Here is a 461373-nt window from a genome sequence, read left to right as displayed (position 1 = left end):
TAAATGGCAAGATTTGACAGCGATTAAGGGGTGTTATGGAAGACGATACTGGCGGGAATCTGGCCAAGAATATTACCCGGCACGACCATGCGGCGGCGGTGGCCAGTCGCATGGTAGAGCGAGCTTTGTGGATTATCAATCTCGAGAATGACTCGGCGCATGTTTCGGCCGAGACTCGCGAGGCGCTGCTCACAGAGACGACCGAGATGCTGATGCAGTGGGCCTACGAGGTCGGCGAGGAAGACTTCCGTGCTGGCCAGTTTTCCGCCCGTGACAACCCGGCCGGCGAGCACATTGCCTATCCCAAGTCTCCGTTCAAGGCGACCCCGAAGGCCATTGGCTCTTGATTTCCCTCATGGACACATCGCGTCAATCAAGCTTGACAACCCGTCTTGTGCCGTGCCCGCAGCTACGCACGGTTGCGCAGCTTTCCTAGCACGTTAAGCAAATCAATCTGGGAATCCTCGCAATGGCTATCCGGGATTTCGGCAAAGAAAATCCGCATCGACATGGCGCTCATCTTCGAGGTCATTCCCCGCACGGTTACCGGCAGTTCAGTAGCCGGGCCGGTCAAGTCCACCCCGGCTCCGGGAACCAGGCCGACTTCCGCCGCCAGGCCACCGCCCGAGGCTGAATCGCCTTCCGTGCCCGTCGGGGCAAGCGAATCGGCCAGGTCAATATCATAGCCGGAAACCCCCAGGGAATCGGGGGATTCCTCGGAGCGGGTGGTGGGATTTGGCCAGCTCGAATCCCACATCAGGTTAAATACCCGCGAACGAGCCACCGGTGGGTTGATTTCCACCTGATCCATGGTGCCGTTAATCATCACCAGCAAATCTACGTCATTCCAGGGAGTTCCCGAACGCAGCATTTGCATCACTCGGTTGCGTGGGTCATGCCAGGCTCCGGGGGTCAAGGGAATCCCGTCCCGGTCGTACCACGACAAATCAGCCAGTTTATCGCCTTGCACCGGGGTTCCGGAAGCGAAACAATCGGGGCGCATCACGGGGTGCTTCGCGCGCAGTTGCAGCAGGTAGCGCGCGGTTTCGTGCAGGGCGTTTTGCCAGGGCAGCCAGTTCCAGTCCAGCCAGGACAGTGGCGAATCCACGCAATAGGCATTGTTGTTACCGTTTTGGGTGTTGCCAAACTCGTCGCCGGCCAAAACCATCGGGGTGCCAGCCGAAATCGCTAGGGTGCCCCACATATTGCGCAGGTTACGCAGCCGCAGGGGGGCGACTTGAACCACTTGTTCCACTACTTTCGGGTCGTTGGAATACTGTCGACCGCGCAGGACGTGGCCTTCGTATTCGTGGTTCCACGAGTGGTTATTATCCGAACCGTCGCGGTTGTTTTCCCCGTTGGCTTCGTTGTGCTTGTGGTTGTATGACACCAGGTCGGCCAGGGTAAAGCCGTCATGGGCGCAGACGAAGTTGATTGAAGAACCCGGTCCGCGATCCAATTCGGGGACTATAGAAGCAAATAAATCGGCGGAACCGGAAATCCGTGTGGCTAGTTCGTGCGGGCCATGCGCGTGACGCCCGTGCATCTGGGCGGAACCATCCGTCAGCCAAAATCCCCGGATGGCATCGCGATACCGGTCGTTCCAGTCCGCAAAGGGGGTGGGGAAGTTCCCGGTTTGCCACCCGTTCGGCCCGATATCCCAGGGCTCGGCAATCAGCTTGCAGCCGGCCAGAATCGGGTCGGTGGCCATGCCTACAAAGGACGGGTGTCGCACGGCGTATTGGTCGCGGTTACGCCCCAGGGTTACCCCTAAATCGAAGCGGAAGCCGTCGATACCGACTTCGCCTGCCCAATAGCGCAGGGAATCCATCATCAGTCCCACGACTTGGGTAGAGGTGAAATCCATCGAGTTGCCGCATCCCGTATAGTCCACCATTTGGTTGGGGCACCCGTGGTTCCACACGTAATACCGTTGTGGGTCGAGCCCACGCAGCGACAGGGTTGTCCCGTGCAGCCCGCCTTCGGCCGTGTGGTTATACACGACATCTAGGATGACTTCGATTCCCGCTAGGTGCAGCAGGGAAACCATGCCGCGCACTTCATCCAGGACGGCTTGCGGGCCGAGGCTCTGGGCGCGCTCGGTGGCATAGGAGGGCTCGGGTGCGAAATAGCTCAGAGTCGAGTATCCCCAATAGTTCACGGCACCGCGTTGTTGGAGAAATGGCTCGGTAAATTTGGCGTGTATCGGCAACAGCTCGATGGCGGTGACCCCCAGGTCTCGCAGGTATTGAATCGCGACGGGGTGCGCCAGCCCGGCATAGGTGCCCTGTAGTTCGGGGGGGATTCCAGGCAGGGTTCGGGTGAATCCTTTGACGTGGGCTTCGTATATTACGGTGTTTCGCCACGGGGTGTGTGGTCGATCGTTGACGGGGAAGGCGTTGGTGTTGACTACTACTCCGAGTGCCGCGTCGGGTAGCGAGTCGAGGGGGTCGGGTTTGAGTTCATGAGTTGCGGGTCGCAAATCGTCATTTACCTGGTGGGCGTACAGTCTTGGTCCTAGGTGTGGCGTCCCGGTGATGGCCTTGGCGTAAGGGTCGAGCAGGATTTTCTGCGGATTGTAAAACAGCCCAGCGTCGGGGTTCCACGGCCCGTAGGCGCGGTATCCATAGATTTGGCCAGGGCGAATCCCGGGGATGTGTCCGTGCCAGATGCCGTTTTCTGGGCCGCGCAGCCGGTAGCGGTTCTCGCGATAGTTGTTATCTGAATCGGGTGTGACTAGGCATAACTCTACGGCGGTGGCCTGGTGGGCATAGACGGAAAACGCGACTCCGGTCTCGGTGATATGCGCCCCGAGGTGATGCGGGTCGATTTTGGGTTCCGGCGCGATTTCTTTCGTCGGCGTGAAGGATGCGGTAGTCGGATCCTCGGGGTGCATTGAGGTCATGAATGTACGGTATCAGGGATTTCACGGTCGTGTTAACAAAATTTAATACAAATCCCGGTTCATGGTTGGCTGTGGCGTTTGCTTGGTGACATGGGGTTATCCCCGTGGATGGTATTTGGGTAAGCCTGGACTTGCTTAATTAGCTTTCGGTGGTGTCCTGGCGGGGATTAGCGGATTGCGTCCCGGTAATCCCCGCTTGGGCAATAACCCAATTGCCGTGGTAAATCACCAGGGATTGTCCGGGTGCTACCCCGCGAATCGTGGCGGTTTCCGGGAATATCACGGTCAGCCGGTCTTGGTCGTCAATCTTGAAGGTGGCGGGTTCGGGGTGGGAGTGCGCCCGGAACTGTACCGTTAGTGGCGTTTCGGTTTCTTTGGTTTCATGAGGTGCTTCTCTGGATTCCTGGCCAGAAACAGTCAACAGTTGCCGTCCGAAACCTGGCTCTACCAGCCAGTTTATCCGTCCACAGCGAATCTGGTGTACATCCAGGGTCTCTAACGGTCCCACGGTGACCACATTGCGGTTCACATCCACCCCGGTAACATAGCGTGGCTGGCCATCTTCGTGGGGGCGGGGCAGATGCAGCCCGCGACGCTGGCCGACGGTGTAGAGGAACGCGCCAAGGTGCTGGCCGACAACCGCGCCGTTCTCGTCTACAATCGCTCCTGGTTGCGCCCCGCCGAGCTTGCCACGCAAGAATCCGCGCGTGTCGCCGTCGTGGATAAAGCAAATGTCGAAACTGTCGCGTTTACGCGCCACGGGCAGCCCCCGCCGTTGCGCCTCGGCGCGGGTTTCGGCTTTGTCACGTACGTCAAACAGTGGGAAAATCGCGTGGGCGAGCATTTCGGCGCGTGCCCCGGCCAGCACGTAACTCTGATCCTTTTCCAGGCTCGCCCCGCGCCGCAGTCGAAACCCGTCACCAATGTGGTCGAGGCACGCATAATGCCCGGTGGCGACGTAATCGAAGCCCTCGCGCAACGCGCGTTCCACGACGTAGCCAAACTTAAAGACCCGGTTGCAACGCACGCAGGGATTCGGGGTCAAACCCGAGGCATAGGCCTCGACGAAAGGCGTTATCACCCCGCGCTCAAAGCGGTCGACCAGTTCCCAGACGTGGAACTTTTCGGGTGGTATCCCCAGGTAGGCCGCGACTTTCCGTGCATCGGCCAGGGCTTGGGCGGTTGGGTTATCCTCCCCGTCGCAATCTGATTCCTCGAGTTTCATAAAGAAAGCGTGGACATCATATCCCTGTTCCAGTAGTCGCGCGGCCGCTACGGCGGAATCGACGCCGCCGCTCAACCCGATAATCACCTTTTTGGACATGCGCTATAGTTTACAATCCCCAGCAACGAGTGTGCCAGTGGCGGCGAGCCCCCACCCCCGTGTCCAGACCGAAAGGCGCATAGCCGGAATCCGTAGCCCAAGCGACGATATGCGGGGTTCCCGGAGCAATCGGATGGTTACATCCCGGACAGATATAGGCTTTTTCACTGCCGGAAATCCGGGAAACCGTATAGTCTACGCCGCGCCGCTGTACGGTGCGCGGCATCGAGGCCAACCGCTCCATGTTCAACGGCTGCCATTCCTTTCGTGGCGTTTGTCGCCGCCCTCGCTTTCTGGTTGGCATCAGTTATTACTTTACAACCTCATCGCGTTTCAGCTTCGCTGCTTGAGGCGCTTCGGCTAAAACGCTCCACTGGAGCGTTTCTTCACGCCTGCGCACAGTGGCTGCGGCGTTATATGGCTTCGCCACGCGCCGCCGCCCACTCTGCATCGCCTACTACTCTATAACGCTATTTTCGTGTAGGCTCGTCCGGACGACACAAGTCGGTTTTCTAGGTTCATGAGGTGCTACTCGAAATATTCTCCCAGTTTTCAATCTCCTGAATCTTTCCCCGGGTGCCCCTCTCTTCGCGCTATTTGCGCCGCGCTAGGTAGCGAAGCGGTGTGCGACGCGCAGCACGAGTCACCTAGCACCTCATGAAGTCGGCACCGAGGCAACCTGGATGCCGCGGCGGTACACCTGCAGCGGATAGAGATTTTCATCCACCACAACCATATCCGCCAACTTCCCGGCTTGCAGGGAACCGATACGCTCAGATTCACCCAGAATCTTTGCTCCCTGCATCGAAGCACAGTAAACCGCGTCTATCAGCGGCAATCCACTGTTACGCCACGAGTTGCGCACCACATCCAACAGATGCGCGGTGCCCCCCGCCAACGAACCGGTACTGCCGTCTTCATTGCGCAGATAGGCTCGGCCTTCCTGGACGATAACCGCCTGACCACCCAGCACATAGTCGCCGTCGGCCACGCCCGCCGCCGCCATCGCGTCGGTAACGAACACGATTGAATCCCGCCCCACCAGTTCATATACGGCACGCACCGCGTCGGGATGCAGATGCACCCCGTCGCCAATCAACTCCAGCACCGCCCCGCCGCCGGCCGCATCAGCAATGGCTTCCAAAACCGGTCCGGGTTGACGGTGATGGAAAGGCTCCATCCCATTGAACAGGTGGGTAATCGTGTAACGCGGCGAACGGCGCACCCCTTCGGGCGTTAACCCGAGTTTCTCGCGCGTCCACAGCGCGGCGTTGCGCATGGTCTCTGAATCGCAGTCGGTATGCCCGTATGACGGCAACGCCCCGTTTTCTATCAAAACTTCCGCCACCGACCCAGAGCCAAAGGCGCGTTTTTCTTCCGGAGCTAGGGTCATAGTTACGGTGTGATTACGGGTCACTATCATGAGTTCCCTGGTTAAAGCCGGATTCGGGGCTTGAATGTAGTGCGCATCTTGGGCGCCTTTATGTGCTTCCGAGACAAAAGGGCCTTCGAAGTGAATCCCAGCGATTTCCCCCGCATCGGCCAGGTCTGCCAGCATCTGGGCTTGCCGACGCAACACTTCGGGGGACTGCGTCACCAGCGAGGTCACCAGGGTGGTGGTGCCGTGCAACCGGTGTTCCCACACTGCTGTTAAAGCCTCGTCAGCGGTTTTCGCATCCGGGAAGGACTGGCCGCCACCCCCGTGACAGTGAACATCCACTAGGCCAGGCAGGATATACCGCCCGTCAGTGGGGGAATCGGCGGCTACCACCTGAGCCCCGAAACCCGCCGCTTGGGCTTCAGGGGCTTCCCCAATCCAGATGATTTCCTGGTCTTGAATCACGATTGCGCCATCCACCAGGATGGAATCTGGGGTTACTACACGGCCACGAACTGCAAATGCTTCACTCATGGTTGCATTATCCCATTTTTTGCCACGTTACTTGTAAGGAAAGCTAGAATAGTGGAGTGCGAATAAACATGATTCCCCGCGATATTATCCCCGGTCCTTCCGGCCCGACCGTGCTGCTGTTGCACGCCTATCCTTTTGATCACCGTATGTGGTTGCCCACGGTGGATCGCCTAGCGGGGGTGCCGATTTTACTGGTGGATGCCCCGGGTTTCGGCGAATCCGAGCCTTCGATGGACACCCCCTCTTTAGATGCCTATGCCGACCAGATTGTGGCTGGGATGGGACGATTCGGGGTGGAACGCATTATCCCGGTGGGTAACTCTATGGGTGGCTACGTAGCTTTAGCACTGCTGGAACGCCACCCGGACGTAGTGGCTGGCCTGGGACTATTGGGAACCCGCGCGGATGCGGATTCGGTGGATGCCAAGGCGGGACGCTTCGAAAACCTGGTGACGATGCTGGCGGGGCGGCGCGAAGAATTGCTGACCCCCCAGGTAGAATCGATGTTTACCGAATCCACGCGCCGGGCTCGTCCCGAGATTATCTCGCAAGCGGTGCAGTGGTCACGTGATGCCACTGACGAGGGAATCAGCTGGGCACAGCGCGCCATCGCGTCGCGCCCGAATCGTTTGGATTTAATCGCCGCCTTCCACAAGCCCGTGTTGGTGATGCGCGGGGAAAACGACACGGTTACACCCCCGGAACAGACCGCCGCTCTGGCACAGGCGGCGGGAGTGGACGTGATAGAGGTTCACGACACTTCGCATTTGATTCCGATCGAGAATCCCGGCGCGGCATCGCGCCACATTATGACCCTTTATCCCCAATGCATGTAGGGGTGACTCTTTTGGCGGTGCGCCGCTCCCGGTAACTTGCGGGTGCGCGCACGCGGGACGGAGAGGGGGAGCACCCCCTCAACTTTGGCTACCGCCAAAGTTTCACCCCCCAGTCCCGCGTTTGCGTCGCACTCCGCTGCGCCATCGGGAGCGGCGCAAGCGCTGAGAGAGGGGCACGGGAGGGGAAACCAGGGGGAATTTGGGCGATTTGTGGGGAATCTGCGCTGTAACAGTCTCGCGGGTGCGCGCACGCGGGACTGCGGGCGTGACAAATTCAGGAAAAAACACCCCTGTAATGACCGAATTTGGCGTCCCCACCGCAAAATTTCCTGATTTTGTCACATTTTGAAAATAAGCCTAAAAATAAAGTTTTGGCGACTCCGAGGAGTCGCCAAAACTATGGGGGTGTTAGGAGAATAGCTTGTGTTTTCGGATGGCACCTCGTGAACCCGAAAGGAAAACCGAGGATAACCAACCCGCGTCGGCGCCCCAAACCCCAACTTAGAGCAACCGGCGCAAGCGCAACGCTACTTGTCGCTTTCCTCTTCCGGCAGGGCGTAAGCATCCACATCGGAGTCGGTGGGAATCTCGACGGGAACGCGGGTTTCCTTTTCTTCGCCTCCCAGCGGGGACAAGCCGGCGATAGCCGCAGCGGCCTTGGAACCAAGCAAACCGCGCATTTCGTCCAGGTAGGCCGCGACGGATTCGCGCTGGCGCTCCAGTTTCTCAACGGTGCGCTGGGCGGCGGCGCGTTCGGCTTGTGCTTCGGCTCGAGCCGATTCGCGCAACTGCTGCGCTTCGACTTCGGCGGCGGCAATAGTGGCTTCGGCGGTGCGGCGGGCATCTTCCTGGCGACGACGCACCACGGCATCTGTGTCGGTCAGCAGCCGCTCGGCACGTTGCAGGGTTTCACCCAAGTGTTTTTCAGCGTCCGCGACCTGGGACTTCGCGGTGGCGACCATCGCGGAGGTCTCGGCGCGGGCTTGCTCGTGGGCTTGCGCGTCGGCTTCACGAGCGGCCGCCCGGGCAGAAGCAATCTCGGTTTCGGTGTCTTGCCGGGCTTTCTCAGAGGTGGCCTTGATTTCTTCGGCCTCGCGGCGTGCCTTGGAGGTAATCTCGTCGGCCTGGGCGCGGGTTTCAGCCAGCAGTTTCTCGGCCATTTGTTGGGCTTGTTCGCGAACCTGGGTGGCTTCGGCCGTGGCGGCCTCGCGCAATTCCTGAATCTCTTGGGCGGCGTCGTTACGCAGCTGGGTGGTTTCCTGTTCCGCCTTGACGCGAGCCTCGACATAGTCCTTTTCAGCCTGGGCGCGTTGCAGTTCGGTTTCCCGGTCAGCGGTGGCACGCAGGTCGTTGACCTGGGTGTTTACCTCGGCGCGGAGGGACGCGGCCTCACGTTCGGCAGCCGCGACTAGCTCGTCGGCGCGGTGCTGGGCGTTGGTCAAAACGGTTTCGGCCTCGGTTTCGGCTTGGGTGGTGCGTTCCTCGGCCTCGCGGCGAGCCTCGGCTAGCATGGACGCGGCTTCGGCTTCGGCGCGCTGGGTCAGACGCTCGGTGTTAGACCGGGTGCGCTCCAACAGAGCCTCCGCGTCGGCATTGGCCTTGTTGATAACGGTGGTTGATTGTTCCTCGGCGGATCGCAGCAGCTGTTCGATGCGCTCGCCCAAACCGGTATAACTGGATTTGTCGGTGTCACGCAGACGCTTCTGAGCCTCGGACAGGTCTCCCGCCAAAGTGGCGTTGCGGGCGTCTAGGGTTTCCACCTCCCGCCGTGCTTCCGCCAAAGCGGTCATTAAAGTCTGTATTTGCAGGTCAACCTGTACGCGGTCGTACCCACGCATCACGATTGGAAAATCTGTCTGCTCTTCGGTCACTTCCAAGTCCTCCTATAAAGACTTTTGATAAGGGCCACCTGCCCCGCCCAAATAGTATATCTGCAAGAGTAGTCTATACCGTAAAACCGGTATCGCGTGCTCATTATCTACATTCTAATTGCAAGTCGAGGTGTATGGGCAATGTAGGTAGAGTAATTTGTGTTTTGTGTCGCAATCCGAACTTAAGGAGTCCTATGCTGTCAACTTTTCGCGCGAAACACTTTGCTGGCGTGGTTTTAGTGCTGGTGCCACTGGTGATTTTCGTGCTGGGGGTGGGGGGGCTGACCTGGATGCGTCCCAGTGATTTTGTGACCGTAACCTCCCCTCCGACCCGTTCGCAAGTAGTGCTGACCGGCAAGAATGTTCTGGAATCGACCGCTGAATCGGTGACGATTACGGCGCGAGCCCCGCGTGACACCGAGGTTTTTCTGGGGATTGCTTTGACCTCGGATGTTCAAGCTTTCGCCGCCGTTACTGATCATGAGGTGCTGGCCGATTTTTCCGGCAAAGACAGTTTCGTGACTCGTCATGTTTCCGGGAAAAAGGCCAATTCAGCCATTAGCGAACAAACGAAGTCGCCCGCCAAGCCAGCACCTCATGAAACCGAGCAAAAACCCGCCCAACCCACCCAAGCCGACGCGGCTGACCTGCGGAAACTAGACATTTGGTCGCAAAGCGCCACCGGGAAAGGCACGGTCAGCCTGAAATGGACTCTGTCGGATTCACGGTGGAGCGCGGTAGCCTTCGTGGGCAACCCGGTTGCCACCGGGGACAAAACAGCGGCAGATGCGGCTAAAGCCACCGGTCAGGGCGGCAAGGATGCCAAGGGTGCCAAGGGTGGCAAAGGTGCCAAGGATGCCAAGAGTGGCAAAGGTGCCAAGGATGGCAAAGGTGCCAAGGATGCCAAGGGTGGCAAAGGTGCCAAGGGTGCCAAGAGTGGCAAAGATACCAAGGGAGCCTCCAAAACCGGCAAAACCGATTCGAAAACGGCGGCGAAAACCGTCGGTCCGACCCTGCAACTCAAGTGGCACCGCGAACCCTCCCTCGCCCCCGCCTGGTTCATGACCATCGTCGGGGTGCTCGCGCTGCTGGCCGTGTTGGCGTATATCACGCTGTCATTCATCTCGGAGTTGCGGTCAAAGACGCGCCGCGCCGCCGCCGAAGAAAAAGACAAAACCATCCGTCTCGCCGCCGAAGCGGTGGGGGAAGTGGAAGCCTCACTGCATCCGCGCCGCCGCAAATTGCGCTACTTAAATTCACTAACCGGGATTCACGAGGCGCCATCCAACAATGGCGACGCCGATTCGCTCGCTGCCGATTCTGAAAACACGGGCGACACCACGGAAAACACCGCCGATGACACCTCTGCGACTCATGAAACCCCCAGACCCAGCCGACGCGAACGCAGACACGCGAAACAAACCGCCGTTGAACCCGACAGCGACGACCCTGGGGCGCAATCGACCGACACCGAACCGGAGGCACAGCTATGAAAACCCGTTTTCGCCCGTTTTTTTCCTCGCGTCACGCCGTGGCGATTACAGCGGCTGTGGCAATGGCGATATCGTTGGGAGCCTGTGGATACACCCCGAAGCTGGTCAGTTCACCCACCGGCGGGAAACAGCCCCCGGCTTTGAGTGAAACCCGGATAAACGCGCTGGTAAACGAGGCCAACCAGGTCGCGGCCGCCGGGGACGCGGCCAAAGACTGGCAGCAACTCGCCCCCAGATTCCTCAACCCTGCCTTGGCGATGCGAAACGGGGAATACCGCGTAGCGAGCGTCGCCAACGGTGCCACTGTTAAACCGTTACCGCTGGCGAAACCCCAGATTATGACCGTCAGTCAAGCCGGGTCGTGGCCAAGATACCTGTTTACGGTCTCGGCGGGAGCACAGAACGAAGCCCCCCAGATGTTTGCCTTCGTGCAAAGCCAGGCGCGGGCAAACTACGGGTTGTGGGGGCACGTGCGGTTGTTCCCGAAAGCCAAATTTCCCGCAACCTTCAAACCGGAAGTTGGCTCGCCCGCGGTGCCCGCCAAAAGTAAGGAACTGGTTGTGAACCCCGGAGCAGTGGCAGCGGCCTATGTTAAGGTATTAAACAATCCGGGGGACAGCGCCAAAAACCGGTTCGATTTTGGGGCGGATTCCTTTGTGGCGGCGTACAACCATCGCCGCGACTCTTACCAACAGCTGGCATCCAAATCGCACGGACTGCAGGTCAATGTCAATGCCAAACCCGGGGCGGGGTTCGTTGGATTGGGAACCATCAGCGGGGAAGCGCTGATTATGGCCGAGTTGCAATATGACGTGACTATGAAATCCTCGCGTCCCTTGAATCTTAATCCGGTGGCGCAAGCTTGGGTGGGCAAAAACACCGCTACGAGCACCCTGAATGAAACCCATACGGCACTGGTACTTTTCAAGATTCCAAAACGCGGCCATGACGCGAAAATCCGCGCCTTGGGAGCCGCCGAAGCGGTGACCGCAATGTCAGCTGATTGAGCGGATTAAGTTGCCTTTGCTGCCGACTTCTATTACTCTAGCAATGGAGGTAAGGAGTTAAAATGAGTGAAAATCAGTTGAAAAATCAGGCGAGCGCCAGCGTGGGCGACGAAACTAGCGAGTCAGCCGATGCAGTGCTGGACGGGGACTTGGTACGCGACGTAACCATCGCGGAATTCCCGCAGTTGGTGGAACTGTCTAAACAGGTTCCGGTGGTGCTTGACATGTGGGCACCGTGGTGCGCGCCCTGTCGGCAACTCGGCCCCGTTTTGGAACAGCTGGTACAAGAATATGCGGGGAAGATTGTGCTCGCGAAAGTCAATGTTGACGAACAAGCTGAACTTGCCCAAGCCTTTCGCGTCCAGAGTGTTCCGGCGGTGTTCCTGCTGCTAGACGGGCATCCCGCGCCACTCTTCACCGGGGCGCTGCCCGCGAGCACAGTGCGCGCCGCTTTCGATAAAGTCCTCGAACTCGCCGCCAGTCAAGGCGTAGCCGGTCGGCTGCGGGTTCACGAGGCGCCAGCGGAATCGCTAGCACCTCGTGAAACCCCCGAACCCGAACTACCCGAAGCGCTGCGCGAGGCGGCAAAACTGGTTACGGCCGGAGAATTCGCGCCCGCCGTCAAAGCATACGAAGAATACGTGCGGGAAAACCCCGAAGAGGAAACCGCCGTCGCGCCGCTGCTGGCCAGGGCGCGGCTCGGTGCGCGCGTCGAAAGTGACGGCACCGCCGCCGGAGTCGCCGCCGTCGAACGCGGCAATGCCGCCCCTACCACCGATGTTCCCGCACAGCTGGCGGCGGCCGATGCTGAACTCAACGCTGGGAATGCGGTGGAAGCCCTGTCTCGGTTGTTGGCGGTGGTGCGGATGACCACCGGGGCAGACCGCGAGGCAGCGCGGGCTCGCATGGTGGAGTTCTTTGCGATTCTGGGCGACGATCCGATTGTTCCCGCCATGCGTTCGCGTTTGGCGACTTTGCTTTACTAGCTGTTGTTTGTTTTGCGTCGGCTTGCGGCGCGACGCGGCGGGACGCGCGCGGCGCGTGTTGCGGGTTTATCTGTGTTGGTGGAATGTTTGGGTGTGTCCGCGTCTGGTGGCTTTGCTTTACTAGCTTTTGTTTGCTTTGTGTCGGCTTGCGGCGCGGCGCGTGTTGCGGGCTTATCTCGTTATCGAGGTTTCTCAATAAGGGGCTTATGTGTTCATGAGTGACGGCTTTGCCGCCGACTTCACAGCGGGTTTGGTTACGGATTTCTAGGCAGTCCGGGTTTTAAGCGCAGCCTTGGATTTAGCTGGGCTGGGGGTTTTAGAATTTGCGGCTGTTTTGGTTTTGGACGCGGTCTTGGTGGAAGCCTCGGTCTTGGTCTTGGGAGCGGTCTTGGTCTTGGGGGGAGTCGCAGTCTTGGGGGCGGTCTTGGGGGGAGTCGCAGTCTTGGGGGCGGTCTTGGGGGGAGTCGCAGTCTTGGGGGCGGTCTTGGGGGGAGTCGCAGTCTTGGGGGCGGTCTTGGGGGGAGCCGCAGTTTTAGTCTTAGGCGTGGCCTTGGCTTTGGGCTGGGCTTTAGATTGGTTCTTGGGGATGACCATCGAGATTTCGACACTCATAGTGCGCAGGCCACGCCCCAAGGCTCCGGTGTCGTCCAAGGACACGGCCAACAGCAGCGCGCCCTCCACACCGCTGATGGTACGTTCCGACAGGGATGCCGCTGAACCGCGCCCCGCCCCGGCACTCAACATGGCCTTCGTCAAGGCTCCGCGCCAATTCATATAGTGATCGCGAATCGCTTCGTGAAAAGCCGTGCCGCCTTCATCCAAGGTCAGTTGCCCCCACAGGCTGGGGCGTTCGCCATCCCGAAAGAACGCCAGCAGTCCCTCGAACATACCCTCGATATGCCCCGCCTCCAGCGGGGCGATGACGGCATCGTGAAACTCGGCTTCCACTGCGGCCAGCACCTCATGCATCATCTGCGACTTACCGTCGGGGAACAAGTTGTACAGCGAGCCACGCCCTAGCTGCGTCGCCGCGCTGATTTGCGCCATTCCCGCCCCGGTATAGCCGAGTTCCTCGAAAATATTGGTCAGTTCCTTGACGACTACTTCGCGACTAGGTTTACCCATTTCCGCACCTTCCTGCCGGTTTTAATACCACTAAGGCCAGTATCACCCTAAACTGGAACATTCGGTACAATGGCGCGCCGGGCGATGCGTTTTCCGATTCGGACAAAATAAAGACACACTTTTTAAGCTTTTAATCTTTAGTTCTTAAGCTTTAGTCCGGATGCCGCCCAGACACCTAAAAACGGTAATCCGCCGACCGGAGTCGACGGATTACCGCCAGAAAGGAGAAGTAGAGCTTCTAGCTTCCGAAATTGTAATGCAAATCGGGAGAGTCCGCAGCGCGTTCCGCGTTGGTTGCCAAACCGAGTTCGGTGTAGCAATCCATCATGTCGTTGCGTGGCACGACGCGAACCTGGTATCCGTAAGGACCGGCCTGGGTCAAAGCCCGGGTCAGTTCATATTTGAACATCCCGTTTTCTTCGCCGATGCAGTTCATCGCATATACGTCGAACTTGGAAATACTGTCGTCAGGGGTGACTCGACCGAAAACAACCTGTACCTCTACATCCTCGGGGCGCAGATTACCCAGGCGGATATCGGCGTGGAAGGTCACGTTGTCTCCGACAGTCGCGACATCACCGACCTTGGACACGACATGTCCGACCGCAACCTGGTTCCAGCCGGAGCGCACCCGCGCCTTGTAATCGGCCAGCGACCGAGCATCCCCGTGACCCAGGGCGTTCAAACGGCGTGAAGCCGCCGCAACCGGGGTATAGAGCTGTTCGACATACTCGCTGACCATGCGCTGTGCCTGGACGTGAGGCCCCAAGGTGGACATGGTGTGGCGCACCATCTCCATCCAGTGACGGGGAATCCCGGTTTCGTCGCGGTCATAGAAGCGCGGGGCGATGCTCTGTTCAATCAAATCGTAGAGCCCAGCGGCCTCAATCTGGTCGCGGCGCACCGGGTCGTCGACGCCTTCGGCAGTGGGGATAACCCAGCCGTTACGTCCGTCGTACATCTCGTCCCACCAGCCGTCGGAAATCGACAGGTTCAAGGCTCCGTTGATGGCGCACTTCATGCCGGAAGTCCCAGAGGCTTCTAGGGGGCGCAGCGGGTTGTTCAACCACACATCCACCCCCGGCATCAAGGTTTGAGCCATGTCCATGTCGTAGTTCGGCAAGAACGCGATGTGGTCGCGGATTCCGTGTTGATCCGCGAAATGCACCAGCTGTTGAATCAGGGAAACGCCCTGTTCATCATCCGGGTGGGATTTGCCGGCCACAATAATCTGTACCGGATGCTTCGGGTCGGTCAAAATCCGCGCCAAACGGTCGGGGTCATTCAGCATCAGGGTCAGACGCTTATAGGTAGGTACCCGCCGGGCAAACCCGATGGTCAAGCGGTTGGGGTCGAGAATCGAATCACACCAGCCCAGTTCCGCTGGGGATGCCCCGCGTTCTAGCCAGGATTCGCGCACCCGCCGCCGGGCATCTTCCACCAGCTGTCGGCGCAGATCACAGCGCATCTTCCACAAATCCTCGTCGCTGATACCGCCTTCGGAAGCCGGGCGTACCCAGCGGTAGGTATTCACGTGCTCCCCGGGGTTTTGGTGTTCGCGAGCCAGGCCGGCTAGCCGTCCGTCGGTCCAGGTCGGCCCGTGAACCCCGTTGGTAATCGAGGTAATCGGCACTTCGGTGACGTCGAAACCGGGCCACAACTGCTGGAACATCCGTCGGGAAACCTTGCCGTGCAGCTTGGCTACCCCGTTGGCTTTGCGCGCCATGCGCAGCCCGAATACGGCCATGTTGAATAAATTGGGTTCGCCGCCGGGATAGTTTTCCGCCCCCAAATCCAGCAGCTGTTCGGTGGAAACCCCGGGAATCTCGATGGCGGACAGATAGCGATGCGCCAAGCCCCGGTCGAAACGGTCGATACCGGCCGGTACGGGGGTGTGGGTGGTGAACAGGGTACCGGAACGCACGGCTTCGATAGCCGCGCCAAAGTCCAGCCGTTCGTCGCCGCACATGAGTTCGCGAATCCGTTCGACTGCCAGGAATCCGGCGTGTCCTTCGTTGCAGTGGTAGACCTCGGGGGTGGGAGCGCCGGTGATTTGGCTGTACAACCGCAGGGCTTTCACCCCGCCCATGCCCAACAGGAATTCCTGTTCCACGCGGTGTTCGCTCGAACCGCCATACAAGCGGTCGGTGACCTGGCGGGTGGCGGTATCGTTGATTGTCACGTCGGAATCCATGAGTAGCAAGGGAACACGTCCCACATGCGCCACCCAAATCTGGGCATTCAAGGTGCGATGGTCGGGCAGAGGCACGCTGACATAAGCCGGGGTGCCGTCGTGGTTACGCAGCAAGGTCAGCGGCATGTTATCCGGGTCAATTACGGGGTACGATTCACGCTGCCACCCTTCGCGGGTCAGAGACTGGCGGAAGTAACCGGATTGGTACAAAAGTCCGACACCGATGATTGGCACGCCCAAGTCGGAGGCCGACTTCAGATGATCGCCGGCCAGAATCCCAAGCCCCCCGGAATACTGGGGCATTACCGCAGTGATGCCGAATTCGGCCGAGAAATAAGCGATAGCCGACGGTTTGTCGGGGCTGTGGAAATCTGACTGGAACCACAGGGGCTTGGTCAGATAATCGTTGAGTTCCCGTTCCAAATCTGCGGCCTGACGTACAACGTCGGGGTTGGCAGAGAGTTCCGCCAGTTTCTCGGTTGGGATGGAACCTAGCAACGCGACCGGGTCGTGTCCGACTTCATCCCAGACTTTGGGGTCGAGGGACGCGAAAAAGTCGCGCGTTTGCCGATGCCACGACCAGCGCAGATTTTGCGACAAGGCCGCCAAAGGCCGTAGGTTTTCGGGAAGAACAGAACGTACAGTAAATCTTCGTATTGCTTTCACCCTCCTATCCTACGGGTTTCAGCGTGGCTTGTGTCGTTGTTTCGGATTTTTTCACGTTTTTTGGGGTCGGTTTTAAAGGGTGTCATTTGAAATTCCGCGCTATTTCCCAAGTATTTATAGGGTTTTGGCGACTTTTCCCGGAGTCGCCAAAACCCGATTTTCCCGTCGATATTCCCCAGTGTGTCAGGGGGAGGTGGCAGAAATTCATGAAAAAATTGGGGTGAGGCTCAAATATATTGAGCCTCACCCCCAAATTTTCGTGAATTTCTGCCATTGACCAAGAAAAGCTGGGGGGAATAATTTAGGATGCATCTATGACTACCGCAAAGAAATCGGCGAAAACCAGCAAAATGGCTACCTCGGGTGGGAAGACTACCCCGGGTTCCGGGAAGACTACCGCGTCCGCCCCGGCCGCCATGCCCGCCTCGGGCGGGAAGGCTACCTCGGGTTCTGGGAAGGCCGCCTCGGGTTCTGGGAAGGCCACCCCGGCCGCCAAATCTGTTGCCGCGTCCGCTAAAACTGTGTCGGGGACCTCGAAATCTGTGCTCGAGACATCCGCTGAACCTACCTCGGCCGCCGCGTCCGCCCCAGCTACCTCGGGTGGGAAGACCGCCTCGGGTGGGAAGGCTACCTCGGGTTCCGGGAAATCCGCCGCGTCCGCCAAATCTGTTGCCGCGTCCACTAAAACTGTGTCGGGAACCTCGAAATCTGTGCTCGAGACATCCGCTGAACCTACCTCGGCCGCCGTGCCCGCCTCGGGTGGGAAGACTACCCCGGGTTCCGGGAAATCCGCCCCGGCCACTGCGCCCTCGCGCCGGTCGCGCCGCGCCAAAACCACGATTCCGCCGAACTACACCCTCCCGGCTTCGGCCGAAATACCGCGCGTGTCAGTAACCGAGGTTGCGCCGGTGGTCGAGGAAACCCGCTTTCCCGCCAAAGCCGCGATTGGCGAGGTTTTCCCCGTTACCGCCACGGTTTTCGTCGAAGGACACGCCCAGTTCGGAGCCGATGCTGTGCTGCTGCGTCCCGTCGCCCCGGCTGACCGGGGCGAAGCTGGATATGACATCTATGAACCGTTACCGCACGTCGACGACCCCGCAGCCTGGGAGGTAGTCGACCGGGCACGAATGCATGAAATCGGGCAAGGTTTGAACCATTTCCAGGCTGAACTCCAGGCAAAAACTGGGGGACGCTATGCTTTTGCGGTGGAATCCTGGGTGGATCCGTATCTGACTTGGGTTCACGACGCGAAGGTCAAGATTGCGGCCGGGATTGACGTGGAGTTGATGCTAGAAGAAGGCGCCCGCCTGTTGGAACGCGCCATAGCGGGCGAGGCGCCCCGCCCGGTGGGTTCCACGGCCGCCGCCCAGCCGCCGTTGGCTGACGCGGATAAGGCAATCCTCCAAGGTGCAATTGCGGGTTTGCGCGAAGCCCGACATGCCCCCGAGATTCGCTTGACAGCCGCGACATCTGACCTGGTGGCGGCGATTTTCCGGGAAACTCCACTGCGGGATTTGGCGACTCGTACCCGGCTGTTTCCGTTGCGTGTCGACCGGGAACGAACGCTCGCGGGTGCCTGGTACGAGATTTTCCCGCGTTCGATTGGGTCGCGTCGCGACGCGGATGGCAAAATTGTCTCGGGCACATTGCGGACGGCTGCGGAAATCCTGCCTGACGTGGCGGCGGATGGTTACGATGTGCTGTATTTGACGCCGATTCACCCGATTGGGCGGGCGTTTCGTAAGGGCAAGAACGCGACGCTTCATTCGGCGCCCGATGACCCCGGGTCGCCGTGGGCTATCGGTAACGAGTTCGGCGGTCATGAGGCGATAGCCCCGGAACTGGGCACTTTGTCTGATTTCGATGCTTTCGTGGCAAAGGCGCGGGGCTTGGGACTCGAGGTTGCCCTGGATTTCGCCTTGCAGTGTTCCCCGGATCACCCGTGGGTCAAGGAACATCCGGAGTGGTTCAAGGTTCGCGCCGATGGTACTATAGCATACGCCGAGAATCCGCCGAAGAAATACCAAGATATTTATCCCCTGAATTTCGATAACGACCCCGAGGGGCTCTATCGCGCGATTCGCGGGGTTATCGAGTTTTGGATAGACCATGGGGTGACGATTTTCCGTATGGATAACCCGCACACTAAACCCGTGCGGTTCTGGCAGCGTTTGGCGGCCGATTTACAGGCCACACACCCCGAGGTTGTGATGCTGGCCGAGGCCTTTACGAAACCTGCCATGATGCGTGGCTTGGCCAAGGCTGGTTTCCACTTGTCTTATACCTATTTCACGTGGCGCAACGGGAAACAGGAAATAACCGAGTACCTCGAGGAACTGGCCTACGAGACGGCGCATGTGTTGCGTCCGGCGTTCTTTCCGATGACCCCCGATATTTTGACCGAGTACATGACGGCCGGTCCGGCGGCTTTCAAGGCGCGGGCGGTATTGGCGGCGCTCAGCGCACCGACTTGGGGAATTTTGGGGGGCAGTTACGAATTTTGTGAAAACGTGCCGCGTCCCGGGGTCGAGGAAGCCATCGACAATCCGAAGTATGAAATCAAACTGTATAACTGGGAGGCGCGTGACCAGTATGGAATCGCGTCTTTGAACCGGGTATTAAATGGTATCCGCCGGGCACATCCGGCTTTGCTCCAGTTGCGAAACATCAAATTCCATGGCTGTGACAACGAGAATATCCTGGTGTTTTCCAAGCACTTGGATGCGAGTCACAGTCCGACTGGCAAGGACGATACGGTGTTGGTGGTGCTAAACCTCGACCCCCACCATACCCAGGAGGGGTGGATTTATTTGGATTTGCCGTCGTTGGGGCTATCCCCTCATGAATTCGGCGCCGCCTGGCGGGCGGAAAACCGTGGCCAAAAGGTCTTCCGCGTCACCGACGAACTGTCCCGGGGACTAACCGCCCCCGACGCCGCGTCCGACGCCGCGTCGCACGGGCAAACCTCGCCGTATACCTTCACCTGGGCCTTGGACAACTTCGTGTCCCTAAATCCAGCGAAATGCTGCGCCCACGTTTTTTCTTTTTCAACTTTGCCCTAAACCGGCGCGACTTATGTCACACTATAAACATGGCAAAGATACCTGTTTCCTCCGACCTGCTAAATCAGGTCGCTTACGCGAATTATTATTCTCCACACTCCATTCTGGGTCCGCATTCCGACGGCTCGGATGTAACTGTCCGCACTGTGCGACACATGGCGGATAGCGTCACGATTGTGACCGAGCACGGCGATTTCCCCGCCGAGCACGAACAAGATGGAGTGTGGGTCGCGGTAATCCCCGGCTCCGAGGTCGGCGATTACCGAGTGCGGGTGCGGTATGGCGACAATGAAGTCCTCGCCGACGACCCGTATCGTTTCTTGCCGACCCTGGGCGAGATGGACACCTATTTGATTAGTGAAGGCCGCCACGAGCGCCTGTGGGACGTGTTGGGGTCGCACCTGCGGCACTATGACGGGCCGATGGGTGCGGTTGACGGCACGGCTTTCGCGGTGTGGGCGCCGAACGCCCAGGCGGTGCGAGTCGTGGGTGACTTCAACTTCTGGGACGGTTCTGCTTCGGCGATGCGTTCATTAGGCGCCTCCGGGGTATGGGAGCTTTTCATCCCGGATGTGGGGGTCGGGGCTCGTTATAAATACGAGATTAAAGGTCCCGACGGCGGGTGGCATCAAAAGGCCGACCCGATGGCGCGCGCGACCGAGATTCCTCCGGCTACGGCCTCGGTGGTGACCGATAAGTTCCACGAGTGGAACGATGCGGCGTGGATGGAGCGGCGCGCGGCGAATGCCGAGTCGCATCCGATTCACACCCAGCCGCTGTCGGTTTACGAGGTTCACGTCGGGTCGTGGCGCGAGGGCTATGGCTATCGGGATTTGGCGCAACACCTGGTGCCCTATGTTAAGGAAATGGGTTTCACTCACGTGGAGTTCATGCCGGTGGCCGAGCATCCTTACGGGCCGTCTTGGGGATATCAGTGTACGTCTTACTATGCCCCGACGGCGCGCTACGGTACGCCCGATGATTTCCGGTATTTGGTGGATCAGTTGCACCAGGCGGGTATCGGGGTGATTCTGGATTGGGTGCCGGCGCACTTCCCCAAGGACGACTGGGCGCTGGCCGGTTTCGATGGCACGGCGCTCTACGAGGATCCCGACCCGCAGCGTGGCCAGCACCCGGATTGGGGCACTTTGGTGTTCAATTTTGGGCGGCGCGAAGTCAAGAATTTCTTGGTGGCCAATGCGCTGTATTGGATGCAGGAATTCCACATCGACGGGTTGCGGGTGGATGCGGTGGCGTCCATGCTGTACCTGGATTATTCCCGTAAGGAAGGCCAGTGGCATCCCAATGTCTATGGCGGGCGGGAAAACCTCGAGGCCATTGCTTTGCTCCAAGAGGTTTGCGCCACGTGTTACCGGGTGTGTCCGGGTACCACCATGATTGCCGAGGAATCCACGGCTTGGCCCGGTGTGACCGCGCCGACCAGCGGCGGTGGGCTTGGTTTTGGGTTCAAGTGGAATATGGGCTGGATGAATGACACGCTGCGTTATTTCGCCGAGGATCCGGTCAACCGCAAGTGGCACCACAATGAACTGACGTTCAGCCTGGTTTACGCGTTTTCCGAAAACTTTATGTTGCCGCTGTCTCACGACGAGGTAGTGCACGGCAAGGGCTCGATTCTGTCCAAGATGCCGGGCGATTATTGGCGTCAGCTCGCGGGTTTGCGATTGCTGCTGGGATACCAGTGGACGCATCCGGGCAAACAGTTGATTTTCATGGGTACCGAGTTCGGCCAGGGTGGCGAGTGGAATTCGGGGGCTTCCCTGGATTGGTGGCATTTGGATTCCCCGCAACACCAGGGGATTCGCCGGTTGGTGACAGATTTGAACCGTTTGTATGCTTCGGATCCGGCTTTGTGGTGTGATGATTATCGCGGGTTTGAGTGGATTGATGCCTCGGATGGGGATCACAACCTGTTGACTTATATCCGTAAGGCTGACCCGGATCAGTCTGGTTTCGTGCCGGGCGTGTTGGCGGATGGTTTTGGTGGCGCGCCCTCGGACGTGTTGCCGGTGGTTTCCGCTGGGTGCGGGGATGGTTGTGGCTGTCATGAGGTGCCATCCGGGAATCCTGGCGGTGGTGACACGGCGGTGAACCCGGGGGGAGTGTCGGTTGCGGCCAGCGATTCATGCGGTTTGCTGGCTGTGGTGGCGAACTTCTCTGGCAACCCACATGATCCTTTCCGGGTCGGCTTGCCTTTTGCGGGCGAGTGGGACGAGGTTTTGAACTCGGATGCCGAGATTTACGGCGGTTCCGGGGTGGGGAACATGGGCAAGGTTCTGGCCGAGGATATCCCGTGGAATGGGCGGCCGGCGTCGGCATCCTTGCGGATTCCGCCGCTGGGGGTGCTGATTTTGCGTCCGTCTGCTGGTAACCCGAACCGGCCGCGCTAGTTCTGGGGTTCCTGCTGGCTGTGGTGGTTCGCGAATCACCACAGCCAGTTTTTTTAAGTACCCGTGGCAGAAATTCCGGTGAAAATGTGGTGGAGGCTCAATATAATCGAGCCTCCACCACAAATAACCCCGGATTTCTGCCAGGGTTTTAGTTAGCCAGGTTTGAGATACTGGTTTAAATGGGCTGCGGCAAATATCTGTATCTGTGGGTCTTGATTTTCTTCTCCAAATATTCCTGGGTTTGCTCCCATTCGTCCCAGATTTGCCCATAGCTTAGCCGGATTACAGAATATCCCTGCAGGTCGGCATACTCGTCTCTAACCCGGTCGTTGTGAGTAGCGGATTCACTGGAATGGTAGGCGCGACCGTCGCATTCCACAATTAATGATTTCCCCACTAACAAGTCAACCCAGCCGATGTTTCTCAGGGGCTCTTGGGGTTTGACCTTTATATTTCGTCGCCTGAAAAACAACCTGATACGGGTTTCGCTACCCGATTGAGCTCCGCGTTCAAAAAACCGCAGCGGTTTTCGTTTCCGTGCAGTCAGTCCAGCAATCAGCGCTTCGCCGTCACTGAAGGTAATGAACCTATTATTCACGGCCGATTCTAAAACTATCAACGCGGTTTCTGGGTCATGATGTGTCATTACATCTACGAGGCAGTCTTCAACGGATCGAATAGCGCTGATTTCTCGGTTACCTCCGCGATGCGCCGTTATGCCTCGTTTAGCCAGGCTGGAATCGACCGCAGTATGTTCCGGGAGGCAAATGTGCAGTCCCTTTTGGTACTTCGGGGGAATCCACAGTCCGTGCACTTTACATCCCGAGATGCATCCGACTTGCCCGCCGTGCTTTATGGCTCGTATGGCGTCTTGATGGGCATCGTTCGTGGCGTACCACCCGTGTCTAATCTGGCGTAGTTTTCCTTCTGACACCAGCTTTTCTTGTCGCCGCCGAGAGATTTGACGTTCTCGCAGCATTGCCGTGGAAAATATGCCTCTGTAGTATTCTTTGTTCATGTTAGGTATTGTTACATACTTAATCGTCTAATATCAATAGGTATAGAGTTTGTAGATGCTGTTTTAGGACTTTGTGGGTTGTTGACGGGGTGATGAGTATGGGTCGGCGTGGCTTTTGAGGGGCAGTTGCGGCTGGTGTTTTGTTGGGGGATCGTGGTGGTTGTCTTGGTTGGTAGCTGTGGGGTTTTCTGTTCATGAGGTGCCATCCGAAAAATCCGCTCGTGCCGTTTCTGTCGCCTGGTCTGTAATAATTGGGGCAGTGGCTGGGAAATCCTGTGGCGCCCCATGAAACCATAAAATGCGATTGTGATTTATATCACAATTAATCGGCTGTAAGACTGGAGGCTTCCCTTACATATAAAGGTTGTAAGCGAGGACGGGAGCCTCGAGGGAAACCTTGGGGGTAAAACCTCGGAGGTTGACCTTAGGGTGAGCTCATGAGAGCCCGTTGTCCTAGCCTAAAAGCCTTGTTGGGCGGGGGTTAGGAGCGTTTCCGAGTTATCCGCAACTGGAAAATTTCAGCAAAAAGCTGAATTTCGGAATCGCAACATTGATAATTAACAATGGTGAGGTAAGCTGTGTAACTGGATGCCTGTATCCTCAGGCTCTGGCGAGCGGCAAACGGGGCTCAAGGATAAGCCTATAATTCCCTCGCCTTCTACTACCCAGATGAAGGGTGTTTTGATGATGAATTTTGGTAAGAAGATGGCTGTTGGGGTTGCATCTGCGGCTTTGGTGGCTTCGTTGGCTGGGGTTCCGGCGGCTGTGGCTGGTGTTGGGGATGAGATTAAGTTCCCTGATGGTGGTTCGTTTACTCGTGTTTCTGGTGATTCGCGTATTGATACGGCTTTGGCTGTGGCGGAGAAGTTGTATAAGGATTCTAATTCTTCTTTGAAGACTGCGTATTTGGTGTCTTCTCGGGATGAGAATATGGTTGATGCGGCGACTTCTGGGATGTTGAAGGATGGTATTGTCTTGTTGGTACCGTCGGATCGTTCGGGTCAGTTGTTGTTGGGTGCGACGATGAAGACGAAGTTCCCTAATGTTAGCAAGTTGGTTGCTGTTGGTGGTAAGAAGGCTGTTGCTGATGAGGCGGTGGCTGCGGTTAAGAAGATGAACGATAAGATTACCAAGACCGAGCGTTTGGATGGTAAGAATCGTTATGAGACGAATGTGGCGGTAGCTAAGGCTTCGTATAAGAGTTACTCGGTGAGCCGGGTGTATTTGACTCGTGGGGATCAGCTTGTTGACGCGTTGACTGCGGGCGCGGCTGGTGATGGTCCGGTGTTGCTGGTGAATCACGAGGGTGATGTGGATAAGGCTACTAAGGAGTATTTCGAGAAGCTTACCTTGAGTGCTGATGGTGTGGTGCTTGGCGGTAAGAGTGCTTTGTCTGAGGAGCAGGTTAACAAGATTCTTGGTGAGACGAAGAAGCTTGACCCGTGGTCTTATTTGAAGACTACTGCGGAGAAGAAGGCTGATGTGCAGCGTGCGGCAGCGGTGTATTTCGGTCAAGATAAGTGGCAGCGCATGGGTAAGGGATTCATCGAGCAGAAGTATTGGGATCCGAAGAAGGTTGATGAATACAACTACTTCGGTAACGGGTATACCGGCGGTGCTGTTGTTGGTGAGTCTAAGGATCCGTCTACGGTTAACGTGAGTGTGAATGTGACTGATCCGAAGAAAGCGTTTATTGGTTACAAGGATTCTACCGAGAAACTGGGTAAGAATGTTTTAGCGTTGACTAACAAGCACACCGCGCTGCAGGCAGATTTGGATGTGGCGTTGCGTAACGCTATCGCAGAGAAAGTCAAGGCTGGTGAATTCGTAGGTGGCACCGCTGACGTACGTACTAAGGCTGGGGCTAAGGCTGATGCGTTGTTGAAGGCGGTTAAGGATATGTATGGTGTGTCTTCCCAGGCTGCTGGTACCACGTTTAAGAAGGGTAAGCTTTCTGATGGTGGGGCGTTTACTTTTGATAGTGATACTGACGAGATTACTGGTTTGAATACTGATTTCTTCAAGGGTATCGAATCGAAGCTATCTTCTGGTGATTGGAGCGAGGTTAAGGCCTACATGATTGGTACTAAGCCTGCTACCTTGGGTGGGGCCGTCTACCTAGACATTGATTCTAATGCCAGCAACGTGCATGCGAATGACCCGGTTCCGGCTGGTAAGCCTGTGGTTGATGGTGTTAACTATGATGCTTTGTTTAACCAGGCTACTTCTGAGTATAAGTCTCAAAAGGAGAAGGCTGATAAGGCGAAGAAGGATTTGGTTGACGCGGTTAACTTGTATTTCGGTAAGGAACGGATGAATCTGGTTACCCAGGAGGGTACGTGGCCGCGTTTGGCGGGTAAGGATCGTTACGAGACTTCGGCTTTACTCGCGGTTTACAGTCTTTTGCGGGGTTCGTATCTGCATCAGGACAAGGTCGATCCAGTTAACGGGCGGGCTTATTTGGCCTCTGGTGATGATGCGCATCTGATTGATTCCGTGGTGGCGGGTCAGTTGACGGATGGTCCGATTATGCTGGTACCGACCTCCGGTAAAATCAGTGAGCCGGTTTTGAAGCATCTGGCGTATTTGAAGTACCGTACCACTAACCTGGGTACTTTCGCTATTGGTGGTAAAGTCGCTATCAGTGACGAGGTACGTGATGAGGCGGTTAAGGCTTTGCGTAACGCTAAAGACTACGCGGGGGCTGACTACCTCGGTGAGGTCGGGAAGAAACAAGAAGAAGCCGCCCTCCAACTGGTAGACGCCAGTAATAAGGCTGTTGAAAACGTGGATATGCCAGAGTCTGGCGCTACCCTGGCTCTAACCGCTAAACTCACCGATAAATCCGCTGTGCCTGTGTTGAGCCACACTGTGAGCGTGAAGAAAAACAACGTAGTCTCCACCGACCTTACCGCTACGGTGTCTAACAACAACACCCTGACCATCACCAAGAACGCTGGCGCGTCCTTGACGGCTGGTGACGTGTACACTGTTAGCGTGAAAGACGGCGACAATAACACCGCCCAGGTCACTGTCACCATAAAAGCGGACACCGTCACCCTAGACGGCAAGGACGTCGCCCTAGACGACAAGACCGTCACCTGGGCTAATGCTTTCGAGCTGTCGTTGAAGCTCAACGACCAAGCCGTTACCTCAGCTGCTACCGGCCTGCAAATCAATGGCAAGAACAGTGGCGCTGACGCAGCGGCTCCGACCGTGGCTGATGATGGCGCTAACGGTAAGGTGAAGGTTACGGTGACTCCGGGTACCACCAAGTTCGGTACCTACGAGATTACCGGTAAATACAACAACAAGAAGTTCAAAGCCACATTCGTCTACAAGGCCGGCAGCCCCACCGAAGTAACCGGCAAGGTTGCTAGCGGTAGTACTGATACTGTCTATGAGCTAGGCGAAACCAACGCTGTGAATGCTGGTGCTTTGTTCTTGGATAAGGACGGCTTGACGGTACTCGGTGCCGCTGCCTCGGATGCGACTCATGACACCAGCAAGCACGGCATCAAGGTTGCTACGGCTAACAAGGGTGCTTCGAAGTTACTCTACGTGCCTGCAGGTAGTACGAAGAAGCTCTACATCATCAAGTAGTAAGTTTCCTAACACGTAGGTGCCCTTCCTTGCGAAGAGTAGGGTTAGGTCGATAACTGAATAGAAACGGGGCTACAACCAATAAGCCCTGAACACCCCGATGGTGCTCCCCAAGTTTCACTTGGGGAGCACCACGGTTTAACCCGCGAATTAAGGCTTAGTGGACAAATTGCGTCTAAAAATTGGGGTTTAAACGGGGGTAACCGGCAGGATTCCGTGTTTTTAATTCGGGTTTTTGATTGGTATATCAATGGAAGGTCGGGGTTGTTTAGCTTTTTTGCTTAAATCGTGACCATGTTTGACATTTCTCAAAAGCGTGTTCTAGGCAACTGTACTCCTGTCACTGGCTTACAAGTCCCAAATGACGTGCCTAAACGCCAAGGAGAGGCGAAATAAGCACTTAGGTAGTAAACCACTCCCCCCGAAAATCCGCCAGCAACATGCCCGATAAAAACACACTTTTATGCTGCGGTTACCCTTAAACGGGTTGTTTTCCCCGGTATATGCCGGGGAAAACAATCACATGCTATGCTGTTACCTCGGATGGCTCCTCATGAACCCGCCGGGGTTTCGCGATTCCCAGAGGGTATGTAAATATCGAATTTGATTTTTTTGTGCTGATTCGTAACGCCTGTTTTAAGCAACCCGTCCAACACCCCGAAACTGCGGGTAAGCATGTCCCCGAGGATTTCTACCGCGCTAGAGGCGTATTTTTCACATAGCTGAGCATAGCGGTGATTCATTGCATCTCGCGGCGAGCTACAGGGCATTTCGTCCGAAATATCCATTTTCAATAAAGCACTGCCTGATGTCACCCACTTCTGTGTGGTAAGAATCACATCGGCTTGGTAAAGGATTGTGTTCAGGCTGAAAGGGGCTTCTTTTTCAGGAGGGGACGCCACGATTAGCGCCATTTCCTTGGGGATGTCACCCTCGTCTTGTGTACGTAACGTAGCAAGAGGCGTGCTCATCAGTCGAATAATCCGTGAATCCAAAATCCGCATTCTTATACCTCACGTAAACACTGGAAACCCGCAGGTACACTCTGAATAGTGAACTTAGGCCATGGTTGTGATTGGTAAGAGTGTGGTTCCTCTTGGTATCCCGATGTAGAAACCTGATAAGACAATGTTTCCAGAGGCGTGAGTGTAGGGGACACCGCCATCGCGGCAGGAGCGGGAGTGTCGTCAGGAGCATCAGACACGGCTGCGGTAGGAGACATTTTAGGGGCGGTTGTCAGTCCCGGCACGGCGGAATCGGTGCTAGGCTGCGTCAGGCTAGCACAGTTCGCAGGGTATACCTCGTAGTTGATTTCCGCGCCCACCGCCAGAGCATAAGCACGAATTGTGCGCAGATTAGGGTTAGTTTCCAGGCTTTCAAAACGCGACACGAATCCCTGGTCACTGCCCATCCGCGCAGCCACCTCCTTTTGTGTCAACCCTTCAGACTCCCGCGACTTACGTATTTTCACAAGCTGCCTAATCATTTCTCGGTCGCGTTTAACCTGACCACGAGCCAACAGAAACAATGCCCGCTCCTCGTTTTCGCTCACAGCACGCGCCTCCTCACGCCACTCATGCAAATCATGCAACTTGACCAACTCATGCAACTATTCTGGCACATCAACACCACCACAGTTACGGAAACAAAAACCAAATATGCCATTCAAGACATACGGCTACAAGTATGGCAAAAAAACCCGACTCAGGTCAATTCCTGCGAGACTCGTGTTCACACCTGCGCTTATCACAAAGTCGAATCACCTGATTTTGCTGCGTCTTACTATCCTTATCATCCACGTCTTTTATCAAAGCCCCCAAGCTGACAAGCCAGTCAGCATAGGCATCTGGCTCGTAATGAAACACGCGGCAACGGCAGTGGCGTTTGCCCACATCGAAAGGCTCTGGAACCCGCAGTTCCCCTATCAAAGGCTGGATACGAGTCCTGTCAGCGTCTTTAGGCGTAGTGCGAACAAAACCATGAGCTTCCTGCTCCAACACACCGCAAGACGCTTCCTCCAGCAAAATATCGATTTCCCCGCGCAGCTGCGCTTTCATATACTCGTTGAACTGCCACTGCCCAAACACGGCATTTAAATCCTCCGTAAGCCAACAAGGCATTTCAAACCAAAAACGCCCAGACCGGACATGACCATCAAATTTTTTCCCCGGATGGATCCAAACATAAGGATTCCCACGAGGAGTACAAGCACGCAAAGGCTGTAACCAGTCATCCATGTCACCACCCACAACTGACCACCTTTCACCGCCTGCATCACCTACGGCATTTACAACGCATTTGAAATACCAAACCCGATTCTAACAAACCAAACCAGGTATAAGCCCGTGATATGAAACATCTGTTTAAACTGGTGAGGTTAACCGCAAGTTGTGGACATGTCCCTTACGTGCGCTTGTGGTTGTTTGCTGGTTTTTTCTTGTTGTTCTAGGTTGTATTCGAAATCCACTGGGGTTTTTAGTAGCCGATGGATGAGTGGCGCCGTCGGCGGTTGTAGACGACCTCAATCCACCTAACAACGCCTTGTTTCGCCTCAGCCCTGGTTGGCCAGGTGAAACGATGGTAGAACTCGTTTTTCAAGGTTGACCAAAACGACTCAGCCATCGCGTTATCCCAGCAAACCCCGGTGCGTCCCATGGATTGGTCAACCCCGAGTTGTTTAGTGACCTTGTGAATCTGCTCACTGGTGTATTGGGCGCCACGATCAGCGTGGAACACCACCCGGCCAGGGAAATCCCCGCGTAGGGTTTTAGCCATCACCAGAGCACGTTCCACCAGATTCGTGTCTTGGTGGGTGTCCATAGCCCAGCCCAACACCCGCCGGGAACAGCCGTCACGTACCACGCACCGGTACAGCCAGCCCTCCCCGGTACGCAGATAAGTAATATCGGAAATCCACACCGTGTTGAGCCTACCCGTGTCCCAAACCCGCTGCACCCGGTCAGGAATCGAGTGGGTCGCAACCCCTGGGATTGTAGTAACCGGGCGGAAACCACGCGGGGAAACACCCTCCAGACCCTGACGACGCAGCGAAGCCGCCACGGTTTTCACATTCACCGGCGAGCCCGCCTCATGTAAATCAGCTGTAAATCCGAGGAGCCCCGTACACCCCGTCAGACGCGGCATGAAACACGCGCACCCGCTCATCAAGCACGGCCTGGCTCCTAGCCCTTTTAGATAGTCCTTGTGCTTTTCTATGCGCCCAGGCATAGTAGCCCGACCTAGACACACCCAAGAGTCTGGCCATACGCACGATTTCAAAGTTAGCGCAACTCCTGCGCCATTAGTTCAAACCGTTCACCGGTGGTCGCTTCGACGCAGAAGTTGTGCGGCCGCTTTTCCCAAAAACTCGTTATCCTTGCGTAGTTCCTCAATCTCCCGGCGTAATCGTCTCAGTTCGGCGCGTTCATCGACGGACAACTCGCCATCTGGCTCGTTTTCCACAGTCTGCCGGTAGCTATGCACCCACCTACACAACGTCTGCTCAACTAACCCGAGTTCCTGGGCTACATGCGCAATCGCCCTACCCGACTCAACCACCAAACACGCGGCCTCCACACGATACTCCGGCGTAAACCTCCGTCTTGTTTTCCTCACTTCAGACATAGTGACCTCCCTTCCCAGCGAGACACCAAATCCCTAACCGCGATGTCCACAAAACCAGGGTAACCTCACGGGTGCGTGGTGTGTGTGGTCAAATAAAAGTGAGACGGCAGGTATGCGGCGGGATTCTTGAATCGAGTTTGGACTGAGGAGGAGTATCGCATGTTCAGTGTTGAGCAGCATCGTATGGCTGCGGGGTTGTTAACTAAATGCGACTACAGTGTTTCCGCTGTAATCAGGGAGTTGGGCTATCCATACGATAACTCGCTACGGTTTTGCCGGTGCGAATACCAGAAAACCAGCGGGCTGGCAGGGTTTCTCAAGGGGAAATGTGCATAGGGGGTGTTCCCGTTGTTACGGCGGAAACACCCCCTATTGGTTATTTGATTATCAAACCGCTACGGGTTTAATACGGGGATTAATCAGTGACTTCGAGCCAGAGCTTCAAAGACACGACCTTATCCTCGTAGTTTGCTTTGGAGATTTTCACGAATACTTCTTGTTCCCAAGCACCCTTCTTTGCTGCCGCATTGGTACTATCAGTCGCAATCTTGAATTTGCTGCTGTCGATTTCGAGGGTCACCGCACCAGTCGCTGAGGAGCCACTGGTTGCTTCTGCTACAGTGAGTTTATTACCGGTTAACGCGGTGCCTTCTTTATCCTTCACCAAAGTAAAGCTAGCGCCATTAACCGCCTCGCCGTCGTAGCCGTAAGCCGCCAGTGTCGCGGTAGAAGTCGCGCTCTGGTTAACGGCTTTCGCTACTTTCAGGGGCTTGTTTTGGCTCTGTCCATCATTAGCGGCGCTACCGTCATAAACCTTGTGACTGGCATCAACCCTGAACACGTCCTTATCGGTAACAGAGACTATGAACGAGCCACTGTTATCTTTATCATCAGTGAACTTCACCGTATAGTTCTTACCAGCAACAGCGCTAGCGCCGGCTTTCACGGTGAACACGCCACTAGCGTATGCAACGGTCGGGAAAGAAGCGATTTCTCCGGACGCCACCGTGTTAGTACCATCACTGACCAGGATTTTATCCGCAGAGATAGTGGGGTTGGCTTCCACACCGTTAAGCATCACCTTAGTCTTAAGCCCAGTAGCGGTGTTGGATTTACCGAGGGTCAGACTATTAGCGGAAAGCACATTCGTCTTGCCTGGGGTGGGTTGGTTGGTGTTGTCGCCGCGTTGGGCTACGAGGGCGGTGGCGTTAGCGGTTTTCAACAGGCTGTCAGAGATTACTTTACTGCCGCCAACTCCGTAAATCTCGATTAGTTTCGAGTTGCTAGCACCCAGACGTTTCGCGGCGCGGATAATCTCGTTGTTAACCTCGTTCGAGTAGGCCTCCGCGCTGCTAGTGAGTAACACCGGGCCACGATGCAACTGGCCAGCTACCACCGCATCGGCCAGAGCATCACCATTAACCAGGTAAACCGCAGTAGTCCAATCCGGGTCATAACGGTTTTGATACCAAGCCGAGATAGCCGCCGCAGTACCATAACGGTTCTTACCAGCCAGGCGAGTGTAAGACTTACCCTGGAGCTTGTCACCCAAACCAGCAGCCTTCAAATCCAGGTAAGCCACCGTGTCTTTAGCGGACTTCAAGTTAGCCTCTGCCGCATCCAAACGGTATTTAAACACCTGCATCTGCGCATACAAAGAAACCCCAGTAATCTGTACGTCACCATCAATAACATGCTTAGCTAACCCATCGAAATCAGACTCCGTACCATCAGCCTGCTTCGCGTTATACTTATCAATCGCTTTCTTCGCGTCCTTAATCGCATCCTTCGCGTACTTTTCAATAGCAGCAGCCTCATCAAAAGTAATCTTCTCACGAGAAGGCTTAAACAACTTCCCCGCCACATCCTTATCGGCAGTTACCATGTCTTTAGAAAACACCGGAGACAGCTTCGCAATAACATCTTGGACTTTATCGTTGGCTGCGAGTTTCCCTCCGTCCAAAAGCTTCTTATTCTCATCGATGCCTTTAACACTATCCAACGGGGCAACAGCCTTCTCCAAATCAGCCCGCGCCACGTCATAGCGAACCTTAGCTTCTTTGTATAAACGCTTCGCGGTCTTAACCGCCTTCACATACTCACCATCAGAACGATTCCACTGGCTATCAGCTTCAGCAATCAAAGCCTTCAACCGGTCACGCTTCGCAATAATATCCGGATAAGAATCATCCGTAGACAAAGCATCATTACCCAAAGCAGTGTACTGCGCAGACAACACCGTAGAATCCGGAATCACCTTAGTACCACCCACCGCAATAAAGCTCTGGGGCTTAACCTTCTTCAAATATGCCATCACGGATTCCGGCAGTGAACCATCTTGTTTAGTCAACAAAATCGGGGAATCAATCGTACCCGCAGTCAACGCATCAACCAAAGTCACCCCATTAGCCAACACCACCGTACCCGGGGTGAAACGGCCAGTAACCTGACCAATACGATTCGCGATCTCCACAGAAGTCTCAAAACGATCATGACCAGCCACACGAGCCGTCTTCAAATCCCCAGCCTTCTTAGCAATATCAGACAACACCGAATCCGGCACCGCCTTATCACCACCAAGAGCGATAACAGTCTCCACGCCGAATTCCTTCACTGCTTCCGCGACCTTCTCATTAGAAGACCCATCAGCCTTAGCCAGCAGCATCGGCCCATCAGTCAACGCGCCACCAGCAGCCGCATCTACCTCACCATCATAACCCGCGATATAAACCACCTTCGGAGGCTGATTACCATTCCAAGAATGATCAGACACACCATCAGCAGCCTTCATCGCGTGCTTAGCCACCTCAATCGCCGTATCAACACGACTCTTACCAGAAAGCCGCAAACGATTCACATCATAAGACGGAGACGGAACCATCCTATCCCCACCCGCAGCCACAGCCGCCGGAACCCCAGCCAACGAAGCCACCAAAGCCGCAGACGCAACCCCAACAGCCATCTTCTTACCAAAATTCATCATCAAAACACCCTTCATCTGGGTAGTAGAAGAAGACCAGGAATTCCGGCTCAGCAGGGGCAAAACCCCTGAACTCAATCGTTCGTTTTATTCGTTTTGTTCGATTATTTCGTTTTGCTGTTGTCGAGTGTTATAATTGCTGTATGGCTACCCAATATGCTCTTTCACGAACCCTGCACTCCTCGGAGTCGGGGGATACTTTTCTTCCTGACCAGGAAGAACTCGATTCTCTACAGCAACTTGCTTCTGTGCTGACCCAGGCTACTGAGGAGGATTCATATTTCCTGGTCGATGAAAAGACTCAGGCGAAGAACCGTTTGCCGCGTGACCTGTATAAAATCCTGCTGAAGGCCATTATTGCCCTGTCTGAGGGGCGCGCGATTAGTGTGACCCCGTTATCGACGCGCTTGACGACCCAGCAGGCCGCGGATTTTCTGGGGATTTCTCGCCCGACCCTTGTGCGTCTGCTTGACGAGGGCGATATACCTTACAGTCGTCCGCGTCGCCACCGCCAGGTCCTTCTGGCAGACCTTTTGGAGTACAACGAACGCCAGCAGTATCGGGCCGCGAAAGCGTTGGACGAAATCATGGCTGACACGGCACGGATGGGGTTTTATGATGAAGAATTCGCTCGCCCTGACCGGGCCGCCCAGCCAGACGAACCTGCCTCCCGCGCTCGCCCAGACAAATCTGTTGACCCTGTCCGCCCCGCACAAACTACTCAATCCTGATGTTCAGCGCCGTTCTTGATACTAGTGTTCTTTATCCTTCGCTGTTGCGCGATGTGTTGCTTGAGCTGGCTTGGGAAAAGGTTTACCGTCCGGTGTGGTCAGACCGTATCTTACAAGAGCTTGATGCTGTCATTCGCCGTAGACACTCCCACCAGACGGACATGAACGTTGACAGTTACATAACACGGCTGATTTCCCGTATGAACAAAGCGTTCCCTGACGCTCTCACCGCTGACGTGCGGGAACTCGAACTGGATCTTCCCGATCCTCAAGACGTTCACGTGGTAGCATGCGCTGAAGCGGGCCATGCCGAGGCCATCATTACCCGGAATCTCAAAGATTTTCCGCCTGCTGCCCTCCCGCAAGACATTCGCGCAATCCCACCTGACGCTTTCCTTCTGGATTCGCTAGACATGAATCCGCAACTGTTCGCTCAAGCGCTGGGTGCCATCGCCTCTCGCAGCGGTCGGCACGGACTGCCTATCTCCGCGTTTAATGACCTCGTCGTCCACCTGGATCGGAAGTGGTGTCCCGGTCTGCGCTCGACCCTCAGTGAACACGGATTCTAGAATAAGCACCCTCTCGATAAGCCCGGTGACGGGTTCGTCCGTCTCAGATTGCCCGAGGCTTTGAGGGTCTGGGCGGGGGGGATGCTCCGGTGTTTGGGATTTATAGGGGGAGAATAGCTGGGTAGCTGCCAATAATGGCAGCTACCCAGCTATTCTCCACTTTTAGGCACACTCCTGCCGGGTATCCCCCCCCTCAAAAAACCTCCCCTGATTCGCTACAGCCTTTGCGGATGTCGACCCAAAATCCTCGTTTGCCCGCAACTAGGTGTCGGCCCAGGAATCCCCGCGTGCTTATTGAAGGCAGTAGGTTGTATCTGGATCGCCTTGGCTACCAAGCATCACCACGCTCCCGGCAGCGATGAGCTTCCCGAGCGCGTATCGGGCCTGACCCTCGCTGAGTCCCGTAACAGAACGTATGGTGTTTAGGGTTTGCGGACCGCCTGACAGTGAGGCAAGGATAGCGGGACCGTGCTTGGTGCTTGTTTGGATGGGAGCGGCGGGTGTGGTCGGAATCGGTTCCATAGACCTCAAGAGTGGTTGCATCGGGGCTGGTCGCGGGGGGCTGGGGGTGAGTCGCATGAGGACGTGGAGTTCTATTCCCTGGTCGATAAACCGGGGCCGGGGCAGGCCACAGGCTTCAAGGACTTGGATGGCTTCGCGGATGCCACCGCCTTCACCCTCGATTACGCGCGCTCCGTCAGGAGTACGGACGTTTTTCAAGATTTCGTAAAGCATCGGGTTGACCGCGCTTTTACCGCCTGGTTTACCCAGACGCTCGGCAGTCACGCCCCATAAACCGCCCGGGCTGGTCACCGATAACACACTCCCACGGATGCGAATCTCGACCCGCTTGGAATCAGTTATGGGTGCCAGCGAACGGTGCACCAGGGCGTTGGCGATGATCTCACGAGCCGCAGCGAGTGGGAATGTGGGCAGGTCGCGGGCGTGACCGTGCTGGTCATAGACCAGGGCTTTACTGGTGTTACGCTCCACCCAAGCAAGAGATTGTTCAAGGAGTTCCGGAACCGGGCCAGTAAAATGCGACAAATCCATGACGCGCGGCGTCGAGACCGTTCGCGCGACTTCACCCAAGGACGTGCCTGCGGTCGTGTTTGGTCCTCGCTCTGAGTCGATTACCTGAACTGCGGCGGTCACCCCCAGGCTCGGCGTGACCGCTTGGGGCATCTTGCCCAGCGCATAAAGACCACCAAGCGTGGCTTCGCCACCAGGAGTCAGAACCCCAGAATAAACCAGCCGCTCAGTGCGTGACATCTCATGAAAACGCCGAGAGGCCAGTGACAGCGCTTCATCGTAGGCCGCGACCAAGGACGCATCCAAATCCGTCAGGGACGATCCCGGGACACTAAACCGGTCGGGATGCAACGGTTCGAAACCCTGTGTCTTCAGAAGTTCGACATGCTGCAGTTCCTGGGGACTCATCGGGTATTCGCCGTCTGCCTGACGCAAATATGCCACACCCTTATAGAAAGCAGGGCGGGACGCGAGTTCTAGCCCGCGCACCGTTGCGACAAGGATGGTCTTGCTGCCGATTTTTAGCGTCTGGAAATCGAGCTGCGGAGGCGGCTTGATATGGTCGCGAGCCTGAGCGGCTATGCTTTGTTCCAGCTTCGCGATACGCGAAGGAGCAATCCCCAACACTTTGAAATCCAGGTTTTCCGAAACGCCAATGATAATCGTGCCCCCATCAGGCATATTAGCAAAAGCGCACAAGGTCTGTCCCAGACCAGGAATGCCATTAGCACCCGTTTTCACTTCAACATCGTAAGAATCCCCACCACGTTCCCGCAGTTCATCAAGCACTTTTACAAGAGTTCCAGAGTTCAGCACTCTTTAAGTATAAGACTTAAAGAGTTTAAGTGTAAGAGCAGGTGCGAGAGTTAGGAAACAGGACAGATTTACCCCCGAATTCCTGGTCTTCTACTATTACCCAGATGAAGGGTGTTTTGATGATGAATTTTGGTAAGAAGATGGCTGTTGGGGTTGCGTCTGCGGCTTTGGTGGCTTCGTTGGCTGGTGTTCCGGCGGCTGTTGCGAATAAGTCGATTCCGTTGCCTGGTGGGGCGAAGTTGGAGCGTGTTGATGGCGTGGATCGTATGTTGACTTCGTTTAATGCTGCTAAGTTGCGTATGCAGGATAAGCAGAGTAACGGGGTTGCTGTTAAGACTGCTTATTTGGTTAATCAGGACTCTGTGGTGGATGCTGCTACGGCGGGTATGGTTAAGGATGGCGTGGTGTTGTTGGTGCCTTCTGATGCGAAGGGGCAGCAGTTGTTGGGCGCTATGATGTCTAAAGACGATGATTTGAAGAAGATTAAGAAGCTTGTCGCTATTGGTGGCGAGGCTGTTATGCCTAAAGAGGCTGTGGCGAATGTCGCGAAGATGAATCGGAATATTAATTCTAAGTCTGATCGTCTTGGTGGTAAGAATCGTTATGAGACTAATGTGGCTATTGCTAAGAAGGTTTATAAGGACGGCGGCCCTGGTCCGATTTTGTTGACTCGTGGGGATAACCCGGTTGATGGGATTACGGCTGGTTCTTACGAGGCAGCGGCGACGTTGCTGGTGAATCCTGCTGGGGATGTGGATAAGTCTACTAAGTCTTATATGGATTCTTTGAAGGGTAAGAATCAGGACGTTCTTGTTTTGGGTGGCGAGAGTGTGTTGCCTGAGGATCAGGTAAAGAAGTTGTTTGATGGTGTTAAGCAGCTTGATCCGTGGTCTTATAAGGATGAAGTCACTAAGTTGAAGAATAATCTGCGTAAAGCGGCGGCTAATTTTATTGGTCAGTCTGCTTGGCAGAAGGGTACTGATAATGTGGCGGGTTATTTCGGTCGCGCGGCAGAGAATTCTAATAATGGTGACTGTGTTGACGATATGAAGCTTTCTGGTGATCAGAGCCTGATTAACGTTAGTGATGGTATTCCCGCGACTGAGAAGTGCTTTATCGGGTATGACCGTTCCCTTGGTTTGGTGAAGGCTAATGCTGCGAAGATTTTGAAACAGGTTTCCGCTAAGCAGGATGCTTTGGATAACCAGGTGAAGGCGGTTAAAGCTGCTAACGTGACTGCGCAGGCTGAAGGTAAAACTGTGAAGAGCTACCCGGCTAACGCAAGGGATCTGGCTGCTTATAGTGGTTACACTGCTTTGTCGGCTGCGTTTAAGGCTATGTATGGGGTGGCTCCGGAGGCTCCGGAGGCTACTATCGATAGTGAGGGTGTTGTCACGGTGAATAACCCTGGTTCCTGGAAGTTTAGTGCTGACGGGGCATTTGATGGGGTGAATGAGGACGCGGTGGCCTCGGTTATCGCTGATTATAAAGACGCGGCGGGGGATTCCAAGGTGATTAAGCTCAATGCTTCCACCACGGTGAAGTTGGGTGACTTGCCGACCACTACCCTTGGCACCGCTGATAATATCGCTAAAGCCAGCGGTACGAATCTTGAGGTTAACTTCGGTGCGGTGGCTGAGGTTACTAAGAAGGCATTAGCGGATTTGAAGGCTGGTCATGCTGAGGCTAAGAAGGCTTTGGATGATGCGATTATCGCGTGGAAGGCTTCTCCTTTCGCTAAGGTTGTCGAGCGGAAGGGTTCTGGTTCCCCGCGTATTGTGGGTAAAGACCGTTACGAGACTTCTGCGTTGTTGTCTTACTATCTGCGTGGCGCGTCTAACTCTCGTAACTCGGAGGGCTGGACTGAGAATAACGGCTGGGGCTTCGGCAGCTGGAAGCATGTGTATTTCGCTTCTGGTGAGGACGCACACCTGATTGACTCGGTGGTAGCTGGTCAGTTGCGCTACGGGCCGATTCTGTTGGTGAAGTCTGATGGGGATTTGCCGGAGTCTGTGGCGAAGGAAATCAAGAACATGGGTACCGCTAAAAAGGTTCAAGGCGGCTGGGTAATCGGTGGTAAAAAGGCTGTGTCTGACAAGGTCGCTAAAGCCGGGGCTGCTAAGTTCTCGGAGGGCGGTAAATTCGTTACCGATGACAAGCAGTCCAGTACCCGCGGTGATATCAACCTGCACTCCGTAGCCGGTCACACCAACCCGGTCGAAGCGGTTGAAGGCAAGGTAGCTACTTTCAAGTACCTGTTGAAGGACAAGGTCGGCGCGGTTATCACTAAGCTGACCGATGCCGATGTAGAAATTAAAACCGACCCCGCTGGTGTTGACTCTAAGAGCAGCTTCGATGTTGTATTAGGCAACGATGGCGAGTTGAGCGTAACCACCAAGACCACTACTGGTGTTGGTACCTATAAGGTTACTGTGAAAGACAAGAAAGGTAATAGCAAGTCCTTCACTATTAAGGTAGTGGAAGCCCCCGCCGCCGGAGCTAAAGCAAACGATCAAGGTCTTACTGACCTGAACCAGATGTCACTCACTACTCCAGCAGGGGCTAAGACTGTGGAACTTGACATTACTGCTCCGTCTGCCGCCGCCTCCGATATCAAGGTCAACGGCGAGGCTCCTAACGCTGATGGTCGGCCTAACGCCGCAGCCACTGCTGGTCAGAACGGTAAGGTTGATGTGACGGTTACTCCTGGTACCACTAAGTTCGGTACATACACGGTAACCGGCAAGGTCGGCACCAGGAAATTCAGCTTCATCTTCGAATACAAAGCCCCGACAAACCCGACCGCTCTTGTAGCCACCACCGGTATTACTGGCGCCTACGGTATCAATGCTAATCCCAACACCACATCTGCAAATGATGCTGTTAACGGCTGGAAAGGTTACAAAGCTGACGGCACCGAAGTTACTCCTAACGGAGTAGTTGCTGTGAAACACTCCACCGATAACAAGTGGGGTATTAAAGGCGGCACCGATGTGAAGTACTTGGTGAAGTCCAACACGGTCTATGAAATCAAATAGTACTGACTGAATACCCTGGGTTTGGTTTCATGAGGAGCCATCCCGGATAACAGAATATTGTGTGCTTGTTTCCCCGGCATTCGCCGGGGAAACAAGCCGTTTTTATCCGTGTCAAAATTTTTGCCTGGAGCGGTCTGGGTTTTTCCTGGTCCGGTTTGTCGGGGTCGTATTCCAGGTTGTTCTGTTTGTGCTGCGGATAATGTTGTGGAACTAACCATTTGCAGTGGTGATATTGAAGCATACTGGGTTTTGTTCCTATCTGTTTTGAGAGGATTGGAACATGTCTAAGGGGTATTCGCCAGAGTTTAGAAATCGTATGTCGAGGATAGTTGGTGATCGTCTGTCTGATGACAGGTCGTCCACGATTCAAATCACAAACCACCACCGACACTAAATCCGCCACACCTCAACAAAAAGCCCCCACCCCGACCGGCACCTCATGAACCCCAACAAAGCCGTCAACGGAACACGGGCTGAAGTGTCCTGGGTTTTGTTTCTAGGTTTTTTTGAGGGGATTGTTTTATGCCTAGGAATTATTCGCAGGGGTTTAGGGATCGTGCTGTCGGGCTGGTGTTTGATCGGCTTCGAGACGATTCTGGGGTTTCGAGATGGGCGGTTATCAGTGATATCGGATTGAAACTCGGTGTCAGCCGGGAATCACTGTGCCGCTGGGTGAATCAAGCTGAAATAGATCAGGGCGAGAGATCCGGGGTCACTCGAGAGGAGTCTGCCGAGATACGACGTCTGCGTAAAGAAAACGCAGAACTCAGACGTACGAACGAGATTCTGAAACTGGCATCAGCTTTTTTCGCCAAAGAACTCGACCACCCGGCCGAGTGAGGATGCAAACTGAAAACGCAGTTTTCGAGTTTGCATTCCGAGCGAGGCGGGGTACGCACCGGAGGTGCAAGTACCCCGCGATAGCATGATTGCGTTTATTGACCAGTATCGTGATTGTTTCTCGGTCGAGTGTATTTGCCGGGTTATGAGAGAACACATGGTTGGGGGCTTCCTCACGCCACGTGGTTACCGGGCTGCAAAGTCAAGAACTGTGTGTGCTAGGCGATTGAGAGATGCCTTGTTAATCGAGGAAATCGTAAAGATTTTCGACCAGAATTACCGTGTTTATGGGATTCGTAAAATCTGGCGTGCTATGCGCCGGGCGGGGTTTGCTATCGAACGGGAACAGACTGGCAGGTTGATGCGCCTGGCCGGGATTCATGGGGCACACCGAGGCCGTAAACCGGTGACTACCCGGCCTTCACCGCCCGGATACACGCCCGGATACACGCCCGGATTTAGTTAACCGCGATTCCACTGCAGATAGACCAAACCGGCTGTGGGTCGCGGATATCACTTATGTCAGAACTTTGTCGGGTTTCGTGTACACAGCTTTTGTTACAGACGTGTATTCACGCAAGATTGTGGGCTGGGCTACCAGGTCAACTATGCCACTGAGGCGTTGCCGTTAGAGGCCTTAGAACAGGCGATAGGCTGCGCTAAAGACAATCTGGCAGGACTTAATCCATCACGCTGACCATGGTTGTCAATACGTAAGCATTAAATACAGTCAACGACTAACAGATGCAGGGATTAGATCATCGACCGGAACTATTGGGGATTCTTACGATAACGCGCTAGCCGAGACAGTCAACGGGCTATACAAAACCGAGTTGATTTACTCCCAGACCTGGCTCATGCACCGAAGTCGAATGGGCAACCCTGAACTAGGTGTACTGGTGAAATCACCAGCGTCTCCACGAATCGCTAGATTATTCCACTCCCGAGGAAGTAATAACCCAATATAATCAAACCCATGCTAAACAACTAGCACCCGTATAAGAAACGGAACAAAACCTGGGACACTTCATGTGTGACGCGGTGGGAGGTTCCTGCGAAGCGGGGGATTCTGTCGTGATGCACGGTGCGGTCGATGATGGTGGCTGGTATTGGGGGTGTCACCCAGAATGGTTCCTTATCTGGAGAATTCCAAGTTAGAGGTATAGATGATGGAGCGGTTTTCTTGGCATACACTAAGCACGTACCACCTGCTGGCATAAATCTGTGGAATGTCAAGCATGGTTATGATTTAAGCCAAAAAAGCTAAACAACCTCTATTTTTCATTGAGATACCAATCAAAAACCCGAATTAAAAACACGGAATCCTGCTGGTTACCCGCTGTCCCCAAAACGGTTTACCCGCTTTTTTCGACCATTTTATTCCCTGCCACAGGGAAGGCCGGCCCCCGGGAACCTGTCGGGGTTTCCGGGGGCCGGCCTGGGTTATCTAGTTGTATTCAAGAAAAAGTTTCCCAGTCCTACTTGGTGTCAGTTTTGGAGTCTTTAGGGTTTTTCTTGTCTTTAGCCTGGTCGGCTTTAGGCTCGGCCGGGGTGTTAGACAGGGTCTTCCCTACCGAGTTATCGAACAGGGTCTTACCAATCAAGGACCCGTCTTTAGCGGCTTTCGCCGCGTCGTTGAGAGTCTTATCCGATACAGCATTAGCACCACCCAACGCGGTGACGGTAAGCATCTTCGAATCAGTACGAGCGAAAGCGAGACGCTGCTTAACCTGGTCGGTGAGGACACCAGCCTTGTTGACTAACAGGATAGGACCTTGCTTCAATTGCCCGCCAGCAACCGCGTCGATGAAGGTATCACCGTTAGCGAGGTATACCCGGGAGCTCTTCGCGAGCTCATAGCCAAGACCACCCTGGGAATCAGGCAGGGTCACATAGTACGCCCTCCAGTAAGCCGCAATCGCGGCGGAAGTCTCGAACCGATCCGTTCCATAAAGCCGGTCGTAGCGCTTAGGAGTCACCTTATCCAAAGCAACATTGAAAGCAACACGAGCCTCGTTATAGGCAGACTCGGCACTCTTACGATTGTTCAACGCGATAGATTCCAGAATGTGGGCGACACGCGAAGCCCCAGCGAAACCACGCGGGTTAATAGTAAACGCCTCGCCTTTATCCAGCCCAAAAAAGCTCTCGTCATAGCTGGTGCCGTCAAAGCTGCGGGCACCGGTTAGCAGAGCATCAACAACAGCCATAGACGCATCACGCACCAGGGCGCGTTTCTTAGCGTCAGCCTTACCCCAAATCCCGTTGTTAAGCGTGGTGTAGCGCAGAGACTGGAACCAGCCAATCATGTCCCCGTTATTGAACCCATCTTGCATCGCGGCGTAAAACTCGTTGATAAGATCCTTAGCCTGGTCGACCAAAGCGTCACTCTCAGCCAAGAGTTTCGCGTGGTTAGCACGGAACACCACCCGGTTACCCTCCGCGTTCTTCTTGAATGCAAAGAACTTAGACACGTTCTCCTGGGTCAAATCCACGCCGTAGGCGGCCTTCACAGCTTTAACAGCCGGGGCGAACCCAGCGAACGTGTTTTCACCCAGCTGGGAGTTAGCCCCATCCGACACGGCCTTATCAATAGCAGCCTTATACTTGTTCAACCCGTTAGCATACACGCCGTCGATAGAGGAATAGGCAGCCTCGATACGCTTATACCCCATGAACGCCAAGCCACCGCCAGCGTTATCAATCTGGAACCGAACCGAATCCAAAGCCTTCTGAGCGGCCTCAAGATTAGCCTTAGCAGCCTTCACCGCAGGAGTCTTCTCCACCTCGGCCTTCTTCGTATTATACTCGGCCATAGCCTTGTCATACGCGGCCTTAGCCTCGTCATACTTCTTTTGAGCGACAGCTTCCTCACCGTATGCCTTGTCTTTAGCCTCGGCCTGTTTTGCCGCAGTGTCACCGAAGGTATCCTTGTAATCAGCGGTGAAGACGGTTTCCGCGTTAGTAGCGGCACCACCACTAGCATGCTTAGTCGCGTCAAGCTTGTCTTTCGCCAGGGCGCCCTTGAGTTTACCAGCATCGGCCTTAGTGGCAACATCTGCGGTATTCTTCGAAGCGCTGTCAGCCCAGTACGCGGTGACATATTTACCTACTTTTGTAGCGAAGTCTTTAGCAGCTGTAACACCGCTATCAGTGCCGTCGCCAGCCTTCTCGTAGGCCTCCACTAATTTGGTGATTTCCTCCGTGACTTTTGCGCGGTTAGCGATTTTCTCTTCAGCTTGTTTCAGCGCCGCGTCTTTATCTTTCAGCGTGCTCTCGGCGGCTTTCAGTGCAGTGTCGGCGGGTTTGGCAATTGTACCTAGCGCGGTTTTTACTGCTGTCTCGTAGGCTGTTTGAGCCGCGTTCTGGGCTGCTTCGAGTCCGGCTACCTGGGCGCGGAGCACGTCGAGCTGTTCCTCGGACAGGGTCTGGGTTTCCCGGATTTTAGGATTAACACCTTTACTACCGGGCACACCCTTGAGCAGGAACTCGGCCTCATCCATTTTCTTTTTAGCGTCTTTAATATCCTCATTACCAGTGAAAGCGTTACGAATAACCGGGTTTTGTTCGGCCTTCACGAAAGAAGTAGACGGGATAGCCTTCTCACCACCCAAAGCCACAAACTTGGAAGGCAAGGTTTTAGCCAAGTATTTCTTAGTTACTTCAGGCACGGAACCATCCGGACCCAACAAAAGCACCGGCGCGTCATCCATTACCCCGGAGACTAGCGCATCCACCGGGTTATCACCACGCGCTAAATAAACCTTCTTAGGATAAAACTGCCCGACAGAAGACATACCCTTGTAATTCAAACCACGCTCAGCGATAGCCACAGCGGTCTCATAACGGTCAGCCCCGCCGAGACGCTCAGACGGCACACCCACAGCATCAGCAACAGTCTTCAAAGAACTACCAGCAACAGCTTTCTCCCCACCAATAGCAATGATTTTTTGCACGTTGGGGAACTTGTTGTTAATAGAATCACTTACAGCCTTGGCGGAACGGTTATCCCCACTCACCAAATATATCGGCCCGTCAGACAAGTGACCAGCAGCAGCAGAATCCACCGCAGAAGCATCACTAGCAGAGGCGAGATACGCTACCTCAACATCAGTAGCAGTCTTCTCGAAAGCCTTCTCCGCAATCTTAATAGCAGTTTCAACACGATCATACCCGCCGAAACGATCAGTAGAGACCATGCCATCATACGAACCAGGCACCTCCTGCTCGTTAGCAGCCACAGCCGGAGCCACCCCAGCCAACGAAGCCACCAAAGCCGCAGACGCAACCCCAACAGCCATCTTCTTACCAAAATTCATCATCAAAACACCCTTCATCTGGGTAAAAACCAGTCACCCCCCAAACCACCCCCCACCAGCGGAAACATACCCGGAATACTTTAACACGGTGGGGACTGCTGCCAGCACCATGCCCAGAACCGATCTCCCGGAGCCGGTAGGTCGATATCACAATCCAGACTAAGAAATCCCCCGGAGCCCGGATAACCGTCCTCTATGGCGATAACACCAAATCCCGTAACACTGGGTTTCCCTGAAGTCGTGACGGATCTGGCTCGACTTGTGCTGGGTTCCCGGGAGTCCGAAAATCGGCTTTTATGTACGCCGTGGACATCTATACCCTGCTAAGTTTCTCAAAACCCCAGGTCAAAGTATTTCCCATTTCCGGCAAACCCCGGAAAATGCCCCACGAATGTCCAAAACGCCAAAATCGACTCATGATTCGGCGCAAATCGTGGTTTGCGACTATGACTGTGGAAAAATCGTTTTCCACAATTGCGTCTGGCGCGAGTTGCAGGACTCTGCGCGAGGCGAGAGCATTGGCTCATGGACCCAGAATTAGAAGAATTCATGAAACTAAACCAAGGTGCGTATCCGCTGCGCGAGCTTAACACGTACTTTGGGCGTTACTCGTTGGCGTGTGCCAGCCGAGCCGGGCAACTGAAAGTAATCAAACGCTGCGTCGCGTATCTGCCGGGCACGGATAGGCGTGTCGTAGTGGCGCGCGCCAACCGGGGCCATGTCGCGTGTGTGACGGCACTGCGCAAATGGGGCGTGGATACGCTGCGTCGCCCCCGAAAGATTCATGTGGCGGTGGCGCATAATTGTCACCGGATACATACAAAAAACACGGTGATACACCGGATTCTACCCGCCGCGCCGAGCCTGTCCCGGCTATACGTCGATGACCCGGTGGCGACGGTGGTATGTGCTCTGAAGTGCGTCGACACGCCGGAAGAGCGCGAAGTAATCGTTGACTCTGCTCTGTTTAAAGGGCTGGCAACTAAGGAACAGTTGCTGGCCGAAGTTGGGGAACGCGGCTCCGTCGAGGTACGCCAGGCTATTGAACTCGGCAGCTACCGGGCGCGTTCTCCGCTGGAGACCAACGCGCGGCGCGTGCTGCGCGGGCTCGGGCTGAACGTGAAAGTCGGTCAGGTTATAGCGGGCATCGGCGAAGTTGACATGGTCGTCAGCAACGGGGTACATGAGGTGATAGTCGAACTTGATGGCTACGAGTGGCACGCCAGGCACAGTCAGTTCGTCGAGGATCGCCGGCGCAGCCGCGAATCGTTGATTAACCAACTAGCTACCCTGCGCTTCACCTGGGACGATGTCGAATCGGGACAGTTCAAGACTGATATAATTCGTTACTTCAAAAATCACGGCGGCCTGAGTGGAGCGGGCGAGGAATACGGTTCATAAGTAGGGTACTCTTGCCCGCCGGCGGTGTACCCGGCGGCGCTTGAGCTGGAATTACGAGACCCACTCGGCCTGACGCTCAGGAAAAGGCTTGTTGGCCGCGCCTAAGTGGGGATTACGAGACCCAGTCCAGGTCTCGCTACGGCCGTCCTTACTCTCGGGAATTCCAATTCAGGCCACTCTGCGGTCGCCCCAGCTCCAGGTTCCCAATCTGGAACCCGGACTGCGGGTGGTTTTTACCGATTTATTTGCGTTTTGGACATTCATGGAACGATTTTCGGGGCTTGCCGAAATCGGGAAATGCCCTGACCTGGGGTTTTCAAAAACTTACCAGGGGATAGATGTCCACGGTGCAAATAAAAACCGATATTCAGGCTCCCGGGAGCCCCAGTCCTAAACAAATCAACCCGCATATCTGAAAGCTGCCGACCATTGAGCCGAATAACCGTGTAGCCAAAGTCGGTGTCGCTGAATTCCGGGGTTAATCTTGCCCGAGACCCCTAGTTCTGAGAGAATTGAGCCTATCAGGCAGGGCTACGCCTATTCGACTATTGATTTCCCATCCGCGTAGCGCTCTAAAAACTCCGCCGGAGTTAGAATCTCGGGGTATGTCAGGCGGACATCAGCAAAATCCTTGTCTCCCGTGACAAAAATGTCCACATTACTGTGTGTTGCCGCATATAAAATCGGGTAATCGTTGGGATCACGAATCTGGTACAGATTTTCCGGAATGTGTAACGGCATCACCGCCGACTCATAGTCCAGCCTCGCCAGGAACCGATCCACCGACGAGAGATAGCCAGGAAACTTCCGTGCAACCACCTCCCGGAACTCGTCAATCACATAAGTCGAAATCACCAGGTCATATTTCCAGGTAACCACTTCCATAATCCGCAAAACCTGCGGATTAGGAAACAACGCCATAGAAATCAGCACGTTAGTGTCCAGCATTACCCGCATGAGAGCGCCTACACGTTTTCGACCGACCCGGCACCCGACTTGGGGGCGCGTTCCTGGCGGACTTCTTTGACCAAGTCGACTACGTCACACTCGGTTTCGATACCGAGTTTTTCGGCCACGCCGGCGAAATCGTTTTGCAGTTCGAGCAGCGCCTGTACCGAGGGATTCACTATCACTACCCGGTCGCCATCCTCCAAAAACATTATTTTCCCACCCGTCTTCACCCCAAGTTTACGGCGTACCGCAATCGGGATAGTGATTTGCCCCTTCGCCGTGACTTTCGCTAGTTCCATTTTCTGTCATCCTCCCAATAATGCTTTTATAGTGCCACTTTTTTACAATGACATCGTAACGCTTTCGCAGTGACACCCTTACAAGGAATCCCTTACTTTCCTTACTTTAAGGATACTCAAAAATACTGGCAAATAAAACCGGTTACCACGTTTGTGCTGGTGGGGGGTGGTTTGGGGGGTGACTGGTTTTTACCCAGATGAAGGGTGTTTTGATGATGAATTTTGGTAAGAAGATGGCTGTTGGGGTTGCGTCTGCGGCTTTGGTGGCTTCGTTGGCTGGGGTTCCGGCGGCTGTGGCTGCGGGGGCTGAGAGGATTACTTTCCCGGAGGGTGGTTCTTTTGAGCGTATTGCGGGGGATTCTCGTGTTGATACGGCGATTGCGGCTGCGGAGCGTTTGTATGCTGATAAGGGTAAGTCTTTGACTAAGGCTTATTTGGTGGCTGCTGGTGATTCGCATTTGGTTGATGCTGCTACTTCTGGCATGTTGACTGATGGTGTGGTGCTGTTGGTGCCGACGGATCGTTCGGGTCAGTTGTTGTTGGGTGCTGCGATTAAATCGAAGTTTGACAAGGTTAATACTTTGGTTGCTGTTGGTGGTAAGAACGCGGTTCCTGATGAGGCGGTGGCTGCGGTTAAGAAGATGAACGACAAGATTACCAAGACCGAGCGTTTGGATGGTAAGAATCGTTATGAGACGAATGTGGCGGTAGCTAAGGCTGCGTATAAGGATTTTAAGAACGCGTCTCGTGTGTATTTCACTCGTGGTGATGTGATGGTTGACGCTTTGACTGCGGGTGCGGCCGGGGATGGACCGGTGTTGATGCTCACTCCGTCTGGTGATATTGATAAGGCTACTAAGGATTATTATGCCGAGGCTGTGAAGCATGCTCGTGACGCAGTGATTCTTGGTGGGGAGAAGGCTCTTCCTTCGGAGCAGGTTGCTAAGGTAGGGGCTGAGATTAAGAAGCTTGATCCGTGGTCTTGGCTTAAGAGTGGTAAAGAGCTTAAGGCTAATGTGGCGTTAGCGGCTGCTACTTATTTTGGTCAGTCTGATTGGCAGTCCCGTAAGTTTGTTAAAGATTCTATGCCGCCTCAAGACCAGGGTGCCGCTTTTGATGTTAACAAGTTCGAGAAGTATGATTTCTTTGGTCTTAACGGCGGGTCTGTTAAGGCTGAGTCTAAGGATCCTTCGAGTGTGAATATTGAGACCGCTGTTAGTGATCCGAAAAAGGCGTTTGTTGGTTATGTGCAGCCTTTGAAGGATTTGAAGGCTAACAATGTGGTTATCACTAAACAGTATAATGATTTGAATGCTGTGAAGGATAATGCCCTAGTTGACGCTAAAACCGCTGAGGTTAAAGCTGCGGCTTTATCCGCCGTTACCAATGTTAACGCTGGTGACGTGGCTGCTAAGTTGGTGAAAGCGGTTCAGGATTTGTATGGTTTGTCTCTCAGCGAGATCAGGCCTACTTTGAATGATTCTGGGGCGGTTTCTACTTCTGGTGTGTTCAAGTTTGATGATGATTCTAACTTGACTGGTTTGGATATGGATAAGCTTGACGGGGTACAGTCAAAGCTGGCTGCTGGTGACTGGTCTGGTAAGAAGGTCTATAAGGTTGGTGACACGGATTTGACTTTCAAGGAGGCTGTCTACGCCAAGATTGCCAACAAGGACGCTGTTTTGCCGGGTAAGGATCTTGCTGGTGTGGAGGCTTTGGCCTCGGGTAAGGTGAACTGGTCTGCGTTCTATAACGTGACAAAGACTGAGTTGGATAACCAGCAGAAGCGTCATGATGAGGCGAAGCAGAACTTGTTGGACGCGGTGAATGCCTACTATAACAACACGAATATGGAGTTGCTTACTGGTGTGACTGGTGTGCCGCGTCTGGCTGGTAAGTCTCGCTATGAGACTTCTTCCTTGTTGGCGGTGTACCTGGAGAAGCGGGGTCGTTTCGTGAACTCGGGGTCTAAGGACTTTAAGAAGGATTCGCGGGCGTATTTGGCTTCTGGTGATGATGCTCACTTGGTGGACTCGGTAGTGGCGGGTCAGTTGACTGATGGTCCGATTCTGTTGGTGCCGGCTTCTGGTGAGATTGATAAGACCGTGTTGAACCACCTGGCTTATTTGAAGAAGAAGGAACCGAATCTGGGTACCTTCGCTTTAGGTGGAAAGATGTCTATCTCCGAGGAAATCCGTGCCGCTGCGGTTAAAGCCTTGAAAGAAGCTAAGAACTACAAGGGCACGAACAACTTCCGTGGTAACGATGATGCCGGTAATCAGGCTCCATCCCTAGGCGGATACGCCAGCCTGGAAATCACGAATGTTGGCAATGCCGGTGCTAAGACTGCTGCTATGTCGATAGCCGCTAACAACGGTAGGGTTGCGGGGCTTAGCGCTTTGTTTGATGGCCTGCCCAAGGGTGTTACCGCCACGGGTAACAATACTACCGGCCAACTCACTTTCACTCCTGCTGATAGAAAAGAGGATGTCGCGGCTAACGGAACCTATAAGGTGACTGTCCGTTGGATTGACAGCAAGGGTAATATCAAATATCAAGACAGTGTCGATGTCACGGTTAAACTAGCTGCGGCTCCTACCACTTCGGCAAAGCCAACCTTGGGTGCAGTAACTGGCAGCCCAATCACTGCCGCAAACGGTACTGCTTCGGTTCCTGTGACTGACGCTAAGTCTGCGCCTGCCGAGTACACCTGCACTATCGATAAGAACGAGCTTCCTGCTACTACTGGTAAGGTAAAGTTCGCTGTTGCTTGGGATTCTAGCGCAAAGGCTTGCAAGGTTACCGCTACCGACGACTCTCACAATGGTGCTGTCTCTGGCACGATTAAAGTGACGGTCAAGGTTGACGAGGACGGCGCCGGTGCAGCTAAGACGGTTTCCGATGGTGCGGATAAAAACGTTACTGTAAACATCTCCTAGTGAGTCCTTTGATTCTAGTGAAACCTCAATGGTTTCAACGATAACTTCATAAACGTCTGACCCCGGTAGATGACTACCGGGGTCAGACCTGTTCCGGGACGGTCGCGGGTATGGTGGTGTGTAACGAGTTCCCTTGGTTTGGTGGGAGAATTTGCGCTGGTGGAGAGGTTAGAATGTAGCGTATGGCGATTCGTTCTTTTAGAATCAGAAATCTGCTTTCCATTAGAGACACTACTTTGGAATTGGTCACTCCGGTTACGTTGTTGATTGGTCCCAACGGTGCGGGAAAGACGAACTTGCTCAGAGGGATAGAGCTGCTTTCACGTCTGGTTGATGACACGTTCCAGGATGAAATCATGCGTGGTGGCGGGTTTAGTGAACACTTTTTCCAGGGTAGCCCGGTAGCTGATTTTGACTCGGCGGAGCAAGGCAGGGGGTTTGATTCACGGTGTTTTGCAATCGATGCTGATTACCGGATAAACGAAAAGCTTACAAATGGGTATGATGTTCAGTTCAGTCGCGGTACTGGAGATACTGCCTTGGTGCGAGAGCGGCTTTTCTTTCATAACCGGGCTAAGTACCCTGCTCCTTTCTATGACGATTTCCAAGGCAATCATGGTTGGCTACCATTGGCGCATCGTTCTGTGCTTTCAGATGCGGATGATCGCGGCTCAAGGACTGGGGTACAGGAGAATATTCGACGTATTCTCACGGGTTGTAGGGTTTTTCATTTTGATGATTCTTCGTCCCGGTCGCCCGTGTTACAGAGTTGTGATGTTGCCGATAATCTAAGGCTTCACAGTGATGGGCGGAATCTCGCGGCGGTGTTGTGGCGGATGCGGGAAAGTGATGTTGAAAGGTATGAGGGAATTTTACGTTCGGTGCGTGTAGTGGCACCGTTCCTTGAGGATTTTGAGGTTAATCCGGTTTATGAGGGTTCGCGCAACACTATATTGCGTTGGCGACAGAAAGGGTTGGATGGTGTTTTCTCGGGAGAGAGACTAAGCTCCGGTACGCTTCGGTTTATCTGTCTGACTGTTTTGTTACAGCAAACCAACCCGCCGGAGACGATTGTTTTGGACGAGCCGGAACTTGGTCTGCATCCTTTTGCTATCTATCAACTCGCGCAGATGCTGCACGAGTTTGCCAGCCGTGAGAGGAAGATTATTGTCACCACGCAATCAGTCACGCTGGCAAATCAGTTCTCGTTGGAAGAATTAGCCCTGGTTACTCGGGAAAACGGCGCGACTGCGGTGAATCGTCCCGAGCCAGAGGCTTACACGCAATGGCTGGATGACTATTCGGTAGGGCAAATGTGGGAAAACAATGTCCTAAACGTGTCCCCCAAAAGGGAGGTAACGGACTTGTGAATAGGAAATGGATAGTCACAAGGTGTGTGGGGTTGCGGCTATGGCATTGATTGCGATTGTTGCGGAGGGACCGTCGGAACAACAGTTCATCACGAACAATTTAGCTCCTTACCTGCAGCAGGCTAGCGGAGGGAACTTGTTTGCCCAAGCCATTGTGGTAAAAACGAGTGTTGCCGCGAACGGGAAGGCTCGGTTTGGGGGTGGTGGTTGGTATTCCAGGGCAGGAGGCTACGACTCGTTGATTCGGATGCTGTTAGCACAGCCGCAATGGCAGGGAGTGTCAACGATGATTGACTACTACGGTTTTCCGCAAGATTTCATTAGAAAAGCAGGCTTAGTCAATCCCCAATGCGAGGACATTGAGGACAAACTGCTCGAGTACTACAGGAACCGGGAACAACCGGGAAAATGGCTGCCTTTCGTAGTCAAGCATGAATTTGAATCCCTGGTTATTGCCGCAGCCTTACACGGAAAATCAACCGTGTTTAGCAACGCAGAGATTCACCAGATGGCTGGTTGGAGAGACTCGTCCGGCGGGGTAGAAGAAATCAACGATTCACCTCAAACAGCCCCGTCTAAACGACTTATCCAGCTAAAAGAAAGCAGTCCGGTTCCCTACCGTAAAGTACCGGATACGAAAGAAGTGTTCGACCATACCCGTATAGAAGCAGTGATGGACGAGTGTCCCCACTTCGCTGGCTGGGTCGCCAACCTGTTGTCATTCGCCCCGTAACACCGGAAAATCCCTGCCAACCCCATAAAAACGAACCGGGGAACCAGGAACAACAAGCTGATACCACCACTGCAAATGGTTAGTTCCACAACATTATCCGCAGCACAAACAGAACAACCTGGCATACGACCCCGACAAACCGGATCAGGAAAACCCAGACCGTTTCAAAATACTTGACACTAACTGTCTGCTAGACCCAGTTCTTCCAGTAGTTTCTCCTGAATGTTTCCCCGGCAGCAACTAAAAACATGGCACCCCCAGGAGTCAATGACTCCCAGAGGTGCCACGTCTTATTCAGTTATCGTCTCCTTCAAGACGGGTAAGGACTAAACAACATGCAACCACGGTTTAACCCTTGGTGTACTTAATCACCGTGTTCTTAGCAGTCTTTGCAGAGCCTGCATTTACGCCGGCATTCACGGATGTAGCCTTGCAGACTATCTTGTCAGCAGGAATCGTGATGCTACCTGTAGCAACGTCGTGTGCGGGTGACGTTAGAGTCAACGTTTTAGTGTTCAAAGCTCCCGCGCCAAAGTGGGTGGCATCCGCAGCACCGGATTTAACTTGGCCACTAGCACCGGTGATTTCCCAGGAGTATTGCACATCAACAGCAGTACCCGTTTTATCGCAGGTCAAAGTCACTGTTTTCGCACCTGTATCAGAAGCAGTGGTCTTAACTTCACCACTAACCGGATTCATGGTTATAGTCACGGCAGTGAGTGTCTGCGCCGGTGCAGCTGCCGGTGCGGATAGTTGTACGGTTACGGGGTTGGTGGCGATTTCTTTTTCGGTTACGCCGCTGTCGTTCTTGTAGGTAACGAGTGCCCGGTAATCGCCTGTTTTGCCAGCATCAGTGGCGGGGGCAGTGATGTTGCGGGACACGGTGACAATACCCTTATCAGACGATGTCTTGGTCCCGGTATCGTAAGTCACACCGGCCGGAGTGCTGTTAGCTACCGCACTCCAGTTTGCGCTTTTGTCGGCGCGGTATTGCCAGGTTACGGTCGCGTCTTCGGCTTTCTTCCCGGTGGGTACCTGGAAAGAGAAACTCAAAGTCGCCGGCTTACTATTAGCAACAGCCTTCTCGCCTTCGGTGTAGGTGACTTTGAGTTCATTAGAGACCAGGAACTTCTGTTCCTTCTCAGTGACGCGGTCGTTACCAACCTTGACCTCAGCAGCCGCAGCAGCCGCAGCAGCGTCAGTTACAGAGTTCTTACCACCCACAGCGAGTACCGCCGGGAAAGCACCTTTCTTACGTTCAACAACCTTATCGCCACTGACACTCAGGAACTGGCCAATGTTTTGCATCTCAGTCTTAGTAGCATCAGTCAACGTACCAGCCTTGTTAACCAACAAGATAGGCCCACGGGTGAACACCCCAGCAACCAGAGCATCAACCATAGACTCGCCGTTAGCCAAATACACCCGGTCAATAAACGCGCCACGCTGTAAACGCAGGTACTGCGAAATCATCGCCGCCGTAGAATAGCGATCCGCACCACCAAGACGCACATAACCGGTACCACGTTTCAACTTCGCCCACGCATCCAGCATAGACGCGCTAGTGGAATCCGCGTTCTGCTTTGCCTGAGCCAAGAACAACTCGGTGTCACGCTGCAACACAACCAGATTCGAACCACCAGTAGTCAACGTGGAGATAGACTTATTCGAGAACAAGTTCTGGGATTCCACACCTACCGAGTCAAACTTGTAGCCTGTAGGAGCCACTACATTACCTAGCAGTGCTGCGTCTTTGTGTTCGAAGTAGGCTTTGATACGAGCCTTGTCAGACTTGATAGCAGTCTTCACAGCCTCGTTATTAGACTCGATAGCCCCATAAGCCACCCCGGTAACTTTCCCGTCCTCATCAAAAACAAAGAAATCCTTATTATTCGCAATATTAGCTTGGTTAGCAGTACCGTAGAGTTTACCCAGGTCAGAGGCGATACCAGTCGCAATCATACTGTAGTCGCCTTTAGCGTCTTTAATCTTATTCGCGATATCCATCTTCACGGACTTAACCGCAGAGTCAACCACGTCCATACGCCCCGCGACTTCCCTAGCCAACGCCTTGTAGCCCTCGAAACGGTTACCAGCGTCCTGACGCCCCAAATCAAGCATTCTCGGATCACGCGAGGTAGCAGTATTAAGATAATTAGGATCACCGGCTTTAGTGATTTCGAAATCCGAACGGAAGGTATTCACACCCAGGTATTTCGCGCGAGCCTCTTCGAATGCTTTACGCGCGTTAATAGACTCCAAATCCGCTTTACCAGGATTAACCTTAACCACCGGATCCAACGCCTCGGACAAAGCCTTATCCGGAACCGCGTTTTTACCACCTAAACCAATAACACTTTGAACCTTGTGATCCTTCACCCAAGTCTTCACATCCTCAGGCAATTCCCCGTCTTTCGTGTAAAACACCGGGCCATGATCCAACGTGCCAGCCGCCAACGCGTCAATCGGTACATCCGCGCGTGACACAATCACATTCTTAGACTTGCTAGGCTCTACCTCGATAACTCGTTTCGCCACAGACATAGCAGTCTCATACCGGCTCTTACCACCAAGACGACCAGTCTTTTTATCACCAGCCACAGCCTTCAAAGTCGCTTCAGGCACCACCTGCTCTCCACCAACAGCGTAAACCGTGGTAGCAGACGTGTACTTAGCAACCTGAGCCTTAACCACATCAAGCGTACGAGAATTATTATCCACCAGCAGAATAGGCCCATCAGTCAACTGACCAGCAGTAGCCGCATCAATCATCGCAGTCGAATTCGCAACATACACAGCCTTAGCCTTAGCCACCTCAGGGAAAGCAACCTTAGCCACCTCTAACGCTGTATCAATACGATCATTATTCGCCCTATCAGAAGCAATACGATCCCAACCACCGTCCAAAGGACGAGGCTCCTCCACAGCCACAGCCGCCGGAACACCAGCCAACGAAGCCACCAAAGCCGCAGACGCAACCCCAACAGCCATCTTCTTACCAAAATTCATCATCAAAACACCCTTCATCTGGGTAGAAACGCGTCATCGCCTTTATGTTTAATATGATGCCCATCATTTTGAAAATGACAGGCATCATATTAAACATCACAAGGCGCTATCTGAGCTGGCGGCGCCGCAATCCGTCCAGCGCGTCGGCCACGTCGCTCAAGTCCTCGGCAAACAAGTCCGCATACACATCCAGGGTCATCGCGGCGCTGGAATGCCCCAGCATCTGGGCCAGAGCCTTGACATTCGCCCCCGCGCTCACCGCCAGCGACGCCGCCGTGTGGCGCAAATCGTGAATATGCAGCCCAGTTTCCCCGATGGCCGCCGCCGCCAACGCAAAGTGAAACCGCAGGTTGGAAGCCCGCAACGGTTTGTTCTGGCGGGTGCGGAAAACGTGTACCTGGCGCAGCTCGCCCGGGGTGTACCGGGGGGTTTCGCCGCCGCAAAACGTCTCTACGGCGCGGGGTTCATGAGGTGCCACCCGCATATCCCGGCTCGATTCACCATCGGGGGCAGCGCCGGCGACCCCGGATGGCGCCTCGTGAAACGGCGCCCCGCCGTCCCCACTTGCCTCGGGGGAACCGAACGGTGCGTAGCCCTGGATGTGGCCAAGATTCTGGGATGGCACCTCGTGAAACGGCGCGAAAACCGCGCGGTCAAAGTCAAACAAGCGCCGTAACCCACCCTCGACCAAGAACTGGGGGATAGGCACGGTGCGGGTTTTGCCGTTCTTCGGTGTGCCCAGCACCAGGCGACCCGAAACCTCGGTAAAGGCGTGTCGCACCTGGATGATACGGCGACTCCACTCGATATCGCTCCAGGTTAGCGCCAGCGCCTCGCCTATACGCAAGCCACAATACCCTAGCATTAGTATTAGTACCTCTAGCTGGTTTACCTCGGGTGGTGTGGCTGGCACTGCGCCGGGCAGGGTGCCGGGCAGAGTGCCGGGCGGCGTGGCAATCCGGGTGGCGCTTGGATTTTCCGGGGAAACACCCTTGAGACAGCGACAATTTCCCCCGCGATGCCGACGTTTCGAGGCCGGCAGCTGTCGATTCCCGTAACGTTCCTCGCGCCGCATCAGGTAGCCGCTCTTCCCCTTGACCTGCAGGAACTGTGGGTTACGTTGGGTTATCTTCGGGATGGCGCGGGGTTCACGAGGTGCCACCCCCATATCCCGGCTCGATTCACCATCGTGGGCAGCGCCGCCGCCCCCGGATGGCGCCTCGTGAAACGGCACCCCGCCGCCCCCACCCAACCTGTCCCGCGTCGACTCGCCGCGGGAGAAAGCGCCGGAGAGCCCGAGAGACACCTCGTGAACGGGAACCAACTTCCACCAGCCGATTTGCTGCGCCAAGGACTCCAGCTCCGGCACGGCCAAGCGTCGGTCGAGACGCGGGGAATGGTTGCGAATCCGCGGCAAAGTGATCTCGGTGGCCGGGTTCGACTCGATGGCACCCAGACACCGCGCCAGAGCGAGAGTGGAATGCACCACCCGATGCGCCGCGCGAACCTGGCCGGCATCGTATTCGCGCTGCTCAATCAGGTCGACGATCCACCGCATAATATCCGCGCGTTCAATCTGGGTGATGGGCATGTCGGCGAAACGCGCGGCCGCACATTGCAGCAGCGAACGATAACAGGCCTGGGTGGTGGGTTTGGTATCCACCTTGGTCGCCAGCCAAAACTGGGCGAAGTCGCCGAACGTGGCGAATTGTGTCAAGTTTATATTATCCATGGATTCAGTTATAGACAGGCGTGGCTAGATGCCCAGGGAAATCTGTGGGGAGTATTTTTAGTGTCGCACCGGTTTGTAAGGCTGTGACCAGGGGATTTGCTTGGGGGAGTTCCCGGTGAAGCACCCTAAAAATCCAACGGCTTTTCCAGGTCAGACAACAACAGCACGATGAATTCTTTCTCGCAGTCATGCTGTTCGTCGGGCATCCGCCGCCACGCAGTGACCGCAAAGTCAGCCACGTCGGTTCGGGGGCCGCCTGGGACTGTGTTCCTTGACCGTCTGCCGGTGTCCAGCCACGTTGGTTCGGGGTCGCCCTCGCCAAAGCCACCGCCGGAGCCGTCCCCTCCAAGGGCAGATTCAAGACCAAGACCTGTGCGGATACCTCGTCGCAGGCCGCACCCCGGCTCGCCCCGGCCGCGCCACTTTCATCCGTGTTCTCCATTTCCAAAATCAGGGATCGCCCGACTGACATCGGCGGTGATTTTCGCACTCTGGCCAGCGAGAACCCCCAGAACTGAGCCCAGAATTTCGACACCCGCCTCATGATTGGTACACACCGAAACCCGCGTCCGCGCCCAAGCCAGTAAATAATCCCGAATTTCGCTAGCCATCGCGCCCTTGCTCCCCGGTTGGTGGCAGAAATCTAGGAAAAAATGACCCCGAGGCTAAAATATATAGAGCCTCCACCCCATTTTTTCCTGAATTTCTGCCGGGGCTGGCACCTCATGAACCCCGGCTCCAACAGACCCAACAGACCCCCCGGAACCCCCCAAACTGGGCGGCGTAAAGGAATACGTCAAGTGCTCCAAGGAATTCCTCGACCATAAAGCCAGGGTCAAACTCGCCCCCGGCAGCGGTTCGGGTGTCCGGATTACCTAGTAAATCGCGGCCAGCGGCACCGCCGCGACATTCACCAAGTGTCCCGATTCCACCACCAGCACATCTAGATCGAAACTGCGCAACATGCTCATCACCATCGACCGGTTCACGGCATCGAGTCCATCGCAAACCTCGTCGAGCCACAGTGGATGCGGTGCCAATGGAATCTCGCGGTACAGCGCCGCCTCCACGGCGGCCAGTTCGCCCACCAGGTAAGAAGCCGCGCGAAGCTCGCCAGGGAACCCGGCCACCGCCCAGGCGGCTTGAACCCCTGCGGGGACGGCGGGTTCTGGCTGTGGGGTATCCGTGTTAACGCCGGAAGTTGTCTCCACGCGCCTATTTTACATATCAGGGACACGACTTGGATAGGTGGCGGCCGCCATCGAGAACAAGATCCCCTGTGAACTGGGATTATGCTTGAGGAGAGCAGCTGTTATTTGGCGGTATCCATGGATAATAATTGTCAAAGAATTGCCAAATCCTGGTGCCGAGACTTATGACGACAGCGTCATGCTAGAGTGATAGGAAACCAGATACCACCGCAGAGATAAGACTTAGGAGAGTTGGGATAATAGAAATGGCACCTCGTGAAAAGTCCCAAAGAAACCAGCGTGAGGGAAACACCTGGCGGGGACGGTGGCACCAAGCGGCTAGCGTGATAGCCGTCGTGCTGGTAGTCGTCGGAACCAGTGTAGTTGCCGCTGCCTCCATGAACTTTTCCGGATTCATGAATGCTTCTGGGGGGAACCTCGCAGGCACATTTACCATCTCGGGGTCGGGTTTAGATGCCGCCGCTTTCGGGTCGTCTGGCGGCACCAAGGGCGTGAAAGTCACCAAGGGTAAAAGTAAAGGCGGCAAGAAAGGCTCGAAATCCGGTAAAGGCAAGGATGGGGGTGGTTCCGGTGCGAGCCAAGCCAATCAGCCCATCAAAATAGACATAACCACCCAAGTAAAAGGACCAAAAAAGGTGCAGATGAACCCGGTATCGGGTCGGGTGCTGGTGGACAAAGCCGTCAACGCCTATGTTGACGTGAAACCACAGACCAAGGTGTTTCCAGTTGGACCAATCCGAATTGTTATTGACGTCAAACCCCAGCGCTTCGAGTGGAACTGGGGGGACGGCCAGGTCAGCACCACCCGCAGTTCCGGAGCAAAGTGGCCACAAGGCTCGGTCAGACACACTTACCACAGACCGGGTAACTACCAGATTCAATGCCGGGTTTACTGGAAAGGCGCCTGGGTGGTGGAGGGTCTGTCGGGATTGCGCATTTCGCAACCTCTGCCGGAAAAGAGCGCCGCGCCGGGGAAAAATGCTAGCCCGGTGCCGAGTGCCACGCCGACACTATCCGAGGACAAGAAGTCGGCTTCCGGAACGGTCAATGGCAGCATCTATACCGACGCTAAATCCCGCACTTTCACGGTGCGATACGCCGCCGCGTATCGTTGATACCTGGGGAAGTTAATACCTGGGGAACCGGTCGTAACCGCTACGATTTTGGTCATATCTTCCTATATCCGACGAGGTTGACGAAATCGCACCAGTTACGTCACTGCCGCCCCGCGACCCGCCCGGATTGCTAGGCTAGAACCATGACGGAAGATGAAGCAAAACCAAGCTCGAATCGCCTCCCCGAGGTTGGCGGCGCTAGCGGGGCTGCTGGTAATCCCGGGGCAAGGCGAGAGGACATGTTGGGAAGCGGCCGCGACTTTCCCCCTGGCCAAGCCGCTGTACCGGTGCCGCGCCCGCAAAGCACGCTGCAGGAATACCATCGGGTCATGTTTCTGGCGCGCCTGGTTTTGGGGTTCTCTGGCCTGGCGGCTTTCACTCTGGGTGGTATTGCAATTTATACCGGCCGCAGATATGAGTCGATTCCAATTGGCCTGATGATGCTAATCGGGGCGCTGGCGCATTACTTTTGGGTTCGGCGCGCCGTGAAACGCGATATGAGTCGGAATTCTGGCGGCGACTCATGACCCCGCTACCAGTGCCACCAACTTTTGGTTCGGATACAAAACGGGTGGTTCACGAGCAGTCCTTGGCCACTCGTGAACCACCATGGAAACCTTGAAACCAGGCTATTTGACTCGAGCCAACAGTTCTTGGACGCGGGTAATCCCGGTCTTGAGGTCTTCGTCCGCCAGGGCATAGCTAAACCGCAGGAACCCGCTGGGACCAAAGGCCTCGCCCGGCACGGCCGCGACCTCGGCCTTTTCCAGAATCAGGGACGCCAACTGGCTGGAACTCTCAATCTTGACCCCGTCCAGCGACCGGCCAAACAACCCGGTCACATCCGGGTACACATAGAACGCTCCGCGTGGGGTCGGCACCGACAGGCCGTCAATCTCGCGCAACATAGACACGATGGTTTGGCGGCGCCGATCGAAAGCCTGGCGCATTTGCTTGACCACATCCAGCGACCCGCCTACCGCCGCCACGGCCGCCCGCTGGGCGATATTGCACACATTAGAGGTCAAATGTGACTGGAAATTCGTGGCGGTCTGAATCACATCGGCCGGACCCATCATCCAGCCCACGCGCCACCCGGTCATCGCATAGGACTTCGCGACCCCATTTAAAACCAGGCAGGTGTCGGCCAATTCCGGCACCAATTTCACGATATGCGCTGCCTCGGCTCCGTCATAGAGCAGGTGTTCGTAAATCTCGTCAGTAATCACCCACACGTCGTGTTCCACCGCCCACTGACCAATCGCGGTCAGTTCCGCCGGGGTGTAAACCGCGCCGGTCGGGTTCGACGGCGAACACACCAGCAGCGCCTTGGTACGCTCGGTACGCGCGGCTTCGAGTTGTTCCACGGTGACCTTGTAATCCTGGTCGGCACCGGCGAAAACTTCGACGGTCTTGCCGCCGGCCAGGGCGACAACCTCGGGATAGGTCGTCCAATAGGGCGCGGGTAACAGTACCTCGTCGCCTTCGCCCACAATCGCGGCGAAGGCCTGGAATACGGCTTGTTTCCCGCCGTTTGTCACCAGAATCTGGGTGTTTGGGTCGACCGCATACCCCGAATCGCGTTGAGTTTTCGCGGCAATGGCCTGGCGCAGTTCCGGCAGCCCCCTGGTGGCGGAATACTTGTAGTTCACCGGATTTTGGCAGGCTTCCACCGCCGCCGCGACAATATAATCCGGGGTAGCAAAATCGGGTTCACCAGCACCGAAACCGATAACCGGGTGGCCGGCAGCTTTTAACTCCCTCGCCTTGTTAGAGACCACTAGGGTCGCAGATGGGGCAATCGCGCCAAGACGCGCAGAAACTCGTGTTTTAGTCATGGTAGACATTATAAATCCTTACTGGTGTCGAGGAAATCGGGGGATAGTGGTGGCTAAGGTGGTGGTAACATGCGGTGGTTGCTTCGGGGCAGCTGTTTTAGGGTGTTGATGGCGGTGGTGGCGGCGGTGGGCGCGGATTCATGAGGTGCCAGCCGAAAAAACACTACGGTTTGAAAACCAGCCTCTCTATCCTTTAGACTTAAACCCTGTCTGGGGTTTAAGGCTCCGGATTAACCGAAGGGCAGTGGCGCAATTGGTAGCGCAACGGTCTCCAAAACCGTAGGTTGCAGGTTCGAGTCCTGTCTGCCCTGCCACCGGGGGTGGCTCCCCTCCAAAAACACCCCTCAATGAACGCGCCCAAAATACGCCCCCGTTGCGCCCCACCGAGAAACTTGCCCGGGGGACGGGGCGGCCAGGGCATGTGAATGCATTACGGGTTGGGAAACACCTTGCCGTCCATAATCCCGTCCCGGGGGGTGCTGCGCAGATAGAAGAATTAGCGGGGGTGGCGCAGCCCGGGGAATCTGCTGTGGTAAAGGCTTTACCGCGCTGATCTGTGTTTAGGCTTGTCACTGTCCGATACCCATGGAGTTGCCGATGTCGGTTTATATAAACTATAATTTGACATGTTCCCCCCGAAATTTATGTCAGGGTGGAAGTGTGTCTATGCGCATGGATTATAGAGAGAGGACATCATGGCTGAACTAGAAGCCAGCGTCGCGCCGAAGAGCGAGCCGACCCCCGATAAAGAACTGGGGTTTTTCGGTAAGATTTGGCGGTTTATTCGTCAGGTTATCGACGAGATGAAAAAAGTCGTTTACCCCACCGGCGAAGAACTGAAGCGGTATTTCATTGTGGTAATCGTATTCGTGGGTATCATTATGGCTCTGGTTGGATTAGTTGACCTGGGATTCGGGGCATTGACCGACTTGATTTTTTCCGCGATGTAAGGCAATAAGAGGGAAACACTGAGGCAATGGAAAATTTAGATCAAAGCAGCGAAGAATCAAGGCTGGAAGAGGTTGTACCGGCCGGAATTGACCCCGAGACCGGCGAGATTCTCGAGGATACGGACGCGCCGGAGCTGGCGACTCGTGAAACCGAAACGTCTGCAAGCGAGGAAGCGACTCATACCGCCGAGGCGACTCGTGAAACCGAGGCGACCAGCGCCGACAGTGCGAGCGAGGGCGACGAAGCCGACCCGCGCGAGGAACTCGCCGCGCGACTGCGCAGCCTGCCCGGGCGGTGGTACGTCGTTCACACCTATTCGTCGTACGAAAAGCGCGTGAAACAGAACATCGAACAGCGCGTGGCGAACAACCCGGGGATGGAAGAGTGGATTTACCAAGTCGAAATCCCCATGGAAGAACACATTGAAGTCAAGGCTAAGAGCCGGCGAAAGGTGCTGCGTCCGCGTATCCCCGGATATGTTTTGGTACGCATGGATATGGAAGAAAACTCGTGGCGTTTGGTGAAAGATACCCCGGCTGTAACCGGTTTCGTGGGTAACCAGCAAGACCCCGTGCCGCTGACACTGCAAGAAGTCATCGATATGCTGGCACCCACTGCCGCTCAGGCCGCTAAGGCTACCGTGACTGAAGATGGCCAGATAGCGGTATCCCAGGCAGTTTCGACCCAGATTGTTACCGATTTCGAGGTCGGACAGGGGGTTACGATTACTTCTGGCCCGTTCGAAACCATGACCGCGACTATCGCCGAGATTTACCCCGATACCTCGAAGTTAAAGGTGTTGGTGACGATTTTCGAACGCGAAACCCCAGTGGAGCTGAACTTCGATCAGGTAGAGAAGATTCTGTAGGTTTTGGGATTTTGCGGCGTCGACCCGGGGGAACCCGGGTCGACGCGTATTTTTGCCTGGTTGCTCTGGTTGCTCTGGTTGCTCTGAGAAGGCTCAATCGTGAGGACAACCGCTCTGGGGGGGGCTGGGGTTGATATAGGGCTAGTTTGGAGCCTGGTATTGGGAAAGTCGGGGGTGAGATGGGGTGCGGATTCGAGTTCCACAAGCCTTAGCGCGTCCGGTTCGTGGCAAAATCGGGAAATTTTGGGGGTGTGAGGGGGTTTGTGGCAAATTCAGGAGAATTCGAGGTGGGGTGGCCGATTTAGTTCATGGTGGTGCTGGTTTTTCCTGAATTTGTCACGGCGGGGTAGGGTAACCGGCAAAATTGTGTTTTTAATTCGGGTTTTGGGGTTGAATCCCCCGGGGAGAATCCGGGCGTGTTGGGGGTGCTGGGTGGCTTTGGGGGTGCTGGGTGGCTTTGGGGGTGCTGGTGGTGGGGTGTGTTGGGGTGTTGGGGTTAAAGCGGGTAACCGGCAGGATTTGGGTTAAGTAATATTTGGGTAACCGGCAGGATTTGGGTTAAGTAATATTTGGGTAACCGGCAGGATTTTGTGTCTTATTTTGGGGTTTTTGAGGGTTAAAGGACAAATTGTGTGTCTGGGGGGTTAGTCCCATGTGTTGTTGTAGGGGGTGGTGTGGTGGAGTTCGTTCCAGATGATTGCGTCGCCCCATCCGGGGAGGTTTCTTTGGGTGATGTGTAGGTTTTCCTGGTTTAGGTAGTATTCCTCGAGTTGCGTATCCGTAGGCATTATTTTCAGGATTTCTGCTGGAGTCGCGGGGTTTTCGATGTGTTGGTAGCACCACCAGAAAATCGCTTTGATTCGCCTGGCCAGGCTCATTCCGCGGTGGTCTTTGAGCATGGCACGGAGTTGAGCGTTTATCCCGCCTTCAATCTGGTTGTTCATTGCTGGTAGGCAGGTCAGGGTCTGGTCTGCGAGATCAGGATCGAGATAGGTGAACAGGTTACCGGATTTTATGAGCCTAATTAGCGAGTCCCAGGCGCGAACGAGTTTCTCGTGGGTCAAGCATCTTGTGCCGTATTCGTTTATGGTTTCTTCCGCGAGGAAGGCTTCCCATTCCAGGCACCAGTTGTTGAACCCGACCAGCCATTGTAGAGATTCTTCTACGTTATGGACATGTAACAGGTCGCGAGCTATTCTCCCGAGTTGTTTCCCGGCTGGCAGCTTCGGATTCATAGTGATGTAACGTCGTACCTGCATAAACGCGTGATATGTGCAACGCTGGACCTGCGTGCCCGGCCAAGAAGTTGCTCTAGCGGTTTTGAAACCTGACCCGCCATCGCTCACGACTAGAAGCGGGGGCGCTATCCGATCCAGCAAGGCTTTCCACGCGTTAATGTTCTCGTTCCTAGCCACATACCAGCCCAACACATGCTGACGAGTACAGGCAATCAAAACCACGGCCTTGCGCCCCAGATAAATCCCGTCGACAAACACCACGTCATGAACCTCGTCCACAATCGGAGAGAACGGCCATAAACACCAGAACTTAGCTGCATGACGACGAAACGTCCGACCCGCTCCGGGCATATCTTTCTGCCGCTGACGCGACAACAGCCAGCTCAGGAAACGATTAAGCTCTTTAGCAGAGTTATCAATCTTTCCGACCTTAGACCTTCCACACTCCTTACAACGCCAACGCTGAGAACCAGAAGAAGTCTTTCCATTACGTTTCAAAGGAGTATTACACGCCGGGCATTTCATCATATTCATGCCATCAGCATGAACCGACCAACTTTCAACCCGACTTTCCCCCGCCAACACAAGCAAAACACGAGAAAACAGACACACAATTTGACCGACCCCAAAGTTCAGCCAAACCAACTTTCAAACCGACTTTAAAGCCCTACCACAACGAAAAACCCCGGATAAAAACACACAATTTGTCCTTTAACCCGTTTTTGATTGGTATAGCAACGTAAGGTCGGGGTGTGCAAGCTTTTTGGGCGTATAGGGGGTATGAAAAAACCGCTGCGGGGAGGTGTTTCCGCAACGGTTTATTCGTACACCACCAGGGACTCGAACCCTGAACCCACTGATTAAGAGTCAGTTGCTCTGCCAATTGAGCTAGTGGTGCTCTGTTGCCTGACGCGTTTTCGGTTTACGATTCAGCGAACGCAACAGAAAATAATCTTAATCCTCCGGCGGCTAAATCGCAAATTGGGGTGTGGTTGCGTTTTTGTGGCAACCGGGAATGGTCGGGTTCACGAGGTGCCATCTGGGATTTACGGCGTAAATTCGGGCAGGCACCTCATGAAACTGGGTGGAACCGTCGGGCGGAGGAGCCGAGCCGGGCGGAGCCGGTGGGTGGGGGAGCCGAGCCGGGCGGAGCCGGTGGGTGGGGGAGCCGAGCCGGGCAGAACCTAGTCCAGGTGGTCGACGGCGGTGGGTACCTGAGCGCCGTGACCGAGTTCGCGCAAAGCAGCGCGGATTTTCTCGGTATTTTCGCGCAATTCCTCCGCCGTGGCGGCTTTCTTGTATTCGGGACGCAGGATTTTTAGCGAATCAGTAGGAATCACGTGAATGTGCAGATGCGGTACATCGAAACCCGCCACTGCAATGAAGGCGCGCGGTGCCCCGAAAGCGCGGCACCCGGCCTGGCCGATAATCTGGACGATTTTAGCCAGATGCGCGAGCAAATCCGGGTCGGCATCGAGATAGTTATCGACTTCTTCGCGCGGCACCACCAGCATGTGGCCGGGGGAGCGCGGTTCAATAGTGGCGAAAACGACGCATTTCTCGTCTTGCCAGGCGAAATTCCCGGGCAGTTCGCCGTTGATAATCTTGGTAAATACTGTAGACATATGGGTTTCCTTTCTTTGCTTTCATCATAAGTGATTTTGGATGCGGCGTCCGTTGGTGTTCCATTGGTTCCCGTTATGGACACATTATGGACGCATAAGCCGGGAATTTGGGTATCTTGATGTCGAGTATCCGAAATTTAGAGGAGTCTAGGTTTCCGTTATGGCACCGCAATCTCAAATTATAGAAATAGAGCAGCATTTTCTGAACCTGGCGGCAATGTTTCGTGCCCTGCCGTGACAAATTCAGGAAAAAACGCCTCGATAAGGGACTAAATCGGCCACCTGGTCTTGATTTTTCCTGATTTTGCCACAAAACCCCTCACACAACCCCCAAAAACTCCCCGATTTTGCCACAAACCGGACACCCTGCTGTGGAACTCGGGACAAAGTCGCGCGAGCCACGCACTAACCTGCGAAAGCGGTAAAGAATGACCACGATTTGCCGTTCTAGCCGTCGCGCCTTATAACAAACAGCCGGATCTCCCTTGAACGGTAAGGTCGCAGAGCTTTAGCAAAGGACTTATGTGTCCATAACGGGGGAAACAATACCTTAAGGTTAAAGGGTGGCTGGAAGTACAAAGAGTTACAAAAGTAAGACCGCTGGAGTGGGGACGGGGTTTCCGCCCTGGTCGCGAGCGGTTTTAGCGCCAGTGGTGCTATTGCTTGGTAAACAGGAGGTTTTCGCTAAACGGGCGATTGCGATGCTGCGTCGCGAGGCGATGACTCTGGCGGAATCGGCGGGGGATTTCGAGCCGCCGGAGGTCACCGAGTTGGATGCGAGCAGTTACGAAGCGGGTTCCTTGGCGCAGCTTTTGTCGCCGTCGCTGTTTGGTGGTAAACCCCTGGTGGTGGTGTCTGGGCTGGAGGGTGGCTCGGCTCTGCTGCTGGACGATTTGGCGGCGTATTTGGAGTCTTTGACGGGTGCTTCGGGTGGTGCCGGGGGGCGGGGTGCTTCGGGCGCAGCGGCTTCACGAGGTGCCAGCCGGGATGGCGACGCGACTGCGGGGGGCGACCCGGAGGCTTATCTGGTGTTGTGGCATGGCGGGGGAGTGCGCGGGAAAAAAGTGCTTGACCTGGTCAAAGGTTTGGCCGGTGGGGCTGGGGGGCGGGGTGCTTCGGGTGCTTCGGTCGCGGCGGCTTCACGAGGTGCCAGCCGGGATGGCGGCAAGGGGCCTTGGGCGGCGATTTACTCTTGTGATGATTTGAAGCGTCGCGATGAAAAGCTGAAGTTCTTGACCACAGAGGGAACCCGGTTAGGTCGCAAATTGGAGCCGGCCGCAGCAAATGCGCTGGTGGATGCCCTGGGCGAGGAATTCGGGGAACTGGTGGCGGTAACCGACCAGTTACTCGAGACCGCCGGGAATATGGATTGCCCGCTGCGTCTCGATGACGTGCAGGTTTACTTGAAAGGCCGGGTGGAAACCACCGGTTTTGACATTGCGGATGCGGCCGTTGTGGGTGATGTGTCCGGTGCTTTAGCGAAATTGCGTCATGCCTTGGGAATCGGGGTGGCGCCCGTGGTGATAGTGGCGGCGATGGCTATGAAAATTCGGCAGTTGCTGCAGCTGGCGGCGCCGCCCTCGCGACTGGTGCAAGAGACTGGTCTGCTGGCCGACGTGAAACCGATGAATGACTGGATGGCGCGTAAAATTCGCCCCCTATTAGGGCGCTGGGATGATGCGCGTCTGGGCCGGGCGTTGCGTGCCGTTTCTGTGGCAGATGCGCAGGTCAAAGGCGGGTCACGCGATGCGGAGTATGCGCTGGAGGCGATGATTTTGGAAGTCTGTCGCTGCGCTAGAAAATAGCCGCGCGGCGGGCGCCTTCGCTAGCTATGCGCTGGGGTGACAATGGGGGAAGGGAAAGCCGGGCAAGGAAAAATGAGCATAGATTTAAAATGGCACCTCATGAAAGCGGAAGGGCGAGCCTAAGCTGACCGACCAGTGGCGCAGGTAAGCGTAGCGGCCGGCCAGCCACAGGAAGGCCAGGGTGACCACCAGAATTCCGAAAATGCCGTAACCGGATTCAATCCAGGGGATTTCCGCGCCTTGCAGTCGTGAAAAGAACCGCGCTACCCCCAAGATCCAATTCGCGGCCAGCCCGGTGACCTGCGCGATTACTTCGGTGAGGGGGCTGAACGGGGCGAAAATCAGGGTGCTGGCCGGTTCGAGGAAGGTAGCGAATTGGGCGAGGGTGATGCCGAGGTGAGTGATGGCGGCAAGGACAACCAAGACGAGGCCACCGACGGTGACGATGGAAGAAACCGCGCCGGTAAGCAGGTTTGCTGGTAGCGAAAACAACTGGAGTTTTCCGCGTAATATCAACATTAACGGCTGGCAACCGAGTTGCGCCGAAAGTGAAATCGCCAGGGGGAGGGCTAGGAATCGCGGTAAGAACGTCGCTAGCCAGCGTGACAAAGTTTGCCCCAAGGTCACAATCGAAAACGTGGCTACCACCGACAGGGCGAAACCCCAGGACGCCGCCTGCCACGGGTTGACCAGCAGCATTGCCATCACTGCCAGGCTTAAGGCCGCGATACTTTTGGCGGGCCGCGCCAGCGCTAAACCCAACAGCGTCACGCTGCCCATAGCGGCCGCGCGGGTCACCGAGGCGGAGCCTTCCAACATCCCCAGGAAAACAATCATCATAGCGCCGGCCGCCGCCACTTGTATGGCTCGCGGGGCGCGGGCGGTGAGGCCAAGAGCCAAACCCAGCAGCACACTCAGGTGCAAGCCGGATACGGCCGTAAGATGTGACAACCCCGCGATTTGCATGGCATCCCGGTCGGACTGGCTCTGATTTTGAGTCAAGCCCAGGGACATGGCACCAATCATGGCGCGGGTTTCCGGGGCAAGGTGCGTTCCCGCCTCGGCGAGGCGGGAACGCACCGCGTTAACAAAGATGAAGCGGCCGCTGGGTGGGGCAATTATGCGGGGAGTTCCTGGGGCTTTAGCCAGCCCCAGGAACTCCCCGCTGGGATCCAAACGGGCTAGACCCGTGCGCAGCGACACCGTTGCTCCCAGCGGGATATCCGCCCAGCCCTTGCCTTTCACCTGCAGTTTTGCCCGGGTGTGATAGGTGCTTCCCCTCCAGATCAAAAACTTGGCCTGCAAGGTGACGCGGTAGCTTTGGTTGGTATTGCTGGATTTGGGGTTGGTCGCGGTTGGGGTGGCGGGGTTGGTGGGTGGGCTGGTGGGGTTGTGGTTGGTGGGGTTGTGGTTGGTGAGGTTGGGGTTGGTGGGGTTGTGGTTGGGATTGGTGGGGTTGAATCTGACATTTGTTGCGGTGGCGCTAGCTTCGAAGCGGCGGTCTGGCTGGGGGGTTTTCTCGGCACTGTGACCGAAGGTCATCAGCCGGGGGCTGGTGATAACCTGAGCCTGGATTTCAAAGCGGTGGCTCGGATCCGCGCCAATCGCCGCGAGCGGGTCGCTCGCGGCGATGGCGAGGTTCGCGGCGTGCCCGGCGAAGCCGAGCCCGACCGCGAACGCGGCGAGCGCTATTAGCGCCGCCGCGGATCCGAGCGGATACAGCCTATGTTTCCCCAAATCCACGCGGTAATAACCCGCACTAGCGCCTTTGGGATTCTCGCTTTTGTCACGCTCGGTTCCCGTGCCGGGATGCCTTCGGTTGTTGCCCCGGGGATACAGCCTATGTTTCCCCAAATCCACGCGGTAATAACCCGCAGTAGCGCCTTTGGGATTCTCGCTTTTGTCACGCTCGGTTTCCGTGCCGGGATGCCTTCGGTTGTTGCCCCGGGGATACAGCCTATGTTTCCGGTTTCGTGTCCGCGTGACCCCGGCCGCGACCAGGGAAATCCCCAGCGCTACCCCGGCAATCCAGCTGCTGGGAACCAAACCCAAAGCCCCACACCATCCCGCTACCAGCAGCGAAACCCACAGGGCAGCCGCCGGTATCGCCAGGCGAAAATCTAGCGGCCGGGGAACCCGATCCGTGTCCTGGCGGACGCGCCGCGCTAAATATCCCTGGGTATTTAGTTCGTTCGTGAATTCGTCCGCATTAGCGTTGAGGTGGGTTACAGTCTGGGGCGCTTTGTCCGCATCTGAGTCCAAGCCCGTTAAATGCTTCCAAGCATTTAACGCTGGGGATGGGATTTCCCGATTAGTAAGCCCCCTGGTCGCGGTTTCGCTTGGGTTAGTGACTTCCCATTGAGTATCTGCTAAGTGCCCATGGTTTTCGTCAAGCCCAAAACCCAGGCCATAGTTTCGCCAAAATCCACGCTTAATCACCTCGTTTCCTCCTGATTTCTCGTGCTTGCTATCTCTCGTGTTCACCATTCCGGGTGTTCACCATTCCGGGTGTTCACCATTCCGGGTGTTCACCATTCCGGGTGTTCACCATTCCGGGTGTTCACCATTCCGGGTGTTCACCATTCCGGGTGTTCACCATTCCGGGTGTTCACCATTCCGGGTGTTCACCATTCCGGGTGTTCACCATTCCGGGTGTTCACCATTCCGGGTGTTCACCATTCCGGGTATTCACCATTCCGGGTATTCACCATTCCGGGTGTTCACCATTCCGGGTATTCACCATTCCGGGTGTTCACCATTCCGCGCTCGCCCATTCACAGACTCACAAAATCACGTGGTCACGCAGTCGTTCCATCATGGCCGGCCCAATCCCGCTGACCTCGTCGAGCTGCTCGATGGAATGAAACTGACCGTTCTTTTTCCGGTAATCCAAAATCCGTTGCGCCAAAGCCGGCCCGATTCCGCTCAAAGTCTGCAGGTCAGTGGCATCAGCCGTGTTCAAGTTCACCTTGTCGCCTTTTCCGCCTGACCCGCCTGAACCTCCTGACCCGCCTGACCCTCCTGACCCGCCTGAACCACCCGCACTGCCGCTCCCGTCAGAACTCCCCGCATCCGCCCCCGGTGGGGGAGCCTCGCCCGGCAGAGGCACGTTAATCTGTTCCCCATCCGCCACCAAGCGCGCCAGGTTCAAAGCCCGCAGGTCAGCCTCGGGTTTCGCCCCACCGGCGGCCTCTAAAGCATCCGTTACTCGCGCCGGATCCGCCAAACGCACCACCCCGGGGCGCTCGACTTGCCCGGAAACATACACCACCAGTTCCGCGCCATTCGCCCCTGGCAGTAATAATCTGGGGGACTGGCCAGCCACCTTCGGATCCTTGGCATACGCCCCGCTAGCGCCGCCACCGCCGCCACCTCCGCCAGCCCCGCCGTCACCGTTTGCGCCGGAATTTCCACTGGCACCTCGTGAACCCGTGCCCGCCGCCTGCAAAGCTGAACCCTGCCCCACGCCCGTTTCCACCGTTCCGGGCACCGGCTGGCTAGGTGGGGTGGACAAAACCTGCCACCCCACCACCAAACCGCCGATGGCCAGCAGGAATACTGCCACCAGCGTCGCCACGCGCGGCGTGGGTGCCAGGCGGGCTCGCTGCGGCGTGCGACCGGGTGGGGAAACCTTCATTCCCCGCGTGACCTTGGCTTTTGCTTCATCAAATGTGTTTTGCAGCCGATCAGTTGCCGGGTTCATGAGTTGCGTGTCGAAATCTGGGTCGTCGTATCCCAATCCACCAGCCGCGGTTTCATATTCCCCGGCCACCGGAGCATCGTAGCCAACCCCTTGGGCACGCGCGCGGGCAAAGACCCCGGCGGTCAGCTTGTCAACCGGGGTGTTGCCCGGATTCCCACCCAGTCTTGACCTGGATCCGACCCTGGAAACCCCCGGGGAGTCGGATCCGTATCCGCTAGAATCCCTGGTTTCCGCGCTGTAATCCAGGCGCTCATTCGGTGTAAAAATCGTCATAGGCTCACCCTAGAACCGGGCTAGCGGTGGAAACCAGACCCAGGTTTTCTCCCTGTGGAAAACCCCAAAAATCCGTGCCTGTGGAAAACTCGCGACGAAGGTGATTTTTCGTTGTCTCGCTCGGGTTAGACTGGGGTAGTGAAGGAAGAAAACCCGGAGCTAACGCCCTCAGGAAGCCGTGCCGAAACAGTAGTGTCTCCCGCGATGCCTGCGCCCATTGCGCCTCATGGAGCCGCGCCCGCCGCGTTTGCTGCGCCTGCCGCCACCGGTGCGCCCGCCGCCACCGGTGCGCCTCATGGAGCCGCGCCCGCCGCGTTTGCCGCGCCCAAACCAACCAAACCGCCCAAACCGCCCAAACCGCCCAAACCGCCCAAACCGCCCAAACCAACCAAACCAACCAAACCAACCAAACCGCCCAAACCAACCAAACCCGCCCCTCGCGCGGTGCGCAAACCGACGCTGCCGGAACGAATTTTCGGGGTTTTCATCCTCGTTGCGGCGGTTATAGTCCTGGTCACTGCCACCACCCAGTGGCTCAGTGACACCGCCAAAATCCGCCACAAGGCCACAGTAAAAATTGTCAAAACGGTGGCACCATTGCAAGACGGCTGGCAGCTGGATTTCCCCAAGGAAATCAAGGATCCGCGCCGCCTCCAAGTCTGGGACGCGCGAGCCGCCCAACTTTCGGTGGCCTCCCAGGATGCGGCTAGCGGCTTCACCGGCCAAGTTCTATCTGAAAACCAAATCCTCACCCTGGTCAAGGGCACGGACGGCACCAAAGAAACCCAGGCCTTAGCCCTGATAGACACCGCCACCGGCCGAGCCGTGTGGGAAAAAACCTACGGCGACCTGCCGCTGGATTACTGTCTGCCCGAAATGTGGCAAAGCCAGGTGGTGTGCGAATCGAAACAAGCCAAGAAAATCGTGAAAATCGACCCGGCCGGCAATATTGTCGTGGGGGATTTGCCCGGGGGAATCTGGGATTTAGCTACCGGCGAACACGTTATTGCTACGGTTTTTGACCGTTTCCTGGTGGTGCCAATCGGCATCTCGCAGGGCGCCGCAGCGGGGGTTGAAGTCCAGTTCATCAACCCGGATTTCACCTATCACACCAGATACCAGGTACTTTCCCCGAATGCCTCGGCCGCAAAGCCCCTGCATGTCCAGTCTCGCGGTTCCATCACCCTGGTGGGATCCTTGACCGCCAACGCTGATGGTTCGAATCGCCAGTACACCTGGGGATTCTCACAGATGTTGAATATGAAAACCGGGAAACTCGACCTTGCTAACCTGGGCGAGGCTCCCCAGGCTTCCCTGCTAGAGGCCGGGTTTTTCGCCTCTTCTGACCCGGACGGCGCCGTAGCCGATGCGACCACCGGCAATGCCACCGCCACCGGAACGTGGCGTCTGTACCAGCCCGACGGCAGCCTCAGCGCCGAAGGGCAGGCTCCCGTGGCGGCCTTGCAGGCCATGCACTCCCAGCTGCGCTCCGGGCTGACCTTGGACCTCGCCACTGCGACGACCGCACTGCAATCCGGGAAAGTCCCCGTCATCATGCCGGACAAGACCTATTTATTGGCTCCAACCGGCGAAACCTGTGGGGCGTGGTCGACTTGCGCGGCGACCACTTGGACAACAGGAGACGGCGTTGAAATTAAGCTGAAAACCCCGGGCAAGCCCCTCATGAACCACGCCGCCACCGTCGTATTCACCGTCGCGAACGGGGTGGAAGCCTTTGGCCTGGCCGACGGCAAACAACTGTGGGAGGGTCTCACGCCGCCCATCAAAGACGCGGTTCTAACCGGCGATCCACTCGCGTTTTCCGGCGGTATCGCGCGTCTTGCCCAAATCGGCGATGCCGGCGCCGCTCGCGGCAGCCTCACCTTTTGGCGCCTCCCGTAGTTTTCTTTCCGGTCGCATGAGGTGCCATCTCAAATCCCGCCCATTCTTCCGGTTTCATGAGGTGCCAGCTTAGATTTACGCCTAGCTCTTCGGTCTCCACGAGTCGCCACTCACCGTACGCCTAAATATCCTTGCCCTAATTTCCTAAGGTGCTTCGGCTAAAACGGCAAATCATTGCCGTTTTTTTAACGCCTACGCCGGTTACTGCGCCGTAGTGCGGCTTACGCCGCGCGGCGCAGCCCCCGTGTTGCTCCGGTGATGCATGCCGCAGTGACAAGGCGTAGGGCGAAGCGAGAACGTGCGGGGGAAGGCGGACGGTGAAGAGCCTGATTTCGGTGTTTCGCTGGCGACAGCAAATCGTTGCTGTCGCTTATCGGCTCCACCGTTTGAGCCACCGGCTCGTGCAATACTTCGTATTGCTGCTGGTGTCCGTAGTTTTCCTTAGAAACGTAGTTTCTAAGGAAAACAGAGCGGAGCCCCATCAGCTCGAACCGCCGCCGACCCGCGCGCTGAGTAACAGTGTTGAGTAACAGTGTTACTCAACCGAGCGCCCCGAGCGCCCCTAGCGCCTCATGAAACCGAGCGTCGCCGCAACAAATCCACACCCCAGACAACCAAAAACAGCACGCCTTCCAAGGCCACCACGGTCGCCCCAGAAGCGGTATCGAACCAATACGAAATATACGCTCCCAAAACAACGCAGCCCACCGACACCAGCGGCGCCACCCACAGCATTCGGTTGAAACTGCTGGTCAGCAGCCGGGCGGTGGCTCCGGGGGTTATCACCAACGCAACAATCAGAATCGCGCCCACGGCCTGCATCGCGACCACTACGGTCAGCGACAGACAGACCAGTAAAATGGCCGCCAAGCGCCGGGTCGACAGGCCGATGGTATGCGCGTGAGTCTTGTCGAAGGCGTATAACACCAGGTCTTGGCGTTTAACCAACAGCACCACCAGCGCTATCGGGCTCAAAATCAGCACTTGCCACATGTCGGCGCGGGTGATTCCCAGCATGTCGCCGAACAGGATGTGATGCAAGTCGATATGCGAGGGGAACAAGCTGATCAGTACCAGCCCGGAGGCGAACATGGTGGTGAACACCACGCCAATCGCGGTGTCTTCTTTCACTCGCCCGCGTCCGCGTACCGCGCCAATCAAGCCCACGACCACCAGCGCGGCTATCAGCGCGCCAATCGCGAAAGGGGCTCCCAACAGGTATGACACCACGATGCCGGGCAGAATCGCGTGGGACAGGGCGTCGCCCAACAGCGACCAGCCAATCAGGATCAGCCAGCAGGACAGCACCGCGCACACGGCCGCCGCGACCCCGGTTACCAGAATGCCTCGCACCATAAATCCTTGGTGCCACATATCGGTTATGGCCTCGAGCCAGTCGGTGGTTTTCGTGGTGGCGGCGGGGTTCATGAGGTGCCACTCGGGGACATATGCTAAAACATTCATTTCTGGCCTCCCTGAGCAACGGGGGTTTCACCTGGATCAGAGGCGTTTTCCGCTGTGTCCTCGCTGTCGCTTAACCCGAAGGCCTTGGCCAGGTTTTCGGGTCGCAGCGCCCCGTCGACATCCCCGTGGTACACGACCCGGCGATACAGCAACACGGCTTCGTCGCACAGTTTCCCCATCGAGGCTAAATCATGCGTGGACACTACCAGCCCGGTGCCTTGCGCCGCGAGCCGACGCAAGAGTTCCACTATCGCGGCCTCGGAATACTTGTCAACTCCCGCAAAGGGCTCGTCCAGCAGCATCAGGGGGGCGCCTTGGGCAATAGCGCGGGCAATAAATACCCGCTTTTTTTGCCCGCCACTCAGCGCCCCGATTTGCCGGTGGCGCAGGTCAGCCAGTTCCACCAGTTCCAATGCCTTATTCACGGCTTCCCGGTCGGCGGCGCGGGGGCGGCGCAGCGGTCCCATGAAACCGTAGCGTCCCATCATCACGACTTGGTTGACACTAACAGGGAAATCCCAGTCGATTTCTTCGCTTTGCGCCACATAGCCAATCAGGCCGCGTTTCCGGGCGACATTCGCGTCCATCCCGGCGACTTCCACCGTGCCCGCCAGCCGGGGCACACTGTTCATAATGGATTTGAACAAGGTGGATTTTCCAGAACCATTCATTCCCGCCAGCCCGCAAATTCGACCCGCAGATACGGCGAGTGTCGCCCCCGTAAGGGCGACATTCGTTCCGTAACTAACATGCAGGTTGGTGACTTGCAGCAGGGGCGGGTTTTTTTCTAACTCCGCCGTATGGTTCACTTGCCTGTCAACCCGTCGGTAATCAGTTTCGCGTCGTATTTCAGCAAATCCAGATAGGTCGGCACGTCACCGTCGGCTTCGGACAGGGAGTCCACATAGAGTTCACCGCCAAATTTCACACCGGTGGATTCCACAATGGGCTTCATCTTTTCGCCCACGGTGGATTCGCAGAACACGGCCGGGACTTTGCTTTCCTTGACGTAGTTTTCGACTTCCGCCACGCGCGACGGGGTCAGGGCGCCTTCGGCGTTCACACCCCACAGGTATTTTTCGTTCAGGTTATAATCGCGGGTCAGATACGAGAACGCGCCTTCGCAGCTGACTAGGGTGCGCTGTTTGGGATCCAAGCTGGACAGAGTGGTGTTGATGTCCTCACCGACTTTTTCGATGTCGGCGGCGTACTTGTCGGCATTAGCCTTGTAGTCGTTGCAGTTCGTGGCATCGAGGTCACAAAAGGCCTTGGCTATATTGTGTACATAGAGGGCGCCGTTCTTGGGGCTCATCCAGGCGTGTGGGTTGGGTTTGCCTTCATAGTCGCCTTCCGCGATTGGAATCGGTTTGACTCCTTCGGACACGTTGGCGGTTTTGGCATCTAAATCGGCGGTGAATTTCTCGAACCAGCGTTCCAAGCCCAGGCCGTTGTTGAGGATTAGCTTGGCGTCCTTGGCGGACTTGAGATCCGAGGGCGTGGGCTGGTAGTCGTGGATTTCGGCGCCGGGTTTGGTAATCGAGCGCACGTCGAGGTGGTCTCCGGCTACGTTCTTTGCCATGTCTTGTAACACGGTAAAGGTGGTCAGTACGATGGGTTTTTCTTCCGTTTCATGAGGTGTTTGCCCGGCAGCTGTCTTTTCGCCTGCATTCGCGCCACATCCGGTTAAACCGATGGCGACCAGGGACAACACCGCAGGAACGGTAATAATCTTGCTTCTCAAATTCATGATTCTAACTTAGGAGTGCCACCCCTTAGAGTCAAATATGACCGGACATATGTCCCTCTACACCGATATCCTTGGTTCAGAGGCGCCGCTGTGCGCTCACCTTTTGTCACTGTTAGTAACGAAGGAAGTTTGCCGAAGCGGAACTATATCTTCACGGTTCGGCCAAATGGGTGTTCACGTGCTTAAATACAAGCTGTGGGGAGATGGAACTCGCATCTATTGACTGCTGGTGGGATGTGTGTTAACATGAGCGCACGGCTGCTGTGATTTCAGGGTTCACGGCATGGTTTCAGAGAGGAAATGCCATGAAGAGAAGAATATTAGCAATATTAGGGTCATTTATTATCGCTGTTGGTCTGTCTGCTGAAGCATATGCGATGCCAAAGTCAGATTTTAGTGATGATGACCTAAACGGAGTATTACCGGAAGAATCTGAAACTCCAAGCTGGGAAGACGAATTTGGTGATATAGTAACAGAGGCCACTTTGGAGTACTCTGACAGCTATGCTGGAGCTGGGATTGCTGAAGACAGGAAGTCCGCTTGGATTTGGTTTACTAGAACAATTCCACAAAAGATTCAGCAAAGGGCGCAGAAATTGCCAGTACCTGTAAAACTGCGAGACGATTTACCAATAAGTAACCAGGAATTGTCAAATAAGCAATGGGATGTCTATAGTAAAGTAATTCAGGTCTATCCCAAAGAGTATGTTGTTTCTACTAGCTCTGTAGATAATAATCAAATAAATATTTACTACAGACCTTCAATATCCGCGCGAGTAGCGGTAGAGCAGAAGCACCAGATTGAAGACCTCTTGAACATGCCAGAACAAGACGATGAAGGTACCAGAGTCGTCCTGGAGGCGGATTCTTCTACAGAGGCAGTGGGGGAAGCCTTGTATGGAGGTGGCTATCTGAGTACGTGTACTGCTGGTTTCTCTATTCGTAAGTCTGGGGTTACAGAAAATGGTTTAGTGACTGCAGGACACTGTACAAGTCCGCAGCGGTATGGTGCTAGTGGGCAAGTTTCATTAACCCGAAAGGGAACATATATAGGTGATTCTGGAGATGTAGCTATTTATCATGCAGATAGGGGGTGGACAGCTCCTAAATTCTATTACGCTCCAGGAAAATTGCGCGATATAAATGCGGTAAAGAACACGTACAATGGACAGAAAATATGTGTGAATGGCCAATATAGCGCCAATAAGTGCACGACTGTTCTTTCTGTGAATAATTGTGGAGATGGAGCTTGTGGATTGACAGCCACAACAGATTATGTTACACAAGGTGGAGATTCAGGTGCTCCTTGGTTCTGGAGAAATACTGGATACGGTATACACCAAGGCAGGATAATAGTTGGAGGTCGTGCCAGATCTGGATTCACACCGGTTCTGCGAGCTCAACAACTACTAAATTTTCAGGTGAAGCCTTCGTGACTTCTATAAACAGTAGTATTACAGTCACATGCGCCGTCGTTGTTGCAAGTTCGGTTTTAGTGGCTTGCGCCACTAGTAATCCTAAAGATTCGACTCAAGACACTGCTGCAGCGAAGGCGCGAGTAAGTACACCAACACCCGTAGGGGTTCACGGGGATGACTACTTTGCGATTTCTGATACCGTGGACACGGATGCTTGCATGGAGGCGTTATTTACAGGTACCTTAGAAATTGATGACCAAGGTTGTCTGATACTGCGCGCTGAGGGCGAAAGAGCAGATAAGACCGTTCCCTTGTGGCCAAAAGGTACTGTTTTATCAAGTGACTCTGTTACGCTGCCTGACAATACTGTCCTTAAAATTGGCAACAAAGTTAGTCTTGGTGGTGGGTCTACAAAGTCCGAAATCTTATTAAGCAAGGCCAAGGAAAGATGCCAGATAAACGACGTGTACGTAGTGTGCAAACACCAGTAGCGCGATGGCTTCAGTTTCACGGATTCCTTCCCGATATGAACATCTTTCCGGGGACACATCGTTTAGAGATACGGGAGTCCGGTTAGCTAAATGCTAACAGGACTCCCGTAAATCCCTACAGCACTAAAGAAACCAGCTTCGGGGCGCGCACAATCACCCGCTTCGGTTCGCGCCCGTCCAGCAAGCGAACCACGGCCGGGTCGGCCAAGACCGCCGCCTCCAGGTCGGCCTCGGAAATCCCCGGGTCTACCGAGAGTTTCGCCCGCACCTTGCCGGCGACTTGCACCACGCAGGTGACCTCGTCGGCGGCCAACAGCGACTGGTCGGTAACCACGGGGAAGGGCACGCGGGTGATGCCGCCCTCGTGACCTAAAAGCTGCCACAATTCTTCGGCGATATGCGGGGCAACCGGGGCGACCATCAGCACCAGAGCCTCGGCAGCCGCACGCGGGACGGACTTCAGTCCCGTCAAATGATTATTCAGGACAATCATTTTCGCAATCGCAGTATTCACCCGCATGTTATCGTATTCTACGGTGACGTCGTGAATCGTGCGTGCCAGCAGCCTGGCACATTCCTTGTCGGGCGCATCGTCGGTGACTGTCACCGCCCCGGTTTCCTCGTCGACGATATTGCGCCATAAACGCTGCAAGAAACGCTGGGAGCCGACCACCGCGCGGGTATCCCACGGGCGGGACATGTCCAGTGGTCCCATGGACATCTCGTAGACCCGGAAAGTGTCCGCCCCGTAATCGGCGCACATCTGGTCGGGGGTGACAATGTTTTTAAGCGACTTGCCCATCTTGCCATATTCACGGTTCACGGGCTGGCCGTGCCAGGTAAACCCGGCTTCCTCGTCACCCGAGACTTCTTCGGCGGGCACATACTGGCCGCGCGAATCGGTATAAGCATAGGCTTCAATCATGCCCTGGTTGAACAGTTTATGGAAGGGCTCGGAACTGGAGACATACCCCAGGTCGAACAGGACCTTGTGCCAAAAACGCGCGTACAACAGGTGCAACACGGCGTGCTCCACCCCACCCACGTACAAGTCTGTCCCGCCGGAGGTGTTGCCCTGTGCGGGGCGCGGCCCCATCCAATACTTCTCGTTCTCACCGGACACGAACTCGGCGGCGTTGTGCGGGTCAGTGTAGCGCAGTTCATACCAGCAAGACCCCGCCCAGTTCGGCATAGTGTTCGAGTCGCGGGTATAGGTTTGCTTGCCCTCGCCCAAGTCCAGTTCGACTTTCATCCAGTCGGTGGCGCGCCCCAGCGGGGATTCGGGCTTCGAAGTGGCGTCGTCTGGATCGAAAGTCCTGGGACGGAAATCCGAGACCTCCGGCAGTTCCACCGGCAGCATTTCTTCCGGCAGGGCGTGTACCCGCCCATCCTCGCCATAGACCACCGGGAAAGGCTCGCCCCAGTAGCGTTGGCGGCTAAACAGCCAATCGCGCAGCCGGTAGGTCACCGTGCGCTCGCCCAGGCCAGCCTCGCCCAACCAATCGGTAATCTTTCGGATAGCCTCGGCCTTGCCCAGGCCGTTCAGGCTGACCTCGCTGTTAGCGGAGTTTTCAATCACCCCGTCGCCCGTCCAAGGCTGCGCCTGTACGTCGTGGCCTTCCGGGCCAGAAATCGTCTGGATGATGTCCAGGTTGAATTTTTTGGCGAAAGCATGGTCGCGCTCGTCATGGGCAGGCACGGCCATAATCGCGCCAGTCCCGTAGCCCATCAGGACATAGTCCGCCATGAACACTGGTATTTTCACCCCGTTGACCGGATTCGTAGCGAAAATCCCGGTAAACACACCGGTTTTCTCGGTGAAATCCGTGTCAGCGCTGCGCTCGGTCTCCGTCTTGGCTGCGGCCTGCGCCCGATAGGCAGCCACGGCCTCGGCGGGCGTCCGATGACCCCCGGTCCACTCTGGGCGGGTGCCTTCCGGCCACGCGGCGGGCACGAGGAGCCCCTCATGAACCCCGCTAGACCCGACCGAACCGCTAGCACCGCTGTCACCAGCGGTACCATCAACCGCCCCCACCAGCGGATGTTCCGGGGAAATCACCATAAAAGTCGCCCCGAACAGGGTATCCGGGCGGGTGGTGAACACCCGCAAGGTCTGAGCCGGAACCTGTCCCTGGCCGGCCTCTACCTGGAAATTCACGGTCGCGCCGGTGGACTTGCCAATCCAGTTGTGCTGCATTGTGCGCACCTTGTCCGGCCAGTCAATCGTGCTCAAATCCGCATCTAGACGGTCGGCATACTTGGTGATCCGCATCATCCACTGGCGCAGTTTCGTCTTGAACACGGGGAAGTTGCCGCGCTCCGAGCGCCCTTCGGCGGTGACTTCCTCGTCAGCCAACACGGTTCCCAAGCCGGGCGCCCAGTTCACCGGCGCGTATGCCACGTAGGCCAGGCGCTCGGCGTCTATCAACTCTGCCTGTTCGGTTGCCGACAGTGAATCCCAGGCGCGCCCGTCCGGGGTTTTGCGCTGACCAGAGGCGTAGCGTTGCACCAGGGTGTCAATAGGCCTGGCCGCGCCCTTGCCCGAGCCATCACGCCGCGTGGCCTCGGGGTCATACCAGGAGTTGAAAATCTGTAAGAAAATCCACTGTGTCCAGCGGAAATAGTCCGGGTCGGTGGTCGAAAAAGACCGGCGTCGGTCGTGTGACAGGCCGATGCGCGCCAGTTGGCGGCTCATGTTGTCGACGTTTTCATGAGTGGTTATCCGGGGATGCTGGCCAGTTTGCAAAGCATACTGTTCCGCAGGCAAACCGAAAGCATCGTAGCCCATGGTATAGAGCACGTTCTTGCCCTGGGCGCGCTGATAGCGCGCCACCACATCGGTGGCGATATAGCCCAAGGGGTGTCCCACATGCAGGCCCTTGCCGGAAGGATAGGGGAACATATCCAAGATGAAGTACTTGTCGCGTTTTGCCAGATCACCCGCTAAATCACCCGCCGGGTTATCGGCGGCGAAAGCATTGGTTTCATCCCACAATCGCTGCCACTTCGCCTCTATGTCGCCCGCCAGTTTGGCGGTGTAACGGTGAGCGGGAATGGCATTGGCTTCGGTTGACATAGTTTTCACCCCTATTGCTTGTTGTACAGGTTTTAATTTCCAGTTTCTAGTCTAGACCGATAGAGCCCGAGGCTTAAAAGCCTCGGGCTCTAAACGGAGAAATACTGGCCTAGAACACGCCTACCGCATGGCGGCGCAGATTGTACAAGGGTTCAATCACAGCGCGGCGCTTCCAGTAAATAAAGGGATTCTGTCCGCCCTGGTTCCACGGGTCAGCCACTAGGAATTGCTGGGTATTCGCGTCGTACCCGGTCAAAAGCACCGCGTGGTTATTGCGCAACAGACGCTGGCGTCGCCCATCGATATTAAACCACCTATAGTAAGCCGGCCGATAGTACAAGGTCAGATAGACCACCACCGGGTTGCCATGGCGAATCGTGTCAATGACTTGATCCATAGAGGCACCCGCCATGTTCCGCACATCACCGAAGCGGCGGCCATAAGCAGCTAGGGGAGCGGGGTAAATCGTGGTGCGCAGCGTTTCCGAGGGCTGATAGGGGCTGCCCACAAAACCACGTGCCGGGTTAGTCGCTGCCCGGGGCATAGCCGCGAGGAAACTGCGCAAGTTAACCCCTCTAGCATAGCCTTTGCTTTGCAAGCCCATCAACAGCGCGGTCGGTTCACACCCTACATAGGCGTGGTAAGGCCAAATTTGGGAAATATAGGGCACTGGAATCTCCACGTGGCGGGATGGATCCGACGGAACTGGCCGGTTCGGTTGAGCTGGCTGTTTCGGTGGGGTCGGCGGTGGTGGCGGTGGCAACAGCGACTCGTCAAGGAACACAAAGCCCTTACCTTCGATTCCACCAATGGGAATAACGGACCACACGTTAAACTGTTTCGCCATCGGCATGGTGAAACCGCTTGTAAGCGGCATATTGGGAGGTAAGTACAGAAAAAACCCGTCTGGCAACACCCCTGCGGTAACCGCATCCACGGGGCGATCTGCACGAGCCAGGTAAATGTGGGAGTTTTGTCCCCCGTGATACGCACGACCCGCCGCCACAATCATGGCGGTTTCCTGGCGGTTTTTCCCGCCCCAACGCGATACCTGCGGTGGAGTTTGCAAGGATTTCAGCTGTGTCTCTATATTGGTCGAGAGCGCGGCCGTACCACCAATCAAAACTACTTCCTTTGGAGAGAGACGGTTAATCTCAGCTAGCGTAGCCTCACTTAGTCCTTCGGAGGCACTTACCAAAATCGGTCCGCCGAACAGGGTAGATGCCGGGGCAGCATCGGGAGACACCCCAGCGCCTGTACCCTGGTTGACGAGGTACACACTCTGAGGAGGGGTAGCTGGCTTGGCTGTTGATCGAGCCTTAGGTGTGGGGGCCTGGTTGGTTTCTTTTTGCCCGGCAGCAGTGTTGTCAGCGGGTTTGGTTCCGGTTTCTTTTTGCTCAGAAGCATCTGTGGCATTTGTGGTATCCGGGGCAGCCGCTTTGTCGTCAGCAGTAGCTTTATCGCCGGGTTGAGCGCTGTCTTCTAGCCCGGGATACTGGTAGTGTGAAAACTCGATAGCGGTTTCAATCCGGTTCGCCCCTGCTACCCGTTTGGCTTCGTATCCGGCGCTAATCTGGGCAAATTCCGCATCGGTCAGGACAGACTGACCTCCCAGGAGGGTCAGTTTCTTTGGTGCCAGGGTATCAATCTGGGAGCGAATCGAAGCGGCTGTGATTTTGCCTCCAAAATGATCCACATACAACACCGGTCCGGGAGCCGTGCCGCAAGTAATCCCGTCCACCTGCGACTTGCCAGAAACTAAGAACAGTTCCGCCGCTCCTTTACCCAAACGGGAGGATGTCTTGAACATAGTTTCATAGCGATCTGCGCCGCTGATACGCTCGGTAATGCTTAGCTGGGGAGCGGGCGGACTAGTGGGTCCCGCTAAGGCGGGGCTAACTTGCGTGCTAGAGACCAAGGCTACAACAGCCAGGGAAGCGGTCAGCACAGCACTGCGTCTTTTAGAGAAATTAGACACTACTAACCGTGAAGGTTCCGTTTGTATCTTCCTCATAGGTAAGAGCCTCCTAAGAAAAAACTATGAAAATACTGTTTGCTGTGTTGAGAGCAAACACGGCCAGTGTATGACTCACAGGACATTTTTGTATAGGATTTCTTTAAAATTTCTGAATCAAGGACTGACTCACGTCGTGGTGTGGGTATACACAAACCCCAGCACCGCGGTGCTGGGGTGAAAGTCTGCGTCAAACCGAGGGCTAGTTCATCGCCGCCACGCTGGTTGCCAGCTTGGACTTGCGTTGGGCGGCCTGGTTTTTGTGAATAATCCCTTTAGATGCCGCCACATCGAGTTTACGGGTGGCGACACGCAAAGCGGATTCCGCTGCTGTCTTGTCCCCGGCCACCACGGCCTCGCGGGTCTTACGCACGAAGGTTTTGAGTTCGGATTTCACCGACTGGTTACGCAGACGCGCCTTCTCGTTCGTGCGAATCCGCTTCATCTGAGACTTAATATTTGCCATTTCTTCCTCAAAATTTTGGTGGGTATTTTGTCACGCTAGCGACACAACATTCTAGCGCCTCGACCCGGTTGCCTCCAAATTTTGGCCAGGCGATTCGCCGCGAAAACTGGCAATCCGGAAAAATATGCGAAAATGGTCACAGAAAGGAGACCGATGTCTATACCCCACGACGACCTGCTGGAAACGATTCAACCGGCGGCAACCAGCCCGCACCTGATTCGCAACTTCAGTATTATCGCTCATATTGACCACGGCAAATCCACGCTGGCCGACCGGATGCTGCAGCTGACCGGGGTGGTCAGCGCCCGCGAGATGCGCGCCCAGTACCTCGACCGGATGGACATCGAACGCGAGCGCGGCATTACGATTAAATCCCAGGCGGTGCGGATGCCGTGGGAAGTCGATGGCGTGGCCTACGCTCTGAACATGATTGACACGCCGGGACACGTGGACTTTAGCTACGAGGTATCGCGGTCGCTGGCGGCCTGCGAGGGGGCGCTGCTGCTGGTGGATGCCTCGCAGGGGATAGAAGCCCAGACCCTGGCGAACCTGTATCTAGCATTGGAAAGTGATTTGACGATTATCCCGGTGTTGAACAAAATCGATCTGCCGGGGGCTATGCCGGAAAAACATGCCGAGGAAGTCGCGGGGTTGCTGGGATGCGAACCGACGGATTGTGTGATGGTTTCCGGGAAAACCGGGGAAGGTGTCGCGGGACTCTTGGATCGTATCGTGCATGAGGTGCCAGCCCCGGGCGGCGATCCCACCGCCCCGACTCGTGCTATGATTTTTGATTCGGTGTATGACACCTATCGTGGCGTCGTTACCTATGTGCGCGTGGTCGATGGATCCCTCAAGGCGCGACAAAAAATTAACATGATGTCCACGGGGACAACTCATGAACTGTTGGAACTGGGCGTTATCAGCCCCGAACCCGTAGCGACCGCCGGCATCAGCGCTGGCGAGGTCGGCTACCTTATTACCGGAGTGAAAGACGTGCGCCAATCCCGCGTGGGCGACACCGTGACCGGCGCGGATCGACCCGCCACCGAGCCGCTGGAAGGATACCGCGACCCGATGCCAATGGTGTATTCCGGGCTGTATCCCATCGAGGGCACTGATTTCCCGGTGCTGCGCGATGCCTTGGACAAACTGCGACTAAACGACGCCTCGCTGACTTTCGAGCCAGAGACCTCCGCCGCGTTGGGCTCCGGCTTCCGTTGTGGTTTCCTGGGCTTGCTGCACCTGGAGATTATCCGCGAACGGCTGGAACGCGAGTTCGACCTGGCGCTGATTTCCACCGCCCCCAACGTGGAATACCACGTGGTACGCGAGGATGGCACCGAGGTGCACGTGCACAACCCCTCGGAATTCCCCGACGGCAAGTTACAAAAAGTCTTGGAACCCGTGGTGGCGGCCACGATTTTGACACCCTCCGATTTTGTCGGTCCGGTCATGGAGCTCTGTCAAGATCGGCGCGGTGCCATGAAGAATATGCAGTACCTGTCCGCCGACCGGGTGGAGTTGCACTACACCTTGCCCCTGGCGGAGATTGTCTATGATTTTTTCGACCAGCTAAAGTCGCGCACCAGGGGATATGCGTCGCTGGACTACCACCTGGATGGCGAGGCTGAAGCCGACCTGGTTAGGGTGGATATTTTGCTCAACGGGGAACAGGTCGACGCGTTTTCTGCGATTGTGCATCGCGATGCGGCGTATTCTTACGGCACGACGATGGCTCAGAAGTTGCGGAAGTTGATTCCCCGCCAACAGTTCGAGGTTCCCATCCAGGCTGCCATCGGCACCCGGGTTATCGCCCGGGAAAACATCCGGGCGTTGCGCAAAGACATGCTCGCCAAATGCTATGGTGGCGATATTACCCGCAAGCGCAAACTGTTAGAAAAACAGAAAGCCGGCAAGAAACGCATGAAGGCCATTGGCCGGGTCGAGGTTCCGCAAGAGGCGTTTATCGCGGCGCTCAGTTCCGAGGAGCCCAAGAAATGACGCGCGACCATAGATTCGGCTCAAGTGAAGCCGGCTTCGGACGTTTTGACAGATCGGTACCGTGGGACGATGCGGAGCTGGACGCGGATGGTTCCGGTTTTGCCGGGGTTCATGAGGCGCCAGCCGGAACCGGCACTAGAGGGGAAACCACCCCTGGTTTTGGACATGAACGCGGCTTGCGGCAGGGGCGTGGCAATCCGGACGTGGCGCCTCATGAAACGGAATACCCAAGCCACGGCCACGCGGCGCACGAACGCGGCAATCCGGACGTGGCACCCTATCCGCGAGTTCGGACTTTCGCGCGGCGCGGCGACCGCATGAGCGACACCCTGGAACGAACTTTCGAAAAATACAAGCACGCTTATCTGTTGGATTTGGAGCGTGGAACCGGGGTGACCATGGTAGCAGATACGGCGCGCCTGGATCCCCGGATTGTGTTTGGTCGCGAGGCACCCCTGATTGTCGAGGTCGGGTGCGGTAACGGGGAACAGATTACGGCGGCAGCGGCGGCGAACCCGGATGTGAACTTCCTGGGATTCGAGGTGTGGATGCCCGGCGTGGCCAAGGCTGTGTCCTCGGCGGTGCGCAACTACGGCGGGCTGGCGAATCTGCGTTTGGCGGATGTGGACGCGCTACAGGCCTTGCCGATTCTGTTCGCGGACTTTGCGGCTTCGGGGAGGCGTGACGCGGCCGCGGTAGTGGTTGACGACGATATCGACGCAGTTCGCGCCGCATTTGCTCGGTCTCGCGGGGTTCATGAGGTGCCAATGGGGATGCCGGCGGATTCTGAATTGGCCGTGGTTCCTGGTTCTGAAAGCGCGGACAGCCCGGAAGAGGGCGCGGGATTCGGGCTAGCGCCTCATGAAACCGGGATAAACCCGCGCGGCACAAATCGGAAAACTTCCGCGCAAGCCGTGGGGATTATCAGCGAACTGTGGACGTTTTTCGCCGACCCCTGGCCGAAAACCCGGCACCGGAAACGCCGGCTGGTCGCCCCAGAGTTCGCGGGTATTGCCGCCGCGCTGCTGGTGGACGGGGGACTGTGGCGACTCGCGACCGACTGGGCGGACTACGCCTGGCAGATGCGCGATGTGATAGAGTCCACTCCCGGCCTGGAAAACGTCTATGCCGGTGAGCGCCCAGACGAGGAAGACCCGGCAGGGCCTCGCGGCGGGTTCGCGCCGCGCTTTGAGGGGCGTGTCCGCACGGCTTTCGAGCGGCGTGCCGGGCGGGAAGGCCGGGAGGTGCGCGACCTGTGTGCCCGGCGGGTTTTGCGGCGAGCCACGGAATAAACAATGCGGGGAGCCACAAAACAAACGATATGCTATATCAAAAAAAGTGTGGGGTGAGTGAGCGGTGAGCTTTTCCGCCTATGTACACGTCCCCTACTGTTTGCGGCGCTGCGGGTATTGCGACTTTAACACCTATGCCAACCTGGGCTTGGGACCGGGAGTGGCTGGCTACGCCGATGCGGTGGGGCGCGAAATCGCGCTGGTGGCGCGGCTTTTTTCCGGCAGTTTTGGGTCGGTTCATGAGGCGCCAGCCGAAATGGCGCCTCCTGCCGCCGGGGCGACCCCGACCACCCGAGGAACCGACCCGAGCGAAACGTCCGAAATCCCCGGCGGTCGAGCAATCGACACCGTGTTCTTTGGCGGGGGCACCCCCACCGTGTTGCCGCCCGAGGACTTGGTACAGATTTTCTACGCCCTGAAGGACGCCTTTGGGGTGTGCCCGGGCGCGGAAATCACCACCGAGGCTAACCCCGACACGGTGGATGCGGGGTACCTAGAGGAACTCGCGGTCGGCGGTTTCACGCGGGTGTCCTTCGGAATGCAATCCGCCGTGTCCGGCGTATTGCGGGTGCTCGACCGCACGCACACTCAGGCGAATCTGGAGGCGGCGGTGCGGGCGGCACAGTCGCTGGGTTTGGAATGTTCCGTGGATTTGATTTACGGTACGCCGGGGGAAAGCATGGCTGATTGGCGCGAATCCTTGGAGGCCGCGCTGGCGCTCGGGGTGTCACACGTGTCGTGTTACGCGCTGAGCATCGAGCCCGCGACCGCCCTGGGTAGGGAGTTGCGTCGGGGGCGGATTTCGCCGGTCGATCCCGATGATCAGGCCGAAAAGTACGAGATTGCTGACCGGGTGCTGAGCGCGGCCGGGTTGCAGTGGTATGAAATCTCGAACTGGGCGCGGCCGGGCCACGAGTGCCGGCACAACCTAGCGTATTGGCGCAACCGGGATTACTACGGTTTTGGGCCGGGGGCGCACTCGCATTTGCGCGGTGAACACTGGGGGCGCGGCCGGGTTCCGGCGGGGGATTTTCCCGGCGAAGGCGGCAAGGATTGCGGGCATGACCGGGGTTTGGCGGAGGGCTTCCCCCCGACGGGAAGCCGGCGGTTTTGGAACCTGAAACATCCCGCGCGCTGGGCGGCCGCAGTTGACGCTGGCCGGTTGCCAATCGAGGACGGGGAAACCGTCACGGGGGAGAGCCTGGAGCTGGAAGATTTGCTGCTGGGGCTGCGGTTGCGCGAAGGCCTGGATTTGCGCGAATTCGCCCGGAAATACGGTTCGCGCGGGATTAATGATGTCAAAGATATTCACAAAACAACAGATAGCGGCGATTTTCGAATGGCACCTCATGAAAGCGAATTTGAAACCAAGCTGCTAACCGAAACCCGAAAACTTGTGGCGGAAGGCCTGGTAGAGCCAGAAAAATTGCCGCGCGCGGTGCTGACCCGGCGGGGGCGGCTGCTGGCCGATACCGTCATTCAGCGCCTGGCGGGGGTCTGAGCGCCGGAGTGGTGTGCCCAAATGGTGGAGATTTCGGCCAACCCTGACCATATATGGCAGCCTCCCCCCGGTTTTTCCACCATTTGGGTGGTGCGGTTCCCCGAACCCCCGGTTTTCAACCATTTGGGTGTCCGCGGGTTTAAAACACAACTTGTGGGGTTTTGTCTTACTGTCCGAAAAGCTCGGAATGGCTGCCAAGTCTGGTGGCTGTCAGAGTTACTTTGTCCTGGTCAATCCGGTAAATCAACAGCCAATCCGGTGCCAGGTGACATTCGCGGTGGCCTCGGTAATTTCCCACAAGCCCATGATCTCGATAGCGTGCTGGCAAGGTTCCTGGCTGCACCAGCAGCCGCAGTACTTCCTCTAACACTCGCATGTCTCGCCCCTGTCGAAGGCATTTTTTGTAGTCTTTCTTGAATTTTGCGGTGTATTCGAGTTTCATGAGGTGTTAATCCTGGTTCAGAGATTCCATCATTGCCTCGACCGTGTCGAAGGGGCCATAAACCCGCCCGACTTCGGCATCTGCCATGGCCTGTAGGGTTTCCGGGGAAAACCCGTATGGGTTGGCCGGGTCGAAGGGGAAACCGCCACGCTTGTTGAAGGCGGCCACGAACATTCGTAGCGCGTTGCTGGGGGATGTCCCGATATCTTCGCAAATCCGCAGGAAAGTGGCTTTTTCATCCGCGCGTAGTTTCGCAGAAATCGGTTCCATAGTATGTGTGGACATCAGTGGACTCCTTGGAAAACCTTGTAATCTTTTGTAATTCTAAGTGTACCTTATGTCCGTTGGGTGTGCTCTTAAACCCGGTAAATCCCGGTCGCTGCCCCACCAAACACAGCAGGGACTATTGTCGGAACACGAAACGGTGACTTGACAGAGCAAAAAGCGCTTTCTTGGTGCTGCAGTTAGATTGCGTCAATCAGGTCTCGCACTACTTCGTTGGGAGTGGTGTGCTTTGCCTTTGCCAGGGCGATTATCTTTTTGCGCCGGTTATCGTACGGGGATACATTAAGATATTTCATATTTCCGGTGTGTTTTCATGAGGTGCCAACCGAAATCGGTTTTTGCCGGTATCCCCGGTTTGCCGCGAGTGCTGGCTGGGGTGCTGGCCGGGGTGGTGTCTTGGGTGCTGGCCGGGGTGGTGTCTTGGGTGCTGGCCGGGGTGGTGTGCCCAAATGGTGGAGTTTTCGGCCTACCCCTGACCGTATATGGCAGCCTCCCCCCGGTTTTTCCACCGGTTGGGTGGTGCTGTTCCCCGAACCCCCGGTTTTCTGCCGGTTTTTCCCAAAATCAGCAAACTATGCTGCGTATCCCTGGGCTAAATCTCGGCTTTACTGTGCCGTGGAAAATGAATTCTCGCCCTCTCGGCGCAGCAGCTAGATTGCGTGGGCATATTTGGAGTGAGCGGCTTGCCTGGTGACTCCGAGTATGTCGCCCACTTGCTGCCAGGTGACTCCGTTTTCACGGGCATTTGCCACCGCCTGGCGCATCATTAAATCGGCTTTGGCCTGGGCATTTTTGGCTTCCATAATAGCCAAAAGGTCTGTGGGGTTGATTTGGTGCGGTAAATCGGGGCCTTGCTCGTAGAGTTTGGCCAATTCTTCATCACTGTGCGTAGTTTTCATGGTGGTTCTCCTTATGGCCAGTATTTAGCGCGAGCTTTCATGGCATGAACAATGGCTCCGGTAGTGCCGAATCCGATTTCCAAGACGCTGCCGTCACTGGCTGCCCCGATAAGCAGGTACATATCGTGGTTTCCCCATCGAGCTGCCAAAGGATTGCGTAAAGCGTGGCGAATATCGGATTCGTTGATGCCGTGTTTGTATGCGGAATCTCGAATCTCGAATTCCCCGGCATCCATCTTGTCAAGAATATCAGACAGCGTAGCTTTGGGCAATGCAAATGCTGCGGTGTTTTCCGGGGTTCACGAGTCGCCAGCCGAAAATCTGGGCTAAATCGCAGTCAATCGCAATGGAATATGCCTGGTTGCGTACTCAAAATCCCGGTCGGTAGTAAGCAGTGCCAAGCCGTTGTTGATGGTGAGCGCGGCCAGGATTGAATCTACGGTGGCTAGTTGGACGCCGTGTTTTCGGCAGGTATTGGATAGTTCGGCACTCAGGATATAGTCCTCGCGACTTGGCTCCAGGTATGTCAGTGCCGCCAGGTTCTGCAGGATTTTGGCTCGGCTGTCCTTATGTACTGCACCGCGCAACAGTTCCGCCAAGATGATGCCGGTGGTGACCACGGTTTGCCCGCCGACCAGGGCTTGATGTAGGTATCTTACGGCGGGGGCTTGCAAATTTCCGTCACGGCGCAGTGCTAAAGACCACACGCAGGTGTCTACCAGAATCCCGTTAGTTACGGTCACGGCGGGCTTTCTTGTAGTCAAAGGATTCGTCCCAATCCACGGTGCCGAACAGTTGCACGATTTGGGCTTGCTTACGCTTGGCAATGAATTCTTGCAGCGCTACGGTGACGGTTTCCTTCTTGGTAGCAAATCCGCCAATTTCCAACGCAGTATCCAGCAGTTCCGGTGAAATCGCAAGGTTAGTGGCCATCACACACCTCCTGTTACACATAATTATACACACACCAGGTACGCGGCGTTGCTCTGTAGTCCAAGCACTGCGGTGTTTTCCGGGGTTCATGAGGCGCCAGCCGAAATCACGGCTTTTCTCAGTATCGGCGCATCTCTGGCGAAAAACTCACTTTCAAGATAGTGAAAAGCTCACTTTTAGAATAGCGAAAAACTCACTCTCAAAACAGCGAAATTTTCATCTTGTTAGCATATTCCCAGATAAGCCCCTCATGAAAAGAGAAAAAATGCTCAGCCCTAAACCGTACCGTGACCGCCTGATTGATGCCCAGATTGTCGACCTGCTGGAGCAGTTCGACGCGGTGTGCGTGCAAGGGCCGAAATGGTGTGGGAAAACCTGGTCTTCTCTAAACCAAACTGCTTCGGTTACTTATATGCAAGACCCTAGCGGAGGCTTCGCGAACCGCAACTTGGCGCGGATTGACCCCAAATTTGTCCTGGAAGGCGAGTTGCCGCACCGATTGGCAAGATGTCCCCGAACTTTGGGATGCGGTGCGCTTCCAAGTCGACCAAAACCCGGAGAAAGGCCAGTTTCTACTGACTGGTTCTTCCACTCCGACCCGAAAAGGTGTGCTGCACAGTGGGGCGGGGCGCATTGCCACCCTGAACACAGGATTAGCCACAGCGAACCCCGTTTTTGATAAAATCATGATAGATTTACGCATAAGTAAGTATCAAAATAGTTCCAGGAAACGGGGTGTGGTCATGATTACTATCCGTCCAGTTTCGGATTTGCGCAACAAATTCCCGGAGGTAGAACAGACGGTTTTGCAAAGTAACCAGCCGGTTTTCTTGACCAAGAACGGGTACGGCACCATGGTACTCATGAGCATCGCGCAGTATTCCGCACTGGCTGAAGACGTCGAAACCAGCCTTGACCAGGCCGACGCGGCTGCGGGTAATACGTCTGCGCGTCTGTCCCACGAAGCCGTGTTTTCCTCGGCTCGCCAGGTTATCAATGAAGCGCTATAAACTTCGTTACTTGCCGCTGTTCAGCGAGGATTTGAACAGTATCGTGCACTATATTTCCGTGGTTTTGCGCAATCCTGCGGCTGCCCGGCGCCTGGTGGATGACGTGGAAACGGCTATTCAAGAGCGCTTGAACATGGCCGAGTCTTTCGCGCCTTTTCCTTCCACGCGGACTTGCGAGCATCCGTACTATCCCATCTATGTGCGTAATTTCATTGTTTTTTACGTGGTTTTGGGCGATACGATGGAAGTTCGCCGCATTTTGTACAATCGCCGCAATATCAGCGCCATCCTCTAGTGACGCGGTTTTACTCGGTATCTGTCCGCCAGGTTTTGGGGTTCATGAGGCGCTTGCCGAAATTCTACCCGCCCTTCTAATGTTGTGCACTAGGTGTATAATAGTGTGCGAGGTGATGAAAATGGCGACTGCTAATGTGACGATTCGGATGGATGCAGAGTTGAAGGCGGCGATGGAAAAGCTCTGTGCGGAGTTGGGGATGAACCTGACTACGGCTTTCATGATTTTTGCCAAGAAAATGGTGGGGGAACAGCAGATTCCTTTCAAAGTATCCCGTCCCGACCCGTTCTACTCGGAATCCAATATGCAAGCCTTGCGGGAAGCAATTAAACAGGTGGACGAAGGCAAGGTTGTCTACAAGACCCTGGCTGATCTTGAGGCGATGGAATGACGGATATTGCATTTTCAGAAAATGCCTGGGGCGAGTATCTCGTTTGGCAGTCGGGCGACAGGAAAACCCTGCGGCGGATTAATAAATTAATTGCGGATATGCAGCGCCACCCCGACACGGGTCTGGGTAAACCGGAGCGTCTCAAGGGAGACTTGGCGGGGTGCTACAGTCGGCGTATCGACTGGGAACATCGTCTGGTTTACCGGGTAAATGGTGACACTATCGAAATCCTCCAGTGCCGTGGCCACTACACGGACTAATCCCTAGATGTTAATGAATCCATAAGTGCTTTGCTAAGATATTAGTTCTTGGTAGAACTCCTGGTCACAGGCTTGACCTAATTCGCGTTGTCAAGCGTTCTTGACGCTATGTGTCCATGACGGCTGCATGAGGTGCTTGTTGAATTTATGACTGGTAAATCTTGCTGCGGTGGTCTATGTCGATGATGACTATGGTGATGACGTGGCTCTTTATCTTGGCGGTAATCCGGTAGTCTCCTACCCGCCAGCGCCACATCCCTGCCAGGTTTCCGGTCAAGGCTTTGCCTCGGTCACTGGGATTGTCCAGTTGGCGGATTTCCTCTAGGTAATCCAAAATCCGGTTTCGAGCCCGCTTGTCGAAACCCAGGAATTTCTTTTGAATTTTACGCGAAATCTCAATCTGCCACATCGGAGATTTTCCGTAATTCTTCCAGGCTCATGGTACCGATTCGCCCGGCTTCGATGTCTTCACAGTCTTGGCGGATGCTGTTTTCATAGAGCAGTCGGTCGATGTTTTCCCTTACTAGTCGCTTAATATAGAAACTCTGGGGTTGGTTCGCCTGGCGTGACAGTTCAGCAAGTTTAGCCGACGTTTCCTCGTCGAATTGAACGCTGACAGTGGTGCTCACGATTCCTCCTAGAATGTCCGCGATTTCAATGAGATTATACTGTACCTGCTTTCAGCCCGGTGCTCAAGCGTTCTTGGCGCTATGTGTACATGACGGCTGCATGAGGTGCCAGCCGGGATTCACGGCGAAGCCGGGGTATCGTAGCGCTACGCAGCAGCCTGGAATTCTGGCCTATTCAAGGGTGAGTGCAGCTGTCACGGGGCGGCGATGGAGGTACGGGGGTGGTGGTCACGGGGGGTGGTGGAGCGTGGAAATCCGTGTTTGTCTGGACAAATGGGGGTGGGGGAAGTTGCCGACTCGGATTTTAGGGGGCTTAGGTTACCCTGTCACCTGGGGTTTTACCATGTGAACTGGGGATATGGGAATTGTCTGAACTTTTTAAGTTTTTTCGCTGAAAACGGGCAAGATACCTCATAATTAAAAGGTATGTACCGATAGGAAAGCTGAGCGCTGGAAGGCGTTCAGGGGAGCCTTATCCGGATGGCTCCTGGAGGAATCACGAATCCACGGAAGGTATTCGAGGAGGACACAGTGAAACAGCACAACCAGGTTCTAAGTAAACTAGGCCGCGCCGGCCTTGTCGCTCTCTTCGCGACCAGCCTCGCCTTCACCGGCATCGCCCCGGCGGACGCGCTGGTGGGGGAGGCTGCTCCTGAAAGCCTTGCAAAATCTATAGCGCGTATCGAGGTGCCGGTACAGGAAGAGGTCGAGGATCTCAGTGTAGAGCGTCCTCTGGAGATTACCCCGGAGACTATCGAATGGACGTGTCCGAGTGGGTACGCACCTAATGTCTATCCTGCTGGTTCGAATACCAAGTGCTATGAGATTACGGATACGAAACCTCTTACGGGCGTTAATTGCGCCGCCGGCTACGCGAAAATAGGCAATCCGGCGCAGTGCTACAAGTTGAATGACAAGAGTGAAAAGGATATTGAAAGAAATGTTGTCAAGGCTGCGACGTATGACTGTCCGGAAGGTTACATTACGAATGTGAAACCTGTTGCTAAGGATACCCAGTGCCAGCGCCCGGGAGGGAAAACCAAACGTACCACGATGAAGGTATGTAGTGGTGTTTTGATTGACGAAAAAACCGTGGTGAGTTTAAGCCAGTGCTTGATTCCGGGCGATCCTTATCGACATGTGGTAGAAGGTGGGGAAGAAGTCGCAAAGATTTCTCAGGGCAGTGACCCTATTTCGGGTAAAATTATGGGTCCGGCCAAAATCACCTTTGGTAATAACACCTTGCCTGGCGCGGAGCATACCTACTGGGCGAATACCGCTCAAGCTGAGGGTGCTACCCAGCTAATGGCAATTCGCACTGACCGTCCGGTTGCAAAGGCTGATGGTATACCGGCTACTCCTGTTCCCGATGGTTCGCCGCTGGTGAGTATCGGAACGGATTTAACTGTATCAGGATGGTTTGAAGATCCAGGGACCCCAGCGATGCGTGTAGCTAAGGCGAAGGCAGGGCTTCCTTACTTGGTTAACTACACTCGGCGTGACCCACGTTTTATGCAAGATGACTGGAACGACTTTAAACGTGCCAAGAAGGGATTCGATGATGCTGCTTCAGAAAAAACTATTGGAAAGGTATCGGAGCCGAATGTTCGTAAAGGCTTTGTTATCGATAACACCCCCATGAGTGAGGATTTGGATTTGGGTGCTCCGGCCTTCAACAAGGACAATCAACTGGCTGGTATGTACATCGGTGCCGGCATGTTCCTAGACTTGGGAGAGGATCGTGCCAAGCAGTTCCTCTACACTCGCGCCAAGGCTACTACTGATGGGCCGTTGACCTATCCGGCGGTAAAGTCTAGCCCCTACGAGACCTACCAGCAAATGCAGAAGTTGGTCTGTAAATCTCCCGAAGAGCTAGGGGATGCCGTAGAAGGAAATAAACGTCCTATTGTAATCAATAGGGAGTCTATTAAAGAGACTCTAGGGGGTGATCCCAAAGCTAAAAGCTCAGCAGACAACAGTGTCTATACGTATTCCTCAGCATTGGTCTGTGGAGACGGTGCCGATACCGCTTCTATGACTATTGGCTCTGCGCAGGCCTGGGCTAAGATCGTGGATAAAGAACTGCAGGCGGTTATGGACGACCTGCAGGCACGCAGTGACAAGGCGATTAAGAATCGTGACAAGGCCTTGGCAGAACGTGACCAGTACAATAACTCACTTGAAATGATGAAAAAAGCGAGTGCTGGTTTCGACCCGGATGCCTACGATAATTGTAAGAAGTTCTATGACCAAGATACCAAAACCAAGAAGAAAGATAATGCCAAGAGATGTTTGGTAGAGATGGGCAATAATTTGCCTTCACAGATTATTAACGGAATCGAGGAAACCAAAGGTGGATCGTATATTATTCCACCCCTAGGCAAGTGGCTTGAGGATAATCTTGACAGTGATGGTTCTACCCTGAAACGTCATTTGGAAGATGACTTGATTGCACTGACTGTTAAGGCGGATAGTAAAACCAAGAACGCCGATTTGGAACAGAAAAAGGCCGACAAACTCGGCGAAGAGATTACTAAAAAAAACAACCTGAATCTCTACCGTGGAGGGGTGAACAAACAACTAACGGGGCTCCTCGTGGAGGCTCTGAAAGTGATTGAACCGGCTCAGACCCAGTGGAAGGCTGAAGCAGATAAATCCTATGAGCAGTTCCAAAAGGACTACTTGGAGTACGAAAAAATTCTCAACGATATTGATGCCGCCGCGCTGGCCAAGGATGATTTTGCTAGACAATTTTCTAATGAAGATTGTTCTAATAAGCTAACTGAGCCGGATACGAAGGCTAATGCTGTGGTTAAGGAAAAGTGTCGGGGCTACGCAGCTAAGAAGTCCGAGCAAGAAAAACTGATAGCGGCACTCGAGAAAAAGCGTGATGGTGCTCCCTACCAGGGCTGGAAACATATGAAAAAAGGTAATAAGAACACCTTTACTCCGGATATGACAGGATACGCCCCGAATCACATGGGTGGAAAGTCTGGGAAGCCTCAGGACGGTTCCGGCCAGAAACTGGCCGAAGAAGCTAGTAACGCTTTGCCTAAATACCTACTTTATGCCCAGCACTTGGGGCGCGCCTTGCAGGGTATTCAAGGAGATTTGGCTAATAAAGGTTTCAAAGACAGGGCTACCATCGAAAAAATTCACAAAAAGATAGCCGCCGAGTTGCAAAAGGCCAAGCAAGCTGAGCGTGATGCCTTGGCGGCGCAGTCTGACATTAACTTCACAGTTAAGCGCATCGAGGAAGAATTCGAAAAAGTTCCCGAGGCGTTAAAGAATATCGCGAAGGATAAACTCGAGGCTGCTCAAGGATTCCGTCGAGAGACTTCTAAAGTTATTACCTCAGTTAACGATGGCGTGGCCGCGTTGGAAGAACTCGAAAGACAATCTAAGAACGCTCCTTCTACAGATGTGGCTAACGGGTATGAAAAGGATGCCACGTATAAGTCAGCCCAGGTGCAGAGTTCTTTGGATACTGCGAAAACTAACGCCAGTACTGTTACCGAGCTGTACAAAGATATGGTAAGACTGGCTAACGGTGAGATTCCGGGGGTAACTGAAATCGACCCAGAGACCGGTAAGCCTAAGATCAAGGGGCAAATAGAGAAGGAAAAGGCGGAAAAAGCAGAGAGGGAACGTAAAGAGAAGGAAGAGGCCGAAAAGAAGGCTAAGGAGCTGCAAAAGGCCGAAGCCGACAAGAAGGCTAAGGAGCTGCAAAAGGCCGAAGAGGAAAAGAAGAAGGCCGACGATGAAGCCAAAAAGGACGAAGCCCGCCTGGCCAAGGCTCTGTCCAAGAACACCCTGCGCGCCGAAGGCACCGACCGGGTGCTGACCTCTATTGCCGCGTGGAAAATAGGTAAATTCCCCGGGGACTCCCTGGTGCTGGTGGATGGAAACATCCACGCCGACGGGCTGTCCGCCACCCCCTTCGCGGCCGCACTCAAAGCGCCCGTGCTGCTGACCTGTTGGAATACCGGGCTAGAACCGGCACTCATGGATCAAATCAAGGCCTCCGGCAAGAAGAAACTCTTCCTGGTAGGCGGACAAGTACCGATGACTCCCTATGACGAATTCGAACTGCGTGACGCCGGGCTCGATATCTTCCGTATTGCCGGTCCCGACCGCTACGCCACCTCGGTAGCCGTCAATCAAGCCACTGAACCCCTCATCGGTGCCAAACCCAAGAAACCCATCAACCTCTATATTGGTGACGGGGTTGGCTTCCCCGATGCCCTGGTAGCGGGTGCCGCCGCCGGGCGTGTCGGCGGCCTGATGCTGCTCTCTAAAGGCAAACAGCTCGACGCGCAAACCTACAACTACATTTCTAACCTGGGACAAACCCGACCGCTCAAAATCATCCCGGTCGGTGGCTCCGCAACGGCAGCAGTCAAAAACACGCCCTGGCCCACCACCATGAGCATTAACATCGCCCCGATAGTAGGCAAAGACCGCTATGAAACCGCAGCGAAACTGGCCACCACCCTGCCGGGAACCAGGGCAGCTGTGCTCGCCACCGGGGAAAACTTCGCTGACGCTCTATCCGGCGGCTCCCTAGCCGTTGACCAAAACGCCACCCTCGTTTTGACCCGCTCCCAGGAACTGCCCCCGGCCAGCTACCAGTCCCTGCAACGCTTCGGATCCGAAAAAACCATAGTGATGGGCGGCAAATCCGCCGTGTCCCCGAAAGTCGCGGAACTCATCAACGGAGCTACGCTGAAAAACACCGACACCAAGACCGTGCTGGGCACGCTGCTGGAACGCAAGAAACTGCGTGACGATAAAGCCAACCAGGAAGCCAAAGAACGCCGCAACGCCCTGAGCAAAGTCAGAGGGATGATTAAAGACAGCAATAGCCTCAAAGATGTCATGTCGCAACTCGGCTTCGGTTCCATCGATGACCTGACCAAATTGCTGAATGATTTCAAGGCTCAACAGGACAAAGACAAGAAACCAGATGCTGCAAAGCCGGAACTCGACAAAAGCAGCACCACCACCGGGAAGTAACCCGGGTTACGGCTGGTTTTACAATTCAAATCGCGGAAATCCGGGTGGGACATAACCCGGGTTTCCCGTGGTTGGGGGGCTGCCCGCAAAAGCGGGAAGCCCCCAACCGGTATTAGCTGAAATTTCAGGCTGGCGCCTCGTGAACCCGACAAAACCGCCGCCACCAGCACCCAGAAATGTCCTGACAATACATCAAATGTACTGAAAAATTAAAGTATACTGCGGAGCTGTTCCGTTAAATAAAAGCCGAACCTAAGCGCATTTGCTATTAATTGACTGTTATTTTCGTAAGCAAGGAATCATGATGAAAAAGACCAAGACCGCAACCACCATTCAAGCATTGGAACAGCAAGTTGTGGAACTGCAAGAACAGCTAGCTCAACTGCAAGCTGAAAAGAAAGCTCAAGCCGAAACCCTCAGCACCCTGGAACACGACAAACAAACTATCGACGATCTGCATCAATCACTGTCGCGGTGTTTCGACTCGGCCGGCAACGCGCGCGATTCCATGGGGAAAATCGTCACGGAACTGGACGCGGATTCCTCGGATTCAGCGGAAACCAAGCGAATCATGTCGGAATCAACTCGTGACCTGTATGACATGGCCAACGGAGCACAGGAAATCGCCACCAAGCTGCAGCAAATGGGGCAAAACATGGCCACCCTGTCGGAATCCTCCGAATCCATCCACAACTTCGTGAAACAAATCGAGGGTATCGCGGCGCAAACTAACCTGCTGGCACTAAACGCGACCATCGAAGCCGCGCGCGCCGGGGAAGCCGGACGTGGTTTCGCCGTAGTCGCCGGGGAAGTCCGCACCCTGGCCGAGCGCACCGCCAGCGCCACCAAAGAAATTGGTGCCCTGGTCGACGCCATCACCACCAGTACCTCTAGCGCCCTGGAAAGCATCAACTCGGCCATCGACGACTCTAAAGACTTCGAAGAGAAATCCAGTCAAACCGCCAATAAAGTCAGCGAGAAAGTCACCTCGATGGCGGATTCCATTGCTAATGTCACCACGGATTCCTTCGTGACCGTGGTAAAACTGGATCACTTTATCTTTAAACTGGGGATTTACCGCCAGATTACCGGGATGTCAGCGCCCAACCCCGCCGGGATTTCCTCGTCGCACGGATGCCGACTCGGCAAGTGGTACTACGAAGGACGCGGGCACCTTGACTATGCGCATAACCCGTATTTCCGCCAACTCGAAGCGGTTCACGACGGAACACACGCGGCTGGTAAGGCCGTGGTCGAAGCCTTCATAGCCGGGGATTGCGAAGCGTTGCACCAGCACCTAGAAGAGATGGAAAATTGCTCTTCCCAGGTGGGGAACCTGCTGGATCGCTTGATGGAATCCTAGTTTCTTTTGCGGTGCTTGCCGCACCTGTGCTTTGGGAAAGCACATTCAACAGGTCAACAGGGAAGCGCCCTCAACGGAGCATAAGCCAGCGGGAACTGCAAGCGCCAGGAAACCTAGTGAAGCGGGGTTACAGTCAGTGGATACGGCTGGTTACGCGGCGGCAATACGCGGGCAATAATCCCGCCAATAATCGCTGACCCCACCAGTAGGCTGGTCAGAATCGCAGAGGCAACCTGCTGGGAAACCTCTGACCCAAAGGGTGCCGAGAGGAACCCTGAAAACACGGTCACTGCCAACACCGCCCCCGCCGTGGAGCCAAACAGTTCACCCAAAACCAGCGCTGTCACCAAAGTAGCCACCAAAACCAGCATGACCGTGTTGCCGTCACGCTCCAGCGTGACGCGCAACACTCCGTTTTGTTCCAGAAACTCGCCCATAACCCAGGCGCCTGCCACTGTGGATCCCAGATAACCCAGCATTCGCCAGGCACGCCACCCCGCCGCCCCCAGCCAAGACAGGTTCCCAGCCAAAAGCCCGTCAATCAGGCTGGCACCTAATGAACCCACAAAAACCAAGCCTGACAAGTCGTCCAAGCCCACCGGCAGCCCCAACAACAGCCCCAGGAACACTACGCAGAACAGCCCCGGTAACACCAGAGCCACCGCCGAATCGCCTTTGGACTGGCTGCGGCGCGTCTCGCCTTCCTCGCTGACCTCTGCCGTGGCCTTCGCTGTAGTCCGCCAGGATTCCCCGTCCGCCGAGCGCATCTTTTTCAAGGTCATCCGGCTGGCCTTTGGAGCGGAAAACACGGTCACGCCCCCGGCAATCAGCCCCACAATCACCACCAGCACAAACATTTGCAACAGCAAGAAATGGTTATCCACCATGCCGCGCAGCCCCGCCACCAGCAACAAAGCCACAATCGTCAACGGCAACCCCAGGAAAGAATTGCGCCACGCGGCCTGGCGCTCCGGGGTGACCTGGCGGTCGGCCAGCACATACAGCGCCGTGAACCACCGATTCATCAGCCCCGATTCAATCACCAGCGCGCCGGACACCAGCCACAAAATCAGTGCCAGGAAAGAAAAACTATTGAACGCGTCCCCCAGCTTCAGCCCCAGGGTACTCAAGGAGGCAACCACAGCCGATGGTTCGCTCCCCAGTAACATCCCGACCAGTGCCGGCAGCCCCAGCGCCACCAGGATGGGGGTGCGGGCGGCGAGCAGCGCGAGGGCAATAACGATTACCGCAAAGGTAATGATGATGGTTAGCATTAGTGGCCTCCCCTCGAAGTTCCCGCCCCGGAGCCAGACGCCCCGGGTTTTCGCGGTGCTGAGCCGGCAATCTTACCGGCCGGCGCGGCGGTGACCCGCGCTACTTTGCCCGGCTGGCCGCTGCCCGTGCCGCCGCCCTTTGTTGCGCCTTTGACCCTTGAGGCGCCTTGGCTGGGCTTAGCCTTAGCGGCCGGCACCGAAGTCTGGCCAGGTTTCGGGCTGGCGGCAGCGCGTTCGACCTTCCTGGGGGCTTGCGGCTGGGGTGTGGCCGGTAGTGTTTTCAGGGTATTCACGAGGCGCATCGTGCCGACGACCAGCGCACTCACCCCGAAAATCAGCGCGGGTAAAGCCAGCGCCGGCATCGGCACTCCCACCAGCATCATTCGCTCATCGCGCAGCAGTATCGCCGAAATCAAACCCAAAATCGCCACCATGAAACCAAACAGAATCATGGTGGTGCCGGTTATGACCTCGCGCCACATCGAACGCACTCGCGGGTTCCCAATATGCCCTAAATCTAAGGTAAACAACGCCAGCGTCAGCGCCAGGAACGCCACCCAGGTCGACGTCAAGCCCGCGAACTGCTCGGCGCTGAGCATCAAGGTGGCACCTAATGACCCCTGATACCCCACCCAAGTATCTGGGGCGGGCAGTTTCAGCCCCCCCGCCCCCAGGTGCGCCACGCGCCCTCCCAGGTGCAAAAACGCCAATACCGCCCCGATTCCGGCCACAATTATCATCGCCCATCCTAGCTGGCGTTGCCATGTCACCAGCGCGGGAGTCTTCGTTTCGCCGCTTTGTTTCACCCCTTGATTTTACCGGTCTGGACGCGTTTTGGGGATAACTCGACGAAGTGGCGGTTTTCCCGATGAAAAGAGTAAACTTAGCAATCGGGGATACCGAGTGCTAAGGTGGCCAGGATACGACTGTCGGTTGCGTTCGGTTTGTGGCGGTACTTTTGGGGACGGATTCACGAGGTGCCAGCCCGGGATACAAGCGAAAGGAGACGATAATGTTTGATAAAACCGCTGATAGGCGGCTGGACGTGTTGCGCGCCATCGTCTCTGATTACGTGGAAACCCAGGAACCCGTGGGGTCGAAGTCCCTGGTAGAAAGGTATTCCCTGGGGGTTTCTGCGGCCACTATCCGCAATGACATGGCCGCTTTAGAGGAAGAAGGCCTGATTCGCCAACCCCACACTTCCGCCGGGCGGGTACCCACCGACAAGGGCTACCGGTTCTTTGTCGACCAAATCGACCAGATTAAACCGCTTTCCGCCCCGGAACGCCAGGCCATCACCGAGTTCTTTTCGGCCGCAGTCGGACTCGACGACGTGATGGAACGCACGGTGCGGCTGTTGGCGCATTTGACCCGACAGACGGCGGTGATTGAATTCCCAGCCTTTAAACAGTCCACTTTGCGCCACCTGGAACTGGTGGGGATGGGCGCGGAACCAATCCGCCGGGTACTGGCGGTTGTGATTGCCTCTAGCGGGAGGGTGGATCAAGTCCTGGTGAACCTGCCCTGTGGAACCACGCAAAGCGAGTTGAACAGCTTGGCTCGGTCGCTAGAAAACGTGTTCGCCACCACGGAAACCCCGGGTGGGACACAAAGCGAATTTACGCCCGGTACCGGGATGGCACCTCGTGAAACCGAGGAAACCCCAAGCCACCACGCCCCCCAACGCGAACCCGCAACCCCCCGCAACCCCCAGCAACAGGCCTCCACCCAGTGGTGCGACCCCCTGTCCGCCCCGGAAACCCGGGAAAACGCCCGTGTCCTGGGCGAGGCTATCGCCGCCACCCTCGCCTCGGGTCAAGCCGAAAGCCGCATCGTTATGGCGGGAATGGCGAACTTGGCGCGATCTGGCGACTTCCAAGAAACCCTGACCCCGCTGGTAGAAGCGCTGGAAGAACAAGTCGTGTTGCTGAAACTGTTCAGCCAGATGCACGAACCCGAACCGGTATCGGTGATTATCGGCCAGGAATCCGGGCATGAAGTGTTGCGCGACACGGCCATCGTGTCCTCTAGCTATGACACTTCCGGGGCAACCCGGGCACATGTTGGGGTGATAGGCCCGACCCGGATGGACTATCCTGGTTCGATGCGGGCGGTACGAGCCGTCGCCAGATACCTGTCGGGGTTCCTGCGTCAGTGAAGCCCGCGAAGGGGCAAAGTGGACGCGAGGCGGCCAGCGCCTCATGAAAACGCCCCACCCGCTCCCAGCGAAAGAGAATCCGAAAACCACCCATGCAAACGAGAGAGACAAAGTGAGTGACTATTACGAAACCCTAGGGATCAGCCGCGATGCCAGTGCCGAAGAGATAAAGAAGGCCTATCGGCGTCTGGCGCGTAAACTGCACCCCGATGTCGCCGGATTGGAAGCCGAAGAGAAATTTAAAGAGGTCACCGCCGCCTACGAGGTCTTGTCCAACCCCGACAAGCGTGCGCAATACGACTTGGGCGGCTCCGGGTTCAGCGGAATGGGCGGCGCGTCGGCGGCGGGCTTCGGTTTCGCTGACATTATCCAAGAATTCTTTGGGGCAGCCGCCGGAGCTAGCGGGCCGACCCCTCGCGGGACTCGCGGCCAGGATATTCTGACCACCATCGAAGTCAGTCTGGAAGATGTCGCTTTTGGGACAACTAGAGAGATAAAGGTCAACACTTTCGTGCGTTGCAAGGCCTGTAAAGGGACGTGCTGCCAGCCTGGCACCCGCCCGCAAACCTGTAAAACCTGTGGTGGCAGCGGTTCGGTGCAGCGCATGGCCAGATCCTTTCTGGGGCAAGTCATGACCACCACCCCGTGCCAGGCTTGTGGGGGACACGGTACTGTTATCAGCCACCCTTGCGCGGATTGTTCCGGGGAAGGCCGGGTGCGCGCCACGCGGAAAATCAAGGTGGAAGTGCCTACCGGGGTGGAAACCGGGACGCGAATCCGGCTCAGCGGCGAGGGCGAGGTCGGACGTGCCGGGGGAGTTCCCGGGGACTTGTACGTCGAAATCAAGGAGCTGCCCCACCAGATGTTGCAGCGTCGTGGCGATGACCTGCACACTCGGGTGCGAATTCCGATGACGGGCGCGGCTCTGGGGTTGAAATACGCCTTGGAAACCCTGGACGGGCCACGTGAAATCACGGTCGAACCCGGTTCCCAGCCCGACGGGGTTATCAAGCTTAAAGGCCTGGGAGTGGGGCGTTTGCAGCGACCCGGGCGCGGGGATTTGTATGTTCATCTGGATGTGGAAGTTCCGATGGATTTGGATACGCGCCAGCGCGAGTTGTTGCTGGAGCTGGCGCGGCTGCGTGGGGAAGATAGCGAAGGTTTCCTGACAGCGGGCGACGCTGCCGCGAATATTGCGGGGGACGGTGCTGCGGGCGGCTTTGTCGGTGGTCAGGTTCGGGATGCGGGTCATTCGGGCGGGGGTGCTTCGTCCGGGGCGCCATCCGGTAGTAATCGCGGCGCGGGTGGTTCCCGGCGGTGGCGCTAAGTGACTCGCCAGGTGTTTTTATTGGCCGCGCCGGGCTTGCTGGGGGCGGTTGATGTTTCGGCTTCACGAGGTGCCATCCCGGATTCAGGCGCTGATTCGGGATGGGGAGCTGTCCGGGATTCCGGGGGAAAAGCCGGGGGAATCGGGACGCGCCTCATGAAGCTGGAGGCCGGAACGGAAACCCGGTTGACCGGCGCGGAAGCACACCATGCGAGTGTGAAACGGCTGCGAGCGGGCGAGGTCGTGGATCTGGTGGACGGTCGGGGCTGGCGCGCTGGGGCGGAACTAGTTGGATCGGGGACGGATTTGCGGTTTCGGCTGGTGGAAGCGCCGCGTTTCGAGGCGTGCCCGGCGTTGCGTCTGACTTTGATTCAGGCTTTGGCCAAGGAAAAGCGCGATTTACAGGCTCTGGAGGCTGCCTGTGAGATTGGGGCGTTGCGGGTGGTGCCCTGGGGGGCTGCGCGTTCGGTGTCCCGGTGGGATGGACGCGCCAAGCAAGTCAAGGGGCGTGAAAAGTGGCAGAATCTGGCGGTTTCCGCCTTGAAACAGTCCCGGCAGTCCCGGTTGGCTGAGGTCGGGGAATACGTGGAATCCGGGGCGGGGTGCGCCGATTCTGGAACCGGGGTGTCGCCCAGTTCGCGGCGCGGTGCGGGCGATGAAAACAGTGTTTTTGCCGAGACAAGGCGGATTATTGCCGCCGGGGGGCGGGTGTTTGTTCTGCACGAGAGTGCCTCGGAACGGTTGAGTGTGCTGCTGAGGGCGATATCCCGGGAGGCACCTCATGAACTCGGCGGGGAGCTGAGCGGTGCGGGAAACCTTGGCGCGGGAAACCTTGGTGGGACAATGGAAATCGCGGTGGTGGTCGGCCCGGAGGGTGGCATCACCGAGGGGGAACTAGCGGGGTTTCGGGCGATGGGCGCGGAAATCGTCTTGTTGGGATCCAGTGTGCTGCGCTGTTCCACCGCCGGTCCGGTCGCTTTGGCCATTATCCAGGCCACTCTTGGTTCCTGGTAGCGCCAGTGCCCTCTTTGCGTTAGTCGGCAGTGAAACGGCGGTATTTGCGCTGAAAACACACTAAAAACCCTGTTGTCAACTTAGAGAATTTTTGGGGATGGGGGGTGTGAGACACTGGCTGCAATGGTTAATTCTGGGAGGACATATGACAGTTACTGGCATTGAATTATTTGCGGGCGGCGGGGGGCTGCTACTGGGGTCTGCGCTGGCGGGCGTTGAACATTTGGCAGTGGCCGAGTGGAATCGTGGGGCGTGTGAAACTATACGTGAAAACGCGCGTCTTGATTATCCCTTGGTGCGCGGAGTGCGAGTGCTGGAAGGCGATGTGCGCTTGGTGGACTGGGGGCGCGAATTATCGAGGCAAAGGATTGACATTATTACGGCCGGCCCACCGTGTCAGCCCTTTTCTTTGGGCGGTGTGGCACGAAGTGCGGATGACCCGCGCGATATGTTCCCTACGACTACGGCGGTTATCGAAAAACTTCGCCCCCGAGCTTTTGTTATCGAAAATGTCAAAGGGCTGACCCGCGCGGCCTTTGCGGACTACTTTGAATACATTAAGTTGCGTTTGCAGCACCCGGAGCTTAAGGCGCGAAGCAGCGAGTCTTGGGTGGAGCATTTCCGTCGTTTGCAAAGGGAACACACTTCGGTGGTGTCGGATTTGCAATACCGGCTGGTTACCACGGTGGTCGATGCGGCTGACTACGGGGTACCACAGCGGCGGCATCGGGTGTTTATGGTGGGCTTTCGCAGTGATGTTGATGCGGGATGGAGTTTCCCGGCTCCGACCCATTCGGCATCAGCCTTACGGGCTGCCCAGGAATCTGGCGAATATTGGGAGCGACACCGAATTGCGATTAAAGGCCGTCATTTTGCTCAGTTGCCCCCGGTGGCGGATTCGCGACTGCCATGGCGCACAGTGCGAGATGCCTTGACAGGACTGCCCGAGCCGGGCTCCCCTGAAAGTCGGCAGTGGCTGAACCATGAGTTTCAACCTGGGGCTAAAGCATATCCGGGACATACCGGTTCACCTTTAGATGAACCGGCGAAGGCTTTGAAAGCAGGGGTTCATGGGGTTCCCGGGGGCGAGAACATGATCCGATTCCCCGATGGTGCTTTGCGTTATTTTTCTGCCCGCGAAGCGGCTCGGATACAGACGTTCCCTGACCGCTATGTTTTGCACGGTGCCTGGACGGAAACGATGCGTCAACTAGGTAACGCGGTGCCGGTGTTGCTTGCCCAAAAGGTTGTCTCCAGCGTGGTCGAGCATCTGGAACTGGACATAGCCTTACATTGTCTTGCCGCGCGCCAACAACGGGTTTACGCCACAGCTCAGGTTTGTGAAGGAGTGCTGGCATGACTGGGTATTTTGATCCTTTGAGTTACGAGAACCTGGGTACTTCGATTGCCCGAGCACTGGATGACCAGCCAGTGATTTCACTGTTAGACCTAGAGAAATTCGACGGGGCGGGAATTTACGCGTTGTACTATACCGGCGAGCATCCGGCTTACCGACTGCTGGCGGAAAGAAACCGAACAACACCAGGTTCCTGGGCTATATATGTGGGAAAAGCTGAGGCAGAAAACGCGCGAAAAGGTGACCCGGCACAGGTTTATTCGACGGTTGGCTCTAAACTGTATGCCAGAATTCAAAATCATCGTAAATCCATTGAATTAGCTAAAAACCTAGGTGTCGAGGATTTTCAAGTTAGGGTTCTGACGGTGGCTCCCACCTGGATTCCACTGGCGGAAGTGGTAGCGATTCGGATGCACAGTCCCGTGTGGAATGCAATCGCTGATGGGTTGGGTAACCATAATCCTGGTGCCGGACGGTATCAAGGAATGCGTCCCCGCTGGGACACGCTTCATCCTGGGCGGGAATGGGCTGAGAGGCTGCAACCCCGAAACGAATCCGCCTTGGATATCCAACAAGATGTTCTCGAATACCTTGCCACTCATGAAAAGCAAAACGTAGCGGGGAAACGTCAAAGCGTAGGATGTAGAATGGAGGGATATGGAAAACACCAAGCGAATAGCGGTGCCGATACCGCCCGAGGTTGACATTCTCGGCGTGCTCGGGATAGAGGATGCCAATCTGCGGGCGCTAGAAGCGGATTTCCCGCAGCTGAGCTTTTGGTGTAACGGCGAAGCGGTGCTGATTCAAGGGGCGACTCATGAACTCGCCCTCGCCACGCAAGCCGTGCACCGACTGATCGCTGCCGATTCGGCCACCCCGCGATTCGAACACGCTGGGGAACACGGCCAGAACCGGCCTCTCAGCGGACAAAACCACCCAGACACCCGCGCCCCAGAACACAAGCAGTCGCGCAAGCGTCACGCCGGGGAACAAGACTGGACAGAGGTCAACGCGGGGACGTGGAGTCAAACGGGAGCAACTGCGTCGAACCCTAACCGCACCGCCGACCGCCTGAACATCCGTTCGGCCGCTCGCCCGGATGCCCGCGTCGCTTTCAACGACCGGGCAGTGCTGGTGAACCGCGAACGGGTGATTCGCCCCAAAACCCCAGGTCAAGCGGGGTACCTTCGGGATATCGACACGCATACTATTACCTTCGGGATTGGACCGGCCGGCACCGGGAAAACCTATCTGGCGATGGCGCGAGCCGTCCGGGCGCTGCTCGACGGCGAGGTCTCCCGCTTAATCCTGACCCGCCCGGCGGTGGAAGCCGGGGAAACCCTGGGGTTTTTACCCGGGACGCTCACCGATAAAATCGACCCGTATCTGCGCCCGCTTTACGACGCTTTGCGGGAAATGCTCGATCCTGGCAGTATCACTAAAATGCTTTCCGATGGCACCATTGAAGTCGCTGCTCTGGCCTATATGCGCGGACGCACCCTGAACGGTGCCTTTGTGGTGCTGGACGAAGCCCAAAACACCACCAGTGAACAGATGAAAATGTTCTTGACTCGCCTGGGTTTCGACTCCAAAATGGTTGTGACCGGGGATATTACCCAGATTGACCTGCCGCACCGCCAACCCTCCGGGTTGCGTCAAGTGCAAAATATCTTGGCCGGGGTTCCAGATATTGCCTTTTCTTATCTCACGGCCGCCGACGTGGTGCGCCATTCTTTGGTGGGGGAAATTATTGGCGCGTATCAAGACTTTGAGGCCACCCAGAACCAGCCCGACACCTCGGGATTCTAGCCGGGCGCCACTCCGAGCCCGCCCGGGACACGCGCTAGCACCTCGTGAAAACGGAATACACTAAGAAGCAACCACCAAACCGAAGGGAACCGCCATGTCAGTGGAAGTCAATAATGAAACCGAGTGGGACTTGGATGCCACCGAGTTCGTGGCGTTGATATCGTTTTGTCTCGAGCAACTCTACGTGTCGCCCGCCGCCGAAGTGAACCTGATGATGGTGGATATGGCGACCATGACTGACCTGCATATTCGCTGGATGGATTTGCCTGGACCCACCGATGTGTTGTCTTTCCCGATGGACGAGTTGACCCCCGGTCAGGAAGGCCAGCCCTCCGCTGGCGGGATGCTCGGTGATATCGTGCTGTGTCCGGATGTGGCCGCCGAGCAGGCGCGCGATGCGGGGCACTCTGCGGTAGAGGAAATGTTGCTGTTGACGGTGCACGGCCTGCTGCATCTGCTGGGATTCGACCATGTCACCGAGGAGGAAGAAAAAACCATGTTCACCTTGCAGCGGCGCCTGTTGCTCAGTTTCCTCGCGCAAAGGTAGGGTGTGGCGTGTCAGGTTTCACGGTGACAGGTCGACGTGCGGGGATGTCCCCGGCGGGTCGGCGTGCGGGGATGGTCGCGTTTGGGGGCGGTTGCGTCGGCGGTATCGGTTTCATGAGGTGCCATCCCGGAACCGAAGGGTAAACCTATGATTTTTTCCTCCCTGGCGTATGCGATTCTGGGACTGGTGTCGACTCTGTCCTTCCTGGTCACAGTGCCCCTGTCCCTGGGTGAGGGAGCGATGACTCGCCTTACCCAGGCCAGTGCCAAAGACCTCGAGGAGGCCGGTGCGAAACACGCCGCCGCGATTCATCATCTAGCCGAACACCGCCGGGAAGTCTTGGCCTATATTCGTTCTACCCGTTCGGTGACTGTCGCGGCCGCCCTGGGGTCGGCTGCCCTGTTGGCTTCGCAAATCCCCTGGTTGTGGTGGGCAGTGGCTCTGGCCTTGACAGCGACCGGGGGCTTGGCTTTGATGCTGTTGACCCTGCCGGCGAACTGGATGGGGCGGCGCTATCCCGAAACCACGATTCGCTACCTGGCGGGCTTTATTACCCGGGTATGGCGGTTGGGTAAACCGATAGGGCGAATGTGGAAGGCCGCGCGCGGGCCAGCCGCCCAAACCGACCAGGAAGCCCGCGACGAGGTCGCCAATGATTTGCGAGAAATGGTGGATCAAATGGGCGAACCGGACACGATAGAGGCCGCCGATAGGGAAATGATCTGGTCGGTGTTTGAAATGGGACGTACTTTAGTGCGCGAGGTGATGGTGCCCCGCGTGGATATGGTGACTATCGGGTCGGATGAATCCCTGGATAACGCCCTGACTCTGTTTGTGCGCTCTGGGTTTTCCCGGATTCCGGTGGTGGGCGAGGATTCTGACGATGTGCGCGGGATTCTGTATCTGAAGGATGTCTTGCGCCGGATTCACGAGGATGAAACCGGGGCATCGCGCCTCATGACCGCAGAACAAGCCCAACGCGAGGCGCAGTTTATCCCCGAAACGAACCTGGTGGACGATACCCTGCGCGAGATGCAGGCTGGAGCGTATCACATCGCGATTCTGGTCGATGAATACGGAGTGATTGCCGGGCTGGTGACACTCGAAGACCTGGTGGAAGAGGTTATCGGCGAGGTAGCCGACGAACACGATCACGACGAACGAGAGCCTGAGGCACAGCCAGACGGGTCGTGGGTGGTGGCGGCGCGGCTGCCGTTGGTGGATTTGAATGACCTGTTGGGAACCGAAATCGAGGATGAGGACGTGGATACGGTGGGCGGCTTGCTGACCAAGGCGGTGGGAATGGTGCCGCTGGTGGGGGCGGAAGCCGAGATTGCCGGCCTGCGTTTGCGTGCGGTAGAGGCGGGGGGCAGGCGCCGTCAGGTTTCCGTCGTTCAGGTGTGGGTACTTTAGTTATGTGTCTATATTCGGGTAAACCGCTAAGCTAAAGGGATGCAAGATACGGGACTGTTAACCGAGTGGCCCGAGGATTTCCGTGCCGGTTTCGTCGCGGTGCTGGGGCGGCCAAACGTAGGCAAATCCACGCTGATAAACGAGATGGTGGGGCGGAAAATCGCGATTACTTCCGCGCGACCGGAAACCACGCGCCACGTGGCGCGTGGCATCGTGCATCGCCCGGGTTTTCAACTGGTTTTGGTGGATACTCCAGGAATTCACCGCCCGCGCACGCTGTTGGGGCAGCGCCTCAACGACCGGGTCGAGGAAGCCCAGGCGGATGTGGATTTGCTGGTATTCTGTGTTCCCGCCGACCAAGAGATAGGGCCGGGCGACCGACGAATCGTAGAAAAACAACTGCGAGCCAACCGGATTCCTGCCCTGGCAGTGGTTACCAAAACCGATGTAGCCACCCCCAATCAGATTGCCGCGCAGCTGCTGGCGTTAAACGAACTCTATGATTTCCGCGAGATTGTCCCAGTTTCGGCGGTGCAAGGCAAACAGGTGGAACTGTTGATTGACCTGCTGGGAGGGCTGATGCCGCTGTCCCCGCCGTTGTACCCGGCCGGGCAAGACAGTGACGAAGACGACGAGGTTATGATTGCCGAGCTAATCCGCGAGGCCGCCTTGGAGGGACTGGGACAAGAGCTGCCACATTCCCTGGCGGTGCAAGTCGAGGAAATTATTCGTGATAAGACCTGGCGAATCGTGGTCAATCTCTTCGTTGAGAGAGACTCTCAAAAGTCAATTATTATTGGGCGTAAAGGGGGGCGTCTGAAGGAAATCGGAATGCGAGCCCGGCCGCAAATAGAGGCTTTGTTAAACCGCCATGTATATCTAGATTTACATGTGCGAACCGCCAAGGACTGGCAGAAAGACCCTAAAATGCTGAATCGACTGGGTTTTTAACTGGCGGTATTTAGGATAACTGTTGGTTGATTTATGGCAATTTATTTACTGATTTAGGGCTTTAAAATACTACTGTCAAGCCCTTGGGGGAGGTATGCTTAACGGGATGTACCGGTTCTATCAAAGGGAGTTGAAACGTTGAAACAGCGTAGGTTATCAGGGGTAGGCCTGAAAATCGGCATAATGTCGGTGGTAAGCCTGGTTCTTTTATTGGTAATGCTAGTGGCCATGCTTTTGTCTGTGGGCAAGCTTATCGGGATGGGGAATGAACAACTGTTAGAAACCGGTCAACGGAAGCTAGTTCACGAAACCCGGGTGGCCTGGCTTGATACCATGATTGATGCTACTATGATTGGGAGCAGCAGCACGGATAAATCCATTGAATCTGCTGCCCAGAACCTGGATTTAGTGGCGGCCGGTATGGAAAAACTCAAGACCGAGAAACTGCCGGCGAAAATAGTTAATCCCGGGGATGGCCAAACCTATAACATTGCGGATCTCTTCACTCGTTTGGAAGCGTCCTATACCGATTTCCGCACCAAGTTTGATGCCTTCAAGAGCCAATATCCCTCGGCTGGGGAAAGCGAAAAGGCTAACTTGATTAAGGACTTCGCACAATTCGTGGCGCAGCGCAGCGGGGAAGCAGACGGCACCTTCCTGAACACGGCTCGCGCCATGCTGGACGGATACACGGTAGCAGCCAAAGCCGGTAGCCAGGCCACCGCGGATGCTAATCGCACCACCATTATTGTTGGCATCGTTATTTTGGTGGTAACTGGGGTAATTGTTTTGTCCCTGCCGTTGCCACTGGGTCGACCCGTAGAACGCGGTATCCGCGCCTTGCAATGGAATATCCGCCACTATGGCCGTAATGATTTCACAGATACCTTCGGGCCGCGTTCCAATGATGAAATTGGGGATATGTCGCGCAACATCGAAACCGTCTTGGTACAGGTTTCCAAGTCTATGGGTGAAACCCGCGATAACCTGCAAAGCACCTTGGATGCCATGGATGAAGTCCTCGAACACGCTAAAACCGGCTCCGAACAAATCGACAAGAGCCTGGACTTCATCAACAATGGTGCCGCTGCCGCCGAACAAGTGTCTTCCAATATTTCTACTGTTGCCGCTGGGGCCGAAGAAATGGGGGCTTCCATCCGCGAGATTTCCTCTAATGCCAACGAAGCCGCCAAGATAGCGGCCGAAGCCACCGAAGTTGCCCAGCGCACCAACGAAACCGTGGCGAAACTGGGGGTTTCCTCGCAAGAAATCGGGGAAGTCATCGAGACCATTACCGCTGTGGCCGAGCAAACCAACCTGCTGGCACTAAACGCCACCATCGAAGCCGCGCGCGCCGGGGAAGCCGGTAAAGGCTTCGCCGTGGTGGCCTCAGAGGTCAAAGACCTCGCGGCCGAAACCTCTGCCGCCACCCAAGACGTGGCTGCGCGTATCGAACAGATTCAAAAAGACACAGATTCGGCGGTCGCAGCCATTGAGGAGATTTCGGGGATTATTGCTTCGATTAATGATTATCAAACGACGATTGCGGCGGCGGTAGAGGAACAGACCGCCACCACCGCCGAGATGGCGCGATCCGTCCAGGAAGCCTCGGATTCCTCGGTTACCATCGCAGAGAATGTCGCGGATATCGCACGCAACACCCAAGGCCTGGCGGATATCTATTCCCAAGGCACCCAAGTTGTTTCGGGAATGCGCGAAGAAACCACCCAGATTCTCGAGTTCTTTGCGGATTTGAAACTAAGACAGGTGACCACGAGTGAAGGGGGCGCGAACAATGAGTGAAAACCAGGTTGCAACGCTAGAAAACGACACCATTGAAATGGCACCTCGTGAAACCGAAGCCACCCCAACCAACGCGCGCAAAGGCGGAAAACGCGCCAAAGGACAACCCCTAGAGGTCGACACCTACGCCAAAGCCCGTCCCCCGTTTATCCTGCAGATAGCCTATATCGGCATCGCCGCCCTGGCCTGTATGCTGATTATGCTGGTGCAGTTCGTGATTGGCATCCAGGTGTACAACACCAAACAGGGCGCCTACGAGGTGGCACGGGAACGTACCAACGATGCCTGGGTGCTGCGCTACGAAATCAACTATCTAACCGAGCTGCAGAGTCGTTTGGCCTCTGAGATCTTCAACGGTGGGGGCAACGCCGATGCCACCGTCTCCGAGATTGGTACCACCCTCAACCAGGTCAACACCCAAATTGCCCTGTTGGACAAGATTGACGACCCGCAACTGGTGGCACTGGCCAAAGACCTCAAGGGCAAAGCCACTGATTTGGTGGGCGAGATTAACCAAACCCAACAGGTAACCCAGTCTCGTGACCGGGCGAAAGCCGCCGCGCAGTTCGAGAAGCTGTTCGCCAGCTTCAAAGACTTCGACGCGACCAACGACCAGTTCCGTGATTTGCAACGCCAAGAGCTGAAGACTGACAGTGAACAAGTCGGTGCGGTACTGCCCTTCCTGCGGGTGCTGTGCATAGTCGAATTCCTGGTGGTGTTGGGGATTGTCGCCCTTATTACCTACCAGCTGACCTCTAAGATTCGTCGGCGGGTAAACTCCATCACCTATGCTATGAGCGAACTGGCACAGGGCAACACCACGGCACGAGCCGAAGTGACCTCGCGCGACGAATTCGGCCAGTTGGCGACCTCTTTGAACCACGCCCAAGAAACCAGTCAAGCCAATTTCCAAAAGATTGGCGGCGGGGCGGATTCCCTCGACAGTAACATCACTACGGTAGTCGGCGCGATTCACGCGGCTATGGACAATATCAACGAGCTGGTTGCGCAAACCGAGGTGGTTTCCGGGGCGGCTGGGGACGTATCCCAGTCCATCCAGACCGTAGCGGCCGGAGCCGAAGAAATGGGGGCATCCATCCGCGAGATTTCCTCTAACGCCAACGAGGCTTCGCGTGTGGCCAATGAGGCCACCGAAACCGCCGCGCGCACCAAGGAAACCGTGGCGGCCTTGGCGGTGTCCTCTAAAGAAATCGGAGAGGTCGTCAAGACCATTACCGGGATTTCCGAGCAAACCAACCTGTTGGCTCTAAATGCCACCATCGAGGCCGCCCGCGCTGGGGATGCCGGCAAGGGCTTCGCGGTGGTCGCTGGGGAAGTCAAAGACCTCGCCGGGGAAACCGGAAAAGCTACCGATGTGATTTCCACCAAGATAGCGGCAATTCAAGAAGACACCGCCGGGGCAGTGGCTGCGATTGAGCGCATCTCGGAAATCATCAATCAAATCAACGATTACCAGGCCACGATTGCGGCCGCCGTAGAGCAACAATCCGCCACCACCAACGAAATGTCGCATTCCGTGTCAGAGGCCGCGACAGGAGCCAGCTCCATTGCGGACACCACCGGACAGTTCGTGGAAATGGCGGAAGGTGTGCGGCAAACCACGCAGGGAATCAACACTTCTACCGAAAAGATGCATAAACTTGGCACCGAGATGCGCCACAGTGTGAACCAGTTCAAATACTGATTCCCGGGGGAACCGGGTTGGGTGGTGTCGGTCGGTTGACTCGGTTCGCTAAATATCTCGGTTCATGAGGTGCCTTTCGAAAATCAAGTGGTGTGGTCACCCCCCAGGGGTGACCACACCACTTTAAGCGCTGAATAACTTCCAGGCCGTCCCTAATCCCGGCAATCCCGGCAATCCCGGCTTACGGCCGGGCGGCCTCGAAGTCTCGCATCTGGGCGATGCGCCGAGCGTGGCGCGCTTCGCCGGAAAACTTCGTTTCCAAAAACACCTTGGTCAGCTCCTGCATTTCGGCTATGGAATGCTGGCGTGCCCCCAAGGAAATCACGTTCGCATCGTTGTGCAGCCGCGCCAAGCTGGCGACCTCTGGGTTCCACACCAGGGCGGCGCGAATCCCGTCAACCAGGTTTGCCGCCATCTGTTCCCCGTTGCCTGAACCCCCAATCACAATCCCCAAGGAGCCTGGATCTTCCACGACGCCTTGGGCGCAAGCGATACAAAACCCGGGATAGTCGTCTTCGCTGTTAAAAGTCAAAGCCCCGTGGTCGACAACCTCGTAGCCCTGGGATTTCAGCCACTTTACTAGTTCTTCTTTTTCCGCAAATCCGGCGTGATCTGTGCCGATATGTACGCGCATGTTCCTGTCTTTCTCTCGTGTCTCAACAGCCTCACTAAAGGTGTCTGTCCCCGTCAGGATAAGAAACACCCCGGATTTATCATAGTAACAGTGGTTCCGGGAGTGCATTATTTGTAAAAACCGACAGCTTCGGGCAATTATTAAGCAATACTCGGCGTATTGTTAGGAAAATGCCCGCAAAATTCGGTAAATTTCTCTTAGCTGCGTTTTTACGGGGAAAGGACCGTTTTCTATGAGCGAGGAATACACCCCTCAACTGTTGACCAGTGAAGATGTTTTCACGGTACAGTTTCCGGCAACGAAATTCCGGGATGGTTACGATCAAAACCAGATTGACGACTATCTTGATGAAGTCGTGCGGGTTCTTTCCTATTACGAGGCGTTGAGTGCCGCTCCCGAGGCCGAAGTGGATTTGACCTATATCACGGTGCGGGGCGTGGATGTGCGCGAGGTTGACTTTGACTATACCCGGATGCGGGTGGGTTATGACCAAGACGCGGTGGATGATTATCTGGATCAGGTCGCGGCCACGCTGGAAGCCTACGAGAATGCCTATGGAATTCCGCCGTCTGACCAGCGCTATCAGGTGCTACAGGTCGACGGTCCGGCTTTGGAAGCGGAGGCTGCCCAGCAGGCGGCGGCGGCTGGCGAGTTGCCCGCCGAGGTTTCCGCGCCGGTGGCTTTGGGTGACTCGGCGGCGGGTGGTGCCCCGGTGACGGCGGGGAATATGCTTTCATTAGGCGCTAGCGTGGGTGGCGCGGTTCCGTTGGATGCCGCCCCGAGCGCGGCGGATAAGGCGGATTCATTAGGTGCCAGCGAAACGGCACCTAATTCGCCAGGATACTCGTCTGTTTTAGGAACCCCGCCGGCGCGGCAACCTGGCGTTGGCGATTTTAACGAGGCTCCCCAGTACCCCGGGGACAGCCTGGACTGGATGCAAGCTCCGGGACAATCCCCGGCTTCCTCACCCCAAAATTATCCGGATTATCCGCCGCTCTATCCCCAGCCAGATGCGGATTCCACGGCCTTTGGGGCATCCTCGGGATATGGCTTCTCGCCGGTAGCGCCGGGCGAATATGCCTCGGATTACAATGATGAGGAAGGCGAATACGCTGATTACGACGGGGGAAACCCGAATCAAGACGAGTCCGCTGCGATTCCAGCAGAAACTACGGTTCCGTCCGGGCAAGCGAACCAGGGCGGCGCGATTCCCGGATATGGTTTTCCGGCGGGCTCGCCAACCGAGTCGATGGCAGCGGATATGCCAGATGTTGATTTGACTGAAGATGACGGGGAAACCGAGGCGGAACTGCCTGGGGAAATCGGGTTAATCGAGACAGAAGAAGCGACCGGATTCGATGATTTCGGCGAAACGCCCGCAGCGGAAATGGCGCCTCATGAAGACGCCTTCCCTCCCCCCACCGACACCCCGAGCCCCAACCCATACCCGATGGAATCCGGCGGCTACGGGAACGCTCCCGACCCGGGATTCGAAGCCTATGGGCAACCCGAAACCTGGGGCAATGACGGCTCGGCTGCGGACACCACTCCCGGCGGGTATCCCGAGGTGCCCCGTGACCCGAACTTTGCCTACGGCTATGCCCAGCCGGGAGTGCCCGCCGGGGACTATGGATACCAAGAGCAAGACGGGGTTTACGCCGAAAATTCGGGCGAGACGAACTGGGAAGCAATGCCCCAGCCGGGGAACGATACCCCGATGCCCCAGGGCAATAACCCCTACGATGCCCCGGGTAGTGCCCAGTTTGAAGCGGCCGGTTATGGCGATGCTTACGCGAACGAAGCCGCAACCGGCTACGAGGCCAACTTCGGGGAAGACGGCTATACCGAGACCGGAATGGCGGCAGCGGGCGGGGAAACCAACGGCGAAACCTACAATCCGAGCGAAGCCGGTCAGTACCCGGAATACGCGGATTACCCCGAAACCCCGGGCACAAACCCGGATGTGTCCGAATTCGCGGTGGAAACCCCATTTACTCCCACCGATATGTCGAATGGTTATCAACAATACGACGCGTATCCCGAACAAGTCAGCCCGGAAAATGGGGGAACCGGTGAATTCGCAACGGGATTTGGTGGGGACGAAGGCTACAGTGACGCGACTGGGTATAACGACGATAATGCTTACCCCACCGAAACGGCAGCGGGGATGGGCGACGCGGGCGGCGGCGATTTTGAGGCGACTGGATACCCCGAAACCAACGCGGAATTCACGGAAGATACCGGCGGTTTCGCGACTCCTGGCTGGGGAACCGAGACTTATTCCGGGACGGAACCCGATACGCTAGCTGCTGGCAGCGACGCTGTTGGCGGCGCGGATGGCTTGGATAGCCCGGCAGGGGGCACAACCCCAACAGCGGCGGTTGCCGCTACAACCCCAGCCTTCAATCTTCCCGGCGAGGCTCCGGCTGTTCCACCCGTCGACACGCCGGTTGAGCCCATCCGCAATCCCTTTACCCCTGCCACAGGCAATGCGGCGGGGGCTGTGGAATCAAGCGGCATCGCGATGCCGCCCCACGAACCCTTGACGGAAGTAGTGACCCCGGATCTTCCCACCCCGGGAGTGGGCTTGGATTTGTCCAGCCTCAAAACCACTGATTCTAAGACCGAGCCGTATTCTGCGGGCGAAGCGCCATCCGGACAGGCACCTCATGAACCCGGCGAAACCAACGCGACCGGCAAATTTAGCGCCGCAGCGCTCGAAGCCCTCGACCAGGCCAGAAACGACCCTGACCTCGGCAAAGCCAGTTTGACCAACTCGGTGGCGGCCGCAAATCAAGTCGCCAGCACCGCGAGCCCCAACCACAAACGCTTCGCCGAGGTAACCAGTCGTGCCACCGAAACCGCTGCGGAAACTGCCACTGTAGAAAACGGAAGACCAGACGCAACGCAGCCCCCCAAGAATCTCGCGCGCAACAGGGGGGACAAGCCCGGCGGGGGCGACACCGTGACAACAGCATACCCGGCGGGACTGGCTGGCATTCCCGGACTAGAACCGCTTAATCCCGCCGAATTACTGACCCCGGCCACCGGGATTGAGACGGTGACTGGACCCACCTTTACCGAGGTGCCCATTGACCACGAGGCCGCATCGCGTTTAGCGGAAACCACAGATATCGACACGGCGGATGAAACCGCGTCGACACCTCGTGAAACTGAGGAGCCCTCCACCCCCAAAGAGATTCCCGAACCCATCCCCGAAGAGACCGAAACATCCACGTTTTCCGGCACTAAGCTGCCGGAAAACGCCAACCCCCGACCCCTGCTGCAAGGCGAAGAACCTTTCGGAGAGGTCACCGAGGAAGGCCGATTCGTGCCGCACTTCCTGGCGGGATACCGTACGAATCTGGACACATTTACTTCCGCGTACGGCTCGCTGGAAGAACACTCGCAGCCGCACGCCAAGAAACCCGAGTCCATCGCGAAACTAGAGGCCGAACAGCCCCGGAAGTCAATTACCACCGCGTATTTGGTTACCGTCACGACATCCCGGCCGCTAGGTTCTGACGACGCGGTGTTTGTTCGGTTCCCCGATGGACGCGAGCTTCCGGTAACATCGGCGTATTCCGATTTCAACGGGGTACATTTGAATATCCCGCGTCTGTGAGGTCACCACCGATTATGGGTCGACATCAATCCTGGCAGCCTTCTGAACTGGGGCAGGCCGCGCGCGATGCTGCTTCCGGACAGATGAGTTCCTATCCCCGGCAGGCTGCGGGGCAGCAGCCCAGCCAGCTGGGGCAAATAGGCCAGGTTCCCACCCAAACGGCGGTTGGCCAATACCCTCCCGGGGGTTCGACAGCGCCGAAGTACTCCCAATATCCCCAACACGCTGCGGCCTCGGCGCATAGTCAAATGTTTTGGTTGGCTATCGGTTTCGCGATGTCATTAGTTGCTGCCCTGATTTTAGCCGGAGGTATCTTGGCGTTCACCCACCTGAACGGTGGTAACACCTTGGCGGATACCCCGAAGGCGGCCAGCACACAGCGAATGGCGCCCGGTGATTCCGTAGGCACCAAAACCGGAATCCCGTCCGGTTCAGATTCCCTGACTTCGGCGCCATCCGCGCATGCAACTCATGAAGCCGAAAAACCCCGCACCTGCGGAATCAACGGGGTGGGGGACGCGGCTAACCCGTGCCCCACCACCCCCGCGAACCTGCCGGAAACCGGCGACCCGGAGACCGGGCAGGCCACGTCGCCAGCCCCGGAAGGTAGCGCTGCGACAACCGGAACCGCCGCGTTACCGCCCGTGAAAGCCTGTGACGGAGCCACTGTGGTGGCACCTGGCAATGGCAGACTCAACGCCGCCCAGTTACGTCTTAGATTTGAAACCATCGCGTCCAACACCGGTGCGAAAATCGCCGTGGCCTGGTACGACCCCCAATACGGCTTGGTAACCGCCGGGGCGGAGGGCGGCTGGCCCGCCTGGTCTACTTCCAAAGTCCCGCTGGCCGTGGCGGTGAGCCAAGCCGGGAAAGCCGCCGAATTCAAAGACAGCATCCGCCAGGCTATAACCGTTTCAGACAATGACGCGGCTGACCGTTTGTGGCGCGGCGTGGCCGACACCGACGCGCAACGTGCCGAGGCTGTAACCAAGGTGATACGCCAGTCGGGGGATCGAAATACCGTGGTTCCCTCCACGCGCCGCGCGGCCGGATTCTCGATTTTCGGGCAAACCGAGTGGACCCCTTTGAACCAGGTGCGTTTCGCGGCTACTTTGCCGTGCCAGGCGCAAGCCGGTGGGGTAATAGAACAGATGCGCTACATTTCCCCCTCGCAGCGTTGGGGGATGGGGCGGCTGCCCGGGGCGACGTTTAAAGGCGGCTGGGGGCCAAGTGGGGGGATATACACTGTGCGCCAGTTCGGTTGGTATCAAGACCGCAGCGGCAATCGGGTTTTCATTGCGATGGCCACGCAGGCCGGATCGATGGGGGCGGGGACAACGGTTCTGGACGAGTTAAGCCAGATTTTGCAGTAATTCGGTCGTTCGGCGTTTGGCTGTTTGGCGTTTGGTGTTTGGTGTTCGGCGTTTGGCCACGGGGTGTTGTCGCGCCCGCCGTTACGCGCCGTTACCCGCCGTCACGCGTCGTTACCCGCCGTCACGCGCCGTCACAGTCGGCTCCACAACCCCAAAGGCACCCACGCTGGGCATGCCGGAGTGGTCGACAGGGTCGCCATCGGGTCTATGGCCATATAAAACGCGAAATCCAGATACTTGTTGCCGTCAACTATGGCCAATTCCGCCACCCACAGTTTACGGTTTTCAATCTGGTCTACGATTTTCATCACCTCGGGGGTGAACTGGAACACCTCGTCGCTGATGGTGTAGAGCTCAAAGTTTCTCTTGTTGCGTCCCTCCGCCCCGGCGTCCATAAAGTCATGAACTTGCCAAAACTCCCCGAGCATCGTGTCCCAGTGTTTCTCACCTAACGGGGGGAATTGCCGCAGGGTCTCGCTGCGCTCTAAGCTGGCTTCCCGAAGGTCTTTTTCCATGCGGGTCAACAGTTCAAATTCGTCGCCTGCCATCGCGTCGAGCCAGGTCATAGCGGCGCGGCGCAAGCCCCGCACGGCGGCTTCGGGATTGGCTGGCCAGTCAAAGCTGCCGTCTGCACGTTGCCCGAAAGCAAGTTCGGGTGCGTCCGTAATCGTGGTATCCGCCGTGGGGGCGCGGCGCAAATCCGGGTTCTCTAGGTATTTCCACTCGTCTAGCAGCGAGGAATCCACTTCGCGAATCAGCTGCTGGAGCCACTCCATCACATCCAAGAAACGCGGCACCCGCAGCTGCTCGGGCACGATTTGGTTCAGAGTACGCCACGCGTCGGAAAGGTAACGCAGCAGCTGCCCTTCGGCATAAGCCGAAGCTAGCGAGGCAATATATGAAGAGAATGTCGCCCCGGTTTCTATCATGTCGCGCAGCACCGATTTAGCCCGGGGCTGAAAGTATTTTGCCCAGGGGTTTTCCTCGCAATACACCTCGAAGGTGGCATTCAGTTGGTCTTCAAGCGGGCGCGGGTAGGTGATTTTCTCCAGGGCAGCCTGGCGTTGTTCATAGTCGGCTCCGGCGGCTTTCAGTTCGGCGAACACGCGGTCTTTTTCGCTGCGTTCCTGGGCGCGCAGCAGAGCCGGCGGGTCGTCAAGCACCGCTTCGATTACCGAGATTACGTCCAAAACCTCGTTAAACAGCACCGATACGGGGAAGTGTTCCTCTTCTTCTGGTTCGGGTTCATTAGGTGATGGCCGCAAATCCGGTTTTTCGAAACAGTGGAAGCTGTGCAAAAAATCCAGGGCAAAAGGCGCGAGAGATTGATTCAGAGCAAAGTTCTCGGGTAAATCCCCTACCAGTTCGTAGCCGGTGGGGGTGCCTAGTCTGAGTACTCCCGAGAGCACCAGGGAATCCAGGATTTCGTTCAGGGTTTGGGTCAGACGTTGCGCAGCAGTGGCACCGAAACGCAACACATTGTGGTTGTCTTTTGCGAGTGCGGCGAGGTTTCTTTCTTGGTCCCCGGGGCGTTGCAGGGTAGACAGCACCATAGCATGTGTAATTTGCCACCGGGGCGAGAGTGCCCCGGGTTCACTGTCCACCAGGCGTTTAAAAGTGCCTTCACTCCAGGTGGCGCGCCCCTCGGGGGCTTGCTTCTTTTTCACCCGCGCCTGGCGTTTCGGGTCATCCCCCGCCTTGGCCAAGGCCACCGCGTTTTCAACTTCCCATTCGGGAGCAAGGACAAACACGTACCCCGCCGTGTCGAAACCGGCGCGCCCGGCGCGCCCCGCCACCTGGTGGAATTCCCGGGCGTTCAAGTGTCGTTCTTTGGCGCCGTCGAATTTCACCAGGCTGGTCATAACCACCGTGCGAATCGGCACATTGATGCCTACGCCCAGGGTGTCAGTGCCACTAATGAGCTTTAGTAAACCCAATCCAGCTAGACGTTCCACTAACCGGCGGTAACGCGGCAGCATTCCGGCGTGGTGAATCCCGATACCTTTAAGCAACAGGGGGCGCAAGGTCTTACCGAAAGCCGAGTTGAACCCTACGGTTTTGATCTCAGTTTTCAAGCGCTGTATCTGGGTTGCATCCAATCCCAAATCCAGGTCGAGCGCCGCCAGGCGGCTGGCTTCTTCGACGGCCGCGCGTTGCGAGGGATGCACTAGATAAGCGGGGAGCTGATTGTGATGTGCCAGTTCCACCAGCAATTTTTCAATCAGTTCGACGCGGTATTCCATTTCGAGGGGCACGGGGCGTTTCGCGGAATCCAAAACCGCCACTTCGCGTCCGGTGCGTTGCTGCAAGTCGGACTGGAGAAAAGTGGTATCACCCAGGGTGGCACTCATGAGAATGAAACGCGTGTTGGGCAACAGCAACAGGGGAGCTTGCCACGCCCAGCCGCGCTCGGCATCCCCGTAGTAGTGAAATTCGTCCATTACTACGGTGTCAACGTCCAGCGTGTCACCCCACCGCAGGGCAAGGTTGGCCAGGATTTCGGCGGTGGCACAGATAATTGGCGCTGCGGCGTTTACCGAGCCATCCCCAGTAATCATCCCCACATTCGCGGCACCAAACAAATCCACCAGGTCAAAGAATTTCTCGGAAACCAGAGCTTTCAACGGCGCCGTGTAGTAGGCCACGCCGCCGCGCGCCAAGGCCCACAAGATACCCGCCACCCCAATCAGGGATTTGCCTGAACCCGTAGGGGTGGGGGCAATTAAATGACGGTCTTCAAGGATAATGTGTTCGGCGGCCTCCAGCTGGTGGGGATACAGGGGTCTCCCGGTGCTTTCCGCCCAGGCTTCGAAACCGGAGAGCACCTCGAGGGAGTCGCCGAGTTTCCCCGCGTCTTCCAACCGGTCAAGCAGCGCATTCAAGGATTCAGACATGTCTCCAGTTTAGCGAAACCGCCACCCCCAAAAATCGGTTAACTCGAAGTCTACTGGCCGGGCATCCCCCTAGGCGACAATTCCGGGGGAAACGCCCTACCTGCGTACCGGATTCGTCAAAGTGCCGATACCCTCCACCTCGCAGGTCATGGTCTGGCCATCTTCCAAAGTCCCCGACCCGGCGGGGGTGCCAGTCAAAATCACGTCCCCGGGCAGCAGGGTAGTAACCCGGGAAATATAGGCCACCAATTTGGCAACCGAATGAATCATATTCGCGCTGGTGTCGTCTTGGCGCAATTCGCTATCCACCCAGGAGCGAATCCGCAGGTTTTGTGGATCCAAATCCGGGTCGACCACAATCCACGGCCCAATCGGGCAGGCTGTGTCGAAACTCTTGCCTCGCATCCAGGTCTTGTCCACGGCCATCGCGTCGCGCGCCGTCAAATCGTTAACGACAGTGTAGCCAAAGACATAGTCCTTCCAGTGTGCCGGGTCGATATCCTTGGCAGGATGTTTAATCACCACCCCAATCTCGGCTTCGTGCACGATTTCCTTCGCCCATTTCGGCAGCATAATCGGGGCGCCCGGCCCAATCACCGTGGTATTGGGTTTCAAGAACAGGATTGGGTCACTCTCGGGGGGAGTATGTTCCGCGCCGGGAGCATAGAAGTTCGCCCCGACTCCTACCAGTTTCGAGGCTGGTATCACCGGTGCCACCAGTCGCACGTCTTCTAGCTGCAGAATCTGGCCGGTGGCATTAATCTTGCCTGGGGAATACAGCGGATTTTCTGCCAGCACCATCACGCGCGTCGAATCGTCCTCCAGTACGCCGAATCCGTAAGTACCATCGCCTTTGTCAAACCGTATTACTCGCATATTAAAAGTCTAACGCTTCGGTTGTGAAATCGCCTGGGGAATTCGGCGGCCAATTCATGAGGGGCAAGCCGAAAATCCCGGCAAAATGCCGAAAATCCCGGCTCGCCCCTCATGAATCAGAAGCACCAGAAAACTACCGCAAGTCAGCAAAGAACTTGTCCCACGGCATCTTTAGCGGCGCGTCCTCTTCTACCACCGAATACAAGAAGCGACACAGGGGGAAGTCGGTTTCCTGGATGACCCCTCGTGAAGTCAAAGCACGCAAGGCCTTGCCGATAACTGAAATCGCGGCGACGCCCTCCAAGGTCACCCCCTTCATGTGTACACTACGAACCTGCGAAAAAGGAATCCCCTGGCCAACGAAAGTTCCGGCTTTTACGTTGCGTCCACCCATCGAGGTGACGAACATGTCGCCCACCCCACCCAGACCATCCGCAGTTTCGGGGATGCCCCCCATGAAAGTCACGAATTGGCGCACTTCCTTTTGGCCCTGAGCGAAAATCGCGGAACCATAGTTATACATGACGTAGCGGTCGTTTTCCTTGCCCTGGGCTTTCAACAGTCCGGCCGCGAATCCGGCCGCGAAAGCGTAGATATTCTTGGTGGCCGCCCCGGTTTCGTGACCCACGAAATCCAGAGACGTCCACACGTGATAGTAATCGGTGCGGAACAAGTCGGCCAGGTATTCCAAGTCGTCTTGGTTGTGCCCACAGAACACCACGGCGGTGTCGTGGTGTACCGCGACTTCCCCGGCGATAGACGGGCCAACCACCGCATTCCACGAAACCTGTTCCACCAGCTCCTTGGGCAGCGCGTTTTGGATAATTTCTGGCAACAGATGCAGGGTGCCGTCCGCATCGGCACGCATCCCCTTGGTGATGCACAACAATTTCTGTCCCGGTCGCAACAGGGTTTTGAACTGTTCGGCAATCCACTCGATACCAAAAGAATTCACCCCACACATCACCACGTCGGCTCCCGCAAAGGCTGTTGGCGCATCTTCTAGCTGATAGGCGCTGACCCCGGGATTGACTTTCAATCCCAGATTAGGGTGGACCCCGGTTTTCTGGATGGAATCAATGATTTCGCGATCCAAATGCGTGCCCACCAGGCGCACTTCGTGGCCATTCTCGCTCATAGGGAAAGACAGGGCGGTGGCCATGATACCGCTGCCTAAAACTGCCATTATTGCCATTTATTTATCTTTCTGTCGGGCGGCTGGTGCCGCAGTTTATTGATTGCTATGTTGTTTTCAGTTGGGGTCGGGCTAGTTTTCGGGTTGACCGTAAACATTTTGGTACCGTTGCCACAGGGCATCCACGGCCGCAGGGTCGATGGGGCGCGGGGTTCCCAATGATTTTGCGAATGTCACGGTTTTCGCGATTTCTTCCACCATCACCGCTGCTTTCACTGCCGCTTTCGCATCTTTACCCACGGTGAACGGTCCGTGATTGCCCATCAGTACCGCTGGGGAGCGTGATTCCCGCAGGGTTTCCACGATACCCCGGCCGATGGAATCATCACCGATGATAGCGAAGGGTCCGACGGGAATCTCCCCGCCGAACTCGTCGGCAATCATCGTCAACACGCAGGGAATCGGCTGGTAGATGGCCGCGAAGGCCGTGGCATAGGGAGAATGCGTGTGCACCACCCCGCCGACCTGGGGCAGATGCCGATACACATAGGCGTGAGCCGCCGTGTCCGAGGAAGGCTGGAGTGTCTCAGCGGTGCCATCTGCGATTTTGTTCCCCTCAAGGTCGCACACCACCATATTGTCGGCCGCTAGTTCGTCATAGCGCACCCCGGAAGGCTTAATCACGAACAGTTCGGTGCCGGCAACCCGCTGGGACACGTTTCCAGCCGTCCACACCACCAGGTTATTGGCGGGCAGCTCGGCGTGCCATCGAGCCACGGTTTCCCGGGTTTTCGCCACGGCGGCTTGGGTGGTTGCGTCCAGTTCCCTTAGGGATATTTTCGGGTTCACGAGTTGCCAGCCTTTTGCTGGGCTTGAAATGCTTTCAGTCGCGGCATAATTTCGGATTCCCCGCGACCGAAATGGTCATGTAATTCTTGATAGAACCCAAAGAGCACATCGTAAAGGCGGGCGGCCTCTAGATTCGGGGTGTAAGCATGATGCTGTACCTGTGCCATCGCGGCGGCGGCTTCCTTGGCGGTGGGATAAATCCCGGCCGCGACCGCCGCAAATACCGCAGCCCCAAGCGCTCCGGTTTGCGGCGCCAGGGAAATCGTGATGGGTTTGCGGGTAATATCGGCCAGCATCTGCATGTACATCTGGTTTTTCAACAGTCCCCCGGCGGCGACGATTTCATCGACCGCAACCCCGTGTTTCTCGAGGTTCTCAATAATCACCCGTGCCCCGAAACAGGTGGATTCCAACAGGGCACGGTAAATATCTTCGGCCTTGGTGGTTAAAGTCAGCCCCAGAATCGCGCCGGACAGGCGTGAATCGGCTAGAATCGAACGGTTACCGTTGTGCCAGTCCAAGGCAATCAGCCCGTGGGCACCAATCGTTTGCTTGGCTGCGAGTTCTTCGAGAATCTCGTGCACGGTTTTCCCGGCTGTTTCGGCCATTTTTTCGTACTTAGAGGGCACACAGTTGTCCAGGAACCAGGCGAAAATATCGCCTACGGCGGTTTGCCCGCTTTCGTATCCCCAAGCTCCGTCAACCCCGCCACCCCAGACTACGCCGAAGGTTCCTGGCACCTCATGCAGCTCCGGGGAATTTACCACGTAGCAGTTAGAAGTACCCATAATCGCGGTCAGCTGGCCGGGGTTAACCGCATTAGCCCCGGCGACCACCACGTGGGCGTCGATATTCCCCGAGGCCACCGCGATTCCCTCGGGCAGACCCAACAGAGCGGCGGCGGTGCTAGTGAGTCCCTCCACTTTCGCCCCCAAGGGCAGAATCGGGGCATCCATCTTGTCTTGGAACATGGTACCGAAACCGGGAGAGACCGCCTCTAGATATTCCGGCGAGGGATAAGACCCGTCTTGGTAGTTGCGTTTATAACCGGAGTCCCCGGCCGCAAAAGTCAGCCGCCCCGTCAGTTTCCAAGTCAACCAGTCCAGCAGATTCACAAAGTAATCCGCTGCGTCATATACTTCGCGGGCTTTTTCAAAGGTTTCCAGTACTTTGGGTAGCGTCAATTCCGAAGACATCACTCCGCCGTAGCGACTGAGCCATTCTTCACCGCGTTCTTTGGCGGCCGCCACCAGACGATCAGCCTGGTCTTGTGCCCCGTGGTGTTTCCACAGTTTTACCCAGGCGTGGGGGTTATTCACGAATTGGGGTTTTTGGCACAGCGGCACCGCGTGTTTATCAGTGGCTAACACCGTGGCCGAGGTGCAATCCACCCCAATTCCCACCACATCATAGGGGTCGATTCCGGCATCCTTGATGGCTTCCGGAACTGCCTGGCGCAACACCAGGATATAGTCGGCAGGGTTTTGCAAAGCGAATTCAGGGGGGAGGACTTGGTTATCGGCGCTGGTCAGCCGTTCGTCCATCACTCCGTAGGGATAATCAACCACGGCGGTGCCAACCATAGCACCAGTGTCGGCTCGCACCACCACGGCTCGCCCCGATAGGGTGCCGAAATCGATTCCAACCAGGTATTTTGTTTCCGTCATTTCGCAATCCTTAATAATTCTATGTCCCGCTGGTGTTCTTTCACGGCGGGGGCTGTTCCTTCCTAATGTTTGCGGGGTCGACCAACCTTGGCCAACCGCCGCTTCACCTTTGATTTTAGAGGAATAAAACGGGAAAATCCCGGTTATGAAAACGTTTGCATAAATGGCGGGGGATTTGAACCCGAATCCGGGAAACTGTCTTGGTGACAATGGGCTAAGATAAGGGTCGTGACTAAATATGCGAAGCTTCCTGACCTGTCCACTGTTCCGACCCCGCCGGCGCACGGCTCCGGCGTGAGGGTGCGTTTTTGCCCCAGTCCTACCGGCACCCCGCATGTCGGCATGGTGCGAACCTGCCTGTTCAACTGGGCTTATGCTCGTTCCCAGGGGGGTACTTTCGTGTTTCGCATCGAGGACACGGATGCGGCGCGTGACTCCGAGGAATCCTTCAACCAGATTATTGATTCCTTGACTTGGCTGGGGCTGGACTGGGATGAAGGCGTGGGTAAGGGCGGGCCACACGGACCTTACCGTCAATCCGAACGAATGGATATATACCGCGAAGTCGCGGGGCAGTTGCTGGAAGCTGGGTATGCTTACGAGTCGTTTTCCACCCCAGAGGAAATCCAAGCCCGCCATGTGGCGGCGGGGCGCGACCCGAAACTGGGTTATGACGGTTTTGACCGCGATATGACGGCCGCCCAGCGCGAGGAATATATCCGTCAGGGGCGCAAGCCGGTGTTGCGTCTGCGGATGCCCGACGAAGACATCACTTTCACTGACTTGGTGCGCGGGGAAATCACTTTCAAGGCTGGTTCGGTGCCGGACTATGTGATTGTGCGCGCGAATGGGGATCCGCTTTATCCGCTGGTGAACCCGATTGATGATGCCCTGATGGAGATTACGCATATTTTGCGCGGCGAGGATATTTTGTCTTCTACCCCGCGTCAAATTGTTTTGTATCGTGCGCTTTACGCCTTGGGAATCGCGAAGTTTGTGCCGTATTTCGGGCATTTGCCCTATGTGATGGGCGAGGGCAACAAGAAGCTCTCGAAGCGTGATCCGGAGTCGAATCTGTTGTTGCACCGCCAGCACGGGATTATCCCGGAGGGTTTGGTGAACTACCTGGCGCTGCTGGGATGGTCAATAGCCCCGGATCGCGATATTTTCAGCCTCTCAGAAATGGCGGCGGCGTTCGACATCAAGGACGTGAACCCGAACCCGGCACGCTTCGACCAAAAGAAATGCGATGCGATAAATGCTGAACATATTCGCTTGTTGGATACGGACGACTTCATGAGGCGCTTGGTGCCTTTCTTGGCGGAAACTGGGACGGTGTCTGGCGATAATTTCGAGGCGCTGACCGCCGAGGAGCAGCGCCTGGTGGCCGCCGCTGCCCCCTTGGCGCAAACCCGCGTGGTACAGCTGAATCAGATTACGGATTTGATTGGTTTCCTGTTTAGCTCCGAGGTGTGCTATAACGACAAGGCCGTGGGCAAGCTAAAAGATTCCGCGCCGGTGGCGCTGTCGGGAGCGGCCAGTGCTTTGGAAGCCGCCGCCGCAGACGTTTGGGGTGATACCGAGGCTATCCACCAGGTGTTGAACGAGGCGCTGATTGATGGTTTGGGGTTAAAGCCGCGTGAGGCCTTCGCGCCGCTGTTTGTGGCAGTGACGGGGACTAATGTTTCCATTCCGGTTTTTGACTCGATGCGGATTTTGGGACGTGAAGAAACTTTGCGTCGTTTAGCTAGTTTTTGCGCTAAATATTGTGCCACAAATGGTAGCTAGATTGATTTATGATATAACTTCTCTCAAATCCGATTTCGCCAGGTGGAAGTGTGTTAGGTTCTAGCTTCACGAGTCCCGACGGTTGATTTTAAAACACCTTGTGTCGCGGTTTCTAATTCTCGGGGCGGGCTTAATGACTCTAGAAGTGGGAATTGGATAGAGAGGAAATTTAAATATGCTATTGCGGTGAAAACCACCTTTGTGGCCGTATCGGTTTTTCTGGGATTTTTATCAACCACCGGGGTGTGTTTTTGCCGGTAAACATGCTCCGGTGTGGACAGCTGGAGAAGGCACCACACTCATGAATACCGGCAGGGTAGTATATTTTCGCGCTCAGTACGCGTAGAGTACCCCGGAGTCTTTTATTGTTCAGTAAACAACGCTATTATTGAGGTAAGAATCCTGGTCTACCGGGTTTTGATGGGGTAGTTCTCAATCTTCTTTTTTAGGATTGGGATTGTGAGTTCAAGGAGTAGTGAATTGAGTAAAAAATTTCGTTTTACTATTGCAGTTAAAACTGGCTTAGCCTCGGCTGTTGTTGCTGTTTTACTGCTGGTTATGCTAGTTTATATGGTGGTTTCAGTCCGGTCCTACGAGGGAGCTTTCCGCTCGGAGATTGATTATTATAAATCCGTCTCCACGACAGAAAATGCCCGCATTACCTGGACCAAAATGCGTTCAGAGGAGGCTAAACTTGCGACACAAATTCAGACTTGGACGGTAACTAAAGTTGGTTCAGACAATCCGAATGCCACTGCGGTGGCGGATGCCTTGGAAACGGTCAACCAGGATTTGCAAAAGCTGCAATCATCCAAGTTAACCGGGAAGCAAAGGCAGATTGTTGATGCTATGGGGGCAGCCGCTGCGGATTACGCGAAGCGGTGGCAGGCATTTATTACCGGTGTCTCGGAGGATCGCGTGTCCACAGCGGCGGCAGCCGACGAATTCGGGATTTGGCAAACCGATAATGCTTATGCCTTTACCAATAAGGCTGCAGAGCTGTTGGATACCTTTGCTCAGTGTCGCAAAGATGCTGAGGAGCTGCAGAATTCGATTCACCGTACTGCACTGATATTTGCCGGGGTACTGTTACTGATTGCCGTGGTCGTTGTGACAGTGATGACCCGCAAGATGGTTACGTCCTTGACTCGTTCCGCTAAGGCTCTGTCTGCTGGCATGGATCAACTGGCGGAGGGTGATTTCACCGTCGAGGTTTCCCGGGGAAGCACTGACGAAGTCGGTGATATGAGTGAAGAGTTCAATCAGGCTATGAGTCGGATGCGCGATAGTATCCGCAACACGGTGACTTCGGCCGAGGAAGTGGTGGGAATCACTTCTGGTATTGGCGATGGTGCCCGTAACGCGGTAGAGGCCGCTCAAAAGGGCGCTGATTACATCAACAGCGGAGCGGCTGCCGCCGAGCAAGTTTCTCGTTCGGTACAAACCGTGGCGGCTGGTGCCGAGGAAATGAATGCTTCCATTAAAGAAATTTCCTCCAATGCAAACTCTGCTGCCGGGGTTGCCAAGGAAGCTTCGGAAGTGGCACAGCAAACTAATGAAACTGTGGCGAAACTGGGCGAATCCTCTAAGGAGATTGGCGAGGTTATCGAAACGATTACCGCAGTGGCTCAGCAGACCAACCTCTTGGCTTTGAACGCCACAATTGAGGCAGCGCGTGCGGGTGATGCCGGTAAGGGCTTCGCCGTGGTGGCCTCGGAAGTGAAAGACCTGGCGGCCGAGACCGGTCGCGCCACCGAAGAAGTTGCTATCAAGGTGGAACAGATTCAAACCGACACCCAGGCGGCGGTTTCAGCCATCGAGGAAATTTCTAACATTATTGCTTCTATCAATGATTACCAGACCACGATTGCGGCGGCGGTAGAAGAACAAACCGCAACCACTAATGAGATGTCGCGGTCAGTATTGGAGGCCGCTGATAGTTCCCAGACAATCGCGGAGAATGTGGCGCATATCGCCAAACAAACCAATGAGTTGGCACAGCAGTTCACCGAAATGAATGAGCGTATGGATGGTCTGTCCGGCCAGTCACAGGATTTGGCTTCACGCTTGAATGAGCTGAAGTACTAGGGGGGAGACAAGACAATGACGATGAATACGCCAGATATGGCAACTACTAACCGCCAGGTTGAGAGCAAAGATTCCAAGATTCGGTGCAATGCCAGGGGAAAGAAGCTGCGCCGTGTTCCGCTGTCCATTCAGTTGGGAGCCATCGGGGCTTCCGGGGTATTGGGGCTGTTGATTATGCTGCTGACCTTTGTCATCGGGATTAACCTGTATGCCGGTGCCTCCAATGCCTATACCCAAGAGGAAAGCGATGTGGAACTGGCACAGGCGCTGAATCATGACATGTTGCGCCTGATTGCCTCTGAAAGCGAGGTTAAACGCCTGTCCCTGCTAAAGACCACGATTGAAGAGGACGTGCGAGCTTCCCTGGTTCAGGGGCATACCAAAGAGGTTAACGAATATATCGATTTGACGGATAAGAGACTAGAGGGATTGTCCAAGATTAAAGATCCGGATATCTCCAAGATTGTGGCTCAAACCACGGAAGTTACCGAACAGTTCCACGATGCAATCAAGCAAATCATGCAACTGTATGGTCAACGTAAATACGAAGAAGGCGGCGCGATTGACGTTTCTTCCTATGTCAATGATCTTGGCACTCTGATTCCGCAGATTGTGGAGGCTTCGGAAGCCAAGATGGATGTCGCTGTGGATCAGGCCGTTAGCATGCGTGTTGCTATGGTTACCCTTATGGTGGTGGTATCCTTGGTAATCCTGGTAATTTCGTTGGTGATTGGTATTCTGGTTCGTCGTACTTTGCGCAAGACCGTTACCTTGGCCGGGAACACCATTGGAGCTATGGCCAACGGAGATTTTACTGCCGAATCACAGCTCCTCATGAACGACGAGGTAGGTGACGTTTCCGTCAAGCTGAACTCCACCCAGGCATCGTTGCGTAGGCTGGTGGGCTCGGCAGCGGAAGTCGCGGGTGAAGTCAACTCGGTGGCTACTGAGGTGGGGCAAGGGATTAACGATGCCTATGACGAGACCCAGGAAGTTATTGCCCAAACCAAGGTGGTGGCGGGAGCCGCTGGAGATGTCGCCCAGTCGATTCAGACTGTGGCGGCTGGTGCCGAAGAGATGGGGGCTTCCATTCGTGAAATCTCTACCAATGCTAACGAGGCCGCTCGGGTGGCTAATGATGCGACTGAGGTGGCGAAGCGGACTAATGAAACTGTGGCGAAGCTGGGGGTTTCTTCCCGTGAAATTGGTGATGTGGTAAAGACTATTACCGGGATTGCGGAGCAGACGAATTTGTTGGCTTTGAACGCTACGATTGAGGCCGCTCGGGCTGGCGAAGCCGGCAAGGGCTTCGCGGTGGTGGCTGGTGAGGTCAAGGACTTGGCTCAGGAAACCGGGAAAGCCACTGATGAAATCACCGCGAAGATTACTGCTATTCAGTCCGATACCGATGGAGCGGTGGCGGCCATCGAGCGGATTTCCGAAATCATCCAGCAAATCAATGACTACCAGACCACGATTGCGGCGGCGGTAGAGGAACAGACTGCTACCACTAATGAGATGTCGCGCTCTGTCTCGGAAGCCGCCAGTGGCTCTGGCGAGATTACCGACACCATCGGACAGTATCAAACCCTGGCAGAGGACTTTAGCGACAAGGTCGTGTCCTTGCACAAGACCTCGAAGGGATTGGTAACATCGGCGCGCACTATGGATGGCTACATTTCTCAGTTCAAATACAAGGAAACAGCGGAGGGGGAAGTGTGATTTGCGCTGGTGAGAGAAATCGGGTAGTCTGAACTCTCGGTGCTTCGATTTGGCAGCGTTTTTTCGCTCTGAATTGGGCACGGCACCATGGGGTATGGTGTAATTGGCAGCACGAGTGATTCTGGTTCACTTAGTCTAGGTTCGAGTCCTGGTACCCCAGCGCCCCTATCGTCTAGCGGCCTAGGACATCGCCCTCTCACGGCGGTAACACCGGTTCAAATCCGGTTGGGGGTACTGCTAAAAGTTATGGCGTGCGGCAAAAGCCGCACGCCATAACTTTTAGCAGAATGCAGGCTTCTGGCAGTGCCAGGAACCTGGCTTTGGCACAAAGCCAGAGTTACTACTGCATGTAAGCCCAGTTACCGTTCGCGTCGAAGATGAATTTATCGCCGGGGTACTGTCCCAGTTTCACTAACGCGATAACGAAGTCAATCAGCCACCACAGCCCTAGCGTCATCCAGTTGCACAGCAGCATCAGAATCCCGATGCCAACTTGACCGCGCAGGAAGCAGTGTACGCCGAAACTCCCGATGAAGAAGGTCAGAACAACGTAGAGCACCTTGTCGACTTCGCGGAAACCCATCGGGAGACCCGAGAAAGTCCCGTATCCGAAATTTGGCATGCCCTGGTTTGAGCTGCCCTGACCCGGGTAGCTTTGATTGGGAAGCCCCTGGTTCGATAAATTTTGGTTTGGAAGCGGGGCATATGGATTATTTAGTGGCATATTGTTACTCATGTTCGCTACCCTACCATGTTGAACGCCGTGGAGACGCATAGAAACCTCGAAATTATTCGGGGTGCCTCGCTTGCATTTCACATCTTGAGATGTCAGTATCGTGTTATGGACAAGACAGAGGAGAACTCCGGGGTTGGGGTGCTGGATAAAGCCGTGGCAATTCTGTCACAGCTCGAGGCTGGCCCGGCTAGCCTGTCGCGGCTGGTGGCCACTACGCACCTCGCACGCCCCACGGTATACCGACTGGCGGTAGCCTTGGAACACCACCGTTTTGTGAATCGGGATGCGCGGGGGCGTTTCATCCTGGGGCCGCGTTTCGCGGAACTGGCCGGTGCGGCGGGCGATGACCGGCTGTTGGCGATTGCCACCCCCGTATTGACTGCTTTGCGTGACCATACCCACGAATCCTGCCAGCTGTTTCGCCGCCAAGCTGACCAGCAAATCTGTGTGGCGGCTGTGGACCGTCCCATCGGGTTGCGCGATTCGGTTCCTGTGGGGGCGCTGCTGTCGTTGCGTGCCGGATCCTCTGCCCAGATTTTGCTGGCCTGGGAAGAACCCGAACGGATGCACCGTGCGATGCGCGGGGCGGTGTTCAATGTCACCCAGCTCTCGGAGGTACGGCGGCGCGGTTGGGCGCAGGCAGTGGGGGAGCGTGAGGTTGGCGTGGCCTCAGTGGCAGCGCCCGTTCGCGGGGCGAATGGGCGCGTCGTGGCGGCCGTGTGTGTTTCGGGGCCTATCGAGCGTCTGGGGCGGCAGCCCGGGCGCAATCTTGGTCCGGCGGTGGTAGCCGCCGCGCAGCGTCTGTCCGAGTTCTTGCGGCGCGAGAGCGACTAGTCGCCATTCCACAACGGAATATTGCGTCCCGGAATCGCCTCTATCAAATCCCGAGTGTAAGCCTCTTGCGGACGGTCGAAAATCACGTCCACCGACCCGCGTTCCACCACGCGCCCCGACTGCATCACCACGACCTCGTCGGCCATCTGGCGCACCACCGCTAAATCGTGGGTGATGAACAGGTACGTGATATGCGAATCGTGCTGGATATCGGCCAAAAGCTGCAGAATCTGTTCTTGCACCAAGACGTCCAGGGCGGAAACCGCCTCGTCTAAAACAATAATCTCGGGTCGTAGCGCCAAAGCGCGGGCAATCGCCACCCGTTGACGCTGCCCCCCGGAGAGTTCCCCAGGATAGCGTCGCATCGCCGAACGCGGCAAAGCCACCGCATCCAGCAGCTGCGCCACGCGTTCCTCACGCTCTTTGCGCCCCCCGAAATGGTGTACCAACAGGGGTTCTTCGATACAGCGGTACACCGAAAACATCGGATTCAAAGACGCGTACGGGTTTTGGAACACGACTTGCAGTTTGGCGCGCATGTCGAACAACTCCCGGCGTCCCAGGGTGGATAAATCGGTGCCCTGATAGTAAACCTTGCCTGAGGTGGGGTTAATCAGGTTCAAAATAATATTCGCCACGGTGGATTTACCTGACCCGGATTCTCCGACCAAGGCCAGGGTGGTGCCGCGCCGCAAAGAAAATGACACTTCATCAACGGCTTTTAGCTGTTTTGCTTCGCCCTTGGCGCCGCGAATATCGAAAATCTTGGTCAGTTTCTCGGCGCGAATGATTTCTTTGTATTCCTCGGGATGAGCCATACCGTGGGTCAGCAACTCGGTGGAGGTCTCGCCGCGCGCCTTGGCGGCCTGAATCCGCTGGGAGGCCAGGGATGGCGCGGCCGACACCAGGCGTTGGGTGTAGGGATGCTGGGGCTGTCCCAAAATATCCAAAGCCGGCCCGGATTCCACGACGCGACCCCGGTGCATCACCACCAGGTGCGAAGCGCGTTCGGCCGCGAGTCCCAAATCATGGGTGATGAACAGCACGGAGGCTTCGCGTTTCTCGGTAATGGTAGCCAGGTGATCGAGAATTCGACGTTGCACCGTCACATCCAAGGCAGAGGTCGGTTCATCAGCAATCAGCAGTTGCGGTTCCCCAGCGAAACCTATGGCTATTAGCGCCCGCTGGCGCATCCCCCCGGAGAATTCGTGGGGATATTGTTTCACCCGCCTGGTGGCGTTGGGTAGCCCGGCTTCTTCCAGAAGTTCTACGACCCGCTCGTCTTCTCGGCCTTTGGCTTTGCGGTTCGCGGTCAAGGCTTCTTTGACTTGGAAACCTATCTTCCACACGGGGTTCAGGTTGGACATGGGGTCTTGGGGCACCATCCCGACATGTGAGCCGCGCAGAGCCACTTGTTGTTTCTTGTTCAACGTGGTGATGTCGTGGCCGCGGAACAGAATCTTGCCGCCGACGATTTTCCCGGTGCCGGGCAAAAGTCCAATAATGGCGGCGGCGGCAGTGGACTTGCCGGATCCGGATTCGCCCACGATAGCAATGGTTTGCCCGGGATAGATTGTGAAGTTGACTTTGCGTACCGCCGGCACCATTCCGGTGGTGGAACGAAAGGCGACTTCGAGGTCGACAACTTCTAGCAGAGGCATGGTTTCGCCGTTCTTGGCTGCCTGGTAGGACACGGATTTCAAGATGGTTTCCTCGCCGGTGGCTTCCATTTCGGCGGCGGTGGCGGGGGTATCGACATGCAGTTGTCCCGCCTCGGTTGGTGCGATGGTCGCCGTGGGAGCCGTTTTGGTTTCGGCTTCACGAGGTGCCATCTGGGTTTCCTGGCTTGCTTCGCTCATTTTTTCCTCGCTTTCGGATCGAGTGCGTCCCGAACCACGTCACCCATCATGATGAAACTCAACACGGTTAAAGCCAGAGCCCCGGCTGGATAGAACAAGACCTGTGGGGCTTGACGCAGTGCTGTTTGCGCCCTAGAAATATCCCCACCCCAACTGACTACATTGGAGGGCAGTCCCACCCCCAGGAAGGACAGGGTGGCTTCGGACACAATAAAGGTTCCGAGCGCTACGGTGGCATAGACAATCATCGGGGCGATGGCATTGGGCACAATGTGGCGCAGGATGATTTTCCACTTGTTTTCCCCCAGAGCTTTCGCGGCGGTGACGAATTCCTCGTTTTTGGTTTGCATCACGGCACCCCTGGTAATGCGGGCAATCGAAGGCCAGCCGAATACCGCCAGCACCAGCACTACAGTGAAAACGGTGCGGTTGTCACGAAACATTTGCATCACGACGATGGCTGCGAGAATAAACGGTACCGCAAAGATAATATCGATGATACGCGAGAGAAAAGCGTCTACGAAGCCACCGAAGAACCCGGCGAGAGTTCCAAAGGCTCCCCCGATAATCACCACCATGAAGGTGGTTAACAAGCCAACTATTACCGAGGCTCGTGCTCCGTGGATGGTGCGCGCGAAAATGTCGCAGCCTTGCCGGTCATAACCGAAGGGGTGACCCGCTTTGGGTGGGGCATAGGAGTTCGATAGTTCACAGAAGTTCGGGTCTATCCGAGTGAACAGTTGCGGGAAGGCCGCCATAACGATAGAAAAGGCAATGATAATCGCGGCTATCCAAAACAAGGGGCGCTTGCGCAGGTATTTCCAGGCTTCGCCCCACAGCGAGGCGGGAGCAGAATCATCGGCTACAGCATCGACCGCGCCCAGACCGGTTTCGTCAATATCCGACACGTAATGTTTTTGGGCGGGAAATGCGAGCTTGGCGGTGGTTTCAGGGTTTTTCGTGTGGTCACTCATTACGTCCTCCTTATTCGTAGCGGATGCGCGGGTCGAGGGCGGCATAGAGTAAATCCACCAACAGGTTTGCCACAATATAAACTAAGACCAGTACCGTGGTAAATGAAACCACGGTGGCGGGTTCACCTTTAATAATTGCTTGGTAGATGTTGCCGCCCACCCCGTTGATGGCGAAAATCCCTTCGGTAACAATGGCACCGCCCATTAGGCCGCCCAGGTCGGCTCCGAGGAAGGTCGCCACGGGAATTAGCGAGTTACGCAAGATATGTACGCGAATTACGCGCCCGTTTTTTAAGCCCTTGGCTTTAGCGGTGCGCACAAAGTCAGCACTGGCCGTTTCGGAGACGGATTGGCGGGTGAGTCGCAGCACGTAGGCGAAAGATACGGCGCCCAGCACAATGGCAGGCATTAGCAGGGAAACGAAATTATCTTTACCCGCCACAGTGGTGGGCAGCCATCCCAGTTTCACCCCGATTATGAACTGCATCACGAAGCCAATCACAAAGGTCGGCACCGCGATGACGAACAGGGAAACTATCAGCACAGTCGCGTCAAAGACACCACCGCGCCGCAACCCGGCAATGGTGCCGAAAGTAATTCCGAAGATTGCTTCGAAAGCCAGTGCCATAAACGCGAGTTTAATGGTGACGGGGAAGGCGGAGGCCATTACTTCGGTGACCTCACGTCCCGAAAATGTCAGCCCGAAGTCAAAAGTCATAATGCCTTTGAGGTAGAGCAAATATTGGACTATAAATGGTTTATCCAGATTATATTTGGCTTTCAAGGCGGTTTCAGCAGCGGGTGGGAGACCCCGATCCCCGCCGAGTGCCGCGATGGGGTCACCGGGCATCAGGAATACCAGCGCGTAGATAATAAAGGTGGCACCGATAAGCACTGGAATAATCTGGAGGAGTCGTCGGCCAAGGTATCGTAACAACCCTGCCTCCTTCCATGTTTACTTAGACAATATAGTTTCTATCTTACTTGGTAAATAGGTGGTAAAACAAAATTCGTGGCTCGGAGGAAACTCCGAGCCACGAATTTTTCAGGTTTTAAACTCGGCGCTTAGCAGCCTCCACCTACTTGGCAACCTGGTAGAGCAAAGGCTTGGAGTGCCAGTCAAAGACGACACCCTTCACGCCCTTACCGAAGCCACCTACCACATTGGAATACCACAGGGGAATGGCCGGGAGATCTTCGAACAGGATTTCTTGAGCCTGGTCGTAAATCTTGTTAGCCTCCGCCTGATCTGAGGTATTCAAGGCTTTATCCAGCAGTTCGTCGAACTTCGGGTTGGAGTAATCCCCGTCATTAGACGAGGCTTTGGTGCCGTATAGCGGCTGCAAGAAGTTGTACGGCGAGGGGTAATCCGCCTGCCAACCGGTACGGAAAGCCGCCGTAATCTTGCGACTCTGGACATCGTCACGCAAGGACTTCCAATCGGCGTAGGGCTTGCCTTTCGCGTCGATACCCAAGGTGTTCTTAATAGAGTTCATAACGGCATCCACCCAAGCCTGGTGACCTCCATCCGGGTTGTAAGCCAGCTCGAAAGAACCCGACCAGGGGGATTTTTCATCGGCTTTCTTCCACAGCTCTTTAGCTTTTTCGGGGTCGAACTTCACAACCTCTTTACCTTTGAGGTTGTCATTGTGTCCGGGAACTACCGGGGCAATGAAATCCGTGGCGGGGGTACGGGTACCTTGGAAGACTTTGTCGCAGATTTCCTTACGGTTAATCGCATAGGACAGGGCTTGGCGGCGTAGTTTGCCTTCTTCACCTTGGAACCGCTTGTCATTAGCGGGGATAGTAAAGGACTGGAAAACCGCCGAAGCTTTGTTTACCGCCCGTTTACCAAGTTCATTTTGGAAAGTGCCGAAAGCCGAATCGGGAATCGCGTCCAAAATATCGAGCGTTTCGCCCAGCAAGTCGTTGTACGCGGCGTCTTGTCCAGAGTAAATCTTCATGGTTATCCCGCCGTTCATAACCTTGCGCGGCCCCTTGTAATTGGGGTTAGGGGTGAGGGTAATCTGGACATTGTGCTCCCAGTCACCTTTTTTAACTACGTAGGGGCCGTTACTAATTGGCGCATCCCCGAATTTAGCGACTTTGTCCGGACTGCCAATTCCAGCCTCGGGCATGGGGAAGTATGCGGAATAACCTAAACGCAAGGGGAAATCAGATTCCGGTCGTTTCAGCTTTACCGTGAAGGTCTGGTCGTCCACCACATTCAAACCAGACATGTCCACGGTGCCCACGCCGCTACCTTTAACCTGAGCCTCGGCATCCTTTACGGCATCGTCGTAGCCTTCCACGCTTTCAAAGAAAGAAGCGCTCACCATGTTCTGTTTGACAGTCTGGTTCCAGGCATCCACGAAAGATTTCGCGTTCACCGCCGACCCATCCGAGAACTTCTGGTCGGGTTTAATTTTAATTGTCCAAGTTTGGTTGTCGTCTGACTTAATCGATTCGGCCATTTCCAGCTGAGTCTCGCCCTTTTCATCATAAGATTGCAAACCAGCGTAAATATGGTCAATTACCAGCCCACCGGCGACCTCGTTCGTGTTTCCGGGAATCAAGGGGTGTTGCGGTTCAGTGTTATTTACGGTGATAACCGCGTCAGTTTTGACAGGCTTGTCATCCGCCTTTTTGTCGGTGTCGGCGCTGGCGCCGCCACAGGCGCTGAGAGTTAAGGCCATAGCGGCGGTAAGCGCCATGGTGGAGAGTAGTTTCTTTTTCACTAGTTAGCCTCCAAAATTTATAGTTGAGCCAAGAGAATATCCGGGGATTTCTTCAGCCTACGTCAGCCACTTTTTGTGGGTGAAACCCAGTCTAGATGTTATGGTGCGGATTTATCTAATCCCTCTCAATATGTGAGAAAATGAGACGCCAAAAATTCTTGGCACCTCATGAACCCGACGCACCCAACGCAACCCCCGCCGTAACGATAGAATAAGACCGAAACACCCACAGAAAGGCGAGCGAATGGCGGTTTTACGAGTCAACGGCGGGCGACCCCTGCGCGGGGAAATCACGGTACGCGGGGCAAAAAACCTGGTTCCCAAAGCGATGGTGGCTTCGCTGCTTTCCGCCGCGCCTTCGACCCTGGCTTCCGTACCCGATATTCGCGACGTAGAAGTCGTGACGAAACTGTTGGAACTGCACGGGGTCGGCGTGGTCTTCGACAAAACCACGCGGGTATTGCACCTCGACCCGCAAGGCGTACACACCGCCCCAGTGGCGCAAATCGACCAACATGCCGGGTCTTCGCGCATCCCGATTCTGCTGTGCGGGCCACTGTTGCATCGGCTCGGACACGCGGTAATTCCCAACCTGGGGGGCTGCAATATCGGCGGGCGCCCCATTGATTTCCATGTGCAAACCTTGCGAGCCTTTGGCGCGGAAATCGAAAAACTGTCCCACGGCATCGAACTACGCGCCCCCCACGGCTTGGAAGGCACGAAGGTCGAATTGCCTTATCCTTCGGTCGGTGCCACCGAGCAAACCCTGTTGACGGCGGTGCGCGCCCGGGGTATCACCGAACTGCGCGGAGCCGCCGTGGAACCCGAAATCATGGATTTAGTCGCGATTTTGCAAAAAATGGGGGCGATTATTTCCGTGGACACCGACCGGGTCATTCGTGTGGAAGGAGTCGAGGAACTGCGAGGCTTTCAACACACCGCCCTGCCCGACCGTATCGAAGCGGCCTCGTGGGCAGCGGCGGCTCTGGCCACCAACGGCGACATTACGGTGCGCGGGGCGCGCCAACAGGACATGATGACCTTCCTGAATGTGTTTCGCAAAGTCGGCGGGGATTTCGACATCACCGAGGACGCCATTCGGTTCCGGCGTGGCGCGGGGGCGGCGCTGCGCTCCATTGTCTTGGAAACCAACGTGCATCCCGGTTTCATGACGGATTGGCAGCAACCCCTGGTGGTAGCGTTGACCCAGGCAGAAGGCCTGTCGATTGTGCATGAAACCGTGTACGAAAACCGCTTCGGATTCACCGAGGCGCTGCGCCGTATGGGGGCGACAATTCAGGTCTATCGTGAATGTCTGGGGGGATTGCGCTGCCGCTTCGGGGCGCGCAATTTCTATCACTCGGCGGTGATTTCCGGGCCAACCCCCTTGGCCGGAGCCGAGATAGACGTCCCGGATTTGCGCGGCGGTTTTTCGCATGTGGTCGCGGCTTTGGCGGCAGCGGGCACCTCGCGGGTCTCTGGGGTAGACATTATTAACCGGGGCTACGAGGATTTCATGACGAAACTGCGAGCCCTCGACGCGGATGTGGAGTTGGTGTGATGTCCTCTAAACCCTCTAAGCCTTCTAAATCCTCTAATGAACCCGAAATCAGGCGCGCTATCGCGCAGTTTTCCCGGCCTTTCCGTAAAAACCGCTGGGGACGCCCCGCGATGGGAGTGGTGTACTTCCTCGCGGCGTGGCCGGTGCGGTGGTTGTTGATTCTGCTCATGAGGCGCGAGTATCAAGGCGCCGAAAACCTGCCCAAACGGGGCGGTTTTATCGCGGTATCCAACCATGTCACAGAGCTCGATTCGGTAACTTTCGGGCATTTCTTACTCGCGAATCACGTTTCGGTGCGGATTATGGTGAAAGAAACGATGATGCACTGGCCGGTGGTCGGGTTTTGCGCCAAGCATTCCCGCATGATTCCGGTGTTTCGGGAATCCGCCCAAGCCAAGGACTCCCTGATTGCTGCCCGCGCGGCGCTGCAGGTTGGCGAGGTCGTGGGGATGTTCCCAGAGGGTACCTTGACGCGCGATCCCGGATTATGGCCAATGAAACCGCGCACCGGGGCGGCTCGGCTCGCTTTGGAGACGCGCGTGCCGGTGATTCCGGTGGCTCAGTGGGGGGCGCATCGCACCCTGGAACCCTATGGCAAGTGGCGTTTCCCGCCGCGCGGCCGGGTGCGGGTCATCGCGGGGCCGCCGGTCGACTTGGCTGATCTTTACGGTAGGTTTGACGATCATGAGGCGATAACCGAAGCGGCCGGCCGCATTTCCCAGGCTCTGACTGGCCTGATTGCGCAAATGCGTCCTGGGGAAACCCCACCGGAAAAACTGTGGGATATGAAACGCGACGGCGACCGGTATCATCGCGACAGGCACCGGAAGGGTGCGGGTTGCGGAAACCCGAACGGGGGGAAAGAAGAACAACGCCCGGATGCCGGGCAAGCCCCTCATGAACCCGCCAAACCCCCGGCGGAAGAATAACCGGGGGAAACATGTTTCGTAAGGCACGCCGCGACGGCTTCGAATCCGAGATTTGGGACACGAAAACCAAGAAAACCATGATTGTCACTTTTGTGTTCTTTGCCACTGGGATGCTGCTGGCCTGGCAGTTCGGCCAGATTCACGGCGAGGCTGGCGAACGACCCGCCGATGTGGGGGCACGCGAGACCCAGTTTTGGAACCGAATCCAGTATTTGAACCCCGGGTATCCGGTGGATTTGCGTGCGGATGCCACCGAGATGGGCTGGCGGGTGTGTACGAAACTCGAAGCCGGGTGGTCGCCAACCCGCGTCCTGTCGTTTATTTCCCAGACAAACGAGAGCGCCGCCTCGAAGCTGCCCACACCGGCATCCCAGGTGCTGTTCTGGGTGGGTTTAGAGCAAAGCGCGGCGCTGTCGCTGTGCCCCGACCAGGCCGGGAAACTCGAAGGTTGGATGGAAAATCTGGAGCCGAAGCCTCCGGCTATTTCGGAAGAGGCATGAAACCAGGGCAGGGGCGTGGATTTGAGCTTTGTTATTCAAGGCTAGGGTGGTGACAGCAAATCGTTACCATCGCTTAATTGCCTCTGCCGTTAAGCGCGGTGTCGTCAAGGCTATGCCCTGGCGCCGCACCGCGCCAGGGCTGGTAACATAACTTCTATGATACAAAACGCGAAAACCCGGGTAGCGGTGATTTTTGGGGGATCTTCTGGGGAACATTCCATATCTTGCGCCACCGCCGCCGGTGTGTTGGAACATATTGACCGTAACCGCTTTGAGCCCGTGCCGATTGGGATTACTCGGGGTGGGGCGTGGGTGTTGATGCCTGACGAGGTCGAGGCCTTGCGACTCCAAGATGGTCAGGGTGCTGAAGTGACAGACAACGGCACCTTCGTGGCCTTGGTGCCGCAAAACCAGCACCTGTTTTTTTGGGATACTCGCGTCGCGGATTCCCCGATTCGGGATTTGGGTCGTATCGATGTGGTGATGCCCCTGTTGCACGGGCCTTACGGCGAGGACGGCACCATCCAGGGGCTGTGCGAGATGGTCGGGGTGCCCTATACGGGTTGTGGGGTGACCGCTTCGGCTCTGTGCATGGACAAGGGCTACACGAAACAGGTTTTGGAACGCGGCGGGATTCCGGTGGGTCGGTTCCAGGTGATTACTGATTATGCGTGGCGTCACCGCAAGTCGGCGGTGCCCGCCGAGGTGTTGGATTTTGGTTTGCCGGTGTTCGTGAAGCCCTCTCGGGCGGGGTCTTCATTAGGGGTGAGCCGAGTTGAAGCGTGGGAAGAATTCGAAGCGGCCGTCGTGGCAGCGCGCCGCCACGATCCGAAGGTAATTGTCGAGGCTGGGGTAGTGGGAGCCCGCGAAGTGGAATGCGCGGTGTTGGAAGGCCGGGACGGCGCTGCTCCGCGTACCGCGTTTCCCGGCGAAGTGGTGATGAAGCAAACCCCGGGATTGTATGATTTTGAAAGCAAGTATTTCGCCCAGGATGCGGTGAGCCTGTCGATTCCCGCCCAGATTCCCGAACTGGTCGCCAAGCGAATCCGTGACTATGCTCGCCAGGCTTTCGAGCTGGTCAGCGGCGAGGGGTTGGCGCGGGTGGATTTCTTTTATGTCGAGGAAACCGGGCGTTTGATTTTGAACGAGATTAACACCATGCCTGGGATGACGCCCTTTTCTCTGTTCCCGGGGATGTGGGAGCACATGGGGATGCCTTATCAAGATTTGGTGACGGAACTGATAGAAATCGCCCTGTCGCATCCGCAAGGGTTACGGTAGGATTATTTGAACTTGGACTTGGACTTGGACTTGGACTGAAAGGCGAAGATGTCAGACGATAAACTGATTTTGGTAATGAGTACCGACACTCCCAAAGGGTTGTCCGGGGACGAAGACCTGTGTGAGGCCTTGCGGGAGCACGACATCGAACCGGTGTTGCGTAATTGGGACGACCCGAGCGTGGACTGGTCAGAGGGTCGTTTCGCGGTGTTGCGTTCCACCCCGAACTATGCTCACCACCGTGAGGAGTTTTTGCGATGGGCGCGTAGCGTGCCGAAACTGTTGAATTCCCCCGATATTTTGGAGTGGAACACGGATAAGCACTATCTGCGAGAACTAGCCAAGCGGGGGATGCCGATTATTCCCACTATCTGGCTGGAGCCAGACGCGAATCTGACAAAGCATCAGGTTCATACCCGATTTCCTTCCCACGGGGATTTTGTGGTGAAGCCTACGATTTCTTCGGGGGGGCGCGGCGTGGGTCGCTATACGGCGACTTCAGCGGTTTCCCGGATGGAGGCGATTCATCATGCTATGGATTTGTTGTCCCAAGGTTCCGGGGTGATGATTCAGCGTTACCTGTCCCAGGTGGAAACCCACGGCGAGGTTTCGGTGGTGTACTTTAATGGTGTGATTTCGCACACTGTCCAAAAGAGCGCGATGTTGCATGCGGCCAGTGACGAGCCAGAACCAGAGGAAATTGTCACCGCCCGGTATTCTTCCCAAGAGGAATGGGGTTGGGGTGAAGAGGTGCGTCGTTATGTCCACGACCAGATTAAACGCACCACCAAGCACGACACCCAGGTGTTGTATAACCGTATTGACTTGGTGCCGGATGGTAAGGGCTCGTACTATGTGATGGAGATTGGCCTGGTAGAGGGCAATATTTACTTGGATTCCGCCCGTGAAGCCGTCGAGCACTTCGCCGACGCTATCGCCCAGCGGTTCTATTGGTAAAAGGGGTGACTATTGGATTGCTCGCTCAATAGACTGGCAGCGTGTAGCTGTATTTTGAGAGGAGTATAAAATGTCCTTTCCTCCCGCAGGTTTGCATAATCCCTTGGGACAGGGGTATCCCCAGAATTCGCCGGGGTTTTGAAAACGCAAGAAAGCCATAGAAGCGGCTGCCAGCGTAGTTGCAAGTTCGGCATGAAGCCTTTGCAATCAGACAAACTGCCGTTATTTGCGATTTCAGCGGTCAAAGAGGGGAGTGGCTGGTATATCTCTTTACGGGCTACTCTCAACAATTGGGCGAATTTGGGGTTGGATACGGAAAATCGTAACACTGTTGAAACCTGGTCTAAATCCCAGGACAACGCTTGTGACGATTCCTATTAAACCCGAAAAACCGGAACGAGGGCATCCGGGTAACCAACCGGCCGGATGAAACGTTTTGGGTCGCCCCAGATGGGGCGACCCAAAACTTCGGTTAAACAATATTCAAAAAGTCTTATTTCACGTCCTTGTCCACCCAGTCGAAGGTTCGACTGACGGCTTTCTTCCACAGACGCAAGTTGCGGTCGCGTTCCTCGGCGGGCATCTGGGGACTCCAGCGTTGCTGCTCCTGCCAGTTATTGATGACATCCTGGGTGCCAGACCAGTATCCCACCGCAATACCTGCCGCGTAAGCCGCGCCCAGTGCCGTGGTCTCCGCCACTTGTGGCAACACCACGGGTACGCCTAGCATATCGGACTGGAACTGCATCAGGATGTCGCTCTTAGTCATGCCGCCATCCACGCGCAGCTCGCCCAACTTCACCCCGGAGTCAGCCTCCATCGCGTCCAAAACCTCGCGGGTCTGATAGGCGGTAGCCTCCAGCGTGGCACGAGCCAAGTGACCCTTGGTGTTGTAGCGAGTCATACCAACAATCGCACCCCGGGCATCACCTCGCCAATAGGGGGCAAACAAACCGGAGAATGCGGGCACAAAGTAGACCCCACCGTTATCCTGGACAGATTCCGCAAGCGTGTCGCATTCGGGGGCGCTGTCGATAATCTTCAGGTTGTCGCGCAGCCATTGCACCAAGGAACCGGTCACCGCGATGGAACCCTCCAAAGCATAGACCGGAGCCTCGTCGCCTATCTTATAACAGACAGTGGTAATCATTCCATTCTCGGAAGGTTGCGGCTTGGTGCCAGTGTTCATCAACATGAAGCAACCCGTGCCGTAGGTGTTCTTGGCCATGCCCGGTTCGAAACAGGCCTGACCGAAGGTCGCGGCCTGCTGGTCACCTAGGTCGCCGGCAAGCTTTACTCCCGCCAGCAAACCATCTTGGCGGCATTCGCCGTAAACCTCGGAGGAAGAACGAATCTCGGGCAACATCGACATGGGAATGCCGGCCTCTTGGCAGATGTCTTCACGCCACTTGAGAGTATGCAAATCCATCAGCATGGTACGCGAGGCATTGGTCACATCGGTGATGTGAATTCCGCCGTTTACCCCGCCGGTCAGGTTCCAAATCACCCAGGTGTCGGGGTTGCCAAATAGCAAGTCCCCGCGCTCGGCGCGCTCCCGAACCCCAGGAACATTTTCCAAAATCCACATTAATTTGGTGATAGAAGCGTAAGTCGACAGGGTTTCACCCACGATAGAACGCCACCGATCTGGACCACCATTCGCAGCCAGACGATCCACCAAGTCTTGAGACCTGGTATCCTGCCATACAATCGCGTTGTAAACTGGCTGACCGGTGTATTTATCCCATACAATAGTGGTTTCACGCTGGTTGGTAATACCCACCGCCGCGATATCGTGGTGGTTTACCTCGTGTCCGGTTTTAGTGGTGGCATTAGCCAATGCCAAACCCAAGACCTCACGGACATTGAGCCAAATTTCCATGGGATTGTGTTCTACCCAACCAGGGTGCGGGAAAATCTGTTCGTGTTCCTTTTGCCCTACGGATTCCACGCAACCACTGTGGTCAAAAATAATAGCGCGGGAAGATGTTGTGCCCTGGTCGATAGCGAGAACATATGTTTTATGAGTCATCTTTGACGTCCTTTTCATGAATCGGATAGTTGGAGTGTATTCAATTGTAGCGAGGATTAATCCCCGTAAACTTTTGGGGTTTCGGGGTGCCTCACGTGAGGCGATATTGGCACCCCGAAACCAGGTTACTTCAAATAATGCTTAAGAGGGGAAGGGAGGCATCATATCCATAATGCCAAACTTGCCGAAAACCAGGCCAGCGAGGATACCGCCAATGGTCGGCCCTACCACCGGAACCCAAGAGTAAGCCCAATCCGAGCCGCCCTTGTTCTTGATAGGCAAAATCGCGTGAGCCACACGCGGACCCAGGTCACGAGCCTGGTTGATGGCGTATCCGGTCGGACCACCGAGAGAAGCACCGATAGCCACGATAACCAGAGCCACCGCGAGCGGCCCCACCGCTGTTTTGGTGCCACCACTAATCAGCACCCAAGCCACCAGGACGAAAGTAGCAATCGCCTCGGTGACCAGGTTCCAGCCGTAGGAACGAATCTCAGGGCCAGTCGAGAAGGTACCCAGGATTTCGGCGGGATTCTCGTGCTCGTCGTAGTGCTTCTTGTAAACCAACCAAGCCAGGATAGCGCCGACAAACGCGCCCAAGAACTGCGCCACAATGTAGGTGCAGATGGTAGCGGCGTTAACCGGCACACCGGGCACAAACTCGGTCTTACCGGCAGCCCATAAGCCTAAGGTTACGGCCGGGTTCAAGTGTCCGCCGGTACCATACGCGACGTAAACACCGATGAACACGGCCAAACCCCATCCAAAGTTAATCATCAACCAGCCGGTACCTTTACCTTTTGATTTAGCCAACAGGTTCGTGGCGACAACGCCAACCCCCAGAAGGATCAGGAACGTGGTTCCCAAAAATTCAGAGAGAAAAATCTGTCCTAAAGACATATCTTGCCTTTCTCTAGTGCTTGTAATTAATCCGAAAACCGCGAGGTCTTTCTCGCTGTTTTCTAAGTAAATTTAGTCAGCCTGGAACGTTTTTATGCTGACTAGAGTATTACCTCCCCTCTGTTGAAAGACCTAAAGCCTTACAAAGCAATTCTACCGGGTGAATTACCTCCGCGCCGGTACCTTTACGAATTTGCCACCGGCAAGTTTCAGTTTCGCATAAAGCCAGCTCCGGATTGGTAGCGCGAATCTTATTAAACAAGGGCTTCCCAATAGCCTGGGCAACCTTAAATTTCTCTTTCTTTAGCCCGTAAGTCCCCCCAATACCGCAACAGGGTTCGCCGGATTCCACGACTTTCACTCCGGGTATTGCCTCTAAAAGACGAATTGCGGGTTTCCCGATACCCTGGGATTTCACTTGGCAAGGTTGGTGATAGATAACCTCTAAGTCCATGGGGCGCAATTCCTCAACCGGGAATTCGCCTTCATCCAACAACTCGGCCAGGAACTCGCTGGTCTCGACCACCCGGGAACCCACGTCACGCAGCTCGGCGGCATCAACGCCCATAATCTCATGCGCCTCATGACGCAGCATCCCCGCACATGACCCGGAGGAAGAAATAATCGTCAAATTATCCCCCGCCGCCCGCAAGTCGCGGCAGAGCTTCAACACCGACTTGCTGGCGGTATCGAACAGCCCATTGGACTGGGAAGCCAAGCCGCAACACCCCTGTTTCGGCACCAAAATCCGGTAACCCAGATGCTCCAAAACCCGCACGGTGGCAATCGAAGTGGAAACTTCGAAATACCCGCCGGCGCAACCGTGGAAGAACACCAGAGTGCCGCGAGCCCCCGTGGTTTGGGGAGTATGGTGCTTCCACCAGTGCATAAACGAGTGGAACTGTGCCTTGGGGGTGGGAGCCTCGGCGTGAACCCCAATCACGACTTCGACCAGTTTACGCAGCCATTTGACATCCAAAGCCCAGTTCGCAATCGGCGCGAAAGGCGTCAACAATTTGCCTTCCAGTTCTGTCTGGGTAATCAACCGGTCACGCAACGGCATATGTCCAGCCTTCATCACCGCCCGCGCTTGGGCGTTTATCTCGGCTATTTTGACGCCCTGCGGACAAGATGTAGAACAAATCGAACACCCAGAACAGTAATCCAAGGAATGATCCACCGAATAGCCCCCGCGATAACGTTCGGCTTGCGGGCCGACGTATTTCGGCCCGGGGAACTTTTCGGTGACCCGCAACACGGGGCACTGGGTTTCACAAATCGTGCATTTCACACACTGATCCAAGGTGGCACGAGTAAGAGATGCCCGCGCGACCTCCAGGGCGGAACCCGGTTTAATCTTGACAGGTTTAGTGGCAACGCTGCTCATTTTAATTCTCCTTTACCCGCATTGATGGCTTCGCAAGCCTTGAACATCGACCCTAAAGCCAGGCCTTCCCCTGAAATCTCGCTGGCCGGGTTGGTGCCACCCAAGGCCTCGCCAATCACATAGAGATTTTCAAAGGCTAGCGCGTCGAATTCGCCGTCTTCAGTAGCGGGACGCAAAGCCTGCATTTTCTCGTTGACCATGATTCCGGATGACAAAAGCTGCTCCACCAGGGTTTTCTGGCGGGTGTCAATGGAGTGAATCCCCGTTTTTTCGGCCGCCGGTGGGGTGAAAAGCGGTAACTCAAATATCGCCTCATGAAGTGCCATATACGAATCGCGCGTCAGATTACCCGAAGCGAACCCGCCCGCCGCATCCACCACGGCATCCACCTTGATACTGTCGCTGCCCCCGGCGCGCGCCACCGTTACAGCGGTAATCACCCCATCCGCGCTGGTCACACCGGTAACCGTGGCGTTGTTGCGCATATCTACGCGCGCCTCGGTTAGTAAATCCACCAGCGCGTCATTCAGCCGTCGCCCCGCCACGCACGGTGGGGGAGTGGGAACCTCGGCCACCGGGTGGTTCACTTGGGCGGCAAAATTCCGGAAAGTTTCGGGTTTAAGCCCCACCACCGCCGGCACTAAAACGGTTTCCCCGGGCTGAGCCGCCGCGTTAATCTGTTGCGCGAACCGTTTCATGAGTTGCAAGTCGCTGTCCAGGGCACGCGCGTAATCCGTGCCTTTCACATCCGCTAAACCCCGGGCATCCAAAGATATCTCGATGGCTCGCGCGGAAACCTGGACGCGCTCGGAGCGCGCCAGGTTATCCGCAATCAACGCCGCTGGGAAATCCTTAAACTGGGCAATGCCCACCACCACCAGCTTCATGCCGTCTTGCAATACGGCATTGCGGCAGGTCAGCGGCTGAATGTAGCTTGGTCGCACCGCCCCAACCGCCGTGGGGAGCCAGGAATTCTGGGACTGTCCCACCGAGGTGACCTCGGGGTAAAGTGCCGGGACACGGCGCACTAACCAATCCACAGCTCGGGCGACGGATTCAACCCCGATACGTCGATAGGGATGCCAATCCGGCAGTTGCTCCAGTGCGGCGAAAGGCGCGGCGACTGGATCTTTGCCGATATACCCCAGCACATCCAGTGTCCCGGGGCTAAGCGGCAGACCACCAATCCCCTTGGAAATTAAGGTGACCCGGTTGTCGGTTTCCGCCAGTCGCAGCGCGGCACTCAGCCCGGCCAGACCAGCACCAATAACTAGCACATGGGGTTTGCGAGCCATCACGCGACCTCCCGTCCTTTTTCGTGGGGGTCGCCGTGGGGGCGACGACCCAGCAGGCTGGCAGGCAGCAGTGGGCAGTCTTCCGCTTTGGCGTCCGTGGGCACCCCGTGAATCAAAGCCATATCCCCGGTAGTCAGTTTCGCGTTGCTGCTGGGCGACGGCAAGCGGTTCAAATCCAGGTTGGATTCCAGCATCCAGGACTGCAGGGCAATCTCTGTCAAGGTCGAGCCATAGAGAATCGGGGCGATACCCTGCATCCGGTTGGCGTAAAACAAACGCAGCATGGTGGTCGTCACATCGGCCGCCACCGCAGGTTCCTCTGCAGGCAGGTGTTTGCGCCGCGACTCATGAGCGATACCCGCAGAACGCAACCCGCAGAAGGTACCCTGGCACGGTCCCATTCCCACCCGTAACTGGCGGCGCATATCGTCAAAGTTGGACTTTGGAACCCGCTCGAACTGCCGTGCAATCGTGTCGCGGGTCACCAACTCGCATTCGCAGATAATCTGAGTGGTGGCCAGTTCTTTTTCGACCTCGGCCAAACGATTCGAAACGTATTCGTGGTGCCCGGAGCGCGCTGATGGCACGGCTTCCTCGGCGGTGCGACACGGACGGCTTTCCCCCAAGTGCTCGCACATCACATCCACGACTTCCTGTGCCATCAGGCGATATGTCGTGAACTTGCCGCCGGCTACGGTCAGTAGCCCTTTGATACCGTCACGCTCGCCATGGTCAATAATCGCCATGCCGCGCGACATATGACGAGTATCGGTGGCCTTGACTCGCGAATCCTTGAGCAAAGGGCGCGCGCCGGACCAAATGTGTACCGCGCGTGCCTTACGGAAACCGGGAATCAAATCTTCGCCCTTGTCCAACATTTTCTGGACTTCGTGGGGTTTGATGCTTAAGAAATCCGGGTGTTGCTCGGCCTGGTCGGTGGTGCCTATCACACAAATCGTGTGCCCCGGCACGATAATGTCGCCGTCGGCGGGCACACACAGCCGGTTCACCACGTGGTTGACCAGGCGGTGGTTCATCCCAATCATAATGCCACGTCCCGGCACTACGTCGACCCCCGGCGCCCCGGCCATCTGGGCGATACTGCCCGCCCATGGACCGCCGGCATTGACGATATAGCGGCAATCAATACTGACTTGGTCGTTGGTTTTTTGGTCGACGGCCTTGACCTGGGCGACCGCGCCGTTTCGTACCACAATCTCGGTGGCCAGGTGATAGGGCAGAATTTTCGCGCCGTACTCTCGCCCGGATTCCAGCGCGCCCCACACCAGGCGCCAACCGTCCACACAGCCGTCTTCGACACGGAACACGCGTTTCACGCGCGGGTTCAGGCGAGGTTCTAACCGCAGGGCTTCTTTGATGGTAATCTCTTCGGCGGGAACCTTGGTTTTGATGGCGCCGTCGCGGAACTTGTCACCGAAGTCGTCGGGATCGCCTGGTGGCATCGCGAACAGGCCGCCGGTTTCCTCGATGGCATCCGCGTTGATGCGGCGGACGATGGCGTTTTCTTCGGCGCATTGCGTGGCGGAGTGTGGATCGGACACTACGTAGCGCCCCCCGGAGTGTAGCAGTCCGTGGAAACGCGAAGAGGTACCCTGGGCTATATCGGCGCGTTCCAGCAGTACTGCGGAAAAACCGCGCATCGCGGCATCCCGCAGTACGCCGGCTCCAGTCGCACCCCCACCGATAACGACCACATCTGCACTAAGTTGTTTCATCTTAATTTCCCCCTTCATTGGAGGCTGTCGCCGCAGCTGCGACGGTGACAACATGAGCGTGCTTCATGTTTAAGAATGGTACCCGATGCTTGGACTGATGTAGGACAAATCCCCGGAGGTAAGCGGCAAAATTGGCAAGTGTGCAAAAAGTTTCAGTTATAATGAAATTAATTTCACGGTTCATGAGGTGCCATCCGGGGACAATAGCGAGGATTCCCGAATGGCACCTCATGAAAAAAAGAAAAAACGAGAGGAGGGGACGTGAATACCCGTGAAGAACTGGCCTATCGAGCCGCGTTGATGTACTACGCACAAAACGAAACCATGGAATCCATCGCGCGACAACTGAAAGTGTCGCGATCCACCGTGTCCCGGCTGATTCAAGTGGCGCGAACCGAGGGATACATCAAATTTTCCTTCAACCCGCCACGCGGAGCCTCGCCCGGGCTACTGTCCGAGATATCCAGGCATTTCGGCGTGGAAACCTGGATGGTTCCCGTCCCGGCACGAGTCAGCGCGCGGCAACGACTGAAACTGGTGGCGGAAGTCGCCGGATCTATGATTTCCGGGATGGTACACCCGGGCGTAACCATCGGTATCGCCTGGGGAAACACCCTGTCGGCCGTGTCGGAACACCTGATAGATAACCACGTGGAGGGCGCGCGAATCGTGCAACTAAACGGGGCGGCATCTATGAGCTCCACCGGAATCTTTTACGCCGGGGGAATCATGGAGGCCTTCGGGAGAGCCTATCGTGCCCAGGTGCAATACTTCCCGGTGCCGGCGTTCTTTGACTATGTGGAAACCAAGACAATGCTGTGGCGCGAACGTTCGGTGCGTCGTGTGCTCGAGATGCAAAGCCAGATAGACATCGCGGTTTTCGGGGTCGGCAGTTTGAGCGGTAAACCCCTGTCCATGGTATATGCCGGGGGATATTTGATTCCGGAAGAGATGGAACGCCTGAAAGCGGCGGGTGTCGTCGGTGACGTGTGTACCGTGTTGTTGCGAGCCGACGGAACCTGGGAAGATTTAGAGATAAACCAGAGGTCATCCGGGCCAACTCCGACGGATTTACAGCGGATTGACCGGCGGATTTGCGTGGTTTCCGGGGCGGACAAGGCGGTGCCGCTGCTGGCGGCGCTGCGAGCCGGGGTCGTGACCGATTTGGTTATTGACGAGGAATGCGCGGTGCGGTTGATGCGGCTTAGGGGGTAGCCTGGGTGAAATGGCGCGTCGGGTTCCCTGTGCAGTTTCGTGCTGTTGATTCCGCTTTCAGCCACACTACGCAACTCGGAAGTATGCACAAAAAGGAGTTATTTTACTTACTCGGGAATTAAAGACTTGCTAAAATGAGCAATTTTGTGGCTAAAAGTAGTCTGACCTGGTGTTATAACAGATGAAATTTCGTTCGAAATCAACGTGATATGATGATAGCTGTGACACCACAGCGGCAAACCCGTGCCGTAAACGCTGAAACTAAAGGAGCAAAGATGCGAGTCAAGTCAAAATTTACGGCAATTGTTGCTGTATTGTCGGCTCTTAATCCTACAAAACCCCTGACCAGCACAAACACCCAGAAAAGCCCCATATGTTACAAATACGTGCAATTCGGGTTGATATCAAGAAAAATCTACGTTATAATAACACGGTAACTACTGCTACTGTTCACAAAGGAGTGTATCGTGTATAGGAAATTGAATATAGCTGTCTTGGTGTCGGCGCTCGTGGCTGCAGTGGCGGCTTCCGTTCCGTCCGTTGCATTTGCTAAGGAACAGTCGCCTCCTACCGCTCAGGAACAGGCATTCTACCGCCAGGCGTTCGGATATGAATTCTCGACTGAGGAACACGCGGAATACCTAGAGCTGTTTGGTTCTGTTCCCACCAGCGAGGAAGTAGCGCAATATATCCAATCTTCTGAAGAAGAACAGAAACAGCTAAGTCGAGTGACCGGGTTACGAGCGACCGGTGCAGACACCTCAATGCGTAGTGCATGGTCAAGTAATCTTTTTTCATATGGTCGGTGGATAAGTAGAGACGCATGGTCTCTTTCTTTGATGCCGAACCAGACGATTATCCCCGAGGTTTCCATAAGGTACTCTACGGAAGGTTGGCAACAAGTGTACAATCGTTTTCATGGCGATAGGCACTGGCTAGCTTACAGAGGGCACGGAGCCGATGAAAGCATGCAAAAACAGTACCACTGCCACGTCGGCTACGGCTCAATAAAGACGCCATGGAATCTTGAGCCGTCAAAACGTCCGGGTGCAATCAACAGTATTACTTGTAACTAGCTGGTAAATGATTTTGGAGAATGCGAGGTAACCATGGAAGTGCTGATAGTAGTGACTGCTTCGAGTATAGGGCTGATTGGCTTGCTGCTTTCAATTTTTGTATGGAAGTTTGTTCCCGATATGGGAACGAGGAGATTGCCAAAAGTAGCGATTGTGTTGGCTTTTCTTTTGGCCTTGGGTTCGATGTACTTGCCTGAATTTATGTACCTAAAATTTGGTGGAGCTTTCGACCCGGATGTGCGAGATTTCTTGGATGTGTCTTTCCTGCCTATCTTCAAAGGATACGCAGTGATACTCGCTGTCGTAACTCTTGCCGGGCTGGTGTGGGGATACTACAGGTCCGGCAAGAAGCAAACTTTAGCGAGTTAGTAGTTTCACGGATCAAGCTTTTTATCCCTAGGATTTCGTGGCAAATTCAGGGATATTTAGAGGTGTTTGAATGGTGTTGTGCCTGGTGTGGCGGGTTATTCCTGGTTTTGTCGAACTGCTACGAGTAACTGGAGAGTTCTCGACCCCAGGTTCGGATGGATTTGTGGTAAAATTAAATGCTTTCCCGGAGCGATTTAGTTTCGGGGTGTTTTGGTAACTGAATATTTGGGGATGATCGGTTTCGACGGTCGGTGATGTCCTGAGAGAAGCGGGTCGAGGAGGTATCCTCAGCTCGGAAACGCTGGATACGAAACAATAAGTGCTGAACGTAACAGTACTGAATCCCTCGCCTTGGCTGCTTAACCCAAGGGAGCTTGATTCCGTCAGTCCGCAGTTGCTCTAGCTGCGGGGGCTGGCGTCGTTTTTAGAGCCACTGGAACCACCCGGGTTACTTGGGCGGGTTCGAGATTTTAGGTAACTTTAGCCGATGGTAGCCCTGTCTGTGGGTGGCCACCGGCCGAGAATCTAAAGCAGACTGCACCCGGAGAAGAAGCAGGCTTGGTCGATCGGACCGGGGTTCGATTCCCCGCATCTCCACCATTTGTACTCACTTTTGGATACAAAAGTGTGAGTGCAAACAGAACCCCTCGGGTTCCGAGTTTTACTAGGTAGAACGCGGAAAACGGGGGGTTTCGTGCGTTCAGGGTGGGTTCGGGAGTAGAGGACGGGAGTTCAGTTGAGATGCTCCAGCGGGGATTCGGGTTAAGATGTTCTTGATTAAGTGACCCCCTCGGAAGATACTGGGGTCCTTGCTCCTTTACGTAACGAAGCGCAGGTTTTGGCGCATCGAATGAAGATGGTCGAGAACTGGCGAGGAAGAGCCAAAGTATGGATATTTTGCAACAGTGCCAGCAGTGGCATGAGGAAGACCACTACCAGAAAATCGTTGACGCGTTGGAGGCAGTTCCCGAGGCTGAGCGGACGGCGCAGATGGATATGGATTTGGCGCGTGCTTACAACAATCTGGCTGGTGTTGGTGAGTTAGCGGGCATGAAGCTACTTCGCCGGGCGTTGGAGTTGATGCGACCACACGAAGGCGAACTGGGCGATACGTATTCGTGGAATTTCCGCATGGGCTACGCCTTGTATTATCTGGATCAGGAGGGGCGTGCCCTGCCTTTCTTGGAGAAGGCTTTGGAACTGCATCCTGGTGATGACCCACGCTTCAACACCAGGCAGGAAATTGAAGAGATTATCGACGCCTGTAAGCGCGTCATTGTGCTGCCACGATTTTCGCAGTGTTTCCGGGAGCGGGTGGAGGGCTGCTGGCAGGCTTTCGCCTCAGTGGAAGCAGAAATCCGTCAGGAGTTGATTGAGGATGAGGACCACATACGGGGCTCAGAAATCGTGGGTCGCGTTCACGATATTCTCGCCTTGGCTTTCGATGAGATTGCTATCGAGATGGGCTTTAACGGCGGAAAGTTTGAGTTGATCCTTACTCCAGAGGGTGACAGGGTCAAGTTGTTTGAGCTGGTGTATTTCCAGAACCACGCACCTAGTGAAGTATTGGCGCATTGGAATGTTGTGGTGGGTCGTCAGGCTTGTGGACGCATCGGCTTGCGCACTGAGGATGAGTGGGAGCTTAGCGCCGATGATGTCCAGATCTGGGTGGAGCCGCGAGGAGAACACAGCTTCACTATCTCTACCTACTGCGAGAAGCTACTGCCGATGCTTGGCGAGGAAGAAGGTCGGGCGTGGTGGTTGATCTCCACGCTCACCGACCAGGCGTTGGGTGAGATCTCACACATGCGTTACATTGACGGCTTTGACGTGTTGCGCGAACCGAAATCTGAACCTTCGATTCTGCTTTCTGAACTTCCGTCCAAACTGGCAGAAACAGGGATCGAACTCTCTGCCGATCCGCAAGCCTTGCTCGATTCCTATATCGGGTATGAGATGCAGCCCGATGAGGATCCGGAGGCTGACTGGCGGTTGGACGTGATGACTGGTTCTACGTGCTGCCCTCAGCTAATCAACGGCTATCTCAATAGCGATGATGTTTACGTGGATAATCTTCATTCTGACGGTGCGGTGGCAGGGTTCTTGTGTTATCCCTTGGAGTCTTTGCGTGATAACGAAAGCACTCAGAAGAATTTTGATTTTAGGGATTCTTTAGAAGCAGCGCTCACCAGCGGGGACGGCACGGAGATTCTCACTCTTACTGGCGGCGCTACTGGACTGTACTGCGGCTATGTCGATTTCATTGCCTGGGATATCAAAGCAGTTCTTGAAAGAGCGCACGAGTTCTTTGAGCACAGCGAGATTCCGTGGGCTAATTTCCACACCTTCCGCCGCGCAACAGCCCCGGTAAACTTGAAAGATCAGGAACATGATTCGGCCAGTGAGGCGGAAGAAAGCGGTCGATTGGGTACGTTTGCTGGCTCAGTGCTTCTTTCTGCTGCGCAGTGGGACAAGGAGCAGTTCATTCGCGACCTGTACGAGCAATGGGGAATCGTGGATCAGGGGTCGGATAAGTCCGAGGAAGATGACGATACTACTGTGCTGATGCAGGTTGATGATATGCGGCTTGTGGTGTCGTTGTTCGATTTCCGTATTCCCGATAATGAAGCCGAGCTTAACGCCGAGAACAACTACTTGTGGCCGGAAGCTGTTGAGGTAGCGGGGGCGCATCAAGCGCATATTATGGTCGCTGTGTTGGGCGAGGAGTCTAGTCTTCTCGAAAAGGGCAAGCTGTTTACCAAAGCGCTGGCCGTGTGCTGCAAACAAGAATATGCCACCGGTGTTTTCACCAGTGGAGTGGTATTTGAGCCTCGCTTTTATGAAGACTTTGCCGAGATGATGAAAGAGGAAGATCGCCTACCCATTTACAACTGGATTTGGTTCGGTTTGTATCACAACGAGTGCGGCATGAACGGCTACACCTACGGCATGGATATGTTCGGCAAAGATGAGATCGAGGTACTCGATACTCAGGCGGAGCCGAGCCAATTGCGAGACTTCCTGGCCAGCCTCGTCTCCTACGTGCTGGAAAACGACGTCACGCTAGAAGATGGACAAACAATCGGTTTTTCCGCAGAAGATCAACACACCATCACCCGTAGCCCTGGTATCGCCCTGCCTGACAAGCAGATGACTCTCAAGGTTTCCTTTGCTGCCAACGACGAAGCGGGTGTAGGCAGCAGTCTTGGGATGATAATGGACGATGCATCGTATCATCTTGAGTCTATTGAGGAGAAGAATCTGCCTGTAGATCCGATAAACGCCTACAATCACATGGCGATTTATTTGCGCTGGTGTATTGAGCATGACTTGATGGATGAAGCGTTCTTAGCTGAACATGGCGAGACTGTTGAACAGGTGAAGACTGCTCCTGGCAATGCAGACCTGCGCAGGTTCATCCAAGCCGAGCTCTCGGGCCGTTTGTATTTTGCTCTCTTCAACCAGCAAGGACGGAATTTTGCCCACTATTACTATGGGCAGAACATCAGCCCAGAATTTCCATCCGATATTGACGATAACGCTCTGCGATTCTTCGGGCCCGAGCGTTATCACTCCGATGAGTTTCAGGACGAAGCATATCTGTTTATCCCGTTTGATGAGGATTACTACCGCACCATGGCTCAGGTGATCGACAGGCGCTTCATTAACTGGCAGGGGCAGGAGGACGATGTGGACACATGTGAGCCTTCTGAAACAGCCCAATTAATCATGAAATTCCTGGACTGTTCTCTTACTTATTTCCCTGCCATGGCAGATGACGACCCGATTACTGCCGGCTACAGTTACGCGCGACGGCTCGGAGTGCGAGAAGGCTTTGTGCCGGTGCTCGTGCGGGCAGATGATGAAACGCTGCTCGAATGGCTGATGGTGAATTCTGATCTAGAGGGTGATAATAAGGAACGCTTTGGATTTGACCCGGGCAAGGTTGCTCAATATCGCGACCAGATGCTTTCCTTGTCGATTAAAGACGGAAAAGTAGTATTGGGCGGCCTGATTGCGCAGCGCAAAACAGCGGCCAAAGATGACGGGTTGGACGGGGAGAAAGACATGCCCGGCGAGATAGCGGGCGGGACGGAGGACCTTCGTTTCTCCAGCTACTGGAACCCTGAGACCGAGAAAACCTATCCGCTTATCTTGGCAAGGATTCCCGCTACAAACTTCTATAAATCTACGCCTACCTGCCCTTAAGAGGTTGGAATGACTGCCTCGATACACGAGCGCTCATGGCAGTAGCAAAATACTGGTTTAAGCATGACGGGGCAGTACCAGCGGTGATGAACAGTGCTGAACTCGAGTTTGATCGTAAATCAGAATGACATTTGAACAAGACGAGGAAGAGCTAAGTATGAATATCTTGCAGCAGTGCCAGCAGTGGCATGAAGAAGAACAACACCAACAGATCATTGACGCGCTTGAAGTGGTTACCGAATCGGAGCGCGGCTATGAACTCACAAGTATGCTGGCGCGTGCGTACAACAATATCGCGCAACCCGAAATGGATAATTATCGCGGGCTTTTAGAACGCGCGTTGGCGTTGCTGCAAAGCGTAGAAATGGATGGCTTAACCGATCCACTATGGCATTTCCGTATCGGCTATTCGCTGTTCTTTCTTGACCGAGAACCAGAAGCGTTAACGCATTTTGAACAGGTACTCGCTCTCGATCCAAATGATGAAGATGCCGCGCATTTTGCTTCCGAGTGCCGGATGATTATCGAAGAAGAAACTGTTGTGAAACCGTTCACTATGGATCGCTTAACAAAATATTTCGATAATAACGACTGGGCATACGATGTGCTTGAGGACGGAACTCTCAGAGCCAGGTTTAATGATTTTGGTATTCTGATTTGCGCTGTAGATAGTGATATCAAGTTTGAGTCCTTTTGGATGCCTGATGCTCCGCTTGAACTACGCGGGGAAATGATTAATGCGTGTAACGAATGGAACCGTGATGCGAAGCGTCCAAAAGCATATATTGTTACCCGCGATGACGGCGTAATCTCGGTTGTGGGTGAACACTTTGTCTTTGCTGGCCCTGGCATGACAGATACGCAACTGTTTGTAAACCTCCAGTGGTTCCTCAATGCTAGCGCCGGCATGTGTAAGTTTTTCAGCGAACGCTTCCCACAGATGCTTCCTACAGAGGATGAAACACCTGACGGTGACGCATGACGCGATATGTGCTTTTGAAGGGAAAGGTGTGCGTGCATGGATGCTGTGATGGAGTTTCTTCGCCAGCATTTTGAGTTTGTGCTGATAGCTGGCGGGTTGCTTTTTCTTGTCGGTGCAATCCGTGGGTGGAAATGGCTGTATGCGCCAACCAGTGGCGATAAAGCTCGCCACGCCTTCATTTTCGAGGTATGGGGAGAACAAGGCTATCGCGTCTTCATCGGCCTATGCGGCGCTACCCTCATCGCCTGCGGAATCATCTTCCTTATCTCGTGAGCAGAGCAGGAAAGCGTGCGTTTCTTGTAATGCTCATAACTTTCTACGAAGCTAGTTCCTGTTCTCGTTTTCCTTTGTTTCAGCACCATCGGCAAGCGAATGCCGCCGTCAGTTCTGGTGTAGACGGAGTGCCACGGTATGCGCCGCACTATAACTATAGCTTTATTCTGTAGTGCTGGTTCTGTGTAGTAATATGCAAGCGTTTCGCGTGCGAGATGAGGATAATGAATGTGTCGTAGATATTTGCCGGCCTTGGCTGCTCTGTCCATATTTCTGCCGGGGTTGTTCGTATCACCTGTGCAAGCGGCTCCACTACGAGCACGCTGAGTTGATACAATTTCGCAGAACTAGAGTTTCCGCAAAGGTGCGCGCAAAATTTGAAAACGCGCGCAAAGTCTAAAGGTTCTGCTCGCAGGCATAAAAATAGAGCTGACTACTTCAACGGTGGTCGGCTCTATTTCGCTTTGCGCGGGGTGCTAAAGTTTATGGCTCCAGTATCCGGTGAGCGCGAATGTGGCGATGAGTTGGAATGCTGCTGCGCTTTGGAGGGTAATGAATGCCGTAATGCTGAATGCGCCCACGATAAGTGACGCGCCAACGAGCACCATGGAGAGCACAGTGATGACGGGTCTTCCAGATTTCATGCGAATCGCCGCTTCTCGCTCGTCATTTTCACGAATGTAGGCGGCCTGCAATATTTCGTCATTGCGCATTTTTCCAAGATTCACGCCCATGTATCCCACACAGATAAGTTCAAAAATGATTCCGGCGACGGTGATGATGTTGACGATTGGTGTTCCCGCCACATTTGCGCGCAGGAAGACGTTCCCTAGGGCACTAAAAGCGAGACCGAGAATAACGAAGATCAGTGTCAGGGCCTGACGTTTCTTCAGTTCGTTGCGGTATTGCTCGAGTTCGTTCATTTTGATTCCTCCAGGTTTGTAAAGTCGAAGACGTCCTCAATGGTGCGGCCAAAGTAGTGGGCAATTTTGTACGCCAAGGGTAGAGAAGCCACGTACTTTCCGGTCTCAATCGAGGTGATTGTTTGCCGGGTGACACCAACGGCAGTTCCGAGCTCTTCTTGTGAGAGCTTTCGTTCTTTTCGTAGTTGTGGGATTTTTGTGTGCATTCCGTTCCTTTGTGCAAAGCGTCCTTTACATAAAAAGACTAGCTAACTTTGCATTAAATGACAAGCTCGCTTTGCGTTCAGTGCTGCAATGGTAATTTCGTACCGTCAGCAAAGATTACGCTCGCCTCGCCTGATGGTGTGATCTGGATGTGTTGGCAAAGAGCACGCAGGGTTGCTCGGTCAAAGTCTTGGCTGAGGGTGGCGTTTTGGAGGGTTTTCTTGAACCTGGTCAGTTTGGCTTTGATGCCGTGGCAGCGCACAATCTCTGCCTGCTCAGGGTTGATTACGGGCTCGCCGTCTGGGCCGCGATTGTATCCGAGGAAGTTACCGTAGGGCATATAAACTTTTCCGTCTTGGAAACGCTTCCTGTGACCCCAGGTGACGTTCTCGGAGATAGATCTGGATTCTTCCTGGGCGAGGGAGCTCATGATGGTGATGAGGAGTTCGCCTGGTCAGCATCATCGGTGGAGACGCGAGCATAGCCAGCCACGCAGATTGTTACGCCGAGATAGCCGTGATAGTTGCTGATCAATTTTGGGTGCGAGTTTGCCGACCAGGGTCCCATCACTTAAAACAACCTTGATATCCAAACCCTTAAGAATCCGGGCAGCTGTAGCATCTGCTACCCCTTGAACATCAACGCTGCCAGTATTAGTTTCCTTTTCAGTTTGCGATGTGTGGGTAACTAGGGCAGGGGTCAGATCAGCGTTTGGCAATGACAAATCCTTACTGACCTTGATAGGTACGTTAACCCCGTTAGTTAACTCGCCCATAGCGTCCATGGTGTCTTTTGCCATGTTCGCTGCCGCATCTACAGCCTTATGGCCTCGTGAGGTTATTGCTCCGGCTAGACCAGGAACTAGCATGTCGCCAACCCATGACATTTGTTTAGAAGGAGAATGGATGCCGAAAAATCCGAGAATCCCATTCCAGATTGAAGACACCCAGTTAGCGACCCGGTTCCACAACCAGCCCGCTAGTGGCTGAATACCCTGCCATAACCCAGAAACCAGGGATGCTCCGGCGTTGATCATCTGTCCGACCCCGCCCATCACTGCTCTAACAATGCCGTAGATAATCTTCGGGATAGCCGAAACTACAGTGCCGATAATGGTCGGTAAAGCCCGTATCAGGCTGGTTAATAGTTGGATGCCAGCTTGTACGAGAAGGAGGATAGCCCCCACCGATAGCAGACAATATGGCAGAGATGATTTGAGGCAAAGCCGCCACAATCGCGTTAATAATAGTTGGTAACGCCCCTATAAGAGCCGTCAATAGTTGCACGCCCGCGTTAATCAACTGGGGGATTGCCTGGATGATCGCGTTAAGTATAGCGGTAATAATCAACGGTAAAGCCCCGGTGATAGCGGTAATAATTTCAGGCAAGGCACCAACCAGCGCGGTTAACAGCTGGATACCAGCTTCGGTAATCTGGGGGATTGCCCCGATTACGAAAGAAATAATCGCACCAATCAACTCCGGTAGAGCCTCAACAAGCACTGGGATAGCCGCAATCAAACCCTCAGCAAGACCAATAATTAACTGCAGGGCTGCATTCAAAATAAGTGGCAAATTATCGATGAGCCCCTGGATCATGGTCATCAGCATTTCTACCGCCGCCGGGATCAGCTCCGGTAGAGCCTCGCCGATACCAGCTACCAAGGTGGCGATAATCTGGACCGCTGCCTCCAACAGACTCGGAAGTGCCTCAATAATTGCTTCCACCAATGCCACAATCAACGTCACGGCAGTGCCTGCCAAGGAAGGCAGAACAGCGATAATGCCCTCCACCAAAGCAGTTAAGATACTCATCCCGGTATCCACCACTTGCGGAAGCTGGCTAGAAATAAACTCCAGAGCTTCCTTCAAGATCTGCCCCAGGGTATCGATAAAGGCCGGGGCACCCCCGGTCTCGAACGCGCCGGTGAGTTCATCGAACCAACCATTAACCATCGGCATCACCGTGCCAGCCAAAGCCGTGGTCAACCCCCCCCCAGCCAATAAGCCTTTAAGATTATCGACCCCGTCTTTCAGCGTAGCTAGTTGGCCAGAGAAGGTTTTGGACTGGGCATCCATCGCCTCATAAAACCGGCCACCCTCACTTGTGGCACTAGCAAACGCATCCGCAACCATATCCGCACTGATCGCGCCCTTAGCGATCTCTTCTTTAAGCTCACCAATACTTTTACCGGTCTTACGGGAAATCTCCTCTAAAGGGTTGAAGCCCGCGTTAATCATCTGGTTCAAATCCTGACCAGTAAGCTTGCCAGTAGAGCTCATTTGAGCAAACGCCAACGTGAGGGATTCGAACTTTCCAGCATCCCCCTGACTGATATCACCTAACTGTTTGAGGCGTACCTGGGATTATTCAGCGCTCATGCCAAACCCCATCAAAGTTTGGGTAGCCTTGGCTAGATCCTCCATCCCAAACGGAGTACGAGCCGCTTCCAACTTGAGGTTATTAACCAGTTTCTGAGCCTTGGCTTGATCACCCAGCATCGTGGTAAACGAGGTGGTGTATTGCTCCATCCGGGCGTTATAGTCCAAGCCGTCCTTTAAAGCCCCGACCATGCCCCGCCCAATAGAAGAAATAGCATGCCCAATAGCTTTCACCCCACCAACAACAGCTTCCGCTGCCAGGCTGGCTTTAAGCACATCACCAAAAATGCGAGTCTTCGAACTGGTACCGTCCATCTGCGAACCCAGCTCATCTACAGCATTTTCTAAGTGCCCAGTATCCTTAGCTGCAGTTTTCGCATCATCACCCGCACCGTCAGCCTCATCGGCAAACTTAGAAAGAGCAGAATTATTCTCTTTAAGCTCACCCTCAAGACCATTCAAAGTCGCCTGAGCGTTATTGAGCTGAATCTGCCAATTCTTCGTCCGAGAATCATTTTCCCCAAAACTGGTAGCAGAGTTATCAAGAGCGCTCTTAAGGGTCTGGATCTTGGCTTTTTGCGCCTCAATCTCTTTACCCAAAACCTGGTTACGAGAAGTCAACGCTGAAGCAGACTTATCGTTCTTATCGAACTGAGAAGCCACCAACTTCATCTCGGATCCCAAAACCCGCATCTCACGATTAATATCCGTGATCGCGCGCTTAAACTCCCGCTCACCCTCAAGGCCAATCTTCAAACCAAAAGACGAATCAGCCATGGGAGGGATCCTTTCATAAATAATGTCAAACACACTTGACGTAAAGCGTCTTTGACATTAGGATGGTTGGTGTTAGAACAGATCAGGAGAATGTATGGAGCCCATCATGGAAGAGGAAACTACCAAACTACCAGCGTGGGGGTATGTGCGCAAAACGAAGATTCCAGCGATCTTCCCGGCGGTGCCCGTAGGGGCGTTACTGGCGATTGGTGCCGCCGTGTTCCGGGTGGCGGCCAACCCGACTGGCCCGTACCGATGGGCGGCGGTGGCGATACTCGCAGCCTGTTTGGCCGGTCCTCTCATCGCCTTGGTGTGGATGCTAATCGTTGACCGCTCAAGTCTGCCGGGGGCGACCGCCCATCCAGAACAAGCCGTGGAGCATCACTGGCACTCGCTCGCAGCCACGAACACTTTCCTAATCACCATCGCAGCAGCAGGCATCGGCGCAGCAGTAACATCAGGTAACGTCTCATTCGTGTTGGCAGGAATCGTCGTGTTCGAATTCCTTGTCTATGGGGTTTCCTATTTGTGGGCGAAACACAGGTAAGTCGTGAAAAACAATCTCGTCACGCTCCGCAAACAGGCCGGCTGGTCACAAGAAAAACTCGCCGAACTACTCGGAGTCAGCCGCCAAACCGTGATCTCCATCGAAAAAGGCCGCTTCGACCCCTCCCTGCCCTTAGCCTTTACTATCGCGAAAACCTTCAACTGCAAGATTGAAGACATCTTCACCCCAGACGACGCCTAGGCCCCATCAGGTAGCACATCATCAATAAACCAGATGCGTTTTGGCTGGGCTCTGCCGGTTTCGATGCGCCAACAATCCACCAGATCCAATAGTTCACCGAATACGGTCAGGTCGATTTGCCTGCGGGTCAGTCCCAGGTGGGCGAGCCCGATATAGGTCAGGCGGGTAAAGATTGCCTCGTCACTATCTATTAGGTGTCCTTTTTCTTGGTTTGCCCTTTTGGGTTGGGGGTCTCGGTCATGATTGCTCGCTGGGTGCCGCGTTGGAGTGCCTGGGCGATAGCCTCTCGATAGTCAGCTAAATCTGCGGGCACGGTTAGTAGCTCTACTGCTTCTGCGGTTAGCTCTGGGCGTTTATCGTCTGGATGGGTGAGGTTGTGTATTTGTACGGACTGGTTAGCGAGCAGGGCGATGAGCCAGATTACCTCACCGAGTGACTTATCCATATCTTCGCTAGTTTCCAGGGCTTGACCTAAATGTTCTAGACCTCCGTAACGTTGAGCTATCAGGCGGGTTGCGCGGGTAGTGAGGACGAGTTCGTATTCTTGGCCTGCGATAGTGATTGTCGCGCTTTTTAAAGAGCTGCTGGTCGGGCTGGTTTGGGTTTTCGCTGCCATAACTTACCTGCTGTTCTAGTTGTTTGTCGGTTTAGGGCTGGTTGTAGCTGCAGGCTCATACACCTGGGTGTACCAGCCAGTAATGGTTTCTGGCTTGACGCCGGTGGCTCCTTCGGTGACTTCGGCTTTCCACGGGTGCTTGCCGGTAGCGTCTGGTTTGTTACGCCGCAGGATCGTGCCCTCAATACTCGGGGTAGAGAACGTGATCGAATCAGCTTTGGTTGCCAGCGTGAAGCTTGTCAAGTTTTTTGTGTAAGTGGGGGTTGGTTTGTTATATTGTTGGGAATCTTTCGGGGTAGTTTAGGGCTAGTTCTTGTAGTACTTTCGGCCAGTTACTCACGGATTGTCCTTCGATGAGTCGGCCTGGGGTTTGTGTCCCTTCTTTCCTGGGTTTCGTGGCTTGCTTCGCGCGTTGCCGGGCTCTCTTGTCTTCTATGTTGCATATCGCTAGCCATAGTAGTTTCACCGCAGCGCCTTGTAAGCGGTGGGGTCTGCGTAACCTTTAGAATTGCGCCACGGTTCCAGGTCACTAATCAAAGGGCAGTTGTCGAGGAGTGCGCTCATTTGCTTTCACCTGCTTGTCGTTCGATGACCGGCAGGATGTGGCAGCGGTTTTTCAGCAAGTCATAGATGAACAGGCGGCCTTTCTGCGTCCAATACGTGTGCATCACCGTTTTGCCACTCTCCAGCAAGTGGGTTTTGGATTGGGTGTAGCCGCATTTCGCATACTCGGCATACAGGTACCAGATGCCTGACTGTTTGAACTGGATATGTTCATCAGCTAACAGCCGGTTAAGTTTCTTCGCGGATAGCCCGTAGTCTTTAGCGATAGCAGTAATCGGCATCAACGACGGTGACTGCAGCACGATATCGTAGTAGGAAACTTTCGGTGCTGCCTCGAGTAAAGCCTGCTCGGCAGCAAGACGCTTGACACGCTCGGCACGTAGACGTGTGAGGGCTTGTTCGAGCTCATCGTTTTCGAGTAGTTCATCGATCGCGTACAAACCGGTCCGACGAATCGATGGAAGCACCTCATCAAACACCCATCTCTCGAAACGTTGCGCGCCCGGCAGGTGACTTGAGACGATCAGGCGGTAAACATCCCCTTCAGTGATGAAACGGATTTGTTGGATTCCACCTGACGTTTCAAGGGGGTAACGAAATGGAACCCCCTTGCAGTGGTCTTGCACTGCCTTATTCGGATTTGTATATCCCAACGCGCTCGCGACGTCACGACCGCAGAACATGATGGTTCCATCGTTAGTGATGGTGCGGATTTGGCCGAATTGGCTGTTGGTGAACACTTGTAGTGTGGAGCCGGTCATTAGCTCTCCTTCCCATAGTTTGTAGGTGAGAGCCATGAGCTGACCCTCTACAAGGAGGGCTTTGAGAAGAGTGAAATATAAACACGACTTTGAAAATAGGCAGGCAAAACCTGATAGGACAGGCGAGAAATTTGCTTGGCTGTTAACGGGATATGGGTTATGATTGATGCATCAAGACCGGTTCCGCCCGCGAGGGTCCAGGGCCGGTCCTCATCGTTTCTAGGCTCAAGGGAGGTGCCGTCGTGAGCCCGCAGCAGAGCCGACAAGTGCAGAGCGCTACCGAGAGCGGTAAAGCGTTCAAGACGCACGGCGAGCAGATTAACTTGTTACGCTCTCGCGGGATGGTGATTGATTCCGATCAGTTGGCACGGCATCTGTTGGAACGAGTGAATTATTATCGGCTTTCCGGGTATTGGTACTCGTGGCGTGAGATGGGGGCAGATGGTGCGCGCCGTGATGTGTTTATTCCTGGTACGAATCTTGCTGATATTGATGATGTCTATGATTTTGATTGGCGGCTGCGGGAAGCAGTGTTTAGTGCGCTCGCGCATATAGAACTCTCGGTGCGCTCTATGCTTGGCCACGAGCTTGGTCGTATTGATCCGCTTGCCCACCTGCATCCAGAGCTGCTCGGTCCAGTGGCTTATGAGACGAAACCAAAACCGCGCCCGTCAGTGAAATATGAGCAGTGGCTGAAGCGGTATCGTAAAGAATTAGCGGGGTCACGAGAAGATTTCGTGATGCACCATAACCAGAAATATGGTGGCCAGTTGCCGATTTGGGCAGCGGTAGAAGTGATGGACTGGGGCTCACTGTCATACTTGTTTCAGCTAGCGCCAATACCGGTGCGCGAGACGATTGCTGGTCGGGTGGGTTTGAACGGGGCACAGTTTGGTTCCTGGCTGAAAAGTCTCAATATTTTGCGTAACTATTCGGCTCACCATGCGCGTATGTTTAACAGGGTTTATGCTCTCAAGCCGCGCCTACCAAAGATTGGGGCACATCCTGAATTGGATGCTGTAGCTCCGGTGATGAACCGTCTGTTTGGTCAGCTCACAATTGTCCAATACTTGCTCGTAAAGCTTAATATCGGTGACGCGGCTCTGCTTCCTAGTGTGATAGCTAGTTACCCAATTCTTGAGCCACTACCACCGAGACATCTCGGTATTCCAGAAAACTGGCAGCAGAACCCGCTCTGGAGTATCAACTAATCCTTCTGATAGAAGCCGCATTCGTACCCGGCTGCATCAATCGGTAAACCCTCAGCCCATTGGGGTAGCTCGTTCATGAGGGCGCATATGTGGGTTAAAGGACAAATTGTGTGTTTTTATCGGGCGTGTTGTTATCGTATGGTTCCTTTGCGGATGGAGATGTCGGGGTGGTAGTCGGTTTGGGTGAGGTCGATGCCGACATCCCATAGTGCGGGTCCTGGTTTAGGTTCTCTGGTTTGTGGTTTGGCCTGGGGTTTTAGGTGTTCAGGCTTGATGAGCAGGTGCGGGATAACGGGATTTTCACTGTGTAGGTAGCACCACCACTCGACGGCGCGTCTCATGTGGTCTTCGGACAGACCCCGATGGTTACGGATTAGCGTTTTGATTTGCGTGTTTATGCCGCCTTCCAGCGCGTTCGTAGTCGATGGTGGCGGCAGAGTGGCTTGGGTTTGCAGATGAGGGTTCAGGAAAGCGAACAGGGTGCCGCTACGGGTCTGGCTTGCTAAGAGCTGGTAGGCTTTACGGGTGTTTTGGTGTGTGTACCACCATTCCTGGTTTGGTCTAACCCAAGACGGCACGTTATCGGGGAGAACCTCACTGCGCCAGGTTTTCTCCCCGAGCCACTTGCTATACAGGTCGTGGAATTGCTGTAGCTGGTTCGTCCATTCGTCTGCTTGTTGCAGGTTCGTGATTTTCACGAGTTTCTGGGCTAAACCCCACAGGGCTTTATGAGCATCGAGCCGGGGTGTGCGGGTAGTCTGGGCACAAACATTGCGTTTTACGTGTACTAGGCAGCGTTGCACCACAGTATCAGGCCAGACCTCGCTAATGGCACGCAGCGCCCCCGCGTTCCCCGTCGGTAAGCACCAGCAACGGGGGAGTCAATTGTTGTAGCAGTGCGGTATAAGCAGCAGTGTTTTCTTTCTGGCACCACTGCCAGGCTAGGACTTTCCCGTGTGTTTGCGCCACAAGCAGGCACCACCCGTAAGGCAGGTAAGTGCCGTCTATCTGGATATAGTCATAAATTTCACCCGTCACCGGGATAACCGGGGAAACCCGCCAACACCACTCAATCTTGGCTCGCCAAGTACGATCCGAGCCTGTGGGACTAGCCTGGCTCTGTGTTTGCTTGCCTACCAGCCAGTTTACGAACTTGTCAAACAGAGCAGCATGGGAAATATCATCTCGAATGTTACTCCACGATGCACCGCAATTGTTACATCGCCAGCGAATGGCTCCGCTAGTAGTGGTGCCGTTTTTCTTTACCCCGGTTTTTCCGCAGGTCAGACACTTTCTATTGCTTGGTTTTCTTGGCATAAACCAAGCACAAATCAGTGGAATGTCAAGCATGGTCACGATTTAAGCAAAAAAAACTAACCAACCCCAACTTTACGTTGCTATACCAACCAAAAACCCCAAAATAAGACACAAAATCCTGCCGGTTACCCAAGAAATGTCGCTAAGACGGCGTAGCCGTTAGAAAATGGCTATGGCTGGCCGGTTTAGGCGAAGCGCCCGCGAACTCGGCTGGCGCCTCATGAAACCGCCTGTTGTAACCGATGCCGTAAAGCTATACACTTGGTGAATAGTTGTGGCTAGTCACTGAGTGTATAGGAGGCGTGGTGGAAACGAAATACGGTTTGTTGGGACTGTTGACGCGCGAGCCGAACTACGGCTATGAACTGAAAAAACTATACGACCACTATTTTGCTGGCGATAAGCCAATCCTGGCGGGACAGGTGTATTCCACCTTGGCGCGTTTGGCGCGGGATGTCAAGGTGATGGAAGTCGCCGACAGCGGAGCCCCAGCCGGACCCGCACGCACCCGCTATGCCGTCACTGCGGGTGGCGAAAAAGAACTGGTGGAATGGTTGCGCACGCCGCTGATTCCTTCCCCCACCCTGCAATCCGAGTTGTATCTCAAGACGGTGCTGACCCTGTTAATCAATGGGGATGCGGCTCTGTATCTGAAAGCCCAGCGCCAAGCCCATCAGCAGCGGATGCGCGAGCTTACGGCTCGTAAACAGCATGCCAGTCTGGCCGAGAAACTCCTGTTAGACCAGGCGATTTTTCACATTGACGCGGATTTGCGTTGGATTTCCTTGACGACCTCGCGTCTGGATGCGCTAAAGGAGCAACTGTGAACCCGCCGACAACCCCGATACTTTGCGCCCGTGAGCTAAAGAAAACCTACGGGCTGACCCCGGCACTGCGTGGCGTGTCCCTGGACGTAACGCGCGGTGAAATCTTGGCAATTATGGGGCCTTCGGGCTCCGGCAAGTCCACCTTGTTACACGCCTTGGCAGGAATCGAACTGCCAGATTCGGGCTCGGTGTCCTACAACGGCCGTGAGCTCACCAGCTTGAGCGATGCGCAGCGCACGGTGTTGCGCCGCACGGATTTCGGTTTCGTATTCCAGTTTTCCCAACTGGTTCCCGAGCTGACAGCGGTGGATAACATCGCAGTGCCACTGCTTTTGAACGGGGTCGCGAAGAAAACCGCGTATGCCCAGGCTCACGAATGGTTGGCGACTGTAGGCCTGGAAGATCACGCGGATTCACTTCCCGGCGAGCTTTCTGGCGGGCAAGCCCAGCGAATCGCTATCGCCCGCGCCTTGGCACCGCGCCCCGCAGTGCTGTTCGCCGATGAACCCACCGGATCCTTGGATTCCCTGAATTCTGAGACGGTGATGACCTTGCTGGTGGATTTGGTGCGCGTGCGGGGGTTGACAGTGGTACTGGTGACTCATGAACCTACCGTTGCAGCCTATGCCGACCGTGAAATAATCGTGCGTGACGGCTTGGTGGAGGTATAGCCGTGTACCTCGCCTGGATGCTCACTTGCCGTTCGTTGCGTCAGTCCAAGAGTCGCTTGGCTTTGGTCAGTGCGGCAGTGGGATTTTGTGTGTTCCTGATACTGGTGTTCGCCGCGTTTTGGGGTGCTTTTGGCTCCACGACTGCAACGCGTTGGCAGGGAGCAATCGACAACGCGGACAAATCCCAAGCGACTAATGATGCCAAAGCTGGTGCCACAGATGCAGTGTTGATTAGCCTGGTTGACAACCCCTTCTTCGTTGTGGACGGTAAACAAATCCACGCGGCCTATGTGGACACTTCAGCAACCCAGCACGCGCCCGATTTGTTCGGGGTAAAGTGGCCTCAACCGGGGGAATACCTGATGTCGCTGGGCGTGCAAAGCCTGGTGGCCACGCACCCGGAAGCGGCGATTACCACCCGCTTCGGGCACGTCAACAAAGGATTGCTACCGTATCAGTTGACCAGTGGCCCGGATGACTTGCTGGTGTTTATCGGCAAGAATCTCGCTGGGGATAAAACCGCCGTGCACGTGGCAGACTTTGACACCCCGCAGCCGCCGGCCGGAAACAGCGCAGTGAACCAGGCCGTCTTGTCGATTGGCCTGGTGGTGTTGCTGTTCCCGGTTTTGCTGCTGATTGCAATTTCTGCCGCCCTGGGCAGCGTCCAGCGGGAACAGCGCTATGCGGCTTTGCGCCTGGTGGGTGCTACGCGCCACCAGATTCTCCAGATTCTTGTGACCGAAGCCCTGCTGGGGGCGGTACTGGGCTTTCTGCTTGGCTTGGGCGTGTTTAGCGCAATCCGGCCGTGGCTGGGAGCTGTTTCGCTGGCTGGCAGGCGCCTGTGGCTGTCTGACTTGACGGTCGCGCCTTGGCAGTGTGCGCTGGTTTTTGTGGCGACTATCATCATCACGGTTCTGGCTACTTCGCAGGGGATGCGCGGGGTAGTGGCCACGCCCCTGGGGGTGGTGCGCCACCAGCGTGTAACCAGAAAAATCGTGACCCGAAAAACCGGTGTGGTGCGCATCCTGGTGATGGCGGTGGCTATCGGCCTGGCTATCTATCTGGTGGTCAGCGTGAAACCGAACCGGGGGACACGCCTTGACGCCTATTGGCTGCTGGCTGATGTGGTTTTAATGATGATTGCTCTGATTTTGGTAAGTCCGCTGGTAATCCAGCTGTTGGCTTGGGTGGTTGCAAAACATTGCCGGCGGGCGCCGGAACTGATTAGTACGCGCTATGTGGCAGCCCATTCCCGCCAGATTTCACGTTCGGTTTCCGGCGTGATTCTGGCCTTGTTTGCGGGCACGTTCTTCCTGACCGCTACCTCCCAAACCGGAAAGGTCTTGGATGCCATCGCTCACGAACACACCCCGCTGAAACAAGGCGCGGTAGCCATATCCGAGATTCCAGACCAATCCGCAGCCGTCCACCTGGCCGCGCAACTGCAAGCCCAATCCTACGTGGCTCAAGCCCAAGCCGTGCCTTTCGTAGGGGGAACCTGGAGTCTGGTGCCGTGTACGACTGCGAGCGCCTACGTTGCTACGCCTTGCAAATCCGGGTTACTGGGCGTCAACTTATGGGCACGTGCCGGCGAGGTCTCTCGGCTCATCCCCGCGAAAAACCGCGCGGATTTTGACACGTTGGTGAAACGCTACTACGTGCCCGAAACCAGGCATGATGCCTACACTGTGCTGGTCAGCCTACGCGACTCACGTGCCCTGGAACGCCTGCGTACCCTACTGGCCACCACGGACTTTATGCCGGAATTCTCCATGCCACTCATGAACGTGGCGACAGAAGTGAACGTCACCACGGACGTGGGGCTCATCAGTCTTATGACAACACTGGTGTGGATCGGCATGGGGCTGACGCTGCTGATTGCGGTGATTTCGATGCTGGTTTCCACCTATGCGGGACTGCTGGAGCGGCATCGATCCCTGTTGACACTGCGGCTTTGCGGGATGAAAGTAAGCCAACTAGCCCGCATGATGCTGGTGGAGGCCATCGCGCCGCTGGGAGCAATCGCGCTGCTTTCTGCCAGTCTGGGTTTCGGCCTGGGATGGGTGATGATGCACATCTTTTCGGTCAGGCTCGAAGCGAGCTTCACTCCCGCTATTTTCCTGGCGCTGTTGGTGGCGCTGATTCTGGCTGGTTTGGCCATGCTCCTGTTGGTGCCAGCCCTGCGTCGCAGCAGCGAACCGGTCAACAATCGCAGTGAATAGAACGTGAATAGAACGTGAATAGAACAAAAGAAGGTGTTTTGATGAAGGGCAGACACAAAAAGATGACCGCAGTGTTCGCGGTGGTTGTGATTGCCATTTTTGCCTGGGTGGTCGCTACGCCAGCGGGGCGGGGCGTAATCCGGGTCTGGATATACCCCAAACCGACAACCGTGGGGATTGACGGTACGCCTTATACCGGGAAAGGCTATGTTGTTATCGACGAGGCCTCGCAGCAGCGAATCGCGGCGGCCGGGGAAAATACTGAAATCACGCCGGCCAGCCTGGCAAAGCTGTTTGTGGCGGAATATGCCCTGGCTGTCGCCGACCCGAACGATGAAGTGTCCGTCAGCCGCGAAGCCCTGACGAAAGCGAAACCGGGATCCTCGCTCGCGGGGATTGTTCCCGGAACCTACCGACTACAAGATCTGCTAGCTGCGATGTTGGTACCTTCCGGCAATGACGCGGCTTATGCCGTGGCGGAGTTTTGCGGCGGGAAAACGCATCCGGGAACCGCCGGGACAGACCAGCGGATTGACCTGTTTATGACTGATTTGGCTGAATACCTGAAAAAACAGGGCTGGTCGCATACCCGGATTAATGACCCCAGTGGCTATGACCCCAGGGCGGTGAGTACGCCAAGTGAGATCGCGGCAGTAAGCGAAAAACTCCTTTCACGCCAGTGGATTCGCGACATCGTCAAGTCGCAGCGCTATGAAATCGCCCCGCTATCAGGCCAGCACCTCATGATGGTGAACACCAACCAAATGCTCAACCCGGAAAGCATCTATTACATCCCGGAAGTCGCCGGCCTCAAAACCGGGTCTTTGGGGAAAATCCACAATCTTGCCATCCTGTGTGCCAAGAGTGGCCACGATTACCTGATTGTCAGCCTGGGATCCACCAGCGAGGCCAGCCGCTATGACGATCTGAACAATTTGATTAGCAAAATCGGCCAGTAACTCTGTCCTTCATTCGGATCCATGGTTTGCTGGCAGAAATGAGTGAAAAAACTGCGTTTTGCGAGGAAAATTCCCCGCAAACCCAAAGAATCTGGCGTTTCCCGCCACGGTGCCGACACCGGAGTCAGGCTGAAATCTGAAAAGTGTCGGTATTGCCGGGTTTGAAATCCTGAAAAGTGTAAAATAATGCCGTATTGAAATCTTGAAAAGTGTTAGGTGGGTGGTGTGTGTGCTGGTCAGGCGGGTTTTAGCGGCTTTTCATGAGTGGCTAGCGGATGATGGCGGCGGGGCGTCGCGGTCGGCTCGGGTTCATGAGGTGCCATTTAGGTTTGAGCTAAATCCCCGTGACCTGGCCAAAAGTGGATACTCGCACCGGGAATTTAGCCAATCTACCAAACCACAAATCGCCCTGACCTGCGCAAACCGAAAACTTACCGGATAGCAAGTGTCTGCAATGAATAAAACGCCCGGAATCCCGGCAAGCACCTCATGAACGGGCTCCCGTATTGGCTACTTGCCAATTGGGCATTTACTACTGCTGTGAGCCTAGCGAGGGCGATTCTGGGCGGAACGCGGCGCGGCACAGCTGTTGAAAACCTTAAAAACAGGAAAACTAAAAAAGTTGCACGAGTCAGGTCAGCCCCTCGAACAAGTCGGGGTAGAGCTTTTCTAGCCGCAGTGTCTCCATGATGATGTCCCCGTTTCAAGTAAACGTTTTCAGGCAAGCGCCTCATGAACTGAGAGTTAGAAACTGGGGGCGATGCGTTCAATGTAGCGGTTGTAACCATCCCTGCTACCTGCTGATGTAAAACCGGAGGTTCCTGGGTGGTTTATTGCGTCTTTGTGTATCGATAACGTATCATGAAGATATGAAGTCGGTTATTACTCGAGTGGTTGCTAGTGATACGGCAAAATTCGCGCAGCTAGTAAGATTTCACCGTCAGGCTTTCGGGTTAACCCAGCAGCGGTTGGCGGATATGGCGGGGGTGACTCGTCCAGCTATCACGCGGCTAGAATCCGGGGCGCCCTCGGTGCGTTTAGATACAGCTTTGAAAGTACTTGATGCGCTCGGGGTGGAAGATCTTACCTATTACACGAGCGAGGATGCGGATAGCGATGCTTAGGAAACTAGACGCATACCTGTTTGGGCATAGGGTGGGCAGGTTTAAATCTCATGCCGACCGCACTATAGCGTTCACCTACGATGAATCCTGGGATGGGCAGGATATTTCCCTGGGTTTGCCTCGTCAACACCCGGAATATGACGCTAGGCCATTTCTGGAAGGCTTGCTTCCTGAGAACAATATGACCAGGGCTATCTGGGAGAGGGAATATCGTATCCCCGGTGGGAATGTTCTCGGAATGCTGGCGGTTATGGGTAAAGACGCGCCTGGGGCTATCCAGTTCACACCTCCAGGCCGTCCGCTTGCACAGAATCTGCCTGACCGGGCTGTGCCACTATCCGGGCGCCAACTAGAAGATTTAATGCGCAATGTGTCATGCGAGGAGGGTGTGTGGGGTGCCTCAGCGGGACAGGATGAGGATGCCCCCGGTAAGTTTTCTCTTGCCGGTCAGCAGCGCAAGACCGCGTTGTATCGTGCTCCTGATGGGCGGTGGTGTCTGCCGCAGGGGTGTTTTCCTTCCACACATATTATTAAACCTCAGATTTCCAGTGATTTTGCCTATTCTGATGTGAATGAGGCGGTGTGTCTGTCGGCGATGCGTAGGCTTGGTATCAAGGCTAGCGTGGAGACGATTGAGCTGGTGGGTGGGGTGCGGGCTAGTGTTATCGAACGCTACGACCGTGCGGTTACTTCTGATGGTGGGGTAGAACGGTTTCACCAGGAGGATTTTTGCCAGATTCTGCGCTGTATGCCCGCATATAAATATGAGCAAAATGGGGGGCCAACTGCTGTTGCTATTGCCCGGACCATACGTAAATATGCGAGTGTGCAAGACATGTTGGAGTTTGTAAAGCAGCTGGCTTTCAACATTGCGGTGGCGGGCACTGATGCTCATGGTAAAAACTTTTCGATGCTCGAAACTGTAAAGGGGTGTTCGCTTGCTCCCGCTTATGATGTGGCCTCGTACCTGTACAAGGTTGACCCCGAGAGGAGCGAGCGTTTGTCCTCGTCGATGCAGATAGGTGGAGAATATCGTTTCGTGGCTATCCGGGAGCCACAGTGGGTGGATTTCGCGTCTGACGCCGGGCTGGATGCGGATACAGTGTTAGGGATTGTGTCGTATGTAGATCAGAATGCAGCGGATGCAGTTTCTGAGGCTCTAAAGGAATTCGGACAGTTCGCGGCGGGATCGGTAGCAGATTTGGCGAGCCGAGTTAACGCGTTTCGCGTGAGTCGCGCGACAGCGAGGCAAAAACCCTTTCGCGCCCAAAATTAAGCGGGCACTCACGCTGTCCAGTGTTAACATCGACACGCCCACCCCAGCTACCCGGCGGCTCGTAATTTCGGGTCGCGGCGCAGGTAATCCCGGGTTTCTCGCGCAATCAGCCCGGAGGCCAGTACCAGCCCAATCAGGTTCGGGATCGCCATCAGGGCATTGGAAATGTCGGCCAAAACCCAGGCGACCTCGATGGAAGAAATGCATCCCACGAACAACACCACTGCGAACACAATCCGATAGACCGCCACGGCTTTCAGCCCGGCCAGGCGTTCGATGCACCGCTCGCCGTAATACGCCCAACCCAGCACGGTGGAAAACGCGAAAAATACCAGGGAAATGGCGACTACCCAGTGGCCTTGGGTACCCGGGAATCCGATGGTAAAGGCCTGGGCGGTTAGGGGGGCGCCGTCAAAACCATGCCCGTTGGGTCCGGACAACTTCCAGGCTCCGGTTACCACAATCACCAGCGCGGTCATGGAAACCACGATAATCGTGTCGATGAATGTTTGGGTCATGGATACCAGGCCTTGGCGCACGGGCTGGCGGGTGCGGGCGGCGGCGGCGGCAATCGCGGCGGATCCCATCCCGGATTCGTTTGAGAAAATCCCGCGTGCCACCCCGTATTGCAGGGTCACTATGAAAGCGCTGCCTACAAAGCCGCCGGTTGCGGCGGTGCCGGAAAACGCGTCGCGTACAATCAGAGCCAGCGCGCCGGGAATCGCGGCCGCGTTCAATCCCAGCACAATCAAGGATGCGCCGACATAAATGATAATCATAATTGGTACGAAAGCGGCGGTGACGCGACCGATTGACTTCACCCCGCCCAACAAAACTACGCCGGCCAGCACCGACAGGAACAACCCGGTCAACACCGGGTGGATGCCAAACGAGTGATTCAACTGGGTGGCCAGGGAGTTTGCTTGGGTCAGGTTCCCGGTTCCCAGCGAGGCCACAATCATGAAAATCGCGAAAGCCAGCGCCAAAACCTTGCCGAGCCGCCGGTTTTTGGTGACGTATTGCAGGTAGTGCTGCGGCCCGCCGTTCATCTCGCCGTTGGCGTCTTTCTTGCGGAAACGCACCGCCAGGAAGGCCTCGGAATACTTTGAGGCCATGCCGACCAGCCCGGTGACCCACATCCAGAACACGGCACCCGGCCCGCCCAGGTGGATTGCGGTGGCCACCCCGGCGATATTGCCCACGCCCACGGTCGCGGCCAGCGCGGTGGTCAGGGCCTGGTAGTGCGAAATGTCACCTTCGATGGTGTTGACGATGGGGATGCCGCTGGTGGCGGTGAGGGCGGGGATTTCCCCGGTGGCGGTGGGGGAGTAGTCGAGTTCATGAGGCGCGGGTCGGGTCGTCGGCGTTTTGGTAGCGTCCGTTTCATGAGGTGCCTGCCCGGATTCCGGGCTGACTGCCGTACTGGCGCCATCTTGCGGGTCTGCTTCGTCCCGGCGGACAAAGGCCAGGTGCAAGGCTGGCAGTAGTTTGCGGAACTGGATGCCGCCCAGGCGCACGGTCAGCCACAGTCCGCAGCCCAGCAGCAGGGGAATCAGGACGAACGGCCCCCATAAAACCGCGTCGATTCCCTTGATAATCCCCAGGAAATCAAAGTTTCCCCAGATTCGGCAAAAATCGAAGCCTTGGTTTGTTTTCGTAAGTGTTTCCATAAGTTTTTATCCAGCCTTAGACGTTTTTGCCCAGTTTAATTTATCTTTCCCGGATTTAGAGAATCGCGGCGCCCAATCGGGTCGTTACCGGAGCTGTTACCGGAGCTGGTGGCAGAAATTCGGGGGTATTTGTGGTGGAGGCTCGATATATTTGAGCCTCACCCCCATTTTCCCGGTATTTCTGCCACCCTCCCCAGAATGCTGGTGAAAAATCCAGGAAAAACCGGGTACACCAGGTGCGAAAATCGCCCCCTACCGTCAAAATCTCCTGAATTTGTTACGCGGGGTAAAGGTCTTCATGATCGCAGTTTTAAGATCCCGTTCCCATTTTAAGTATGGTATATATTGTTTGACTATAGTAAATAGTGTATAATGCTTGTACGTTAGTTTTATCTAGGGTTATTGGTTGAACCATGCTTTAAGGCAGGTTTGGTTTCGGCCTGTGGTGGGGTTTGCCGCCGTGGAATCACGACGGGCGCTATCCTATGCCGGTGCTCACCGAGGAAATCTTAAGGTTTATTTGCTACGGGAAAAGAGATTCAAAAACTAAACGTGTCAGCGGTGGTCATATCCAAGATGCTTTGAAGAATGGCGGTGGGAAGAAGTTCCACACGGAGTTTCCTGCCGACTGGACTGTGGAAACTGTGTGCGAGGTCTTTTTATCATGTGATACAAACCAATCCAGCAATCAACGGAACCAACCTAAGGTTCAACGGAACGTATCTCGGGGTGCATATCAAGAGTGAATATGATTTTGGTGACTTCGTCAGTGTTGGCAAAGAAATCCATTTGTATCTGGTGGAAGAGCCAGGAGTACGAGCCTGGAAGAACGGGAAACCGTGCAAAGTCAGTCAAAAGCGACAAAAATAAGGTAGGATGAAACCATGTGGGAAGACTGGGATGAAACCAAATTTGACGACCCGGCGGGGGATGAGTCTCTCGGGGGCGTTTGCCATGTTTCATCATAAATCAGGCTCCCGAGTCGAGGTTTTTTTGTTCTGGATGACTATACCTACGCCGAGTGGGATGATTCTCTGGTCTGTTCGCTGATGCGCGAGGTTTTCAACCATGATGTGACTCTTACCCCCGCGCTTTTGGGCGAGATTCGCGACTTTGCCACGCAAAACCCCAGCGATGACTCTGATGTCACCTTGCGAATGCTCGATGAGTACAACAAAAAACGTCACCGTGTCGCTGTTTCCATATAATGCGCACGCTTATGCTGAGTCCTTCACTAGAGCCGCACTGACCGAGGTTGTTGATGTTCTGCGGTTTTGCCGCCCCTTATACCGTGGTGGGTTTCGTTCCGGGTTCATGAGGTGCCATCCGGGATGCCGGGCTATATTGCCTTGATACCCGGCCTGAAAACGGGGTTCGGGGCGTGCGGTCAAGTGAATGCGGGCCGTTTGCGCGGGAAAAGGTTTTGGTCTGGGTACCCCGCACCCAGACCAAAACCATTCCTATTCAGTTATTTTCGCCAGCCAAGCCCTAGTTACTCGGTTTTGGTGATTTGCACTGCGCACCATCTGCGTTGCAGTTTATGGCACCATTCACATGGCATCCCTTAGGCAGATTCCATAACTCAGCTTTCAACTTGTTGTCCTGCAGGTTGAGGTATTGGAGGTTTTGGAGTTGGCTGATTTCTTTGGGAATGCTGGTCAACTTGTTGTCCTCCAGGTAGAGGTATTGGAGGTTTTTGAGTTGGCTGATTTCTGTGGGAATGCTGGTCAACTTGTTGTCCCCCAGGCTGAGGTGTTGGAGGTTTTGGAGTTGGAGGATTTCTGTGGGAAAACTGGTCAACTGGTTTCTCCACAGGTTGAGGGTTTGGAGGTTTTGGAGTTGTCTGATTTCTTTGGGGATGCTGGTCAACTTGTTGCCCGCCAGGTCGAGGGATGTGAGGTTTTGGAGTTGGCCGATTTCTTTGGGAATGCTGGTCAACTTGTTGTCCCTAAGGACGAGGTGTTGGAGGTTTTGGAGTTGGAGGATTTCTGTGGGAAAACTGGTCAACTGGTTTCTCCACAGGTTGAGGGTTTGGAGGTTTTGGAGTTGTCTGATTTCTTTGGGAATGCTGGTCAACTGGTTTTTCCACAGGTAGAGGTGTTGGAGGTTTTGGAGTTGGCTGATTTCTTTGGGAAAACTGGTCAACTGGTTTTTCCACAGGTAGAGGGTTTGGAGGTTTTTGAGTTGGCTGATTTCTGTGGGAATGCTGGTCAACTTGTTGTCCCCCAGGCTGAGGTGTTGGAGGTTTTGGAGTTGGAGGATTTCTTTGGGAAAACTGGTCAACTGGTTTTCTCCCAGGTTGAGGGCTTGGAGGTTTTGGAGTTGGAGGATTTCTGTGGGAATGCTGGTCAACTGGTTGCCCCCCAGGTTGAGGGTGTGGAGGTTTTGGAGTTGGCCGATTTCTTTGGGGAGGCTGGTCAACTGGTTTTCTCCCAGGTTGAGGGCTTGGAGGTTTTGGAGTTGGCCGATTTCTTTGGGAAGACTTTTTATCGAAGCGTCAAGAAATGACAAGTCGTGAGCGTTTACGAAAACTTTTACGCCATCGATATTTTCAATAATTCCCCTACAGGATATAGCTTCAACTGTATCGAATTTGTTGTTCAAATCATCAAAAGACAACCACCATTCCCCGGCCTCTGTTTTTTTCTCGCTGTACAAACATTTTCGTAGCCCGGAGTTGGTGGGAACAGTTACTGGCTCCTCTGTATTGCCAGGAGCTGGAGAACTGCTCGGGCTGGGTGTGGGGCTAGTGCTGGGGGTGGGTGTGGGGGTAGTGGTTTCGGTTGGTTTTGGCGCCGGGGTGGAACCGCCACCCGAGCTGCCGCCGCTGCCGGAGGAGCTGCTGCCGCCGCTGAATCCGCTGTATCCGCCGCTAGAGCCGCTGCTACTGGTGGAGGGCTTGTCTTTGTCTTTCTTGTCTTTGTTTTTGTCTGGGGTTGGGGTGGTCTCGCCGCTGATTTGTTTCACGGCCTCGGGGGATACCGCCCCGGTGCCGCCGATAATAGTGGTGGCGGTGAGTGACTTGTTAGCGTCGAGCCAGGCTTTGGTTGTCGAGGGTAGAGCCTGGGGTTGGGTCAAGAGTATCGGCGTGCCGTTCAAGCCCGCTGCTGCCGAGGCCGCCAAAGCGTCGGGGAAGTCCACGCCGGTAGCAATATAGGCACCTTTAGGGGCGGGGAAGAATTTAGCGGCAATCTGGGCAGCGGTATCAAACCTGTCCTTACCCGCAATACTCGCGTGCTGCACCCCAGCCTGACTCAAAGTCCGCTCCGCTGGTCCGCCAATCGCGGTCACGGAGGGCGCGGCTTGTATTAAAGTCAAAGTTTCGGGGGATAGGGGAGTGTCTGCCAAGAGGAAACCCGCCCCGGTATGGGCGGCGGCTGCCCCCGCAGCCAACGCGTCAGGGAAGTTTCTACCCGTAGCCACCAACAAGGGCAGCGCCTTCCCGCCGGACAAGGCGATAGTCTGCTGGGCAATCTTCAAGGATGTCTGGTAGCGGTTTACCCCGGCGATGCGTTCTGTGGTGATACCCAAACCGGTAATCTCTGTCTCTACGGCGGAAGACACGGCTCCAGTGCCGCCCAGAATAATAACCTTCTTAGTCTGCTTCGCGGATAACTTCGCTTTCACGCTCGCGGGGAGGCTGCCGGGTTGGGTGAGGATGACGGGGGCTTTCAACAGTTTTGCCAGCGGCGCGGCACCCAAAGCATCGGGATACGCATCCGCACGCGCCAAAATCACGGTGTTGCTCCAAGTAGTTTGGGAGTCCCAAATCTTCAAGGCCGTATCAATACGGTCAGAGCCAGCCACGCGGTTTACCTGTGTGGCAGCCAACACGACTGGGGATAAAGCCGAGGTTAGAGTGACAGTCAGTGCGCCAGCCGCGACAGAAGCTAACGCCTTACGGCCAAAACTGCGGGGGGGTATTCATAATCGAAATTTCCTTCCTGTGATAAAAAAACACCGAAACACGAGGAATCTACTGAAACATAAAATCCCTAAAACGCCACGATACCCTCCAAAAACAGTCCTGTCTACAAAATAAAAGTAAAGCTTTCCCAAAAACCCCGCCACCAGTATAAACACCCCAAAAATCCCCCGACTAAACTAGACCCTAGCCCCGGGTTCCACCGCAAAAACCATAGTCCACCCCAGGATTTCGTCAGGGATATTGACCACAACAATCCCCGCCTCACCCCGAATTCCATGCCTGGGACTCCACAGGCAAGCCTCATGGAGACTTAGCCCGCAAACCCCACGACCTGCCTGACCCGCAACCCCGGCACATCGTCCGCCACCCCAGATGGCACCTCATGACCCCCGGCGAGCCCGAGACATCCTGGCAGAAATGAGTAAAAAAATCGGGATTTTGACGGAATTTTCCCCGCAAAAACGAAATACTCACTGATTTTTGCCACGCCGCCGCCCAGCAAACCGCACAACAACAGCCATTATATAAAATACTGCATCCAGTGTAATAAAAATATTGCCTCTCCTGATATAATCGATATATGGCATATGTGCGGCGGGGGTTGGCGCGTTGTTTGAACGCCAGCCAGGTATTTCCGGTGACGATTTTGGAGGGGCGCCGGGCGGTGGGTAAAACCACTTTGACCAGGCGTTTGGAACGTGACTCGCCCGGTTATGCTTTCTATTCCTTGCTGCCCTCTGGCGGGAACTTGGCTGCGGCGCGCCGCAATCCGGTGGGGTGGTTGGAGTCGCTGCCGCAGCGTTGTGTTATTGACGAGGCGCAACAGCTAGAATACGTGACCCAGTATGTAAAAGACCTGGTGGATCGGCTGGATAGCAAGCGGCGGTTTATTTTGACTGGTTCCGCCACGGTTGGGCGGGAGCGTGCCGGATCGCCGGACTGGTTGACGGGACGCGCAAATCGGTTGGAACTGTTGCCTTTCAGTGCCTCGGAGCTTTCCGGGCGTGGGGTGGTAGAGGATTACTCGCTGGTGGATGCCTTGTTTAACGAGCATTGGGATGGCATCACGGTGGACAGTGAGGGGATGGACTCTTTGCTGGGGAGGCTGCGTCGGGGTGGAATGCCTAATCTGTGTTTGCCCGGCAGGGATGTGCCCATCGATTTGCGTGATATTAATCATGTGGTGGCCGCCGAGGTTGACTTGGCGTTGGGGCGTGATGTGCTGCCTGGACAAGTGTTTGACTCGGGGATTGCCCGGATGCTGCTCGATGCCTTGTTGCGTGCCCCGGGTGGCCTGTTGAACAGGCTGCGTTTGGCTGGCGAGTTGGGGATTGACCAGCGCACGGTCTCACGTTACCTAGAGGTGCTTTCGAGGCGTTTTTTGATTCATTTTCTGCCGAATTTGCGTGGCTCGGTGACGGGGTTGAATCGCCGCCAGCAAAAGGTTCATGCGGTGGATACGTCTAATGTGTGTGAGTCGGTGGCTCGCGCGGGTCACGATATTAGCCACGATATTTCTTTGATGGGTCAGGCTTTCGAGACTTGGGTTGTGAACCAGGTGCGTGCCGAGAATGGGTGGGCGCGTCGCCCCTGTCGCTTGGGTTATTGGCGTGAAACCAGCAATAATCGTGAATACGAGGTCGACTTGGTGTTGTTGGATGAACAAAACCGGGTGGTTGCTATCGAGGTCAAGCGTTCCTCGGAGCCTTCCCCGCGTGATTTTATTGGTATAAAGCGCCTGCGCGAGTCTTGCGTGAAACAGGGCTGGGTTTTCCATCGTGGTTTCGTGGTTTGCACCACGGCGCACTCCCGGCCTTACGGGGATAAGCTGTGGGCGATTCCCTACCAGGCGCTGGGCGAGTATCCCATCGCCCGCCGGGGGGGTTCCTTTGACGGTAAAGACGGCAGGGAGTCAGCCCCGGTGGCGAGCGTCAGTAGTCCGGTTGGTTCGGTTGACGTGGTGGTGTTCATGAGTTGCTTGCCGGAAGACGATGCGTATCTGCGGGGGGCGATTACTGCCTTGGGGCTCGAGGTTGCCCGCGCCTATCGATTCCAAACCGGTGAACACCTGGAGGTGTTGACGGATCGGGATGGCACCTCGTGGAAAGAAAACTGGAACCAAAGCGTCCGGCGTGCGGCGGGTGCTCAGGCGTTTCTGATAGCGGCGGTGACGCCCGGCTACCTGAAATCGGAGGTGTGCCGCTCGGAGCTGACTGCGTTTGCGTCCCGCCTTGAAACCGGCGGACACCAGGGTATTTTGCCGCTGATAATCCAGCCTCTGGGTGATAGCGTGCCCCCCAGTCCCGCGCGCGAGCTAGTGGAGCGCTACCGTTTCCGTGATGTGCCCGTCGCGGACGGGTGGTTTTCCCCGCAATCAGTGGAATTCCGCCGGATAGCGGCGGATATTGCCCAGCACATCCGCGCGGAGATAACAAAGCCGGACTAAGGGTTGCCACGCACTGTTCATGAGGTGCCATTTAGGGGGCGAGGGCGTTGCTGGGGATGACATAGACCCCATCGGGACGTTGGTAGGCATATTCTCCCAGTCCTACGATGATCGCCAGGAAGGCGGGCTCGCGAGTCTGTGTCAAGGGATTATCGGCGAGTTTTTGCTTTAGTCGCAACAGGTTAGCAGCGGCTTGGTCTAGCTTGTTTTGCCCGAGTTTTATCTCGATTCCTGCCCAGGAGCCGTCGGCTTGCTCGATAATGACATCAACCTCTAGTCCGGTGTCGTCCCGGTAGTAACGCAGCGGCTCGTCGGCAATGTCCGGTAAAGCGCGGGCGTAAACCAACAGGTCACGCACACAAAGGTTTTCGAAAACCAGGCCGAAAGTCTGGAAATCCCGTAACAAAGATTCTGGGTTCATCCCCAGCAACGCCACCGCCAGGGACGGATCCGTAAAATACCGTTTTTCCTTGATTTGAAAGCGTTTCGGGGAGCGTGCGGGCGGTGCCCAGCCGGGAATCTGTTCGATTAGATAGAAAGAATCCAACATGTCCACGTATTCACTGACCGTGCGGGGGGTGGGCTTTTCGGGGGTATCTTCTGGGCCGTACATGTCGTTGACTAGGGTTTTATACGTGGCTGACTGGCCAACATTGCGCGCCAAAGCCCGCAACAGTCGCGAGGCAACAGCGCCGCTGCGTCCCTGAGCTGGCACATTAATGGTGGTCACGGCCTTCAGGTAGTTTCGTGCCACTCGCAGCGCCTCGCGCGGGTTATTCCCGATATTACCCGGCCAACCACCCCGAACACAGCAAGCAGCCAGGTCGGCTGGGGAAACCTCGCTGCGACAGGGGGTGAAATTCCCGGCAAAAAGTCCACTAAGCGAAATGGCACCTAATGAATCCCCCGACTCAAACAGTGACATCGGTGACATACGCACCCGTCCGATTCGTCCCGCCCCGGAGTGACGAATCGTGCTGTAGTCGGGGGCGGAAGAACCCGTGAGAATCCACAAACCCCGCCGTTGCCCGGCATCGTCCACCGCGTGACGCACCGTATCCCAAATCTGGGGTGCAAGTTGCCATTCGTCGATAACGCGCGGATTTGCGCCGTCGAGCAGAATCTGGGGAGCATTCAAGGCAATGTCTAGACTGCCCGGTTCGTCAAGATAGGCGATGCTTTGCGCGTGACGGCGTGCCGTCCAGGTCTTCCCGCACCACTTCGCGCCCGTGATTTCGACCGCGCCGTAGAGGCGCAGACATTCCTCGATTTCGGAATCAACTATGCGCGGCAGGTACCCTTCGGGGGTGACGGTTTTCATGAGGTGCTTCCTTTGATTTTAGGGCATTTGTCGGTTCCAGAATACCAAAATCCGAGGATTTGAACAACCAAAATCCGAACTTTCCAACTGCAATTATCCAAGTTTTGTAACTGCAATTATCCGAACTTTTGAACAACCAAAATCCAAAAAGCGTACGGAAGAAACCACAAAAACGCGGGGTCGATTTGCGGTGGTTTCAGGAGCTGTGCCGCGCGGGGTTATTGGCGTGAAACCAGCAATAATCGTGAATACGAGGTCGACTTGGTGTTGTTGGATGAACAAAACCGGGTGGTTGCTATCATTGCGCCGGCTAGCGGCTATCGCCCAGCGCATCCGCGCGGAGATAGCAAAGCCGTAATGTCAACGGTTTCCTTGGTGGCAGAAATTCGGGGTTATTTGTGGTGGAGGCTCGATATATTTGAGCCTCACCCCCATTTTTCCCGGTATTTCTGCCACCCTAGTTCCTAAACGAATGCACCGGGGCGGGGATGCGCCCGCCGCGAGCCGCGAAAGCTTCGGAGGAAAACGGTGACACTGCCAAAATCGGCGCCCATCCCAGCAGTCCTCCGAAGTTGGCGGATTCACCCACACCCTTGCCGGGTACCGGGATGACCCGCACGGCAGTGGTCTTGCCCGCTGAAATCCCGATGGCGGCCTCGTCGGCAATCAGACCGGCAATCGAGGCGGCCGGGGTGTCGCCGGGAATCGCAATCATGTCCAGGCCGACGGAACAAATCGCCGTCATGGCCTCTAGCTTTGGTAAACTAATCGACCCGCGCTGCACCCCGTGAATCATATTAATATCCTCCGAAACCGGAATAAACGACCCGGACAAGCCCCCGACCAGGGAACACGCCATCAGCCCGCCCTTCTTGACCGCGTCATTCAACAATGACAACGCAGCGGTGGTGCCAGGTGCCCCCACGGATTCCACTCCCAGTTCTTCTAGGATGGCGGCTACGGAGTCTCCTATTTCTGCGGTGGGCGCCAGTGACAAATCGACTATCCCAAACGGCACGCCCAGGCGTTCGGCCACCGTGCGCCCCACTAGCTGCCCCATGCGGGTAATCTTGAAAGCTGACCGTTTGATTGCCTCCGCGCATTGCTCGAATGTCGCGCCGCGCACCTCGCGCAGGGCGCGTTCCACCACGCCGGGTCCGGAAATCCCGACGGACACTACCGTGTCGGGCTGGCTGACCCCGTGAAAGGCTCCGGCCATAAACGGGTTATCACCCACGGCATTGGCGAAAACCACCAGCTTGGCTGCCCCCAGGCCGTCGGCCGCAGCGGTCGCCTCGGCCGCCGCCCGCACAATTTCGCCCATGCGCGCCACCGCGCTCATGTTGATTCCCGCGCGGGTCGACCCGATATTCACCGAAGAACACACAATATCCGTGCTGGCCAGAGCCTCGGGGATGGAATCAATCAACGCCTGGTCGCTGCGGGTCGCTCCGGCTTCGACCAGCGCGGAATACCCGCCCACAAAGTCAACCCCGACTGCCTGGCCGGCTCGGTTCAGCGCCTGGGCAAACGGCAGGGGGTTGTCGGTTCGACAGGCGGCCGCGACCAGGGAAATCGGGGTCACAGAGATCCGTTTGTTGATGACCGGCACCCCGAATTCGGCGGCGACTTCGTCAGCCACCGCCACCAGCCGCGCGGCCGCCCCCACAATCCTTTCCTCGATACGCGCACACGCTCGCGCCACGTCGGAGTCCGCGCAGTCCAGCAGGGACAGCCCCATAGTGACGGTGCGCACATCCAGATTGTCCTCGGCAATCATCTGGATGGTTTCAAGAATCTGGTGTTCGGTGTCAATACTCATCGGTTTCTTTCGGTTTGGTGGGTGGTGGGTGCGGCGGGTTCATGAGGTGCCATCCGGCACGTCGGCTCAGCTCGCACGCGGGACTGGCAAAAATTCAGGGGGTGAAAACCGGTTCACAAACTGTGCATAGTGTTGAAAATGGCTTCGGCTTGTACCCGGATTTCCAGCCTTTCGGCTGTCTCCACAGATTTCATGGCGTCTTGCAAGGCCCGCAACGACACCACTTCCGGGTCGAATTCCAGGAGCATAATCATCGTGAAGTACTCGTCCATCAGGGTTTGCGAGACGTTTACGATGTTCACCCGTTGGCTGGCCAGGGTTTGGGATACCGCCGCGATGATTCCGGTGTGATCCAGACCGGTGACGGTCATAATTGCTTTTTTCATGTGACAATTATGCACTGTCAGCGGGATACCCCGTGTCGGGAGCCTCCGAAGCTAGAAATACGTCATATTATGCTTACGTAAACATCGTGGGTGGCACCTCATGAACCCCCGCGAAAACCCAGGTGAAACCGCTGCCTTTGGATTCTTACCGTATAGTAAACTGAATCCAGTTTAGGCAAACCAATTGGCGTTTTGTCGGGCGCAAACATTTCTACAATGAAGAGAAGGTGGTAGCAAAACATGGAACACCAACCGAGCCTAATCCCGCTGGGCAGCCTGTGGCTCTCAGCCCTGGTGGCCCTGTTGCCGTTAGTGGTGGTGTTTTTCCTGCTGGGCGTGCTGCGGATGAAGGCGCACTGGGCGGGGCTGATTGGAGTTTTGGCCTCACTGGGGGTCGCGGTTTTCGTGTTCCAAATGCCCACGCCGATGGCCTTGATGGCGGCTCTGGAAGGAGGCACCTTCGGGTTGTTTCCGATTACGTGGATTGTGCTGTGCGCGATTTTCCTGTTTGAGCTGACCGTGGCCTCGGGGCACCACGACGATTTGATGAAGGCGTTTAACGTGATTTCGCCCGACCCGCGTGTCCTGGGGGTGTTCATCGCCTTTGGGTTTTGCGCCCTGTTGGAGTCCCTGGCGGGTTTCGGGGCACCCGTGGCGATTTGCGGCGTGATGCTGGTGGCGGTGGGTTTCAAACCGTGGAAGGCCGCGCTGACCGTGCTGGTGGGCAACACTTTCGCGGTGCCTTACGGGGCGATGGCGACCCCGCTGTTGACCGGGGCAAACCTGACGAATATGCCGGCCGAGCAGCTGTCGTTTATTGTCAGTCGGCAAACCGGGCTGATGGCTTGGGTGGTGCCGCTGGTGCTGTTGGTCATCATGGACGGGTTTAAGGGGCTTAAGGAAGTGTGGCCGCTGGCCTTGGCGGTGGGTCTGGGGTATTCCGCCGCCGTGATGGGGGCGGCTGCCGTGTTTTCACCTGGATTGGTGAATATGGTGGCGGCCTTGGTCAGCCTTGCGGTCGGCGTGTTGGTGGTCAGAATCTGGAAACCGGATGGGGCCTCGGCGGCGGCGGTGCGCCTGACCGGCAAAGAAGCACCTCATGAACCCGAAAAAGTAAGCGGGGCGAAAACCCTCGCGGCACTTTATCCCTATGCGTTGATTGTCGTGGTTTTCGTCGTCACCCAGCTGGTGGCACCCATTAAAACCGCACTGGCCAGCACGGACATCAAGGTGCTGTGGCCGTTCTTGTGGCAGGACAACTATCGCAATATGGTGTTCAACTCTCTGGGCAGGACGGTGCCCTCTACGGTGTACAACTTCCAGTGGCTCAGTTCCCCGGGCACCTTGCTGTTCCTGACGGCGATTGTGATTGGACTGTCTTTCCGTATGAGTCCCGTGGCGATTGGGAAAGTGTTCGCCACCCAGGTTTATAAGCTGCGCTGGACGTTTTTGACGATTGCCTCGGTGTTGGCCTTGGCCTATGTGATGAACCTGTCGGGACAGACCGAGACAATTGGTAACTGGATTGCGGGCGCGGGGATTGTGTTCCCTTTCCTGTCGCCGGTTTTGGGGTGGCTGGGCACGGCGGTAACCGGATCGGGTACCTCTACCACCGCCTTGTTCTCGAATCTGCAATACACGGCCGGCTCCCAGATTGGGGTCAATCCGGCCTTGATGGTGGCCACCAACACGGTGGGCGGGGCGGTTGGCAAGATGATCAGCCCGCAAACCCTGGCGATTGCGACTGGCGGGGTGGATATGGTTGGCGAAGAATCCGTGTTGCTGCGTAAATCCCTGCCGTGGGCCGTGGGGCTGCTGGTGGTGTTGTGCTTGTTGGCGGGGCTGCAGGCTTTGCCGGTTTTGGGGTGGATGATTCCAAGTCTGGGATAGGGACGGCCGAGAGGACTAGTGACTTGTGATAAACAACAAGAGAGAGGACAAATAATGACTAACATCGTGGGGGAGACGGCACCAAAGACGGTGGCGATTTTCGCGACCTGTGTGTCCGATATCATGTTCCCCAAAACCGTGAATAACACCGCGAAACTGTTGAAACGACTGGGCTGTCGCGTGGTGTTACCCAAGAAACAGACTTGTTGTGGGCAAATGTTTACCAACACGGGGTATTTCCCAGAAGCACTGCCTTCAGTTAAGGCTTTCCTGGCGGCCTTCGAGGACTACGACTATATTGTCGGTCCTTCCGGTTCGTGTATCGGGGCGGTACGGGAACAGCACGAGATGCTGGCCGTGGATGCGGGCGATATGCGCCTGGCCGAGCGTGCCCGCCAGATTCGTTCCCGGGTCTTTGATATCTCAGAGTTCATCGTGAACGTGTTGGGCACCACGGATGTGGGGGCATATTTTCCGCACAAAGTCACCTATCACGCCTCGTGTCACTCGCTGCGGGTCGCAAAGGTGGGTTCGGCTCCGATTGACCTGTTGCGCGCGGTAGAGGGTATCGACTATGTCGAGGTCGAGGATATGCGCCAGTGTTGCGGTTTCGGGGGAACCTTCAGTTTGAAGAATTCGGATATTTCCATTGCGATGGCGCGGGACAAGGCCAATCATATTCTTGACACCGGCGCGGATTACGTCACCAGTTTGGATAATACCTGTTTGATGAATTTTGGGGGTCTCATGAGGCGCGAGAAAATGCCGGTCACTCCGATTCACCTGGTGGATTTGTTGGTACATCGGTCGCGTGGTTCCCGCCGGGATTTAAGGAGGGCTTCATGAGTAGCGTGCTCATTGCTGATTCATCTAGAGCGGCGGGCTTGTCGGGGAAAGCGGGGGATGCGGGCATGGCACCTCATGAACCCGGCACCACGTTGGTGCGCTTGACCCCAGCACCGCCGGAAGGAGCGCTGATTGACTCTCCGGCCTTCCCGAAGGCCGCTATCCGCGAACTCAAAAACGAAACGCAACGTAAGAACCTGCACCACGCCACGCACACGATTCGTAACAAGCGGATTCGCGTCACCGGCGAGTTGGACAACTGGGAGGAAATCCGGCGGGCGGGCGAGGAAATTAAGAACCGAGTGGCGCGTCACCTGCCGTATTACCTGGAACAGTTCGAACGCAACGCCACGGCGGCGGGAGCGACGCTACATTGGGCGCGCGACGCCGAGGAAGCCAACCGAATTGTGATTGACCTGGTGAAACAGACGGGCGAATCCGAGGTCACCAAGGTGAAATCCATGGTCACCCAGGAAACCGACCTCAACGAAGCCTTGGAACGGGAACGCATTGCCGCATGGGAAACCGACTTGGCGGAGCTGATTGTGCAATTGGGGCACGACCGTCCCAGCCACGTGCTGGTGCCCGCGATTCACCGTAACCGCAGCGAAGTGCGCGAGATTTTCTTGCGCGAAATGGGGCAATACGGCACGCCGTGCCCCCCGGATGTGACGGATAATCCTGTCGAGTTGGCTGGTGCGGCCAGAATCCATTTGCGTGAAAAGTTCATGCGTACCAAAGTGGGGATTTCCGGGGCGAATTTTGCGATTGCGGAAACCGGTTCCCTGATGGTGGTGGAATCCGAAGGTAATGGGCGGATGAACTTGACCCTGCCCGAAACCTTGATTTCCCTGGTGGGGATAGAGAAAATCTTGCCGACTTTCCAGGACTTAGAGGTGTTCTTGCAGCTTTTGCCGCGTTCTTCGACGGGGGAGCGGATGGCGCCTTATGGTACGGTGTGGACGGGGAAGCGCGAGGGGGACGGCCCGAAGGATGTCCACATTGTCCTGTTGGATAATGGGCGCACCAAGGTGTTGCGTGACAAGTTGGGGCGTGCGGCCTTGCGGTGTATCCGCTGTTCGGCGTGTTTGAACATCTGCCCGGTTTACGAAAAGGTGGGCGGGCACGCCTATGGTTCGGTGTATCCCGGTCCGATTGGCGCGATTTTGAACCCCCAGTTGCGTGGGGTGTGTTCGACGGTGGATCGTTCCTTGCCTTTCGCGTCGACCCTGTGCGGGGCGTGTGTAGAGGTCTGTCCGGTGCGGATTCCTTTCACCGATATTTTGGTGGATTTGCGTCGCAAAGTGGTGGATGTGAAGCGCAGCGAACCGGGGCACGCTACGCATATCGAGCCGCTTTTGATGAAGGGCGGCGGCTGGGTGATGGGTCGCGGTTGGCGCTTGGCTTTGGCGGGGCACCTGGCCGAGATAGCCGGGGCGCTGTTGCGTCCCTTTACCCGAAAGATTGGGAAATGGCCGATTCCGGGGATGTATCGGTGGTTGCGGGCGCGGGATGTGCCGTTGCCGCCGACACAGAGTGCCCGGACTATGTGGAAGCGCGAGCAGCAAGGAAACAATGATGAGTATCTCGGCTAAAGAGGAAATTTTTTCGCGGCTTCATGAGGCGCTAGTCGACGTGACGGACGAGAATCCGGAAGAATCGCCTATTACTTGGCAGTATGGCCAGCCCAGCGAGATTCCCGGCGATATTGTGGATTATTTCTTGCAGCTGGTTGCGGATTACAAGGCGGAGGTAGAGCGGGTCGCGGTTGCGGATTTGCCGGCTACTATTGTCCGGCATTTGCGCGATATCGGGGCGAAGTCGGTGATATTGCCGGCCGGTTTGGATTCTTCGTGGCGGGCGGCGATTGAGGCGGGCGACTTTGACGTGCGTGACGACGATAACCTGACGGCGCGGGAGTTAAACGAGATTGACGCGGTGGTGACGGCGGCCGCAGTGGGGGTGGCGAATACCGGGACTTTCGCGATGGATCACCGTCCTGACCAAGGGCGGCGGGCTTTGACCTTGGTGCCGGATGCGCATATCTGTGTGGTGCGTGCCGACCAGGTCGTGTCTAACACCCCCGAGGCGATTGCTCGGCTTCAGGCCTCGATTAAAGACCGCCAGCCGATTACCTTCGTGGCTGGTCCTTCGGCCACTTCAGATATCGAGTTGAGCCGGGTGGAGGGGGTGCATGGCCCGCGCATTCTCCACGTGATTGTGGCGGATTAGCTGCGGTCTGTGTCTAGAAATTCCGAGCCCCTCACTGTTACAGTGTGGGGTTCGGTTGTGTGGTTTTCGATTGTGGTGATGGTTCTAGTCTTTGGTCTGGCGTGCGCGGTTCGCGCGGGCGACGGCTGCGGTTACTGCCTGGACAGTACCCCGGCGTTGATTTCGTAGACGGTGCGGGCAGTCTCGAGGGCTTGCGGGTCGTGGGTCGCGAAGACGACGGCGGTGCCCGCCTCGGGCAGACCGGCCAGCAGGCGCATCACCAGTTCGGTGCTTTGAGCGTCCAGGTCGCCGGTGGGTTCGTCCGCAATAAACACTTGCGGGTGGTTCACCAGCGCACGGGCAATCGCGACGCGGCGCATCTCGCCGCCGGAAAGCTCGTTGGGATAGGCCTCGGTCAGATGCTTAATCTCGAGCGCCTCGAATAGTTCCAGGGCGCGGGTAAATGCCGTTTCGCTGCTGGCCTTGGAATACAAGGTGGCCGGCAAAATCGCGTTATCCAGCGCGTTGAGGCTGGCTAGCAGGCTTTGACTCTGGGTACAGATTCCCATGGTGCGGTTGCGCAGCTCCGAGAGTTGCCGGTCGCCCAGTTCCGCCAGGTTTTGCCCCGCCACCCGCACTTCGCCGCTGGTGGGTTTCAGCAGTCCGGTCAGCAGGTTCAACAGGGTGGTTTTCCCGTTGCCAGATCTTCCCACTATCGCTACGAGGTCATGAGGTGCTATCTCTAAATTGACATTCTCCACGGCGTTGAATGGTTTTTCGCGTCGGATAAACTCGCGGGTGAGTTGTTTCGCTTCGATTACCAGTTCGCTCATGTTACTCACCTTGCCTTAGCGTCAAATACGTTTCGGTGCGCAGCATCTTGGTTACCGACAAAGTGCCCGCGAGTAGGCTGACGACTAATGCACCCACCAAACACACCACGCCGATTATCAACGACTGCAGCGGCGAGGCTTGCAGATAGGGCATGCCCAGCTGGTTTCGAATTGCCCTGGTAAAGGGATAGAGCACCGCCAGGGCGACGACAATACCGCCGATGCCCCCGGCTGTTCCCACCATCAGAGCCTCTTTGGCGACCAGGTGTCGCAGCATTGCCTTGGTGGCACCGATTACCCGCAGCGAAGCGAATTCTTTCTTGCGCTCATTGGCGGAAGACGAGAATACTGCCACCAGGATTACCAGGCCAATCACCCATAGCACGGCCATAGATACCGAGACATAGAGGGTCACTCCGGACAGGGACATTTTCAGGCGCGAGGTTGAGTCTGCCGGATAGATTACACCCACGTCTTTGAGTTGCGGGATACGGTTGATGAATTCCATCACCCGCTGGGGGCGGTAGTGGGTGTCTACGTTAATCAGCACGGTGGAAATAATGTCGTCAATGTTCCCGCTGGGTTTGACGGGGTGGTTGACTTCTTGGGCGTAGCGAATCATCATATGGGCAGTTTCCTGGTTGACGAACACCGAGTTGTCCAGGTTCGTGCCGGTTTCCGCCAGTTGCGCCACCACGGGGAATTCGTTGTTGAACAGCTTGATTTTCCCGTTTGCCTCGGGGAACACGCTGCTGCCGGTGATTACGTCTCCGGTTTTGAGCTTCCCGTCGTATTGGGTGGCTATCCAGGGTTCGATAACGAAGTCGGTCTTGGGGTCGAAGCCGATTATCTGTACCTTGTAGGCACAGCACGGGGCGCTCAGCGAGGAAATGAAGGTCTGGGAGGTGACCTGTTTGACGCCTTTAGCGTGGCGAATTTTATCTTCGATAGAGCGGTCAAAATAGAAGGTTTGCGGCCCGGCACCCAGGATAGCGCCTTCTGCGGCTTCGTTGGCTCCTTTAGGGACGACCATTAAATCGGCGCCCATGCGCAGTTTCAGGTTTTCCAACCCTTGATGCAGACTGATGGACAGGAAACTGGTGGAAAAGAAGGCTACCGTGAGCACGCCCACGATGGTAATCAGTACTCCGGTCCAAAATGATTTTCGACGCAGGTTCGCTTCGGCCAAGCGGCCGAAGCGAACCTGTCCAACTTTACTCATTAGGCTAGTTTATCTTCTGTAGCAGCGGATACGGCTACCGGGCGGCGGAAATCGAGGTAGGCGAATACTGCGCCCAAAATCAGGGTCAGCACGGAAAGCAGTGACAGCGTCGGTTTGGTCAAGGCGTTGCAGTGCATTTCGGGGTTGCCACACATCCCAATCAGGAAGTGTACAACCGCTAGCTCCAGGGCAGAGTTCAGGACTACTGCCAGGTTCAAGCCGATGCGCATCCGGGGGTCGCCAAAGAAAATCAGTACTCCCAGCAGGGCAATCACGATGCCGATGCCCAGCGAGGCTTGTGCGGTCCAATGGCACTTCATCCATTTGTGCCCACCGTGAGCCTTTACGGTGGTGGGGGCGGCAATTTGCAGCGCCTGGGTTTCGCCCTTGTCCGTGTCTTTCATGTCCATTTTGTCGTGATCCATGTCCTTCTTGTCGGAGTCCATGTTCATCTTGTCGTGGTCCATGTCCTTCTTGTCGGAGTCCATGTTCATCTTGTCGTGGTCCATGTCCATTTTGTCATGGTCCTTCTTGTCGGAGTCCATGTTCATCTTGTCGTGGTCCATGTCCATTTTGTCATGGTCCTTCTTGTCGGAGTCCATGTCCATCTTGTTGTGATCCATGTCCTTCATGGAGTCGTCTTTACCCATTTTCATGGTCGAAGAGTCGCCGTGCATCGGCATATCCATCGGTCCGCAGACGGGAGTGAAAGACATCGGGGCAATCGCAATGAGGATGCCTAAAATGATGATGGGCAGGCTGAACGCCAATTTAGTTTTCATAACTCAGTCCTTGTGGTTTTACCTAGGAACCCGGGTTGGGTTCGGACTTCGGTAACCTACCACTAATGGAAGACTTAGGCAAGGCTTATGTGATTTTTTTTATGCTAACCCTTATTGGTAATTCTTCTCATGGGCGCCTTACCAGGGGTTTTCCTCCTAGCGATAGTGATACCCCCCTGTCTGGGGCGGAGAACTGTTGATAAAGGGCAGGCTCGCATGGCGACACTAAACGGTAATGGCTATCAATAGGTGAAATTATTTGACCCCAAGTAAGGAGTGCATATACTTAACGTCCGGAGGGTGGTTGACAAATTAGGTATCGCTAATCTAAGGTGAGAATGATGTTAAGATATACAGTAGCGGGCACCGCAAGCGCGCGAGGGTGTAGACGGATAGCTGCTTTACTAAGCGCTTTGATAATCATTACTTTTTATTTACTTGCAGCTCCCTTGGCTATCGCCGGGAACAAGCAGGCTGATTGGGAAAAGGCCTCGAAAGACACCTGTGCCGAAATCAAAAAAATTCCGGAACAGGTCGCGGCGGGGGACGAGAAAGCCGTGGTGGCGACAACCCGCGTGGCCTATGACCAGATTTACCGGATGTCGGGTCTAAAGGATCAAATCGTACACCGTGTCGGTGCCGAACAGGCCGAGGAATTCGGAAAATCCCTGATTGGGCTGCGAAAGGAAATTCGAGCCAAAACTCTGACCGCAGACTCGGCTAAAACTCGGATAAATGAAATTTGTGCCAATCTTGATGCCCGCGTCAAAGCGTTGTCGAAGTCTAAAGCACTAAACGACCAGTGGACCCGCGTTGGAAACGGAATTAAGGAAACCGCTGAAGCTGCGGTAGCAAAATACAAGGCCGGCGATAAAGACAAGGCTTTTCATCTGGCCACCGATGCCTATCTGGGGCACTACGAATCTATGGGGCTGGAAAAGGCCACGATTGCGCTGGTATCCCTGGCGCGGGTCACCGATGTAGAGGCTGCTTTCCGACAGTTGCGTGTGGATATCAAGGAAGACAAGGGTGTTGAGACGGTTCAGGCTTCGGCCGACAAACTGATTAGCATGGTTATGGAAGATGCCGAAAAGCTCGACAAGATGACCAGTAAAGACAGCGCTGGTTCAGGTTGGGGTGGCTTCGTATCGTCCTTCATTGTGTTGCTACGCGAAGGTGCCGAGGCGCTACTCGTGATTGCGGCGGTAATCACCTACCTGATGAAGGCCAAACGGCGCGATCAGCTGCCCGGAGTCATCGTGGGTATTGTCCTGGCTCTGTTGGTATCAGCTGGCCTAGCGGTACTCTTCAGCATCCTCACCGCCAGCACCGCCACCGGGCTCAGCCAGGAACTAATTGAAGGCATCACCGGTATTGCAGCGGTACTCATGCTGATTTATGTGTCTAACTGGATTTTGTCGAAGTCCCACGGCGAAGCCTGGTCGCAGTTCATCAAATCCAGTGTAGAAGCCAAATCCGGGAAGGGCGCTTTTTCCCTGTGGACAGTAGCCTTTCTGGCTGTGTTGCGCGAAGGATCCGAGACAATTCTGTTCTTCCAACCGATTTTCGCCGCCACTAAAACCGGTGGAGACAAAGCCCTGGTTTGGTTCGGGGTGCTGGCAGCGGCGGTGGCCTTGGCGATTCTGTTTGCTCTGGTCTGGATTTTCGGGGTGCGCCTGCCATTGAAGCCTTTCTTCCAGTGGACGTCGTTCCTGCTGGCTTTCATGGCTATCACCATCACGGGCGGGGCTATCAAGGAACTGCAGGATGCCTTCCCGAATCTTGACAATATCTTGAACACCCCACTTAACGGGGTTCCGACGATTTCCTTCCTAGGGCTGCACCCCAGTGTGCAAACCATTGTAGGGCAGGTAATCGTGGCCGTAATTTTGGTGGCACTGGCAGTGATTCAGCACAAACTAGCGGCCAAACCACAAAATCTCCCCGACTCACAAGAATCGGTGGAAAAAACGGGCGAAAACGTCCACTAGTGAAAGGCAATTTGTCTATGAACAAGCGACTATTGGCTGTACTGGCGGCTATGAGCGTGGCTTTTACGCTCAGCGCCTGTGGTCAGTCTACGGATACTAAGGCCAGCGGTGGCAAGGATGACTGCAAACCTTGCAACTGTGAAGACCAGCAAAAGAAGGAAGGCGACGAGGGCGATAAAGAAGAAGAAAAGAAGCCACTGCCTCCAGGGTTCATTGGTATCGAGGAAAAACCGGTGGGCGACTCTGGCGAACAGAAAGCCGGCATGCTACAGGTGAACGCCGTGTTCTTCCAGGCTATTGACTTGGAGCAGGGTTCCATGGCGATGCCTCCGGCTTCTGAATCCGATATGCACTTCGAGGTTGACGTAAAGACCAACGACGAGGCCAAGAAGATCGGCTACGATGGCGACCTCTTCATGCCCTACCTTAAGATTAATGCCAAGATTATTAACAAGGATACCGGCGCTGTTGGCTACGAAGGTACCCTGATGCCGATGATTGCTAACGACGGCCCGCACTACGGTAACAACATCAAGTTGCCCGACGGTAAATACAAGGTTGAACTGACCATTCCGTCCCCGGCAAACGACTGGATGCTGCACACCGGTAAGGACTCTTCTGCTGTGGAAGGTCGCTTCTGGAAGGATCCCTTGAAGGTCACCTTCGACAACTGGGAGTGGAGCCACGACCTGGTTTAAGACCGTCCACTCCAAACAAGAATTAATAGGGAACAGAAAGGAATAATACAGTGCTGAAGCTCTTTGTATCTTCTGTACTGGATCTCCTGCCCCTGATGCTGACCGTAGTGTTAGCACTCGTGAACAGACCCCATGCGCCGATGGAACGTCGGCGCATGGGGCTTATCACCTGGTTTTTCGGTCTGCTCGGCTTAGGAGTGGCGGGAGTTATCGCGTATTTGCGTCTGAACACGCCCTGGATTAGCCTGCCCGCCATCAAGGTCTGGGCTGGACTGTTGATTTTACTGATGGTGGTGGTTTTTACCGCGAGTCTGTGGATTCTGGGGTCGCGTCAGCTACACCTCATTGACCAGACTTGGCGGCATCGTTTGCTCGCGGTAACCTCGATGCTGTTCCTAGCTATTGGGGGTTTCTATTTTGCGCTGCCGTATTTCCTGAGCATTGATTCAATCGTTTTGATGGGGACTTCTGCCTTTGAAACCCAGTCTATTTTGCGACTGGTGGGTTTCGCTGGTGGCACCTTGCTTGCCTTGGCTTGCGCCTGGGTGATTGCCCGTTCTTACCGGCATATGAGCCGACGGGTGTGCAATATTTTGACCACCCTGGTGTTGCTGGTTGTGATTGTGCCCAAGTCCTTTTCTATCTACAACATTCTTTCCAACGCGCGAATGTTGCCCAGGCTAAGTTTTGTTTTCAACATGGTGCTGTTCTTCCAACAGCACCTGGTTTTGACTTTGCTGGCGATGGCGCTAGTGGCGGCTTTGCCCGGGGTCATTGCCCTGAAGGTTCCGTCTATCAAGGGTAAAAAACTCAATCCCGCTCAGGTGCGCCTCCACCGGGCTGATGTGTTGTCCCGCCGCGAATTTTTCGGTGCCTCTATCGCTTTCGGGGCGGCACTGGTTTGGGTTTGCACCGACGGGAAGACCCGAGCCGAGGCGAAACCTGAACTCTCACCTATTGAACCTTCGGTAGTGGAAGGCGACAAGATTAAGGTCGACCGCAAGTTGGTGTCCGACGGGCACTTGCACCGCTTCGCCTACAAGACCGACACCGGCACCGAGATTCGTTTCATCGTCATCAAAAAGAACCAGGTTTCCTTCGGCACCGGACTGGACGCTTGCGAAATTTGTGGTAATGCCGGGTATTACGAACGCAACGGCAAGGTTATCTGTTCGCGTTGCGACGTGATGATGAACACCCAGACCATCGGGTTCAAGGGCGGCTGCAATCCCATCCCCATCAGTTACAAACAGACCGAGGACTCGCTGGTGTTCAGTGTAAAGGAACTGTCCCAGTTCGAGGACGTTTTTAGGTGAGGCTATGTTCTTTTTTCTGCGTATCGTTTTTCGGGCTCTGGGGCGTCAATTCAAAGCGCGCCTCATGATTGCGCTCACCGTGGCGCTGGGGGCAAGCCTGACCACCTCAATGCTGGCGGTGATGCTGGACGTGGGGGATAAGGTAAACGAGGAACTCACGTCTTACGGCGCTAACATCGAGATTTTGCCCCAGTCCGTGGCGGCGGTGTCCTCCCTGTACAACATCGACAACACCACGACTCACGGGGCACTGCAGGAAACAGATCTTCCGAAAATCAAGGAAATCTTTTGGTCTTTGGCGATTACGGATTTTTCGCCTTATCTGTATGTCCCGGCCGCTACTCGTGACGGTGCGCCCGTCGACGTGGTGGGCACGTGGTGGAAAAAGACTTTCATTTCGGCCACCGGCGAAAAAGTGACCACCGGCACCGCTAACTTGCGTGACTGGTGGCAGCTTGACGGGAAGCTTCCCAGCGATGGTGACGATAACTTGGTGGTGGCAGGTTCACGAGTCGCTTCCCTGATGGGCTGGAAGGTCGGGGATAAGGTCAACTTCGGTACGGAATCCCAGGCTAGGGATTTCCAGGTGGCCGCAATTTTCACCTCCGGGGATGACGAAGAAAACAAGGTTTTCACTACGCTTAAGACCGCCCAGGATCTCTCTAACCGTGCGGGTCAGGTTGATAAAATCGAGGTACGCGCCATCACGACCCCGGAAAATGAGCTGGCTAAGCGTGCCGCCCAAGACCCGTCTTCCTTGTCAGCTCAGGATTGGGAAACCTGGTATTGCACATCGTATGTGTCTTCGATTGCCTATCAGTTAGAGGAAGTCATGCACAATGCCTCGGCCAAGCCAGTGCGACAAATCGCGGAAAGTGAAGGCGTTATCCTGGAGAAAATCCAGTTGATTATGCTGATGGTGGCGGTTTTAGCCACTTTGGCTTCCTCGCTGGGGATTGCGAACCTAGTGACGGCTTCGGTGATGGAGCGCGCCAAGGAAATCGGGGTTATGAAGGCCATCGGCGCACGAAACTTTGCGATTGCTGGCCAGATTGTCACCGAGACTCTGATTGTGGGGTTGGTGGGCGGCTTGGTTGGCTTCGCGGGTGGTTTCGGGTTGGCACAGCTGGTGGGCTACCTGGTGTTCCAGTCGTCTATCAATATGCGCCCGATGGTGATTCCGCTTATGGCCTTGATTATCTTAGCGACGGTGCTGGTGGGGTCGCTGCCGGCTATCCGCTCGTTGGTGAAGTTGAACCCGACGGAAGTGCTGCACGGCAGGTAAAGACGGTGAAAAATGACTAGACGAAGAATGTATCTGCGCATTGTGGCTAAGGCGTTTATCCATCGCCTGTCCCGCACTTTTATTGCCTTGCTTTCGATTGCCACCGGTTCGGCTACTCTGTGTGCCTTGTTGCTGTTGGCCTATACCGTGCCGGGTCAGTTGGCGAACCAGTTGCGGTCTTACGGGGCGAATGTGGTGATGACTCCGACTGGCAGTAACCTGATTCGCGCGGATTTGATGCCTAAGATTGACCGGGCACTGCACCAGACCCAAACGAAGCTTTTGGGGCGGGCGGGTTACCGCTATGCCAGTGTGCTTTACGGCCAGCAGTCGGTGCAAGTACTGGGCACAAACATGGCGGATTCCCAAAAGGTGCGGTCTTACTGGAAAATAGAGGGCAAGCTCCCTGCGGAAGATGAAATCCTGGTGGGGTCTAATGCGGCCGAGAAATACCGTTTGGCGCTCAAGAGCCGCATGACCTTGACATCACCGAAGGACGAAAACTTTAGCAAAAACTTCGGGGTTTCCGGGATTTTACGCACTGGGGGTGCCGAGGACGACCTGATTGTGATGGACCAGGATGTTTTAGCGAAGTTCTTGCAAGAACCGCCGTCAGCCAATGTGGTGGAGTTCTCGATTCCGGGTTCTTCAGAGGACTTAAAGAAAGCGACGACGGCCTTGTCTCAGGTTGACCCCGATAACGCCAGCGCCCAAGAGGTTCGGCGCATCTCGAAGTCGGAGGACAATCTGACTTCGATTCTGCGTTCCCTGATTTGGCTGGTATCTTCGATTATTTCGGTGTTGACTTTGATTGGGGTGTCCACGACCCTGGTGACGATGGTCAATGAACGAGCCAAAGAGATTGGGCTCAAAAAGGCCTTGGGGGCGATGCCCAAGCAAATCCTGGTCGAGTTTATTGGCGAGTCAATCCTGACCGGTCTGGTCGGGGGGATTATCGGTTCGGCGGCCGGGATTTGGATTGCGAAGTTCGTCACCCACCAGGCTTTCGCGATGGATATTGATGCTTCGAAGGCCGGGTGGCCTTTGACTATTATTTTCGCGGTGTTGATTACCGTGGTGGGGATGATGATTCCGGCACGAAGAATTGTAAAGATTCAACCGGCTTATGTTCTGGGAGGAGAATAATTTATGGGTGGCTACATTGTTGACGGTGTCTCTAAAATCTATGGTGACCTGCACGCTTTGGATAACGTGTCGCTGCAGGTAGAGACCGGGGAATGGCTGTCGGTGGTGGGTTCTTCGGGGTCGGGCAAGTCCACTTTGATGAATATCTTGGGCTGCTTGGATTCCCCAACTAAGGGTACGGTGTCCCTGGATGGGATGCGCCTGGATAAACTCGACGAGCTTGCCCTGGCTACGATGCGCCGCCAAAAGATTGGCCTGATTTTCCAGCAGTTCCACCTGGTCAAGCATCTCACGGCCGTAGAGAACGTGATGTTGGCGCAGTATTACCACTCGATTCCAGATGAAAAGGAAGCTTTGGCGGCACTCGACCGAATTGGGATGCGTGAGCGCGCGACCCACTTGCCCCACCAGCTTTCGGGCGGGGAACAGCAGCGCGTCTGCGTGGCGCGCGCGCTGATTAACCACCCGGAGGTTATCTTGGCCGACGAGCCCACGGGTAACCTGGACGAAGCCAATGAACAGATTGTGATTGATTTCTTTCACCAGTTGCATGACGAGGGCACGACCCTGATTGTGGTGACCCACGACCAGACGGTCGCCAGCCAGGGGACGCGCCAGATTTTGCTTGATCACGGGCGGGTTACCAAGGAAATCAAAGGTCATCCGGCGCCGAAGCAGGGCGGCAAGGCTCGCTTGGGGGATTTTGGTGCGGTTGGTGCGGATTCTTCGGGGGATGGTTCTTCGGGGATTCATGAGGTGCCAGCCGGCGATGCGCCGGACCAGTCCGGCGCCTCGCCAGATTTACGCGCGGATTCCGGGCAAGCCCCTCATGAAACAGAGTCGACCAAGGAGGAAAAGTGAGTCACGAGAAACCGAAACCCACGCGTAAAGCGGCGGCCTTGGGGGCACTGACTTTGGCGGTGTCCAGCACTGTGCTGACCGGGTGTTCGCAAAGCCTGGATGCGAGTGTATGTAAGGACGGCACCTACGAAGGGCAGTCGCAGCCCGCCCCTGATGGGCAGCACGCCCTCATCAAATTCACGGTTAAAGGCCAGAAAGTGACCACCGCGAAGTTCACGGTAATTGACGAACACGGACGACCCCACGACGGGGAGTACGGCAAAACCACCACGGGGCACACCGATGGCAAATTTTATCAGCGTGCCCAACGTGCGGTCGGGGCGGAGCCGCAGTACGCCCAGAAGTTTGTGGAGACTTCGGATGCGGACAAGGTTGAGGTGATTGCCGGGGCTTCGATTTCCCACGGTTTGTTCCAGTCAGCGGTCGAGGACGCGCTGGGCAAGTGTGGTTAGACGGGTTTTGCTTTTATGAGGTTTTGGCAAGTTGAGCTTTCGTCGGCTTTCGCCCGTTGCGGGGGCTGGCTGTGAGCGAGGCTCCGGCTTTGCCTGTGGACACCTATAGTTTCGCGGCTATGGGAACCGTGGGCACACTGCAGTTTCCGGGTGCAGATGCGCGCGGTGAACAGATAGCCAAAATCGTGCGCGGACTGGAGGCCAAGTGGTCGCGGTTTTTGCCTGATTCAGAGATTTCGGTTTTGAACCGACATCCGGGCGCGTTTATGGCAGTCAGTCCGGAAACCTGGGATTTGCTGGTCGGTGCGCGATACTGGCAGCGCGCCACTGGGGGCTTGTTCGACGTGGCCTATGTGGGGGCTGGCGGGGGTGAAACGATTCGACCTAATCCCGAGCTGAATTTGGGCGAATCTGCGGGTGGTGCTGTCGAAGAAAGTTCTGGATTTTATTTTCGACGGGGGAATATTGACGCGGCTGTGAGCCGGGGGCATGGCCTGATACTGCATTCGGGGATGGCCTGCGTGGGGGCGGGTCGGCAGTTGGATTTGGGCGGCATCGGCAAAGGTGTGGCCGCTGACCTGGCCTTACAGTCCTGTCTGGATTTCTGTAAGGCGACCCGGGGGGAGAATGAGTCCGGTGGAACCAGCGCGGCTGCGGGGGCGGGCGTGGTAGCTGGCGAGGCGAGTAAGGCGGGTGCCTCGGGTGGTGATTCTCGATTTGATTCTGAGTCTCGAATTATGGTGAATCTGGGTTCGTCTTCGTTGGCGTTTCGCGCCGACGAAAACGAACCGTGGCGGATTGGGATTCGTTCTCCTTGGGTGGGTACGCCTAGTCCGGTGGGCTACCTGGAACTTTGCAATGGGTCGGTGTCCTTGTCCGGGACGGCGCAAGAACTTGAGCCGGGATTGGATTGGGTTACGCATCTGGTAAATCCGCTGACTGGCCAGCCCGCCCAATCCAACGTAGCTCTGGCTGTGGTGGTGGCAAAGGACGGAATCACGGCGGAGGCTGTGTCCACGGCGGTGCTGTTGCTGGGGGCGCAGGCCGGGTTGGATTTGTGTGTGGCTCACCACGTCGCAGCGGCCGTGTTTACTTGTGACCGCCAGGTTCTGGGTACCCCCGACATGGTCAAATTCCTGCGGCTGGGTAAACCGGGTTTGTCTGCAAGCCGGTAGCCTGGGGTTTTGAAAATCCTCCGGCGTTCTCTGGCTGACCCGGTTTCGGCAGGCCTAGACCCGCTTTTTGTCAGGACAATTAAAAAGCAAATCGAATCTTTTTAGCGGGTCAATCCGGTCGAGCGAGCATCGCCGTCCTCTAACCCACTTTTCCCTAACCGACTGGTAAAACTCCAGGTGATAGGCGTTAGGAAAGGTGAACCTACCTGCGGTTTTGCGCTGGCCTGGGGAGTCGTGGAATTCAGGAAACGCTCACCTAAGGCTAAACGAAGTCCCAGGTCACACCTATTGCTATACCAACAAAGGTGGTCTATGATAACAAATGTCAACAAAATCTAGAAGTAAATGGAGGATGAAAAATATGAGCAACAAAGTTGTCGAAGATGCGCTGCAGCAGGGTTTGGTGGATTTGAGCGCTTTGGCATTGCAGGGCAAGCAGATTCACTGGAACCTAGAGGGGGAGGGTTTCCAGGTGCTGCACGAGTTCCTGGATACCATTATTACTTTGGCTCGCACTTCTTACGATGACCTGGCAGAGCGCCTGGTGGCTATTGGGGGTCAGCCGGATGGTCGCGCTAAGACTATTGCGGATACTACCGTGTTGAAGCCTCTGGACAAGGGCTACATCCAGGTAAAGAAGGGGTACGAGATCTACGAGGCGGCTTTAATGGCGGTCAGTAACAAGATGAAGGAATTCATCCCGGCTGTGGATGATGTTGACCCGCTTTCTTCCGATTTGCTGATTGGGACGGCTCGCGAGCTGGAAAAGCAGGCTTGGTTCCTGCGCGCTCACCTAGGTCGTCTGGGCAAATAACGTGATACTGTAGTTGTCATCTCCTTAGTTGATGGGGGCTGGTTTTGCCAGCCTCCATCTTTTTCTGTGGCATCCCCGGAGTTTCCTAGATGCGCCTGGGGTGCCTCGGGTTGCTAAGAGTTGGGGGTAACTGGGTAACCGACAAGAATATGAACTGGTCTGGGTTTTCTTCTGTTTGATTCGATAGGAGGACAGGTGTTATGACTAGGATTTTGATTAGGGGTATAAAGACCGGGTGGTTCATCTTTAAACCCTGCCGATAGAATGAGGCTGTGAACACTAAACGGCGAGGGAATCAGCCAGGCAAGGATGAAAGCGGGGCTAAAGGCAGCGTCGAAGACGTGGATAAAACGGCTAACGGGAAATCCCTGAACCGCCGTATTTTGGGGCTCGCGGTGCCCTCGCTGGGGTCGCTGTTGGCCGAGCCCCTCATGGTGCTGGCCGATTCCGCGATGATAGGTCACCTGGGCACCACTGAACTGGCTGGGTTGACCTTGGCGTCCTCCGTGAATGTGCTGGTCGCAGGGCTGTGTCTGTTCTTGGTATACGGCACGACCGCCGTGGCTTCCCGGCAACTTGGCGCGGGCGACCGGGCAGCGGCCGTGACCATCTGGCTGATAACGAAAAATCGCAGTTTAAAAGCAGCTGAAACCGTGATAATAATAGCAAAATGAGCGATGGTTCTACTGTAGCCGATAACGGTGATGTTAATTTTACTTTGAAAGCAGGCGGAAAAACTGGTGAATACCTATGGGAATACACCATTATCCAGTAACCGGAGCTAACCCGAGTCAAGAATAAAAACAGTCTTGACCAGGGGGAAAGAATGAGGTTATTCGGAAGATTATCGAGGCTAACTCGCACCTGCAGCTCACTCCAAATAAAATCATCGGTGATGGGCGGTGGCGTGGCAATTGTCATTACTCCAAACGGTAAAACCGTGACCTTCACACAGCCTGAGACTGTGTGGCAGCTAAAAGACTCGACGCTGACCAAGGTGCGTGACCGCAAAGGCGTTGATTCCGGGTGAAATCGATAAGGTTAAGGGCACCGCTAACGATGCGAATAAGAATAACGCCAATGGCGACAGCAACGACAAAATCAAAGAGCGTGATCAAGGTTTGGGGTGATGGGCGCACCACCGTCGTGGAAGTGAATCGAGAAGATTAGGGCTGCTAATTCGGATTGTGAATTCGCCAAGGATTCCGATGGTCATGACCTTATCGAGGTCTCTAATGACGGTACCGTCACGGTTACTCTGTCTGACAGCAAGAAAGGTCGCCTTTGGTCCGAAGCAAACCATGAACGTTGATTCGCAGTAGCCGGGCGCTCCCCAGCAGCCGCAACCGAATCCGCAGCCGACCCCGCAACAGCCAAGACTATCTGATTGCAAGTGCCCCAAACCTGAAAGTCCCGCTCCCTCGGATTTTACCAATACCGCCGTGTGCTGCGGTTTTGTTGACCTGAAATTCACAGCTGTTAACGTACTGGGTGAAAGGCGCCAGTGCTATGAGCATCCACCAACAGTGAAGAACCGAATAAGTCCACTGAAAAACCAGTATTCAATCCCTACTACCTGGTAGGTTGGGAAGAAGACGGGCTGATAGCAAAGATTAAAAAGATTAAGAAGGCTAACCAAAATGCTGCCGAAGTCACTTATAGACAAAGGGGTGGCTACGTTAAAATACGAGCACGGTTCCACAAAGACCCTCAACGTGGAAGACCTTATTGTGTACAAATGGCGCTATAAAGCTGGTAACCGCAATCTGCCGCAGTTACCACTCATTTACAATGCGGGTTATATCACTACATATCTCGTCGAGTTGGGCAAGGTACATTATAATCTGCATCACTTTCAGGGTGAAAGCAGTACATATAGTGTGAAACTCGGAAGTGGCCAAGCTGGTAATTGTGTTGCTACTGGGCGCTGCTGATTTTACACTCCCGTGCCGTGGCTCGCCGCCATGCCCGCAAGCATTGATTTTCCACCGACGGATTCATTCCGACTTGGTTTCCTGTGCCCGGCTCCGACTCAGCTTACTGCGCCGGAGCCGGGCCGGTGGAGCCTCGGGGAACAAACTCGATAGACTCGCGGAACAAGCGGCGCTCCCGCAGAGAATGGTGTTCTACTTGCCAAATCAAAGCCTCCGCTCCGCGTTTGCCAATCTCTAGTGAAGCCGAAGTCAGCGAAGACAACTCCGGCGTGACCAGAGTGGCCAAGCTAGAGTTGTCAATGCCGATAACCGAAACCGTTTCTGGCACTTTGATCCCATGCGCCTTCGCTTCACGCAAAAACCCCGCCGCAATGAAATCATTGAAGGCCAAAATCGCGCTGGGACGCCCGTTTTCACACCAAAAATCGAAAGCCGCAATGCCGGAAGAATCATCTGGAGTCATGTGTGGTGTCCGGGAAACCGTCAAACCAAATTTCGGGGCACTCTCAGAGCAAACCCGCCATCGCATGGCGTTGGCCCATGACATTTCCGGCCCTGACACGTAGAGCACCCTGCGATGTCCCAGGTCGCGCAGATATCGACAGACTTGGGCGATTCCCCGATCGGTGGCGGGAATCACGCAGGTGTGCCCCTGTAAATATCGGTTTAGCAACACTAAAGGACGCTGCTTTTCAATCCTGTTAATAGAACCAGTGTCCAGGCGAGAAGCTGCCAAAGCCACCCCATCTACCCGGGAGATTACGCGCTGGATAGTGACCCGTTCCAATGATTCGGATTCGGCGGTGTTAATTATTAACGTGGCGTAGCCCGAAGTAAAGGCTGTCTGTTGGAAGCCGGTAATTACATCGGAGTACATGGGATTGGCAATATCCGCTACTACGAACACCAAGGTTCTAGACAAGTTCATGGTATCGAAATAGGCGGCACCATTGCGCTCATATCCCAGGCTTTTTGCAATCTCAAAAATGCGTGAGGCAGTGTCAGAACTGACCCTATCAGGTCGACTTAACGCCCGCGAAACTGTCGAGGCAGCGACTCCCGCTTTGGCGGCAATATCATAGATTGAGACTTTCTTCTGGTTTACCAACTACCAGCTCCTTTATACGTGTTAGGCGACAGCGTGTGTTTCTGCTGGGCGGCTGGTTTCCGCTGAATTCTTTACGGCAGAAAAACAGGTCGCTCAGCTTCTTAGCGCTCAGAGAGTACGCAATCGTATTAACCCTACCGGCAAATGGTACCGGAATTTACTAGTTGAAGCGTGCTGGGTTTTGTTCCGTTTCTTATGCGGGGGTCAGTTTTCTGACCCGGTGTTGATTATGGTTTGTGGTGAGTTCCTCGGGGGTGGTGTAGTCGAGGGATTCATGGAGACGGGTGTTGTTCCACCAGTGAACCCAGTTCATGGTGGCTCATTCAACCTCGGTGCATGAGCCAGGCCTGGGAATAGATAAGTTCGGTCTTGTACAAGCCGTTGCCTGTCTCGGCCAGGGCGTTATCATAACTATCACCCACGGTTCCGGTAGAAGACTTGATTCCGTAATCAGCGAGTTTCTCACTGTACTTAATACTCGTGTATTGTGAACCATGATCGGAATGATGAACAAGACCAGCGATATCTTTGGTGTTCATGATTGCCCGCTCGAGGGCTTCTAGCGGAAGTTCCTCGGTTTGCATGGTCGACCTGGTAGCCCAACCCACGATTTTCCGGCTATAAAACATCAGTCACAAAGGCCGTATAGACGAACCCGGACAAGGTAGGCACATAGGTGATATCCGCAACCCACAGCCGGTTCGGCGCGTTGGAGCTCAACCGGCGTTGAACCAAGTCCGGGCGAGTATCAGGCGTGGACGATGGGCGGGTAGTGACCGGTTTACGAGAGCGACGAACCCCACTAATCCCAGCAATCCTCATTAACCCGTGCTACCTGGTCACGACCGATATTCCAGCCCTCCCGACGCATCGCGTGCCACAGTTTACGCACCGTACACCCGATAATTTTCCTCGAAAACCCGACGCATCTCACCAACCAAAACCTCGTCACGCAAGGCTCGGCTACTTGGCGGGCGCTTCTTGACCAGACGATAGCCACGAGAAGTAATAAACCCACCAGCCATGTGTTCGTTCAAGACCCGGCAAATACACTCGACCGAGAAACAATCATGATACTGGTCAATAAACGCAATTATCTCATCCCGGGCTGGTCGAGTTCTTTGGTAAAAAAAGCCGAAGCAAGCTTGAGAATCTCGTTAGCTCGCCGCAGTTCAGCGTTCTCACGCTTGAGACGTTTAATCTCCTCATGTTCCTCGCGGGTAACCCCAGGATGCTGACCCGTGTCAATCAATGACTGCTCGTAGCAGCGACGCAACGACTCAAGACACACCCAGGCGTGGAGCAATCCCTCTGCTAGCCCGCCACCGTGTACACGACCTGTCATCAGACAGACAATCACCAACCATCCTCGCCGCACGATCCTTAAACTCCCGCGAATACCCCTTAGACATGTTCCAATCCTCCCAAAACAGACAAGAACAAAACCCAGGACACCTCAAGCAAGTTGCCAAAGGTTGCCAAAATTGCATAAAGTATACGCGGAAATTTCAAAGCATCCTAATGCAATCTTTGGCAACATCTATCATTGCGGTCACCTTGATGCGAGGATTAACGAATCCAGTTCCAGTGAAGCGGAGTTGTTTGCTGGAAACTCATGAAAAGGACTCTTGATAGTGACCCCAAAAGTCTTAACCGGACAGGAGATAAACCGTATGCCGGGTAAGCCTTCAAACGGGAAACTTGACGGAAGAAGGCGGACTATGAAAACAACTAAAGCGGGAGCCCTGGCAGTGGTGGCAATGCTGTTGCTAACTCTCAGTGGCTGCGCAAACCTCGGCGGCATAGATTTGACGCAAGTCGGCAAAGAAGGCACCACCACGTACTTGAAAATTGCTTTGAACCAAACCGAAAGCCACCCCTCCTATATCGCGCTGGATCATTTTGGACAGCGCCTTGCCGAAAAAACTAACGGCAGGTGGAAAGTTGACGTGTACCCGAACGAGCAACTGGGAAGCCAACAGGAAGTCGTTCAGTTCATCAAATCCGGCGCTATCGAAATGGCAATCGTTTCGGGCACACAGCTGGAAAACCTCTCGAAGGACTTTCAGGTACTGAACCTGCCCAAGGCATTTAAAGACGTTCGCCACCAGATGCAAGTGATTCGTGACCCCAGCATCGTCGGGGAACTGTTTACCTCGCTAGAAAAACGCGACAATATCACGGTAATCGGTGGCTTTACCCAGGGATCGCGGTCTATCTATACCCGTTTCGGGCCGGTGAATAAGCCTGCAGATTTGAAAGGCAAGAAAATCCGCGTGCAAGAATCCGATATGCATATTCGCATGATTGAGCTTATGGGAGGGTCGGCCACACCGCTTTCCTATGGCGAGGTCTATACCGCATTACAGTCCGGAGTGCTGGACGGAGCTGAAAATAACGAAGTTTCTTACCTGACCCAAAAGCATGTAGAAGTGGCTCCTTACTGGTCCTACACCAATCACCTGGTGGGGTTGGACTACATGATTATGCGCGCCGACTTGCTGAAAGCTATGAGTGATGCTGACCGTAAAATCTTCTTAGAAGAGTGGGATAAAGCAATGGTGGAGCACACCAAGCTCTGGTCACAAAAGACTTCAGAAGCCATAGAGGGGGCAAAAAAGGCCGGTGCCAAGATGACGAAAGTGGAAGGTGATGCTTTTGACAAAGCCTTGGCACCGCTGGTTGATGAGTTCTTGACCACTAAGAAACAGCGCGAACTGTGGGACAAAATTCAGGCCGCCCAAACCGGGGCTTCTTCCAGTGGTGCAACCAACTCCGAAGCTGATAACAGCGCAGAGAGTGAAGCCAAAAATGAAATCCAAGATTCCAGAAAGGGCAAATAAATGCTGAAAATAAAAGCAGGTATTTCTAAAGTCCTGGGCTGGCTCTGCGTGGTGTTCTTCGCAGTGCTGGTGTTGGTGACAGTATGGCAGGTCTTTACTCGACAAGTATTGCACACGCCCTCTACCTGGTCCGAGGAACTGTCAAAGGTGACCTTCGTGTGGTTGTCCTTCCTGGGATCAGCCTTCGTATTGGGGGAACGCGGCCATATCGCTATCGACTTCCTGGCACGCAAGATGCCACTCTGGGGACAAAAAATTTCGGCGATAATCGTGCAGCTAATTGTGATTTTCTTCGCGGTTATTGGTCTGATTATGGGCGGTATCAACGCGGCAGCTATCGCCTGGCCGCAAAACCTGACGGCGCTGCCGCTGTCAATTGGCTGGATTTATGCGGTAATCCCCCTTACCGGAGTGATTATGACTTTCTTTGCGGCGACGGACTTGTATTTGGTCGCTTCCGGGAAAGAAACTCCATATCCAGATGTTGAAGAAGCTACTGCTCTGGAAATCGCCGCAAATCTACAGGACGAAGCGGAGAAAAATCCGGAGCCTGATGCAGAAAACCACAACCTAGCAAAGGAGGCGTGACTATGTCACCTGCTGCTATTGCCGCATTAATTCTTATTGTTGGGGTGATTTTGCTGCTCAGCTCCTCCACCCCAGTCGCCGTTGCTATCGGGGTGCCATCCCTTTTAGCTGCTATGGCGGTTTTGGGACCAACCAATGCCACCCAGGCAGTTGCCCAACGCATGTTTACCGGCGTAAACTCGTTTTCACTTCTTGCTATACCCTTCTTTGTATTAGCCGGGGTGATTATGAATCGAGGGGGGATAGCTACCCGTTTGATTGATGCCGCCAAAATGCTGGTGGGCTGGGCTCCATCGTCTCTGGCGCAAACTAACGTAGTTGCCAATGCTATGTTCGGGGCTGTCTCCGGGGCGGCTGTGGCAGCTGCTAGTGCTGTCGGCACCGTAATGACCCCGCGCATGAAAAAGGAAGGCTATTCCCGAGAATATTCTGCGGCGGTCAACGTGGCTTCTGCTCCGGCCGGGATGCTGATTCCGCCGTCAAACACCTTTATTGTGTATTCGCTGGTGTCATCCACCTCTATCGCGGCTCTATTCATGGCCGGGGTTGGTCCGGGTCTACTGTGGACGGTTGCTTGTCTAATCGTGGCCATAATCTTGGGGCGGCATGAAAAATACCAGCGTATGGCCAAGCGTCCCACGGTGAAGGAATTTTTCTTGGTGATGTGGCGGGCAATTCCTTCTATTTTCATGATTTTCATTGTGATTGGCGGTATTCTTCTGGGCTGGTTCACGCCCACGGAGTCAGCAGCTATTGCGGTGGCGTACTGCCTGGTGTTGTCTTTTATCTACCGGGAAGTGCGTATTAGCGATTTGCCAGAGATTCTGTTGTCGGCTACCCGCACTACCTCTGTGGTAATGCTACTGGTGGGGGTGTCCTCGGCTCTGTCTTGGGTGATGAGCTTCGCTCACATTCCCCAGCTTATTTCCGATGCCTTGCTGCGGGTTACCGATTCTCCCACCGGGATTCTTATTATCATGATGCTGATTCTGCTTTTCGTGGGTACTTTCATGGATCCCACCCCGGCTATCTTGATTTTCGTGCCAATATTCTTGCCGATTGTCGAATCTTTGGGAATTAACCCGGTTCACTTTGGAGCCATGGTGGTAATGAACCTGTCAGTTGGGGTAATTACCCCGCCAGTTGGAAACGTGTTGTTCGTAGGATCCCAGGTAGCAGGGCTGCGTATCGAATCGGTAATCAGGAAATTATTGCCATTCTTGATGGCGATTGTCTTTACCCTGTTCTTAGTGGTGTTCATCGAGCCGATTTCTATGTGGTTGCCGACGGTAATGGGACTGGTTAGCGTCTCCTGAACCCAATGTTTAGCAACTAATGGCAATAAATTCAATACGGTGGCAATTTAAGTCACAATAAATTCACAAGCAACGCCAATAAAAGGAAAACAATGGAGTTAAATCTAAAAAACCTGGAGGAAATCGCAGCGAGCCTACCGCAGGTTAGCGTGCCGGGATTTGATGTTTCGACCATGCAAGCCGAAGGGCAACGCCACCCGCGCTGGATACATATAGGACCTGGGAACCTGTTCCGCTGTTTCCCAGCGCGTATCGCCGCTGATTTGCTGGAACGTGGGGAGAACTGGCCGATAACCGCCGTGGCACCCCGCGACTTGGAAGACATGGAATTCCAGTTGCCACACCACGACCTGCTGACTATGAAAGTCACCCTGAATCCTGACGGTACCCAAGATTACCGCGTTATAGCGGGCATTGCCGAAGCCATTGGTGTGGGTACCACCGCTGATATGGAACGCCTGTTCCGAGTGGTGCGTGACCCAGGCGTGGAGCTAATCAGCTATACCGTCACCGAAAAAGGCTACGGAATTCTAGACGGCTCTGGAGAACTGCAAGCCGGGGTTCTCGCGGCGATGGAGGATAGCGACCCCAAGACCTTGGAACACTGCCAGGCCTCGACCATGGTGCTTTCTGCCGTGCTACTGTTGGAACGCTTCGCTGCCGGGGGCACACCGATAACCATGCTCAGCTTCGACAACTTCAGCCACAATGGCGACAAGCTGCGCGACTCGGTGTTGACCATTGCGCGCGCCTGGACAGAGGCCGGTAGCGCCCCGGCCGGATTCCTAGACTGGCTAGAAGACGAAGCCAAAGTTGCGTTCCCGATTACGGTTATAGACAAAATCACTCCGCGACCCAGCCCGGAAATCGCCACAAAACTGGCCAATCTAGGGTTTACCGACCTAGATGTGCAGACCCCGCGTCGCACGCCCCTGGCTGGATTCGTGAACACAGAACCGACTGAATACCTGATTATCGAGGACAAATTCGCCGGCTCGCGCCCGGCATGGGAAGATTTGGGAGTCCAGGTAGTCGCCCGCGAAGTCTGCGACGATTTCGAGAACATGAAAGTTACTACTTGCCTGAATCCGCTGCATACCGCGCTGGCGGTCAGTGGCTGCCTCATGAATTTCCCCACCATCGACGCGGAGATGCGCGACCCGGCGCTGGTGGCACTGGTTCACGAACTCGGCTGGAAAGAAGGTCTACCGGTCGTGGTCGACCCCGGCGTGGTCAAACCCGAGGACTTCCTGCGAGAAGTGCTGGAACGGCGTTTCCCGAACCGATATCTGCCAGATAACCCGGCACGTATCGCCATGGATACCTCCCAGAAAATCCCGATTCGCTTCGGGGTGACGATTCGTAAATACCTGGAAACCGGACGGGATTTAGGGACTTTACACGCCATGCCGTTGGTTTTCGCCCTGTGGTGCCGGTACCTGCTGGGGGTGCGCGACGATGGCTCACCCTTCGAACCCGCCTCCGATCCACGCCTCACGGAGCTTAGTGCGCATGTGGCGGGGATCTCCCTGAGTGGAGGGTGTGATTCGACGGCGGTTCATGAGGCGCTAGCCCCCATTCTGTCCGATGCTTCTATCTTCGGCCTAGATCTTTATGAAACCCCGCTGGCCGAAGCTACTGAACAATATTTCCAACGACTCATCGCCCGACCCGGAGCGGTGCGCGAAACCCTAGACAAGGAGTACACAAAATGAAAATCACTTTCCGTTGGTACGGCGAAGGACACGACCCGATTCCCCTCAAATACATCAAACAAATCCCCGAAGTCAGCGGAATTATGGGCACCCTGTCCTACAAGGCGGCAGGTGTTTTGTGGGAAGAACCCGAGATTAAAGACCTGGTAGACGGTGTGCATGCGGCCGGACTCGAATGCGAAGTCATTGAGTCCGTAAACGTGCACGAGGACATCAAACTCGGGCTGCCTACTCGTGACAAATACATCGATGCATACAACAAAACTCTAGAAAACCTGGCCAAATACGGCGTAAAAGTCGTAGTGTACAACTTCATGCCCGTGTTTGACTGGTTGCGCACCGACCTGGCCTACGAGACCGAAGATGGCTCAAACTGCCTGTGCTACGACCACAAAAAGATTGAAGGCATGAGCCCGCGCGACATCGTCGAGCTGACCGCCAAAGAATCCGGCGGGCTGACCCTGCCCGGATGGGAACCCGAACGCCTGGCCGACCTCGACCGGGTCATGGGTCTCTACCAGGGCGTAGACCACGACGCGATGCGCGCAAACTATCGATATTTCCTGGAAGGTATTATTCCCACGGCCGAGAAAGTCGGTATCAAGATGGCCTGTCACCCTGACGACCCGGCCTGGGATTTGTTCGGGCTGCCGCGCATTTATCGCAACCGCGACGATATGGACAAGATTGCAAAACTCTACGATTCTGACAATCATGGTTTCTGCATCTGCGCGGGGTCGCTTGGTTCCAATGTGGACAACGATATTCCCGCGATTATGCGCGAATTCGGGGAACGCGGGCGTCTGCATGCCGCTCATGTGCGCAACGTGAAACATATCGAGCCCAAGTTCTTCCACGAATCACCCCACCCTTCGTCCTGTGGAGACCTGGATATGTATGCCATCATGGAAGCCATCTACGAGACCAGCCCGAATGCCTATATCCGTCCCGACCACGGGCGCATGATTTGGGGCGAAACCGGGCGTCCCGGCTATCCCTTGTATGACCGAGCTTTGGGTGCGGTTTATCTGGCGGGTTTGCGTGAGGCCATCGAAAAGACACATAAGGGGGAGTGATGAAACTTGAGAGTGCGCTGCCGCTGCTGCGGCAAAATCCGATTGTTCCGGTTGTGGTGCTGAACCGGGTTAAGGACGCGGTTCCCACTGCGCTGGCTTTGTTGGAAGGCGGGATTACCTCCGCCGAGGTTACATTCCGAACCCCGGTCGCCGGGGCGTGTATCGAAGAAATCGCCACCAAGGTGCCCGACATAACCGTGGGCGCCGGGACGGTGGTGAACAAGAAACAAGCCCGGGAAGCTATTAATGCCGGGGCAAAGTTCCTGGTCAGCCCGGGTTGTTGCCGAAAGGTTGCCAAAGTGGCCAACTCGCTGCAGGTGCCGCTGCTGCCGGGGGTGGCCTCTCCGACCGATATTATGCATGTCCTTGACTGGGGAGTGGATGTGGTCAAATTTTTCCCGGCGGTCGCCCTGGGCGGCTTGCCCCTCGTGAAAGCGTACCTGGGGCCCTTCCCACAACTGAAGGTCATGCCCACCGGAGGCATAAGCCTTGACAATATGGGCGATTGGCTGAGACACCCCAATGTGCCGGCCGTAGGTGGCTCGTGGATGTGCGCGCTGAAGTTGATTGAATCCGGCAGCTTTTCCGAAATTGTGCGTCTCTCCCGCGAGGCCACCGAGAAAGTAAAGGGGTTTCGTTCATGAGTAGCCACTGTAATTGCGACGTAAAATCAGGACTGCGGCTGCGTCCGGCCGAGGAATGCCGCTATGATGTTGTGTCGCTGGGGGAAGTCATGCTGCGCCTCGACCCCGGCGAAGGCCGTATCCGTACGGCCAGGGCTTTTAAGGCTTCCGAAGGTGGAGGTGAATACAATGTGGCTCGCGGGTCGCGCCGCGCCTTCGGGCGGCGCGCCGCCGTGGTGACTGCGCTGGTACGCGACGAAGTCGGGCTGCTAATCGAGGACTGCATCCTGCAAGGCGGAGTGGACACGTCTTGGATTAAATGGGTTGATTCCGACGGTGTCGGGCGCAACGTGCGCAACGGCCTGAACTTCACCGAACGAGGATTCGGAGTGCGTGGAGCAGTCGGCTGTAACGACCGGGGTAACACGGCGATATCCCAGCTGAAACCCGAAGATATCGATTGGGAACGCTTGTTCGGCGAGGCGGGCGTGCGCTGGTTGCACACCGGTGGGATTTTCACCGCCCTGGGGCCAAAATCTGCGGATGTCGCCCGCGCGGCGATGCAGGCCGCCAAGAAACACGGCACTGTGGTTTCCTATGATTTGAACTATCGACCTTCCCTGTGGAAATCGATTGGTGGTAAGGCCAAATGTCAGGAAGTAAACCGGGATTTAGCCCAGTACGTGGACGTCATGATTGGAAATGAGGAAGACTTCACCGCTTCCCTCGGCTTCGAGATAGAAGGGGCTAATGAAAATCTCAACAACCTCGAAGTGGAGTCGTTTAGGAAGATGATTGAAACCGCTTCGGCGGCCTACCCCAACTTCCAATGCATCGGTACCACTATGCGCCAAGTCCGCACCGCCACCGTCAACGACTGGGGTGCAGTCGCCTGGGATCGGCGACAAGGCTTTGTCCAGGCCACCCAGCGCGACGGGTTAGAAATTCTCGACCGCGTCGGCGGCGGGGATTCCTTCGCCTCCGGGCTGATATACGGGCTGATGGAATTCGGAGATATTGCGCGTGCCGTCAACTACGGAGCCGCACATGGAGCCTTGGCGATGACCACACCGGGTGATACCTCCATGGCAAGTCTGACCGAAATCGAAAACCTGGTCGCCGGAGGCTCCGCCCGCGTCAAACGATAGAAAAGGCTGAAATGGAAGCGTTGAAATTAAATGAGGACAGGTTGTTTCCGGCGGATTCGGGGACACGGGACGTTGCACGAGAACTGTATGCCGAAGTGCGGGATTTGCCGATAATCTCGCCGCACGGGCATGTGAGTCCCAAGTTGCTGCTGGATAACGGGGCTTTCGCGGATGCCTCCGAGCTGTTCTTGCGTTGGGATCACTACGTGTTCCGCATGTTGAACGCCGCCGGGGTCGACCTGGAAACCATCGGGGTCGGCAAAGTCGCGATGACCGACCCGCGTGGCGCCTGGCGGGTTTTGTGCGAAAACTGGCGGCTTTTTGACGGTACGGCCTCCGGGTATTGGCTGACACATGAATTTGTCACCCTGTTCGGTATAGATGTCGAGCCCAGCGCCGAGACCGCTGATGCGATTTATGACCAGATTGGGGCGCGGTTGCAAGACGCGGATTTCCGGCCGCAGGCCTTGTTTAATGCGTTTCAGATAGAATTTATGGCCACCACCGATGATCCCTTGGACTCTTTGGCGGATCATGAGGCGCTAGCCCGGCTGACGGCCTCCGGTGAACTTGGTGGGCGTGTCGCCCCGACCTGGAGGCCAGACGCCTATGTTAATGCCCGTAAACCCGAATTTCGTAAGCGCGTCACCGCGCTTACGGATAGCATCGGGGCGGCTCCTCATGACTTCCAAGGATACCTGAAAGCTCTGCGGGAATCCCGCGCGCGCTTTGTTGCAGCGGGGGCAGTTTCCGCCGACTACGGCGTCTCGCACCCCAAGACCCTTGACCTGGACGACAGCGAGATGAGTCGGCTCTACCAGTCCTGTGTCGACGGCAACGCCAGCGCGGAGCAAATGGATGCGTTTGAAGCCGGGATGTTGCTGCGCTTTGCGGGCATGAGCCTCGAAGATGGCCTGGTCATGACCATTCACCCCGGTGTATATCGCAACCACTGTTCGGCGGCTTTTGAGCGATTCGGGCCGGACACCGGCCACGATATTCCGGTCGCCACCGAATATACGCGCGGATTACAACCGCTGCTGGATCGATATGGGAACGAACGTGACTTGCATCTGGTGCTGTTTACCATGGACGAAACCACGTATTCCCGCGAAATCGCGCCGCTTGCCGGGTATTACCGAAGCGTGTACATCGGGGCGCCCTGGTGGTTTATAGACGCACCGGATTCAATCTTGCGTTTCCACGCTGCCACCACCGAATCGGCCGGATTCTCACGCTTGAGCGGCTTTATCGATGACACGCGGGCGTTCCTGTCAATCCCCGCTCGCCACGACATGAACCGACGGCTAGATGCGGCCTTCTTGGCGCGCTACGTGCGCGAAGGTCGGCTGTCCTTGACGGCTGCGCACTACTGGATTCGCCGTCTGACCGTGAATCAACCCCGAGAAGTTTTCAAGCTCTAGTTGGGAGCTTTGCTGCACTGTACGCATTTTGTGCTTCTTGCAGTTTTCCCGGTTCATGAGGTACTGGCTGCGTCCCCGCGCTACTCGCGTAGCGAAACTCTAGCTGGGAGTCTGGGAAAACGCAGTTCCGCCAGCGCACTTTCTTGTGTTTTGCTTTCTCTCCGAAATTTAGGGGAGAAAAAGCCTAACGATGGAAAAAATGGTACCTGGGTTGTGCGCATAGCGAAACTAACTCTGTTTTCCGCCGTTAGAGCACGGGTTTGAAGCGTCCCGGGTTTGAAGCGTCCTGGGTTTTGTTCCGTTTCTTATGCGGGGGTCAGTTCTCTGGCCTGGTGTTGATTATGGTTTGTGGTGAGTTCCTCGGGGGTGTCGTAGCCGAGGGATTCATGGAGACGGGTATTGTTCCACCAGTGAACCCAGTTCATGGTGGCCCATTCAACCTCGGTGCATGAACGCCAGGCCTGGGAATCAACCTGTCAACAACTTGTGGTCAACCCCAAACCCAGGACACTTCAGAACACTAGCATGCCGGGGTGCAAGCCATTATTGACGCCCTAGTCGCCATTAACTTGTTACTGGCTTGTTCGGGTATCAGCTGTTCCGGACACCAGCGTGCCGAATCCAGTGCATCGGGTCGTGGGGTGACAGAGTGTGGGGTGACAGAACACCGGGACGAACCCTTCTGTCTGGTGGCTAGAATTACACTGTGCATAATGAAACGAACGGGAAATCCCTGAACCGCCGTATTTTGGGGCTCGCGGTGCCCTCGCTGGGGTCGCTGTTGGCCGAGCCCCTCATGGTGCTGGCCGATTCCGCGATGATAGGTCACCTGGGCACCACTGAACTGGCTGGGTTGACCTTGGCGTCCTCCGTGAATGTGCTGGTCGCAGGGCTGTGTCTGTTCTTGGTATACGGCACGACCGCCGTGGCTTCCCGGCAACTTGGCGCAGGCGACCGGGCAGCGGCCGTGAAAACCGGGGTGGACGGAGCCTGGCTGGGGGTCTTGGTTGGGCTGGCGGCCGCTGCGGTTCTGTACTTGGGCGCCGAACCAATAGTAGCCCTGTTTGGATCCGGTTCTGCCGTGAACTTACAGGCCGCCGCGTATTTGCGGGCAGCCGCCCCCGGGATGGCCGGGATGCTGTTGGTTTTGGCTGGTACCGGCGCCATGAGGGGCCAACTCGATGCCCGCACCCCCCTGGTGATAACCGCTATCGGAGCCGGGGCAAACGTCGCCCTGAACGCTGCCTTGATTTATGGTGCCAGCCTGGGGATAACCGGGGCGGGGCTTGGCACCAGCCTGGCCTCTCTAGGGATGGGGGCGGCTTTTGTTGTGAAAATCATCGCCGGTGCCCGCGCCGCCGGGGTTTCCCTGGTTCCGCAGTTCAAAGCGATACTGCAAGCCCTGACTGGCGGCACGCCCCTCATGATACGAACCATAACCATGCAAACCGTAATCCTGGCTACCCTGTGGGTTGCGGCCGCCCAAGGCGAGGTTGCGGTGGCCGGGCGGCAAGTTGCGGCCGCCACCTGGGGGATTACCACTAATTTTCACGATGCCATCGCGATAGCCACCCAAGCTCTGATTGGGTTTGAACTGGGACGGGCTGACCAACTTGGGGTGCGCCACCTGATTCGCCGCGTGACCTGGTGGGGGATAGGAATCGGCCTGGTTTTGGGGGTCGTGACGGCTGCGGTGTGTCCGGTGTGGCCCTGGGTGTTCACCAGTGACCCACGAGTGGCGGTGGTTGCGACTGCCGCGCTGCTGGTTTCGGCGGTATTCCAGCCCTTGGCGGGGGTGGTTTTTGTTTTAGATGGGGTCTTGATAGGCGCCAACGACACCTGGTACCTGGCCTGGGCGGGCTTGGCCAACGTGGCAATCTACGTCCCGGCCTTGGTGGCGGTGTGGGTCTGGGCGGGTGCGGGACCGGCGGGTTTGGCTTGGCTGTGGGGCTGTTACTGCGGGGTGTTTATGGCCGCGCGGTTGGTGACATTGGGGTGGCGGTTGCGCCAAAGTGCCTGGATGCGTTTGGGGGTGCCTTCATGAGGTGCCATTTCATGAGGTGCTTGTATTGCTTGGTGCTCTGGACGACAAGGCTGGGCTAGCTATGGTTTGTGCTATGTTCTCTTAGCAACGCAGTCGCTAAGAGAAATGACGCTAAACCATGAATCGCCCTACGTCTTGCCGCTCCGACGAGCACCTTCGCGCGGGATGCTCGGTTTCGTTCGCTGAACCGTCAGAGTTAAGGGCGAGTTAGCAGAATTTTGGGCTGAGGGGTATCTATTAGACTGGTGGTATTGATTCTGATGGAGGTTAGATACTGTGTCTGTGGCGGAACCGGTGGTGAAGTGGGCGGGCGGGAAACGCCAGCTGCTTGACACTATTTTGGCGCGTGCCCCAAGGAGATATCGGCATTATTTCGAGCCTTTTTTTGGGGGTGGCGCGGTGTTTTTTGGGCTGCAACCGACACGGGTGACACTCAATGATATTAATACGGCTTTGATGAGTCTGTATCGGCGGATTCAGCGCGACCCGGAAGGGGTTATTTCTGCAGTGGGTGAGTTGGATGCGGGTATTCCTGCAGACAAGGCATTGGCAAAGGAATATTTCTATGCGTTGCGGGGGCGTTATAACGAGTTGATTGCTCGTGAGAATTACGGTCTGGAATCCGATGCTTTGATGCTGTTTTTGAACAAGCATTGTTTTAATGGCTTGTACCGAGTGAATTCAAAAGGTCAGTTCAACGTGCCTTTCAACGGTTCGCTGCGAGGTTCTTTTGACGAGAGCAATATCCGGGCGGTATCCCAAGCCTTACAGGGTGCGACCTTGTTGAACACGGATTTCGAGCAGGCTTGTGCTGAAGCCACCGAGGGGGATTTCGTGTTTCTGGACAGTCCCTATGCGCCACTAAAAACCGATACTTTCCAGGACTACACCAAGGAGGGCTTTTCTCTTGGGGATCATGAGAGGCTGGCCGCATTATTTCGCGAGTTGCACAAACGTAGCTGTTTTGTGATGCTCACAAACCATGACACCCCGCTGATTAGAGAGCTTTACGCGGGATACCACCTAGAAGTGGTCTCGGTGCGGCGGGCGATTAATTCCGATGCCACCAAACGCAGCGGTACCGAAGTAATCATCACCAATTTCGGGGAATATTAGCCATGACTAAAGCCTGCACTTTCCCAGTAGACGCTGAGGTAAAGCCGTTTTATAAAGATAGCTCGACTCGCATTTTCTTGGGTGATGCGTTCGAGATTCTTGCCCGGATTGCACAGTCCTCGGTGGACATGATTTTCGCGGATCCGCCGTATTTCTTATCTAACGGGGGGATTTCCTGCTCTGGGGGCAGGCAGGTTTCGGTCAACAAGGGAGCCTGGGACAGAGGCATGGGCACTGAGGAAAAACATGGTTTTAATCGGCGATGGGTTCGACAGTGTAAACGGGTGTTGAAACGGGATGGTTCCATCTGGGTTTCCGGAACATTTCACAATATTTACTCCCTCGGGTTTGCCTTGGAACAAGAGGGGTTCAAAATTCTGAACAACATCACCTGGCAGAAACTTAATCCGCCACCGAACCTAGCATGTCGGTGTTTCACGCATTCCACGGAAACTGTGATTTGGGCACGGAAAAACGAGCGTAAAGCGAGACATTTTTTCGACTATCCCCTCATGAAAACCCTTAACGGTGGCAAACAAATGAAAGACGTGTGGGCTGGAACTTTGACCCCAAAATCAGAAAAAATCTGCGGCAAGCACCCCACCCAGAAACCCGAGTACCTGTTGGAACGGATTATTCTCGCTTCTACCAGGGAGGGGGATTTGGTACTTGACCCTTTTGTGGGGTCGGGAACAACTGCTGTAGTGGCGAAGCGGCTGGGGCGGTACTCCATCGGGATTGACAGCGTGGAAGAATATCTGGAGATAGCGGGCAAACGGCTGGCACACACAGCAAAAACCACCATGTTGTTTACAGAAGGAGACCATGATGCGTGACTTTGAAGGCTGGTTGGGAAACTTTGTCGAATCCATCGCTACTTACGGGTATTACGTGGATTGGGACAAGATATTTTCTAAAGTGGAGACACTGAAAGTAGAACTTCATATTTTGAACTCCTTGGTCGGCTCTAGGAATATCAAGCGGGAATTCCTTGATCTCGTGGCGCGATATCCGGAAATCAAGCACGTGATTCCGATACTTATCGCAAAGCGGGATTCAGCGGTGCCGGTGCTGGATATTGAGACTGGTTACCAGGTTTTCGATTTCAACAGCACGAGTCTCTCAGACGAGGAGTGCGCGGCGTTTATGGAGAAGTCCGGGCTGTTTCATCTGATTAGTGAACGCATAGTGGACAACCTTTACGATTTTGTGACCGGTGTTGAAACTGGACTCGATTCCAATGCGCGTAAGAATCGTGGTGGTCACCTCATGGAGAATCTGGTGAGAGACTATTTGTTGCAAGCCGGGTTGCAATGCGGATCCGCCCAAGCAGACCAACCGACTCCTGGATGGTTTTACAAAGAGATTTACGCCAGTAAGCTCGAATCTTGGGGGTTGGACATGAGGCCATTGACTAATCAGGGTAAGTCCGGGAAGCGCTTTGATTTCGCGGTGTGTACGAATCAAACAATCTTCGGGATTGAGACCAATTTTTACAGTTCCGGGGGTTCAAAACTGAATGAAACCGCGCGTTCCTACAAGCAACTGGCCGAGGAATCCCGCCAGATTCCGGGATTCGAATTTGCTTGGTTTACAGACGGGAAAGGTTGGCATAGCGCCAAAAGAAACCTGTTGGAAACTTTCGAGGCGATGGAGCATATTTATTCTATTGCAGACCTTGAAAGCGGTATCTGTACGAAACTTTTTGACTTGTAGCCGGGGACCCCTGGTGGCGGTTGCGTCAAAGTGCCTGGATGCAGCTGTAGCGAAAAGGCTCGGAGGGAAACTGGCATATCTCGCATGTATATGCGAGTAAGATTCAAATTCCTCCGACCTTTTGCTGGGGGCTGGGTCAGTTTGCGCTGAGGGTAAAAATAGGGTAGTTTTGAACTTCGGTGCTTTGTGCTCGCCCGAGCCGAAGCGCGGGCAAGATATGCAAGAAGTCTAAACAAGAAGTGAGTTTCGACGTGGTTTATGCGATCATCAAGGCCGGCGGCCGACAGGAGAAAGTCTCTGTCGGCGATGAACTGCTGGTGGAAAAGGTAGAAAGGGCAGCGGGGGAAACCATTGAGCTGCCGGCTATCCTCGTGGTTGATGGGGATAAGGTGACTTCCAAGGCTGCGGACGTGGCCAAGGTCAAGGTCAGCGCGAAGGTTCTGGGTCCGGCTAAGGGACCCAAGATTTCTATCGTGAAGTTCAAGAACAAGACGGGTTACCGTAAGCGTCAAGGCCATCGCCAGCCGCTGACCCGTCTCGAGATTACTGGCATCAAGTAGGGGGTTAGGAAATGGCACATAAGAAAGGTTTGGGATCTTCGCACAACGGGCGCGATTCTAATGCGCAGCGCCTGGGCGTAAAGCGTTTCGGCGGGCAAATCGTCAACGCGGGCGAGATTCTGGTGCGCCAAAACGGCACCCACTATCATCCCGGTTTCAACGTGGGCATCGGCAAGGATGACACCCTCTTCGCCCTCAAGAAAGGCGCGGTAGAGTTCGGTCGTCACCGCGATCGCCGTATCGTCTCCGTCAAGGAAACCGTATAGTGCGCTAGCGGCAGCGAGGGGGCTCCGACGAGCCCCTTTGCGTGTTTAAACCGTCTTTTCGGGTTGCTACGGGTTAGGCTGGTTTCGTCGGTTTCTTTTCATGAGGTGCCAGCCGGAAGAACAGTTAGTAGCCCGCATCCGCGCTTTTCAAAATCAAGGGGGAATCTTGGTCAGTTTCGTGGATTACGTGAAAATTTTCGCCACCGCTGGGGCGGGGGGAAACGGCTGCGCCTCGATTCGCCGCGAGAAATACAAGCCACTAGCCGGGCCCGACGGCGGGGCCGGCGGGCACGGCGGATCGATAATCCTGCGGGTAGACCCCCAGGTCACGACCCTGTTAGAGTTCCATCATCGCCCCCATGTCAGTGCCGAGAACGGCTTGGCGGGGGCGGGGGATTACCGGGATGGGAAACGCGGGGAAGACCTGGTACTCCCGGTGCCGCTGGGCACGGTAGTGACCAGCGAAACCGGGGAATTACTGGCAGATTTAGGAACCCCCGAGGCTGAATACACCCTGGCACGCGGGGGAGTCGGAGGTTTAGGTAACTGGGGTTTGGCTTCGGCGAAACGTAAAGCCCCGGGTTTCGCGTTGCTGGGCGAACCCGGCGAGGAACGCACGGTTATCCTGGAGCTGAAATCCGTGGCGGATGTGGCTTTAGTTGGTTTTCCTTCGGCCGGGAAATCTTCGCTGGTGGCGGCGCTGTCGGCAGCCAAGCCCAAGATTGCGGATTACCCTTTTACGACTTTGGTGCCAAACCTGGCAGTGGTGGACAGTCCGGTGACCCGGTTCACGATGGCCGACGTGCCCGGCCTAATCCCCGGAGCTGCGCAAGGCAAAGGCTTAGGATTGGATTTCTTGCGTCACATCGAACGTTGCTGTGTCCTGGCGCATGTGGTGGATCTCGCGGCTTGGGAACCCGAGCGTGACCCGCTTTCCGATATTCGCGCCTTGGAATCCGAGCTGGCGGCTTATGCCTCTGACCTGGACAGATTTGGTCAGGTCAGCGCCGCTGGATCCTTGCCGCCGCTAATGGAACGACGGCGCGCCATTATCTTGAACAAGATTGATGTACCCGACGGCCGGGAAATGGCCGAAGTGATGCGTGCGGATTTGGGGCGCTTGGGTTGGCCTATCTTTGAGGTTTCGGCCGCCACTCATGAGGGGCTAAAGGATCTTAGTCTCGGTTTGTCCACGCTGGTAAAAGAATTCCGGGAATCTGGGCTGGCACCTCATGAAACCGTAAGACCTGTCTTGCGTCCGAACCCGAAACCCGCCCGCGGCGAAAAACACTATAGCATCACTTCTATCAGTATTGAGGACAGACCCGGCTTTCAAATCCGGGGCGACCAGGTGGAACGCTGGGTCAAACAGACTGATTTCACCAATGACGAGGCCGTGGGATACCTCGCGGATCGGCTGGCCAATGCGGGAGTGGAAGACGATTTGCTTAAATCCGGGGCACGGGCTGGGGATACAGTCATTATCGGGGATCCGGAAACCGGGGTGATTTTCGATTGGGAACCTACCCTGCAGGCCGGGGCGGAATTGCTGGGGGCGCGGGGCACGGATTCGCGGCTCTATGAATCCGGACGGCGTTCCAACCAGCAGCGACGCATTGATTATCACGCCTGGATGGATGCCAAGCGCCGCGCCCGCGAGGAACTGGCGCAAGAGCGCGAATCCGGGAAATGGGTCGATCCGGAGTAAATCCGTAATTAAAAATGGCACCTCATGAACCGTAAAACCCCCAAGCTAGCCCAAAAAACGCCACGGCAAAAAGTTTTTGGGTAAAAGTACTTGATTTTCACAGTTGATGGAGCTATCTTAGAGTCAACGGAAACGTTTCCGTTGCCAAAAATCCACAGCACGGGAGCTGGGAAAGAGACTGTGAGGAGTCGAAATGAAATCTACAATCACCAAAATTGCTGCTTTGGGTGCTGCCGCCGCACTGGCCTTGACCCTGGGAGCCTGCGGAGGTGGCGGGAACAATGCCGCCGACAACGGCAAAGGCAAGGTTTACTATCTAAGCTTCAAGCCCGAACAAGACGAGATTTGGCAAAAAGTTGCCAAGGCCTACACCAAGGAAACCGGGGTTCCTGTCAAGGTGGTCACCGCTGCCTCGGGTACTTATGAACAGACCCTCAAAGCTGAGGTAGCTAAGAAAGACGCCCCGACATTATTCCAGATTAACGGCCCGGTAGGGATGCAATCTTGGAAGGACTACACCGCCGACCTGTCGAATACGGATTTCTACAAGCACCTGTTGGACAAAAAGATGGCCGTGGGTGAAGACGGCAAGGTTTATGGGGTTCCCTATGTAGAGGAAGGCTACGGGATTATCTATAACAAGGCCATTATGGACAAGTACTTTGCTATGCCCGATGCCAAGGCCAAATCGATGGACGACATCAAGGGATTCGACACCCTGAAATCGGTGGTAGAAGACATGCAAGCCAAGAAGGGCGACCTGGGCATCGACGGGGTGTTCGCTTCCACCTCTTTGAAGCCCGGCGAGGATTGGCGTTGGCAAACCCACCTGGCTGACCTGCCGGTTCACTTCGAGTACGCCGATAACAACAAGACCGATATGCCCAAGTTGGATTTCAAGTACAACAAGGAATTCAAGAATATCTTTGACCTGTACCTGAAGAACTCTACGATTGACCCCAAACTGGCCAGCTCCAAGGCCGTAACCGATTCCATGGCCGAGTTCGCCTTGGGTAAGGCTGCGATGGTACAAAACGGTAACTGGGCTTACGGGCAAATCTCGGAGGTAGATGGCAACACGGTCAAACCCGAAGATGTCAAGATGATGCCGATTTATGGCGGTTTCCCCAATGAAGCCAAGCAGGGCATCAACATCGGCACTGAAAACTTCTTCTCCATCAACTCCAAGGCCTCCGAGGCTGACCAAAAGGCTTCTATTGACTTTGTGAACTGGCTGATTTCTTCGGATGCAGGCAAGAAGTTCATGGTAGGGGAACTGGGATTCATCCCACCTTTCGATACTTTCACCGAGTCTGAACAACCCAGTGACCCCTTGGCTAAGGAAGTAGTTTCCTACATGTCCAACAAGGATTTGGTCAGCGTGCCGTGGGAATTCACCACCTTCCCCTCTCAGCAGTTCAAGGATGACTTTGGCCAGGCTTTGGCGCAGTACGCTGCGGGTCAAATGGACTGGGACAAGGTAGTGGATTTGTTCAAGAAGTCTTGGGAAGCTGAGAAACAGTCTTAGCTCGCCTTTTGTGGGGATGGTTGCGGGTTCATGAGTCGCCAGGGAAAGCGACCGGCACCTCATGAACCCGCCACCCCGGGGCAACCAGCCCCGTAAACGGAAAGAAACAATATGGAAAAAAGTCTGAAACGATGGGGTTTAGTCTTTACTGGACCGACTCTGGTTGCTTTTATTATTGCTTTTTTGGCACCGTTTTTTATCGGTATCTATCTGTCTTTCACTAAGTTCACCACGGTGACCAATGCGACTTTCAACGGGATAGATAACTATATCAAGGCCTTTAGTGAGCGTCAGGGTTTCGTCTCGGCGTTGGCTTTTACGGCGGTGGTGACCATTATCGCGATTATCAGTGTGAATGTTTTCGCCTTTGCGATTGCGTATTTGCTGACCCGGAAGTTGCGCGGCACTAATTTTTTCCGCACCGTGTTCTTTATGCCCAACTTGATTGGGGGCATCGTGCTGGGCTACACCTGGCAGACGATTATAAACGCGGTGCTGCACAACTTTAATACCACCCTGGTAACGGACGCTAAATACGGGTTGTTCGGTTTGATTTTGCTGTTGAACTGGCAACAGGTTGGCTACATGATGGTGATTTACATTGCGGGGTTACAATCGGTACCACCCGAGCTGGTAGAGGCGGCTCAAATCGACGGAGCGAGTCGCTGGCAGATAATGCGCAATGTCACTATTCCGATGATTATGCCCTCTATCACTATCTGTACCTTCTTGACTTTGAGTAACTCGTTTAAGCTCTTTGACCAGAACCTGGCCTTGACCAACGGCGCGCCGCAACATGCCACTGAAATGGCAGCCTTGAACATCGTCAACACTTTCTTTGGTAAACCTGGCTACGAAGGCGTGGGACAAGCCAAAGCGGTGGTGTTCTTCCTGATAGTGACCCTGATTGCATTCTTGCAACTGCGCTTGACTCGCTCCAAGGAGGTTGAATCATGAATAACCTTGCGCAAAGCCCCGCCACGAACGCGGCGACTCAGCTTAAATCCACCGCGCCTTCGTCTACCGGGCCTCGCCTGGTTTCCAAGGCAATCATCTACGCGGTGCTAGTTATTCTGACTGTGGTTTTCATCGGACCGTTGCTGTTCATTTTGATGAATTCCTTTAAAGGTCGTCTCTTTATCTCCGATGAGCCCTTCGCTTTGCCGCTGGGCGAGTATTTTGCGGGAGCCACGAACTATGTCCAAGGCTTGGCGGCCACGGGATTTTTTGCGGCCTTTGGCTGGTCGGCCTTTATAACCGTGTGCTCGGTGGTGATAATCGTATTCTTTGCGGCAATGACGGCCTACTATATCACGCGGGTAAAGGCTTGGTGGACGAACCTGATTTACCTGGTTTTGGTGTTTTCTATGGTGGTGCCCTTCCAGATGGTGATGTTCCCCACCGTGAAAATTGCCGATACGCTGGGCTTGTCTAATCCTGTGGGCATGATAGTGCTCTATCTGGGTTTTGGCGCGGGGCTGTCGGTGTTTATTTTCTCTGGTTTCGTCAAAGGGATTCCCCGTGATGTCGAGGAAGCCGCGATGATTGATGGTTGCAGTCCCCTGCGTAACTATTTCTTCGTGGTGATGCCCATGTTGAAACCCGTCAGCATCACGGTGGCTATCCTGATGGCCATGTGGGTGTGGAACGACTATCTGCTGCCCTATCTGGTGGTTGGGCTTTCCACGGAATACAAGACCATTCCCGTGGTGGTGCAGCAACTGGTGGGATCGCACGGTTCTAACGACATGGGCGCGATGATGGCCATGTTGGTATTGGCGATTATCCCGATTGTGGTTTTCTACCTGTTTTCGCAAAAGTACATTATCGAAGGTGTCGTGGCCGGGGCGGTAAAGGGATAATCATGGGTTCGCGTTGTGCGGGAGTGTTGCTCCCGGTGTTTTCCCTGCCGGGATCTTATGGGATTGGAACGATTGGTCAAGAGGCGCGGGGTTTTATTGACCGTCTCGCGGCGGCGGGGCAGCGGATTTGGCAGATTCTGCCACTGTGTCCCCCCGGCTACGGTGCTTCGCCGTATTCGAGTCACTCTACTAATGCGGGGAATCCCTGGTTCATTGATTTGAATTCATTAGTCGCCAAGAATTGGCTGGCGCCTCATGAAATCGAATCCTTGGACTGGGGTGACGTTCCCAATCGAGTGAACTATGCCAAAGTGGAGCAGTCCTCGCGCAAAGTGCTCCACTTGGCGTGTGCTCGAGCGGGGAAGTGGGTGGAAAGTCCCGATTTTGTGGCGTTTCATGAGGCGAATCCCTGGGTGACGGACTATGCGTTGTTCATGGCGCTCAAAACCCATTTCGGGGGCGTGTCGTGGCTGGAATGGCCCCAAGAGTTCCGTAACCGCCAACCTGAGGCTCTGGAACGAGCCCGACGTGAGCTGGCCAAAGAGATTGAATTCCACCTATTTTCTCAATGGGTTTTCGAAAGCCAGTGGGAGGATTTACACCAATACGCGAGCTCCCAGGGGATACAAATCCTAGGTGACATCCCGATATACGTGTCTTTGGATTCGGTGGATACTTGGGTGAATCCCGAACTGTTCCAACTAGGGGCGGACAAATTGCCGTCTAATGTGGCGGGGGTGCCGCCGGACGGGTTTTCTGCCACCGGCCAGATTTGGGGCAATCCGCTCTATGATTGGCCGGCACATCGCCGCGAGGACTTTGCCTGGTGGAAGGAACGCCTGCGGGTGCAGTTGCGGCGCGTGGACTTGTTGCGTGTCGACCATTTCCGGGGTTTGGAATCGTACTTTGCGGTGCCTACGGGGGCGAAAACCGCTGGGGCAGGGCATTGGGAGCCCGGTCCTGGACTGGAGTTCTTCCAGGCCATGGAAGCGGAACTGGGCGATTTACCGCTGGTGTTAGAGGACTTGGGATACATGACCGAGGAAGTTCGCCAGCTACGTGAAGCCACCGGGAAACCGGGAATTCAGCTGATTCAGTTTGCCTTTGATTCCCGGGAACCCGCGAATTATTGGCCCTACGAGATGCCTCGAAATGCCGTGGTTTACACCGGGACTCATGACAACGATACCTTGCGAGGGTGGTTTGATTCCCTGTCCTCGGCAGACCAGGAGCTGGCTCGGGTTTACTGTGCCGCCCAGGACACCGCCCTGGCTGATTTGCCCCGGTGTTTCCTTACCTTGGCGATGACTTCGGTGGCGGATACCTGCATTATTCCGGTGGCGGACTATCTGGGATTGGGTTCTGAGGGGCGGATTAATACGCCTTCGGTGGCGAACGGTAACTGGGAATGGAAGCTTGACGAAACCACGTTGGGCGCAATACCTTGGACGTTTATTGACCAGCTAACAAGGATATCGGGGCGCTATAGTGAGTAGAGGCAAACATAATCATCGGGAGAAACACAAATGCCAGCACAGCGCGTCAATATCAAAGATGTGGCTAAACAAGCCCGAGTTGGAATCGTGACGGTGTCCCGGGCGTTAAACGGTCAGGAAGGGGTCTCCGATAAAACCCGCCAGCGTATCCAAGATATCGCGGATTCTTTGGGGTACCGCCCGAATCGGCATGCACGGTTCTTGAAGCTGTCTTTTAACCGCTCGATAGCAGTGGTGATTAAGGGCTTGGATAACCCTCTTTTCGCCAAAATTTTGGGGCGGATGGAACGCGAGATTCGCGCCCACGAGTATTTGATGAGCATCGTGTCGGTGCCCCACTGGAGTGACGAGCTAAGCGAAGCCGTGAAAATCGTGAACGAAGAATCCGTGTCGGGGGTGGTGTTTTTGGGTGCTCAGTACGAACATCGCGCCGCCGACATGGAAAAACTGCGGGTGCCTTTTGTGGTTTCCACGGTCAGCTGGATGGACAGCGCGTATCGGGAGCGTTACGCCTCGGTGTCGATTGACGACCGGGGGGAGGCGGGGCGGGTCGTTGACTATCTCTATGGGTTGGGACACCGCCGCATCGCGTTGTTGGGATCGGATTCCTTGGATAATTCCATAGGTTCGTTGCGTTTGTCAGGATATCTTGAGGCGATGCGTCGTCTAGGCTTAGAGCCGCAGCCCGGTTGGGTGCGTTCCTTTGATGCCACCGCCGACGAGCCGTATTCTTTCGAGAGTGGCTACGAGATGACCCGGGATTTGTTGGCGCAATGCCCCGAGGTAACCGCGATTTTCGCTATTGCTGATGTTTTGGCTATTGGGGCTTTGCGCGCCGCCCGTGAGTCGGGGCGCGAGGTGCCCCGGGATTTATCCATTGTCGGTTTTGACGGAATCCCAGCGGGTAAGTTTGTGTATCCCAGTTTGACCACTATTGAACAGCCGGTGGAAAAGATTGCTGAAATCACTTGTGATATGTTGTTTTCCCAGTTGGCGGGGGATAGTCCCCAACATGTGATTGTGCCGGGATCCTTGGTCGAGAGAGGCTCGGTGGCTCGGGTGTCTCCTGGAAAGAACTAGGTAGATGCCGATGGGACGGGACGGTGCCGGAACCGCAGATTCCCCGGGTCAGGTTTGGGGGGATGATATTACGGTGGAATCGCACTCTGGTGGTGTCACCGCTTCGGGGGGGCTGTTTTCCCCGGATTCTCGGCTCTACCAGGCGCTTTCTTGGGTGGTGTCGCTGTTTGCGGCGAATCTTTTGGCGGCAGTGGGGTTTGCTGTGGTGCTGCCGGGTGGGTTGTCTTGGTTGTTGTTGTTTTCATTAGGGGCTTGCCTGGTGCGTGACGGGGATTTCACCTGGCGGGGCTTGTGGGAAATCATCAGGGCGAATTGGCTGGTGGCCAGTGGTTTGTGGCTGGCGGATTTACTGTTTACGAGCTTGGTATTGTGGGAATCGTTTGTTTTAGCACACCTCGGGATTCCGGGTTTAAGAATAGCCTGGGGGGCGCTGTTGTGCCTCGCGGTGTTCCTGGTCATAATCGTGAACCAGTGGATGTGGGCGATGTTAGCAATGCGCGGGGGAAACCCGCTGGCACCTCATGAACCTCGAGCTGAGAGCAACGGGGCACCACCCCAACGTAACCCCCAACGTAACCCCCAACGTAACCCCCAACACAACCAACGACACTCTCAGCAACTAGGCCGCCGCGAGCTGTGGACATACTTGCGTGCGGCATTACTGTTGTCGCTGTGCCACTTGCCGCGTTCCCTAGTGGGAGTGTTAATGGCGGTCGCGCCGATAATCATAGTGTGGCTCCAGCCAGATTCGCTGTGGCAAGTCCTGGCCTGGGAGACATTTTTCGGCACTGCATTCGGGGTTTACCTGGTGGTTCTGGCGCAATACCGGCCACTCGTGACCTTTTTTCGAGCGGCCGGCAGTTTCAACACTGACGCCCCGGGGGGCGATTCAGCTGGTTTATAGACAAGTGACACGAGGGGAACTTATGTCGGTATACTTGAAGTTAATTGGACACAGCCCGAACAAAGAAGGTCACCATGGAAACACGCCATGACGCGGGACTGTGGTCTGGGTCTCGGCACCGAGTGCGGCGTATCGGGGTAATGGGCGGCACTTTTGACCCGATACATCACGGACACTTGGTGGCGGCCTCGGAAGTACAAGCGGTTTTCGGTCTGGATGAAGTCATTTTCGTCCCTACCTTTATGCAGCCCTTTAAACTCGGTCGCGCCGTTACCCCGGCTGAACACCGCTACCTAATGGTGGTTATTGCCACGGCTTCTAACCCCAAGTTTTCTGTTTCACGGGTTGATATCGAACGTGGTACCACCACCTACACGATTGACACCTTGCGGGATTTACACGGTATCTATCAAAATTCCGAGCTGTTTTTTATCACCGGAGCCGATGCTATTGCGGATATCATGAAGTGGAAAGATGTTGATAAACTGTTCGAATTGGCGCACTTCGTGGGGGTGACCCGGCCGGGGGTAGTCTTTGATTCGGGCAGCTTGCCGGCGCAACGGGTTTCCTTGGTAGAAGTACCTGCCATGGCAATTAGCTCTACGGATTGTCGCTCTAGGGTAAAATCACATCAGCCAGTGTGGTATCTGGTGCCGGATGGGGTGGTGCAATACATTGCCAAGTATGGCCTTTACCAGGATTCCGATTTCCTTGTAAGCAGCGCGAAGACTGCGGAAGATTGTGAAAATGCTGGTATCCTAAAATTTAGGGAAGAAGCGCCTAAGTGATAGGGGGATGGTGAGTACAGAGAATACCGGTTCGCCGCGAGGCACGATTAAAGCTCCAGGCTTGGGGGTTAACGCACCCAAGCCTGGTCAAGTGCTGTCTGGCGAGGGTGTTCCTGGTTTGCGTGTTCCCCAAACCGCCCATGCGGTGCGAGCCGTGGACGCAACCGGCACGATGACTGGGATGATTCCGGTTATTGGCAAAGCCAAAGCCCAGAGCAATGCCGGACCGGCCTTGCCAGGGGTAGAACCCGTGGTGGTACAGGGAAACAAGCCGATAATTCCCGATAAACCCGCCGTTCCGGTTCCTCCAAGCCGTCCCGCCACCCAGATATCCCAGCTGCATTCTCCCGGGGCGCCGATACCGCCATCTACTACCGGGATGATTCCTGTGGTTACGCCCAGTTCCGGACCCGCACCTCATGCCCCCGGGGGGAACCCGAAACCCGCGCAAGTTGCGAAACCTGCGTCACCCGTGAAACCTGCGTCGCTACAGGCGAAACCGGGTGCAATCGGGGTGCCCATTGTAACCGACGCGCGAACCGGCAGTAAATCCCATCCCACCCCTTTGGTAACTGACATGAAAACAAGCGGTTCTGCGCGACCGGTGTTGCGCCCCGCCGCAACACCGAAGCTAGGCGGTGCCACGGCGAATCCGACCGCGCCGGTCAAGCGCCCTCCGAGTCCAGTGCCAGTGCCGGGAATGACTCCCGTGAAGGGCAAGGCTGCGGGTGGGAACTCCAATAGACTTGCGCCGCCAACCACTCCAGCCCACCCACCCACTGCATCACCCACTGCATCGGCACAGGTGGCGGGGCAGCCGCGTCCAGTATCAGCGGGAGGGTCGCGGCAGTTTCCTCCCGCTGGACAGAAGCAATCCGAGGCGCCAAACGCGGCGCGTGGCGCAGCTTCTAAGCTGGCACCAAACGGGGTATCTCAGGGGGCGCCAAACGCGGCCACTGTACCAGCGGGGGCTTCTAAAACGGCGCCTAAGATGGTGCCAATGGGGGCATCGGCGGCGAAACCTGGACACCCAGGACAGCCTGGAAACCCAGGGCAGCCGCCCAGTAACGGCGGGCGACCTGCCCAGAAGGCCACGCAGTCAGGGCAACAGCAACCCGAATCACCACGTCCTCGGCCGGCGCAATCCCCGGGAACACAGTTTTCGCCGACCCCATCACCAGCAGTCAAGGCGCAGCCGGGACGGCAGCCATCCTCGCAGCCCGGTTCGAATCCGGCTTTGCCACGGCAGGCTCAGGGACATCCACCGGGGCAGTCGATGTCGCCAGCCACGCGACCGGGTGGGGGGGCCACAGCCGTGTCCCGGCAGCCCGAACCAAGCCAGGATGTCGTTGATTTGCTCGAAACCGAGGCGCGGCCTCGTGCCGGTCAGATTGTCCATCCCCAGACACAAAACCCGGCCTTTGCGGGGGAATCCGCACCCCAGTCGCCCGGGTCGAAGCCGCAACCCGATTTAGCCAAGAACGGATTTGCGTTGCAACGACCCGAGATGCCAGCGCAAAACCCTGTTTATCCAGGTATGCAAGGGATTCCTCCCACCCCGGGAGTTTCCGGTATGGGGCGTTACCCGGCTATGCCTGGAATGCCTGGAATGCCGGGGATGCCGATGCCGGGGATGCCGGGCATGATGGGTCGCCCCGGGGCGCCAGGGATGCCGATGCCCGGAATGCCTGGAATGCCGGGGATGCCGATGCCCGGGATGCCCGGCATGATGGGTCGCCCGGGTTTTCCACCCGCCGGTCCCTATGGGTGGGGACGTCCGCGGGCTCCTTATGGCTATGGGATGCCCATGCCTCTGCGGGGGGCTTGGGGGGCGCAACAGACTCGTTCTTCGCGGCGTGAAGCCCTGGAGAATATCGAGGCTCGCCAGATTCAGGAGCTCAAAGAAGCCGAGGAAGCCTCGCATCAAGCCGAAATTGAGGCTTTAAAGTCCCAGGCCGAACGCTTTGGCAGCGAGCTGAGCGACGAGGAAATCGAAGATATTGACTGGGATGAATTCGAAGAGACTTTTACCGAACGCTTGATTCGTAAATCCGGGCGGTGGGGTGAAACTATTCTGATGGTGGGTCAGGCCGCCCGCTGGGCTTTGGTAGTGTTGGTAACGGTTTTGGTTGTGGTATTGCTGATTTTCGCCTTGGATCGTTCCGCTTCTCAAAAGTCTGCCAGTGGGTTCAGCCCTCAGGTCTTTGCTGCGGTAGGGGAAACCTTCCCAGTCGAAAAACTTTTGTATATTAACAAAAACTCGGAGTATCAACATTTTTCAATATATCATACAGGAGGGGTATGAGCGCCGATTCTCAAGCAATACAACTCGCTATACTGGCTGGTCTTGCGGCTAAGTCTAAGAAGGCTACCGAGGTTATTGCCCTGGATGTATCCGCCCGCCTGGCGTTGACGGATATTTTTATATTAGCAAGTGGGAATAATGAGCGTCAGGTTCGTGCCATCGTAGAGGCCGTGGATGAAACCATGAGTCGCCACGGGGTGCGGCTGGCGCGTCGGGAAGGATTCCAGGAATGCCGGTGGGTGTTGTTGGACTATGGTGAAATAGTGGTGCATGTCCAGCACGAATCCGACCGACAATTCTATGCTTTAGAAAGATTGTGGGCTGACGCTCCGGTAGTGCCGATTCCGGATCCAGATGAGCCCGCCACCGTTACGCCACACGCGAATTTGGGGCAATCACCTCATGAATCCGCAACCGCAACCGCAACCGCAAAGACAACGCAACCGATATCCCCCCTGGATTTTCTGGCCAATAAATACTGAAACGGGGAAAGCGATGGAAAATACGGCGAAAACCTTGTTGCTGTGGCGCCACGGTCAAACCGATTACAACGCTGCCTTGCGTATCCAAGGTCAGATTGACATTCCGTTGAACGCCACCGGCGTGGCGCAAGCCGAGGCAGCGGCCGCGCAGCTGGCCACAGAACCGATTGTGCGCATTGTGTCTTCGCCGCTGGGACGCGCTGTCGCTACGGCGCAGTGTGCCGCGAAACTGCTGGGTTTACCGGTGGAAACCGACGCTCGCCTGCAAGAACGGGGTTTTGGCCAGTGGGAAGGCTTGACCGGCGAGGAAATCAAGGCGGGTTGGCCCGATGATTTCACCTCGTGGCGGGATTGGGGCGACCCGGATTCCGTGCGTACGGGGGTGGAATCGCGGCGCGCGGTGGGGGAGCGCCTGAGCCAGGCGTGCCGGGATTTCGCAGCGGACTTGTCAGCAGGACAGACGATGCTGGTGGTTTCGCACGGGTCGGCCTGCACCCAGGCAGTGACCACGCTTTTGGGGTTGGATTGCCGGGATTGGTTTGGGTTTCACGGTATGGATAACTGTCACTGGGCTAGGCTGGAGACCACGTCGCGTCACCCCGGTTGGCGGGTGCGCGGATACAACCTGGGTGCCTCGGACACTCGGTTGCGGCCGTAATCGGTGGCATCAGGGTGCGACGGTGTTGTGGCTACGGTGGCGCCGTGCGTTTTTTCGGTTTCACGAGGTGCTTGCCCGGATGCGTCCCTAAGCCAGATTATGGCAGTAACCAAGCGTCTTGGGCATTGAAATCCAAGGCCACGAAATCTCTGGGGCCAAAAGGAAACTGTGCGGCGTCGGCGCGGATTTTCAGGGTGCCGTGAATGGTTTCCACCAAAAAATTACGGTTTGCTCCGCAGAATTCGGTTTCCAACACCACCGCTATGTTAGCGTGAACCTGGGTTTCGCGGTTTTTGAACTTACTCTCAAAACGCAAGTGTTCGGGTCGCACCAGCAGCTGCGCCTTGGTGGTGCCAGTGGGAACTAAACCTGAAACCCATACGGTTTTCCCCAAAACATTTACCTGATAGCTCCCGGCGGTAACCGCGCTAATCGCGCAGGACAACAGATTAATATCGCCCAAAGCACGGGCGCAAACCACCGAGGTTGGGCGCAAATACATATCTTGGGGTCGCCCCACCCCTTCGATGTGCCCCCGGTGCATAACCAGGATTTTTTCGCCCAGAGCCATTGCTTCTTGCGGGTCGTGCGTAACTAACAAAACACTCATACCCCGGCGGCGTTGCGCATCCTTGATGTCGCGTCGTACCTGTTCTCGCGTGCTGGGATCTAGATTAGCGGTGGGTTCGTCGAGTAGGAGCAACCGAGGGTGCAGCACCAAAGCGCGGGCGATTGCCACTCGCTGGGATTGACCCGCCGATAATTCGGCTGGGAATCGGTCACTGATTCCCACCAGGTTCATAGTGGTCAACAGGACCTCGACGCGCTGCTGTTCCACGTGTTCCACTGCTTTGGTGCCTAGGGGAAATGCCACGTTTTGCGCCACGGTTAAATGTGGCAGCAAGGAATTCTCGTGTGGAATATACGGAGTGTCGCGCTGCGCCGAGGGAATTCCACAGTAGTCACGCCCATCAACGATAATAGTGCCGGCATCCGGGTTTTCCAGCCCCGCGATTAACCGCAGTAAAGTGGTTTTCCCGCTGCCAGAATCCCCGACAATAGTCACCATGCTACCGGCGTTAACATCGAGACTGTCGATGGTTATAGAGACGGATTTTTCGCCGCTGCCAAGGATTTTCTTTACTTTGTTGAGGTGAAGTTCCCCGGTACTTTTTTCAATCATGAGGTGCCTCCCGGAATTGCTACTGCCCCGATAGCCCGATGTTGGCGGCGTCGAAAGTGGGCACTGAGTACTTGGGAACCGGCAGTAATCAGGAATAAAATCGCACTGGAAAGGAACAAGTGCCCATAGTTCGCCCCATCCATCTGCGCCAGCATCGACATGGTTAAAACCTCCCAACTGGTAGAGGGTAGAAACGCCACCGTGGATAAGCTGGAAAGCACAGTTAAAAAGCTTAAACCGGTGGCTTTAATTATAGAGACCTTCAAGTTGGGGACGAGAATCTCGTTTTGTTGACGATCCTGTCTGATGCCTAAGGTGCTGGTGATTTCCCACCACAGCGGGTTGATACGGCGTAAATCAATCTCAATAATATTTATTGCCAGATTCAAACAACGCAGGGTATAAGCGATAACAATTGCTATTGCGCCTTGCCCCCATGAGGTGCCACCCACCAAGGTTGGCATTAGCTGGTAATCACCCCAACGCCAAGGGCGGGCAAAAGCGCACAGGAGGGCGAAAGTCAGTACACTGCTCGGCAGTTGCAAAGACAATCGAGTTATACCATAGAAAATTCTAGGTACGCATTTTTGTGGCCTGGCTAAGGAAATGCCTAGAGCCAAGAACGCAATCAGAGGAACGGCTATGGTTGCCAGTAAAAAGGAGTTACTCAGAGGGGCAACTAATGAAACTGCGGAAATGGTACCCGTAATCGGCTGATGTAACCATAGCCACGTGGTATGCAAAATCATAGCGCCAAGGGCTGCGGTTACCACCCACCCGATTAATGATTGACCTACAGCGATGCCAATCAAAACAAGGGCGAGGGGTTCAACTGGGGTCAGACAGGATCGCCATGTTTGATTGGAAAACCATCCGGAGCTGTAAAAGGCGGCCAGTGGGGGAGTGAAAGACCTGGTTAACAGGATTATGCCAAGACTAAATGTGGCGAGAATCAACGCGTAGACACTCGCGGTTTCCAGGCTGTTGGCAGAGACCGCCTGGGAATATAAGGCGGCTGTCAACACGCGATATTTTCCACCCAGCACTAATGGGGTGGCTAAGTCTGCTGCCGATTCCACCATTAGAATCATGAAAGCTTGCCTGATGGGTTGGCGCACCACCGGGAAAACCACGGATCGCATAATCTGGAAGTTAGAAACCCCTAAAGTGGCAACTCCGGTGAGCAGCTGTGGATTTATGGTACGCAACGCGGATAAGGTTATCAAATAGGCGGTCGGAGTCAGACTGATGATTTGACACAGGGAAATACCCCAGAAACCATACAAATCAAAACCGAACAAAAAGAAACCACTGAAGAGTATTCCAGAACGCCCGATTGATACAATCAGGATTACCGGAATAATAAAAGGACCCAGCAAGGAAGGAAACAGTAAGCCTCTATGCCACCAGATTTTTCCGGGCAAAGGTAAAACCGTAATAGCCAAGGCTGTTGTTGCCCCCAGAAATGTCCCTATAACAGCCACCATCAACGCTAATGCTATGGTGTTAATAATGAGCCTGTGTCCAGACGCCGATAAAGCTATAGCCTTTAAAGCCGAGAATCCACTCATGGAAAAGATTTTCGTAGCCATAAACAATAGCGGTACCGACGTGGTTAACAGCCCCAAGACCACGGAAACCCAAGTCCACAAGCGCAACCAAGGACTGAGCGGTAACACAGAAACATCACTGGACATTGACATCCTCAATTCCTCGCATTTCGTTGCGGTAACGGGCAATGAGGTGGTCGCGTTGGGCAGCCCAATGCTGGGGGTTCAAATGTATCAGGTGTTTTTTTGATGCGAGAAATTCTCGGGTGTGCTTCGAATCCAAGCGGGTTGGATACTGTTTGATACCAATCTGCATGGCTTGGCTCTGGGAACGCAGTGAAACCGCGTAATCAATGTAGGCACGAGCAGTTTTTTGGTGCTGTGAACCTTTAACCAGAGCTACCCCACCTACCTCGTATCCGGTTCCCGATCGGGGATAAATGCTGCGCAGCGGGGCACCATGAGTCTTTTTAGATCTTTCACAATGTGAATCAAACGCTAGGCCAACCGCCACTTCTCCGCGAGCCGCTATATTTGCCGGAGCCACGCCTGACTTGGTGTATTGCAATATATTTGCGTCCAAGCTTCGCAAATAAGCGAAGGCCGCGTCTTCGTGACCCAAGCGTTCAATCTGGGTGGCCACCATATTGAAAGCCGTCCCGGATGAAGTTGGTGCGGACATGGAAATCTGGGCGCGCAGCCGAGGATTCAGCAGGTCACTCCAATCTTGGGGAGGCGCCACCTGAAGTCTTTGCAAGACTGCAGTGTTTACACAAAAACACAGTATGCCCAGATAGATTCCAGTCCACTGATGCTTCGGGTCGCGCCACTGCGGATTCACCGCTGCCGCGTCTTTTGGTTGGTATGCCTGTAAAAGGCCTTGATTTTGTGCCTCTACGTAGCCTTCTAAGGGGCCGCCTTGCCACACATCAAACTCGGGTTTTTCTTTGAACAGTCGCATCCGATTGATAGCCTCATAAGTTGGCAGGCGAGTCATCGCGATTTGCTGGCCGGTCAATGCCTGGTAGTCCTGTCGCCAAGATTCGCAAACCTCGGCAGCTGCGGAGCATAACACCTGTAAAGAACCAGCTTTGGCGGCGTGGTTGTGCCAAAAAACAAGGCCAGAGAGGATTGCGGCACCAAGAACTACCGCCAGTAGTTGAGAAAGTTTTTTGGCCATGTAGCCTCCTGCGGTCAAGCCATGAAATGGGCGGGGCGCGCCGTCCCGCTCCAGTTGGAAGGCGCGCCCCTATTATCACTCGAATCTAGCAGTTAATCACTCTTTCGAGTATTTCTTCTGGTGGGCATTCATGAGTTGCCTCTCGCTTTTACCAATCACGAGCATCAACAAGACGGCTAGCACAGAAACTACAATCAGCACTATAAAGTAGGCGTTCCAGCCAAGTTGATGGGCAATCACACCCATGCCAGAAGAAGCGATGGTGGCACCTAGCAGGTATCCGAAAAGACCAGTGAAACCGGCAGCAGTTCCGGCCACATTGCGTGGCGACAGGTCGATGGCTTGCAAGCCAATCAGCATTACCGGACCATAAATCAGCGCGCCGATACAAGAAATCACGGCCATCAGCACGTAGAAGTTTGTGCCCACCGGCAGTAACCAATAAATAACGATGAACACGCCGGTCAAACTCAGGAACAGCAAGCCCGCGCCGCTACGCCAGCCTTTGAAAACCTTGTCCGCCACGATGCCACACAGCAACGTACCGGCAATACCAGAGAGTTCATAGAGCGAGAAACCGGCTATGCCGGAGGCCAGCTGCAAGTGGTGTTTTTCTTCGAGATAGAAGGGAATCCAATTCAAAACCCCGTAACGCATGGAGTAGACGAAAATATTGCACACCGCTAAAAGCACCACCACTCGATCGGTGAGTACATGGCGGAAAATAATCGTCCAATAGGACAGAGACTTTAGTTCCTCGTCTACGGCCTCAACTTTGGCGGGATCATCGCGGTACTCCTCGATTGGCGGCAGGCCTTCCGACTCGGGAGTGTCACGAATCATGAGGAAGGCTACGACTGCCACCACCAGGGCAACTAACGCATTAGCCCAGAACGCTGATTGCCATTGATCCCCAGTGATTTGCAGTCCCCAAGCCGCAATCATACCTACGAAGAACCCGCCCACATTGTGGGCGCAGTTCCACACGGCGGTCATAATGCCACGTTCCGAAGTGGAGAACCAGTGCACTAGGGAACGCCCGGAAGGAGGCCAACCCATGCCTTGGAACCACCCGTTGAGAAACATGACGGTGGCGAAGATACCCAGTGAGGCGGTAGCCCAAGGGGCTAGGGCAATCAATAGGTTTGTGAAAGCAGAGAGAGCCAGGCCTAGCGGCAGAAAATAACGCGCATTAGAACGGTCTGACAGGGTGGCCATAAAGAATTTGGACAGGCCATAGCTGATAAGCACAGCGTTGGCGATGATACCCACCGCCACTTTGTCATAGTTTAAGGCTTCGCCCAACAGTGGCCCTACCAGGGAAATGTTGTTACGTATCAAATAGAAAGCCGCATACCCTAGGAAGATTCCCATGAACACCTGGCGGCGCAAATGGGGGTATTTCTTGGCGATTTCCGTGTCGCTAAGCCGTGGCTTCGCGGGCGGAGCGGAAAAGAAATTCCGTTTCTTTGGCGCTGCTGGTGCCAAATTTTCAGTACTCATTAGCTTAATCACCTCGTCGTGTAGACAGTTTTGCAATTTCCATGCAAAACAAGCTTGGGTCACGCTTGGTAACAAGCAGTGTCGATGGGGGTCACACTTGGTAACAACGGTGTTACCTGGGGGATATTTCACGCATCAGGTAGCCGCGATACCTGACATTGCGGATTAGGTCGTCTAAACCGGTGGCTTGGTTCAAGATTTTGCGCAAGCGGTAAACCGTGGTTTTCAGGATTTCTTTACCTCCCGGGATTTGTGCCGACTCCCACACTTCGTTTAGTAAAACCCGAGTGGGCACGACCTCGCCGGCTCGGCGCAATAAAGCGAGACACAGTCGAGATTCGATTTCGCTCAGCGGGATGCGCTGGTTGCGGTATGTCAGCTCTAGGGCACTTACATCCATGCGTAGTTCCCCGTTTTCCAGTATTTCTGGGGTGTGCGCCTCGGGGCTAAAACGGCGTAGTACGGCTGAAGCTCGGAGGGCTAGTTCACGAGGCGAAAATGGTTTAGTGACGTAATCATCAGCCCCGGCTTCCAAGCCTTGCACGCGGTCTTCTTCCTCGCCCAAGGCGGTCAGCATTATTATCGGCGTGTCCATTCGAGATCGAATTCTTCGGCACAGTTCCACGCCGGAATAATCCGGTAGCATCAAATCCAGGATAATCAGCGCGAATTTCTCTTGACACACCATTGTCCAGGCTGCGGCGGCACTGCTGGCTGTCGCGGTGTGAAATCCCTTGGTTTCCATGGCAAAGGTTACGATGGAACGCATCTGTGGTTCGTCGTCGACCACCAGTACCCGCGAGGTGTTCAAGGCTTCATTGTCCATCATGGTCTTCCTTTGTAAGGGGTGGTTTTTCTGGCAGGGACACCAGAATTGTGGTGCCGTGTCCGTCAATTGTATCGACGAGTATCTTTCCTCCGTGTAGAGCCACGATTTTCTCGGTGATGCTCAGTCCTAAACCAACGCTGTTGCTGGCTGTTGACGAAATTTTAAAGGGTGTGAACAAGTCGGTTAGGTTTTGCAGTTGTAAGCCTTTTCCGCTGTCGGTTACGGAAAAGAACACGCCGGTGTCGGTTTTTGACACGCGCAACCGGATAGCTGTAGCGTTTCCGCCGTGTCGCAGGGCGTTATTAATGAGGTTCCACAGGGCTTGCTTTAGCAGTTTCTGATCTCCTTCTAGCCATATCGGGGCGGTATCGGTGTCCAGACTGATAGCGGTGGAATGGACTTTGCGGATTTCTTCGAGGATTTCTTGAGCCATGATGCGGCAGTCAAAACGTTGTAGATGCAGTTCAAATAGTTGGGCTTGGAGCCGGGCGGAATACAGGAAGTCTTCGGCCATGTCGATTACGATTTTGCTGTTTGACATGATGATGTCTACGAACTGTTGCTGTGTCGGGGTTAGGGGGCCGGCATCCTCACCGTCGAGGAGCTCTGCTGCGCCGACAATCAGTGATAGGGGAGTGCGAATTTCGTGAGTCAGTACATTAGGCGCGGCTAGTGGTCGATTTGATACCTGTCGCAGCATGGTGATTTCGCGGCGGTTGCGGCGCAGATGGTGCCACAACCAAATGTTGAGGCTTAAAGAGCCCGCAAGTGCTAATCCCAGCATGCCAATCCACCAAGACATACTCTCAGTTTAAGGCTCAAACTTCGTATGTCTGTCGCAATTTGCTTGGTTTGTGGTTTAGTCTATATACTGGTTGAGCACTTCGGGGCATTGGCGCAGTTGGTAGCGCGCTTCCATGGCATGGAAGAGGTCAGGGGTTCGAATCCCCTATGCTCCACCGGACAGACAAAACCGCAGGTCAGAGCGTATTCAGGGTTGCGAAATTGGGGTTAAAACTACCCAAAAACCACCTAAAATTATGGGGGTGTTCGTGGCGAGACGGGCTGCGGTGGAGGCAACTTCTACCAGCTTCAAAGCGGAGGGAAAACCCGGATTGGTTCAGTTGCCCACCGAGAATTTCGACGCTGGTTCGGGTCGTGGGGATGGCCAGTTTCGTGGCAGTGGCCTGCATAACATGTTCGACATATTGAATGTTCTCATTCCCCGGGGTGAGTGGTTTGAAAAACCGATACGACTACTAAAAACTCAAAATCAACACTTTTGTCCACTAAGCCGAATCCTGACCGAGGCGGTGAAGACAAGAATCGCGTCTCTCACCACTCGTCATCGTCATCATCAAAGGAATCTTCGGGTTCAGCGGTTATGGGGGAGGATTGCGCAGCTGACGAATCCAAGGAATCGGCGTAAGAGAACTCTGGGGACTGGGCGGAGCCGAAAGCTTCGGGGGAATCCGGGGTAAACGAGCGGGTTGTGCCCGGGGCGCCACCCCGGGAAGACGCCGCCGGGAAAGTGACTTCGATGCGAGTGCCCGAGCCCACCTCGGACTCCACGGTAATTTCGGCCTGGTGCAGCATGGCGGTGTGTTTCACAATCGAAAGACCCAGGCCGGTGCCGCCGGTTTCTTTAGAATGCGACTTGTCCACCCGATAGAAACGCTCGAAAATCCGTTCCTGATCCGCAACCGGAATCCCGATGCCGTCATCCGCTACTTTCAACTGGGTACACCCATCTACCAAGCCCACCCACACCTTGACGTAGCCGCCTTCGTGGTTGTACTTCACGGCGTTTTCCACCAGGTTAAACACCATTTCGTTCAACAGCAGCGCAACCCCTCGGGCAGAAGCATGCGTCCCTGACAAGCTCAAAGCCACAAATAACTCCATGGCACGCGGTTGCAGACGCGACACCACATCCTTGCAAATCTCGAAAATATCGACGTCGGTGGCATCGTCAGGCAAAAACCCCTCGTCCAGACGCGACAAATCCATAATGTCGCTAATCAAAGTCAGCAACCGGGTTGCCTCTTGTTGAATCCGATTAGCGAAACCCGGAATGTCTTCAGGCAACACCAGCCCGTTACGAATAATCTCGGCGTATCCGGAAATCGAGGTCAACGGGGTTTTCAACTCGTGGGACACATTGGCCGAGAACTCGCGCCGGGTTTTCACCGCCAGCTCCTTGTCGTGGTTTTTTTCCTCCAGGCGTTCCAATAGTGGCAATAACTCGGGATACGTAGGGTGGTCTGACTGTAAAGGATGATTCAAATCTATGGTGTGCAACGGGGCAATCAGAACCTGCGCTTGCTGTTTCGCCACCAGCAGCGCCAGCCCGAACACCACCAGCGCAATCCCAATCAACACCGGCAGACCCGCCAGTAAAGTAGCATAAACCGTGTCTTCGGTTTTCGCCACGCGAATTACTGTCCCATCCGACAGTGCCTTGGCATAATACGACATATCTTGGTTTAAAGTCACCGACTCTCGGGTGGAAGCCCCATGTTGGTCAGCGCGCGCCCGGCGCACCTCCGGGCGGTTATTGTGGTTTTCCATGTGCGAGGGGTCGAATTCGCTGTCAAAAAGCACTCGCCCGTCCACCCCTATCAAAGTGGTGCGGGTTCGTGGATTTACATGTTGATAATCCCGTAGCACCGCCAGCCGATGGTGCGGGTCTTGCCCGTTCAACCCCAGCGCCAACAATTCGCTTTTGTCCCGCAGGGTATCGTGGAAAATCGTGCGATTTTGCTGATAGAAAAACGCAATCACCCCCAGGTAGGACAACACCAGGGCTAGCGCCGCCACCAGAGTCATTGCCAAAAGGATACGTCTACGCATGAGGTGCCTTTCCGCTACGCGCCACAATCAGAGAATCGACTGGCCACTAACAAAATCAGCCGCCCTGCGAGGATACCTTGTACCCCACGCCCCGCACGGTTTTAATATACTTTGCGGCCTCGCCCAGCTTTTTGCGCAAGGTGCGGATATGCACATCCACCGTGCGGGTTTCCCCATGAAAGGAATACCCCCAAATCGAATCCAACAGCTGGTCACGCGAAAAAATGAATCCCGGTTGGGTCATAAGCTCCTCTAACAGCTGGTACTCCTTTAAGGTCAAGGTCACTGTTTCGCCATTCACCATGACGGCATGCCTAGACAAATTCAAAGAAATTGAACCCAAAGTCAGAATCTCTTCCTCGACGGAATCCTGCGTGCTCCGCGAGGAACGCCGCAACACTGCCCGTACCCGGCTGACCAGTTCCATCATCCCGAAAGGCTTAGTCACATAATCGTCGGCACCTAAATCCAAGGACTTGACCTTTTCGAACTCGGCTCCCCTGGCGGTGACCATAATAATCGGGATATCGGCGGTGGAGCGGTCGGCTTTCAAACGGCGCAGAATCTGGATACCGTCGGTGCCGGGCAACATAATATCCAACAGCACCAGTTCCGGGCGGGTTTTCGCCATCTCGGCGCGGAAAGCCTTGTCGTCTTCACAGCCGAACGCCTCGAAACCAGTGGAACCCAGGGTGTAAACCACCAGGTCGCGAATGTTGCGATCATCCTCAACGAAATAAATCACACTCCTATTATCCCCTGAAAACTCGATTTATGCGTCCACAACTACTTGCGTCCCCGGGTAATCCGGGTAATCGTCTTGACCGGCGCGACCACCATAATTAGGTCATCTTCATGCAGCACTGTGCCAGCGTGTGCTGTGCTCCATTCGCCGTCTTCGCCGCGAATCGCAGCGATAGAAAACCCCTCGCGTCGGCGCACATCCAGTTCCCCCAAAGTGGCGCGGCAATACTTTGGGTCGGGGGTGGTAATCACCAGCGCAAAACCGTGACCCAAATCCATGTAATCTGCAAAGGACTGCGCCACCAGGTGAGCCGCGCGTCGCCCCATCTCGGTTTCGGGGTAAAACACGTGCGTGATACCCATTTGCCCAAAAATCTCGCCCTGTTGGGGATTCGCGGCTTTCGCCCACACCTCGGGTCCCCCCAGGGACAGCAAAGCGGAAGCCGCCAGAATCGAGGCGGCTAAATCCCCGCCTATCGCCACGACAGCCGCGTTGAAATCCCCCACTGCCAGTTGTTCCAAAGCCTCGCGGCTGGTGGCATCGGCGCGCACAACGTGGCGCAAACTGCCGGCGGCATGTTGCACAACCTCGGCATCCTTGTCAATCGCCAGCACATCCACGCCTGACGCTTGCAGCTCGCGAGCCATCGCCAGCCCGAATCGTCCTAAGCCGATAACGGCGACACTGTTTATCATGTTGCTCCTTATTGTTTCCTATTGGGGTGGTTTTTCGGGGGGTGGCGGGGGTTGGGGGTGGCGCCTCGTGACGCCGTAACTAACGCGTTTTCACGAGGTGCCACCCGACATCCCTGGCGCTCACCCAATCAACGGATAATCCTTGGGCAGCTCATAGACCAAACGACGTTTGCGCGCTCCCCACGCGGTGGCGATGGTCAACGGCCCCAAGCGCCCCACCAGCATCAACGCAATCAACAAGGCTTGATTCGCTACTGGCAGACTCGGGGTGATACCGGTGGATAAACCCACGGTGGCCAGCGCGGAACACACTTCGAACAGGCTGCGGCTCAATCCCCAGGGGGTGGTCAGCACCATCAGGAACACCGAAATCCCCACCAAGCCGATGAACAGGGAAAACACGGCTAAGGCTTGGCGTTGCGCGGCGCGAGCCAGGCGCAGCCCAAGAATATTAATCGCCCCCGCCCCGCGCACTTCGCCCCACAGGGTGGCCAAAACCACGGCGGTGGTAGTAACTTTCAACCCGCCGGCGGTTCCGGCCGACCCGCCCCCCACCAGCATCAGCCCGTCGGTAACCAGCCAGGTTGCGGGGTACTGTGCCCCAATGTCGATAGCGTTGAAACCAGCGGTCCGTGGGGAGACGGCCGCGAAAAACGCGTTCAACAGTTTCTCGCCGGGATGGTGGGCTCCCAAGGTCGCCGGGTTATTCCACTCCAGGGCGGCCATCAGCACGGTGCCCCCAGCCACCAACACCGCCGTGCCCACCAGCATGATGCGCACATTGAGGTTCAACCGCCACCAATGCGGCCCTTTCACCCACAGCACCGCCCACACCGGGAAGCCCAGACCACCCACCAGAATCAGTACTGCCAGGGAACCCAGCACTACCGGGTCGTGGTTGAAACCGGTAACCGAATCCGTCCAGGGTGCAAAACCGGCGTTATTAAAGGCCGAAGCCGCCAGGAAAAATCCGTGAAACACTCCCATCGCCCCGCCCGGGACTTTCCCGGAAGCCCCCAGGCGCCAGGCGAGGATTACGCCGAAAATCATCTGGGCAACTAATGAAAACCCTAAAATCGCCGCCACGGTATGCTTTATTCCTCCCAGCGGAATACCCCTCAGGCTGTGCGCCGCGACTTCCCGGGTGTCGCTGGTGGCACGCCCCAAAGCCAGGCTGACCAGGCTGACCACCGTCATGGTGCCAATCCCGCCCAGCTCCATCAATCCCAGCAGCACCGTCTGGCCGAAGGGCGACCAGTAGGTGCCCGTGTCCACAACAATCAGTCCGGTTACGCAGGTGGCCGAGGCGGCGGTGAACAGCGCCACCGACAGGGGTGCTCCGCCGGGCAAGGCCGGCCCCAGGCTGGGTACCGTTTTGGTGGGGGGTTCATGAGGTGCTATCCCGGAGTTCGCAGCGGCGGGCAACGCCGGTGACTGGTCAAGAATCAGGTTTTCGCTCGCGCCGGTGCGAGCGACTGGCAGACAGAGCAAGACGGTGCCCGCTAGCATGGTTAGCAGGAAGGCTAGAATCACTATCCGTGAGGGCTGTAACGATCCGGTGCCGTCTTTTATCACTGGATAAGCATAAAACTTTACGCTGGCTTTGCAAATAGCTATTGCGTTTGGGGTTGGACTAAAGTTTGCAATAGGTTTAAAGCGTGATGACCCCAGATGATTTTGCGCCCCTGATTGAGAAACTGCAAGCCACTTTCGACACGGTGGAAGCCGTGATGGATCCGGCTTTGCTGCAAAAAAAGATTGCGGACTTGACCGCTCAGGCCAGCGCCCCCGATTTATGGGATGACCAGGAAAACGCCCAGAAAATAACCCAGACGCTCTCGGCTACCCAGTCTGATTTGGAGCGTCTGCAAACCATGAAAACCCGTCTGGAAGACTTCGCGGCGCTGGTGGAACTGGGCGGAGAGGAACTCATGAGCGAAGATGGCCGCGCCGACGGGCAAGCGATTATGGAAGATGCCGAGGCGACCTATAAAACCCTCGCCGCTGATTTGGCGGCCTTGGAAGTACGTACTTTGCTGAATGGGGAGTACGACGAACGTTTCGCGGTGGTTACTATTCGTTCTGGCGCGGGGGGAGTGGATGCCGCTGATTTCGCTCAGATGCTGTTGCGGATGTATCTGCGTTGGGCGGAGCGTCACGGGTATCCCACCAAGGTGATGGATACGTCTTACGCCGAAGAGGCTGGTATTAAGTCCGCGACTTTCGAAATCGACGCGCCTTATGCTTATGGACGGTTGTCGGTCGAGGCCGGCACCCACCGCCTGGCGCGGGTAAGTCCCTTTAACGCTGCCGGGAAACGTCAGACTTCTTTCGCGGCGGTGGAAGTAATCCCCTTGATTGAAACTACCGATCACATTGATGTGCCGGAAAGTGACATCAAAATCGACGTGTTTCGTTCGTCTGGTCCGGGGGGGCAGTCGGTGAATACTACGGATTCGGCGGTGCGCTTGACCCACCTGCCCACTGGTATTGTGATTTCCATGCAGGACGAGAAATCCCAAATCCAAAACCGCGCCGCCGCGATGCGAGTATTGCAGTCCCGATTGTTATTGCTGCGCCACCAGCAGGAACACGAGAAAAAGAAGGAACTGGCGGGGGATGTCAAGGCTTCTTGGGGAGACCAGATGCGATCCTATTTCCTTTATGGCCAGCAACTGGTGAAGGACTTGCGCACTGGGCACGAATCCAACAACCCCGATGCCGTGTTCGACGGCGACCTTGACGCTTTCATCGACGAAGGTATTCGGTGGCGTAAACACCAACAGTTGCACGCGTAAGGCTAGGGGTTTCTGTTAGCTTTCGGGTGCATGAGGTGCTGGCTCGAAATCAGGTTTTCACAAGGAGTTACGGATAAAACGCGTGTCAATGTGAAGTTATCAAAACGTTACCAATTAAGGTGGAAAAAAAGCCTAGGCAGGGAGAAACGGTTTGATAACCTTCGAAAACGTCACGAAGGTCTATAAGCGGGGCGCGCGCCCCGCCTTGGACCAGGTAAACCTCAGTATCGAGCGGGGGGAGTTCGTGTTTTTGGTGGGAACCTCGGGTTCCGGCAAATCCACTTTCCTGTCCTTGGTGCTGCGCGAATACGGCGTTACCGAAGGAAAAATTATGGTGCTGGGCAAGGACTTGGGTCGGATTTCGCGTTGGAAAGTGCCGCAGCTGCGCCGCCAACTGGGGGTGGTGTTTCAGGATTTCCGCCTGCTGGAAAACAAGAATGTTTACGATAATGTGGCGATAGCCTTGCAGGTTATCGGGAAACCACGCCGGGTGATTCGCCGGGTTGTTCCCGAAGTGTTACAAATGGTCGGTTTGGGGGGTAAAGACAAGCGTTTCCCCCACGAGCTTTCCGGTGGGGAGCAACAGCGCGTCGCGATTGCGCGTGCCATGGTGAACCGCCCGCCAATCTTGTTGGCCGACGAGCCTACCGGGAACCTCGACCCCGCGACTTCGCTGGGGATTATGCGCCTTTTGGATCGTATCAACCGGGCGGGAACCACTGTGGTGATGGCTACTCATGACGAGGAAATCGTCAACCAGATGCGTAAACGTGTCATCGAGCTCGACGAAGGGCGCGTGGTTCGTGACCAAGACCGGGGGATATACGGCGGCTTGGCTCCGCGTGGTGAAGCCGCTCTCGGTTCCACCACTGGCAAATCCGGGAAAACCGCTCGTCCCGGCCATGAAACCACCACAGCGGAGGGAATCTAGATGCGTCTTGCCTTTGTGTTATCCCAAGTCGGCCAGGGTTTGCGCCGTAACCTGGCGATGAGTGTTGCGGTGATTATCGTCACCTGTGTGTCGCTGCTGTTCGTAGGCTCGGCTGCCTTGGCGCAAATCCAGATTAACAATCTGCGTGATACCTGGTACGGGAAAATCGAGATTTCCGTGTCTATGTGCGCGAAAAACGACCTGTCGCGCGGCTGTAACGGCCAGGAAGCTACCTCGGAACAAATCAACGCGGTGGAAACCCTGTTGAAATCCGAGCGGCTCAAGCCCTATGTCGAAAACGTGTATTTCGAGTCCAAAGAGGAAGCCTACCAGACCTTCAAGAATCTGATGGGTTCCGAGGGGGTTTACCAATATGTTACGGCCGATATGATGCCGGCATCTTTCCGCATCAAACTGGTTGATCCCCAGAAATACCGCGCCGTGGTCGAGGAAATCCAGGGTCGTCCCGGGGTGGCTCAGGTCATCGATCAAAAGAAAATCCTGGAAAAGCTGTTTTCTGGTTTGAACCAGGCCACGATGCTTTCGATTGGCCTGGCGGTAGCGATGATTGTGGCGGCGGTGCTGTTGATTACCACCACAATCAGGCTTTCCGCGATGAGCCGCGAACGCGAGACGTCCATTATGCGTCTGGTGGGGGCTTCTAATCTGTTTGTGCAGCTGCCCTTCATGGTTGAGGGCGCGATTGCCGCGACCATTGGTGCCCTCGCGGCGGTGGGGGTGCTGTGGGGGACGGTAAAGTTCCTGGTTGGCGAGTGGCTGGATGGTCTTTCCGGGACGGTGCGGATTATCAGTGAACGTGATGTGTGGCTGATTTCCCCAGTGTTGGTGTTGGCGGCGATTGTGTTGGCCGTGTTGGCTTCGGCGGTTTCGCTGAACCGCTATACGCGGGTTTGAGGTGACGGTGAACCGGTCGGAAGCAGGATGAGAATGAAACTTAGAGGTGTGATGCGCGTCCGCAGTTTGTGGCGGGTTTCCCTGGTGGGGGCGGTGTTCCTGACGATGGTGAGTCTCGGTGGGGTTGCCGAGGCTGTTCCGCGTGGGGTTTCGGGGGGCGTCGGGGTTTCGGGGGTGCCGATTCATGAGGTGCCAGCCCAGATTCCCGGCGTAAGTTCAATATCCCGGATGGCACCTCATGCAGTGGCGTCCACCGAAAGCACCGCCAAACGCAAGCGTTTGGAACAGAAAAAAACCACCGCGAAAAAGAAAGAAACCGCACTGGCCATCCAGCTTGAGGGCGTGAAAGCCAACCTGGTGGAACTGGCGTTACAGTTGGAACGCACCAAAAACGCTATCCCTATCGCGCAAAGCGAACTGGCCGATGCGGAAGAGAAACTCGCGGGAACTCGGCGGGAACTGGCCACGGTGCAAGCCCGGCTAAAGAATGCCCAAAAGCAGAAAGCGAAACTGCAAGGCGACATCGAATCCGGCGAGAAAGCCATCGCTAGAACCCAGGTCACGATTGGGCAAATCGCACAGCAGGCCTATCGGGGTCAGAAACTGGATGCCTCGGTGTGGACGTTGCTGTGGGATGCGCGATCCGCCGATGAACTGGCGATTCGTGCCCAAGCGGTGAACCGGGCGGCACAGTCCCAAAACCAGGTGATACAGGCCGCCGAGGAAGCGAAAGCGGTGGCGGCTAATGCGCGGGCGCGTCAAGAGGCCGTGACGGTGCGCATCGGCGAATTGGAAGTTCGGGCGCGCGGGGCAGTGGCGGCGGCGGATGCAGCCAAGCAAGCGGAACAAAAACAGCTTGCCGAGTTGCAAACCTTGCAAGGCCGCCAAGCCGTCCAGCAACAGCAGCTGAACAGCCAGAAATCGGCCTTTGAACAGGAAATTCGGGCACAACAGGCTGCCCAGGCCGAGGCCGCGCGCCAAATCGCCCAACTGGTTAAAGAAGCCCGCAGAATGCAAGCCCGGGTGATTACGGGGGGAGTTTTTGGGGCACCCCTTTCGGTTTTGAATCGCACTTCGCCTTTCGGGTGGCGCACGCACCCTATTCTTAATACCAGGATGCTGCATTCGGGGACGGATTTGGCCATGCCCTGCGGTTCGCCGGTTTTTGCTTCTCAGTCTGGAACTGTGCGTACGTCACAGGGCGATGGTTACGGGAACCGGATTATTGTTAATCACGGGACTATCAACGGGATAGCCTGGCAGACGGCTTATGCGCACCTTTCTGCGTTTAAGGTGGCTGGTGGCCAGCACGTCGAGAAAGGCCAGGTTATTGGGCTAGTGGGTTCTACGGGGTTGTCCACCGGTTGTCACCTGCATTTTGAGACGTGGAAGAACGGCACCCCGATTGATTCGTATCAGGTGTTGATGGGCAGTTTGTAGGGTTGGGGTGCGTCGGGTGGCGTTTCATGAGGTGCCAGCGGGGGATTACCGCTTCGGCTGGTAGGATTGGCTTTTATGGGTAAAAAGAATGCAGCTGGGAAATCTGGGGGCAGCGCGAAAATGACGCCGGCGCAGAAAGCCAAGGCGGCGGCCGATGCCAAGAAGGTCATTGCACGCAACAAAAAGGCCGCGCATGACTATTTTCTAGAGGATCGCCTTGAGGCGGGTCTGTCGCTGACTGGAACCGAAGTAAAAGCCTTGCGGATGGGTCGCGCATCCTTGAGTGAGGCCTGGGTCGAGATTGACCGGGGCGAGGCTTGGTTGCAGGGGGCGAATATTCCCGAGTATTTTTACGGGTCGTGGACGAATCACTCGCCCAAACGGAAGCGGAGATTGTTGCTGCATAAGCGCGAGATTCTGCGCTTAGAGAACGGGGTGGCGGCGAAGGGTTACACGGTGGTGCCGGTGGAGTTGTATTTTATTGGCGGTCGCGCCAAGGTCGAGATTGCTTTGGCTCGCGGCAAACAGGAATGGGACAAGCGCCAGACCATCCGCGAGCGCGAGGATAACCGCGAGGCACAGCGTGCGCTGCGCGACGCGAATCGCCGTCGCGGGTAGTGTTCGCTGCCTCGTTCGGTTTCATGAGGTGCTTGTTTCTTACTTCGGGATGGGCACAGAACAGACAGATGTAGACATCTCGGTATTGGGATAATCCTGTGACCTGGGGTGTTAGGATGGCAATTAATTTAGCAAAATGTTTATGTGTCTGTTTGGCTTCGGGTGCGGCCTTGAAGGATGCGATGGTGGTGCCTGTCGATGTCGGTGACAGGCACCGCCAGCTTTGGTTTTAACCTCCGTGAATTCCGTTGGTCTGTCTGCAAGATAATGCGCGAACGTGAAGTGGTCTGGGTTTTTCCTTGGCGGGTACCTTTTTTCTGTTATTTCATGTTTGCTGGTGTTTCTGCCGTTGTTCGGGGGGCACCAAAGACGAAAACTGTTTCGCTTATGTCCTGGGTATGTCCTGACGGTGTGTCCTGGGTATGTCCTGACGGTGTGTCCTGGGTATGTCCTGACGGTGTGTCCTGGGTATGTCCTGACGGTGTGTCCTGGGTATGTCCTGACGGTGTGTCCTGGGTATGTCCTGACAGGGTATCCAGGTTTATCAAAACTAGATTTTCTAGCGTTATTGCAAGGTTTATAGCAGTGCCCTGTGTGGGGCTCGAACCCACGACCAACGGATTATGAGTCCGCTGCTCTAACCGACTGAGCTAACAGGGCATATGTATCCTAACAAGTTCTGGGGGCAGTGGCGAAACCGATACGCCGTTTCTGGCATTTTTCCTTGTCGTGGCACCAAATAGACAAACTGGGTATAAGTCTGTTAGACTTATACCCGCAATCCCGCGTAGCTCAACGGCAGAGCGTCCGACTGTTAATCGGCAGGTTGCTGGTTCGAATCCAGCCGCGGGAGCCACGAACCAAGATTGCCGCCCTTCGGGGCGGTTTTTTCATATCCCAGACCGCCACGCGGCGGGGTAACAAGTTCAATGACCGAAACGCCTAGCAAATACGAAACTGTATCCAGTTCTGCCAGTTGCCACGGTATGACACCACGCCACCGCCGATTAATCTGCGATTGGGTAATGCCAAGAGCGCGGCCTAGCTCACTCTGAGAGTAGCCGCGCCGCGCCGCTTCAGCGCGTATATTGGCCGCAACGATGCTGGCCGTATCAATGTTCGAAGGTGCGATTTGTGCAATGCTCATACGCCCATTCTATGCGAAAAGCGCATAACAATCAACGGCAAAATCCTATCTAGGGCGCGTGTCGCTTGCCTAAACTATGTGAAAAATGCTTAACTTGTGTGCATGGAACTTAATGACATGGTGACTAGAGCCGTAAAAAAGCACCTAGAAATCAAGAAACTCTCACAATCGAGACTTGCAAAAAACATTGCTTACCAGCAGTCTCGCTTCAATCGCCGCATGAACGGACAAATCCCTTGGTCCTTGAGAGACATCGAGCGTTTGCAGAATGCTGGCGTGGAAATCCCTGGAATCGCGGTAGGACACCACGCGGGGAGCGTGGTCATCGATGACCACGCTCTACTGGTAGAGGAAGGTTAGCGATGCTAAGACCAGATGTTTACCAGGTAGAGGTTTTTCCACCAGTAAAGCTCAGCTGTCGCGGTAATCTTCCATGTCTGCTTCCGGTTAATCGGCGGAATCTTGGCGTGGATATATGCCGTCATGTCCGCTGGAATGTACCCAAGTTGCTGCATCCTCGGGGTAAACACCGCGATAGCATCCGGATCCTTCGGATTGTCAGGCTCTGGCATAAGGACTACTTTCACGCGAATCCGCTTCCCAGACCTGTCGCACCCAGATTCTTTAGCGAACTGCCTAAACGCGGATTGTCTGTAGGACGCGCCGGCAATGGTGAACGCCTCGGGATTGGCCTCCATCTCAAGCCTCGCATTCTGCTTCGCATTTTGTTTCGACTGCTTTTCGGCTTCTTTAGCGGCCTTTTCAATGGCCTTACCCAGTTTCTTCATAAAACCCATGAGTCCCAATTTACAAGGAAGTGAAGCCCTATGAACATGAAATTACGGGAAGAACACATCAGATCTAGGCGTGTGACGCGCGCGTTGCAGAACGCTAAGCGCGAGCTGGATACAGCCTTGCGGTATATGAAGCCTAGTGAGACTTTCAAGGATTCCTCGATAGATGACTACACGCGCCGCGCCGTCTACCTCATTGACGATGCTATCGACGAGGCGCTAGACGTAGGCCTTGACCTGTCTAGCAAGCGTCTCGGTGAGGCGCTCGAGGAGCGGGGATAGCCGTGATAGCAGGATTCTATGTACCACGAAGACGCTTGCGACGCGACCGCGCTTTAGCCGCGCTGGTGGCAGCTCACCTGGAAATCGAGGCCGCTCTGTTTCAGCTGGTGCAAATGCGGCCAGCGCCGGGGCGTAGTCATGAGCTGGCGGTTGGAGCCTTGGACGCGCTGCTTGACGCTATCCAGGAGCTGAAAGGGGAGCCTCATGGCGCTTAGTGTTGAGACCCCCGCGCCTGTCTTGTACCGCTCGCTTTGCCGTGCGGGGTGGGGCGAGCTCGCTGGCCGCGAGTGGCAGGGCGTGCGATCTACCCTGGGTGCGATTGTGAACCGCGCCCGCTCTAAGCAGGGCATCGATTGCACTGTCTGGCAAATCGCGCAATCAGCAGGCCTAAGTGAGAAGTGGACATCACGTTGCCTACTAATCCTAGAGGGCTTAGGCGTTATCACCTGGCAACGCGGCCTAATCGAAGAGGGCAAGCCTAAGCCTGGCTTCATAACTGTTTGCCGTCACGTGCTGCTAGATCTCGTGCGACAGGCCTGGAAACAGGGCTACTCGAAATGGACAGAGCGCCGCGCCGAGACCGCCCGCCGTCTAGCGCTACTCAAAAAAGCAACCGCTAATATCCGCAGGTCACGCCGTACGGAACTAAGTTCACACCTCAATTCTGAATATCTCTCAGCGCCTCAAAGCGCTGAGAGAGATATTCAGGCACAGACACCCCCACCTGATTGGGCTATAGGAAAGGAAGATACTATGACCAGCGCAATCGCTAGCGATGAGGATAACCCGCTATGCCCGCATGGCTACACGAAGGGAGGTACTGCTTGCCCCTCATGCAACCGAATAAACGACCGACCAGAGAAACGCAGGTGGACTAAGAAACAGCAAGCAGAGTGGAGGAACCGCAAGGCGCGGGAGAATCTAGCCTTGTTGAACCAGCAGACGGAGGCCAAGAGAATCGCTGAGGCTGCTGAATGGGAACGTTTGCATCCCATTCCTGCTGGTATGAGCGGCGCTAACTGGTGCCTGCTATGCCAGTCATATCATGAACGCCTGGAAGGCCAGGCCTATATGGAACATGTCAGGGAGCATGACCCTGCAATGTATCGGCGCTTGATGGAGCGCGAGGGTAAGAGTAGCCAGTACACGCCGGACGCTACCGCTTGGATAGGCCGATGAGCTGGGGAGGCAGGAAGATACGCGACCTTTCGCGTCTGGCAGTCTCGATGTACGGGGCACGCTGCTGCTATTGCAGGGAGCCTATTCTGGCCGAGTACTCTAACGCTGCTGTCTATGGGCACAACCACCCGAAACGTTTGAGCCTGGAGCATCTGGTACCACGGAGCCGTGGCGGTAGCGACAGTATCGAAAACCTCAGACCCTGCCACTTCGGTTGTAACGCACGCCGGGGCAACCGCCACCTACCGCCCCGCCCTACCCGCTGCGACCCGTCGGTGTTCCCCCCAGGTTTTTTCCAATAGCACCCCTGGGAAATAGATCACGGCAGCCTTTCTTTATCTCCAAAAGCCTGTAAAAAAACGTTGGAATGACGCGGAAAATCCGGAAATCGAACCGAAAGGAAACATGTATGAGTGAGATAGAACCGAATCCTGGTTGGCAACCTGAGCTACCGGGGCTAGGTGATCCCTTCATGGCCTCGAATGCCATGGTGAAAGCCGTTAGAGCAAAGATAGAATCGCTTGACCTCACTGTTGAGCAGACTCTACAGCTCGCAGCAGAGATTCAGCTGCTTTACTCGCTGGCTCACGAGCTAGACGTGGCGTTTGCTGCTGGCCGTAAGACTATCGCGCACGTCACGATGATTGGCCAGTTCAAAGAACTACTAGGCGCGTTGCCACAGTCCACTACTAGCAACGCGGTGGATCCCTACGAGGTATTCCTAGATCAACTCAATCAGGAAGCAGACCTGAATCATGTCGCCTAAGTATGCCACTAAGCGGAATCCCGCGAACCCGACTACCGGCGGGCAAGTCGAACTCGTAGCGCGTTTCCTACAGACCCCGCTAATGCCCTGGCAGAAACTCGTGGCGGAAGTGGCGTGCGAGCGTCAAGCCGCGAATCCTGAGCGTGCTCGCTACCAGCGCGTTATAGTGACAGTCCCTAGGCAGTCTGGTAAGACAACGTTGATTAAAGCGCTTATGGCCGCCGTGGCACAAGCGAATCCTGGTTGCAAAGTGTACTACACGGCGCAGACCCGTAAGGACGCGGTGGAGAAATGGGGCGAACTCGCAAAGCAGCTGCGCAAGGAGATGGGCACGGGGCCTGACGGTAAGCCCCGCGTGAAAGTCCTGGAAGGCACGGGTAACGAGAAAATCGTGTTTCAGGGTACTGAATCGGTTATACAGCCCTTTGCGCCTACCCCTGGCGGGCTACACGGCGCTACTTCACCGTTAGCGATTGTGGATGAGGCGTGGGCATTTGACCAAGCCCAGGGCGATGATTTGATGGCCGCACTAAACCCGGTAGGGTTGACTATCCCTCACTCGCAAGTATGGATTATCTCCACCGCCGGGGACACGCGCTCACAGTGGCTAAAGTCATTGGTGGATGATGGACGCGCCGCCACCAGTGACCCGGACGCGACGACCGCCTTCTTTGAATGGTCCGCTGATGAGGAAACCGCCGACGCTGACCTACGCGGGGACGCGGCGCTGTCATTTCACCCAGCGCTGGGCTACACTCAAGAGCTTTGGAAGTTGAAAGCCCTGGGGAAGGACGAGAAAGACCACTTGTACCGACGGGCTTATTTGAATCTCTGGCCTACGAATGCGCAAACCTCAATCATCGACCTAGAGACGTGGGACGGACTCGCAACCGAGATTAGCGAGACACCGACCGGGGCTACGATTGCTTTTGACATAGCGGAGGGGCGCACCGGCGCGACCATCTACGCCGCCTGGCAACAAGACGATAGCGTTTGCTTGCATCGGCTTATCTCGAAAGCAGGCGCGGCCTGGATAGAAAAAGCCATCGAACACTTGCAAGACACCCTCGCCCCCGCCGCGCTGGTAGCAGACGACTCGGGGGATAACCGGCCTATAATCGAAGGATTGCGCCGCGCCGGAGCCACCATCTACGCGCTGAAACCCAAAGAATACGCCACCGCTAACAGTGAATTCTTATCGCGTATCACCGCCGGGAGGCTCACCCATGATGGTACCCCGGAAATCAAAGATGCCTTTGCTCATGCGGTGTTGAAACCAATGGCCGGAGGAATGGCCATAAGCCCTAGGCATTCTACCGGCGCGGTAGATACCGCCCGCGCCGCTATCGCCGCTTTGTATGGTGCTCTGAATTTTGATTCCCGCCCCCAAATCTTCCTATAGAAAGAAACTGTTATGTCTACTCGTTGGATAGATTCATCTGACTATACGCATTTGGCGATGTGCCCTTGCGGATGGAGGCAGCTCTGTCTCACCCCCGAGCGTGCCGAAAACGCGCTGATTAAACATGAGGCTGGTTGGCACCCCCAGAGGCACACCGCGCGTAACGCAATCCATAACTACCACTACCGCGCGAGGCAAAAAGAGACTCGCCACCCAGGCGACAAGCTGAATGCGACACGCCGTAACCCCCCGGAATCGTGATGTCGTCTTTGGATACTGGAATACATGAAGTTGTTTCCATTCCTCAAACGCGAAGCAAAGGTAGTAACCAATCCCGCCGTGCTACCACCGAACCGGGAAGGCTACTTAGCGCTGTCTCCACGACAGGCAATGAGTCTAGAAGCCGTGTACCGTGCGCTGTCTATCCTGGAAACCGCCGCTAAGCAGCTGACCATCGATGCTTGGCGCGGGAAAGACCTACTCGACCCCCCGCCTTCTATTGTTCGCCGCCCCAATATAGGCTCGACACAATCGCGCTTCATTGTGGAAACCGTCGCGTCGCTCGCACAGCGGGGCAACGCGTATTGGCTTATCACCCGCGCCCCGAGCGGGCAAATCCTTACCCTCGATGTCCTACCGCCCTTGGAGGTTACACCGAAGCAGAATCCGCAAACCAAAATCATTGATTACACCTACCAAGGCCGACTCTACACGACTCGCGATATTTGCCATTTGAAACTACTTACTGTCGCTGGGGAAGTTGAAGGCTTGGGTCCTATCCAGGCCGCGCGGCGTAACCTCGCAGGTGCTTTGGATTTAGCAGACTATGCTTCGAGCCTGGTAAACGGCGGGGGAATCCCCACCGGTATTTTGACTTCAGACCAGGCCATTAGCCCCTCGCTGGCTCAGGAGACCAGGGAGGAATGGAATCAAACCCAAGCGATTGGTAAAGGCATCGCAGTTTTAGGCAAGGGTACTAAATTTCAGGTTCTTTCGCTGAAACCGGAGGAGATTCAGTTTCTGGAAACCCAAAACTTCAATGTTACCCAAATAGCGCGCCTGTTTGGTATCCCGGCGCGTCTCATGCTCGCGCCACTCAAGGGTTCTTCGACTACTTACGCGAATGCTCAACAGGAAGATTTGCAGTTTGTGAAGTGGACGCTCATGGCCTACCTTAGGGAAATCGAGGCCGCGCTATCTGACATTCTGCCGCATGGGCAAACCGCGCGTTTCAACCTTGACGCGCTTTTGCGTACCGACACCTACACGCGCTATCAGGCGCATCAAATCGGGATTAGCGCCGGATTCCTTACTATCGATGAAGTCCGAGCCATCGAAGGCCTACCACCCCTACAAGTGACACCAACTCCTGAACCTGAGCCTGAGTCGGAAAGTGAGAATACCAATGCCTAGCGAAATCTTTCACCGCGCCACCGCCCTAGCTCGCACTGATACCGAAGAACGCGAGATTATCGGCCTGGGCGTGCCCTACGATGATGAAACCGAAATCTGGGAAGGATTCTTCGAGCGGATCGCCCCCGGCGCGGTAACCGTGCCGAAAGCCGGTTGCAAACTACTTGCTGAACACCGCAAGCCCATCGGCACCGTGGAAGGACGCGACACCCCGCAAGGATGGAAAATCATCGGCAAAATCGCGAACACACCCGCCGGGGATGAAGCCCTGGAACTCGCCCGCGCCGCCGTGTACACCGGGCTTAGTATCGGCTTCCAGGCTTTGGAATACAACGACACCCAGCAAGAAGACGGGGTACACCGTGAAATCACGAAAGCCCTAGTCATGGAAGTATCCCTAACTCCATTCCCCGCCTATGAAAACGCCACAGTAGAAAAAGTCCGACAAAAACCAACTAGAAAGGAAACCCAAATGGACACCGAAACCAAAGAAACCAACGCCGCAAGCGTGGAAACCGATAACCTACGCGATCTTCGCACTAGCGTGGAAGACCTAACCCGCGCCGTGGAAATCCTGAAAACCACCCCGCCCTGGCAAGACCCCGCCAAGGTCGCGCCGGATACCCGTAGCGCTGCCACATTCATCAAATCTGCTCTAGGCGGTAATGAAGATGACCAAGCCGCGCTGCGCTCCATCCAAGAGCGAGCCTACAGCGGTGGCACCAGCGCCGATACCGTGCTGACCCCGCAATGGGCGGGTGACCTGACCCGCCTGGTAGACCAAGGCGCGGGAATCCGCAGCTTGTTTTCCACCGGCAATTTGCCTTCCGAGGGCTTTACCCTGGAATACGCACAGTTGAAAGCTAATACGGTTACGGTCGCTAAACAGGCCAAGGAAGGCGACAACCTGGCTATGGGCAACCTGAAGGTGGAAACCAAAACCGCCCAGATAGAGACCTTCGGCGGCGCTACCTCGCTGTCTCGCCAAGAAATCGAGCGCGGCCACGTACGCATCCTTGACCATCATCTACGCGCTATGGCTATCGCTGCTGGGCAAACCGCCCGCCAGTCTTTCCATGAGACCTATGACACCACCGTGAAGGCTGCGACCCAGAAACTGACCGGCAAATCTCTAGCCACTATGGCCTGGGGCGATTGGGTAGACGCGGTGGTAGACGCGGCGCTACTCTTCGAGCAACAAGGCCTAACCATCGACAACCTAATCGTAGACAAGAATGTTTTCAAACATCTCGCCAAGATGGAAGGCAAAGACGGAAGGCCGCTTTTGACCATGCATGACGGCGGGGTAAACACTCTCGGAACCCTGACTGCTTCGGGCTTGAAAGGCGGCCTACTCAACATCCCCGTAGTACTTGATACTGACGCAACCACCGCTAGCGCGGTGTTCCAAAACAAGCTCGCTATCCGCAGCTATCTTTCTTCCTTGGTTCGTTTGCAAGACGAGAATATCTTGAACTTGTCTAAGGATTTCAGCGTGTATTTCTACGCGGCCTACGCGGCGGAAATGCCCGCAGCACTGGTACCTGTTAGTGGATTGGCCGGATAATGAGCGTCGGAATCCCTAGACCTACGCCTTCGGAGCTATCCGAGCACCTGGGAGGCAGCAATGCCACCACCCAGGCGCTCGCAGCGTGCATCGATGAGGCCGTGGCACTCGTGGCAACCCTGATGGTGGACGCGAGGGAAACTACCCCGCCCCCGCCCGCTATCGTGAAACGCGCCGTGCTGGACACCGCCGCCGATCTCTACGCCCGTAAAGCAGCACCTAACGGCGTGAAATCCTACGCGGATCTCGACGGCGGGCAAACCATCCGCCTTCGCCTAGATCCGCTGGCTCAGGCACGTGCCACTCTCGCACCTTTCCTAAGAATGGCGGTGGCCTAAATGATAGCCCAAGCCAGACGTGAACTAAAGGAATCCTTACAAGAGGGATTTCCCGAAGTCAAAGTGTATGCTTTTCCGCCCGATCGCCTGGAAGGACCGGCCGTAATCTTGGACACTGCCCCCGCAGTGGACACCGGCGACACCTACCAGAGCTTCAATATCGGTTTCAAAATCACCCTAATCGCCGCCCGAGCAGGTGATCTTGAGATTGAAGTAAGCAGCCTGGACGCTATGATTTCCGCTCTGCTAGCGACCCTGGAAAACAGTGAAATCTCTGGTGGGAGCCACTTCATCGCGCAGGCCGCCGATGGACAACAATTCTTAGCCTATGAACTCACAGCCACTACCGACTATCGAAAGGAATAATAATCATGGCTTACAAATCATCTGATCGCATCTACGGAACCGGCCTACTACTGAAAATCGGCGGGCAAGACCATTGGGCAGATTGCACCAAATGCGAACTGAAAACCCGCAAAGCAGACAAAGGAACTACCACCTTTGCTGACGCGGCTAACGGGGACGCTGGCCAAGAATGGTATTTTGCTATTACCGCCGTGCAATCCACCGACCCCGCTTCTTTCTGGTCGTGGATTTGGGATCACGTCGGGGAAGAACTCGAATACGTTTATGCCCCGCATGGCAACGCGCAGCCCACCGCCGCGAAGCCGCATTTCACGGGGAAAGTCAAAATCGAAAACCGTGAAGGCCTTGGCGGCGGCGCTGGCTCTAGCAGCTATGATTTCGAGACCGAGATTCCCTGCACCGCCACCCCCACCAAGGTAACCAGCGGGGGAGCGGTAGAGGGCGCGGGCATGGAAGCCGGGAAACCCAAGCCAACAGGTAGTCGGTAATGCGTCGCCGGGGCACAAAAACCGCGATAGTAGAGACGGGTTGCGAAATCCACGGCTTAGGCCGGGCAATGAGCCGCATGAAAAAAGCCACTGGCTCACTCGAAGGACTGCAACCCGCTTTCCGCAGAATCGCAGATCACGGCGCAAACCAGTTAAGAAAACTCGTACCAGTTAGAACCGGGCACCTCAAAGGCACAATAAAATCCCTGAAACGCGCCAGGAAAGCAACTGTATCAATCGGAACAAGGAAATATTGGTATGGGGTATTTCCTAATTACGGAACCAAATACCAAAAAACGCAGAACTTTGTGGATAAAGCCATAAACGCCTCGTATCCCTACGCGCAATTCATGTTCCATAAAGAAGTTGAAAAAAAGCTACGAATATACGGATTGGACTAAAATGGATATTAGTAACCTCACTATCGGAGAGATTGCCGCTGTAGAAAAATACTCAGGTAAGAAACTCGGAGAAATCTCTGAAGCTGCTGAAGGCAACAATGTAGATGTGCGTCTCATGACCGCCCTAGCTTTAGTGTTTGCCAAGCGCGGGGGATTCCCCCAGGCCACTATGGACGACATCGAGCAGCTGAACATGGACGAAATAGCCGCGCTGCTAGAGAAACCCACTCAGCACGTAGCGAAACGCTCGGAAATCGCCGAAGCTATCGCCGCTAGCCTGCCGCCCCTGGACGCGGAGACGGTGGGGGAATTGAGCGGGGCTACACCGAAGACTACGCCGGATTTGCGCTGAATCTCGGTTTTAGCCCCGAAACCTACTACACCCTCACGCTCAAAGAGCGTGAGGAAATCATCAAACTAGCCCAAGAAAGGAGGTGAACAATATGGCGGGCTCTAGGCCTAAAATCGTGATTGATATTCTGGCTTCCGCTGGGCAAGCCAGAAAAGAAATCGAGAAACTACACGGGCAAATCCAAAGCAAATTCTCGAAAATATCCGGGACGGCTAAAGGGCTAGGCCTGGCTATGGTTGGGGCTACCGCCGGGGCAGTGGCTCTGACTAAAACCTTGATAACCAGCGGGGAAACCGCTGGAACGTCTAACGCGCGTATCGGGCAAGTAGCTAAATCCATGGGACTGTTCGGCAACCAAACCCAGCAGGTAACCGACCGGCTAGTAAAACTCGCTAACGTCACCGCCCGACAAACCGGGGTAGACCAAAACCAAATCAAACTCACCCAGGCCAAGCTAATGTCCTTCAAGGAACTGGCCGCGACCGCCGGGAAAGTCGGAGACCACTTTGACCGCGCGACCAAGGCCGCCGTGGACATGGGTGCGGCGGGCTTCGGTAGCGCTGAGCAAAACGCCGTGCAACTCGGCAAGGCCTTGAATGACCCGATTAAAGGGATTACCGCTCTGGCTCGCTCTGGCGTGACTTTCACCCAAGCGGAAAAAGACAAAATCAAGGCACTCGTGGAATCAAACAAGATGCACGAAGCCCAAGGCTTGGTTCTTTCCGCTATCGAAAAACAGGTGGGAGGCGTAGCGCTCGCTACCGCTAACGGCACCGACAAAATCAAAGTAGCTTGGAGCCAAGTCAAAGAAAAACTAGGGCAACAAGTAGTACCCCTAGTAGACAAGCTCGCGTCTTTCATTACTGACAGGGTAATGCCCGCCTTCGACCGATGGTCAGAAACCTCAGGGCAAAAACTAGGACCCGCACTAGAAAAAATCGGCGCATTCCTCGCTAACACCGTAGCGCCCGCGCTTATGACGATGCTGCCGCTAATCATGCAAATAGGCACAGCTTCCGCCCCTATCATCCAACAAATAGCGGTAATGCTGCTACCAGCTTTGCAAGCGCTCACCGCCGCGATCTCAGCACACCCCGCGCTTTTCGCCGCGATAGCCACCGCCGTAACCGGCCTTGCTGGTGGCATTGCCCTGTTTTCCAAAGGACTACAAGCCGCCTCGGTAGCGACCAAAGCCTACGCGGCGGTGCAAGGCATCCTCAACGCCGTCATGGCCGCGAACCCCATCGGCCTCGTAGTCATCGCTATCGCCGCCCTCGTGGCCGCATTCATCTACGCCTGGAACAACTGCAAAACCTTCCGAGACACTTTGATAGGCGCGTGGAACGCCATCAAGACCGCCACCGAAACCGTATGGAACGCAATCCGTGACTTCTTCATCAGCGCGTGGGAGGCCATAAAAAACACCTTCATCAACTCGCTTAGCTTCGTCGTAGGACACTGGCAGACCATATGGAACACCGTACAAAACATATTCACCACAATTTGGACGGCAATCAAAGACTTCTTCACGATGATATGGGAAGCCCTCAAGGCCGCCTTCATCGCATATTTGCAGTTCGTGGTGAACTACTGGCAGACCATCTGGAACGCTATCAAGGCCTTCTTCGAGGTGATTTGGAAAGGCATCCAAGCCTTCGCTAAGGCCGCGTGGAAAGCCTTCCAGAAAGCCCTCACCGCATTCTTGAAATTCATCAGCGATCTTTGGAAAAAAACCTGGAACGCTATCAAAGCCTTCTTCACCTCTACCTGGAACGCGCTGAAAGCCTTCGCTTTGAACGTTTGGAACGCGCTCAAAGCCTTCTTCCTTAACTGGATGAAAATCACGCGCCAGTTCTGGCAAAACACCTGGAACGCTATCAAAGCCTTCTTCATCAACGCCTGGAACACCATGAAGGCAACGTTTATCAATGTGATGAACACCATGCGCAACCTGGCCAAGCAAACCATGGACAGGATAGTTAACTTCTTCAAAACCGCCTGGGACACCGCCAAAAAGATTGTCCTTGACGCTTGGAACGCTGTAGTCGATTCCATCCGCAACGGCATCGATAACGCCGTGAAATGGGTAGCCGGGCTAGGCTCTCGCGTGAACTCAGCAATCGGAGACCTAGGCAGTTTGCTCGTAGCCCCCGGTAAAGCGCTCTTGGATGGTTTCTTTAGGGGTATTTCCGCTGGTTGGGAGGAAGTGAAAAAGAAAGTCTCAGGTTTCGCCGCGTGGATTGCCGCGCATAAAGGACCTATCGACTACGACCGGGTTCTACTCGAACCGGCGGGCAAGGCCATTATGCAGGGCTTGATGAACGGAATTGAATCCCAGCGCGGTAACCTGAAACGGCAGCTAAACGTCTTGTCTAGCGACATCGCAGGTAACACTTTCACCGCGCCGGGCTTCGAGCTAGGAGCCTTAACCAGGAACGACAACTACTCGAAAACCCGTGCCCCTGAGATTCATATTCACGTAAACGCGCTTAACCCCAGCGTGGAAACTGGGCGGGTAATAGCAGAAGCATTGAACGAGCATTACGCTGTAAACGGGAGCGACAGGAACCTATGAGACCCCACAGCCCCGCCCCGATACTACCACCAGACCTTGCACATTGGCAGGGGCTAGTAGACCCGCGCTTCTATCCATCAGGCGTGTTTACCGCCACCACCGAAGAGATAGTTACCGTGCCCTTTGATTTGCTACGCCCCGGTACTTTGCACACCCTGAAACTCACACTCTCAGCGGAACCAGCGGATCCGCCCAAGCCCAAGGAAGACGAACCACAACCAGCGAAACCGCCCGCGCCTCGCGTGGTGCAAGTTTCTTTCGGGGAAGACCTCAAAATCTTGGAGCCTGGCCGAAACCAGCTAATCATGCACACGCTGTCTATCCTGCCAGTGTCTTTGACTATCAGCGGCGCAAAGTCGATACAAGTAACCGCCCTAGAGCTGCTTTGCGACCAACCCTCAAAGTCACAGCCCCTACCTTACGATTTGATTGGCCTGGAAATCGAAGCATCCACCCATGCCCCGGCCTTCCGCATCGGGAAATCGAAAATCGGGCAAGACCCGCTTGGCGGCGGCGCGGTGTACTCTAAGGGATTCCGTATAGGCCAATCCCACCTAGACACCGACCGCCTACCCCAAGGACTACCTGAATTGGCATGGCGTGACATTTGTGGTCCTGCAATGACCCTACAGATTAGGCGTGGCGCGGCCTCGCAAGGCGTGCTACCAGTAGCCCAAGCTGGAACCCTTACCGTCACCCTGAAAAATATCGACCCGCGCGAGCTTTGGCTACGTCACGGGCTAAAAGTACGCTGCTACCACCGGCTCACCCGGCAACTTATTTTTACCGGCTATTTGCGGAAAATGAAATATGAACCCCGTAAAGGGCATTTACGCAAGTACTCGACTTGCACCCTAGAGTTCGTGGACGTGGTAGGGAAACTCGCTGCTACTACCCGCTACGGCGTACGCAAAGACGGGGAAACCCTCACCGAACGCCTAAAACGCCTGATTGGGGATACCGCGCCCTACGAAATCTTCGACACCGCCCCGGCGGTAGACAACCGGCTATCAGCAACGGTCAGGGAAGCCCCGCTCGCCACGCACCTGGACATGGCCATAGCCTCGGTAGGTGGCGCGTGGTGGACACAGCCAGACGGAAAACTGATCTTTACCCCCGATAGCGACGTGATGCCACACAACCCGATTCCCTGGTTCATCATCGGAAAATCGCCCCTAGACGCGCACCGCATCGCACCCCAAGGCGCGAGCATCGCCCCCATACTAACCGACCCAGCAGACGTGCCACCCGGTGCGACCGCTGGCTTCACCATCGGCAAATCTAAACTAGACATCGACTATTTGGCGGTGGGTAACCCCCGCCCGCTAGAACCCTTGTTCACTATCGGAGAATCGCCCTTAGACGGCGCGATACTAGGCGAGCCGCCGATTAAGACCGCGTGGGCAATCCCAGTACCCCAGCAACCACCGTTGTTTACCGACCGGTACAGGGATACGAAAGAAGCGCCCTGGTACTACATCGACGTAACCCCCAGCTTTGATTCCGCTGAGGAACTATCCCAAGTCAAAGTAGAAAATCACACCGCAACCACACAAAACGGCACCTGGCAAGACGCAACTAAAACCTACACCGCGACATCCTTAGCCGCGCTGGAAACCTACGGAGCGCAAGCCAAAACCTTTACCGCCACCGTGGCCACCCCCGAAGGCGCGCAAGCCCTAGCCGACTACGTGCTAGCCCGCCCGGTAATCGCTGACCCCAACACCCTAAACGTAAACAGCGTGCAAGTAAACGCCCTGGCCGCGCCCTTACGCAGCGTCATAACCCGTCTTTTCGACCACGTAAAAATCGAGTTCGAGCACCGTATATCTGAGCACCGTATCTACGCTATCGAAAACCGGCTCACACCCTACACCTGGCTAACCCGCTATTACATGATTCAAGCAAGGAGAAAACAATAATGACAGATGAAGCACCACCTATTTTCAAGCCTGGCGACATACTCACCGCCGACCAAATCAACCGCTGGATGGTAGAAGCACCCGAGAAAGACCTGGCCACCTACCACGCCACAGTTAAGCCCCTAATCGACGGGCTAGAACAGAAAATCAAAAACGCATCCAACCCCGAAGCATCCCCCGCGCTCTGGATCCAAAACGGAGGTGGTCCCCTTGCCAACTAAAACCTTTCGAGACGGCGAAATACTCACCGCCGCCGACGTAAACAACTACCTCGTAAACGACCCTACCGCGCTCACCAAAGCGATAGAGGAAACCCGCGCCGCCATCAAAGAAGCTGAAGCATATTTGGCCGCGAACCCACCAGGTCCACACCTCGACTACGGACGCATCCTCTACATCTTCGCCAAAAAATATAAGTCTTTCAGGAAAGGAAGACAACCAGAACTCAAAGAAGACGGCCTAATCATATTCCCCGAATTCTGCGAAGTACTCCTATATAGAAACCCCGGAGGAAACATCTCCATCGAAAGAAACATCGTACGAATCACCGGCGACCTAGACGACGGCGGGGAAATCAGCGCTATATTCAAAATCCACTTCTAAAAAGGGAGACTTCATCATGATATTCACCGACGGGCAACTGCTTACCGCCACCGATATAAACAATTTTCTTTTGAACCGGGAAACCAACCCCGAACTCGACAAGGCAAAAACCCAAGCCCTGCAACACATTGAGGAACTCAAAACCTCAATCCCGAAAGGCGGGAAACCGCTAGACGAATTGCCGGAATACTATTTCAACTCTGAAGCTGTCGTCATGCAAGCCTGGAGCCTCAAATACACAAGGAATAAAGAGGAAGTCAGGTATAAGGACAATGACTGGATAGAAATCCAGGCAGAAGATAGTATTCTTTTCCCTAAGTACTTTCTCACCTATGACCACAAGACCATGACAATAGATACATTTAGCTCATGGGAGGAAAATATGGGCAAAAATCTCATAGAACATGATGGTTGGCCGCACAAACCTGTATATAAGCCAAGCAGTTATATCCATGCCCCGCAAGAAATCCGTTTCATCACCTTCAGCAGCAAAAAAACCAAACTAAAAATTGATTACAACATTAGCTACCTTGATAACACTTCACTAGAGGAGGTGCCCGATGACCTCACCAAACTACTCGCCGCGCAACGGTAAAACACCCCAATTTATTGTGATCCACTGGTGGGGCTTGCCTGAATGGCACCGCAACGCAGATCCCGCCGGGGTAATCAAGCACCTTTGCACCCCCGCTAGCCAAGTATCGGCTCACGCCGTAGTCTGGCCAGGCGGTGTAAAAGAGCTAGTGGATCCGCAATACGCCGCCTGGCACGCAATGCAGGTTAACCCGATTTCCATCGGGATAGAGTGCTGGCCATGGGACGGGCAATCACCACACGACCTAATCCACGCCACTTTGGAAAACCTCGCCCAACAAATCGCCCGCTACTATCGGCTCTACCCACACCTCGCAAATGTGCGACTACACCCGCATTCCGAGCATGTCGCCACCGACTGCCCCGGCGACTACTACCGCCCGCGCCTCGACCAAATCCACCAACGCGCCCTCGAAATCTACCAAGGAAAACCTACTAAACCTAAAAGAAAGGAAAACCCCAAAATGATAATCTTCCGCACCCCCGATGGAGTATGCACCCTCTTTATCAACGGAGAAATGAAACAAAACCCCAGCGCGCCGCTGCTGCAAGGCTTGCAGGCAATCGGCGTGCCCGTGCTTGATCTGTCCCATAAGGATTTGGAATTCCTGAAGCCCTCGCCCGACAATGCCGCCGTACCAAGCCGCGTGCGTGCGTTACTTGACGTAGTAACCGATAACCCAAAAATGCCCGCCTGGCTAAAACAACACTCACTGCTAGGCAAAATCCAGGCCGTGATGGGCATCCCCCAACGCTAAAACTAGACAGAAAGGCAGACCAATGGCTAAACACGCGAATAAAGAACTAATCCCCGCCCCCGTACGTACCTGGATCTACGGAATCATAACCGCTGCAATCCCCTTGCTCACCGCCTACGGAATCCTGAGCGCGGAAACCGCGCCGCTCTGGCTCGCGTTGGCCGGGGCGCTACTAGCCACCTCGACCGCCCTAGCCTACCGACCCACCCGAGACAAGGAACAAAACTAATGCCTACATTCCTAACTGATTTGACTGGGCTAGGAGCCGTACTATCCGGTATCGCCGCGATAATCGCCGCAATCTACGCGAAAACCGCCGCGAAAGAAATGAAACCCAACCACGGCAGCTCAATGCGCGACCTCATGGACTCCATGAACGACCGCATCAAAGCCATGGGCTACCGGCAAGGCGAGCTACACGACCATGTGCAAAACGCACTCGAAGACCACCGCCGAATCTGGCAACACATCGAAAAACTAGAAAACTAGCGGTGCAAATCTGTTCTAGCGCCCCTGCCAGGACGATTAGCAAGCCAAGCGTCTACTGTCTCGACTGACCACCCATAGGCCGTGACCTTCTCACCTGTCCCGATTTCTACATCAGGCTCAGGCAGATAACCCCTAGCGAAATAAGCCTTAACCGTGCCATAAGCAAGCCCCGCGCGCTCTGCGACCCCTTGTAGCGAAAGAAACATAGCCCTACTCCTTTGCCGGTTTTTAGGGAAGCCCTCGCCCCTTTTCACGGGGACGAGGGCAATTTCCCCTTACTCCTGAGGCGGATTCTTATGCATCTTTTCCCAAATGAGAATTACTGCTAGAATGGCCTCAGGAAGGGAAATCAGAATTTCGATGAACACGCTCATCGGTTCTTCCTTTCCCTATAGCCCCAAGTTGCACCTTGGGGCTTAACCATTGTTAGGGCGGTTGCCCTAACAACAAATACATTACAACTAATCTCATGTAATGTCAAGTTAGGGATTAACATTGCGCTGCTGCAACCGCTCGCATGAGCGGATCCAAATCCAACTGGATATAGCGCTTTGTCGTGTCTGTTTTGGCGTGCCCCATCACCGCACCGACAGCAAGCAAATCATGTGTCGCGCGATACGCCACTGTTCCGAAGCGGTGGCGTAGCGCGTGCCCGGTTACCCCCGCTGGTAGGTACTCGCCAAGTAGCTTTGCCGTGTATTGTGCGCTCAAGTGTCCGTCTATACGCCCTGGGAACAGCCACCCAGGGCATTGCTCTAGGTGATAAATCAGTGTCCTATCTTGTACCGGGATAATGCGGACGCGACCACCCTTGCCCTTCACTCGCAGTAGCTCTCCATCCCAATCTGAGCCGCGTAACTTGGCGATTTCACACGCGCGTAACCCGCAAAACGCCGCGAAACGCACCATTAGCGCTGTTCTATCAGGCGCGTTTGCAAGCGCGTGTCTTACCGCAGCTTCCGGAGCTGGCCGGGGAACTCCATCGGGAACGTGTACCGGGGCAAGCCCTAAAGTTGGATCTTTCTTAACGATTTCCTCGCGAACAAGGTATTTGAAAAATGTGGATGCTACACCTTGAGCGCTTCGCCGTGTCTCTGGTTGCCAATCGTGCTCAGATAGCCACACCTCAAGGCGCTCAGTGGTTACATGTGCCGGGCAAGGCGCGATTCCTGCCAGTAGCCCCATGTAGTAGCGATGGATTCTAATCGTACCGGGGGAGCGCCCCGCCGCTTTGAGGTGACGTAAATAAGCACTGGTGGCACCTGGCCACGTTTTTCGAGTTTCCATGAAAGAAAACTTCTATGCAACCAAAGCACACTCTACCGGCGCAAACGTGTAATCGGCAGGTTGCTGGTTCGAATCCAGCCGCGGGAGCCAGAAATCCCCCTTACAAACCCGCTTTGAATTTGGGTTTTGTTTTTGCTTATTTTTGTGATTCCCTGGTGGGTTCGGTTTCCCTGGGTGTTTTCTTTTGAATCTGAGGCGTTGAAGTGATTCCCTGGTGGTTCGGCTTCCTCCCGGCTTCATGGCTCGGTGCCAAAAATGGATACAAAATTACGTTCCTGACCTGCGGTTTAAAAATATTTGGGACTTTAGCCCCTGGAAATTGAAAAAAATCTTACCACTTGGTATATAGTTAGTTTCCATCCCCTCCAACTACTTTCGACTCGGAAGGATATTCAAAGATGAGTGTAAAAGAAATTCCCCCTGTAAAACTAGATGAAAGTGCCGAGGACAAGCGACCCAAATCAGAACGGCGCGTGGCCGTAACCCGTGCGATTGGCCTGATAGGAGGCATCCTCGGCGCGATACTGATTTTCTGGCTGATGCCCGGCGACACTGCCACCGTAGCCGAAGAAGCTTGGAAAGCGGCTCAAGGTGGCGAACCCGACCCGGCGAAACTGGCCAAAATGAACTTCGTGGCCGCGCCCCTAGTCGCGGCGGTGGCTGTTTTGATGGGTGCCTGGTGGATGACCGAGGCTATCTCGCTAGCCGCCACCGCCTTGATTCCCCTCGTGGCCTTCCCACTGTTCAGTGCCATCCTCTATGGTGAAAAGGGCACCATGGCATTCAAAGAGGTCGCCCCACCCTTTGCAGCGGATACTATTTTTCTGTTCATGGGGGGCTTCATCATTGCCATGGGGATGCAACGCTGGAACCTGCACAAGCGCATTGCGCTAGGAGTGGTGTTGGTGGTTGGCACCAAACCCAAACAGCTGATTCTCGGTTTCATGATTGCTACCGGCTTTATCTCCATGTGGGTATCCAACACTGCCACTGCGGTGATGATGCTGCCCATCGGTTTGTCAGTGATTCAGCTCTTCGCCAGCCTGACCAAGGAAAAAGTCTCTACTTCCCACTATGACATTGAAAAAGGTTATGCTGACGCGATTCGTGGTGGTGTTCTGGGCGCTGCTATTAACAAGGACGAAGACCTGATCACCAAGAAGGCCGAGGAAGAAGGCATCCAACGCTCTAACTTCGCTATCGCCCTCATGCTGGGGATTGCCTACGCCGCTTCGATTGGTTCCCTGGGCACCATTATCGGCACCCCGCCAAACTCCCTGATGGTGGGTTATCTCAAAGAACAAGGTATTTCTGTCGGTTTTGGCGAGTGGATGCTAGTGGGAGTGCCCCTGGCGGTTATCTACCTGGTTTTAGCCTGGGTGATATTGACCTTTGTCGTGTTCAAACCGGAAATGGACGATATCCCGGGGGGACGCGAGCTAATCAAAAAAGAAATGCAGAGCCTGGGTAAACTGCGTGGTGGTGAACTTGGAATCCTGATTATGTTCCTGCTGGCTGCTCTGTCCTGGATTGTGGTTCCCATCTTACTTAAGAATCTGGGGATTGACATTAACGGGATTGACGCGGTTATTGCTATGAGCGTGTCGCTGCTGATGTTTATTCTTCCCGCTGGGGGGCGCACCCGCCAACGCCTGATTACTTGGAATGAAGCCAAGAACCTGCCGTGGGATGTACTGTTACTCTTTGGTGGGGGTCTGGCCTTGTCCCGCCAATTCTCGAATACGGGAATGTCGAACTGGATTGGGATCCAGGTGCAAAACCTTAAAAACCTGCCGATTTTGCTGATTGTCATCATCATTACCGTGATGATTCTTGCCTTGACCGAGCTAACTTCCAACACGGCCACGGCGGCCGCGTTCCTGCCGATTCTAGGTGGGGTTGCTATGGGGATGGGGATGGAAGGTCACAATATTATGGTGCTGATTATTCCGGCTGCACTAGCCGCCACCTGTGCTTTTATGCTTCCTGTTGCTACGCCGCCCAATGCCATTGCCTATGGTACCGGATATGTGCGTATTGGCGAGATGATTAAGGGTGGCCTCTTGATTGGGGCGCTGGGCTTGGTGCTGATTGTAATCACGGTCTTTGCCTTGGCAGTGCCCATATTCGGGTTGCAACTGCCCTAAAGTTGCTGTGTTCTTCTAACGGTTTGCCCCCCGGAATTTTCCGGGGGGCAAACGTTGTGGGGTAGTAATCTGAAAGACTAGAGACTCGCAGTGCTCACAGTTTAAAGGCTTCAGCTTGTTTTTTGAGCGAGCCGGAAGCGGCACGGAGCTGGACGAACTGTTCGTTCATTCCGTCTACGGCGGTGCGGCTGTCTTTGGCGGTTTGCGCCAGGGAAGCAATCGAGCCGGAGATTTGGGACATGCCATCAGCGGCTTCCGAAACGGAGCGTGACATTTCATTGGTGGTTGCGGTTTGTTCCTCTACCGCCGCCGCGATAGTGGTTTGGTAGTCGTTGATAGAGGAAATAATGTTGGTGATTTCACCTATCGCGGTGACGGCTTCTTCGATATCGGCTTGAATCTGGGTGATTTTATCGCCGATTTCACTAGTGGCGTTTCCGGTATCCGAGGCTAAGTCTTTGACTTCCCCGGCTACAACCGCGAAGCCTTTACCGGCGTCCCCGGCGCGGGCCGCTTCAATTGTGGCATTCAAAGCCAACAGGTTAGTCTGTTCCGCAATCGAGGTGATGGTCTTGATGACTTCGCCGATTTCCTTGCTGGAGTTACCGAGTTTGGCGATGGTGGTGCTGGTTTGTTCTGCTAGTTTGCTGGCTTCTTGGGCTACTTTGGCGGCTTCGTTAGCGTTGGAGGAAATCTCGCGGATAGAGGCTCCCATTTCTTCGGCTCCGGCCGCCACAGTTTGTACTGAGGTGGCGACTTCTTCGGCAGCGGCGGCCACCGTGCTGGAAGCAGAATCCACTTCCTCCGCCCCAGCTGCGGCTTGTTCGCCCGCCTTATTAAGAAGCTCGGTGGAAGCGTTAATCTGTTCCGAACTGGATACGGTGGACAAAATCATGGAATGCAAGGTCTCGTTGGCTTCGTTCAAAGCCACCGCAGTCTTACCGAGTTCGTCGGTAGACAAAGGCTGAAGATGTTGAGAAAGGTCTCCATCACGCAAGGCGCCCACGCCCTTAATAATCAAGGTAATGGACTTTTGAATATGCTTGATAGCCACCAACGCTACTAATGAAAGAATCACCACCGCAGCCAGGAAAGCCAGCCAGGAGACAACCATCACGGTGGTAGACAGGCTAACACTCTCGTCGCGTACTTCCTGCAACAGTTTTTCGTCCATTATTTCGAAATCAACCAGAGCTTTTTTGGTGTTCTCGTACTTTTCCCAAACGTCTTTAGCCAGCAATTCGTTCATTTTAGCTGTGGCTTCCGGGGAAGAATCATGTGATAACTCGAGCATAGTCTGATGTGTAGGTTTATAGTCCGCCCACGCCTGAGCTACCGCCTGAGCATGTTGTTTCCCGGCTGGGGTTCTGACAGAACTGATGATCTTGTCAATCTCATTTTGCGTATCGTCCACCAGCTTTTTCCAATCCGCATCGTCGTCGTCAGATTCCTTTTGGATAGCAGCAGCTTCTGCCGGGGTTTTGGCATTATCTCGCATCAAAGAATATCTCGCAGCTGTTTCCTGGTATCCCTCTAAAAGAGCCACATTAGCTATCACGTCGGTTAAACGTTCATAAATCTTGGTATGTTTCCCGGAATCAATCTGGTTGCGCTGAATGGATTGTAATCCCAGGAAGGAAACCAGATTAATCACCAGCATCAGCACCAGGCTGATTGCGGCCATCAAAATCATACGAACTTTGATGCTGATGCTTTTCTTTTGTTTTGTTGCGGTTGATGCGGCTTCGTTGTCCATAAATTTATCTCCTTGGTAGACTACCTACAAAACAAGAATACCTCTGCCTCAACGTAATATTGGGCAGGTTAAACGCTAAATTTTTATAGCAACTCGTCCAAAAGGCCCAAGTTATTATGAGCTCTAACTCGAAATAAGGATAGCCTTTCCATTTATGCATTGCCGCGAGGTACCGACAGCAGAAATCATAAAAATCCTTGGCTGTGTCGTCGCCATGTTTACACAACCAAGGCGACCGGTGGAAAAGCTGCCGATACCCCGGCCAAACCATTAGAATCAAATGTTATGACGAGTTACACCCCAGACACCTCAAACACCCCAGACACTGCGGCTTCTCGCAATGCCCAGACTTCGGCCGCGCCGATGCGCGACCCTCACCCGCAAGGCTTGGATGGCGAGACCTTGCCCGCCGTGGCCGCCGGGGAACCCGGTAGCGAACTGAGCCTTAAAAATGGCGCCATTCGCCGCTCCATCCTGCCGGGGGGGATTCGCGTCATCACCGAGAAAATGCCGGGGGTCTACAGCGCTACTTTGGGGCTGTGGGTGCCGCGTGGTTCCCGCGACGAGACCCCTTCCGCTATGGGGGCAACCCACTTTCTGGAACACCTTCTCTTTAAGGGCACCCCCAGTCGTTGTGCCAAAGAAATCGCCCAGGTTTTCGACCAAATCGGGGGTCACGCCAATGCCTCTACCGGCAAGGAAACCACACATTACTATGCCACGGTTATTGGCGAGGAACTGCCCTTGGCTTTGGATTGCATGTTGGATATGTTCCGCTGTGCTTCCCTGGACGAAAAGGCTTTCGAACTGGAACGCGGGGTTATCCTGGAAGAACTCGCGATGGATTTGGACGATGGGGCGGAACGTGCTCATGATGCTCTTGCCGCCCAGCTGTTCGCTAACCATCCCCTGGGACGCCCGGTGGGTGGCACCATTGAAACCGTGCGTGCCGCTACTTTGGACGAGGTCAAGGCGCATTACGTGGCCGGATACACTCCCGACCAGTTGGTAGTGTCGGTGGCGGGGGATGTCAATCACGACCAAGTTTGTGAGCAAATCCTCAAATCCATGCAAAATCCCGGTAATTCTCAGTGGGAACACTTTGATGAAACCACTGCTGCCAGGAATCTTAGCCAGCAAATCTCGGCACCTATATCCGGGAAAACTCTGATGAAACCGGGTAAATACACCGAGGAAGGTAACTTTGAACAGGCCTATCTTGTGTTGGGCGGTCCGGGGATTCCGTGCGGGGATTACCGCGAACTCACCCTGCAAGTCATGCGCGCCATCCTCGGGGCGGGGATGAGTTCGCGCCTGTTCCAGCACATCCGCGAGGATCGCGGCCTGGCCTACAACACCTATGCGTTCAACGCCGCGTATCGAGAGACGGGCATATTTGGGCTGGCGGCCTCATGCAACCCCCAAAACGCCGCCGAGGTGATGCGCTTGATGCGCGAGGAATTGGAACTTATTGGCAGTGAACCGGTGACGGAAGAAGAACTGCGCCGCGCCAAGGGTCAGTTGCGGGGGTCGACTTTGCTGGTGATGGAACGCACTTCGGCGCGAGCCGATCACCTGGCACACGCCGAGATAAAGTATGGGAAATTCATTCCCGTAGAACAACGTATGGAGCTTGCCCAGCGGGTCACCGCTGCCGATATTCTTGATTTAGCCCGCGAATTGGCCGAAAACGCGCAAGTGGAAGTTTCGGTTCGCCCCGCATAACTTCACGTGAAATCACGTGGCTGCATGAGGTGCCATCCGCAAAACCGGCAAACTCCCAAGTCGACACCGATTAGAGCAGAATTCCCCACAAATGAGCTTCCAGCTGTTTGTGGTGGGGGCTGTTATCTACGACCGAATCACCATCGGTGGTTTGCAGCTTTTGGGATAAGCCCTGGGGGGTAAAGCCGGCATCCGACAGGAAACGGGTGCGGAAATCATCACCAACCAGCAGCCAAATCCCCAGAGCCCGCAACCCATTGTCGCGTCCATATTCCATTGCCTTGTCCAGCAACGACATGGCCACCTCCAGGTTGTCGTCGCGAGCCAGGAACTCCAAGGTCAGTTCGCCGACGGTTTGATCTAAACCCGGTAAAACCGCCGCCATTCCGGTGGGTTCATCCCCCGTGAAAGCCAACCATACCGGCAGTTTTGCGGACAGGGCTCGACGCCAGGAACTTTCCATGGATACCGTGTCGATTACCCCCACGGCAGGATGTCCTAAACCGAGGATTTTACCCAAGGTGGATCGTAAAACGTCAGCCTGAAGATTCGCCAAAATCATAGCATCGGCCAAATCCGCTTTAAGTATCTCGAAGTCCTCCATAATCTTTATATTAGTCGGATTCAGCGGCACAAACCACAACAATAGTCCTATCAGGTTCCCAGGTCTGGCGGTATTCTGGTTAGGTTGAAGGCCTGGCGTTGATTTCGATTTCCGCTATTCTCGCCTAAGCTAGGCATATGACATGTACTTTTGGCCGATTTTCAGTGGCGATAGTCACCCCGTTTCATCCCGATAACACCGTTGACTATGATTCCGTTCAGCGGCTGGCGAAACACCTGGTGGCCAACGGCTGTGACGCGATTTTAGTGTCTGGCACCACTGGGGAAGCCCCCGCAACCCACCGGGAGGAAAAGCGTGACCTGCTTTTGGCGGTGCGCGAGGCTGTGGGCTCGGATATCAAGATTATGGCCGGGGTCAGTTCTAATGACACCGCCCATACCCTGGCGATGGCTCGTGTCGCCCAAGATGCCAAGGCGGATTCCCTGCTGGTGTGCGCCCCGTACTACAATCGTCCCTCCCAAGAGGGGATTTACCAGCATTTCCGTGCGGTTCACGCGGAATCCGATTTGCCGATTATGGTCTATGACATTCCGGGACGTACCGGGGTCGCTATCGAAGATGCTACTTTGGATCGCTTGGCTACTCTAGAGCGGGTCAAGGGCGTAAAAGACGCGACGGCCAATGTGGCGGGGGGTATCGCGCGGATGCGTCGTACCGGACTGGAGTGGTACAGCGGCGACGATGCCTTGAACCTGTTTTTCCTAGCGGGGGGAGCCACGGGGGTGCTCTCCGTGGTGGGACACATCGAGGGGCGGCGCATCACGCGTTTGCTAGATGCGGTGGCGGCGGGAAACCTGGAACTGGCGCGCGAAATCGACGCGCAGTTAGCGCCCGCTAATCGGGTAATTATGGGTGGGGGTCAAGGGGCAACGTACATTAAGCAAGCCGTGTTTGCCCTGGGTCTGATTGACGACCCGCGCCCGCGACTGCCGCTGGCCGCCCCCGGGGATTCTGAAATCGCCGCTATCAGGGATTTGTTGCGCACCCAGGGGTTGGTTTCCGCGTGATTCAGGTGGACGCAGTCGCCGTTACGTCGGGTTCACGAGGTGCCACTCATGAACCCGAGCTAACCCCACGAAAACGCACTAACCGAAAGGATAACGTTCAACTATGAAAATCGCGGTAATCGGAGCGAAAGGCCGGATGGGTCAGGCAGTCTCGACCGCCATTGATGCGGCCGAAGATATGGAGCTGGTGGCGGGTCTGGACGCGGGGGATGACCTGGAAGCAGTCCTGGGCGCTACGGGCGCGACCCACGCCGTGGACTTCACCAATCCCGGTGCGACCTTGAACAATGTCATTACGTCCTTACGGGCGGGGGTACATGTGGTGGTGGGCACCTCGGGTTGGACCGAGGAAGGCTACCGTCAGGTGCGTGAAACCGCCGTCGCCACCGGGAAAAACGCGGTAATTGCCCCAAACTTCGCGATTTCGGCAGTGTTGGCGATGAAATTCGCGGCACTGGCCGCACCCTACTTTGAATCCGTCGAGGTTATCGAAATGCACCACCCCGACAAGGTTGATGCGCCCAGCGGTACCGCCACCGCCACCGCCAAGGGGATTGCGGCGGCGCGCGCGGCAGCCGGCATCCCGATGGTTCCTGACAACACGCAGTTCGATGAACTGGGCACACGGGGGGGAAAAATTGCGGGTGTTCCGGTACACGCGGTGCGGCTGCGCGGACTCTATGCTCACCAAGAGGCTCTGTTGGGTAATCCTGGCGAACAGCTGGTGGTGCGCACGGATTGCTTTGACCGGGCGGCGTTTATGCCCGGGGTTTTACTGGCGTTACGCCAGGTCGACGCGCATCCCGGTTTGACTATCGGTTTGGAAAGTCTGCTGGGACTGGAGTCAAACCAGTAAGATGGGGTTGTGACTAAAGATTTCTTTGAACTGCCCGAACCTCGTCCCGCTAGACCTGATGTGTTGCGGCTGGTACCGCTGGGGGGACTGGGGGAAGTCGGACGCAATATGATGGTTTTGGAAACCGAGGGCAAAATCCTGATTATCGACTGCGGGGTGTTGTTCCCCGAGGAAATCCAGCCCGGGGTGGACTTGATTCTGCCGGATTTCTCTTATATCAAAGGCCGTATAAATCAGGTGGTTGGGATGGTGTTGACCCACGGCCACGAAGACCACATTGGGGCAGTACCGTATTTGTTGAAGCATCGCAGTGATATCCCGGTTTATGGTTCGGGGCTGACTTTAGCTTTGGTGGAACCAAAACTGCAAGAACACCGGCTGCCGGTGACGAATCTGCGGGTGAAAACCGAGGGACAACGTTTGGATTTGGGTCCTTTCCACTTGGAATTCTGTGCGGTAAACCACTCGATTCCCGATGCCTTGGCGGTGATGGTACGCACCAAAGCCGGGTCAGCGCTGGTCACGGGGGATTTCAAAATGGATCAGCTGCCTTTGGATGGGCGCATCACCGATTTGCGGGCTTTTGCGCGTTGGGGCGAGGAAGGCGTGGATTTGTTCTGCGCTGATTCCACCAATGCGGAAGTTCCGGGGTTTATCCCCTCTGAGCGCGAGATTGGTCCGGTATTGGACGACGTGTTTTACCGCGCTACCGGACAGATTGTGGTGGCTTCTTTTGCTTCACATGTCCACCGGGTGCAACAGGTACTCAATGCGGCCGCAGCTTCGAACCGGCGGGTGGCTTTGGTGGGGCGCTCGATGGTGCGCAATATGGAAATCGCGGCCGATAAGGGATTCCTGCAGGTTCCCGGCGAGGTTCTGATAGATCTTAACGATGTTAATTCCCTGCCGCCGGAACGCCGTGTGTACATGGCCACTGGCTCGCAGGGCGAACCGATGGCGGCTTTGTCGCGGATAGCCAATCAGGAACACCGTTCGATTTCTATCGGCGAAGGTGACACGGTGGTTTTGGCTTCCAGCCTGATTCCTGGCAATGAAATGTCGGTGGGGCGGGTGATTAATCGCCTGATGCGTCTGGGGGCGCGGGTAATCCACAAGGGTAATTCCAAGGTTCACGTTTCCGGTCATGCCGCTGCCGGGGAGCTGCTCTATGCCTATAACATTGTCAAGCCTAAGAATGTGATGCCGATTCACGGGGAAATCCGTCACTTGGTAGCTAATGGGGGCTTGGCTGTGAAAACCGGGGTGAAATCCCAAAACGTGATGCTGGCCGAAGATGGGGTGTGTGTAGAGGTCAAAAAAGGGCGAGCCGAGATTGTTGGCCAGGTGCCGTGCGACTACGTCTATGTCGATGGGACTTCCATCGGGGAGCTGGGCGAACAGGAACTCTATGACCGTCGGGTTTTAGCCGAGGAAGGTTTCGTGGCGGTTTACGTGGTGATGGAACTTACCACCGGTACTATTCTGGCTGGACCCACCGTGATTGCTCGGGGAGTGGCGGAAAACGCGGCGGTGTTCCGTGATATTGAACCCCAAATTGCTGATGCTCTGGTGGAAGCCGCCAGCGGGGGCAAATCCACGGTGCGTGACATGGAACGGGTGGCGCGTCGCACTTTGGGGCGTTGGGTGTCCAAGCGGTTGCGCCGCGCCCCGATGATTGTGCCCTTGGTGGTGGAAGCCGAATAATTCCGCGAAACCTGTCCAACTAACGAAATGAGAGTGTGAAAACCGTGCGTTTTATTTCAACCCAAACGATTTCCTTGGAACTGCCTCTCCAGGTTTCCCAGCTGCCGGAATCGGGATGCGAGGTGCAAGCCGCCGTGATGGAGGGCACCGTGGTGGCTGGCGGGTTTTTCCTGGCCGCCACGGTGGCACGCCAGTGCATCGCGGTGGCGGTGGCTTCCACGCTGGGAACCGGCCCGAATTCGGTGTTGGCGAGGCGTTCCCTAGGGCGCGAGGGGATTTCGGTGTTGCTGCCTGAAACCGTGGGAGATATCGGGATTCGTATTGTTACTATCGATGAAAAAGGCGTGCGTACCACGATTACTTCCCCGGGCGTGGAAGCGGAACCCAGCCCGCGCGACTTTACCGAGCTGACCTTGCGTCCCGATGATCGAGTCTTGATAAACCTCAATGATTTGGTGTTTCCCCAGTTGGCGCAGGGTTTGTACAGTCTGGTGGACAGCTTGCCAGATCAGGTACACCTGGTGGTGAACGCGGGGCCGCGGGTGGGGGCAGTGGATTTGGACGTGTTGGTGAAAGTGTTGCGCCGCGCGGATTTATTGACACTTAATCGACAGCAATCCGAAGCTATCGGCTCTCGGCTGGGGCGCAACCCGATTGTGGACACTTTGCGTCGATATCTGCAGCCGAATTCTTACCTGGTGTTACGCGATGGAGCCCAGGGGGCGATGATTCAAGAAAATGCGGATTCTTTGCCTTTGGTGGTGCCGGCTTTCCCCGGGGAAGTCAAGGACACCACGGGGATGGCCGATGCCCATACGGGGGTGTTGGTGGCTTCTTTGATGCACGGCAAATCCCTCGAGGAAGCTGCGATTCGTGCCAATGCGGCGGCCACTTTGGTGTTTAGCCAATATGGGCACTATAAAGTGCCTAAAGCCCAGCAAATCGACCACTTTTTGGCTTCCATAGACCTCTAATTTCTGGGAAACATCCCGGCGGCGGCGTGGCACCAAACCCGCCCTAAGGCGCAATACTAGAATTAAAACGCTATGAGTTTCCTTAAAACTTCCCGCCGTGCCACGAAGCGAGGCGCGTCCTCGGGGGGCTCGGCGGCCTCTCGCGCTACCAGTCGTACCCAAAATGCTACTCGTGAAACCCGAAGCGCCAAGACACCAGCTCCCCCCAATGCTCAACCCGCCTTGGATCCCCAGGTCAGGCGCGATATTTTCGCCTTGATTCTGGTGGCGCTGGCGATTTTGGTGGCTTTACGGGAGTGGTTCGATCTTTCGGGGACGGCCGGGGTAATTATCCACCAGACTTTCGCGGGAATGTTCGGGATTTTCGCGGTTATTCTGCCGTTTTTCCTGGTGGTGATTGCTCTGCGCCTGTTCCGTTTGGGGCGCGCCAATCCCGACCCAGAGGTGCAGCGCAACACCGGCAGTGTCGAAATCCGGATTCTGGTGGGTCTATGCATTATTTTGACGGCAGTTTCCGGCATGGTTCACGTGGCGCATGGCTCGCCCTGGCCGTCCACTAACTTTGCTGGAATCATGGGAGCCGGTGGGGTTATCGGCTGGTTTTTTGGCCACCCCCTGGGCGTGTTGTTTTCTCCCTGGGGTGCCCAGCCGCTGCTGGTTATCTTTGCGTTGATTGGGTTGCTGGTTACAGGGGGTATTCCCGCAGCAGTTTTGTTGGCTCGGTTACGTAATTTATTCGGGTTCACGAGGGGCCAGGAGCCCGAGGGAGAGGGCGAACCGGTCGATATCACGGGTGCGACCGAGGTCTTACCCGAGCACTCGCGCCTGCCGTGGCGTCGGTCGAAATCCCAGGTGCCGGACGGTAAGGATGCGACGACGGGACAGACTACCGTCTTGTCAGAATCCGGGGATGTAGCCGGTGTCACCCCGGCTTTGACTGGGGAAACAGCGGTTTTACCCTCTTCGAATAGTGTGCCTCCGGTGGATTCGCCCACTACGGTGATGGCACCTCATGAATCCGGGACGAAACCGAAACCACACCTACCCGCCGGCCCGACACCAGCCGCCACGACACCAGCTGTCCCAGCCGTCCCGGCCGTTCCGGCCAGCCCGGCGGCAGCGAAACCCGCAAGACCCACGAAACCCAGTGCCGCATCCCTCAGTAAGACCAATAAACCCGCCGGGGAAACCGGGGATGAGCCTCAAGAAGCCCCGGATAAAGACCGCTTTGAAGCCCCGGATACCAAAACCGGGCTGGGACACAATATCGAATACCATTTGCCGAGCCTAGACCTGCTGGCGGTGGGACCGGAACATATGCGCCGATCCCCAGCTAATGACCGAGTTATCGAAGCCTTAACCAATGTATTTTCACAGTTTAAGGTAAATGCCCAAGTCACGGACTTTTCAAGGGGGCCGACGGTTACTCGCTACGAAATCACCTTGGGCACCGGGGAAAAGGTTTCCAAAGTCGAGGGTCTGTCCAAGGACATCGCCTATGCGGTGGCCTCGCCGGAAGTGCGGATTCTGTCGCCAATTCCCGGTAAATCCGCTATCGGCATCGAAATTCCCAATGCGGATCGGGAAAACGTGTTCCTGGGCGATGTGCTGCGTTCCGACGCTGCCGCGCGACTGACGCATCCGCTGGTCACTGGCGTGGGCAAGGATGTCGAGGGCGACTATGTGCTAAGTAATATTGCGAAAACTCCGCATTTGCTGGTTGCGGGGGCGACTGGTTCGGGTAAGTCCTCGTTTATTAACTCGATGATTACCTCGATTATGATGCGCGCCACTCCCGCCCAGGTGCGGCTGATTCTAGTCGATCCGAAGCGCGTGGAGTTGACCGCGTACGCGGGGATTCCGCATTTGATTACCCCGATTATTACGTCTGCCAAGAAAGCGGCTGCCGCCCTGGAATGGTGTGTCCAAGAGATGGACATGCGCTACGACCAACTGTCTAACTATGGGTATCGTCACGTGGACGACTTCAACAAGGCCTTGCACGATGGCAAAATCCAGAAACTGCCCGAATCTCGGTTCGAACCGGAGTGGATGCCGTATTTGCTGGTGGTGGTTGACGAGTTGGCCGACCTGATGATGGTGGCTCCCCGCGATGTCGAGGCTTCTATTCAGCGTATTACCCAGTTGGGGCGTGCCGCCGGGATTCACCTGGTTTTGGCCACCCAGCGCCCTTCGGTGGATGTGGTGACCGGTATCATCAAGGCGAATGTGCCTTCGCGTTTGGCGTTTGCGACGTCTTCCAACCAGGATTCCCGCGTGATTTTGGACCAGTCCGGGGCGGAAAAACTGATTGGGATGGGCGATGCCTTGTTCCTGCCTTCGGGCGAGTCTAAGCCGCAGCGTGTCCAGGGGGCGTGGGTCAGTGAAGCGGAAATCTCTCGGGTGGTGGAACACGTGAAAGCCCAGATGGATCCGGTTTACCGCGAAGGTGTCACCGCCGAAGCCAAGTCCAGCGAGCCGAAGGTGGCCGAGGATATCGGCGATGACTTGGATTTGCTGTTGCAAGCCGCCGAGCTGGTGGTTTCCACCCAGTTTGGCTCGACATCCATGTTGCAACGCAAGCTGCGGGTCGGTTTCGCCAAGGCCGGACGGCTGATGGATTTGCTGGAATCACGCGAAATCGTGGGGCCTTCGGAGGGCTCCAAGGCGCGCGAGGTTTTGGTCAGTAACGAAGAACTGCCCGGCGTTTTGGCTTTGCTGCGCGGCGAGGTCTCGGAATTGCCACCCGATGATGGTGACGGTGACGGTGCGGTTGGCCAGGACAGTGTCGGGGATGGTGCCGCTGGTGATTCCGCTGGTTGCGTTGCTGTCGGTGAGGGTGATGGGATTCATGAGGCGCCATCCCAGGGAGTGGACGTAACGGAAATGGCACCTCGTGAAGACGACACGAAAAACCCCGCGTTAGCTGCGCCGACGCCCGGGCCGATTTTCAGCGACGCACCCGCGAGTCCCTCCGGGCACCAAGATTATCCCCAAACAGGGGGTTTTCGCGACGACGATCCTGACACCGAACCTATTCCCCTCCAGGGAGGTAACCATGAATGAACCTACGTCACCCGCAGTGGAAAATCCTGGTGCGATGAATGGCCAGACCGGCGTGTCGGGGCAGTCTGGCGTGGAAAACTCCGCCGAGCCGGGCAACCCCGCCGCCCAGCCCAAAGCTGGATTCTGGGGCGTACCCGTCGGTCAACCCGCCCCGAACTGGAACATTGCCAATCTGTTGACAGTTTTACGCTTGGTGATGATTCCTGTATTTATTTGGCTGATGTTCGTCTCGAACTCCCCGGCGCGCTGGGCAGCACTGGCGGTATTCGCCTTGGCTTCACTGACCGACAAACTGGATGGCAGTCTGGCACGAGGTCGCAACCTGGTCACCGATTTCGGGAAACTTGCCGACCCGATAGCCGACAAAGCCCTGGTTTTAGCGGCTTTCGTGCTGCTGGCTTTGCAACCGGGATTGTGGTGGATGTGGATTGTGACGGTGTTGGTCTTTGTGCGCGAGATAGGGATTACTTTGCTGCGCCTGGCGATGGTGAAAATTGCGGTGATGCCAGCCTCGCGGGGGGGGAAACTCAAAACCGTCACCCAGATTGTACTGATTTTGGTTCTTTTGGTGCCCTGGCCGGCGCTGGTACCGGGGGCGTGGCCGGCAATTCACGTGGCCAGCGTGGTGTTGGCAGTGCTGGTGGTGGGGATAACAGTGGGAACCGGGTTGGACTATGTGCGACAAGCAATCCGGCTAACACATCAGACTTCGCGTTAAATCCAAAAAAGCGTTATTCTTTAATTTATGAAATCCAGTTCTATAGCAGGCCATAAACCCTCTGACCCGCCCGTGTTGCGTCGCGAGCTCGGGGAGGTGCTGCGTGATTTGCGTCAAAGCCGCAGCATGACGTTGCGTGATGTTTCGGCCAGAGCCCGGGTTTCCCTGGGTTATCTCTCCGAGATAGAACGTGGTCAAAAAGAGGCTTCTTCGGAATTGCTAGCTGCTATCTGTTACGCCCTGGATGCTCCCGTCAGTTTCGTGTTGCGTGAGGTCGCCGACCGTATCGCTTTGCAAGAAGGGGTTTTCGTTGGGGAAGTGTCGCAAACCCTTCCGGTGGGTCTGTTGCGTAGTTTGACTCCCGCGATTTAATTTGCTGCTTTTTCACGAGGTGCCGCCCGGAATTTCCGGCGTATTTCGTGAATTCCGTTTAACCTATATCTATGTTTAGAGTTCCCGGACCGGCGTCTCGCGGCATGACGCGCTCGGTGTTCAACGCCGCCCTGGCCGAGGTTTTTCCCCACGGCTTCGGGGAAACCCTGGTTTCTGACCAGGTACTGGTTGAATTCGGGGTGACTCCCGCCGCCGCCTTGGAGGCCGGTGTGGATCCCCTGGAGGTCTGGCAGGCTCTGTTGCGCGCCACCGGGAAAGACACCGAGGAAAACCTCTGGTGGCACCGGCGGAACCTAAAACAAAATAGGCAGTTTTAAGCCAGGGGTAAAACGGGTTAGACTGGAGGAATGCTGCAAAGAATGTCCTCGTATTTCGCGCGTACCTTGCGTGAAGACCCGGTGGAAGCCGAGGTCGATTCCCATAAGCTCCTAGTTCGGGCGGGTTATATCCGTCGTGCTGCCCCTGGTATTTATACCTGGCTGCCGCTGGGGTTGCGAGTGTTGCGAAACATCGAAAATGTTGTTCGTGAAGAAATGGATCGCATCGGTGGTCAGGAGTTGCAGTTCCCGGTGTTGTTGCCTCGGGAGCCTTACGAGGCCACGAACCGCTGGGAAGAATTCGGTTCGAGCCTGTTTAAGCTCCAAGACCGTAAGGGTGGGGATTATTTGCTGGGGCCCACCCACGAAGAAATGTTCACGGTGATTGTAAAAGACCTGTTCAGTTCGTATAAAGACCTGCCGATACTGCTGTATCAAATCAAAGAGAAATACCGCGATGAGGCTCGGCCGCGTGCCGGGGTGATTCGGGGTCGCGAATTCGTGATGAAAGACCTCTATTCTTTTGATTTGACCGACGAGGGTCTGGCACACTCCTATGCTTTGAACCGGGGGGCGTATCGGCGTGTCTATACCCGCTTGGGACTCGAATTCGCTATCTGCCAGGCGCAAAGCGGGGCGATGGGTGGTTCGGCTTCCGAGGAATTCCTGTTCCCCTGTGATATTGGCGAAGACACTTTTGTGCGTTCCCCCGGTGGTTATGCCGCGAATGCGGAGGCTGTCACCACTGCGGTTCCCGAGGCGTTGCCTTTTGACGACGCGCCGGCACCGGAAGTATTGCCGACACCGGATTCCACGACTATCGAGTCCTTGGTGGCCAAGGCTAATGAGCTCTATCCCCGTAAGGATCGCCCGTGGCGGGCAGAGGACACTTTGAAGAATGTGGTGGTGGTCGCGGAAGAACCTGATGGTCACAGCGAGGTCATTGTGGTGGGCGTGCCGGGTAACCGCGAGGTTGATATGAAACGCCTGGAGGCCGCTCTGGCTCCCGCCGAGGTACGCATGGCGGAACCTGAAGACATGAAGGCTTTCCCCCAGTTGGTGCCGGGTTATATTGGTCCGCAGGTTATCGGGCCGAACTCGCCTTTGCGTTCGGTCGACCCGGACGGGGTCATGAGTGGCTCGCCGAAATATCTGCTAGATCCGCGGGTAGTGCCCGGTACTCGGTGGATAACCGGGGCTAACGAGGCTGGTAAGCACGTGTTCAATCTGGTGGCTGGTCGGGACTTCGAAGCCGACGGCACCGTGGAAGCCGCCGAGGTTTTGCCTGGCGATCCCGCCCCGGACGGGTCGGGGCCGCTGACCTTGGCGCGTGGCATCGAGATTGGACATATTTTTGCCTTGGGGCGTAAATACGCTAAAGCCTTAGGGCTGACTGTCTTGGACGAGAACGGCAAGGCTCAGGTAGTCACCATGGGTTCCTACGGTATCGGGGTATCCCGCCTGGTCGCGGCCATCGCCGAGAATACCCATGATGACAAAGGTTTGGTTTGGCCAGTTAACGTGGCTCCTTTCCAGGTGCATGTGTTGGCTACCGGCAAAGACCCACAGGTTTTCGCCGCCGCCGAAAAGCTTGCCCGCGAGTTAGAGGCGGCCGGAATCCCGGTGCTCTATGATGACCGGGCGAAGGCCTCGGCGGGAGTGAAGTTTAAAGATGCGGAGCTGATGGGGATGCCGTATTTGCTGGTAGTGGGTAAAGGTTTGGCCAATGGTACCGTGGAAATCCGTGACCGTCGCGCGGGGAATACGCTGGATTGCACGGTGGAAGCGGCTGTCGAAAAATTGTTGGGGTTCATTAGGTGCGAGCTGGAAAAAACCGCTTTGGAAAGAACCTCGACTGAGCTAATCGGGGAACCTGACCAGTTTGAGCTTGACCAGGAAAACGGCGGCGCAATTCAAACTAGCAACTCATGAAAGGAAATAATGGCTTTTAGAGAGATACGTGTTGTGGGCGACCCGGTGTTGCGCACGCCGTGTGAATGGATTAAAGACCCGCGCGACCCGGGGGTGAAACAGCTGGTCGAGGACTTGCTAGAGAATGTTGACCAAGAGGGGCGCGCCGGCCTGGCTGCGAACCAGATTGGGGTGAGCCTGCGGGCTTTTTCCTGGAATATTGACGGCGAGATTGGCTATGTGTTGAATCCGAAGCTGGTGGAAGTCAGTCAAGACGAATACCAGGATGGTGACGAGGGCTGCTTGAGTGTGCCGAACCTGTTCTATCCCACAGAGCGTGCCTGGTATGCCCGGGTGGAAGGAATTGACCTGGATGGGAAACCCGTGGTGGTAGAAGGCGAGGAGCTGATGGGACGCTGTTTACAACACGAGACGGATCACCTGGAAGGGATTTTGTATATCGATAAGCTGGAGCGCAAATATCGCAAGGCCGCCCTGCAGCAAGTAAGAAAGATGGATCTTTAGGGAATCGGGGAAAATCCCGGATAGCGCCTCATGAACTCGCCAAGACATCTGTGATGGCGTACAATGAAAATGAAGTTACCCTGTTGTGATTCAGTGTTCGGAGGGGAAGCCGTAACACTGGCTTGCGGCTGAGGCTCGCAAGGGCTCGGTTAAAGGTTTAAACAACAGGAGGTAACCATGAATCAACATACGCGCGGCGTCCTGTTTATCCACACGGCGCCTAGGGCGCTTTGTCCCCACATCGAGTGGGCAGCGGGGGCGGTGCTGAACCAGGAAGTCAAACTGGACTGGACGGTACAAGATGCCGAGCCGAGGCTGTTTCGCGCCGAATATTCTTGGGTCGGACCGGTCGGGACGGGAGCGAAACTGGCCAGCGGGCTGCGCGGTTGGGAAAACCTACGCTACGAAGTCACCGAGGAAGCCGCTCCTGGTTCTGACGGGGGTCGGTGGATGCACAGCCCGGAACTGGGGATTTTCTATGCGCAAACTGATTCCGTGGGGAACGTGGTAGTTCCAGAGGGGCGTATCTTGGCGGCTTTAGAACACGCTGAGGATCCGGCACAGCTGCGCCGCGACCTGGATCTGGCGCTGGGACGGGCGTGGGACGAAGAACTGGAACCCTACCGTTGGGCCGGGGTAGGGGCGCCGGTGCGATATCTGCACAAGGTGGGCTAGACCAGGAGCTTTATATTTTGGCGCGGCATAGGGGCGAAAATTTCGCTAAAACTCGTGACTTTCATATATCCTGGTGTTATGACAACAAATGATTCCGCCGCTAAGGCGCAATCTCAGCATAAAGACCTCAATGATGGCTTGGGTTTCCAACCGGGCGAAATCGTCCAAGAATTCTATTATGACGACGATGTTGACGAGACTTTGCGTGACAACATCGAAACTCTTCTCGGCACCCAACTGGTAGACGAAGACTATCGCGACGTGTCGGATGGCGCTATTATCTGGTGGCGCGCCGAAGACGGAGAAGTCGATGACCTCGCGGATTTACTGGTGGATGCGGCGGGGAATCTCGACAATGGTGGGTTGATTTGGGTGCTTGTGCCCAAAGCCGGAGCCAAGAACACCGTGGCTACCCAATTTGTCGAGGAAGCCGCGAAAACCGCTGGACTGCGTGTCCTGTCGTCCTCGCATGTCTCGGCGCAGTGGCTGGGGATACGCTTGCAGTCGCGCGGTTCCAACCGCTAGAGGATTTGGGGTTTACTCGCGGGTAAAGTTTCGCGAAAACGCCTCGGTGTCGTAAGATTGGAAAGTTGTTACAGACCTGTGGAAGAGCTGCGGGTTGAATCGATTTGTAAAACGGAGAAGCTGTGAAGAGCACTGTAGAGAACCTGAACCCCACGAAGGTAAAGATTACGGTGGAGGTTCCTTACGAAGAATTTAAACCGGAGATGGACAAGGTTTTCAAGGAGTACTCCAAACAGATGAATATCCCCGGATTCCGGCGTGGTCGCGCCCCGGCGCGTGTCGTTGAATCCTATGTGGGACGCGGTGCGGTTATCGAAGACGCGGTGAACCATGCCATGCCCGAATACTATGGCCAGGTTGTCGAGGAAAACAAGCTTGCCCCCCTGGGGAAGCCCGCGATTGAGGTTTCCGACACCCCCAATATCGAAGGTAATGCCGGCGGGGATTTGAAGTTCAGCGTCGAGGTAGAGATACGCCCCGAAGTGAAGCTGCCCGAGTTTTCCGGTATAGAACTGGAAGTCGAACCGGTCGAGGTCAAAGCCGAGGATGTCGAAGAAGAACTGACCGCTTTGCGGCGGCGTTTCGCCAGCTTGAAATCCGTGGAACGGGCGGTGAAAGACGAAGACTTCGTCACTATCGACGTGGTCACCAAACAAGGTGACGAGGAAATCGACAATATGACCCAGGTTTCCTATCGGGTCGGCAGTGGCGGAATTCTGGACGGCCTGGATGATGCTTTGAAGGGGCTGAAGGCTGGGGAAGTCAAAGAATTCAAGACCCAGTTGAAGTCTGGTCCTCACGGAGGCGAGGAAGCCCTGGCTAATGTGGTTTTGGGTTCCGTCAAGGAACAGGTTCTGCCCGAATTGGACGATGAGTTCGCCATGATGGTTTCCGACCACGACACGATTGATGACTTCCGCAAAGAAATGGAAGAGACCGTCACCAAGCAAAAGCGTGCCGAACAAGCCCTGGATGCCCGTGACAAACTGGTGCAGAAACTCGTGGGTGACCTGGAGTTCCCGCTGCCGGAAGGCGTGGTGGAAGATACTTTGGCCACCCAGGTACGCGAGGAAGATTCGGATGAAGAAAAGCAGCGGGTGCGTGAACTGGTCGAAAAAGACCTCAAGACCCAGATTATCTTGGACACCTTGGCTGAAAAGCGCCAGATGAATGTCACCCAGGAAGAATTGTTGCAGTTTATCTTGCAAACCGCCCAGACCTATGGGATGGATCCCTCGGCGCTGCTAAGTTCAGCCGAGCAAAACAACCGGATTCCCGCGTTTATCCAAGAGATTGCCCGCAACAAGGCCATTGCGGCGGCCTTGTCAGAGGTATCCGTCAAGGACACCAAAGGGCAGGAGCTGGATTTGTCCGAGTTTATCGGCCTTGACGAGGACGACGACGCGGATGCTGCTGACGAGTCTGGCGCAGAGTCTGCTGAAACGGAAGCATAAGGGTTAATGCTTGTTGATTTAATCCCTGGGCGTGACCACGCCCAGGGATTAAATGTTGCCTTATGTTGTGGGGCGAGGCTGAATCCCACTTGGCACCTCATGATAAGACCGTAAGCCAATAGCGAAAAAGCGAGCTATACAACCACGTCACCACGTCAGATACAATAAGGTGGAAGGGACAATCCAAGGAGGAACAGTGCCCCACAACGCGAAAGACGACGCGGCCGCGCCGATGAACGATTTTATTTACAAACGTCTGCTCAAAGAGCGCATTATTTGGCTTGGTACCCAAGTGGCAGAGGAAAACGCCAATGCGATTTGCGCCCAGATGCTGCTGCTGGCCGCCGAAGACCCGGATTCCGATATTTACCTTTATATCAACTCGCCGGGGGGATCTGTCACGGCGGGCATGGCGATTTACGACACTATGCAGTACATCAAGCCTGACGTAGTGACCGTGACGATGGGGATGGCGGCCTCGATGGGGCAGTTCCTGTTGACGGCCGGGGCGAAGGGCAAGCGTTTCGCCACGCCCCACGCTCGGATTTTGATGCACCAGCCGCTCGGCGGGGTACAGGGCACGGCCTCGGAAGTGCGGATTAACGCGGATTTGATTCTGGCGATGAAAAATGAGCTCGCCCAGATTACCGCCGAACGTACCGGGCACACCCTCGAGGAAATCACTCGGGATGCCGACCGCGATCACTGGTACACTGCCCAAGAAGCCTTGGAATACGGGTTTATCGACGCGGTGGTGGAAAACGCTGAGGCCGTGAAGAAGGGGGAGTAAACATGAACTATCGCGATTTACAAGGCGGATTTGAGGCGAGACACGCGGGATACCCGGATGGGGTTGGGGCGGCGGCGATGCTGCCCAGCGCCAGGTATATTCTGCCCACCTTCGAGGAACGTACCGCTTATGGCTACAAACGCCAAGATCCTTACGCCAAGTTGTTCGAGGATCGTATTGTGTTCCTGGGGGAACAGGTCGACGATAATTCGGCCGACGATGTGATGGCACAGCTGCTGGTTTTGGAAAGCCAAGACCCGGATTCGCTGATTACCATGTACATCAACTCTCCGGGGGGATCTTTTACCGCGATGACTGCGATTTACGATACGATGCAGTACATCAAACCCGAGATTCAAACCGTGTGCCTAGGCCAGGCGGCTTCGGCGGCGGCGGTGTTGCTGGCAGGGGGTTCGCCGGGTAAACGCCTGGCTTTGCCTAACGCCCGCGTGTTGATTCACCAGCCCGCGATTCAAGGTGCCCAGGGACAGGCCACCGACCTGGCGATTATCGCCGAGGAAATCGACCGGATGCGGGCTTGGCTAGAGGAAACCCTCTCTAAGCACTCCGGGCGTACCCTGGAACAGATGCATGAAGACATTGACCGCGACAAGATTCTGACAGCCGCGCAAGCCAAGGAATACGGTTTGATTGACCAGGTACTTTCGCCTCGGAAGGGCTCGAATAACTAAGGTTTGGGCGGGTTGCTTGCGTTCTTTTCACGAGGTGAAAGCTTAGATTGCGGGCATTTTGCTTGGATTGCGGGCTGGCACCTCATGAAACGAGAGAATACCTGGCCGGGCGAGTCAGGGCGCGAAAAACCCCTGCATCAACTAGAATTACCGTGAAACTGTTTCCAAGCGAAGGGTGTCTATGTCTCGCGCAGCTGAGTCCGTCGACCTGTTGAAATGTTCTTTCTGCGGGAAAAGTCAGCGTCAGGTACGCAAACTCATTGCCGGGCCTGGGGTTTATATTTGCGACGAATGCATCGAACTGTGTAACGAGATTATCGCCGAGGAACTGGAAGGCGAGAATTCTCCTTCCTTGGAACTGCTGCCGACTCCGCATGAAATCTTTGATTTCCTGCAGATGTACGTCATTGGCCAAGAAAACGCCAAGCGTGCCCTGTCGGTGGCGGTGTACAACCACTACAAGCGGGTGCGAGCCATGCGACGTGGGGAAGACTCCGGGATGGAGATGACCAAGTCGAATATCCTCTTGTTGGGACCGACTGGAACCGGGAAAACCCACCTGGCGCGCTCTTTGGCCAGGCTGCTTAAAGTACCTTTCTGTATCGTGGATGCCACGGCTTTAACCGAAGCCGGATACGTGGGCGAGGATGTAGAGAACATCTTGCTGCGCCTGATTCAGGCCGCCGACGGGGATGTGAAAAAGGCCGAACGCGGGATTATCTATATCGATGAAATCGACAAGATTTCACGTAAAGGCGAGAACGCCTCGATTACCCGCGACGTGTCAGGCGAAGGCGTGCAGCAAGCCCTGTTGAAGATTATTGAGGGTACGGTGGCGTCGGTGCCACCCCAAGGCGGGCGTAAACATCCGCACCAGGATTTCATCGAGATTAACACTTCCTCGATTCTGTTTATTGCCGCCGGGGCTTTCGCCGGTATCGACGAGATCGTCAAGGCTCGCCTAGGGCAGCGTTCCACCGGTTTCGGGTCGGATTTAAAGTCCATGAAGGAACACGGCGATTTGTACGCCAAGGTCACCCCCGATGATTTACACAAATTCGGGTTGATTCCGGAATTCATCGGACGGCTTCCCGTGATTACCAATGTATCCGCCCTGAATGTGGATGACTTGTCGCGGGTGTTGACCGAACCGAAGAACGCGATTTTGAAGCAATACCAGCATTTGTTCGAGCTGGACGGGGTGAAGCTGACGTTTACGGACGAGGCCATCCGCGAGGTAGCTCGCGTGGCCGAGAAACGCGGCACCGGGGCGCGTTCCCTGTCCACTTTGATGGAACAGACCCTGGCGGCCATTATGTTTGACCTGCCGTCACGCGATGATGTGGCCGAGGTTATCATCGAGCCTGAATGCGTTTCGATGGGGGCGGAGCCCACCCTGGTGCCTCGCGAGGTGGGGACTTCGCAGGCCAAGAGCGCGTAGGTCGCTTCTTCCGATTCTAGACAGGACTTGTCTATGGACTGGGGTTCATGAGTTGCTAGCACCTCATGAACGTATCCCGTGAACCACACCTTCCAAGGAGAGAGATGAACGCCGAAAGAATTTTAGAAAATCCCCCACAAACCCCGCCGGAACTGCGAGAATACCGGGAAACGATTGATAATATTGATGCGGCGCTGGTGCATTTGCTGGCCGAGCGCTTCCGGTGTACCCAAAAGGTTGGCCAGTTGAAAGCCCGGCTGGATTTGCCGCCGTCCGACCCGGCGCGCGAGGCGCGGCAGGTGGAACGCCTGCAGGCTCTAGCCGAAGAATCCGGCCTGGATCCCGAGTTCGCCAAGAAGTTCTTGCGTTTCATCGTCGACGAGGTCATTCGTCACCACGTCGCCTGGCGCGACCCTGACCCGGTTTCGCCGGGTTCATGAGGTGCTTGTGTCGCTTGGTGGTTCGCGGGTGCGCGCTAGCGAGACGGGAAGATGGTGGTTTGGTGCTTCGGCGGCGCCGCGCGGCAACTATTCCCCGTGGGGGAAGCTCAACAGGTTCTTCAGATAGCCGGTAATCTTGGATAAATCCGCGCGACCATTGGCCATCATACCACCGGGCTTCTCGTCCAACTCGGGCTGTGCCACGTCCTTATAGATATCCTCTATCTCGGTCGCGCACTTTTGGGCAATCACCGAGCGACGAATCTTCATGGACGGGGTCAGCATTCCATTGGCTTCGGTGAAATCGAAAGGCAAGATACGGAATTCGCGGATGGACTCGGCACGGGACACCCCCTGGTTGGCCTTGTCAATCGCTCGGGCAATCGAAGCCTCTATAGCAGGGTGGTGCGAAGCGGCCGTGACATCCACCGGCTCCAGGCCTTTATTCTTCATCCAACCGGGCAGCATCTCGGCATCGAGGGTTACCAGCGCCCCCACGAAAGGTTTACCTTCGCCCACAATCATAATCTGGGAAATCAGCGGGTGAGACTGCAAGGGACCCTCCAAGGTGGCGGGCACGACGTTCTTACCCCCGGCGGTAACCAGCATCTCTTTGGCGCGTCCCGTGATTGTCAGCAACCCGGCTTCATTCATGGAGCCCAAGTCCCCGGAGTCAAACCAGCCATCGTCGTGGAACACCCCGTCGTTTTGTTCGGGCTTCAAATAACCGGGGCTTACAGTCGGACCTTTAATCCAAATCTCGCCTTCGGGGGTGACCCGAATCGTGGCGGAACACACCGGCGCCCCCACGGTGCCGATACGATTGAGCTTCATAGTGTTTACCGTTACCGGGGCGGTGGTTTCGGTCAAACCATAGCCCTCCAGCACCTGCAGTCCAATTCCGCGATAGAAATGCCCCAGGCGGTCGCCCAGCGCCCCGCCCCCAGAAATCACGAAGCCGCATTTACCGCCCAAAAGTCCCATAATCTTGCGATATACCAGTTGCTCGTAGAACGCGCGGCGGGCTCGCAGCCGTTTACTGACCGGTTCGGGATAATCCAAGGCTCGCGAATAGTCGATTGCGGTGCGCACCGCACGTTTGAACAACAGGTGTTTTACTTTCGAGGCGCTGGCTTGGGCATCGGCCGAGTTGTAAATCTTTTCCAAAACCCGGGGCACTACCAGCAAATATGTCGGCTTGAACGAGGCAATATCAGGCAGCAGGTTCTTGATGTTTGGCGCGTGTCCCAACACTCCGGCACCACTAATCATGAACACTTCCAGCAGGCGCGCATATACGTGTGCCAGCGGCAAGAACAGCAGCAAACGAGAGCGTGGATCGCGGGAAAACTCTGGCATCCATCCCATATTGCCCCATACCAAAGTGGTGAAGTTCCCGTGGGTTAGCACAGTACCCTTGGGTTTGCCTGAGGTTCCTGAAGTATAGATAATCGTGGCGGGTGAATCCATAGTCAAGGCTTTCCGAGCCGTGTCTACCTGAATCTGAGCTACCATATTACCTGCTTCGTGCAGCGCGGCAATCGCTCCCAAATCCAAAGACAATACCTGGCAGGGATGTTTTACCTGTTGGGCAGCCGTGTTGATAGCCTCGGCTAAGCGGGCATTCTCGGCGAAAGCAATCTTAATATCAGCTTCTTGCAGCACTGTGCCGATTTGTGCTAGGGAAGAGGTCTCGTACAGTGGCACATTCACCGCCCCCACGCTCCAGCATGCGTAATCCAGCAGCGTCCATTCGAAAGACGTATGTGCCATCACCGCCATCCGATCCCCGCTGCGTAATCCCAGTGCCATCAAACCGCGCGCCACCGAGTCAACTTCGTCTAGGAACTGTTTTGCGGTGATAGGCTGCCATTCGTAACCCAGTCCGACTTTTCGCTCGATAAGGGTTGCGTCGGGGTTGCGCTTCACTCGGTTCAAGAGCAGTCTCACAATATTCCACGAGTAGGGAATTTTGACTGTACTGGGGTTGAAAGCCTCCATAGTGCCGTCGGGAAGAACAGTCACTTTGATTGGGGATTGAAAGGTTTCGGTTTCAGCCACTTATTTACTCCTTAGTTGCTGTTGCTAAGAGTTAGTCAAAGCTTATTTTACTGACTAATCTGGGCTAGGCGCGACTGATAAACCGGGGTGGCCAGGAAATTTCCGGCCACCCCGGGGTCTGTCTGGGCAGCTAGCTACTTTTGTGCCGGTTTGACCGGCTTCGCCGGGGGCTCCCCGAGCACCGACATGCTGACCACGGGTTCTTCCACTTCTTTCGCCACGAAGCGCAGCTCGCCTTCCACGTGGTTGGCGGCCTGCAAGTCACCGCGCGCGGCTTCCACTGCCGCCAAAACACCTGTGGGAATCGAAACAGTGGCTTCTAGGAACGGGGTGCGCTGCGAGGCCTTCGCGTCTGACTTCACCTTGCGTAAAGCGGACAGTGTCGCGCCGGCGGCTCGCAGAATCTCCGGGTCGCCGCCAACTGTTGCTAAGTTCCCGGATTCTGGCCAGGAAGCCTGGTGTACTGAACCGGGGCGATACCACGACCAGACTTCTGCGGCGGTGAAAGGCAAGAAAGGCGCCAACAGGCGCACCACCGCGTCTATCGCCAAAGCCAGGGTAGTACGTGCCGAATCCACCCCCGACTGATCCGTCCAGGTATCCACACCATATGCCCGGTCTTTGACTAGCTCCAGGTAGTCGTCACACAGAGTCCAGAAGAACGATTCGGTAACCTCCAAGGCGCGGGCGTGATCGAGCTTTTCAAAGGCAGTGGTGGCCGTGTCGATAACCTTCGCCAGCATGGCCAACAGCGACTTATCCACCGGTACGGTAACCCGCTCGGAATCCAAGACCAGTTCCCCGTCACCGCCCATTGACAGCGCAAACTTCGAAGCATTAAGCAGTTTAATAGCCAAGCGTCGCCCGACCTTCATCTGTCCTTCGTCAAAGGCCGCATCCGTGCCCAAACGAGCCGAAGCCGCCCAATAGCGCACCGCATCCGAGGAATGCTTTTCCAACAGCCCCATCGGGGTGACCACATTCCCCTTGGATTTACTCATTTTCTTGTGATCTGGATCTAAAATCCAACCCGACAAAGCGGCTTGGCGCCATGGCAAAGTCCCAAACTCCAAGTGCGAGCGCACCACCGTGGAAAACAACCAAGTGCGGATAATATCTTGGCCTTGCGGGCGTAAATCCATGGGGAAAGTATTGGCGAACAACTTGTCGTCATGCAGGAAACCCGCGTAAATCTCCGGTGTCAAACTGGATGTGGCCCAAGTATCCATAATGTCGACCTCGGCTTGAAAACCGCCCGGCACTCCGCGTTGCGCTTCGGTGTAACCGGCGGGCACATCCGTGGTTGGATCAATGGGCAACACGTCTTCGGCGGGAGTCAACGGATGGTCATAGTCGACTTCGCCAGAATCCAAAATCGGGTACCACAAGGGCAGTGGCACCCCAAAGAAGCGCTGTCGCGAAATCAACCAGTCGCTGTTCAAACCATTGACCCAGTTTTCATAACGCACCCTCATGAAATCCGGAACGAAATCCAACTCGCGCCCGCGTTCCAGCAGCTCCTCGCGCAAGTCCACGTCGCTGTCCGCCCGAGTATAAGGCATCCCGCCATTGCGGATGTACCATTGGCGTGAGGTCACGATTTCTAGGGGCTTATCACCCTTTTCATAAAAGTTCGTCATCCGTTGGGTTGCCTTGGGTTCGTCCAACATTTCGCCACTGTTCTGCAAGGCCTCCACTACCACTTTACGGGCGCTAAAGGTGGTTTTCCCGCAGGTGTCCGCAAATAATTGGCGTCCGGCTTCTGATTCAATCCATTCGGGCACTTCGCGCACAATCCGCCCGTCTTTACCTAGAATCACCCGGGTGGGAAGGCTCAAATCCTTCCACCATTGCACGTCAACCAAGTCGCCAAAGGTGCAGCACATGGCAATACCGGAGCCCTTTTCCATCTCGGCTAAGGGATGCGCCAACACGGGTACCCGCACCCCGAAACCGGGGGAAATCACAAACTTGCCGAAAACATCCTGGTAGCGTTCGTCGTCCGGGTGCGCAATCAGCGCCCCACAGGCTGCCAGCAGCTCTGGTCGGGTCGTCTCGATTACGATATCCCCAGCCCCGTCCTCACGGTGGAACGCTAAAGAATGGTAGAACCCGGGATATTCCCGCGATTCCAACTCGGCTTGTGCCACGGCGGTTTGGAAAGTCACATCCCACAGGCCGGGTGCCTGTGCCTGATAGGCCTCGCCGCGCGCCAGATTGCGCAAGAAAAACGTCTGGGCGACCCGCTGGGCGCGTTGCCCGATGGTTTGCATGGTGTAAGACCAATCAATCGACAAACCGAGCCGCCGCCACAAGTCCTCGAATTGTTTTTCGTCCTCAGCTGTCAACCGCTCGCACAGTTCCACGAAGTTTTTGCGACTGATTGGTACCTGGTCGGCATTCTTAATCGACTTGCCTTCGCCACCCTCGTAGGGGGGGCGGAAATCCGGGTCATAGGGCAGCGACGGGTCGCATCGCACTCCGAAATAATTCTGGACGCGCCTTTCGGTGGGCAGACCGTTGTCGTCCCAGCCCATCGGATAGAACACGTTTTTGCCCCTCATGCGCTGGTAACGCGCCACCAAATCCGTGTGAGTATAGGAAAACACGTGCCCGACATGCAGGGAGCCCGATACGGTGGGTGGGGGAGTATCGATGGAATACACGGCTTCGCGGGTCGTCTCGGGGTTGAAATCGTAGGTGCCTTGGTCAGCCCACAATTTGCGCCACTTGTCCTCGATTCCTTCCAGGGTGGTTTTGGCCGGAACCTTGGGCGCGGCTAGGGTCTGGGGATAGGTAATCGCTTCCGTCATTGTTTTCCTTTTGTTTGGGGTTTTTGTGAACAGTCTACCCGTCGGGTTGCGGTATTGCTTAAATCGGCGCGTTCATGAGGTGCTTGCTATTTTGTGGCCTGGGCATCTTGAATCATCGCTGCTTCAATCATGCGAACCACAGCCGCTGAAAAACCGGCATCCTCCCCGGCCAAAAGCCCCGCAATTGTAGAATAGGTTTATTATCTTGCCCACAGACCCCGAAATTTGAGAGGCACAGAATGACGACACTAGGTCCAGTAACCGCGCAAGCACCTCATGACCCCGAAGCAAACTTTGGCATCCCCTGTCCCCCGGAAGCCCCACCCCGCCAGCCCGGACGGGTCTTGGTTACGGGAGCCTCTACCGGCATCGGGTGGGAAACCGTAAAGAAACTTAGCGCTGACGGCTGGCAGGTGCTGGCCACCGCGCGGCGAACTGAGCGCCTCGCCGCCCTCGCCGCCGAAACCGGATGCCAGGCCTTCGCCGCCGATTTGACCGAACCCACCCACATCGCGGCACTGACCGACTGGGCACACCAGGGCGGAAAGGTGGATGCCCTGGTCAATAACGCCGGGGGAGCCCTCGGGGTAGACACAGTAGTGGATGCGAAACCCGAACGGTGGCAAACCATGTATGACCGCAATGTCCTCGCTACCTTGCGCTTGACCCAAGCCCTGTTGCCCGACATGATGGCTCAAGGCGAGGGTGACATCGTGTTCGTGACCTCTACGGCCGCCCACGAGACTTATCCGGGTGGGGCGGGATACACGGCCGCGAAACACGCCGAGGCCATGCTGCCGCAAACCTTGCGGCTGGAACTGGTGGGTCGCCCGATTCGACTGATTGAGATTTGTCCCGGCTTGGTGCAAACCCCCGAGTTTTCCTTGAACCGGCTGGGCAGCACGGCGGCGGCTACCGAAGTTTATGCTGGGGTGGATAATCCCCTGATTGGGGCGGATATTGCCCGCGCGATAGCCTGGGCTTTGCACCAACCCCCACATGTGAATATTGACCGGCTGGTAATCCGCCCGGTGGAACAAGCCAATTCCAATTTGAAGAAACGACTGGAGAAATAGCCACAGTGGCCAGAATCGTCGTAATCGGCGCCGGCACGTCCGGCCATGCCACCGCCCTGGGACTGCGTCACCGCCTGGATGGAGAGCACCAGGTGATTGTAATCAGCCCCGACTCGCTGTGGGTAAACCCCGATTGTTTGCCCCACATTGCGGCCGGGCTGCAAGCCAGCGTACACGAAACCGTGCCCCTGGGTTCGCTCTATCGACGCAAAGGCATTATTTTCCACCAGGCATTGGCGCGGGTTATTTACCCGCAAGGCTTGCGCGACGATTCGCGACCCCAAGTGGAAATCCAGTTCACAGGTTCGCCACTTTCCGGTGAAATTGCCCGGGTTCCCTATGATTTTTTGGTGGTGGCGACGGGACATGACATGAACCGGGTGGCGGGGCTGCCTACCGAGGGCGCCACCGTGGCCAGTTGCGTAATAGACCGCCTGGATTCCGCGATAGCGGGCGAGGCGGAACTACGTCGCCTGGCCTCGGAGATTCAGGATTCGCCGCTGGGGGACAGCCCCCGGGTGATAGCAGTGGGGCGTGCGGCTCGCGGTATGGGCGGCTATTACGGAGCTTTGGAATACGCCTTGGCAGTGGATGGAGTGTTGCGCGCAGAGGGCTTGCGCAACCGGGTACAGATTCATTTTTTTGATGCCGGGCGCCCGTGGCTCTATACCTTGAACGAGAACCCAGAAATGGAACAGGCTGCTCGTCAGGCTATCGAAAAGCTGTTGCACCGCTATAGGATTGTGCTGCATCGCGGCAAGCGTTTGTCGAATGTTAACGGTAACCGCTTGCGCTATGTTTCCGCTGATGGCGAGGGCAGCCCGGAAGAGATTACCTGCCAGTTGCTGGCGGTAGAGGCCTCGCGAGTCCTGACCCCCCTGGAAGTAAAAAATCCGGAAGGTCAAGATATTTCCGGGCAGCTCTACGACCGCTGGGGGCGTTTCAAGGTGGATGCGCGTCTGCAAGAAAATTCCAGGGGTGAACCGGAGGCTGTCTTGCCCCAGACCTTCCGCAATCCCAGTTTCCCTCGGATTTTCGGGATTGGTTCGGCCATCGCCCTGGACGCGGTTTGTCCCGGTAAATCGGTTGCAAAGGTGGCGGCTTCGGGGGGGACGGCAGCTCTGGCTGATTTGGGGACGGGTTCATTAGGTGCCATTTCGGTTGATGACAGCGCGGAATCTAGGCTGCGAAATTTAGCGCCAGAACCCAGCCAAACTCGTGACATGTCGCACTTAATGAGCCGTGAGGTCACGGATCAGATTGTTGGTGAACTGACCGACGAGGAACGCAAAGAGCCGCCGGAGCGCCTTGATGAAATCGAAAGTGTGCTCAGTTTGGAATGGGATTACACGCTGTTTTCCCGCCGAGGTTTTTATGCCGAGATTGGACTGACGAAATCGAAGGAGAACCCCCGCCAAGTTTTGCTGGTGCGAAACGGGCTGTTTGCCTATTGGTCGGTGCGAATCGAGCGATTCCTGGAACGCTACCGCGCCCAGGGGCACCCCCTGTGGTGGTTGCTGCCGAGCTAGCGTTTTTTGGGGTATGCGCGGGGGAATCCGACCAGTGGGGGGCTAGCTAAGCTTCCTCGTCCGGGGTGCCCTCGTCGAACTGGGGGAATTTTTCGCCCAGTTTCTCGAAGAAATCCTCGGAGGACTCCAGGGCACAATGCAGGTGTTCGTCTAACTGGGAATCGGTCAACCCGGCATGGTAGCTGATTGGCAGTTCCGTGTGGACAAAAAGTTCGCGATTATCGGTAACCCGCGCATAAGTTTTCGGCCAGTAATACTCGGTGTTCCAACGGTTGCACAGGGAGTTTACCAACATGAAATCGTCCAGTTCGAGCTTGCCGCGCCATGTGCCGCGCACGCACAACACCGAATCGCGATTCCCCGTGACCTCGAAATGGTAAATCCCGTTTTCCCATGCCCCGGCAATATCGCCTTCATTACCAACCTGGTATGACCAGCCGTTTCTTTCGAGAATTTTCTTGACCCGCGCCCGATTCAAGGGAGAGACGATATTGCGCTCCAGACTCTGGAAGTATTCTTCGTAGTCGGCCACGTGTGCTCCTTTTCCCGATGTCCGCAATTCTACAACTTATCTTGATGTGGTTCCACAGCCCAGTTTGTAGTGAACCCTTGTTAGAGTAGAACCATGAACGAGCGCGGCGTGGAACTGACTTGGGAAGGTAAACACGCTTGGAATTTTCCTCCGCCCACGCCCCAAAGTTTTGCTTTAAAAGAGCACTACAGCCAGGAATTGGACTCGCGCCTCATGAATCCGCCCCTCGACAACCGACTGTATGTGGGGGAAAATCTGGCGGCGCTGGGAGCCCTGGCGGGGGAGTTCGCAGGTGGCGTCGATTGCGTCTACATTGACCCGCCGTATAACTCGCAGGCAGATTATGTCGCCAAAATGGCGCTACACGGGGATGGCGGGCAGATTCTGGAACAAAAACAATACGGCGACCGGTGGGATGATGCGCAATACCTGCAGTTCATGTTCGAGCGTCTAGGGGCGTTGCGGGAACTGTTGGCGGACACCGGCTCGATTTTCGTGCACTGCGACTGGCATGCGGCCGCGAGCCTGCGCCTGGTGTGCGACGAAGTGTTCGGGTCGCGTAACCTGTTGAATGAAATCGTTTGGATTTATGGTTCCGGGGGTGGGTCAAGGCGCCGGTTCGGGCGCAAACACGACACGATTCTATTCTATGCCAAGAATGCGCGGCGAAATTTCTTTGACCCCGACGCGGTGCGGGTGCCCTACCGGGCGGCAATTGCCCCGAAACGGCGTGGTTTATTTCACCCCGAGGGGATGGTCGCGCCCGATGTGTGGGATATTCCCCGCCCGCCCAATCACGCCACGTCTTGGGTGGGGTATCCGACCCAGAAACCGCTGGCCGTGATGGAACGCGCCTTGCGGGGGGCTTGTCCGCCGGGGGGGCTGGTCTTGGATTGTTTCGCGGGATCCGGTTCGACTTTGGTGGCGGCTGCGGGCTTGGGTTTGCGGTTTATCGGGGTGGAATGCGCCGCGTTGGGCGTGCACTTGGCGCGCAAACGTTTGGTTTCATTAGGTGCCAGTTTCGGGGTGTGGCGCGTTGGGGACACGCACCTCATGAATTTGGGGGATAAACGCCAGCCACCGCACCACCCGAAGCCGGGCGAATTGAATCGAGACGAGTCGAATCGAAGCGGGTCGAATCGAAACAAGTCGAATCGAAACAAGTCGAATCGAAGCGGGTCGAAGCGCTGGGAACCGTGGAAACTGGTGGAATGCCAGGCGGAAATCCTCAAGTTGGGTGTGGAATTCGGTCTTGAAATCAGCGATTGGCGCGAGCTGGTCGATTGGGTGGCAACTGACCCGGGTTATGCCACTGCCGACTCTGGGAACGTGTTTGCTCCGACCGGTTTTGATGCCCCCGCCAAAACCGAACTAATCCAAGCCGTTCCCGCCACTGGACTATCCCTGCTGACCACTATCACCGGCCAAGATTACTTCATTATTACTTAGAAAAGAATATGCAGACTTAGTAAGAAAATGCTTAGGATGCTTAATTGTAAGGTCCTAAGAATCTCTCACCATTGTAGTGAATCATATGAGTGGGATTATCAGCGCACCAAATGTCTGTTTCCCAGGCGATTTTATCTACATATTTACGGAATTCGGTTCGACTTGGAAAACAGGAAACGTAGACGAGTCCGGCTGTGGAAGAAGAAAATAGTTCGGATAGTTCATTTTTTCGTGTGGAATCCACTGGGCCGTGTGAACTGGCTGCTTCAATGAGCACTAACCAGTTTTTGCTGCGAAGGTATATGACCATATCTGGCATTTTGCCATGCTCATCAACGGTAACATCCAAACTAGAAAGTGCTTTTTCTTCAAATAGTGCCCATTTGCTTCCAGCGTCACCGATGTAAATAATTTGACCACCGGGTGTGAAACGTGGACAAAACTCCTCTACAATTGATTTAATTAAAATATTTTGTCCTCCTGGTGTGAGAGCAAAATTCTTTCCGTTCGGTAGTATTAAAGGAATCTTTTCCATCTCTCGCTGTGCGGCGTATTTAGATTTAATTCCTGGAATACTTTTTAGGTAATCATTCAAAAGGATGCTCCAGTCCTCTTGTCCGTAGTGGTGAACTAATTTTAATGTTTCGGCTGTGATTTGATAATTCCAGTTCGGAGAATTTATGGGTCGGTCTGGCTTGTCTGGATTTTGGGTAACAAGTAGCGCCTCGATAAATTGGTGTAAAGTGAAGCGGCGAATAGTTTCGCGGGTATTCGGTGCGTAGTTCTTTTCGTATTTATCCCTGATGAAATCCATTATCGCTCTGGTGCCAAGCATCGAATTGGAGGCACTGACCCAAGGGGAATCAGGAGCTATACCTAGCAAAGACAGAAAAACGAGCGCGGAGCGTTCGTTGCTGCGCTCGGCATCCATGCCCAAGTTTTCGAGAATAAACCGGGCATCCTCAACTTTGTCGTAGGCTTCATTGTTTAGCTCTGTCATTGATGGTTAGCTCCATTACTGCTTCATCGATATACTGTTGAGATTGGGGGTTCTTTTGTCCCAAGCTTCTTAGTGTTTCTCTGGAAGGAAATCTAAGTGTGCGTAAATCTGTAGCATTAACTTGTGTATGTCCAGAAAAAGTTCTAAAGAACTTATCTATGAATGTGGAATTCATCCAGACTGCGATACCTTTAGCAAGTTTTTCGTCAATACCCTGATTGTTTGAATGAAAAATATTGAGGTGATTTTCAAATGCTACGTTGCTTGGGTATTGCTCCGGAGACCATGTTGAAGCTACCACCCGGCGACGTTCTTCTTTGGCGCTGAATCGTTTGACTAAGGTGTACCAACCCTGGGGAAGAAGCATCTTCCTAGCTTTATCGTTAGTGGGAATGAACCACTGTGGTTTCCGAATATCTCTTGGCCAGTCTACTGTTCCGTTTCGTAAATTTCCTGGATAGATAAGAGGTGCAGCATCAGGGTGTTCAGAATCGCAGAGCGAATCGCGAAAACGGAAATCAACGACCTTGCCGGTAGATACCTGGATTCCTAAATCATCTAAAGAACAGGGCTGGTTTAAAATTACGTCTGTGGCTTCGGCGTCGCTTACTCCAAGAGGCAATCTGATGAATCTATGTGGATCATTTGGAAAGATGACATCCTCATAATCGATGATTCTGCTTGTAACTCGGGTATTTTCGTCGGCACTTTCAGAAAGTACTACTGGTAGGTGTTGGGCTCCTCGAATTCCCTGAAAAATAACATTTTCCTGCAGTACTCCAGAGTCTGAAAAAATCGATGATCTGGAACTAAAAACATGAATTTTACGCAGGGCGATATTGTCTAAGAATTGAAAACGAAAATCTTTGAAGTAAGACCCGTTAAAAAATGATCGAGGGGTAATTGCTACCAGCTGCCCATCGCTGCACAGTGCATCGATAGAAAGAGAAAGAAACGCGGTGTAAAGATTTGGGGCGTCCTCGCCGCGTGAACGCATAGCAATTCGCTTTGTATCTTTTACCCCAAGTTTTCCGTAGGGTGGATTTTCTATTACTAAGTCAAATTTTTTCTCTAGATTTAGAGAATGGTTTAAACCAGTTGAATCGAGAATAAAATCAGCATTTACCCAACTTGCCTTAACACGTCCGTGGCCTGCGTTAATACAGGCGTTTAATGTGGTTTCCAGGTGCCGAATTAATTGCGTATCTGTCTCTATAGCAAGTACCTCCACTTTGAGGCTGGTTGTTTCTTTCAGAATCCTATTTACGAGGGCAGCCGTAAGTATTCCTGACCCGGCACCCGGATCCAGCACTCGTATTGTCCCGGACTGGTGTAGTTCGGCCATTCTCGCAATTAGCTGAGCTGTAGTTACTGGGGTAAAATATTGGCCGAGTTTGGCTTGGTTTTGCGTGCTCAGCTTGCTGGCCGCAGCAAGACGTTCTCGCTCGGCGTATTCAAGTAGAGGACTTAAAGACATATGCCAATTCTAGCCTAGAAGCAGCGAAGAAGATTGTAGACAACAAGTTCTTGGTTTATCAGGCAATGCGCACGCCTTTAGCCAGGTGTCGCACCGGGGTGCGCAGGCGTCGCCAGGCGACGACCACCGCGATTACGGCCAGCACCACGTGCAGACCCAGCCCCCAATACCAGCAGTGTCCCATATAGGACAGAAACCCGAGTCTGTCGTCGGAGAAGTTGCTTCGGGCGGCATCCAGCTGCTTGTCATCGTTAGCGTCATGAACCTGATTGTCTTTATCTATATAGCAATCATCCCAAACAGAGATATAGGGCTGGGGGACGGCTTTCAACTTTTGCAGGTACTGCGCAGAGCTGGGGCGGGGGCGACGGGCATCGGCTACACTCGCCGATATCAAAGCGAAGGGAGAACTGGAATTCACCGAGTAACGCTGCTCATCGTTTTTCGCGGCCAAGGCTTTACGTCCAGTCTGCAGCCCGGTGGCGGCATCGGACAGAATGGTAAAGGGCGAGGTCATCAGCAGAAACCAGGTGCGGTCAGTATGGGAGACGGTATTGTCGCGGGTACTTTGGTAACAGTATTCAGTCCAGCTTTCTTTTTCGTATTTCTGCGTATAGGTACCATAAGGCACCCCTTTAGCAGGGGGATTCTGGTCTAGAATCATCACGGGATGTTCGACTTTTTCCAAAACCGCCGGATAGGTAAAGGCAAAAGCCATCGGTCCACCCACGGTCAGCGCCCCCAACACCAGATAGGTAATCAGCACTGAAATCACCGGGCGGGTAATCACCGCCGAAAAACCCAATCCCAGGGCGCACACCACGAAAATCTCTACCAAAATAATCGCCAGAGAGCGCCCCAACATTCCCCATCCCAGGCCGTGTATAGTGACCATGATACCCAGCGGTATCGCCGCCGCCAGTGCGAACACCATCCCGGAAATCCAGGCTGCCAGCAGTTTCCCCCACAACAGTTGCCCCGGGGTAATCGGCGTGACCTGCAAAATCGCCAGGTTCGCGGTTTCGCGGTCGCCGTTAATACTGGTGGACGAGAGTGCGGGTGCCACCACCAAGGACACGGCGGTGGCAAAGAACAGCAGCATACCCAACACCCACATCAAAACCTCATATTGGGGGGTGGATCCGACTTCGCCACCCCACATATATTGTCGCGCAAAAGCCAGGGTGCCCAGCCAGGTCAACACCAGCACCGCAATCCACACCACCAGGGCGATAATCCACTTTTTGGAACGCACACGCCCCAGCAGCTCCAGCTTGAATACGGTGCCCACCGCGCTCCACGTGGAGGGCAGGGTAGTTTTGACGGCGGGAATGCCGGTTTCGGGATTCATAGCGTTTTTGTCGGCGGTGGCGCCGGTTTCCGAGGGCAGGGCACTCATATCAGCGGGAACACCGGTTTCCGGAGTCAGGTTTTCGTTACTCACTGCGTTTACCGCCTTCCATCTGCATATAGAGTTCCTCCAGGCTTTGTTTCGCGGGGGTGAAGGCGCCAACCTGTACTTCGGCTTGTACCAGGCGCGTGAGCCAGTCGGCTGCCGTGGCTTCGTCTGTTACGTTTAATTCTGCTTCATGAGGTGCCAGCTGTTTTAAAGCTTCACCGGGGTTTTGCGCTAAGAAATCCGCTAGTTTATCCGGGTTTAATATCTTTAGCTGGTAGTGGAGGGAGCCAGTCTTAGAACCGGAATCGCCGGTATTTAGAGTGGAAAGTTCCACGACTTTCCCGCCCTGCATGAAAATCGCGTCATCGACCATGTCTTCTAGCTCGGTCAAAATATGGGATGAAACCAGCACCGCCACCCCGGAATCGGCTTGCCGGCGCAACAGTTCGCGCAACTCGATGCGAGATCCAGGATCCATCCCGGAAGCGGGCTCGTCCAACAGCAGCACCTTTGGGGTCGCCAGTAATGTCCGAGCCACGCCCAGGCGTTGTTTTTGGCCGCGGGACAAAACATGGGCATATTTGTCTGCCATTTCGGTTAAACGCACGGTTTCGAGCAGCTCCCGCGTGCGCTTTGCGGCGGTGGGAGCGTCCAAACCGTAGAGGCACCCGAAATAGCTGAGGATTTCTTTGACTTTCAGCTCCCCCCACGAGCCGAAGGAATCTGGAAGCCAGCCAATCTGGGCACGCGCTTGGCGGGGTTGGGTCTGGTAGTCCATCCCCGCCACGGTGATGTTGCCCTGCGTAGGAGCCAACATTCCGGCCAGCATGAGTAGCAAGGTGGTTTTCCCCGCTCCGTTGGGGCCAATCAGACCGGTAATCTTTCCGGGGTGAAGGTCGAGGTCAACCCCGTCTACCGCCCAGAAATCCCCAAAACTACGGCGCAACCCGCGCCCTTGCAGCACTGTTTCCACGAAGCAATCCTACCGGAACGTGGCGACTGTTTCTAGGCGAATTGTTGCCGGATTAGGCAACGCCTTGAGCTTCATAGCGTCTGGGTTGTCCCACTTACTACTTGCGACTTCATTTTCTTCCATAAAGCACAAACCTCCAGCGCCCTAAACTGCCACTACCTAACCCGGTCTCACCAGAGGGCAACCGCCTTAAAGTTGCTGTGTTCTTCCTAACGGTTTGCCCCCCGGAATTTTCCGGGGGGCAAACGTTGTGGGGTAGTAATCTGAAAGACTAGAGACTCGCAGTGCTCACAGTTTAAAGGCTTCAGCTTGTTTTTTGAGCGAGCCGGAAGCGGCACGGAGCTGGACGAACTGTTCGTTCATTCCGTCTACGGCGGTGCGGCTGTCTTTGGCGGTTTGCGCCAGGGAAGCAATCGAGCCGGAGATTTGGGACATGCCATCAGCGGCTTCCGAAACGGAGCGTGACATTTCATTGGTGGTTGCGGTTTGTTCCTCTACCGCCGCCGCGATAGTGGTTTGGTAGTCGTTGATAGAGGAAATAATATTCGTGATTTCACCTATCGCGGTGACGGCTTCTTCGATATCGGCTTGAATCTGGGTGATTTTATCGCCGATTTCACTAGTGGCGTTTCCGGTATCCGAGGCTAAGTCTTTGACTTCCCCGGCTACAACCGCGAAGCCTTTTCTGCCCCAGCTGCGGCTTGTTCGCCCGCCTTATTAAGAACCTCGGTGGAAGCGTCTCAGTTCTGCGCGTTCATTGTGTCGAGAATATTGGGAATCGGAGGAAACTTATCAAGTCCTAGTTCAGTTTTCAGCTGGTTGAGCGAGATGGTGTGAACCTTACCGGCGCGCATATCCCTAGCAAGCTGGGTAATGCGCTGCTTTTCCTATTTGGGGCAGCGCGGGTTGCGAAGTTTCTTACTCAAACGTAAAGCCATTTTTAATATATCACGCTAAGGGAAAGAGTGCGACTGTTGTATAGGCAATTCCCTAAAACAATGGGGGATTTTTGCAGGTGGGGATGACAGCATGTGCCAGCCTCCCCCCGATTCTTCCACTATTCGGGCACACCCCACCGAACTTAACTCCAGAAAAAGGTGCTAAACACCCAACCTGTCAACAATTACGGACAACCCCAAAGCATTAAATGAATTAAATGAATTAAATGAACCCGTTAGAGCATCCCGATGAAAGTGCCGCACAGAATCTTGGTAATCATGGCCACCGGATAGGCCATGGCATAGCCCAGGGAAATGCGCGGGTCGACATTGGTTTGGTCATTGGCAAAGCCCATCACAGCCGGCTGGGTTTGGGCACCTCCCATAAAGCCAGCCAGTTTCGTGCCACCCATTTTGCCAATCCACCGCATGAAAATGTAAAGAAGGATACCGAAAAGATTGGTGACTATGAACCCTACCAGCAGGATTCTCCACCAGTCGCCCCCGGTGAAAGCAGTTTGAATCGCGCCCCCGGCGTTGACCCCGGCTTGCGCTAAGAACAGCAACAGGCCAATTTCTCCCAGCACTTGTCCGGTCGTGTAGGGCAGGCCGGTTACGAAGGGACCGATACGACCCACTCGCCCCATAATCAGGCCCATGATAATTGCCCCGGCTGCGTATCCCACCGAGAAATACCCGCCGCCCGGGTTCGGAATCGGAATCTGGCCAATCAAGAAACCTAGCGTTATCCCCACGCCAAGCCCCACCGGGTTCAAGGAGGTCAGACCACGGGTGGAATCGCCCAGGTATTTGGTAATCACTTTAATATTGGCCTTCGGCGCCACTACGCGCAGCCGATCACCCAACTGTAGTACCAAATCCGGGTACGCCACCATGTCCACATCCCCACGACGCACCCGAGAAATCGTGGCTTGGAAGCGATCTCCCATATTGAGCTCCGAGATAGTCTTGCCGGCCTTCGCTACATCAGAAAGGGTGATGCGCCGGTAATCCAGGTAATGGCGGTCAATTTGGAGCGGATGGGAAGAAGGGTGTCCCAGTTCCTTGATAATCTGGTCAACCGAGGCGGCTTCACCCACAATGGTTACCAGGTCATCTTTGTTCAAGGTATCGGACATATTCGGACGCATAATCGGTCCGGTTTCCCCGCGACGCAAACGGGTAATCGCCAGTTTTTCATCGAAGCGTTCAAAGATTTCGCCCAGGCGGGGTTGTGCCGCTGTTTCGACTCTGATGGTTTTAGTCACCAGAGGGGTGGGGGCGTCCTTATCGCTCTTGCCCGCGCGCAATGCCAGAGAAGCAAACAGAATCATCCCCAGCACGCCATAAAGGTAGGTAATAGAATAGCCCACCGTGGCACCCGCTAGATCGTCGGAAGTTTCGCCCACGGCATCCAGCATAGGCGTGTTTGTCAATGCCCCGGCGATGGTGCCACCGATTTGCGCTGCGTTCATGCCCAGCATCATTCCGATCCCCACCCCAAGCAAACAAACCACTATGTAGCATCCAATCAGCAGCAAAATAGCTTTCCAAGCGGTCTTTAAGGTGGCGAAAAAGCTGGTTCCTGCATTCGTACCGATGCAGAAAGCAAACAGAGCCAGACCTAGAACCGCGATTTCGCGGGGAATCTTTAGCTCAACACCAGAGGCTCTGCCCCACGCGGAGATAGCTATAGCCAAAAACAGCACCGCTGCAGCGCCCAGTGAAACGCCCTTAATCTTGATGTGTCCAAGTGCCATACCGACCCCCAATAGGAAGGTCAGCATCACAATTGGATTGGCCGCAAAATATTCGAGCAAGAGTCCTCCTAAACTCGTCCCTGTCTCCAGAACCGGGATAGCCCTAAACGGGGGGTGAACATAACACTCTTAAATACTATCAGCGCATACTGTAATCTGACCGGGTGTCAGGATTTAGAACCGGGTGATTGCCTTTCAACACGCGATCTTGCAGCCAGTTACGGTCGGTGAGCATCCGGGCACTGGCCAAACCGATGCCGATGGCCAAGATTACTACCGACACCTCAGTTAGCGATATGAAGGCTTGGGAATAATCCCCGTCATTTAGGTGGGTCAGAGCCGCATAAAGTGGTACACCGGGAACCATGAGCACGGCCGCAGGAACAGACAAGGAAACTCGTGAATACCGAAAATTTGCCGCCCGCGAAATCACGTCAGCCAACAGACCAATCGCTAACGCCTCTAACCCCACCGCGAGCTGCCAGGTCACCCCGTTATCAACCGCCAGGAAGCGCAAAGGGTTCACCACCCCGCAAATCAGACCCGCATAGATACTCAGCCGCCAGGTGCAGTTAAACAGCATGGCGAATCCGGTAGAAGCAATAAAAGAACAAATTGCGCGGACTACAAACAACCACACCCCATGTATTGGGGGCTGTGCGGGAGGATCAACCGCCCAGTCAAACACCACCGAGACCAGCCACACGGCTACCCCAGCGGAAACCACCAGCATCAATGTGTAAACAAACCGGGGAATACCCGCCGACAAGTCCATACGCACCAAATCCAGCATGGAAGTAATCAGCGGGAAACCGGGAACCAGAAACAACACTGCCGAAACAATCCCGGAACGCAAACCGATGGAATCCCCACGCAACCATATGGGCAGTGCGCTCAAATCACCGGTACTCATACACTGATGCAGTATCAGTTCCAGCAGGGTGGCAAATATAATATAGAAGGTTGCTCCCGCGAAACCCGCTACCAGCCACACCGCAAAGTGGTTGAATTTCCGGGTCATCATCAGTTTGCGCAGGAATTGCCCCAACCCCGCCGCCAAGCCAGCCAAGAGACATTCAACCAAGCCCCCCCGGTTCAAGAAACAGAAACACGCACAAGCAATCCCTGAAGCTAAAGCGTTTACCAGTTTTCCGTACTCTAGGGGATAGGAATCGATACGATCCATGGCGGCATTCGCGGCCGCTATGGTGGTTCCCGGTTTCAGATTCTGCACAAAGTTACGCAACCGGTCGAGTTTCGCGGCGTTTGTCCCAAAGGCGCGTTGCTCCAAAACAGCGGTACGCGAATACGGTGGCAGATACACCGTAGAACTAATTTCCCCAAAGGTGACTTGTACATTGTGCTCGTCGGCACCAAGGGCAGTCGCCAAACGCGCCATGGAAATCTTGATGCGATAAGCCGAAGCTCCGCAAGCCTGGAGAGCATGTCCCAGGCGCATAATCGTGCGGGATTGCTCCGAGAGAGTAATCTGGGTTTGTTCCAGTTCTAACAGACTTTGGGTGTTTAGAACTACCGGAGGTTCCTCGGTAGATACTTCTGATGCCGGGCTTGCCTCGGGCTTGGAATCTTTGTCGTCCCCAGCATTAGTGGCAGGTTTCGCCTTGCTGGCAAATAAGTGTCCTAAGGTTTCAGAGGGTTTAAATCGCACAGTACCGAGTTAACCATTCAAAATCCCCTCTCAACAAGGACTTTGGGCACAGGCATCTTGATATACTGCACAGTTAGCGAAGTTGCAATTAGAGAGGCAGTGAACCATGAGGAAAACTCGTACCTTGAGTGTATTGGTGGAAAATAAACCCGGCGTGTTGGCTCGGGTAGCCGCACTGTTTGCTCGCCGTGCTTTTAACATCACGTCCCTATCGGGAGCTCCCACCGAGAACCCGGAATTCTCCCAAATTCTGATTGTGGTTGATGTTTCCGAAGTGCCCTTGGAACAGGTTAAGAAACAGTTACACAAGCTTGGCAATGTCCTGAAAATCGTCGAGGTAGAACCGGAAAACGCCGTGGAACGCGAACTGGTACTCATCAAGGTTGCAGTCGCCCAGGCTCAACGCACGGCGGTGCTGGAAATCGTAGCGATGTTCCGCGCCCATGTGGTTGACGTGTCCCACGAAACCCTGGTTATAGAGTCGAGTGGCTCACCGCTGAAGAACGCCGCGCTGTTTCGGGAACTCGAGCCTTTCGGGATTAAAGAAATCGTGCAATCCGGCACTGTGGCTATTGGGCGCGGCGCGTCACCTATCACCGAGCCCGGGGAAGTCCCCGAAGACACCGAGACCACGCAAAGCGTCGAGTCGGGTCTAGAGGTAGTTTTGCCTCCAAACGAGTATGCTTGAAATTAATGACCCAGATTTTATTTGCTGACGATGCTGACCTTGGGATTATCCAAAGCCGGCGGGTAGCCGTGTTGGGTTACGGGGCGCTCGCTGCGGCGCACGCCTTGAATCTGCGGGATTCTGGGGTAAAGGTCATTATTGGCCTATCGTCGACGACGCGGGCGGGCGCTAAAGCCCAGGAACAAGGTTTCGAGGTGCAGCCCCTGGCGGCGGCCGTGGCCGCTGCGTCTGTGGTGCTGGTGGCACTACCGCTTTCTAGACAAGTCCACATTTACGATTCCGAAGTCGCCCCCCACTTGGCACCTCATGACACCGTAATCTTCACCGAGGGATTCAACGTCCGTTACGGATACCTCCGCCCGGCCGTTGGCCTCGACGTCGGCTTGGTCTGCCCACAGGGACGGGTTCATGAGTTGCGAGACGAATTCGTGGCCGGACAGGGAATTCCCGGGCTAATCGCAGTTCAGCAAGATGCCTCGGGTATGGCGTGGGAAGTGGTGAAATCCTATGCGGCGGCAATCGGGTTGACCCGTGCCGGAGTGGTGGCCACGACTTTCGCTCAAGCCACCGAAGCCGCCTTGTTCAGTGAACAGGCCGTGTTGGGTGGTGGGCTGAACCGGTTGATTCAAAGCGGTTTCGAAACCCTGGTGGAAGCCGGATATCAACCGGAAGTGGCGTATTTTGAGGTGTGCTATCAGCTAGAACAACAAGCGCGTCGGCTGGGCGAGGCCGGGGTGTGGGGGCGGCGTACCGCCGCGAGTGACCTGGCTGAATACGGCGGATACACCGGGGGGACACGCGTGATTACCCCCGAAGTAAAAACCCAGATGAAAGCGGTTTTAGCCGCGATTCAAAGCGGGGAGTTTGCCGCGCGTTTTATGGCCGATCAAAATGCCGGGGCGGTGGAGCTAAAAACACTACGCGCCGCTAATGAAAACCACGTCTTGGAAAGTGTGGGGACGCGGTTGCGTCAACTTGCCCCTAAAACCGTGCCGTAGCCGGGTAAAACCCGGGGGAGGGGCTCTTTTATGACTGAGGATTTAGCGCGTTTTTGGTTTTTGTCGGATTTTGGCGTAAAACGAAGTGTTCAACTTTAGATAATAACGAAGAAAGAAGCAGGATTAATAATGAGTACATTGGAAGAATTGGCCAAACAACCCCTGCCGCCCGCTGATGAAATTGCGGGGCGGTGGGTCGTGCAAGCCCACGACCACCTAACGGAACCAAGCGAATATGAACGCATCATGGGGGAACTGCGTTTCGGCAAGGACTTTAGCGACTACATGGCGCATTCGATTTGGACACGCGCGGCGGGCTGGGGCGAAAAAACGATTAAACCCTACGGGCCGTTGCCGGTGACTCCGGGAACCGCTGTTTTGCACTATGGGCAAGAAATTTTCGAAGGGCTCAAGGCTTACCGACGTGAAGACGACTCGATTTGGATGTTTCGCCCGGGCTTCAACGCCCACAGATTTAACCAATCAGCGCGACGTCTGGCCTTGCCGGAGCTGCCGGTAGAGGATTTTGTGGGTTCCTGTGTGGATTTGGTGCGTGCTGATGCACGGTGGGTACCCACCACCGCCGGAGCCACCCTGTATCTGCGTCCCGTAATGTATGCCTCCCAGGACTTCCTGGGGGTTCGCCCCGCCGACGAGGTCACCTATTTCTGTGTGGCTTCCCCGTCCGGGCCGTATTTCAAATCCGGATTCGCGCCGGTCAGCATTTACGTGTCCCAGGAATTCCATCGGGCGGGTCCGGGCGGAACCGGGGCGGCGAAGACATCCGGTAACTACGCTGGTGCCATGCAAGCCCAGGTAATCGCCCAAGAACAAGGCTATGATCAGGTTTGTTTCCTGGATGCTGCTACGGGAACATACCTCGATGAACTGGGGGGAATGAACGTGTTCGTGGTTTATCAGGATGGACACGTCGCCACTCCGGCTTTGACGGGTTGTATCCTGGAGGGCGGCACCCGCGCGACGATTATGCAGCTGCTGCGAGACGAAGGGGTGGAAGTGCGAGAAGCCCGGATTTCTTTGCTGATGCTGTTAGATCAAATCAAATCCGGCAAAGTCACGGAATGCTTTGCTTGTGGCACGGCTGCAGTAGTAACTCCGATTGGTCGATTGGGCGGCGAAGACTTTAACGTTGAAATCCCCGTCGGAACTATGACCAAGCATATCCATGACCTTATTACCGGAATCCAATGGGGAACGGTTGAAGACACGCATGGTTGGTGCTATCGGGTTAAGTAACGGGAAAACACCCCAAATTTTAGGTTACGTCGCGCGGGTATGCGCGGCGTAACCGGTTTAAATGCCCGAGCATGTCCTAAGCTAGAATAGAAAGTTAGAGTTCGAAAGGAGTCCGCAGTGATTGGTTCGGTGCAGGAATTCGCTGATTTGATCACCTCCCACAGCGAGGAGGACTTTCTTCGAGCGATTTCTGACATTGCCCCGACCTTCGTATGGGAAGAAATCATCCGTAAACGCCCCGATTTAGCCGAGTTTGTTTCGCAATCCACCACTATTCCGGATTCGGTGTTGGATACTATCGCGCTGGCGGCTCCGTGGCGAGCTCGCTACCTGGTAGCGATTCAAAATCGCACCCCGCCCTCCGTATTGGCAAAACTGGCTCATGATGGTGACACTAGGGTGCAAAAAGCGGCGATGGCTAATGACGCGACCCCTTTGAAGGTCATCGCGGAGTTGCGCGATGACCGCCACGAAGAAATCGCCAAGTTAGCGCGGCTTATTTGGGAAGACCGCGCCCAGAAGCGTGCCGGGAAACATTCCTCTAAAGGTGACCGGCTGTGGGACGTTCCCCCGGAATCTGATTCTGGCGACAAATCCGGGGCTCCCTATCGCAGCTATTTCGATGAATTAGTGGAAGCCAAGGGTTTGACTGCCGCAGATGTGGTGCGTGGTTTTGATCCGCGTGACTCGGAGTTGCCCCTCGCTGAAGAAGGCCCGTGGGTGGTGGCGCCGTGGGGAGAGACAGAATATGTGGTTGGCTCCCAGCGCGGGGCGGAATTCGCGATTTACGACACCGTGGATTCCTTGGAAGATGCGGTTGACCTGGTGCATCGTCTGTGTACCGAAGTTCTGCCGGTTGGCGAGTTGCCGGTTGATGCCCCCGAACGGGGTCGGAAAACCAGTATTGGCATCGATGCCCGCACGATTTCGCGTGGGGGTAAGCCGGGCTCTAATGAATTGCATACCGGCGATTTGCTGGACTGTTTCGACGATGACAAGGCACAGTTTTTGTTTGCCTTGGGGACGCCCTTGGCGAATCGTGGCATGAAATTGAACCAGGACAAGCCCTACCGGGTGTTCGAGGTGCAAGCCCCCCTGCCGATGGCCGTGTTGGAAGGCTTGACCGCGCAAACCGAGACCAATCCGGGTGGGGGTGCGATAGTGGTGTTGGATCGTCCGTTGCGTTGGTACCTGGACCACCGGTTCTTGTTGGAACTCAAGTAACACTTGGATTGTCGGGTGGCACCTCGTGAAACCGCCGTTTCACGAGGTGCCATTTACGATGCCGGCACAGCGCGAAGGGTCGACAAATTCTTTTTCCGCAACCCGTCGGGCTAAAATGGTTCCTTAGTGATGTTTTGTTGCCAAGGAAAGTGGCACCTCATGAAGGGGAAGCGTAACCACGCGGCAACAGACGAAACCGACGCAAGTAGAGAACAGAGAAAAGGAGCAGCCCCGTGGCATCAACCCTGGAACAAGTGATTTCTTTAGCGAAACGACGTGGATTCGTGTATCCCTGCGGTGAAATCTACGGTGGCACCCGTGCCGCGTGGGATTACGGCCCGTTGGGGGTGGAACTGAAGGAAAACATCAAAAAGGCCTGGTGGAACTACATGGTGCGTTCCCGCGAGGACGTGGTGGGGCTGGATTCTTCGGTGATTTTGCCGCCGAAGGTGTGGGAGGCTTCCGGGCACCTGAAAGCTTTCACCGATCCCTTGATTGAATGCACCAGCTGCCACAAGCGTTACCGCGAGGACGACTTGCAGGAAAAATACGCCGAAAAACACGGAATCGACAATCCCGATACGGTGGACATGGCCGTGGTGGCCTGTGAGAACTGTGGAGTGAAGGGACAGTGGACCGAGCCGCGCGCATTTTCTGGGCTGTTGAAAACGTATTTGGGGCCGGTGGATGACGAGTCGGGCTTGCACTTCCTCCGTCCCGAAACGGCACAGGGAATCTTTATCAACTTTGCCAATGTGATGAATTCTGCCCGGATGCGACCACCTTTCGGGATTGGCCAAATCGGCAAGTCTTTCCGCAACGAGATTACCCCGGGGAATTTTATTTTCCGCACCCGCGAGTTCGAACAGATGGAACTAGAGTTCTTTGTGGAACCCGGCACGGACGAGGAATGGCACCAGTACTGGATCGACCACCGCTTTGCCTGGTACACGGATTTGGGGATTTCGGCCGATAACCTGCGGTTCTATGAGCATCCCAAGGAAAAGCTGTCGCACTATTCCAAGCGCACGGTGGACATTGAGTATGCCTTCGGCTTCGAGGGCTCCAAGTGGGGAGAACTGGAAGGTATCGCCAACCGCACCGACTATGACCTGTCGGTACACGCCGAGGCCAGCGGCCAGAAGCTCGATTACTACGACCAGGCCAAGGATGAGCGTTGGGTGCCCTATGTTATTGAACCTTCCGCCGGGTTGACCCGCTCCCTGATGGCCTTCCTGATCGAGGCTTATACCGAGGACGAGGCGCCCAACACCAAGGGCGGGGTGGATAAGCGCACCGTACTGCGTCTCGACCCGCGCCTTGCGCCGGTTAAGGTGGCGGTATTCCCGCTGTCCAAAAAGGAAACCCTGCCGGATTTAGCGCGGGGGATTGCAGCGGATTTGCGGAAATTCTGGAACGTGGACTATGACGATGCCGGGGCGGTGGGACGCCGGTATCGCCGCCAGGACGAAATCGGCACCCCGTACTGTGTCACGGTGGACTTCGACTCGGTTTCCGACCACGCGGTCACGGTGCGCGAGCGCGACTCCATGACCCAAGAGCGCATCCCCATGGAAGGCTTGGTCGCGTATTTGCGCGATAAACTGCCGCTTTGCTAGGGCTAGCAGATAGCTCAACAGAATCCGGTTCCAACGGGCGGGCAACCGCAGCCGGCCTATAATCCGCAGCAGCAGCCAGCTGCAATCCAACCGCAGAATATGCCGGGTAATGATCAAACGGATTATCCGCCGCCGCAAATAAACTCATAAAATTATTGACCGCGCGGCAACGTGAACTGAGTGTCGGCTAGTGGGTGCAACCTGATTATGGTTATCTACTAGCCGACAGGCGGTTTTTACTTCAATTTCCGTCTGTAGATAGTCGAGACTCGTAGTCCTGTCCGCCGTAAAAGACACCAAGAATTTCTATGCGCTTTGCTCGTGCTACGTAGGCAATAACGACTCGGCGACGAAAACCCACGATTCGCAGACCCGGACGCAAATCCTCACGAAGTGTTCCCAGTAAAGGCAACTCCCCCATGGAATCACAAAAATCAACAATCTCTGAAATGAATGACTCGCCGACATCCAAAAAACCTGATTTTACAGCAATGTAATCCTGCAGTTCCCAAAGTTGTTGCTCCGCCCGGGCAGAATATACAACCTTTTTCATTCGCTAACCTTGGTGAATACGGTCGGATTGTCGCCGGGCGAGGCGTTGGCGTAACTGGGTGGAAGTAATTGCCCAGGTGGGGTTTGCCTCCAACTCGTCATAGGCGGCAACAACTTCCGTGCGCAACCAATGTTCTATCGCAGCATCGCGAGCCAGCAAAGTACGCAATCCGTCGCGGATAACCTCACTTTCGCTGGCGTACTCACCCGATGCTACCCGTGATTTTACTGCCTCGGCCATCTCATTAGGCAAAGTAACGCTCAACTGCGTGGTTGTCCGCATATCTCCGACTCCCTTCAGTAGGATTCAATCCTATCATAAGAAACCCTGCTTCACGAGATAAACATATTTGGTTGAGTGCGTCTGCCACCGGGTAGACTGGTTTGCGGTTATTTTGGTTTCGGATTCATGAGGGGACGGCGGTGAATAGGACTAAATTTGCGCCTTTGTGCCTGGGTGGGGTTCAGTTTGTGACCCCGGTGGCTTTGGCGCCGATGGCGGATGTGACCAATGCGGTTTTTCGGGACATGTGCTTAGAATTTTCCCGCCAGGGTTTACCCGTTGAGCTGGCTTGCCCGGAGGCTGAGCTGGGGAAGGGGCAAGCCACTCATGAAACCGAGATGGTAACCGCCACATGTGACGTGACCATGTCCGCAAATAGAAGCACTGCCGCTACGCAAGCCCATATCAAAGCTGCAATCGATGCTGCCCCGCGTCCGAATGCGCCGGGGAAAGCCCAGGTGGAGGGCATGTTTGTCGGCGAGATGGTCACCGCGAAGGCTTTGCGGATGGGCTCAGCGCGGTCTTGGGTGATGGTGAAATCCGGGCCGTTGCAGGCGGTGAAGTCTATCCAGCTCTACGGGGTCGTGGGGGAGGACTTGGCCTGGGCGGCAGGCGAGCTGGTGCGGCGTGGCTTGGCTGACCATATTGATTTGAACTTCGGGTGTCCAGTACCCAAAGTCACTCGCAAGGGCGGGGGTTCGGCGCTGCCGTGGAAAACGGCGTACTTCGGGGAAGTTGTGGCGGCGGTGGTGGCGGCAACGCGTGTTGCTAGTGAGGACTCTGGGCGCAGTTTCCCGGTTCCGGTCACCGTGAAAATCCGCAGTGGTATCGATGCGGAACACCGGATTTTCCTAGACGTAGCCCGCGTGGCGGAGGACAACGGCGTGGCGGCAGTGACCCTACATGCCCGCACCACCAGCGATTTTATGGGTGCTAGGGGGTTTACAGTTAATCTTGGATTAAGTAGGCTGAAGGGTTGACCAGCATCAGCAGCCTGTGGTATTTTTATCCGAAATTACTTTTTGGGAGGAGCGATGAGGATAATTGCCATACCCCTGACACTGTTGATGGTTCTGGGGGTTTCTGTATCGTCTCAAGCTGCGTCAAATGACGAGCATCGTGGATTACAGCGAACCGGTTCCTGCAGTTTTGACCCTTGGTTAGACAATGTACCTGACCATATCAGGACGATAGAAACAGGTTTGTATGATTATATCAAAGAAGATCAGGGGGAAACTTTTGCCTTCAAGAAGTATAATCCTCAAACTGATAAAACGGAGATAGGGATAAAAGGTGAAGCTCCACAGCATATTGTAAAATTGTTGAAAGAAAGCTCCTGTTATATAATGTCAGATAATTTAGAATATTCGGAAAATGACTATACCTCATATATTGCACAAAAGATTAAATTCTTTAATCTTCTATCAGGAGGGGAATATTCTGACAGTATTACCGCATCTTATGATGTTAAGAACGCCGCCATCACTATTCAGCTTCCTGAAGGTGTGCTAGACCATATTCAACGCACAAACGATGCGATTGAAGAATCTGAATCCCAGGTGGTTCTAAATCGTACTTCTGACAAGTCTGTGAATTTGCGTATCAGGACAGTTCCAAATAATGAAGCGGCTATAGTTCAAAAATCATTATATGGTGGAGGTTACATATTTTCTCATATTAGTTCAGAATACATTTCAAAATGTACTTCTGGATTTTCGGTGTCAGCACCGGGTCACCCGAATTCATTATTGACTGCTGGGCACTGTGTTGAAGGTAACTACGATGCAAGATACGGAAATGCAGGAAACATTCGTCTTGAAATTGGTGACCATGAATATACAAAAAGGGGTGATGTTGCTGTTTTGTATGCAGACGGATACGATACCGCACCGCAGATATGGAGTAATAACACGGGTACGTTGATTAACATCACTTGGAAGATAGAGCCCAGTATAGGCCAAGCTTTGGCGTTTAGTGGCCAAAGAACTGGACGTAAAGTCAGTAAAGTTCGTGGTAAGTTTTGCGCCTTATCTGGGCGACATAAAACAGATAATAATAATCCGCACTGCAATTTCTTTGCTCTAGAGGACGAAATTACCAAAAAAGGGGATTCTGGGGGGCCGTTCTTTTCTAGTGGTGGTGCTGCAGGGGTGTTATCGGGTGCTACTAAGATTGATGGTAAAAGGAGGGATTATTTTACGCCAGTTAGTGTAGCTGAAAAACTGTTACATATAACTTTGAAGACAATGTAGTTTTTGCGGGGAGGCTAAAATGTTTCGCTCCAACATTAGTATATTTATGGTGATTGCGCTTACTTTGGCTTTCTGTGTTACAAGCTGCGCAGCTCACAGTGATGAATTTGTAGACGTATCCGAAACCCCTATGTTTAGATTAGGAATTGACAGAGGCTTTCCAGATTTTTTGAATCCCAATGTCCCTCCCAATGAGACTTTGGTTTTGGTAGGGGAAGACAGTCAACTTGATCCAATATTAGCGGGATTATACGCCAAGACCCTGGGAACCTCTTTTAGTGATCAAGAGAACTATTCTGTGATTGTAGGGTCAGATTTGAAGGACGCAAAAGGTATCCTTGAAAATCGTCTAAATAACTATCGAGACGAGGGTATAAAAAAACTGATAATTATAGGTGGTTCGATGCAGGTAGATACGCAAACAGAGCGTTGGTTGCGTGAAGGAAGATTTAAGGTGACGCGTTTAGCGGGGTCTAATCGTTACGAAACTTCACTTAAAGTGTGGCAGACGATGAGTAGTCATTATCCGGATACTGCTAGGCAGGTTTTTGTTGGTATTGGCACAAAAAAATCAGATGTAGAGTCTGTGACCTTAAACACTATTGAGAATGTGGCGGCGGCTTCGGTGGCGGCGCGTGTGGGTGGTTCTTTTTTGTCTGTTGACCCACATAATCCCAAGCTGCCTGCCAGCCTGAGCAAAGACGCGAAGGTGTGGTGCATCGCTACCACAGGGTGTGAGAAACTTAAGTCTAGCCATGACCTTGAAGTGATTTCGGGTCGTGACACTCTGGGGACAACTTCTTTAGCGTTAAAGCTTAGTGATCGCTTGGCTGGTAGTGAGGCTAAAACCCTGAATTTCCTAGATGAGAATGCTTCGTTGGACAGCGACCAGTTATTTCCCGGCTGGGGGGTAAACCTGATTGACCAGGACACCGGTTTCCAAATGCGGACACGTGACTACAAGAAACTATATGCTACCAAGAGTGTCACCAAGCTACGCTGCACCTCGCCCGGTCCGAATTTAAAGTAACCCCTATATTGTTACTACTTAATCTGTTAGACATGTATCACGACCCTTATATAATTGCATACTTGTGACAACTAAAAAAGTGATTTGAGCGCTCCTTACAAGAAACAGAGTACGAGTTAAAAAATTTTAAGATTTCCAGTAAGATGGAGTCTTGTTCTGCTAGAACCCATGAGGATTTATTTGTGAATGAAGCATTATTTCCCCTGTTGCGGATTGGGGGGGTGGAGTTTGTGACCCCGGTGGCTTTGGCGCCGATGGCGGATGTGACCAATGCGCCCTTCAGAGACCTGTGCCTGGAATTTTCCCGCCAGGGCTTGCCCGTTGAGCTGGCTCGCCCGGAGGTGGAGCTGGGGAAGGGGCAAGCACCTCATGAAGCCGAAAGGAAAGTCGCCGTTGCCACCGAGGATACTAACAGCAGCGTGACCAAGACCTCCGCAGCAGCGGAAACCGGTACCACCTGGCCGGGGAACATGCCGGGGAAAGCCCAGGTGGAGGGCATGTTTGTCGGCGAGATGGTCACCGCGAAGGCTTTGCGGATGGGGTCGGAACGTTCCTGGGTGATGGTGAAATCCGGGCCGTTGCAGGCAGTGAAGTCTATCCAGCTCTACGGGGTCGTGGGGGAGGACTTGGCCTGGGCGGCAGGCGAGCTCGTACGTCGCGGTCTAGCTGACCATATTGATTTGAACTTCGGGTGTCCAGTACCCAAAGTCACTCGCAAGGGCGGGGGTTCGGCGCTGCCGTGGAAAACCGCGTACTTCGGGGAAGTTGTGGCGGCGGTGGTGGCGGCAACGCGTGTTGCTAGTGAGGACTCTGGGCGCAGTTTCCCGGTTCCGGTCACCGTGAAAATCCGCAGTGGTATCGATGCGGAACACCGGATTTTCCTAGACGTAGCCCGCGTGGCGGAGGACAACGGCGTGGCGGCAGTGACCCTACATGCCCGCACCACCAGCGAATACTATGGGGGTCATTCCCATTGGGAGGATATCGCAGCGTTGGTAGAGGTGCTGGATATCCCGGTTTTGGGAAACGGCGACGTGTTTTGCGCCGCAGATGCTTTGGAGATGTTTCGCCAAACCGGGTGCGCCGGGGTGGAAATCGGACGAGCGGTGCAGGGGCGCCCGTGGATTTTCCGCGAAATCACCGCCGCCTTGTGGGGGTTGCCGGTGCCGGTGGGACCGAGCCTGGGGGAGGTCGCGAATGTGGCGCGGCGTCACGCCGAGGGGCTGGTGGCGCATTACGGCAACGAACTGGTGGCGCTGCGGGATATGCGCAAACACCTGGGTTGGTATTTCCGAGGTTTCGGCCTGGGTGGCGAGATGCGCGGTCGGTTGGCACGAGTGGAGAGTCTGGCGGAGCTGGAACAAGCGACTCATGAATTGATAGAACGACTGGGCGCGGACACACCCTATCCGTCGGCGGCCACCGGCCCACACGGACGCTCCCGCACCCAGCGCAAAGTCCACCTGCCCGAGGGCTGGCTGGACACCCGCGAGATGAACGCTGCCGCCCGCGCGGCCTTGCACCTCGACGACGACGGCTGCGACCCCTATGCCCACTAAGTGTCGGCTCACTTTGAGGTTTTCGATTCGCTGTGTTTGTTGCGGGGTTCATGAGGTGCCACCTGGGAATTTTGCCACTGTATTCCTTTTGGGTGCTTACAGGTAGCAAAATTGCTAACTCAGAGTGGTAGAATTATAGCAGTAAGCTTCAGGGGAGGTGCATTATGCCACTAAAACAAGCGGTTACCCGAGTTGAGGAACAGCAATATGAGCTGTTCCGGCGCACCACCAGGGAACTGGGAACTACTCCGGCAGACGCTTTGCGGATGTTCATCTATGCTTTCAACTCACATCGAGGTTTTCCCTACGAGGTGCGTTCTTTGCAACCTGTTGATGTCGAGCCTTTTACTAATGAAGCGGATGCCACCAGATTTGCTACGACTCTTTCCTTGGAAGCTATAAATGCACAGCGGCGAAATCTGGACTTTACGTGATGATGCCTATGCTTCCAAGGCACGTCCAGTAGTTGTCGTGCAAGATGCCGAAGTTGAAAATTTTGACTCGATTGTATTGTGTTTACTGACATCTTTTGATTCCGATAATATTTCGACACGGGTCAAAGTGCGTCCCACCGCAGATAACGCGTTGACACGGGACAGCTTCGTTATGACCGAGAAAATAGTTACTGTGGATAAGGCGCTTTTAGGGAAGAAAATAGGCTTTCTTGACGAGCTGACAATGAAAGAAATCAGAAACCAATTAGCGTTTTTACTGGGGATTAAATAGTAAAACAGTGCAGAAGATACAAATAACACCTCATGAAACCGTGAAATTCAACGGCGGCAAGGTAGGCTAGAGGGGTGAGTGAAACTGGTGAATACGCCCCCGCCGAACATGAGCGTTTCCCGCACTCGACTGACGCACTCCCTAGAAGTCGCCCAGGTGGGACGCGAATTAGGCAAAGGCTTAAGATGTAATCCGAATGCATTGACGGAGCGGATTATCAGTGATAGCGTATCAAAAATTCTTTTTAAAAAACTCTGTAGAAGAAGGGCTCGATGATGAATCTTAGGAAAAATCTCATAATGGTGCTGGCTTCGGTGGCAACACTCGGCATGGTGTCCCCGGCTTTTGCTGTTGATGCTGATGACCCAAATTTTGACGGGGAATCGGTAGCTCCTGCGGATAGCTCGGCAACACCCGTGGAGGCGGAGAGCTCCAATCCAGAGGATACGAATTCCTTAGAGTCACGCCCGCCAATAGTGCCGCCGGGTAGCTCTGATACTACAAACTGCGCCTTGGGGGATTACTGGTGCGTGAGTCCTGAACGTACCTGGTACCCGGTGTGGACGGAAAAAGGTTGGGATTACCAGAAGCGCACCCCGGAAGGAGAGAAACGCTGGCAAGAAGTCCATCGCTGAGGATTACGCCTTATCCCAGAGCCGGGCTAAAACATACCGCTTTAGCCCTGACGAATATAGATTCTTAGGGCGAACGATGAGCCCCCAAGAAAACAGCTACTATTGCGAACCCGCAGCAGTGCAAGCCGCTTTGCGAAATGAAAATAAGGATTACAACCAGTCACAGATTGCTGGGTGGTTGGGCACTACCTCACATGCGGGAACTGGGTGGTCGGATGAAACGGCACCAGTCCAGTAGCCAAAGTGATGAATGCGCACAGTAAGTTTTCTTATACTGCTTATCCCACTCCCTATGGACATGGAGGGCACTCAGCGCATATCGATGCACTAGTGATTCGAACGGTGGATGATATTAACCAAAATAAGCCGCTGCTGTCCAATATCTGGAAAAAAGCAGGTCTAGATTTTAATGCAATGCCTAAGGGAAGAGATATTTTCCACTGGATAGAGATTTATGGATATATGGAATACGGCCGGGCGATTCATTTTGCGGATCCGGCTGGGAAATCCGCATATGTTAGGTGGGGTAAATGGGCCGAACCGTATTCCTACACCGGGGCGAGTAAATTATCAGAGCTACACGCGGGAAGAGGCTACATTGCATAGACGGCCATACCGACTCGCTGCTTTGACCCTGGCACTGGGCGTCTGTGGAGCGGCATTGGCTGGATGTAGCGGATTACCTTCAGGGAAAAATCCTGAACCCGCAAAAGGCAGCAAGAATGCCGCACCCAGCTTTGACCCGAAGCAAGACCCACGTTACGGCATGCCAGGAACTCCCCGCAAAACCCCCTACCGTAGCGAGGCTTTTGTGGAATTAGATAGCAGTGTTTTTCCACGTGCCCCTAAACAGCATCACTCCCCGCCAAAGTGGGTAAAACGAGGAAAGTCCTGCTTGGGGTGGCCCACTCCCGAGGAATATGACAAGCTAAACGCGCTGGTCTATGAACCCACTAAACCGACATCGTATATAGGCTTTGGTGACATCAACGACGCGCGAACCCTGGCGGTGATGTCAGAGGGCAACAATGGCGTATTCTTATGGAATACCCAGCGGTGCTTCAGCCTGGGTGGATCCCATCCACGACCCGGAAAGCATCGTCTGGTACAGTTTTGATGGATATTCCAAACCCATTAAAATTCTTAACAACAATATTATTCATAATCCACCGATAGTAACCAAGAAATTGATAGCCATAGGTTCAGAAACTGGTGGATATGTATTTGACATTAAAACCGGCAAAGGCATCCGTGTACTCGACGATTTGGACGTGGCGCCGTTTACTAACTCCTCCGGTAATGTAGTAATATACAAGTATCCGTCAAAAGATATTATGCAAGAGCAAACAGAATTCGCATTCAATGCACTCACCGAACTCGACGGGGAAAAAATTTATGAATGTGAACCGGCGGTAACCCCCTCAAAATCGGGATGGGACGACCCCAAATCGCATAAGGATTTGCCAGCCCCAAGCACTACCGAATAAGGGGAATGGGCTACACTCGTGCACTGCTGCGGAAAATAGCCCTAACGGTGGAAAATGGCCTGGAGTGTGAATTTAGCGCAAGCTAACCTCATTTTTTTCCACTATTAGGGCACGCGAGGCTCATGTATGAATAATCAGTTGCAGCCGACATATAATCCCCAAATCGGTCAGCCGCAGCCGCAAAACCAGTTACCTAATGGTCAATCGTCGCCAGATTTTCCGCCGCCACCGCAAATAACCTCATAAGATTACCAGCGGCACATTAACCCGAATCGAGTGCCGGCTAGCGGAAAGCCCGATTATGCCTCTTCACTGGCCGATGCCTGGTTACACTGGTTGGGCGTGCAGTCCTTATACTCTCGAACTTGTCGGACATTCGGATTATGCGGTCTTCATCAGCACCATCGCTATTGGTTGAGCGGGTTGTCCGTGTTGTGTTTGTTGCCGGGTTCATGAGGCGAAGGCGGCGGTCTTTTGCATATTCTGGTTCGTGACCAGAACAGCAACCTCGAAGTCTTGCTCGGGGCGCTCGGTGAGTCCTGCTGCGGCATCCTTAACCATCGCTTCGACCTGGTCGAGGTGTCTGGTTTGGGTGAAAAGTCCCTCAATTTCAGGGACTTCGATTGCCCACCATTTGCCAACTCGGGTAGCTTTTGCTGTGAGTTTCATTTCATCCCTAACTGTTTCATGATTTGTCTAGCGGTGATTTCGTTTATTTCGGTGTGGTGGGGAACGACGGTTTGTCTGTCGCCCAGTCGCACTATCGTGTGCGCACCACCTTCCTTGAGAGTGAGCTGCGCATTGATACTTTTGGCGTGCCTGGTGATGTCACCCAGCAGTTTCCGCCTTTTCACGTCATTAAGTATATCCCACTCCCATTTTGAACACGGGTATCTGCGCGATAAACTGCCGCTGTGCTAGGGCTTGGAGAGATGCCGGTGAATGCCGCCAGCTAAGGCGGCATTGAGACTGGGAGATTAGGGATTAATCCATTTTACTCGTCTTGAACTGGTCTTTTAGAGAGTCTTGACTTTTTGTGTGGGGGTATTGTTTTTGCGGATTGTTAATTTTGACTTGCCACGGCTAACGCGGTTCTAAAGTCATGTGTAGCGAGTGGATTTTAGCTAGTCTGGCTTTGAATTCTTCTATCAAGCTATTACCTGTTAGGGTTCCTTCTTGTTCCATTATTCGTGCATATCTATATGGTATGCCTGTAAAATCATGAACAGTAATGGCACTCAATGATTCTGAATCGGGATACAGTGTGGTAAATTCTGTATTTAAAGAATCTATAAGCTTATAGCTATCAATTAGATAACTAGGTTGGCTTTTAAGGAGAAATTGAATTCTTTCTGTCGTATCTTCAATCTTAAGATTTGGTGCTTCAATTATTGAATTGACAACTACTCTATGTTCAATTCCCAAATCTAGTGTCCCGCGAAACACGTCCTCGATAACAAATTCATTGCAGTAATCGGGAAAAATGTGGTACGTTGGTAAGATGTAAAAGTTATCTTTATCCTTTATGTAGTTATCAACATGTTTGAGCATTATCGCTTCCATGTAATCATAATTAATATCTGTTGAAATATACAAAAATTTTCGTAATTCCCAAATGGGAATACCATTATAATGAAGGGTTGCAAGCGCATCCGGCAAGGAAAAATCGTGACGAAAATCATTTAATAATGAGTAAATAAACTCTCTAAGCTGCACTTCGGAGATTAGAGGATTATCTAACTTTTTATACGGCCATCCTGGGTTATTAAGTAAGTCTGAAAGTCGGTAGATTGTGGGAAGCACACCCGTATCTACCGACTCCAGAACTTCTGTGTCGTGCCATCCAAGTAAATCGGCTACTTCAAGGAAGGAGAACGTGTTATGCATCTATCTATACTGGTCTTGCTGAATATGTCCAGCTGGGGAACTTCTCTAATAATAGCGTGAGACGATAGCTAGCGATACTGTAATTTGTTGGTATTTTTATACCAACAAATTATGGTGTGATGTTAACTCATGCCTGGGATTCTTGATGGCACCTCGTGAATCCGCGAAACCTAACGGTGGCAAGGTAGGCTAGGGGGGTGAGTAAAACTGGTGAATACCCCGCCGCCGAACACGAACGTTTCGTGCCCGAGCGGCACAAGCGGGGGGAACGCAGTGATTTTGAGCGCGACCGGGCCAGGATTTTGCATTCTTCGGCGCTGCGGAGGCTGGGCGAAAAAACCCAGGTGTTAGGCCCGATGACCAATGATTTTTCCCGCACCCGCCTGACACACTCCCTGGAAGTCGCCCAGGTGGGACGCGAACTGGGCAAGGGGCTGGGGTGTGACCCGGATGTGGTGGACGCGGCCTGCCTGGCACACGACCTGGGGCACCCGCCCTTCGGGCATTCCGGGGAACGGGTGCTCAATGATATTGCTAGAGACATTGGTGGATTTGAAGGTAACGCGCAAACTTTGCGCCTAGTGACCTATCTGGAACCGAAAGTAGTCACCCCCGAAGGGCAACCCGCTGGACTAAACCTGACTCGAGCCACCCTGGACGCGATTGCGAAATATCCGTGGCACCGTGGGAAAGGACCGGGCGGCAGCTCCAGTACGAAATTCGGAGTCTACCAGGAAGACGCAGCCGTATTTGCCTGGCTGCGAGCCGATGCGCCGACTGCGTGTACTGATACGGCGGAGTCTTCCATGCCCGACGCTGTGCCGGCTGCGTCGGTTGCCCCAACCGCGACTCCGGCGTCGGTTGCGAACCGGCGCTGTCTGGAGGCTCAGGTCATGGATTTGTCCGACGATATCGCCTATTCCGTCCACGACGTGGAAGACGCCATAGCACTGGGTTCCGTAAATCCCACTGTTTTGGATAATGACGCGACGTTGGTGCACGTCCTGGAAGCCACCAAACAGTGGTATGTCGGAGCTTTTGACCCCCAAAAGCCCGATTCTTTCACCGTGGACGACATCGCTGCTGCCTATGAACGCCTGCGGAACACGCCGTTTTGGCTCGCCGCCCCCGCCACCGACTACCGCTCGCAAGCCGCTTTGAAAGATATGACTTCCCAGCTGATTGGCCGTTTTTGCCTGGCGACTCATGATGCCACCCGTGAACGCTACGGTACCCACCCGCTGACGCGTTACGCGGCCGACCTGGTGATTCCGCGCGAAACCCGCGCCGAAATCCTGTTCCTTAAGGGAATCGCGGTGTACTTCGTGATGGCACCGCGGGAAACCTCGCATGACTACCTGGCGCAAAAGCAAATCCTCTCCGATTTGGTGTGGGCGCTTTTGGAACGGCAAACCGAGCACGCCGACGCGCTACAGGAGCCCTTTGCGACCCAGTGGCGCCGAGCCGACAACCACCCTTTGGGACGTGATGCCGGGCGGCTGCGGGCGGTAATCGACCAGGTCGCGAGCCTGACGGACACTTCGGCAGCGGCGTGGCATGCTAGATTGGTGGGAATGTTGACCCAGCCGGTTTAGCGGTTCCACCGGTGGATTGTGGTTTCATGAGGCGCGAGCCGGGGTCACAGCGTTTTGCCTGCGGGTGGGGCGGTATTCACGAGGCGCTAACGGTAAGATAGGGCTATGGCTTCTAAGATCGACCCCGATGACATCCAAAAGGTGCGTGAAGCCATCCCCATTGAGCAAATCGTGGGTGATTACGTCACTTTGCAACGCGGGGGAGTGAACTCTATGAAAGGCCTGTGCCCCTTTCACGACGAGAAAACCCCGTCCTTTCACGTGACGCTGGGGGCGAATCTGTGGCATTGTTTCGGGTGCGGCGAAGGCGGGGATTTGATTGATTTCGTGCAACGCATCGAGGGTTTGGCTTTTCTGGAGACCATCGAGTTTTTGGCGAATAAAGCCGGGATTGTGTTGCACTATGTGGAGGGCGGCGAGGCCGGCTCGACGCGGGTAGAACCGGGTACCCGGCAACGCCTTTTGGAATGCAACCGGGTGGCGCAAGACTTTTTTACCGCGCAGCTACTGTCGCCGGAGGCTCAAGATGCCCGGGACTTCGTGGAAGGTCGCGCGTTTACTTCCGAGGACGCGGCACGTTTCGGCATGGGATACGCCCCGAAAGCTTGGGGGAACCTGCTGGGGTATTTGCGCGACAGTGGGTTCACCGATGCCGAAATTACCACGGTGGGATTGGCCAAAATGGGTTCGCGCGGTCTTTACGACGTGTTTCGTGACCGGGTGACTTGGCCGATACGGGACACTACCGGGGCGGTGCTAGGTTTCGGAGCGCGGCGCCTGGATGATTCCGACCCGGAAAACCCGAAATATATTAACACTCCGGAATCCCCGATTTACCACAAATCCTCGGTTTTGTATGGCCTGGACTTGGCGCGCAAAACTATCGGGGAACAGCGCCGCTGCGTGATCGTCGAGGGCTACACCGATGTGATGGCCGCGCATCTGTCCGGGGTGACCTGCGCGGTGGCGACATGCGGCACGGCGTTCACCGGTGAACACGCGAGGATTGTACGCCGTCTGATTGGGCGCCCGGCCGATGGGGCTTCGTCTTTGCGGATGCCCGATGGTTCTGCGCCGCGCGGCGGGGAAGTGATTTTTACGTTCGATGGGGATGCGGCCGGCCAGAAAGCCGCCCTAAAGGCCTTCCGCACCGACCAGGATTTCGCCGCCCAGTCTTTCGTGGCGGTGGCTGGAGAGGGGCTTGACCCCTGCGATTTGCGGATGCGACGCGGTCCTGGGGCGGTGCGGGATTTGGTGGACAGCCGCCGCCCGCTGTTCGAGTTCGTGTTGAAAACGATTATCGGCGGTTTCGACTTGGACAACTCCGAGGGTCGTGTGGCGGCACTGCGGGCGGCAGCACCCATTGCGGCCGAGATTCGCGACCGGGCTTTGCGCCAAGAATACGTCAGTCGTCTGGCGGGTTGGCTGGGGGTAAACAGCCGCGAGGCTTGGGAAACGGTGAACGCGGCAGGACAGTGGTTGCGTTCCCGGTCGCAGGAGGCGCGCGGCGCGGGTTTAAGCCGCAGGTCTGGCGGTTCCAACGGTTATGGCGGTGGTTCAGTTGGTGGCGGATTCATGAGTCGCGAGGGAAATCCAGGCGGTACGGGGAATGCGCCGGCCTTATTACCCGTAATGCCGCCAGTGCGGCTCGACCCGGGCGTGGATACCGACCCGGTGTGGCGCCTGGAGCGTGACGCTTTGGTGGCGGCGCTCCATTTCCCGGCCTTGACGGGGGAAACCCACTTTGACCTGCTTAGCCCCCAGGGTTTCACCCAACCCACGCTGCGAGCCATTTTCGAGGTTATCATGGCAGCGGGTGGGGTTGCGGAATATGCGCGTCTGCAAACCGAGGCGGCAGCTTCGGGGACATCAGACCCGCCGCGTGCCGCCTTGAATCGCTGGGCGGCGGCGGTGAAATCCCAGGCGGGCTCGGCCTTGGGGGGAGTGGTCACCGACTTGGCGACCCGACCGGTACCGGTACGCTCTGAAGACGAAGCCGCGCCGTGGATACACGAGGTGATGGATGCCCTGGAGCGCCTGTACCTGAACCGGGAAATGGCGGGATTGCGGGCGAAACTGAACCGTTTGGATGCGGGAGAGGAGAAAAACGCGGTGTTTGCCCAGTTGATGGAGCTAGAAACCCAGGTGCGCGCCTTGAGCCCGGAATATTGACCGCCCGGTTTCACGAGGCACTTGTCGCCGTTGGCTGGCACCTCATGAACCCGCCTCAAAACACCGCTAAACGTGAGCCGTAAGCAAACCCACCCCCGCTTGAACCGTCAATACCCGGCTTTCAAGGCGGTGATGGTCAGTTGGTTGCGACTGGTGAAATCGAGGGCAACGAAGAGTTCGCTAACATAGGTACGCACGGTGTTTTCACTCAGTTTCAGCCGCCGGGCGATGGTTTTATTGGGGTATGCTTCGATGACAAGGTCGAATACGTCGCGCAGATAGGGCGGGAGCGCTTCGACGCGGCGGCGAAAATCTTGGTATTCGGGAGCGTTGCTACTCGCGGCCAGAAAGTTTGAGGTCAGCATTTCGGTGGGGCGCGACCCGAAAACCCGCTCGCCAGCGTGAGCGCGTTTCAGCTGTTCAGCCAGCCGATCGGGGGGAATATCCTTGGTCAAAAACCCGCGCACGTTTTGTTCCAGGGAGCGCGCGAAAGATTCCTCATGTTCGAAGGCGGTCAGGATCACCACCGCCAGCTTCGGGTATTGTGTCGCGATGCGTTGGGCGGTTTGGATGCCGTCGAGTACCGGCATATCCACGTCTATCAAGGCCACGTCCACGGGCTGCGTGGCGAGAATCTTTAGGGCTTGTGCGCCGTTTTCGGCGGTGGCAACCACGGTGATGCCGTCTTGGTGATTCAACAAGTTCGCCAGCCCTTCGCGGATAATCCGGTCGTCGTCGGCAAAGAGGATGCGGATGTCCCGGTTCGCGCCACTCGCGTCCCTGGGGTCTTTCACACCTGTTGGTTCGGTCGCATCGTCCGTGTTGTCCGCGTTATTCTTCTCGTATCCGTCCATCGTTTCTGCCGCAGCCGCGTCGTTCAAGAAAACCTCCGGGGGATAATGGCGTTGATAATCCACCGATTATTGCGGCGGGTAAACAGCATTTTACCTCCTTCCCCCTCGATGCGGGACTGCAAATTCACCAGGCCGTATCCGCTGGTGTACTGTGGCGGGACGGGTGTCGTGGAGATTGTGCTGGCCATCAGCAGTGAAATCGCCTCCCCGTCAAGGTCAATCAGCAAATCCACGCCGGTGTCGTTTTCGCTGTACTTTAGGGCATTCGTGGCGCATTCCCGCACGAAGAGCGCGGCGGTCTGGATAGTTTGGCGCGTCAGGTGTTTATCTAATTTGCCTTCCGGGTCTACCTTTAGGGTGAGCCCGCGGGTGCGCAGCATGGTGCGGGAATCCTGAATAGCCTTGTCCAAACTGGGCGGGGTGGCTTTTGCATTAAGGTTCATAATCAGGGGGCGGATGCGCCCGGCGGCTTCGCGTGCCAGGGTGACGATGGGTGCGGTTTCGGTGGCGAGTTCGGGATGTGTGGTGGCCAGGTTTTCCACCGAAATAGCCACTTGTGCCAAGTCTTTCGCAATAGTGTCGTGCAGTTGCCGCGCCAGTTCTTCGCGGATGGCGGCGGCGCTTTGCCGCGACTTCATGAGTTGCCTCTCGGTTTTCTGGGTTCTGTCTGTGATGAAGCGCAAACTGTATCCAATGGCCAGAACCAGGGCAATAAGGAACAGTTCTCCGAGAATCCGCCGACCGGGGTCAGCATCTTGCCAGGTGTTAAGAGCCACCATCGCCGCGAGCAGAGTCAGCGCCCGCAGGTTCCAGTGCTGTATCAGCCACACCACCACAATCAGGTTAATCCCGAAACCTGGCATGGATAGCAGATTGGAGTGTTCTGTAAACCCGTAGGCAAAAAACACCCCAATATAGACTAAATCCCCGACTACTCCCAGCCACGCGGCGAGGGCAAGTTCTATCCCGAAGATGACAATCAGCCACACTTCCGGCTCATTTAACGAGCTCAGAAATACGCGGGGAATCAGCTCATATACAACCATGAAGGCTGCCATTAGCAGGTACGCAGCGCGGTAGCCGATTCCCCTGGTTTGCAGCCAAACTGTGGAATTCCTAGTAAAACGCGAAAAGAGCCACTTAGGTCTAGATTCTTCCAATGTCATTTACACCCCGGTAGGTGTGGTAAGTACTTACAGTAGAATAAGCCGTATCGTGGCTGCCCCACCATAGTTGGGACATCGCTGGGAAGTGTTACCTTGTTAGTGGTTGTGGGCAGCGTGACAGGAGACACGGCTAGAACGCCGACCGCGAGCAAAGCCACTCCATGCGCGAATAGCCTTTGAACTGCATAAATGTTAGACATGGTTGACCTCCTAAACAACTTATGGCTGATAATCTCAAACCTGTGTAATTCACCCTAGCATCACTGTTGTGCTTTCCGACATCGACAAATGTCAGGGTGGTGACCCTGACGAAGATCGAGGTGGATACCTCTACATTTGTCGGTGTTGCAAAGTGCTCTGTTTGTGTTTCACTGAGGGTGGCGGCGAAAAGTTTGCTGCTGGCACCAACGGGTGTCAAGGACATTCAGCTAAGAAGGCTGAAACGAACAGAAGGATTGAAAAATGAAAAAACCAATACGGATTATCACTGCAGGTGCTGCTGTCGTTGCTTTGTCCCTGAGTACTGTGGGGGTGGCTTAGCATGGAACTGCAGGGGCGAGCTATGAATGATGAAAGCAATGTGACAGTTAGTACTCGGGGAACAGCACTCTTACCCTGGATACCCCGTCTTAGCCTAGATTTTCTGTGGGCTATGCTAGTAATGACCATAGCTGAGAGAGACCCGCTCTTGAAAATTTCTAGCTGGCTAGATACAGAAAGAATACTAGGTGCATGCGCATTTACCGCTGTTGGCATCTATCAGCGTTGGTATTCCAGCAGAAAGTGATGCCTGGTTATAATGCGTGTTAGTGGGAAGCTAGTCCTGCTTGGATCAGTTCCCCACTAACCATCGTCACGGAGCTTTGGTTTGTTTTCGTGATTATAAAACCCTACGGATAATTTGCCAGGTAGAATACAAGGAATACAGGAGAGGTAAAGTGGGAGTGCTGGCAAAAAAGGAGCGCACGTCACTGTTGTGGTGGCATGTCGGGGAGGTGGCGGCGTTTTGGCTGTGTGGTGGTGCTTTGCTGGGACAGTGGGCGGGGTTACCACTGTGGGCGGCGCTTGGCCTACACGGTTTGGGTTTTTTGATTTATGCCAAGATGTATTTACTAATTACCAGCCAGTATCCCGACTTAGATAAAAAAGTGAAGCAAGTCTACCCAAAAAACTTCTGGTTTTTGGGCATTAGCCTGGTGACCTACTGGATTAAAATCTGGCACTGGGAGTTCGTTTTTGGTGCTGTAATTCTTACTTTTTCTTTCGCAATAATCTACCGTTCCTGGCACTTCCGCGACACGGGGGGACACCCGGTGCCTTGGAATGACCCGGTCTGGAAAGACTGGCGCTTCTATCCTGGCTGGTAAGAAGGTCAATAATCACTTTTGCTATTTAACCAGTGGCACCTCATGAAAATAACCTAAAAATTCGCCGGTTTAAAGCAAAGGTACCGCATCCTTTAGGATGGTAAGCCTAGGTCAAACCAGTCCCGTGACGAAAGGAGCCTCCGGATGGTGAAACTGTGGGTGTCTGAATGTGAAACTGCGACGGATTTATTGGCGAGTTTCCGGATTCGCCACGAGGTTTTCGGCGGGGAACAATCCGTTACTTTCGCCGAGGAATTGTCGCGGCTTCGCGGTTGCGTTGGGCTCCAGTTCACCGCGGTTTCATGAGGTGCTATTCAGTAATGTGAGTCTTAATCCATTGGTACAGGTCGTCTCGGCTCGTCTGCCCAGCTGCGACATTGAGGATAATTTGTATCAGTTCATCGTCTTCATAGGCGAGTTCGATTTCGTTTAGGTACAACAACACGAGCATCGCGTGGGTGCCGATTCGTTTATTGCCGTCAATGAAGGGATGATTCCTAATCAGTCCAAAGGCCAATTGGGTAGCCTTGTCTATAATCGTGGGATATAAATCCGCTCCGCTAAAGCCTTGCAACGGGGTGGCTATGGCAGAATCAAGCAAACCCTCGTCACGGAGGCCGGACAGGCCTCCGGAGCTGGCAATCAGGTCTGCGTGGAGTTTGCGGATTTGGGATTTGCTCAGGTATTTCACTTGGCGAGTTCGTGGTAAACGTGGGTATTGCGTTTCATGAGTTGCTGGGAGATTTCGTTGACTTCCGTGTCGCTGGCCTCGGTGTTTTTCTCGACTTGAGCAAACTCCATGACGACGTATCGCGGGGTATTGTTCTTGAGGATAACCGCAGAACCATACTGGTCGACAAGCCGAGCTACTTTCGAGAAATTCTGGTTGGCCTCGGTGATGGAAACCAAGGTGTCAGTGTTTACCTGCATATGGTGCTCCCTCCTCGTTTGCTAGTACATATTCTAGTCTAAATTCTAGGTTAAATACACTTTATGGCGTACTTCAACCGCCTTCGATTTCCTGAGGCGATGGCGTGTTTGGTTGCGTTTTTCAGTTTTTTGCACACCGGATCATCGTGTGACCCGGTGTGCTGGAAGTAGGCAATCCCGTCCACGGTTTTCCAGATGACCAGCCAGTCGCCGGCATTTGCTATATGGCACTCGTTGCTACCGTCCCATTCGCCTAAGAGTTTGTGCATATTGTGCCTGTGTTTAAGGATGTCCAGGGATTCTCGGGTGTTTTCTATAATCAGGTCGATGACAGCGGCGCAAATTCGCGGGTGTTATTGGTGACTAGAACCAGTCCGAGAAAACGCGCGTGGGCAGCTAGGTGTAAATCATTGGCTCCAATAATTTTTCTTTGATTTTGCAGTTCAGCACGGATTTGCCTGTAATGTCCCGAGAGTTTTTTAAATCGTGGTGGGCTGGTGAGAGGATTGGCAGCCAAAATCTCTAGCAGCGCTTGGGTTTTCGGTTTAAGTCCGGCGGCGGCGAGCTTCTGGGTGCTCCGAGGTACCCACCACACCACGTGGTTGTCGCGTTGCGAACTTGACCACAGGCTCCCAATTTGAACACAGGTTATGTCATGATTTAAGCCTAAAAGTGATAAAATAAGGACATATTTTCGCAATTGTGTGCTTAAATCAGGACGTATCTGTTAGGGTGGTGGTTTCGTGGAGCGTTTCCTCATGGGGCATCTGGTGGAGTGGAAGGATTCCGTACGGCGCAAGCCTTTGGTGGTTAACGGGGCGCGACAGGTGGGCAAGACCTGGCTGCTGCAGGAATTTGGGAAGCGACATTTCGGCAATGTGGCCTATGTGAACCTGGATCGGAATGTTCGGATGAAATCACAGTTTGAAGCTGGTTTTGATACCAAGCGCCTGTTGCGGGCGATAGAAATCGAGAGCGGACAACACATTGTTCCGGGTAAGACATTAGTGATTCTGGACGAGATCCAGGACTGCCCGTTGGCTCTGACCGCGTTGAAGTATTTTTGTGAAAACGAGCCGAATCAGGCCATTGCGGTAGCGGGCTCTTTGTTGGGGATTACATTTCATTCCGGCAGTGGTTATCCCGTGGGCAAGGTAAACACTCTGGATTTACATCCCTTGAGCTTCCGAGAATTCCTAGACGCAACGAATAACAGGGCATTGCGCGAGTTGGTGGATGAAAGCGACGAGGTACTGCTACGTGGTTTCGCGTCGAAACTGGTTTCATTGTTACGGCAATACTATTTTGTGGGTGGTATGCCCGAGGCGGTGGCAACCTACCTGGAAACCACAGATTTTGGCCAGGTGCGTCAGGTGCAACACGACATCCTGCAAGGTTACGAACGTGATATGTCCAAGCACCTCAACGGTTTCCAGATTGATAACGCCCTGGATTTGTGGCATTCCATTCCGGCACATCTGGGCAGAGAAAACAAGAAATTTATTTTTGGACAAATCCGCGAAGGGGCTAGAGCCAAAAGTTACCGTTTCGCGGTAACTTGGCTGACCCAGGCAGGACTGACGCATCGCGTGTCACGGGTCAAGAAACCGGGGATTCCCTTGGCCGGATACGCCGATACGGCAGCTTTCAAACTCTTCTTAGTTGATGTGGGGTTGTTGGGGGCGATGTCGGATTTGGATGCCAGTAGTATTATCGACGGCAACAGAGTGTTCACGGAGTTTAAAGGGGCGCTCACCGAGCAATTCGTCTGTCAAGAACTAATCTGTGAAAACGGTGAACAGGTCTATTATTGGTCGGCGGAGAATTCGCGCGGCGAGATTGACTTCTTGACGCAACAGGGCAGTAAAGTCTATGCCATAGAAGTCAAGGCCGAGGAAAACTTGCGTTCGCGCAGTCTGCGTGCCTTTAGTGAACGGTATCCCCAAGCTAGCCAAGCCCGCCGTTTCAGCCTTTCTGATTTCCGCGACCAGGATTGGATGCGAAACATTCCACTCTACGCGATTGGTAACCCTCAAATCTGGAAATAACCCTTGCCGCAAGCGATACTAATGACCAGGTCATAGGCTTGGTTATCGCCCCGGATTCAAGTTCGTGGTGCGAATGCCTCAAACCGTGGTGGGGTAGCGTAACTCCAGTTCCGCCAAGGGAAGCTGACCCGGAGCACTGGCCGGGGCGCCCACCGTCACAAAGGTCCCCCAGTTACCGGCCTGCGGTCCGGCCAGGCGGGTTGGCCGCCCAATCTCCCCCATCCCAATCAGCATCGTAGGCTTGTGAATAATCTCGAAAGCATAACGTCCGGCCTCCTGCAAGGCCGCCAGTTGCGCCGCATCAGCGGGCGAACACGCCACCTTGGCCACGTCAGCCCCCAGCGCCACCTGATGACGCAACAAGTCGAGAACCTCCTCGACACTATCCGGGGAAGGCTGCCAAAAATGGCGTGAGAGGATCACTTTCGCCCCGTCTCGCTGCAATTGTCCCACAGTTTTCGCCACCCGCTTGTCCAGATCCTCCTGGGCGCGGGGGTTGGCCGTGAGTGCGGCGGCGGTTTGCGCATCAGTGTTCATGAGGGGATAGTTCAACTCCAGGTCTACATAATCCGCGACTTTCCCCATGCAGAGCATCAGTTGTTCGTAAGCTTCGTCAGTAATTTGAATCTGGCTGCCCGGTTCGTTCTCGGTGCGAAACGTGGCCAATACCGGGCGTCCCGACTGCTCGCGAGCCTGGGAAATAATAGACTTCGCGCGGGCGAAATCCTCGTCTTTACCCATGAACGCGCCCAGCGCCGCCCAGGCTCCGTCCAGGCGGATTTCCACCAGTTCAATGCGCGGATGCAAATCCGCCAGCAACCGGTCATAGCCCAGCAACCCCGGATTCAGCGAGGTGATAAACGTCGGGCGGCGCCAATCGGTAAACAAAGCGGACATAACCTAAGTCTAGCCTGAATCCTGGTCTTGAGGCGAGACTGCGAGTGTTTTTGCTTGGCGGGGCGCGGGTTGATTCCCCGCGCCCGACTCCAAGATAGTGAACCAGATTGCCTTTCTGGGCGGCTGGCTCCGCGTTGGCTGGCACCTCATGCACTAAAATGAGTCTGATGAAAACCCTCCGTGACGAAGCCATCGGGTTGCGCTAGTTGTAAATAATGCTACTATTGAAACGTGGCTGGTGGAAGTAACGTAGAAATCATAGAAGAGCTGGCTGCTTCCGAAGGTGGTATTTTCACTAGTGGCCAGGCACTGCGTGCGGGTATTCCTCGTTACGCTCTTTCATATGCGGCGCGGGTGGGGCGTATCGAGCGGTTGCGTCATGGCGCTTATCGGCTAGCGACAGCTATTGGTTCGGATTTGGACGATTTGCGGGCGGTGTATAAACTCACTGCTCCTTCTACATTTACTTATGAGCGTCTGGCGGAGGAATTTGACGGTATTGCGGTTTGTGGTGCAAGTGCGGCATATGTTCTTGGCGTGGGGGATTTGCAACCGGTGCCATGGGAACTGGCTACACCGAAGCGGTTTAATAGCCGTATGCGTGGGGTTAACTTTCGGGTGAAAACGGTGGCGGCGCGGGATGTTATTTGGCTAGATGGGTTGCTTGTGACACGGGTGGAGCGTACGATTTCTGACCTTATTCTCGAGGATGAAGAGGACTCTTTAATAGCTGATGCTGTGGTGGAAGTCATGAGGCGCTATGGGGCAACCGACTTTGATATGCGTCGGTTACGTGAACTTATCGGGGATGAGCGAGTCGAGCAACTCTTGGCTACAGTTGGGGTCTTTGCAGGTGGATCACGGGAACTCGTAGAAATTGATAGCCTGGGACACGTGGCTCTAAAGGAAAGAGGTTAACAGAGTGTACTCTTCGCCGAAAGCCTTGGAAATGGCGGTGAAAGAGGCGGCTATAAAGTCGCCGCTTGCCACCAGTCGGGCGATAGCGGGATTCTATTTCCACAGACTTTTGTACCGGGTGTTTAGTGAGCCAGATACTTCTTTTGTTCTCAAGGGCGGGTTGGGAATGCTAGCTCGAACCATTAATGCTCGAGCCACGCGCGACATAGATTTAGCTACCGATAACCTCGATATCGAAGATGCAGTAGCGGAGCTCCGGAGATTAGCGGCAAAAAATGCGGGTGATTTTGTCACATTTCGATTTATAGGGGTCAATCCCATAAAAGGTGATGATGAATATCGGGACGGTTACACGCTAACTTTCGAGGCCATTCTTGGTGCCAAAATGATTCAACGCGTTTCTGTGGATCTCGTATCTGATGAGATATCTATCGGTGAACCTGATTGGGTTAAACCAGCTGACAGGATTGAAGTAGGCGGCATCGAGGTTTGCGATTATCCCGTGTATCCCGCTGAACGCGGCGTGGCTGACAAAGTATGCGCTATCAGAGAACGCCACGCCGACAGGCCATCAACCCGGGTAAAAGATTTGCTTGACATTGCCGTCTACGCGTTGACTGAGGAATTTGAAGCGGAAAATCTTAGAACAGCTATTCTTAGGGAAACTGCCGCCAGACATATTGTTCTTGGACGCGAATTTGAGCTTCCGCTGGAATGGGGACAACAACAGGCTGAGCAGTATGTGAAACTTGCTGCTAAAACAAATCTCCCCGAAACTATATCTACTATCGAAAAAGCTCTTGAGCTCGTCAAGCAATTCCTCAACCCAATAATTGCTGGTGATACCGTAAGCCATTGGAATCATGCCCAGAGAGCATGGGCGCAATCTACCCATAAGTAGTCAGCATTTGCGAGGCAGTGCGAGGGCGGGGGCAAATCTTGGCGCCTCATGCACTAAAATGAGTCTGATGAAAACCCTGCGTGACGAAGCCATCGGGTTGCGCACCCAAGACTTGGGCGCGCAACCCGATAGAGACAGGAAGCTCTAGGCCATTACGGCAGGTTTTTATCGCCGGGGTGGTTGTCTGGTGTTTCGTCTAGGTATATGCTGTCGTCCTCCGCATGGTACATCAGGAACAGGCCGTTGCGTTGTGCCAGGAGGCGTATGTTATGCAGGAATTCCCCGCTCGCGTTGTACAGGGCTACTTGTAACTCGCCAGCGATGTCCAGTAGTGTGTCTTGTTCTGGGAAAAGAATCTGTACCGAGGACAAGTCTTGGACTATCACGTCGTGAATAATCGCGTTGAGCTGCTCGAAGGACAAATCGCGGATATTCACTTCTGGTTTCAAATCCGGGTGTGTTTTGAAGAACTCGTCCTCTTCCGTCAGTATCATCACCGCCGGATATTCAGCCACCAGCGTTAAAGCAATAAAACCTATCTGATTAGCGAAACGCTCCAGATAAGGACTATTCCGAAGGAACGAATCGTAAGTAAGGATGTCATCGCCTACCGCGTGGAAGGGCACATAATCCAGGAAATGCCAGGACTCAGATTCATGCAGTTCCTCGATGCGAGCAAAGGAACCGCCAGATTCGTTGTAGTTGTTGTTCTTAGCCACCAACGACCTCCCCATCTTCCCTTAACGTAGCTACTCGCCTATCCTTCTTGTCCTTGAGCTTCCATTTGCCACCTTTGCGCCCATCCCTATTTTTGTCAATTTTCCAACCATTCGGAGCCCTCCATCCTTGCCCGTTCTTCAATCTTGTAGTGAATTTACTAAGGTCTACGTCTCCATTCGATTTTCGCAGACTAGATGGGATAGAACCGCGAATTCGGGCAAGTATTTGATTGTCACGCTCGGCAAGGTAATTGGTGACCGCGTTCCACGCCCAGGTGCCGGCAACAACAACCAGACCGGCGACAATAATAGCTCCAGTAGCTGCTATGACTACTTGCCCAATACCTGGTACGAAGTATATCCCGGCTCCAACGGCAACAGCCGCCCGGGTAGAAATACCCTCAGATGGGGAGGTCGAAATCAGTATGGCGTGTTGAAGTGCCTCGGTAAATTCCTGTCGGGTGTAAAAAACGCCGTTGATACTAATCCCATCGTCTGTCATGACGACATTTGATTGGGCACCTATCTGACTTGTGGCCTGGTGAATTGTTGCAGCTTCACTTCCAGTGGGGTTATCTACGGCTACAGCCGTGACTCCAGTCGCGGATAAGGCCATAGCCACCGTGAAACCAATCCCTTTGAATACTGTGTTGTGCATAAGCTTTCCTTATCTTTACTCTTCCCGTGTTTAAGCATTAACCAGTAAACCATGGATCTTGCATTATGCTATCTACTTTCGTCGGTATATTTTCACGTACAAATGTAGGTAGTTCGTTGTGCGCGGCGCGGTGCCGGGTGGCACCTCATGGACTAGAATAAGATTGATGAAAACCCTACGTGACGAAGCCATCGTGTTACGCACCCAAGACTTGGGTGAGGCCGACCGTATCGTCACGCTACTCAGTGCGAATAACGGGCTGGTGCGGGCGGTGGCGCACGGGGTGCGGAAAACTACTTCGCGGATTGGCGCCCGCCTGGAGCCTTTCGGGGTGGTGGATGTGCTGATTCGCCCCGGCCGTGGGGGCTTGCACAATGTGGAGCAGGTCGAGACGCTCGCCCCCTATGGGCGCTCGATTGCCGCTGATTATGCGCTGTTTACTACCGCGAACCTGATGGTAGAAACCCTGGAACGTCTGAGCGAAGAAGCCTGGGCGACCGACCGTTACTACCGGCTGACCTTGGGGGCCTTGCACGCCCTGGCGCTTTCCCGCCACGAACCGGGGCTGGTGTTGGACTCCTATCTGTTGCGGCTGCTCGGTTTGGCCGGGTGGGCGGCGAGTTGCTGGAACTGCGCGACCTGTGGGGCGGGCGGGCCACATCGGTACTTTAACCCGGCGGCCGGCGGGGCGGTGTGCGGGGAGTGCAAACCCCACGGGGCGGCACCGGTGGCTTTGGAGACAATGCACCTGTTGGCGGCGCTGTCAGTCGGGGATTGGCCACGTGCCGAGGCTAGCGGGGCGGCGGAGCGCGCCGAGGCGCATTCCTTGGTCACGGCTTTTGTCCAGTGGCACATGGAACGCCGCCTGAAATCCCTGTCTATCCTGGAAATCGCCTGAAGCGTTTGGTGTGCGGTGTGCGGTTGTCGCGCGATTTCATGAGATGCTAGTCGAGATGGTGATAGATCTGTTCGGCAAGTCTGGTGCTGGCATCTGATTTGGCGGCTATCACCCCGTTGGTGGCTTAGATGATGCGGATTTATTGATTCGTACTCCGGGGAGGGGCGACCCCCCGGCGCATAGCGTAACTGGGGTTTGAACGGGAAGGCTAGCCCTATTCAGCGGTAGTGTCCGCGACAGGAAACGATGACCAGGGTTTGGGCATCAATAAATCCGTATATTAAGCGGTTTCCTTTGTCTATGCGGACGCTTCTCAATCCAGTTTCGCTGTGACGGAGTAGTTCGGCTTTTGCGGGTGGCTTGCCGTTGCTGCCACCACGCTCGATTTCAACAATCAATCTGTTTATACGCTGCAGAGTTTTTCGGTCTTGTGTTTGCCAGTACAGGTAATCCATCCAGGCCTGGTCGTGCCATAGTTTTTGCATCAGTTGAGAAGCTCGTGAATCTGGGCGTGGCCGGATGCTACTTCGCGAAAGCGCGCGTCCATGGTCTTTGCGAATTCTTTTTCGGAAGGAACCACACCGGTGAGTGTTACCGGGAACGGGAAGCCTTGAGTAGCAACGAATTGCCGTGCAAAAATGTTGAAAGCGGCCGCAGAAGTCAGTCCCAAGGCTTTTGCAGTGGCATCTACCTGAGCTTTCAAATCGCTATCCATCCGAACGGTTAGGGTCGTGCTTGGCATTTGGCTCACCTCATCCAATATGTGTTACTCCGTCTGTGAATTGTAACACATACTTGACTTCGTAGGCTGCAAGGTGTGATATGAGGCGGCGGGGTCGTCTAGACTTTACTGCCTTTCAGGTGTGTGGGTTGATGAATTCAGGAGAATTCGGCTCTGGGTTGGGACAGATTTGATGGTTTCAGGAGAATCCGGTCGGGGTGTGCGCAAATTTGGTATCCCTGGGGTGGATTTTCCTGATTTAATCAAAAGGCTGAGCCTGTCAGGTTTTGGAGGGTGTCAAATAGTTTGTGCAAGCGGGAGAGCCTGGCCAGTACGGGTAATCTTTCCTCGCTGGTTCTTGTGAACAGACTTGATATTCGAGATGCTCATGAGCTTAAGAACGTAGCATACGTACTTACGGATAATCGCCGAGTCCCTGACCTGAATCAAAGGTAACCGGGCGGGGTGCGTGCGGCGGGAAAACTACCCCGCAAACCCCTGTGAGGTTACCGGCCAGCCTACGAAAATCCGTCCTGCGAAAATCCGTCAGGAGTGTAAGTTCAATTTCGCTGATAATAACGTCATGCGTTATTATTAAGAATGTGATTCAATCCTTTGCCGACTCCCGCACGGAACGCGATATGGTACAAAAGGCACATCCTCCGATTCATCCTGGTGAAATTCTCTGGGAGGAGTTTTTGAAGCCCCTGAATATTTCGCAATATTGGCTGGCTAAAACTATGGGAGTTCCGCCGCGTCGTATTAACGAGATTGTGCATGGGAAGCGCCGGATTACAGTGGAAACCGGGTTATTGCTGTCCCGTGCGCTAGGTACGAGCGACGGGTTTTGGACTGGTCTGCAGCTCGACTATGACAACGCGGTCGCTCGCGAGGCGCTGGCATCTGATTTGGCGGCTATCACCCCGTTGGTGGCTTAGATTATCTCGAATCTGTTCGTGGTTCATGAGATGCTAGTCGGGATGGATACGAAAGCTGGGGGTTCTATGCCGGGGAGTTCTAAGTCAGGGGATGTTAAGCCCTGGCAACGCGAGATTCTGGCTCCGGATTCCCCGGCGGCACCAGGGTTGCCGACGGGGCTGGTGTCCGGGGTGGCATCCCATGTGGCCATCATCATGGATGGTAACGGGCGCTGGGCTAATGCCCAGGGTTTGAACCGCACGGCGGGGCACGAAGCGGGGGAGTACGCCCTGATGGACACGATTGCCGGGGCGGTCGCGGCGGGGGTGAAATACCTGTCGGTTTACGCGTTTTCTACCGAAAATTGGCGGCGTTCCCCGGCGGAAGTAAAGTTCCTTATGGGGTATTCGCGCCGGGTGTTGCGGGCACGCCGCGACGAGTTGAACCGTTGGGGGGTGCGGGTGCGCTGGAGTGGCCGGGAGGGGCGCTTGTGGAAATCCGTGCTGGCGGAACTGCGCGCGGCCGAGGCTTTGACCAGGGATAACAGTGGAATGCAGTTGATTATGTGTGTGAATTATGGGGGGCGCGCAGAACTAGCCGACGCCGCCCGGGCGGTGGCGGCGCGGGTGGCGACTCGTGAAATCCGCGCCGAAAACGTGACCGAGAAAACCCTGGCTAGGGAGCTGTATTTGCCGGATGTTCCCGACGTTGACCTGTTGATTCGCACTTCGGGCGAACAGCGTATTTCGAACTTTTTGCCGTGGCAGGCAGCCTATGCGGAGCTAGTGTTTGCCCCGGAGCCTTGGCCGGAGTATAACCGCGAAACCCTGTGGCGGGATTTACTAGTCTTCCAGTCCCGCCAACGCCGCTTCGGGGCAGCGGTAAATCGCCCGGCCTAGCAGCAATGTGTCCCCTTAACTGTTGGCATAATACGGGTGCGGATGGGCTGGCGGGCTACGAGATTTTCACTGTTCCCATACTAGAGGTAAATCCACCCCCATCTGGTCTTTTGCCGCAGGCGGTGAAGTCGTGTCCAAGCCAGAATTCTGTGACCAGAAAAATATTTGTCCTCACAAATCACTTGTCCTCCTCCTGCCTTGAGGATTCTGTGGGATTAGAATGAAATTGTCGGCGGCTGCGGATGTTGGTGGCTGCGTTAATAGGATGCTGATGGACAAAATAAAGGATTTTCTATGCAATTACAGTTATCGTTCATTGATTTACCTTGTGAACTTATTGGTCAGTCTGCTATGGGGGGACGAAGCTCCAACTTGGACAAGTTTCAAGATTACTTCACAATCAACAAGACAGGCTCGACCCTTGCCGTGAAACAAACAGTGTCTTATTGGAATGAGAAACGCCCCTCATTGGGTGAAATATTGTTTCAGAAACACACAATCACTTTGAATTTGAACGACTATGCCCCTTTGGGGATTGATGAGGTTTTAATCAGCACTGCTTCGCACCTGACTCTGCAAGGAATTAAAGTCCCTCGATTGTCGATACAGGCAAACCCAGCGGGTGTGAATATAAATCGGTCGCAATTCCAAGAACTCGACTTGCGAGGCAGCGCATGTTCATTTACGCTCTCGAATGTAGCGGTCGCGAACTCTGTTAATATAGATATCCAATCAGCCTCCGTGAACTGGAAGCCAGCGCCTCACGAGCTGACTTTAGAACTTAAACAGGTTTCTGGCAGTGCCACCTACTGCGGCAAACGCTTGGATGCCCTGCGCACCTATAGCTGGGGCAGTGGCAGCCCTCGAGTCATGGTCAACTGTGTCGGTGGCAGCGTCAACCTGGGATAATCACCCGGCGGGATTAGATGCTTCACCCTTGGGGTGTACTCGGGTACTTGGGGCGTATACTCGGGTAACTGTGATTGTCACTTGTCCCATGCCGGGAATGAAGTAAATCCCGGCTCCGACCGCAACCGCCCGGGCAGAAACGCCTTCTGCTGACACAGCTACTATCAATATAGCATGTTTAAGTGCCTGGGTAAACTCCTGTCAGGTGTAAAAACGCCGTTAATACTAATCCCGTCGGGGGTTAGCCGATGGCGGGGTAAACAATCTGCTTCGCCACTTTAGCGGCGGTTTCTTTGTCGCGCAGTGCGGTCACAATCTGCAGGGCGAACTCAATCCCGGCACCCAGGGCACGCCCGGTAATAACCTGGCCATCCACCACGGTGGGGACATCCTCGTATTTAGCGGCGCCCAGGCCGTCGTCACACACCACTAGTTGAGGTGGGGGAATCTTACGCAGTAGGTCTTTATAGGCCTGTGTGGTTTCTTTCCTGGCAACATGCCATCCCACCACGTGATTATCCGCGTAGGCTATCAAAACCACCACGATACGACGTAGATAAATCCCGTCAACATGGATAACACGGTGGGTTTGCCCGTCTGGTATCCAGATTGGCCATAATTCCCACAGTCTAGCGGCTTTACGCCTAAACGTGCGGCCCTGACCTGGTAAATCACGATGCGTGGTCTTACCCACAATGAAATCCAGGAAAAAGGCTAAATACCGTGCCGTGACATCATTAGCCCATCTACCAGTGATTCTGCATGCCGCACAACGCCATCGTTGTACCCCGCGCTTATCATGACCATTTTTCAACATCGGGTTCCCGCACTCGGGGCAAGTCTTTTTATTGGTTTTCATACCTACCAGTATGAAAACCGACTTTTACCGCGATTTTCTGTTGGAAAACACAAGGAAAACCCGGATTAAATCAACACCAACTGTCCAACCAAAAAGTCGAGTCCAAACGACTTTTATCCCACTTTCCCCTGAAATACCAACAAAAAACAAAGAAAAAACCAACACCTCATGACCATTAAGCCTGATTATGTGTGTGAATTATGGGGGGCGCGCAGAACTAGCCGACGCCGCCCGGGCGGTGGCGGCGCGGGTGGCGACTCGTGAAATCCGCGCCGAAAACGTGACCGAGAAAACCCTGGCTAGGGAGCTGTATTTGCCGGATGTTCCCGACGTTGACCTGTTGATTCGCACTTCGGGCGAACAGCGTATTTCGAACTTTTTGCCGTGGCAGGCAGCCTATGCGGAGCTAGTGTTTGCCCCGGAGCCTTGGCCGGAGTATAACCGCGAAACCCTGTGGCGGGATTTACTAGTCTTCCAGTCCCGCCAACGCCGCTTCGGGGCAGCGGTAAATCGCCCGGCCTCGCGGATTTTCCAGTGACAGGTATATTTATATATTTAATTATAAGGTCACGCACGGGTGTGTTTCACATTCTCATGAAGAGATGCCGGTAGATTTGTTCGGCTTGACCGGCGTGGGTTGGGGTGCGGGCGGCGAGGCAACCGTGGCTAAGGAACAGGATTTCATCGGTGACTTCGTCTACGAAAGATAGAATATGTGAGGAAATCAGCAGGGTTTGCCCAGATTCTCGCGCCTCTAAAACTCGTTCCCGCAATTGTATCAGGGTTTGGGTATCAATGCCGTTCAAAGGCTCATCAAGAATCAAGACGCTGGCTGTGGGCTGGAAAGCGATTGCCAGCGCGACACGTTTCGCCATGCCTTGCGAGAGCGAAGTGATTTTCTGGTCGGCAAAATCATGGCACCCAAACGCTTCGAGTCTGCTCATGAGTTGCGCGGCGCTCAAGGGAAAGCCCCTCATGGCCGCATCGAATTGGAGGGCTTGACGTGGGGTAAATCGAGGGTTTAACAGGCTGGTTTCGGGCAGGAAACCCAGTATTGGCAAGGGAATTCGCGCACTGCTGGCAGTTCCATCCACGCTCACGATACCTTTTTGGGAGGGCAGCAAGCCAGCCAGGATATTGAATAGAGTGGATTTGCCTGCCCCATTGGGACCCACTATGGCGTAAACTGAACCGGGAAGAAAATCATAAGTCAATGGCCCCAGTCCAGCTCCGCCAGGATAACGGTATTGCAGATTATCAAGCCTGAGCATAGTTCCTCCTCTTTCTCTTTTCGCCGCGCGTTTTCTCCCTGATATCTATACCGAAGGCTAGCAGTAGTATCAATAGTGGTACCAGATTCAGAATCAACCACAAAGCAACCTGAAAATCACTGAGTCCACGCCCCTGTCGCTGTGCCGCTGCGGAAAGCACTCGTGTCAACCCCCAGGTGTTTACCAGTGCGTAGCTCGCCACCAGTATAAAAGCCAGCATTGCGTCCATTGACACCCAACCAAAGCGCATGGCCAACAGGGAAGCTATCAGGGTACAAAGCAGATAGGGCACTAGAATCCGCAGCGTGGTATTTAGCTTGGCGCGGTTGCGCATTCGAGTGTTCACTGCGTAAATCCGCCAAGTGGCTCGGGCGGATGTCTGCCATTCGGCGGCAAGCAGATATTCCAGCATGCCCCCTGTGAGCAAGCCACTCATAAAGTAGGAGACTATGTGCGGTATGCGCAGCCCAGCTGACATCCCACCCAATGCCGTTGCGACCAGCCACACTGTCGCCGTAAAAACCTTACGTCGTGCCGGTAAACCCAGGGCGTGACAGAGATAAAATTCCACAGCGTGGCTCGGCGAAGTCGGGCAATCTAAAGGTTTGCCTGCAGGCAGAGTCGCCACATTGGCGGTAGACACCGTGATTAACAGAAGGAAAACCCCGGCTGATAGCAGCCAGGTTGAAATAAAAACCAGACAAAAAAGGCTGGGATAAGGTATGGGGGAGTCAAGCAATACTGTTAGACAGAGACTCTCAACTACGGCTGGCAGAAAAGAAGCCAGCAAAACCAGGCCGAGATAATCACCGGCACCAAAGTTATAAAATCGCAACCTGCGTCGACCCGTCGCCCTCAAATCCGAGCGTATCGCCGTAACATTGCCACCGGTGAATAGAACCACAGCCACTGCTGCAAAAGCTGTGGCTCCTTCAAAGTGTGGAAAATGAAACTGACTACCACCAGTGGACACCAGCAGCAGTACGCTCAGCAAAGGTGCTAGAACCATCGTCGCTAGGCTAGACTTGCCGAGCAAATCCATCCAACGTCCCAGGCGAACCAAAGCACGAAGATACCTAAAAAATACGGGCATGAAACCTGATTCTACCTGCGAACAGGTAAACAAACCCGTACAGGTTGGCCTGCCAGTTTACGCAAAATGGTAGAGATAAACTTTACCTACCCCGCTGGGGTGGGATTGATAACTGAAGGAACCAACCCGTCCAAGGCGCCAATCAAGAACCACATTTCTGATACTCCTAACTGGGTAGTAACGCATATTTGCCATTGAAATCTAGTGTCGAATATTGAAAAAGTCAAGTACCCGACTGCTTGATATGCAAAATTTTTTAGGTTTTGCGTTGCTATTTAATACGATGCGCGGGTGGCGAGGGGGGAGCTCCGCGCCGAAAACGTGACCGAGAAAACCCTGGCTAGGGAGCTGTACTTGCCGGATGTTCCCGACGTGGACCTCTTGATACGCACCTCGGGGGAGCGGGGCACGTGGCCATCATCATGGATGGCAACGGGCGCTGGGCTAATGCCCAGGGTTTGAACCGCACGGCCGGACGCGAAGCGGGGGAGTACGCCCTGACGGAACGGTGGAGTTCGTTGCGGCTCATAGCGCTATTGCCTCTTGCAGGGCAGCTTTACTTACTGGGGGTTTCAATAGTTGTGCGGGAAATATGTCAACAGGTTTGCCGCAAAATCTTCTGTGATTCCCTTGCGTTCCCTCCTGCTAAAACCGCGTAAAAACAAAGCAGAGTCTCCGCACGTCCCGCCAACGATTCTTCCGTTACTTTCAGATTCATTAGATTAGACGAACCAGTAACAATGAATCTGCCGGGACGCCTATCTTCGTCGAGCGCTGCCTTAATCGCGCGAAGTAATGCCGGTACTCGTTGGATTTCATCAATTGTCACAATCCCTTCCGGAAACTGGCGCCCAAAACCATCAGGATCTGTCTGAGCCGCCTGTAAGGTTGTGGCATTGTCCAGATTGAGAAAACGATGGCTACAATTTTGCAACAGTTGAGACACCAATGTGCTCTTGCCAACTCGGCACGCACCCGACACAGTTAGCACCGGGATATCGCTTAAAATCTCTTCAGCCAGTACTTGTGCATTTCGCGGAATTGCAAGTAATCAGGAAAATATTCTAGCACGTCATAGAGGTTTAAGGGGCGTTTTGTTGCGGTTCTGCAAGTCTTTTGTTGCGGTTCTGCAATACTTGCGTTGCGGTTCTACAAGGTTATTGTTGCGGTTTTACAACAGTAAGAGGTGTCTTTTTGGCGGGATTGGTGAGGAATGCCGCAGCGCCCGCATGCTTATTCGTAGTGCGTCCACATTCTCAGCACGTGTATGGTGTGCTGTGCGGGAAAGACTTCATAGACTAACCGGTGCTGGATATTGATTCGGCGTGAATAGCACCCCGATAAATCGCCCAGGAGTTTTTCAAACTGTGGCGGGCTGGTAAAAGGGTCGGCGGCCAATACCTCTAGCAGGGCTTTTGCCTTGGGTTTCAGTCCGGCGACCGCGAGTTTTTGGGCATCCTTTTGCGCCTGGCGTGAATACACAATCCGCCATGGAACCACCGGTTTGACTTCGGGCGAGTGGTCGGGTGTGTTGTTTTCTGGTTGCTTTTGTTTCCGGCTCACCAGTTTAGCTCCGGGGAAGCGGCCGGTAGCCCCTCACGGCGTGCTTGTTGAATGGATTGTGTCATTCCGGGTATGGAGGTTAGGTACAGGGTTTCTTGGATGGCTTGCCAGTCGGCTTCGCCGATTAGTATCGCGTTGCCACGTTGGCCGGTGATGGTTATTGGCGCTGATTCTTGATTTACTTGGTCAATGAGTTGGTACAGGTGGGAGCGGGCACTGGTGGCGCTCAGGGTGGTCATAACCTGCCTCCTTTCGCGTACGTATAATCGTACGTAGGGTGGGATTGGCTGTCAAGCCGTGGCTTTTGGGTTTTTGGTCGACTTAGGCGGGGCTTCTCTGGCTTTGCATTAGTAGTTGATTAATTCGGGAGAATTCGGGCGTTGCTCGCGGGGGATTTGATTAAAACCGGGGAAATCGGCTCAGGGTTGCGAAAATCAGGCACGGCTTGGCCGGATTTTCCTGAAATCGTCAAAACTGTATTCTGCCTGGTGGCGGATTTTCCTGAAATCGTCAAAACGCCTAATTCTCGCTGGCAAACTATCTATGTGCGATGATGCGATGAACCGCCGGGTGCTGTTTCGGGGAACGATTCACCGTCCCAGTGATATCCCAGCGTGATATCCCCGGCGGTTCCGCCCGGCGCGACAGTTCCCCCGGCATAGCGATTTCTATCAGATAGTTTCTAAAATTTTGCCCCGCAAACGGCTGGTTTGCGGGGCAAAAGGCCTAACTGGCTTAGGGGGTTAGCCGATGGCGGGGTAAACAATCTGCTTCGCCACTTTAGCGGCGGTTTCCTTGTCGCGCAAAGCGGTCACAATCTGCAGGGCGAACTCAATCCCGGCACCCAGGGCGCGCCCGGTAATAACCTGGCCATCCACCACGGTGGGGACATCCTCGTATTTAGCGGCGCCCAGGCCGTCGTCAAAACCGGGGAACACAGTGGCGCGCTTGCCATCCAACAGACCCAGGTTGCCCAGTACGGTAGGCCCGGCACACACGGCCGCGAGGCGCCCGGCACTCGCGCCTTGCGCTTTTAGGATTTCCGAGAGCTTCTGGTTGGCTTTCAGGTTATTCACCCCGGGCAGCCCGCCGGGAACTACCAGGATTTTTTCGCCTGCCGTCTGGTAGTCATCGAGGTGCGTGTCGCAAATAATCGACACTTTATGGGAACTGTGAATCGTGCGCGCGGCCTCGCCACTGCGGTCGTTTACCGCTACGGTTTGAATCTCAATCCCAGCACGGCGACACAAATCCACCACCAACAGCGCCTCGCATTCTTCCACGCCATCGGCCAAGAAAATACTCGCTTCCATTTCTGCTCCTTACGTTTTCGAAATCGATAGTTTCAGTATAGTAAGGCTTGCCTGGATACGGCGTGTGGAAAGCAAAACTACCCGGATAGCGACTCGTGAACCCGCGCACCACGCCCGCACCGCGCACCGCACCGCGCCGTGCATCACGCCCACACCGCACCACGCCCACGCCACGCACCATACCCGCAGCGCGGCTAGATAAACAGCGAAGGGTCGATGTTCATGTCGTTCATGTCCTCGCTGACCTGGCACTTCGGTTTGCGCAACTTGGCGGGCACCCCAATCGCAATCCCGCCAGACGGCACGTCTTTGACCACCACGGCATTGGCTCCAATCTTGGCATCGTCGCCAATATGTATCGCGCCCAGCACCTTCGCACCCGCCCCAATCATGACATGGTTTCCCACCGTGGGGTGACGCTTACCATGTACCATACGTTGCCCGCCCAGAGTGACGCCGTGAAAAATCAGGCAATCCTCGCCAACCACGGCGGTTTCCCCAATCACGACCCCGGTAGCGTGGTCAATAAAAAGCCGGCGCCCAATACAAGCCGCAGGATGAATGTCGACCCCGGTCATGGTGCGGGTCAGTTGCTGCAACAGTCGCGCGGGAATCCGCATGCCCTTGCGCCACATAGCGGAGGCCACGCGGTGTGCCCACAGGGCGTGCACTCCCGGATAGGATACGGCGACCTCGAAGCGGGTGCGCGCGGCCGGGTCACGCTGTAAGGCGGTGTCCAAATCCTCGAGAATCAAATCCCACACCCGCATCCGGGAGGCCGGGACATGTGCAGGGGGCGCGGGTTTGGGATTCAATATTGTCATAATCCTCTATTTTACCCCACTTTGTACGGCACGGGTCCATGAGGTGCCAGCCGGGATTACCGGCTCTTTACTGAGTAGCTGGCAAAAACTTGGGAAAAAATGGGGGTGAGGCTCAAATATATGGAGCCTCACCCCCAAATTCACCCCGATTTCTGCCAAGAGCAGGATAGCCAATGAGTAGCGAAGCCTAGAGCCGCGTTGTAGGCCGGCAACTAAAACCAGTGTGGGTCGGCAACCTACGGTCACCGACCCACACTTTACTGTTTAGCCTGTGAATTTACTCGTCTGAATTATTCCCCGATTTCCCCGACGCCCTCGAACAGTACCGTGGACAGGTAGCGTTCGCCGGTGTCCGGTAGCACGGTGACAATGGTCTGGCCGGCATTTTCTGGGCGAGCGGCCAGCTCGGCTGCCGCCGCCAGGTTCGCGCCTGAAGAGATCCCCACCAACAGGCCTTCCTGCGCGGCCGCCTCGCGAGCCGTCTCGATAGCCTTATCCGAAGCGATCGTCAAGAATTCGTCAACCACCGCGCGGTCAAAGTTACCCGGCACGAAGTTCGCTCCGATACCTTGAATCTTGTGCGGGCCGGCATTGCCGGTGGCCAAAAGCGGCGACTCGGCGGGCTCCACGGCCACTACCTGAACCTGGGGGTTGTGTTCTTTCAGGAACCTGCCCACTCCGGCGATGGTTCCGGCCGAACCGACCCCGGCGACGAAAACATCGACCTTACCCTCGGTCTGCTCCCAAATCTCTGGCCCGGTGGTGCGATAGTGCGAATCCGGATTGGCCGGGTTGTCAAACTGGGCGGCATAAACCGAACCGGGGTGATCCGCGAGGTATTTTTCGGCCGCAGCCTTGGCACCCTGCATCCCGTCAGCCGGAGCCGTAAGCAGCAGTTTCGCCCCAAAAGCCGCCATTAGTTTCCGCCGCTCAACACTCATAGAGGACGGCATTGCAATCACGACCTGGTAGCCCAAGGCAGTGCCGACCATTGCCAGACCCACGCCGGTGTTACCGGAAGTGGCCTCAACAATCGTCCCGCCGGGTTTCAACGCCCCGGAAGCCTGCGCCGCGCGGATAATCGCCAGCGCGGGGCGGTCTTTCACGGAGCCACCCGGATTCGACGCTTCGTATTTTGCGAGGATTACACATTGTTCGCCAGCAACTTTATTGATGCGAACCAGGGGTGTGCGCCCGATGATTTCAGTGATGTTTGCGGCAAATGCCATGATTCCTCCTTTATAAATCCAGTCCAATTGTCAAACATTAGATTCTATGACCTGAACCCCGGCGCGGTGCAACTCGACGCGAGCCGCGAGCTGTTCGGATAGGGCGGTGGCCAGCTCCGCCTCGGTTACCCCATCCAAGGCCAGGCGGAAAACGGCGGTGGGGTCGCCGCCCCGGCTGGCACCTAATGAAGCCGTTTCATGAGGCGCCATCCCGGCACCGCCCGCCCCCAAAATGGCGCCTAATGAAGCCCCCCAATCCACCGCTAACGGAACCCAGCCGCGCGAACGCAACCACGGCTCCAACGCGGCCGCCTGACTCAGGCTGACCTCGAAAGCCACCACCGGCAGACGGGAAACCCGCACCCGCGCCGCCCCTGCCAACACCGCTGCGACCGCCCCGGAATACGCCCGCACCAGCCCGCCCGTGCCCAGTTTAATCCCCCCGAAATACCGTGTGACCACCACGGTCACGTTTTGTAAACCCGACCCCAACAGGGTCTCTAGCATGGGTCGCCCGGCCGTGCCACTGGGCTCGCCGTCATCCGAAGAACGCGTAACCGGTTGCGCCCTCGAATCCGGCCCGTCGGGCAGGAACGTGAAAGCCGTGCAGTGGTGTCGCGCATCGGGGTAGCGTCGGCGCTGCGCCTCGATAACCGCGCGAGCCTCGGCCTCGGTGTCAGTGCGGGCGGCGAAACCCAAGAAATGGGAACGTTTAATCTCTTGTTCGACGCTGATACCACCCGTCCCGTCGGGAGCCAGTCGCGCGCGCAAAGTCACCAGATTATTCGCCATGCCCCTATCCTAGCCGAGTCGGAATTGCGAAAATACGCGCCAGGTTGCTATCATTGAATGTCTTTGAAGCAAAAGTAACGGAAAGGAGCGCAGGGCGATGGCAGTACCCAAGCGCAAAATGTCCCGCGCCAACACTCGTACCCGCCGATCCGCTTGGACGGCGAAGTTGACGCAGCTCGATAACGTCAAGGTTCAAGGCCAGGAAGTCGCGATTCCGCGTCGTCTGGTAAAGGCTTACCAGACTGGTCGGTTGACTGTCGGCGAGTGATTTGACTTGATGCGTTTCGCCTGGCCACGAGCCGGGCGTTACGTGTTTAACGGTCATGCCTCGCCTAGGGAACCAAACAATTAGAGGACAAGCAACGGGAGGAAAAATACATGGTTACGTCAAAGAATCTTGCCGGTCTCAAACCCGAAGTGGTGATTTTCGATTTGGATGGCACCATGCTGAATTCCCAGCCCCTTATTAACGATTGTTTGCGAATGATGGTGCGCGATATGTTCGGCCCGGAGCGCGCAGCACAGCTGACTGATGCGAGCATGCAAAAATACTTGGGTCCGCCCCTCATGTTTTCTATGCAAGACATTAACCCTCAGGGTACCGAGGCAGATTGGGATGCGATGATTGCCCGGTTCCGTGGGTATTTCCTGCCCCGCGCGAACGAGTCTGATTTGTTTGCCGGTATCCCGCAAACCCTGGAAACCCTGCGCAAGCGCGGGTATCGCCTGGCGGTGGGCACTTCTAAGATGGAAAGCGCGGCCATCGATGTTTTGACGCACCACGGAGTAGCGGATTTATTTGAAACCATTGGGGGGGCGGCCTCGGATTTGGGGCGTACCACTAAAGCCGAAGTGTTGCATGAGGTGCTGCGACGCGTAGGGCTTAGCGAACATCCCGAACGGGCATTGATGATTGGCGACCGCTTCTATGACGCCGAGGGCGCCGCGAAATGGGGAATTCCCTGCATACTGGCCACCTGGAACAAGCCGCTAGATCCGGGCGAGGACGAAAAAGCCGTGGGTGTGGTGGGAAGCACCGACGAACTGCTGGCGTTACTGCCAGGCCGCAACCAGGATTGAGGCACGGTCAATGGCGGAGGACACGTCGGCCACGGAACCGGAATGGCACCTCATGAAGGGGGAAACCCCCACGGATGGCAGGGATGCCGCCGGAAGGCGACCCCGCGAAAACACGGTGATTCACGGGGACAATTTGCCGGTGCTGCGCGGGCTGGCGGATGAAACGTTCCAGCTGATTTACATCGACCCGCCGTTTAATACCGGCAAAGTCCAGTCGCGGGTGACCATGCGGACTCGCCAGGTGCGCGAGCCGGGGGCTGCCGGTAGGGCTGAGAGCGCGGATTCGGATGGTTCGCCGGAACCTGGTGGTTCGCCGGCTTCACGAGGTGCCAGTCGTAAATCCGACGCAGCGCCGAGCACTGCCGGTTCGAATTCCGGGTCACGGGTCGGTTTCAAAGGCCAAAGCTATGAGACAATTCGCGGCCAGGTCACGTCCTATGATGACGAGTTCGCGGATTACTGGGGGTTTTTAGCGCCGCGCCTCGAGGAGGCCTGGCGGGTGTTGAAACCCAGTGGGACGCTTTATTTGCACCTGGACTACCGGGAAGTGCATTACGCAAAGGTACTGTTGGACGCGTTGTTTGGGCGCGAGTGTTTTTTGAATGAAATTATTTGGGCCTACGATTACGGCGCGCGCACCAAACGCCGCTGGCCGGCGAAGCACGACAATATTCTGGTTTATGTCAAGGATCCCAAGCAATATTATTTCGATTCCGAGTCGGTAGACCGTGAACCGTACATGGCGCCCGGCCTGGTCACGGCGGAAAAGGCCGCGCGGGGTAAGTTACCCACCGACGTGTGGTGGCACACGATTGTGTCCCCAACTGGCAAGGAAAAAACCGGGTACGCCACCCAGAAACCGGAGGGGATTTTGCGCCGGATTGTGGCGGCTTCCAGTCGGCCGGGGGATTGGGTATTGGATTTCTTTGCCGGGTCGGGCACGACCGGGGCAGTGGCGGGGAAAATGGGGCGCCACTTCGTCTTGGTCGATGAAAACCCGCAGGCTATCGCGGTGATGCGTGCCCGTTTTGCCGCCGCAGGTTTCCCGGCGGTTAGTTTCGAGGAGTCCCTATGAGTATTCCGGAAGTGTTGGCACCGGCTGGGAACCTGGCAGTGTTAAAGGCTGCCGTGGATTTCGGAGCGGACGCGGTTTATTGCGGGGGCAAGGCCTTTGGGATGCGCTCGGGGCCGAAAAATTTTACGCTGGATGACTTCGCGACGGCGCTGGACTATGCGCACGCGCGCGGGGCGCGGGTTTATGCCACGGTCAACATTGTCCCGAACAACGAGGAAATCGAGGCGATGAACCGCTACATGGGGGAGTTAGCTGAGGTTGGCATCGATGCGTTGATTATCTCGGACATCGGGGTGATGTTGGCGGCGCGGCGGATTGCTCCCCGCACCGAGTTGCACGTTTCCACCCAGGCTGGGGTGATGAACTATCAAACCGCGAACGCTTTGTACGATTTGGGGGCGTCGCGGGTCGTCTTGGCACGCGAGATGACTTTGGCGCAAATTCACGAGTTGCGGGCGAAAACCCCGGCTGACTTGCAAATTGAGGCCTTTGTCCACGGTTCGATGTGCATGGCGTTTTCCGGGCGGTGCATGATTTCCAAATACCTCACCGGACGCGACCCGAATCACGGGGATTGCGCGCAAAGCTGCCGCTGGAAATACCACGTGGTCGAGGAAAAACGACCCGGGGAATTGTTCGGCCTCGAGGAGGATTCACGCGGGACGTACCTGTTTAATTCCCAGGATATGAACCTGTTGGAACACGTGGACCAGATTCTGGACGCGGGCGTGACCAGCCTGAAGATAGAAGGCCGCGCTAAGGGAGCATACTATGCGGCCGCCATGAGTAACGCCTACCAGTATGCGTTACAGGCCTGGAAGCGCCAGCGCACGGCAGAGGCGTCGGGGGCGGCTGCAGGGTTGTCCGCAGGGGTGGCATCGGGGTTGTCCGCAGGGGCGCTCGCAGGGGCGGCGGAACCGGCGTGGTCGGCGGCGTGGTCGGCAGAGGCGTCGGGGGCAGTGGGGAACACGGCGGCGACGAGGAGCGTTGCGGGGGAAACAGTATTTCTCGCGGACGATACCTTGGGTGAACCAGTCCCGCCGCGCGTGGAACTGCCCGAATGGGTGCGCGCCGAGCCTTTCAAAGTCACGCACCGCGAGTACTCCACCGGGTTCTATTTCCCGGATGCTCCGGTTACGGAATCCACCCAGCGGGGGAGTTACATCAGCGAGTGGCTGTGGCTGGGGACAGTAACCGGGTGGGAAGCCGGGGGAGAGTCCGGGGGAGAATTCGTGCGCGACGGCGGGAAAACCTCGACGGAGGAACCCCCTGAATGCGCCGATAAAGGTGCGGGTCGGGTTACTTTGATTTCGAGAAATAAAATACTTCCGGGGGATGTCGTCGAAGTACTGGCACCTCATGAACCCCCGTTTGAACTGGAAATACCCGCCACCGGCATCCGCAACGAGGCGGGTGAACCAGTCACGGAGATAAACCACCCGGCGCACGCCTTTTCACTGCCCAGCAACCGTCCCATCCCCGTGGGAGCAATGCTTAGACGCCGCGCGTAGCAGTAACAGCGAGCCTTTCTGCTATCGGCCTGTGCCATTTGTTATCGGCCTATGCTGCGGGGCAGTCTGAACTTCATGCAATCGCTTCAATCCAACAAGCCCTGGCACTAATCCAAGAAAACCACCTCCACCTGCCTTTGCTTATACCGGACGTGGAAGTATTGAAAGGGCTACGTGAGGATTCCCCGGAATTCTACGAAAAATACTTGAAAGCGATTGATTACGAAATTGAAACCACTCGCACCGAGCGCCTGAAACGCTTCAATATCCCCGCGTTTTACGCCACTTGCGGCCAGTTCCTAGGGTTTTTTGCAGTGATATCGGTGTTGGGGTGTCGGTCTATGCCGTGTCGCTGGGTGCGCAGTGGCTCGCAGGAATCCTGGGTGTGATAGGCATCGTTGCGGTCGCGGCAGTGTTCGGAGCGAACCAGAAACCCAAAGAAAGATGACCGGCGAATCCCGGTAAAATATTCCAGAAAATATACCAGCCACGCCGCCACCAGCCCGTTCCAGGGCTGTTTCCGTGTCAGATTCTGGCGAGCGTCACGGTGGCGAATGATTCGATGGCGAGGCTGGTTCCACGCATCTATAGTCTCGGGCAGCCAGCCGAAAGTAGGACGCGACCCGTGCCCTATAATCGCATCCGGCTCAGACAGCTTGTAGCGAGACAAAGTAGCCGGCTTCACCCCGATACGCGCCGCGAGCCCCCGTGAAGAAAGAACACAAGCACCAGGGCTCCTCGTCGAAGGTCGAGCAGTAAGCAACTGGCCGAAAGTATTACAAGAACTAGCCCTAAACTACCCCGAACGATTCAAAACAAACTAGCAAAACCAAACCCCACTTACACAAGAAACTTGACAAGCTCGTAAACGCTCTGTTGGAAGCGGAAGTGTATGTGGACTACGTGGCAGGGATTTCTGCGGGGGCAACCTGCCTGGTGAACTATCTGGCTCGGTTGCCTCAACGCTCCCGGCGCTGTTTTATTGACGTTTCTACCTATTCTGCTTTTGGCGGCTGGAAGACCGCCATCAAAGGTAAAGGGATTTTTGATACCCATCACATGTACTACGACATGACCGAGCCAGGGGGAATGCTGGAACTGGATTATGAACGGTTTGCGGCCAATCCAGCGCTGTGGCGTGTGGGGGTGTACAACGCCGAGCGTGGCGAAAATGTCTATTTCGGTGCAGACCAGGTGGACACGTTACAAAAGCTGACCCATGTGTGCAGGGCTTCTGGATCCATGCCGATTGCCACCACGGTCACCTACATCGCCGGGGAGGCTTGCATGGACGGTGCTACAGACCCCAGCGGCGGGATTCCTAGCCTGAATCTGGCGGTGAAAGCTCAAAACACCGCGCGGACCAGGATTCTTTCGCGCTGGATTTCCAGCGAAGGGTCGCGTGAACTGCCAGAATTTCAACACACGGTTATGATTGGGGGGTGAAAGATAGCTGGCGGGTGTTCACCCGTGATGTGAAACGGATTATTGCGGTTCCGCGGTCCCTGATTATCGTCTTTGGCATCTTAGTCACCCCAGCCCTCTACACTTGGCTGAATATTGCGGCCTTTTGGAACCCTTATAAGGCAACGGAAAACCTGCCCATAGCGGTAGTGAATAATGATGTGGGAGCGGCATCTGCACTGACTGGTCAGCTCAATGTTGGCGACCTAGTAGTCGAACAACTGTCAGAGAATAAACAGCTCGGCTGGCAGTTTACGGATCAGGACACGGCCAATCACAAAATCAAAGCCGGGGAAGTTTATGCGACTTTCGTCATCCCTCAGACCTTTAGTAAAGATTTGGTCGATATTTTCAGCGGTCAACGCCACCATCCGACCATCGAATACTATGTGAATGAAAAGAAAGGCGCTATTGCACCAAAAATTACCGATGTCGGAGCAAATGAACTCGATATTCAAATCACGTCTACTTTCCGAGGCCAGGTCGGCGAAGCCATTGCGCAAGCTTTGCGCGATGGTGGGTTAGAGATTGACGAAAATGTTGTCGGTGCTCAGGGTAGTGCTTTAGATGCCTTAAGCGGTATCAATCGGAACCTGGCTGATGCGCAAGTCGCCTTGGATTCAGCCAGTACGTCTCTGACGGGTTCCTTAGAGACTATGAAAAAAGTCCGGGCTGCGCTGGCTGCAGCTGACCCCGCATTGGCTGATGTTTCTGCGGCTTTGAGCAACTCCCAAGACATTTTAGGAACGGTTGTCTCCGATGTTTCCGAATTCACGGCTACGGCGGGGCAAGCCAGTATTGACGCCCAAAAATCGCTCAATGAGTCCTTGGCGGCGGCGAGCTCGGCGGTATCGAATGCAACCAGTAAACTCACCGAAATGGACTCGCAGCTACAATCCGGTATTCAGCGGGCGAATGCTTCGACAGCGAAAATGCGTGCTCAGATTGCGGTTTTGCAAGGTTACCCGCAGACACAAAAGCTCGCTGCGAAGTTGAATTCCCAGCTGAGCGACATGCAGAATCTGCTCGCTAAGGTCGGGAAAACCGGATCAGATGCGGCAAATGCCAGCGAGGATTTGCAGGCGCTAATGAAAGCCTTTGATCAGGCTCAGACCGATGCGCAAAGAGTTACCACTGGTCTGCGTGAACAGTCCAATCAGGTAGCATCCACGTTAAACGCCCGGGTGACGCAGCTGTCGGCACAGCTGGGAGCCATCAAATCTGCGGTGGGTACCGCGCGGATTTCCCTTACGGAAATTTCTGCGCTGACCCACGGAGTTGATGACCAGATTGTGAACATGCAAAACGTGCTTGGCCAGGTGCAGGGCAACCTGAATGGGTTGACCAGTACGACTCGCGGGGCGCAAACCGATGTGGCGACTCTGGCCACCGCGCTACGGACCGGAACCTTGGAAAAAGTCATTGGTTTGGATCCGACCAATATCAGACGCTACCTGACTTCACCGGTGGAATTCGACCAACAAACACTCTTCCCCATCAACTCTTATGGTTCGGGAATGGCGGCCATGTTCATCAATCTTTCCCTGTGGATTGGTGCGTTTATCCTGGTCATTATTTTCCGGGTGGAAGTCGATAAAGAGGGCTTTGGCTGGTTGAGTTTGCGCTCGGCTTATCTGGGACGATTTATGCTCTCTGGTGTGCTGTCTATAGGGCAGGGGTTGATTGTCAGCGTGGGCAGTTTACTAATGGGAGTTCAAGCGGTCAATGCTCCCGCTTTTATTGCTACATCCATGCTGATTGGGCCGTGTTATTTGGCAATTATCTATGCCTTAGCGGCAGCGCTCAGTCACGTTGGTCGAGCCCTGGCAATCTTACTGGTGGTGTTGCAGATTCCCGGCGCCTCGGGCATCTATCCGATTGAGCTCATGCCCGGATTCTTCCGCCAGCTTTCCCCAATACTCCCGTTTTCCTATGGCATCAACGCGATGCGAGAAACTATCGGCGGGTTCTATGAGGGGCGTTTCTGGCATGTTATGGCGGTTTTATTGATTATGAGCGTCACGGTGTTCCTGTTGGGGTTTGTGGGGAGGCGTCGCTTGGGTTACTTCACCCAGCTGTTCTATGACGATTTGGCTCGCACTGAACTGGTCGTGAATGAAAACGTGCAGCTGCAAAGCCCTAGTTACCGGTTGAGTAACATCATTGCGCTGCTGGGCAACCGGAAAGAATTTTCCACCCGTATCAGTCGACGTCAAGAAAAGTTCAATGCCCGTTATCACGCTTTGATTAATGGACTGAGCAGCGTGGGGATTTTGGGACTGGTTGTGCTGGGGATGATTTCCCGGCTCACCTCCGCCAGTAAGCCAGTGCTTCTGGGCATAGTAGCGATTTGGGGACTGGTCATTATTGGGGCGCTGGTTAACGTGGTCGCGCTAAAGAGCTCAATAGAACGGGCCGAAAGGCTGTCGCATCTGACGGAAGATGAGCTTTTCGAGAACCTCGCTCGCCAGCGAGATGCAAATACAACCAAAACCACGACTCGGTCGGAGAGCCTGAACAGCGGACATAACTCGAGCTGCGGTGAATGCCGCCTGATTACCGCGTCGGAGCAGGAAGACGACGCGGTGGAATCCGTTCTGGGAACCGCCGTCGAAACATTGGATGAAATCGGAGGCGAAAGCGCGGGGAACAACCCCGAGGAAACTCAAAACGAAACCGTGGACCAATCTGCTGATGAAATCCCGGACGAATCCCAGGATTTAGCCCGGAACGACGCAGCGGATCAAAGTACCGAGAAGCCGACGGGCGAAACCGATGCCTCAGTAACCGGGGAGGCGGCACGATGAACAAAGTACTTTTTATCATTCGTGACGACTTCCGCCAGATTCGCAGCAGCGTCATGGTTCGGATTTTCATGGTTCTGTTGATTGCCGTGCCCTTGTTCTTCACCTGGTTCAACGTACTGGCGACCTGGGATCCCTTCTCGAATTCGGGACGGTTGCAGATTGCCGTGGCCAGTACCGATGAGGGTTACACCAGCAAGCTCCTGAATGTCAAAGTTAATGTGGGGGATACGGTACTCAAGGAACTGGCCGTGAATGACCAGTTCGACTGGGTTCTGACCAGCAAAGATCAGGCTTTGGAAGGTACCCGCTCGGGGGAGTATTACGCGGCAATTGTGTTGCCGGAGGATTTTTCGCAGTCCATGTTCACGTTCTATGCCGGCGGGGCCGCCCCGGCGGATATCACGCTGTACACCAACGAAAAGAAGAACCCACTGTCCGCCAATCTCACCACGCAAGGCGCTCAGGGTGTCACCGCGCAAATTAACACGACTTTTTCGCGAACCTTGGCCGAAGTCGCTGTGGGTATTGCCGAGGACGTGTCCTCCTACTTGGACACCGCCGACACTCAGGTGGCCTTGGATCGGCTGAGCAACCGCCTCGAATCCCTCTGTGCACAACTGAATTCCGGGGCGAATACAGTCAGTTCTCTGTCTACCGTGATAGGTTCGGCGGTGCCTCTGGCCACAGGGGCTAAGCAGCTGGCTGCGGGGGTGCAGGACTCTTTCGATGAGGCTGTTGGCGACACAGTTGGTTCCAGGGTCAATAGTACCGGGGGGACAGATAATCCCTTCGCGGTTGTTTCCTCTGGGCTCGATGATGCTGTGAGCCTGGCCGCAGGCAATATTTCCAACCTGCAAAATCAGTTGGACAACTTGCTGGATTCGGCCAATAGCACCACCCAAAGCACCGCTGCTGCAATCGAAGAGCTGCAGACCTTGTTGAATAAACAAATCAGTGGATTCCAAAAGACTCGGGACGCAATCGAGCAGTCACTGGGCTCGGACGGGGCGGATTTGCTGGGGAAGGATTCGACTGTAGACCGGTTCCTGGCCGAGATGGACGCGGCGATTGCTCGCCAACAAAGCCTGTCGAAGCAACTGGGCACTATCGCTGCTGACTTGCACCGGGGGGTGCCTCTCGATTCTGACCTGAGAGAGTCGGCCCACCTTGCCATGTCGGACGCGCAACAGGCTATTGACATGGCCCGTTCCAACTACGAGAACAACTTGCAGCCAAAGATTGAAAGCCTGCGCGAAAACCTGGATTCTGCCGGCAAGAATGTGAAAGTTTTCCGTTCGTATCTGGAAGCGATGCGAGCTGACCTGTCGGGAAGTGCGGGCGGAATGATTGCGAGTATGCGCCGCTCCCAAAAGACCCTGGCCGATACCGCGCAAAAGATGCGTGACGGGGCTAGCCGCCTAGACCGGGCTCGTGAACAGATAACGTCCACTCGGGGGGAAGTGGACTTGGACCAAATCGCAACGACGTTGGGGGCTGACCCCAAAAGCTTTGCCCGCCTGATTTCTTCCCCCATAGCAGTACAACGCAATGCTGTGTTCCCAGTCGCCACTTTCGGGGTGGGCATGGCTCCGCTTTTCACCGTCATAGCCCTGTGGGTTGGGGCGCTCCTGGCGGGGGTATTCCTGCGCACTGACGTTTCTCCGAATGTGGGTCAACGCTACCTGGACAGCGTTGCAGCCCGGAAACATCCGGATACAGCCGCTAGCGCGGATACGAATGCTGCGGAATCGTCACGATCAGCAGAACCAAGTACGAAATCGGGCGAAATAAGACCGACTCCAGCTGCGAAATCGGCCGTGAAAGCCGCAGTAAAAAATCCTGTCTTCACCGGGGCTCAGGAGTACCTGGGACGCTACTTCATGTTCTGGGCAATAGGGATGGCTCAATCCACCTTGCTGATGATTGGGCTGATTGTGTTCGTGGAGATTGAACCGGCGCACCCCTTCCTGCTGATTTTGACGGGATGGATTATTTCCACCGTCTTTACCAATATTGTTTATACGCTGGTCGTGGCGCTTTCCAATGCAGGCAAAGCCTTAGCCGTGGTGTTGCTGGTGTTACAGATTTCTGCCGCTGGCGGTGCCTATCCGCTGGAACTGCTACCGCAGTGGTTCCAAAACATCAGTCCCTGGCTGCCGGCCACGTATGCGATTAACCTGATGCGTTCAGCTATCGCCGGGATTTATGCGGGGGACTTTGCTTATAACTTGGTGATAATCCTGTTGTTCCTGATTCCGAACCTGGTGCTCGGGCTGGTCTTGCGGCATACGATTGCCGGGCGTATTCACGATATGAACAAAGCCATTGAAAAAACGAAAGTAATGTAGTCGGGGCTACTCAAACTGCGGTGACCCAGGTGTCATGGCGCGTCGCCCCGGAGGACATCGGGGAATAATAAAACGCATCGAATGCAATTGTTTTTACGCATTGGATGTGGTTTTTTACGGTAATGCAGTTCCTTGCTGGCCAGTGAGCCAGTCAATGACGTGGAGCATGCGGATTGAGGGGTCAGACCCATGCCGAACATAATGACACCCAAAAGAATCGCGACGTGCGGAGTAAGCATCCCAGCTGTAGCGGGGGAAAAGAATCCCCACAGGGCTGCCGCAATAATCAGAACTGGGAAAATCGTCACAGCCTTTAGGTCGCTGCGGTCATCGGGGGTAAGCGCTTTTGGCGCCACGGATTGGTTATCAGTTCGAGTATTAGTTTGAGTAGTCATGCTCCGACTATAGTCGTTTTGTCCATATAGCGGATAGCTGTATCAATATATGAGATAAAGAGAGTGTTACCAGGGTAAAGACGAGGCTAGAAATTGATTAAAATGTCATTCCTCAGCCGGTCGGGGTGTTGTCAGAAGGCTTGTCGGGTGCTGGTTCGGCGGCGGCATCGCAAAAAACTCGATGTCGCCTCGGGTAATTTCATCTTTAATGACTCAAGCGTCTGTCGCCTCGTACTCGTAGGTTGTGCGTACATTGTAATGGAAGTCGTCTCCAAGGTCTAATGCCTCAAAATGCTTCTTTGCGCAGCCAATCTTGAGTTTTTCGGCATCGCGGAGCACAGGCTCACCATTCTTTCCGCCTTTCGTCTCCGTTACGAAGTAAACATGGTGTTCACCATCAACATCCTCGACATATGCCCAGTCAGGGTTGTAGCTGCCCAGCGGCGTGTCAATCTTGAAAGTTGGAGGCAGTTTGGCGAAAACCAGCACTTCCTCCTGCTTGTCAAGTGCCTCGGCGAAAGAAAGCTCTACACCGGCTGAGTCATACACCACATAGCTGTAGAGGCTTTTTTCGGCATTTTCAGGCTTCCAAGCGTTTTGTCCAAGGTATGCGGTGTAGTCATCAAGTTCTAGGTCGCGCATTGTGTACCATTCCTCCTCAGGCAGCTTGACGTATTTGATGCCCTTAGCGATAAGGTCGTTCTTTACGCGATTAATCTTGTCGCCTACCTGCATGAGGAAGGTTGCGGGATCGACCTCGAACTCATCAAGGCGGTTGCATCTCTCCAAAATCGTCTTGATAGTGCCACGTGTAAGTCCTACAGCATCCTGCAGCTCGGCAATAGGGTCAGGTAAATCATATTTCATCTGTCCCGTAACATTCACCAGGGAAGTCGCTGTGCCCTCGGCGGTCAGGCCGGAATCATCGATACTCAGTGAAGCACGTTCACTCGTCACTTGGGGCGGGCGAACGGGGAGCATGCCGTTTACGGCAGCGGTAGCCTCCTTGATGAGCTTCTCCGAATCTACGTTCACCTGAAATCGCGTGCGCCGGCGGATACGATCCCACAGAGCCTGAAAAGCCGGATGAAGCGTTACGTCCTTATGCAGCTCGACCGAGACTTCATTGGCCTTGTCATGAATCTGTATCTTCTGAGACTTTTGGATGATGATTGCCTCGATTTGTTCTCTAGCTGGCTCGAACTCGGGGGGAAGCTCCAACACGTCGTTTTCGGCTGCGGCCTGCAGCTCCGGAGTCACTGCACCGTTGCTATCGACCATCCCTGTCGCGACGAGGTAATCGTAAACCTGTTTCGATTTCTTGTAGCCAAAGCGTTCCTCGACACCATTGGCGTCCGTGAGTGAAACTTTAGTGAAACTCTGCGCAATTATGATGCCGAACTTGAAGTCAGCAACCTCGAATTCCTTCTGCAGACCGCTGGCGAATTCGTCATAGCTTTCGTTGGCGATGACGGTAAGCACGTTCGACTCAGGGTCATATAGGCGCTCGCCGTCCTGGTTTACGCAAAGGCGCAGACCGCGACCGATTTTCTGGCGCTTAGTCAGGTTGTCTTTGGTTTCAACCAGCGTGCAGATTTGAAACACGTTAGGGTTATCCCAGCCTTCTTTGAGTGCGGAATGGCTAAAGATAAATGAGACGTTCTTATCTTCGTCCTTGTTGTCAGGAAAGGATATGAGTGTCTCTTTTTTCTGCATGATAAGTGCGAATGCGCCCGCATCGTCCGCAGTACTGGCGGCACCTTTGGAGTCTTTAAATTTGCCTTTCTTATCCTTGGCGAAATAGCCCTGGTGCACGGAATGGGAATCCGTCACCAAGGGAGCTCCGACGGCCTCGTAGCACTCCTTCCAGGTACCCTTATCGATTCCTGCCGCCTTGGACACACGCAGGGGTACTTTTGAGTTCAGGGCATTGGCATACTCTTCCTCGAACATCTGGGCGTAGAGACCGCTATGGACTTCTGGTTCGTATACGCGATAACGGTCGACGCGGTCGATGAAGAAGAGGGAAAGTACTTTCACACCGCGTGGCCACATCTCAAATTGCCGAGCCAAGTGATTCTCGATGGTGCGGCGAATCTGAGCACGTTTGACTATCTCGTCGTTGACGTCACCCAACGCTTCACCTAGCTCGAGCACCTCGCCGTTTTGGAACTCTATGAACTCGTTGCCCTCGGCGGCTCCAATGTTGTTGACGACCCAGCCGTTTTCGTAGTCGGTGTTCTCGCCACTCTTCTGGTAGAGGTCTGCGCCGGTTCTGACCGTGACGGCCTTGCGCTTCTGCGTGCCGTTCGCCTGGCGCACGTCGATGGACACCTTGGCGGAGAACGGATTCGACTTGACGGACTCGAGCCTCACGTACGCGCCATTAAGGTTCGCCGTAGCCTTCACCGAGTCAACGCAGATACCTTTCACCAGGTGTCGCTCGAAGGATTCCACCGGGGTCAAGCGATAAATCATGTTGTAAGTCTGTTTGTGTGTGGCCGAATAGCGTAACACGAACAGCGGGTTCAGGCTCTTGATGGCGGCCTTGGCCTGCTTGGTGTTGTCGACGCTCTGCGGTTCATCGATGATAACCACGGGTGTGCACGCACTCACGAGCTCGCAGGGACTAAACCCGCCGCCGAGCTTCTCGCTGTGGCGGTGAAAGAGGTTGCCTTCCTTCGCGGTGCCGTCCTCCTCGAGACCCTTATTAAAAGCATCAATGTTTATAATCATGACCTGGATGGAGCTCGATGTAGCAAAGTTGTCAACTGATCCCATGTTTTTAGAATCGTAGACGAAGTAGTCGAGCGGTGTGCGGTCGTAGAGCACCTCGAAGTGCTTACGGGTGGTCTGGAAGCTCTTGAGGACACCTTCGCGGATGGCGACGCTAGGTACCACGATGACAAACTTGGTGATGCCGTAACGGCGATTAAGCTCGTAGATGGTACGGATATAGACGTAGGTCTTGCCAGTGCCCGTCTCCATCTCGATGGTAAAGTCACGCAGACGACCATCGGTGAACACGTTTGTAGGAGGCAAACAGCTCTCCTCTTGCACGGAATGCAAGTTTTCCTGTAGCTTTCCCGGAGCAATCCGAATTTCGTTGCCGTAACCCTTCACAAGCTCGTCAAATTTAGTCATGCCGTTACTACCCAAATCAACGGTGAAGGAACTCTTGGAAAATTGCTGCCCGCGGAACAGGTTGCAAGTGGCTTCTATAGCTTCCTGCTGATGCTGCTGGTTGGATGCAAACTTGAATTCAAGTGCGGTCATGTTACACCGTCCTCAGTTCGATGTCCGTACCGATGCGTTCGCTGGCGTGCTTAAAGATTTGCACGGCGTTGAGTTTGAGCGTGTCATTGAGGATGGAATCGAGGATGAGCACGCGCTTTGGCTCCATATCAGCAATTGCCTCGAGTGCTTCGATGGTGAGGCCTGGGGACATGCAGCAGACGAGCTCATCGCAGGCGACCGACCAGACGGGATAGTCTGCGGCGTCGGACTTTTCGACGGGCAGTGTGAGTTCCAGCCCCCACTTGAGCATCATTTCGAAGACAATGTCGAGTTCGGTGCGATTGGGTTTCACCACTTCGTGCATGAGCTTACCAGGCTGTGGCTTCTCGATACCGGAGTCGTCGAGAGTAAAGACACGGAACCCGATGTCGGGAAGCTGTTTCGGCTCTTCGCCTAGCATGAGTTGGCGGTTGGATTCATCGAGGTCAGATTTAATTTTGTCGCCGGCACGACGGATACGTTCCTCGCCGATGTCGCAGAGAGTGGCATAACCGTCCTTGTAGGCTTCACGCTTAGGATCGGTGCCTTCCGGAAGTTGGACAAGCACAAAATGATAGCCCGTCCCTCTCTCAATCTCTTGTTTGAATACGGAGTGAGCCATCGAGGCAGAACCCGAAAAGAAATCAAGCACGGTATCATTGTTGCTCAAATTTGCTAGAGTCATCAGGCGCTGCAGAAGCCTCGTTGGTTTAGGGCCATCAAAATAGCTCTTACCGTCAAAGAGAGATACGAGCTCCTTGGCGCCCTCTTGGCTATGTCCAACTTCCTTGTAGAACAACAGGGACGTTGGAGCCATGCCCCTTCCGTCAACTTCACACAGAAAGCGCTTAATTCGAGGAACCCCGTTCCCATCAGCACCAAACCATATGCGATTATCCTGGAGTCTCTCGCGAAACGCGTTCCGCGAGAGCCTCCAGCAGCGTCCTGCTGGAGGCTCGACAACGCGCCCGGAAGGCGTTGTAATTGGATAATCCGTCGACTCACTATAAGTTTTTACAGTCATGTTGTCTGACATCCACGGTCCGCGCGGGTCGTTATCTGGATTCGTATATCGAGCGTTCGCCGTCTCAGTACGCGGAAGCCTGCCAATCGTAAAATGCTCGATACTTTTCGCATATACGAGCACATAGTCATGACTATTGGAAACAAACTTGGCGTCATTTTTTGGCGAGAAGGCTCTTTCCCAAATTAGTTGCGCAACAAAATTCGGTTCACCGAAAACCTCATCACACAGAATACGAAGATTCCGATTTTCGTTATCGTCAATGCTGATGAAAATAACCCCATCGTCGCTCAGTAGTTCCCTTGCCAGTTTGAGCCGTGGATACATCATCGAACACCAGTCGCTGTGGAAGCGACCGCTAGTGTCGGCGTTAGACTGACCAGTGAGGCTCGCCTGCTGCTTGTAGTTCTCGATGGTGTCGCCGAACTTATCCTTGTAAACAAAGTCGTGACCCGTGTTGTAGGGCGGGTCGATGTAAATCATCTTGACCTTGCCGTGGTAGCCGCGCTGCAAGAGCTTCAACACCTCGAGGTTGTCGCCTTCGATATAGATATTGTCCGAGTCAAAGGAGCCGTCCTTACCATCGCGGCTACGGCTCTTCTCTGGGCACGGGCGAAGCGTGGCGGTGCTCACGGTCTGCGACTGACGGATAGCGTCGGTCTTGCCAGGCCACGTGAACGCGTAGCGCTCCGAGCCCTCGTCCACCTCGTCGCCAAGCAGTAAGCGCAGCTTGTCGAAATCAATGCCGCTTTCAGAAAATGCCTCGGGCAGCAAATCCTGGAGCTTTTCCAAGCGGTCGTCTATTAAATCTTTCGATTCAAGGTCCATCTTTTCGATATCAGCCATTGCATATCTCCTTTATCTCGGCGACTATACTCTGTAAGCGTTGCTCTTCTTCACCCATTTTTATCCGTAGCTTTGCGGACTCGTTGAGCGTTACGCCCTTCGACCGCCGCTGCTCTTTCAATCGCTTGACGGAGGCTCCTAGTTCATCGTAGCGCGACATGAGGGCGATCAGCTTTTTTCGGTCTTGCGCTGGGCATTTGGGATAGAACCCCAGGCCGTCAATCGCGCGGGACAGCGCTATGGCGTGCGACAGGTCGAGCAGGTATTCCCAGAGGTCGCCCTGTGAAAGTCGCCCGAATGCCATTGCGCCTAGGAAGTCCGCATATTCTGAACGGTCTGGGTCGAACGTGCCGGTGGTCTCGATGCGGTCGATAACCGTGACACCCCGTTCTGCCAGACTCTTTCGTGTGAGAGCTACCGATATGCCGATATATCTATCTGCCTCGAGTAGGAGGACGGTCGGGTTTTGGAAACACTTGTGTATGAGCACGGCTACTTCTGTAAGGGCCATGTTTTTGGATGCCATTTCGCAGCGCAGCAGGATGATGCTCTGTACGTCATGCTCGTTGTCAACGAAAGATGGGATTCGCGTCGTCGACTTTTGTACCGTAGCGAAGTGTTCCAGGCGATTCACCTTGTTAAGGATTCTCTGTTCGGTTTTCGTGAGTGACGCCTGTCTGACAAGCACAGATTTAGGAATCCTTCGGTTTCCCGTAAGTGCCGGCTCGGGTAATTCGAATATAACATTCCAGTCCAACCTGCTCATCTAATCACCGCAAAGCATACGAGGGAATAGTCATCGAATCCCCTGGCAACATTGCTTCCTACCTCACCAAGGCTGAACAAGTTCTCAATCCCTTTATCCTGCTGGATTCCCGTGATTGCAGACACAACATCGTTGAGCATCTCAGTGTAGGTACCCATCTTTGTGCCGTCGTGTGTCTCGCGGTTGAATTCGTGGCACAAATCGGCGATGGGTTTGGCATGTCCTGAGCAAACGGCACGCATGATATCGAGCGCCGGTTTCGGCTGTGTGTGCCGCGTCATAATTTCACCATCGTTCGACACATACACCAAGTAATGGGGGAATAGGGGGTTAGTGTCCTGGGGATTGACTGACTCGTCAGTTTGCTTCAGACAGAAGACTACACCGGGTTTTACCTCACCACGTAGTTCATCTGGGATAGACGTCACAGCGTGCAGTCCCAAGGGGGAGTTCTCGAGTAGCCCGGGATGCTCTTTTACATAGCGTTGAAGTTCAACGCGGAAGTCGTCATAAGCGAAGTCTGTGATGGAGATGCCGCCTGAGATGTCCTCTAAATCGAGTACTTCGCTCTGCAGTTGCTCGAGCTGCTTGCGACGGTAGGCAAGATCGTTCATTTCATCCCTGTCCTTATATTCCAGCACGTTTTCTTCGCCGGTGGCACTCGTGTCCAGGAGAATCATACGGCCCTTGACCCGATTCTCTAGCTGGATGTAATCATCGAGAGCAATATTGGGCCAGAAGTTTACCAGCTGAATCTGACTGTTAGTAGAGCCCAGGCGGTCGATGCGACCGAAACGCTGGATGATGCGAACTGGATTCCAGTGGATGTCGTAATTTACCAAGCAGTCACAGTCCTGCAGGTTCTGCCCTTCTGAGATACAGTCGGTGGCGAAGATGACATCTATCTCGCCAAGGCTGCGCATCTGCTCGGGCAATTCTTTAGAAATGGGCGAGAACCTTGCGAGGATGTTTTCAAAGGTAGTTCTGGTGAGCTTCAGCGAGTACGTACGAGTGGAGCTGCCCGCCACCTCTGCGCACTCTATGTCGAGTTCGCGCTTTAGCCAAGACGCCAGATGCTCAAAGAGGTAGTCGGTTGTGTCAGCAAAAGCGCTAAACACCAGTACTTTGCGATTACCAGGATTGAACGGGTTATTGACTTTGTGCGCAATAAATTCGCGGAGCTTCAAGAGTTTGGCATCGCGTTCAGGCGTCACCGTCTCTGCGTACTGGAGCAGCTTGTGCAGCGTATTGATGTCGAATTCTAGATCCTGGCTGAGGCGGAGTGCGTCCACGTCATGCAAATCGACGCGCACCCTGCCGCCGGCCTCAAACTCTTCGGCATCGTCGTCTGTGTCGAACTCGAATGAGCTTTCATCGGCATCATAACCAACATTTGTACCAATTTCATCCAGGCGTTTCTTGAGTTCAACGCAACCGTCAAGAATTCGCTGCAGGGTGATTCTGAAGCTGTTGACGCTCGATTCCATGCGCTTCAGCACGTTCACGCGCATGAGGTTGGCAACGGCTTTCGTGCGGTTGACCTGGCTCTCAAAGTCCTTACCCCATGTGTTAATGTAGAGCGTTTCATAGTCTGAGCGTTTGTCATTTCGAACATAGGACAACACCTGATATTGGGCGAATGTAAGCTGGGCAATCATGTCATTCAGCGCGCCGATAGGTGGCAACTCATTTTCTGTGTCGATGGGAGTCTGGAATGATATGGGTTTCAGACGCGTCGGGAAAGTTCCGTTCTCGGCACCATAGTACTTCGTGATGTGCTTGCGACTACGCGCGATGGTTAGTACGTCGAGCAGCTTGAAATAGTCCGCGTTCACTGCGCTTACGAAGCTTTCTGTCGTGCGCTCGGAATCGTCGCGCTTAATCCATTCATTGAAACGAGTTTGCGCGACGCGGGTAACCTGGGTAATGGATGGAATACCGTCGGTATGAGCCAGGTACTCATCATCCCCCTCGGTGATGAGCTCAATCTGGTTGCGTAGGTCAAGCAGTTTATTGTTGACCGGAGTGGCAGAGAGCATCAGTACTTTGGTACGTACTCCAGCTTTGATTACGTCCTCGATGAGACGGGTGTAGCGATCCTTCTTATCTGCGTCGGTACTTTTGTTCCTAAAGTTATGCGATTCGTCGATGACGAGAAGGTCATAATTGTGCCATCGCAAGTGCTCGAGATCTATGTCGCCACTCATCCCGTAGTAACGGCTCAGGTCGGTGTGGTTCAGCACGTCATAAGAGAAACGATCCTCGGCAAGGGGGTTGCGGTCGTCGTTACCACGCGTCCACAGAGTCCAGTTCTCGCGCAGGCGCTTCGGACAGAGTACAAGCACACGATTGTTTCTCTCCTCGTAGTATTTAATCACGGCAAGTGCCTCGTAAGTCTTGCCCAGACCGACGCTGTCTGCGATGATGCAGCCTTTGTATTTCTCTAGTTTGCGAATCGCGCCTACAACTGCGTCACGCTGGAAGTCGTAGAGCTTACTCCACACCACAGAATCCTCGAACTTGATACCAGGGCGTATGCCGTTGTACTCGTCGTCTTCAACAAAGTCCCGGAACAGATGGTAGAGAGTGAGGAAATACACAAACTCGGGCGGGTTTTCTCGGTAAAGCTTCTCCACTTGGGCAGCTACCTGGTTGGTAACCTCCTCAACCATTGCTGGGTTGTTCCAGACCGATTCGAACATTGTTTTGAGTCCTTCTACCTCCTTCCTCCCCTCGAAATGGCTCACAAAAGTGACAGTATCGGGGCGTTGCTCGTAGCCCAGCCCTTCCTGCGTGAAGTTCGCGGCAGCCCCATTGAATGCGTGGTTCTCACTAGAGGGGTTTTCGATAACGTAGGTGCCTCCCGGTTGGATGGCGCCAGGTCGCTTGGCAGACTTGAAAACGCCCTTTGAGCGAATCCACTCGGCGCATTCGCGTGCTAGGGCGCGTTGGTTGAGGCTGTTGCGTAGCTTAAGCTCGAGCCCTGATCCTCCGATGCCCATCTCGCGTTTGCGACGGGCCACTTCGAATTCGCGGGGGTCTTTCTCGTCGACCATGCGCTCTATGAAGGTGGGCTCGCTGAACAGGAAACGTACCTCGTCAATTTTCGAGAGCTCTGCTTTGAGTTCTCCATATGCGTAGACGGTAAAGTATGAACTGATTATTGATAGTTTTGCGTTGGCAGAGATGGCTTTGCCAAGGGTATCTCCCAGACGTTCTGTGCCGATATTGTTCAATAACTCCATGTTTCTACACCGTCTCCTTCGCGTAATCTTCAATCATGTATATGTGCACAAAGGCAGAGAAACTCAGACAGCGAAAATTTACGGGGATTGCGGTCTCCGTCTAGGAGAAAGCTGCGCATCCCCGTTTCGTCTGGGTTGCTCTTGATGAGCTCCTTATAGAACTTGAGCCCTGGAGTGGTCTGGGTTTACTTCCTAGGCGTGTACCTTGCTTTTTATTGTTTCATACTTTCTGGTGTTTTGCCAGTATTGGTCTTCGGTTTCTTGGGGTGTTTGGTAGTTGAGGTTTTCGTGTAGCCTGGTGGTGTTCCACCATGACACCCACTCGAATATCGCGGTTTCTACTTCCAGGACACTCTCCCATCTGCGGTTATGTATTAGTTCGTTCTTGTATGACCCGTTAACATTCTCGGCCAGAGCATTATCATAAGAATCCCCCACGGATCCGGTAGATGGGGTTATCCCGTATTCGGCGAGCCTCTGGTTGTAAACTAAGGAAACATACTGTGAGCCGTGATCCGAGTAATGAACCAAACCCACGGTCTCCTTGGCGTTGTGAATCGCCTGGTTCAACGCTGCTAGGCAACGACTCAGTAGCCACCGTGGGGGATAAAACCCAACCCACAATTTTGCGCGAAAACACATCGGTGACGAAGGCCGCATACACGAAACCCGAACGAGTCTTCACCTAAGTGATATCGGCAACCCAAAACCGGTTAGGAGCCAGGACATGAAACTCGCGGTTCACTAAATCCGGGCGCGTATCAGGGGTCTTAGGCGGCCGGGTAGTTAGGGGCATCCTGCCTTTAGACTTGCCCTGAACCCCAGCCAGGCGCATCAACCGGCGGGTCTGCTCCCGCCCAATACCAACCCCGAGTCGTCCCAGTGCGTGCCATATTTTCCGGACCCCGTAAACCGCGTAATTCTCCGCATGAATACGGCGGATTAAGCCTACAAGTTCCCGGTCACGCTGAGTCCTGGTGGACTCGACGCGGGTCTTCACGTCCCGGTAACCACGCGAGGTGATAAACCCGCCCTCAAGGTTCTCACTCAACGTCTCACATATGAACTCGACCGAGAAACGACTACGATACTGGTCAATGAACGCAATCATTTCCGCCGCTGCTACTGAGTGGCAGCGGCTTTGCCGCATGAGCCGCTCAGTAGCAGCGTGGAGCCGTTAAAAACCGGCCATGATTGGCCGGTTTAGGCGAAACACCCCCGAGAATCCGAGGCGAAAAAAGCCAAAGCAGCTCTAAATAACTCATTCATGTCACGAAGCTCCTGATATTCCCGGCGGACCTTTGCAAGCTCGCTGATAAAATCTTCCTCAGATTAACGGAGAATAGCGGGGTTGGTTTCGGGGTTGCTGGGGTTGGGATGGGTTCATGAGGTGCTGGCGAGTTTTTGGGCGTGTTGGAAGCTAACCTCTAATAGTTTCCCGATGTCTCGATAGGTCAGTCCGCTGTGGTAGAAATCTTTGGCGGTGGCGTGGGCGGCGGCGGTGGCTTTTTCTTGGGCTGCTTGTGAGGCGTGTTGAAGTTTGATTACCATAGCAGCTTTGTCCGCGTATGTGGGGTCGGGTATTACGTTAATTTGCGCCTGGTCTGGATTGGTTTCCACTTCGGGGAATAGAGTGAGTGCGTCTCGAACCATGCTTGGGATTTGGTCGAGCCGCTTGGCTTGGGTAAAGAGCCCGGGGACTTCGTCCACGGTGATGGTCCACCAGTTTTCTTCCCGGGTGGCGCGGGCGGTGTAAGTGTTCATGGCTCGATTCCTATCTGTTTGAGGATGGCTTTGGCGAACTGGTTAGGTATCTCGGTGTGACGGGGGATGGTGGTGTATTTGTCTCCAATCCAGATGCGGGTGTGGTTTTTTCCTTCGGTGACTCGCATGTTTAGACCGTTGTCCTGGGCGTGTTTACTCAGGGTTTTGATGAGGTCTTTCCGCTTCGTCACCTTTTTAGTCTACGTAAGGCGACTAATGTAAGTCAAGTGAAGGTGACAAAATAGGATTATGTCATGTGGGGGAAGGTGTTGATGCCCTCACCGCCGTCGCGCCGGTCGGAGAATGGTGGCACGGTGTTGGTTGTGGAGGTGTGTTTTCGGCGTAATCCACACCGTCGGCGTTTCTTTCTGCAGTGTTTCGGCATCGGTTTCAGTGGCATCGAACAGGAGTTCGATTTTGGGTTCATGAGGCGCTGGCGAGTTTTTGGGTGCGCTGAAAACTAACTGGTCGGGCTGACAGGATTTGAACCTGCGACATCCTGCTCCCAAAGCAGGCGCGCTACCAAACTGCGCTACAGCCCGTGAGGCATAACCTATCTTAACCGAAAACTCGACTTGAACGAAACCGGGGTTACCCTGTAGACTCTAAGGGCACGCGGGCGTAGCTCAATGGTAGAGCTCCAGCCTTCCAAGCTGATTACGCGGGTTCGATTCCCGTCGCCCGCTCCACTAAAACCCCAAAATCAACACTTTTTGTCCACTAAGCTCAGCATTTGCGCAGGGGGAGTGACATGACCACAAGGGACGGTAGCCAACCCAATTCTCAAACCAAAAACCGGGCAACTCTCGTTGCGCTATGCGAGCAAAACCACTTGCACTACACTCGCAGAAAAACCTGCACTTGACACTTGTTTCCGGTTACTTCGATTTTGCCGAAGTTCAGGCAGGGAATCTCATCCACGCTTGGCACATCCACGCTTGGCACATCTGTTCTTGGCGCGTCTGTTCTTGCCACGGCTGTTCTTGGCGCGTCTGTTCTTGCCACGGCTGTTCTTGGCGCGTCTGTTCTTGCCACGGCTGTTCTTGGCGCGTCTGTTCTTGCCACGGCTGTTCTTGGCGCGTCTGTTCTTGCCACGGCTGTTCTTGACGCGTCTGTTTCCGGCTCGAATCCGTTCCGGCTGCGGTGTTTATTGCAGTGTGACAGGCGGCGCGGGTAGATCGTGCGAGTCAAGTACTGTCAAGTGGGGGAATTTTGCGCTGCGCCCGTCCCCGGAGGAACGCCCCCGCGCGTGGCGTTTAACCCAGGGTACCAGGTGGTTTTTGACCCATTCCCGGTTCTGGCTAAACGTCCACTTGGTGATGCCCTCGTCCCTGAACACTTGGTCATACTCGGGGTAGCACGGTTCGAGCCCCAGCGCCCGTAACGCGTGGTTCATCATAAGCTCGTGGCCTATTGGTTTGAGATGGAAACGGTCGGGCGCCCACGGGTTCATGGTGCGAATCGGGCGCAGACCCCACTGGTCGAGCACATAGCACCCGTGACGTTGGGCGATAGACCAAATATTGGCGTTGAATTCAGCGGTGGCGGGGCGCATCGAGGAAATAATGGGGGAGCCTTTGGAATCCTGTATTGTGCCCAGCAACACGTCGGCACCGGTTTCACGTGCGGAAACCACCATGGATTCTACCAGGCGTGACAGGTGGTCGGGGTCTCGGGGCACCCGCACCAGGTCGTTGCCGCCGCCGATGATGGAGATTAACGTCGGGCGCATGTCCAGAGCCGTGGCCATCTGTTCGGCGGCTATTTGGGGCAGTTTCCGTCCGCGTATCGCCAGGTTGGCGTATTTTAGCGGTGTCAGGCCGGCTGCCACGCGCCGTCGCGAAATCTCCCATGCCAGGCGGTCGGCCCAGCCGAACATGAGGTTATCGGGATTTTCGGGGTCTGCTGAGTCCATCATTCCTTCGGTGAAAGAATCCCCGATGGCCACGTAGCTGTCCCACTTAGTCAGCTTTTCCAGGGCGTCTCCCTGTGGGTTGGTGGGTGTGTTTTTGCTCACGGTTCTCTCCTTGAAGTTACCTTTATTCTATAAGTTTCGTTCATGAGGTGCTGGCCGATTTTCTTGGCGTAACAGGGGATTCGCCCTGTAATTAGAGGCGGGTGTAGCTTGCAAAATATGTATCTTGGTATGCCATTTCTGGCGCTAAAAAGAACCATTTTCATATTCACGAGAAAGAAGAATCATTATTATCTTTTATAATTTGGTACGGATTCATATAATTCAGAAATGCCTAAATGGAGATTTGCGCAAGAAGAAAATATAGCTGATATCAAGGAGGAATCCGCCATTGACTGTGAAGCCGCCGGGAAAAAGAAAGTCCGTATTGTTGCGCTGTTGGGGCCGGCTTTCGTGGCTGCGGTGGCCTATGTTGACCCGGGGAATGTCGCGGCTAATATTACCGCCGGGGCGCGCTACGGCTACCTACTCGTTTGGGTCTTGGTGCTGGCGAACCTTATGGCAGTGCTGGTGCAATACGAGTCAGCAAAGCTCGGCATCGTCACCGGACGATCCCTGCCGGAGCTACTCGGGGATAAGCTGCCCAAACCGTGGCGGATTGCGTTTTGGCTCCAAGCGGAAGTCGTCGCCGCCGCCACAGACCTGGCTGAAGTCATTGGCGGCGCCATCGCCCTATATCTCTTGTTCGGTGTTCCTCTCTTCTGGGGAGGAGTCATCACCGGTGTTGTCTCGCTAATCTTACTGCTGGCACAAAACCGCAATGGCCAGATTGTTTTTGAACGTTTGGTGATTGGCTTGCTGCTGATTATTACTCTGGGTTTTGTGTCCGGTTTGCTGTTTAGCCCACCGGATTGGGGTGGAGTATTGGGTGGCATGGTACCGCGTTTCCGTGGCAGTGAGACCATTGTGGTGGCGGCCTCGATGTTGGGTGCTACCGTGATGCCTCACGCGATTTATCTGCATTCTTCCCTGGTCAAGGATCGTCATGGGGTGGGGCACAGTGACAGCAAAATCAAGGTTTTGCTGCAAGCCTCCAAATTTGACGTGGTGTGGGCTTTGTTGATTGCAGGTTGCGTGAATATCGCTTTGCTGTTGTTGGCGGCTTCGGCGCTGCCGGGTAAAGAAGGCACCGACACTATCGAAGGAGCCTACGGGGCTATCCTGGGCACGTTTGGTACCGGGGTGGCCACGGTTTTCGCTATTGGGCTCTTGGCTTCCGGTTTGGCTTCTACTTCGGTGGGTGCCTATGCGGGTTCGGAGATCATGGCTGGTTTGTTGCATATTTATGTACCCCTGTGGGTGCGGCGTATCGTGACCCTGATTCCGGCTTTGGCGATTTTGGCTCTGGGTAGCGAACCTACCTGGTCGCTGGTGATTTCCCAGGTGGTGTTGTCGGTGGGGATTCCCTTGGCTCTGGTACCGCTGATTGTGTTCACGCGTTCCCGGAAGGTGATGGGCAAGTGGCGCGACCCGTGGTGGCTGTTTGTAGTTACAATCATTGTCGCGGCATTGATTATCGCCTTGAACTTGGCGTTAGTTGCGATGGGACAGTTCTAGGTGAACTGTCTGAATCTAAATATGGCCGGGAGGGGCACAGGGAGATATTCTCCTGTCGTTCCTTCCATTTTAGTTTCGGGTTTCATGAGGTGCTAGTCGGGAATCACCGCGATTTTCACGCCCACCCGTTGGTTCATGGCTTCGTAGGCTTCGGCCACACGAGAGAGCGGGAATTCGTGGGTAACAATCTCGGCAACGTTAATAGCTCCCGACTCTAACAAAGCGATGGCGCGTTTCACATCGCGACGTCTGGCATTGGATCCCCCGGTTACTTGCAGTTCCTTGTAGTGAATCAGATTCGGTTCCATCACCGCGCTCGACCCTTTGGGGAAGCCTGCAAAAAAGTTCACGCGCCCCCCGATTGCGGCCAGTTCTAGGGCAGATTGTGCCAGTTCAGGCGCTCCGATGCACACGATTACTACGTCGGCTCCCGCTCCGGCGGTGGCGGCCTTGACTTGGGGATTCAATTCTTCGGGAGCCACCCCGACTGCACCCAAACGGTCGGCCACGGTGCGTCGCCCTTCGGAACGGTTGGATACATAAACGCGTCTTGCTCCGCAAGCCAGTGCCAGCTGGGCGTGAAGCAGTCCGATGGGGCCGGCACCTAGCACAGCAACGACATCGCCAGGTTTCACCTGGAAGTGGTCTAAAGCGTTGAGGCAGCACGAAATTGGTTCAGCCAGACACAGTGCTTTGGGGGAAAGCTCCTGGTTGGTGGTAATCAGATTGCCCCTCATGACAGCGCGACGTGGCACCACCAGGTATTCTTGTAACCCGCCGTCTATTGCATAGCCGAATAGTTCCAGGTGGGAGCATAAATGTTCCCGGTCGTGCAGGCAGTTTTGACACCGTCCGCACGACACCACAATCGAGGCCGTGGCTTGTTGACCGAGCGTCAAACCCGGTTGAATCGCGTCCACGCCTTCGCCGATGTCCACGATTCGGCCAGCAAACTCATGACCGGGCACCACCCCGTAACGCACCCCGGCGGTTTTAGCGCCGGTGAACAAGCGATAGTCCGTGCCGCAAAGAGTGTTGGCTTCGACTTTCAAGACGACTTCGCCAGATCCGGCGTGCGGCTTTGTTTTTTCACAAAGTTCCAGTTCATGAGGTGCTTGCAGCGTGGCGGCTAACATTTCCATTTGCTCCTTTTGGCGCCCCGATGGGGCGCATTTCTTAGTTCTGTCCAGCTTCCTTTTCTGGCTTAGCTCACAGAAATACCGTGACCTCGCCCATCATCATGGCGAAAGACGTGGCTCCCGGGTCGGGGGTGCCGATGGAATCTGTGCCATGGTTGTGTGCCCGGCCTTTCGCTGCTGCGAACGCGGCGGTTTTAGCGGCGCTTTCCGTCGCTTTCTGGGTGGCGTTCTGCCAGGACATCGCCAGATTTTCTGGATTTTCGGTCGCAAGAACATCTGCGAAGGGCTCGGCGGCATCAACTATGGTTTTATCTCCCACCTTAGCATCGCCCATGGCGCTGAAGGAACGTGCTCCGGCAACAGCGGCGGCAATAATGGCAGCCTTGTCGGCAGTTTCGGTGTCGCTCAGCAGCGAGGCGGTTTTCGCTAGTGCCCCGCCCCACAGTGCCCCGGCGGTTCCTCCCGCGCCTTCTGACCAGGCGGCAGCAGCGTGCGCCAGGGTGGTGCGTAGGCCGGCACCGGCCGCGACGCAAGTACGTGCGGCGGTGGCGGCAGCGGTGGTACCTAAAACCATGCCCTGTCCATGGTCGCCATCCCCGGCTACCGCGTCCATCTTGCCCAGCTCGGCCTCGGCGGCGCGAGCCCTTTTCTCGAAGGCATCCAGGACTGCTGCTACTATTTTGGCTTGGGCGGTGGATTCCTGTGGCATGTGTCGGCGTTGAGCAAGCTCACGGCGAATTCGGTGTTCAATGGCCATTTTATAGGCAAAGATTTGCTGTTCTTTTTAATCCAAGTAATTCACGTAATTAGATAAATCTTTGACTGTGGAAATCACCAGTCCGACCAGGATTACCAAGAAGGCTGACTGTATGTTCCGCTTGTGCTTCCGATTTGCGGTGGCTGCACAAAATCGGGGAATGCCTGACAACTATTATCTCAAGGTTAAGAGGCTCTTCGCTTTTAGGGTTGTAGTTGGTTTTTGAATCCTCGGGTTTCGAGGAGGCTGCGAATGCGGCAGTGGGGGTGTCCGGTTTTCTGGCATACGAGTAACAGGTGACAGCTAATAACTCGGCGGGTAAGAAGCGGATACGCTAGGGTGGGAAGAGTGGAAATCCAATACCGAGACAAACTGTTGCCGAATCAAGCCCAGGCGCTGGTTCAAGAGTTGCTAGTCCATGCTTTTGGCCCCGAAGAACTGGGCGAGCCAGCCGCATTGATAGCTGAGCTGCAAAACGCCGATATGTTCACTTTTTCGGCCTGGGACGGGGTAAAGCCCCTGGGAGCGTCCATATCGTGGCAAGCAACTCATGAAGTCGTCCTATTCAGCTGGCTGGCCGTCAGCCCCGCCACGCGCGGACACGGCGTGGGCACGAAACTGATTCGCGACACTATTGATTACTGGGAATCCCGGCCTGAAATCAAACTGATTCTGGGGGAAATCGAGGATCCCAACCGCCACGTTGGCTCCGCCGCACATGGCGACCCCAAACGGCGCTGGGCACTCTACCAGCGCATCGGCGCGAAATACTTGGATTTCCCCTTTGAAATGCCCCGGCTCAGCCCGCAGGTACCCGTGGGCGAGGACATGTGGCTGATTAGTTTCGGCGGCAGCGCCCACCCGGCAATCAACCCGGAAACCGGCAACCTGCAGGGACTCGGCCTGGGGCGGCCGTTGCGCGACTTCCTGCGGGCTTACGTGGAAAACAGCGGGGAATCACGAGGCATCAGCGGAAAATACCGCGCTCCGATAGAACGGATGTTGACAGCGGCCGCGAGCTTAGACTAGATGCGACATAAACCGGACGCTAACGCTGGTATTGTCCCGGCCAGGAAAGAAAGTTGTGAAAAATGTCTGAATTTCTATTGGCGCCAGCCAACAGTAAAGCTGTTATCACCGGCGAAAACTGGCGAATCACGGTGCTGACACCCTGTCTGTTGCGGTTGGAGTGGAACGAGAACAACGAATTTTCCGATGCGCAAACCCAGGTTGTGACGAACCGGGATTTTCCGGTGCCACAGTTTACGATGCGACGCCACGGGAATGGCCTTAGCCTTAGTACGGAAGCCTTGCTGCTGGAGTATGACGGCCAGCCGTTTTCAGCTCATGGCCTGTCTGTAAAGCTCAAGAGTAAGGCCGGGGTGGTCTATGGTTCCCAATGGCACTTTGGCCAGGAAACCCCACTGGATTCACATTTTGGTAATTTGGGTGGCACCGCTCGCACCTTGGATATGGCAGATGGTGAAATTCCCTTGGAACCGGGATTGATTTCTCGCACGGGTTTCGCGCTGGTGGATGATTCGCGAAGTCTAGGCATCACGGCTGATGCTTGGGTGGCGCCACGTCCCTGCGGTTGGGATTTGTATTTCTTCGGTTATGGTAATGATTTTCATCGCACCCTAGCCGATTACTTTGCCCTAACCGGGGCTTCCCCGCTGATTCCACGTTTCGCGTTGGGGAACTGGTGGAGCCGCTATTGGCGTTACAGCGAAACAGAGTACTTGCAACTCATGGATCGGTTCCGCAGCGCGGACGTGCCACTGTCCGTGGCGGTTTTGGATATGGATTGGCACCTGGTTGATATCGACCCCAGTATCGGCTCGGGGTGGACGGGCTACACCTGGAACCGGGAGCTGTTCTCGAATCCGCCGGAGTTTTTGCGCCAGCTTCACGAAAGACAGCTGGCGGTGACGCTTAATGTTCATCCGGCGGATGGCATTAGGCGCCATGAGCAGCAATACCGGGAAGTAGCGAAATACCTCGGTCAGAATCCCGACACCGGGGAGCCAGTGGATTTCAATATCGCCAGCCAGCGTTTCCTGGCAGCATATTTCAACTTGGTACACCACCCCCTAGAGGATGAAGGCGTCGATTTTTGGTGGATTGACTGGCAGCAAGGGGTAACCTCGGCGCAAGCCGGCCTCGACCCGCTGTGGATGCTGAATTTCCGGCACTACCGGGATGCCCAGCGCCAAATTCCGAGCCGCGAATTCAAGCAACCCCTGATTCTGTCCCGCTACAGTGGTCCGGGGTCGCATCGCTTTCCGTTGGGTTTTTCTGGCGATACTTTCAACACCTGGGAATCCTTGGATTTTCAACCTTTCTTCACGGCAACTGCTGCGAATATTGGCTATTTCTGGTGGAGCCACGACATCGGGGGGCACGGGTTTGCGGGGCGCGATTTCGAGCTTTCCACCCGGTGGTTACAGTTTGGCGTGTTCTCGCCCATCAACCGGCTGCACTCTACGATGTCGCCCTTCCTCAGCAAGGAACCCTGGGCTTTCCCCCAGCCGTATTGCGCGGTCCAAAAGGACTATTTGCGGCTGCGTCACGCCCTGATTCCGTATCTTTTCACCCAGATGTGGCGTTCTCACCGTGATTCGGTGGCACCCATCCGCCCGATTTATCACGACTACCCCGACCGGTGGGAATCCTATAAGTACCGCAACTCGTATTTTTATGGCGATTTACTAGTGGCTCCGATTACCAGCCCGGCGGATTCCAAGTTGCACTTGGCTAAAGCCACAGCCTGGATTCCGTCGGGAACGTGGCATGATTTGTTTACGGGTTATGTTTATCACGGCGCGGCGGTACAGAGTTTTTATCGGCCTTTAAATCAGATTCCGGTCTTGGTTCCGGAGGGGAAAATTATCCCGATGGCACCGCCCCAGATAGCAGCAGCGCCACATCCACACACCCTGAACTTGTGGGTTTACTTAGATGCCACCAACCAGGCTCAGGGGCACCTGACCGAGGAAGTGGGGAATATGTTTTCCGGGGATACCCCGGCAGATATCGAGTTTCACGCGACTTTCCACGACGGGACACTGGACTTGCATTTTACTTCGGAAAACCTGCCGGCCGAGTTCGCCACCAGGGATATTGTGGTTTACTTGCCGCAGTTGGCCGGGGAGGGTGGGGTCGCGCCCGCGTTGTCACGAGAGGTTTTTTCTCAGTTGCCGCTGTGCTACCGAGTCGAGTCGGTCAATCTTAAAGAGGGGACGATTTCTCTGTATAACCTGCACCGCTGGGCGCCAGCGCCCCAGGAGGCGGTTTTCACGCTGCTTGATGGTGCGGAAGGCAAGATTGCAGATAAAGAAATTGCCTGGAATTTAGTGCAGCGCCATTCGGGAAACGGCTGGCGCGACCCGCTGGCATTTAGTGGCGAGTTAGCTTCGGAATCGATAGCCCAGACTCTAAAGGATGCCCTGTTGGAATGTGTTTTGGCTACTTTGAATCGGGGGTAAAGCTCGGGATTTTCCCAGTCATTCGCCGGGGGATAGGATATCTTTAGCATATTAATGATTGCTTGTAAACAGACCTAAGTCTCTTCGCTTTGCGGCGAAATCTCGATAGGATTTTTCACATAATTGCTGGTGAAGCCCAAAAATGGTGAATCCAGACGCAGTCCAAAGAAAGTCCAAAGGAGGAATATATGTCTTATCGCATGATTTTAAACCAAACCGCACACTTCGGCCGTGGTACTATAAAGCTGTTGCCCGAGGAACTTAAGAAGCGTGGCTATAAAAAGGCTTTGCTTATTACGGATCCGATTCTGTTGAAAACCGGCACTGCCAAGAAAGTTACGGATATCTTGGATGCGGCCGGTTTTCCGTATGAAGTGTTTTCAGATGTAGCACCCAATCCGCCAGTGGAAAACGTCAAGGCGGGGGTAAAAGCTTGCGCCGATGCGGGAGCGGATGTGCTGTTGGGGCTGGGCGGTGGCTCGCCCCAAGATACCGCCAAGGCGGTAGGCATAATCACCACCAACCCGGAGTTCGCCGATGTACTTTCCCTGGAGGGCGTGGCGGACACCAAGAAACCCGCCCTGCCGATTATCGGGATTCCCACCACCGCCGGAACTGCTTCCGAGACAACCATTAACTACGTGATTACCGATGTGGCCAACAAACGTAAATTCGTGTGTGTCGACCCGCATGATATTCCGATTATGGCGATTGTGGATCCGGATCTCATGGATTCCATGCCACGGGCTTTAAAGGTTTCCACCGGTTTGGATGCCTTGACCCACGCCATCGAGGGCTACATCACCCCCGGGGCTTGGGAACTTTCCGATGCGGTCCACCTGACTTCGATTCGGATGATTGCCGAAAACCTGCGTAAATCCGCTGATGGTGACCGGGAGGCTGGCGAGAAAATGGCCTATGCCAGCTATATTGCTGGTATCGGGTACTCCAACGTGGGTTTGGGTTTGGTTCACGGCATGGCACACCCGCTGGGTGGCCGCTACGGGGCTCCGCACGGGGTGGCTAACGGGATTCTGTTGCCCTCGGTGATGCGTTACAACGCTGATTTTACTGGGGAAAAATACCGGGCGATTGCTCACGCTTTTGGGGTGAACGATGCCTACACCATGTCCTTGGAGGACGCGCGCAAAGCGGCTTGCGACAAGGTTTTGGCTTTGGTCGTGGATTTGGGTAACCCCACCAAGATTTCCGAGGTCGGGGTGGATGAATCCGGCTTGGATGCTTTGGCGCAAGACGCGTTTAACGATGTGTGTACGCCGGGTAACCCGCGTAAGGCTACGCTGGAGGAAATCCGCGCGCTCTACGCGGCTTTGCTCTAGGCTCGCTTTGCCGTCTTCGGTGCGTTTTAGTTTTTTGGTTTCATGAGGTGCCAGTATCGTAACTGGCACCTCATGAAGCTGTGAATTTCCAACAATAAGCAAAAGTGACCGAATGCTAAACGGATGCCCGGAGGGAGTGTCCCTCCGGGCATCTTCGCGGTTGAAACCTAGAATCACTTGCCGGTACTATCCGGAACCGTAAAGGCCGACGAGAGCGGCTCCAGGTGCAGTTTGCCGTCCTTGACCGTGTCGTCTTTGTTCATGGCCTTGACCAGTTGGTATCCCTTTGGCAAGGCTACTTCTTGGGGTTCCTTGCCCAGATTGTGGAAGATTACCGCCTCGCTAGTCTTGGCATTGAGGTTATCCGCAGCGGTTTTCTGAGAATCGGGCGAGCCAGTCGAGTCGGTCGAGAGCTGAGCCTTGGGGTCGGCGACCGCCCGATAGGCCATCACCGCCGGATTGTCATTCTTCCAGGCCTTGAAATCGGCGTACTGCAAGAAGGGGAACTCGTTGCGCACCGCCACGAGTTGCGAAATGTAGTTATACAGTGAATCCTTATCGGCCTGCGCTTGTGCCACTGTGGTGGTGACCTGTTTCTTCGGGTCATAATCAGTGTTTTCTGGGTTCTTAACCTTGGTGCTCTTATCCCACGGCATGAAAGTACGCTTGTTTTCATCGCGTCCGGAACCTTTGAGCCCGACTTCCTCGCCGTAATAGATATAGGGGCGCCCCGGCAGCCAGAGGTAAATCGCCTCGGCCAGTTTGTTCTTTTCCAAGTTGGGAAAGAACCCGGCCGAACGCCCCTGGTCGTGGTTCGATAAATATATGGCATCAAGAGCCTGGGGATTCAGTTTGCGAATCTCCGGTTCATACTGGCTGAGATACTTGACCAGGTTCGTGGCATCGCCCTTGTTTACGGCCTTGACAATCTCGCCACCGCCATCGCTAAGGTCAAAGTTAAACAGGGAATCCAAGCCACTCGCATAGTAAGGGGCAACTGTGGACTTACCCGCCCAGACTTCCGCCACCAGGTAGGCGTCGGGTTTGATACTGCGGCACATCTGGGTGTACCACTTCAGGAATTCGATGTTGGCCTGGTTATTGGTGCCAAAGTAGTGCAGGGCGGCATCCAGGCGGAAACCCGCCACGCCCATATTCAGATAGAACTTTGCGATTTTGGTCAATTCCTCGCGTACTTTTGGATTGTCCAGATTCAGGTCAGGCATATTCTCGGTGAAAGCCGACTCGTAGTACAGGTTCGAGCCAATTTTGGTGGATTTCCGAATGGGTTTTTCCCCGAAATTGTAGTAGCTCGCGTAGCCATCCAGCTTGCCGGCCTTAGCCTCGGCCAGGGCTTTTTTGAACCACGGGTGGTTCGAAGATGAGTGGTTTATCACCATATCCATAATGATTTTGATGCCCTTGGCTTTGGCGGCTCGAATCAGGGCGCGGAAATCATCCATCGTGCCATAGGCTGGGTCAATCTTCATGTAGTCATCCACGTCATATTTGTGGTACGAGTGTGAAGGGTGAATCGGCATCAGCCACAGGTATTCAACCCCGAGTTTCTGTAGGTAAGGCAGTTTTTCTTTGATACCGTTGAGGTCGCCAACCTGGTCGCCGTCGCTGTCATGGAAAGAAGCCACGTAGATCTCATATGTTACCCCCGAGCGGGTGCTGATTTCCGCAGAATCCGGTGGAACCGCCCCGCCCGAGGCTCCTAGTTGGCATCCCGCCAGCGCTAGCGATAAAGCAAATAAAACCCCAGCCAGTTTCTTCATGGTTCCTCCCAGTTCTTTATCCCAATTTTAGCCTGATTTGGGATGGCACCTCATGAAATTTAGCGGAAAATAACGATGGGGGTGCCGCCTGCAACGCGGTGTTCGGCGTGCCACTTGACGGCGCGGGCGAGGACACGGCGTTCGACATCTTGGCCTTATTTTGCATGGTGGCGGAGTATCCTGTTGTACTCTCCGCCATAAACGTGCATGTCAGGAGGATTTATACTGACGGAGAGCTGGCGCGAGAGGCAACTATTCGGAGATACCGAATAGTTCAAATCTAGGCTAGTTGGCAGAGTAGCGGTGACGTAGTTGATGGTAGCGTCAAACAGTTTCACGCCCCGATTCTGGGCTTGACTGACAAATCTCTTAGTTTTGGTTGGGAGTTGTGGTTGCTTTGTTACCGATGTTGTTGCAGTTCATTCGTGGTTCATGAGGTGAATGTCGGCAATCCAGGAAACATTTCATCAAAAAGCTTGATGTCATAGTTTTAATAGGATAGGCTATACCCACCAAAATCCAGTCACTATACCTTGCCAAGACGGCGTCAACAGCCCGTTGCAGATAAACCATACCCACAGCATGGCATCTAAAGTACAAATCGCATGACGGGAACGGTACAAATCGCACGGTTGTGCGGTTTTGGTTTGGCTTTCGGGTTTTCCCGCGTCGCGTTTTTGCCTTGCGATAGTTTCCTTTCATGAGGCGCTTTTCGATTCATGAGGCGCTGGCCGGGATTCCGGCAAGCCCCTCATGAAACCTAGCGGAAGATGACGGTGCGGGTGCCGCCTTGCAGAATGTGGTGATTGGTATCATAGCCTGGTTTTGTGTGTGGGTGTGTGTGGTTGCTATGTTGCCAGGTGTTGCCGCAGCTCAAGTGAAATTTATGAGGTGCTTGTTGTCAACTCTGGAAATATTTCATCAAAAAGCATGATGCCAGAATTTTAATGAGATAGATTAGACTTACCTAAATCCTGTCACTGTCAGAAAGAAAAGACGATGTTGTTTAAAAAGGGATTGGTTGTGGGGATTTTTTCCGCAGCATTAGTACTGAACCTGGGTGTTGCACCTGGGGTAGCGTTAGGGAAGTCTGCGTCGGTTGACGATTTGACTACAGGTACGGATTCAATCGTAGAAGAGCTAGTGCAATTGAATCCAGGATCCACAAAAGCAGAGGTTATTGCTCAGGCCAGGCACGTAACGATTGAAACAGGTGAAGCGGCCAGCGAAGTGTTGTCCCAGCAACTAGCAGAAGCGAAGGCCTCGGCTGCAGAGGCTGCGCGCGACGGCGACGTGATGCTGCGCGGTGGAGGGCAAAAAAAGGAGTCGTTTATCATAGGTGGTGCGAAGCATAAAGGTGATGTTTTTTACGCACCTGCAACTACATTAGGATACGAGCATGGACATAGTGGCCTCTATTATGATACAAATACCATTATTGAGGCACCTGGGCTGAATAGATATTCCCACGCTATTTCTGCAAGTAAAGTTCGTGTGCCAAAAGGTACGCATTTGCAGTATGTGGATGTTTCTCAGGCAAGTCGCAATAAAGCTGCAGATATAGCGTATCATTTTATGTTAAATAAACCGTATAATACGCTTTTCGCTAGTAACAAAGTCGTCTATTCCGATAAATATAATTGCTCTCAGCTAGTATGGGCTGCCTATAAGGCAGGGCCTGGAATAGACTTAGATGGAAACGGGGGTTCGGGAGTTTATCCAGTTAATATTTTGAACTCTGGCTGGACTATAACTTACTACATCTATGGTGGGTAATACATGCAAAGATTGTATACGATTTATGTCGCTGCTGTGACGCTGCTGTTAGTACTACCATTAGCTGGTTGTGGTGTTGATAGTAGCGTCACTGCTGTGCCTCAAAATAAACTGCACCTGACTGATGATTATGTACTAGCCGCTCGTTTCAGTCCGCAGTTACATGATATAGGTCGAGGAGCGGCGGAAGGGTATGTGTTGCTGGCGCGGGAAGATGGGGTGGCTGACATTGTAAACGTGGGTTACATGGACAACGGGCAGCTCGTTTGGAGTGACGAAGGCTTGTTTTTTGGCGGGATGACAGTTGAATATCATCTTGATAACAAAGGATTAAAGAGCTACCCACGTGGTGCCGATGAAGAATTTGAAACATCAAGGTTTCCGGGAACAAAAGAAAACAAGTATATTTCAATTTATAATGTGGGAATACTCCCGGATGGATTTGCTAATAGAGTGGTAACTGGCATCGGAAAACAGCTTAGACACTGGGAAGTACCTGGCTTGCTTACCTCAATTGCAAAATGTGACGATGGTGTGGTTGCAATGGCGCAAGGTAAAGAACTTAATTCTGTAACACGTAGCATCTTGCGTAATCCTAATAACTCAACAGTATTACTTAAACTTTACCCTAAGCCGCAAGATTTGGCAGCTAGCGTCTTAGGTGAAATTGAGAATGATGAATCCTATGAATATTCACAGTATATGGAGCGGGCTCCCTGTGTGAATGGATTTATGTATACCTTGGCTACTAGAAAGCCTGTTGACTACTCTAATGAGGGAACACAAGTTCTGCGTGAATGGAATATTTACGATGGTAGTTATAGAGAATTTCCGCTTGTTTTAGAAGATGGGAAACCGGCACACGTTAAAGGCAATGATATTGAAGCACTCGATGGAGGGTTGAGCTTAGATAAAAAAACTTACTACTGGGTATCTTGGAAGGATGGAAAGCTTCGTTCAGTTGATTTGACTACTCGTGTAGTCAAAGAAGTTTTGACACTAAAATTATCGCAGTTTGACGGTAATATGCGGTGTATAGTTGCTGGAAATTTTTTATTTGTGTTGGACGAATTCCCTAAAAGTGACCGGTTGCGATTCTCGCGCTATAACATTAAAACCGGTGAAAAAACTGATTACTTTGATATTAAAGGTATCCTAAAAGTAGATAAAAACCGAATGTTTCGAAACGAACTTAGGGGTATTGCTATTAATCCAAACTGGTTGAAGAAGCATACCTTGCCACAAGATTGAGCATTACAGCTTGTAGCTGATTGTAGCTGTGAGCTTCATGGGGTTGGCCGCAAGTTATTGACGGTCTGGCTGTGTGTTAAGCGTCAGGCCGTATAGATTTTGTCGCGTCGGCCAATTGAGAAGACCTCAATCGTGATGGCATCATCGTGAATGAGTGCGAGAATCCGGTAGGCGCCGACTCGGTATCGCCATTCGCCGGAGTCGTTGGCAGTGAGCCCTTTACCAAATGCTCGAGGATTGGTGCAGGCATCGAGATTATTTTTAATCCATTCGGCGAGGATGCGGGCATCGAATCGATCCATTTTCTTGAGCTGCCTGCGGGCTCTAGATGTGAGTTCGACGCGGTATCCGCTGGAAGGGGATGGCAACGTCACAGTTCCTCGAGGATTTCGTCGATACTAAATCTCTGGCCGTCGTCTGCAGCGATTGCCGCTCGCAACTCGTGAAGGTCGTAGGAATCCTCGATTTTCTCTAAAATCGCGGTGCGGGCGAAATCAGAAATCGTGACACCTTCAAAATTGGCCAATTTGCGTACCAGAGTTGCGTCTTCGTCAGACATGCGTATGGTCATCGTGCTCATTTCCGCTCCCTTCAAAACTGTGAATACATTGTATTCAGGGAATCCTCGGTCTGGCAAGAGCACTTTCTGCTGGCTGTGGACTCTACGCGGCGTTGCTGTGGTTCGCTCGTTGCGGTTTTATTGCCGATTCATGAGGTGCTGGTCGGGATTCAGGCTGGCCCCTCATGAAACCTAGCGGAAGATGACGGTGCGGGTGCCGTTTAGCAACACGCGGTGTTCGGCGTGCCACTTGACGGCTTGGGCGAGCACCCGGCGTTCGACGTCTTGGCCTTGTTTTTGCATGGCGGCGGTGGTGAGGGTGTGGTCGACCCGCGCGACGTCTTGTTCGATAATCGGGCCTTCATCCAGATCAGCGGTGACATAGTGAGCAGTGGCACCAATCAGTTTCACGCCCCTCTCGTGGGCCTGGGCGTAGGGACGCGCTCCTTTGAAAGACGGCAGGAAAGAATGGTGAATATTAATAATCCGCCCGCCCATTTTTTGGCAGAGCTTATCGGAGAGTATCTGCATATATCGCGCGAGCACGACCAGTTCGATTTTTTCGGCTTCTACCAGGTCGAGCAGGCGCTGTTCCGCCTGGGGTTTGTTGTCTTTGGTGACTGGCACCAGGATGAAGGGCACTTGGTAGAAAGTGGCGATAGGGGAGAGGTCGGGGTGGTTACCCACCACCGCGCGCACGTCAATCGGCAGCGCATTGTCGCGCACGCGATAGAGCAGGTCGGACAGGCAATGGCCTTCTTTCGAGACCATGATTACGGTGCGCAGTGGCCGCCCAATTTCGTCCAAGTTCCAGTTCATGTCATAGGTTTGGGCGAGTTCCTGGACGCGGGTTTCCACGGTTTCTCGGCTGGGCACATCCATGGACACGCGCATGAAGAACAGCCCCGTGTCGGGGTCGCCGAACTGGGCGGATTGCAGGATATTCCCGCCCGCCTCGCTAACCAGGCCAGACACGGCGTGCACAATGCCGGGTTTATCGGGGCAAGACAGGGTCAGCACCAGTCGCTGGTCACCGTCGGTCAAGTTTTCCATCGCGTTTTCTATCATGCCCCCAGCATACCGCGTGGCCTGAGGGTATCTTGACAGGGCGGGTGGGTCGAGTGCGTTTTCCGTTTGTGGTTCGGGGTTCATGAGGTGCTGGTCGGAATCAAGGCCAGATTTACATGTTGGGAAGCGGTAGATAGTGGTGGAACTAACTAAACGGTCTTGACCTGCGAGTATTTCGGGGGTGTTGAGTTTCTCTGGAAAATACTGCTAAAAATCCTCAGGTTTGTTGATTCTTTGCCGATGGGGGGGGGATAAAGGAACCCACAAGCTGATTTTAAAAGGAGGCTATGATGTCGATTTTTCGTAAATTTGCTGCCGGAGTAGCTACGATTGCTGTTGGCGCGATGATGGCTGGAACCGCTGTCGCCGCTAACGGGGGTTGGTACGATTCACAAAGGCACTACAACGTCTACTCCACATATAGAGGAGTCGTAAGTGGTCAGTACTTTATGCCACCCACCTATGTAGATCGTTTAGATATGGCAACCAGTGTCTACGCCACGGTTACTGCCTACGACCAATCAAACGAAGAGCAGGTGCGTTTGTGCTATACCGAACCGTACGGAACAAAAATTGTCGCCTGTACTCTTTATGAAAAAATTAATGGAGTGCGTCCCATTGAAGGGATTGGTAGGTTTCAAGTTGTGGGTGCTAACGAAGAGGAGATAAACGGAGGGCTCTACAATAATGTTTCCGCTAAGGGGAGTTTCACCATTCAACACATGTTCCCCAACGGGCCATCACGAGCATTAATTAGTGATAGCGGTGTTGATTCTCTAGTAGTTTCGTATTAAGAGCACTGGTTTAAGCATAAGGAGTGTGGAGTCATGGATGCGGGTTTGGTTAATGGTCTCGGTGCTGGTGTTGCTGGGTCTTTGCCTCGGAGGAGTGTGGGTGATGCCAGAAATTCTGCTTCGGTTTCGGGTACCAGTGCTACGCCGAATCGTGGGCAGAGTCCAATAGTGGACATGGTGGAGATTACTGGTGTCAAGCCCGCATCCGCTCCCACCAGCGCGGTGTTTGATCCCACGGCTGTTGCTGGGTCTTTCGAGCAGAAGCATATTGGTGGAGTGCTCGCCACGAGTTCGGCTATTGACGGGTATAACGGCTGGGAGGCTATGCTACGGCACTGCTTTGGTATTCAAAACGGTGGGGATAAGTCCGATATGCCGGTTATTCCGAGCTTTAATTGGAGTGAGCGTGGTCCTTATAGTGTTGAAGAAGGGTATGTGCCGTCGAATGTGTTTACGCAAAAAGAACGTAACCTGATTGCTAATATGTACGTCTATGCTCACGACCACGGCATGAGCGAAATGGCGGTATCACACTACACATCCGCCGCATACTCACCTGCTTTACCTTATAAAGTAGAGGATTTTGAAGGTTCTTGGTATGTTCCAAAAAATCCTGCTGATTGGATAGATTATCGTGTGCTTAAGGGTCGGGCGGCGATGGTGGAGTATTTTCGTCGCGGTGTGATGGATCCCCCTTGGTGGTTTAATCAGCCGGAGGAGGCGGCGCAGACGGTTGTGGAGACTTTGTCTTCGGCGGCGTTGAATGACAATCTTATTCCTAAAAACTGGATTGTGAATGCTGCTGGTAATGATTGTTGGGGGTATAACGGGAGTAATACTATTAAGGATTATAAGGATGTGCAGGCTTTGGTGTATGCGTATTCGCCTCATCATTCTGATGGGAAGCCTTCGGAGTTGGGGGTGCGGTCTGCGGAGGCGCAGCGGTATATTGCCTGGCGTGAGGCTAATTTTAGTCAGGTGCGTTCGATGATAGCCGAGGCGAAACAGCCCGCTACTGCGCCTGTTCCGGGGGCTCCGGCAGGTGCTGGAAACCAGGGCAATGTGGATGGCCCGAAGGCTTATTTTGATAAGTATTCCTCGCGGATTGAGGGGTTGGTGGCTGCTTTGGATGATTCGCAAAAGGCTACTTTGGGTGAGTTGTATTACTTGGCTGGGAAGAAGGGTGGTGGGGAATCTCTAAAGAAGGTGGATGCCCTGGCTAAGGCTATGGTTACCGCGAATTTCATGGAAATCATGCTCTTGCCTGGTCGGGATAAGGATGGGAAGAAAACCACAAATCTCCTGGATATGCTGGTGTGGACTAAGGATTTTCCTGACCAGTCTAAGGTTTTGCAGGCTGTGATAGCTAAGAAGACTCAGGATAGCCAGCCCATTACCCCAATCCTGGAAAAACCGGTGACTTTGAAGCTAGCAGGCAAAACACTAGCCACACCAGGGGTCACTGAAACCCCCACCAAAACCAAGGAAACCAAAGAAACCAACAAACCAACCCAACCCAACAACACATCCACGCACTAAAGATACTCTGTATGTGTTGCAATCTAATTCATTGTGAGGGCTAGACCATGACTCTGGTCAAATCCAGGGCAGAGACGGGGGAGAAGTCCGGGCGACTCGGTTCGAGGCGGTCAGCAATCTCCGCCGTGATGGCAGCAATCTGGGCACCGTTATCGGTGCAGAACTTGAGCGGTGGAATTCGCAGGGTAACCCCAATCTCGGGGCAAGCTTCGGCCAACCAGGAGCGCAGCCGAGAATTCGCGGAATACCCCCCGCCCACGACCAGGGTTTTCGCGCCAGTGTCCTGCAAAGCCTTTAGGGTCTTTGACACCAGGGAATCGTTGATGGACTCCGAAAATCCTTTGCAGATGTCGGCCACTGGCAACCAGGGCTTACCCTCGCGGGTGGCCTGGTAGTCCTCGGTGAATTCGGGGTGAGAGCGGGCTTCCGGGCTGGCCTCTAATGAAGCGATATAACGCGCCACGGCGGTTTTCAACCCGGAAAACGAAAAATCATAGGGGTGCGACTTGGCGTATTTCGCGCCCGACAGTCCGCGCGGAAAATCAATTGCGCCAAGCGTCCCCTGCTGGGACATCCGATCTACGTTCGGCCCACCCGGATAGGGCAGACCCAGAATGCGCCCCACCTTGTCAAAAGCCTCGCCCGAAGCATCGTCCAGGGTACCACCCAGTTCCCGAATCCCGCCGGGTGCGGCAAAATCCTCGATATACAGCAGGTTCGTGTGCCCCCCGCTAACCACCAGGCCGACCGCCGGCAGTTTTAGCATCTCCTCACTGGCCAGCTGGTCAACCGCCAGGTGCCCAATCACGTGATTCACCCCGTAAAGTGGCTTATGCAGAGCCAGTGCCAACGCTTTCGCCCCCGCGATACCCACTGCCAGCGAACCAATCAAGCCCGGCCCGCCGGAAACCCCGATACGGTCAATGTCCTCGAGCTTGACGCCAGCCTGTTCCAGAGCACTGGTGACCACCGGCAGGAATGACTCCAGGTGCGCCCGCGAGGCAATTTCCGGGATAATCCCGCCGTAGCGCGCGTACTGATCCATCGAAGTCGCCACCACGTTCGCTATCAGTTTCGTCTTGCCCGCCACCAGCGCCGCGCCGGTTTCGTCACAGGTCGATTCAATTCCAAGGGTCAGGGTTTCACCGTTAAACACGCCCTCAATCATACCCCCTCTGATTACCCCTGGCAGAAACGAGTGAAGATATTGGATTTGCGGTAAAAAACCCGGTTTTGGGTCAAATTTTCACTTATTTTTGCCACTATGTTGGCTGCGGGGTGGGGTTCATGAGATGCTATCCGGGATTCGACGTGCCAAAATCGCCCGGTGCTTGCCGGCAATCCGGGTGGCAAGCAAGGTCAAATCTTCGCCTTCAGGATTTGGTTTCGCCAAAATCTTTTTCCGCAAATGCGCCGGGCTAATATCCGCGCCACGTTTTTTGACTTCCAGGCTGCGTACTCCCAGCGCCTTGAGTGTTTTCTTCAAAGCCTTTTCGTCCAGGGCACAGACCCGTTCAATCCTAAAATACGTCCCCAGTTTCATGGTGGCCGCTAATGAGGCGTCCCGCAAAGCCTCGTCTTGGTCGCAGCCGGTTTTGCCCGGGATGGCACCTAATGAACCGCTACCCGTGAGATAAGCGATACCGGGGGAGACCAGCCGCGCTCCGGCCAACTCTGCCGCGCGCGCCACCAAACCGGCGCGGATAACCGCCGCGTCCGGCTCGAAAATCCAGTCTCCCAAGTCGTCTTCCGACTTGAGAGTGTCGGCCGCGCGCACTGGCGCATTCGCCTTGCCGGAATCACTCGGGTCACGCAAGGCCGCGCGCACATGTCCGTCAGCGCCAATCAGCAAAGCGCTCCGCCCGGGTTTTTCGCGTAAATCCCCCAACCAGATACCGGCCTCAACCAGGTCGCCGCCCACCGAAACCCAGGTTACTTCCGCATCGGCGGGAAGCTCCTGGTAGTCGATGCCCGGGGCTACCTTTACGCCCAGATTTTCACCTGGCACCTCGTGACGCCAAGCCAAAACCGTGTCGAGTGGCGGCTTCCAATGTTTGGGCTTGAGCTTGCGGCCGTGCTTGTCGCGGCGCGCCGGGTCGGCGAAAGCCCCGTCCACCCCGGCTTTGCGCAGTTTTTTCCAGTTGAGTTTGGTGATATCCGCCTGGGTCACCTTGGCTTCGGGGAAGGCGCGCAGATTCAGCAGGGCAGCGGCAGCGGTAGTCTCGTCTATCTCGAAGGCCTCTACCAGCAGCCCGACCCCCGCGAAAGCCAGCGATTCCGCGCCTATCCCGCAACCCAGGTCGGCGACTTTTTGGCAGCCCGCCCGGCGGAAACGCGCGGCATGGTGGGCGGCCACCGGCAGACGAGTGGCCTGTTCCAGCCCGTCGCGGGTCAGCAGCATCGCATCCGCAAAGCCACCAAACTTGGCGCGGGCTTCATCCCGCAGTTCCAGCTGGGTCAAAATCGCTGCCACCAGTTCGGGGTCAACCCCACGCTTACGCAGACCCTGGTTGAGTTTGTCGGCCAGTTGCGGGGAATAAGACCCGAGTTTCCCCAGGCTTTCTAGCATTTGGAAACCCTCCGGGGTTAAAACCGGTTGCAAGGCGTTTTGAGTCATAGGACTATCCTACGGCGTTTTGGGACTCGGAGCTTTACGCGATGGCTACCTAACTTATTCCCGGATGCCGGCCTTGACTGCGGTGATAGCCAGTTCCCCGCGGGTGGCGCAACCGGTGTGTTCCAGGATGTCGGAAACATATGACCTGACGGTGGAATCTTTCAACCGCAATTTCCGCGCGATATTCTTATTCGCCAAGGCTTGCAGCAAAAGGCGAAATGTGGGTCGCAGGTGTTCCGGCAGACTATCCACGGCGGCAATGAAGCCACGGTATTGTTCGCGGTCTTGCTGCGTTTGTGCATAGTTTTCGGTGAGTATCTGGATAGGCCGTGTTCCCATGACTTGCTGGCCGTTGTGGGCTTTGCGGATTAGTTCTGCAAGTTCCGCAGCGGGAATATCTTTAGTCAAAAATCCGCGCACTCCGGCACCGAGGGCTTGTCCCAGGGATTCAACGTGTTCGAATACGGTCAGCATCACAATAGTGATATCGGGATATTCAAGCTTGAGTTTACGCGCGGCTTCGATGCCACTCATGACCGGCATATCCACATCTAGCAACACCAAGTCGACGGGGTGTGCTTGCAATTGCGTAAAGACTTCCTGACCGTTTTCGGCAGTGGCTACTACCCGCAGCCCGTCTTGGGAATCTAAAAGGCTGGACAGGCCGTCGCGAATAATCTGGTCATCATCGGCAATGAGGATTTTGATTTCGGTATTGCTATTCATGAGGTGCCATTTCTTTTCGTCAATATCGGGGATTCCGGCTTTCCTTAAGGGGTATCGGGCTTCGAGTTGGCCGGGAGGGTGATATAAACCACCCAGCGTTTACTAAGGTGGGTGATTTCCATGGTACCCCCTTCGTCGCTGATTCGGCGGGAAAGATTATTTAGCCCAAACCCACTGGATATTGCGGGCGACTGCGGGGTGGGCGCGATTTCGTTGCTGATTGATATAGTCAGTACCCCAGGCTGGGCTTCGGCGTCAACCACCAGGTCGGCGTGTGTTTCCACCGGGGCGTATTTCAAAATATTTGCACCGCATTCCCGCAAAGCCAGCGCGCCCGTTTGCGCTTGTTGCCGGGTAAGAGTGCCATCCACATTGGGCGAGGATGTGATGTCGAGGGTAATATTCCGGGTTTTCAACATGGCGGTAACCTGTTGGATGACCTCGCTCAATTTCGTGTCGGCGGCAGCGGTGTCTATGCAAAGTATCATGGGTTGGAGTCGCTGGGAGGCGCTGGTGGCGGCATCCACCAAGGGTTGAATCTCGGGGGAAAGTTCGGGGTGAGCCTTGGAGAAATCCTGAGCGAGAATCGTAACGTGAGCGAGGTCTTTCGCAATCGTGTCGTGGAGCTGTTGGGCGAGTTCATGGCGAGTTCGCGCGGCGGCCTCTTTAGCCTGGAGTCTCTTGGCTGCGAAGTTTTGATAGAGTTTGCGCAGCGTAAAGCCGAGAACCAGCACGAGGACAGTGTTTACATAGGAAGCAAATATCTGCTGGTCGGGATAGTCGGTCACGGCCACCGAGATGACGTAGTCCAGAATCAGTAGGGTAATGGCGGGGATAATCCAGGAACGTACCAGCCACACGATTAACAGCACACTGAGACAGAGGCTGACAGCCCGAAAATCCCCCAGGAGTCTAAACGCGTTGCACAGCAGGTAAGACGCAATGAAAACAAATTCAAAAATCTGGTAACGAACCGCTACAATGAATAACAAAGCCAATCCAGAAGAAAGATGGAAAGACAAAAATTCATATCCAAATAAATCCTGATCGTTTTCAGCAAAGAAGGCTTCAATCAAGATAACCAGAAGTGAGGAGAGAAGAATCGCTGTACGCTTTGTTGACTGCAGGGGCTCATAGCGTGGAAATAAATATTTTAACAGCTTGTTGGAAGTATTAACTATTTTTTGTTGCTTCAGCATAAGTACCTCTGGGAAAGAATATTCAGGACATGTTTTGCGAGCTGTGAGGGTGGCGCGGTCAGATGCGTATTCCAGTCGCACCACCCATGTTGTTACTGTCTGGTTATTGAAACATAGTATGGAACCAGCACGCCTGCTTGTTGAGCTTGATACATTATTTCGATTGCAACACCTTCTACACTATCTAAATCGCCTTTACCGAAATCATAACGGTCGGTAATGGTAATATAAGAGCCTGTTCTAGCCCAATCGAAGCTGTGTATTGCGTAATACAAATCCTTTTGTATTACGCTATTTGCTGAGCGTGTGTTAGCAATTCGGCCGCAAGTATGTATTGTTGGGAAGCAAAGGCGGCTACTGCGGCGGCTACTGCAGGGGAATATACTGCGTCATATCTACCGCGTTCTGTAGAATTTGTTTTGTATTCCATATAATCGGTAAGTTGTTTTCTTACCTGATTAATTAATGCATCCAGTTGGACTTTTTCTGCTGGATTTAGGTTAGCGTGTTCTTGTTTTTCCTGGTAGTCCTTTATTAGTTTCGCAAGTTCTGTTTCCACAGAGGTTCCATTAGATGCGAGATTGTGTTCAATTTCTGAGATGTCAGAAATTAATTGCCTTGTCTCATCCGGTTGAGATGCAAATGCGCTTGTGGTGTTTATTCCGAGACAAAGTAACATTACCGAAAATGCGGATGTAGCTTTCTTTATATTAATCATCATTTTTCCCTTCTTTTAGCTGATATCTTGGTAGATTGCATATGTTTGTTCTGCCTTGTTGTAGATGATGACAGCCTTATCGTCATATAGGTGAACTGTTCGAAACGTAACGATAGTGTCATCTGGAAGTAATACTTTGGGTGAAAGATTGTTCTTGACTCCTGTGATAATACTCCTTTCATAGTCGTTTAGTTTTCTTGTGGTAAATCTTTCTGGATCTAAATCGGTTCCTATGGTAGATTCTGGATGCTTTACCTTGATTAATAAAAACTTCCAGCCATCGCCCGGGAATCCGATGTTTGATTCATAGGATATAATTTTACATCTTGCTGGAAGATGCATCCCATAGGTATCTTCAAAGAAGCTGACTGGTGTGTCATATGCTCTTACTCCCAGAAATATGCCCACCACAATGACGACAAATGCACCCAAGATAGAAAAAGTTACTTTCGCGGTGTCTTTCATGCTAGTTCCTTCCATGTTATCTATCTTTTAGGGTTGGTCGTGATTGTTGTTTACTATGCTAGGGCATGGCCAGCGCCAAAGATAGGGATAAATGTCGGTCAGTTATACCGACTTTCGTCGGTATGCCCGCGCCAGGCGACGGGCGCAACCCAGGGGTAGCACCTCATGAACCCGCGCGAATCCCCCCAGCGACCGCAACCGGAGTGGCACCTCATGAACCCGCGCGCAAAAACACCGGGCTGACCGGCGCAAACGACCCGATAACACCCCCGTCTTGGCACTCGACTTGCGAGAGTGCTAACCGGGGTTTAACATATAAAACAGTTGTCGGGTGCGAACCCGGCACGGCTGGAAGAACGCCACCCGCGACGGCGTGCTGACAGAAATTTACTGGAATACGAACCTAGAGAAAGGGGAATCGCAGTGTCGGTTTCCATTAAACCTTTGGAAGATCGGGTTGTCATCAAGCAGATGGAGGCGGAAACAGTGACCGCTTCCGGGCTGGTCATCCCGGATATGGCAAAAGAAAAGCCCCAGGAAGGCACCGTCGTGGCAGTGGGTCCGGGTCGCGTTGACGACAAGGGCGTGCGCGTGCCGATGGATGTCAAAGAGGGTGACAAGGTCATCTACGCCAAGTACGGCGGGACCGAAGTCAAGTACCAGGGCGAGGAATACATTATCCTCTCGGCTCGGGACTTGCTGGCTGTGGTGGAGTAATCTGCGCGCGGTTTATCTCGTGTGGAAGGTCGGGCTTATGCCCGGCCTTCCGTGTTTTTATTCCCTTTGCATGAGGCGCCATCCGGTCATCTGTAGCGCCGCGTGGCAGAAATTCAGGAAAAATGGGGGTGAGGCTCAAATATACAGAGCCTCACCCCCAAATTTTCGTTGATTTCTGCCGCCTCCATCCAAAACCCAGGCTTGGAATCATCGACCCCGACCCTAAACTGGTTTAACAAATGGGGTCGAGACCTCAGTCTCGACCCCATCGTGAAATGCAATCTACTGCGGATTCGCCCCCGCCAAGGCTTAAGCTTCACAAACTAAGGCAAGGTTTTTATGCGGTTTTGGCCTCCTGACTTTTCCAATAGGCGGCGCGTTCCTCTTCAGTCATGCCGCCCCAAATTCCATAAGGTTCATGGGCAGCCAGGGCGTAACTGCGGCATTGCTCCAGAACCGGGCAGTTCGCGCAAATCGCCTTGGCGGCAGCGGCGCGGCGGCGTCTGGTGCCGCCGCGTTCGCCATCAGGATGAAAGAAAGTCGCCGTCCCCATATCCTTACAGGCGGCTTTATCTTGCCACTGCCAAGACTCGAGGGTCGGAGCCGGGAGATATGTTACCTTGCTCATCGGATTCTTCCTTTCCGTCAGTTTGTTTTCCACACTTCCAGATTACGGGACACCCCGAAAAAACCATGTCCTACTACGGGATGATTTGCGTCACGTCACCTGACCGTGAGTATGACCTAAGCCTGCCGTGCCCCCCGCGAAACCCAAGGTAGGACACAGTTTTCGCTAAGTACCAGGATTTTTGGCTGGTACTTTATGGAGTCGAAACCACGCTACTTAGCACCCCGCGACAAAAACGATAGAATAAGCGTCAAGCAATCAAGCAGGTAGTTACGCGAAAAGCAAGAGGTGTAAGGACAAAATGGCGGATTTCCCGGTTAACCCCCTAACAGCATTAGCACAAGGCAAAGATCCCTACGGCGCACTCGGATTGACCTATGACGATGTGTTGCTTTTGCCCGAAGAAACCGATGTGATACCCGCCGAGGTGGATACCTCTACCCAGTTGACTCGCAATATTACGCTGAAAATTCCGCTGATATCAGCGGCGATGGACACGGTTACTGAATCACGCATGGCTATCGCGATGGCGCGGCAAGGCGGGATTGGGATTGTGCATCGCAACCTGTCGATTCCAGAGCAAGCCTCGCAAGTCCTGCAGGTAAAGCGCAGCGAATCGGGGATGCTGTACGACCCGGTCACGATTTACCCCGATGCTACTATCGAGCAACTCGACCAGCAATGCGGGAAATACCGGGTTTCGGGGCTGCCGGTGGTGGATGACAACCGGAAGTTGGTCGGGATTATCACCAACCGTGACCTGCGGTTTATCCCGGCGGCGGAGTGGGGGCGGCTGACGGTGCGCGAATGCATGACCCCGATGCCTCTGATTACCGGGCGCACTGGGATTTCCCGCGAGGAAGCCTTGGAATTACTGGCAAAGAACCGTATCGAGAAACTGCCGTTGATTGACCCCGACGGCACTTTGACTGGTTTGATTACCGTGAAGGATTTCGTGAAAACCGAACAGTTCCCGAATTCCACCAAGGACGCGCGCGGTCGGCTGATGGTGGGGGCGGCGATTGGCTATTGGGGCGACGCGAGGCAGCGTGCCGAGGCTTTGGCCGAAGCCGGGGTGGACGTGCTAGTGGTTGATACCGCGAATGGCGCGGCGAAACTGGCTTTGGATATGATTCGGCAGTTGAAGTCGGATTCCGGTTTCGCGGGAATCGAGGTTATTGGCGGGAACGTGGCCACCGCCGAGGGAGCCCAGGCTTTGATTGATGCGGGAGCGGATGGGGTGAAAGTCGGGGTTGGTCCGGGCTCGATTTGCACCACCCGTGTTGTGGCTGGGGTCGGGGTGCCCCAGGTCACGGCGGTTACGATGGCGGCGCGGGCTTGCGAGGCTGCCGGGGTACCTTTGATTGCCGACGGCGGTTTACAGTATTCCGGGGACATTGCGAAAGCGCTGGTGGCGGGGGCGAAAACTGTTATGTTGGGTTCGCTGCTGGCCGGGTGTGAGGAATCGCCCGGGGAGTTGGTGTTTATGAACGGCAAACAGTGGAAGCATTATCGGGGGATGGGGTCATTAGGCGCCATGTCTTCGCGTGGGCGTAAGTCTTATTCCAAGGATCGCTATTTCCAGGCGGAGGTATCCTCTGATGATCAAATCGTCCCGGAGGGAATCGAAGGTCAGGTGCCTTATCAGGGGTCATTAGGTTCGGTGATTTATCAGTTGGTGGGTGGCTTGCACCAGTCGATGTTCTATCTGGGGGCGCATAATATCGAGGAGATGCGTCACCGGGGGCGGTTCATTCGCATCACGGCGGCCGGGTTGCGGGAATCCCACCCCCATGATGTCCAGGTCACGGTAGAGGCTCCGAATTATCAGCGGCACTAAATGCCCTGTTCATGAGGTGCTTTTCGGGGTTTTCACGAAGCAAATTTTTCGGATGGAAGCCTGTGCAAGAATAATAGGTATGAGCGAAACAAAGGTGCCCTGGTTCGAGGGCGAGTGGCTGGGATTTGATACGGAAACCACCGGGGTGTGGGTGCGACGTGACCGGATTGCGACCGCGTCGTTGATTCGCCGGGTCGGCGGCGAGGACACGGCTTACAACTGGGTGATAAACCCGGGTGTCCCTATGCCAGTGAAGGCGAGCGAGGTAAACGGCTTGACCGATGAATACCTCGAGAAACACGGTGAGCAACCGGCGGTGGCTCTGGCCGAGATTGCTTCGGAACTGGCGGCGGCCATGAGTTCCGGGGTGCCGGTGGTGGGGTTCAACGTGGCTTTTGACTTCGAGATTCTAGAGGCCGAGTTGGCGCGTTACGAGTTGCCGACCTTGCGGGCGCGTCTGGGGGGTCGAATTGCGCCGGTGATTGACCCGTTGGTTTTAGATCGTACTTTGGATCGCTATCGGCGTGGGAAACGTAAACTGGCTACAGTGTGCGAGGCCTATGGTTTAGATGGGAATCGGGCTTTTCACCAGGCCGATTCTGATGTTACTGCCACCTTGGATTTGTTGGGGGCAATGGTAGAGCGTTACGAGTCGCTGCGCGGGATGGAGTTGGACGAGTTACACGATTTCCAGGCGGCCGCTCATCGGACTTGGGCCGAGAACTTCAACGAGTATATGGCTCGTACTCGCCCTGATTACCGCCCCGTGAACTTAGAGTGGTTCTTTGCATGAGTCGCAATGGGGGGAAAGGATTAAAGATGAATTCGAATTCGGTGGTGGAAGAAGCCGTGACCGGGACAATCAATGTTGTGGGTTCGCGGACAGGGTCGCAACCGCAGGTGCGTTTCGTGGCACCCGGAAAGGGAAGGTTCTTTGACCTGTTCTTGGCGCTTTTTGTGGCTTTACTGCTGATGAGCAACATTGCGGCTACAAAGTTGATTGGGCTGGAGCTTCCTGGGGTTCCGGGCGCGGGTGGTTCTTTCTTTTCCTTGGTATTCGACGGGGGAGCGGTGATGTTTCCCTTCACCTATATTCTGGGTGATGTCTTGAGTGAAGTCTATGGTTTTCGCGGGGCGCGCCGCGCGGTTTTGGCGGGTTTCGCGGTGTCAATCCTGGCTTCGATTTTGTTTTATCTGGTGGCGATTGCGCCACCTGGCCCGGGGGATGTGAATCACCAGGCTTTCCAGGCAATTTTCGGTTTTGTACCTCGAGTTGTGGCGGCTTCCCTGGCTGGTTATGTGGTGGGGCAGTTGCTCAACGCCCTGGTTTTAGTGAAGATGAAGGGGCGCACGGGCGAGCGTTTCTTGTGGGGACGCATGATTGCTTCGACCCTGGTGGGCGAGCTGGTTGACACGGTGTTGTTTTGCACGGTGGCTTTCGCCGGGGTGATTTCCGGGGCGGATTTCTGGAATTACGTGGTGACTGGGTATATCTACAAATGTGGGCTGGAAATTGTCATGTCTCCGTTGAGTATCCAGGTGATTCGTCTGGTGAAACACGGTGAGTGTAGCTACTTGCCGGTGTCGGATGCGGTGCCGGTTATGTCCGGTTCCGTTGAGATTTCGGATTCATGAGGGGATAGTCGAAATATGAACGCTAAATTCGAGATTTGCGCTCGCCTGGGTACTCTGGGGCGAGCTGGGGTAATCCACACGCCGCACGGGGATATCCCCACCCCCGCTTTTGTACCTGTCGGTACAAAAGCGACGGTGAAGGCCCTCGTTCCTGAACAAGTCCGAGACCTCGGTGCCAGCGCGGTTCTCGCCAATGCTTATCACCTGTATCTCCAGCCTGGTCCGGAACTGGTGGATCGGGCGGGGGGACTCGGGGCTTTCATGAATTGGGATGGGCCGACATTCACGGATTCCGGTGGGTTTCAAGTCCTGAGCCTCGGCGCGGGATACAAGAAGGTCTTGTCCCAGGAATTCGCGGGCAAGGTTAAATCTGGGGGAAATCCGGATTCGGGGATGGCACCTCATGAACCCGCAGACCCCGGCAATCGACACGACCGATCCGGCCAGAAACGTAACGAGCTTGAAGAATCCGAGGAAAACGCGCAGCTCGCGGAACCGAACCGGAACAAGGCACATCCCGGCTTGGCGCGGGTGGACGAGGACGGCGTGAATTTTCGCTCGCATTTGGATGGAAGTCACCACCGTTTCAGCCCCGAGATTTCCATGCAAATCCAACACCTTCTGGGGGCGGATATTATTTTTGCCTTCGATGAACTCACGTCGCTGTTGCATTCCTATGACTATCAGGTGGAATCCCTGGAACGTACCCGGCGTTGGGCCGAAAGATGCTTACGGGAGCATCGCCGCCTCACCGAGGTACGCGAAGGTAAGCCTTACCAGATGCTGTTCGGGGTGATTCAAGGTGCCCAGTGGGAGGATTTACGCCGCAAAGCCGCTCGTGACCTGGGATTGATGTGTGTCGATGGCCAGGCTTTTGATGGTTTCGGTATTGGGGGCGCTCTGGAGAAAGAGAACTTGGGACGGATTTGCGCCTGGGTGGCCGAGGAATTGCCTGAAGACCGGCCACGGCACCTCTTGGGGATTTCCGAGCCAGAGGACTTTTTTGCCGGTATCGAAGCCGGAGCGGACACCTTCGACTGTGTGTCGCCATCCAGGGTGGCGCGAAACGGGGCGGCCTACCTGGAGACGGGGCGGACAAATATGTCACGCGCGGTCTTCCGTGAGGATTTCTCTCCAGTGCAACCGGGTTGTGGCTGTTACACGTGCCGTAACTATACCCGTGCGTATATTCATCATTTGTTGAAGGCCAAAGAAATTCTGGCTTCGACCCTGTTGACCATTCATAACGAGTACTACACGGTGCACTTGGTACAAAACATTCGCGCGGCTATTTTGGCTGGCGAGGATGCGTATCGGGAGTTTAAACAGGAAACGCTGGGTAAACTGGGGAGGCTGTAATCATGAACGACGAAGTGGAGATTGGGCGCGGCAAACGTGGCCGGCGGGCATATTCCTTCGATGAAATCGCGGTGGTGCCGTCTAGGCGCACCCGTGACCCCGAGGATGTGTCCCTGTCATGGCAGTTTGACGCGTATTACATGCGGATTCCGGTGATGGGGGCACCCATGGACTCGGTGATGAGCCCGGAAAACGCGATTCGCCTGGGGAAACTGGGGGGAATCGGGGTTTTGGATTTAGAGGGGCTGTGGACGCGGTATTCCGACCCGCTGCCGCTGTACCGGGAGCTGGCCGAGCTGGGGCAAGATGCTAATGTGATTGCAAAACTGCAACAAATTTATGCCGAACCGGTCAAACCGGATTTGATGCGGGCGCGGCTGCAGGAAATCAAGGACGCCGGGGTAACGGTGGCCGGGGCGATGAGTCCGGCCGGAACCCAGAAATGGTGGGAGGAAATCGCCGGGGCTCCTTTGGATGTGTATGTGGTGCGCGGATCCACGGTGTCCGCCGATCATGTGTCATCGCAGGTAGAACCCCTTAACTTGAAGCAGTTTATTCACCACTTGGATATTCCGGTGATTGTGGGTGGGGTGGCGACCTATACGGGGGCGCTGCATTTGATGCGTACCGGTGCGGCCGGGGTGCTGGTGGGTTTCGGTGGGGGAGCGGCTTCCACTACTCGGCGTACCATGGGGATTCATGTGCCGATGGCCACGGCGGTGGCGGATGTGGCGGCGGCACGCCGAGATTTCATGGATGAATCCAGCGGGCGTTACGTGCATGTTATCGCAGATGGGGGGATTGGCCTGTCGGGTGACATTGTGAAAGCGATTGCCTGTGGGGCGGACGCGGTGATGCTAGGGACGGCCTTGGCTCGTGCCAGTGAGGCTCCCGGTCAGGGCTGGCATTGGGGCAGCGAGGCGCATCATTCGACGTTGCCGCGCGGATCTCGGGTGCGAATCGGGACAGTAGGTACCTTGGAACAAGTGCTTTTTGGTCCGGCGGATAATTCCGAGGGTACTTTGAACCTGATGGGAGCCTTGCGGCGGACGATGGCGACCACGGGTTACACCGATGTAAAGGAACTGCAGCGGGTGGGGGTTGTTATCGGCTAACAAAATGGTTAATGATAAAGTATTTGCTTAGTTGTCCGGGTTGCGTAAGGATAGCCTGAAGGTGGTGGAGTCGCCGGGAGTTACCTTAAAGGCTTATAGATTTGAGGCGGGTTTAAAAGTGAAACTGAATGTCGGAAAGCTCCGGGGCGAGGCCGGGCGTGCAGGATGGCTGGCCGTGGCTTGTTTCTGGGTGACCACCCTGGCGATGGCTGCGGTGTTTGTGGCCGGCGGGAAGATTCTTGACGGCTACGGGGCAGTGTTGGGGGATTTGTTCCAGGTCGATTCCGTTTCTAATGCCGCCGAGAGTGCCTGTGACCATGCTGGTTTGGGTGGCGCGGGTGGCGCGGGCGATGCGGTTGGTAACGTTGGTGGCGGCTTCATGAGTCGCTTGCCGGATGCCAGCCTGTGGTGGTGGATAGTGGCCGGTGTGGGAATCTTGATTGTGTTCGCGGGAAAATTTGCCGAGATTCACCTTGAAGCCACCGCTCAAATCAAGGGCGAAAACCAGTGGCGTAACCGCGTGGTGTCAAAAACTTTCGATTGTGGCCCGGCTCGGATTAAACGCGAGCAACTGGGCAGTATGGTTTCTTTGGCCACCGAATCCGCCGAGCGGATGACCCTCTATACCCATTCTTTCCAGCCCCAGGTTAAGGGGTCGTTTTCCGCGCCAATAATCCTAATCTTGGCGATGGGAATTTTTGTCCATCCCCTGCTGGCGGGCCTGGTTTTAGCCTGTCTGCCATTGATTCCCCTGGGGATAGTTGGTTTCGTGCGGTTCTTTCGCAAGGTTTCCTCCGGCTCTAGCCGGGCGCGGTCGAGTCTTGCGGCTGCGTATCTGGATGCCTTGGGGGGGTTAACCACCTTGCAACTGTTGGGTGCTGGACCTCGCGTGGCGGATACCTTGGAAGCCGTGGGTGAGCAAAACCGCCAAGCCACTATGCGCTTATTGCGTTCCAACCAGCTGGTGATTTTGGTGCTGGATGCCGTGTTTTCCTTGTTTACGGTGACGGTGACCGCCGCGCTCTTGGTACATTTCGCGTGGCGGGGTGATATTACTCCTGGTCAAGCCCTGACAGGGCTGGGTTTGGCCTTGCTTTTGTTGGAACCCATCGACCACTTCGGGGCGTTTTTCTATATCGCGATGGCGGGACGGGGAGCGCAACGCCGGATTCGCGCCTTTCTGGCGGGAGGGAACCCTGAACCCGGTGGGGCTCCGGCATCGACTTTGGGGACAGAGGCTCGGGGCGTGGGAACGCCGGCGGAACCCGGGGTGGTGGAACTGTCGCAAGTGGGATTTGGGTATGGGGGTAAACCCGTATTCTCGGATTTAAACTTGCGGATTTATTCGGGTGAGCGCGTGGCGATAGTCGGGGCTTCCGGCCAGGGTAAAACCACCTTGTTGAACCTGATGAAGGGCTTTTTGCGCCCTCAATCTGGGCGGATACTCGTGAATGGGCAAGCTGCGGATTTGACCACGCAGTCCGCTTTGGTCAGCCAAAACACCTGGTTGTTTACCGGCACAGTTCGGGAAAACCTGGTGGCGGTGGCACCCGGGGAACCCCCCAGCGAGGACGAACTGTGGGATGCCCTCGAAAAAGCGCATATCAATCAAGAAATCCGCGAGATGCCCTTGGGGCTAGATACGCCACTGGGTGAAAACGGGACGGGATTGTCTTCGGGACAAAAACAGCGTTTGAGTCTCGCGCGTGCCTTGATTTCGGGTCGGAAAATCCTGCTGTTAGATGAAGTCACCTCGCAGGTAGACCTGGAATCCGAGCGGGAAATCCTCGCGGCTTTGCGCGGACTGGGACGGGAATACACCTTGATTATGGTCACGCACCGTTCCCGGGTGACAGAACTGGCGCAAAGAGTGCTGCACGTCGCGGCGGGGGAGGTCACGGAATAATGACGGAAGCTGCGCACAATTCGACAAACGGGGTGAAATCTGGACTGGCACCTCATGAAACCGACGGGACGAACGGAGCCACCGCCCCAAACGGAGGCAACCCCACCACCGTCCCGGAAACACCTTCGGCCTGGACGCTGAGCAAGTGGATGCTGCAATCGACCCGCGAGGTTCTGCCGCCGCTACTGGGATCGGCGGTGGCGCGAATCTGCGACCAATTCGCGGGTATTTCGCTGTTTATGGTGCCGATAGTGCTGATAGCCAATGCTTTTAGCCATACACGTAATGGTTGCGTCTTGGGGACGGGGCACACCGTGGGACTGTTGGTCTCGGTGATGGTGGTGATTGCGCTGGTCAAAGGCTTGGCGCGCTACCTGGAGCATTTCTTGGGGCATTTGGTGGCGTTTCGCGCCCTGGAAATCCTGCGTGGCCAGGCATTTCGTGCGATTTACCCCCAGGCTCCAGCGCTGGAATTTCGCACGCACAGCGGGGATATGCTGGCGCGACTGACCAAGGACATTGACCGTATCGAGGTGTTCTTTGCCCATACTTTCGCCCCGGCAGTGTCTTCGATTGTGGTGCCGGTGACCGTGGCTGCCGTGAGTTTCACGTTGGTGCCGTGGCCGCTGGCCGTGGCAGTGACGCTGGTGTTGGCTGTGGGTTTGGCGATCCCCTGGGTGGGAATCCGAGCCGGTCACCGGGCGGCTTTAGCGAAGCTGGCGGTGCGCGGCGAGGTGTCCACGCATGTCACAGATTCCCTGGGTGGCCTGGCAGAAGTGGTTGGTTACGGCTTGGAACAGCCTCGATTGCGCGGCATGGCGCGGGTGGAAGCGCGGTTACTTGACCGAGACGCTAAAAATGTGCGGATTCGGGCTTTCCGCGAGGCGTTCCTGTTGGCGTGGCGAATGGTGACGCTGGTGGTGTTGCTGACGGTGGGGGGCTGGCTGTTTATGGATGGCCAGGTTAGTCTCGCGGCATGGCTGGCGGTGGTTTTCGCGACCTTGCGTTCTTGGGAAGTCTTGCAGGGGGTAGTGGATTTCGGGGCGGATTTGAATGTGTCTTTTGCGGCTGCCGCCCGGGTGTGGAAACTGTCGCACGAAGGACTGGAACTGGCTAGTGGGGAGGCTCCGGTTCCGGCGGGGGCACTGGGACTGGAGTACCGTGACGTTAGTTTTTCTTATGGTGATAGGTTGACGCTGGGTGGCGCGGCTTCATTAGATGCCAGCCGCAATTCTGGGAAAAATGCGGAATCTGGGCTGGCACCTCATGAAACGGAAACGTCTGAAACTGTCCGCGAACGCATCCCCGCCGGGGTTCGGGGAGTCAACTTCGAGGTCAAGCCGGGTTCCTGGACGGCTGTGGTGGGGGCGACGGGGTCGGGGAAATCCACCCTGGCGCGTCTGGCGCTGCGGTTCTTTGATCCCCAGGCGGGTGCGGTGCGCCTGGCGGGCGGTGACCTGCGGGAATATTGCTTGGAGGAGGTGCGTCGCGCGGTGTCTCTGGTCAGCGTGGATACGAAGCTGTTCGATATGACGGTGGGGCAAAACCTGCGCCTGGCGGCACCGGATGCCAGCGACGATGACTTGTGGAAGGCTTTGCGCCTGGCGGCGATTGACCAGGAAATCCGCGAGATGGGCGGCTTGGAACGCCGGGTTGGCGGGCGCGGGGATGCCTTAAGTGGCGGGCAGCGTCAGCGTTTGTCCTTGGCGCAGGCGCTGTTGCGGGGTTCGCGGATTTTGATTTTGGATGAATACACGGCGCATTTGAACCCGGAATTGTCCGCGCGGATTGCCGAGAATCTGCGGGCTTTGCCCGAGCATCCCACGATTCTGGAGATTACTCACAGTCTGGATCGGATTGATGCCGCCGACTGGGTGGCGGTGCTTGACCTGGGTCGCATCGTGGAGCAGGGCAAGCCGGAGGATTTGCTGTCCCGCGAGAACTCCGCTTTGCGGCATTTGCGGGGGGTAAATGCCTAGATTGGTAAAAAACGCTGGGAATGCCGCGAAACACCTCATAAAGAGGCAAAAATAAACAATCCTAGATACGGGGTATAGGGGGGTTTATTTTTAAAAAACCAAAAATTAGACCCCTTCTTTCTCTGTTGAAGCCTTGACCACCAGGGGTAATATCAATGCTGCTTTGAGGGAAAAATCTCTGCACAGGGATGTGCTTGGAAACAACCGGGTTTGAAGAAATACCGAAAACTCCCCTCAAATCCTCAAGAATCAACTATTGGAAGGAATAATTATGACTGATTTTCATGGTCGTCATTTTTTGAAAGAACTAGACTTCACTCCAGCGGAGTGGCTGGAACTGTTGGAGTTATCCGCAGAACTGAAAGCCGCTAAGAAGGAACGGCGTGAAGTCAAACATCTGGAGGACAAGAATATTGCCCTTATTTTCGAAAAGACCTCCACGCGGACGCGCTGTTCTTTCGAAGTAGCGGCTTATGACCAGGGCGCACATGTCACCTATCTGGATCCCAGCGGCTCACAGATGGGTCACAAGGAATCCATTGAGGACACCGCGCGGGTTTTGGGTCGTTTCTATGATGGTATCGAATTGAAGTGTCCCAGGTTTTGTTCCGTTTCTTATACGGGTGCTAGTTGTTTAGCATGGGTTTGATTATATTGGGTTATCACTTCCTCGGGAGTGGAATAATCTAGCGATTCGTGGAGACGCTGGTGATTCCACCAGTACACCCAGTTCAGGGTCGCCCATTCGACTTCGGTACATGAGCCAGGTCTGGGAGTAAATCAACTCGGTTTTGTATAGCCCGTTGCCTGTCTCGGCTAGCGCGTTATCGTAAGAATCCCCAATAGTTCCGATCGATGATCTAATCCCTGCATCTGTTAGTCGTTGACTGTATTTAATGCTTACGTATTGAGAACCATGGTCAGCGTGATGGATTAGTCCTGCCAGATTGTCTTTAGCGCAGCCTATCGCCTGTTCTAAGGCCTTTAACGGCAACGCCTCAGGGGCATAGTTGACCTGGTAGCCCAGCCCACAATCTTGCGTGAATACACGTCTGTAACAAAAGCTGTGTACACGAAACCCGACAAAGTTCTAACATAAGTGATATCCGCGACCCACAGCCGGTTCGGCGCGTTGGAGCTGAACCGGCGTTGAACCAAGTCCGGGCGTGTATCCGGGCGGTGAAGGCCGGGTAGTCACCGGTTTACGGCCTCGGTGTGCCCCATGAATCCCGGCCAGGCGCATCAACCTGCCAGTCTGTTCCCGTCCGATAGCAAACCCCGCCCGGCGCATAGCACGCCAGATTTTACGAATCCCATAAACACGGTAATTCTGGTCGAAAATCTTTACGATTTCCTCGATTAACAAGGCATCTCTCAATCGCCTAGCACACACTTTTCGGGTCTTTACAGCCCGGTAACCACGTGGCGTGAGGAAGCCCCCAACCATGTGTTCTCTCATAACCCGGCAAATACACTCGACCGAGAAACAATCACGATACTGGTCAATAAACGCAATCATTTCATCCCGGGGTACTTGCACCTCCGGTGCGTACCCCGCCTCGCTCGGAATGCAAACTCGAAAACTGCGTTTTCAGTTTGCATCCTCACTCGGCCGGGTGGTCGAGTTCTTTGGCGAAAAAAGCCGATGCCAGTTTCAGAATCTCGTTCGTACGTCTGAGTTCTGCGTTTTCTTTACCCAGACGTCGTATCTCGGCAGACTCCTCTCGAGTGACCCCGGATCTCTCGCCCTGATCTATTTCAGCTTGATTCACCCAGCGGCACAGTGATTCCCGACTGACACCGAGTTTCAATCCGATATCACTGATAACCACCCATCTCAAAACCCCAGAACCGTCTCGAAGCCGATTAAACACCAGCCCCACAGCACAATCCCTAAACCCCTGCGAATAATTCCTAGACATAAAACAACCCTCTCAAAAAAACCTAGAAACAAAACACGGGACACTTCACTACGAAATTGTGGAACTCAGTCTTGTTGTCCCGCGCGAATTCTGCCCTGAGCTCACCTGCGTTGGTAGGGGCGGCTCCTAAGCGTGGAAACGTGTTCTGCACTGCAACCTTTTAGACTGTGGCTCTCCGGCGTAGCTGTTCGCTAATTGTTTCCAGCCATTTTTTCCGACAGCATTCCAACGGTGGGTGTATAGTTTCCTGGGTCGTGTGGATTGAACTGAGTCGGTAAAGGGTTCTAGACTTGATTTCGGATTCGGCGGTAGGCTCGGGTTTTTCCTGGTAGTAACTGGATTCGAGTCTGCCCTTGTCAAAGACAGGCAAGGTATCTATAGCACTGTCTTCACCGATTCCGAGGTAGAAGGGGAAACCAGGTGCAAAGGCTTTGCGTCCTAGGTAGGAGACAAATGTAGGGTCGCTTATGGCTTGGTCTAATTGCTCTAAATGTCCTTCGCACTGAATCTGGACTATAAATTCGGCATCTGCCAGCAGCGTGCGACGCACAATAGTGGTTTTTCCTTGGGCATCCGGAATAAAAGCTAGGCCTCTATTAGTTGCTCGTTTTCCGGTCAACAACATCAGCAGTCTCGTGGCAACTTGCATGTCTTCATCCCTTACCCCAATGGTTTGGTAATCATCACAGATACGCCCCGGGCTATCTACACGCACCGCGAACTGCAAATCCTGAAACCACAGGGGGTATTTCCCTCGTGGACACCCTAAACAGGCAGCAACCAGCCCCTCAAGACTACCGCGTGTGGGGTAGTCCTGGGTGTGACTAATATTGCCACTAACCTTTGCTCCAGCCCAGCTTTGCAGCGGCCCGGCCAGACGAATGTATACAGAAGTCATGCCTGAATCCAGTCCACGATTTTATTTATGAAGTCGCTTTTATTGCTGTATTTCAGGTTGAAACCGGCAATATCTTTTTCTTCACAGGTACCAGAGATAGCATTCACTCCTGCAAAGTTGTCAGGGTCAAAACGGCGTGCGGATTGGTACTGCTTCAAGAGCTCGTCAACAGTCGCGCCGATGAATCCGCCTTCGTTACTAGCCTGAATTGGTTTTTCGAAATCATAAGCGATGCGATGTGCCTGTTCCTCGGCCAACAGCAGTGCCGGCATAACGTATGGGGCGGTGCTGTTCTTTTTACCTCTAGGTAGGGCATAGATGAGGGCATCCACCATAGCTGCAAGGTTCTCGTGGGCGGACTCACTATCAAATCCGGTCCAGGACTTGCGTAGCTGCGCTTTGTCGATGGTGACGGTGCGATAGAAACAGCCGCTAGTGTAAAGCGCCATACCCAAGAAAGTTGCACCTGCTCCTTGATGTTGCAAAGGCGCGTCATCGGTAGTGTTGTAGTAATCCGTTTCAATAATTGCTTGGTGTGTTGATACCGCAGGGGAAACTGCGATGGCGGATTCAGTGTTCATTCCAGGGGCGGAAGCAAACATGCGACCGAAAGCAGCAATTGCTAGTGAACCTGTTTTTCCTGCTTCCATAAATTCTGGGTTTTTACCTTGTGCTATAGCCTTAGCGCACGCTTCCAGCTCTTCTCCAGATAGCCATGTAGATCGAGCAGAGTCACGCTTTTTAGAGGAATCGTCGTTTTTTGTTAGTGCTCCAATGGCTTTTTTTGCACTCTTAAGAAAATCCTTTTTATTTCCTTTAGGATTTAGCTCTAGCGCTCTTTCGATAACCATTTCTGCTAGATTTCCGGAACGAACCGAAATATCTTGAGAAACATTTTCATAGGCAGAGCGAGCTGCACGTTTTATAGACTGTGATGAAAGCTGGCCGCGCAATACGCCACCCTGGATTAGACGCTTTGGAGTTCCAGTGTCATCACGGTTCAGATTGGACCAGGGGATAGAATTTAGGATGTGGATAGTAAGTAAGTTGGACATTATTTTTCCTCTCCATTAGGTGTTTCGTTTGAATTGTCTGATGAATAGGGGCGAAGGTTAACATAGTAGTCGTGTAATACGCGGTTCCGAGATTTTTGCGAGGAAACGGAAACTCCCTTTCCCCAGTGCGTGAGGAGCTGGACAAGCTGGTACCAATCTATGGGGTGATTATATTTCTCGACAAACTTCAAGATTGAACGGAGAGTCAAAGCGGCATTCTCTAAACCTAGGTTTGGCAAAAATCTCAGCCTTTGGGCAATTGCGTCCGGTTTATCGAATTCAATTTTGGCACCTCTGGTGTACGCTAGAGACTTGGAAGTGAGCGCAAAACTTTCTCCGAGTGGTGTATATACTGGTTTTTTTTCTTCGTCTTCCCCTTTTTCTACCTGCGGTATCTCGGGAAAGTCCGCTATCAAGGAAACTCCTCTCAACAGCGCCTTTTCTGGTACTCCCTCGGAATAGGGAAGCACAAATGGATATGCTGCATTTTCTGTGTAAGTACTCCGTCCTCGCTTTAGTGCAGCCAAAGTTGAACGGTAATTCTTTTCGTTACGGCGGCGAAGAACTTCGCTAACTAAGGTTTTCCATGGTTCATCTTTAGACATTTATTTCATCCCTTCAAGTGCAACGTTTACGATTTTCCCTAGTTTTTCTCGTAGATACTGGTGTGTGGTTGTAACTTCTGGCACCATAGATTGCGCATACGGTAACGTGACTTCATCAAAAGCAGACATGGTAGCTTTTTGAGTTGCCTTCAATATCTCGGAATAATTATTTTCGTCTTCTAATTGATTCTCTCGCATAGAATTTTCAAAAATAGGTCGAATATGCCTCCAGAACACGGTTGAAACATCCCCACGAAGAAAGCCCAAGTTAGACAGGGTAGGAATGTTTGGTTGTGTAGGTTTTCCGAAACAAAACACTAATTTTTTTTGCATATCAAGAACCACGTTCGCGTACATTTCAGCAATCTCGTATAAGTCTTTGTGGGGTGACCACAGGGAATTATCGTCTGGAATCAACACTTCTGAGGCTCGAATCACAGGAGAAGATGGCGTGCCTCCTAATTGGTGGCGCAAGAAACATAAGTATGACTCGGCATCATGATGAAGTATGCGCGTAGTAGAGGAGTATTCCATATACTGCGGATTTTGTTCCGCATTCCAATGGACTGCTAAGTCTGTTGCGTCTCGGCCGAAGTCCAGCCGCTGCGGTTTCAAAATGCCGTCTTTGTTTGGAGTATATAAATATAGGGGATCCCTAGTATTGCGGTTATCCCACCACGATTTCTTTCGAGCATTCTCCTGTTCTTTAGCGGCTTTATCCTTCTTAGCAGAAGGGCATACTCCATGAGCTTGTGAATACCAATGCCTAGGTATGCCACAGGGTTTTGCGCTTGTCAACATATTTCCTTCCCAAACGCAAACTGCGGTGTTCGAGCTCCAGCTAGCATCCCACAAAGGATGATCCTTGCCCAGAGATTCTGGATTACGCAGAGCCCAGGCCGGAAAATCGTTGTATTCAAGCCAATCTATAGGAATATTCATCAACAAAGTTTCATAGATACTGTCCTTAATGAAGAACACTTCAGTAATGGTTTTCCCTACATCCTTCTTCTTATCTACACCCAGGAATCTGATGCCAGGTGCCCCCATAGCGCACTTTTCCCCATCGTACTGATTGTTTCCAGCTAAAGAGTAGTGGTGATTAATGGCCAACCATAGTACAGCCTTATCAAGACTTAGCTGATTTGCAAATGTGAAACTCATTTTCCAGAAAGCTTCTGCAGAATCTGGAGCCATGGCGGGGGAGAGTTTCTTTGGTGCTCCATCTGTTTCTTGGCCACTAATGACTTGGCGTTGCAGAAAGGGGTAATCCGCATTTAGTGGATTGCAGTAGGGAGCCAAGGACTCGATAGCCTCATCGATAGCATCAATATCGGGTTCTTCGGGTGCTACTTTGCTACCCTTTTGTTTACGAATTCGCTCAGCCAGAACCGCTATATCGCGCAGAATTCGTAACGAAGAGCCTGCGGAAAACCCTGGATTTATGAGAAGATCTTGCGTAGATAAAGTATTTCGTGAAGAGTTGTTGGGCACAGTTGCAGAGGAGCAGAGAACATCACGTGCAGTCATTCTTCCCCTAGCAGTGGGAATCCAAGCGATGTCCTTCAACGCGTTGATAGCCATTCTTCCTCCTCGTCAGTTCTGGATTTGCGCACCACTTTACACTTTGATAATATACAAAGTTGACTTTTTTGTCAAGAGGTGATAATATAAACATATGGTTACCCTGCCGGAACGGGGAAAAATATACTAGCACTACACAACAGAATTACCCCCAAGCTCTTGGGGAAGTTGATAGCCATTCTAGCAGGGAGGATACAGTGGTCTACATCACACTAGTACCAGCGCATATGCTGGTGAAACCAGAGTTTCGAGCCAAACTAACACGTGTATTCAAGACTCCGGATTTCCGGCATCGTGCTGTGATGGATTTGTTCCCTGAGTTTGAGGGGGAACAGAATCCGCGTGCCGCTGCCAGCATTCTTTTCCGTTTAGAAACTCTGCCAGGGTTGGCTCCGCGTTTCGTGGTGCAGTCGGACATTTCGCCTGCAGTGGATAAACTTCCAAAAGGGGTAGAACCGCTAGGGTACACGTTTCCAGAGCTAGGCGAAGGAACGCCTGTTTCATTTCGTTTGGCCGTTAACCCGGTGATTCGACATTCTCAAGGAAAAGACGGCCAACCTGCAAGAACCACTACGGTTGCACCCTTTGGGAAGGAACCCGCTGAGAGTGCGGCAAGCCTGGAAACTTGGCTTTCGCAAAAACTTTCCCCGGGCTTAGCTGAAGTAAATATTATCAACGCGCAGCGTGAAATCATTGGTGATGGCTATCCGAACCAAGACATATCGAAGATTAAAAGAATCGTCATTGACTTGGTTGATGGGGTAGCTTGCGTTGGTGATGCGAAAACTCTGAATAAGATGCTTCGAAGTGGTGTAGGTCGTGCCAAATCCTATGGCTGTGGGCTTTTATCAGTAAAGCAGTTGTGACGGAGTATTAGAATGTCATCAATTCAAGAACAGATTTGGGGTAAATATTCTAAAAACTACGGGTTCTATCCCTTACTGGCTCACCTATACGATACCGCAGTTTGCGCTGAGATTGTTTTTGATTACTGGCTGCGACCTGGACTGCAGGAAATCCTCAAAAATGATTTTGGTGAAAGCGTCCTTCAGGTAGTATCTCTGGTTGCGGGATTACACGATTTGGGTAAGGGAAATCCGGTATTTCAAGGTCAACAGGCTGCGTATGAGACAAATAAAGACTTACCGGTAATTAGAGAGCATTTCAATCAATTTGCAAATACAGAATATTTTATTGATGTAAAGCGAAGGGAGGCTAATAGACCTTCGGTGCGCCGTCACGAACAGGTTGGCGCCCTTGATTTATTTGGTGATGAATCAAAACTATTCAAAGACCGCGTTACGGAGCATTGGTTGGCTGCTGTGGTGGCAGGACATCATGGCACCTTTTTCAGGGAAACAAAATCTGATGATGAGCGACAGATCGACTCTACAAAGCTCCTGCGTTCTGGAGTGTGGAAAACAGTTCGGGAGGACTCCACCTCACTAATAGAACGATTTTGTGGGCTGCATATTGCAGATCTCCCGCGAGTGATTTCACCCATTTCACTCATGCTGCTAACCGGCTTGGTGACTGTGGCGGATCGTCTATCCTCTGGAGATGACTGGGTTGCGGAACAAGCTGCTGCCCTTAAATCTGGGAGCATCAGTCTGGACAACCCAGATGAATGGAAATCATATGTTTTCCAGAAAATGCTGAATCGGGTCAAGTTACTCTTAGGTATATTTGAGCCGCTTAGTAATGCTCAGGAAACTTTGTTGGGGTGCTGGAATCCACGACCTGCACAGAAGATTGCCCAGAATTCTGGTGATGGGATGCTGACTATCATGTCTGCTACTGGTTCGGGCAAAACTGAGGCGGCGCTATTACGTCATGCAAATGCTTCGGAACGTCTGATATTCCTGTTGCCCACGCAAGCAACTACTAATGCCATGATGCGACGGCTCCAGGAGGCCTTCCAAAACACTAGTAATGTGGGGACTTTGGCTCATGGTATGGCAATATTGGAGAATTTTTATAGTCAAAAAATTACGGTGACGGAGCATCGAGACGATTCTACCGATACGGGTGATGTGTCTGCTCGGGGTTTGTATCCCACGGAGTTTGTGAGACAGAAATCAGCGCGGTTACTTGCCCCGGTTGTGGTCGCTACTGTAGACCAAGCGGTTATGGCATCACTGCCCATGAAATGGACAGCTTTGCGGCTGCTAGCCTTGGCGAATTCGCATGTAGTTATGGATGAAGTTCACACACTTAGTCCTTATCAAACAAGACTGATTGAACCCCTCATGACTTGGCTGGGCAGAACCGGAACCAGAGTAACGTTATTGTCCGCGACCATGCCTCATGAACACTTGGAACAGTTAACTAATGCTTATACAGGTAATCTGAGCCACGAAAACACAACTCGTATTGAGGAGTATGATTTTCCGGCAACTGCTAGCGTCAGTGTAGGCGGGAAAGTGAAAGTATCTGCTCTGAAGATTGATATAAATCGGGATCAGTACCAGATTAATTATGATTTGAAAGAAGTTTCTAACATATCCGAAGCACATATAGACTGGGCTAAGCAAATTCACGAAAAGTATCCAAAAGCAAGGTTAGGTGTTTTCGTAAATACCATCGACAGAGCACAAGAAATCGCTGGAGGACTGTTGAAACTCGGCTGTAACGTGATGGTGCTGCATTCCCGATTGACAGCCAAACACCGTAGTGAGGTTGAAGAAGCATTATTCAATGCGTTGGGGCCGAGAGGAAACGCAGAAGGATTGGTAGTGGTTGGTACGCAAGCTATAGAAGCGTCATTGGATATTGACTTGGACTTGATATCGACCGACTTAGCACCAGCTCCGTCGTTGCTGCAACGTTTTGGGCGAGCCTGGCGAAGACAAGATACTAAACGTGAACAGCGAATTCCTGGGATGTCGGCAATGCAAGTACAGATAGTAGCTGGCATGCTCATAGATGAAAATGCAGGATATCAGGAAAAATGGTGGATGCCCTATCTATATTCTCCATTACGGCGTACCTGCAAGTGGCTGAGAGGACATAGGGGAGCCATTGTTGCTCCGAACGATATCCAGAGCTTTGTAGAACAATCGTGGGTCTCTGCTGAGGAATTGGAAGATGCAGAAGACTTTGATGAGTATGCCTCTATACTGCAGGAACAGCAGAAGGCTACGCAGTGGATTAATAGCTGGCCGATGTTTTATCGGGGGGAAGCACGAATGGACGCCCTCCGGCACTTGACATGGCAAGATGGAGAAAACGCAGAAGGTGAATCACCTCGAACCCGCAGTATAGAAAGGGAAAATCGGCAACTTATTATTTTGGGTGAGGGAAGTGACGCGCCCGGGGCATTCAACGGGACTGTGGAAGAACTGCGTTCGTTGCGTGTTGACAGAAATGGTATGCCTAGCTCTAGAATTAAAGAAGCCTTGCGAGCCCAAATCAATGTTTCATCGGCCAAGATGATAAAGGTTTTACGAGAAAAAGTTGAGCAGTATCCTGTTTTAGGCGAGGAAACAACACCCTTGTTGCGAGGAAGACAAGTAGTGCGTCTAGGCGATGATTTTACTTATGACACTCTCTTCGGATTACAGCTATTAAGAAATAGAACTCTAGGGAAGGCTATGAGTTGACTTACTCAGATGATGCTTTGATATTCGCCAAAATTCCGGTCAGCGAACAGATACGCTTGGAAGATCGGGTATCATATCTTTATTTGGAGTATTGCCAGGTAATTCAGAACCACACGGGTGTGGCAGCTATTAGCGAGGGTAACCATGATTCTGAAGATAGGGAGCCGCTAAAACGAATAATCCAGATTCCAGTGGCAGGATTAGCCGTTTTGTTTCTCGGTCCAGGAACTTCTATCACACAACCGGCAATGGCATCGTGTAGCCGTGCTGGTTTGACGGTGATATTCAGTGGGGGAGGCGGATGCCCTTACTACTCCCATGCTATGGCGCTGACCAGCTCGTCGAGATGGGCGATTGCTCAGGCTCACTTAGTAGCAGATGAACGCAATGCTCGCAAAGCTGCCAAGTTTTTGTATAAACGACAGCTAGGTATTGATATAGAAGGTGAACTGACTATCAGCCAAATGCGTGGGCTCGAGGGAAGCCTGATAAAAAAACGATACCGAGAACTGTCTAGAGAATTTAAAGTGAATGGATTTCGGCGAGACACAGGAGGAGAAGACGTTTTGAACCAAGCCTTGAACTTGGTGAACGGCATTTTGTATGGGTGTGCAGCTTCTGCCTGTGCGGCATTAGGGGTTAATCCGGCGCTGGGAATTATCCATCGTGGTGACATACGGTCGTTGTTGTTTGATGTAGCGGATCTCTATAAGCCCAATGCAGCGTTGCCTATTTCATTTCGTAGCGTGAGTAAGGATGAACCACTAAAGTTCGCTCGAAAGGAAATGCGAAGGTTTATCTATGAACAAAATGTATTAGAAAACATGATTTCGATTTTGATGAGTGTTTTGGAGCCATACCTTCCTACAATAAAGGATGACATGTTGATTGATGAGTCTGGTGAAGTGCCAGGACATAAAGATTATAGCAATTAATGATGGCGATAGAGGGAGAATATGTTTGTAATTTTGACCGCAACTGCTGTTCCAGAACATTTGCATGGTTATTTGTCGCGGTTTTTAACCGAAGTGAACATGGGAGTTTACGTTGGAAAAATCACGCCTCGGGTTGCTGATGCGCTGTGGGAAAGATGTCGGAAAGTTGGGAAGGAAGGCTCTCTCACTTTGGTACAATCGGATGTGAGATTTGAACAGGGATTTTCTGTGCGTGCTTACAGTCCGAGGCAGCACCGAGTACGTTGTTTCGATGGATTGTGGCTAGGTGAAATGGCTAGAAATTTTGAATTCTAGCGCTAAAATTACAGGTGGCTAAGTGTTTTCCCCGCGCCAGCGGGGGTAATTCCCAATATTTACAAGGAGAAAACCACAATGAAACGTTTTCCCCGCGCCAGCGGGGGTAATTCCAGGTATGACGACATGAAACTAACACTCAACCAGTTTTCCCCGCGCCAGCGGGGGTAATTCCAAAATCACCCAGACGCAAGACCTCCTCGGGGAGTTTTCCCCGCGCCAGCGGGGGTAATTCCAGCTAAAAGAGATAGCGTCTAGCCTGGAGAAAGTTTTCCCCGCGCCAGCGGGGGTAATTCCAAATAGGGACGGCAAGGTTTCCTTCCAGTCCAGTTTTCCCCGCGCCAGCGGGGGTAATTCCCGAGAGATGCAGATAAGCCTGGTGATAGACCAGTTTTCCCCGCGCCAGCGGGGGTAATTCCAAAACTACCCGCCCCGCCAAAGAAATCACCAAGTTTTCCCCGCGCCAGCGGGGGTAATTCCACATGGACAGACAGGGAGGGCAACCAACGCGAGTTTTCCCCGCGCCAGCGGGGGTAATTCCTACCCGGTAGATGGGCCAGCAGCGAACCTTTTGTTTTCCCCGCGCCAGCGGGGGTAATTCCGATAGTAGCCTTTTCAGGATAGCTTCGTTGGTGGTTTTCCCCGCGCCAGCGGGGGTAATTCCGAGCACTCGGCTCCGGTAGCCTATACCAAGACGTTTTCCCCGCGCCAGCGGGGGTAATTCCCAGGGGTCGCTCCCCGGTGCACCACCGAGAAGGTTTTCCCCGCGCCAGCGGGGGTAATTCCTGGTCGAAGTGTGCCTGGGGAGTTACTTCCGGGTTTTCCCCGCGCCAGCGGGGGTAATTCCAAGCGTTCTGAAAGGTTCTTTATCTGCTCCTCGTTTTCCCCGCGCCAGCGGGGGTAATTCCGGAGACAAGCCCGCTATCGTCGAATACTACCCGTTTTCCCCGCGCCAGCGGGGGTAATTCCGATACAAATACCCACTATGTGAAGCTTGATTAGTTTTCCCCGCGCCAGCGGGAGTAATTCCAAGCATGAACCCAAAAAGAAACGCTAAAGCTAGCTTTTGAAGTGTCCTGGGTTTTGTTCCTTTCTGTTTTGAAGGGGTTGGGACATGTCTAAGGGGGATTCGCCAGAGTTTAAGGATCGTGCGGCGAGGATGGTCGGTGATTGTCTGTCTGATGACAGGTCGTGTACACGGTGACGGGCTAGCAGCGAGATTACTCCACGCCTGGGTGTGTCTTGAGTCGTTGCGTCGCTGCTACGAGCAGTCATTGATTGACACGGGTCAGCATCCTGGGGTTACCCGCGAGGAACATAAAGAGATTAAACGTCTCAAGCGTGAGAACACTGAACTGCGGCGAACCAACGAGATTCTCAAGCTTACTTCGGCTTTTTTTACCAAAGAACTCGACCAGCCCGAGATGAGATGATTGCGTTTGTTGACGAGTATCGTGATTGTTTCTCGATTAAGTGTATTTGCCGGGTCTTGAGAGCACACGGTTAGTGGGTTTATCACTTCTCGTGGCTATCGCCTGGTCAAAAAGCAACCGCCAAGTAGCCGAGCAGCGTGGCGAGGTTTTGACTGGTGAGGTGCACCGGGTTTTCGAGGAAAATTACCGGGTGTACGGTAGAACTGACCCCCGCATAAGAAACGGAACAAAACCCAGGACACTTCACAGGTGGGAATTCAGAAATCCTGCCAGCGCGGCATTCAAGATTGCGGGTGGAACTCCGGATGGCACCTCATGAAGTCGGGGGAACAAAGGCGAGCGGGGCGAAGTCTTTTGTAAAATGGGGAGCAGAGGAGGTGCCAGGTGGAGACAGACCCGTTCAAGGAATACCTCCGGGAAGTTGAACCGGACAGGCAGTATAAAGGCTATGCGTGGCACACCGCCATCGGCTTGCAAGCCGTTGATGGGCTGAAAACCTCGGATTACCTGGCACACACCGCGATTAGAAACATCGAAGGCGAGATAACCTTTACCGAGGCAAATGCGCTTTTAGACGCGTATTATGCGGCAAAACCTGTTGGGGATGCTCCCAGTCGGGTGGAAGAGGCCGACAAGGTTTCAGCGCGAATCGCCGCGTTGCTGCCCGAAAAAGCCTTTAGTTTCACCCCGGGCGAATACCTGGGGATTCACCGTCGACTGTTTAGCGGGATTTACCCGCACGCGGGACAGATGCGCGATTACAACATCACCAAGAAAGAATGGGTGTTGAACGGTGCCACGGTGCTCTACGGCAGCGCCACCGAGTTGGAGGCCACCCTGGAATATGACTTTTCCGAAGAGAGACAGTTTTCCTATCGGGGGTTGTCGCTGGACGAGATTGTTGCCCACCTGGCGGTGTTCGTGTCCCGTTTGTGGCAGATTCACGTATTCGCCGAAGGCAACACCAGAACCACGGCGGTGTTCTTTATCAAGTATCTGCGCACTCTGGGCTTCGAGGTGACCAACGATATTTTCGCTGAAAATGCCTGGTATTTCCACAATGCGTTGGTGCGGGCGAACTATAGCGACCTGAAGAACAGGGTTCACGCCACCACGGAATACCTGGAACTGTTTTTGCGCAACCTCCTGTCCGGTGAAAAGCATCCCTTGCGAAACCGGACATTGCACGTGAGTCTGGGCTTAAAAGTAATCAGGAAACCGGACATTGAGGCGAATAAACCGGACATTGACAGCGGGAAACCGGATATTGATGAAGAGAAACCGGATATTGCGGATGCGCTGTCAACCAAAGCTGCCCAGCAAGTCATGAGGCTGCGCGAGGCGTTCCCCGGTCAGGAAATTTTCGGTCGCGCAGAGGTGATGCGGATCCTTGGTATAAAGGCATCCAGAGGCTCTGAACTGCTCAAACAACTGTTGGAACACGGTGTAATCGAAACGATTTCCGGACACGGCAAAGGGAAATACCGCTTCCGCACCTCTGCCTAAAACCGAAAGTCACCCAATGGCGGTGGATTTTAGTGTTGTAGCCGTGGTTCCGGATGGCACCTCATGAAACCGAGGCAAAAATGGGGGAAACAACACGACGAAACAGGCGGTTTTGGCGAAGCGAGCAGCGAGGCAAACAAGGACAACGGAGAAACATGCGGATGAAGTGAGCTGCGAGAGCGGGGCAGGACAGCGAAAAGCAGGGCAAACGAGGACAACGGCGCGGCTGACAGGGGCAACAGCGGCGAAAATCCGAGAAAAACGGGTGTTTGTCCCGGGGCGAGGCGACTCGATGCCTTAGGGTAGCAGGGTGATAAAGTACCTGGGATCGAAACGCACCCTCGTGCCCGCGCTGCAAAACATCGCGAGATTGTCCGGTGCCACGACGGCTTTGGACATGTTCACCGGCACTACCCGCGTCGCCCAGGCCTTCAAAGAAGCCGGGATTGTCACCGGGGCTAATGACACTGCGACTTACGCGAAAATCTTGGCGGATTGCTATATCAAAACTAATGCGCGTGACATCGATTTCCGCAACCTGCGCGAAATCCTGAAAGATCTGGCGGACACCCCAGCGCGCCCCGGATATTTCACCGAAACCTTTTGCGTGAAATCAAGATTTTTCCAACCTAAAAACGGGGCGCGCATCGATGCCATCCGCGAACGCATCGAGACCGAATACGCCGGCACCCCGCTGTATCCCGTGCTGTTGACCTCCCTGATGGAAGCCGCCGACCGGGTCGATTCCACGACCGGCCAGCAGATGGCCTACCTGAAAACCTGGGCACCGCGCGCGTACAACGACCTGGAGTTGCGGGTGCCAGAACTGCTCGATGGCAGCGGATGGACTTGGCGCGCGGATGCGAATGAACTAGCCGGGTGCTTGGCTAGGCGCGGCGGTGTCAATCTGGGTGGTACTGGTTGCGGCGGCGGTGCGCAGGTGGGTGCTGGGCTGGGCGCCGCGCGCGAAGACGCACTGCCGGAATTTGATCTGGTGTACCTCGATCCGCCGTACAACCAGCACCGATACTTCACGAACTATCACATTTGGGAAACTCTGGTGCGCTGGGATGCGCCCGAGGCTTACGGCGTGGCGTGCAAGCGTGCCGATGCCCGCGACCCTGACACGCATTCGCCCTATAACCGTCGGCGTGAAATGCCGCAAGCCCTGGCGGATTTGGTAGCCACCATTCCCTGTCAGACCCTGGTGCTCTCGTATAACAATGAAGCCTGGGTGGACTTCGAGGAGCTGTTCGCGCTGGTCGCAGCACGTTTCGAGGATGCCACCGCCTTGGCTTTTGACTCCAAACGCTACGTGGGAGCCCAGATTGGCATCTACAGTCCCACCGGTCAGCGCGTCGGGAAAATCAGCCATTTACGCAACCTCGAATACGTATTCGTTGGCGGCTCCCGCGAAGTCGTCGCCGCTGTTCGCGACGACTTCGCCTCGCTGGGCACCACGGTGCATGTCTAAAATAGTGGCAGAGCATGCAATTGTAAATCATATTATAGTATAATAATGATGTAGACTCTTCACACATCTAAGAAGGGATAAATAATGCGCAAAATTCGCCTAACCTCACTATTTACCGCCCTGGTACTCGCAGTTTGCACTGTAAGCTTTCCGGGAACGGCATTTGCAGCGAACTCCACACTAAGTAGCCAAGAGAAATTATCTCATGTGCTATCTGAATCAAATAGTGGTAATAACCAGGGTGGCCATTCCTTTGAGACCCGTGGTGCAAAATCCTTCGCTATTAAGACTACCTTAAAGGACATAGCCTCTGGGCTCCGGGGTGGAAGTGAGAAGCTTATTAAATTCGCCGGCAAGGCGTTGGATAAACAAGCCGTAAAAGTATTGAGTAAGAATTTAGATTTTGTTGCCGACGCGATAGACGGTGTGGCTAGAATACCTGATTTAGCTGAACATGTAGTGAAAGAAAAACTGCTCTATGCTCTAAGGCCATTAGGCCACAGTAATGCAATGGTCATATCTGACGCGGTAACTGCGCTAGTTTCAGCAGTAGTGCTTTAGATTTTAAAGCGTGTGTACTTTATGGAAGAAGAAAAGCTTAAAACGCGAATTGACCAGCTGGAATCCGAAGTTACGCGACTTAAGGAACTCGTTATGACTCTAGTTGGAAGCGTTCAATACAGAAACGATAAACCCTATTGGGCATACCTGGCTCAAAGTATGACCTACGGCGAAAAAGAAACAGAACTTAGCCTGATGCTCATCGGCATTTGTAGACGATTAGAAGGTGAGGAACAACCTATAAAACCGAAGAGACTGTGCGAAAACAATTCATATATGCAAGAGGCTTATTCGAACGAACCAATGACCGAAAAAGAAGCCATAGAATTGTTAGCTCAAGTTGTCGGGCCGGTAGACGCGCCTGAAGTGCTGCACGGATTTATCAAACAGTCTCAAATTAAATCCAACGTATCAGTGCTTTTCCGTAGTGACGTTCGCGCAGTGCTTAGTTTTTCGGAGTGGCAGTTTTGCGTAGCGCGGGGAACATGCGCTACAGTTGGGGGCACGGCGTTGAACCGGCCGCGCGGCTTGTGTTAGCAGCTCACCTGGGTCTTTACGATTCATGAGGTGCCAGCGAAAATCTCGCGGGAATCACCGGGGAGCCTCGGAAAGAACAGCGGTACCCGCCTGCCTGGGTAGGCCACGCTCACTAGAATCCGACGGGTCGGATCCGTAATCATCCCGAAGGAAGCGGCTCGCTTCCAGAAACTGGGCAAGTTCGGGACTTGAAACCTTTGCCAGGGAAACCGGCAAGCACCTCATGAACCCGAAACCAGATGGGCGCGGGACATGAACGCCGCCGGGAATACCGGGTGGCGCCTCATGAACTCACCATCAAAACCAGACCCGGCAGCGAGCAAGCGAGGTGGTACCGCGCGCGCCGCAAACAGTGACGGGCGTCCTCGTGACCAACACGACCAGCGAGGACGAAATGAGCGAAACCAAGCGCGGGTTTTACCCCAAACACCGAAAAAGCAGTGTCCCTTCCTCTCCGGATTTCCCCACCCAAGAAACGGAAACCCTGGCGTATTGGAAGGCTGATGACACCTTTCAAGCCAGCATTGACCAGCGTGACGCCGGGAAAAATGGTTCCAACGAATTCGTGTTCTATGACGGGCCGCCCTTTGCGAACGGCCTGCCCCACTATGGGCACCTGCTGACCGGGTATGTCAAAGACATCGTGGGGCGCTATGAAACCATGCGGGGGTATCGGGTCGAACGTCGTTTTGGTTGGGATACCCACGGTCTGCCCGCCGAACTAGAAGCCGAACGCATTCTGGGAATCGAGGATAAATCCCAGATTGAAGGCGAAGGCGCGATGGGAATCAAGGCCTTCAACCAGGCGTGTCGCGACTCCGTTTTGAAATACACCAAAGAATGGGAAGAACAGGTCACTCGCCAGGCGCGTTGGGTCGATTTCGATAACGACTACAAGACCTTGGATCCCACCTTTATGGAATCCGTGATTTGGGCTTTCAAGACGCTCTATGACAAGGGTCTGATTTACGAAGGTTACAAGGTGTTGCCGTACTGTTGGAATGACGGCACCCCCTTGTCGAACCACGAGCTAAAGATGGATGATGACATCTATCAAAACCGCACCGACCAGACCGTGACGGTGGGCTTGCGCCTGGAAACCGGTGAGTTAGCGTTGATTTGGACCACAACTCCTTGGACTTTGCCATCCAACCTGGCGGTTGCGGTGGGGCCGGACATCGACTATGTACGCGTCACCCCCAAAACCGGTGATTTGGCGGGCGAAACCGTGATTTTGGCCGAGGCGCTGGTATCGGCTTACACCAAGGAATTGGGCGATGATCCAGAGGTTTCCGCGCCATTTCCCGGCTCGGAGCTGGTCGGGGTCGGGTATGCTCCGATTTTCTCGTACTTCGAAGCCGCGAAAGCCGCTGGTGTCGCTGATGGCACTGCGGACGAGGCGGGACACGTCGGACCGGGCTCCAATGCGTGGACCATCATTGCCGCTGACTTCGTGTCCACCACAGATGGTACCGGCCTGGTGCACCTGGCTCCGGCTTTCGGCGAGGACGATATGAATGTCTGTGCTGTCAACAAAATCGGCATCGTGGTGCCGGTAGACGATGAAGGCCGTTTAACCGAGGACGTCACGGATTACGCGGGCAAAAACGTGTTCGAAGCCAATAGGTATATCATTGCCGACCTGCGTGATGTGACTGGCCCGATTGCGGCGCGTCCGGCGGAGGTGCGGGCACGGCTGGTGCGTGCGGCATCCTACGAGCACTCCTATCCGCACTGCTGGCGTTGCCGGGAACCCCTGATTTACAAGGCCGTGTCATCGTGGTTCGTGAAAGTCACCGCGTTTCGCGACCGCATGGTAGAGCTGAACCAGCAAATCACCTGGACCCCGGCTCACACCAAAGACGGGATTTTTGGCAACTGGCTGGCGGGCGCCCGCGATTGGTCGATTTCGCGCAACCGCTATTGGGGTTCCCCGATTCCGGTGTGGAAATCCGATAATCCGGCGTATCCACGCGTGGACGTGTACGGGTCTTTCGCCGAGTTGGAACGCGATTTCGGGGTGAAGGTCGATAACCTGCACCGCCCGTATATCGACGAGCTGGTGCGCCCGAATCCTGATGATCCGACCGGGAAATCCATGATGCGTCGTGTCCCGGAAGTGCTCGATTGCTGGTTTGAATCCGGTTCTATGCCCTACGCTCAGGTGCATTATCCCTTTGAAAACCAGGATTGGTTCGAACACCACTATCCCGGACACTTTATTGTGGAATACATTGGGCAAACCCGCGGCTGGTTCTATACCCTGCATGTCTTGGCCACGGCTCTGTTTGACCGCCCGGCGTTTTTGAACTGTGTTTCGCACGGGATTGTGTTGGGTGATGATGGCCGTAAAATGTCCAAGTCTTTGCGTAACTATCCGGATGTGTCAGAGGTCTTTGACAAGTACGGCGCGGATGCGATGCGCTGGTTCTTGATGAGTTCCCCGGTGGTCAGCGGCGGTAACCTGATTGTGACCGACAAGGGTATTCACGACACGGTACGCCAGGTGTTGTTGCCGGTGTGGAACGCGTACTACTTCTTTACGCTCTATGCCGGGACGTGTAGCAAGGGTGCGGGTTATGACGCGAAGCCGGTTGACGTGTTTGACGCGGCGGTGGTGTCTGGTCTGCCGGTTATGGACAGGTACCTGCTGTCGGCCGCCCGCGAACTGTTCCGGGATTTGCGCGGGGAACTGGATGCTTTCCACATTCCAGAGGCTTGTGAAAAGGTGCGTTCGTTCCTGGATTTGTTGAACAACTGGTACATTCGAATTTCGCGCCAGCGTTTCTGGGACGAAGACCCGCAGGCTTTCGATGTGCTCTATACCGTGTTAGAGGCCTTGATGCGCGCTATTGCGCCGATGTTGCCCCTGGTGTCGGAGGAAATCTGGCGTGGCCTGACGGGGGAGCGTTCGGTACACTTGGCGGATTACCCGGATTGGGACGCGGCCGGGCACGATTCGGATTTGGTGGCAGCCATGAACGAGGTTCGCGGTATTGTTTCCGCCGCCCACGGCTTGCGTAAGGCTGAAAAGTTGCGGGTGCGTTTGCCACTGGCTTGGTTGCGGGTGGTTTCCCCGCTTCATGAGGCGCTAGCCGATTTTGCGGGGCTTATTGCCGAGGAGGTGAACGTGAAGAACGTCGAAGTTATCGGCGTGGAGGGTTCTGGTTTGCGCTCCCACCAGGAGTTGGCCTTGAACCCGAAGGGTTTCGCACCGGAAGTGCGCAAGCTGACTTCCAAATTGTTTGCCGCCCAAAAGTCCGGAGCCTGGCAACTGGACGGGGATGCCGTCGTGTTCCCGCAGGTTTGCGTGGATGGGGAGCCGGTGCGTTTGACCGGGGATCAGTTCGGGCTGTCGACCAAGGTGGAGGCTGAGCCGGGTACCGCCGCTGATGTTTTGCCCAGTGGTACTTTCGTGGTGTTGGATACCGAGGTTACCGAGGATTTGGAGGCCGAGGGTTATGCTCGCGACGTGATTCGTGCGGTGCAAGACGAGCGTAAGAATGCCGGTTTGGATGTGGCCGACCGGGTTGACTTGGATTTGGGTGTGCCGGGGGAGCGCCTGGCGTGGGTGAAACGCCATGAGTCGTTGATTGCCGCCGAAACGCTGTCGCTTTCGGTCGCGGTTCATGAGGTGGCTGGCGCGGATTTGGTCGTCAAGGTCGCGAAACACGCCTAGCCTGGGTTCTGGAATCCGAGGATTCCTTGAATCTGCGGCCGCGTAAAATTTCAGCAACGTGGTTTGGGTTCCAGGATTTTCCTGGAACCCAAACCACGTTGTGTCCAGTACAGAATTCAAGAACCGGATACCTAGTGTACTGTATTTATTTCATCCTTTACTGTGAAGTTGAAGTGCCATACGGGTAAGTGATTCGGTTTTCACCTCCCACGCAGAATGTTCTTTGTCTGCGTAATACTTATCGCAGTTAAAACCTTCGCAAATCTTAAGATAGGGTAAGCCTGAATTATCCACCGACGAACCATGGTGACTGGTAGCCTCGCATGAAATCAATACTGTAAGACCAAGGAAGAGCGTGATTATATTTAATATTTTTTTAGCTTCAAGTGAATACTTCCCTGTTCATAGTAATTGTTAGTGGAGACGTTGATTTTGAAAGATTTAGAGACTGGAAAAGAATTCTTAGAATTCTACCCGCGATAAAAGAGGACCACTCACTTGCGTTAATAGATAATTCTACTGTCTGAATGTCCATACCATATTGGCTATGGGGAAGCGCTCGACTGACAGCAACAATTGAACAGTTCTTTTCGTATCTATCTATCAGTGAGCAGAATATATTAACTAGCAAGTCCACATTATTATAAGCTGCTATATCTATTACTATTTTTATCTTTTCAGTAAGCGTCGGGTTTTCGCTAGTAAAATGGAAGTATGATTCCCCTCTCATGTCTGGGAGTACAACTGAAGGAATCGTACCAACAAGGCTGTGTAATAAGCTTCTATTTTTTGCACTAGTTTTTTTGCCATATAAAACACGTGTTCGTCTTTGTGGAATATTGAAGTAATCAAGCCTAACATAGAATCCATCAGCCTTTACGGCTGCAACTTGTTCCACACAGCGAGTCATTGTTTCGAATAACAAAGCAAAGGGCGGTTTTTGGTTATCAGGTAAAGTGACGTACGCCCACGCTAATAGGTTCTGTATATCATCTGACCAATCTTCTTCCGGATGATAGTACCAGGGCGCGCAAGAGTTACCTTCAAAGTCAAACCACTCCTCAGATAAACCCAGAAACAATGCAACGAAGTCCTGCCTCTCAGACTCGGAGAGGCAGGACTTGCGCGACAGAATTGCCAGCTCTAATGACGTGCCCATGGCCAACAGTGAACATCAGACTCTGCAGATTTGTGCTTCCCATGGGTTTTTTGCACACCTGGAGCGTATCCACTCCCAAAGGTGTACCACATGGTTGACTTGCTTGATTCACAACTTACCCTAGCGTTTGCACCTGGTGTCTGTCCCTTAAGCGCAGGCTTACTATCTCTCGTATCAGCTATACCAACGGCGAAAAATCTTGTACCCCGCTTTGCGTACAGCCTGGCAGTCAACCTCATGGTGGTAAATCGCGGATTCCCTACAGGCTTCCAGGTGACATGGCCTGAAGCTTCGTTTCTTCCTGGGGAACGATGAGGATTATGCGCGGTAACGAGACCCCCACTTGGAAAAAGAAAACTCCTTGTGGCTCCTGAAGATTCTGTGTCTTGTGTGGAAAACGAACCGATGAACCGCTCTGAGTACTGGTCTGAGGGGGAACTGGTATCCTCGTCTCTGTCAACCGCGACAGCAGTTTGAAAAGGTACGCTTACTACCAGCAGCGTTGCGGCAAAGGTACAAAAAAATGTCTTTTTCATGGTTTCCTTCCTATCAGACATTTTTACTACTCTATCACGTATTTTGCCTACAGCGGTTGAAAACGGCGATTTTGATGTCGTATGCAGGGTTCGCCGGTGCGTTTGACCGGGGATCAGTTCGGGCTGTCGACCAAGGTGGAGGCTGAGCCGGGTACCGCCGCTGATGTTTTGCCCAGTGGTACTTTCGTGGTGTTGGATACCGAGGTTACCGAGGATTTGGAGGCCGAGGGTTATGCTCGCGACGTGATTCGTGCGGTGCAAGACGAACGTAAGAATGCCGGTTTGGATGTGGCCGACCGGGTTGACTTGGATTTGGGTGTGCCGGGGGAGCGCCTGGCGTGGGTGAAGCGTCACGAGTCGTTGATTGCCGCCGAAACGCTGTCGCTTTCGGTCGCGGTTCATGAGGTGGCTGGCGCGGATTTGGGTATTACTCTGTCAGCTAGGCGAGATTAGTTTCTGTGGCGTGAGGCATGTCTATCAGCCCGGTTTTAGCAAAGTGTTTATGTGTCCATGGACATTTAGCGAATCGGGCGAAAGCCTCCAGGTTATGCCTTGAATAGTTCCGAGTGTGTTCCGACCCGGTAGGCCATCAAGACCAGCGTGTTACGGTGAATCTCGTAGACTAATAACCAGTCTGGTTCGATGTGGCATTCCCGGGTGCCTTTATATTTCCCGCTGAGTTCGTGGTCTTGGTACTTAGCTTCCAGTGTCTCTCCGTTGGCCAGGCGGTTGATGACCGCGAAGACTTCTTCGAGGTTCCGGTGTTGTTTCTTTGCCAGTTTCAGGTCTTTTTTGAACTGGGTGGTGAACTGGATGTCGTATTTCATACTTCGAGTGCCGCCCGCAGTGCCTCCATGCTGGAATACTTTGGCGTATCAGGGTCGTTTAGCATTGCGCGACCCTCTGCTATAGCTGCTGCTGTGGTCGCATTGGGGTGCTCTAGTTGCAGGCTAAAGGGAATCCCGTTTTCCCTGATAGTAGTGCGCAAAAACAGGTTCACCGCCGTGGTCATGTTCAAGCCGAGCTCGTTGAAAATCGCTTCCGCCTGCGTTTTTACGGCTTTATCCGTCCTGATGTTTAAATTCGTGGAAACCATTTGCTCTCCTTTGCCTCAAATAATATGTGAATCCTCGGTTGTTATCAACACAACAGCTTTATTTTAGCCATACTAAGAGTTGTCATTCCCCGAGTGTGGTCTGACTAGTTCGGTCTGTTACTCGGGTTACGTCCGGTCTGCCTCTCCTTTCGGGGGCATGAGGTGCCAGCCGGGATAGTGGCAGAAATGAGTGAGTATTTCGTTTTTGCGGGAAAAATTCCCTGAAAAACCGCATTTTTCACTTATTTCTGCCAGGCCGGGGATGAGGGGCTTTTCTGGGGTATGGATACATAATCCCCTTATTGAGAATGCTTGATATCGAGGTACTGCGCCGCGCGGCGTTAGCCGTATATCGGCGCAGCCGCTGGTGAAGCCGTTATAAAGTGGCAATGATTTGCCGTTTTAGGCGGAACTCCTTGAGTGGCGAAGCCGCAACCGCGCAGGCGGCGTGTGGCAGCGGTGAATGAAGTGGTCTGGGTTATACTTTCAAAATATAAACCAGATTGCGATTTTGAAAGCAGTTCCGGTTTTCGGCGGCTTCACGAGGATTAGCCCACACTCAGCGGAAGTGGCCGAGGCGGGCTGAACTATTGCCTCCATTATAACGCTAAATCTGGGTTCCTGCGTTTCATCCCGCCCGCGTGCAAAATGGGAGTGCGACATCCTTTAGGGCTGGGATGTAAAGAGAAAACCGTAACCGTATGAAAGGTACGCCGCTCCCGTGGGCCAAGTTTACAGGCATTTGTGTTTTGAAGATTGTGTTGTTATCGAAAAACGTCTAGAAACTGGGGTTCCGGTGGCGGCTCTAGAGGAATCAGAGCGACTGCTGCGCCGTTTGTGGTCGGGTGAAGTCGGGGAAACGTCGCATTCGCACTACAAGCTGATAAAGTCGATAACCCAAGAGAGAACCTGGGCGAGTTCCTCAGGGGTTGCGGTGCCGATGCGTGCTTTTAGCCGCTGCTGGGCGATAGTGCGAGGTTGTTCGGTCATCGCCCAAGAGGAACGCGCCAAGTCTGTTAGGCGGATATGATTTGGCCAGCCTCGGTCGGTTGTAGAAATCGGCACCACTATAGCCAAAGCGTCTATAATATCGTGGTATTGCGCGGCGGATATCACCAATACTGGCCGCCGTCCGTTTTGTTCACGCCCTTTGGTGGGGGTCAAGATAAGCCCACCAGATGTCGCCTTGCTGAATCTTGGTTTCGCTAGTCAAGGTGGGCATCCAGCCATTCGTCGCGTTTGCGGGTGTATTGCGCCATAACTGATGCCGGGGTTTGCGCGATGGCTTGACGCAGGGACTCCATCCGGGCGTAGCGTGCGGATTCGCGCAGTAAAGTGTCAATCAGCTCGGCCATAGTTTGACCGTGTTCAGCAGCGCTTCGCTTGAGCCGGTCGCGCAGCTCCACTGGCACCTTGATGGCGGTGCACGGTGGTCGGGTTGCCGGAGCCGCAGTTATGCTAGTCATGCTTACAGTATACCGGGTTCCTTTTCGTGCCGCGTGCCTGATGTGCTGGCCGGGTGCATGAGGTGCCAGCCGGGGTTTTGGACGTTTTTTGAGTTTTTTCTCTGTTTGGCTGCGGAAAAATCGGGTGGGTGTTAGTGTAGTTGCTAAGTTTGTTGGTTTCTGGTCGGGTGCTCTTGGTTTCATGAGGGGCTGGTTGGATTCCGTGATAATTAAGGAGGAATTTGATGGCACGTAGGCGTGCGATAGCTGGCTTGGTTGCCGGGGTTGGCTCGGCGGCGCTGATAGCGGGCGTGGGCGCGGTTCCGGCGGTGGCTGGTGACCTGTCTTTTGAGAGGCTCGCGGGTTCGTCCGGGGTGGAGACCTCAATAGCTGTGGCGAAGCACACTTGGGGCGCGGATTGGAAGGTTGTGTATGTGGCGAGCAACCGTAACCCGGTAGATGCGCTGCCGGCGGCGACTATTGGGGATGGCCCGGTGGTTTTGACGGATGGGAAGAGCCTGAATCTTGGTGGGGTTAAGCCCGGCAAGATAGTCCTGCTCGGTGGTACGGGCGCGGTGCCTCAGGGGATAGAAGACCAGGCGAAAGCCACGGGTGCCGAAGTAATCCGCTTGAAAGGCGCAGACCGTAACGCCACCGCTGCGGAGATTGCCAAGCAATGGGTCAAAGTGAACGGCACCCCGAAGAATGTGTATGTGACCAAGAATGTGGGTTCGGGTTCTCCTGACGCGGTCGCGGCTAGCGTGCTTAGGGACGGTCCGATTGTGACTTTTACTAATGATGTGTCGGCTAATGCCCTGGCGGGGATTGTCTCTGAGTTGAAGGCTGAGAAGGTTACGGCTTTGGGCGGTACCGGAGTCGTCTCGGATGCGGTGGTCAACAGTGCTGCTGCTGGTAAGGCCACGGCACGTTTGGCGGGGGCGAACCGTTATGAGACCGCGTTTGCTATTGCCCAGTATGCTAAAGCCCAAAAGTCGGGCTCGAATGTGTACCTGGCTTCGGGTACCGCGCTCAAGGATGCGATGGTGGCGGGTGCCGCTAAAGACGGCATCATCCTGCTTTCGCCTGCTAATGGTGAGGGTGTGAAGGCCAAGGCCGACACCCTAGGCGCCGCGAAGCTGATTGTTATCGGTGGTACCGGTGTTATGCCCGATCGTACAGTTCGGGCCGCCGCCACTGGAGTAATCCCGCAGCCCGCGCAACCCGCTCAGCCAACACAACCGGCTCAACCTAAACCGCAGCCTAAGCAGCAGCCGCAGCCCAGCGATTTGGGTTCAGCAGGCCAAGAGGAAGCAACTATTCTGCAGGGAATTAATGAACTGCGTGTTATGGGACTGGCAGGTGAGCTTACCCGGGATTCACAGTTAGATGCCTTTGCCCGAGATATCTCTGCCGATATGGCAAAACGGAATGAGGCGAAGCTGACCCCTGAACAGGAAAAGGCTTTCGACGCGATTAGACCTCCTAAATGCCCCTCGCTTACTGGATGGGAGATGACCTGGTCTGGTGACGAGAATCCGGGTAAGAATGGTGTTGGTCACGTTAAGGAAATAATGAAACGTATTTCCCCAAAGCGTCTCTATGATAAACGGCTGAAGACTGTAGGTATCGGTGTGGCATTCCGCACAGATGGTGGTAGTTTTGCCAACTACATCTTTTGTGGCTAGCAAACGCTAGCCTAGCTTGGTTGGACTGGGAGCTTGCCCCAGTCCAACTGCGATTTTTACTTGAAATTGCTGGAGGCTGCCGGGTGGTATTGCAAAGTGGTAAGGTCGAGAGGGAACGACTCAAAGCCTAGCGGATCAGGAAGGTTGCTTCCGAGCGCAGGGCGGCGATGCCTTGGTCGAAGGTTGCCAGTAGTGCCTCGGGGGCATGAGGTGCCTCCCGGGAATCGTGGCATCATTTGCTGGCGCGCGGTATCATGATGTTATGAGTATGACATTGCGGCTGACCTCGGAGCAGGATGCTGCGTTGACGCGGCTGGCGCGTGCCTGGGGTACGTCTAAGCAGCAGGCGGCAGTGCGGGCTATCGAGGATAGTGACCAAAAGCAGCGGCGCGTAAAGTTCGCCGATATTCCTACTTTCAAAAGCGATGTGAGTGTCCAGAAAATGATTGCTGATGAAAGGGGGCGCCTTGAAGACGTATTATCTTGATACGTCGGCTTTGCTCAAAGGATTTTTTCAAGAGCGGGAAACCCAGGCATATAAACAGTTTTTGGATGATTGCGTGTCTCGGGGCGATGAGCTTGTCATCAGCAGGCTGACATTTACCGAGTTCTATTGTGTTTTGAAGCGGCGCTTGCGCCCCGAAGATAGCTGGGATAAGGCGGCTAGAGATACCCTGGCTAATTTTGTGGTTTGTCCCGTGGCGGAAAGCGATTACTTGCAGGCTGCGCATTCCGAGTGGCGGTTGCGCGGAGCCGAAGCGCTGCATCTGGCGGCGGCAGTAAGGTTAAACTGCGATGCCATGCTGGTTTTCGACCAGGAACTCGCCGTTGCCGCCCAGGTTGCGGGTCTGGAAGTTCCCCAGTTCTAACATCTAGGCTGAATTAGTTCTGAACACTGGCGGCATCGGGCACGTCTATCAGGCCGGCCTTAACGAAGTGCTTTTTCAGCAGCCTCAAGGCGAAAACGGAGCCGATAAACGCGGTGAAGGTGGTTAGTGCCACCATAGTCCCGTAAAGTGGCCAGGAGAACAGGCTCAAATAATAGGACAGCATCTCGTCGCTAAGATGCAGCATCTTTTGGCGTGAGCTAAGGTATTGCACACTGGAAAAATACATGGGGAACGTGAAACCGGCGGATTGGATGGTGCAACCTGTCACGTAGGCGGTTACCAGAAATTTCTGGCTGCCGTATCTTCCGGCACTGGCTATTATTTCGGCGATAACCCAACCCAAAACACACAGACCGACCCCGATTAAATTTCCGACCATTAACCCTGGCACTACATTCAGGGTTCCCATCAGGAAGAATACACCCACTTTCTTTACCTTGGCTGCCAACAGCAGATAGGGGACAGCGGTGAAAAGACAGACGATGGGGATATTCGCGATGGTTCCGAAAACTGTCATTCCGGCAATCCCGCCTATGAAGATGAACATCAGTAAAGAGATAGCGGCGAAAATCCCAATAGTAACTAAATCTCTTATACCTACGGTGACCAGCTTCTGGGGATTATGCAGCGTGTCTTTCATGTTTTTACTCCTTTATTTCTGTTAACGGATTTTCTTGTTTAGAAGACTCAAATTTGCAGCCATATCGTGGCGACTATCAGTGCCATCATTGCAGTCGCCAGAGCCAGGTCTGTGACGGTGAACCCGAGAGGATAAATACTGACGGGATTCTTTACCATCCCCAATCCTCGAGTGAGCCCCGCCGCTGCCAGTTCGTCAGAAATTCTGGTCGCGCGCATCAACAGTGGAACCGCCACGATTTCAATCCACTGAAACGGATGAACCAGAAAATGCAGTGGTGTCCGAATAATGCCGCGCGTTTTGAGACTGTCCATCAGCGCGTGAATATCGCTGCGAATAGTGGGCAGGAACCGAAACATGACCATTAACGGCACAGTAATGACATGCGGGGTTTTCATTCGCGCCAAAGCGGCTCCGATGCCTTCCAAAGTGGTGGTTCGGGACATAAACGTGCCGACAAGCACCAAAACCAGCAGTTTTTGAGTCATATAAGCGAGCATGACAAAAGCCACCGAGGCCGACCCGCCCAAAACCCAGGCTGCCTCTGAAAGAAGCTGCGCCAACAGGTAAAACCCCGCACTAGCCAATGCGATACGCCAGGATCCACAGCTCAGCGCCAACAGCGTGGCGAAACCAAAAATCACATGCGCGCAAAGGGGCTTATTGGCTAGGAACGCGATGCTGCCCAGAATACCGGCGATGATAATAACCGTGCGTGGGTCAATATTCTTGGTCATGCTTCCACCTCAGTTTTGTTCCTAGCGGCACCTAAGAGCCGTGCCGCCGTGTGGGTGTCGAAGGAACAATCATCAACCAGTTGTCCGTCCTTCATGAACCAGATTCTGGTGGCGCACAGCGCCAGGAATTCAAGGTCATGGGAAATCAGGATTATCACCCGTCCTTGGCGGGCAATTTCAGTAATCAGCCCCGCCACGAGGCTCATATTGTCCCTGTCCAATCCGCTGGTGGGTTCGTCAAAGCAGATTACGGGTGCCGCACTGGCGAGGGCGCAAGCGATGGTGACACGCTGCTTTTGTCCCCGTGAGAGGGCTTGGGGGTGATGTGACACGAAATCGGATAGCCCCAGTTGCTTCCAGAGGTCATGAGGTGCTTGCTCGGGACATTTGCGTTCCAGAGAAAACTCGGAGGCCACTGAGTCAGAAAATAATTGGTAATCCGAGTCTTGCGCTACCAGCCGAATTGTACCCAGACGCTGTCGAGGACTCAGCAGGATGCCATCTAGCCAGATTTCCCCCGTGCTTTCCTTGTTTAGTCCGCAAAGGATTCGCGCCAAGGTGGTTTTTCCCACCCCGTTTTCCCCCACCACGGCCACCACTTCACCGCTGTGAGCCGTGGCGTTTATTGAAGCAATCTGGAAAACCTGATGGCAATGATGCCGGAGTCGTGACCGGTAATAAAATCCCAGGTTGCGCAATTCTAGGGTGTGTCGGGTCGTATTCGGTTCCGGCAAGACTCTAGCCTTGACCTGGCTTGGTAACTGATGCAAATGCAAGGCACGCAATCCCAAGTCACGCAGTTCAGCCTCGGTAAGACCAATAACCCGGTTACGCGGATAATCGGCACGAATACACCCGTCCTTGAACACGACAAGACGGTCAAGTAAACCAGTCAGATAAAACAGGCGATGTTCAATAACAATCACGGTTTTGCCACATTTCTTAAGGCCGCACAGCAATCCCGCCAATTTCTGGGTAGCTTGGAAATCCAAATTAGCCGAGGGCTCATCAAAGAGATAGATGTCTGGGTTGATGGCAAAGACCGACCCGATAGCGATTTTTTGCAGTTGCCCGCTGGAAAGCTCAAACAGGCTGCGGTTTTGCAGTTCCGTCATGGACAGCGCCGTGTAGGCAGCTTTTATCCGCTGCAAAGTTTCTTTTCGATTCCAGCCTCTGTTGACACAGCCGAAAGCAATTTCGTTGTCGGTATTGGTCATAAAGAATTGTGAACGCGGGTCTTGAAACACAGTGGACAAAATCCCTCCGATTTCCCCAATTTGTTTGCCGTCGATGTTTTCGCCCATCAAGCGAATCTCTCCGCCAAGTTGCCCTTCCCAAAAATGTGGCGCTAATCCGTTGAGACAACGCGCCAAGGTGGTTTTTCCCGAGCCGCTGGAGCCGGAGAGAACTACGAATTCTCCGGCTTTGATTTCAAGGTTCACACCCTCGATGGCATTTGTATTCGCGCCCGCGTAGCGAAAATCTAGCTTGGTGCATGCAATGGCTGGCATCTGATTCATAGCGTCCTTTCTTGCGGGGTCGGCATTGGCGTGGTGACAGTCACACCAGTGGCTGCCTGGTTTTGGTTCCACATTTTTCGGTAGCGTCCGTTTTGGTCTCGCAATAATTCCTCATGAGTGCCTTGTTGCACGATATGCCCCTCATGAAACACCAAAATCTGATTCGCCGAACGCACAGTAGACAGATGATGGGCAATTACCATTACTGTGCGGTCTTGCGCCAGGGCAGAAATCGCCTCTTGCATCAGTGCCTCATTGAGGGGATCTACATTTGCGGTGGGCTCATCAAGCACCACGATAGGGGCATCTTTCAAAAATGCTCTGGCTACGGACAGGCGTTGGCGTTGTCCGCCTGAAAGCCCTGTCCCATTTTCGCCGAGCATTGTGTCATAGCCGGCCGGTAGGCTCATGATGAAATCGTGAATCCGTGCCGCCTTGGCGGCTTTTACGATTTCCTCATCACTTGCCCCGGATTTCCCGATACGAATATTTCCCGCTACGGTGTCTGCGAAAAGCTGTACGTTTTGCATAACGATACTGATATGTGCCAGCATCTCGTCATAGGGAATATTGCGAATGTCCTTACCACCGATAGTGATTACTCCGGTATCAACATCCCAAAATCGCAGCAACAGGTTGGCTACAGTGGTTTTGCCGGCACCTGTTTCCCCGACCAAGGCGCACAAGGTTCCTGGTGGAACCGTGAAACTCACGTTTTCAAGTGTCGGTCGTCCTGGTTCATAGGAAAAGGCGACCTGCCTAAATTCTATTCCGTATTCAAGAGGTGCCACTGGAGATGTTGGTTCTATTACCGCTGTGGCCTGGGTAACTTTCAGAATTCTGGTAAAGGAATCCTTGGCTTTAAGATAGTTCATCCAGTGTTCTTCCAAAGCAAAGAAAGGTTTATATAGCTCGGGAGCCAGCACTATGAAAACCAGAAAACGGAAAATATCGAGATTATGATGCATTGTCAACCACAATCCGCTGGTGACAGCAAATAAAAATGATAAGTTCACCACTAAGTTATAGATAGACAAAACAAAAGCGCGGTTACGTGCTGCTTGGGTACTGGCCGACCCGAAATCTTCAATAGCGTCCGAAAGCAGGATATCTAGACTATGGCATCTGGAAAATGCTTTCAACAGTGGTATTCCTCGCACATATTCTACAAATAGGCTCGCGAGTTGTGCCCCGGCATCGCCCACCTGGGATTCTAAGCGCGTTGCTCGGCGCAAACCTACGGCCAGCCAGGCTACCGCCGCCGGTAATGTCGCAATCATAAACAGTGTTAAACGCCAGTCCAGGCCAGCCAAACCAAGAATCAACAAAGCTGAAACCGTCATATCGGCTGTCATTCGCGTCCACAGGTGTCCGACTATCAACTCCATATTGTCGACATCTTTATGAATAATCTCGCCGATTTCACCCAATCGACTTTTGGTGTAATACCCCAAAGAAAGTGTTTTGAGTTTGGTGACAATCCGGCAGCGAATTTGAAACGTGAGGTCAAAACCGGCGCGGTGTTTTTGCTTATCAGCCAGAATTCCAGCCATAGTTTTAACTGCCAGAACTCCAGCTAAAACTCCGGCAAGCGCCGCCAGATTCAAAGTTCTTTCCAGTCCAGATTTGATGGCGACCAGGGAAATCAACAAAATAGCCACACTGCACAGGGCATAGCTAACGAAGCCGATAATACTAAAGATAATCTGTTTTCTGCCGTCCGGGCTGAGGATGTGAAAAATTTGCTTAATCATTGATGGCACCTCATGATGTCCCAGGTATTTACCAGCTGCTGGCTGGCGACCATCTGGCGATATAAATCACAACGTGCCAACAGCACCTCGTGGCTGCCGGTGTCCATTACCTGCCCGGATGCCATAACCACTATCTGGTCGGCGGTAACGACGCTGCTAAGGTGATGCTCAATAGTGATAATTGTCTTGTCCTGAGCCAACTCCGTGATGGCGGCTTGTACTAACGCCTCGTTTTCGGCATCGAGTGCAGAAGTAGCCTCGTCTAAAATCACGAAAGGACAATTTTTCAATATAGCACGTGCGATGGAGAGGCGTTGCTTTTCCCCACCGGAAAAACGGCTGCCGGCCTCGCCAGCTAAAGTCGCATATCCTTGGGGAAGGCTCTCGATGAAATCGTGAATCCGCGCGCGTTTCGCGGCCTGTACCACCTGCGCGAAGGTTGCGTCTTGGTTGCCGATACGCAGGTTTTCTTCCAGGGAAAGATTGAACAGAAATACGTCTTGTTGGACAATAGCGAAAAGCTGTGACCAATCATCTGGATTCACATCGCTCAGTTTGACCCCACTCACAGAGATCGTTCCCGTGTCAGGTTCCCAAAAACCCATCATCAGGTGCGCTAGCGTACTTTTCCCGCAACCCGAAGCTCCCACCAGGGCGGTAGTCGAGTTTGGCGCAAACTTTATATTAATGTCCTGCACGGCGGGGGAGTCCGCCCCGGGATAAGAAAAACTGACTCTTTCCACCATTAGCTCACCGGGCTCGCTGGGTGTGTTGTTTTGGCTCCGCTTCATGAGTGGCACGTCTAATATCGGGGTAATTCCCTTCATGGCCTGGCTAAACATCACGCGATAGTGCTGCAGTGTCGCGATTTTAGCCATCGAGGCGCTAAAGGCTGCGGCCAAGATAATGGCCACAATCAATATTTCCACGCCGATTTGACGTGATTGCAGCAGCCAAGTGCCGGTTATTACGACAGAAACCATCCCAATTTCCATGCACAGACTAATCAATCCCATCGGCACCGAGATGGTGTTCATGGACTTGGTAACCCATTTCACGTAATCTTTGGCCGTAGCAAGTACGGCTGCGGTTTTGTCCTCGCTTTTGGAAAAAGCCTTGATTACGGGGATAGTGGCCACATACTCCGTCAGCCGCTCTTGCATCGCAGTGTTATAACCGGCCACAATCTCGAAGCCTTTCTCCCATTTGGGTGCCGAGAGTCGCTTGATTGCAAGCATCAGGGGGATTCCCCATACCATGGCGAGTGCCAGTCTCCAATCCAGTATCAACATGGCGATAGTTGTGCTTAGAGGAATCACCACGGCGGAAACAGCCTCGGGACGTCCGTGAGCTAGGTAAACCTCGACTTGTTCCACATCGTTTTTCATGACCGTGACTAAATCTCCAACTTTTCGGGTTTGGAAGAACCCCAGGGGCAAGCACTTGAGGTGTGTCAAAATAGCTTGACGTAAATCAGTTAAAGTGCGGTAAGCCGCGCGGTGTGACTGCCAGGTGGACACGAAGGAAGCACCTGTTTGCATGAATAAAACAGCCAATAGGGTGCCAGTGGCCACCCACACCTCGGCGGGGTAAAGTCGTCCGTGCCACGCTTGGCTGACCAGATGAACCACTGCAATTGGTGTTACCAATCCCAAGAGGTTGCTGAGGCACGTCATCGCGCTGGCAAGGTAGCAAGACGCGCCCACCGTGCGGGGAAGTTTTCTTGGCGAAGTCATGGGCATCTCCGGTCGTAACATGCATGAATAGTGAACCATGATTCAGTTTTCAGAATAAAAATAAAGACGCTCCTGGCCTGCGAAGCTTTCAAAGTGAGTTCACCCCTTCGTAATAGCAACTGATAATCAGCGACAGTAGCTCTTGAGCCTGAGTGACATTTTCATAGTGGCGGGCAACTTCCAGCAGTCCAGACACGAAATTACTGGCCAATATATGTGGCAAAACTTTGGGGTAAGATTTCTTCTTATTTCTGGTCAGCTCGCGTTCAATATGCGCTTGTACTGATTGCACCATCCGGCTTTTCGTGTCCGCATAAGGAGTGCCGTGGCTTTTATCCATCAAAATCACGAATTCGCGGTGATACTTCAAGATATTCTCTATGTACTCGGCCGCAGCGATTTGGTATTTTTCGAGTGGTGAGCCCGTTTCTAGGGCTTCTTCTGCTTGCGCTACGGCCTCGAAATCAGGTGGCAGAGGCGCAATCACCGCCTGAAACAGCTCCTCTTTGTTTTTAAAATAGGAATACACCAGTCCGGTGGATACGCCGGCGGTATCTGCAATATCAGTCAGTCGTGCCCCGCTAAACCCGCGTTCCATAAAAATCTGGGAAGCGGCTGCAACGAGACTTTCGCGCACTTCCTCCTTCAGTACCTGCGGCATCGTCACCTCCTCAATCCTGAATCAATGTTCAGTATTAAAGTATGGGTCACCTTACCTGTCCTGTCAAGCTAACGGTGCATCCCGAGCTGAAAGTGCTTGTCGAACGGGGGCGGTGGTGCAGGGGCAATCCTGGGTTTAACAGGGTATTTATAGCGCGCGGGCGGTTGATATGTTGTCTGCTGTGGTGGTTTTCTCGGTTGTGAACTGGACTTCGTATTTCATGCTTCTAGTGCTGCCCATAGTGCGTCCATGCTGAAGTATCTTGGCGCGTCGGGGTTGTCTAGCATCGCGCGGTCTTCCTCTATGGCCGCTGCCGTGGTGGCGTTGGGCTCATCCAGTCGCAGGTCAAATTGTGCGCGAAGCCTGGTGAGAAGGATTTCTGCGCCGATTTTTTACAAAAATCTCGATTTTTTACAAAAATCTCGATTTTTGTAGAATAGACCTGTTGTAGGCCAGGGTATTGTTGCAACTTACGCTGGTTTTGTGGTTGGCACCTCATGCACCCGCAGGAACCCCAAGGGACTTACCGAGCCCCACGGGAACCTAACGGAACCCGCGAGACCCACGCGCCACCGCATGATACCGCCGCGCCGCACCCGAGAGCGTCGGGCGAAACACACGAAAGTGGCGATATAATGCGCAAAATGTTCATACTGTACGGCCCGCAAGGCGCGGGGAAAACTACTTTTGTGCGTGAAAACCATTTGGAAGACTGCACGGTTAACGCCGATGCCATCCGCCTCGCGTTTTCCCGGTATGTTCCGGCCACCGACGGCCAGAAAGTGCTGGCCGTCGGCGAGCACCTGCAACGTCTAGTGCGGCGTATCGTCCAGGAACAAGCCGAAAGCCTGATGTTTTTGGGGTCGCCCGTGATTATCGACGCGGTCAATGCCTCGCAACGTGCCCGTGCCCAGTGGCACAGTTTGGCCGATTCCTACGGCTACGACGTGTTGACCGTGGATTTTACGGCGGTGCCGCGCGCGGAACTGATTGCCCGCAACCAGGCACGTGGCGGGGACAAGGTGGCTGACATCGAGAGTTTCCTTGACCGGTTTGCGGCGTTGATACCCCCGCAAACCATCACCCCGCAACAGATGCTGGATTGTTTCCAGACCCGTCAGCTTGACCTGGGGAATCGTCCTGTGGTGGTGGTTGGTGATGTCCAGTCCTGCGGCGAAGCGCTGGGGCAGGCCGTGGCGGAGCTGGGCACGCCGGACACCAAATGGGTGTTCGTGGGGGACTTATTTGACCGTGGCTCGAATGCGGGCAAGGTGTGGCAGCTGCTGCAAGGTTTGGATTCGGCAGTGGTGGTTGGAAATCACGAAAGAGCCTTGTTAAATGCGGTTAAAGGAAGGGAAGTCAAGCCTGCTACCAAGACGACTTTGCAACAGTTGCTGGCAGTGGGAGCCACTAAGACTGAGCTGGGGGATTGGTATCGTTCCACGGTGCCGTTCTATGATTTCCGCACTGGCGGGCGGGAATTTTTTGTATCCCACGGTGGGGTGCTGCCCGCGACCATTCGCCAGATTCGCGCTACGGGGCGCTGTGATTTGCCTGATGACTATTTTATTTTCGGGGTGGGAACCCGGGGAAATACCTATCGGTGTCGTCGCGAGTTCAAGAATTTTCCCGAGCTGGGGGATTCTGAAATCGTGCAACTACATGGGCACCGCAATGAAGCCAAAGAGAACTTCGTGCATCCCGGGGTGATAAATCTGGAATCCGGGGTGGAGCGCGACGGCTGGCTCTCGGTTTACGCCATTGACGGTGCGACTGGGGCGGGCGAGATTCATACTTTCCGCGAGCCGCGTGGTGCTTCTGCCTAGTTTCTTTTGGTTTCGCTTGGCGTGTCCCGTCTGGTTCGCTCGGTTTCATGAGGTGCCAGCCCGGGTATGCCCGGCGTAAGCGTCCGCAGTAGCTTCCCGGGATTCCGCAGTGTGAACCGGGTTTTTTGGCGGCATTTTCCCTAAATCTTGGATGGGTGAATAGACACTTGACACGCTTGGTAAAACGATTTACTATTAGTTCTTGACAGCACTGGTAAATCGTTTTACCGGAGGTGATGCAAGGAATTCATTGCAATGAAGGGATGGATAAGTTCAAACAGAGAAACCTACGGATATCACGGAAAACGCGGTCAAGTAGAGGACTACTGGGGCTTTAATCAACACAAAACTACTGGAACTACAGGAAAAGAGGAACAATGAAAAAGGCAATTGCTTGTATCAGCATGGTAGCCACGGCATTAGCGTTGTGTTCTTGCGGGGGCAGCGGTGCTTCCCCCGCTGCTAAGAACGCTGCTGGGGCTAGCGGGGTAACCGAAGTTAGCGTGTGGCACTATTGGGATGGCACCAACGCGGATACCTTCGATGCGATGGTGGACAAATTCAACTCTGAGCACAAAGACATCAAGGTGACTACCACCTCGGTGCCCAATGCGGATTATCTGACCAAGTTGCGGGCTTCGGCTTCGTCAAACAGCTTGCCAGATATTTCTATTGGGGATTTAATCTGGGTGCCCCAGATTGCCCAGATGGGCAAGTCAGCGGATATCTCCAAAGTGCTTGACTCAAAGTTACTGGCTGATATCAACCCGGCTTTAACCAGTTTCGGGTCTATTGACGGCAAGCAGGTTTCGGTGCCGGTTTCCGGCAACAACCTGGCCTATATGTACAACAAAACCCTGTTCAAGGACGCGGGTCTGGATCCGAACCAGCCGCCGAAAACCTGGGAAGAACTAAAGACCATGGGCAAGCAGATTCTGGACAAAACCGGGAAACCCGGATACGACCTGTTGACCGAGGCTGGGGACAACGGCGAAGGACTCACCTGGAACTTCCAGGTGAACCTGTGGCAGGCCGGGGGAGAATTCCTGACGGCAGACAATTCCAAAGCGGCGTTTAACACCCCGGAAGGCAAGAAAGCCGCCCAGTTCTGGGTTGACCTGATTAAGGCTGGTATTAGCCCCTATGCTTCTTGGGGCAAGTTTGAAAAAGGACAGGGCGGCTCCGCCCAAGAAGGCTCCTGGATGGTAGGAATCTGGGCAGCCGACCCGCCGTTTGATTTTGACGTAGCCCAACTGCCGGTTCCCGAGGGCGGTAAACAAGTTACTAATCTGGGTGGGGAACAGGCCATGATTTTCGATAACGATGCCAAGAAAGTGGCGGCAGCGGGCAAGTTCCTGTCTTGGTTCCTTGATGATGCGCAAATGATTGATTGGAACGAAAAGACGGGGTTCATTCCCGTACGGAATTCGATTGCTAGTGGCGAGGAATACCGGTCTTGGGTGGAGAAAAACGAAAAGCGCCTCATGCCCTTTGTTGAACAGATGAAGTACGCCAAGGCGCGTCCTAACACCCCGCTGTACCCCCAGATTTCGATGGCTTTTGCCAAAGAAATGGAAAAGGCTTTTGCCGGTGACCTAAGCGTTGAGGAAGCGCTTACCAATGCCGAAAAAGCCGTCAATGATGTTATTGCCAAAGGTAAGAAGTAACAATGACTAGGCAGCAAGCACCGGCACGCCGGCGCATGAGCAGCGCCAGCGGCAAAGAACAAGTCATCACCGCGTATGCGATGCTGATTCCAGCATTGGTGATTTTGGGAATCTTCGTGTTCTATCCCATCGTGGCGGCGGCTTATATGAGCCTGTCCAGTTGGGATGGGTTCAACCCCGAAATGCCTTTCGTGGGCTTAGATAACTATTTGAACCTGGCCAAAAACCCAGAGTTTTGGAACTCCCTCACAGTTACCGTTATCTATGCTGCCGGCGTGTCGGTGCTTTCTGTCCTCACCGGTTTAGTTTTCGCTATTCTTTTGGACGCGCCCATTAGGGGGCGCGGCATATATCGCACGATTTATTTCCTGCCGGTGGTGACTTCCTCGGTTGCGGTGTCGATTGTATGGAAATACATGTTGGATGATTCGGGCCTGGTCAATAACTGGCTGGGACACTTGGGAATAACCGGCCCAGATTGGCTACAAAACCGCTGGATAGCCCTGGCAGCACTGACCTTGCTGACCGTGTGGAAGAATTTGGGATTCAACATTGTGCTGTATCTGACCGCCCTGCAGGGTCTGCCGCGCTCAGTCTTCGAGGCCGCCGAGATAGACGGTGCCAACAAGTTACAACAGATTCGCTTCATGACAGTACCCCTGTTGCGTCCGATGACATTCTTTGTAGTAGTGCAAGCGCTAATCAACAGTTTCCAAGCCTTCGACCTGGTGTATGTCTTTACCGAAGGCGGGCCGCGCGGTGGTACGGATGTGCTGGGCATGATGATGTACCGTCAAGCCTTCCGGCTGGGAAATTTCGGCTACGGCACCGCGATTTCCCTGGTGACATTGGTGTTAGTGCTGGTGGTCACGCTGGTGCAGTGGAAGTTTAGCGGAACGGAGGAAAAATGAGCCAGAAAACTGAATTTACACCTCATGAAAAACCCCACCACCGGCACCCCACAAATTTGGTGAGGCACGCGGTACTAATCCTTGGGTCATTCACGATTTTGGTGCCGTTTTTGTGGATGATCACCACTTCTTTGCAGAGCAAGGCCGAAACCTATACCGCCCAGTCGATAATCCCGACTTCCTGGCATTGGGAAAACTACCTGCAGGCCTGGCAAAACGCGCCTTTTGCCCGCTATTACCTGAACTCGATGCTGATGGCGGCGGGAATCGTGGTGGGGCACCTGGTGTTCGACTCATTGGCTGCATTCGCTTTTGCCAGGTTGAAATTCCCCGGCAAGAAAGTCATATTCATCGTCCTGTTGGCAGCGCTGATGGTGCCAAGTTTTGTAACCATCATCCCGGCCTACGCTATCGTGGCTAAACTGGGGTGGATAGACACCTTTGCGGCCTTAATCGTCCCGCGCCTGGCGGATGTGTTCGGGATTATCCTGTTGCGACAGTATTTTTCGACCATTCCGATGGAACTCGACGAGGCCGCCCGGATTGACGGATGTTCCTCGTGGCAAATCTACTACCGTATACTGATGCCGCTAGCGAAACCAGCCCTGGCGACTTTAGCCATATTTTCTTTCCTATTTGCCTGGAATGATTTTCTCTGGCCCCTGCTAGTAACCAATGCGGAAGACATGCGCACTATCCAAATCGGGCTCAACGGCTTCGTCGGCAGATATGGCACCTCGTGGAACTACCTGATGGCCGGAACCCTAACCGCCACGCTACCCAGCGTCATCGTCTTCATATTCTTCCAAAAAGCCCTGGAGCGTGGCATCGCCGCTACGGGGCTAAAAGACTAAAACCGTCGAAAAGACTAAAACTACCAAAAATGAAAGGAAACCTCTCATGAACGCTCCCGCTTGGATAGCCTCTGCCAACTTCTACCAGATTTTCCCCGAACGTTTCGCTAACGGGAACCCGGCTCTAAACCCGCCCCAAATTGACCCCTGGGACACCAAACCCAGCTATGACAATTTCCTGGGTGGGGATTTACCGGGCATTATTCAACACTTGCCGTACCTGGCGGATATGCACATTAACGCGCTGTATTTAAACCCGATTTTCGCCGCGTGTACCAATCACCGCTACGATGCCGTGGATTACTTCGCCATTGACCCGCAGCTGGGGGATTTGGATACCTTCGCTGCGTTGATTACCAAGGCTCATGACCTGGGAATTCGGGTGATTCTGGATGGGGTGTTCAACCACTGCGGCAATGGACACAAATATTTCCGCGATGTTATGCGCCACGGTGCCGATTCCAAGTATGTCAACTGGTTTTTCGTGGAAGGCTTCCCGGTGATATCCCAATCCGACAGCTGCAACTATAAAACCTGCTCCGGGTGCTACTACCTGCCGAAATGGAACGTCTACAACCCGGAAGTGCGTAGGCATCACCTGGAAGTCGCGAAATACTGGTTGAACCGGGGGATTGACGGGTGGCGCTTGGATGTGCCGTATTATGTTAACATGAGCTTCTGGCGCGAATTCCATGATACTGTCAAGACCTTTGGTGATGACAAATATCTGGTGGCCGAAGACTGGCGAGACCCCGTGCCGTGGCTGGAAACCGATTTGATGGACGGAGTAATGAACTACACGCTGCGAGACCTAATTTTGGCCTTTAGCGCGGACGAATCCCTAGATGCCTTCCAGTTCGCCGCCGGGGTCAACAAACTGCACAATCGGATTCCGGAAAGCCACCGCACCAGTATGTTTAACCTGCTCGACAGCCACGACACCGAACGCGTGGCCACGCGAGCCAAGAACCGCCAGTCAGCAATAGCCCAAGCCTTTGCCCTGCTGTATTCCCTGGTGGGAACCCCCGTGCTGTACTATGGGGATGAAAATGGGATGCTTGGCGAAAACGACCCTGGCTGTCGCGCCGGCATGGAGTGGAATACCAACCGCTGGAACACCGACACCAGGAATCTGGTTACCGGGTTACTAAAAGCCCGCAGCCAATCCGATGTGCTACAAAAAGGCAGCCAGCAAGTCAAGGCGATAGATGCCAATACCCTCATGGTCGTAAGGAAATATCGAGACCGGGGTGCGGTGCTGTTGCTGCATCGCGGCAGCGGCAGAAATGTTGCCTTGACTCAAGTACCATTGAAACAAGCCCGTTGTCTGTATGGATTGCCGGGAGTCTTAGGCGAGAGCTATCGTTTGGATGACTCGCATCCGCTGTTATTAGAAGGGATAATCGACGAAACACAATGGAAGGCACTAATCAAAACACCGCAGTTGTGTTGAGGCTAGCTCGTTTTTCAACACCGAGGATTCGTGAATCGCTATGAATAGCAGGGTGACGATAAATGACATTGCGAAAATTGCTGGCGTGTCTAAAACCGCAGTGTCTTTCGCCTACAACAACCCCGCTAAGCTCTCCGAAGCAACTCGTGAACGCATCCTTGAGGTGGCGGCGAACCTGGGCTATGTCAGAAACGCGGCAGCACGCTCCATGCGCACCAACACCACCGGGGCGCTGGGGCTGTTGCTGCCGCAAAACATCGATGTAGCGCTAAAAAATCCCTACTATTCACTGCTAATACAGGGCATAGGTGAGGTTTGCCAGGAACAAGGTTATGCCTTGCTGCTGGTGCCGCCATTTGAAGAATCCACCCTAAAAGCCATTCCTACCGCCGCCGTGGACGGATTCATCATTTCTGGTTTAGAAAAGGAACGTAGCGAGGTGGTAGAGATTGCCAGCAAACACATCCCCTTAGTGGTGATTGACCCCCAGGCTTCCCTGGAAGTTCCTACGGTAGAAATCCAAGACGATGAGGCCATCGCCCAGCTAGTCACCAGGGTTTTAGAACAGGGACACCAGCGATTCGGGATTGCAGCTATCGAAACCAAACTGGGGAAATCATACAAAAACTGGCACGGTGTAATGGGGCAGCGCATGGAAAAAATCGTGGCCGCCTTTGCGTCTCATGCGGTGACATTAGACGAAAACAACCTGGCTGTTTACCAAGCTCCCAGTACCTACGAGGGGGGCATTAAGGCGTTCCACGAGTTACAACGAGCCATAAACCCCACGGTTATTATTGCCTTCAGTGATGTTATAGCCCGAGGAGCAATTCGCGCTGCCCAAGATAGCGGGCTGCTGGTGCCGAGAGATTTATCCGTTACCGGCTACGACGGTATTCCTGATTATGGGTATTCCAGCCCAGTCCTGACCACAATTAGA

At 54.8% G+C, this 461373-nt stretch carries 402 protein-coding genes, 9 tRNA genes, 1 other RNA gene, 15 pseudogenes and 1 CRISPR repeat array (1 of these 428 running past the window's edge); of the genes and pseudogenes, 247 read left to right on the top strand and 180 right to left on the bottom strand.

Features of this window, described 5'->3' with window-relative positions:
* Window positions 1–35 precede the first annotated feature (35 nt).
* The gene (locus F4555_RS07750; protein ID WP_115325842.1) at window positions 36–347 is read left to right on the top strand and encodes an isocitrate dehydrogenase; all 312 of its coding nucleotides are present in this window, start codon (window positions 36–38) and stop codon (window positions 345–347) included.
* 62 nt (window positions 348–409) lie between these two features.
* Here the strand turns inward: F4555_RS07750 and glgX are convergent, their stop codons facing one another.
* The 4 genes from glgX to F4555_RS07730 all read right to left on the bottom strand — a co-directional run bounded on the left by glgX (window position 410) and on the right by F4555_RS07730 (window position 6141).
* Complete coding sequence (glgX, locus tag F4555_RS07745; RefSeq protein ID WP_115325843.1) at window positions 410–2896, bottom strand: glycogen debranching protein GlgX; 2487 nt, start codon at window positions 2894–2896, stop codon at window positions 410–412.
* A gap of 148 nt (window positions 2897–3044) precedes the next feature.
* The gene (mnmA, locus tag F4555_RS07740) at window positions 3045–4229 is read right to left on the bottom strand and encodes a tRNA 2-thiouridine(34) synthase MnmA (protein ID WP_103758622.1); all 1185 of its coding nucleotides are present in this window, start codon (window positions 4227–4229) and stop codon (window positions 3045–3047) included.
* Window positions 4230–4239: 10 nt separating this feature from the next.
* A complete protein-coding gene (locus F4555_RS07735; RefSeq protein WP_036383775.1) occupies window positions 4240–4533 on the bottom strand; it encodes an Rv1322 family protein in 294 nt (97 codons plus the stop codon).
* A 351-nt stretch (window positions 4534–4884) separates the two neighbouring features.
* Window positions 4885–6141, bottom strand: coding sequence for an N-acetylglucosamine-6-phosphate deacetylase (locus F4555_RS07730; RefSeq protein ID WP_004011700.1), 1257 nt, complete (start codon window positions 6139–6141; stop codon window positions 4885–4887).
* Between the two features lie 56 nt (window positions 6142–6197).
* On the opposite strand from F4555_RS07730, the gene F4555_RS07725 reads away from it, so the two are divergent.
* On the top strand, window positions 6198–6977 hold the full coding sequence (locus F4555_RS07725) for an alpha/beta fold hydrolase (protein ID WP_231282839.1): 780 nt from the start codon (window positions 6198–6200) through the stop codon (window positions 6975–6977).
* Window positions 6978–7504: 527 nt separating this feature from the next.
* On the opposite strand, the gene F4555_RS07720 is transcribed toward F4555_RS07725, so the two are convergent.
* On the bottom strand, window positions 7505–8848 hold the full coding sequence (locus F4555_RS07720) for a coiled-coil domain-containing protein (RefSeq protein WP_004015348.1): 1344 nt from the start codon (window positions 8846–8848) through the stop codon (window positions 7505–7507).
* A 194-nt stretch (window positions 8849–9042) separates the two neighbouring features.
* On the opposite strand from F4555_RS07720, the gene F4555_RS07715 reads away from it, so the two are divergent.
* The 3 genes from F4555_RS07715 to F4555_RS07705 all read left to right on the top strand — a co-directional run bounded on the left by F4555_RS07715 (window position 9043) and on the right by F4555_RS07705 (window position 12334).
* A complete protein-coding gene (locus F4555_RS07715) occupies window positions 9043–10341 on the top strand; it encodes a hypothetical protein (RefSeq protein WP_103758621.1) in 1299 nt (432 codons plus the stop codon).
* Window positions 10338–11348, top strand: a complete 1011-nt coding sequence (locus F4555_RS07710; RefSeq protein WP_004011705.1) for a hypothetical protein — start codon at window positions 10338–10340, stop codon at window positions 11346–11348. Before F4555_RS07715 ends, F4555_RS07710 begins: the two co-directional genes overlap by 4 nt.
* Before the next feature lie 62 nt (window positions 11349–11410).
* Window positions 11411–12334, top strand: coding sequence for a tetratricopeptide repeat protein (locus F4555_RS07705; protein WP_103758620.1), 924 nt, complete (start codon window positions 11411–11413; stop codon window positions 12332–12334).
* 264 nt (window positions 12335–12598) lie between these two features.
* Here F4555_RS07705 and F4555_RS07700 read toward each other — a convergent pair whose 3' ends face one another.
* The 3 genes from F4555_RS07700 to F4555_RS07690 form a co-directional block, all read right to left on the bottom strand.
* The gene (locus F4555_RS07700) at window positions 12599–13459 is read right to left on the bottom strand and encodes a TetR/AcrR family transcriptional regulator (RefSeq protein WP_115325844.1); all 861 of its coding nucleotides are present in this window, start codon (window positions 13457–13459) and stop codon (window positions 12599–12601) included.
* 238 nt (window positions 13460–13697) lie between these two features.
* The gene (glgP, locus tag F4555_RS07695; RefSeq protein ID WP_103758619.1) at window positions 13698–16319 is read right to left on the bottom strand and encodes an alpha-glucan family phosphorylase; all 2622 of its coding nucleotides are present in this window, start codon (window positions 16317–16319) and stop codon (window positions 13698–13700) included.
* 301 nt (window positions 16320–16620) lie between these two features.
* Window positions 16621–17157, bottom strand: coding sequence for a hypothetical protein (locus F4555_RS07690; protein ID WP_036342101.1), 537 nt, complete (start codon window positions 17155–17157; stop codon window positions 16621–16623).
* A gap of 46 nt (window positions 17158–17203) precedes the next feature.
* On the opposite strand from F4555_RS07690, the gene F4555_RS07685 reads away from it, so the two are divergent.
* Both F4555_RS07685 and glgB read left to right on the top strand, forming a co-directional pair.
* Window positions 17204–19381 (top strand): alpha-1,4-glucan--maltose-1-phosphate maltosyltransferase, encoded by a 2178-nt coding sequence (locus tag F4555_RS07685; RefSeq protein ID WP_115325845.1) that lies wholly within the window; start codon window positions 17204–17206, stop codon window positions 19379–19381.
* Window positions 19382–19410: 29 nt separating this feature from the next.
* Entirely contained in the window at window positions 19411–21792 is a 2382-nt protein-coding gene (gene glgB / locus F4555_RS07680) for a 1,4-alpha-glucan branching protein GlgB (protein WP_115325846.1), read from the top strand.
* Between the two features lie 175 nt (window positions 21793–21967).
* On the opposite strand, the gene F4555_RS07675 is transcribed toward glgB, so the two are convergent.
* Window positions 21968–22810: a type IV toxin-antitoxin system AbiEi family antitoxin domain-containing protein gene (locus tag F4555_RS07675; RefSeq protein ID WP_004013980.1), complete on the bottom strand. Its 843-nt coding sequence runs from the start codon at window positions 22808–22810 to the stop codon at window positions 21968–21970.
* Window positions 22811–23479: 669 nt separating this feature from the next.
* Between F4555_RS07675 and F4555_RS07670 the strand changes: the two genes are divergently transcribed.
* The gene (locus F4555_RS07670; RefSeq protein WP_103759241.1) at window positions 23480–26413 is read left to right on the top strand and encodes a cell wall-binding repeat-containing protein; all 2934 of its coding nucleotides are present in this window, start codon (window positions 23480–23482) and stop codon (window positions 26411–26413) included.
* 551 nt (window positions 26414–26964) lie between these two features.
* Here F4555_RS07670 and F4555_RS07665 read toward each other — a convergent pair.
* The 5 genes and pseudogenes from F4555_RS07665 to F4555_RS07645 all read right to left on the bottom strand — a co-directional run bounded on the left by F4555_RS07665 (window position 26965) and on the right by F4555_RS07645 (window position 33035).
* Window positions 26965–27417, bottom strand: a complete 453-nt coding sequence (locus F4555_RS07665; RefSeq protein WP_004016321.1) for a hypothetical protein — start codon at window positions 27415–27417, stop codon at window positions 26965–26967.
* A gap of 2 nt (window positions 27418–27419) precedes the next feature.
* Window positions 27420–27965, bottom strand: a complete 546-nt coding sequence (gene relB, locus F4555_RS07660; protein WP_004018537.1) for a type II toxin-antitoxin system RelB family anti-toxin — start codon at window positions 27963–27965, stop codon at window positions 27420–27422.
* Window positions 27966–28122: 157 nt separating this feature from the next.
* The gene (locus tag F4555_RS07655) at window positions 28123–28650 is read right to left on the bottom strand and encodes a hypothetical protein (protein WP_160151205.1); all 528 of its coding nucleotides are present in this window, start codon (window positions 28648–28650) and stop codon (window positions 28123–28125) included.
* A gap of 140 nt (window positions 28651–28790) precedes the next feature.
* Window positions 28791–30037 (bottom strand): annotated as a pseudogene (locus tag F4555_RS07650) (IS3 family transposase).
* Between the two features lie 415 nt (window positions 30038–30452).
* The gene (locus F4555_RS07645) at window positions 30453–33035 is read right to left on the bottom strand and encodes a cell wall-binding repeat-containing protein (RefSeq protein WP_103758610.1); all 2583 of its coding nucleotides are present in this window, start codon (window positions 33033–33035) and stop codon (window positions 30453–30455) included.
* A gap of 125 nt (window positions 33036–33160) precedes the next feature.
* Between F4555_RS07645 and F4555_RS07640 the strand changes: the two genes are divergently transcribed.
* Window positions 33161–33748: a helix-turn-helix domain-containing protein gene (locus F4555_RS07640; protein WP_114991509.1), complete on the top strand. Its 588-nt coding sequence runs from the start codon at window positions 33161–33163 to the stop codon at window positions 33746–33748.
* On the top strand, window positions 33748–34317 hold the full coding sequence (locus tag F4555_RS07635; protein WP_114991513.1) for a PIN domain-containing protein: 570 nt from the start codon (window positions 33748–33750) through the stop codon (window positions 34315–34317). Before F4555_RS07640 ends, F4555_RS07635 begins: the two co-directional genes overlap by 1 nt.
* Before the next feature lie 291 nt (window positions 34318–34608).
* On the opposite strand, the gene F4555_RS07630 is transcribed toward F4555_RS07635, so the two are convergent.
* A complete protein-coding gene (locus tag F4555_RS07630) occupies window positions 34609–36165 on the bottom strand; it encodes an RNA/DNA-binding domain-containing protein (RefSeq protein WP_004016326.1) in 1557 nt (518 codons plus the stop codon).
* Between the two features lie 104 nt (window positions 36166–36269).
* Between F4555_RS07630 and F4555_RS07625 the strand changes: the two genes are divergently transcribed.
* Together F4555_RS07625 and F4555_RS07620 are read left to right on the top strand one after the other, a co-directional pair.
* Window positions 36270–39203 carry a cell wall-binding repeat-containing protein gene (locus F4555_RS07625; RefSeq protein WP_115325847.1) on the top strand — a complete coding sequence of 978 codons (2934 nt, stop codon included), beginning with the start codon at window positions 36270–36272 and terminating at the stop codon, window positions 39201–39203.
* Window positions 39204–39725: 522 nt separating this feature from the next.
* Window positions 39726–41045, top strand: a pseudogene (locus F4555_RS07620) (IS3 family transposase).
* 476 nt (window positions 41046–41521) lie between these two features.
* Here the strand turns inward: F4555_RS07620 and F4555_RS07615 are convergent.
* Window positions 41522–44365: a cell wall-binding repeat-containing protein gene (locus F4555_RS07615; RefSeq protein ID WP_160151208.1), complete on the bottom strand. Its 2844-nt coding sequence runs from the start codon at window positions 44363–44365 to the stop codon at window positions 41522–41524.
* A gap of 522 nt (window positions 44366–44887) precedes the next feature.
* Here F4555_RS07615 and F4555_RS07610 point away from each other — a divergent pair.
* A complete protein-coding gene (locus tag F4555_RS07610) occupies window positions 44888–45763 on the top strand; it encodes a putative endonuclease domain-containing protein (RefSeq protein ID WP_004013862.1) in 876 nt (291 codons plus the stop codon).
* Between the two features lie 537 nt (window positions 45764–46300).
* Here the strand turns inward: F4555_RS07610 and F4555_RS07605 are convergent.
* Together F4555_RS07605 and F4555_RS07600 are read right to left on the bottom strand one after the other, a co-directional pair.
* Window positions 46301–46711 (bottom strand): putative toxin-antitoxin system toxin component, PIN family, encoded by a 411-nt coding sequence (locus F4555_RS07605; RefSeq protein WP_249281426.1) that lies wholly within the window; start codon window positions 46709–46711, stop codon window positions 46301–46303.
* A 17-nt stretch (window positions 46712–46728) separates the two neighbouring features.
* Window positions 46729–47013: an AbrB/MazE/SpoVT family DNA-binding domain-containing protein gene (locus F4555_RS07600; protein WP_004013859.1), complete on the bottom strand. Its 285-nt coding sequence runs from the start codon at window positions 47011–47013 to the stop codon at window positions 46729–46731.
* 212 nt (window positions 47014–47225) lie between these two features.
* Between F4555_RS07600 and F4555_RS07595 the strand changes: the two genes are divergently transcribed.
* The 3 genes from F4555_RS07595 to F4555_RS07585 all read left to right on the top strand — a co-directional run bounded on the left by F4555_RS07595 (window position 47226) and on the right by F4555_RS07585 (window position 52055).
* Entirely contained in the window at window positions 47226–49952 is a 2727-nt protein-coding gene (locus tag F4555_RS07595) for a cell wall-binding repeat-containing protein (protein WP_252865029.1), read from the top strand.
* Window positions 49953–50134: 182 nt separating this feature from the next.
* Window positions 50135–51322, top strand: coding sequence for an AAA family ATPase (locus F4555_RS07590; RefSeq protein WP_103758617.1), 1188 nt, complete (start codon window positions 50135–50137; stop codon window positions 51320–51322).
* 7 nt (window positions 51323–51329) lie between these two features.
* Window positions 51330–52055, top strand: a complete 726-nt coding sequence (locus tag F4555_RS07585) for a DUF4276 family protein (RefSeq protein ID WP_103758616.1) — start codon at window positions 51330–51332, stop codon at window positions 52053–52055.
* Window positions 52056–52403: 348 nt separating this feature from the next.
* On the opposite strand, the gene F4555_RS07580 is transcribed toward F4555_RS07585, so the two are convergent.
* The 5 genes from F4555_RS07580 to F4555_RS07565 form a co-directional block, all read right to left on the bottom strand.
* Entirely contained in the window at window positions 52404–55067 is a 2664-nt protein-coding gene (locus F4555_RS07580; RefSeq protein WP_160151209.1) for a cell wall-binding repeat-containing protein, read from the bottom strand.
* A 103-nt stretch (window positions 55068–55170) separates the two neighbouring features.
* A complete protein-coding gene (locus F4555_RS07575; RefSeq protein WP_169770522.1) occupies window positions 55171–56796 on the bottom strand; it encodes a site-specific integrase in 1626 nt (541 codons plus the stop codon).
* 4 nt (window positions 56797–56800) lie between these two features.
* Complete coding sequence (locus tag F4555_RS07570; RefSeq protein ID WP_221413448.1) at window positions 56801–57238, bottom strand: hypothetical protein; 438 nt, start codon at window positions 57236–57238, stop codon at window positions 56801–56803.
* On the bottom strand, window positions 57222–57407 hold the full coding sequence (locus F4555_RS10975) for a hypothetical protein (RefSeq protein ID WP_004015199.1): 186 nt from the start codon (window positions 57405–57407) through the stop codon (window positions 57222–57224). The genes F4555_RS07570 and F4555_RS10975 overlap by 17 nt, the downstream gene beginning before the upstream one ends.
* A 264-nt stretch (window positions 57408–57671) precedes the next feature.
* Window positions 57672–58007 (bottom strand): P-loop NTPase family protein, encoded by a 336-nt coding sequence (locus F4555_RS07565; RefSeq protein ID WP_004015201.1) that lies wholly within the window; start codon window positions 58005–58007, stop codon window positions 57672–57674.
* A 245-nt stretch (window positions 58008–58252) separates the two neighbouring features.
* On the opposite strand from F4555_RS07565, the gene F4555_RS07560 reads away from it, so the two are divergent.
* Complete coding sequence (locus tag F4555_RS07560) at window positions 58253–59122, top strand: hypothetical protein (protein ID WP_004011733.1); 870 nt, start codon at window positions 58253–58255, stop codon at window positions 59120–59122.
* A 143-nt stretch (window positions 59123–59265) separates the two neighbouring features.
* The gene (locus F4555_RS07555; protein WP_004011734.1) at window positions 59266–59649 is read left to right on the top strand and encodes a hypothetical protein; all 384 of its coding nucleotides are present in this window, start codon (window positions 59266–59268) and stop codon (window positions 59647–59649) included.
* 102 nt (window positions 59650–59751) lie between these two features.
* Here the strand turns inward: F4555_RS07555 and F4555_RS07550 are convergent, their stop codons facing one another.
* A complete protein-coding gene (locus tag F4555_RS07550) occupies window positions 59752–60969 on the bottom strand; it encodes a pyridoxal phosphate-dependent aminotransferase (protein ID WP_004011735.1) in 1218 nt (405 codons plus the stop codon).
* A 229-nt stretch (window positions 60970–61198) separates the two neighbouring features.
* Between F4555_RS07550 and F4555_RS07545 the strand changes: the two genes are divergently transcribed.
* The 3 genes from F4555_RS07545 to nusG all read left to right on the top strand — a co-directional run bounded on the left by F4555_RS07545 (window position 61199) and on the right by nusG (window position 62779).
* A tRNA-Trp gene (locus tag F4555_RS07545) sits at window positions 61199–61274 on the top strand.
* A 381-nt stretch (window positions 61275–61655) separates the two neighbouring features.
* On the top strand, window positions 61656–61910 hold the full coding sequence (gene secE, locus F4555_RS07540; RefSeq protein WP_004011737.1) for a preprotein translocase subunit SecE: 255 nt from the start codon (window positions 61656–61658) through the stop codon (window positions 61908–61910).
* Between the two features lie 26 nt (window positions 61911–61936).
* Entirely contained in the window at window positions 61937–62779 is an 843-nt protein-coding gene (nusG, locus tag F4555_RS07535; protein WP_004018531.1) for a transcription termination/antitermination protein NusG, read from the top strand.
* Between the two features lie 644 nt (window positions 62780–63423).
* Here nusG and F4555_RS07530 read toward each other — a convergent pair.
* The 3 genes from F4555_RS07530 to F4555_RS07520 all read right to left on the bottom strand — a co-directional run bounded on the left by F4555_RS07530 (window position 63424) and on the right by F4555_RS07520 (window position 65642).
* The gene (locus F4555_RS07530) at window positions 63424–64551 is read right to left on the bottom strand and encodes an IS1249 family transposase (protein ID WP_115325851.1); all 1128 of its coding nucleotides are present in this window, start codon (window positions 64549–64551) and stop codon (window positions 63424–63426) included.
* 291 nt (window positions 64552–64842) lie between these two features.
* Window positions 64843–64915: transfer RNA gene (locus tag F4555_RS07525), tRNA-Lys, on the bottom strand.
* Window positions 64916–65201: 286 nt separating this feature from the next.
* Window positions 65202–65642, bottom strand: coding sequence for an HIT family protein (locus F4555_RS07520; RefSeq protein ID WP_114991465.1), 441 nt, complete (start codon window positions 65640–65642; stop codon window positions 65202–65204).
* Window positions 65643–66205: 563 nt separating this feature from the next.
* On the opposite strand from F4555_RS07520, the gene holA reads away from it, so the two are divergent.
* On the top strand, window positions 66206–67447 hold the full coding sequence (gene holA, locus F4555_RS07515; protein ID WP_255312867.1) for a DNA polymerase III subunit delta: 1242 nt from the start codon (window positions 66206–66208) through the stop codon (window positions 67445–67447).
* 84 nt (window positions 67448–67531) lie between these two features.
* Here the strand turns inward: holA and F4555_RS07510 are convergent, their stop codons facing one another.
* Together F4555_RS07510 and F4555_RS07505 are read right to left on the bottom strand one after the other, a co-directional pair.
* Entirely contained in the window at window positions 67532–69886 is a 2355-nt protein-coding gene (locus F4555_RS07510; RefSeq protein WP_255312868.1) for a ComEC/Rec2 family competence protein, read from the bottom strand.
* Between the two features lie 343 nt (window positions 69887–70229).
* Window positions 70230–71423 carry a ComEA family DNA-binding protein gene (locus tag F4555_RS07505; RefSeq protein ID WP_115325852.1) on the bottom strand — a complete coding sequence of 398 codons (1194 nt, stop codon included), beginning with the start codon at window positions 71421–71423 and terminating at the stop codon, window positions 70230–70232.
* A 138-nt stretch (window positions 71424–71561) separates the two neighbouring features.
* Here F4555_RS07505 and F4555_RS07500 point away from each other — a divergent pair, with 138 nt between their 5' ends.
* Window positions 71562–73325 carry a hypothetical protein gene (locus F4555_RS07500; protein WP_174222568.1) on the top strand — a complete coding sequence of 588 codons (1764 nt, stop codon included), beginning with the start codon at window positions 71562–71564 and terminating at the stop codon, window positions 73323–73325.
* Window positions 73326–73546: 221 nt separating this feature from the next.
* Here the strand turns inward: F4555_RS07500 and F4555_RS07495 are convergent, their stop codons facing one another.
* From F4555_RS07495 to F4555_RS07480, 4 genes are all read right to left on the bottom strand, one after another.
* Window positions 73547–73807: a hypothetical protein gene (locus tag F4555_RS07495; RefSeq protein WP_147286473.1), complete on the bottom strand. Its 261-nt coding sequence runs from the start codon at window positions 73805–73807 to the stop codon at window positions 73547–73549.
* An 88-nt stretch (window positions 73808–73895) separates the two neighbouring features.
* Window positions 73896–74789 carry a metal ABC transporter permease gene (locus F4555_RS07490; protein ID WP_004016341.1) on the bottom strand — a complete coding sequence of 298 codons (894 nt, stop codon included), beginning with the start codon at window positions 74787–74789 and terminating at the stop codon, window positions 73896–73898.
* Window positions 74786–75598, bottom strand: a complete 813-nt coding sequence (locus tag F4555_RS07485) for a metal ABC transporter ATP-binding protein (RefSeq protein ID WP_004016343.1) — start codon at window positions 75596–75598, stop codon at window positions 74786–74788. Before F4555_RS07485 ends, F4555_RS07490 begins: the two co-directional genes overlap by 4 nt.
* Window positions 75595–76536, bottom strand: a complete 942-nt coding sequence (locus tag F4555_RS07480) for a metal ABC transporter substrate-binding protein (RefSeq protein ID WP_115325854.1) — start codon at window positions 76534–76536, stop codon at window positions 75595–75597. Before F4555_RS07480 ends, F4555_RS07485 begins: the two co-directional genes overlap by 4 nt.
* A 305-nt stretch (window positions 76537–76841) precedes the next feature.
* Here F4555_RS07480 and F4555_RS07475 point away from each other — a divergent pair, with 305 nt between their 5' ends.
* Both F4555_RS07475 and F4555_RS11305 read left to right on the top strand, forming a co-directional pair.
* Window positions 76842–77972 carry a S1 family peptidase gene (locus F4555_RS07475; protein ID WP_115325855.1) on the top strand — a complete coding sequence of 377 codons (1131 nt, stop codon included), beginning with the start codon at window positions 76842–76844 and terminating at the stop codon, window positions 77970–77972.
* Entirely contained in the window at window positions 77969–78445 is a 477-nt protein-coding gene (locus tag F4555_RS11305) for a hypothetical protein (RefSeq protein ID WP_244854271.1), read from the top strand. Before F4555_RS07475 ends, F4555_RS11305 begins: the two co-directional genes overlap by 4 nt.
* Before the next feature lie 115 nt (window positions 78446–78560).
* Here F4555_RS11305 and F4555_RS07465 read toward each other — a convergent pair whose 3' ends face one another.
* The 3 genes from F4555_RS07465 to rpsT all read right to left on the bottom strand — a co-directional run bounded on the left by F4555_RS07465 (window position 78561) and on the right by rpsT (window position 84001).
* Complete coding sequence (locus F4555_RS07465) at window positions 78561–81521, bottom strand: leucine--tRNA ligase (protein WP_115326118.1); 2961 nt, start codon at window positions 81519–81521, stop codon at window positions 78561–78563.
* 109 nt (window positions 81522–81630) lie between these two features.
* A complete protein-coding gene (locus F4555_RS07460) occupies window positions 81631–83535 on the bottom strand; it encodes a C39 family peptidase (RefSeq protein WP_115325856.1) in 1905 nt (634 codons plus the stop codon).
* A gap of 202 nt (window positions 83536–83737) precedes the next feature.
* Entirely contained in the window at window positions 83738–84001 is a 264-nt protein-coding gene (rpsT, locus tag F4555_RS07455) for a 30S ribosomal protein S20 (RefSeq protein WP_004011756.1), read from the bottom strand.
* 153 nt (window positions 84002–84154) lie between these two features.
* Between rpsT and lepA the strand changes: the two genes are divergently transcribed.
* From lepA to F4555_RS07440, 3 genes are all read left to right on the top strand, one after another.
* The gene (lepA, locus tag F4555_RS07450; protein ID WP_004011757.1) at window positions 84155–86005 is read left to right on the top strand and encodes a translation elongation factor 4; all 1851 of its coding nucleotides are present in this window, start codon (window positions 84155–84157) and stop codon (window positions 86003–86005) included.
* A complete protein-coding gene (trmB, locus tag F4555_RS07445; RefSeq protein WP_115325857.1) occupies window positions 86002–87297 on the top strand; it encodes a tRNA (guanine(46)-N(7))-methyltransferase TrmB in 1296 nt (431 codons plus the stop codon). Before lepA ends, trmB begins: the two co-directional genes overlap by 4 nt.
* Window positions 87298–87361: 64 nt before the next feature.
* Window positions 87362–88798: a coproporphyrinogen-III oxidase family protein gene (locus F4555_RS07440; protein WP_115325858.1), complete on the top strand. Its 1437-nt coding sequence runs from the start codon at window positions 87362–87364 to the stop codon at window positions 88796–88798.
* Window positions 88799–88964: 166 nt separating this feature from the next.
* On the opposite strand, the gene F4555_RS07435 is transcribed toward F4555_RS07440, so the two are convergent.
* Both F4555_RS07435 and F4555_RS07430 read right to left on the bottom strand, forming a co-directional pair.
* Window positions 88965–89240 (bottom strand): type II toxin-antitoxin system YafQ family toxin, encoded by a 276-nt coding sequence (locus F4555_RS07435; protein ID WP_004016352.1) that lies wholly within the window; start codon window positions 89238–89240, stop codon window positions 88965–88967.
* Between the two features lie 6 nt (window positions 89241–89246).
* The gene (locus F4555_RS07430) at window positions 89247–89525 is read right to left on the bottom strand and encodes a type II toxin-antitoxin system RelB/DinJ family antitoxin (protein WP_115325859.1); all 279 of its coding nucleotides are present in this window, start codon (window positions 89523–89525) and stop codon (window positions 89247–89249) included.
* Between the two features lie 313 nt (window positions 89526–89838).
* On the opposite strand from F4555_RS07430, the gene F4555_RS07425 reads away from it, so the two are divergent.
* Window positions 89839–90219, top strand: coding sequence for a hypothetical protein (locus tag F4555_RS07425; RefSeq protein ID WP_115325860.1), 381 nt, complete (start codon window positions 89839–89841; stop codon window positions 90217–90219).
* Here the strand turns inward: F4555_RS07425 and F4555_RS07420 are convergent.
* The 4 genes from F4555_RS07420 to F4555_RS07405 are packed head-to-tail and all read right to left on the bottom strand — an operon-like array spanning window position 90176 to window position 91357.
* A complete protein-coding gene (locus F4555_RS07420) occupies window positions 90176–90424 on the bottom strand; it encodes a hypothetical protein (RefSeq protein ID WP_004011763.1) in 249 nt (82 codons plus the stop codon). The genes F4555_RS07425 and F4555_RS07420 overlap by 44 nt on opposite strands.
* Window positions 90425–90435: 11 nt before the next feature.
* Window positions 90436–90696, bottom strand: a complete 261-nt coding sequence (locus tag F4555_RS07415; RefSeq protein WP_115325861.1) for a hypothetical protein — start codon at window positions 90694–90696, stop codon at window positions 90436–90438.
* Window positions 90697–90750: 54 nt separating this feature from the next.
* The gene (gene vapC, locus F4555_RS07410; protein ID WP_115325862.1) at window positions 90751–91167 is read right to left on the bottom strand and encodes a type II toxin-antitoxin system VapC family toxin; all 417 of its coding nucleotides are present in this window, start codon (window positions 91165–91167) and stop codon (window positions 90751–90753) included.
* On the bottom strand, window positions 91154–91357 hold the full coding sequence (locus tag F4555_RS07405) for a type II toxin-antitoxin system VapB family antitoxin (RefSeq protein WP_115325863.1): 204 nt from the start codon (window positions 91355–91357) through the stop codon (window positions 91154–91156). The genes vapC and F4555_RS07405 overlap by 14 nt, the downstream gene beginning before the upstream one ends.
* Before the next feature lie 470 nt (window positions 91358–91827).
* Here F4555_RS07405 and F4555_RS10970 point away from each other — a divergent pair, with 470 nt between their 5' ends.
* The 4 genes from F4555_RS10970 (at window position 91828) to F4555_RS07385 (ending at window position 93313) form a co-directional block, all read left to right on the top strand.
* Entirely contained in the window at window positions 91828–92367 is a 540-nt protein-coding gene (locus F4555_RS10970) for a type II toxin-antitoxin system Phd/YefM family antitoxin (protein WP_196793703.1), read from the top strand.
* A complete protein-coding gene (locus F4555_RS07395; RefSeq protein ID WP_115325865.1) occupies window positions 92354–92662 on the top strand; it encodes a type II toxin-antitoxin system RelE/ParE family toxin in 309 nt (102 codons plus the stop codon). Before F4555_RS10970 ends, F4555_RS07395 begins: the two co-directional genes overlap by 14 nt.
* A 121-nt stretch (window positions 92663–92783) precedes the next feature.
* Window positions 92784–93053, top strand: coding sequence for a type II toxin-antitoxin system RelB/DinJ family antitoxin (locus F4555_RS07390; RefSeq protein WP_174222569.1), 270 nt, complete (start codon window positions 92784–92786; stop codon window positions 93051–93053).
* On the top strand, window positions 93050–93313 hold the full coding sequence (locus tag F4555_RS07385) for a Txe/YoeB family addiction module toxin (RefSeq protein WP_115325866.1): 264 nt from the start codon (window positions 93050–93052) through the stop codon (window positions 93311–93313). The genes F4555_RS07390 and F4555_RS07385 overlap by 4 nt, the downstream gene beginning before the upstream one ends.
* A 145-nt stretch (window positions 93314–93458) precedes the next feature.
* Here the strand turns inward: F4555_RS07385 and F4555_RS07380 are convergent, their stop codons facing one another.
* Together F4555_RS07380 and F4555_RS07375 are read right to left on the bottom strand one after the other, a co-directional pair.
* Entirely contained in the window at window positions 93459–93722 is a 264-nt protein-coding gene (locus F4555_RS07380; RefSeq protein WP_004011772.1) for a type II toxin-antitoxin system RelE family toxin, read from the bottom strand.
* The gene (locus F4555_RS07375; RefSeq protein ID WP_004011773.1) at window positions 93709–93942 is read right to left on the bottom strand and encodes a ribbon-helix-helix domain-containing protein; all 234 of its coding nucleotides are present in this window, start codon (window positions 93940–93942) and stop codon (window positions 93709–93711) included. Before F4555_RS07375 ends, F4555_RS07380 begins: the two co-directional genes overlap by 14 nt.
* A gap of 531 nt (window positions 93943–94473) precedes the next feature.
* Between F4555_RS07375 and F4555_RS11450 the strand changes: the two genes are divergently transcribed.
* Together F4555_RS11450 and F4555_RS07365 are read left to right on the top strand one after the other, a co-directional pair.
* Window positions 94474–98958: a cell wall-binding repeat-containing protein gene (locus F4555_RS11450; protein ID WP_115325867.1), complete on the top strand. Its 4485-nt coding sequence runs from the start codon at window positions 94474–94476 to the stop codon at window positions 98956–98958.
* A gap of 301 nt (window positions 98959–99259) precedes the next feature.
* The gene (locus F4555_RS07365) at window positions 99260–100321 is read left to right on the top strand and encodes a methyl-accepting chemotaxis protein (protein WP_249288312.1); all 1062 of its coding nucleotides are present in this window, start codon (window positions 99260–99262) and stop codon (window positions 100319–100321) included.
* Between the two features lie 113 nt (window positions 100322–100434).
* Here F4555_RS07365 and F4555_RS07360 read toward each other — a convergent pair whose 3' ends face one another.
* Together F4555_RS07360 and F4555_RS07355 are read right to left on the bottom strand one after the other, a co-directional pair.
* Window positions 100435–101595 carry a C4-dicarboxylate ABC transporter gene (locus tag F4555_RS07360; RefSeq protein WP_115325869.1) on the bottom strand — a complete coding sequence of 387 codons (1161 nt, stop codon included), beginning with the start codon at window positions 101593–101595 and terminating at the stop codon, window positions 100435–100437.
* Window positions 101595–102401, bottom strand: coding sequence for a translation initiation factor 2 (locus F4555_RS07355; RefSeq protein ID WP_115325870.1), 807 nt, complete (start codon window positions 102399–102401; stop codon window positions 101595–101597). Before F4555_RS07355 ends, F4555_RS07360 begins: the two co-directional genes overlap by 1 nt.
* Window positions 102402–102607: 206 nt before the next feature.
* On the opposite strand from F4555_RS07355, the gene F4555_RS07350 reads away from it, so the two are divergent.
* The 12 genes from F4555_RS07350 (at window position 102608) to F4555_RS07300 (ending at window position 115679) form a co-directional block, all read left to right on the top strand.
* The gene (locus F4555_RS07350; RefSeq protein WP_004016373.1) at window positions 102608–103753 is read left to right on the top strand and encodes an HrcA family transcriptional regulator; all 1146 of its coding nucleotides are present in this window, start codon (window positions 102608–102610) and stop codon (window positions 103751–103753) included.
* 112 nt (window positions 103754–103865) lie between these two features.
* Window positions 103866–105080: a molecular chaperone DnaJ gene (dnaJ, locus tag F4555_RS07345; protein ID WP_255312870.1), complete on the top strand. Its 1215-nt coding sequence runs from the start codon at window positions 103866–103868 to the stop codon at window positions 105078–105080.
* On the top strand, window positions 105081–106094 hold the full coding sequence (locus tag F4555_RS07340) for an RsmE family RNA methyltransferase (protein WP_115325872.1): 1014 nt from the start codon (window positions 105081–105083) through the stop codon (window positions 106092–106094).
* 145 nt (window positions 106095–106239) lie between these two features.
* Entirely contained in the window at window positions 106240–107454 is a 1215-nt protein-coding gene (locus F4555_RS07335) for a DNA cytosine methyltransferase (RefSeq protein WP_115325873.1), read from the top strand.
* The gene (locus tag F4555_RS07330; RefSeq protein ID WP_255312871.1) at window positions 107451–108155 is read left to right on the top strand and encodes an Eco29kI family restriction endonuclease; all 705 of its coding nucleotides are present in this window, start codon (window positions 107451–107453) and stop codon (window positions 108153–108155) included. The genes F4555_RS07335 and F4555_RS07330 overlap by 4 nt, the downstream gene beginning before the upstream one ends.
* On the top strand, window positions 108109–109260 hold the full coding sequence (locus F4555_RS07325; RefSeq protein ID WP_115325874.1) for a PhoH family protein: 1152 nt from the start codon (window positions 108109–108111) through the stop codon (window positions 109258–109260). The genes F4555_RS07330 and F4555_RS07325 overlap by 47 nt, the downstream gene beginning before the upstream one ends.
* 94 nt (window positions 109261–109354) lie before the next feature.
* The gene (ybeY, locus tag F4555_RS07320) at window positions 109355–109807 is read left to right on the top strand and encodes an rRNA maturation RNase YbeY (RefSeq protein WP_004011786.1); all 453 of its coding nucleotides are present in this window, start codon (window positions 109355–109357) and stop codon (window positions 109805–109807) included.
* An 8-nt stretch (window positions 109808–109815) separates the two neighbouring features.
* Window positions 109816–109950 (top strand): hypothetical protein, encoded by a 135-nt coding sequence (locus F4555_RS11295; RefSeq protein WP_255312872.1) that lies wholly within the window; start codon window positions 109816–109818, stop codon window positions 109948–109950.
* A gap of 4 nt (window positions 109951–109954) precedes the next feature.
* A complete protein-coding gene (locus F4555_RS07315) occupies window positions 109955–111220 on the top strand; it encodes a hemolysin family protein (RefSeq protein ID WP_115325875.1) in 1266 nt (421 codons plus the stop codon).
* Between the two features lie 39 nt (window positions 111221–111259).
* The gene (gene era, locus F4555_RS07310) at window positions 111260–112171 is read left to right on the top strand and encodes a GTPase Era (RefSeq protein WP_004016378.1); all 912 of its coding nucleotides are present in this window, start codon (window positions 111260–111262) and stop codon (window positions 112169–112171) included.
* Between the two features lie 183 nt (window positions 112172–112354).
* Window positions 112355–113974, top strand: coding sequence for a methyl-accepting chemotaxis protein (locus F4555_RS07305; RefSeq protein ID WP_115325876.1), 1620 nt, complete (start codon window positions 112355–112357; stop codon window positions 113972–113974).
* Window positions 113967–115679 (top strand): methyl-accepting chemotaxis protein, encoded by a 1713-nt coding sequence (locus F4555_RS07300; protein WP_115325877.1) that lies wholly within the window; start codon window positions 113967–113969, stop codon window positions 115677–115679. The genes F4555_RS07305 and F4555_RS07300 overlap by 8 nt, the downstream gene beginning before the upstream one ends.
* Before the next feature lie 181 nt (window positions 115680–115860).
* Here F4555_RS07300 and F4555_RS07295 read toward each other — a convergent pair whose 3' ends face one another.
* On the bottom strand, window positions 115861–116421 hold the full coding sequence (locus F4555_RS07295) for a ribose-5-phosphate isomerase (RefSeq protein WP_115325878.1): 561 nt from the start codon (window positions 116419–116421) through the stop codon (window positions 115861–115863).
* 124 nt (window positions 116422–116545) lie between these two features.
* On the opposite strand from F4555_RS07295, the gene F4555_RS07290 reads away from it, so the two are divergent.
* Complete coding sequence (locus F4555_RS07290; protein ID WP_115325879.1) at window positions 116546–119938, top strand: DivIVA domain-containing protein; 3393 nt, start codon at window positions 116546–116548, stop codon at window positions 119936–119938.
* Between the two features lie 14 nt (window positions 119939–119952).
* The gene (locus F4555_RS07285) at window positions 119953–121311 is read left to right on the top strand and encodes a serine hydrolase (protein ID WP_115325880.1); all 1359 of its coding nucleotides are present in this window, start codon (window positions 119953–119955) and stop codon (window positions 121309–121311) included.
* A 131-nt stretch (window positions 121312–121442) separates the two neighbouring features.
* Here F4555_RS07285 and F4555_RS07280 read toward each other — a convergent pair whose 3' ends face one another.
* The 5 genes from F4555_RS07280 to F4555_RS07260 form a co-directional block, all read right to left on the bottom strand.
* Window positions 121443–124205, bottom strand: a complete 2763-nt coding sequence (locus F4555_RS07280; RefSeq protein ID WP_004014577.1) for a DEAD/DEAH box helicase — start codon at window positions 124203–124205, stop codon at window positions 121443–121445.
* Window positions 124206–124301: 96 nt separating this feature from the next.
* Window positions 124302–125081, bottom strand: coding sequence for a fumarylacetoacetate hydrolase family protein (locus tag F4555_RS07275; RefSeq protein WP_004011796.1), 780 nt, complete (start codon window positions 125079–125081; stop codon window positions 124302–124304).
* 133 nt (window positions 125082–125214) lie between these two features.
* Entirely contained in the window at window positions 125215–126276 is a 1062-nt protein-coding gene (locus F4555_RS07270; protein WP_004017766.1) for an NAD(P)H-dependent glycerol-3-phosphate dehydrogenase, read from the bottom strand.
* A gap of 72 nt (window positions 126277–126348) precedes the next feature.
* Window positions 126349–127065: an L-ribulose-5-phosphate 4-epimerase gene (locus tag F4555_RS07265; RefSeq protein WP_115325881.1), complete on the bottom strand. Its 717-nt coding sequence runs from the start codon at window positions 127063–127065 to the stop codon at window positions 126349–126351.
* Window positions 127062–128732, bottom strand: coding sequence for a ribulokinase (locus tag F4555_RS07260; RefSeq protein ID WP_115325882.1), 1671 nt, complete (start codon window positions 128730–128732; stop codon window positions 127062–127064). The genes F4555_RS07265 and F4555_RS07260 overlap by 4 nt, the downstream gene beginning before the upstream one ends.
* Window positions 128733–128960: 228 nt before the next feature.
* Between F4555_RS07260 and gltX the strand changes: the two genes are divergently transcribed.
* The 5 genes from gltX to F4555_RS07235 all read left to right on the top strand — a co-directional run bounded on the left by gltX (window position 128961) and on the right by F4555_RS07235 (window position 134564).
* Window positions 128961–130520 carry a glutamate--tRNA ligase gene (gene gltX, locus F4555_RS07255; RefSeq protein WP_115325883.1) on the top strand — a complete coding sequence of 520 codons (1560 nt, stop codon included), beginning with the start codon at window positions 128961–128963 and terminating at the stop codon, window positions 130518–130520.
* 480 nt (window positions 130521–131000) lie between these two features.
* Window positions 131001–132608: a methyl-accepting chemotaxis protein gene (locus F4555_RS07250; RefSeq protein WP_004017762.1), complete on the top strand. Its 1608-nt coding sequence runs from the start codon at window positions 131001–131003 to the stop codon at window positions 132606–132608.
* Between the two features lie 15 nt (window positions 132609–132623).
* Window positions 132624–134330, top strand: a complete 1707-nt coding sequence (locus F4555_RS07245) for a methyl-accepting chemotaxis protein (RefSeq protein ID WP_115325884.1) — start codon at window positions 132624–132626, stop codon at window positions 134328–134330.
* Between the two features lie 88 nt (window positions 134331–134418).
* Window positions 134419–134490: transfer RNA gene (locus F4555_RS07240), tRNA-Gln, on the top strand.
* A 1-nt stretch (window position 134491) separates the two neighbouring features.
* A tRNA-Glu gene (locus F4555_RS07235) sits at window positions 134492–134564 on the top strand.
* Window positions 134565–134670: 106 nt separating this feature from the next.
* Here F4555_RS07235 and F4555_RS07230 read toward each other — a convergent pair.
* A complete protein-coding gene (locus F4555_RS07230; RefSeq protein ID WP_115326120.1) occupies window positions 134671–134952 on the bottom strand; it encodes a TM2 domain-containing protein in 282 nt (93 codons plus the stop codon).
* A 219-nt stretch (window positions 134953–135171) separates the two neighbouring features.
* Between F4555_RS07230 and F4555_RS07225 the strand changes: the two genes are divergently transcribed.
* A complete protein-coding gene (locus F4555_RS07225; protein WP_114991386.1) occupies window positions 135172–135900 on the top strand; it encodes an IclR family transcriptional regulator in 729 nt (242 codons plus the stop codon).
* On the opposite strand, the gene F4555_RS07220 is transcribed toward F4555_RS07225, so the two are convergent.
* From F4555_RS07220 to F4555_RS07205, 4 genes are all read right to left on the bottom strand, one after another.
* Window positions 135897–137759, bottom strand: a complete 1863-nt coding sequence (locus tag F4555_RS07220; protein WP_004014566.1) for a dipeptide ABC transporter ATP-binding protein — start codon at window positions 137757–137759, stop codon at window positions 135897–135899. The two genes, F4555_RS07225 and F4555_RS07220, sit on opposite strands and share 4 nt — an antisense overlap.
* Window positions 137756–138733 carry an ABC transporter permease gene (locus F4555_RS07215; protein WP_004014565.1) on the bottom strand — a complete coding sequence of 326 codons (978 nt, stop codon included), beginning with the start codon at window positions 138731–138733 and terminating at the stop codon, window positions 137756–137758. Before F4555_RS07215 ends, F4555_RS07220 begins: the two co-directional genes overlap by 4 nt.
* Window positions 138734–138743: 10 nt before the next feature.
* A complete protein-coding gene (locus tag F4555_RS07210; protein WP_004014564.1) occupies window positions 138744–139670 on the bottom strand; it encodes an ABC transporter permease in 927 nt (308 codons plus the stop codon).
* 142 nt (window positions 139671–139812) lie between these two features.
* Window positions 139813–141471, bottom strand: coding sequence for a peptide ABC transporter substrate-binding protein (locus tag F4555_RS07205; protein ID WP_004011811.1), 1659 nt, complete (start codon window positions 141469–141471; stop codon window positions 139813–139815).
* A gap of 244 nt (window positions 141472–141715) precedes the next feature.
* Between F4555_RS07205 and murA the strand changes: the two genes are divergently transcribed.
* From murA to F4555_RS07180, 5 genes are all read left to right on the top strand, one after another.
* Entirely contained in the window at window positions 141716–143032 is a 1317-nt protein-coding gene (gene murA / locus F4555_RS07200) for a UDP-N-acetylglucosamine 1-carboxyvinyltransferase (RefSeq protein WP_115325885.1), read from the top strand.
* Window positions 143032–143961 (top strand): lysophospholipid acyltransferase family protein, encoded by a 930-nt coding sequence (locus tag F4555_RS07195; protein WP_115325886.1) that lies wholly within the window; start codon window positions 143032–143034, stop codon window positions 143959–143961. Before murA ends, F4555_RS07195 begins: the two co-directional genes overlap by 1 nt.
* A gap of 11 nt (window positions 143962–143972) precedes the next feature.
* Complete coding sequence (locus F4555_RS07190; protein WP_115325887.1) at window positions 143973–144461, top strand: DUF732 domain-containing protein; 489 nt, start codon at window positions 143973–143975, stop codon at window positions 144459–144461.
* Between the two features lie 156 nt (window positions 144462–144617).
* Window positions 144618–145742, top strand: a complete 1125-nt coding sequence (locus tag F4555_RS07185) for a D-alanine--D-alanine ligase family protein (protein WP_115325888.1) — start codon at window positions 144618–144620, stop codon at window positions 145740–145742.
* 48 nt (window positions 145743–145790) lie between these two features.
* Window positions 145791–146699, top strand: coding sequence for an ATP-grasp domain-containing protein (locus F4555_RS07180; RefSeq protein WP_004011816.1), 909 nt, complete (start codon window positions 145791–145793; stop codon window positions 146697–146699).
* A 493-nt stretch (window positions 146700–147192) separates the two neighbouring features.
* Here the strand turns inward: F4555_RS07180 and glpK are convergent, their stop codons facing one another.
* The 5 genes from glpK to glpA form a co-directional block, all read right to left on the bottom strand.
* Window positions 147193–148731 (bottom strand): glycerol kinase GlpK, encoded by a 1539-nt coding sequence (gene glpK / locus F4555_RS07175; RefSeq protein ID WP_004014557.1) that lies wholly within the window; start codon window positions 148729–148731, stop codon window positions 147193–147195.
* Between the two features lie 141 nt (window positions 148732–148872).
* Window positions 148873–149631: an MIP/aquaporin family protein gene (locus F4555_RS07170; protein WP_115325890.1), complete on the bottom strand. Its 759-nt coding sequence runs from the start codon at window positions 149629–149631 to the stop codon at window positions 148873–148875.
* 109 nt (window positions 149632–149740) lie between these two features.
* Complete coding sequence (locus F4555_RS07165; protein WP_115325891.1) at window positions 149741–151018, bottom strand: anaerobic glycerol-3-phosphate dehydrogenase subunit C; 1278 nt, start codon at window positions 151016–151018, stop codon at window positions 149741–149743.
* Window positions 151015–152313 carry a glycerol-3-phosphate dehydrogenase subunit GlpB gene (glpB, locus tag F4555_RS07160; RefSeq protein WP_115325892.1) on the bottom strand — a complete coding sequence of 433 codons (1299 nt, stop codon included), beginning with the start codon at window positions 152311–152313 and terminating at the stop codon, window positions 151015–151017. Before glpB ends, F4555_RS07165 begins: the two co-directional genes overlap by 4 nt.
* The gene (gene glpA, locus F4555_RS07155; protein ID WP_036342151.1) at window positions 152313–154049 is read right to left on the bottom strand and encodes an anaerobic glycerol-3-phosphate dehydrogenase subunit GlpA; all 1737 of its coding nucleotides are present in this window, start codon (window positions 154047–154049) and stop codon (window positions 152313–152315) included. Before glpA ends, glpB begins: the two co-directional genes overlap by 1 nt.
* Before the next feature lie 261 nt (window positions 154050–154310).
* Here glpA and F4555_RS07150 point away from each other — a divergent pair, with 261 nt between their 5' ends.
* From F4555_RS07150 to F4555_RS07120, 8 genes are all read left to right on the top strand, one after another.
* Window positions 154311–155264, top strand: a complete 954-nt coding sequence (locus F4555_RS07150) for a sugar-binding transcriptional regulator (protein WP_004014552.1) — start codon at window positions 154311–154313, stop codon at window positions 155262–155264.
* A 467-nt stretch (window positions 155265–155731) separates the two neighbouring features.
* Window positions 155732–156340 carry a DUF2599 domain-containing protein gene (locus F4555_RS07145; protein ID WP_115325893.1) on the top strand — a complete coding sequence of 203 codons (609 nt, stop codon included), beginning with the start codon at window positions 155732–155734 and terminating at the stop codon, window positions 156338–156340.
* A gap of 33 nt (window positions 156341–156373) precedes the next feature.
* Window positions 156374–156709 (top strand): hypothetical protein, encoded by a 336-nt coding sequence (locus F4555_RS07140; RefSeq protein WP_004011825.1) that lies wholly within the window; start codon window positions 156374–156376, stop codon window positions 156707–156709.
* 227 nt (window positions 156710–156936) lie between these two features.
* Window positions 156937–157309, top strand: a transfer-messenger RNA (tmRNA) gene (gene ssrA, locus F4555_RS07135).
* A gap of 288 nt (window positions 157310–157597) precedes the next feature.
* On the top strand, window positions 157598–160918 hold the full coding sequence (locus tag F4555_RS07130; protein WP_252865181.1) for a DUF4261 domain-containing protein: 3321 nt from the start codon (window positions 157598–157600) through the stop codon (window positions 160916–160918).
* Between the two features lie 35 nt (window positions 160919–160953).
* Window positions 160954–161046 (top strand): DUF4253 domain-containing protein, encoded by a 93-nt coding sequence (locus tag F4555_RS11590; protein WP_249290525.1) that lies wholly within the window; start codon window positions 160954–160956, stop codon window positions 161044–161046.
* Window positions 161043–161900: a YbjN domain-containing protein gene (locus F4555_RS07125; RefSeq protein ID WP_103759213.1), complete on the top strand. Its 858-nt coding sequence runs from the start codon at window positions 161043–161045 to the stop codon at window positions 161898–161900. Before F4555_RS11590 ends, F4555_RS07125 begins: the two co-directional genes overlap by 4 nt.
* A 36-nt stretch (window positions 161901–161936) precedes the next feature.
* On the top strand, window positions 161937–162173 hold the full coding sequence (locus F4555_RS07120; protein ID WP_103759212.1) for an immunity 17 family protein: 237 nt from the start codon (window positions 161937–161939) through the stop codon (window positions 162171–162173).
* A gap of 476 nt (window positions 162174–162649) precedes the next feature.
* On the opposite strand, the gene F4555_RS07115 is transcribed toward F4555_RS07120, so the two are convergent.
* The 6 genes and pseudogenes from F4555_RS07115 to F4555_RS11570 all read right to left on the bottom strand — a co-directional run bounded on the left by F4555_RS07115 (window position 162650) and on the right by F4555_RS11570 (window position 166458).
* On the bottom strand, window positions 162650–163096 hold the full coding sequence (locus tag F4555_RS07115; RefSeq protein WP_103759211.1) for a hypothetical protein: 447 nt from the start codon (window positions 163094–163096) through the stop codon (window positions 162650–162652).
* On the bottom strand, window positions 163093–163302 hold the full coding sequence (locus tag F4555_RS07110; RefSeq protein ID WP_004011828.1) for a helix-turn-helix transcriptional regulator: 210 nt from the start codon (window positions 163300–163302) through the stop codon (window positions 163093–163095). The genes F4555_RS07115 and F4555_RS07110 overlap by 4 nt, the downstream gene beginning before the upstream one ends.
* A gap of 254 nt (window positions 163303–163556) precedes the next feature.
* Window positions 163557–163751, bottom strand: a pseudogene (locus F4555_RS11585) (recombinase family protein); the annotation flags it as partial.
* Window positions 163752–163760: 9 nt separating this feature from the next.
* Window positions 163761–164336, bottom strand: a complete 576-nt coding sequence (locus F4555_RS11580) for a phage tail protein (protein ID WP_252865180.1) — start codon at window positions 164334–164336, stop codon at window positions 163761–163763.
* Window positions 164337–164361: 25 nt separating this feature from the next.
* The gene (locus tag F4555_RS11575; RefSeq protein ID WP_255312874.1) at window positions 164362–165597 is read right to left on the bottom strand and encodes a phage tail protein; all 1236 of its coding nucleotides are present in this window, start codon (window positions 165595–165597) and stop codon (window positions 164362–164364) included.
* Window positions 165598–165666: 69 nt separating this feature from the next.
* The gene (locus F4555_RS11570; RefSeq protein ID WP_252865177.1) at window positions 165667–166458 is read right to left on the bottom strand and encodes a phage tail tape measure protein; all 792 of its coding nucleotides are present in this window, start codon (window positions 166456–166458) and stop codon (window positions 165667–165669) included.
* A 94-nt stretch (window positions 166459–166552) separates the two neighbouring features.
* Here F4555_RS11570 and F4555_RS07095 point away from each other — a divergent pair, with 94 nt between their 5' ends.
* Both F4555_RS07095 and relB (F4555_RS07090) read left to right on the top strand, forming a co-directional pair.
* Window positions 166553–167005: a hypothetical protein gene (locus tag F4555_RS07095; RefSeq protein ID WP_115325894.1), complete on the top strand. Its 453-nt coding sequence runs from the start codon at window positions 166553–166555 to the stop codon at window positions 167003–167005.
* Between the two features lie 3 nt (window positions 167006–167008).
* The gene (gene relB / locus F4555_RS07090) at window positions 167009–167206 is read left to right on the top strand and encodes a type II toxin-antitoxin system RelB family anti-toxin (protein ID WP_004014542.1); all 198 of its coding nucleotides are present in this window, start codon (window positions 167009–167011) and stop codon (window positions 167204–167206) included.
* 190 nt (window positions 167207–167396) lie between these two features.
* Here the strand turns inward: relB (F4555_RS07090) and F4555_RS07085 are convergent, their stop codons facing one another.
* The 4 genes and pseudogenes from F4555_RS07085 to F4555_RS07075 form a co-directional block, all read right to left on the bottom strand.
* Window positions 167397–167822, bottom strand: a complete 426-nt coding sequence (locus tag F4555_RS07085) for a polysaccharide deacetylase family protein (RefSeq protein ID WP_004014541.1) — start codon at window positions 167820–167822, stop codon at window positions 167397–167399.
* 15 nt (window positions 167823–167837) lie between these two features.
* On the bottom strand, window positions 167838–168065 hold the full coding sequence (locus tag F4555_RS07080) for a hypothetical protein (RefSeq protein WP_004014540.1): 228 nt from the start codon (window positions 168063–168065) through the stop codon (window positions 167838–167840).
* Window positions 168066–168093: 28 nt separating this feature from the next.
* Window positions 168094–168294 (bottom strand): annotated as a pseudogene (locus F4555_RS11265) (IS256 family transposase); the annotation flags it as partial.
* An 88-nt stretch (window positions 168295–168382) separates the two neighbouring features.
* Window positions 168383–169183 (bottom strand): phage antirepressor, encoded by an 801-nt coding sequence (locus F4555_RS07075; protein WP_255312875.1) that lies wholly within the window; start codon window positions 169181–169183, stop codon window positions 168383–168385.
* 230 nt (window positions 169184–169413) lie between these two features.
* Here F4555_RS07075 and F4555_RS07070 point away from each other — a divergent pair, with 230 nt between their 5' ends.
* Window positions 169414–170358 carry an Abi family protein gene (locus F4555_RS07070; protein WP_311768822.1) on the top strand — a complete coding sequence of 315 codons (945 nt, stop codon included), beginning with the start codon at window positions 169414–169416 and terminating at the stop codon, window positions 170356–170358.
* Window positions 170359–170489: 131 nt separating this feature from the next.
* Here the strand turns inward: F4555_RS07070 and F4555_RS07065 are convergent.
* Window positions 170490–171675: pseudogene (locus F4555_RS07065) on the bottom strand (IS1249 family transposase).
* Window positions 171676–171977: 302 nt separating this feature from the next.
* On the opposite strand from F4555_RS07065, the gene F4555_RS07060 reads away from it, so the two are divergent.
* The 7 genes from F4555_RS07060 (at window position 171978) to F4555_RS07030 (ending at window position 178754) form a co-directional block, all read left to right on the top strand.
* The gene (locus F4555_RS07060) at window positions 171978–172502 is read left to right on the top strand and encodes a PadR family transcriptional regulator (protein WP_039885886.1); all 525 of its coding nucleotides are present in this window, start codon (window positions 171978–171980) and stop codon (window positions 172500–172502) included.
* Window positions 172499–173173, top strand: a complete 675-nt coding sequence (locus tag F4555_RS07055; RefSeq protein WP_115325896.1) for an ABC transporter ATP-binding protein — start codon at window positions 172499–172501, stop codon at window positions 173171–173173. Before F4555_RS07060 ends, F4555_RS07055 begins: the two co-directional genes overlap by 4 nt.
* A 2-nt stretch (window positions 173174–173175) precedes the next feature.
* Window positions 173176–175395 carry an FtsX-like permease family protein gene (locus F4555_RS07050; RefSeq protein ID WP_255312876.1) on the top strand — a complete coding sequence of 740 codons (2220 nt, stop codon included), beginning with the start codon at window positions 173176–173178 and terminating at the stop codon, window positions 175393–175395.
* A 41-nt stretch (window positions 175396–175436) separates the two neighbouring features.
* Window positions 175437–176354 carry a D-alanyl-D-alanine carboxypeptidase family protein gene (locus F4555_RS07045; protein WP_115325897.1) on the top strand — a complete coding sequence of 306 codons (918 nt, stop codon included), beginning with the start codon at window positions 175437–175439 and terminating at the stop codon, window positions 176352–176354.
* Between the two features lie 202 nt (window positions 176355–176556).
* On the top strand, window positions 176557–176796 hold the full coding sequence (locus F4555_RS10960) for a hypothetical protein (RefSeq protein WP_221413550.1): 240 nt from the start codon (window positions 176557–176559) through the stop codon (window positions 176794–176796).
* Between the two features lie 427 nt (window positions 176797–177223).
* Window positions 177224–177478 (top strand): type II toxin-antitoxin system RelB family anti-toxin, encoded by a 255-nt coding sequence (gene relB, locus F4555_RS07035; protein ID WP_004007824.1) that lies wholly within the window; start codon window positions 177224–177226, stop codon window positions 177476–177478.
* A complete protein-coding gene (locus F4555_RS07030; RefSeq protein ID WP_004016417.1) occupies window positions 177471–178754 on the top strand; it encodes a type II toxin-antitoxin system HipA family toxin in 1284 nt (427 codons plus the stop codon). Before relB (F4555_RS07035) ends, F4555_RS07030 begins: the two co-directional genes overlap by 8 nt.
* Window positions 178755–178801: 47 nt before the next feature.
* On the opposite strand, the gene F4555_RS07025 is transcribed toward F4555_RS07030, so the two are convergent.
* On the bottom strand, window positions 178802–180424 hold the full coding sequence (locus tag F4555_RS07025) for an alanine/glycine:cation symporter family protein (RefSeq protein WP_115325898.1): 1623 nt from the start codon (window positions 180422–180424) through the stop codon (window positions 178802–178804).
* A gap of 1073 nt (window positions 180425–181497) precedes the next feature.
* On the opposite strand from F4555_RS07025, the gene F4555_RS11260 reads away from it, so the two are divergent.
* Window positions 181498–181632, top strand: a complete 135-nt coding sequence (locus F4555_RS11260) for a hypothetical protein (RefSeq protein WP_255312878.1) — start codon at window positions 181498–181500, stop codon at window positions 181630–181632.
* Between the two features lie 280 nt (window positions 181633–181912).
* Here F4555_RS11260 and F4555_RS07020 read toward each other — a convergent pair whose 3' ends face one another.
* A complete protein-coding gene (locus F4555_RS07020; protein ID WP_147286474.1) occupies window positions 181913–184231 on the bottom strand; it encodes a cell wall-binding repeat-containing protein in 2319 nt (772 codons plus the stop codon).
* A 701-nt stretch (window positions 184232–184932) separates the two neighbouring features.
* Between F4555_RS07020 and F4555_RS07015 the strand changes: the two genes are divergently transcribed.
* Window positions 184933–186798, top strand: coding sequence for an ATP-binding protein (locus F4555_RS07015; RefSeq protein WP_004016420.1), 1866 nt, complete (start codon window positions 184933–184935; stop codon window positions 186796–186798).
* Between the two features lie 31 nt (window positions 186799–186829).
* On the opposite strand, the gene F4555_RS07010 is transcribed toward F4555_RS07015, so the two are convergent.
* The 3 genes from F4555_RS07010 to F4555_RS07000 form a co-directional block, all read right to left on the bottom strand.
* The gene (locus F4555_RS07010) at window positions 186830–188119 is read right to left on the bottom strand and encodes an ATP-binding protein (protein ID WP_004016421.1); all 1290 of its coding nucleotides are present in this window, start codon (window positions 188117–188119) and stop codon (window positions 186830–186832) included.
* A gap of 457 nt (window positions 188120–188576) precedes the next feature.
* Window positions 188577–189941, bottom strand: coding sequence for a PFL family protein (locus F4555_RS07005; RefSeq protein WP_004011854.1), 1365 nt, complete (start codon window positions 189939–189941; stop codon window positions 188577–188579).
* A gap of 113 nt (window positions 189942–190054) precedes the next feature.
* Window positions 190055–190327 (bottom strand): ACT domain-containing protein, encoded by a 273-nt coding sequence (locus tag F4555_RS07000; protein ID WP_004011855.1) that lies wholly within the window; start codon window positions 190325–190327, stop codon window positions 190055–190057.
* Between the two features lie 240 nt (window positions 190328–190567).
* Between F4555_RS07000 and F4555_RS06995 the strand changes: the two genes are divergently transcribed.
* Genes F4555_RS06995 through F4555_RS06980 form a run of 4 tightly spaced genes read left to right on the top strand, consistent with a single transcriptional unit; the run spans window position 190568 to window position 195295 of the window.
* Window positions 190568–192217 carry an L-lactate permease gene (locus F4555_RS06995; RefSeq protein WP_115325900.1) on the top strand — a complete coding sequence of 550 codons (1650 nt, stop codon included), beginning with the start codon at window positions 190568–190570 and terminating at the stop codon, window positions 192215–192217.
* Between the two features lie 54 nt (window positions 192218–192271).
* Entirely contained in the window at window positions 192272–193063 is a 792-nt protein-coding gene (locus tag F4555_RS06990) for a (Fe-S)-binding protein (RefSeq protein WP_004011858.1), read from the top strand.
* Window positions 193060–194658 carry a lactate utilization protein B gene (locus F4555_RS06985; protein ID WP_004017363.1) on the top strand — a complete coding sequence of 533 codons (1599 nt, stop codon included), beginning with the start codon at window positions 193060–193062 and terminating at the stop codon, window positions 194656–194658. Before F4555_RS06990 ends, F4555_RS06985 begins: the two co-directional genes overlap by 4 nt.
* Window positions 194639–195295: a LutC/YkgG family protein gene (locus tag F4555_RS06980; protein WP_036368924.1), complete on the top strand. Its 657-nt coding sequence runs from the start codon at window positions 194639–194641 to the stop codon at window positions 195293–195295. Before F4555_RS06985 ends, F4555_RS06980 begins: the two co-directional genes overlap by 20 nt.
* Window positions 195296–195426: 131 nt before the next feature.
* On the opposite strand, the gene F4555_RS06975 is transcribed toward F4555_RS06980, so the two are convergent.
* The 3 genes from F4555_RS06975 to F4555_RS06965 are packed head-to-tail and all read right to left on the bottom strand — an operon-like array spanning window position 195427 to window position 198111.
* Complete coding sequence (locus F4555_RS06975) at window positions 195427–196107, bottom strand: ABC transporter ATP-binding protein (RefSeq protein ID WP_004014372.1); 681 nt, start codon at window positions 196105–196107, stop codon at window positions 195427–195429.
* Between the two features lies 1 nt (window position 196108).
* Window positions 196109–197329: an ABC transporter permease gene (locus F4555_RS06970; RefSeq protein WP_004011864.1), complete on the bottom strand. Its 1221-nt coding sequence runs from the start codon at window positions 197327–197329 to the stop codon at window positions 196109–196111.
* Window positions 197329–198111 (bottom strand): DUF4418 family protein, encoded by a 783-nt coding sequence (locus F4555_RS06965; RefSeq protein WP_115325901.1) that lies wholly within the window; start codon window positions 198109–198111, stop codon window positions 197329–197331. The genes F4555_RS06970 and F4555_RS06965 overlap by 1 nt, the downstream gene beginning before the upstream one ends.
* Window positions 198112–198524: 413 nt before the next feature.
* Between F4555_RS06965 and F4555_RS06960 the strand changes: the two genes are divergently transcribed.
* The 12 genes and pseudogenes from F4555_RS06960 (at window position 198525) to F4555_RS11245 (ending at window position 208979) form a co-directional block, all read left to right on the top strand.
* The gene (locus F4555_RS06960) at window positions 198525–200102 is read left to right on the top strand and encodes an FTR1 family iron permease (RefSeq protein ID WP_169764834.1); all 1578 of its coding nucleotides are present in this window, start codon (window positions 198525–198527) and stop codon (window positions 200100–200102) included.
* Between the two features lie 17 nt (window positions 200103–200119).
* On the top strand, window positions 200120–200800 hold the full coding sequence (locus F4555_RS06955; RefSeq protein WP_004018501.1) for an iron transporter: 681 nt from the start codon (window positions 200120–200122) through the stop codon (window positions 200798–200800).
* Between the two features lie 50 nt (window positions 200801–200850).
* Window positions 200851–202116, top strand: coding sequence for a Fe-S-containing protein (locus tag F4555_RS06950; protein WP_004011868.1), 1266 nt, complete (start codon window positions 200851–200853; stop codon window positions 202114–202116).
* Between the two features lie 4 nt (window positions 202117–202120).
* Window positions 202121–203401 carry an ABC transporter permease gene (locus F4555_RS06945; RefSeq protein ID WP_115325902.1) on the top strand — a complete coding sequence of 427 codons (1281 nt, stop codon included), beginning with the start codon at window positions 202121–202123 and terminating at the stop codon, window positions 203399–203401.
* Between the two features lie 12 nt (window positions 203402–203413).
* Window positions 203414–204547, top strand: coding sequence for an ABC transporter permease (locus F4555_RS06940; protein ID WP_004014368.1), 1134 nt, complete (start codon window positions 203414–203416; stop codon window positions 204545–204547).
* Window positions 204548–204550: 3 nt separating this feature from the next.
* Window positions 204551–205408, top strand: coding sequence for an ABC transporter ATP-binding protein (locus F4555_RS06935; protein ID WP_004011871.1), 858 nt, complete (start codon window positions 204551–204553; stop codon window positions 205406–205408).
* Complete coding sequence (locus F4555_RS06930; protein WP_004014367.1) at window positions 205405–205860, top strand: hypothetical protein; 456 nt, start codon at window positions 205405–205407, stop codon at window positions 205858–205860. Before F4555_RS06935 ends, F4555_RS06930 begins: the two co-directional genes overlap by 4 nt.
* A 71-nt stretch (window positions 205861–205931) precedes the next feature.
* Window positions 205932–207035 (top strand): FAD:protein FMN transferase, encoded by a 1104-nt coding sequence (locus tag F4555_RS06925; protein WP_115325903.1) that lies wholly within the window; start codon window positions 205932–205934, stop codon window positions 207033–207035.
* A 352-nt stretch (window positions 207036–207387) separates the two neighbouring features.
* Window positions 207388–207849, top strand: coding sequence for a Dps family protein (locus tag F4555_RS06920; protein ID WP_039885876.1), 462 nt, complete (start codon window positions 207388–207390; stop codon window positions 207847–207849).
* A gap of 341 nt (window positions 207850–208190) precedes the next feature.
* Window positions 208191–208454: pseudogene (locus F4555_RS11255) on the top strand (MATE family efflux transporter); the annotation flags it as partial.
* Window positions 208455–208756: 302 nt separating this feature from the next.
* Window positions 208757–208879, top strand: a complete 123-nt coding sequence (locus F4555_RS11250; RefSeq protein ID WP_255312879.1) for a hypothetical protein — start codon at window positions 208757–208759, stop codon at window positions 208877–208879.
* Window positions 208851–208979: a hypothetical protein gene (locus F4555_RS11245; RefSeq protein WP_255312880.1), complete on the top strand. Its 129-nt coding sequence runs from the start codon at window positions 208851–208853 to the stop codon at window positions 208977–208979. Before F4555_RS11250 ends, F4555_RS11245 begins: the two co-directional genes overlap by 29 nt.
* Window positions 208980–209886: 907 nt before the next feature.
* On the opposite strand, the gene F4555_RS06910 is transcribed toward F4555_RS11245, so the two are convergent.
* Complete coding sequence (locus F4555_RS06910; protein WP_004018519.1) at window positions 209887–210891, bottom strand: LacI family DNA-binding transcriptional regulator; 1005 nt, start codon at window positions 210889–210891, stop codon at window positions 209887–209889.
* Between the two features lie 193 nt (window positions 210892–211084).
* A pseudogene (locus F4555_RS06905) lies at window positions 211085–212303 on the bottom strand (IS3 family transposase).
* Window positions 212304–212612: 309 nt separating this feature from the next.
* On the opposite strand from F4555_RS06905, the gene F4555_RS06900 reads away from it, so the two are divergent.
* The 8 genes from F4555_RS06900 to uxaC all read left to right on the top strand — a co-directional run bounded on the left by F4555_RS06900 (window position 212613) and on the right by uxaC (window position 221624).
* Window positions 212613–213734, top strand: a complete 1122-nt coding sequence (locus tag F4555_RS06900) for a TRAP transporter substrate-binding protein (protein WP_004018453.1) — start codon at window positions 212613–212615, stop codon at window positions 213732–213734.
* Window positions 213735–214322, top strand: a complete 588-nt coding sequence (locus F4555_RS06895) for a TRAP transporter small permease (protein WP_004014348.1) — start codon at window positions 213735–213737, stop codon at window positions 214320–214322.
* Window positions 214323–214324: 2 nt separating this feature from the next.
* Window positions 214325–215638: a TRAP transporter large permease gene (locus tag F4555_RS06890; protein WP_004014347.1), complete on the top strand. Its 1314-nt coding sequence runs from the start codon at window positions 214325–214327 to the stop codon at window positions 215636–215638.
* A 92-nt stretch (window positions 215639–215730) separates the two neighbouring features.
* Window positions 215731–217353 (top strand): mannitol dehydrogenase family protein, encoded by a 1623-nt coding sequence (locus tag F4555_RS06885; protein ID WP_004014345.1) that lies wholly within the window; start codon window positions 215731–215733, stop codon window positions 217351–217353.
* Window positions 217350–218429 carry a mannonate dehydratase gene (locus tag F4555_RS06880; protein WP_004014344.1) on the top strand — a complete coding sequence of 360 codons (1080 nt, stop codon included), beginning with the start codon at window positions 217350–217352 and terminating at the stop codon, window positions 218427–218429. Before F4555_RS06885 ends, F4555_RS06880 begins: the two co-directional genes overlap by 4 nt.
* Window positions 218429–219073 carry a bifunctional 4-hydroxy-2-oxoglutarate aldolase/2-dehydro-3-deoxy-phosphogluconate aldolase gene (locus tag F4555_RS06875; protein ID WP_115325905.1) on the top strand — a complete coding sequence of 215 codons (645 nt, stop codon included), beginning with the start codon at window positions 218429–218431 and terminating at the stop codon, window positions 219071–219073. The genes F4555_RS06880 and F4555_RS06875 overlap by 1 nt, the downstream gene beginning before the upstream one ends.
* The gene (locus tag F4555_RS06870; protein WP_103759193.1) at window positions 219070–220200 is read left to right on the top strand and encodes a sugar kinase; all 1131 of its coding nucleotides are present in this window, start codon (window positions 219070–219072) and stop codon (window positions 220198–220200) included. The genes F4555_RS06875 and F4555_RS06870 overlap by 4 nt, the downstream gene beginning before the upstream one ends.
* A gap of 11 nt (window positions 220201–220211) precedes the next feature.
* Window positions 220212–221624, top strand: a complete 1413-nt coding sequence (gene uxaC, locus F4555_RS06865; protein WP_004018476.1) for a glucuronate isomerase — start codon at window positions 220212–220214, stop codon at window positions 221622–221624.
* Window positions 221625–221929: 305 nt separating this feature from the next.
* Here the strand turns inward: uxaC and F4555_RS06860 are convergent.
* A pseudogene (locus F4555_RS06860) lies at window positions 221930–222079 on the bottom strand (integrase core domain-containing protein); the annotation flags it as partial.
* Between the two features lie 251 nt (window positions 222080–222330).
* Between F4555_RS06860 and F4555_RS06855 the strand changes: the two are divergent.
* The 17 genes from F4555_RS06855 (at window position 222331) to F4555_RS06775 (ending at window position 240137) form a co-directional block, all read left to right on the top strand.
* A complete protein-coding gene (locus F4555_RS06855; protein ID WP_115325906.1) occupies window positions 222331–223668 on the top strand; it encodes an MATE family efflux transporter in 1338 nt (445 codons plus the stop codon).
* A gap of 276 nt (window positions 223669–223944) precedes the next feature.
* Window positions 223945–224784 (top strand): DNA adenine methylase, encoded by an 840-nt coding sequence (locus F4555_RS06850; protein ID WP_114991318.1) that lies wholly within the window; start codon window positions 223945–223947, stop codon window positions 224782–224784.
* A gap of 2 nt (window positions 224785–224786) precedes the next feature.
* Window positions 224787–225620 carry a DNA-methyltransferase gene (locus F4555_RS06845; protein WP_115325907.1) on the top strand — a complete coding sequence of 278 codons (834 nt, stop codon included), beginning with the start codon at window positions 224787–224789 and terminating at the stop codon, window positions 225618–225620.
* A complete protein-coding gene (locus F4555_RS06840) occupies window positions 225610–226500 on the top strand; it encodes a type II restriction endonuclease (protein WP_249262478.1) in 891 nt (296 codons plus the stop codon). Before F4555_RS06845 ends, F4555_RS06840 begins: the two co-directional genes overlap by 11 nt.
* A 239-nt stretch (window positions 226501–226739) precedes the next feature.
* Entirely contained in the window at window positions 226740–227060 is a 321-nt protein-coding gene (gene rplU, locus F4555_RS06835; protein WP_004011876.1) for a 50S ribosomal protein L21, read from the top strand.
* An 11-nt stretch (window positions 227061–227071) separates the two neighbouring features.
* Window positions 227072–227326, top strand: coding sequence for a 50S ribosomal protein L27 (gene rpmA / locus F4555_RS06830; RefSeq protein WP_004014332.1), 255 nt, complete (start codon window positions 227072–227074; stop codon window positions 227324–227326).
* A gap of 166 nt (window positions 227327–227492) precedes the next feature.
* Entirely contained in the window at window positions 227493–229034 is a 1542-nt protein-coding gene (gene obgE / locus F4555_RS06825; RefSeq protein WP_036342375.1) for a GTPase ObgE, read from the top strand.
* A gap of 193 nt (window positions 229035–229227) precedes the next feature.
* The gene (locus F4555_RS06820; RefSeq protein WP_004011880.1) at window positions 229228–230562 is read left to right on the top strand and encodes an ABC transporter substrate-binding protein; all 1335 of its coding nucleotides are present in this window, start codon (window positions 229228–229230) and stop codon (window positions 230560–230562) included.
* A 111-nt stretch (window positions 230563–230673) separates the two neighbouring features.
* Window positions 230674–231519: a carbohydrate ABC transporter permease gene (locus tag F4555_RS06815; RefSeq protein WP_004011881.1), complete on the top strand. Its 846-nt coding sequence runs from the start codon at window positions 230674–230676 to the stop codon at window positions 231517–231519.
* Window positions 231516–232424, top strand: coding sequence for a carbohydrate ABC transporter permease (locus F4555_RS06810; protein WP_004011882.1), 909 nt, complete (start codon window positions 231516–231518; stop codon window positions 232422–232424). Before F4555_RS06815 ends, F4555_RS06810 begins: the two co-directional genes overlap by 4 nt.
* 2 nt (window positions 232425–232426) lie before the next feature.
* Entirely contained in the window at window positions 232427–233920 is a 1494-nt protein-coding gene (malQ, locus tag F4555_RS06805) for a 4-alpha-glucanotransferase (RefSeq protein WP_115325908.1), read from the top strand.
* Between the two features lie 30 nt (window positions 233921–233950).
* Window positions 233951–235000, top strand: coding sequence for a LacI family DNA-binding transcriptional regulator (locus F4555_RS06800; protein WP_004014330.1), 1050 nt, complete (start codon window positions 233951–233953; stop codon window positions 234998–235000).
* Window positions 235001–235010: 10 nt separating this feature from the next.
* Window positions 235011–235904: a hypothetical protein gene (locus tag F4555_RS06795; RefSeq protein WP_249262479.1), complete on the top strand. Its 894-nt coding sequence runs from the start codon at window positions 235011–235013 to the stop codon at window positions 235902–235904.
* Between the two features lie 74 nt (window positions 235905–235978).
* Window positions 235979–236692: a nicotinate-nucleotide adenylyltransferase gene (nadD, locus tag F4555_RS06790; RefSeq protein ID WP_004014328.1), complete on the top strand. Its 714-nt coding sequence runs from the start codon at window positions 235979–235981 to the stop codon at window positions 236690–236692.
* A 7-nt stretch (window positions 236693–236699) separates the two neighbouring features.
* Window positions 236700–238997 (top strand): hypothetical protein, encoded by a 2298-nt coding sequence (locus tag F4555_RS11240; RefSeq protein WP_255312881.1) that lies wholly within the window; start codon window positions 236700–236702, stop codon window positions 238995–238997.
* Window positions 238994–239479 (top strand): ribosome silencing factor, encoded by a 486-nt coding sequence (gene rsfS, locus F4555_RS06780; protein ID WP_004018516.1) that lies wholly within the window; start codon window positions 238994–238996, stop codon window positions 239477–239479. Before F4555_RS11240 ends, rsfS begins: the two co-directional genes overlap by 4 nt.
* Window positions 239480–239492: 13 nt before the next feature.
* The gene (locus F4555_RS06775; protein ID WP_004014325.1) at window positions 239493–240137 is read left to right on the top strand and encodes a histidine phosphatase family protein; all 645 of its coding nucleotides are present in this window, start codon (window positions 239493–239495) and stop codon (window positions 240135–240137) included.
* 97 nt (window positions 240138–240234) lie between these two features.
* Here the strand turns inward: F4555_RS06775 and ccmA are convergent, their stop codons facing one another.
* The 6 genes from ccmA to F4555_RS06745 form a co-directional block, all read right to left on the bottom strand.
* Complete coding sequence (gene ccmA / locus F4555_RS06770; protein WP_103759184.1) at window positions 240235–241320, bottom strand: heme ABC exporter ATP-binding protein CcmA; 1086 nt, start codon at window positions 241318–241320, stop codon at window positions 240235–240237.
* Window positions 241317–243023: an ABC transporter permease gene (locus F4555_RS06765; protein ID WP_260399991.1), complete on the bottom strand. Its 1707-nt coding sequence runs from the start codon at window positions 243021–243023 to the stop codon at window positions 241317–241319. Before F4555_RS06765 ends, ccmA begins: the two co-directional genes overlap by 4 nt.
* The gene (locus F4555_RS06760; RefSeq protein ID WP_103759183.1) at window positions 243007–244050 is read right to left on the bottom strand and encodes an ABC transporter substrate-binding protein; all 1044 of its coding nucleotides are present in this window, start codon (window positions 244048–244050) and stop codon (window positions 243007–243009) included. The genes F4555_RS06765 and F4555_RS06760 overlap by 17 nt, the downstream gene beginning before the upstream one ends.
* A gap of 96 nt (window positions 244051–244146) precedes the next feature.
* Complete coding sequence (locus F4555_RS06755; RefSeq protein ID WP_115325910.1) at window positions 244147–245553, bottom strand: MFS transporter; 1407 nt, start codon at window positions 245551–245553, stop codon at window positions 244147–244149.
* Window positions 245554–245665: 112 nt separating this feature from the next.
* Window positions 245666–246382, bottom strand: a complete 717-nt coding sequence (locus F4555_RS06750; RefSeq protein ID WP_115325911.1) for a response regulator — start codon at window positions 246380–246382, stop codon at window positions 245666–245668.
* Window positions 246369–247184 carry a sensor histidine kinase gene (locus tag F4555_RS06745; RefSeq protein ID WP_004011896.1) on the bottom strand — a complete coding sequence of 272 codons (816 nt, stop codon included), beginning with the start codon at window positions 247182–247184 and terminating at the stop codon, window positions 246369–246371. The genes F4555_RS06750 and F4555_RS06745 overlap by 14 nt, the downstream gene beginning before the upstream one ends.
* 84 nt (window positions 247185–247268) lie before the next feature.
* Between F4555_RS06745 and F4555_RS06740 the strand changes: the two genes are divergently transcribed.
* Window positions 247269–247341: transfer RNA gene (locus tag F4555_RS06740), tRNA-Ala, on the top strand.
* Between the two features lie 376 nt (window positions 247342–247717).
* Here F4555_RS06740 and F4555_RS06735 read toward each other — a convergent pair.
* The 4 genes from F4555_RS06735 to F4555_RS06720 form a co-directional block, all read right to left on the bottom strand.
* Window positions 247718–249235, bottom strand: coding sequence for a sensor histidine kinase (locus tag F4555_RS06735; protein WP_115325912.1), 1518 nt, complete (start codon window positions 249233–249235; stop codon window positions 247718–247720).
* Window positions 249236–249290: 55 nt separating this feature from the next.
* Window positions 249291–249980 carry a winged helix-turn-helix domain-containing protein gene (locus tag F4555_RS11440; RefSeq protein WP_115325913.1) on the bottom strand — a complete coding sequence of 230 codons (690 nt, stop codon included), beginning with the start codon at window positions 249978–249980 and terminating at the stop codon, window positions 249291–249293.
* Between the two features lie 41 nt (window positions 249981–250021).
* Entirely contained in the window at window positions 250022–250675 is a 654-nt protein-coding gene (locus tag F4555_RS06725; protein WP_004011899.1) for a potassium channel family protein, read from the bottom strand.
* 120 nt (window positions 250676–250795) lie between these two features.
* A complete protein-coding gene (locus tag F4555_RS06720; RefSeq protein ID WP_115325914.1) occupies window positions 250796–252250 on the bottom strand; it encodes a TrkH family potassium uptake protein in 1455 nt (484 codons plus the stop codon).
* Between the two features lie 86 nt (window positions 252251–252336).
* Between F4555_RS06720 and prfB the strand changes: the two genes are divergently transcribed.
* The 5 genes from prfB (at window position 252337) to smpB (ending at window position 257377) form a co-directional block, all read left to right on the top strand.
* Entirely contained in the window at window positions 252337–253473 is a 1137-nt protein-coding gene (gene prfB, locus F4555_RS06715) for a peptide chain release factor 2 (protein WP_004011901.1), read from the top strand.
* 151 nt (window positions 253474–253624) lie between these two features.
* Entirely contained in the window at window positions 253625–254404 is a 780-nt protein-coding gene (ftsE, locus tag F4555_RS06710; protein ID WP_004018462.1) for a cell division ATP-binding protein FtsE, read from the top strand.
* Window positions 254405–255319, top strand: coding sequence for a permease-like cell division protein FtsX (gene ftsX, locus F4555_RS06705; protein WP_004011903.1), 915 nt, complete (start codon window positions 254405–254407; stop codon window positions 255317–255319).
* A gap of 33 nt (window positions 255320–255352) precedes the next feature.
* A complete protein-coding gene (locus F4555_RS06700) occupies window positions 255353–256759 on the top strand; it encodes a M23 family metallopeptidase (RefSeq protein WP_115325915.1) in 1407 nt (468 codons plus the stop codon).
* A 75-nt stretch (window positions 256760–256834) separates the two neighbouring features.
* Entirely contained in the window at window positions 256835–257377 is a 543-nt protein-coding gene (gene smpB, locus F4555_RS06695; RefSeq protein ID WP_004011905.1) for an SsrA-binding protein SmpB, read from the top strand.
* A 586-nt stretch (window positions 257378–257963) separates the two neighbouring features.
* Here smpB and F4555_RS06690 read toward each other — a convergent pair.
* Window positions 257964–258037: transfer RNA gene (locus F4555_RS06690), tRNA-Ile, on the bottom strand.
* Window positions 258038–258158: 121 nt separating this feature from the next.
* Here F4555_RS06690 and F4555_RS06685 point away from each other — a divergent pair.
* A tRNA-Asn gene (locus F4555_RS06685) sits at window positions 258159–258233 on the top strand.
* Here the strand turns inward: F4555_RS06685 and F4555_RS06680 are convergent.
* Entirely contained in the window at window positions 258192–258524 is a 333-nt protein-coding gene (locus F4555_RS06680) for a helix-turn-helix domain-containing protein (protein ID WP_087942501.1), read from the bottom strand. The two genes, F4555_RS06685 and F4555_RS06680, sit on opposite strands and share 42 nt — an antisense overlap.
* A gap of 102 nt (window positions 258525–258626) precedes the next feature.
* Between F4555_RS06680 and F4555_RS06675 the strand changes: the two genes are divergently transcribed.
* Window positions 258627–258884, top strand: coding sequence for a hypothetical protein (locus F4555_RS06675; RefSeq protein ID WP_004016453.1), 258 nt, complete (start codon window positions 258627–258629; stop codon window positions 258882–258884).
* Between the two features lie 5 nt (window positions 258885–258889).
* On the opposite strand, the gene F4555_RS06670 is transcribed toward F4555_RS06675, so the two are convergent.
* Entirely contained in the window at window positions 258890–259321 is a 432-nt protein-coding gene (locus F4555_RS06670) for an HIRAN domain-containing protein (protein WP_004016454.1), read from the bottom strand.
* A gap of 30 nt (window positions 259322–259351) precedes the next feature.
* On the opposite strand from F4555_RS06670, the gene F4555_RS06665 reads away from it, so the two are divergent.
* From F4555_RS06665 to F4555_RS06640, 6 genes are all read left to right on the top strand, one after another.
* Window positions 259352–259600, top strand: coding sequence for a hypothetical protein (locus F4555_RS06665; RefSeq protein WP_004016455.1), 249 nt, complete (start codon window positions 259352–259354; stop codon window positions 259598–259600).
* A gap of 2 nt (window positions 259601–259602) precedes the next feature.
* Window positions 259603–259815 (top strand): hypothetical protein, encoded by a 213-nt coding sequence (locus F4555_RS06660; RefSeq protein WP_036383826.1) that lies wholly within the window; start codon window positions 259603–259605, stop codon window positions 259813–259815.
* A complete protein-coding gene (locus F4555_RS06655) occupies window positions 259805–260779 on the top strand; it encodes a hypothetical protein (RefSeq protein WP_115325916.1) in 975 nt (324 codons plus the stop codon). The genes F4555_RS06660 and F4555_RS06655 overlap by 11 nt, the downstream gene beginning before the upstream one ends.
* Window positions 260776–261081, top strand: a complete 306-nt coding sequence (locus tag F4555_RS11565; RefSeq protein ID WP_115325917.1) for an HNH endonuclease — start codon at window positions 260776–260778, stop codon at window positions 261079–261081. The genes F4555_RS06655 and F4555_RS11565 overlap by 4 nt, the downstream gene beginning before the upstream one ends.
* A gap of 107 nt (window positions 261082–261188) precedes the next feature.
* On the top strand, window positions 261189–261545 hold the full coding sequence (locus F4555_RS06645) for a hypothetical protein (RefSeq protein WP_255312882.1): 357 nt from the start codon (window positions 261189–261191) through the stop codon (window positions 261543–261545).
* Window positions 261535–262947 (top strand): terminase large subunit domain-containing protein, encoded by a 1413-nt coding sequence (locus F4555_RS06640; protein WP_115325919.1) that lies wholly within the window; start codon window positions 261535–261537, stop codon window positions 262945–262947. The genes F4555_RS06645 and F4555_RS06640 overlap by 11 nt, the downstream gene beginning before the upstream one ends.
* Window positions 262948–263065: 118 nt before the next feature.
* Here F4555_RS06640 and F4555_RS06635 read toward each other — a convergent pair whose 3' ends face one another.
* Complete coding sequence (locus F4555_RS06635) at window positions 263066–263248, bottom strand: hypothetical protein (RefSeq protein ID WP_184076200.1); 183 nt, start codon at window positions 263246–263248, stop codon at window positions 263066–263068.
* Between F4555_RS06635 and F4555_RS06630 the strand changes: the two genes are divergently transcribed.
* The 15 genes from F4555_RS06630 (at window position 263233) to F4555_RS06560 (ending at window position 274813) form a co-directional block, all read left to right on the top strand.
* Complete coding sequence (locus F4555_RS06630; RefSeq protein WP_115325920.1) at window positions 263233–264360, top strand: phage portal protein; 1128 nt, start codon at window positions 263233–263235, stop codon at window positions 264358–264360. The genes F4555_RS06635 and F4555_RS06630 overlap by 16 nt on opposite strands.
* Complete coding sequence (locus F4555_RS06625) at window positions 264353–265927, top strand: HK97 family phage prohead protease (RefSeq protein WP_115325921.1); 1575 nt, start codon at window positions 264353–264355, stop codon at window positions 265925–265927. The genes F4555_RS06630 and F4555_RS06625 overlap by 8 nt, the downstream gene beginning before the upstream one ends.
* Complete coding sequence (locus F4555_RS06620; RefSeq protein ID WP_115325922.1) at window positions 265927–266265, top strand: hypothetical protein; 339 nt, start codon at window positions 265927–265929, stop codon at window positions 266263–266265. Before F4555_RS06625 ends, F4555_RS06620 begins: the two co-directional genes overlap by 1 nt.
* Window positions 266266–266631: a hypothetical protein gene (locus F4555_RS06615; protein ID WP_115325923.1), complete on the top strand. Its 366-nt coding sequence runs from the start codon at window positions 266266–266268 to the stop codon at window positions 266629–266631.
* A 5-nt stretch (window positions 266632–266636) separates the two neighbouring features.
* Window positions 266637–267119 (top strand): hypothetical protein, encoded by a 483-nt coding sequence (locus F4555_RS11625; protein ID WP_004016464.1) that lies wholly within the window; start codon window positions 266637–266639, stop codon window positions 267117–267119.
* Window positions 267119–267520 carry an HK97-gp10 family putative phage morphogenesis protein gene (locus F4555_RS06605; protein WP_115325924.1) on the top strand — a complete coding sequence of 134 codons (402 nt, stop codon included), beginning with the start codon at window positions 267119–267121 and terminating at the stop codon, window positions 267518–267520. The genes F4555_RS11625 and F4555_RS06605 overlap by 1 nt, the downstream gene beginning before the upstream one ends.
* Before the next feature lies 1 nt (window position 267521).
* Entirely contained in the window at window positions 267522–267872 is a 351-nt protein-coding gene (locus F4555_RS06600; RefSeq protein ID WP_115325925.1) for a hypothetical protein, read from the top strand.
* Window positions 267873–267963: 91 nt separating this feature from the next.
* Window positions 267964–270447, top strand: a complete 2484-nt coding sequence (locus F4555_RS06595; protein WP_115325926.1) for a phage tail protein — start codon at window positions 267964–267966, stop codon at window positions 270445–270447.
* Window positions 270444–272369, top strand: coding sequence for a hypothetical protein (locus F4555_RS06590; RefSeq protein WP_147286477.1), 1926 nt, complete (start codon window positions 270444–270446; stop codon window positions 272367–272369). Before F4555_RS06595 ends, F4555_RS06590 begins: the two co-directional genes overlap by 4 nt.
* Window positions 272369–272590 (top strand): hypothetical protein, encoded by a 222-nt coding sequence (locus F4555_RS06585; protein WP_115325928.1) that lies wholly within the window; start codon window positions 272369–272371, stop codon window positions 272588–272590. Before F4555_RS06590 ends, F4555_RS06585 begins: the two co-directional genes overlap by 1 nt.
* Window positions 272580–272972, top strand: coding sequence for a hypothetical protein (locus tag F4555_RS06580; protein ID WP_115325929.1), 393 nt, complete (start codon window positions 272580–272582; stop codon window positions 272970–272972). The genes F4555_RS06585 and F4555_RS06580 overlap by 11 nt, the downstream gene beginning before the upstream one ends.
* A gap of 16 nt (window positions 272973–272988) precedes the next feature.
* Entirely contained in the window at window positions 272989–273567 is a 579-nt protein-coding gene (locus F4555_RS06575; RefSeq protein WP_115325930.1) for a serpin family protein, read from the top strand.
* A complete protein-coding gene (locus tag F4555_RS06570) occupies window positions 273533–274324 on the top strand; it encodes a peptidoglycan recognition protein family protein (RefSeq protein WP_115325931.1) in 792 nt (263 codons plus the stop codon). The genes F4555_RS06575 and F4555_RS06570 overlap by 35 nt, the downstream gene beginning before the upstream one ends.
* A gap of 22 nt (window positions 274325–274346) precedes the next feature.
* The gene (locus tag F4555_RS06565) at window positions 274347–274553 is read left to right on the top strand and encodes a phage holin (protein WP_115325932.1); all 207 of its coding nucleotides are present in this window, start codon (window positions 274347–274349) and stop codon (window positions 274551–274553) included.
* Window positions 274553–274813, top strand: a complete 261-nt coding sequence (locus tag F4555_RS06560; RefSeq protein WP_115325933.1) for a putative peptidoglycan binding domain-containing protein — start codon at window positions 274553–274555, stop codon at window positions 274811–274813. Before F4555_RS06565 ends, F4555_RS06560 begins: the two co-directional genes overlap by 1 nt.
* Here the strand turns inward: F4555_RS06560 and F4555_RS06555 are convergent.
* Together F4555_RS06555 and F4555_RS06550 are read right to left on the bottom strand one after the other, a co-directional pair.
* Window positions 274810–275019 carry a helix-turn-helix transcriptional regulator gene (locus F4555_RS06555; RefSeq protein WP_115325934.1) on the bottom strand — a complete coding sequence of 70 codons (210 nt, stop codon included), beginning with the start codon at window positions 275017–275019 and terminating at the stop codon, window positions 274810–274812. The two genes, F4555_RS06560 and F4555_RS06555, sit on opposite strands and share 4 nt — an antisense overlap.
* A 283-nt stretch (window positions 275020–275302) precedes the next feature.
* Window positions 275303–276100 (bottom strand): tyrosine-type recombinase/integrase, encoded by a 798-nt coding sequence (locus tag F4555_RS06550; RefSeq protein WP_115325935.1) that lies wholly within the window; start codon window positions 276098–276100, stop codon window positions 275303–275305.
* 398 nt (window positions 276101–276498) lie between these two features.
* Between F4555_RS06550 and F4555_RS06545 the strand changes: the two genes are divergently transcribed.
* On the top strand, window positions 276499–278247 hold the full coding sequence (locus tag F4555_RS06545; RefSeq protein ID WP_115325936.1) for an SLC13 family permease: 1749 nt from the start codon (window positions 276499–276501) through the stop codon (window positions 278245–278247).
* Window positions 278248–278341: 94 nt separating this feature from the next.
* Here the strand turns inward: F4555_RS06545 and F4555_RS06540 are convergent, their stop codons facing one another.
* Window positions 278342–280003 carry a methyl-accepting chemotaxis protein gene (locus F4555_RS06540; protein WP_115325937.1) on the bottom strand — a complete coding sequence of 554 codons (1662 nt, stop codon included), beginning with the start codon at window positions 280001–280003 and terminating at the stop codon, window positions 278342–278344.
* A gap of 285 nt (window positions 280004–280288) precedes the next feature.
* Between F4555_RS06540 and F4555_RS06535 the strand changes: the two genes are divergently transcribed.
* Window positions 280289–281728, top strand: coding sequence for a M16 family metallopeptidase (locus tag F4555_RS06535; protein ID WP_115325938.1), 1440 nt, complete (start codon window positions 280289–280291; stop codon window positions 281726–281728).
* 70 nt (window positions 281729–281798) lie between these two features.
* Here F4555_RS06535 and F4555_RS06530 read toward each other — a convergent pair whose 3' ends face one another.
* Window positions 281799–282362 (bottom strand): hypothetical protein, encoded by a 564-nt coding sequence (locus F4555_RS06530; RefSeq protein ID WP_249262486.1) that lies wholly within the window; start codon window positions 282360–282362, stop codon window positions 281799–281801.
* A gap of 107 nt (window positions 282363–282469) precedes the next feature.
* Between F4555_RS06530 and dapA the strand changes: the two genes are divergently transcribed.
* From dapA to F4555_RS06445, 17 genes are all read left to right on the top strand, one after another.
* Complete coding sequence (gene dapA / locus F4555_RS06525; protein WP_004011911.1) at window positions 282470–283360, top strand: 4-hydroxy-tetrahydrodipicolinate synthase; 891 nt, start codon at window positions 282470–282472, stop codon at window positions 283358–283360.
* A gap of 103 nt (window positions 283361–283463) precedes the next feature.
* Entirely contained in the window at window positions 283464–284216 is a 753-nt protein-coding gene (dapB, locus tag F4555_RS06520) for a 4-hydroxy-tetrahydrodipicolinate reductase (RefSeq protein WP_004011912.1), read from the top strand.
* Between the two features lie 9 nt (window positions 284217–284225).
* A complete protein-coding gene (locus F4555_RS06515; RefSeq protein WP_004014305.1) occupies window positions 284226–285920 on the top strand; it encodes a ribonuclease J in 1695 nt (564 codons plus the stop codon).
* A gap of 44 nt (window positions 285921–285964) precedes the next feature.
* Window positions 285965–286894, top strand: coding sequence for a PfkB family carbohydrate kinase (locus F4555_RS06510; RefSeq protein ID WP_244854293.1), 930 nt, complete (start codon window positions 285965–285967; stop codon window positions 286892–286894).
* A 72-nt stretch (window positions 286895–286966) separates the two neighbouring features.
* Window positions 286967–289960, top strand: a complete 2994-nt coding sequence (locus F4555_RS06505) for an FtsK/SpoIIIE family DNA translocase (RefSeq protein ID WP_115325939.1) — start codon at window positions 286967–286969, stop codon at window positions 289958–289960.
* Window positions 289953–290678, top strand: a complete 726-nt coding sequence (locus F4555_RS06500) for a CDP-alcohol phosphatidyltransferase family protein (RefSeq protein WP_115325940.1) — start codon at window positions 289953–289955, stop codon at window positions 290676–290678. Before F4555_RS06505 ends, F4555_RS06500 begins: the two co-directional genes overlap by 8 nt.
* Before the next feature lie 27 nt (window positions 290679–290705).
* Window positions 290706–291050 carry a helix-turn-helix domain-containing protein gene (locus tag F4555_RS06495; RefSeq protein WP_004011917.1) on the top strand — a complete coding sequence of 115 codons (345 nt, stop codon included), beginning with the start codon at window positions 290706–290708 and terminating at the stop codon, window positions 291048–291050.
* Between the two features lie 71 nt (window positions 291051–291121).
* Window positions 291122–291388 carry a DUF3046 domain-containing protein gene (locus tag F4555_RS06490; RefSeq protein ID WP_231282697.1) on the top strand — a complete coding sequence of 89 codons (267 nt, stop codon included), beginning with the start codon at window positions 291122–291124 and terminating at the stop codon, window positions 291386–291388.
* Window positions 291389–291418: 30 nt separating this feature from the next.
* On the top strand, window positions 291419–293320 hold the full coding sequence (locus F4555_RS06485) for a proline--tRNA ligase (RefSeq protein WP_004011919.1): 1902 nt from the start codon (window positions 291419–291421) through the stop codon (window positions 293318–293320).
* 9 nt (window positions 293321–293329) lie between these two features.
* A complete protein-coding gene (def, locus tag F4555_RS06480; RefSeq protein WP_004011920.1) occupies window positions 293330–293824 on the top strand; it encodes a peptide deformylase in 495 nt (164 codons plus the stop codon).
* A gap of 177 nt (window positions 293825–294001) precedes the next feature.
* Window positions 294002–294499 carry a DUF3145 domain-containing protein gene (locus F4555_RS06475; RefSeq protein ID WP_004011921.1) on the top strand — a complete coding sequence of 166 codons (498 nt, stop codon included), beginning with the start codon at window positions 294002–294004 and terminating at the stop codon, window positions 294497–294499.
* A gap of 78 nt (window positions 294500–294577) precedes the next feature.
* Window positions 294578–295024 (top strand): DUF3052 domain-containing protein, encoded by a 447-nt coding sequence (locus F4555_RS06470; RefSeq protein WP_004011923.1) that lies wholly within the window; start codon window positions 294578–294580, stop codon window positions 295022–295024.
* A 122-nt stretch (window positions 295025–295146) separates the two neighbouring features.
* On the top strand, window positions 295147–296478 hold the full coding sequence (gene tig, locus F4555_RS06465) for a trigger factor (protein WP_004011924.1): 1332 nt from the start codon (window positions 295147–295149) through the stop codon (window positions 296476–296478).
* Window positions 296479–296674: 196 nt separating this feature from the next.
* Window positions 296675–297268 carry an ATP-dependent Clp protease proteolytic subunit gene (locus tag F4555_RS06460; RefSeq protein WP_004014300.1) on the top strand — a complete coding sequence of 198 codons (594 nt, stop codon included), beginning with the start codon at window positions 296675–296677 and terminating at the stop codon, window positions 297266–297268.
* Between the two features lie 77 nt (window positions 297269–297345).
* Window positions 297346–297960: an ATP-dependent Clp protease proteolytic subunit gene (locus F4555_RS06455; protein ID WP_169770362.1), complete on the top strand. Its 615-nt coding sequence runs from the start codon at window positions 297346–297348 to the stop codon at window positions 297958–297960.
* 181 nt (window positions 297961–298141) lie between these two features.
* Window positions 298142–299401: an ATP-dependent Clp protease ATP-binding subunit ClpX gene (gene clpX / locus F4555_RS06450; RefSeq protein WP_004011928.1), complete on the top strand. Its 1260-nt coding sequence runs from the start codon at window positions 298142–298144 to the stop codon at window positions 299399–299401.
* 104 nt (window positions 299402–299505) lie between these two features.
* Complete coding sequence (locus F4555_RS06445; RefSeq protein ID WP_004011929.1) at window positions 299506–299841, top strand: chorismate mutase; 336 nt, start codon at window positions 299506–299508, stop codon at window positions 299839–299841.
* 87 nt (window positions 299842–299928) lie between these two features.
* Here F4555_RS06445 and F4555_RS06440 read toward each other — a convergent pair whose 3' ends face one another.
* Together F4555_RS06440 and valS are read right to left on the bottom strand one after the other, a co-directional pair.
* Window positions 299929–301902: an AMP-dependent synthetase/ligase gene (locus F4555_RS06440; protein WP_004014297.1), complete on the bottom strand. Its 1974-nt coding sequence runs from the start codon at window positions 301900–301902 to the stop codon at window positions 299929–299931.
* A 134-nt stretch (window positions 301903–302036) separates the two neighbouring features.
* Window positions 302037–304715, bottom strand: a complete 2679-nt coding sequence (gene valS, locus F4555_RS06435; RefSeq protein ID WP_115325942.1) for a valine--tRNA ligase — start codon at window positions 304713–304715, stop codon at window positions 302037–302039.
* A gap of 239 nt (window positions 304716–304954) precedes the next feature.
* Here valS and F4555_RS06430 point away from each other — a divergent pair, with 239 nt between their 5' ends.
* Entirely contained in the window at window positions 304955–305791 is an 837-nt protein-coding gene (locus F4555_RS06430; RefSeq protein ID WP_004011932.1) for an SDR family oxidoreductase, read from the top strand.
* A 5-nt stretch (window positions 305792–305796) separates the two neighbouring features.
* Window positions 305797–307320 carry an FAD-dependent oxidoreductase gene (locus tag F4555_RS06425; protein ID WP_115325943.1) on the top strand — a complete coding sequence of 508 codons (1524 nt, stop codon included), beginning with the start codon at window positions 305797–305799 and terminating at the stop codon, window positions 307318–307320.
* Between the two features lie 46 nt (window positions 307321–307366).
* On the opposite strand, the gene F4555_RS06420 is transcribed toward F4555_RS06425, so the two are convergent.
* Complete coding sequence (locus F4555_RS06420) at window positions 307367–307852, bottom strand: YbjN domain-containing protein (protein ID WP_004011934.1); 486 nt, start codon at window positions 307850–307852, stop codon at window positions 307367–307369.
* A gap of 93 nt (window positions 307853–307945) precedes the next feature.
* On the opposite strand from F4555_RS06420, the gene F4555_RS06415 reads away from it, so the two are divergent.
* Window positions 307946–309301, top strand: a complete 1356-nt coding sequence (locus F4555_RS06415; protein ID WP_115325944.1) for a DNA methyltransferase — start codon at window positions 307946–307948, stop codon at window positions 309299–309301.
* Between the two features lie 40 nt (window positions 309302–309341).
* On the opposite strand, the gene F4555_RS06410 is transcribed toward F4555_RS06415, so the two are convergent.
* The 7 genes and pseudogenes from F4555_RS06410 to F4555_RS06380 form a co-directional block, all read right to left on the bottom strand.
* Window positions 309342–310301 carry a BsuBI/PstI family type II restriction endonuclease gene (locus tag F4555_RS06410; protein WP_115325945.1) on the bottom strand — a complete coding sequence of 320 codons (960 nt, stop codon included), beginning with the start codon at window positions 310299–310301 and terminating at the stop codon, window positions 309342–309344.
* A complete protein-coding gene (locus F4555_RS06405) occupies window positions 310282–311778 on the bottom strand; it encodes an Eco57I restriction-modification methylase domain-containing protein (protein WP_115325946.1) in 1497 nt (498 codons plus the stop codon). Before F4555_RS06405 ends, F4555_RS06410 begins: the two co-directional genes overlap by 20 nt.
* A gap of 58 nt (window positions 311779–311836) precedes the next feature.
* On the bottom strand, window positions 311837–313222 hold the full coding sequence (locus F4555_RS06400) for an ABC transporter permease (protein ID WP_004011938.1): 1386 nt from the start codon (window positions 313220–313222) through the stop codon (window positions 311837–311839).
* A complete protein-coding gene (locus F4555_RS06395) occupies window positions 313215–314150 on the bottom strand; it encodes an ABC transporter ATP-binding protein (protein ID WP_004011939.1) in 936 nt (311 codons plus the stop codon). Before F4555_RS06395 ends, F4555_RS06400 begins: the two co-directional genes overlap by 8 nt.
* 288 nt (window positions 314151–314438) lie before the next feature.
* Window positions 314439–314834 (bottom strand): annotated as a pseudogene (locus F4555_RS06390) (methyl-accepting chemotaxis protein); the annotation flags it as partial.
* A gap of 490 nt (window positions 314835–315324) precedes the next feature.
* Complete coding sequence (locus F4555_RS06385) at window positions 315325–316908, bottom strand: aspartate:alanine exchanger family transporter (protein WP_004011940.1); 1584 nt, start codon at window positions 316906–316908, stop codon at window positions 315325–315327.
* Window positions 316909–316987: 79 nt separating this feature from the next.
* Complete coding sequence (locus F4555_RS06380; RefSeq protein ID WP_004011941.1) at window positions 316988–318517, bottom strand: threonine/serine exporter family protein; 1530 nt, start codon at window positions 318515–318517, stop codon at window positions 316988–316990.
* 106 nt (window positions 318518–318623) lie between these two features.
* On the opposite strand from F4555_RS06380, the gene ilvN reads away from it, so the two are divergent.
* The 5 genes from ilvN (at window position 318624) to F4555_RS06355 (ending at window position 324303) form a co-directional block, all read left to right on the top strand.
* The gene (gene ilvN / locus F4555_RS06375; RefSeq protein ID WP_004011942.1) at window positions 318624–319205 is read left to right on the top strand and encodes an acetolactate synthase small subunit; all 582 of its coding nucleotides are present in this window, start codon (window positions 318624–318626) and stop codon (window positions 319203–319205) included.
* Between the two features lie 5 nt (window positions 319206–319210).
* Window positions 319211–320203, top strand: coding sequence for a ketol-acid reductoisomerase (gene ilvC / locus F4555_RS06370; RefSeq protein WP_004011943.1), 993 nt, complete (start codon window positions 319211–319213; stop codon window positions 320201–320203).
* 129 nt (window positions 320204–320332) lie between these two features.
* Entirely contained in the window at window positions 320333–321460 is a 1128-nt protein-coding gene (locus F4555_RS06365; RefSeq protein ID WP_004018510.1) for a branched-chain amino acid aminotransferase, read from the top strand.
* 117 nt (window positions 321461–321577) lie between these two features.
* Window positions 321578–322684, top strand: coding sequence for a TNT domain-containing protein (locus F4555_RS06360; RefSeq protein ID WP_004011945.1), 1107 nt, complete (start codon window positions 321578–321580; stop codon window positions 322682–322684).
* 233 nt (window positions 322685–322917) lie between these two features.
* A complete protein-coding gene (locus F4555_RS06355) occupies window positions 322918–324303 on the top strand; it encodes a glycine--tRNA ligase (RefSeq protein ID WP_004018461.1) in 1386 nt (461 codons plus the stop codon).
* Between the two features lie 241 nt (window positions 324304–324544).
* On the opposite strand, the gene F4555_RS06350 is transcribed toward F4555_RS06355, so the two are convergent.
* Window positions 324545–324856 (bottom strand): type II toxin-antitoxin system RelE/ParE family toxin, encoded by a 312-nt coding sequence (locus F4555_RS06350; RefSeq protein WP_004016499.1) that lies wholly within the window; start codon window positions 324854–324856, stop codon window positions 324545–324547.
* A 3-nt stretch (window positions 324857–324859) separates the two neighbouring features.
* On the bottom strand, window positions 324860–325138 hold the full coding sequence (locus tag F4555_RS06345) for a type II toxin-antitoxin system ParD family antitoxin (RefSeq protein ID WP_004018486.1): 279 nt from the start codon (window positions 325136–325138) through the stop codon (window positions 324860–324862).
* A gap of 101 nt (window positions 325139–325239) precedes the next feature.
* On the opposite strand from F4555_RS06345, the pseudogene F4555_RS06340 reads away from it, so the two are divergent.
* The 9 genes and pseudogenes from F4555_RS06340 to F4555_RS11210 all read left to right on the top strand — a co-directional run.
* Window positions 325240–326070 (top strand): annotated as a pseudogene (locus F4555_RS06340) (tRNA-dihydrouridine synthase); the annotation flags it as partial.
* A 102-nt stretch (window positions 326071–326172) separates the two neighbouring features.
* Window positions 326173–327390 (top strand): trypsin-like serine protease, encoded by a 1218-nt coding sequence (locus tag F4555_RS06335; protein WP_004018484.1) that lies wholly within the window; start codon window positions 326173–326175, stop codon window positions 327388–327390.
* 19 nt (window positions 327391–327409) lie between these two features.
* On the top strand, window positions 327410–328420 hold the full coding sequence (locus F4555_RS06330; protein WP_004018494.1) for a cell wall-binding repeat-containing protein: 1011 nt from the start codon (window positions 327410–327412) through the stop codon (window positions 328418–328420).
* A gap of 143 nt (window positions 328421–328563) precedes the next feature.
* The gene (locus tag F4555_RS06325; protein WP_036370057.1) at window positions 328564–329979 is read left to right on the top strand and encodes a tRNA dihydrouridine synthase; all 1416 of its coding nucleotides are present in this window, start codon (window positions 328564–328566) and stop codon (window positions 329977–329979) included.
* A gap of 164 nt (window positions 329980–330143) precedes the next feature.
* A complete protein-coding gene (locus F4555_RS06320) occupies window positions 330144–330413 on the top strand; it encodes a hypothetical protein (protein WP_004018481.1) in 270 nt (89 codons plus the stop codon).
* Entirely contained in the window at window positions 330382–330705 is a 324-nt protein-coding gene (locus F4555_RS06315) for a type II toxin-antitoxin system PemK/MazF family toxin (protein ID WP_004011951.1), read from the top strand. Before F4555_RS06320 ends, F4555_RS06315 begins: the two co-directional genes overlap by 32 nt.
* Before the next feature lie 299 nt (window positions 330706–331004).
* Window positions 331005–331340: a hypothetical protein gene (locus tag F4555_RS11220; protein ID WP_244854295.1), complete on the top strand. Its 336-nt coding sequence runs from the start codon at window positions 331005–331007 to the stop codon at window positions 331338–331340.
* 246 nt (window positions 331341–331586) lie between these two features.
* The gene (locus tag F4555_RS06305) at window positions 331587–331946 is read left to right on the top strand and encodes a hypothetical protein (protein ID WP_004016503.1); all 360 of its coding nucleotides are present in this window, start codon (window positions 331587–331589) and stop codon (window positions 331944–331946) included.
* Window positions 331947–332368: 422 nt separating this feature from the next.
* Window positions 332369–332827, top strand: a complete 459-nt coding sequence (locus tag F4555_RS11210) for a hypothetical protein (RefSeq protein WP_249262482.1) — start codon at window positions 332369–332371, stop codon at window positions 332825–332827.
* A gap of 450 nt (window positions 332828–333277) precedes the next feature.
* Here F4555_RS11210 and F4555_RS06295 read toward each other — a convergent pair whose 3' ends face one another.
* The 3 genes from F4555_RS06295 to F4555_RS06285 all read right to left on the bottom strand — a co-directional run bounded on the left by F4555_RS06295 (window position 333278) and on the right by F4555_RS06285 (window position 334714).
* On the bottom strand, window positions 333278–333496 hold the full coding sequence (locus tag F4555_RS06295) for a hypothetical protein (RefSeq protein ID WP_004011957.1): 219 nt from the start codon (window positions 333494–333496) through the stop codon (window positions 333278–333280).
* Window positions 333493–333681: a type II toxin-antitoxin system HicA family toxin gene (locus F4555_RS06290; protein WP_004011958.1), complete on the bottom strand. Its 189-nt coding sequence runs from the start codon at window positions 333679–333681 to the stop codon at window positions 333493–333495. The genes F4555_RS06295 and F4555_RS06290 overlap by 4 nt, the downstream gene beginning before the upstream one ends.
* A 229-nt stretch (window positions 333682–333910) precedes the next feature.
* The gene (locus F4555_RS06285; RefSeq protein WP_036370059.1) at window positions 333911–334714 is read right to left on the bottom strand and encodes a hypothetical protein; all 804 of its coding nucleotides are present in this window, start codon (window positions 334712–334714) and stop codon (window positions 333911–333913) included.
* 197 nt (window positions 334715–334911) lie between these two features.
* Between F4555_RS06285 and F4555_RS06280 the strand changes: the two genes are divergently transcribed.
* Window positions 334912–336309 (top strand): deoxyguanosinetriphosphate triphosphohydrolase family protein, encoded by a 1398-nt coding sequence (locus F4555_RS06280; protein WP_004018460.1) that lies wholly within the window; start codon window positions 334912–334914, stop codon window positions 336307–336309.
* 105 nt (window positions 336310–336414) lie between these two features.
* Window positions 336415–338481: a DNA primase gene (gene dnaG, locus F4555_RS06275; protein ID WP_004018467.1), complete on the top strand. Its 2067-nt coding sequence runs from the start codon at window positions 336415–336417 to the stop codon at window positions 338479–338481.
* Window positions 338482–338588: 107 nt separating this feature from the next.
* Here dnaG and F4555_RS06270 read toward each other — a convergent pair whose 3' ends face one another.
* Together F4555_RS06270 and F4555_RS06265 are read right to left on the bottom strand one after the other, a co-directional pair.
* Window positions 338589–339362 (bottom strand): response regulator transcription factor, encoded by a 774-nt coding sequence (locus F4555_RS06270; protein WP_004018469.1) that lies wholly within the window; start codon window positions 339360–339362, stop codon window positions 338589–338591.
* The gene (locus F4555_RS06265; protein WP_036370063.1) at window positions 339359–340501 is read right to left on the bottom strand and encodes a sensor histidine kinase; all 1143 of its coding nucleotides are present in this window, start codon (window positions 340499–340501) and stop codon (window positions 339359–339361) included. The genes F4555_RS06270 and F4555_RS06265 overlap by 4 nt, the downstream gene beginning before the upstream one ends.
* 938 nt (window positions 340502–341439) lie before the next feature.
* Here F4555_RS06265 and F4555_RS06260 point away from each other — a divergent pair.
* Together F4555_RS06260 and F4555_RS06255 are read left to right on the top strand one after the other, a co-directional pair.
* Window positions 341440–341868: a hypothetical protein gene (locus F4555_RS06260; protein WP_004014264.1), complete on the top strand. Its 429-nt coding sequence runs from the start codon at window positions 341440–341442 to the stop codon at window positions 341866–341868.
* A 144-nt stretch (window positions 341869–342012) separates the two neighbouring features.
* Window positions 342013–342174, top strand: a complete 162-nt coding sequence (locus F4555_RS06255; protein WP_004018512.1) for a hypothetical protein — start codon at window positions 342013–342015, stop codon at window positions 342172–342174.
* 4 nt (window positions 342175–342178) lie between these two features.
* Here the strand turns inward: F4555_RS06255 and F4555_RS06250 are convergent, their stop codons facing one another.
* From F4555_RS06250 to F4555_RS11205, 3 genes are read right to left on the bottom strand one after another with little or no spacing between them, the layout of a single operon-like run.
* The gene (locus F4555_RS06250) at window positions 342179–342559 is read right to left on the bottom strand and encodes a type II toxin-antitoxin system death-on-curing family toxin (RefSeq protein ID WP_004011973.1); all 381 of its coding nucleotides are present in this window, start codon (window positions 342557–342559) and stop codon (window positions 342179–342181) included.
* Entirely contained in the window at window positions 342556–342798 is a 243-nt protein-coding gene (locus F4555_RS06245) for a type II toxin-antitoxin system Phd/YefM family antitoxin (protein WP_004016513.1), read from the bottom strand. The genes F4555_RS06250 and F4555_RS06245 overlap by 4 nt, the downstream gene beginning before the upstream one ends.
* Window positions 342799–342848: 50 nt before the next feature.
* Window positions 342849–343115: a type II toxin-antitoxin system RelE/ParE family toxin gene (locus F4555_RS11205; RefSeq protein ID WP_376698552.1), complete on the bottom strand. Its 267-nt coding sequence runs from the start codon at window positions 343113–343115 to the stop codon at window positions 342849–342851.
* 426 nt (window positions 343116–343541) lie between these two features.
* On the opposite strand from F4555_RS11205, the gene F4555_RS06235 reads away from it, so the two are divergent.
* Entirely contained in the window at window positions 343542–344846 is a 1305-nt protein-coding gene (locus F4555_RS06235) for an ATP-binding protein (protein WP_004018454.1), read from the top strand.
* Window positions 344847–344924: 78 nt separating this feature from the next.
* Here F4555_RS06235 and F4555_RS06230 read toward each other — a convergent pair whose 3' ends face one another.
* Window positions 344925–345743 carry a type I 3-dehydroquinate dehydratase gene (locus F4555_RS06230; RefSeq protein ID WP_004018498.1) on the bottom strand — a complete coding sequence of 273 codons (819 nt, stop codon included), beginning with the start codon at window positions 345741–345743 and terminating at the stop codon, window positions 344925–344927.
* A gap of 231 nt (window positions 345744–345974) precedes the next feature.
* Between F4555_RS06230 and F4555_RS06225 the strand changes: the two genes are divergently transcribed.
* Both F4555_RS06225 and F4555_RS06220 read left to right on the top strand, forming a co-directional pair.
* A complete protein-coding gene (locus tag F4555_RS06225) occupies window positions 345975–346661 on the top strand; it encodes a type IV toxin-antitoxin system AbiEi family antitoxin domain-containing protein (protein WP_004016517.1) in 687 nt (228 codons plus the stop codon).
* Between the two features lie 4 nt (window positions 346662–346665).
* On the top strand, window positions 346666–347562 hold the full coding sequence (locus F4555_RS06220; protein WP_004016518.1) for a nucleotidyl transferase AbiEii/AbiGii toxin family protein: 897 nt from the start codon (window positions 346666–346668) through the stop codon (window positions 347560–347562).
* Window positions 347563–347714: 152 nt separating this feature from the next.
* On the opposite strand, the gene F4555_RS06215 is transcribed toward F4555_RS06220, so the two are convergent.
* Together F4555_RS06215 and F4555_RS06210 are read right to left on the bottom strand one after the other, a co-directional pair.
* Window positions 347715–348281, bottom strand: a complete 567-nt coding sequence (locus tag F4555_RS06215; RefSeq protein WP_004018244.1) for a hypothetical protein — start codon at window positions 348279–348281, stop codon at window positions 347715–347717.
* The gene (locus tag F4555_RS06210) at window positions 348274–348939 is read right to left on the bottom strand and encodes a DUF2062 domain-containing protein (protein ID WP_004016521.1); all 666 of its coding nucleotides are present in this window, start codon (window positions 348937–348939) and stop codon (window positions 348274–348276) included. Before F4555_RS06210 ends, F4555_RS06215 begins: the two co-directional genes overlap by 8 nt.
* Window positions 348940–349105: 166 nt before the next feature.
* On the opposite strand from F4555_RS06210, the gene recO reads away from it, so the two are divergent.
* Entirely contained in the window at window positions 349106–349837 is a 732-nt protein-coding gene (recO, locus tag F4555_RS06205; protein ID WP_114991204.1) for a DNA repair protein RecO, read from the top strand.
* A 218-nt stretch (window positions 349838–350055) separates the two neighbouring features.
* Here recO and F4555_RS06200 read toward each other — a convergent pair whose 3' ends face one another.
* Together F4555_RS06200 and F4555_RS06195 are read right to left on the bottom strand one after the other, a co-directional pair.
* Entirely contained in the window at window positions 350056–350322 is a 267-nt protein-coding gene (locus tag F4555_RS06200) for a Txe/YoeB family addiction module toxin (protein WP_004011984.1), read from the bottom strand.
* Window positions 350322–350579: a type II toxin-antitoxin system RelB/DinJ family antitoxin gene (locus tag F4555_RS06195; RefSeq protein ID WP_036342174.1), complete on the bottom strand. Its 258-nt coding sequence runs from the start codon at window positions 350577–350579 to the stop codon at window positions 350322–350324. Before F4555_RS06195 ends, F4555_RS06200 begins: the two co-directional genes overlap by 1 nt.
* Window positions 350580–351199: 620 nt before the next feature.
* On the opposite strand from F4555_RS06195, the gene F4555_RS06190 reads away from it, so the two are divergent.
* From F4555_RS06190 to F4555_RS06180, 3 genes are all read left to right on the top strand, one after another.
* A complete protein-coding gene (locus F4555_RS06190) occupies window positions 351200–351496 on the top strand; it encodes a HigA family addiction module antitoxin (RefSeq protein WP_004011987.1) in 297 nt (98 codons plus the stop codon).
* A gap of 66 nt (window positions 351497–351562) precedes the next feature.
* Window positions 351563–352375, top strand: coding sequence for a polyprenyl diphosphate synthase (uppS, locus tag F4555_RS06185; RefSeq protein WP_114991779.1), 813 nt, complete (start codon window positions 351563–351565; stop codon window positions 352373–352375).
* Window positions 352376–352669: 294 nt separating this feature from the next.
* Window positions 352670–353284: a DUF4097 family beta strand repeat-containing protein gene (locus F4555_RS06180; RefSeq protein WP_114991201.1), complete on the top strand. Its 615-nt coding sequence runs from the start codon at window positions 352670–352672 to the stop codon at window positions 353282–353284.
* Here the strand turns inward: F4555_RS06180 and F4555_RS06175 are convergent, their stop codons facing one another.
* On the bottom strand, window positions 353285–353440 hold the full coding sequence (locus tag F4555_RS06175; RefSeq protein WP_160151213.1) for a hypothetical protein: 156 nt from the start codon (window positions 353438–353440) through the stop codon (window positions 353285–353287).
* Window positions 353441–353525: 85 nt separating this feature from the next.
* Complete coding sequence (locus tag F4555_RS11200; RefSeq protein ID WP_255312884.1) at window positions 353526–354143, bottom strand: transposase-like zinc-binding domain-containing protein; 618 nt, start codon at window positions 354141–354143, stop codon at window positions 353526–353528.
* Window positions 354144–354318: 175 nt separating this feature from the next.
* On the opposite strand from F4555_RS11200, the pseudogene F4555_RS06165 reads away from it, so the two are divergent.
* Window positions 354319–354681, top strand: a pseudogene (locus F4555_RS06165) (undecaprenyl diphosphate synthase family protein); the annotation flags it as partial.
* 46 nt (window positions 354682–354727) lie between these two features.
* Here the strand turns inward: F4555_RS06165 and F4555_RS06160 are convergent.
* Window positions 354728–355414 (bottom strand): ABC transporter ATP-binding protein, encoded by a 687-nt coding sequence (locus F4555_RS06160; protein WP_004016525.1) that lies wholly within the window; start codon window positions 355412–355414, stop codon window positions 354728–354730.
* Window positions 355401–356507: a hypothetical protein gene (locus F4555_RS06155; RefSeq protein WP_050756875.1), complete on the bottom strand. Its 1107-nt coding sequence runs from the start codon at window positions 356505–356507 to the stop codon at window positions 355401–355403. The genes F4555_RS06160 and F4555_RS06155 overlap by 14 nt, the downstream gene beginning before the upstream one ends.
* A gap of 291 nt (window positions 356508–356798) precedes the next feature.
* Between F4555_RS06155 and F4555_RS11195 the strand changes: the two are divergent.
* Window positions 356799–356912: pseudogene (locus F4555_RS11195) on the top strand (undecaprenyl diphosphate synthase family protein); the annotation flags it as partial.
* Window positions 356913–357102: 190 nt separating this feature from the next.
* Here the strand turns inward: F4555_RS11195 and F4555_RS06140 are convergent.
* The 3 genes from F4555_RS06140 to F4555_RS06130 all read right to left on the bottom strand — a co-directional run bounded on the left by F4555_RS06140 (window position 357103) and on the right by F4555_RS06130 (window position 358309).
* Window positions 357103–357453, bottom strand: coding sequence for an AAA family ATPase (locus F4555_RS06140; protein WP_004011993.1), 351 nt, complete (start codon window positions 357451–357453; stop codon window positions 357103–357105).
* Window positions 357454–357740: 287 nt separating this feature from the next.
* Window positions 357741–358070, bottom strand: coding sequence for a Txe/YoeB family addiction module toxin (locus F4555_RS06135; RefSeq protein ID WP_004011994.1), 330 nt, complete (start codon window positions 358068–358070; stop codon window positions 357741–357743).
* A complete protein-coding gene (locus F4555_RS06130; RefSeq protein ID WP_004011995.1) occupies window positions 358067–358309 on the bottom strand; it encodes a type II toxin-antitoxin system Phd/YefM family antitoxin in 243 nt (80 codons plus the stop codon). Before F4555_RS06130 ends, F4555_RS06135 begins: the two co-directional genes overlap by 4 nt.
* Before the next feature lie 141 nt (window positions 358310–358450).
* On the opposite strand from F4555_RS06130, the gene F4555_RS06125 reads away from it, so the two are divergent.
* Complete coding sequence (locus F4555_RS06125) at window positions 358451–358624, top strand: hypothetical protein (protein ID WP_004011996.1); 174 nt, start codon at window positions 358451–358453, stop codon at window positions 358622–358624.
* Between the two features lie 189 nt (window positions 358625–358813).
* On the opposite strand, the gene F4555_RS06120 is transcribed toward F4555_RS06125, so the two are convergent.
* The gene (locus F4555_RS06120; RefSeq protein ID WP_004011998.1) at window positions 358814–359383 is read right to left on the bottom strand and encodes a DJ-1 family glyoxalase III; all 570 of its coding nucleotides are present in this window, start codon (window positions 359381–359383) and stop codon (window positions 358814–358816) included.
* Between the two features lie 64 nt (window positions 359384–359447).
* On the opposite strand from F4555_RS06120, the gene F4555_RS06115 reads away from it, so the two are divergent.
* Complete coding sequence (locus F4555_RS06115) at window positions 359448–359585, top strand: hypothetical protein (protein WP_155812115.1); 138 nt, start codon at window positions 359448–359450, stop codon at window positions 359583–359585.
* Here the strand turns inward: F4555_RS06115 and cysE are convergent.
* The 3 genes from cysE to F4555_RS06100 all read right to left on the bottom strand — a co-directional run bounded on the left by cysE (window position 359578) and on the right by F4555_RS06100 (window position 362228).
* Window positions 359578–360153 carry a serine O-acetyltransferase gene (gene cysE / locus F4555_RS06110; RefSeq protein ID WP_231282707.1) on the bottom strand — a complete coding sequence of 192 codons (576 nt, stop codon included), beginning with the start codon at window positions 360151–360153 and terminating at the stop codon, window positions 359578–359580. The genes F4555_RS06115 and cysE overlap by 8 nt on opposite strands.
* A 344-nt stretch (window positions 360154–360497) precedes the next feature.
* Entirely contained in the window at window positions 360498–361436 is a 939-nt protein-coding gene (gene cysK, locus F4555_RS06105) for a cysteine synthase A (RefSeq protein ID WP_115325947.1), read from the bottom strand.
* 30 nt (window positions 361437–361466) lie between these two features.
* A complete protein-coding gene (locus F4555_RS06100) occupies window positions 361467–362228 on the bottom strand; it encodes an IMPACT family protein (protein WP_004012001.1) in 762 nt (253 codons plus the stop codon).
* Between the two features lie 97 nt (window positions 362229–362325).
* On the opposite strand from F4555_RS06100, the gene rpmF reads away from it, so the two are divergent.
* From rpmF to F4555_RS06080, 4 genes are all read left to right on the top strand, one after another.
* Window positions 362326–362496 carry a 50S ribosomal protein L32 gene (gene rpmF, locus F4555_RS06095; RefSeq protein WP_004012002.1) on the top strand — a complete coding sequence of 57 codons (171 nt, stop codon included), beginning with the start codon at window positions 362326–362328 and terminating at the stop codon, window positions 362494–362496.
* Window positions 362497–362606: 110 nt separating this feature from the next.
* On the top strand, window positions 362607–363308 hold the full coding sequence (locus F4555_RS06090) for an HAD family hydrolase (RefSeq protein ID WP_115325948.1): 702 nt from the start codon (window positions 362607–362609) through the stop codon (window positions 363306–363308).
* A 10-nt stretch (window positions 363309–363318) separates the two neighbouring features.
* On the top strand, window positions 363319–364383 hold the full coding sequence (locus tag F4555_RS06085) for a DNA-methyltransferase (RefSeq protein ID WP_115325949.1): 1065 nt from the start codon (window positions 363319–363321) through the stop codon (window positions 364381–364383).
* Window positions 364380–365894: a peptidase U32 family protein gene (locus tag F4555_RS06080; protein WP_103759152.1), complete on the top strand. Its 1515-nt coding sequence runs from the start codon at window positions 364380–364382 to the stop codon at window positions 365892–365894. Before F4555_RS06085 ends, F4555_RS06080 begins: the two co-directional genes overlap by 4 nt.
* 277 nt (window positions 365895–366171) lie before the next feature.
* On the opposite strand, the gene F4555_RS06075 is transcribed toward F4555_RS06080, so the two are convergent.
* The gene (locus F4555_RS06075) at window positions 366172–366564 is read right to left on the bottom strand and encodes a hypothetical protein (protein ID WP_004016543.1); all 393 of its coding nucleotides are present in this window, start codon (window positions 366562–366564) and stop codon (window positions 366172–366174) included.
* Window positions 366565–366770: 206 nt separating this feature from the next.
* Between F4555_RS06075 and F4555_RS06070 the strand changes: the two genes are divergently transcribed.
* The 3 genes from F4555_RS06070 to F4555_RS06060 are packed head-to-tail and all read left to right on the top strand — an operon-like array spanning window position 366771 to window position 372513.
* Window positions 366771–367340 (top strand): patatin-like phospholipase family protein, encoded by a 570-nt coding sequence (locus F4555_RS06070; protein WP_004018276.1) that lies wholly within the window; start codon window positions 366771–366773, stop codon window positions 367338–367340.
* Entirely contained in the window at window positions 367337–370165 is a 2829-nt protein-coding gene (locus tag F4555_RS11435) for a YhgE/Pip domain-containing protein (protein ID WP_115325950.1), read from the top strand. Before F4555_RS06070 ends, F4555_RS11435 begins: the two co-directional genes overlap by 4 nt.
* Window positions 370162–372513 (top strand): YhgE/Pip domain-containing protein, encoded by a 2352-nt coding sequence (locus tag F4555_RS06060; RefSeq protein ID WP_115325951.1) that lies wholly within the window; start codon window positions 370162–370164, stop codon window positions 372511–372513. The genes F4555_RS11435 and F4555_RS06060 overlap by 4 nt, the downstream gene beginning before the upstream one ends.
* Window positions 372514–372545: 32 nt before the next feature.
* On the opposite strand, the gene F4555_RS06055 is transcribed toward F4555_RS06060, so the two are convergent.
* The 10 genes from F4555_RS06055 to F4555_RS06010 form a co-directional block, all read right to left on the bottom strand.
* Complete coding sequence (locus F4555_RS06055; RefSeq protein WP_103759144.1) at window positions 372546–372908, bottom strand: sodium/bile acid transporter; 363 nt, start codon at window positions 372906–372908, stop codon at window positions 372546–372548.
* A gap of 213 nt (window positions 372909–373121) precedes the next feature.
* Window positions 373122–376184, bottom strand: a complete 3063-nt coding sequence (locus F4555_RS06050; protein ID WP_115325952.1) for a restriction endonuclease — start codon at window positions 376182–376184, stop codon at window positions 373122–373124.
* A 1-nt stretch (window position 376185) separates the two neighbouring features.
* Window positions 376186–378054, bottom strand: coding sequence for a site-specific DNA-methyltransferase (locus F4555_RS06045; protein ID WP_115325953.1), 1869 nt, complete (start codon window positions 378052–378054; stop codon window positions 376186–376188).
* Window positions 378047–378820 (bottom strand): DUF4391 domain-containing protein, encoded by a 774-nt coding sequence (locus tag F4555_RS06040; RefSeq protein ID WP_004012018.1) that lies wholly within the window; start codon window positions 378818–378820, stop codon window positions 378047–378049. Before F4555_RS06040 ends, F4555_RS06045 begins: the two co-directional genes overlap by 8 nt.
* Window positions 378817–382065 (bottom strand): helicase-related protein, encoded by a 3249-nt coding sequence (locus tag F4555_RS06035; RefSeq protein ID WP_004012019.1) that lies wholly within the window; start codon window positions 382063–382065, stop codon window positions 378817–378819. The genes F4555_RS06040 and F4555_RS06035 overlap by 4 nt, the downstream gene beginning before the upstream one ends.
* A gap of 192 nt (window positions 382066–382257) precedes the next feature.
* On the bottom strand, window positions 382258–382635 hold the full coding sequence (locus tag F4555_RS06030) for an integrase core domain-containing protein (protein WP_160151214.1): 378 nt from the start codon (window positions 382633–382635) through the stop codon (window positions 382258–382260).
* A 115-nt stretch (window positions 382636–382750) separates the two neighbouring features.
* Complete coding sequence (locus F4555_RS06025) at window positions 382751–383116, bottom strand: IS3 family transposase (protein ID WP_172606793.1); 366 nt, start codon at window positions 383114–383116, stop codon at window positions 382751–382753.
* Between the two features lie 332 nt (window positions 383117–383448).
* Window positions 383449–383829, bottom strand: a complete 381-nt coding sequence (locus F4555_RS06020) for a type II toxin-antitoxin system HicB family antitoxin (RefSeq protein WP_004012021.1) — start codon at window positions 383827–383829, stop codon at window positions 383449–383451.
* Window positions 383826–384020, bottom strand: a complete 195-nt coding sequence (locus tag F4555_RS06015) for a hypothetical protein (RefSeq protein ID WP_004012022.1) — start codon at window positions 384018–384020, stop codon at window positions 383826–383828. The genes F4555_RS06020 and F4555_RS06015 overlap by 4 nt, the downstream gene beginning before the upstream one ends.
* Window positions 384021–384294: 274 nt before the next feature.
* Window positions 384295–384371, bottom strand: a tRNA-Pro gene (locus tag F4555_RS06010).
* Between the two features lie 73 nt (window positions 384372–384444).
* Here F4555_RS06010 and F4555_RS06005 point away from each other — a divergent pair.
* Window positions 384445–384518, top strand: a tRNA-Gly gene (locus F4555_RS06005).
* A 458-nt stretch (window positions 384519–384976) separates the two neighbouring features.
* Here the strand turns inward: F4555_RS06005 and F4555_RS06000 are convergent.
* Entirely contained in the window at window positions 384977–385846 is an 870-nt protein-coding gene (locus F4555_RS06000; protein ID WP_115325955.1) for an SGNH/GDSL hydrolase family protein, read from the bottom strand.
* Between the two features lie 228 nt (window positions 385847–386074).
* On the opposite strand from F4555_RS06000, the gene F4555_RS05995 reads away from it, so the two are divergent.
* Entirely contained in the window at window positions 386075–387361 is a 1287-nt protein-coding gene (locus tag F4555_RS05995) for an Nramp family divalent metal transporter (RefSeq protein WP_004012037.1), read from the top strand.
* Window positions 387362–387453: 92 nt separating this feature from the next.
* Here F4555_RS05995 and F4555_RS05990 read toward each other — a convergent pair whose 3' ends face one another.
* Both F4555_RS05990 and F4555_RS05985 read right to left on the bottom strand, forming a co-directional pair.
* Window positions 387454–388503, bottom strand: coding sequence for a zinc-binding dehydrogenase (locus F4555_RS05990; protein ID WP_115325956.1), 1050 nt, complete (start codon window positions 388501–388503; stop codon window positions 387454–387456).
* A gap of 67 nt (window positions 388504–388570) precedes the next feature.
* Window positions 388571–389257, bottom strand: a complete 687-nt coding sequence (locus F4555_RS05985) for a DAK2 domain-containing protein (RefSeq protein WP_255312885.1) — start codon at window positions 389255–389257, stop codon at window positions 388571–388573.
* 348 nt (window positions 389258–389605) lie between these two features.
* On the opposite strand from F4555_RS05985, the gene F4555_RS05980 reads away from it, so the two are divergent.
* The 3 genes from F4555_RS05980 to fucO all read left to right on the top strand — a co-directional run bounded on the left by F4555_RS05980 (window position 389606) and on the right by fucO (window position 394085).
* Window positions 389606–390286 (top strand): GNAT family N-acetyltransferase, encoded by a 681-nt coding sequence (locus F4555_RS05980; RefSeq protein ID WP_115325957.1) that lies wholly within the window; start codon window positions 389606–389608, stop codon window positions 390284–390286.
* Between the two features lie 62 nt (window positions 390287–390348).
* Window positions 390349–392745: a glycoside hydrolase family 31 protein gene (locus F4555_RS05975; RefSeq protein ID WP_115325958.1), complete on the top strand. Its 2397-nt coding sequence runs from the start codon at window positions 390349–390351 to the stop codon at window positions 392743–392745.
* A 188-nt stretch (window positions 392746–392933) separates the two neighbouring features.
* Window positions 392934–394085 carry a lactaldehyde reductase gene (gene fucO, locus F4555_RS05970; RefSeq protein ID WP_004014460.1) on the top strand — a complete coding sequence of 384 codons (1152 nt, stop codon included), beginning with the start codon at window positions 392934–392936 and terminating at the stop codon, window positions 394083–394085.
* 173 nt (window positions 394086–394258) lie between these two features.
* Here fucO and F4555_RS05965 read toward each other — a convergent pair whose 3' ends face one another.
* Together F4555_RS05965 and purU (F4555_RS11555) are read right to left on the bottom strand one after the other, a co-directional pair.
* Window positions 394259–395866 (bottom strand): alpha-amylase family glycosyl hydrolase, encoded by a 1608-nt coding sequence (locus F4555_RS05965; protein WP_103759139.1) that lies wholly within the window; start codon window positions 395864–395866, stop codon window positions 394259–394261.
* A gap of 59 nt (window positions 395867–395925) precedes the next feature.
* Window positions 395926–396027, bottom strand: a pseudogene (gene purU, locus F4555_RS11555) (formyltetrahydrofolate deformylase); the annotation flags it as partial.
* A gap of 838 nt (window positions 396028–396865) precedes the next feature.
* Between purU (F4555_RS11555) and F4555_RS05960 the strand changes: the two are divergent.
* Both F4555_RS05960 and F4555_RS05955 read left to right on the top strand, forming a co-directional pair.
* Window positions 396866–397642, top strand: a complete 777-nt coding sequence (locus tag F4555_RS05960) for a YiiX/YebB-like N1pC/P60 family cysteine hydrolase (protein WP_103759137.1) — start codon at window positions 396866–396868, stop codon at window positions 397640–397642.
* 3 nt (window positions 397643–397645) lie between these two features.
* Entirely contained in the window at window positions 397646–398893 is a 1248-nt protein-coding gene (locus F4555_RS05955) for a hypothetical protein (protein ID WP_103759136.1), read from the top strand.
* Between the two features lie 83 nt (window positions 398894–398976).
* Here F4555_RS05955 and F4555_RS05950 read toward each other — a convergent pair whose 3' ends face one another.
* The 3 genes from F4555_RS05950 to purU (F4555_RS05940) form a co-directional block, all read right to left on the bottom strand.
* Window positions 398977–399261, bottom strand: a complete 285-nt coding sequence (locus F4555_RS05950) for a type II toxin-antitoxin system RelE family toxin (RefSeq protein ID WP_211580340.1) — start codon at window positions 399259–399261, stop codon at window positions 398977–398979.
* A gap of 2 nt (window positions 399262–399263) precedes the next feature.
* A complete protein-coding gene (gene relB, locus F4555_RS05945; protein ID WP_036369809.1) occupies window positions 399264–399473 on the bottom strand; it encodes a type II toxin-antitoxin system RelB family antitoxin in 210 nt (69 codons plus the stop codon).
* A gap of 171 nt (window positions 399474–399644) precedes the next feature.
* Complete coding sequence (gene purU, locus F4555_RS05940) at window positions 399645–400520, bottom strand: formyltetrahydrofolate deformylase (protein WP_004572070.1); 876 nt, start codon at window positions 400518–400520, stop codon at window positions 399645–399647.
* A 287-nt stretch (window positions 400521–400807) separates the two neighbouring features.
* On the opposite strand from purU (F4555_RS05940), the gene F4555_RS05935 reads away from it, so the two are divergent.
* Both F4555_RS05935 and F4555_RS05930 read left to right on the top strand, forming a co-directional pair.
* Window positions 400808–401314 (top strand): branched-chain amino acid ABC transporter substrate-binding protein, encoded by a 507-nt coding sequence (locus F4555_RS05935; RefSeq protein WP_249262465.1) that lies wholly within the window; start codon window positions 400808–400810, stop codon window positions 401312–401314.
* A gap of 96 nt (window positions 401315–401410) precedes the next feature.
* On the top strand, window positions 401411–402853 hold the full coding sequence (locus F4555_RS05930; protein ID WP_311768821.1) for a hypothetical protein: 1443 nt from the start codon (window positions 401411–401413) through the stop codon (window positions 402851–402853).
* Window positions 402854–402893: 40 nt separating this feature from the next.
* Here F4555_RS05930 and tsaD read toward each other — a convergent pair whose 3' ends face one another.
* The 6 genes from tsaD to F4555_RS05900 all read right to left on the bottom strand — a co-directional run bounded on the left by tsaD (window position 402894) and on the right by F4555_RS05900 (window position 408578).
* A complete protein-coding gene (gene tsaD / locus F4555_RS05925) occupies window positions 402894–404021 on the bottom strand; it encodes a tRNA (adenosine(37)-N6)-threonylcarbamoyltransferase complex transferase subunit TsaD (protein WP_103759134.1) in 1128 nt (375 codons plus the stop codon).
* A gap of 117 nt (window positions 404022–404138) precedes the next feature.
* Window positions 404139–405470 carry a THUMP-like domain-containing protein gene (locus F4555_RS05920; RefSeq protein WP_115325961.1) on the bottom strand — a complete coding sequence of 444 codons (1332 nt, stop codon included), beginning with the start codon at window positions 405468–405470 and terminating at the stop codon, window positions 404139–404141.
* Between the two features lie 54 nt (window positions 405471–405524).
* A complete protein-coding gene (locus F4555_RS05915; RefSeq protein ID WP_004012056.1) occupies window positions 405525–406196 on the bottom strand; it encodes a response regulator transcription factor in 672 nt (223 codons plus the stop codon).
* Between the two features lie 44 nt (window positions 406197–406240).
* Complete coding sequence (locus tag F4555_RS05910; protein WP_249262464.1) at window positions 406241–407188, bottom strand: sensor histidine kinase; 948 nt, start codon at window positions 407186–407188, stop codon at window positions 406241–406243.
* A 493-nt stretch (window positions 407189–407681) separates the two neighbouring features.
* The gene (locus tag F4555_RS05905) at window positions 407682–408116 is read right to left on the bottom strand and encodes a hypothetical protein (protein ID WP_004012062.1); all 435 of its coding nucleotides are present in this window, start codon (window positions 408114–408116) and stop codon (window positions 407682–407684) included.
* A 12-nt stretch (window positions 408117–408128) separates the two neighbouring features.
* Window positions 408129–408578 (bottom strand): hypothetical protein, encoded by a 450-nt coding sequence (locus F4555_RS05900; protein WP_004018273.1) that lies wholly within the window; start codon window positions 408576–408578, stop codon window positions 408129–408131.
* Window positions 408579–408700: 122 nt separating this feature from the next.
* Between F4555_RS05900 and F4555_RS05895 the strand changes: the two genes are divergently transcribed.
* Window positions 408701–408958, top strand: a complete 258-nt coding sequence (locus F4555_RS05895) for a hypothetical protein (protein WP_004016577.1) — start codon at window positions 408701–408703, stop codon at window positions 408956–408958.
* 43 nt (window positions 408959–409001) lie between these two features.
* On the top strand, window positions 409002–409295 hold the full coding sequence (gene groES, locus F4555_RS05890; protein WP_004012065.1) for a co-chaperone GroES: 294 nt from the start codon (window positions 409002–409004) through the stop codon (window positions 409293–409295).
* 337 nt (window positions 409296–409632) lie between these two features.
* Here groES and F4555_RS05885 read toward each other — a convergent pair whose 3' ends face one another.
* Window positions 409633–409923 (bottom strand): WhiB family transcriptional regulator, encoded by a 291-nt coding sequence (locus tag F4555_RS05885; protein WP_004012067.1) that lies wholly within the window; start codon window positions 409921–409923, stop codon window positions 409633–409635.
* Window positions 409924–410224: 301 nt separating this feature from the next.
* Between F4555_RS05885 and guaB the strand changes: the two genes are divergently transcribed.
* The 8 genes and pseudogenes from guaB to F4555_RS05845 form a co-directional block, all read left to right on the top strand.
* Entirely contained in the window at window positions 410225–411763 is a 1539-nt protein-coding gene (gene guaB, locus F4555_RS05880; RefSeq protein ID WP_004012068.1) for an IMP dehydrogenase, read from the top strand.
* 79 nt (window positions 411764–411842) lie between these two features.
* Entirely contained in the window at window positions 411843–412556 is a 714-nt protein-coding gene (locus F4555_RS05875; protein WP_231282848.1) for an exonuclease domain-containing protein, read from the top strand.
* 26 nt (window positions 412557–412582) lie between these two features.
* Window positions 412583–413398 carry a queuosine precursor transporter gene (locus F4555_RS05870; RefSeq protein WP_146742427.1) on the top strand — a complete coding sequence of 272 codons (816 nt, stop codon included), beginning with the start codon at window positions 412583–412585 and terminating at the stop codon, window positions 413396–413398.
* Between the two features lie 15 nt (window positions 413399–413413).
* A complete protein-coding gene (gene tgt / locus F4555_RS05865; protein ID WP_115325962.1) occupies window positions 413414–414757 on the top strand; it encodes a tRNA guanosine(34) transglycosylase Tgt in 1344 nt (447 codons plus the stop codon).
* Between the two features lie 2 nt (window positions 414758–414759).
* Complete coding sequence (locus F4555_RS05860) at window positions 414760–415872, top strand: GuaB3 family IMP dehydrogenase-related protein (protein WP_004012072.1); 1113 nt, start codon at window positions 414760–414762, stop codon at window positions 415870–415872.
* Between the two features lie 118 nt (window positions 415873–415990).
* On the top strand, window positions 415991–417778 hold the full coding sequence (locus F4555_RS05855) for an ABC transporter ATP-binding protein/permease (RefSeq protein WP_248613640.1): 1788 nt from the start codon (window positions 415991–415993) through the stop codon (window positions 417776–417778).
* A complete protein-coding gene (locus F4555_RS05850; protein WP_115325963.1) occupies window positions 417778–419757 on the top strand; it encodes an ABC transporter ATP-binding protein in 1980 nt (659 codons plus the stop codon). Before F4555_RS05855 ends, F4555_RS05850 begins: the two co-directional genes overlap by 1 nt.
* A gap of 271 nt (window positions 419758–420028) precedes the next feature.
* Window positions 420029–420349: pseudogene (locus F4555_RS05845) on the top strand (ornithine carbamoyltransferase); the annotation flags it as partial.
* Window positions 420350–420372: 23 nt separating this feature from the next.
* On the opposite strand, the pseudogene F4555_RS11550 reads toward F4555_RS05845, so the two are convergent.
* The 5 genes and pseudogenes from F4555_RS11550 to F4555_RS05820 form a co-directional block, all read right to left on the bottom strand.
* A pseudogene (locus F4555_RS11550) lies at window positions 420373–421679 on the bottom strand (IS3 family transposase).
* Window positions 421680–421839: 160 nt separating this feature from the next.
* A complete protein-coding gene (gene cas5e / locus F4555_RS05835) occupies window positions 421840–422577 on the bottom strand; it encodes a type I-E CRISPR-associated protein Cas5/CasD (protein WP_115325967.1) in 738 nt (245 codons plus the stop codon).
* A complete protein-coding gene (cas7e, locus tag F4555_RS05830) occupies window positions 422574–423632 on the bottom strand; it encodes a type I-E CRISPR-associated protein Cas7/Cse4/CasC (protein WP_115325968.1) in 1059 nt (352 codons plus the stop codon). The genes cas5e and cas7e overlap by 4 nt, the downstream gene beginning before the upstream one ends.
* Window positions 423632–424237: a type I-E CRISPR-associated protein Cse2/CasB gene (locus tag F4555_RS05825; protein ID WP_115325969.1), complete on the bottom strand. Its 606-nt coding sequence runs from the start codon at window positions 424235–424237 to the stop codon at window positions 423632–423634. The genes cas7e and F4555_RS05825 overlap by 1 nt, the downstream gene beginning before the upstream one ends.
* The gene (locus F4555_RS05820) at window positions 424238–425821 is read right to left on the bottom strand and encodes a type I-E CRISPR-associated protein Cse1/CasA (protein ID WP_115325970.1); all 1584 of its coding nucleotides are present in this window, start codon (window positions 425819–425821) and stop codon (window positions 424238–424240) included.
* Window positions 425822–426018: 197 nt separating this feature from the next.
* Here F4555_RS05820 and cas6e point away from each other — a divergent pair, with 197 nt between their 5' ends.
* The 10 genes from cas6e to ileS all read left to right on the top strand — a co-directional run bounded on the left by cas6e (window position 426019) and on the right by ileS (window position 439863).
* Entirely contained in the window at window positions 426019–426687 is a 669-nt protein-coding gene (gene cas6e, locus F4555_RS05815) for a type I-E CRISPR-associated protein Cas6/Cse3/CasE (protein WP_147286480.1), read from the top strand.
* Between the two features lie 12 nt (window positions 426688–426699).
* Window positions 426700–429423 (top strand): CRISPR-associated helicase Cas3', encoded by a 2724-nt coding sequence (gene cas3, locus F4555_RS05810; protein ID WP_115325972.1) that lies wholly within the window; start codon window positions 426700–426702, stop codon window positions 429421–429423.
* On the top strand, window positions 429420–430358 hold the full coding sequence (locus F4555_RS05805) for a CRISPR-associated endonuclease Cas1 (protein ID WP_115325973.1): 939 nt from the start codon (window positions 429420–429422) through the stop codon (window positions 430356–430358). Before cas3 ends, F4555_RS05805 begins: the two co-directional genes overlap by 4 nt.
* A 21-nt stretch (window positions 430359–430379) precedes the next feature.
* On the top strand, window positions 430380–430673 hold the full coding sequence (cas2e, locus tag F4555_RS11545) for a type I-E CRISPR-associated endoribonuclease Cas2e (RefSeq protein WP_004012083.1): 294 nt from the start codon (window positions 430380–430382) through the stop codon (window positions 430671–430673).
* 24 nt (window positions 430674–430697) lie between these two features.
* A CRISPR array of direct repeats spans window positions 430698–431703; the repeat unit is 29 nt; unit sequence GTTTTCCCCGCGCCAGCGGGGGTAATTCC.
* A gap of 151 nt (window positions 431704–431854) precedes the next feature.
* On the top strand, window positions 431855–432106 hold the full coding sequence (locus F4555_RS05795; RefSeq protein ID WP_184076198.1) for a hypothetical protein: 252 nt from the start codon (window positions 431855–431857) through the stop codon (window positions 432104–432106).
* 384 nt (window positions 432107–432490) lie between these two features.
* Window positions 432491–433612 carry a Fic family protein gene (locus tag F4555_RS05790; RefSeq protein WP_115325975.1) on the top strand — a complete coding sequence of 374 codons (1122 nt, stop codon included), beginning with the start codon at window positions 432491–432493 and terminating at the stop codon, window positions 433610–433612.
* A gap of 310 nt (window positions 433613–433922) precedes the next feature.
* Complete coding sequence (locus tag F4555_RS05785; protein ID WP_115325976.1) at window positions 433923–435086, top strand: DNA adenine methylase; 1164 nt, start codon at window positions 433923–433925, stop codon at window positions 435084–435086.
* An 84-nt stretch (window positions 435087–435170) separates the two neighbouring features.
* The gene (locus F4555_RS05780; protein WP_004012087.1) at window positions 435171–435647 is read left to right on the top strand and encodes a YqxI family protein; all 477 of its coding nucleotides are present in this window, start codon (window positions 435171–435173) and stop codon (window positions 435645–435647) included.
* Between the two features lie 21 nt (window positions 435648–435668).
* Complete coding sequence (locus tag F4555_RS05775) at window positions 435669–436184, top strand: hypothetical protein (protein ID WP_004012088.1); 516 nt, start codon at window positions 435669–435671, stop codon at window positions 436182–436184.
* Between the two features lie 394 nt (window positions 436185–436578).
* Window positions 436579–439863 (top strand): isoleucine--tRNA ligase, encoded by a 3285-nt coding sequence (gene ileS, locus F4555_RS05770; RefSeq protein ID WP_115326125.1) that lies wholly within the window; start codon window positions 436579–436581, stop codon window positions 439861–439863.
* A 382-nt stretch (window positions 439864–440245) separates the two neighbouring features.
* Here ileS and F4555_RS05765 read toward each other — a convergent pair whose 3' ends face one another.
* On the bottom strand, window positions 440246–441022 hold the full coding sequence (locus tag F4555_RS05765; RefSeq protein WP_004012091.1) for a hypothetical protein: 777 nt from the start codon (window positions 441020–441022) through the stop codon (window positions 440246–440248).
* Between the two features lie 617 nt (window positions 441023–441639).
* Here F4555_RS05765 and F4555_RS05760 point away from each other — a divergent pair.
* Window positions 441640–442011, top strand: a complete 372-nt coding sequence (locus F4555_RS05760) for a DUF5915 domain-containing protein (protein ID WP_174887721.1) — start codon at window positions 441640–441642, stop codon at window positions 442009–442011.
* 92 nt (window positions 442012–442103) lie between these two features.
* Here F4555_RS05760 and F4555_RS05755 read toward each other — a convergent pair whose 3' ends face one another.
* The 4 genes from F4555_RS05755 to F4555_RS05740 all read right to left on the bottom strand — a co-directional run bounded on the left by F4555_RS05755 (window position 442104) and on the right by F4555_RS05740 (window position 444120).
* Window positions 442104–442385 carry a type II toxin-antitoxin system YafQ family toxin gene (locus F4555_RS05755; protein WP_115325977.1) on the bottom strand — a complete coding sequence of 94 codons (282 nt, stop codon included), beginning with the start codon at window positions 442383–442385 and terminating at the stop codon, window positions 442104–442106.
* The gene (locus tag F4555_RS05750) at window positions 442382–442654 is read right to left on the bottom strand and encodes a type II toxin-antitoxin system RelB/DinJ family antitoxin (protein WP_004012094.1); all 273 of its coding nucleotides are present in this window, start codon (window positions 442652–442654) and stop codon (window positions 442382–442384) included. Before F4555_RS05750 ends, F4555_RS05755 begins: the two co-directional genes overlap by 4 nt.
* Window positions 442655–443527: 873 nt before the next feature.
* Entirely contained in the window at window positions 443528–443818 is a 291-nt protein-coding gene (locus F4555_RS05745; protein WP_081443316.1) for a type II toxin-antitoxin system PemK/MazF family toxin, read from the bottom strand.
* Window positions 443819–443859: 41 nt separating this feature from the next.
* Window positions 443860–444120, bottom strand: a complete 261-nt coding sequence (locus tag F4555_RS05740) for a ribbon-helix-helix protein (RefSeq protein WP_004012097.1) — start codon at window positions 444118–444120, stop codon at window positions 443860–443862.
* Window positions 444121–444344: 224 nt separating this feature from the next.
* Here F4555_RS05740 and F4555_RS05735 point away from each other — a divergent pair, with 224 nt between their 5' ends.
* The 3 genes from F4555_RS05735 to F4555_RS05725 all read left to right on the top strand — a co-directional run bounded on the left by F4555_RS05735 (window position 444345) and on the right by F4555_RS05725 (window position 446653).
* Window positions 444345–445784 (top strand): cell wall-binding repeat-containing protein, encoded by a 1440-nt coding sequence (locus F4555_RS05735; RefSeq protein ID WP_004012098.1) that lies wholly within the window; start codon window positions 444345–444347, stop codon window positions 445782–445784.
* 262 nt (window positions 445785–446046) lie between these two features.
* The gene (locus F4555_RS05730; RefSeq protein ID WP_248613641.1) at window positions 446047–446271 is read left to right on the top strand and encodes a hypothetical protein; all 225 of its coding nucleotides are present in this window, start codon (window positions 446047–446049) and stop codon (window positions 446269–446271) included.
* The gene (locus F4555_RS05725; protein WP_248613642.1) at window positions 446252–446653 is read left to right on the top strand and encodes a type II toxin-antitoxin system VapC family toxin; all 402 of its coding nucleotides are present in this window, start codon (window positions 446252–446254) and stop codon (window positions 446651–446653) included. The genes F4555_RS05730 and F4555_RS05725 overlap by 20 nt, the downstream gene beginning before the upstream one ends.
* A gap of 13 nt (window positions 446654–446666) precedes the next feature.
* On the opposite strand, the gene F4555_RS05720 is transcribed toward F4555_RS05725, so the two are convergent.
* The 6 genes from F4555_RS05720 to F4555_RS05695 form a co-directional block, all read right to left on the bottom strand.
* Entirely contained in the window at window positions 446667–447314 is a 648-nt protein-coding gene (locus F4555_RS05720; protein ID WP_004012101.1) for an MptD family putative ECF transporter S component, read from the bottom strand.
* A 47-nt stretch (window positions 447315–447361) separates the two neighbouring features.
* A complete protein-coding gene (locus F4555_RS05715; protein WP_004012102.1) occupies window positions 447362–448051 on the bottom strand; it encodes an energy-coupling factor transporter transmembrane component T family protein in 690 nt (229 codons plus the stop codon).
* On the bottom strand, window positions 448048–449571 hold the full coding sequence (locus F4555_RS05710) for an ABC transporter ATP-binding protein (protein ID WP_115325978.1): 1524 nt from the start codon (window positions 449569–449571) through the stop codon (window positions 448048–448050). Before F4555_RS05710 ends, F4555_RS05715 begins: the two co-directional genes overlap by 4 nt.
* A complete protein-coding gene (locus F4555_RS05705) occupies window positions 449568–451325 on the bottom strand; it encodes an ABC transporter ATP-binding protein (RefSeq protein WP_115325979.1) in 1758 nt (585 codons plus the stop codon). Before F4555_RS05705 ends, F4555_RS05710 begins: the two co-directional genes overlap by 4 nt.
* On the bottom strand, window positions 451322–453061 hold the full coding sequence (locus F4555_RS05700) for an ABC transporter ATP-binding protein (protein WP_115325980.1): 1740 nt from the start codon (window positions 453059–453061) through the stop codon (window positions 451322–451324). Before F4555_RS05700 ends, F4555_RS05705 begins: the two co-directional genes overlap by 4 nt.
* 88 nt (window positions 453062–453149) lie before the next feature.
* Window positions 453150–453722, bottom strand: a complete 573-nt coding sequence (locus F4555_RS05695) for a TetR/AcrR family transcriptional regulator (RefSeq protein ID WP_115325981.1) — start codon at window positions 453720–453722, stop codon at window positions 453150–453152.
* A gap of 644 nt (window positions 453723–454366) precedes the next feature.
* Here F4555_RS05695 and F4555_RS05690 point away from each other — a divergent pair.
* From F4555_RS05690 to F4555_RS05665, 6 genes are all read left to right on the top strand, one after another.
* Window positions 454367–455548, top strand: a complete 1182-nt coding sequence (locus F4555_RS05690; protein WP_231282870.1) for an AAA family ATPase — start codon at window positions 454367–454369, stop codon at window positions 455546–455548.
* Window positions 455549–455925: 377 nt separating this feature from the next.
* Window positions 455926–457215: an ABC transporter substrate-binding protein gene (locus F4555_RS05685; RefSeq protein ID WP_004012109.1), complete on the top strand. Its 1290-nt coding sequence runs from the start codon at window positions 455926–455928 to the stop codon at window positions 457213–457215.
* A 2-nt stretch (window positions 457216–457217) separates the two neighbouring features.
* Complete coding sequence (locus F4555_RS05680; RefSeq protein ID WP_115325982.1) at window positions 457218–458126, top strand: carbohydrate ABC transporter permease; 909 nt, start codon at window positions 457218–457220, stop codon at window positions 458124–458126.
* On the top strand, window positions 458123–458980 hold the full coding sequence (locus F4555_RS05675; RefSeq protein WP_115325983.1) for a carbohydrate ABC transporter permease: 858 nt from the start codon (window positions 458123–458125) through the stop codon (window positions 458978–458980). The genes F4555_RS05680 and F4555_RS05675 overlap by 4 nt, the downstream gene beginning before the upstream one ends.
* 46 nt (window positions 458981–459026) lie before the next feature.
* The gene (locus F4555_RS05670) at window positions 459027–460433 is read left to right on the top strand and encodes a glycoside hydrolase family 13 protein (protein ID WP_004015631.1); all 1407 of its coding nucleotides are present in this window, start codon (window positions 459027–459029) and stop codon (window positions 460431–460433) included.
* Window positions 460434–460473: 40 nt separating this feature from the next.
* Window positions 460474–461373, top strand: partial view of a LacI family DNA-binding transcriptional regulator gene (locus F4555_RS05665; RefSeq protein ID WP_004012113.1) — the 5' portion only. It continues 156 nt past the right edge of the window; only the first 900 of its 1056 coding nucleotides appear in the window; the start codon lies at window positions 460474–460476; the stop codon falls past the right edge of the window.

The organism is Mobiluncus mulieris (assembly GCF_014204735.1).
Lineage (GTDB): Bacteria > Actinomycetota > Actinomycetes > Actinomycetales > Actinomycetaceae > Mobiluncus > Mobiluncus mulieris.
The sequence above is the reverse complement of the archived record's forward strand: the minus strand, read 5'-3'. Positions and strand labels throughout refer to the sequence as shown.

Coding starts and splice junctions, on each gene's coding strand:
- F4555_RS07715 (WP_103758621.1), top strand. CDS start 9,043: ATGCTGTCAACTTTTCGCGCGAAACACTTTGCTGGCGTGGTTTTAGTG.
- F4555_RS06700 (WP_115325915.1), top strand. CDS start 255,353: ATGAAACTTAGAGGTGTGATGCGCGTCCGCAGTTTGTGGCGGGTTTCC.
- F4555_RS06495 (WP_004011917.1), top strand. CDS start 290,706: ATGAAATCCAGTTCTATAGCAGGCCATAAACCCTCTGACCCGCCCGTG.
- F4555_RS07530 (WP_115325851.1), bottom strand. CDS start 64,551: ATGAATATGATGAAATGCCCGGCGTGTAATACTCCTTTGAAACGTAAT.
- F4555_RS06630 (WP_115325920.1), top strand. CDS start 263,233: ATGAAGTTGTTTCCATTCCTCAAACGCGAAGCAAAGGTAGTAACCAAT.
- F4555_RS05915 (WP_004012056.1), bottom strand. CDS start 406,196: ATGAATAGCAATACCGAAATCAAAATCCTCATTGCCGATGATGACCAG.
- F4555_RS07590 (WP_103758617.1), top strand. CDS start 50,135: ATGGCGATTCGTTCTTTTAGAATCAGAAATCTGCTTTCCATTAGAGAC.
- nadD (WP_004014328.1), top strand. CDS start 235,979: ATGGAAACACGCCATGACGCGGGACTGTGGTCTGGGTCTCGGCACCGA.
- F4555_RS11200 (WP_255312884.1), bottom strand. CDS start 354,143: ATGAAAACCAATAAAAAGACTTGCCCCGAGTGCGGGAACCCGATGTTG.
- F4555_RS07580 (WP_160151209.1), bottom strand. CDS start 55,067: ATGATGAATTTTGGTAAGAAGATGGCTGTTGGGGTTGCGTCTGCGGCT.
- F4555_RS11210 (WP_249262482.1), top strand. CDS start 332,369: ATGGCGTATTCTTATGGAATACCCAGCGGTGCTTCAGCCTGGGTGGAT.
- relB (WP_036369809.1), bottom strand. CDS start 399,473: ATGAGCACGATGACCATACGCATGTCTGACGAAGACGCAACTCTGGTA.
- F4555_RS07270 (WP_004017766.1), bottom strand. CDS start 126,276: ATGGCAATAATGGCAGTTTTAGGCAGCGGTATCATGGCCACCGCCCTG.
- prfB (WP_004011901.1), top strand. CDS start 252,337: ATGACCCCAGATGATTTTGCGCCCCTGATTGAGAAACTGCAAGCCACT.
- F4555_RS05900 (WP_004018273.1), bottom strand. CDS start 408,578: ATGAAAGACACCGCGAAAGTAACTTTTTCTATCTTGGGTGCATTTGTC.
- F4555_RS06970 (WP_004011864.1), bottom strand. CDS start 197,329: ATGAGTAAAGTTGGACAGGTTCGCTTCGGCCGCTTGGCCGAAGCGAAC.
- F4555_RS07645 (WP_103758610.1), bottom strand. CDS start 33,035: ATGAAGGGTGTTTTGATGATGAATTTTGGTAAGAAGATGGCTGTTGGG.
- F4555_RS07550 (WP_004011735.1), bottom strand. CDS start 60,969: ATGTCTACCATGACTAAAACACGAGTTTCTGCGCGTCTTGGCGCGATT.
- F4555_RS07425 (WP_115325860.1), top strand. CDS start 89,839: ATGAGGTGCCAACCGAAATCGGTTTTTGCCGGTATCCCCGGTTTGCCG.
- F4555_RS11565 (WP_115325917.1), top strand. CDS start 260,776: ATGAGCTGGGGAGGCAGGAAGATACGCGACCTTTCGCGTCTGGCAGTC.
- rpmF (WP_004012002.1), top strand. CDS start 362,326: ATGGCAGTACCCAAGCGCAAAATGTCCCGCGCCAACACTCGTACCCGC.
- F4555_RS06750 (WP_115325911.1), bottom strand. CDS start 246,382: ATGATGGACAATGAAGCCTTGAACACCTCGCGGGTACTGGTGGTCGAC.
- F4555_RS07300 (WP_115325877.1), top strand. CDS start 113,967: ATGAGTGAAAACCAGGTTGCAACGCTAGAAAACGACACCATTGAAATG.
- F4555_RS06875 (WP_115325905.1), top strand. CDS start 218,429: ATGAAACTTGAGAGTGCGCTGCCGCTGCTGCGGCAAAATCCGATTGTT.
- F4555_RS06895 (WP_004014348.1), top strand. CDS start 213,735: ATGCTGAAAATAAAAGCAGGTATTTCTAAAGTCCTGGGCTGGCTCTGC.
- F4555_RS07490 (WP_004016341.1), bottom strand. CDS start 74,789: ATGAATGTTTTAGCATATGTCCCCGAGTGGCACCTCATGAACCCCGCC.
- trmB (WP_115325857.1), top strand. CDS start 86,002: ATGACGCGCGACCATAGATTCGGCTCAAGTGAAGCCGGCTTCGGACGT.
- F4555_RS07280 (WP_004014577.1), bottom strand. CDS start 124,205: ATGTCTGAATCCTTGAATGCGCTGCTTGACCGGTTGGAAGACGCGGGG.
- F4555_RS07635 (WP_114991513.1), top strand. CDS start 33,748: ATGTTCAGCGCCGTTCTTGATACTAGTGTTCTTTATCCTTCGCTGTTG.
- cysE (WP_231282707.1), bottom strand. CDS start 360,153: ATGCGGGTGTGGGATTTGATTCTCGAGGATTTGGACACCGCCTTACAG.
- F4555_RS07110 (WP_004011828.1), bottom strand. CDS start 163,302: ATGCACACAAAAATCCCACAACTACGAAAAGAACGAAAGCTCTCACAA.
- F4555_RS06635 (WP_184076200.1), bottom strand. CDS start 263,248: ATGGAAACAACTTCATGTATTCCAGTATCCAAAGACGACATCACGATT.
- F4555_RS10975 (WP_004015199.1), bottom strand. CDS start 57,407: ATGGCTAGCGAAATTCGGGATTATTTACTGGCTTGGGCGCGGACGCGG.
- glgX (WP_115325843.1), bottom strand. CDS start 2,896: ATGCACCCCGAGGATCCGACTACCGCATCCTTCACGCCGACGAAAGAA.
- cas5e (WP_115325967.1), bottom strand. CDS start 422,577: ATGACTTCTGTATACATTCGTCTGGCCGGGCCGCTGCAAAGCTGGGCT.
- F4555_RS07570 (WP_221413448.1), bottom strand. CDS start 57,238: ATGGAGAACACGGATGAAAGTGGCGCGGCCGGGGCGAGCCGGGGTGCG.
- F4555_RS06160 (WP_004016525.1), bottom strand. CDS start 355,414: ATGCTCAGGCTTGATAATCTGCAATACCGTTATCCTGGCGGAGCTGGA.
- F4555_RS05975 (WP_115325958.1), top strand. CDS start 390,349: ATGTCTGAATTTCTATTGGCGCCAGCCAACAGTAAAGCTGTTATCACC.
- F4555_RS06585 (WP_115325928.1), top strand. CDS start 272,369: ATGACAGATGAAGCACCACCTATTTTCAAGCCTGGCGACATACTCACC.
- F4555_RS06335 (WP_004018484.1), top strand. CDS start 326,173: ATGAGGATAATTGCCATACCCCTGACACTGTTGATGGTTCTGGGGGTT.
- F4555_RS07710 (WP_004011705.1), top strand. CDS start 10,338: ATGAAAACCCGTTTTCGCCCGTTTTTTTCCTCGCGTCACGCCGTGGCG.
- clpX (WP_004011928.1), top strand. CDS start 298,142: ATGTCTCGCGCAGCTGAGTCCGTCGACCTGTTGAAATGTTCTTTCTGC.
- ybeY (WP_004011786.1), top strand. CDS start 109,355: ATGTCAGTGGAAGTCAATAATGAAACCGAGTGGGACTTGGATGCCACC.
- F4555_RS07030 (WP_004016417.1), top strand. CDS start 177,471: ATGCTTAGGAAACTAGACGCATACCTGTTTGGGCATAGGGTGGGCAGG.
- F4555_RS06090 (WP_115325948.1), top strand. CDS start 362,607: ATGGTTACGTCAAAGAATCTTGCCGGTCTCAAACCCGAAGTGGTGATT.
- recO (WP_114991204.1), top strand. CDS start 349,106: ATGAAAACCCTACGTGACGAAGCCATCGTGTTACGCACCCAAGACTTG.
- mnmA (WP_103758622.1), bottom strand. CDS start 4,229: ATGTCCAAAAAGGTGATTATCGGGTTGAGCGGCGGCGTCGATTCCGCC.
- glpB (WP_115325892.1), bottom strand. CDS start 152,313: ATGGCTCGCAAACCCCATGTGCTAGTTATTGGTGCTGGTCTGGCCGGG.
- F4555_RS06085 (WP_115325949.1), top strand. CDS start 363,319: ATGGCGGAGGACACGTCGGCCACGGAACCGGAATGGCACCTCATGAAG.
- tgt (WP_115325962.1), top strand. CDS start 413,414: ATGAACGCTAAATTCGAGATTTGCGCTCGCCTGGGTACTCTGGGGCGA.
- F4555_RS06500 (WP_115325940.1), top strand. CDS start 289,953: ATGAATGAACCTACGTCACCCGCAGTGGAAAATCCTGGTGCGATGAAT.
- F4555_RS06330 (WP_004018494.1), top strand. CDS start 327,410: ATGTTTCGCTCCAACATTAGTATATTTATGGTGATTGCGCTTACTTTG.
- F4555_RS06285 (WP_036370059.1), bottom strand. CDS start 334,714: ATGCATAACACGTTCTCCTTCCTTGAAGTAGCCGATTTACTTGGATGG.
- F4555_RS06060 (WP_115325951.1), top strand. CDS start 370,162: ATGAACAAAGTACTTTTTATCATTCGTGACGACTTCCGCCAGATTCGC.
- F4555_RS05760 (WP_174887721.1), top strand. CDS start 441,640: ATGCAGGGTTCGCCGGTGCGTTTGACCGGGGATCAGTTCGGGCTGTCG.
- F4555_RS06315 (WP_004011951.1), top strand. CDS start 330,382: ATGCACAGCGGCGAAATCTGGACTTTACGTGATGATGCCTATGCTTCC.
- F4555_RS07005 (WP_004011854.1), bottom strand. CDS start 189,941: ATGAGTATTGACACCGAACACCAGATTCTTGAAACCATCCAGATGATT.
- F4555_RS05850 (WP_115325963.1), top strand. CDS start 417,778: ATGACGGAAGCTGCGCACAATTCGACAAACGGGGTGAAATCTGGACTG.
- F4555_RS06725 (WP_004011899.1), bottom strand. CDS start 250,675: ATGATAAACAGTGTCGCCGTTATCGGCTTAGGACGATTCGGGCTGGCG.
- F4555_RS07315 (WP_115325875.1), top strand. CDS start 109,955: ATGATTTTTTCCTCCCTGGCGTATGCGATTCTGGGACTGGTGTCGACT.
- F4555_RS06295 (WP_004011957.1), bottom strand. CDS start 333,496: ATGAAACTCACAGCAAAAGCTACCCGAGTTGGCAAATGGTGGGCAATC.
- F4555_RS07655 (WP_160151205.1), bottom strand. CDS start 28,650: ATGGATGACTGGTTACAGCCTTTGCGTGCTTGTACTCCTCGTGGGAAT.
- dnaG (WP_004018467.1), top strand. CDS start 336,415: ATGGCTTCTAAGATCGACCCCGATGACATCCAAAAGGTGCGTGAAGCC.
- F4555_RS05885 (WP_004012067.1), bottom strand. CDS start 409,923: ATGAGCAAGGTAACATATCTCCCGGCTCCGACCCTCGAGTCTTGGCAG.
- F4555_RS07615 (WP_160151208.1), bottom strand. CDS start 44,365: ATGATGAATTTTGGTAAGAAGATGGCTGTTGGGGTTGCGTCTGCGGCT.
- F4555_RS06035 (WP_004012019.1), bottom strand. CDS start 382,065: ATGGAGTTATTGAACAATATCGGCACAGAACGTCTGGGAGATACCCTT.
- F4555_RS11625 (WP_004016464.1), top strand. CDS start 266,637: ATGGCTTACAAATCATCTGATCGCATCTACGGAACCGGCCTACTACTG.
- F4555_RS07275 (WP_004011796.1), bottom strand. CDS start 125,081: ATGCGAGTAATACGGTTTGACAAAGGCGATGGTACTTACGGATTCGGC.
- F4555_RS06305 (WP_004016503.1), top strand. CDS start 331,587: ATGAATGCGCACAGTAAGTTTTCTTATACTGCTTATCCCACTCCCTAT.
- F4555_RS06765 (WP_260399991.1), bottom strand. CDS start 243,023: ATGTCAATGTCCAGTGATGTTTCTGTGTTACCGCTCAGTCCTTGGTTG.
- F4555_RS06675 (WP_004016453.1), top strand. CDS start 258,627: ATGGAACTTAATGACATGGTGACTAGAGCCGTAAAAAAGCACCTAGAA.
- F4555_RS06840 (WP_249262478.1), top strand. CDS start 225,610: ATGATGCGTGACTTTGAAGGCTGGTTGGGAAACTTTGTCGAATCCATC.
- F4555_RS05715 (WP_004012102.1), bottom strand. CDS start 448,051: ATGACCAAGAATATTGACCCACGCACGGTTATTATCATCGCCGGTATT.
- rpsT (WP_004011756.1), bottom strand. CDS start 84,001: ATGGCAAATATTAAGTCTCAGATGAAGCGGATTCGCACGAACGAGAAG.
- F4555_RS07220 (WP_004014566.1), bottom strand. CDS start 137,759: ATGAGCGAAGCAAGCCAGGAAACCCAGATGGCACCTCGTGAAGCCGAA.
- F4555_RS06230 (WP_004018498.1), bottom strand. CDS start 345,743: ATGTCCGCTTTGTTTACCGATTGGCGCCGCCCGACGTTTATCACCTCG.
- F4555_RS05870 (WP_146742427.1), top strand. CDS start 412,583: ATGAATTCGAATTCGGTGGTGGAAGAAGCCGTGACCGGGACAATCAAT.
- F4555_RS11240 (WP_255312881.1), top strand. CDS start 236,700: ATGGTGAGTACAGAGAATACCGGTTCGCCGCGAGGCACGATTAAAGCT.
- F4555_RS06245 (WP_004016513.1), bottom strand. CDS start 342,798: ATGCAGGTAAACACTGACACCTTGGTTTCCATCACCGAGGCCAACCAG.
- F4555_RS06365 (WP_004018510.1), top strand. CDS start 320,333: ATGAGTACATTGGAAGAATTGGCCAAACAACCCCTGCCGCCCGCTGAT.
- F4555_RS06130 (WP_004011995.1), bottom strand. CDS start 358,309: ATGACCACCCTGAGCGCCACCAGTGCCCGCTCCCACCTGTACCAACTC.
- F4555_RS06050 (WP_115325952.1), bottom strand. CDS start 376,184: ATGACCGCACTTGAATTCAAGTTTGCATCCAACCAGCAGCATCAGCAG.
- F4555_RS05695 (WP_115325981.1), bottom strand. CDS start 453,722: ATGCCGCAGGTACTGAAGGAGGAAGTGCGCGAAAGTCTCGTTGCAGCC.
- ftsX (WP_004011903.1), top strand. CDS start 254,405: ATGCGTCTTGCCTTTGTGTTATCCCAAGTCGGCCAGGGTTTGCGCCGT.
- F4555_RS06475 (WP_004011921.1), top strand. CDS start 294,002: ATGAATCAACATACGCGCGGCGTCCTGTTTATCCACACGGCGCCTAGG.
- F4555_RS06490 (WP_231282697.1), top strand. CDS start 291,122: ATGTTTAGAGTTCCCGGACCGGCGTCTCGCGGCATGACGCGCTCGGTG.
- F4555_RS06655 (WP_115325916.1), top strand. CDS start 259,805: ATGGCGCTTAGTGTTGAGACCCCCGCGCCTGTCTTGTACCGCTCGCTT.
- F4555_RS07385 (WP_115325866.1), top strand. CDS start 93,050: ATGACGGATATTGCATTTTCAGAAAATGCCTGGGGCGAGTATCTCGTT.
- cas7e (WP_115325968.1), bottom strand. CDS start 423,632: ATGTCCAACTTACTTACTATCCACATCCTAAATTCTATCCCCTGGTCC.
- F4555_RS07095 (WP_115325894.1), top strand. CDS start 166,553: ATGGAGCCCATCATGGAAGAGGAAACTACCAAACTACCAGCGTGGGGG.
- F4555_RS07015 (WP_004016420.1), top strand. CDS start 184,933: ATGGCATATGTGCGGCGGGGGTTGGCGCGTTGTTTGAACGCCAGCCAG.
- F4555_RS07505 (WP_115325852.1), bottom strand. CDS start 71,423: ATGACGATTTTTACACCGAATGAGCGCCTGGATTACAGCGCGGAAACC.
- F4555_RS07600 (WP_004013859.1), bottom strand. CDS start 47,013: ATGGAACTAGCGAAAGTCACGGCGAAGGGGCAAATCACTATCCCGATT.
- glpA (WP_036342151.1), bottom strand. CDS start 154,049: ATGAAACAACTTAGTGCAGATGTGGTCGTTATCGGTGGGGGTGCGACT.
- F4555_RS05765 (WP_004012091.1), bottom strand. CDS start 441,022: ATGGGCACGTCATTAGAGCTGGCAATTCTGTCGCGCAAGTCCTGCCTC.
- smpB (WP_004011905.1), top strand. CDS start 256,835: ATGGGTAAAAAGAATGCAGCTGGGAAATCTGGGGGCAGCGCGAAAATG.
- F4555_RS07730 (WP_004011700.1), bottom strand. CDS start 6,141: ATGAGTGAAGCATTTGCAGTTCGTGGCCGTGTAGTAACCCCAGATTCC.
- dapA (WP_004011911.1), top strand. CDS start 282,470: ATGACATGTACTTTTGGCCGATTTTCAGTGGCGATAGTCACCCCGTTT.
- F4555_RS06350 (WP_004016499.1), bottom strand. CDS start 324,856: ATGAAAAAGGTTGTATATTCTGCCCGGGCGGAGCAACAACTTTGGGAA.
- F4555_RS05750 (WP_004012094.1), bottom strand. CDS start 442,654: ATGGTTTCCACGAATTTAAACATCAGGACGGATAAAGCCGTAAAAACG.
- F4555_RS07185 (WP_115325888.1), top strand. CDS start 144,618: ATGATACAAAACGCGAAAACCCGGGTAGCGGTGATTTTTGGGGGATCT.
- malQ (WP_115325908.1), top strand. CDS start 232,427: ATGGGTTCGCGTTGTGCGGGAGTGTTGCTCCCGGTGTTTTCCCTGCCG.
- F4555_RS06055 (WP_103759144.1), bottom strand. CDS start 372,908: ATGACTACTCAAACTAATACTCGAACTGATAACCAATCCGTGGCGCCA.
- ileS (WP_115326125.1), top strand. CDS start 436,579: ATGAGCGAAACCAAGCGCGGGTTTTACCCCAAACACCGAAAAAGCAGT.
- F4555_RS06080 (WP_103759152.1), top strand. CDS start 364,380: ATGAGTATTCCGGAAGTGTTGGCACCGGCTGGGAACCTGGCAGTGTTA.
- F4555_RS06565 (WP_115325932.1), top strand. CDS start 274,347: ATGGCTAAACACGCGAATAAAGAACTAATCCCCGCCCCCGTACGTACC.
- F4555_RS06470 (WP_004011923.1), top strand. CDS start 294,578: ATGACAACAAATGATTCCGCCGCTAAGGCGCAATCTCAGCATAAAGAC.
- F4555_RS06995 (WP_115325900.1), top strand. CDS start 190,568: ATGGAACACCAACCGAGCCTAATCCCGCTGGGCAGCCTGTGGCTCTCA.
- F4555_RS11220 (WP_244854295.1), top strand. CDS start 331,005: ATGGTGCTGGCTTCGGTGGCAACACTCGGCATGGTGTCCCCGGCTTTT.
- F4555_RS05700 (WP_115325980.1), bottom strand. CDS start 453,061: ATGACTTCGCCAAGAAAACTTCCCCGCACGGTGGGCGCGTCTTGCTAC.
- guaB (WP_004012068.1), top strand. CDS start 410,225: ATGGCGGATTTCCCGGTTAACCCCCTAACAGCATTAGCACAAGGCAAA.
- F4555_RS06320 (WP_004018481.1), top strand. CDS start 330,144: ATGCCACTAAAACAAGCGGTTACCCGAGTTGAGGAACAGCAATATGAG.
- F4555_RS06775 (WP_004014325.1), top strand. CDS start 239,493: ATGGAAAATACGGCGAAAACCTTGTTGCTGTGGCGCCACGGTCAAACC.
- F4555_RS07560 (WP_004011733.1), top strand. CDS start 58,253: ATGGCACCTCGTGAAAAGTCCCAAAGAAACCAGCGTGAGGGAAACACC.
- F4555_RS06325 (WP_036370057.1), top strand. CDS start 328,564: ATGGAGTCTTGTTCTGCTAGAACCCATGAGGATTTATTTGTGAATGAA.
- F4555_RS06920 (WP_039885876.1), top strand. CDS start 207,388: ATGAAAAATATGAGCAACAAAGTTGTCGAAGATGCGCTGCAGCAGGGT.
- F4555_RS06735 (WP_115325912.1), bottom strand. CDS start 249,235: ATGCGTAGACGTATCCTTTTGGCAATGACTCTGGTGGCGGCGCTAGCC.
- F4555_RS05985 (WP_255312885.1), bottom strand. CDS start 389,257: ATGGCCATTGAACACCGAATTCGCCGTGAGCTTGCTCAACGCCGACAC.
- F4555_RS06195 (WP_036342174.1), bottom strand. CDS start 350,579: ATGCCAAGCACGACCCTAACCGTTCGGATGGATAGCGATTTGAAAGCT.
- F4555_RS07735 (WP_036383775.1), bottom strand. CDS start 4,533: ATGCCAACCAGAAAGCGAGGGCGGCGACAAACGCCACGAAAGGAATGG.
- cas2e (WP_004012083.1), top strand. CDS start 430,380: ATGTTTGTAATTTTGACCGCAACTGCTGTTCCAGAACATTTGCATGGT.
- dapB (WP_004011912.1), top strand. CDS start 283,464: ATGAAAATCGCGGTAATCGGAGCGAAAGGCCGGATGGGTCAGGCAGTC.
- F4555_RS05935 (WP_249262465.1), top strand. CDS start 400,808: ATGATGTCGATTTTTCGTAAATTTGCTGCCGGAGTAGCTACGATTGCT.
- F4555_RS07170 (WP_115325890.1), bottom strand. CDS start 149,631: ATGTCTTTAGGACAGATTTTTCTCTCTGAATTTTTGGGAACCACGTTC.
- F4555_RS07085 (WP_004014541.1), bottom strand. CDS start 167,822: ATGGCAGCGAAAACCCAAACCAGCCCGACCAGCAGCTCTTTAAAAAGC.
- F4555_RS06935 (WP_004011871.1), top strand. CDS start 204,551: ATGGGTGGCTACATTGTTGACGGTGTCTCTAAAATCTATGGTGACCTG.
- F4555_RS06745 (WP_004011896.1), bottom strand. CDS start 247,184: ATGTCTTGGTGGATTGGCATGCTGGGATTAGCACTTGCGGGCTCTTTA.
- F4555_RS06945 (WP_115325902.1), top strand. CDS start 202,121: ATGTTCTTTTTTCTGCGTATCGTTTTTCGGGCTCTGGGGCGTCAATTC.
- F4555_RS07605 (WP_249281426.1), bottom strand. CDS start 46,711: ATGCTGGACACTAACGTGCTGATTTCTATGGCGTTGTTTCCTAATCCG.
- F4555_RS07180 (WP_004011816.1), top strand. CDS start 145,791: ATGTCAGACGATAAACTGATTTTGGTAATGAGTACCGACACTCCCAAA.
- F4555_RS07330 (WP_255312871.1), top strand. CDS start 107,451: ATGACTGGGTATTTTGATCCTTTGAGTTACGAGAACCTGGGTACTTCG.
- F4555_RS07195 (WP_115325886.1), top strand. CDS start 143,032: ATGTCCTCTAAACCCTCTAAGCCTTCTAAATCCTCTAATGAACCCGAA.
- relB (WP_004007824.1), top strand. CDS start 177,224: ATGAAGTCGGTTATTACTCGAGTGGTTGCTAGTGATACGGCAAAATTC.
- F4555_RS07665 (WP_004016321.1), bottom strand. CDS start 27,417: ATGCGGATTTTGGATTCACGGATTATTCGACTGATGAGCACGCCTCTT.
- F4555_RS06810 (WP_004011882.1), top strand. CDS start 231,516: ATGAATAACCTTGCGCAAAGCCCCGCCACGAACGCGGCGACTCAGCTT.
- F4555_RS06120 (WP_004011998.1), bottom strand. CDS start 359,383: ATGGAAGCGAGTATTTTCTTGGCCGATGGCGTGGAAGAATGCGAGGCG.
- F4555_RS07025 (WP_115325898.1), bottom strand. CDS start 180,424: ATGGAAACACTTACGAAAACAAACCAAGGCTTCGATTTTTGCCGAATC.
- F4555_RS11590 (WP_249290525.1), top strand. CDS start 160,954: ATGGCAGTAGCAAAATACTGGTTTAAGCATGACGGGGCAGTACCAGCG.
- F4555_RS05825 (WP_115325969.1), bottom strand. CDS start 424,237: ATGTCTAAAGATGAACCATGGAAAACCTTAGTTAGCGAAGTTCTTCGC.
- F4555_RS07640 (WP_114991509.1), top strand. CDS start 33,161: ATGGCTACCCAATATGCTCTTTCACGAACCCTGCACTCCTCGGAGTCG.
- F4555_RS07365 (WP_249288312.1), top strand. CDS start 99,260: ATGATGAAAAAGACCAAGACCGCAACCACCATTCAAGCATTGGAACAG.
- F4555_RS06845 (WP_115325907.1), top strand. CDS start 224,787: ATGACTAAAGCCTGCACTTTCCCAGTAGACGCTGAGGTAAAGCCGTTT.
- F4555_RS06640 (WP_115325919.1), top strand. CDS start 261,535: ATGTCGCCTAAGTATGCCACTAAGCGGAATCCCGCGAACCCGACTACC.
- F4555_RS05775 (WP_004012088.1), top strand. CDS start 435,669: ATGGAAGAAGAAAAGCTTAAAACGCGAATTGACCAGCTGGAATCCGAA.
- F4555_RS06020 (WP_004012021.1), bottom strand. CDS start 383,829: ATGAACACTTACACCGCCCGCGCCACCCGGGAAGAAAACTGGTGGACC.
- purU (WP_004572070.1), bottom strand. CDS start 400,520: ATGATAGAAAACGCGATGGAAAACTTGACCGACGGTGACCAGCGACTG.
- F4555_RS06345 (WP_004018486.1), bottom strand. CDS start 325,138: ATGCGGACAACCACGCAGTTGAGCGTTACTTTGCCTAATGAGATGGCC.
- F4555_RS06210 (WP_004016521.1), bottom strand. CDS start 348,939: ATGCACAACACAGTATTCAAAGGGATTGGTTTCACGGTGGCTATGGCC.
- F4555_RS06645 (WP_255312882.1), top strand. CDS start 261,189: ATGAGTGAGATAGAACCGAATCCTGGTTGGCAACCTGAGCTACCGGGG.
- era (WP_004016378.1), top strand. CDS start 111,260: ATGCAAGATACGGGACTGTTAACCGAGTGGCCCGAGGATTTCCGTGCC.
- F4555_RS06990 (WP_004011858.1), top strand. CDS start 192,272: ATGACTAACATCGTGGGGGAGACGGCACCAAAGACGGTGGCGATTTTC.
- F4555_RS05965 (WP_103759139.1), bottom strand. CDS start 395,866: ATGAAGAAACTGGCTGGGGTTTTATTTGCTTTATCGCTAGCGCTGGCG.
- F4555_RS05670 (WP_004015631.1), top strand. CDS start 459,027: ATGAACGCTCCCGCTTGGATAGCCTCTGCCAACTTCTACCAGATTTTC.
- F4555_RS05795 (WP_184076198.1), top strand. CDS start 431,855: ATGACAGGTCGTGTACACGGTGACGGGCTAGCAGCGAGATTACTCCAC.
- F4555_RS06605 (WP_115325924.1), top strand. CDS start 267,119: ATGCGTCGCCGGGGCACAAAAACCGCGATAGTAGAGACGGGTTGCGAA.
- F4555_RS06955 (WP_004018501.1), top strand. CDS start 200,120: ATGAACAAGCGACTATTGGCTGTACTGGCGGCTATGAGCGTGGCTTTT.
- F4555_RS05895 (WP_004016577.1), top strand. CDS start 408,701: ATGCCCGCGCCAGGCGACGGGCGCAACCCAGGGGTAGCACCTCATGAA.
- tsaD (WP_103759134.1), bottom strand. CDS start 404,021: ATGATTGAGGGCGTGTTTAACGGTGAAACCCTGACCCTTGGAATTGAA.
- F4555_RS05990 (WP_115325956.1), bottom strand. CDS start 388,503: ATGGAAATGTTAGCCGCCACGCTGCAAGCACCTCATGAACTGGAACTT.
- glpK (WP_004014557.1), bottom strand. CDS start 148,731: ATGACTCATAAAACATATGTTCTCGCTATCGACCAGGGCACAACATCT.
- F4555_RS06670 (WP_004016454.1), bottom strand. CDS start 259,321: ATGGGTTTTATGAAGAAACTGGGTAAGGCCATTGAAAAGGCCGCTAAA.
- F4555_RS07350 (WP_004016373.1), top strand. CDS start 102,608: ATGTTTGATAAAACCGCTGATAGGCGGCTGGACGTGTTGCGCGCCATC.
- F4555_RS07130 (WP_252865181.1), top strand. CDS start 157,598: ATGGATATTTTGCAACAGTGCCAGCAGTGGCATGAGGAAGACCACTAC.
- F4555_RS07700 (WP_115325844.1), bottom strand. CDS start 13,459: ATGGGTAAACCTAGTCGCGAAGTAGTCGTCAAGGAACTGACCAATATT.
- F4555_RS06980 (WP_036368924.1), top strand. CDS start 194,639: ATGATGAGTATCTCGGCTAAAGAGGAAATTTTTTCGCGGCTTCATGAG.
- rpmA (WP_004014332.1), top strand. CDS start 227,072: ATGGCACATAAGAAAGGTTTGGGATCTTCGCACAACGGGCGCGATTCT.
- F4555_RS07125 (WP_103759213.1), top strand. CDS start 161,043: ATGACATTTGAACAAGACGAGGAAGAGCTAAGTATGAATATCTTGCAG.
- F4555_RS05685 (WP_004012109.1), top strand. CDS start 455,926: ATGAAAAAGGCAATTGCTTGTATCAGCATGGTAGCCACGGCATTAGCG.
- F4555_RS07215 (WP_004014565.1), bottom strand. CDS start 138,733: ATGAGTGACCACACGAAAAACCCTGAAACCACCGCCAAGCTCGCATTT.
- F4555_RS06820 (WP_004011880.1), top strand. CDS start 229,228: ATGAAATCTACAATCACCAAAATTGCTGCTTTGGGTGCTGCCGCCGCA.
- F4555_RS06985 (WP_004017363.1), top strand. CDS start 193,060: ATGAGTAGCGTGCTCATTGCTGATTCATCTAGAGCGGCGGGCTTGTCG.
- F4555_RS06540 (WP_115325937.1), bottom strand. CDS start 280,003: ATGGACAACGAAGCCGCATCAACCGCAACAAAACAAAAGAAAAGCATC.
- F4555_RS05730 (WP_248613641.1), top strand. CDS start 446,047: ATGAGTATGACATTGCGGCTGACCTCGGAGCAGGATGCTGCGTTGACG.
- F4555_RS06155 (WP_050756875.1), bottom strand. CDS start 356,507: ATGCCCGTATTTTTTAGGTATCTTCGTGCTTTGGTTCGCCTGGGACGT.
- cas3 (WP_115325972.1), top strand. CDS start 426,700: ATGTCATCAATTCAAGAACAGATTTGGGGTAAATATTCTAAAAACTAC.
- F4555_RS05875 (WP_231282848.1), top strand. CDS start 411,843: ATGAGCGAAACAAAGGTGCCCTGGTTCGAGGGCGAGTGGCTGGGATTT.
- F4555_RS06590 (WP_147286477.1), top strand. CDS start 270,444: ATGAGACCCCACAGCCCCGCCCCGATACTACCACCAGACCTTGCACAT.
- F4555_RS11580 (WP_252865180.1), bottom strand. CDS start 164,336: ATGATCAACGCCGGAGCATCCCTGGTTTCTGGGTTATGGCAGGGTATT.
- F4555_RS06755 (WP_115325910.1), bottom strand. CDS start 245,553: ATGAGTACTGAAAATTTGGCACCAGCAGCGCCAAAGAAACGGAATTTC.
- F4555_RS07010 (WP_004016421.1), bottom strand. CDS start 188,119: ATGAAAACCGTCACCCCCGAAGGGTACCTGCCGCGCATAGTTGATTCC.
- F4555_RS07335 (WP_115325873.1), top strand. CDS start 106,240: ATGACAGTTACTGGCATTGAATTATTTGCGGGCGGCGGGGGGCTGCTA.
- F4555_RS11570 (WP_252865177.1), bottom strand. CDS start 166,458: ATGGCTGATTCGTCTTTTGGTTTGAAGATTGGCCTTGAGGGTGAGCGG.
- F4555_RS06430 (WP_004011932.1), top strand. CDS start 304,955: ATGACGACACTAGGTCCAGTAACCGCGCAAGCACCTCATGACCCCGAA.
- F4555_RS06665 (WP_004016455.1), top strand. CDS start 259,352: ATGAACATGAAATTACGGGAAGAACACATCAGATCTAGGCGTGTGACG.
- F4555_RS05920 (WP_115325961.1), bottom strand. CDS start 405,470: ATGACTCAAAACGCCTTGCAACCGGTTTTAACCCCGGAGGGTTTCCAA.
- F4555_RS06975 (WP_004014372.1), bottom strand. CDS start 196,107: ATGAGCGAACTGGTAATCGAAGCGAAACAACTCACCCGCGAGTTTATC.
- ilvN (WP_004011942.1), top strand. CDS start 318,624: ATGAGGAAAACTCGTACCTTGAGTGTATTGGTGGAAAATAAACCCGGC.
- uppS (WP_114991779.1), top strand. CDS start 351,563: ATGCCGGGGAGTTCTAAGTCAGGGGATGTTAAGCCCTGGCAACGCGAG.
- F4555_RS06595 (WP_115325926.1), top strand. CDS start 267,964: ATGGCGGGCTCTAGGCCTAAAATCGTGATTGATATTCTGGCTTCCGCT.
- F4555_RS07675 (WP_004013980.1), bottom strand. CDS start 22,810: ATGAACAAAGAATACTACAGAGGCATATTTTCCACGGCAATGCTGCGA.
- F4555_RS06600 (WP_115325925.1), top strand. CDS start 267,522: ATGGATATTAGTAACCTCACTATCGGAGAGATTGCCGCTGTAGAAAAA.
- F4555_RS07115 (WP_103759211.1), bottom strand. CDS start 163,096: ATGAACGAACTCGAGCAATACCGCAACGAACTGAAGAAACGTCAGGCC.
- F4555_RS07075 (WP_255312875.1), bottom strand. CDS start 169,183: ATGGCTCTCACCTACAAACTATGGGAAGGAGAGCTAATGACCGGCTCC.
- F4555_RS06255 (WP_004018512.1), top strand. CDS start 342,013: ATGGTGAAACTGTGGGTGTCTGAATGTGAAACTGCGACGGATTTATTG.
- F4555_RS07430 (WP_115325859.1), bottom strand. CDS start 89,525: ATGTCCACACATACTATGGAACCGATTTCTGCGAAACTACGCGCGGAT.
- F4555_RS05720 (WP_004012101.1), bottom strand. CDS start 447,314: ATGAAAGACACGCTGCATAATCCCCAGAAGCTGGTCACCGTAGGTATA.
- F4555_RS05710 (WP_115325978.1), bottom strand. CDS start 449,571: ATGAATCAGATGCCAGCCATTGCATGCACCAAGCTAGATTTTCGCTAC.
- F4555_RS06620 (WP_115325922.1), top strand. CDS start 265,927: ATGAGCGTCGGAATCCCTAGACCTACGCCTTCGGAGCTATCCGAGCAC.
- F4555_RS07390 (WP_174222569.1), top strand. CDS start 92,784: ATGGCGACTGCTAATGTGACGATTCGGATGGATGCAGAGTTGAAGGCG.
- F4555_RS07625 (WP_115325847.1), top strand. CDS start 36,270: ATGAAGGGTGTTTTGATGATGAATTTTGGTAAGAAGATGGCTGTTGGG.
- F4555_RS06545 (WP_115325936.1), top strand. CDS start 276,499: ATGAGTGTAAAAGAAATTCCCCCTGTAAAACTAGATGAAAGTGCCGAG.
- F4555_RS06965 (WP_115325901.1), bottom strand. CDS start 198,111: ATGAAAACTAAATTGGCGTTCAGCCTGCCCATCATCATTTTAGGCATC.
- F4555_RS05960 (WP_103759137.1), top strand. CDS start 396,866: ATGTTGTTTAAAAAGGGATTGGTTGTGGGGATTTTTTCCGCAGCATTA.
- F4555_RS07555 (WP_004011734.1), top strand. CDS start 59,266: ATGACGGAAGATGAAGCAAAACCAAGCTCGAATCGCCTCCCCGAGGTT.
- F4555_RS07190 (WP_115325887.1), top strand. CDS start 143,973: ATGTTTCGTAAGGCACGCCGCGACGGCTTCGAATCCGAGATTTGGGAC.
- F4555_RS06940 (WP_004014368.1), top strand. CDS start 203,414: ATGACTAGACGAAGAATGTATCTGCGCATTGTGGCTAAGGCGTTTATC.
- F4555_RS06560 (WP_115325933.1), top strand. CDS start 274,553: ATGCCTACATTCCTAACTGATTTGACTGGGCTAGGAGCCGTACTATCC.
- F4555_RS06040 (WP_004012018.1), bottom strand. CDS start 378,820: ATGAGCAGGTTGGACTGGAATGTTATATTCGAATTACCCGAGCCGGCA.
- F4555_RS05675 (WP_115325983.1), top strand. CDS start 458,123: ATGAGCCAGAAAACTGAATTTACACCTCATGAAAAACCCCACCACCGG.
- F4555_RS07000 (WP_004011855.1), bottom strand. CDS start 190,327: ATGAAAAAAGCAATTATGACCGTCACCGGTCTGGATCACACCGGAATC.
- F4555_RS07575 (WP_169770522.1), bottom strand. CDS start 56,796: ATGGATAATATAAACTTGACACAATTCGCCACGTTCGGCGACTTCGCC.
- F4555_RS05905 (WP_004012062.1), bottom strand. CDS start 408,116: ATGATGATTAATATAAAGAAAGCTACATCCGCATTTTCGGTAATGTTA.
- F4555_RS07420 (WP_004011763.1), bottom strand. CDS start 90,424: ATGAAAACTACGCACAGTGATGAAGAATTGGCCAAACTCTACGAGCAA.
- F4555_RS07045 (WP_115325897.1), top strand. CDS start 175,437: ATGAAGGGCAGACACAAAAAGATGACCGCAGTGTTCGCGGTGGTTGTG.
- F4555_RS06485 (WP_004011919.1), top strand. CDS start 291,419: ATGCTGCAAAGAATGTCCTCGTATTTCGCGCGTACCTTGCGTGAAGAC.
- F4555_RS07395 (WP_115325865.1), top strand. CDS start 92,354: ATGAAGCGCTATAAACTTCGTTACTTGCCGCTGTTCAGCGAGGATTTG.
- valS (WP_115325942.1), bottom strand. CDS start 304,715: ATGACGGAAGCGATTACCTATCCCCAGACCCTAGCCGCGCCCAAGGTT.
- secE (WP_004011737.1), top strand. CDS start 61,656: ATGGCTGAACTAGAAGCCAGCGTCGCGCCGAAGAGCGAGCCGACCCCC.
- F4555_RS07225 (WP_114991386.1), top strand. CDS start 135,172: ATGGACAAGACAGAGGAGAACTCCGGGGTTGGGGTGCTGGATAAAGCC.
- ilvC (WP_004011943.1), top strand. CDS start 319,211: ATGACCCAGATTTTATTTGCTGACGATGCTGACCTTGGGATTATCCAA.
- F4555_RS07670 (WP_103759241.1), top strand. CDS start 23,480: ATGAAGGGTGTTTTGATGATGAATTTTGGTAAGAAGATGGCTGTTGGG.
- F4555_RS07230 (WP_115326120.1), bottom strand. CDS start 134,952: ATGCCAAATTTCGGATACGGGACTTTCTCGGGTCTCCCGATGGGTTTC.
- F4555_RS07705 (WP_103758620.1), top strand. CDS start 11,411: ATGAGTGAAAATCAGTTGAAAAATCAGGCGAGCGCCAGCGTGGGCGAC.
- F4555_RS05955 (WP_103759136.1), top strand. CDS start 397,646: ATGCAAAGATTGTATACGATTTATGTCGCTGCTGTGACGCTGCTGTTA.
- lepA (WP_004011757.1), top strand. CDS start 84,155: ATGTCTATACCCCACGACGACCTGCTGGAAACGATTCAACCGGCGGCA.
- F4555_RS06410 (WP_115325945.1), bottom strand. CDS start 310,301: ATGACAGAGCTAAACAATGAAGCCTACGACAAAGTTGAGGATGCCCGG.
- F4555_RS06795 (WP_249262479.1), top strand. CDS start 235,011: ATGGGACGGGACGGTGCCGGAACCGCAGATTCCCCGGGTCAGGTTTGG.
- F4555_RS07435 (WP_004016352.1), bottom strand. CDS start 89,240: ATGAAACTCGAATACACCGCAAAATTCAAGAAAGACTACAAAAAATGC.
- F4555_RS07285 (WP_115325880.1), top strand. CDS start 119,953: ATGGGTCGACATCAATCCTGGCAGCCTTCTGAACTGGGGCAGGCCGCG.
- F4555_RS06200 (WP_004011984.1), bottom strand. CDS start 350,322: ATGCAAAAACTATGGCACGACCAGGCCTGGATGGATTACCTGTACTGG.
- F4555_RS07610 (WP_004013862.1), top strand. CDS start 44,888: ATGGACCCAGAATTAGAAGAATTCATGAAACTAAACCAAGGTGCGTAT.
- F4555_RS07305 (WP_115325876.1), top strand. CDS start 112,355: ATGTCGGTGGTAAGCCTGGTTCTTTTATTGGTAATGCTAGTGGCCATG.
- F4555_RS07520 (WP_114991465.1), bottom strand. CDS start 65,642: ATGTCTACAGTATTTACCAAGATTATCAACGGCGAACTGCCCGGGAAT.
- F4555_RS06625 (WP_115325921.1), top strand. CDS start 264,353: ATGCCTAGCGAAATCTTTCACCGCGCCACCGCCCTAGCTCGCACTGAT.
- F4555_RS06190 (WP_004011987.1), top strand. CDS start 351,200: ATGGTACAAAAGGCACATCCTCCGATTCATCCTGGTGAAATTCTCTGG.
- ccmA (WP_103759184.1), bottom strand. CDS start 241,320: ATGATTGAAAAAAGTACCGGGGAACTTCACCTCAACAAAGTAAAGAAA.
- F4555_RS06800 (WP_004014330.1), top strand. CDS start 233,951: ATGCCAGCACAGCGCGTCAATATCAAAGATGTGGCTAAACAAGCCCGA.
- F4555_RS07325 (WP_115325874.1), top strand. CDS start 108,109: ATGGAAAACACCAAGCGAATAGCGGTGCCGATACCGCCCGAGGTTGAC.
- F4555_RS05680 (WP_115325982.1), top strand. CDS start 457,218: ATGACTAGGCAGCAAGCACCGGCACGCCGGCGCATGAGCAGCGCCAGC.
- F4555_RS07475 (WP_115325855.1), top strand. CDS start 76,842: ATGAAGAGAAGAATATTAGCAATATTAGGGTCATTTATTATCGCTGTT.
- F4555_RS05705 (WP_115325979.1), bottom strand. CDS start 451,325: ATGATTAAGCAAATTTTTCACATCCTCAGCCCGGACGGCAGAAAACAG.
- F4555_RS07120 (WP_103759212.1), top strand. CDS start 161,937: ATGGATGCTGTGATGGAGTTTCTTCGCCAGCATTTTGAGTTTGTGCTG.
- F4555_RS06045 (WP_115325953.1), bottom strand. CDS start 378,054: ATGGCTGATATCGAAAAGATGGACCTTGAATCGAAAGATTTAATAGAC.
- F4555_RS06455 (WP_169770362.1), top strand. CDS start 297,346: ATGCTGCCCAGCGCCAGGTATATTCTGCCCACCTTCGAGGAACGTACC.
- F4555_RS07595 (WP_252865029.1), top strand. CDS start 47,226: ATGATGAATTTTGGTAAGAAGATGGCTGTTGGGGTTGCGTCTGCGGCT.
- F4555_RS06885 (WP_004014345.1), top strand. CDS start 215,731: ATGGAGTTAAATCTAAAAAACCTGGAGGAAATCGCAGCGAGCCTACCG.
- F4555_RS06555 (WP_115325934.1), bottom strand. CDS start 275,019: ATGTTTCTTTCGCTACAAGGGGTCGCAGAGCGCGCGGGGCTTGCTTAT.
- F4555_RS06815 (WP_004011881.1), top strand. CDS start 230,674: ATGGAAAAAAGTCTGAAACGATGGGGTTTAGTCTTTACTGGACCGACT.
- F4555_RS06870 (WP_103759193.1), top strand. CDS start 219,070: ATGAGTAGCCACTGTAATTGCGACGTAAAATCAGGACTGCGGCTGCGT.
- F4555_RS06570 (WP_115325931.1), top strand. CDS start 273,533: ATGACCTCACCAAACTACTCGCCGCGCAACGGTAAAACACCCCAATTT.
- F4555_RS07750 (WP_115325842.1), top strand. CDS start 36: ATGGAAGACGATACTGGCGGGAATCTGGCCAAGAATATTACCCGGCAC.
- F4555_RS07585 (WP_103758616.1), top strand. CDS start 51,330: ATGGATAGTCACAAGGTGTGTGGGGTTGCGGCTATGGCATTGATTGCG.
- F4555_RS05995 (WP_004012037.1), top strand. CDS start 386,075: ATGCCTAAATGGAGATTTGCGCAAGAAGAAAATATAGCTGATATCAAG.
- F4555_RS05755 (WP_115325977.1), bottom strand. CDS start 442,385: ATGAAATACGACATCCAGTTCACCACCCAGTTCAAAAAAGACCTGAAA.
- rsfS (WP_004018516.1), top strand. CDS start 238,994: ATGAGCGCCGATTCTCAAGCAATACAACTCGCTATACTGGCTGGTCTT.
- F4555_RS06445 (WP_004011929.1), top strand. CDS start 299,506: ATGAACGCCGAAAGAATTTTAGAAAATCCCCCACAAACCCCGCCGGAA.
- F4555_RS06760 (WP_103759183.1), bottom strand. CDS start 244,050: ATGGCCAAAAAACTTTCTCAACTACTGGCGGTAGTTCTTGGTGCCGCA.
- F4555_RS07405 (WP_115325863.1), bottom strand. CDS start 91,357: ATGGCCACTAACCTTGCGATTTCACCGGAACTGCTGGATACTGCGTTG.
- F4555_RS05740 (WP_004012097.1), bottom strand. CDS start 444,120: ATGACTAGCATAACTGCGGCTCCGGCAACCCGACCACCGTGCACCGCC.
- F4555_RS06535 (WP_115325938.1), top strand. CDS start 280,289: ATGACGAGTTACACCCCAGACACCTCAAACACCCCAGACACTGCGGCT.
- F4555_RS06505 (WP_115325939.1), top strand. CDS start 286,967: ATGAGTTTCCTTAAAACTTCCCGCCGTGCCACGAAGCGAGGCGCGTCC.
- F4555_RS06180 (WP_114991201.1), top strand. CDS start 352,670: ATGCAATTACAGTTATCGTTCATTGATTTACCTTGTGAACTTATTGGT.
- F4555_RS07260 (WP_115325882.1), bottom strand. CDS start 128,732: ATGACGGAAACAAAATACCTGGTTGGAATCGATTTCGGCACCCTATCG.
- F4555_RS06575 (WP_115325930.1), top strand. CDS start 272,989: ATGATATTCACCGACGGGCAACTGCTTACCGCCACCGATATAAACAAT.
- F4555_RS05860 (WP_004012072.1), top strand. CDS start 414,760: ATGAACGACGAAGTGGAGATTGGGCGCGGCAAACGTGGCCGGCGGGCA.
- F4555_RS06550 (WP_115325935.1), bottom strand. CDS start 276,100: ATGGAAACTCGAAAAACGTGGCCAGGTGCCACCAGTGCTTATTTACGT.
- fucO (WP_004014460.1), top strand. CDS start 392,934: ATGTCTTATCGCATGATTTTAAACCAAACCGCACACTTCGGCCGTGGT.
- F4555_RS07290 (WP_115325879.1), top strand. CDS start 116,546: ATGAGCGAGGAATACACCCCTCAACTGTTGACCAGTGAAGATGTTTTC.
- def (WP_004011920.1), top strand. CDS start 293,330: ATGGCTTTTAGAGAGATACGTGTTGTGGGCGACCCGGTGTTGCGCACG.
- F4555_RS06405 (WP_115325946.1), bottom strand. CDS start 311,778: ATGTCTTTAAGTCCTCTACTTGAATACGCCGAGCGAGAACGTCTTGCT.
- F4555_RS05820 (WP_115325970.1), bottom strand. CDS start 425,821: ATGGCTATCAACGCGTTGAAGGACATCGCTTGGATTCCCACTGCTAGG.
- glgB (WP_115325846.1), top strand. CDS start 19,411: ATGGCAAAGATACCTGTTTCCTCCGACCTGCTAAATCAGGTCGCTTAC.
- F4555_RS05780 (WP_004012087.1), top strand. CDS start 435,171: ATGCGCAAAATTCGCCTAACCTCACTATTTACCGCCCTGGTACTCGCA.
- F4555_RS05690 (WP_231282870.1), top strand. CDS start 454,367: ATGTTCATACTGTACGGCCCGCAAGGCGCGGGGAAAACTACTTTTGTG.
- F4555_RS06615 (WP_115325923.1), top strand. CDS start 266,266: ATGATAGCCCAAGCCAGACGTGAACTAAAGGAATCCTTACAAGAGGGA.
- F4555_RS06265 (WP_036370063.1), bottom strand. CDS start 340,501: ATGACATTGGAAGAATCTAGACCTAAGTGGCTCTTTTCGCGTTTTACT.
- F4555_RS06100 (WP_004012001.1), bottom strand. CDS start 362,228: ATGGCGAATAATCTGGTGACTTTGCGCGCGCGACTGGCTCCCGACGGG.
- F4555_RS07140 (WP_004011825.1), top strand. CDS start 156,374: ATGGAAGTGCTGATAGTAGTGACTGCTTCGAGTATAGGGCTGATTGGC.
- cysK (WP_115325947.1), bottom strand. CDS start 361,436: ATGGCATTTGCCGCAAACATCACTGAAATCATCGGGCGCACACCCCTG.
- F4555_RS05735 (WP_004012098.1), top strand. CDS start 444,345: ATGGCACGTAGGCGTGCGATAGCTGGCTTGGTTGCCGGGGTTGGCTCG.
- F4555_RS07360 (WP_115325869.1), bottom strand. CDS start 101,595: ATGCTAACCATCATCATTACCTTTGCGGTAATCGTTATTGCCCTCGCG.
- F4555_RS06415 (WP_115325944.1), top strand. CDS start 307,946: ATGAACGAGCGCGGCGTGGAACTGACTTGGGAAGGTAAACACGCTTGG.
- F4555_RS07165 (WP_115325891.1), bottom strand. CDS start 151,018: ATGAGCAGCGTTGCCACTAAACCTGTCAAGATTAAACCGGGTTCCGCC.
- F4555_RS06880 (WP_004014344.1), top strand. CDS start 217,350: ATGAAAATCACTTTCCGTTGGTACGGCGAAGGACACGACCCGATTCCC.
- uxaC (WP_004018476.1), top strand. CDS start 220,212: ATGGAAGCGTTGAAATTAAATGAGGACAGGTTGTTTCCGGCGGATTCG.
- F4555_RS07495 (WP_147286473.1), bottom strand. CDS start 73,807: ATGGGGCTCCGCTCTGTTTTCCTTAGAAACTACGTTTCTAAGGAAAAC.
- F4555_RS07245 (WP_115325884.1), top strand. CDS start 132,624: ATGACGATGAATACGCCAGATATGGCAACTACTAACCGCCAGGTTGAG.
- F4555_RS07295 (WP_115325878.1), bottom strand. CDS start 116,421: ATGCACTCCCGGAACCACTGTTACTATGATAAATCCGGGGTGTTTCTT.
- F4555_RS07465 (WP_115326118.1), bottom strand. CDS start 81,521: ATGTCAACCGAAGCCAATGCCATTCCCGCTCACCGTTACACCGCCAAA.
- murA (WP_115325885.1), top strand. CDS start 141,716: ATGGCGGTTTTACGAGTCAACGGCGGGCGACCCCTGCGCGGGGAAATC.
- nusG (WP_004018531.1), top strand. CDS start 61,937: ATGGAAAATTTAGATCAAAGCAGCGAAGAATCAAGGCTGGAAGAGGTT.
- F4555_RS06900 (WP_004018453.1), top strand. CDS start 212,613: ATGAAAACAACTAAAGCGGGAGCCCTGGCAGTGGTGGCAATGCTGTTG.
- F4555_RS07460 (WP_115325856.1), bottom strand. CDS start 83,535: ATGAGGAAGATACAAACGGAACCTTCACGGTTAGTAGTGTCTAATTTC.
- F4555_RS07380 (WP_004011772.1), bottom strand. CDS start 93,722: ATGTGGCAGATTGAGATTTCGCGTAAAATTCAAAAGAAATTCCTGGGT.
- F4555_RS07480 (WP_115325854.1), bottom strand. CDS start 76,536: ATGAATTTGAGAAGCAAGATTATTACCGTTCCTGCGGTGTTGTCCCTG.
- F4555_RS06680 (WP_087942501.1), bottom strand. CDS start 258,524: ATGAGCATTGCACAAATCGCACCTTCGAACATTGATACGGCCAGCATC.
- F4555_RS06890 (WP_004014347.1), top strand. CDS start 214,325: ATGTCACCTGCTGCTATTGCCGCATTAATTCTTATTGTTGGGGTGATT.